Origin of the sequence: Paracoccus marcusii, assembly GCF_028621715.1 — a bacterium.
Taxonomy (GTDB): Bacteria; Pseudomonadota; Alphaproteobacteria; order Rhodobacterales; family Rhodobacteraceae; genus Paracoccus; species Paracoccus marcusii.
In genome coordinates this window covers 1987844-2441364 of sequence record NZ_CP117466.1, presented here as the reverse complement: position 1 = coordinate 2441364, position 453521 = coordinate 1987844, and the positions used below count along the sequence as shown (strand labels likewise).

Annotated in this window: 441 protein-coding genes, 5 tRNA genes, 1 other RNA gene, 6 pseudogenes and 1 other annotated feature (2 of these 454 running past the window's edge); of the genes and pseudogenes, 173 read left to right on the top strand and 280 right to left on the bottom strand. The window is 65.8% G+C overall.

Annotation, left to right across the window (positions count from 1 at the left end):
* From PRL19_RS12080 to PRL19_RS11945, 28 genes are all read right to left on the bottom strand, one after another.
* On the bottom strand, positions 1–99 hold the start of the coding sequence (locus PRL19_RS12080) for an NlpC/P60 family protein (protein ID WP_273743116.1). Its footprint begins 327 nt before the window's first position; 99 of the gene's 426 nt are visible here — the first part of the coding sequence; its start codon is at positions 97–99; its stop codon lies beyond the left edge, outside the window.
* On the bottom strand, positions 92–925 hold the full coding sequence (locus PRL19_RS12075) for a DUF2163 domain-containing protein (protein ID WP_273743115.1): 834 nt from the start codon (positions 923–925) through the stop codon (positions 92–94). The genes PRL19_RS12080 and PRL19_RS12075 overlap by 8 nt, the downstream gene beginning before the upstream one ends.
* Positions 922–1554, bottom strand: a complete 633-nt coding sequence (locus PRL19_RS12070; protein WP_217844466.1) for a DUF2460 domain-containing protein — start codon at positions 1552–1554, stop codon at positions 922–924. The genes PRL19_RS12075 and PRL19_RS12070 overlap by 4 nt, the downstream gene beginning before the upstream one ends.
* 13 nt (positions 1555–1567) lie before the next feature.
* A complete protein-coding gene (locus tag PRL19_RS12065) occupies positions 1568–2212 on the bottom strand; it encodes a phage tail tape measure protein (RefSeq protein WP_127898341.1) in 645 nt (214 codons plus the stop codon).
* Entirely contained in the window at positions 2199–2453 is a 255-nt protein-coding gene (locus tag PRL19_RS12060; protein ID WP_273743114.1) for a rcc01693 family protein, read from the bottom strand. The genes PRL19_RS12065 and PRL19_RS12060 overlap by 14 nt, the downstream gene beginning before the upstream one ends.
* The gene (locus PRL19_RS12055; RefSeq protein ID WP_273743113.1) at positions 2450–2764 is read right to left on the bottom strand and encodes a gene transfer agent family protein; all 315 of its coding nucleotides are present in this window, start codon (positions 2762–2764) and stop codon (positions 2450–2452) included. The genes PRL19_RS12060 and PRL19_RS12055 overlap by 4 nt, the downstream gene beginning before the upstream one ends.
* The gene (locus tag PRL19_RS12050; protein ID WP_045999351.1) at positions 2764–3177 is read right to left on the bottom strand and encodes a phage major tail protein, TP901-1 family; all 414 of its coding nucleotides are present in this window, start codon (positions 3175–3177) and stop codon (positions 2764–2766) included. Before PRL19_RS12050 ends, PRL19_RS12055 begins: the two co-directional genes overlap by 1 nt.
* 12 nt (positions 3178–3189) lie before the next feature.
* Positions 3190–3609, bottom strand: coding sequence for a DUF3168 domain-containing protein (locus PRL19_RS12045; protein WP_273743112.1), 420 nt, complete (start codon positions 3607–3609; stop codon positions 3190–3192).
* Positions 3606–3944 (bottom strand): head-tail adaptor protein, encoded by a 339-nt coding sequence (locus PRL19_RS12040; protein WP_273743111.1) that lies wholly within the window; start codon positions 3942–3944, stop codon positions 3606–3608. Before PRL19_RS12040 ends, PRL19_RS12045 begins: the two co-directional genes overlap by 4 nt.
* Entirely contained in the window at positions 3944–4558 is a 615-nt protein-coding gene (locus PRL19_RS12035) for a head-tail connector protein (RefSeq protein ID WP_045999353.1), read from the bottom strand. The genes PRL19_RS12040 and PRL19_RS12035 overlap by 1 nt, the downstream gene beginning before the upstream one ends.
* A gap of 190 nt (positions 4559–4748) precedes the next feature.
* Entirely contained in the window at positions 4749–5912 is a 1164-nt protein-coding gene (locus tag PRL19_RS12030) for a phage major capsid protein (protein WP_273743110.1), read from the bottom strand.
* Positions 5913–6020: 108 nt separating this feature from the next.
* Positions 6021–6551, bottom strand: coding sequence for an HK97 family phage prohead protease (locus PRL19_RS12025; protein WP_240542390.1), 531 nt, complete (start codon positions 6549–6551; stop codon positions 6021–6023).
* Between the two features lie 3 nt (positions 6552–6554).
* Entirely contained in the window at positions 6555–6785 is a 231-nt protein-coding gene (locus PRL19_RS12020) for a GTA head formation protein, RCAP_rcc01685 family (protein WP_045999356.1), read from the bottom strand.
* Between the two features lie 3 nt (positions 6786–6788).
* Positions 6789–7973, bottom strand: a complete 1185-nt coding sequence (locus tag PRL19_RS12015; RefSeq protein WP_252930649.1) for a phage portal protein — start codon at positions 7971–7973, stop codon at positions 6789–6791.
* Between the two features lie 80 nt (positions 7974–8053).
* Positions 8054–9313, bottom strand: coding sequence for a DNA-packaging protein (locus tag PRL19_RS12010; RefSeq protein WP_273744505.1), 1260 nt, complete (start codon positions 9311–9313; stop codon positions 8054–8056).
* 34 nt (positions 9314–9347) lie between these two features.
* A complete protein-coding gene (locus PRL19_RS12005; protein WP_045999357.1) occupies positions 9348–9755 on the bottom strand; it encodes a hypothetical protein in 408 nt (135 codons plus the stop codon).
* Positions 9756–9990: 235 nt separating this feature from the next.
* Positions 9991–10626, bottom strand: a complete 636-nt coding sequence (locus PRL19_RS12000; RefSeq protein ID WP_273743109.1) for a phosphoribosylanthranilate isomerase — start codon at positions 10624–10626, stop codon at positions 9991–9993.
* Positions 10627–10629: 3 nt separating this feature from the next.
* The gene (locus PRL19_RS11995; protein WP_273743108.1) at positions 10630–11013 is read right to left on the bottom strand and encodes a LapA family protein; all 384 of its coding nucleotides are present in this window, start codon (positions 11011–11013) and stop codon (positions 10630–10632) included.
* Between the two features lie 50 nt (positions 11014–11063).
* Positions 11064–11348 carry an integration host factor subunit beta gene (gene ihfB, locus PRL19_RS11990; protein WP_045999360.1) on the bottom strand — a complete coding sequence of 95 codons (285 nt, stop codon included), beginning with the start codon at positions 11346–11348 and terminating at the stop codon, positions 11064–11066.
* Between the two features lie 239 nt (positions 11349–11587).
* Positions 11588–13267, bottom strand: coding sequence for a 30S ribosomal protein S1 (gene rpsA / locus PRL19_RS11985; RefSeq protein ID WP_084693668.1), 1680 nt, complete (start codon positions 13265–13267; stop codon positions 11588–11590).
* A gap of 187 nt (positions 13268–13454) precedes the next feature.
* Positions 13455–14246, bottom strand: coding sequence for a metallophosphoesterase family protein (locus PRL19_RS11980; RefSeq protein ID WP_273743107.1), 792 nt, complete (start codon positions 14244–14246; stop codon positions 13455–13457).
* Positions 14247–14252: 6 nt separating this feature from the next.
* Entirely contained in the window at positions 14253–15209 is a 957-nt protein-coding gene (locus PRL19_RS11975) for a diacylglycerol/lipid kinase family protein (RefSeq protein WP_273743106.1), read from the bottom strand.
* Positions 15210–15280: 71 nt separating this feature from the next.
* Positions 15281–15484 carry a formate dehydrogenase subunit delta gene (locus PRL19_RS11970; RefSeq protein WP_127898328.1) on the bottom strand — a complete coding sequence of 68 codons (204 nt, stop codon included), beginning with the start codon at positions 15482–15484 and terminating at the stop codon, positions 15281–15283.
* Positions 15474–16298: a formate dehydrogenase accessory sulfurtransferase FdhD gene (gene fdhD / locus PRL19_RS11965; protein WP_273743105.1), complete on the bottom strand. Its 825-nt coding sequence runs from the start codon at positions 16296–16298 to the stop codon at positions 15474–15476. The genes PRL19_RS11970 and fdhD overlap by 11 nt, the downstream gene beginning before the upstream one ends.
* 2 nt (positions 16299–16300) lie before the next feature.
* Positions 16301–19228: a formate dehydrogenase subunit alpha gene (gene fdhF / locus PRL19_RS11960; RefSeq protein ID WP_273743104.1), complete on the bottom strand. Its 2928-nt coding sequence runs from the start codon at positions 19226–19228 to the stop codon at positions 16301–16303.
* Positions 19225–20742 carry a formate dehydrogenase beta subunit gene (locus PRL19_RS11955; protein ID WP_273743103.1) on the bottom strand — a complete coding sequence of 506 codons (1518 nt, stop codon included), beginning with the start codon at positions 20740–20742 and terminating at the stop codon, positions 19225–19227. Before PRL19_RS11955 ends, fdhF begins: the two co-directional genes overlap by 4 nt.
* A complete protein-coding gene (locus PRL19_RS11950) occupies positions 20739–21212 on the bottom strand; it encodes a formate dehydrogenase subunit gamma (RefSeq protein ID WP_045999367.1) in 474 nt (157 codons plus the stop codon). The genes PRL19_RS11955 and PRL19_RS11950 overlap by 4 nt, the downstream gene beginning before the upstream one ends.
* 90 nt (positions 21213–21302) lie before the next feature.
* Positions 21303–22181, bottom strand: coding sequence for a LysR family transcriptional regulator (locus PRL19_RS11945; protein WP_139597519.1), 879 nt, complete (start codon positions 22179–22181; stop codon positions 21303–21305).
* 90 nt (positions 22182–22271) lie between these two features.
* Here PRL19_RS11945 and PRL19_RS11940 point away from each other — a divergent pair, with 90 nt between their 5' ends.
* Entirely contained in the window at positions 22272–22898 is a 627-nt protein-coding gene (locus PRL19_RS11940; RefSeq protein ID WP_273743102.1) for an alpha/beta hydrolase, read from the top strand.
* Here PRL19_RS11940 and doeB read toward each other — a convergent pair.
* The 7 genes from doeB to ehuR form a co-directional block, all read right to left on the bottom strand.
* The gene (gene doeB / locus PRL19_RS11935; protein WP_127898323.1) at positions 22895–23884 is read right to left on the bottom strand and encodes a N(2)-acetyl-L-2,4-diaminobutanoate deacetylase DoeB; all 990 of its coding nucleotides are present in this window, start codon (positions 23882–23884) and stop codon (positions 22895–22897) included. The two genes, PRL19_RS11940 and doeB, sit on opposite strands and share 4 nt — an antisense overlap.
* Entirely contained in the window at positions 23881–25077 is a 1197-nt protein-coding gene (gene doeA, locus PRL19_RS11930; RefSeq protein WP_273743101.1) for an ectoine hydrolase DoeA, read from the bottom strand. Before doeA ends, doeB begins: the two co-directional genes overlap by 4 nt.
* Positions 25078–25104: 27 nt before the next feature.
* Positions 25105–25806 carry a maleate cis-trans isomerase family protein gene (locus tag PRL19_RS11925; RefSeq protein WP_273743100.1) on the bottom strand — a complete coding sequence of 234 codons (702 nt, stop codon included), beginning with the start codon at positions 25804–25806 and terminating at the stop codon, positions 25105–25107.
* Positions 25807–25816: 10 nt separating this feature from the next.
* Complete coding sequence (locus tag PRL19_RS11920) at positions 25817–27103, bottom strand: TRAP transporter large permease (RefSeq protein WP_139597514.1); 1287 nt, start codon at positions 27101–27103, stop codon at positions 25817–25819.
* A complete protein-coding gene (locus PRL19_RS11915) occupies positions 27100–27765 on the bottom strand; it encodes a TRAP transporter small permease (protein WP_273743099.1) in 666 nt (221 codons plus the stop codon). The genes PRL19_RS11920 and PRL19_RS11915 overlap by 4 nt, the downstream gene beginning before the upstream one ends.
* Before the next feature lie 64 nt (positions 27766–27829).
* Complete coding sequence (locus PRL19_RS11910) at positions 27830–28855, bottom strand: TRAP transporter substrate-binding protein (protein WP_139597512.1); 1026 nt, start codon at positions 28853–28855, stop codon at positions 27830–27832.
* Positions 28856–29042: 187 nt separating this feature from the next.
* Entirely contained in the window at positions 29043–30470 is a 1428-nt protein-coding gene (gene ehuR, locus PRL19_RS11905) for a MocR-like ectoine utilization transcription factor EhuR (protein WP_164871416.1), read from the bottom strand.
* On the opposite strand from ehuR, the gene PRL19_RS11900 reads away from it, so the two are divergent.
* A complete protein-coding gene (locus PRL19_RS11900; protein WP_273743098.1) occupies positions 30469–30972 on the top strand; it encodes an Lrp/AsnC family transcriptional regulator in 504 nt (167 codons plus the stop codon). The genes ehuR and PRL19_RS11900 overlap by 2 nt on opposite strands.
* Before the next feature lie 93 nt (positions 30973–31065).
* Positions 31066–32436, top strand: coding sequence for an aspartate aminotransferase family protein (locus PRL19_RS11895; protein ID WP_273744504.1), 1371 nt, complete (start codon positions 31066–31068; stop codon positions 32434–32436).
* Positions 32437–32463: 27 nt separating this feature from the next.
* On the opposite strand, the gene PRL19_RS11890 is transcribed toward PRL19_RS11895, so the two are convergent.
* The 8 genes from PRL19_RS11890 to PRL19_RS11855 form a co-directional block, all read right to left on the bottom strand.
* The gene (locus PRL19_RS11890; protein ID WP_273743097.1) at positions 32464–33051 is read right to left on the bottom strand and encodes a nucleotidyltransferase family protein; all 588 of its coding nucleotides are present in this window, start codon (positions 33049–33051) and stop codon (positions 32464–32466) included.
* Entirely contained in the window at positions 33048–33881 is an 834-nt protein-coding gene (locus PRL19_RS11885) for an XdhC family protein (protein WP_273743096.1), read from the bottom strand. The genes PRL19_RS11890 and PRL19_RS11885 overlap by 4 nt, the downstream gene beginning before the upstream one ends.
* A gap of 79 nt (positions 33882–33960) precedes the next feature.
* Entirely contained in the window at positions 33961–34575 is a 615-nt protein-coding gene (locus tag PRL19_RS11880) for a hypothetical protein (protein ID WP_273743095.1), read from the bottom strand.
* Positions 34572–36797: a xanthine dehydrogenase family protein molybdopterin-binding subunit gene (locus PRL19_RS11875; RefSeq protein ID WP_273743094.1), complete on the bottom strand. Its 2226-nt coding sequence runs from the start codon at positions 36795–36797 to the stop codon at positions 34572–34574. The genes PRL19_RS11880 and PRL19_RS11875 overlap by 4 nt, the downstream gene beginning before the upstream one ends.
* The gene (locus tag PRL19_RS11870; RefSeq protein WP_148911769.1) at positions 36797–37255 is read right to left on the bottom strand and encodes a (2Fe-2S)-binding protein; all 459 of its coding nucleotides are present in this window, start codon (positions 37253–37255) and stop codon (positions 36797–36799) included. The genes PRL19_RS11875 and PRL19_RS11870 overlap by 1 nt, the downstream gene beginning before the upstream one ends.
* Positions 37256–37362: 107 nt before the next feature.
* Positions 37363–37530 (bottom strand): 50S ribosomal protein L33, encoded by a 168-nt coding sequence (gene rpmG, locus PRL19_RS11865; protein ID WP_042244479.1) that lies wholly within the window; start codon positions 37528–37530, stop codon positions 37363–37365.
* A 234-nt stretch (positions 37531–37764) separates the two neighbouring features.
* Positions 37765–37839: transfer RNA gene (locus PRL19_RS11860), tRNA-Glu, on the bottom strand.
* A 113-nt stretch (positions 37840–37952) separates the two neighbouring features.
* Entirely contained in the window at positions 37953–38882 is a 930-nt protein-coding gene (locus tag PRL19_RS11855) for an AEC family transporter (RefSeq protein ID WP_273743093.1), read from the bottom strand.
* Positions 38883–38956: 74 nt separating this feature from the next.
* Between PRL19_RS11855 and gatC the strand changes: the two genes are divergently transcribed.
* The 5 genes from gatC (at position 38957) to rnpB (ending at position 42081) form a co-directional block, all read left to right on the top strand.
* Positions 38957–39244: an Asp-tRNA(Asn)/Glu-tRNA(Gln) amidotransferase subunit GatC gene (gatC, locus tag PRL19_RS11850; RefSeq protein ID WP_042244485.1), complete on the top strand. Its 288-nt coding sequence runs from the start codon at positions 38957–38959 to the stop codon at positions 39242–39244.
* Complete coding sequence (gene gatA / locus PRL19_RS11845; protein WP_273743092.1) at positions 39241–40725, top strand: Asp-tRNA(Asn)/Glu-tRNA(Gln) amidotransferase subunit GatA; 1485 nt, start codon at positions 39241–39243, stop codon at positions 40723–40725. The genes gatC and gatA overlap by 4 nt, the downstream gene beginning before the upstream one ends.
* Before the next feature lie 29 nt (positions 40726–40754).
* Entirely contained in the window at positions 40755–41021 is a 267-nt protein-coding gene (locus PRL19_RS11840; protein WP_127898309.1) for a hypothetical protein, read from the top strand.
* 7 nt (positions 41022–41028) lie between these two features.
* The gene (locus PRL19_RS11835) at positions 41029–41673 is read left to right on the top strand and encodes an N-acetylmuramoyl-L-alanine amidase (RefSeq protein ID WP_273743091.1); all 645 of its coding nucleotides are present in this window, start codon (positions 41029–41031) and stop codon (positions 41671–41673) included.
* A 33-nt stretch (positions 41674–41706) separates the two neighbouring features.
* Positions 41707–42081, top strand: an RNA gene (gene rnpB, locus PRL19_RS11830) — RNase P RNA component class A.
* Position 42082: 1 nt separating this feature from the next.
* On the opposite strand, the gene PRL19_RS11825 is transcribed toward rnpB, so the two are convergent.
* From PRL19_RS11825 to nth, 5 genes are all read right to left on the bottom strand, one after another.
* The gene (locus tag PRL19_RS11825) at positions 42083–42532 is read right to left on the bottom strand and encodes a hypothetical protein (protein ID WP_127898308.1); all 450 of its coding nucleotides are present in this window, start codon (positions 42530–42532) and stop codon (positions 42083–42085) included.
* 88 nt (positions 42533–42620) lie between these two features.
* Complete coding sequence (mltG, locus tag PRL19_RS11820; protein ID WP_176695014.1) at positions 42621–43802, bottom strand: endolytic transglycosylase MltG; 1182 nt, start codon at positions 43800–43802, stop codon at positions 42621–42623.
* Complete coding sequence (fabF, locus tag PRL19_RS11815; protein WP_045999383.1) at positions 43802–45064, bottom strand: beta-ketoacyl-ACP synthase II; 1263 nt, start codon at positions 45062–45064, stop codon at positions 43802–43804. Before fabF ends, mltG begins: the two co-directional genes overlap by 1 nt.
* A gap of 149 nt (positions 45065–45213) precedes the next feature.
* Positions 45214–46242 (bottom strand): adenosine kinase, encoded by a 1029-nt coding sequence (locus PRL19_RS11810; RefSeq protein WP_273743090.1) that lies wholly within the window; start codon positions 46240–46242, stop codon positions 45214–45216.
* A complete protein-coding gene (nth, locus tag PRL19_RS11805; RefSeq protein ID WP_194885373.1) occupies positions 46239–46901 on the bottom strand; it encodes an endonuclease III in 663 nt (220 codons plus the stop codon). The genes PRL19_RS11810 and nth overlap by 4 nt, the downstream gene beginning before the upstream one ends.
* 245 nt (positions 46902–47146) lie before the next feature.
* Here nth and PRL19_RS11800 point away from each other — a divergent pair, with 245 nt between their 5' ends.
* On the top strand, positions 47147–47818 hold the full coding sequence (locus PRL19_RS11800) for a YiaD family glycine zipper/OmpA-like lipoprotein (protein WP_045999386.1): 672 nt from the start codon (positions 47147–47149) through the stop codon (positions 47816–47818).
* Positions 47819–47918: 100 nt separating this feature from the next.
* Positions 47919–48701 carry a FadR/GntR family transcriptional regulator gene (locus tag PRL19_RS11795; protein ID WP_273743089.1) on the top strand — a complete coding sequence of 261 codons (783 nt, stop codon included), beginning with the start codon at positions 47919–47921 and terminating at the stop codon, positions 48699–48701.
* A gap of 61 nt (positions 48702–48762) precedes the next feature.
* On the opposite strand, the gene PRL19_RS11790 is transcribed toward PRL19_RS11795, so the two are convergent.
* The 5 genes from PRL19_RS11790 to PRL19_RS11770 form a co-directional block, all read right to left on the bottom strand.
* Positions 48763–49326, bottom strand: a complete 564-nt coding sequence (locus PRL19_RS11790; RefSeq protein WP_045999388.1) for a F0F1 ATP synthase subunit B — start codon at positions 49324–49326, stop codon at positions 48763–48765.
* On the bottom strand, positions 49323–49958 hold the full coding sequence (locus tag PRL19_RS11785) for a F0F1 ATP synthase subunit B' (RefSeq protein ID WP_273743088.1): 636 nt from the start codon (positions 49956–49958) through the stop codon (positions 49323–49325). The genes PRL19_RS11790 and PRL19_RS11785 overlap by 4 nt, the downstream gene beginning before the upstream one ends.
* 75 nt (positions 49959–50033) lie before the next feature.
* Positions 50034–50270 carry a F0F1 ATP synthase subunit C gene (locus PRL19_RS11780; protein ID WP_022707390.1) on the bottom strand — a complete coding sequence of 79 codons (237 nt, stop codon included), beginning with the start codon at positions 50268–50270 and terminating at the stop codon, positions 50034–50036.
* A gap of 88 nt (positions 50271–50358) precedes the next feature.
* Positions 50359–51108 (bottom strand): F0F1 ATP synthase subunit A, encoded by a 750-nt coding sequence (locus PRL19_RS11775; protein WP_045999389.1) that lies wholly within the window; start codon positions 51106–51108, stop codon positions 50359–50361.
* Positions 51109–51110: 2 nt separating this feature from the next.
* Complete coding sequence (locus tag PRL19_RS11770) at positions 51111–51485, bottom strand: AtpZ/AtpI family protein (protein WP_045999390.1); 375 nt, start codon at positions 51483–51485, stop codon at positions 51111–51113.
* A gap of 189 nt (positions 51486–51674) precedes the next feature.
* On the opposite strand from PRL19_RS11770, the gene PRL19_RS11765 reads away from it, so the two are divergent.
* Genes PRL19_RS11765 through PRL19_RS11755 form a run of 3 tightly spaced genes read left to right on the top strand, consistent with a single transcriptional unit; the run spans position 51675 to position 53807 of the window.
* Positions 51675–52031 carry an ArsR/SmtB family transcription factor gene (locus PRL19_RS11765; protein WP_045999391.1) on the top strand — a complete coding sequence of 119 codons (357 nt, stop codon included), beginning with the start codon at positions 51675–51677 and terminating at the stop codon, positions 52029–52031.
* Positions 52015–52893 carry a PfkB family carbohydrate kinase gene (locus tag PRL19_RS11760; protein ID WP_273743087.1) on the top strand — a complete coding sequence of 293 codons (879 nt, stop codon included), beginning with the start codon at positions 52015–52017 and terminating at the stop codon, positions 52891–52893. The genes PRL19_RS11765 and PRL19_RS11760 overlap by 17 nt, the downstream gene beginning before the upstream one ends.
* A complete protein-coding gene (locus PRL19_RS11755; RefSeq protein ID WP_273743086.1) occupies positions 52890–53807 on the top strand; it encodes a pseudouridine-5'-phosphate glycosidase in 918 nt (305 codons plus the stop codon). Before PRL19_RS11760 ends, PRL19_RS11755 begins: the two co-directional genes overlap by 4 nt.
* Here the strand turns inward: PRL19_RS11755 and PRL19_RS11750 are convergent.
* From PRL19_RS11750 to PRL19_RS11725, 6 genes are all read right to left on the bottom strand, one after another.
* A complete protein-coding gene (locus tag PRL19_RS11750; RefSeq protein ID WP_273743085.1) occupies positions 53804–54868 on the bottom strand; it encodes a patatin-like phospholipase family protein in 1065 nt (354 codons plus the stop codon). The two genes, PRL19_RS11755 and PRL19_RS11750, sit on opposite strands and share 4 nt — an antisense overlap.
* 87 nt (positions 54869–54955) lie before the next feature.
* On the bottom strand, positions 54956–55942 hold the full coding sequence (locus PRL19_RS11745) for an aldo/keto reductase (protein WP_273743084.1): 987 nt from the start codon (positions 55940–55942) through the stop codon (positions 54956–54958).
* Entirely contained in the window at positions 55939–57063 is a 1125-nt protein-coding gene (prfB, locus tag PRL19_RS11740) for a peptide chain release factor 2 (RefSeq protein ID WP_045999394.1), read from the bottom strand. Before prfB ends, PRL19_RS11745 begins: the two co-directional genes overlap by 4 nt.
* A 215-nt stretch (positions 57064–57278) precedes the next feature.
* Complete coding sequence (locus PRL19_RS11735) at positions 57279–59822, bottom strand: penicillin-binding protein 1A (RefSeq protein WP_273743083.1); 2544 nt, start codon at positions 59820–59822, stop codon at positions 57279–57281.
* Positions 59823–59897: 75 nt separating this feature from the next.
* Positions 59898–61106: an N-acetylmuramoyl-L-alanine amidase gene (locus PRL19_RS11730; RefSeq protein WP_273743082.1), complete on the bottom strand. Its 1209-nt coding sequence runs from the start codon at positions 61104–61106 to the stop codon at positions 59898–59900.
* Positions 61103–62239 carry a pyridoxal phosphate-dependent aminotransferase gene (locus PRL19_RS11725; protein WP_273743081.1) on the bottom strand — a complete coding sequence of 379 codons (1137 nt, stop codon included), beginning with the start codon at positions 62237–62239 and terminating at the stop codon, positions 61103–61105. Before PRL19_RS11725 ends, PRL19_RS11730 begins: the two co-directional genes overlap by 4 nt.
* Before the next feature lie 157 nt (positions 62240–62396).
* Between PRL19_RS11725 and PRL19_RS11720 the strand changes: the two genes are divergently transcribed.
* The gene (locus PRL19_RS11720; protein ID WP_273743080.1) at positions 62397–63149 is read left to right on the top strand and encodes a DsbA family protein; all 753 of its coding nucleotides are present in this window, start codon (positions 62397–62399) and stop codon (positions 63147–63149) included.
* On the opposite strand, the gene PRL19_RS11715 is transcribed toward PRL19_RS11720, so the two are convergent.
* The 6 genes from PRL19_RS11715 to PRL19_RS11690 form a co-directional block, all read right to left on the bottom strand.
* A complete protein-coding gene (locus tag PRL19_RS11715; protein ID WP_045999676.1) occupies positions 63150–64583 on the bottom strand; it encodes a mannose-1-phosphate guanylyltransferase/mannose-6-phosphate isomerase in 1434 nt (477 codons plus the stop codon).
* 247 nt (positions 64584–64830) lie between these two features.
* A complete protein-coding gene (locus PRL19_RS11710) occupies positions 64831–68403 on the bottom strand; it encodes a vitamin B12-dependent ribonucleotide reductase (RefSeq protein WP_273743079.1) in 3573 nt (1190 codons plus the stop codon).
* A gap of 421 nt (positions 68404–68824) precedes the next feature.
* Positions 68825–69367, bottom strand: a complete 543-nt coding sequence (locus tag PRL19_RS11705) for a 5-formyltetrahydrofolate cyclo-ligase (RefSeq protein ID WP_273743078.1) — start codon at positions 69365–69367, stop codon at positions 68825–68827.
* Entirely contained in the window at positions 69364–70722 is a 1359-nt protein-coding gene (gene mgtE, locus PRL19_RS11700) for a magnesium transporter (RefSeq protein WP_045999401.1), read from the bottom strand. The genes PRL19_RS11705 and mgtE overlap by 4 nt, the downstream gene beginning before the upstream one ends.
* 24 nt (positions 70723–70746) lie before the next feature.
* Positions 70747–71532, bottom strand: coding sequence for an inositol monophosphatase family protein (locus tag PRL19_RS11695; protein ID WP_273743077.1), 786 nt, complete (start codon positions 71530–71532; stop codon positions 70747–70749).
* A 136-nt stretch (positions 71533–71668) separates the two neighbouring features.
* Positions 71669–72028, bottom strand: coding sequence for a helix-turn-helix domain-containing protein (locus tag PRL19_RS11690; RefSeq protein ID WP_042244532.1), 360 nt, complete (start codon positions 72026–72028; stop codon positions 71669–71671).
* 190 nt (positions 72029–72218) lie between these two features.
* Between PRL19_RS11690 and PRL19_RS11685 the strand changes: the two genes are divergently transcribed.
* Together PRL19_RS11685 and PRL19_RS11680 are read left to right on the top strand one after the other, a co-directional pair.
* Positions 72219–73187 carry an NADPH:quinone oxidoreductase family protein gene (locus tag PRL19_RS11685; protein WP_273743076.1) on the top strand — a complete coding sequence of 323 codons (969 nt, stop codon included), beginning with the start codon at positions 72219–72221 and terminating at the stop codon, positions 73185–73187.
* A gap of 104 nt (positions 73188–73291) precedes the next feature.
* Entirely contained in the window at positions 73292–74026 is a 735-nt protein-coding gene (locus tag PRL19_RS11680) for a Bax inhibitor-1/YccA family protein (RefSeq protein WP_045999403.1), read from the top strand.
* 69 nt (positions 74027–74095) lie between these two features.
* Here PRL19_RS11680 and PRL19_RS11675 read toward each other — a convergent pair whose 3' ends face one another.
* The 4 genes from PRL19_RS11675 to rplU form a co-directional block, all read right to left on the bottom strand.
* Positions 74096–75109, bottom strand: coding sequence for an LLM class flavin-dependent oxidoreductase (locus PRL19_RS11675; RefSeq protein WP_273743075.1), 1014 nt, complete (start codon positions 75107–75109; stop codon positions 74096–74098).
* Positions 75110–75172: 63 nt separating this feature from the next.
* On the bottom strand, positions 75173–75757 hold the full coding sequence (locus tag PRL19_RS11670) for a GNAT family N-acetyltransferase (protein ID WP_232303256.1): 585 nt from the start codon (positions 75755–75757) through the stop codon (positions 75173–75175).
* A gap of 106 nt (positions 75758–75863) precedes the next feature.
* Positions 75864–76136, bottom strand: a complete 273-nt coding sequence (rpmA, locus tag PRL19_RS11665) for a 50S ribosomal protein L27 (protein ID WP_045999405.1) — start codon at positions 76134–76136, stop codon at positions 75864–75866.
* A 12-nt stretch (positions 76137–76148) separates the two neighbouring features.
* Positions 76149–76562, bottom strand: coding sequence for a 50S ribosomal protein L21 (rplU, locus tag PRL19_RS11660; RefSeq protein ID WP_139597460.1), 414 nt, complete (start codon positions 76560–76562; stop codon positions 76149–76151).
* A gap of 250 nt (positions 76563–76812) precedes the next feature.
* Here rplU and PRL19_RS11655 point away from each other — a divergent pair, with 250 nt between their 5' ends.
* A complete protein-coding gene (locus PRL19_RS11655; protein ID WP_127898289.1) occupies positions 76813–77796 on the top strand; it encodes a zinc-binding metallopeptidase family protein in 984 nt (327 codons plus the stop codon).
* On the opposite strand, the gene PRL19_RS11650 is transcribed toward PRL19_RS11655, so the two are convergent.
* A complete protein-coding gene (locus tag PRL19_RS11650; RefSeq protein ID WP_273743074.1) occupies positions 77793–79598 on the bottom strand; it encodes an ABC-F family ATP-binding cassette domain-containing protein in 1806 nt (601 codons plus the stop codon). The genes PRL19_RS11655 and PRL19_RS11650 overlap by 4 nt on opposite strands.
* Before the next feature lie 106 nt (positions 79599–79704).
* Between PRL19_RS11650 and PRL19_RS11645 the strand changes: the two genes are divergently transcribed.
* Together PRL19_RS11645 and PRL19_RS11640 are read left to right on the top strand one after the other, a co-directional pair.
* Positions 79705–80703, top strand: a complete 999-nt coding sequence (locus tag PRL19_RS11645) for a Fe(3+) ABC transporter substrate-binding protein (RefSeq protein WP_273743073.1) — start codon at positions 79705–79707, stop codon at positions 80701–80703.
* Between the two features lie 134 nt (positions 80704–80837).
* Positions 80838–81776, top strand: a complete 939-nt coding sequence (locus PRL19_RS11640; RefSeq protein WP_273743072.1) for a nucleoside hydrolase — start codon at positions 80838–80840, stop codon at positions 81774–81776.
* Here the strand turns inward: PRL19_RS11640 and PRL19_RS11635 are convergent.
* The 9 genes from PRL19_RS11635 to pyrH all read right to left on the bottom strand — a co-directional run bounded on the left by PRL19_RS11635 (position 81773) and on the right by pyrH (position 91094).
* Positions 81773–82441: an OmpH/Skp family outer membrane protein gene (locus PRL19_RS11635; protein ID WP_273743071.1), complete on the bottom strand. Its 669-nt coding sequence runs from the start codon at positions 82439–82441 to the stop codon at positions 81773–81775. The two genes, PRL19_RS11640 and PRL19_RS11635, sit on opposite strands and share 4 nt — an antisense overlap.
* Positions 82441–84741, bottom strand: coding sequence for an outer membrane protein assembly factor BamA (gene bamA / locus PRL19_RS11630; RefSeq protein ID WP_273743070.1), 2301 nt, complete (start codon positions 84739–84741; stop codon positions 82441–82443). Before bamA ends, PRL19_RS11635 begins: the two co-directional genes overlap by 1 nt.
* Positions 84742–84843: 102 nt before the next feature.
* Positions 84844–86166 (bottom strand): RIP metalloprotease RseP, encoded by a 1323-nt coding sequence (rseP, locus tag PRL19_RS11625; protein ID WP_273743069.1) that lies wholly within the window; start codon positions 86164–86166, stop codon positions 84844–84846.
* Entirely contained in the window at positions 86163–87314 is a 1152-nt protein-coding gene (dxr, locus tag PRL19_RS11620; RefSeq protein WP_273743068.1) for a 1-deoxy-D-xylulose-5-phosphate reductoisomerase, read from the bottom strand. Before dxr ends, rseP begins: the two co-directional genes overlap by 4 nt.
* A 3-nt stretch (positions 87315–87317) precedes the next feature.
* Positions 87318–88184, bottom strand: coding sequence for a phosphatidate cytidylyltransferase (locus PRL19_RS11615; protein WP_045999414.1), 867 nt, complete (start codon positions 88182–88184; stop codon positions 87318–87320).
* Complete coding sequence (gene uppS / locus PRL19_RS11610) at positions 88181–88912, bottom strand: polyprenyl diphosphate synthase (protein WP_045999415.1); 732 nt, start codon at positions 88910–88912, stop codon at positions 88181–88183. Before uppS ends, PRL19_RS11615 begins: the two co-directional genes overlap by 4 nt.
* 7 nt (positions 88913–88919) lie before the next feature.
* Entirely contained in the window at positions 88920–89483 is a 564-nt protein-coding gene (gene frr, locus PRL19_RS11605) for a ribosome recycling factor (RefSeq protein WP_045999416.1), read from the bottom strand.
* An 86-nt stretch (positions 89484–89569) separates the two neighbouring features.
* The gene (locus PRL19_RS11600) at positions 89570–90367 is read right to left on the bottom strand and encodes an ion transporter (RefSeq protein WP_045999417.1); all 798 of its coding nucleotides are present in this window, start codon (positions 90365–90367) and stop codon (positions 89570–89572) included.
* Position 90368: 1 nt separating this feature from the next.
* Positions 90369–91094, bottom strand: a complete 726-nt coding sequence (pyrH, locus tag PRL19_RS11595; protein ID WP_045999418.1) for a UMP kinase — start codon at positions 91092–91094, stop codon at positions 90369–90371.
* Between the two features lie 81 nt (positions 91095–91175).
* Between pyrH and miaA the strand changes: the two genes are divergently transcribed.
* Positions 91176–92069, top strand: a complete 894-nt coding sequence (miaA, locus tag PRL19_RS11590) for a tRNA (adenosine(37)-N6)-dimethylallyltransferase MiaA (RefSeq protein ID WP_273743067.1) — start codon at positions 91176–91178, stop codon at positions 92067–92069.
* A gap of 86 nt (positions 92070–92155) precedes the next feature.
* Entirely contained in the window at positions 92156–93202 is a 1047-nt protein-coding gene (locus tag PRL19_RS11585; protein ID WP_273743066.1) for a helix-turn-helix transcriptional regulator, read from the top strand.
* 65 nt (positions 93203–93267) lie between these two features.
* On the opposite strand, the gene PRL19_RS11580 is transcribed toward PRL19_RS11585, so the two are convergent.
* Together PRL19_RS11580 and PRL19_RS11575 are read right to left on the bottom strand one after the other, a co-directional pair.
* Positions 93268–94011: an RlmE family RNA methyltransferase gene (locus PRL19_RS11580; RefSeq protein ID WP_273743065.1), complete on the bottom strand. Its 744-nt coding sequence runs from the start codon at positions 94009–94011 to the stop codon at positions 93268–93270.
* A 1-nt stretch (position 94012) separates the two neighbouring features.
* Entirely contained in the window at positions 94013–95134 is a 1122-nt protein-coding gene (locus PRL19_RS11575) for a Ppx/GppA phosphatase family protein (protein WP_042245371.1), read from the bottom strand.
* 118 nt (positions 95135–95252) lie between these two features.
* Here PRL19_RS11575 and PRL19_RS11570 point away from each other — a divergent pair, with 118 nt between their 5' ends.
* Positions 95253–96704, top strand: coding sequence for a TrkH family potassium uptake protein (locus PRL19_RS11570; protein WP_127898279.1), 1452 nt, complete (start codon positions 95253–95255; stop codon positions 96702–96704).
* On the opposite strand, the gene PRL19_RS11565 is transcribed toward PRL19_RS11570, so the two are convergent.
* Complete coding sequence (locus PRL19_RS11565) at positions 96701–97984, bottom strand: peptidoglycan-binding domain-containing protein (protein ID WP_273743064.1); 1284 nt, start codon at positions 97982–97984, stop codon at positions 96701–96703. The genes PRL19_RS11570 and PRL19_RS11565 overlap by 4 nt on opposite strands.
* 107 nt (positions 97985–98091) lie before the next feature.
* Here PRL19_RS11565 and PRL19_RS11560 point away from each other — a divergent pair, with 107 nt between their 5' ends.
* From PRL19_RS11560 to glyS, 3 genes are read left to right on the top strand one after another with little or no spacing between them, the layout of a single operon-like run.
* A complete protein-coding gene (locus PRL19_RS11560; RefSeq protein ID WP_045999422.1) occupies positions 98092–99015 on the top strand; it encodes a glycine--tRNA ligase subunit alpha in 924 nt (307 codons plus the stop codon).
* The gene (locus PRL19_RS11555; protein ID WP_273743063.1) at positions 99012–99488 is read left to right on the top strand and encodes a DUF6446 family protein; all 477 of its coding nucleotides are present in this window, start codon (positions 99012–99014) and stop codon (positions 99486–99488) included. Before PRL19_RS11560 ends, PRL19_RS11555 begins: the two co-directional genes overlap by 4 nt.
* Positions 99488–101800, top strand: a complete 2313-nt coding sequence (gene glyS, locus PRL19_RS11550) for a glycine--tRNA ligase subunit beta (protein ID WP_273743062.1) — start codon at positions 99488–99490, stop codon at positions 101798–101800. Before PRL19_RS11555 ends, glyS begins: the two co-directional genes overlap by 1 nt.
* A gap of 146 nt (positions 101801–101946) precedes the next feature.
* Here the strand turns inward: glyS and PRL19_RS11545 are convergent, their stop codons facing one another.
* The 12 genes from PRL19_RS11545 to PRL19_RS11490 all read right to left on the bottom strand — a co-directional run bounded on the left by PRL19_RS11545 (position 101947) and on the right by PRL19_RS11490 (position 110590).
* A complete protein-coding gene (locus PRL19_RS11545) occupies positions 101947–102726 on the bottom strand; it encodes a succinate dehydrogenase iron-sulfur subunit (protein WP_045999425.1) in 780 nt (259 codons plus the stop codon).
* A 12-nt stretch (positions 102727–102738) separates the two neighbouring features.
* On the bottom strand, positions 102739–103563 hold the full coding sequence (locus tag PRL19_RS11540) for a hypothetical protein (RefSeq protein WP_273743061.1): 825 nt from the start codon (positions 103561–103563) through the stop codon (positions 102739–102741).
* On the bottom strand, positions 103560–103874 hold the full coding sequence (locus PRL19_RS11535; protein WP_194885350.1) for a hypothetical protein: 315 nt from the start codon (positions 103872–103874) through the stop codon (positions 103560–103562). Before PRL19_RS11535 ends, PRL19_RS11540 begins: the two co-directional genes overlap by 4 nt.
* Positions 103875–103878: 4 nt before the next feature.
* Complete coding sequence (locus PRL19_RS11530) at positions 103879–104247, bottom strand: hypothetical protein (RefSeq protein WP_052715122.1); 369 nt, start codon at positions 104245–104247, stop codon at positions 103879–103881.
* The gene (gene sdhA / locus PRL19_RS11525; protein WP_273743060.1) at positions 104247–106049 is read right to left on the bottom strand and encodes a succinate dehydrogenase flavoprotein subunit; all 1803 of its coding nucleotides are present in this window, start codon (positions 106047–106049) and stop codon (positions 104247–104249) included. Before sdhA ends, PRL19_RS11530 begins: the two co-directional genes overlap by 1 nt.
* Before the next feature lie 7 nt (positions 106050–106056).
* Entirely contained in the window at positions 106057–106446 is a 390-nt protein-coding gene (locus PRL19_RS11520) for a succinate dehydrogenase, hydrophobic membrane anchor protein (protein WP_045999429.1), read from the bottom strand.
* A 7-nt stretch (positions 106447–106453) separates the two neighbouring features.
* A complete protein-coding gene (gene sdhC / locus PRL19_RS11515) occupies positions 106454–106846 on the bottom strand; it encodes a succinate dehydrogenase, cytochrome b556 subunit (protein ID WP_045999430.1) in 393 nt (130 codons plus the stop codon).
* Positions 106847–107091: 245 nt separating this feature from the next.
* Positions 107092–108126, bottom strand: coding sequence for a MaoC family dehydratase (locus PRL19_RS11510; RefSeq protein WP_273743059.1), 1035 nt, complete (start codon positions 108124–108126; stop codon positions 107092–107094).
* Complete coding sequence (locus PRL19_RS11505) at positions 108123–108329, bottom strand: DUF1737 domain-containing protein (RefSeq protein WP_252930704.1); 207 nt, start codon at positions 108327–108329, stop codon at positions 108123–108125. Before PRL19_RS11505 ends, PRL19_RS11510 begins: the two co-directional genes overlap by 4 nt.
* A gap of 1 nt (position 108330) precedes the next feature.
* Positions 108331–108882: an NnrU family protein gene (locus tag PRL19_RS11500; RefSeq protein ID WP_273743058.1), complete on the bottom strand. Its 552-nt coding sequence runs from the start codon at positions 108880–108882 to the stop codon at positions 108331–108333.
* A gap of 42 nt (positions 108883–108924) precedes the next feature.
* Positions 108925–109767: an HpcH/HpaI aldolase/citrate lyase family protein gene (locus tag PRL19_RS11495; protein WP_273743057.1), complete on the bottom strand. Its 843-nt coding sequence runs from the start codon at positions 109765–109767 to the stop codon at positions 108925–108927.
* An 82-nt stretch (positions 109768–109849) separates the two neighbouring features.
* Positions 109850–110590 (bottom strand): sulfite exporter TauE/SafE family protein, encoded by a 741-nt coding sequence (locus tag PRL19_RS11490; protein ID WP_273744503.1) that lies wholly within the window; start codon positions 110588–110590, stop codon positions 109850–109852.
* A 166-nt stretch (positions 110591–110756) separates the two neighbouring features.
* Between PRL19_RS11490 and mdh the strand changes: the two genes are divergently transcribed.
* The 11 genes from mdh (at position 110757) to PRL19_RS11435 (ending at position 122989) form a co-directional block, all read left to right on the top strand.
* Positions 110757–111719, top strand: coding sequence for a malate dehydrogenase (gene mdh / locus PRL19_RS11485; protein ID WP_045999436.1), 963 nt, complete (start codon positions 110757–110759; stop codon positions 111717–111719).
* Between the two features lie 67 nt (positions 111720–111786).
* Entirely contained in the window at positions 111787–112956 is a 1170-nt protein-coding gene (locus PRL19_RS11480; protein ID WP_273743056.1) for a hypothetical protein, read from the top strand.
* Between the two features lie 185 nt (positions 112957–113141).
* Positions 113142–114335, top strand: coding sequence for an ADP-forming succinate--CoA ligase subunit beta (gene sucC / locus PRL19_RS11475; RefSeq protein WP_127898268.1), 1194 nt, complete (start codon positions 113142–113144; stop codon positions 114333–114335).
* 81 nt (positions 114336–114416) lie between these two features.
* Positions 114417–115301, top strand: coding sequence for a succinate--CoA ligase subunit alpha (gene sucD, locus PRL19_RS11470; RefSeq protein WP_045999684.1), 885 nt, complete (start codon positions 114417–114419; stop codon positions 115299–115301).
* Positions 115302–115366: 65 nt separating this feature from the next.
* A complete protein-coding gene (locus PRL19_RS11465; RefSeq protein WP_045999438.1) occupies positions 115367–115747 on the top strand; it encodes a hypothetical protein in 381 nt (126 codons plus the stop codon).
* Positions 115748–115781: 34 nt separating this feature from the next.
* Positions 115782–118748: a 2-oxoglutarate dehydrogenase E1 component gene (locus tag PRL19_RS11460; protein WP_045999439.1), complete on the top strand. Its 2967-nt coding sequence runs from the start codon at positions 115782–115784 to the stop codon at positions 118746–118748.
* Positions 118749–118752: 4 nt separating this feature from the next.
* A complete protein-coding gene (odhB, locus tag PRL19_RS11455; protein ID WP_273743055.1) occupies positions 118753–120270 on the top strand; it encodes a 2-oxoglutarate dehydrogenase complex dihydrolipoyllysine-residue succinyltransferase in 1518 nt (505 codons plus the stop codon).
* Positions 120271–120368: 98 nt separating this feature from the next.
* Positions 120369–120623, top strand: a complete 255-nt coding sequence (locus PRL19_RS11450) for a hypothetical protein (RefSeq protein WP_273743054.1) — start codon at positions 120369–120371, stop codon at positions 120621–120623.
* Complete coding sequence (locus PRL19_RS11445) at positions 120623–121024, top strand: MAPEG family protein (RefSeq protein WP_273743053.1); 402 nt, start codon at positions 120623–120625, stop codon at positions 121022–121024. The genes PRL19_RS11450 and PRL19_RS11445 overlap by 1 nt, the downstream gene beginning before the upstream one ends.
* Positions 121025–121086: 62 nt before the next feature.
* The gene (lpdA, locus tag PRL19_RS11440) at positions 121087–122475 is read left to right on the top strand and encodes a dihydrolipoyl dehydrogenase (RefSeq protein WP_252930712.1); all 1389 of its coding nucleotides are present in this window, start codon (positions 121087–121089) and stop codon (positions 122473–122475) included.
* Positions 122468–122989 (top strand): lytic transglycosylase domain-containing protein, encoded by a 522-nt coding sequence (locus PRL19_RS11435; protein ID WP_273743052.1) that lies wholly within the window; start codon positions 122468–122470, stop codon positions 122987–122989. The genes lpdA and PRL19_RS11435 overlap by 8 nt, the downstream gene beginning before the upstream one ends.
* Before the next feature lie 3 nt (positions 122990–122992).
* Here PRL19_RS11435 and PRL19_RS11430 read toward each other — a convergent pair whose 3' ends face one another.
* Positions 122993–123613 carry a lytic transglycosylase domain-containing protein gene (locus PRL19_RS11430; protein WP_273743051.1) on the bottom strand — a complete coding sequence of 207 codons (621 nt, stop codon included), beginning with the start codon at positions 123611–123613 and terminating at the stop codon, positions 122993–122995.
* A gap of 173 nt (positions 123614–123786) precedes the next feature.
* On the opposite strand from PRL19_RS11430, the gene ssb reads away from it, so the two are divergent.
* Positions 123787–124299, top strand: a complete 513-nt coding sequence (ssb, locus tag PRL19_RS11425; RefSeq protein WP_127898262.1) for a single-stranded DNA-binding protein — start codon at positions 123787–123789, stop codon at positions 124297–124299.
* 227 nt (positions 124300–124526) lie between these two features.
* Positions 124527–125573, top strand: coding sequence for a Leu/Phe/Val dehydrogenase (locus PRL19_RS11420; RefSeq protein WP_273743050.1), 1047 nt, complete (start codon positions 124527–124529; stop codon positions 125571–125573).
* A gap of 76 nt (positions 125574–125649) precedes the next feature.
* Here the strand turns inward: PRL19_RS11420 and aroB are convergent, their stop codons facing one another.
* Together aroB and PRL19_RS11410 are read right to left on the bottom strand one after the other, a co-directional pair.
* Positions 125650–126756, bottom strand: a complete 1107-nt coding sequence (gene aroB, locus PRL19_RS11415) for a 3-dehydroquinate synthase (RefSeq protein WP_273743049.1) — start codon at positions 126754–126756, stop codon at positions 125650–125652.
* The gene (locus PRL19_RS11410; RefSeq protein ID WP_240542382.1) at positions 126753–127304 is read right to left on the bottom strand and encodes a shikimate kinase; all 552 of its coding nucleotides are present in this window, start codon (positions 127302–127304) and stop codon (positions 126753–126755) included. Before PRL19_RS11410 ends, aroB begins: the two co-directional genes overlap by 4 nt.
* A gap of 126 nt (positions 127305–127430) precedes the next feature.
* Here PRL19_RS11410 and PRL19_RS11405 point away from each other — a divergent pair, with 126 nt between their 5' ends.
* From PRL19_RS11405 to PRL19_RS11375, 7 genes are all read left to right on the top strand, one after another.
* A complete protein-coding gene (locus tag PRL19_RS11405) occupies positions 127431–127595 on the top strand; it encodes a hypothetical protein (RefSeq protein ID WP_273743048.1) in 165 nt (54 codons plus the stop codon).
* Positions 127588–129048, top strand: a complete 1461-nt coding sequence (locus PRL19_RS11400; protein WP_273743047.1) for a hypothetical protein — start codon at positions 127588–127590, stop codon at positions 129046–129048. The genes PRL19_RS11405 and PRL19_RS11400 overlap by 8 nt, the downstream gene beginning before the upstream one ends.
* Positions 129045–130013, top strand: coding sequence for a tyrosine recombinase (locus PRL19_RS11395; protein ID WP_273743046.1), 969 nt, complete (start codon positions 129045–129047; stop codon positions 130011–130013). Before PRL19_RS11400 ends, PRL19_RS11395 begins: the two co-directional genes overlap by 4 nt.
* Positions 130014–130023: 10 nt before the next feature.
* Positions 130024–131346, top strand: a complete 1323-nt coding sequence (locus PRL19_RS11390; protein WP_045999448.1) for an HlyC/CorC family transporter — start codon at positions 130024–130026, stop codon at positions 131344–131346.
* A gap of 73 nt (positions 131347–131419) precedes the next feature.
* Entirely contained in the window at positions 131420–133438 is a 2019-nt protein-coding gene (tkt, locus tag PRL19_RS11385; protein ID WP_273743045.1) for a transketolase, read from the top strand.
* Between the two features lie 85 nt (positions 133439–133523).
* A complete protein-coding gene (locus PRL19_RS11380; protein ID WP_273743044.1) occupies positions 133524–134444 on the top strand; it encodes a DMT family transporter in 921 nt (306 codons plus the stop codon).
* Positions 134444–135313: a lysophospholipid acyltransferase family protein gene (locus tag PRL19_RS11375; RefSeq protein ID WP_252928712.1), complete on the top strand. Its 870-nt coding sequence runs from the start codon at positions 134444–134446 to the stop codon at positions 135311–135313. Before PRL19_RS11380 ends, PRL19_RS11375 begins: the two co-directional genes overlap by 1 nt.
* Before the next feature lie 32 nt (positions 135314–135345).
* Here the strand turns inward: PRL19_RS11375 and PRL19_RS11370 are convergent, their stop codons facing one another.
* Entirely contained in the window at positions 135346–136752 is a 1407-nt protein-coding gene (locus PRL19_RS11370) for a class II 3-deoxy-7-phosphoheptulonate synthase (protein WP_273743043.1), read from the bottom strand.
* Between the two features lie 148 nt (positions 136753–136900).
* Between PRL19_RS11370 and PRL19_RS11365 the strand changes: the two genes are divergently transcribed.
* Positions 136901–137881, top strand: coding sequence for a GlxA family transcriptional regulator (locus PRL19_RS11365; protein ID WP_045999452.1), 981 nt, complete (start codon positions 136901–136903; stop codon positions 137879–137881).
* Positions 137882–138008: 127 nt separating this feature from the next.
* On the top strand, positions 138009–139121 hold the full coding sequence (locus tag PRL19_RS11360) for a Hint domain-containing protein (RefSeq protein WP_273743042.1): 1113 nt from the start codon (positions 138009–138011) through the stop codon (positions 139119–139121).
* Here the strand turns inward: PRL19_RS11360 and ftsY are convergent.
* The 6 genes from ftsY to PRL19_RS11330 form a co-directional block, all read right to left on the bottom strand.
* Positions 139118–140125, bottom strand: coding sequence for a signal recognition particle-docking protein FtsY (gene ftsY, locus PRL19_RS11355; RefSeq protein WP_139597430.1), 1008 nt, complete (start codon positions 140123–140125; stop codon positions 139118–139120). The genes PRL19_RS11360 and ftsY overlap by 4 nt on opposite strands.
* Before the next feature lie 107 nt (positions 140126–140232).
* Positions 140233–141831 carry a glucose-6-phosphate isomerase gene (gene pgi / locus PRL19_RS11350; protein ID WP_273743041.1) on the bottom strand — a complete coding sequence of 533 codons (1599 nt, stop codon included), beginning with the start codon at positions 141829–141831 and terminating at the stop codon, positions 140233–140235.
* Positions 141832–141840: 9 nt separating this feature from the next.
* Complete coding sequence (gene pgl, locus PRL19_RS11345) at positions 141841–142512, bottom strand: 6-phosphogluconolactonase (RefSeq protein WP_273744502.1); 672 nt, start codon at positions 142510–142512, stop codon at positions 141841–141843.
* Between the two features lie 2 nt (positions 142513–142514).
* Positions 142515–143960 (bottom strand): glucose-6-phosphate dehydrogenase, encoded by a 1446-nt coding sequence (gene zwf, locus PRL19_RS11340; RefSeq protein WP_273743040.1) that lies wholly within the window; start codon positions 143958–143960, stop codon positions 142515–142517.
* Positions 143961–144020: 60 nt separating this feature from the next.
* The gene (locus PRL19_RS11335) at positions 144021–144560 is read right to left on the bottom strand and encodes an RSP_2648 family PIN domain-containing protein (protein ID WP_273743039.1); all 540 of its coding nucleotides are present in this window, start codon (positions 144558–144560) and stop codon (positions 144021–144023) included.
* Positions 144560–145792 carry an RSP_2647 family RNA methyltransferase gene (locus PRL19_RS11330; protein WP_273743038.1) on the bottom strand — a complete coding sequence of 411 codons (1233 nt, stop codon included), beginning with the start codon at positions 145790–145792 and terminating at the stop codon, positions 144560–144562. Before PRL19_RS11330 ends, PRL19_RS11335 begins: the two co-directional genes overlap by 1 nt.
* A gap of 122 nt (positions 145793–145914) precedes the next feature.
* Between PRL19_RS11330 and edd the strand changes: the two genes are divergently transcribed.
* A complete protein-coding gene (gene edd / locus PRL19_RS11325; RefSeq protein ID WP_273743037.1) occupies positions 145915–147717 on the top strand; it encodes a phosphogluconate dehydratase in 1803 nt (600 codons plus the stop codon).
* Positions 147718–147721: 4 nt separating this feature from the next.
* Here edd and PRL19_RS11320 read toward each other — a convergent pair whose 3' ends face one another.
* Positions 147722–148588 carry a LysR family transcriptional regulator gene (locus PRL19_RS11320; RefSeq protein WP_273743036.1) on the bottom strand — a complete coding sequence of 289 codons (867 nt, stop codon included), beginning with the start codon at positions 148586–148588 and terminating at the stop codon, positions 147722–147724.
* Positions 148589–148722: 134 nt separating this feature from the next.
* On the opposite strand from PRL19_RS11320, the gene PRL19_RS11315 reads away from it, so the two are divergent.
* Positions 148723–148965: a DUF1127 domain-containing protein gene (locus tag PRL19_RS11315; RefSeq protein WP_273743035.1), complete on the top strand. Its 243-nt coding sequence runs from the start codon at positions 148723–148725 to the stop codon at positions 148963–148965.
* Here PRL19_RS11315 and PRL19_RS11310 read toward each other — a convergent pair.
* The 6 genes from PRL19_RS11310 to PRL19_RS11285 all read right to left on the bottom strand — a co-directional run bounded on the left by PRL19_RS11310 (position 148962) and on the right by PRL19_RS11285 (position 153258).
* On the bottom strand, positions 148962–149426 hold the full coding sequence (locus tag PRL19_RS11310; RefSeq protein ID WP_045999460.1) for an arsenate-mycothiol transferase ArsC: 465 nt from the start codon (positions 149424–149426) through the stop codon (positions 148962–148964). The two genes, PRL19_RS11315 and PRL19_RS11310, sit on opposite strands and share 4 nt — an antisense overlap.
* 4 nt (positions 149427–149430) lie before the next feature.
* Positions 149431–149910 carry a UPF0262 family protein gene (locus PRL19_RS11305; protein ID WP_127898242.1) on the bottom strand — a complete coding sequence of 160 codons (480 nt, stop codon included), beginning with the start codon at positions 149908–149910 and terminating at the stop codon, positions 149431–149433.
* A complete protein-coding gene (gene hisD, locus PRL19_RS11300; protein ID WP_273744501.1) occupies positions 149907–151220 on the bottom strand; it encodes a histidinol dehydrogenase in 1314 nt (437 codons plus the stop codon). Before hisD (PRL19_RS11300) ends, PRL19_RS11305 begins: the two co-directional genes overlap by 4 nt.
* A gap of 116 nt (positions 151221–151336) precedes the next feature.
* A complete protein-coding gene (locus tag PRL19_RS11295; protein WP_273743034.1) occupies positions 151337–151813 on the bottom strand; it encodes a DUF2948 family protein in 477 nt (158 codons plus the stop codon).
* A gap of 3 nt (positions 151814–151816) precedes the next feature.
* Positions 151817–153088, bottom strand: coding sequence for a UDP-N-acetylglucosamine 1-carboxyvinyltransferase (gene murA / locus PRL19_RS11290; RefSeq protein WP_045999463.1), 1272 nt, complete (start codon positions 153086–153088; stop codon positions 151817–151819).
* Positions 153088–153258: a hypothetical protein gene (locus PRL19_RS11285; protein WP_273743033.1), complete on the bottom strand. Its 171-nt coding sequence runs from the start codon at positions 153256–153258 to the stop codon at positions 153088–153090. The genes murA and PRL19_RS11285 overlap by 1 nt, the downstream gene beginning before the upstream one ends.
* Before the next feature lie 137 nt (positions 153259–153395).
* On the opposite strand from PRL19_RS11285, the gene PRL19_RS11280 reads away from it, so the two are divergent.
* Positions 153396–153470, top strand: a tRNA-Thr gene (locus PRL19_RS11280).
* 78 nt (positions 153471–153548) lie between these two features.
* Here PRL19_RS11280 and PRL19_RS11275 read toward each other — a convergent pair.
* A complete protein-coding gene (locus PRL19_RS11275) occupies positions 153549–155123 on the bottom strand; it encodes a gamma-glutamyltransferase (protein ID WP_273743032.1) in 1575 nt (524 codons plus the stop codon).
* Positions 155124–155392: 269 nt separating this feature from the next.
* Here PRL19_RS11275 and PRL19_RS11270 point away from each other — a divergent pair, with 269 nt between their 5' ends.
* Positions 155393–156694 carry an MFS transporter gene (locus tag PRL19_RS11270; RefSeq protein ID WP_273743031.1) on the top strand — a complete coding sequence of 434 codons (1302 nt, stop codon included), beginning with the start codon at positions 155393–155395 and terminating at the stop codon, positions 156692–156694.
* A gap of 52 nt (positions 156695–156746) precedes the next feature.
* Here PRL19_RS11270 and PRL19_RS11265 read toward each other — a convergent pair whose 3' ends face one another.
* The 7 genes from PRL19_RS11265 to PRL19_RS11235 form a co-directional block, all read right to left on the bottom strand.
* Positions 156747–157424 (bottom strand): GNAT family N-acetyltransferase, encoded by a 678-nt coding sequence (locus tag PRL19_RS11265; RefSeq protein WP_273743030.1) that lies wholly within the window; start codon positions 157422–157424, stop codon positions 156747–156749.
* A gap of 85 nt (positions 157425–157509) precedes the next feature.
* Complete coding sequence (locus PRL19_RS11260; protein WP_273743029.1) at positions 157510–158223, bottom strand: SOS response-associated peptidase; 714 nt, start codon at positions 158221–158223, stop codon at positions 157510–157512.
* A gap of 15 nt (positions 158224–158238) precedes the next feature.
* Positions 158239–159924, bottom strand: coding sequence for a chloride channel protein (locus PRL19_RS11255; RefSeq protein WP_273743028.1), 1686 nt, complete (start codon positions 159922–159924; stop codon positions 158239–158241).
* Between the two features lie 157 nt (positions 159925–160081).
* Complete coding sequence (locus PRL19_RS11250; protein WP_273743027.1) at positions 160082–161620, bottom strand: gamma-glutamyltransferase family protein; 1539 nt, start codon at positions 161618–161620, stop codon at positions 160082–160084.
* Positions 161620–162636 carry an ABC transporter substrate-binding protein gene (locus PRL19_RS11245; RefSeq protein ID WP_273743026.1) on the bottom strand — a complete coding sequence of 339 codons (1017 nt, stop codon included), beginning with the start codon at positions 162634–162636 and terminating at the stop codon, positions 161620–161622. The genes PRL19_RS11250 and PRL19_RS11245 overlap by 1 nt, the downstream gene beginning before the upstream one ends.
* 16 nt (positions 162637–162652) lie before the next feature.
* Complete coding sequence (locus PRL19_RS11240) at positions 162653–163426, bottom strand: ABC transporter permease (RefSeq protein ID WP_045999467.1); 774 nt, start codon at positions 163424–163426, stop codon at positions 162653–162655.
* Positions 163423–164271: an ABC transporter ATP-binding protein gene (locus PRL19_RS11235; protein WP_273743025.1), complete on the bottom strand. Its 849-nt coding sequence runs from the start codon at positions 164269–164271 to the stop codon at positions 163423–163425. Before PRL19_RS11235 ends, PRL19_RS11240 begins: the two co-directional genes overlap by 4 nt.
* Before the next feature lie 171 nt (positions 164272–164442).
* On the opposite strand from PRL19_RS11235, the gene PRL19_RS11230 reads away from it, so the two are divergent.
* Positions 164443–165144, top strand: a complete 702-nt coding sequence (locus PRL19_RS11230) for a GntR family transcriptional regulator (RefSeq protein ID WP_139597418.1) — start codon at positions 164443–164445, stop codon at positions 165142–165144.
* Here the strand turns inward: PRL19_RS11230 and PRL19_RS11225 are convergent, their stop codons facing one another.
* Positions 165145–165546, bottom strand: a complete 402-nt coding sequence (locus tag PRL19_RS11225) for a nuclear transport factor 2-like protein (RefSeq protein ID WP_194885322.1) — start codon at positions 165544–165546, stop codon at positions 165145–165147.
* A 78-nt stretch (positions 165547–165624) separates the two neighbouring features.
* On the opposite strand from PRL19_RS11225, the gene PRL19_RS11220 reads away from it, so the two are divergent.
* Positions 165625–166851 carry an amidohydrolase family protein gene (locus PRL19_RS11220; RefSeq protein ID WP_273743024.1) on the top strand — a complete coding sequence of 409 codons (1227 nt, stop codon included), beginning with the start codon at positions 165625–165627 and terminating at the stop codon, positions 166849–166851.
* 42 nt (positions 166852–166893) lie between these two features.
* On the opposite strand, the gene copM is transcribed toward PRL19_RS11220, so the two are convergent.
* The gene (gene copM / locus PRL19_RS11215; RefSeq protein WP_273743023.1) at positions 166894–167304 is read right to left on the bottom strand and encodes a CopM family metallochaperone; all 411 of its coding nucleotides are present in this window, start codon (positions 167302–167304) and stop codon (positions 166894–166896) included.
* 143 nt (positions 167305–167447) lie between these two features.
* Here copM and cueR point away from each other — a divergent pair, with 143 nt between their 5' ends.
* The 3 genes from cueR to PRL19_RS11200 are packed head-to-tail and all read left to right on the top strand — an operon-like array spanning position 167448 to position 169119.
* Complete coding sequence (cueR, locus tag PRL19_RS11210; RefSeq protein ID WP_273743022.1) at positions 167448–167903, top strand: Cu(I)-responsive transcriptional regulator; 456 nt, start codon at positions 167448–167450, stop codon at positions 167901–167903.
* The gene (locus PRL19_RS11205; protein ID WP_273743021.1) at positions 167900–168355 is read left to right on the top strand and encodes a DUF411 domain-containing protein; all 456 of its coding nucleotides are present in this window, start codon (positions 167900–167902) and stop codon (positions 168353–168355) included. Before cueR ends, PRL19_RS11205 begins: the two co-directional genes overlap by 4 nt.
* Positions 168356–168357: 2 nt before the next feature.
* Positions 168358–169119 (top strand): glutaredoxin, encoded by a 762-nt coding sequence (locus PRL19_RS11200; protein ID WP_273743020.1) that lies wholly within the window; start codon positions 168358–168360, stop codon positions 169117–169119.
* 251 nt (positions 169120–169370) lie between these two features.
* On the opposite strand, the gene PRL19_RS11195 is transcribed toward PRL19_RS11200, so the two are convergent.
* From PRL19_RS11195 to PRL19_RS11180, 4 genes are all read right to left on the bottom strand, one after another.
* Positions 169371–169763, bottom strand: a complete 393-nt coding sequence (locus tag PRL19_RS11195) for a DUF4112 domain-containing protein (protein ID WP_273743019.1) — start codon at positions 169761–169763, stop codon at positions 169371–169373.
* Positions 169764–169868: 105 nt separating this feature from the next.
* Positions 169869–170237, bottom strand: a complete 369-nt coding sequence (locus PRL19_RS11190) for a VanZ family protein (protein WP_273743018.1) — start codon at positions 170235–170237, stop codon at positions 169869–169871.
* Positions 170238–170637: 400 nt separating this feature from the next.
* Entirely contained in the window at positions 170638–171156 is a 519-nt protein-coding gene (locus tag PRL19_RS11185) for a hypothetical protein (protein WP_273743017.1), read from the bottom strand.
* Positions 171157–171387: 231 nt separating this feature from the next.
* Positions 171388–172173 carry an SDR family oxidoreductase gene (locus tag PRL19_RS11180; protein WP_273743016.1) on the bottom strand — a complete coding sequence of 262 codons (786 nt, stop codon included), beginning with the start codon at positions 172171–172173 and terminating at the stop codon, positions 171388–171390.
* Positions 172174–172536: 363 nt separating this feature from the next.
* On the opposite strand from PRL19_RS11180, the gene PRL19_RS11175 reads away from it, so the two are divergent.
* Entirely contained in the window at positions 172537–173856 is a 1320-nt protein-coding gene (locus tag PRL19_RS11175; RefSeq protein WP_273743015.1) for a cation:proton antiporter, read from the top strand.
* 167 nt (positions 173857–174023) lie between these two features.
* Here PRL19_RS11175 and PRL19_RS11170 read toward each other — a convergent pair.
* Positions 174024–176081, bottom strand: a pseudogene (locus tag PRL19_RS11170) (TRAP transporter fused permease subunit); the annotation flags it as partial.
* 78 nt (positions 176082–176159) lie between these two features.
* Between PRL19_RS11170 and PRL19_RS11165 the strand changes: the two are divergent.
* Both PRL19_RS11165 and PRL19_RS11160 read left to right on the top strand, forming a co-directional pair.
* Complete coding sequence (locus PRL19_RS11165; RefSeq protein ID WP_273743014.1) at positions 176160–176846, top strand: hypothetical protein; 687 nt, start codon at positions 176160–176162, stop codon at positions 176844–176846.
* Positions 176843–177423, top strand: a pseudogene (locus PRL19_RS11160) (transposase); the annotation flags it as partial. The gene PRL19_RS11165 and the pseudogene PRL19_RS11160, both read left to right, overlap by 4 nt.
* 39 nt (positions 177424–177462) lie before the next feature.
* On the opposite strand, the gene PRL19_RS11155 reads toward PRL19_RS11160, so the two are convergent.
* The 8 genes from PRL19_RS11155 to PRL19_RS11120 all read right to left on the bottom strand — a co-directional run bounded on the left by PRL19_RS11155 (position 177463) and on the right by PRL19_RS11120 (position 187030).
* The gene (locus tag PRL19_RS11155) at positions 177463–178131 is read right to left on the bottom strand and encodes an amino acid ABC transporter permease (protein WP_273743013.1); all 669 of its coding nucleotides are present in this window, start codon (positions 178129–178131) and stop codon (positions 177463–177465) included.
* A gap of 69 nt (positions 178132–178200) precedes the next feature.
* Positions 178201–179214, bottom strand: coding sequence for a LacI family DNA-binding transcriptional regulator (locus PRL19_RS11150; RefSeq protein ID WP_273743012.1), 1014 nt, complete (start codon positions 179212–179214; stop codon positions 178201–178203).
* A gap of 802 nt (positions 179215–180016) precedes the next feature.
* Entirely contained in the window at positions 180017–181489 is a 1473-nt protein-coding gene (locus PRL19_RS11145; RefSeq protein ID WP_273743011.1) for a carboxypeptidase M32, read from the bottom strand.
* A complete protein-coding gene (locus PRL19_RS11140; protein ID WP_273743010.1) occupies positions 181486–182508 on the bottom strand; it encodes an ABC transporter ATP-binding protein in 1023 nt (340 codons plus the stop codon). The genes PRL19_RS11145 and PRL19_RS11140 overlap by 4 nt, the downstream gene beginning before the upstream one ends.
* The gene (locus tag PRL19_RS11135) at positions 182505–183470 is read right to left on the bottom strand and encodes an ABC transporter ATP-binding protein (protein ID WP_273743009.1); all 966 of its coding nucleotides are present in this window, start codon (positions 183468–183470) and stop codon (positions 182505–182507) included. Before PRL19_RS11135 ends, PRL19_RS11140 begins: the two co-directional genes overlap by 4 nt.
* Positions 183467–184393 (bottom strand): ABC transporter permease, encoded by a 927-nt coding sequence (locus PRL19_RS11130; RefSeq protein WP_273743008.1) that lies wholly within the window; start codon positions 184391–184393, stop codon positions 183467–183469. Before PRL19_RS11130 ends, PRL19_RS11135 begins: the two co-directional genes overlap by 4 nt.
* Positions 184393–185448: an ABC transporter permease gene (locus tag PRL19_RS11125; protein WP_337960257.1), complete on the bottom strand. Its 1056-nt coding sequence runs from the start codon at positions 185446–185448 to the stop codon at positions 184393–184395. The genes PRL19_RS11130 and PRL19_RS11125 overlap by 1 nt, the downstream gene beginning before the upstream one ends.
* Positions 185449–185458: 10 nt before the next feature.
* Complete coding sequence (locus tag PRL19_RS11120) at positions 185459–187030, bottom strand: ABC transporter substrate-binding protein (protein ID WP_273743007.1); 1572 nt, start codon at positions 187028–187030, stop codon at positions 185459–185461.
* Between the two features lie 182 nt (positions 187031–187212).
* Here PRL19_RS11120 and PRL19_RS11115 point away from each other — a divergent pair, with 182 nt between their 5' ends.
* From PRL19_RS11115 to PRL19_RS11090, 6 genes are read left to right on the top strand one after another with little or no spacing between them, the layout of a single operon-like run.
* Complete coding sequence (locus tag PRL19_RS11115; RefSeq protein WP_273743006.1) at positions 187213–188217, top strand: GntR family transcriptional regulator; 1005 nt, start codon at positions 187213–187215, stop codon at positions 188215–188217.
* Positions 188214–188915 carry a creatininase family protein gene (locus PRL19_RS11110; protein ID WP_273743005.1) on the top strand — a complete coding sequence of 234 codons (702 nt, stop codon included), beginning with the start codon at positions 188214–188216 and terminating at the stop codon, positions 188913–188915. Before PRL19_RS11115 ends, PRL19_RS11110 begins: the two co-directional genes overlap by 4 nt.
* Complete coding sequence (locus PRL19_RS11105; protein ID WP_273743004.1) at positions 188912–189934, top strand: ketopantoate reductase family protein; 1023 nt, start codon at positions 188912–188914, stop codon at positions 189932–189934. The genes PRL19_RS11110 and PRL19_RS11105 overlap by 4 nt, the downstream gene beginning before the upstream one ends.
* Positions 189925–190680, top strand: coding sequence for an SDR family NAD(P)-dependent oxidoreductase (locus PRL19_RS11100; RefSeq protein ID WP_273743003.1), 756 nt, complete (start codon positions 189925–189927; stop codon positions 190678–190680). Before PRL19_RS11105 ends, PRL19_RS11100 begins: the two co-directional genes overlap by 10 nt.
* A complete protein-coding gene (locus tag PRL19_RS11095) occupies positions 190677–191579 on the top strand; it encodes a polysaccharide deacetylase family protein (protein ID WP_273743002.1) in 903 nt (300 codons plus the stop codon). The genes PRL19_RS11100 and PRL19_RS11095 overlap by 4 nt, the downstream gene beginning before the upstream one ends.
* Positions 191579–192505 carry an isoaspartyl peptidase/L-asparaginase family protein gene (locus tag PRL19_RS11090; protein WP_273743001.1) on the top strand — a complete coding sequence of 309 codons (927 nt, stop codon included), beginning with the start codon at positions 191579–191581 and terminating at the stop codon, positions 192503–192505. Before PRL19_RS11095 ends, PRL19_RS11090 begins: the two co-directional genes overlap by 1 nt.
* A gap of 573 nt (positions 192506–193078) precedes the next feature.
* Here PRL19_RS11090 and PRL19_RS11085 read toward each other — a convergent pair.
* From PRL19_RS11085 to PRL19_RS11070, 4 genes are all read right to left on the bottom strand, one after another.
* Complete coding sequence (locus tag PRL19_RS11085; protein ID WP_273743000.1) at positions 193079–194821, bottom strand: vanadium-dependent haloperoxidase; 1743 nt, start codon at positions 194819–194821, stop codon at positions 193079–193081.
* Positions 194822–194942: 121 nt separating this feature from the next.
* Positions 194943–195182 carry a hypothetical protein gene (locus tag PRL19_RS11080; RefSeq protein WP_273742999.1) on the bottom strand — a complete coding sequence of 80 codons (240 nt, stop codon included), beginning with the start codon at positions 195180–195182 and terminating at the stop codon, positions 194943–194945.
* A gap of 51 nt (positions 195183–195233) precedes the next feature.
* A complete protein-coding gene (locus tag PRL19_RS11075) occupies positions 195234–196919 on the bottom strand; it encodes a peroxidase family protein (protein WP_273742998.1) in 1686 nt (561 codons plus the stop codon).
* A 127-nt stretch (positions 196920–197046) separates the two neighbouring features.
* Positions 197047–198648: an AfsR/SARP family transcriptional regulator gene (locus PRL19_RS11070; RefSeq protein ID WP_273742997.1), complete on the bottom strand. Its 1602-nt coding sequence runs from the start codon at positions 198646–198648 to the stop codon at positions 197047–197049.
* Positions 198649–198787: 139 nt separating this feature from the next.
* On the opposite strand from PRL19_RS11070, the gene PRL19_RS11065 reads away from it, so the two are divergent.
* Positions 198788–199873, top strand: a complete 1086-nt coding sequence (locus PRL19_RS11065) for a phosphatase PAP2 family protein (protein ID WP_273742996.1) — start codon at positions 198788–198790, stop codon at positions 199871–199873.
* Here PRL19_RS11065 and PRL19_RS11060 read toward each other — a convergent pair.
* From PRL19_RS11060 to PRL19_RS11035, 6 genes are all read right to left on the bottom strand, one after another.
* Positions 199870–201678, bottom strand: a complete 1809-nt coding sequence (locus PRL19_RS11060) for a S8/S53 family peptidase (protein WP_273742995.1) — start codon at positions 201676–201678, stop codon at positions 199870–199872. The genes PRL19_RS11065 and PRL19_RS11060 overlap by 4 nt on opposite strands.
* A 1492-nt stretch (positions 201679–203170) precedes the next feature.
* Positions 203171–205474 (bottom strand): hypothetical protein, encoded by a 2304-nt coding sequence (locus PRL19_RS11055; protein ID WP_273742994.1) that lies wholly within the window; start codon positions 205472–205474, stop codon positions 203171–203173.
* A 367-nt stretch (positions 205475–205841) separates the two neighbouring features.
* Positions 205842–207041: an alpha/beta hydrolase gene (locus PRL19_RS11050; RefSeq protein ID WP_273742993.1), complete on the bottom strand. Its 1200-nt coding sequence runs from the start codon at positions 207039–207041 to the stop codon at positions 205842–205844.
* Positions 207042–207498: 457 nt separating this feature from the next.
* The gene (locus tag PRL19_RS11045; RefSeq protein WP_273742992.1) at positions 207499–208131 is read right to left on the bottom strand and encodes a tyrosine-type recombinase/integrase; all 633 of its coding nucleotides are present in this window, start codon (positions 208129–208131) and stop codon (positions 207499–207501) included.
* Between the two features lie 416 nt (positions 208132–208547).
* Complete coding sequence (locus PRL19_RS11040) at positions 208548–209621, bottom strand: IS110 family RNA-guided transposase (protein WP_273742991.1); 1074 nt, start codon at positions 209619–209621, stop codon at positions 208548–208550.
* A gap of 97 nt (positions 209622–209718) precedes the next feature.
* Positions 209719–210432, bottom strand: a complete 714-nt coding sequence (locus PRL19_RS11035; RefSeq protein WP_273742990.1) for a hypothetical protein — start codon at positions 210430–210432, stop codon at positions 209719–209721.
* 358 nt (positions 210433–210790) lie between these two features.
* On the opposite strand from PRL19_RS11035, the gene PRL19_RS11030 reads away from it, so the two are divergent.
* Together PRL19_RS11030 and PRL19_RS11025 are read left to right on the top strand one after the other, a co-directional pair.
* A complete protein-coding gene (locus tag PRL19_RS11030) occupies positions 210791–211417 on the top strand; it encodes a LysE family translocator (RefSeq protein WP_273742989.1) in 627 nt (208 codons plus the stop codon).
* A 142-nt stretch (positions 211418–211559) separates the two neighbouring features.
* On the top strand, positions 211560–212006 hold the full coding sequence (locus PRL19_RS11025) for a GNAT family N-acetyltransferase (RefSeq protein ID WP_273742988.1): 447 nt from the start codon (positions 211560–211562) through the stop codon (positions 212004–212006).
* Positions 212007–212213: 207 nt separating this feature from the next.
* Here the strand turns inward: PRL19_RS11025 and PRL19_RS11020 are convergent, their stop codons facing one another.
* Positions 212214–213101, bottom strand: coding sequence for a LysR family transcriptional regulator (locus PRL19_RS11020; RefSeq protein ID WP_273742987.1), 888 nt, complete (start codon positions 213099–213101; stop codon positions 212214–212216).
* Between the two features lie 100 nt (positions 213102–213201).
* On the opposite strand from PRL19_RS11020, the gene PRL19_RS11015 reads away from it, so the two are divergent.
* Positions 213202–214323, top strand: coding sequence for an aldo/keto reductase (locus PRL19_RS11015; protein WP_273742986.1), 1122 nt, complete (start codon positions 213202–213204; stop codon positions 214321–214323).
* A 298-nt stretch (positions 214324–214621) separates the two neighbouring features.
* Here the strand turns inward: PRL19_RS11015 and PRL19_RS11010 are convergent, their stop codons facing one another.
* The 3 genes from PRL19_RS11010 to PRL19_RS11000 all read right to left on the bottom strand — a co-directional run bounded on the left by PRL19_RS11010 (position 214622) and on the right by PRL19_RS11000 (position 216959).
* Positions 214622–215152, bottom strand: coding sequence for a GNAT family N-acetyltransferase (locus tag PRL19_RS11010; RefSeq protein WP_273742985.1), 531 nt, complete (start codon positions 215150–215152; stop codon positions 214622–214624).
* Between the two features lie 646 nt (positions 215153–215798).
* The gene (locus PRL19_RS11005; protein ID WP_273742984.1) at positions 215799–216206 is read right to left on the bottom strand and encodes a hypothetical protein; all 408 of its coding nucleotides are present in this window, start codon (positions 216204–216206) and stop codon (positions 215799–215801) included.
* 318 nt (positions 216207–216524) lie between these two features.
* Positions 216525–216959, bottom strand: coding sequence for a hypothetical protein (locus PRL19_RS11000; RefSeq protein ID WP_273742983.1), 435 nt, complete (start codon positions 216957–216959; stop codon positions 216525–216527).
* Positions 216960–217088: 129 nt separating this feature from the next.
* On the opposite strand from PRL19_RS11000, the pseudogene PRL19_RS10995 reads away from it, so the two are divergent.
* Positions 217089–218243 (top strand): annotated as a pseudogene (locus PRL19_RS10995) (IS30 family transposase); the annotation flags it as partial.
* A 197-nt stretch (positions 218244–218440) separates the two neighbouring features.
* On the opposite strand, the gene PRL19_RS10990 reads toward PRL19_RS10995, so the two are convergent.
* Positions 218441–219400: a LysR family transcriptional regulator gene (locus PRL19_RS10990; protein WP_273742982.1), complete on the bottom strand. Its 960-nt coding sequence runs from the start codon at positions 219398–219400 to the stop codon at positions 218441–218443.
* Positions 219401–219447: 47 nt separating this feature from the next.
* On the opposite strand from PRL19_RS10990, the gene PRL19_RS10985 reads away from it, so the two are divergent.
* The 7 genes and pseudogenes from PRL19_RS10985 to PRL19_RS15780 all read left to right on the top strand — a co-directional run.
* Positions 219448–220668 (top strand): MFS transporter, encoded by a 1221-nt coding sequence (locus tag PRL19_RS10985; protein ID WP_273742981.1) that lies wholly within the window; start codon positions 219448–219450, stop codon positions 220666–220668.
* A gap of 1143 nt (positions 220669–221811) precedes the next feature.
* Positions 221812–222315 (top strand): hypothetical protein, encoded by a 504-nt coding sequence (locus tag PRL19_RS10980; RefSeq protein ID WP_273742980.1) that lies wholly within the window; start codon positions 221812–221814, stop codon positions 222313–222315.
* 153 nt (positions 222316–222468) lie between these two features.
* Positions 222469–223545, top strand: a complete 1077-nt coding sequence (locus PRL19_RS10975) for a GIY-YIG nuclease family protein (RefSeq protein WP_273742979.1) — start codon at positions 222469–222471, stop codon at positions 223543–223545.
* Positions 223546–223557: 12 nt separating this feature from the next.
* Positions 223558–225729 (top strand): AAA family ATPase, encoded by a 2172-nt coding sequence (locus PRL19_RS10970; RefSeq protein WP_273742978.1) that lies wholly within the window; start codon positions 223558–223560, stop codon positions 225727–225729.
* A 495-nt stretch (positions 225730–226224) separates the two neighbouring features.
* Positions 226225–226482 carry a helix-turn-helix transcriptional regulator gene (locus PRL19_RS10965; protein ID WP_273742977.1) on the top strand — a complete coding sequence of 86 codons (258 nt, stop codon included), beginning with the start codon at positions 226225–226227 and terminating at the stop codon, positions 226480–226482.
* Positions 226479–226787 (top strand): hypothetical protein, encoded by a 309-nt coding sequence (locus tag PRL19_RS10960; protein ID WP_273742976.1) that lies wholly within the window; start codon positions 226479–226481, stop codon positions 226785–226787. Before PRL19_RS10965 ends, PRL19_RS10960 begins: the two co-directional genes overlap by 4 nt.
* A 149-nt stretch (positions 226788–226936) precedes the next feature.
* A pseudogene (locus tag PRL19_RS15780) lies at positions 226937–227170 on the top strand (relaxase/mobilization nuclease domain-containing protein); the annotation flags it as partial.
* On the opposite strand, the gene PRL19_RS10955 reads toward PRL19_RS15780, so the two are convergent.
* Positions 227162–227656 (bottom strand): hypothetical protein, encoded by a 495-nt coding sequence (locus PRL19_RS10955; RefSeq protein WP_273742975.1) that lies wholly within the window; start codon positions 227654–227656, stop codon positions 227162–227164. The pseudogene PRL19_RS15780 and the gene PRL19_RS10955 sit on opposite strands and share 9 nt — an antisense overlap.
* Here PRL19_RS10955 and PRL19_RS10950 point away from each other — a divergent pair.
* Together PRL19_RS10950 and PRL19_RS10945 are read left to right on the top strand one after the other, a co-directional pair.
* Positions 227646–228065: a hypothetical protein gene (locus tag PRL19_RS10950; protein ID WP_273742974.1), complete on the top strand. Its 420-nt coding sequence runs from the start codon at positions 227646–227648 to the stop codon at positions 228063–228065. The genes PRL19_RS10955 and PRL19_RS10950 overlap by 11 nt on opposite strands.
* A 359-nt stretch (positions 228066–228424) precedes the next feature.
* Positions 228425–228763, top strand: a complete 339-nt coding sequence (locus PRL19_RS10945; protein WP_273742973.1) for a hypothetical protein — start codon at positions 228425–228427, stop codon at positions 228761–228763.
* Between the two features lie 225 nt (positions 228764–228988).
* Here PRL19_RS10945 and PRL19_RS10940 read toward each other — a convergent pair whose 3' ends face one another.
* From PRL19_RS10940 to PRL19_RS10915, 6 genes are all read right to left on the bottom strand, one after another.
* Positions 228989–229741, bottom strand: a complete 753-nt coding sequence (locus PRL19_RS10940; RefSeq protein WP_273744499.1) for an SDR family NAD(P)-dependent oxidoreductase — start codon at positions 229739–229741, stop codon at positions 228989–228991.
* Positions 229741–231051, bottom strand: a complete 1311-nt coding sequence (gene hisD / locus PRL19_RS10935; protein WP_273742972.1) for a histidinol dehydrogenase — start codon at positions 231049–231051, stop codon at positions 229741–229743. The genes PRL19_RS10940 and hisD (PRL19_RS10935) overlap by 1 nt, the downstream gene beginning before the upstream one ends.
* 9 nt (positions 231052–231060) lie before the next feature.
* Complete coding sequence (locus PRL19_RS10930) at positions 231061–231828, bottom strand: SDR family oxidoreductase (protein ID WP_217844551.1); 768 nt, start codon at positions 231826–231828, stop codon at positions 231061–231063.
* Positions 231829–231838: 10 nt separating this feature from the next.
* The gene (locus PRL19_RS10925; protein WP_273742971.1) at positions 231839–233107 is read right to left on the bottom strand and encodes a TRAP transporter large permease; all 1269 of its coding nucleotides are present in this window, start codon (positions 233105–233107) and stop codon (positions 231839–231841) included.
* Positions 233104–233601: a TRAP transporter small permease gene (locus tag PRL19_RS10920; RefSeq protein WP_217844552.1), complete on the bottom strand. Its 498-nt coding sequence runs from the start codon at positions 233599–233601 to the stop codon at positions 233104–233106. Before PRL19_RS10920 ends, PRL19_RS10925 begins: the two co-directional genes overlap by 4 nt.
* 78 nt (positions 233602–233679) lie before the next feature.
* Complete coding sequence (locus tag PRL19_RS10915; protein WP_273742970.1) at positions 233680–234666, bottom strand: TRAP transporter substrate-binding protein; 987 nt, start codon at positions 234664–234666, stop codon at positions 233680–233682.
* Between the two features lie 188 nt (positions 234667–234854).
* Between PRL19_RS10915 and PRL19_RS10910 the strand changes: the two genes are divergently transcribed.
* Genes PRL19_RS10910 through kce form a run of 3 tightly spaced genes read left to right on the top strand, consistent with a single transcriptional unit; the run spans position 234855 to position 237480 of the window.
* Positions 234855–235580, top strand: coding sequence for a GntR family transcriptional regulator (locus tag PRL19_RS10910; RefSeq protein WP_273742969.1), 726 nt, complete (start codon positions 234855–234857; stop codon positions 235578–235580).
* A 51-nt stretch (positions 235581–235631) separates the two neighbouring features.
* Complete coding sequence (locus PRL19_RS10905; protein ID WP_273742968.1) at positions 235632–236546, top strand: 3-hydroxyacyl-CoA dehydrogenase; 915 nt, start codon at positions 235632–235634, stop codon at positions 236544–236546.
* 1 nt (position 236547) lies between these two features.
* Complete coding sequence (gene kce, locus PRL19_RS10900) at positions 236548–237480, top strand: 3,5-dioxohexanoate:acetyl-CoA acetone transferase (protein ID WP_273742967.1); 933 nt, start codon at positions 236548–236550, stop codon at positions 237478–237480.
* A 213-nt stretch (positions 237481–237693) separates the two neighbouring features.
* Here the strand turns inward: kce and PRL19_RS10895 are convergent, their stop codons facing one another.
* Complete coding sequence (locus PRL19_RS10895) at positions 237694–238644, bottom strand: GlxA family transcriptional regulator (RefSeq protein WP_273742966.1); 951 nt, start codon at positions 238642–238644, stop codon at positions 237694–237696.
* A 99-nt stretch (positions 238645–238743) separates the two neighbouring features.
* Between PRL19_RS10895 and bcoG the strand changes: the two genes are divergently transcribed.
* The 3 genes from bcoG to PRL19_RS10880 are packed head-to-tail and all read left to right on the top strand — an operon-like array spanning position 238744 to position 242111.
* A complete protein-coding gene (gene bcoG / locus PRL19_RS10890) occupies positions 238744–239667 on the top strand; it encodes a 3-dehydrocarnitine:acetyl-CoA trimethylamine transferase BcoG (RefSeq protein ID WP_273742965.1) in 924 nt (307 codons plus the stop codon).
* Entirely contained in the window at positions 239664–241082 is a 1419-nt protein-coding gene (locus PRL19_RS10885; protein ID WP_273742964.1) for a carnitine 3-dehydrogenase, read from the top strand. Before bcoG ends, PRL19_RS10885 begins: the two co-directional genes overlap by 4 nt.
* A 39-nt stretch (positions 241083–241121) precedes the next feature.
* Positions 241122–242111, top strand: a complete 990-nt coding sequence (locus PRL19_RS10880) for a GlxA family transcriptional regulator (RefSeq protein WP_273742963.1) — start codon at positions 241122–241124, stop codon at positions 242109–242111.
* Here PRL19_RS10880 and choX read toward each other — a convergent pair.
* Positions 242079–243017, bottom strand: a complete 939-nt coding sequence (gene choX / locus PRL19_RS10875; RefSeq protein ID WP_273742962.1) for a choline ABC transporter substrate-binding protein — start codon at positions 243015–243017, stop codon at positions 242079–242081. The genes PRL19_RS10880 and choX overlap by 33 nt on opposite strands.
* 332 nt (positions 243018–243349) lie before the next feature.
* Between choX and PRL19_RS10870 the strand changes: the two genes are divergently transcribed.
* On the top strand, positions 243350–244369 hold the full coding sequence (locus PRL19_RS10870) for a purine-nucleoside phosphorylase (protein ID WP_273742961.1): 1020 nt from the start codon (positions 243350–243352) through the stop codon (positions 244367–244369).
* 214 nt (positions 244370–244583) lie between these two features.
* On the opposite strand, the gene rpiB is transcribed toward PRL19_RS10870, so the two are convergent.
* From rpiB to PRL19_RS10845, 5 genes are read right to left on the bottom strand one after another with little or no spacing between them, the layout of a single operon-like run.
* Complete coding sequence (gene rpiB / locus PRL19_RS10865) at positions 244584–245030, bottom strand: ribose 5-phosphate isomerase B (protein ID WP_273742960.1); 447 nt, start codon at positions 245028–245030, stop codon at positions 244584–244586.
* A gap of 19 nt (positions 245031–245049) precedes the next feature.
* Entirely contained in the window at positions 245050–246324 is a 1275-nt protein-coding gene (locus PRL19_RS10860; RefSeq protein ID WP_273742959.1) for a TRAP transporter large permease, read from the bottom strand.
* Positions 246324–246785 (bottom strand): TRAP transporter small permease, encoded by a 462-nt coding sequence (locus PRL19_RS10855; protein ID WP_273742958.1) that lies wholly within the window; start codon positions 246783–246785, stop codon positions 246324–246326. The genes PRL19_RS10860 and PRL19_RS10855 overlap by 1 nt, the downstream gene beginning before the upstream one ends.
* A 46-nt stretch (positions 246786–246831) precedes the next feature.
* Complete coding sequence (locus tag PRL19_RS10850; protein ID WP_273742957.1) at positions 246832–247818, bottom strand: TRAP transporter substrate-binding protein; 987 nt, start codon at positions 247816–247818, stop codon at positions 246832–246834.
* A 23-nt stretch (positions 247819–247841) separates the two neighbouring features.
* Complete coding sequence (locus PRL19_RS10845) at positions 247842–248591, bottom strand: FadR/GntR family transcriptional regulator (RefSeq protein ID WP_273742956.1); 750 nt, start codon at positions 248589–248591, stop codon at positions 247842–247844.
* A gap of 598 nt (positions 248592–249189) precedes the next feature.
* Between PRL19_RS10845 and PRL19_RS10840 the strand changes: the two genes are divergently transcribed.
* The 4 genes from PRL19_RS10840 (at position 249190) to PRL19_RS10825 (ending at position 256654) form a co-directional block, all read left to right on the top strand.
* Positions 249190–249690 (top strand): ImuA family protein, encoded by a 501-nt coding sequence (locus PRL19_RS10840; protein ID WP_273742955.1) that lies wholly within the window; start codon positions 249190–249192, stop codon positions 249688–249690.
* On the top strand, positions 249608–251128 hold the full coding sequence (locus PRL19_RS10835) for a Y-family DNA polymerase (RefSeq protein WP_273742954.1): 1521 nt from the start codon (positions 249608–249610) through the stop codon (positions 251126–251128). Before PRL19_RS10840 ends, PRL19_RS10835 begins: the two co-directional genes overlap by 83 nt.
* Positions 251125–254484 carry an error-prone DNA polymerase gene (locus tag PRL19_RS10830; protein ID WP_273742953.1) on the top strand — a complete coding sequence of 1120 codons (3360 nt, stop codon included), beginning with the start codon at positions 251125–251127 and terminating at the stop codon, positions 254482–254484. The genes PRL19_RS10835 and PRL19_RS10830 overlap by 4 nt, the downstream gene beginning before the upstream one ends.
* A gap of 130 nt (positions 254485–254614) precedes the next feature.
* Complete coding sequence (locus PRL19_RS10825; RefSeq protein ID WP_273742952.1) at positions 254615–256654, top strand: ATP-dependent helicase; 2040 nt, start codon at positions 254615–254617, stop codon at positions 256652–256654.
* 446 nt (positions 256655–257100) lie between these two features.
* Here PRL19_RS10825 and PRL19_RS10820 read toward each other — a convergent pair whose 3' ends face one another.
* From PRL19_RS10820 to PRL19_RS10810, 3 genes and pseudogenes are all read right to left on the bottom strand, one after another.
* Entirely contained in the window at positions 257101–257781 is a 681-nt protein-coding gene (locus PRL19_RS10820) for a thermonuclease family protein (RefSeq protein WP_273742951.1), read from the bottom strand.
* A 350-nt stretch (positions 257782–258131) separates the two neighbouring features.
* Positions 258132–258587, bottom strand: a pseudogene (locus tag PRL19_RS10815) (SDR family oxidoreductase); the annotation flags it as partial.
* Between the two features lie 15 nt (positions 258588–258602).
* The gene (locus tag PRL19_RS10810; RefSeq protein WP_273742949.1) at positions 258603–258800 is read right to left on the bottom strand and encodes a hypothetical protein; all 198 of its coding nucleotides are present in this window, start codon (positions 258798–258800) and stop codon (positions 258603–258605) included.
* Between the two features lie 246 nt (positions 258801–259046).
* Here PRL19_RS10810 and PRL19_RS10805 point away from each other — a divergent pair, with 246 nt between their 5' ends.
* The 10 genes from PRL19_RS10805 to PRL19_RS10760 all read left to right on the top strand — a co-directional run bounded on the left by PRL19_RS10805 (position 259047) and on the right by PRL19_RS10760 (position 267539).
* On the top strand, positions 259047–259778 hold the full coding sequence (locus PRL19_RS10805) for a hypothetical protein (RefSeq protein ID WP_273742948.1): 732 nt from the start codon (positions 259047–259049) through the stop codon (positions 259776–259778).
* Positions 259775–260026, top strand: coding sequence for a hypothetical protein (locus tag PRL19_RS10800; protein ID WP_273742947.1), 252 nt, complete (start codon positions 259775–259777; stop codon positions 260024–260026). The genes PRL19_RS10805 and PRL19_RS10800 overlap by 4 nt, the downstream gene beginning before the upstream one ends.
* Positions 260027–260111: 85 nt before the next feature.
* Entirely contained in the window at positions 260112–260981 is an 870-nt protein-coding gene (locus PRL19_RS10795; RefSeq protein ID WP_273742946.1) for a hypothetical protein, read from the top strand.
* On the top strand, positions 260935–261351 hold the full coding sequence (locus PRL19_RS10790) for a hypothetical protein (RefSeq protein WP_273742945.1): 417 nt from the start codon (positions 260935–260937) through the stop codon (positions 261349–261351). Before PRL19_RS10795 ends, PRL19_RS10790 begins: the two co-directional genes overlap by 47 nt.
* A gap of 531 nt (positions 261352–261882) precedes the next feature.
* Positions 261883–262335, top strand: coding sequence for a DUF2924 domain-containing protein (locus PRL19_RS10785; RefSeq protein WP_273742944.1), 453 nt, complete (start codon positions 261883–261885; stop codon positions 262333–262335).
* The gene (locus tag PRL19_RS10780) at positions 262332–263654 is read left to right on the top strand and encodes a recombinase family protein (RefSeq protein ID WP_273742943.1); all 1323 of its coding nucleotides are present in this window, start codon (positions 262332–262334) and stop codon (positions 263652–263654) included. The genes PRL19_RS10785 and PRL19_RS10780 overlap by 4 nt, the downstream gene beginning before the upstream one ends.
* Entirely contained in the window at positions 263651–264046 is a 396-nt protein-coding gene (locus PRL19_RS10775; RefSeq protein WP_273742942.1) for a hypothetical protein, read from the top strand. Before PRL19_RS10780 ends, PRL19_RS10775 begins: the two co-directional genes overlap by 4 nt.
* A gap of 158 nt (positions 264047–264204) precedes the next feature.
* Positions 264205–264513, top strand: coding sequence for a hypothetical protein (locus tag PRL19_RS10770; RefSeq protein ID WP_273742941.1), 309 nt, complete (start codon positions 264205–264207; stop codon positions 264511–264513).
* Between the two features lie 569 nt (positions 264514–265082).
* Positions 265083–265982 (top strand): HNH endonuclease, encoded by a 900-nt coding sequence (locus tag PRL19_RS10765; protein ID WP_273742940.1) that lies wholly within the window; start codon positions 265083–265085, stop codon positions 265980–265982.
* Between the two features lie 51 nt (positions 265983–266033).
* Positions 266034–267539, top strand: coding sequence for a class I SAM-dependent methyltransferase (locus tag PRL19_RS10760; RefSeq protein ID WP_273742939.1), 1506 nt, complete (start codon positions 266034–266036; stop codon positions 267537–267539).
* Positions 267540–267753: 214 nt separating this feature from the next.
* Here PRL19_RS10760 and PRL19_RS10755 read toward each other — a convergent pair whose 3' ends face one another.
* The gene (locus PRL19_RS10755) at positions 267754–268032 is read right to left on the bottom strand and encodes a DUF1330 domain-containing protein (RefSeq protein WP_273742938.1); all 279 of its coding nucleotides are present in this window, start codon (positions 268030–268032) and stop codon (positions 267754–267756) included.
* 208 nt (positions 268033–268240) lie between these two features.
* Here PRL19_RS10755 and PRL19_RS15700 point away from each other — a divergent pair, with 208 nt between their 5' ends.
* The 5 genes and pseudogenes from PRL19_RS15700 to PRL19_RS10735 all read left to right on the top strand — a co-directional run bounded on the left by PRL19_RS15700 (position 268241) and on the right by PRL19_RS10735 (position 274213).
* Positions 268241–268438: a DUF6653 family protein gene (locus tag PRL19_RS15700; protein WP_337960256.1), complete on the top strand. Its 198-nt coding sequence runs from the start codon at positions 268241–268243 to the stop codon at positions 268436–268438.
* A gap of 262 nt (positions 268439–268700) precedes the next feature.
* On the top strand, positions 268701–270119 hold the full coding sequence (locus PRL19_RS10750) for a UvrD-helicase domain-containing protein (RefSeq protein WP_273742937.1): 1419 nt from the start codon (positions 268701–268703) through the stop codon (positions 270117–270119).
* Between the two features lie 125 nt (positions 270120–270244).
* Positions 270245–270757, top strand: coding sequence for a DarT ssDNA thymidine ADP-ribosyltransferase family protein (locus tag PRL19_RS10745; protein WP_273742936.1), 513 nt, complete (start codon positions 270245–270247; stop codon positions 270755–270757).
* Positions 270754–272421, top strand: a complete 1668-nt coding sequence (locus PRL19_RS10740) for an ADP-ribosylglycohydrolase family protein (protein ID WP_273742935.1) — start codon at positions 270754–270756, stop codon at positions 272419–272421. The genes PRL19_RS10745 and PRL19_RS10740 overlap by 4 nt, the downstream gene beginning before the upstream one ends.
* A gap of 601 nt (positions 272422–273022) precedes the next feature.
* Positions 273023–274213 (top strand): annotated as a pseudogene (locus PRL19_RS10735) (IS3 family transposase).
* 603 nt (positions 274214–274816) lie between these two features.
* On the opposite strand, the gene PRL19_RS10730 reads toward PRL19_RS10735, so the two are convergent.
* The 4 genes from PRL19_RS10730 to phaC form a co-directional block, all read right to left on the bottom strand.
* A tRNA-Ser gene (locus PRL19_RS10730) sits at positions 274817–274906 on the bottom strand.
* Between the two features lie 42 nt (positions 274907–274948).
* Positions 274949–275527, bottom strand: a complete 579-nt coding sequence (gene phaR / locus PRL19_RS10725; RefSeq protein ID WP_273742934.1) for a polyhydroxyalkanoate synthesis repressor PhaR — start codon at positions 275525–275527, stop codon at positions 274949–274951.
* Positions 275528–275665: 138 nt separating this feature from the next.
* Positions 275666–276121, bottom strand: a complete 456-nt coding sequence (locus PRL19_RS10720; protein WP_273742933.1) for a Phasin — start codon at positions 276119–276121, stop codon at positions 275666–275668.
* A gap of 176 nt (positions 276122–276297) precedes the next feature.
* Positions 276298–278160, bottom strand: a complete 1863-nt coding sequence (gene phaC / locus PRL19_RS10715; protein WP_337960255.1) for a class I poly(R)-hydroxyalkanoic acid synthase — start codon at positions 278158–278160, stop codon at positions 276298–276300.
* 251 nt (positions 278161–278411) lie between these two features.
* On the opposite strand from phaC, the gene phaZ reads away from it, so the two are divergent.
* Positions 278412–279758 (top strand): polyhydroxyalkanoate depolymerase, encoded by a 1347-nt coding sequence (phaZ, locus tag PRL19_RS10710; RefSeq protein WP_127898190.1) that lies wholly within the window; start codon positions 278412–278414, stop codon positions 279756–279758.
* 89 nt (positions 279759–279847) lie between these two features.
* Positions 279848–280321, top strand: a complete 474-nt coding sequence (locus PRL19_RS10705) for a pyridoxamine 5'-phosphate oxidase family protein (protein ID WP_045999481.1) — start codon at positions 279848–279850, stop codon at positions 280319–280321.
* Here the strand turns inward: PRL19_RS10705 and PRL19_RS10700 are convergent.
* Together PRL19_RS10700 and PRL19_RS10695 are read right to left on the bottom strand one after the other, a co-directional pair.
* Positions 280303–281052: an alpha/beta hydrolase gene (locus PRL19_RS10700; RefSeq protein WP_273742931.1), complete on the bottom strand. Its 750-nt coding sequence runs from the start codon at positions 281050–281052 to the stop codon at positions 280303–280305. The genes PRL19_RS10705 and PRL19_RS10700 overlap by 19 nt on opposite strands.
* Complete coding sequence (locus tag PRL19_RS10695) at positions 281049–282338, bottom strand: MFS transporter (RefSeq protein WP_045981189.1); 1290 nt, start codon at positions 282336–282338, stop codon at positions 281049–281051. The genes PRL19_RS10700 and PRL19_RS10695 overlap by 4 nt, the downstream gene beginning before the upstream one ends.
* A 116-nt stretch (positions 282339–282454) precedes the next feature.
* Between PRL19_RS10695 and thrS the strand changes: the two genes are divergently transcribed.
* From thrS to PRL19_RS10670, 5 genes are all read left to right on the top strand, one after another.
* On the top strand, positions 282455–284401 hold the full coding sequence (gene thrS, locus PRL19_RS10690; protein WP_139597722.1) for a threonine--tRNA ligase: 1947 nt from the start codon (positions 282455–282457) through the stop codon (positions 284399–284401).
* A gap of 191 nt (positions 284402–284592) precedes the next feature.
* Positions 284593–284799 (top strand): cold-shock protein, encoded by a 207-nt coding sequence (locus PRL19_RS10685; protein ID WP_042244736.1) that lies wholly within the window; start codon positions 284593–284595, stop codon positions 284797–284799.
* A 74-nt stretch (positions 284800–284873) separates the two neighbouring features.
* Positions 284874–286337, top strand: coding sequence for a class I adenylate-forming enzyme family protein (locus tag PRL19_RS10680; protein WP_273742930.1), 1464 nt, complete (start codon positions 284874–284876; stop codon positions 286335–286337).
* The gene (locus PRL19_RS10675; RefSeq protein ID WP_273742929.1) at positions 286334–286957 is read left to right on the top strand and encodes a DsbA family oxidoreductase; all 624 of its coding nucleotides are present in this window, start codon (positions 286334–286336) and stop codon (positions 286955–286957) included. Before PRL19_RS10680 ends, PRL19_RS10675 begins: the two co-directional genes overlap by 4 nt.
* 61 nt (positions 286958–287018) lie before the next feature.
* The gene (locus tag PRL19_RS10670) at positions 287019–288239 is read left to right on the top strand and encodes a multidrug effflux MFS transporter (RefSeq protein ID WP_273742928.1); all 1221 of its coding nucleotides are present in this window, start codon (positions 287019–287021) and stop codon (positions 288237–288239) included.
* A gap of 95 nt (positions 288240–288334) precedes the next feature.
* On the opposite strand, the gene PRL19_RS10665 is transcribed toward PRL19_RS10670, so the two are convergent.
* The 3 genes from PRL19_RS10665 to PRL19_RS10655 form a co-directional block, all read right to left on the bottom strand.
* A complete protein-coding gene (locus tag PRL19_RS10665; protein ID WP_045981184.1) occupies positions 288335–289108 on the bottom strand; it encodes an ATP-binding cassette domain-containing protein in 774 nt (257 codons plus the stop codon).
* Positions 289105–290160, bottom strand: coding sequence for an ABC transporter permease (locus PRL19_RS10660; RefSeq protein WP_045999488.1), 1056 nt, complete (start codon positions 290158–290160; stop codon positions 289105–289107). Before PRL19_RS10660 ends, PRL19_RS10665 begins: the two co-directional genes overlap by 4 nt.
* Positions 290161–290233: 73 nt before the next feature.
* Positions 290234–291262, bottom strand: a complete 1029-nt coding sequence (locus PRL19_RS10655; RefSeq protein WP_273742927.1) for a sugar ABC transporter substrate-binding protein — start codon at positions 291260–291262, stop codon at positions 290234–290236.
* 119 nt (positions 291263–291381) lie between these two features.
* On the opposite strand from PRL19_RS10655, the gene PRL19_RS10650 reads away from it, so the two are divergent.
* From PRL19_RS10650 to PRL19_RS10635, 4 genes are all read left to right on the top strand, one after another.
* Positions 291382–292506: an ROK family transcriptional regulator gene (locus PRL19_RS10650; RefSeq protein WP_273742926.1), complete on the top strand. Its 1125-nt coding sequence runs from the start codon at positions 291382–291384 to the stop codon at positions 292504–292506.
* 153 nt (positions 292507–292659) lie between these two features.
* Positions 292660–293280 carry a 30S ribosomal protein S4 gene (gene rpsD, locus PRL19_RS10645; protein ID WP_045981180.1) on the top strand — a complete coding sequence of 207 codons (621 nt, stop codon included), beginning with the start codon at positions 292660–292662 and terminating at the stop codon, positions 293278–293280.
* A 450-nt stretch (positions 293281–293730) separates the two neighbouring features.
* Positions 293731–294819: a histidinol-phosphate transaminase gene (gene hisC / locus PRL19_RS10640; RefSeq protein ID WP_273742925.1), complete on the top strand. Its 1089-nt coding sequence runs from the start codon at positions 293731–293733 to the stop codon at positions 294817–294819.
* A complete protein-coding gene (locus PRL19_RS10635) occupies positions 294816–295742 on the top strand; it encodes a prephenate/arogenate dehydrogenase family protein (protein ID WP_045981178.1) in 927 nt (308 codons plus the stop codon). Before hisC ends, PRL19_RS10635 begins: the two co-directional genes overlap by 4 nt.
* Here PRL19_RS10635 and PRL19_RS10630 read toward each other — a convergent pair.
* The gene (locus tag PRL19_RS10630) at positions 295739–296746 is read right to left on the bottom strand and encodes a DUF2125 domain-containing protein (protein WP_273742924.1); all 1008 of its coding nucleotides are present in this window, start codon (positions 296744–296746) and stop codon (positions 295739–295741) included. The two genes, PRL19_RS10635 and PRL19_RS10630, sit on opposite strands and share 4 nt — an antisense overlap.
* 62 nt (positions 296747–296808) lie before the next feature.
* On the opposite strand from PRL19_RS10630, the gene PRL19_RS10625 reads away from it, so the two are divergent.
* The 3 genes from PRL19_RS10625 to PRL19_RS10615 all read left to right on the top strand — a co-directional run bounded on the left by PRL19_RS10625 (position 296809) and on the right by PRL19_RS10615 (position 300418).
* The gene (locus PRL19_RS10625; protein ID WP_217844578.1) at positions 296809–297354 is read left to right on the top strand and encodes a gamma-glutamylcyclotransferase; all 546 of its coding nucleotides are present in this window, start codon (positions 296809–296811) and stop codon (positions 297352–297354) included.
* Positions 297355–297576: 222 nt separating this feature from the next.
* Positions 297577–298725, top strand: a complete 1149-nt coding sequence (locus PRL19_RS10620) for a biopolymer transporter ExbB (protein WP_273744498.1) — start codon at positions 297577–297579, stop codon at positions 298723–298725.
* Positions 298726–298729: 4 nt separating this feature from the next.
* The gene (locus tag PRL19_RS10615; RefSeq protein WP_273742923.1) at positions 298730–300418 is read left to right on the top strand and encodes a peptidoglycan -binding protein; all 1689 of its coding nucleotides are present in this window, start codon (positions 298730–298732) and stop codon (positions 300416–300418) included.
* Here PRL19_RS10615 and PRL19_RS10610 read toward each other — a convergent pair.
* Genes PRL19_RS10610 through PRL19_RS10600 form a run of 3 tightly spaced genes read right to left on the bottom strand, consistent with a single transcriptional unit; the run spans position 300415 to position 302411 of the window.
* On the bottom strand, positions 300415–300753 hold the full coding sequence (locus PRL19_RS10610; RefSeq protein WP_045981174.1) for an SMR family transporter: 339 nt from the start codon (positions 300751–300753) through the stop codon (positions 300415–300417). The two genes, PRL19_RS10615 and PRL19_RS10610, sit on opposite strands and share 4 nt — an antisense overlap.
* A complete protein-coding gene (locus PRL19_RS10605; protein ID WP_273742922.1) occupies positions 300750–301754 on the bottom strand; it encodes a YihY/virulence factor BrkB family protein in 1005 nt (334 codons plus the stop codon). Before PRL19_RS10605 ends, PRL19_RS10610 begins: the two co-directional genes overlap by 4 nt.
* Positions 301755–301775: 21 nt before the next feature.
* Positions 301776–302411 carry a hypothetical protein gene (locus PRL19_RS10600; RefSeq protein ID WP_273742921.1) on the bottom strand — a complete coding sequence of 212 codons (636 nt, stop codon included), beginning with the start codon at positions 302409–302411 and terminating at the stop codon, positions 301776–301778.
* A 144-nt stretch (positions 302412–302555) separates the two neighbouring features.
* On the opposite strand from PRL19_RS10600, the gene purB reads away from it, so the two are divergent.
* From purB to gap, 4 genes are all read left to right on the top strand, one after another.
* On the top strand, positions 302556–303869 hold the full coding sequence (gene purB, locus PRL19_RS10595; RefSeq protein ID WP_045981172.1) for an adenylosuccinate lyase: 1314 nt from the start codon (positions 302556–302558) through the stop codon (positions 303867–303869).
* 73 nt (positions 303870–303942) lie between these two features.
* Complete coding sequence (locus tag PRL19_RS10590) at positions 303943–304953, top strand: FliG C-terminal domain-containing protein (protein WP_127898176.1); 1011 nt, start codon at positions 303943–303945, stop codon at positions 304951–304953.
* 53 nt (positions 304954–305006) lie between these two features.
* Complete coding sequence (locus tag PRL19_RS10585; protein WP_045981171.1) at positions 305007–305150, top strand: hypothetical protein; 144 nt, start codon at positions 305007–305009, stop codon at positions 305148–305150.
* Between the two features lie 91 nt (positions 305151–305241).
* On the top strand, positions 305242–306243 hold the full coding sequence (gene gap / locus PRL19_RS10580) for a type I glyceraldehyde-3-phosphate dehydrogenase (protein WP_273742920.1): 1002 nt from the start codon (positions 305242–305244) through the stop codon (positions 306241–306243).
* A gap of 65 nt (positions 306244–306308) precedes the next feature.
* Here gap and PRL19_RS10575 read toward each other — a convergent pair whose 3' ends face one another.
* A complete protein-coding gene (locus PRL19_RS10575; protein ID WP_273742919.1) occupies positions 306309–307061 on the bottom strand; it encodes an SDR family oxidoreductase in 753 nt (250 codons plus the stop codon).
* Positions 307062–307124: 63 nt separating this feature from the next.
* Positions 307125–307442: an antibiotic ABC transporter gene (locus PRL19_RS10570; RefSeq protein WP_232303263.1), complete on the bottom strand. Its 318-nt coding sequence runs from the start codon at positions 307440–307442 to the stop codon at positions 307125–307127.
* Positions 307443–307599: 157 nt separating this feature from the next.
* Here PRL19_RS10570 and pyrC point away from each other — a divergent pair, with 157 nt between their 5' ends.
* From pyrC to PRL19_RS10525, 9 genes are all read left to right on the top strand, one after another.
* A complete protein-coding gene (gene pyrC / locus PRL19_RS10565; protein WP_139597710.1) occupies positions 307600–308643 on the top strand; it encodes a dihydroorotase in 1044 nt (347 codons plus the stop codon).
* On the top strand, positions 308640–309311 hold the full coding sequence (locus PRL19_RS10560) for an orotate phosphoribosyltransferase (RefSeq protein WP_045981167.1): 672 nt from the start codon (positions 308640–308642) through the stop codon (positions 309309–309311). The genes pyrC and PRL19_RS10560 overlap by 4 nt, the downstream gene beginning before the upstream one ends.
* A gap of 96 nt (positions 309312–309407) precedes the next feature.
* The gene (locus PRL19_RS10555) at positions 309408–310910 is read left to right on the top strand and encodes a replicative DNA helicase (RefSeq protein WP_084693681.1); all 1503 of its coding nucleotides are present in this window, start codon (positions 309408–309410) and stop codon (positions 310908–310910) included.
* A 4-nt stretch (positions 310911–310914) separates the two neighbouring features.
* Positions 310915–311265 carry a DMT family protein gene (locus tag PRL19_RS10550; RefSeq protein ID WP_045981166.1) on the top strand — a complete coding sequence of 117 codons (351 nt, stop codon included), beginning with the start codon at positions 310915–310917 and terminating at the stop codon, positions 311263–311265.
* A gap of 174 nt (positions 311266–311439) precedes the next feature.
* Positions 311440–312627 (top strand): multidrug effflux MFS transporter, encoded by a 1188-nt coding sequence (locus PRL19_RS10545; protein ID WP_273742918.1) that lies wholly within the window; start codon positions 311440–311442, stop codon positions 312625–312627.
* Positions 312628–312687: 60 nt separating this feature from the next.
* Positions 312688–314085 carry a helix-turn-helix domain-containing protein gene (locus PRL19_RS10540; RefSeq protein WP_273742917.1) on the top strand — a complete coding sequence of 466 codons (1398 nt, stop codon included), beginning with the start codon at positions 312688–312690 and terminating at the stop codon, positions 314083–314085.
* Between the two features lie 194 nt (positions 314086–314279).
* Complete coding sequence (locus PRL19_RS10535) at positions 314280–315560, top strand: DUF5930 domain-containing protein (protein WP_045981163.1); 1281 nt, start codon at positions 314280–314282, stop codon at positions 315558–315560.
* Positions 315550–316032, top strand: coding sequence for a bactofilin family protein (locus PRL19_RS10530; protein WP_273742916.1), 483 nt, complete (start codon positions 315550–315552; stop codon positions 316030–316032). Before PRL19_RS10535 ends, PRL19_RS10530 begins: the two co-directional genes overlap by 11 nt.
* Positions 316033–316194: 162 nt before the next feature.
* Positions 316195–316911, top strand: a complete 717-nt coding sequence (locus PRL19_RS10525) for an SDR family oxidoreductase (protein WP_273744497.1) — start codon at positions 316195–316197, stop codon at positions 316909–316911.
* Here PRL19_RS10525 and coaD read toward each other — a convergent pair.
* From coaD to PRL19_RS10510, 3 genes are all read right to left on the bottom strand, one after another.
* The gene (coaD, locus tag PRL19_RS10520; RefSeq protein WP_045999505.1) at positions 316908–317399 is read right to left on the bottom strand and encodes a pantetheine-phosphate adenylyltransferase; all 492 of its coding nucleotides are present in this window, start codon (positions 317397–317399) and stop codon (positions 316908–316910) included. The two genes, PRL19_RS10525 and coaD, sit on opposite strands and share 4 nt — an antisense overlap.
* Positions 317400–317490: 91 nt before the next feature.
* Positions 317491–317952 (bottom strand): CBS domain-containing protein, encoded by a 462-nt coding sequence (locus PRL19_RS10515; RefSeq protein WP_045981159.1) that lies wholly within the window; start codon positions 317950–317952, stop codon positions 317491–317493.
* Positions 317953–318007: 55 nt separating this feature from the next.
* Complete coding sequence (locus PRL19_RS10510) at positions 318008–318919, bottom strand: LysR family transcriptional regulator (protein WP_045999506.1); 912 nt, start codon at positions 318917–318919, stop codon at positions 318008–318010.
* 100 nt (positions 318920–319019) lie between these two features.
* On the opposite strand from PRL19_RS10510, the gene PRL19_RS10505 reads away from it, so the two are divergent.
* From PRL19_RS10505 to PRL19_RS10475, 7 genes are all read left to right on the top strand, one after another.
* Positions 319020–320519 (top strand): CoA-acylating methylmalonate-semialdehyde dehydrogenase, encoded by a 1500-nt coding sequence (locus PRL19_RS10505; RefSeq protein WP_273742915.1) that lies wholly within the window; start codon positions 319020–319022, stop codon positions 320517–320519.
* Between the two features lie 117 nt (positions 320520–320636).
* Positions 320637–321767 (top strand): carboxylate-amine ligase, encoded by a 1131-nt coding sequence (locus PRL19_RS10500; RefSeq protein WP_273742914.1) that lies wholly within the window; start codon positions 320637–320639, stop codon positions 321765–321767.
* A 75-nt stretch (positions 321768–321842) separates the two neighbouring features.
* Entirely contained in the window at positions 321843–322988 is a 1146-nt protein-coding gene (locus tag PRL19_RS10495; protein WP_273742913.1) for an acyl-CoA dehydrogenase family protein, read from the top strand.
* Between the two features lies 1 nt (position 322989).
* Positions 322990–323997, top strand: coding sequence for an enoyl-CoA hydratase/isomerase family protein (locus tag PRL19_RS10490; protein WP_273742912.1), 1008 nt, complete (start codon positions 322990–322992; stop codon positions 323995–323997).
* Positions 323994–324863 (top strand): 3-hydroxyisobutyrate dehydrogenase, encoded by an 870-nt coding sequence (gene mmsB / locus PRL19_RS10485; RefSeq protein WP_273742911.1) that lies wholly within the window; start codon positions 323994–323996, stop codon positions 324861–324863. Before PRL19_RS10490 ends, mmsB begins: the two co-directional genes overlap by 4 nt.
* An 81-nt stretch (positions 324864–324944) precedes the next feature.
* Positions 324945–325196 carry a hypothetical protein gene (locus PRL19_RS10480; RefSeq protein WP_127898166.1) on the top strand — a complete coding sequence of 84 codons (252 nt, stop codon included), beginning with the start codon at positions 324945–324947 and terminating at the stop codon, positions 325194–325196.
* A 95-nt stretch (positions 325197–325291) separates the two neighbouring features.
* Positions 325292–325627: a hypothetical protein gene (locus PRL19_RS10475; protein WP_127898165.1), complete on the top strand. Its 336-nt coding sequence runs from the start codon at positions 325292–325294 to the stop codon at positions 325625–325627.
* Here the strand turns inward: PRL19_RS10475 and recN are convergent.
* From recN to PRL19_RS10400, 15 genes are all read right to left on the bottom strand, one after another.
* Entirely contained in the window at positions 325624–327270 is a 1647-nt protein-coding gene (gene recN / locus PRL19_RS10470) for a DNA repair protein RecN (RefSeq protein ID WP_273742910.1), read from the bottom strand. The two genes, PRL19_RS10475 and recN, sit on opposite strands and share 4 nt — an antisense overlap.
* Before the next feature lie 28 nt (positions 327271–327298).
* Positions 327299–328147: an outer membrane protein assembly factor BamD gene (locus PRL19_RS10465; RefSeq protein WP_045981149.1), complete on the bottom strand. Its 849-nt coding sequence runs from the start codon at positions 328145–328147 to the stop codon at positions 327299–327301.
* A 135-nt stretch (positions 328148–328282) separates the two neighbouring features.
* Positions 328283–329218 carry a UDP-3-O-acyl-N-acetylglucosamine deacetylase gene (gene lpxC / locus PRL19_RS10460; protein WP_045999514.1) on the bottom strand — a complete coding sequence of 312 codons (936 nt, stop codon included), beginning with the start codon at positions 329216–329218 and terminating at the stop codon, positions 328283–328285.
* Between the two features lie 227 nt (positions 329219–329445).
* Positions 329446–331041 carry a cell division protein FtsZ gene (gene ftsZ, locus PRL19_RS10455; RefSeq protein ID WP_127898162.1) on the bottom strand — a complete coding sequence of 532 codons (1596 nt, stop codon included), beginning with the start codon at positions 331039–331041 and terminating at the stop codon, positions 329446–329448.
* A 221-nt stretch (positions 331042–331262) separates the two neighbouring features.
* Positions 331263–332597 carry a cell division protein FtsA gene (ftsA, locus tag PRL19_RS10450; protein WP_045981146.1) on the bottom strand — a complete coding sequence of 445 codons (1335 nt, stop codon included), beginning with the start codon at positions 332595–332597 and terminating at the stop codon, positions 331263–331265.
* 3 nt (positions 332598–332600) lie between these two features.
* The gene (locus tag PRL19_RS10445; protein WP_273742908.1) at positions 332601–333551 is read right to left on the bottom strand and encodes a cell division protein FtsQ/DivIB; all 951 of its coding nucleotides are present in this window, start codon (positions 333549–333551) and stop codon (positions 332601–332603) included.
* Positions 333539–334474 carry a D-alanine--D-alanine ligase gene (locus tag PRL19_RS10440; RefSeq protein WP_176695030.1) on the bottom strand — a complete coding sequence of 312 codons (936 nt, stop codon included), beginning with the start codon at positions 334472–334474 and terminating at the stop codon, positions 333539–333541. Before PRL19_RS10440 ends, PRL19_RS10445 begins: the two co-directional genes overlap by 13 nt.
* A gap of 147 nt (positions 334475–334621) precedes the next feature.
* Positions 334622–335557 (bottom strand): UDP-N-acetylmuramate dehydrogenase, encoded by a 936-nt coding sequence (gene murB / locus PRL19_RS10435; protein WP_273742907.1) that lies wholly within the window; start codon positions 335555–335557, stop codon positions 334622–334624.
* Between the two features lie 45 nt (positions 335558–335602).
* Positions 335603–335950, bottom strand: coding sequence for a hypothetical protein (locus PRL19_RS10430; RefSeq protein WP_045981142.1), 348 nt, complete (start codon positions 335948–335950; stop codon positions 335603–335605).
* A complete protein-coding gene (locus PRL19_RS10425) occupies positions 335947–336249 on the bottom strand; it encodes a DUF2484 family protein (protein ID WP_217844600.1) in 303 nt (100 codons plus the stop codon). The genes PRL19_RS10430 and PRL19_RS10425 overlap by 4 nt, the downstream gene beginning before the upstream one ends.
* On the bottom strand, positions 336246–337667 hold the full coding sequence (gene murC, locus PRL19_RS10420) for a UDP-N-acetylmuramate--L-alanine ligase (RefSeq protein WP_045999519.1): 1422 nt from the start codon (positions 337665–337667) through the stop codon (positions 336246–336248). Before murC ends, PRL19_RS10425 begins: the two co-directional genes overlap by 4 nt.
* Positions 337664–338749 (bottom strand): undecaprenyldiphospho-muramoylpentapeptide beta-N-acetylglucosaminyltransferase, encoded by a 1086-nt coding sequence (murG, locus tag PRL19_RS10415; RefSeq protein WP_045981140.1) that lies wholly within the window; start codon positions 338747–338749, stop codon positions 337664–337666. Before murG ends, murC begins: the two co-directional genes overlap by 4 nt.
* Positions 338749–339912: a putative lipid II flippase FtsW gene (gene ftsW, locus PRL19_RS10410; protein WP_045981139.1), complete on the bottom strand. Its 1164-nt coding sequence runs from the start codon at positions 339910–339912 to the stop codon at positions 338749–338751. The genes murG and ftsW overlap by 1 nt, the downstream gene beginning before the upstream one ends.
* Before the next feature lie 206 nt (positions 339913–340118).
* A complete protein-coding gene (locus PRL19_RS10405; protein WP_045981138.1) occupies positions 340119–340862 on the bottom strand; it encodes a cytochrome c biogenesis CcdA family protein in 744 nt (247 codons plus the stop codon).
* A 114-nt stretch (positions 340863–340976) separates the two neighbouring features.
* Complete coding sequence (locus PRL19_RS10400) at positions 340977–343376, bottom strand: Rne/Rng family ribonuclease (RefSeq protein WP_273742905.1); 2400 nt, start codon at positions 343374–343376, stop codon at positions 340977–340979.
* Between the two features lie 532 nt (positions 343377–343908).
* Here PRL19_RS10400 and PRL19_RS10395 point away from each other — a divergent pair.
* Entirely contained in the window at positions 343909–344793 is an 885-nt protein-coding gene (locus PRL19_RS10395; RefSeq protein ID WP_273742904.1) for an alpha/beta fold hydrolase, read from the top strand.
* On the opposite strand, the gene PRL19_RS10390 is transcribed toward PRL19_RS10395, so the two are convergent.
* Genes PRL19_RS10390 through PRL19_RS10380 form a run of 3 tightly spaced genes read right to left on the bottom strand, consistent with a single transcriptional unit; the run spans position 344790 to position 347344 of the window.
* Positions 344790–345395: an inner membrane-spanning protein YciB gene (locus PRL19_RS10390; protein WP_045981135.1), complete on the bottom strand. Its 606-nt coding sequence runs from the start codon at positions 345393–345395 to the stop codon at positions 344790–344792. The two genes, PRL19_RS10395 and PRL19_RS10390, sit on opposite strands and share 4 nt — an antisense overlap.
* 26 nt (positions 345396–345421) lie before the next feature.
* The gene (locus PRL19_RS10385) at positions 345422–346321 is read right to left on the bottom strand and encodes a DMT family transporter (RefSeq protein WP_273742902.1); all 900 of its coding nucleotides are present in this window, start codon (positions 346319–346321) and stop codon (positions 345422–345424) included.
* Positions 346322–346366: 45 nt separating this feature from the next.
* Entirely contained in the window at positions 346367–347344 is a 978-nt protein-coding gene (locus PRL19_RS10380; protein ID WP_139597696.1) for a DUF1223 domain-containing protein, read from the bottom strand.
* A 234-nt stretch (positions 347345–347578) separates the two neighbouring features.
* Between PRL19_RS10380 and acnA the strand changes: the two genes are divergently transcribed.
* On the top strand, positions 347579–350359 hold the full coding sequence (gene acnA / locus PRL19_RS10375; RefSeq protein ID WP_045999526.1) for an aconitate hydratase AcnA: 2781 nt from the start codon (positions 347579–347581) through the stop codon (positions 350357–350359).
* Between the two features lie 155 nt (positions 350360–350514).
* On the opposite strand, the gene ggt is transcribed toward acnA, so the two are convergent.
* The 11 genes from ggt to PRL19_RS10320 all read right to left on the bottom strand — a co-directional run bounded on the left by ggt (position 350515) and on the right by PRL19_RS10320 (position 359782).
* The gene (gene ggt / locus PRL19_RS10370; RefSeq protein ID WP_273742901.1) at positions 350515–352320 is read right to left on the bottom strand and encodes a gamma-glutamyltransferase; all 1806 of its coding nucleotides are present in this window, start codon (positions 352318–352320) and stop codon (positions 350515–350517) included.
* A 69-nt stretch (positions 352321–352389) separates the two neighbouring features.
* Positions 352390–352932: a DsbE family thiol:disulfide interchange protein gene (locus tag PRL19_RS10365; protein ID WP_273742900.1), complete on the bottom strand. Its 543-nt coding sequence runs from the start codon at positions 352930–352932 to the stop codon at positions 352390–352392.
* Positions 352925–353068, bottom strand: coding sequence for a heme exporter protein CcmD (gene ccmD / locus PRL19_RS10360; RefSeq protein ID WP_045981131.1), 144 nt, complete (start codon positions 353066–353068; stop codon positions 352925–352927). The genes PRL19_RS10365 and ccmD overlap by 8 nt, the downstream gene beginning before the upstream one ends.
* Positions 353065–353790 (bottom strand): heme ABC transporter permease, encoded by a 726-nt coding sequence (locus tag PRL19_RS10355; RefSeq protein WP_045981130.1) that lies wholly within the window; start codon positions 353788–353790, stop codon positions 353065–353067. The genes ccmD and PRL19_RS10355 overlap by 4 nt, the downstream gene beginning before the upstream one ends.
* 43 nt (positions 353791–353833) lie before the next feature.
* A complete protein-coding gene (ccmB, locus tag PRL19_RS10350) occupies positions 353834–354490 on the bottom strand; it encodes a heme exporter protein CcmB (protein WP_127898150.1) in 657 nt (218 codons plus the stop codon).
* The gene (ccmA, locus tag PRL19_RS10345; RefSeq protein ID WP_148910671.1) at positions 354487–355119 is read right to left on the bottom strand and encodes a heme ABC exporter ATP-binding protein CcmA; all 633 of its coding nucleotides are present in this window, start codon (positions 355117–355119) and stop codon (positions 354487–354489) included. The genes ccmB and ccmA overlap by 4 nt, the downstream gene beginning before the upstream one ends.
* Positions 355116–355472, bottom strand: a complete 357-nt coding sequence (locus PRL19_RS10340) for an Mth938-like domain-containing protein (protein WP_045999530.1) — start codon at positions 355470–355472, stop codon at positions 355116–355118. Before PRL19_RS10340 ends, ccmA begins: the two co-directional genes overlap by 4 nt.
* On the bottom strand, positions 355472–356458 hold the full coding sequence (gene secF / locus PRL19_RS10335; RefSeq protein WP_139597694.1) for a protein translocase subunit SecF: 987 nt from the start codon (positions 356456–356458) through the stop codon (positions 355472–355474). Before secF ends, PRL19_RS10340 begins: the two co-directional genes overlap by 1 nt.
* Before the next feature lie 13 nt (positions 356459–356471).
* Positions 356472–358136: a protein translocase subunit SecD gene (gene secD, locus PRL19_RS10330; protein WP_273742898.1), complete on the bottom strand. Its 1665-nt coding sequence runs from the start codon at positions 358134–358136 to the stop codon at positions 356472–356474.
* Positions 358137–358152: 16 nt separating this feature from the next.
* A complete protein-coding gene (gene yajC / locus PRL19_RS10325) occupies positions 358153–358485 on the bottom strand; it encodes a preprotein translocase subunit YajC (protein WP_045981124.1) in 333 nt (110 codons plus the stop codon).
* Between the two features lie 130 nt (positions 358486–358615).
* On the bottom strand, positions 358616–359782 hold the full coding sequence (locus PRL19_RS10320) for a M20 aminoacylase family protein (RefSeq protein WP_217844609.1): 1167 nt from the start codon (positions 359780–359782) through the stop codon (positions 358616–358618).
* Between the two features lie 64 nt (positions 359783–359846).
* On the opposite strand from PRL19_RS10320, the gene mazG reads away from it, so the two are divergent.
* Positions 359847–360653, top strand: coding sequence for a nucleoside triphosphate pyrophosphohydrolase (gene mazG / locus PRL19_RS10315; RefSeq protein ID WP_045999533.1), 807 nt, complete (start codon positions 359847–359849; stop codon positions 360651–360653).
* On the opposite strand, the gene dusA is transcribed toward mazG, so the two are convergent.
* The 19 genes from dusA to PRL19_RS10220 form a co-directional block, all read right to left on the bottom strand.
* On the bottom strand, positions 360650–361636 hold the full coding sequence (gene dusA / locus PRL19_RS10310) for a tRNA dihydrouridine(20/20a) synthase DusA (RefSeq protein ID WP_273742895.1): 987 nt from the start codon (positions 361634–361636) through the stop codon (positions 360650–360652). The two genes, mazG and dusA, sit on opposite strands and share 4 nt — an antisense overlap.
* A gap of 719 nt (positions 361637–362355) precedes the next feature.
* Positions 362356–363348 (bottom strand): hypothetical protein, encoded by a 993-nt coding sequence (locus tag PRL19_RS10305; protein WP_273742894.1) that lies wholly within the window; start codon positions 363346–363348, stop codon positions 362356–362358.
* A 61-nt stretch (positions 363349–363409) separates the two neighbouring features.
* On the bottom strand, positions 363410–366529 hold the full coding sequence (locus tag PRL19_RS10300; RefSeq protein ID WP_273742893.1) for a glycosyltransferase: 3120 nt from the start codon (positions 366527–366529) through the stop codon (positions 363410–363412).
* Between the two features lie 846 nt (positions 366530–367375).
* Positions 367376–367888 carry a hypothetical protein gene (locus PRL19_RS10295; RefSeq protein WP_273742892.1) on the bottom strand — a complete coding sequence of 171 codons (513 nt, stop codon included), beginning with the start codon at positions 367886–367888 and terminating at the stop codon, positions 367376–367378.
* Positions 367889–368457: 569 nt separating this feature from the next.
* A complete protein-coding gene (locus PRL19_RS10290; RefSeq protein WP_273742891.1) occupies positions 368458–368658 on the bottom strand; it encodes a hypothetical protein in 201 nt (66 codons plus the stop codon).
* Positions 368659–368738: 80 nt separating this feature from the next.
* Positions 368739–369107, bottom strand: a complete 369-nt coding sequence (locus PRL19_RS10285; protein ID WP_273742890.1) for a hypothetical protein — start codon at positions 369105–369107, stop codon at positions 368739–368741.
* A gap of 8 nt (positions 369108–369115) precedes the next feature.
* Positions 369116–369448 carry a ubiquitination-like system serine protease family protein gene (locus PRL19_RS10280; protein ID WP_273742889.1) on the bottom strand — a complete coding sequence of 111 codons (333 nt, stop codon included), beginning with the start codon at positions 369446–369448 and terminating at the stop codon, positions 369116–369118.
* A complete protein-coding gene (locus PRL19_RS10275) occupies positions 369445–370011 on the bottom strand; it encodes an N-acetylmuramoyl-L-alanine amidase (protein WP_273742888.1) in 567 nt (188 codons plus the stop codon). The genes PRL19_RS10280 and PRL19_RS10275 overlap by 4 nt, the downstream gene beginning before the upstream one ends.
* Positions 370012–370288: 277 nt before the next feature.
* On the bottom strand, positions 370289–370684 hold the full coding sequence (locus PRL19_RS10270; protein ID WP_273742887.1) for a hypothetical protein: 396 nt from the start codon (positions 370682–370684) through the stop codon (positions 370289–370291).
* Positions 370675–370854, bottom strand: a complete 180-nt coding sequence (locus tag PRL19_RS10265) for a hypothetical protein (protein WP_127898438.1) — start codon at positions 370852–370854, stop codon at positions 370675–370677. The genes PRL19_RS10270 and PRL19_RS10265 overlap by 10 nt, the downstream gene beginning before the upstream one ends.
* Positions 370851–371114, bottom strand: coding sequence for a hypothetical protein (locus tag PRL19_RS10260; RefSeq protein ID WP_273742886.1), 264 nt, complete (start codon positions 371112–371114; stop codon positions 370851–370853). Before PRL19_RS10260 ends, PRL19_RS10265 begins: the two co-directional genes overlap by 4 nt.
* Positions 371115–371269: 155 nt before the next feature.
* Positions 371270–374458 (bottom strand): LamG domain-containing protein, encoded by a 3189-nt coding sequence (locus tag PRL19_RS10255; RefSeq protein WP_273742885.1) that lies wholly within the window; start codon positions 374456–374458, stop codon positions 371270–371272.
* 23 nt (positions 374459–374481) lie between these two features.
* The gene (locus PRL19_RS10250; protein ID WP_273742884.1) at positions 374482–377043 is read right to left on the bottom strand and encodes a hypothetical protein; all 2562 of its coding nucleotides are present in this window, start codon (positions 377041–377043) and stop codon (positions 374482–374484) included.
* A gap of 63 nt (positions 377044–377106) precedes the next feature.
* Complete coding sequence (locus PRL19_RS10245; protein ID WP_273742883.1) at positions 377107–377484, bottom strand: DUF4376 domain-containing protein; 378 nt, start codon at positions 377482–377484, stop codon at positions 377107–377109.
* Positions 377481–377795, bottom strand: a complete 315-nt coding sequence (locus PRL19_RS10240; RefSeq protein WP_273742882.1) for a hypothetical protein — start codon at positions 377793–377795, stop codon at positions 377481–377483. The genes PRL19_RS10245 and PRL19_RS10240 overlap by 4 nt, the downstream gene beginning before the upstream one ends.
* Before the next feature lie 10 nt (positions 377796–377805).
* Positions 377806–378507, bottom strand: a complete 702-nt coding sequence (locus tag PRL19_RS10235) for a hypothetical protein (RefSeq protein WP_273742881.1) — start codon at positions 378505–378507, stop codon at positions 377806–377808.
* A gap of 48 nt (positions 378508–378555) precedes the next feature.
* Positions 378556–379449, bottom strand: a complete 894-nt coding sequence (locus PRL19_RS10230) for a hypothetical protein (RefSeq protein ID WP_273742880.1) — start codon at positions 379447–379449, stop codon at positions 378556–378558.
* 116 nt (positions 379450–379565) lie between these two features.
* Positions 379566–380531, bottom strand: coding sequence for an alginate O-acetyltransferase AlgX-related protein (locus tag PRL19_RS10225; RefSeq protein ID WP_273742879.1), 966 nt, complete (start codon positions 380529–380531; stop codon positions 379566–379568).
* A gap of 316 nt (positions 380532–380847) precedes the next feature.
* Positions 380848–385533 carry a tape measure protein gene (locus tag PRL19_RS10220; RefSeq protein WP_273742878.1) on the bottom strand — a complete coding sequence of 1562 codons (4686 nt, stop codon included), beginning with the start codon at positions 385531–385533 and terminating at the stop codon, positions 380848–380850.
* A 17-nt stretch (positions 385534–385550) separates the two neighbouring features.
* Here PRL19_RS10220 and PRL19_RS10215 point away from each other — a divergent pair, with 17 nt between their 5' ends.
* Positions 385551–386165 (top strand): heavy metal-binding domain-containing protein, encoded by a 615-nt coding sequence (locus PRL19_RS10215; protein WP_337960254.1) that lies wholly within the window; start codon positions 385551–385553, stop codon positions 386163–386165.
* On the opposite strand, the gene PRL19_RS10210 is transcribed toward PRL19_RS10215, so the two are convergent.
* The 13 genes from PRL19_RS10210 to PRL19_RS10150 form a co-directional block, all read right to left on the bottom strand.
* Positions 386093–386344 carry a hypothetical protein gene (locus PRL19_RS10210; protein ID WP_273744529.1) on the bottom strand — a complete coding sequence of 84 codons (252 nt, stop codon included), beginning with the start codon at positions 386342–386344 and terminating at the stop codon, positions 386093–386095. The two genes, PRL19_RS10215 and PRL19_RS10210, sit on opposite strands and share 73 nt — an antisense overlap.
* A gap of 98 nt (positions 386345–386442) precedes the next feature.
* Entirely contained in the window at positions 386443–386943 is a 501-nt protein-coding gene (locus PRL19_RS10205) for a hypothetical protein (protein ID WP_273742877.1), read from the bottom strand.
* A 93-nt stretch (positions 386944–387036) separates the two neighbouring features.
* Positions 387037–387474: a hypothetical protein gene (locus PRL19_RS10200; protein ID WP_273742876.1), complete on the bottom strand. Its 438-nt coding sequence runs from the start codon at positions 387472–387474 to the stop codon at positions 387037–387039.
* 2 nt (positions 387475–387476) lie between these two features.
* The gene (locus tag PRL19_RS10195; RefSeq protein ID WP_273742875.1) at positions 387477–387779 is read right to left on the bottom strand and encodes a hypothetical protein; all 303 of its coding nucleotides are present in this window, start codon (positions 387777–387779) and stop codon (positions 387477–387479) included.
* A gap of 2 nt (positions 387780–387781) precedes the next feature.
* Positions 387782–388126 (bottom strand): hypothetical protein, encoded by a 345-nt coding sequence (locus tag PRL19_RS10190; protein ID WP_139085247.1) that lies wholly within the window; start codon positions 388124–388126, stop codon positions 387782–387784.
* 90 nt (positions 388127–388216) lie between these two features.
* Positions 388217–388594 carry a phage tail terminator-like protein gene (locus PRL19_RS10185; protein ID WP_273742874.1) on the bottom strand — a complete coding sequence of 126 codons (378 nt, stop codon included), beginning with the start codon at positions 388592–388594 and terminating at the stop codon, positions 388217–388219.
* Positions 388591–389010 (bottom strand): hypothetical protein, encoded by a 420-nt coding sequence (locus PRL19_RS10180; protein ID WP_273742873.1) that lies wholly within the window; start codon positions 389008–389010, stop codon positions 388591–388593. Before PRL19_RS10180 ends, PRL19_RS10185 begins: the two co-directional genes overlap by 4 nt.
* A 1-nt stretch (position 389011) precedes the next feature.
* Positions 389012–390046 (bottom strand): phage minor head protein, encoded by a 1035-nt coding sequence (locus PRL19_RS10175; RefSeq protein WP_273742872.1) that lies wholly within the window; start codon positions 390044–390046, stop codon positions 389012–389014.
* Between the two features lie 233 nt (positions 390047–390279).
* Positions 390280–390645 (bottom strand): hypothetical protein, encoded by a 366-nt coding sequence (locus tag PRL19_RS10170; RefSeq protein WP_273742871.1) that lies wholly within the window; start codon positions 390643–390645, stop codon positions 390280–390282.
* A gap of 3 nt (positions 390646–390648) precedes the next feature.
* Positions 390649–391065: a hypothetical protein gene (locus PRL19_RS10165; protein ID WP_273742870.1), complete on the bottom strand. Its 417-nt coding sequence runs from the start codon at positions 391063–391065 to the stop codon at positions 390649–390651.
* A gap of 58 nt (positions 391066–391123) precedes the next feature.
* The gene (locus PRL19_RS10160; RefSeq protein ID WP_273742869.1) at positions 391124–391657 is read right to left on the bottom strand and encodes a hypothetical protein; all 534 of its coding nucleotides are present in this window, start codon (positions 391655–391657) and stop codon (positions 391124–391126) included.
* Between the two features lie 54 nt (positions 391658–391711).
* Positions 391712–392716 (bottom strand): hypothetical protein, encoded by a 1005-nt coding sequence (locus PRL19_RS10155; protein WP_273742868.1) that lies wholly within the window; start codon positions 392714–392716, stop codon positions 391712–391714.
* 102 nt (positions 392717–392818) lie between these two features.
* Positions 392819–393607, bottom strand: coding sequence for a hypothetical protein (locus tag PRL19_RS10150; protein ID WP_273742867.1), 789 nt, complete (start codon positions 393605–393607; stop codon positions 392819–392821).
* Between the two features lie 129 nt (positions 393608–393736).
* Between PRL19_RS10150 and PRL19_RS10145 the strand changes: the two genes are divergently transcribed.
* On the top strand, positions 393737–394615 hold the full coding sequence (locus PRL19_RS10145) for a hypothetical protein (protein ID WP_273742866.1): 879 nt from the start codon (positions 393737–393739) through the stop codon (positions 394613–394615).
* A 4-nt stretch (positions 394616–394619) separates the two neighbouring features.
* On the opposite strand, the gene PRL19_RS10140 is transcribed toward PRL19_RS10145, so the two are convergent.
* From PRL19_RS10140 to PRL19_RS10130, 3 genes are read right to left on the bottom strand one after another with little or no spacing between them, the layout of a single operon-like run.
* Positions 394620–395987, bottom strand: coding sequence for a DUF4055 domain-containing protein (locus PRL19_RS10140; protein ID WP_273742865.1), 1368 nt, complete (start codon positions 395985–395987; stop codon positions 394620–394622).
* Between the two features lie 3 nt (positions 395988–395990).
* Complete coding sequence (gene terL, locus PRL19_RS10135; protein WP_273744495.1) at positions 395991–397454, bottom strand: phage terminase large subunit; 1464 nt, start codon at positions 397452–397454, stop codon at positions 395991–395993.
* Positions 397423–397863 (bottom strand): hypothetical protein, encoded by a 441-nt coding sequence (locus tag PRL19_RS10130; protein WP_273742864.1) that lies wholly within the window; start codon positions 397861–397863, stop codon positions 397423–397425. Before PRL19_RS10130 ends, terL begins: the two co-directional genes overlap by 32 nt.
* 301 nt (positions 397864–398164) lie before the next feature.
* Here PRL19_RS10130 and PRL19_RS10125 point away from each other — a divergent pair, with 301 nt between their 5' ends.
* Positions 398165–398446 carry a hypothetical protein gene (locus PRL19_RS10125; RefSeq protein ID WP_273742863.1) on the top strand — a complete coding sequence of 94 codons (282 nt, stop codon included), beginning with the start codon at positions 398165–398167 and terminating at the stop codon, positions 398444–398446.
* Between the two features lie 243 nt (positions 398447–398689).
* Here the strand turns inward: PRL19_RS10125 and PRL19_RS10120 are convergent, their stop codons facing one another.
* The gene (locus tag PRL19_RS10120; protein WP_273742862.1) at positions 398690–398869 is read right to left on the bottom strand and encodes a hypothetical protein; all 180 of its coding nucleotides are present in this window, start codon (positions 398867–398869) and stop codon (positions 398690–398692) included.
* Between the two features lie 232 nt (positions 398870–399101).
* Between PRL19_RS10120 and PRL19_RS10115 the strand changes: the two genes are divergently transcribed.
* Both PRL19_RS10115 and PRL19_RS10110 read left to right on the top strand, forming a co-directional pair.
* Entirely contained in the window at positions 399102–399413 is a 312-nt protein-coding gene (locus PRL19_RS10115; RefSeq protein ID WP_273742861.1) for a hypothetical protein, read from the top strand.
* An 82-nt stretch (positions 399414–399495) separates the two neighbouring features.
* Positions 399496–400296: a hypothetical protein gene (locus PRL19_RS10110; RefSeq protein WP_273742860.1), complete on the top strand. Its 801-nt coding sequence runs from the start codon at positions 399496–399498 to the stop codon at positions 400294–400296.
* 706 nt (positions 400297–401002) lie between these two features.
* Here PRL19_RS10110 and PRL19_RS10105 read toward each other — a convergent pair.
* The 7 genes from PRL19_RS10105 to PRL19_RS10075 all read right to left on the bottom strand — a co-directional run bounded on the left by PRL19_RS10105 (position 401003) and on the right by PRL19_RS10075 (position 406356).
* Positions 401003–401671: a hypothetical protein gene (locus PRL19_RS10105; protein WP_273742859.1), complete on the bottom strand. Its 669-nt coding sequence runs from the start codon at positions 401669–401671 to the stop codon at positions 401003–401005.
* Between the two features lie 37 nt (positions 401672–401708).
* Positions 401709–402464, bottom strand: a complete 756-nt coding sequence (locus tag PRL19_RS10100) for a hypothetical protein (protein WP_273742858.1) — start codon at positions 402462–402464, stop codon at positions 401709–401711.
* Between the two features lie 45 nt (positions 402465–402509).
* Entirely contained in the window at positions 402510–403295 is a 786-nt protein-coding gene (locus PRL19_RS10095; RefSeq protein WP_273742857.1) for a helix-turn-helix domain-containing protein, read from the bottom strand.
* Positions 403296–403299: 4 nt separating this feature from the next.
* Positions 403300–404691 (bottom strand): replicative DNA helicase, encoded by a 1392-nt coding sequence (locus tag PRL19_RS10090; RefSeq protein ID WP_273742856.1) that lies wholly within the window; start codon positions 404689–404691, stop codon positions 403300–403302.
* Positions 404692–404842: 151 nt separating this feature from the next.
* Positions 404843–405304, bottom strand: coding sequence for a RusA family crossover junction endodeoxyribonuclease (locus PRL19_RS10085; protein WP_273742855.1), 462 nt, complete (start codon positions 405302–405304; stop codon positions 404843–404845).
* Positions 405305–405488: 184 nt separating this feature from the next.
* Entirely contained in the window at positions 405489–405908 is a 420-nt protein-coding gene (locus tag PRL19_RS10080; protein ID WP_273742854.1) for a hypothetical protein, read from the bottom strand.
* A 166-nt stretch (positions 405909–406074) separates the two neighbouring features.
* Positions 406075–406356 carry a hypothetical protein gene (locus PRL19_RS10075; RefSeq protein ID WP_273742853.1) on the bottom strand — a complete coding sequence of 94 codons (282 nt, stop codon included), beginning with the start codon at positions 406354–406356 and terminating at the stop codon, positions 406075–406077.
* On the opposite strand from PRL19_RS10075, the gene PRL19_RS10070 reads away from it, so the two are divergent.
* From PRL19_RS10070 to PRL19_RS10035, 8 genes are all read left to right on the top strand, one after another.
* Complete coding sequence (locus tag PRL19_RS10070) at positions 406355–406711, top strand: helix-turn-helix domain-containing protein (RefSeq protein WP_273744493.1); 357 nt, start codon at positions 406355–406357, stop codon at positions 406709–406711. The two genes, PRL19_RS10075 and PRL19_RS10070, sit on opposite strands and share 2 nt — an antisense overlap.
* Positions 406712–407048: 337 nt before the next feature.
* The gene (locus PRL19_RS10065; RefSeq protein ID WP_273742852.1) at positions 407049–407363 is read left to right on the top strand and encodes a hypothetical protein; all 315 of its coding nucleotides are present in this window, start codon (positions 407049–407051) and stop codon (positions 407361–407363) included.
* Between the two features lie 246 nt (positions 407364–407609).
* Positions 407610–407825: a hypothetical protein gene (locus PRL19_RS10060; protein WP_273742851.1), complete on the top strand. Its 216-nt coding sequence runs from the start codon at positions 407610–407612 to the stop codon at positions 407823–407825.
* A gap of 103 nt (positions 407826–407928) precedes the next feature.
* The gene (locus PRL19_RS10055) at positions 407929–408237 is read left to right on the top strand and encodes a hypothetical protein (protein ID WP_273742850.1); all 309 of its coding nucleotides are present in this window, start codon (positions 407929–407931) and stop codon (positions 408235–408237) included.
* 11 nt (positions 408238–408248) lie between these two features.
* On the top strand, positions 408249–409334 hold the full coding sequence (locus tag PRL19_RS10050) for a hypothetical protein (protein ID WP_273742849.1): 1086 nt from the start codon (positions 408249–408251) through the stop codon (positions 409332–409334).
* A gap of 1 nt (position 409335) precedes the next feature.
* Entirely contained in the window at positions 409336–410379 is a 1044-nt protein-coding gene (locus PRL19_RS10045) for a PD-(D/E)XK nuclease-like domain-containing protein (RefSeq protein WP_273742848.1), read from the top strand.
* Entirely contained in the window at positions 410370–411461 is a 1092-nt protein-coding gene (locus PRL19_RS10040) for an AAA family ATPase (RefSeq protein WP_273742847.1), read from the top strand. The genes PRL19_RS10045 and PRL19_RS10040 overlap by 10 nt, the downstream gene beginning before the upstream one ends.
* 107 nt (positions 411462–411568) lie before the next feature.
* Positions 411569–411781: a hypothetical protein gene (locus tag PRL19_RS10035; RefSeq protein ID WP_273742846.1), complete on the top strand. Its 213-nt coding sequence runs from the start codon at positions 411569–411571 to the stop codon at positions 411779–411781.
* Positions 411782–411786: 5 nt separating this feature from the next.
* Here the strand turns inward: PRL19_RS10035 and PRL19_RS10030 are convergent, their stop codons facing one another.
* Positions 411787–412044: a hypothetical protein gene (locus PRL19_RS10030; RefSeq protein WP_273742845.1), complete on the bottom strand. Its 258-nt coding sequence runs from the start codon at positions 412042–412044 to the stop codon at positions 411787–411789.
* Between the two features lie 83 nt (positions 412045–412127).
* Here PRL19_RS10030 and PRL19_RS10025 point away from each other — a divergent pair, with 83 nt between their 5' ends.
* Positions 412128–412835 carry a hypothetical protein gene (locus PRL19_RS10025; RefSeq protein ID WP_273742843.1) on the top strand — a complete coding sequence of 236 codons (708 nt, stop codon included), beginning with the start codon at positions 412128–412130 and terminating at the stop codon, positions 412833–412835.
* A gap of 509 nt (positions 412836–413344) precedes the next feature.
* On the opposite strand, the gene PRL19_RS10020 is transcribed toward PRL19_RS10025, so the two are convergent.
* Positions 413345–413548: a hypothetical protein gene (locus PRL19_RS10020; RefSeq protein WP_139085372.1), complete on the bottom strand. Its 204-nt coding sequence runs from the start codon at positions 413546–413548 to the stop codon at positions 413345–413347.
* Between the two features lie 139 nt (positions 413549–413687).
* On the opposite strand from PRL19_RS10020, the gene PRL19_RS10015 reads away from it, so the two are divergent.
* The 3 genes from PRL19_RS10015 (at position 413688) to PRL19_RS10005 (ending at position 415748) form a co-directional block, all read left to right on the top strand.
* A complete protein-coding gene (locus PRL19_RS10015) occupies positions 413688–414368 on the top strand; it encodes a hypothetical protein (RefSeq protein ID WP_273742842.1) in 681 nt (226 codons plus the stop codon).
* Positions 414365–414568: a hypothetical protein gene (locus tag PRL19_RS10010; RefSeq protein ID WP_273742841.1), complete on the top strand. Its 204-nt coding sequence runs from the start codon at positions 414365–414367 to the stop codon at positions 414566–414568. The genes PRL19_RS10015 and PRL19_RS10010 overlap by 4 nt, the downstream gene beginning before the upstream one ends.
* Positions 414569–414737: 169 nt before the next feature.
* Complete coding sequence (locus tag PRL19_RS10005; protein ID WP_273742840.1) at positions 414738–415748, top strand: tyrosine-type recombinase/integrase; 1011 nt, start codon at positions 414738–414740, stop codon at positions 415746–415748.
* A 73-nt stretch (positions 415749–415821) separates the two neighbouring features.
* On the opposite strand, the gene PRL19_RS10000 is transcribed toward PRL19_RS10005, so the two are convergent.
* The 4 genes from PRL19_RS10000 to PRL19_RS09985 all read right to left on the bottom strand — a co-directional run bounded on the left by PRL19_RS10000 (position 415822) and on the right by PRL19_RS09985 (position 420292).
* Positions 415822–415896, bottom strand: a tRNA-Val gene (locus PRL19_RS10000).
* Positions 415897–415955: 59 nt separating this feature from the next.
* A complete protein-coding gene (locus tag PRL19_RS09995; protein WP_045982246.1) occupies positions 415956–416273 on the bottom strand; it encodes a hypothetical protein in 318 nt (105 codons plus the stop codon).
* A 124-nt stretch (positions 416274–416397) separates the two neighbouring features.
* Positions 416398–418815 (bottom strand): endopeptidase La, encoded by a 2418-nt coding sequence (gene lon, locus PRL19_RS09990; protein WP_273742839.1) that lies wholly within the window; start codon positions 418813–418815, stop codon positions 416398–416400.
* Between the two features lie 121 nt (positions 418816–418936).
* Positions 418937–420292: an ATP-binding protein gene (locus tag PRL19_RS09985; protein ID WP_273742838.1), complete on the bottom strand. Its 1356-nt coding sequence runs from the start codon at positions 420290–420292 to the stop codon at positions 418937–418939.
* 34 nt (positions 420293–420326) lie between these two features.
* Here PRL19_RS09985 and PRL19_RS09980 point away from each other — a divergent pair, with 34 nt between their 5' ends.
* Positions 420327–421187, top strand: a complete 861-nt coding sequence (locus tag PRL19_RS09980; protein WP_273742837.1) for an MBL fold metallo-hydrolase — start codon at positions 420327–420329, stop codon at positions 421185–421187.
* 60 nt (positions 421188–421247) lie between these two features.
* Positions 421248–421322 (top strand) — tRNA-Asn (locus PRL19_RS09975).
* A gap of 178 nt (positions 421323–421500) precedes the next feature.
* On the opposite strand, the gene PRL19_RS09970 is transcribed toward PRL19_RS09975, so the two are convergent.
* The 3 genes from PRL19_RS09970 to PRL19_RS09960 all read right to left on the bottom strand — a co-directional run bounded on the left by PRL19_RS09970 (position 421501) and on the right by PRL19_RS09960 (position 423202).
* Positions 421501–422415 (bottom strand): MYG1 family protein, encoded by a 915-nt coding sequence (locus PRL19_RS09970; RefSeq protein ID WP_273742836.1) that lies wholly within the window; start codon positions 422413–422415, stop codon positions 421501–421503.
* Positions 422416–422487: 72 nt separating this feature from the next.
* Complete coding sequence (locus tag PRL19_RS09965) at positions 422488–422799, bottom strand: ETC complex I subunit (protein ID WP_127898143.1); 312 nt, start codon at positions 422797–422799, stop codon at positions 422488–422490.
* 85 nt (positions 422800–422884) lie between these two features.
* Positions 422885–423202, bottom strand: a complete 318-nt coding sequence (locus tag PRL19_RS09960) for a hypothetical protein (RefSeq protein WP_217844616.1) — start codon at positions 423200–423202, stop codon at positions 422885–422887.
* A 69-nt stretch (positions 423203–423271) separates the two neighbouring features.
* Between PRL19_RS09960 and PRL19_RS09955 the strand changes: the two genes are divergently transcribed.
* Positions 423272–423553 carry an I78 family peptidase inhibitor gene (locus PRL19_RS09955; RefSeq protein WP_273742835.1) on the top strand — a complete coding sequence of 94 codons (282 nt, stop codon included), beginning with the start codon at positions 423272–423274 and terminating at the stop codon, positions 423551–423553.
* On the opposite strand, the gene uvrB is transcribed toward PRL19_RS09955, so the two are convergent.
* The 10 genes from uvrB to coaBC form a co-directional block, all read right to left on the bottom strand.
* The gene (uvrB, locus tag PRL19_RS09950; protein ID WP_139597686.1) at positions 423550–425736 is read right to left on the bottom strand and encodes an excinuclease ABC subunit UvrB; all 2187 of its coding nucleotides are present in this window, start codon (positions 425734–425736) and stop codon (positions 423550–423552) included. The genes PRL19_RS09955 and uvrB overlap by 4 nt on opposite strands.
* Before the next feature lie 55 nt (positions 425737–425791).
* Positions 425792–427009: an NAD(P)/FAD-dependent oxidoreductase gene (locus PRL19_RS09945; protein ID WP_045982239.1), complete on the bottom strand. Its 1218-nt coding sequence runs from the start codon at positions 427007–427009 to the stop codon at positions 425792–425794.
* Positions 427010–427111: 102 nt separating this feature from the next.
* Positions 427112–428323 (bottom strand): cysteine desulfurase, encoded by a 1212-nt coding sequence (locus PRL19_RS09940; RefSeq protein WP_273742834.1) that lies wholly within the window; start codon positions 428321–428323, stop codon positions 427112–427114.
* Entirely contained in the window at positions 428320–428913 is a 594-nt protein-coding gene (locus tag PRL19_RS09935; protein WP_046000959.1) for a Yip1 family protein, read from the bottom strand. The genes PRL19_RS09940 and PRL19_RS09935 overlap by 4 nt, the downstream gene beginning before the upstream one ends.
* A complete protein-coding gene (locus PRL19_RS09930) occupies positions 428910–429428 on the bottom strand; it encodes a hypothetical protein (RefSeq protein ID WP_273742832.1) in 519 nt (172 codons plus the stop codon). The genes PRL19_RS09935 and PRL19_RS09930 overlap by 4 nt, the downstream gene beginning before the upstream one ends.
* Positions 429401–430735, bottom strand: coding sequence for a SufB/SufD family protein (locus PRL19_RS09925; RefSeq protein WP_273742831.1), 1335 nt, complete (start codon positions 430733–430735; stop codon positions 429401–429403). Before PRL19_RS09925 ends, PRL19_RS09930 begins: the two co-directional genes overlap by 28 nt.
* Positions 430735–431490 carry a Fe-S cluster assembly ATPase SufC gene (gene sufC, locus PRL19_RS09920; protein ID WP_045982236.1) on the bottom strand — a complete coding sequence of 252 codons (756 nt, stop codon included), beginning with the start codon at positions 431488–431490 and terminating at the stop codon, positions 430735–430737. Before sufC ends, PRL19_RS09925 begins: the two co-directional genes overlap by 1 nt.
* Positions 431491–431566: 76 nt before the next feature.
* Positions 431567–433087, bottom strand: coding sequence for a Fe-S cluster assembly protein SufB (sufB, locus tag PRL19_RS09915; RefSeq protein ID WP_045982235.1), 1521 nt, complete (start codon positions 433085–433087; stop codon positions 431567–431569).
* Between the two features lie 16 nt (positions 433088–433103).
* A complete protein-coding gene (locus PRL19_RS09910) occupies positions 433104–434159 on the bottom strand; it encodes a cysteine desulfurase family protein (RefSeq protein ID WP_273742830.1) in 1056 nt (351 codons plus the stop codon).
* A complete protein-coding gene (gene coaBC / locus PRL19_RS09905; protein WP_273742829.1) occupies positions 434156–435340 on the bottom strand; it encodes a bifunctional phosphopantothenoylcysteine decarboxylase/phosphopantothenate--cysteine ligase CoaBC in 1185 nt (394 codons plus the stop codon). Before coaBC ends, PRL19_RS09910 begins: the two co-directional genes overlap by 4 nt.
* A gap of 125 nt (positions 435341–435465) precedes the next feature.
* On the opposite strand from coaBC, the gene PRL19_RS09900 reads away from it, so the two are divergent.
* Entirely contained in the window at positions 435466–436977 is a 1512-nt protein-coding gene (locus PRL19_RS09900) for a YifB family Mg chelatase-like AAA ATPase (RefSeq protein WP_273742828.1), read from the top strand.
* Here the strand turns inward: PRL19_RS09900 and gshB are convergent.
* The 3 genes from gshB to rsmI are packed head-to-tail and all read right to left on the bottom strand — an operon-like array spanning position 436974 to position 439308.
* Positions 436974–437924 (bottom strand): glutathione synthase, encoded by a 951-nt coding sequence (gshB, locus tag PRL19_RS09895; protein ID WP_045982231.1) that lies wholly within the window; start codon positions 437922–437924, stop codon positions 436974–436976. The two genes, PRL19_RS09900 and gshB, sit on opposite strands and share 4 nt — an antisense overlap.
* A 60-nt stretch (positions 437925–437984) precedes the next feature.
* Positions 437985–438365, bottom strand: a complete 381-nt coding sequence (locus tag PRL19_RS09890; RefSeq protein WP_273742827.1) for a YraN family protein — start codon at positions 438363–438365, stop codon at positions 437985–437987.
* Positions 438358–439308 carry a 16S rRNA (cytidine(1402)-2'-O)-methyltransferase gene (rsmI, locus tag PRL19_RS09885; protein ID WP_273742826.1) on the bottom strand — a complete coding sequence of 317 codons (951 nt, stop codon included), beginning with the start codon at positions 439306–439308 and terminating at the stop codon, positions 438358–438360. The genes PRL19_RS09890 and rsmI overlap by 8 nt, the downstream gene beginning before the upstream one ends.
* Before the next feature lie 111 nt (positions 439309–439419).
* On the opposite strand from rsmI, the gene PRL19_RS09880 reads away from it, so the two are divergent.
* The 3 genes from PRL19_RS09880 to murJ are packed head-to-tail and all read left to right on the top strand — an operon-like array spanning position 439420 to position 444927.
* On the top strand, positions 439420–440625 hold the full coding sequence (locus tag PRL19_RS09880; protein WP_127898131.1) for a penicillin-binding protein activator: 1206 nt from the start codon (positions 439420–439422) through the stop codon (positions 440623–440625).
* 22 nt (positions 440626–440647) lie between these two features.
* A complete protein-coding gene (locus PRL19_RS09875) occupies positions 440648–443401 on the top strand; it encodes a [protein-PII] uridylyltransferase (RefSeq protein WP_273742825.1) in 2754 nt (917 codons plus the stop codon).
* A complete protein-coding gene (gene murJ / locus PRL19_RS09870) occupies positions 443398–444927 on the top strand; it encodes a murein biosynthesis integral membrane protein MurJ (RefSeq protein ID WP_127898130.1) in 1530 nt (509 codons plus the stop codon). The genes PRL19_RS09875 and murJ overlap by 4 nt, the downstream gene beginning before the upstream one ends.
* Here murJ and PRL19_RS09865 read toward each other — a convergent pair.
* A complete protein-coding gene (locus PRL19_RS09865) occupies positions 444924–445625 on the bottom strand; it encodes a rhomboid family intramembrane serine protease (protein ID WP_273742824.1) in 702 nt (233 codons plus the stop codon). The two genes, murJ and PRL19_RS09865, sit on opposite strands and share 4 nt — an antisense overlap.
* 74 nt (positions 445626–445699) lie before the next feature.
* Here PRL19_RS09865 and trpS point away from each other — a divergent pair, with 74 nt between their 5' ends.
* The 7 genes from trpS to PRL19_RS09830 form a co-directional block, all read left to right on the top strand.
* Positions 445700–446734, top strand: a complete 1035-nt coding sequence (gene trpS / locus PRL19_RS09860; protein WP_273742823.1) for a tryptophan--tRNA ligase — start codon at positions 445700–445702, stop codon at positions 446732–446734.
* Positions 446735–446796: 62 nt separating this feature from the next.
* Positions 446797–446852 (top strand) — a sequence feature (sul1 is cis-regulatory element that is thought to sense ions involved in sulfur or methionine metabolism; They are found in Alphaproteobacteria).
* A 63-nt stretch (positions 446853–446915) separates the two neighbouring features.
* Positions 446916–448412 (top strand): SulP family inorganic anion transporter, encoded by a 1497-nt coding sequence (locus PRL19_RS09855; RefSeq protein ID WP_127898127.1) that lies wholly within the window; start codon positions 446916–446918, stop codon positions 448410–448412.
* Positions 448413–448427: 15 nt separating this feature from the next.
* Positions 448428–449282: a universal stress protein gene (locus PRL19_RS09850; RefSeq protein ID WP_273742822.1), complete on the top strand. Its 855-nt coding sequence runs from the start codon at positions 448428–448430 to the stop codon at positions 449280–449282.
* A gap of 293 nt (positions 449283–449575) precedes the next feature.
* On the top strand, positions 449576–450877 hold the full coding sequence (locus tag PRL19_RS09845; protein ID WP_273742821.1) for a Hint domain-containing protein: 1302 nt from the start codon (positions 449576–449578) through the stop codon (positions 450875–450877).
* A 67-nt stretch (positions 450878–450944) separates the two neighbouring features.
* Entirely contained in the window at positions 450945–451457 is a 513-nt protein-coding gene (locus PRL19_RS09840; protein WP_273742820.1) for a hypothetical protein, read from the top strand.
* Positions 451458–451476: 19 nt separating this feature from the next.
* Positions 451477–452667, top strand: a complete 1191-nt coding sequence (locus PRL19_RS09835) for a hypothetical protein (protein ID WP_273742819.1) — start codon at positions 451477–451479, stop codon at positions 452665–452667.
* On the top strand, positions 452664–453521 hold the 5' portion of the coding sequence (locus PRL19_RS09830) for a glycosyltransferase family 4 protein (protein WP_052715287.1). The gene runs 390 nt beyond the window's last position; only the first 858 of its 1248 coding nucleotides appear in the window; it begins with the start codon at positions 452664–452666; the stop codon falls past the right edge of the window. Before PRL19_RS09835 ends, PRL19_RS09830 begins: the two co-directional genes overlap by 4 nt.

Genomic DNA, 453521 nt, shown 5'->3' with positions numbered 1-453521 from the left:
CAGCCCGAGGCAATCGGCACCACAGCCCCGGACGCTGGCCTGATGGACATAAGGCGTGCCCAGCCACACCCGGGCGGCATCGACGACCGGGCTATCCATTCCGGCGTCCTGCCTGAGGCGCCATCAGCCAATCCTCGGACGGCAGATGAGGAAACCCGCGAAAGTTCAGATGATTGCGAAACTTCAGCCGACACGTATCCGCAGCCTTGTCGCATCCTGCCGTCAGTCGGATCTGGTCGCCGGTGGCGGGCAGAATGCCCAGACTGGACCACAGCTCGATAATCCTCTGGCCACCGGGGCGTGCAGTGTCGTTCTTGATCGCACCATGCAGACCTTGCGCTGCTCCGGACAGAACCTCCAGCCGCCCATGATCGAACCACGCCGCGTCAAAGGCCGGAAATGCGGTGAACGTGAAGACGCGTCCATCGTCCATAACCTGAACCTGGCGCAGCACGCTCAGACTTTCCGCGCTCAGGTCGACCCTGCACGCCCCATCGCCAAGGCGCGCGCTGCACCGGGGATGATAGACGCGCCCCTGCGGCGCGTTCAGCGCGTCTGACAGGCCGCGAAGCTCGGCGCGGAAGGCCCCGTTCGCACGCGAGACCTCGCCCAAAGACCCGCGAAACACCAGTTTGCGACGGGCGACATCGCCCCAGTCGACCTCCCACATACGCAGTTCCGCCTGGTCCCACCGACCGGCCATCAGGTCGCGCTCGGTGATCGCATCATCGTTCAGCGCCCCGACCGCCTCGGAGTTGTCGACCGACAGTCCGGTTCCCTGAACCAGCGCCCGCGCGGTCAGGCCGCGGTCAGGGCGGAAGGTCACCCCGCCAAAGACCAGCCGCTGGTCATGATCGGTAAAGCCAAGCGTCAGACCATCCGCTCGGCGCACGGACCAAGCCCGTGCAACTGTCGTCGTCGTCATACCCGAACCTCCACGACCGGAATGTCGGGGACCTGCCCGGCTTGGAACGACGCGACGGATACCGCGATCCGATCCGTGTCGAAGCGCACCGGAACGTCGAATTCGAACCCGGCAGAGATGTCCGCGCCTGCCTCCGGGGCCTCGTCAAAGATGATGCGTCCGGCAACATGGTCCACGACATAGTTGATGCCGACGAACACCTCGGCACCCCCGATCCCGGCGCGCACGGAACCCTGGACCGGCTTGGTCACGGGCCGACGATAGACCGTCGCACCGGATCGATAGGCCTTCGACAACGGAAAGACGCGCGTTTGCCCGTCCCCGACCGCGATCACCTGATCGCCGAATGCCGGGGCCGCTGACGGCAGACAACTCTTGTAGTCGGACCAATCCTTCCACCGAAACCCGTGCAGCTGCCCCGCACGCGCCTCGAAAAAGGCGATGACCTCCGACAGGTCGTCCAACGACCTCAGGCCCATGCCCGCGTCAAAGCGGCGAAGCGCATGCGTCCAGGGGGTGTTGCGCTCCTCGAACCCGCTGGCCAGCGCCACGATCTCGGTGCGCCGCTCGGGACCGCCGATGGCGCCAAAGGACAGGTTCGTCGGAAATCTTACGTCGTGAAACGCCATCTTCTGCCTCCTCTCAGCTGTTTCGCTCGCCGCGGGCCAGCACGCGCGACATCTGCGCCGCGATCTGCGACTGGCTGCGCTGGAACCCGGCCACGTCGGGGGTCTGGATGTTGAACGTCACGTTCACCGATCCCCCACCCCCGGCTGCGGCGACGCCAAGCTTGCCATCGGGACCGCGCCGCAGCGGCATGATCGCCTCGGGCCCGGCCTCGCCCATCAGCCCCTGACCGCCGCGCATCGGAAATGCCGTTGGTCCGGAGACGACATCTCCGGCCATGGTGCGTCCGTTGGCGAATGCCCCGCCCTTGGCAAAGGGCATCACCCCGCCCAGCATCCCGCCGATGCCGCCCGCGATCGACCCTGCCAAAGCGTTCTCGACGGGCTTCATGGCGATGCCATAGACGGTATCGGCCAGCGACTGCCCAATCGATTTCAACGCGTCCGACAGCTTGCCGCCGTCCAGGACCAAGCCGTCGATGGCGCGGCCCAAGCCACGCTCAAGCCCCGAGGACAGGGTACCGACCTCGCGCGTGGTGAACATCATCGACTGGCGCAATCTGCCCAGTTCCGCCTGGAACTCCTGCGTCATGCGGGAATTGCGGCCCAGATCGTCGTCCAGTTGGTCCAGCGCGGTGCCGGTCCCGTCACGTGTGGTCATCTTGATGATCCCCCGTCGTTTCAGCCAAGACCACGCCCGCCGGTGCGGGCGCGTCGGGATATCGGGCTGCAAGATCGGCCAGCCGGTCACGGGTCATGCGGGGTGCCGTCGGACCCATTCCCAGCATCAGGCCCAACTCGGCAGGGGTCAGTGCCCAGAACTGATCGGGATGCAGACGCAGCCCCTGCAGGCCCGCCCTCATCAGGCCCGCCCAGTCCAGCCCCCCGACGCGCCCGTTCATGCAGGCGCCCGAAAGGCCAGGGCCAGCAGGCGGGCGGCAACGCGGGCGGCCTCCAGCGGACCACCGTCGATCTGCACCGCTGTCAGATCACCCGCCTGCCCCGTCCAGCCCCCGCCGCGCAGCCCGGCCACCAGCACAGCCAAGATCTCGCGACTGTAGAAATGCCCGGCGTCAAGACGGGCGACCAGCCCGGTCAACCCGTCCGCCTCAAGCTGCGCCTCCAGTTCGGCCAGGGCGCCCAGGGTCAGGCGCGCGACATGCGGCCGGCCATCCAGCATCAGCGACACCTCGCCGCGCATCGGGTTGGCCATCACAGCGCCACGAAGGTCAGCGCCCCTGCCGAAGCCAGCGACATCTCATAGGTCGCCTCTCCGTCGTGGCTGCCCGCGTACTCCAGGCCGGTGATCTGGAACCGGCCCTCCACGGTGCCGAAATCAGGGATGATGACCTGGAACAACGGGATTTCGCTGTCAAAGAACGCCTGGCGGGCGCGCCCGTCGGTGGCCGCGTCGCGGAACACGCCGGATCCGGCGATCGACGCGCTGCGCACGCCGGCACCGCCCAACAGCTCGCGCCAGCCACCGGCGCTGTCCATGCTGGTCACGTCGACGGTGTCGGCGTTGAAGGACAGGCGCGTCGCACGCAGGCCCGCCACGGTCTCGAACGTGCCGTTGCCCGACATGTCCATCTTGATCAGCAGATCACGTCCGCTTTGCACTGCCATTGTCCCATCTCCTCAGTTCAGATCGATGCGCGCGCGAAAGGTCAGGTCGACCTGACGAGCCGCGCCGCTTTTCACCCGCCGCGCGGTTGCGCGCAGGAACCACAAACCCGCCAGCTGTCCGCGCGACAGCACCAGTCCGCCCGCCTCCAGCGCATCGGCCACGGCGACCGCTGCGGCCTTGACCGCGCCGAAGCCCGCCCCACTGTCGCTGCCCGCCATGACCGAGATCACGAAATCATGCCGCGATCCGCGTGCCGTGGAGTCGCTGGCGTCACGCACCTCCTCGGGACCAAGCGAGACATAGATCCCGCTCGGCGCCGTCACCGGCATCGCGTCGAAGATCGCATCGCCCACCAGATCCGCCAGCGCCTCGTTCGTGCGCAACTGCTGATAGACGGCCGCCCGCAAGGCGACCCCTGCCCCATAGCTCATGTCAGATCCTCCTCGCGCGCAAAGCAGTCCAGATACCGACCGGACGGATCGCTCTCCGCGACCGCCTCGATCTGAAACAACCGTGTTCCCTGGCGCAGCCGCTGCCCGGGCCGCGGGCGTCGCGCATCACCCACAGGCGCGGCGCGCAGCGTGATGCGCCATTGGACCACGCTGATCATTCCCGCGCCGGTCCCCTGTTCGCGACCCGACCGCGCCTCCATCTGCGCCCACAGCCAGCCCAGTTGACGCCACCGCGTCTCATAGCCGCCCAGGCCGTCCTCGATCCGGTCGGATGTCTCCAGCGCCAGCCGCGTCGACAGGTTCACAGCGGCCATCAGCGCCACTCCCGGCTGCCGCGCCCGGCCAGGGTGCGGACCGCGCGCCAGCGCTCGATCAGCGCGCTGACACCAAAGGGCAGTGCATGACGCAAACCATCCTGGCTGCGATCGTCGTAATACCGCGCGGCCAACAGGATGACCGCCTGCGCCAGATCCGCCGGAACCTGCGACCAGGCGTCCCCGAAGCCCGCAAGGAACGTGATCGTCACCGTCCCCCGCCGCGGAATCGACGGCAGCACGACCCCGGTCGGCAGGATCACGGGGCGCTGTCCGTCCGGGACCAGCCGCCACCCCTCGGGGGGCAGTTGGGTCAGCGTGCCGTTCCCGTCGTCGATCTCGATGCGCTCGACCGAATGCACGGGCGCCAGCGGCAGCGACTGGCCAAGCCGGTCGCGCCAATCGTCCAGCTGCATGCGGAACCGCCGCTTCAGCAGCACCTTGCCGGTGCGCCCCTCGATTGTGGCGATCGCTGCACGCAGAAAGCCCGCCAGTGCCGCCGTCTCGGCGGCGTCGTCGGGCCCTTCGAAACCTTGGGCCAGACGCAAATGCGCGCGCAGGGCGGCCACCGGCAGCGCCTCCGCCGCGGGCGCCGTTTCCTCTATCAGCATCATGTTGCGAACCTCCCGTCGTGCCGTCCGCATGTTCCACCAAAGGCGGGGCCCCCGAACGGGGCCCCGGCTGTCTTGCAGGCAACAGGGAAGCGGGGCGCGCCGCACGCCGGCCATCAGCGCGCGCGGACAGTTGCTAAACCGGAATGCCCGGCACCAGGCGCGCCCCTCCCTCATCCGATCCCTCGGGGGATCAGATGAAGCGCAGCAGCCTGACGGCGCGGAAATCGGTGATCCCGCCGCCGACACGCTTGGTGGCATAGAACAGCACGTGCGGCTTGGCGCTGAACGGGTCGCGCAGCACGCGCAGGTCGGGACGCTCGACGATCGTGTAGGCCGCGCGGAAATCACCGAACGCGATCGAGAACGAGCTCGTCGTCATGTCGGGCATGTCCTCGCTGATCATCACCGGATAACCCAGCAACTGGGGCACCTGGCCCACGCTCAGCGCATCGGTCCAAAGGAAGCGGCCGTCGGCATCCTTCATCTTGCGCACCCGCGCCGCCGTCTTCGAGTTCATCAGGAACGAGGCGTTCGAGCGATACTCCGCGCCCAGAGAGTAGATCAGGTCGATCAGGCAATCCATCGGCGCAGCGGCCGGGAAATCGCCAGCCGCGGTGGTGGCGACGAAGCCGATCTGGGCCGTGGTCGCGGTCGCCGCAGGCGCGGTGGGATAGCTCAGCAGGCCGCGCGGCTTGTCGACGCCGTCGCCGCGCAGAAAGGCGTTGGCCTCGGACCGGGCGAACTTCTCGGCGATGCGCTCGGCCAGCCAGCCCTCGACATCAAAGGCCGCATCGTCCAGCAGGCGCTGGCTGGCACGCGGCATCGCGGACAGCTCGTGGACCGGGATGGCGATGCGGTCCAGGGCCGAGTTCGCGGTCTCGACCGTGGCGGCCTCGGTCGCCCAACCGGCGCCCATGTCGCCACGCTCGACCAGCGCCTCATAGACGCTGCCCTCGATGGTCACCACGTTGGCCAGACGGCGCAGCGACGACGTCGAATGCAGCGTGTTCTGCACGGTCTCGGCAACCTTGGGTGCGGCCAGAAAACCGCCGTCGCTGGCCACCGACAGCGCCTTCTCCTCGATGGCCAGACCGCGCAGGCCGTCATCGTCGCCGCTGCGCAGATAGGCGTTGAACGCCTTCTGGTGGGGCACCTCGACCTCTGCGGTGGCGGACAGGGGCGCGCGGCCCCGCAGGGCGGTCTTGCGGTCGATCATGGTCATACGCTGTTCCTGTGCGTTGAGCTTGGATTGAACATCTTCACGAAAGCCTTTGAGTTCGCTGACGAACCCCATCATGGCCCCCTTCAGGTCGGCGGGCATGTCGCCGCCGCCCGCGGCCTTCACCTCGGTCATAGTCTTCTCCTCGTCACGGTGATCGGGGCCGCGCCCCTGTCGTCGGACCTCCCGCACGGGACCGGTCCGAACCTGGTTGACGGACCGGGATGCACCCGGTCCGAAATCTCATGCGCCGCGCAGGGCCTGTGCCGCCTGCACGAACAGCGCCGCGACGTCGCGCATCTCGTCGCTGTCCTTGCGGTCCACCTTGGCCTCGGCCAGCATCGGGAAGGTCACCAGCGACACCTCCCACAGCTCGACCTCGGCCAGTACCCGCCGCCCGGCCTTGTCGCGTTCGGCCCGCAGGGTGCGATAGCCGATGGACAGCCCGTCGATCGCACCCGCCTGGATCAGCGCCGCCGCCTCGCGGGCCTGCGCCACGTCGGGCAGCAGGCGGCCCTTGACCCACAGGCCCTTGCCGTCCTCCCGGACCTCGTCCCAGACCCCAATGGGGCGGGTCGGATCGTGCTGCCACAGCATCCGCACCTTGTCGCCGCGCGCAGCGATCCGCGCCAGCGACGCGGCAAACGCGCCGGGCAGCACCGCATCGCCGCCCTGATCGGTCAAACCGAACAGGCTGGCATAACCTTCGATCACCTGACCGTCGGTCAGCACGGGCGGACCGCCCGCGAACTTCATCTCCAGACCCGGAACCATCCCTCAGCCTCCTTTCGGCGCATAATCTAGAATACCCTGGACGGCCTGCGTCAGGATCACGGCGACCACGCCGTAGACCGTCATCCACAGCCGCCGCTCCAGCCCTTCGATCATCGCCTCGATCCGCTCCAGGCGCTTCTCGACCTGGCCGAACTGCAGCGCCATGATCCGTTCCTGCGCCTCAAGACGCGTGTCGTGCCACAGCCCGTCCTTGACGAAACGCGACCCTTCCATGCCTCACGCCCCGTCCAGGGGCGGCAGGCCCAGCAGGGCGCGCTTTTCCGCATCCGTCAGGAAGCTCGCACCGCTGATGCGAGCCCATTGCTGGTTGCGCTCCTCGGCCAGGGCAGGGATCTGGTCCAGATCGGGGCGCAGCTCGATCTCGGCGCCCAGATGCTCGGACAGCCACCAGGCGACCGCCGCCGACACCCGCGTCGCCAGCGGCAGCACCGTCAGGCGGAAGAACGCCCGGTGCGCCTCGGCATAATTCGCATAGGTCGCGTCCCCCGGAATTCCCAGCAGCATGGGCGGCACGCCAAAAGCCAACGCGATCTCGCGCGCCGCCGACAGCTTGGTCTCGTGGAACTCCATGTCGGACGGGCTGAAACCCATCGGACGCCAGTCCAGCCCGCCTTCCAGCAGCATCGGACGGCCCGCATTGCGCGCGCCCTGATGGTTCATCTCGATCTCGCCCACCAGGCGGTCGTACTGCTCGGCGCTCAGCACCCCCTGCCCATCGACCCCCTTGTAGATGATCGCCCCACTGGGCCGCGCCGCATTGTCCAGCAGCGCCTTGGACCAGGCACTGGCGCTGTTGTGCACGTCCAGCGCGACGGCAGCCGCCTGCATCGGCGACAGACCGTAATGGTCGTCCTGCGGGTGGAACGCCTTGACGTGGCAGATCGGGTCGGGGCTGCCGGTCATGTCGAACCGGTGCTTGCGCCCGCCCACCGCATATTCATAGGCCACAGGCCAGCCATCCGCACCGGGCACCACACTCATGCGGTCGGACCGCAGCACGTGCAGTTCCTCCGGGATGCCCGTGGCGTCCGCGCCCACAGCCTCCAGATAGCCGTTGCCCGACAGCAGGATCTGCCCGAACAGCGCCTCGAACAGCTCGGCCCGGCCCTGGCCCGGATTGGGCCTACGCAGCAGGTCCAGAACCGGATGCACCTCATAGCGGTGGTCGCGATCCGCGCAGATCATCGGCACGGCCGCCGCGGCCTCGGCGATCAGGCGCACGCTGCGAAAGCCCACCGGGTTCCCCATGAACCCGCCGCGCGTCAGCGTGCCCGTATCCCTGGCCGACCAGACAGGGCGCCCGGACCCGCTGGCGAATGCCACGACCCGGCCCGTCGCACTGGCCTTCCTCTCTGGCGGGGGGGATGATTTTTCCTCCCGCGAAAACAATCGAAACGCCATGCTCGCCTCCATGCCTCAGCCATGCGAAAGGGCCGCCCCCTGCGGGACGGCCCTTCGTCGGTCCGACCTCTCGGACCCGGTTACAATCGCCGCATCTGCGGCCTGCGCCAGCCTGCGGCGGGCTCGATCATCAGCTCATGGACCGCCCAGACCAGGGCATCCAGCCGGTCGGGACTGCCCCGCCCCTCGAACCCGCGCACCGTCATCTGGCACATCTGATCCTCCAGCGTGCCCAGGGCGCCCTTCAGATGCTTGACGCGCCCCTGCTCGTACAGCGCGGCGACGGGCTCTGCCCGCAACCCCTTGCCCCGCGACGCCCGCAGGGCCTTGAACGGGACCAGCGGGTCGATCTGGCGCACGACGCTCTCGACCAGATCGCCGCCCTGGTTCACCTCGGCCACCAGCTTCTCGGCACCGTGGCGGTCCATCGCGGCAATCGCGGCGCGGGCCCAATCCGTGGGCCCGCCCCGGACGCTGGCATCCTCCAGCACATAGGCGCGCCAATCCTTTGGCTCGCCCTGCATGACGACGCCCGCGACCACGATCCCGCATTCGTCGCTGGCCCGCCCGCCGGTGACCGACGGGTCGACCGCGACGACGATCCGGTCCAGCTTGGGCGCCTCGGCCACCCGCGCGCCTTCCAGCATCGCGGTCGTCCACAGCGCCCCCTCGACATCGTCCAGCAGCACGCCATCCAGCTCCTGGCGCCCCAACCGCGTCCCGCCATAGCGGCTCTCGACCTCCGCCAGAAAACTCTCCGCCAGATAGGCGCGGTTCGCATCCGTCGGCGCATGGGTCACCACAGTGCTGGCATTGGCCAGGATGCGCTTCAGCACGCCCACATTGCGCGGCGTCGTGGTGACGACCTGCTGGGGATGTTCGCCAAGCCGCAGCGCGAACTGCAGCATGTCCCAGACATCCTCGGCCTTCTTCCACTTGGCCAGCTCATCGACCCAGGCTGCGTCAAACTGTGGCCCACGCAAAGCCTCCGGCTCATGCGCGGAATAGACCGTCGCGGTCGCCCCGTTCGCCCAGACCAGCCGCTTGCGGCCCGCCTCCCAGACCGGACGCCGGTCGGGGGGCGAACAGGCCAGGATGCCGCTCTCGCCGAACACCATCACCTCGCGCACCTGGTCGAAGGTCTCCCCGACCAGGGCCACGCGATGGCACTTCCCGGGCGCTGCGGCCGTGGGCCCCTCGACCAGGCTGCGCACCCATTCCGACCCGGCGCGGGTCTTGCCCGCGCCGCGCCCGCCCATGATCACCCAGGACTTCCAGTCGCCCTCCGGGGGCAACTGGTGCGGCAAAGCCCAGAACTCGAACAGCCAGGGCAGGCTCATCAGCGCGTTCTGCGACAGCCCGCCCAGGAACTCCTCAACCTCCTCCGGCCCGGCGGAGGCAAGCCAGGCGGCGCCCGATCTCGTCTCGTGCGGCGCCGAGGTCAAGGCTGCCCCCTCCGACGCCGCCCGCGATGTCCTTGCGAAGTTTGTCAACCTTGATCCTTTCCGCCATCAGCAGCTGGACGGCCTCGCGGACCGTCTTCGCCGTCTCCATGGCCTTTTTCAGCTTGGCCGGGTCAAGCTCCCCGGACTTGAGCGCTTCAAGCTCGGCCTGGTGCCCCCGCAGGTCCTTGACGTAATCCCAGAACAGCCAGCGAAGGACGTCGATCTCGTCCTCGCCCTCGGCGATCTCGGGCATCGCGAACCCGGCCTTCTCAGGCTGGGTTCCAGTCACGAAAGGTCCGTCGGTTTTCCCGGCCCCGCCCCATTCCATATCGTTCATGCACTCTGCCCCGCCTCGTGTTCCTGTCCGCACGAGCCAAGAGACGAAAAAAGCGGCCCAGGGGTTTCCCCCGGCCGCTTGCCCACCTCTTCCAGCATGTAAAAGTTCTACCTTAGGGCGTTCGCAAAGTCAATCGATAAACCTATACGTGCAAAATGTGGCGCATAAACTCTGCGATTACAATGTGATACACTATGCAACACCCCCGGCGTACGCCGCGCAACATGCCACTGAATCAGCTCCGCGCGGCCTCGACGAACGCGCGGATCAGCGCAACATCCTTGACGCCCGGTGCACGTTCCACGCCCGAACTGACATCCACGACAGGCGCGCCCGTCAGCCGCACGGCCTCGGCGACGTTGTCCGGTGTCAGTCCCCCGGCCAGCATCCAAGGCCGCAACCAATGCCGCCCGACCAGCAGCCGCCAATCAAAGGCCAGCCCGTTCCCGCCCGGCAGATCGGCCCCCGCCGGCGGCTTGGCATCCACCAGCAGCATGTCCGCAGCAACGCCGTAATCCATCAACTGCGGCAGGTCCGCCGGACCCGACAGACCAACTGCCTTCATCACAGGCAGCCCCGTCAACGCCTTGACCTCGGCCACCCGCCCGGCGCTCTCATGGCCATGCAGCTGGATCACGTCCAGCGCCGCGTGGTCCAGCACCTCTCGCAGCAAATCGTCCGACGGATCGACGAACAGTCCCACCCGGGCGACCCCAACGGGAACCTCCGCCGTCAGCGCTGCGGCTTGGGTCGGGGTCACTGCACGCGGCGACTTGGGAAAGAATACGAACCCCAGAAAGCGCGCACCGGCATCGACGGCCGCCGCGACATGGCGTTCCTCGGACAGCCCGCAGATCTTGACCTCGGCCACGCCTCAGCGAACCGCAGGCAGGGCCGCGCCCTTGGCCGGGGCAGGCTCGTCCAGGATCGCCAGAACCTCGTCGCGCGGGGCGGCGTGGCGGTCGCGCAGATGCCCGACCTCACTCTCAAGACGCACGACCTCGGCGTTGCGCTGACGCGCCTCGCGGCGGAAATGCGCCTCGCGCAGCCACTCCCAGACCAGACCGGCCAGCATGCCCAAGGTAAAGGCCACGAAGATTACCAGGAACAGCGGCACCGTCAGCGACCACGTGCCGCCCAAGTACTGTCCGAAATTGGCCGGGAACGCTGACAGGGTGACCATGTCACGGTTGGCCAAGGCGACCGCCACCAGCACAAGCGCCAGTGCTGCGACAAAGATCAGACGGATGAAGCGCATTGAATTTCCTCGATATCGCAGACGGGCGGGATGCCCGGTAAACAGGGGCCTCAAGCGTCGCCGTTCAGGCGGTCGCGCAGCAGCTTGCCGGTCTTGAAGAACGGAACGTGCTTTTCGTCAACTTCGACCGATTCCCCGGTGCGCGGATTGCGCCCCGTCCGAGAATCGCGCTTCTTGACAGAGAAGGCGCCAAAGCCGCGCAACTCGACCCGGTCGCCCCGCGCCATCGCGTCGATGACCTCCTCGAAGATCGTGTTCACGATCCTCTCGACGTCGCGGCGGAACAGGTGGGGGTTTTCATCTGAGATCTTCTGGATCAGTTCGGACCGGATCATATGTTCCCCCAATTGGACGGGTCTTCCTGCCGTCAAAGTCAGCACGTCAAACCGCAAGGCCGGTGCAATACCGCCCTTCATGTTTCCGTTCAACGCCCGACAGAAGTCACTGGTTTCATAGCGTTGCCAGCTTTGCCCCAAACGCGCAAGCGGGATGGCGTGCATCCGCCCGGCCGTGGGCAAGAAAAAGCCCGCCCCGGACGAACCGGGGCGGGCAAGGATCGATCGGGTTGGGCCGATCAGCTGTTGCGGTTCAGTGCCGCACCCAGGATGTCGCCCAGGGACGCGCCCGAATCCGAGCTGCCATAGGTGTCGATGGCTTCCTTTTCCTCGGCGATCTCGCGGGCCTTGATCGACAGACCAAGACGGCGGGTCTTGGTGTCGACGTTGGTCACGCGGGCGTCGACCTTGTCGCCGACGCTGAAACGCTCGGGGCGCTGGTCGGCACGGTCGCGGGCCAGGTCGCTGCGGCGGATGAACGACTTGACGCCGTTGTACTCGACCTCGATGCCACCCTCTTCGATCGCGGTGACTTCGGCAGTGACGATGGTGCCACGCTTCACGCCATCAACGGCCTCGGCCATGTTCTCGTTTTCCAACGACTTGATGGACAGGCTGATGCGCTCCTTCTCGACGTCCACGTCCTGGACGACCGCCTTGACGACGTCACCCTTGCGGAAGTCCTGGATCGCGTCTTCGCCGCGGGCATCCCAGCTGATGTCCGACAGGTGGACCATGCCGTCGATGTCGCCTTCCAGGCCGATGAACAGACCGAACTCGGTGATGTTCTTGACCTCGCCCTCGATGACGGTGCCGGTCGGATGGGTTTCGGCGAACACTTCCCACGGGTTGCGCATCGTCTGCTTCAGGCCCAGGGACACGCGGCGCTTGGCCTCGTCGATCTCCAGAACCATCACTTCGACTTCCTGCGAGGTCGAGACGATCTTGCCCGGGTGGACGTTCTTCTTGGTCCAGCTCATTTCCGAAACGTGGACCAGACCCTCGACACCGGCTTCCAGCTCCACGAAGGCGCCGTAATCGGTGATGTTGGTCACGCGGCCCTGGTGGACCGACTCGATCGGGAACTTGTCGGCGACCGTATCCCACGGATCGGCCTGCAGCTGCTTCATGCCCAGGCTGATGCGGTGGCTGTCCTTGTTGATCTTGATGACCTGGACCTTGACGGTCTCGCCGATCGCCAGGATCTCGGACGGGTGGTTGACACGACGCCAGGCCATGTCGGTGACGTGCAGCAGGCCGTCGACGCCGCCCAGGTCAACGAAGGCACCGTATTCGGTGATGTTCTTGACCACGCCGTCGATCGACTGACCTTCGGTCAGGTTCGCGATGACTTCGGCGCGCTGTTCGGCGCGGCTCTCTTCCAGGATGGCGCGACGCGACACGACGATGTTGCCACGGCGACGGTCCATCTTCAGGATCTGGAACGGCTGCTTCAGACCCATCAGCGGGCCGGCATCGCGCACGGGGCGCACATCGACCTGCGAACCGGGCAGGAAGGCGACGGCACCGCCCAGGTCGACCGTGAAGCCGCCCTTGACGCGACCGAAGATGGCGCCTTCGACGCGCTCTTCGCTTTCGTAGGCCTTCTCCAGACGATCCCAGGCTTCCTCGCGGCGGGCCTTCTCACGGCTGATCGACGCTTCGCCGCGGGCGTTCTCGACGCGGTCCAGATAGACCTCGACCTCGTCGCCGACCTTGATGCTGGGCTCTTCGCCGGGATTGGCAAATTCCTTCAGATCGACGCGGCCTTCCATCTTGTAGCCGACGTCGATGATGGCCTGGCCTGCCTCGATGGCAATGACGCGGCCTTTGACAACGCTGCCCTCGTCGGGGGTGTCAATCTCGAGGCTTTCATTCAGAAGGGCCTCGAACTCCTCCATGGTCGCTTTAGCGCACATACGTATTCAGTATCCTTTGTGTCTGTTTTCCGGCCTGACGGTTGGCTCCGCCGGTCTTTATGGTGCCGTTGGGGCAACGCCAAAGGGTCGCGGCATGACGCCCGACCCGTTGGAATGCGGTCTGTTCTGACCATGTCGCCCGTGTGACTGCGGCCCCAATACCCGTGTTTGACGCCAATTTCAACGCCTAAACGCGTCTCCACACGCCTGACGCGCGGCTGTAATCCGCGATCTCGGGGGCGCCGAAATCGCCCGCGTCCATCCGCGCGACATGCCGCTCCAGCCGCAGGTCGGGGCCGTCGATCTCCAGCAGCACGAACTCGTTCTGCCCGTCGGTGATGCGCGCACACAGCGCCGTGCCGGTCTGGATCTGCAGCACGCGCGGATGGCGACCTGTCGCCAGCAACGCGTCCGTCGCCCACCGGTGCAGATGCCCCGACAGGACCACCTGCACCCCCGACGCCTCCAGCCGGTACAGCGCCTCGGACGCGCGCCGTGCCAGCGCCTTGTCGACCCGCGGCAGCTGTTGCAGCGGATGATGCAGCGCCACGATATTCGTGCCCATCGCGTCGACATTGCCAATGATGCGGCCGATCTCGCCCTCGCGGATCTTGCCGCGCTGCCAGGCATAGGGATCGGCGCTGTTCAGCGCCATGACCCGCACGTCGCCCGCCCGCCCCACCGGGGTCAGCACGGGACCAAAATGCCGCCGGAACCCCGCAAAGGGCCAGAACATCCGCGCCACAAGGTTCCATGCCGGTACGTCGTGATTACCCGGCATGCACATCAAGGGCGCCTCGATGCGGTCAAGAAAGGCGCGTGCCTGCCGCATCTGCGGGGGCAGCGCGCGATGCGTGATGTCGCCGCCGATGACCACCAGGTCGGGGCGCAGCGCCGCAATCCGCGCCAGCAGCGGCTCCTCCAACGCGGCACGGTGAAATCCGAAATGCAGGTCGGTCAGGTGAAGAATGCGCGTCACCGGTGGTCAGCCCTTCGGCTGCTCGGTCTTGCTGACCCCATCGCGGGGCAGCAGGACCTTGAGCCCGTCATGGCGCACCTTCAGCCGGAAGGGGCTCTCCAACGCCGTCTTCTCGCCGTCATGGGCGATCAGCTGGCGCCGCTTGGGCGTCTCGATGGTCAGCTCGTCCGTCAGGATCAGGTCGAAATCGTCGTTCTTGGCGCTCTTGCCCATCGCCATGCGCAGGGCGGACCGCATCAGCGGCAGGGGGTGCTTCGCCTTGGCGATCAGCACCGCGAATTCGCCGCGCCGGATCTCTTCCGCCCCTTCCAGCCCAAAGCTGTCCAGCTGATAGGCGCTGCGCGCGACAAAGACCAAGGCGCTGGTATAGCGGCTCTCCTGCCCGTCGACGCGGGCGACCAGCTGCATCGGACGGCGCAGACGCCGCAGCGCCACCAGCACCGACCAATAGGCCGCCATCCGCGACCGCCCCCACCGCTTGTAGATCCCCTCGCGCGTCTTGAGGATCTGCGGATAGGCGCCCAGACTGACATTGTTCAGAAAGATCAGCCCGTTGACGTCGCCGACATCGACCGCGTCGACCCGCGCCTCCAAAATCGTGTCCAGCGCCTCCTCGACGGTCTCACCGACGCCAACGTCGCGGGCAAAGTAGTTGAACGTCCCGCCAGGCAGGACGCCCATCACGACGTCGCGATCAACCAGCGCTCCGGCCACCGCCGATTGTGTGCCGTCGCCACCCGCGGCGATCACCAGGTCGAACCCCTCGGTCGCGACCTTGCGCGCCAGCACGGGTAGGTCGCTCCCCTTCCGGCTCTCGCGCAGCTCGAAGCTGCCGCAGGCCGGAGCGAGCCGTTCGTTCAGCATCTCGCGCAGCTCGACATGCTTCTTCTTGCCCGATCCGCGGTTCATCACGACACAGACCTTGGCACTGGCCAGGTCGAACCCATCGGTCTTGTGCTGCATCGCTGGACTGTCCCCGGCCGTGATTGTCATCTGCTGGGCACCGAACACCCGACCCCGCCGCAGGGTTGCATCTACAGCAGCCGGGCCGCCGCCTCGGCCGACGGTTTCAGCCCCTGCCCGCCGCCGCCGACAAAGGCGACCAGCTGTTCGCGCATCCGCGGCTCCCAGAAATCGCGCAGATGGGCGGCGATCTTTTCGGGTGCTGCGCCGCCGGGCTGGGTGTCGAAGAAACCGGCGATCTGGTTGACCATCAGGACCATCTTGTCAGGCGACATCGGACACCTCGGCGCGCAGCCGTTCGGGGTGGGAAAACAGATCAAAGCCCTCGCCGCGGGCAAAGGCCGCCAGGGTGATGCCCGCGCCATGGGCCAGGCGCAGCGCATGGGCGGTGGGGGCGGACACGGCGATCAGCACCGCGCCCCCGGCCAAGGCGCATTTCTGCACCATCTCGACGGACACGCGGCTGGTCAGCACAAAGGCGCCCTGCCCCGCATCCATGCCCTGCCGCGCCATCGCGCCGATCAGCTTGTCCAAGGCGTTGTGGCGGCCCACATCCTCGCGCGCCAGCACGATCCCCCGTCCGGGGATCATGAAGCCCGCCGCATGGACCGCGCGGGTCCGGTCATGCAATGGCTGCCAGCCGCGCAGATCGTCAGTCGCCCGCGCGATCTGGCTCGCATCCAGCACCGGCCCAGCGCCCGACAGGTCGGGCAGCGCGCGCACCGCCTCCTCAAGGCTGTCGATCCCGCACAGCCCGCAGCCCACCGGCCCCGCCATGAAGCGGCGCCGCGCCGCCAGCGCGTCAGTGCGGTCATCCGCGATCCACATCTGCGCCTCGACGCCGCGGGGATGGGCCAGAACCTCCAGACGCTCGATCTGGGCAGGGTCCGTCACGATCCCCTCGGTCAGGGAAAAGCCCACCGCGAAATCCTCCAGATCCGCGGGCGTGGCCATCATGACGGCCTGGGTCGATCCGCCATAGACCATCGCCACGGCCGTCTCCTCCGGCAGGGTCCGGGTGACATCCGCGCGGCTGGCCGCGCGGACATGGGTGGCGGGGGCTTGGGTCGTTGGGTCGGGCAGGTTCATCGTCACTCCGCGGCTGACAGGATCCGCCGCGACCTTTCGGCCTGTGCAGTATAGCGTTCCTGCCAGTCCGACGGACCGTTCGAGGGGCTGACCTGCACCGCGGTGACCTTGTATTCCGGGCAATTCGTCGCCCAGTCCGAAAAATCGGTCGTCACCACGTTAGCTTGCGTCGCCGGATGGTGGAAGGTCGTATAGACCACCCCCGGCGACACCCGTTCGGTCAGCGTCACCATCAGCGTGGTTTCCCCCGCCCGGCTGGCCAGCCGGACCCAGTCGCCGTCGCGGATGCCGCGGGTCTCGGCGTCATGCGGATGGATCTCCAGCACGTCCTGGCCGTGCCAGGCGGTGTTCTCGGTCCGCCGGGTCTGAGCGCCCACATTGTATTGCGACAGGATGCGCCCGGTGGTCAGCAGCAGCGGGAACCGCGGTCCGGTGCGTTCGTCGGTCGGGATGTATTCGGTGATCACGAAATGCCCGCGCCCCGACTGGAACCCGTCGACATGCATCAGCGGCGTGCCCGTGGGCGCGGCCTCGTTGCAGGGCCACTGCACCGAGCCCAGCTCCTCCAGCCGCTCATAGCTGACGCCCGCAAAGCTGGGCGTGGTCGCGGCGATCTCGTCCATGATCTGGGACGGGTGGGTGTAATGCCACCCCGCCCCCATCGCGTTGGCCAGCATCTGGGTGATCTCCCAGTCCTCATAACCGTTGCGGGGCGCCATGACCTTGCGCACGCGGTTGATACGGCGTTCGGCATTGGTGAAGGTCCCGTCCTTCTCCAGGAAGGACGACCCGGGCAGGAAGACATGCGCGTAATTCGCCGTCTCGTTCAGGAACAGGTCGTGGACGATCACGCATTCCATCGCGGCAAGGCCCGCCGCCACGTGATGCGTGTCGGGATCGGATTGCAGGATGTCCTCTCCCTGGCAGTAGAGACCCTTGAAGGTCCCCTCGACCGCGGCATCCAGCATGTTCGGGATGCGCAGGCCCGGCTCGGGGTCGATCTGGACCCCCCAGGCGTTCTCGAAGATCGCGCGCACGTCGGGCATCTTGACGTGACGGTATCCCGGCAGCTCGTGCGGGAACGACCCCATGTCGCAGGCGCCCTGCACGTTGTTCTGACCGCGCAGCGGGTTCACGCCCACGCCGGGCCGTCCGATATTGCCGGTCAGCATCGCAAGGTTCGCGATCGCCATCACGGTCGTCGACCCCTGGCTGTGCTCGGTCACGCCCAGCCCGTAATAGATCGCGCCGTTCCCACCCGTCGCGAACAGCCGCGCGGCGGCACGCAGCTCTGCGGCGGGCACGCCGGTCAGCGTTTCGGTCGCCTCGGGGGCGTGGCGGGGATCGGCGATGAACTCGGCGTAATGCTGGAACTCGTCCCAATCACAGCGGTCGCGGATATAGGCCTCGTCCATCAGCCCCTCGGTCACGATCACATGCGCCATGGCGCTGATGACGGCGACGTTGGTGCCGGGGCGCAGCGGCAGGTGATGGGATGCCTCGACATGCGCGGAACGCACGATGTCGGTGCGGCGCGGATCGACGACGATCAGCTTGGCCCCCTGGCGCAGGCGCTTCTTCAGGCGGCTGGCAAAGACCGGGTGGCCGTCCGTCGGGTTGGCCCCGATGATCAGCACCACGTCGGTCTGTTCCACGCTGTCGAAATCCTGCGTCCCGGCCGAGGTGCCGAAGGTCTTGCCCAACCCGTATCCCGTGGGCGAATGGCACACCCGCGCGCAGGTGTCGGTGTTGTTGTTCAGGAACACAGCACGGGTCAGCTTCTGGACCAGATAGGTCTCCTCGTTCGTGCAGCGGCTGGAGGTGATGACCCCCACCGACCGCCGCCCATGCCGTTCCTGGATCCCGCGCATCCGGTCGGCGGCAAAGGCCAGCGCCTCGTCCCAGGCGACCTCGCGCCACGGGTCCTCGATCCGCTCGCGGATCATCGGCTTCAGGATGCGATCCTGGTGAGCGGCATAGCCATAGGCGAACCGCCCCTTGACGCAGCTGTGCCCGCGGTTCGCCTTGCCGTGTTTGTAGGGCACCATTCGCACCAGCTGGTCGCCGTTCATCTCGGCCTTGAAGCTGCAGCCGACGCCGCAATAGGCGCAGGTGGTGATGACCGAGCGCGTGGGCGTGCCCAGTTCGGCCACCGACTTCTCCTGCAGGGTCGCGGTCGGGCAGGCCTGCACGCAGGCACCGCAGCTGACGCAATCGCTGGAGAAGAAATCGTCGGCGCTGGTCCCGGCGCTGACGCGGCTGTCAAAGCCCCGGCCCTCGATGGTCAGGGCGAACGTCCCCTGCACCTCATCGCAGGCCCGCACGCAGCGCGAACAGACGATGCACTTGCTGGGATCATAGGTGAAATAGGGGTTGGAGTTGTCCTTGGGAATGAACTGCGGGTTGTCATGCCCCCCGCGCAGCCGGGCCTCGGCCTGCGACCGCGCGCCCGTTCCCGACGGATCGAAATGGTTGTCGCCCGGCGCATAGCGGACGTCGCGCAGGCCCACCTGCCCGGCCGTGTCCTGCAACTCGCAATCGCCATTGGCCGAACAGGTCAGGCAATCCAGCGGGTGGTCGCTGATATACAGCTCCATCACGCCCTTGCGCAGCTTGCGGATCTTGGCCGACTGCGTGTGGACCACCATCCCCTCGGCCACGGGGGTCGTGCAGGATGCGGGCGTGCCGCGCCGCCCCTCGATCTCGACCACGCACAGGCGACACGACCCGAAAGCCTCCATGTTGTCGCTGGCGCACAGCTTGGGGATCTGCACGTCGGCCATCATGGCGGCGCGCATCACCGACGTTCCCTCGGGCACGATCACCGCAATGCCGTCGATTGTCAGGGCGACCGGGGCGCCGCTGCGCGCAGGGGTGCCCATGTCGCGGTCGTCGCCGGGCGCGAATTCCGGGATGATGAAGTCTTTCATTCCGCGGCCTCCTTATGGGTGGGGAAATCGTCGGGAAATTGCGTCAGCGCGGACATGACCGGATAGGGCGTGAAGCCGCCCAGGGCGCACAGCGACCCGTCCTTCATCGTCTCGCACAGATCGGTCAGCAGGGCGGCGGCACCCGGATCGCCCGCGGCGATGCGGTCGATCGTCTCGACCCCGCGCACGGCGCCGATCCGGCAGGGCGTGCACTTGCCGCAGGATTCGACGGCGCAGAACTCCATCGCGAAACGCGCCATCTGCAGCATGTCGGCGCTGTCGTCGAACACGACCAGACCGGCATGGCCGATCAGCCCGCCCGCCGCATCGAAATCCTCGTACCCCATCGGCGTGTCGAACTTGCTGACGGGCATATAGGCGCCCAGCGGCCCGCCGACCTGCACGGCCTTGACCGGACGCCCGGTCGCGGTGCCGCCGCCGATGTCGTTGACGACCTCACCCAGAGACATCCCGAAGGCGGTCTCGAACAGGCCGCCGCGCGCGACGTTGCCGGCGATCTGCAGGGTCACGGTGCCCCGCGACCGCCCCAGCCCGAAATCGGCATAGGCCTGCGCGCCCCGTTCGAAGATCACCGGGACGGTGGCCAGGCTGATGACGTTGTTGACGACCGTGGGCTTGCCCAGGAACCCCTCCAGCGCGGGCAGCGGGGGCTTGGCGCGCACCGTTCCGCGCTTGCCCTCCAGGCTGTTCAGCAGGCTGGTCTCCTCTCCGCAGACATAGGCGCCGGCGCCGACCCGCACCTGCATGTCGAAGGCCCGCCCCGAGCCCAGCACATCCGCACCCAGCATGCCGCGCTGGCGGGCGATGACGACCGCACGTTCCAGCACGTCGATCGCCACGGGGTATTCCGACCGCATGTAGACATAGCCGCGCGTCGCCCCGACCCCCAGGGCGGCAATTGCCATCCCCTCGATCAGGGTGAAGGGATCGCCCTCCATGATCATCCGGTCGGCAAAGGTGCCGCTGTCGCCCTCGTCGGCATTGCAGACGATGTATTTCTGATCGGCGACCGCATCGGCCACGGTCTTCCACTTGATACCGGTCGGAAAGCCCGCGCCGCCGCGCCCGCGCAGCCCGCTGGCCGTGACCTCGGCCACGATGGCCGCGCCGTCCATGCCGATCGCGCGGCGCAGCCCCGCCAGACCGCCATGGCGTTCGTATTCGTCCAGGTCCAGCGGGTCGATCAGCCCGCAGCGCGCGAATGTCAGCCGCGTCTGGCGCGCGAAGAAGGGAATGTCCTCGACCCGGCCAAGGCAGGGCAACGTGCCATCCAGCAGCGCGCCCACATCGGCGGGCGTCACCGGGCCATAGGCCAGACGCCGGCCGTCGGCCTCGATCTCGACCAGGGGCTCCAGCCAGACCATGCCGCGCGACCCGTTGCGCACGACCTGGGCATCCAGACCCCGCGCGGCGATCTGCTGCGTCAGGGCGTCGGCCACGGCATCGGCACCCAGCGCCTTGGCGGCGCTGTCCAGGGGAACAAAGATCCTCATCGTGCCGCCTCCAGCGCGGTGACCAGCCGGTCGCCGTCGACCCGCCCCATCAGCTGCCCGTCCAGCATCGCGGCCGGACCGCAGGCGCACAGGCCCAGGCAATAGACCGGCTCGACCGTCACGGCCCCGTCGGCGGTGGTCCCGTGCCAGTCCACGCCCAGCCGGTCCAGAACGCCCGCGGCCATCGCGGCGCCGCCCATCGACTGGCAGGCCTCGGCGCGGCAGATCTTCAGGATGTGACGCCCGGCGGGATGGTCGCGGAAATCGTGATAGAAGCTGATGACGCCATGCACCTCGGCCCGGCCCAGGTTCAGCACGTCGGCCAGCACCGGCACGGCGGCCTGCGGCACGTGCCCCCATTCCGCCTGGATCGCATGCAGCATCGGCAACAGCGGCCCCTCCAGCGCGGTCAGGGGGGTGACGACATCGCGGATCTCATCCGCGGTCGGGGCTGGCGCGTCGTTCAGCATGGCTGGCCTTTCAGATATCCGTTCCCCAGAAGACAGCGGGGATCATCTGAAATCAATATCGCAGTTCCGTTGAACGATAGAGGATTTCTATCAAACCATGCGCCGGGCCTCGCTCAGCAGCGCCTCCAGAACCGGGGTGTGCGGCTCCCGCCAGGGGGCGATCAGGCCCACGGCGTGGCCCGGTGCCGACCCTTCCAGCGCGATCAGGCGCAAGGGTTTGCCCTGCGCCAGGAAACCGGCGATATCCTCGGGCAGGATGGTCAGCCAGCCACCCGCCATCACATGCGACACCAGAACCACGGTCGAATTCGATTCCACCGTGGCCTGCGGCACCACGCCTGCGGCAGTCAGGGTGCGGTTGATGATACGGCGGTTCTGCATGTCCTGGGACAGAAGACACAGCCGCTGCCCGTCCAGATCAGACCACGCGACCTGCGCCTGCGCCGCCAGCGGGTGATCCTGATGCGCGACCAGCAGATAGCGTTCGTCGTACAGCGGCACGCTGCTGACCCGGCCCAGCGGTTCGTTGTCCAGATACGAGATGCCGGCATCCACCTCCAGGTCGTCGATCATCTGCAGGATCTCGGCCGAGGTGCGCGACAGGATGGTGAAGCCCACGTTCGGATGCGCCGCCCCGAACCGGGCGCTGATACGTGCGGCCCAGGTCAGCGCGGTGGGGATGACCGCGATGCGCAGCCGACCCGACAGGCCGTGGCGGACGGCCCGCATCTCGTCGCGCAGCTGGCGGGTATCGCCCACGATGCGCCGTGCCCAGACCAGGGCCTGCTGCCCCTCGGGTGTCAGCCCGCCATAGCGCGATCCGCGAAAGATCAGCAGGACGCCCAGGCTCTCCTCCAGCTGCTTGATCCCGGCGGACAGGGTGGGCTGGGTCACGCCGATGGTCGCGGCGGCGCGGCCAAAATGGCCCTCCTTGGCCACGGCCAGGAACATCTCCAGCTTGTCGATCATGCGCGGTCCCCCTTTGGCCCCCATCAGGCGCGTCCGGGCGGGCGCGGTCAAGGACTTGCCGCGCGGGCCGACGCGGGTCAGGGTCGGCGCATGACCGATATCCTGCTGATCCACGGGGCATGGCACGGCGGCTGGTGCTGGGACCGGACCGCGGCCCTGCTGCGGGCGCAAGGCTGGCGCGTGGCCTGTCCCGATGTCGCGGGCGACACCTTGGCCGCCTGCGCCGCGGCCCTGCCCTGGGCGCCCGTGGTCGTGGGTCATTCCCTGGGCGGCATGCTGGCCGAGGCGATGGACCCGGCCCCGCGGGTGCTGATCCACCTGTGTTCCTATCTACCGCTGCCGGGCGACAGCGTGGCGTCGCTGGACCGGCTGATCCCCGCGCCGCCCAGGAACTGGCCGCGCGACGACCTGGTGCGGCTGGTTCTGTCGCCACACGCCGCGCGGGCGATGCTGTATGACGATTGCGCCGACGCCGATCTGTCCCGCCTGCGGCCCCAGCCGGTCGGCCCGCTGCGCGACACGCTGCCGAGTCCGCGCAAGCAGACCACCCGCCACTATGTCCTGTGCGACCGGGACCGCGCCATCCTGCCTGCCGCGCAGTGCGCGATGCTGGACCGCGCGCCGGTCGATCACCTGCACCACCGGCCCTGGGGGCATTCGCCCTTCCAATCCCACCCGCAAGGTCTGGCCGACCTGATCGACGCGATCGCGCGCTAGGGTGCGGGGACGGCCACCACCGCCAGGCAGTCGCCGGTCTGCACCAGCCCCGGAAAGTGCCGCGCAGCCAGCAGGCCGGGGCGGTTCGCGCAGACCGTCACGGGCGCGATGCCGGTGCGGTCCACGGGCCAGATGCAGGCCAGCGGCTGCCCCTCGGCCACGTCCTGACCCAGATCGACCAGGGGGTGCAGCAGCCCGCCCTGGGGCGCGAAGTGGAAGCAGGCATCGTCGGGCATGTCCAGCATGCGACTGTCGTCCACCCCCTCGACCGGGCCGGACAGGATGCCCGCATGGCGCAGCACGTTGCGCGCCCCGCGCAGCGCGATGGACACGGTCGCCGCAGTGGCCGTGCCGCCGCCGCCCAGTTCCGTGGTGACGAAGACCTTGCCCTGCTGTTCCACGGTCGTGTCAAACATGCCCACCGCGTCGATTTCCCGCATCATCATCGACCAGGGTGCGCCAAAGGCCCGCATCGCGGCCACGCAGGCCGCCTGCTGATCCGCGTCGTCCAGGTAATGCGCCGCGGCATAGGGCAGGAAGTCCAGCGTCTTGCCCCCCGAATGGTAATCCAGCACCAGGTCGGCGGCGGGCACCAGGACCGTCGCCAGGTAATCCGCGATCTTCTGCGTGACCGAACCGTCGGGGCGCCCCGGAAAGGCGCGGTTCATGTTCACCCCGTCGATGGGGCTGACCCGCGTGCCTGCCGCGACCGCGGGCGCGTTCATCGCGGGCAGGATGATCACGCGGCCCATCACCTGCGCGGGCTCCAGCTCCCATGCCAGCTGCTGCAGCGCCAGGGGGCCTTCGTATTCGTCGCCGTGATTGCCCCCGGTCAGCAGTGCGGTGGGCCCGTCGCCGCCGCGGATCACCGTCAGCGGGATCATCACGCTGCCCCAGGCGCTGTCGTTGCGGCTGTAGGGCAGGCGCAGAAAGCCGTGATGCTTGCCCGGCGCGTCCAGCGGGATGGTGGGCGTGATCGCGGTCATCCCTTCACCAGCATCCGGCGCGGCAGGGTGCAGAACAGGTCGGGCGCGCCATCGGTGATGATGATCGATTCCGTCGTCTCGTACCCCCAGTCGTCCATCCACAGCCCGGTCATGAAATGAAACGTCATGCCCGGCTTCAGCACGGTCTTGTCGCCCCGGCGCAGCGACATGGTGCGTTCGCCCCAGTCGGGCGGATAGGACAGGCCGATCGGGTATCCGGTGCGGTTGTCCTTGACGATGCCGTGGCGGTCCAGCACCCGGAAGAAGGCGTTGGCGACATCCTCGCAGGTGTTGCCGGCGCGGGCGGCCTCCAGCCCCTCGTCCATGCCCTCCAGGACGGCCTTCTCGGCCTCCAGCATGGCGTCGGGGGGCGTGCCCAGAAAGATCGTGCGCGACAGCGGCACGTGGTATCGCTGATAGCAGCCGGCGATTTCGAAGAAGGTGCCCTCCTCGGGCTTCATCGGCTGGTCGTCCCAGGTCAGGTGCGGCGCGCCCGCATCCGGCCCCGACGGCAGCAGCGGCACGATGGCCGGATAATCGCCGCCATGCCCCGACCATTCGTCATAGCGCAGGCCCGCATCATAGATCTCGGCCACCAGGTCGCATTTGCGCATGCCGACCTCGACCTTGTCGGCGATGCGGCGGTGCATGCGCTCGACGATGCGCGCGGACTTGCGCATGTATTCCAGTTCCTTCTCCGTCTTGACGGCGCGCTGCCAGTTGACCAGCGACGCGGCATCCGTCAACCGCGCATCGGGCAGGCCCGTTGCCAGGCAGGCATGGGCCTTGGCCGAATACCAGTAGTTGTCCATCTCGACCCCGATGGTGCCCCGGTTCCAGCCCAGATCGGTCAGACGGGCGGCCAGGTATTCCATCGGGTGACGCTCGGTCGATTGGACGTAATGGTCGGGATAGCCGATGATCGCGTCCTCGGGCATCCAGACGGTACGCAGCGCGCCCTGCGCGTCCTGCCCGCGCCCGAACCAGACGGGCGGGCCCGACGGCCCGACGATCACGCATTGATGCACATAGAACGACCAGCCGTCATAGCCGGTCAGCCAGGCCATGTTGGACGGGTCGCTGACGATCAGCGCGTCCAGGCCCTGGCGCGCCATGCGGGCGCGGGTGCCGGCCAGCCGGGCCTCGTATTCCTCGGTCGCGAAACGTTCGGGCGTGCGTTGCAGTTCAGGCATGGGACGGACCTTGCGTCGGGGGGTGAATTACCAGCTGCGGGTGCGGAACAGCACGCCCGGCCCGCGACCCGGGATGCGCGCGCGGTCCAGCATCGCCCAGAACAGCGCCTGGTTCGAGGTGACCACCGGTTTGCCCAGCAGCCCCTCCAGCGTGTCGATCAGGTCCAGCGCGGGCAGCGCGGTGCAGGACATGAACAGCGCCTGCGCGTCGGGATGGTCGCTGGCCAGCGCCATCTCGGTGATCTCGGTCGGGTTCAGCATGGCCATGTCGCGGTCGTCGGCATGACCCATCGACGACCGGCGGACGACATCGATGCCATTGGACGCGAAATGATCGCCGACCAGGTCGGTCGTCGCCGCCAGATAGGGCGTCATCAGCGCGACCCGCGCCACGCCCAGCGCCGCGAACGCCCGCAGCGCCGCGCCCGCGGGCGTGGTCACCGGCGCGCGACCCCCGGCCAGCGCATCCATCGTGTCGCCCAGCACCGCCGCGGCGGAGGTGCAGCCGAAGCCGATGCCCGACAGCGCCACGCCCGGCACCAGCAGGTCCACCGCGTCACGCAGGCGCGGGCCGGTGGCGCGCAGGTTGTCCTCGGACGTGGGGTTGTCGAAGGCGATGCGCGTGACGTGCAGCCGGGTTCCGGGCGGCATCAGGCTGGCCGCGTCACCCTCGATCGTCAGGTCGGTGGCCAGGGCCACCAGCCCGAACCGGTTCAGATTGTCCTGCATGCGGCTCCCCTTACCCGTCGATGGACAGGTCGCGCAGGAACAACGCGATCTGCGGGAAAAAGATCAGCAGGACCGAAACCGTCAGCAGCATGATCACGAAGGGCGGCGTGCCGCGGATGACCTCCCAATAGGGCCGGCGGAACACCGCGATGGCCGTGAAGATGTCGCAGCCGAAGGGCGGCGTGGCGCTGCCGATGGCGACCTGCAGGGTGATGATCGTGCCGACCAGCACCGGGTCCAGCCCCGTCGCCTGCACCACCGGCGCAAAGATCGGCACCAGCACCAGGATCACCACGATCGGGTCCACGAACATGCAGCCGATGAAGAACGCGATGGAGATGGTGAACAGCACGCCATAGGGGCCCATGCCGTCGATGCCGATGCCGGCCAGGATCTCCTGCGGGATCTGGGCGAAGCTGATGACATAGCTGAAGGCCGCGCCGGCGCCGACCAGGATGAACACCACCGCGGTGATCAGCCCGGTCGATTTGGCGGTCGCGAACAGCTGGCGGGGCGACACCTGTCGAAAGACCAGCATCTCCAGCACCAGGGCATAAAGGACGCAGGCGGCCGCGGCCTCGGTCGGAGAGAAGACCCCGCCATAGATGCCGCCGATGATCAGCACCGGAAAGCCCATCGGCCAGATGGCCCGGCGCACGGCGCGCAGCCGGTCGGGCCAGGGCATGCGCGGTTCCGTCGGCACGTCGTGGCGCACCGCATAGACATAGGAGTAGATCGAGAACATCACCAGGATCAGCAACCCCGGCCCGATCCCCGCCAGGAACAGTTCCGCAATCGACGTGCCCGACACCACGCCATAGATGATCATGCCGATCGACGGCGGGATCAGGAAGGCGATGTCGGATGCGTTCACGATCAGCGCCAGCGTAAAGGAATCGCTGTAGCCCGCCTTCAGCAGACGCGGCCGCATCGGGCCGCCCACCGCAACGACCGTGGCCTGCGTCGACCCAGACACCGCGCCGAACATGGTGCAGGCCCCCGCGGTCGAGATGGCCAGCCCGCCCTTGACGTGGCCCAGAAAGGCCATGACCACGTCGATCAGGCGGCCCGCGGACTGGCCGCGGGTCATGATTTCGGCCGCGAAGATGAACATCGGCACCGCGATCAGGCTGGCGGGCTGGATGCCCGCGATGACCTGCTGGACCAGCGTCTCCAGGTGGCCGATGCCGCCGAATATCGCGACGAAGCCCACGACCGACGCGACAATCAGCGGGACCATCATCGGAAAGCCCAGCAGCAGCAGCACGATCATCGTGCCAAGGATGGCGGTGGTCATGCGTCGGCGTCCTTCTGCGGCAGGTCGTACCCGTCCCGCACGGCGGTCGACAGCCAGATGTCGGGGTCCCTGAGGTTCTTCAGCGCGGTCAGCGCGTATTGCAGGCCGGTCAGGAAGAAGCCGGCGGGAACCCAGACGATGATCCACCATTGCGGGATGCGCAGCGCGGGCAGAACCCTGCCCCGGCCCGCCTGGCTCATGACATAGGACAGCGCGAACCACGCCAGCACCAGCAGCAGCACCGCCGTCAGCGCCGATATCGCCACCAGCATCGCCTTGCGCGCCCTGGGCGGCAGCGCGTCGGTGATGGCCGACATGCGGATGTGGCGCCCGTGCCGCGCGGCATAGGACATGCCCGCGAAGGTCACCAGGACGATCAGCGCCTGGTTGACCTCCTCGGCGAAATAGAGCGAGCGGCCAAAGACGAAGCGGCCGACGACATTGGCGACGGTGTTGAACGCCATCGCCAGCACGCCGATCGCCAGGGCCACGGCCTCCAGCCGGGCGATGGCGCGGTCGGCCACGCCCAGGACGCCGGGCAGACCGGATTCGTACAGCGCATCGTCGATGTCGTCCTGCGCCTGCGTCGCCTCGGCCGCGGCAAGGATGTCCGGGTCGTCCGCCGGGCCTGGGGGCCGGTCACCTTTGGTCTCTGGCGTCATGGCCACCTGTCCATCATCGTTCGCTTAGGCGCCCCGCCCCACAGGACGGGACGGGGCACCGGGATCAGCCCTGGGCCGCGGCGGACAGGTCCGCCTTCATCTGGTCCAGGACCTCCTGTGCGCGGGGACCGCCGATCTCCAGGAAGGTCTCTTCGACCTGGGCGGCGGTGTCGCGGAAGGGCGCGCGCTGCTCCTCGGTCAGGGTGGTCACGGTGACCTCGGGGCGGTCGGCGGTGATCTTCTCCAGCGACGCCTCGGTCAGGCCCTGCTGATATTCGATGATGTGGTCGAACGCCGTCTTGGCCGCGTCGCGGACCACCTGCTGGTCCTCGGGGGACAGGCCCTCGAAGAACTCCTGGTTGGCCATCAGCGCGGTGGTGAAGTTGTTGTGGCCCAGCCGGGTGATGTGGTCCTGGACCTCGTACATGCGGGTGGATTCGATGAAGAAGGCCGGGTTCTCCTGCGCATCGACGATGCCGGTCTGCAGGCCGCCATAGACCTCGCCCCAGGGCAGCGGCGTCGGCGTGGCGCCGAAGGCCTGATAGCTGCTGACCAGCAGCGGGTTGGTCATCACCCGCACCTTGACGTCGTCGAAATCGGCCGGCGCCGCGATGGGCCGGTTCGAGGTGACCATCACCTCGCCCTCGGGGTACATGCTCAGCAGCTCCAGTCCCTGCTGGGCGTACAGCTCGGGGAAGATCGTGTTGATCGCCTCGGAATTGCGGAAGAAGGCGAACAGCTGGTCGTCATCCTCGGGCAGCAGATAGGGCACGAAGAACACCTGCGCCTCGGGGATCAGCGATCCGGTGAAGCCGGGCGACTGGTTCACGAACTGCAGAATGCCCGACTGGGTCTGTTCCATGATGTTGTCGGATTCGCCCAGCGTGCCAAAGGGGAACAGCTGGACCTCATGGTCGGAATTGGCCTCGACCTCCTCCTTGAACTTCTGGGCATAGACGCCCTGGACCTCGTCCAGCGCCTCCTCGAAGGCATAGCGCCAGGTGTCGGCCATGGCGGCCCCCGATCCCAGGATCAGGGCGGTCAGGCTGGCGGTGGCAAGGCGGAATGCGGGGCGGGTGGTGATGGTCATGATACCTCCTGTTGGGGCGGGCCCTGCGCGCGGATCGCACGGGCCCTTCTGCGGCAGGATTCGGACCTTTCGGACCGTTCCGATTGGACCCGATGGTTCGGGACAAGCGGAATCCAAGTCAATTGATGTATTAAATCATGACAATTCTGACCGCGAGAGTCAAACAGGTCGCTCGATTGTCCTGCCCTCAGCCCGGAAGAACTGCCGAGACGATGCGCAGCGCCTGTTCAAGATCGCGCGTCGTGGCCCCGCCCAGCGACACGCGCAGCGCCGGCCCCTGGGGCAGGATCGCAAAGCCCGCGCCGGGCGCCAGCGCGACCTGGTGGGACAGCGCGGTGGCCAGGGCCGCGCCTTCGTCGGTGCCGGGGTCCAGCGGCATCCAGCGGTGCAAACCGTGCAGGAACCCCTGCGCACGCTGGCCCAGGACGCGCACCGCCAGCCGGTTCCTTGCGGCCAGTTCGCTGCGCTGCGCCGCCAGCAGCGCGTCGGCCGTGCCGCCGGTGATCCAGTCATGCGCGATCTCGGCCATCAGGGGCGTGGCCATCCAGGCCATCGACAGGTGCCGGTTCAGCGCGGCCTCTGCCATTTTTTCGGGCATCGCCAGAAAACCCAGGCGCAGCCCCGGCGACAGGCATTTCGACAGGCCCGTGAAATAGAAGCTGCGCTCCGGCGCGAATCCCGACAGGGCGGGCGGGCGGCGCGGCGGCATCGGCCCCGTGGGGTCGCTTTCCAGGATCATCAGCCCGGCTTGGGTCGCGGCGCGGGCCAGGGTCTCGCGCCGGTCTCGGTCCATCACCCGCGCCCGCGGCCCCCCGCCCGAGGGCAGCAGGAACACCGCCTTCATCCGCCCGCCCGCCGCCCGCGCGGCCCGGATCAGCGCGTCGGGGTCCATGCCGTGTTCGTCATCGGGGATGCCCTGCAGGCGCAAGTGCAGATGCTGGGCCGCGGGCCGCAGCGTGTGGCAGGTGGCGGATTCGGTCGCGATGATGTCACCCGGCAACGCCACGCATTGCAGCGCGACGAACATCGCAGGCGTGGTCCCGTTGGTGATCAGGATCCGCTGCGCCGGGACCACCATCCCGCAGCGCGCCAGCCACGCCGCGGCCATGCCGCCATACAGCGACATCGTCTGGCGCGGGCGGAAGGACAGCATCGCCGGATCGGGCAGACGGTCCGACAGGCGCAGCAGCGTCTCGCTCCAGGCCGTGCGGATCTGGGGCAGCGCCACGGGGGTCATCATCGACAGGTCGATCGGGGGGCGGTCAGTGGGCGCGCGGAACCACGGCACCTCGATCGTCTCGCGCGGGCCGGACCGCACGAAGCTCCCGCGCCCGACCTCTCCCGAGATCAGGTCGGCGCGGATCAGCTCCTCGTACGCGCGGCTGACGGTCTGGACGCTGACGCCCAGCTGCCAGGCCAGGTCGCGATGCGGCGGCAGGCGCGTGCCGGGCGGCAGGCTGCCCGCGTCGATCGCCGCGGCGATGCCCTGGGCCAGGCTGCGATAGGCGGGGCGGGTGATGTCGGTGCGTCTCAGGGGCCAGTGGGACATGGGGTGCAGGATCGCCCGCCGCGCGCGGATTGACAAGCGGGCCGCGCGGGGGAACATGCGCGCCATGATCCCGCCCCGCAGCCTGCGCCTGGACGACCGCGACATCGCCATCCTGGCGGTGCTGTCGCGCGAGGGACGCATCACCAAGACCGAACTGGCCGCCCGCGTGAACCTGTCGCCCACCCCCTGCTGGGACCGGATGCGGCGGCTGGAACAGGCGGGCCTGATCCGGGGATACCGCGCCCAGATCGACCTTGCCGTCCTGGGGCCGCATGTGCAGGTCTTCGTCACGGTCGAGCTGGACCAGCACCGCAGCGAAAGCTTTCAGCGGTTCGAGGCGGTGATCGCGCGCATGGACGCCGTCACCGGCTGCTGGGCGATCGGCGGGGGGTTCGATTACCTGATGTCGGTGATCGCCCCCGACGTGGCGGCGTTCCAGGGGGTCATGGACGGGCTGCTGGACAGCGGCGCGGGTGTCAGGCGCTATTTCAGCTATATCGTGACCAAGCCGGTCAAGGATCAGCCCGCCCTGGGCGCCATGCTGGAACATAATCGGCTTGAGGGCTGAAGTTCAGGGATTTCCTCGGACAGGACCCATCGGATCAGAGGAATCTTCGGGCCCCACCGCCCTATCCTGCCCCCAGCAGGAACAGGAGCGATGATGCTGACGAATGACGAACTGGCCCGTTGGGACCGCGAGAGCTTTTTCCACCCCTCGACCCATCTGGGGCAATTCGCGCGGGGCGAGGCGCCGCAGCGCATCGTCACCGGGGGTGAGGGCTGTTACATCACCGACCGCGACGGCAACCGCCTGCTGGACGCCTTTGCGGGCCTCTATTGCGTGAACGTGGGCTATGGCCGCCCCGAAATCGCGCAGGCCATCGCCGATCAGGCGCATCAGCTGGCCTATTACCACGCCTATGCCGGCCACGGGTCCGAGGCCGCGATCACCTTGGCGCAGATGGTCATGGACCGCGCGCCGCAGGGCATGGCGCGGGTCTATTTCGGCCTGTCGGGGTCGGATGCGAACGAGACGAACATCAAGCTGGTCTGGTACTACAACAACATCCTGGGCCGCCCGAAGAAGAAGAAGATCATCAGCCGGTGGCGCGGCTATCACGGGTCGGGCCTGATGACCGGATCGCTGACAGGGTTGCAGCTGTTTCACGCCAAGTTCGACCTGCCGCTGGACCAGGTGATCCATACCGAGGCGCCGTACTATTTCCGCCGCCCCGATGCGGCCATGTCGGAATCGGACTTCGTCGGCCATTGCGTGGCGCAACTGGAGGCGCTGATCGCGGAACACGGCGCCGACACCATCGCGGCCTTCATCGGAGAGCCGGTGCTGGGCACGGGGGGCATCGTGCCGCCGCCCGCGGGTTATTGGCCCGCCATCCAAGAGGTTCTGGACCGCCACGACATCCTGCTGATCGCGGATGAGGTGGTGACGGGCTTTGGCCGGTTGGGAACGATGTTCGGGTCGGACCATTACGGCATGCGCCCCGACCTGATCACCAGCGCCAAGGGCCTGACCAGCGCCTATGCGCCCCTGTCGGCCAGCATCGTGGGCCAGCGCGTCTGGGACGTGCTGGCGCGCGGCACGGACGAGAACGGCGTGATGGGGCATGGCTGGACCTATTCCGCCCATCCCATCGGCGCGGCGGCCGGGGTGGCGAACCTGAAGCTGATCGACAGCCTGGGGCTGGTCGGGAATGCGGGCACCGTCGGCGCCTATCTGAACGACCGGATGCAGGCGGCCCTGGGCGATCACCCCCATGTCGGAGAGGTGCGCGGCGAGGGGATGCTGTGCGCGGTGGAACTGGTCGCGGACCGCGATGCCCGGCGCTTTTTCGACGCGTCCGAGGGCACGGGCGCCAAGGTCGTGGCGGCGATGCTGAAGCGCGGCGTGATCGCGCGGGCGATGCCGCAGGGCGACATCTTGGGCTTTGCCCCGCCCCTGTGCCTGACGCGCGAGGAGGCCGACCGGATCGTCGCCGTCACGACCGAGGCGGTCGCCGAGGTGTTGGGCTGAATTGCGTCCCGCGACGGCGGGGGGATTTCACATCCCCCCGCACCCCCCTGTGGCGTCGTGCGGCCGCGTCGGTGGCGGAGGGCTGATCTGTTCGGGCAGGTCGATGTCGCGCAAAAGGCCCGGCGCGGGAACCTGTCTGGACGGCGCCAGATCGCGCAGCAGCCGACCCGCGCCCTGATCCCCGGTCAGCTGTGCCAGCCGGGGCAGCCAGTCGCGCGGAAAGCAGGCGGGGGGCAGGGGCGCGATGCCGTCATGGCTGCAGGACGGCAGACCATCCGCGGCCAGGCTGACGATCTGCGTCAGATGCGCCGCGGTGACGTCGGGCATGTCGCCCAGCGCGATCAGCAGGCGGTCAGGAGTGCCGGCCGCGGACAGGCCCGCGCGCAGGCTGTCGGACTGCTGACCCTGCGCGATCAGGACGATGCGGAAGCCATCCAGCAACGATGCCAGTGCGGGATTGGCGATGACGGCGATGCGGTCGTCCAAGGGAGTGGCCCGCATCGCCTGCGCGGCATGCGCCACAAGCGGCATCCCCGCGACCGTCGCCAGCAGCTTGTCCGACAGACCGAAACGGCGCGAGGCGCCAGCCGCCAGAAGCAGGCCGGTGCAGGTCACGCTGTCAGCACCTCGTAGGCGGCCAGGATCTGGGTCAGGGCCGAGGCCACGATCAGGCGCGGATCGCGGGCCGGGCTGACGACGCCGATGGGCCCGGTGATCCGGTCCAGCGTCACCAGGTCGAACCCCTGTTCGGTCAGTGCCGCCAGCCGTGCCGCCTGCGCCCGCCGTGACCCCAGCGCGCCGATGTAGAACGCCTCTGACCGCAGTGCGCGGGCCAGCGCGGGCAGTTCGCGGTCGTGGTCGTGAAACAGCGTCACCACGGCGGTATGCGCATCCGGCGTCGCGTCCTGTCCCATCACGGGCATGTCCATCGCCGCGACCAGGGTGCTCAGGGCCTGCGCCTCGTCCCCCTCTCCGTGGATCTGGAACGCGGGAGGCGGCGGCAGGACCAGGGAAAAGTCATCAGGGTCGGGATCGCCCGCGCGGCAGGGCGCACCGGTGCGCAGGTTCACGCACCATCTGCCGGTCCGCCGGCGGATGCGGTCGTCCCAGATGGCGCCCAGCCAGTCGGGGTCGGGCTTATGGATCAGCGCGATCTGCACCGTGCCGCCGCAGGGCAGCGGCAGATCGACGGGGCCGCCCACGCCATAGGTCAGCCGCGTCACCGGGCCGGGCGCGTCCAGATGCGCCGCGATGTCCGCATCGATGCATCCCGCGCCCAGACGGCCCACGCGACCGCCATCGGGCCACAGCGCCATCATCGCGCCGGGGCGGCGGGGAAAGCCACCCTTGGCATCGGTCAGCATGGCCAGCGACCCGCCGGGACGGCGCAGCAATGCCTTGACGGGACAGTCGGCGGTGGCGGTGATGGGGGCGGAAATCGACATGGCGCAGGCTTTCGGCAATCGGTGCTGGCAGCCTAACGCAGTCGGCCCGATTTGGATGCCGAAAAAGCGACCAGGATGGTCATTCCGGACAGGGTTGTCCGGCTGCCCCCCATTTCAGCACGTCGTCGATATGCGCCTGCAGGCCGAAGGGCGCGGGTTCGCGGCCACCGCCGGGCGCGAAACCCCAGGCCACGAAGCCGCCGTGACTGGCATCGTCGCGCAGGTGTTCGGCCAGCTTGACCCAGTCGCGCCCGCCGTTCCGCTGCGGGTCGCGCAGCTGGCGGCACAGGGCGGGACCGTCCAGGCCGAACCATGCCATCTGGACCGGGGGCAGTTGCCAAGGGATCATCGCGTTCGGTGCCTGATGCGGATCCAATTCCAGCGTCGATGCGGTGATGTGGCAAGTGGCGCAGGGCAGCGTCTCGACCCCCATGCGGCTGTCGCCGCCGCTGACATGCATGCCGTGCGGGCGGGGTTCGGGATATTCGGGACCGGACCACATGGGCAGGTGATCGGGCCCGACATGGCAGTTGGCGCAGCGCGGATGCGACACGACCTGCCGCACACGGTCCCATGCCGCCAGACCGTCGGCGGTGCTGACCGATCCCGCCGCAGGCGGAGCGACGATCGAGGGCATGACACCCTCGGCCCAGGCCGGTCCGGTCATCAGCAGCAGGGCCAGCAGACGCATCATGCGAACCGCACCCCCCGGGCAAAGGGCAGGTCGCGCAGGCGCAGGCCCGTCGCGGCGAAGATCGCATTGCCCAAGGCCGCAGCGGCGGGCGGAACGCCGGGTTCGCCCAAGCCCCGCAAGGGGCCGTTCTCCAGCAGGCGGACCTGAACGGCGGGGGCCTGGTGCATGCGCAACCCCTCGTAGGCATGGAAATTGGTCTGATCGGGGCGGTGGTCGCGATAGGTCAGTTCGCAGTTCATCGCATGGCCCAGCCCGAACAGCATGCCGCCCGACAGTTGCGCATCGGCATTCACCGGGTCCAGCACGATGCCCACATCGGCCACGGCAAAGGCCTGGGTCAGGCGGATGCCCTGCGGTGTGTCCTGAACCTCGACCACCTGGGCACAGGGCACGCCGAAGGACAGGCAGAACGCCACCCCCCGCCCGCGCCCCTGCCCCGCGTCGCGGCCGGTCCAGCCCGACAGGTCGCGGACCCCCTCCAGCACCGCGCGCGAGGGGGCGTGGTCGCACAGGCGCAACAGCCCCTCCAGCGGGTCGATGCCGGCCTGCGCGAACATCTCGTCCAGGGCGGTGCCCAGGAAGAAGCCGTTCGACGATGCGCCCACCGACCGCCAGCTGCTGACCGGCACCGATTCGGGCGCGCGCAGGCCCGTCACGCGGAAATGCGGGATCGCAAAGGGCTGGTCCCATGCGCCGGTGGTGATGCTGAGGTCGGGACCGGGCGGCGCGCTGGCCACGCGCCCGAACCAGGAGGCGATGACCGACGGGCTGGCCACCGCCAGGTCCAGCGCCTGCACGCCGTCCGCGGTCACGCGGCCCCGGACGCGGGCGATCTGCGCGGGGCGGGGCTGGTCATGGGCGAAATCCTCCTCGCGCGACCAGGTCAGCTTGACCGGGCGACCGGGGACGGCCATCGCGATCTGGACAGCCTGGGCGATGAAGTCGATCTCCAGCCGGCGGCCGAAGCTGCCGCCGATCATCTGGTTCTCCAGCCGGATCGCGGTTTCGGGCAGGCCGGTCAGGGCGGCGGCGCGGGCGACCGCGAAATCGGGGACCTGCGTGCCGGCCCAGATGGTGCAGGCATCGTCCGTCACCAGCACGGTGGCGTTCATCGGCTCCAACGGCGCATGGGCCAGGAAGGGCACGCGGTATTCGGCGGTGAAATCGCCGGGGCCGATGGCCGCATCCACGTCGCCATCGTCCCGCTTGCGGCTGTCGATGTCGCCCGCGTCATGGGCGGCCTGCAGCGCGGCCCAGATCGCCTGCTGATCGCCCGCCGTATCGGGGGCCGCAAATTCGACGTCCAGCGCCTGCGCGGCCCGCATCGCGGACCAAGTGTCGCGCGCCAGAACCGCGACGCCCCCGGTGATCGGCAGCACGCGCAGGACGCCGGGCAGGCCTTCGGCGGCGACGGGGTCCAGCCGTGCGACCGTCCCGCCCCAGGGCGCCATCCGCACCGTCGCGTGCAGCATGTCGGGCAGGACCAGATCGATCCCATAGACCTGCGTGCCGGTCGATTTCGCGACCACGTCGGCGCGCGCCATCGGCTTGCCCAGCCAGCGCCACTGCGACCGGTCGCGCAGCACGACCTGGGTCACGGGGGGCATCGCGGCGGCGTCGCGTGCCAGGTCGGGATAGGGGATGCGCGTGCCGTCGGGCAGGATCACCGCGCCCTCTGCGGTGTTCAGATCGCCGCGGTCCAGCCCGTGGCGCAAGGCGGCGGCCTGCTTCAGGGTCTCGCGCGCGACGGCGCCCGCCTGGCGCAGCTTGTCGAAGCCGTCGGTGGTCGAACTGGACCCGCCGGTCATCTGCCAGCCCAGCAGGCGCGCGGGAATATCGGCGGCGCCCCGTGCGGTTTCGGCCAGCCAACCGGTATCGGTCGGCGCAAAGGGCATGAAATCCGAGATCAACGCGCGGTTATAGTACGTGGCGCTGACCGGGCCCGGCACGATGCGGGCGGTGGCGGGGTCGATGTCCAATTCCTCGGCGATCAGGGCGGCTTGCAGCCAGCGGGCGCCCTGCCCCTTGTCGGCGCGCGGCGCGACCAGCGTGACGCCATCCGCGTCGATCAAGACATAGGGGTTCAGCGCCCCCGCATCCCTCCCCGCAAAGGGATCCGGCAGCGGGCGCGCATAGCGCCAGGCGCCAAAGGCCACGCCCCCGGCCACGGCGACCGATCCGATCAGGAAACCCCGCCGCGCGATGCGCCCCACGCGCGGCATCAGGCAGACCCGATGCGGATCGCCGCCGACCGGATCGCCGCGCGGATGCGAGGATAGGTCGCGCAGCGGCACAGGTTGCCCGACATCGCGCGGTCGATGTCCGCGTCGGACGGGTCGGTGTTCAGGGCCAGCAGGGACGCGGCCTGCATGATCTGGCCGGACTGGCAATAGCCGCATTGGGCGACCTGCTGCTCGATCCAGGCGGCTTGGACCGGGTGCGGGTCGTCTGGCGTGCCCAGCCCCTCGATCGTGGTGACCTCTCCTGCCACGTCGGCCAGGCGGATCTGGCAGGCGCGCACCGCCATGCCGTCCATGTGCACCGTGCAGGCCCCGCATTGCGCGATGCCGCAGCCGTATTTCGTGCCGGTCAGGCCCAGCAGATCGCGCAGCGCCCACAGCAGCGGCATCTGCGGGTCGGCGTCCAGGTCATGGGTGTTTCCGTTGACGATCAGTCGCATGGACGCAATCTGCCGCAGCCCGCGGCGTCGCGCAAGCGGGCGCGTCCATGGCAAAAGGCCGCCAGTCCTTGCGGATGGCGGCCCTTGCACAGTCGGACGGGAAGATCTTACTTGATCTTGCCTTCCTTGTATTCGACGTGCTGACGCACGACCGGGTCGTATTTCCGGACGGACATCTTTTCGGTCATCGTGCGGGCATTCTTCTTGGTCACATAGAAGTGGCCGGTGCCGGCGGTCGAGTTCAGCCGGATCTTGATGGTGGTCGGCTTCGCCATGGTTGTTGCTCCTGCTTCGGGGCAATCGCGCGCCGCAAACCCCGTGGAATTCTTATCGAAGCCGCCTTTTAGCCCCGCAGGTGGCGGAGTCAACCGCCAAAGCCGCGGATCGGCACGAAAACATAAGCCTTGGTCGCAGAAAACGGCGCGCGGACGATAAACGCCCCGCGCCATGCAAAACGCCCCTGGCAGGAAGCCGAGGCGCTGGTCAGTCCGTCGATGTCGGGAAAGAAGTGGCAGCCCGTAGGGGAGTCGAACCCCTCTTTTCAGGTTGAAAACCTGACGTCCTAACCGATAGACGAACGGGCCACTTTCTGTCCGCTGCCAGTCTTCCCTGGCGGCGTGAGGCGGTGTTTAGGCAAAGCCGCGAGAGGCTGCAAGCCAAAAAAACGGACCTGCCCGAAAAAAATCGCACGCGGCCCTCAGGCCCCAAGAAATCCTGCGAAAATAAGCCACAAGGGCAAGGTCAGTGCCGCAAGGACAGTCTGCCAGGTGAAGATCGCGGCATAGAAATCGGCGTCCCCGCCCATCTGGCGCGCCAGGATATAGCCGACGGGCGCCCCCGGTGCGGCCGTTGCCAGCACGCCCGACGCGACCTGCCCCGCAGGCAGGCCGATGACCAGCGCGGCGGCCAGGAAGATCACCGGGCACAATGCCAGCCGCAACCACACCCCCAGCCACAGCGCCGGGTCGCGCTGCCACAGGCGCGTGGGATCGATCCCCGCCCCCACCGCCAGAAGGCCCACGGCCAGCGCCCCCTGCCCCAGCCAGTCCAGCGGCGACAGCACGACCGCGGGCAGCGCGACGCCCGACAGGTTCAGCGCCAGCCCCGCCGCGCAGGACAGCACCATTGGGTTGCGGCCGATCTCGGCGCCGATGCGGGCCGTGGCCCCCGCGGGGCGCGGCCCGTCCGACAGCAGCGTCAGCGCCACGATGGCCGAGATGTTGAACGCCGGGATCAGGAACGCAAAGGCCACCGCCAGGTCGCCAAGCGCCTGTCCGCCCAGGCCCTGGGCCGCGACCGCCAGGATCAGCAGCGAATTGAACCGCAACGCGCCCTGGAACAGCGAGCTGCTGCGCGGCCCGGTCTGATCCCGGCGCGCGGCCCAGATCAGCGCCAGCGCTCCGGTCACCGCAAAGGCCAGCGCCATCGCGCCCAGATAGGGGCCAAGCCGCCCTAGGGACAGCTCTGACCGATAGATCGACGTCAGCAGGATCGCCGGGAACAGCACGCGGTATCCCAACTGCTCTATTCCCGGCCAGCTGGCGGCGGGAATCAGCCCGCCCCGCCGCGCCAGATGGCCCAGCAGGACAAGGGCTATGACGGGGATGACGGCTAGGGCTGCTTGCATGGGGACCTTTCGGCCGTGCGTCTTGCGGCCTTTCGCGCGGGGTTGTAGACCCGCGGCCAACGAAAGGAAACGTCATGTCGATCACCGAGGATCAGGCCCGCAAGGTCGCCCATCTGGCGCGCATCGCGGTCGATGATGCCGCCCTGCCCGCCCTGGCGCGCGATCTGTCCGGCATCCTACATTTCATGGACCAGCTGAACGAGGTCGATGTCGAGGGCGTGGAACCCATGACCGGCGTCACCCCCATGCGCCTGAAGCGGCGCGAGGATGTTGTGACCTCGGGCGGCATGGCCGACAAGATCCTGTCCAACGCCCCCGACGCCCGCGAGGGGTTCTTTGCCGTGCCGAAGGTGGTGGAATGACGAACGCGAACCGACTGACCATTGCCGACGCGCGCGACGCGCTGCGCGCAGGCGAGCTGACCGCGGTCGAGCTGACCGATGCCTGCCTGGGCGCGATCGACGCCGCGGGCGCGCTGAACGCGTTCGTGCATCACACCCCCGACATGGCGCGCGACATGGCCCGCGCCGCCGATCAGCGCATCAAGGCGGGCGACGCCGCGCCGATGACCGGCATCCCGGTAGGCGTCAAGGACGTCTTTTGCGTCAAGGGCGTGCCGTCGCAGGCCGGCAGCCGCATCCTGCAGGGCTTCACCCCGGAATACGAATCGACCGTGACGCAGAACCTGTGGAACGCGGGCGCGGTGATGCTGGGCAAGCTGAACCAGGACGAATTCGCGATGGGTTCGACCAACGAATCCAGCTGCTATGGTCCGGCGGTGAACCCGTGGCGCGGGCCTGACGGCGCGCAGCTGACCCCGGGCGGCAGCTCGGGCGGTTCGGCCGCAGCCGTCGCGGCCGATCTGTGCTTGGGCGCGACCGGCACCGATACGGGCGGATCGATCCGCCAGCCCGCGGCGTTCACCGGCACGGTAGGGCTGAAGCCGACCTATGGCCGGGTCAGCCGATGGGGCGTCATCGCCTATGCCTCCAGCCTAGACCAGGCGGGGCCGATGACGCGCACCGTGCACGACGCCGCGATCATGCTGGGCGCGATAGCCTCCGCCGATCCCCAGGACAGCACCTGCGCCGACCTGCCCGTCCCCGATTTCGAGGCCGCGCTGACCGGCGACATCCGTGGCAAGCGCATCGGCATCCCGCGTGAATACCGCGTGGACGGCATGCCCGACGCCATCGACGCCCTGTGGCGTCAGGGGGCCGAGATGCTGCGCGATGCGGGCGCCGAGATCGTCGACATCAGCCTGCCGCACACGAAATACGCCCTGCCCGCCTATTACGTGATCGCGCCCGCCGAGGCCTCGTCGAACCTGGCCCGCTATGACGGCGTGCGGTATGGCCACCGCGCCACCCTGGGCAAGGGCGACGGCATCACCGAGATGTACGAGAAGACCCGGGCCCAGGGCTTCGGCCCCGAGGTCCAGCGCCGGGTGATGATCGGCACCTATGTGCTGTCGGCGGGCTTCTATGACGCCTATTACAACCGCGCCCGCCGCGTGCGCGCGTTGATCAAGCGCGATTTCGACCAGGCCTTTGCGGCAGGCGTCGATTCGATCCTGGCGCCCGCGACGCCCTCGGCGGCCTTCCCGCTTGGCTCGGGCGACAAGGGCGATCCGGTGCAGATGTATCTGAACGACGTCTTCACGGTGACGCTGAACCTGGCGGGCCTGCCCGGCATCGCGGTGCCGGTGGGACAGGACGCGCAGGGCCTGCCCCTGGGCCTGCAACTGATCGGTCGCCCCTTCGAGGAGGGCGATCTCTTGAACCAGGCACAGGTGCTGGAACGCGCTGCGGGATTTGTGGCCAAGCCGGATCGCTGGTGGTAACGTCCGCGAAACGGACCGATGGAGGCGTCATGCGCGGCTGGTGGATGATCGGGGTGCTGGCGCTGGCCGGATGCGGGGAACATCGGGGCTGGAACCCGAACTATCAGTTCGAGGCCGACCGGTACGGCCAGTACCGCACCGCACGCGAGGCGGCGCTGGTCACCGGCACGACCCCGGCCGCGACGATCCCCATCGCCCTGCCGGTCCAGGCGCCCACCGGCGCGCAGATCGCGGGCTCGGACCCCGTGCCGATCCCGCCCACGATGGGCCTGCGCATCCGCCGACCCGCGCCATAGGGCGACCGTGACCGCCTTTCCCAGCCCGAATCACGGCGACCGCCGCGGGCAGGTGCCGTCGCTGATCGTGATCCACTACACCGGCATGGCGGACAGCCCGTCGGCACGCGCGCGACTGTGCGATGCCGCGGCCGAGGTCAGCGCCCATTGGCTGATCGATGCGGACGGCACAACCGAACAGCTGGTCTGCGAAACCCGCCGGGCGTGGCATGCGGGGGCTGGACGGTGGCAGGGGCTGGACGACGTCAACAGCCGGTCCATCGGGATCGAGCTGGCCAATCCCGGCGACCGCCCCTATCCCGCGCCGCAGATGGACGCGCTGCGCCGCCTGCTGCGCGACATCATGGACCGCTGGTCCATCGGGCCCGCCGCCGTGATCGGCCATTCCGACCTGGCGCCGGGCCGCAAGATCGACCCCGGCCCCCGCTTTGACTGGGAGGCCTTGGCGACCGAGGGTCTGGCGACATTCGCCCGCCCCGCGCCGACCGACCCTGACCCCGCTCTGGCGGAGGGCCTGTCCGCCCTGGGCTATCCCGACGTGCCGGCGCGCCTGGACGCGTTCCGCCTGCGCCACCGTCCTTGGGCCGCGGGCCCGGAGACGGCCGACGACCGCCGCACCGTCGCGCGGCTTCTTGGGACCGCGGCCCCTTGACGCCCCCCGCGCCGCGTCCCATACGGGCGGCGCGCGGAGGGCTGGATGACCGCGGCAGGGCGACCTGTCGAGGAAAGTCCGGACTCCATGAGGCGATGGTGCCGGGTAACGCCCGGCGGGGGCAACCCCAGGGATAGCGCCACAGAGAACAGACCGCCCATCTCCGGATGGGTAAGGGTGAAACGGTGGGGTAAGAGCCCACCGGGGGGCTGGCAACAGCGCCCGCATGGCAAGCCCCACCAGGAGCAATGCCGAATAGGGATCGCGCGCGGAGCAATCCGCAGGGCCGCCTTGCCCCAGCAGATCCGGGTAGGCAGCTAGATCCGTCCGGTAACGGACGGACCAGAGGAATGGTCATCCAGCCGCGCAAGCGGTGGACAAAATCCGGCTTACAGGCCCTCCGCGCAACTCAGGCCTTCTTGCCGCCCTTGCCCCGCGCCTCGGTCGCGGTGGCGATCGCCTTGGCGGATTCGCCCTGCATCTTCTGGGTAAAGGCGACCATCTGCGCGGCATAGGTCTCGGCCCAATCGGCGAATGCGCTGCCGCCGGTGCCGCCCGCGGCGGACATGGCCTTGGCGCGCATCTCCTCGCCCTGCTTCTGCATGGTGGCGAACTGGTCCTCCCAGGCCTTCTGCATCTGCTGCCACTGGCTCTGCATGGCCTCGCTGGCGCCTTCCATCTGGGCCATGACGCGGGCGTTGACCTCCTGCTGCTGCTGCATGGCCTGGGCCTGCCACTGGCGGGCCTGCTCCATCGCCTCCTCCTGGCCCTTGGCCATCGCGGCCTGCCATTCGGTCAGGCGTTCCTGGAACTGGCGGGCATTGTCGGTCAGCGTCTTCAGCATGTCGGGCAGTATCATCACGGCTCCTCCCAAGGCTATGGGGCCATGAGAAAGGCCCCCGGATGCAAGCCTGCGTCCGGGGGCCGTGTTTGTCAAACCTGCGCGATCAATCCGCGGTCTGGACCGGGCTGTCCGCGGGCAGGCCCTGCTGCCGTTCGATCTCGCGCCAGCGGGCGACGGCGGCGTTGTGCTCCTCCAGCGTCCGGCTGAAGGCGTGCCCGCCGGTGCCGTCCGCGACAAAGTACAGATAGTCCGTCTCGTCGGGGTTCAGCGCCGCGCGGATCGCGGCCCGGCCCGGATTGGCGATGGGCGTGGGCGGCAGCCCGTCGATCCGGTAGGTGTTGAAAGGCGTGGGCGTGTCCAGCTCCGACCGGCGCAGGCCGCGGTCCAGCACCGCCTGCCCGTTCGTCACGCCATAGATCACCGTAGGGTCGGTCTGCAGGCGCATCCCCTGGCGCAGGCGGTTCACGAAGACGCTGGCGACCTGCGGTCGTTCGTCCGCCTGCCCCGTCTCCTTCTCGACGATCGAGGCCATGATCAGCGCCTCCTCGGGCGTCTCATAGGGCATGCCGAAGGGACGCGCCTCCCATTCCTGCGCCAGGATGGCGGCCTGGCGGCTGGCCATCTGGGCCAGGATCGCGTTCCGGTCGCCGCCCTTCTCCAGCAGGTAGGTGTCGGGCGCCAGGCTTCCCTCGGCCGGGATCTCGGCCACCTCTCCGGTCAGGAAATCGGCGGCGCGCAGCGCCTCGACCACCTGCCAGCTGGTGACGCCCTCGGCCATGACCAGCGACAGGCGCACGTCCGCGCGGTCCTGGGCCTGGACCAGAGGCGCCGGACGGTCGCCGCTGCCGGGGGTCCAGCGCGCCATTTCCTCATAGGCGCCGGTCTCGGGGTTGGTGTCGCGCAGGAGAACGGTGTTCTCGCGCACGCCGACGCGCACCACGACCTCGGTCCCGCAGGTCGAGGGGCCGCCCGCGGTCACCGTCTCGACGATCTGCTCCATGCTGGCCTGCGGCGGCATCAGGAAGCTGCCGAACTTCAGGTCGCGCGCCTTGTCCATGTAGTCGGCCCCGGCGCGAAAGATATAGGCGTTCGAGATCGCCCCCTGCGCCGCCAGCTGGTTGCTGACCGCGTTCAGGCTGGCGCCCGGAGAGATCTGAACGCATTGCGCGATGGCGCTCGGGCCCGGCCCGCTGAATTCGCGTTTGGCCCAGGCCACCGCCGCCGCCGCCGCGATCAGCAGCACGATGGCCAGCGTCAGGAAGTTCGAGGCGATGTTGCGCCAGATCATCCGGCGACCTTCCCCAGCACCAGGCTGGCATTGGTCCCGCCAAAGCCGAAGCTGTTGGACAGCGCCACGTCGACCTTGCGGCGCACCGCGGCGTTGGCCGCCAGATCCAGCTTCGGTGTCACGGCGGGGTTGTCCAGGTTGATCGTCGGCGGGCAGATCTGGTCGCGGATCGCCAGCACGCAGAAAATCGCCTCGACCGCGCCGGCCGCGCCTAGCAGGTGACCGATGCTGGATTTCGTCGACGACATGACCGCACCCGACGCAGCATCGCCCATTAGGCGTTCGACCGCGCCCAGTTCGATCGTGTCGGCCATGGTCGAGGTGCCATGCGCGTTGATGTAATCGATGCGGTCCGGCGTCAGGTTCGCGCTGCGCAGCGCCGCCTCCATCGCGCGGTATCCGCCATCGCCGTCCTCGCTTGGCGCGGTGATATGATAGGCATCGCCCGACATGCCATAGCCCAGCACCTCGGCATAGATCTTGGCGCCCCGCGCCTTGGCGTGCTCGTATTCCTCCAGCACGACGACGCCCGCGCCCTCGCCCATCACAAACCCGTCGCGATCCGCGTCATAGGGGCGGCTGGCCGCCTGCGGGTCGTCCTCGCGCTTGGTCGACAGCGCCTTGCAGGCGTTGAAGCCCGCGATGCCGATCTCGCTGATCGGGCTTTCCGCGCCACCCGCGATCATCACGTCGGCATCGCCATAGCGGATCATCCGCGACGCATCGCCGATGGCGTGGGCGCCGGTCGAACAGGCCGTGACCACCGCGTGGTTCGGCCCCTTGAAGCCGTAGCGGATCGACACCTGCCCCGAGATCAGGTTGATCAGCGCGCCGGGAATGAAGAAGGGCGACACCCGCTTAGGCCCGCGCTCCTTGATCAGCACCGCCGTGTCCGCGATGGACGACAGCCCGCCAATCCCCGAGCCGATCATCACGCCCGTGCGCAGGCGGCTTTCCTCGTCCTCGGGCATCCAGCCCGCGTCGGTCACCGCCTGATGCGCGGCGGCGATGCCGTACAGGATGAAGTCGTCCACCTTGCGGCGGTCCTTGGGCTCCATCCAGTCGTTCGCGTTGAAGGTGCCGTCGCTGCCGTCGCCCAAGGGGATCTCGCAGGCGTATTTCGTCACGACGTCGGACGCGTCAAAGCGCGTGATCGGCCCCGCGCCGGATTTACCGGCCAGCAGACGTTCCCACGTCGCCTCGACGCCGGACGCCAGTGGCGTGACCATCCCAAGCCCGGTGACAACAACCCTGCGCATCGGCAATTCCTTCAGCTGCTCGCAATTTCAGCCCTGATACACGCGCCCCCCCTGCCGCGCAACGCCACGAAATTGCGATGGGCGGGCCATGGCGGCGCGCCGCCGGGGGGTCCGGGGGGCTGGCCCCCCGGCACGTCGCGGGACGCAGATCAGCCCAGGCCCTCGGCCCGGAACCGGGCCCGGATGTCGGATTGCGGGCGCGCCCCCACATGGCCGATCACCTCGGAGGCCGCGATGATGCCCATGCGTCCCGCGACCTCCAGCGGATGCCCCGAGGCAAGGCCATAGATCAGCCCCGCCGCGAACTGATCGCCCGCCCCCGTCGCGTCCACTGGCACGACGCGCCGGACCGGCACCGTCACGCGCTCGCCACCCCGGATCAGGATCGCGTCGTCGCCCGACCGCGTGCAGATCACCGTGCCGCAATCCGCCTGCGCCAGGCGCAGCGCCTCTTCCAGGTCCTCGACTTGGTACAGCGACTGCCATTCGTGGACATTGCCGATCACGTAATCCATCGGACCCGCGACCAGGCGGCGGAAATCGTCGCGGTGGCGGTCCACGCAGAACGGGTCCGACAGGGCGATCCCCGCCTGCCCGCCCGCCGCGTGACAGCATTCCGCGGCCTTCAGGAACGCGGCCTTCCCCTTGTCCTTGTCGAACAGATAGCCCTCCAGGAACAGCCAGCCCGCGCCGTCGAACACCTCGGGCGCGACATCCTCCGGCCCCAGCTCGGCCGAGATGCCCAGATAGGTGTTCATCGACCGCTCTCCGTCGGGCGTGACGAAGATGATCGTGCGCGAACTGGGAAGCCCCGCCCCCGCCACCGGCGCGTTCACAAAGCGCGTGCCCGCGGCCTCGGTCTGGCGTGCATAGAGCCGCCCGATCTCGTCATCGGCGACACTGCCGATGAAGGCCGTGCGCAGGCCCAGCCCGCCGATGCCCGCCAGCGTGTTCGCCACGCTGCCGCCCGCGACCATGCGCGCCTGGTCGCGGCGCGCCGAATGGTCGTCGGCCTGGGCGGCCATCAGGTATTCCGACCGCTCCCGGTCGACCAGCTGCATGATGCCCTTGGTGATGCCCAGGGCCTCCAGCCGCGCTTCCTCGGTCGGCGCGATGATGTCCATCACGGCATTGCCGATGCCGATGATATAGGGCCCAGTCCGGTCCGGGGTGGTCATGCGGTCTTCTCCTCATAAGGGCACAGGTCGCGGATCGGGCAGATGCCGCAGCGGGGTTTGCGCGCCTGGCAGACATAGCGCCCGTGCAGGATCAGCCAGTGATGTGCGTGCGTCTGGAACCGGGCGGGGACGTTGTCCTCGATCGCGCGCTCGACCTCGTCGACGTCGCGACCCGGGGCGATGCGGGTGCGGTTGCCCACCCGAAAGATATGCGTGTCGACCGCCTGCGCCGGATGGCCGAAGGCACAGGACAGCACGACATTGGCCGTCTTGCGCCCGACACCCGGCAGGCTGGTCAGGGCGGCGCGGCTGTCGGGCACCTGCCCGGCGTAATCGTCGACCAGGATGCGCGACAGGGCGATGACGTTCTTGGCCTTCTGACGATAAAGCCCGATGGTCCTGATATGCTCGGTCACGCCCTCGATGCCCAGTTCCAGCATCTTCTCGGGCGTGTCGGCCACCGCGAACAGGCCGCGCGTCGCGCGGTTCACGCCCACATCCGTCGCCTGCGCCGACAGCGCGACCGCCACGACCAGGGTGAAGGGGTTCACGAACAGCAGTTCGGTCTCGGGCGCCGGGTTCGCCTCGGCCAGGCGCGAAAAGATCGCGACCTGATCGGCAAAGGGCAACGGGGGCGGAATGCGACGCTGGATGGCCATGCCTGCTTTTGACCGCCGCCGCGCCCGTTTGCAAGCGCGCCCCGTCCCGACGGGCCACGGGCGGGTTTCTGCCGCGTTTCCAGTGGCCTCCACAAAACAGTGACTTTCCTTTGGCGTGGAACTGCGACAGCTTGCCACGCGTTGACGGCAGATCCCGGAATCGGTTCCACCGAACCGCCGGGGCAGCCACGAACGCACCGGGTGCGGCACCAAGGCCCGCCCGCGACCCAAGGAAAGGGAGCCCGATGAACCTCCGCAAGACTTCGATCCTGGCCGTTTGTGGCCTGACCCTGCTGGGCGCCTGCGCGCCCGCGATGACCGATACCGGCACCGGCGCCACCGGCCTCAGCCGCACCCAGCAGGGCGCGCTGGCCGGCGCCGCCGTGGGCGCGCTCTATGGCGGCACGCGTGACAGCGACAGCAACAACCAGGGCCGCGACGCCGCACGCGCCGCAATCATCGGTGCCGCCGCAGGTGCTGTGGCCGGCAACATCCTGGACCGCCAGGCGGCGGCGCTGGAACAGTCGATCAGCAACCCCAACGTGCAGATCATCAATCGCGGCAGCTACCTGCAGGTCATCCTGCCGGAAGGCATCCTGTTCGCCACCGGATCGGCCGCCGTCTCCGGCCCGGCGCAGACCGACCTCTATGCCGTCGCGCGCAACCTGAACCAGTACCCGAACAGCCGGGTCGAGGTCGTGGGCCACACCGACAACACCGGCAGCGCCGCCCTGAACCAGGACCTGTCGCAGCGCCGCGCGCAATCGGTCGCGGGCATCTTGGCCGCCGCCGGCGTGGCATCGGGTCGCCTGTCGGCGCTTGGCGCCAGCTACAACCAGCCGATCGCATCGAACGACACCGCCGCGGGCCGCGCGCAGAACCGTCGCGTCGAGATCCTGATCCGCCCGACGCAGTAATCCGGCCGCATCGCGACCAGAGGCCGGGCCATTGCCCGGCCTCTTTGCATTGGCGGGGTCCGGTTCTAGGATGGCCGTCCAGAACCCCCGGGATACCGCCATGTCCGACGCCGACAGCCCCTTCCAGCCCATCGACGCCGCCCGCCTGTCCGACGCCGTCGTGGCCCAGATCGAGGCCCTGATCCTGCAGGGCGTGCTGCGCCCCGGGGAACGCCTGCCGGGCGAACGCGAACTGGCCGAACGCATGGGCGTCAGCCGCCCTTCCCTGCGCGAGGCGCTGGCCGCAATGCAGGCCGACGGGCTGCTGGTCACCCGACCGGGCGCGGGCGTCTTCGTGGCCGACGTGCTGGGCAGCGCGTTCTCTCCTGCCCTGGTCCGCCTGATCGCGCGCCATCCGCAGGCGGCCGACGACTATCTGACTTTCCGCAAGGATCTGGAGGGTCTGGCCGCCGAACGCGCCGCCATGGCCGCCGGAGAGACCGACCTGGCCGTGCTGGACCGCATCGTCCAGGCCATGCGCCATGCCCATGCCAGCCCCGATCCGCAGATCGAGGCCGCGCTGGATGCCGATTTCCACATGGCCATCGTAGAATCCAGCCATAACCTGATCGCGCTGCACCTGATGCGCGCGATGCAGGATCTGCTGCGCCAGGGCATGCTGTTCAACCGCCCGCGCATCTTTGCCAGCCCGGAACTGCGCGACCGCCTGCTGGACCAGCATATCGCGATCAACGATGCGCTGCAGGCCCGCGACGGCCCCCGCGCCCGTGCCGTGCTGGAGGATCATCTGGACCTGGTCGCCCGCACCCTGACCGCGCAGCGGCGCGCCGACGATCACGCGGCCGTCGCACGGCTGCGCCTGCAGAACCGCCGCACGCCATAGCAAAAGGGCCCCCGAAGGGGCCCTTTCGATCAGTCTTGGCCGGATGTCGGGCCGGGCGATCTCAGTTCAGGCGACGCGCCACGTCCTCGATGGCATCGTCGATGCCGGCCGAACGCTGTCCGGCGCGCACCTGGCCTGCCAGGATCTCGGCGGCGGCGGCGATCGACGCGGCAACCGCACGGTCGCGGACCGCACGCACGGCATCGTTCTCGGCGCTGGCGATCTGGTCCTGGGCCGCCTGCAGGCGACGGTCGATCGACCGGGACAGATCCTCGCGGGCCGTGGCGGCCTGGGCCTCCGCCTCGCGCTTGGCGTTGGCGACGATCTGGTCGGCCTGCGTCTTGACCTCGCGCGAGCGACGCTCGTAGCTGGCATAGATCTCCTGCGCTTCCTCGCGCAGGCGACGGGCCTCGTCCAGGTCGTTGCGGATGCCCTCGGCGCGCTTGTCCAGCAGGCCGCCGATCAGGCCGGGGACCTTGAAGTAGACCAGCACCCCGATGAAGCCCAGGAAGGACAGCAGCACGATGAAGTCGGTGTTGCGCAGCGAGAAGAAGCCGTAGTCGCCCGATGCGGCCATGGCGGGTCCGGCGCTGAACAAGATCAGCGTTGCGATCATGCGGTTCATTGCACGGTCCCTTTCATGCGCCCGTCCAGGGCTGCGCCCACGGTGGCGTCGTCGGCCTGGCCGCCGAAGGTGCGGACCAGCTCGGCGGTGACATCCTGTGCCACCTCGCGCGCGCTGACATCGGCGGATGCGCGGACCTCGCGGATGCGCGCCTCGGATTCGGCGGTGCGGGCGGCGATTTCGGCATCGGCCTTGGCGATCGCCTGGTCCAGCTGCGCCTGGATCTCGGCACGGTTGCGGGCGACGATGGCCTGAGCCTCGGTGCGGGCATCGGCCAGCGCCTTGTCATAGGCAGCCTCGGCCTCGCGGGCCTTCAGCTTGAATTCTTCGGCGGCCATCAGATCGCCGGTGACGGCACCCTGACGGTCGGACAGAACGGCCGCGATCCGCGGCAGGGCCACGCGCGACAGGACCAGATAAAGGACCACCAGCGTGACGACCAGCCAGAAGATCTGGTTGCCGAACGTGGCGATATCCAGCTGCGGCAGGCCCGCGGCTTCGGCGGCGTGTCCGGCTGCATCGACCCCGTGGGTCGCGGCATCGGCGCCGTGGGTCGCGGCATCGTCGATGACGATCGCGCCCTCAGTGGTTTCGACCGCGGTGGTGGCGGCCTCTTGCAACAGGCTGAACATATCCTACCCCATGGCCTTGGAACGAACGAAGGGGCGGGGGACAGGCCCCCACCCCGCCGCAAGGATGGCCGTGGATCAGACCGCGAACATCAGCAGAAGCGCGACGAGGAACGAGAAGATCCCCAGTGCTTCGGCGAATGCCATGCCGATGAACAGCGTGGCGGTCTGGCCGGCAGCGGCCGACGGGTTGCGCAGGGCACCAGCCAGGAAGTTGCCGGCGACGTTGCCGACGCCCAGGGCGGCAAAGCCCATGCCGAACGCGGTCAGGCCGACGCCGATGTACTGGCCCAGTTCTGCGATATTGCCTTCCATGGTATTTCTCCTTGCGGTTGGAAGTTGGTCGATCTTGGTGGATGCGGACCCGATGCGGGACCGCGCAGGGGCTGCGAGGACCGTCGCGTCAGTGCGACGGGTGCAGCGCGTCCTTGAGGTAAACGCAGGTCAGGATGGTGAACACGTAGGCCTGGACGATGGCGACCAGCACCTCGAAGGCGTACATCCCGATGACCGCGATGATGGCGACAGGGGCGACGGCGGCGATGGCCGCGAAGCCCGCGAAAACCTTGATGACGGCGTGGCCGGCGATCATGTTGCCCGCAAGACGAATGGACAGCGACAGCGGACGCACGAAGTAGCTGATGACCTCGATCACGGCCAGGACCGGGCGCACGGCCAGCGGCGCCGAGCGCACCCAGAACAGGTCCAGGAAATGCGCGCCGTTCTTGACGAAGCCGATGATGGTGACGCCGAAGAACACCGCCAGCGCCAGAACGCCGGTGACGGCGATGTGCGAGGTCGTGGTGAAGGCCAGCGGCAGCAGGCCCAGCAGGTTCGCGAAGACCACGAACATGAACAGCGTCAGGATGTAGGGGAAATACCGCAGGCCATCCTTGCCGGCGATGTCCTCGATCATCTTGTGGACAAGGCCGTATGCCATCTCGGCGATGGACTGGGCGCGGTTCGGCACGATGGCGCGGCCGCGGGTGCCCAGCACCAGCAGCGCGATGGACGCCAGCGCCGTCAGCGCCAGCCACAGCGTCACGTTGGTGGGCGTGTACCACGCCACGGGCCCGTCACCGAACAGCGGCGAGACCACGAACTGGTCCATCGGGTGGAATTCAAGGCCGCCGCCAGTCGCTTCCGTCGCCACGATCAGTCCCTTTCGTCACGGTCCGGCCGTTCGCCGGATTTTTCGCCTTCCGGCGCGGGGCCGGATTTCCTGTCAAGCTCGGACGCGGTGCGCATCATGGATTTGACGCCAGCCGCAAGGCCGAGGAAGATGAACAGGACCATCAGGAAGGGCGTCGTGCCCATCAGATAGTCCAGCCCGTAACCGAACACGAACCCCAGCCCCAGGCCGGTCACCAGTTCGATCACCATCCGCCAGGCAAGGTTTGCCTGTTCGTACTTTCCCATCGGGCCGGGGCCTTCGGGTTTTGGCGTCAGGGCGGCCAGCTTGGCCTCCAGTGCGCGCAGCCGGTCGGCATCCGCCGCCCTGTCCGCATCGCCCTGGGGTCTTTCGGCCATCTGTCACGCCCCTGACGTCGTTGGGCGCTGTCTAGGGGCAGACGCCCCCCAAGTCAAGCAACTGAGACCTGCCTGCAACGCATTGATCCACATTGTCTTTCTTCGGTGGCGGCAATCTTGCAATCCCGATCGCGCCGCGCCATCATTCAACCGCCCGGTTGACCATCGCCCTCCGCAGAAAGCCCCGCCATGACCCCGCCCACCCCGCCGGACCGGCTGGACCTTATCTTTGCGGCCCTGTCGGACCCGACGCGGCGTCGGGTGTTGTCGATGCTGCTGGAGGACGACATGGCGGTCAGCGACGTGGCCGATCCGTTCCAGGTCAGCCTTGCGGCGATCTCCAAGCATCTGGCGGTGCTTGCGGCCGCCGGCCTGATCCGGCAGGAGAGGCGCGGCCGGATCACCTGGTGCAAGCTTGACCCGGACGGGATGCGCCAGGCCTCGGTCTGGATGCAGGGGTTCGGGCAGTTCGACCCGGTGGACCTGGACGATTTCGAACGTTTTCTGAACGCCCAGCTGGGGGATGACGATGACCAAGACGCCTGACGTGCTGTGCATCGGCGCGATGCTGTGGGACGTGATCGGCCGTGCGCCGCGCCGCATGGCGCCGGGGGCCGACGTGCCGGGCCGCATTCGCCACCTGCCGGGCGGCGTTGCGCTGAACGTGGCGGTCGCGTTGGCGCGGTGGGGCATGACACCGTCGGTCCTGTCCGCCGTGGGCCGCGATTCCGAGGGCGAGGGCCTGATCGCCGAGGCGCAGCGCCTTGGCGTGATGACCGACCATCTGACGCGCGATGCGGGCCTGCCCACCGACTGCTACATGGCGATCGAGGACAGCGAGGGGCTGATCGCCGCCGTGGCCGACGCGTTGAGCCTGGAGCTGGCAGGCGCCGCGATCCTGGCGCCGCTGGACACCCTGCCCGCCTGGACCGGCCCCGTGGTCCTGGACGGCAACCTGACCGAGGAGCTGCTGTCTGCCATTGCCCGCGATCCGCGCCTGATGCGCGCCGACCTGCGCGTGGTGCCCGCCAGCCCCGGCAAGGCCGAACGCCTGGAGCCGCTGATCGCCGCGCGGCGCGGCTGCTTCTATCTGAACCGGCTGGAGGCCGAGATCCTGGCCGGGCGCGCCTGCGCCAACGCGGCACTGGCCGCCGAGGCGGTCGTGGCGCGCGGCGCCGCCCGCGTGCTGGTCACCGACGGCCCGAATCCCGCGGCCGAGGCGATCGCCGGAGGCCCCACGCTGACCCATCAGCCCCCCACCGTCACCGTGGAACGCGTGACCGGTGCGGGCGACTGCTTTCTTGCGGCCCATCTGGCCGCTGAACTCAAGGAAATGCCGCGCGACGCGGCGCTGCGGCAGGCCGTCAGGGCCTCGGCCGCGCATGTCTCCGGAAAGGACGTCCCGTGACCCATACTGCCCCCCTTACTTTCGCCCCCGAGGTTCGCGACGCGCTGGATCGCGGCCTGCCCGTGGTGGCGCTGGAATCGACGATCATCACGCACGGCATGCCCTGGCCCCAGAACCTGGAGATGGCCGAGAAGGTCGAGGCCACCATCCGCGAGGGCGGCGCCGTCCCCGCGACCATCGCCGTCATGGGCGGCCAGATCCATATCGGCCTGACGCCTGCGGCCCTGAGCGCCCTGGCGCAGACCCCGCCGGCGGACGCGATGAAGCTGAGCCGCGCCGACCTGGCCGTCTGCATCGCGAACGGCCGCACCGGCGCCACCACGGTCGCGGCCACCATGATCTGCGCGCAGCTGGCGGGCATCAAGGTCTTTGCCACCGGCGGCATCGGCGGCGTGCATCGCGGGGCCGAGGACAGCTTTGACATCTCGGCCGACCTGCAGGAGCTGGCGCAGACCGCCGTGACGGTCGTGGCCGCAGGCGCCAAGGCCATCCTGGACCTGCCCAAGACCTGGGAGGTGCTGGAGACCCTGGGCGTGCCGGTCATCGCCTATGGCCAGGACGAGCTGCCGGCTTTCTGGTCGCGCGCCTCGGGCATCCGCGCGCCGCTGCGCATGGACAGCCCCGAGGAGATTGCCGCCGCCGCCGCCATGCGCGCGGCCCTGGGCCTCAAGGGTGGCCAGCTGGTCGCGAACCCGATCCCGGTCGAGGCCGAGATCCCGCAGGACCAGATCATGCCCGTGATCGAACAGGCCCTGTCCGAGGCCGCGGCCCAGGGCGTCGCCGCCAAGGCCGTGACGCCCTTCCTGTTGTCGCGCATCTTCGAACTGACCCAGGGTCGCTCGCTGGAAAGCAACATCGAACTGGTGCTGAACAACGCGCGGCTGGCGGCGCGCATCGCCGCCGCGATGGCCTAGACCACGCGCTGCGCCGGGAACAGGGCCGCCAGATCGAAGCTGTCGGCCCTGTTCAGCTTGTCCGCATGCTCGGACAGGAACGTGCCGGCGGCCTGCTGACCCGCCGCCTTCATCGCGGCCAGCAGGCCCGGACGCGGCATCAGCTTGGAGCGTGCCGACAGGTCGGTCATCAGCCTGTCGTCATCGATCAGGTGGATCAGTACGTTCTTCATCGCGTCGTCATCCATCTTGCCCTGCGCGAACAGGCGCTTGACGAAGTTGATGGCGCGCAGCTGGTTCATCAGGCTGCTGTTGAAGCTGACCTCGTTCACGCGGTCCGATATTTCCACCGGGGTGCGGGGCAGCACCTCGCGCATCAGCGGGTTGATCGCCACGATCAGGATGTCGCGTGGCAGGCTGGCGCGATACAGCGGGAACAGCGCCGGGTTGCCCGCATAGCCGCCATCCCAATAGGCCTCGATCCGCCCGGTGTCGCTGTCGTGGATCTCGACCGCGCGGAACAGCGTCGGCAGGCAGGCCGAGGCCATCACCGCATCGACCGTCGCCTGGCCGCCGGTGAAGACCTTGATGCGGCCCGTGCGGACGTTCGTGGCGGCGACATACAGGTCCGGCCCCCGATCGCAGGTGAAATCGGCCCAAGGCAGGTCGCGCAGCAGCGATTCCAGCGGGTTGACGTAGAACGGGCCGTAATCATAGGGGCTGAACAGCCGCGTCAGGTTGTCCATCCAGGCGGCCGGGGACACCATCTCGGTCCAGCGCTGCATGCCGCGGGACATGGGCATCACCGACTGCGTCCAGCGCACCACGCGGTTGTCGCTTTTCGATCCGACCTGCATCCACAGGGCATCCAGGTTCTCGCGCGCGGCACGCCGCCCGGCCAGGCCCTTGCCCGCCGCCAGCCCCGCCTTGAGCGCCGCGCCATTCAGCGCCCCGGCCGAAGTGCCGCTGATCGCCGCGAATTCCAGCCACTCCTCCTCCAGCAGGCGGTCGAGGACGCCCCAGGTAAAGGCCCCATGCGCGCCGCCGCCCTGCAGGGCCAGATTGATGCGTTTGATCTCCATGGCCCGCCCCTTGTTCATGATGCAGTCGCAGCATCATACAAAGGTCCGATATCATGGCAAGTTCCGCGCCGATGCCGCGCTGCGGCATCACGCCCAGCCTTCGGGCCCCTGCGCCATCGCGGTGCCATAGCGCGCGCCGTGCGCCCACCCGGCGGGCAGGATCGCGTCGATCCGGGCCAGCTGATCGGCACTCAGCGACAGGCCCGCGCCGCGGGCGATCTGACGCCAATGCTCAAGGCTGCGCGATCCGGGCAGCGCGATGACATGCGGCGCGCGCGACAGTACCCATGCGATCGCCACGGCCGCCGGGCTTTCGCCCTGATCGCGCGCCCAGTCCGCAAAGGCCCGCAAACGCGGCAGGTTGCGCGCCCAGGTGTCGGCCTGAAATCGCGGCATGCCGGCGCGCAGATCGCCCGGCGCAAAGCCCGCCGGGTCCGCCGGCACATCGGCAAAGACGCCCCGCCCGACCGGAGAGAACGCGACCAGTGCCGCCCCGTGGCGCGCGCAGGCATCGACCATGCCCAGTTCGACCTGGCGCGACCACAGCGAATATTCCGACTGCACGGCGGCCACCGGACCAATGGCGCAGGCGCGTTCCAGCGTGGACGGCGCCACCTCGGACAGGCCGATGGCGCCGATCTTGCCCTCGTCGCGCAGGCGCAACAGGGCTTCCATCGCCTCCTCGACCGGGCGGGCGGCCTCGCGGCGGTGCAGATAGTAGAGGTCGATCCGCTCGACCGCCATGCGGTGCAGCGACCGCTCCAGCGCGGCGCGCAGATAGGCGGGCGAATTGTCGAAGGGATGGTCCGGATTGCGGGTGATGCCCGCCTTGCTGGCGATCGTCACGCGGCCCCGGTGGCGCGCCAGGACCGGGGCCAGCATCTCCTCGGCCCCGCCCGCGCCATAGACGTCGGAGGTGTCGATATGGTCGATCCCCAGGTCGATGCAGGCGTCGATCACCCGCTGGCTCTCCGCCGCATCCGCCGCGCCATAGGTGCCCTGAAAGTTCATCGTCCCCAAGGCCACGGCCCCGACCCGGGGACCGCCCTGCCCCAGCTGGCGCCGTGCGATCACTCGGCGTTGGCCTCGGCGCGGCTTTTCCCGGCCACGTCCAGGGCCAGGGTCGCGGCCATGAAGCGGTCCAGGTCGCCGTCCAGCACGCCTTGGGTGTCGCTGGTCTCCTCGCTGGTGCGCAGGTCCTTGACCATCTGGTAGGGGTGCAGGACATAGCTGCGGATCTGGTTGCCCCAGCCCGCATCACCCTTGGCGGCATGCTGGGCGTTCACCTCCGCATTGCGGCGGTCCAGCTCCATCTGGTACAGGCGCGCCTTCAGCGCGGCCATGGCGTTGGCGCGGTTCTGGTGCTGGGATTTTTCCGACGACGTGACGACGATGTTGGTGGGCAGGTGGGTGATCCGAACGGCGGAATCCGTGGTGTTCACGTGCTGACCGCCGGCACCCGACGACCGATAGGTGTCGATGCGGATGTCGCGGTCGGGAATGTCGATCTCGATATTGTCGTCGACCACCGGATAGACCCAGACGCTGCTGAACGAGGTGTGCCGCCGCGCCGCGCTGTCATAGGGGCTGATGCGCACCAGCCGGTGCACGCCCGATTCCGATTTCAGCCAGCCATAGGCGTTGTGCCCGCTGACCTTGTAGGCGGCGCTGCGGATGCCGGTCTCCTCGCCCTGCGTCTCGGACAGCAGCTCGACCTCGTATCCCTTCTTCTCGGCCCAACGCACGTACATGCGCGCCAGCATCGACGCCCAGTCGCAGCTTTCCGTGCCGCCCGCGCCCGCGTTGATCTCCAGGAAGGTGTCGTTGCCGTCGGCCTCGCCGTTCAGAAGCGCCTCCAGCTCCTTCTGGGCGGCCATCTTGGCCAGCGCCTTCAGGTTGCCCTCGGCCTCGGACACCAGTTCGGCGTCGCCCTCCTCCTCGGCCAGCTCGATCATCTCGGCATTGGCCGACAGGTCGCCCTCGATCCGGCGATAGGTCTCGATGGCGTCCGACAGCGACTGCCGCTCGCGCATCAGCTTCTGCGCGCGGGCCGGGTCTGACCACAGGTCGCCATCCTCGATCATGGCGTTCATCTCTTCCAGGCGATGCGGCGCGGTGGTCCAGTCCAGGCGCTGGCCCAGCAGGGTCAGGGAACGGCGGATGGCCTCGATGGTGGACTGCGTCTCGGCGCGCATGGGCGGATTCCTTCGGTCAGGCGTCAGGTCCGGGGTGATACCGCGAAGGCCGCCCTTGGGCAAGACCGGCACGCCTTACGCCACGCGCGCTGCGCCATGCGCCCGCCGGTCCCGCTCTGGACGCCCCTGGACGCCCCATCGTCACCGCGGTGGGCGGGGGGTGCGGGGGGCGGCAAGCCCCCCGCCCGTCGCGGGACGCAAACGGGCACGCGGCCTCAGTACAGCCCGCCCGACGACATGGTGCCGAAATCGGTCCGCCCCGGAATGACCCGCCTCTCGCCGGTCGAGGTCGTGATCGCCTGCCCCCCACCGCTGGCCCCGGCTTCCCAGGGCAGGATCACCACCTCGTCGCCAAAGCCCGACACGACGTAGGGCGTCAGCCAGTCGGGATCGGTGCCGTCGCGGAAATACTCGGCGATGACGTTCGGACCGGTGGCATCGTCCGGCAGGCGCTGGCCGGTGATGCGGTCGATCTTGACCCAATAGCCGCCCGGCGGGACGGTGAACTCCGTCCCGCCATACTCGGCCACGGCCTCGCGCATGAAGGCGTTGAAGACCGGAACGCACAGCGTCCCCCCATAAGCCCGTTCACCCAACGAACGCGGCTGGTCATAGCCCAGATAGCAGCCCGCCACGATGTTGCTGGAATAGCCGATGAACCACACGTCCTTGGCATCGTTGGTCGTGCCGGTCTTGCCCGCGATCGGCACGGGCAGATCGACGCCCGATCCCGAACCGCGCTCGACCGCGCCCTCCAGCATCGAGGTCAGTTGATAGGCCGTGACCGCGTCCATCACGCGTTCGCGGTTGGTGTCGATCACCGGCGCCTGCCCGGCGGGCATGGCCTGCATCGCGCAGGTCTCGCAGACGCGCTGGTCGTGGCGATAGACGGTGCGCCCGCGGCGGTCCTGGACACGGTCGACCAGCGTGGGCTCGACCCGCTCGCCGCCGTTGGCGAACATCGCATAGGCGGCGACCATCTTGAACAGCGTCGTCTCCTGCGCGCCCAGGGCGTTGGCCAGGAACGGCGCCAGCGTGTCATAGACGCCGAAATCCTCGGCATACTTGGCGACCCGATCCATGCCGATGTCGTCCGCGATACGGATGGTCATCAGGTTGCGCGACTGCTCGATCCCCGTCCGCAGCGGCGTCGGCCCGTAATGGCGCCCCGACGAGTTCTGCGGTTCCCACAGCCCCTGCGGCGTGTTGATGCGGATCGGCTCGTCCACGACGATGGTCGCGGGGGTATAGTTGTTGTCCAGCGCCGCGGCATAGACGAAGGGCTTGAAGGACGACCCCGGCTGGCGCTGCGCCTGCGTAGCGCGGTTGAAGACGCTGCTCTCGTACGAGAACCCGCCCTGCATCGCCAGGACGCGGCCGGTGTTGACGTCCATCGCCATGAAACCGCCCTGCACCTCGGGCACCTGGCGCAGGCTCCAGCGGTTGAAATCGGCACCATCTATCATGGCGCGGACCAGGACCACGTCGCCCACCCGCACCAGATCGCCCGCCACCTGCGCGCGCGGTCCCAGCGTGCGCGTCTCGCGGTCCAGGGGCCGGGCCCATTGCACGTCGGATGCGGGGATCCAGTGACCGTCGGCGTCCTCCTCGATCCCCTCGATGCCGATGCGGGCGTCGGATGCCCCGACCTCCAGCACCACGGCCGGGTGCCAGCCCGGAATGTCGCGCGGCAGGCGCAGGTCCCACAGCGCGCCGCGCCAGCTGGCCTCGTCGGTCAGCAGTCCGGCCTCGATCACCTCTCCGGTGCCGCGCCAGACGCCGCGGTTGCGGTCGTAATCCTCCAGCGCGGTCTGCAGCGCGCTTGCCGCCTCCGACTGCAGGTCGGGATCGACGGTCGCGCGGATGGTCAGCCCCCCGCCAAAGAATTCCTCCTGGCCGAACTCCAAGCTCAGCTGGCGGCGGATCTCGTCGGTGAAATAGTCGCGCGGCGGCAACGCACGGCGGAACGACGGATAGTCCCCGTTCTGCACCGACCGCAGCGGCAGCTTGGCCTCGGCCTCATAGGTGGCCTCGTCGATGAAGCCGTTCTGCCACATCTCGCGCAGGACGTAGTTGCGCCGTTCGGTCACGCGCTCCTTGGCGGTCACGGGGTGATAGCGGCCGGGCGCCTGCGGCATGGCGGCCAGCATCGCGGCCTCGTGCGGGGCCAGTTCGGACAGCGACTTGTTGAAATAGGTCTGCGCCGCGGCGGCCACGCCGAAGCTGTTCTGACCCAGGAAGATCTCGTTCAGGTACAGCTCCAGGATCTGGTCCTTGGACAGGCTGCGTTCCAGCCGCGCGGCCAGGATCAGCTCCTTGACCTTGCGTTCCACGCTGCGGTCGCTGGACAGAAGGAAATTCTTCATCACCTGCTGGGTGATCGTGGACGCGCCGCGCACGCTGGACCCGCCAGAGACCGCGGCCTCGAACGCCGCGGACAGGATGCCGCGCAGGTCATAGCCCGGATGGCTGTAGAAGTTCTTGTCCTCGGCGCTGACGAAGGCCTGCTTGATCAGGTCGGGCACCTCGTCGATGGGCACGAAGATGCGGCGCTCCTCGGCGAACTCGTCGATCAGCTGGCCTTCGGCGGAATAGATGCGGCTGATGGTCTTGGGCGAATACTGGGCCAGCGTCTCGTGGCTGGGCAGGTCGCGCGAATAGATCCAGAAGATGCCGCCGACGGTCAGGGCCGCAAAGAACACCCCGGTGACCACCCAGGAAAAGATCGCACCGAAGAAAGACAGGATGGGTCGCAGCACGGGGTCAGCCTTTGTCGGGGTTTCGCCGCGTCTATAACGGCCACGGGTCCCCCGGTCAAAGCAACACTGGGTGTGTCAGTGACGAAGCAGCCCCGCGCGCGCCTGTTCGTCGCGCCACCAGCCGGTCGTGGCCTCGGCCACGGCCTCGACCATGCGGGCGCGCCATTCGGGATCGGTCAGGTTCGCAAGGTCCGTCTGGTCCGAGATGAACCCCAGCTCCAGCAGGACCGACGCGATGTCGGGCGATTTCAGCACCGAAAACGCCGCCCCCTGCACCGGCCGCCCGTGCAGCCCGATCCCCCGCAGCGCCATGCGCGAGGTCAGCAGCCGCGCGAAGGCCTCGGACCGGGGCTGGGTGTCGGTGCGCGCGAAATCCATCAGCACCGTGGCCAGCGCGTCGTCCTGGCCGCGCAGGTCCATCCCCGCCAGCAGGTCGTCGCGCTGATGGCGCATCGTCAGCTGCTGGCCCGCCCGCATGTCGGACGAACTGTTCCAGACATAGACCGTGGCCCCCGCCGCCTGCCCCTGCGGCAGCGCATCGGCATGCAGCGACAGCAGCAGGTGGGATCCCGACCTCCGCGCCGCGGTCATCCGGTCCTCCAGCTTGACATAGACGTCGCTGTCGCGGGTCATCGTGACCGTCACGCCTCGCGCCTCCAGGGCGGTGCGCAGCTCCTGCGCGAATGTCAGGACCAGCGCGGCCTCGGTATCGGGGCCCGCCTGCGCGCCGGGGTCAAAGCCGCCGTGACCGGGGTCCAGCGTCACCGCCAGCCCCGTCGCGGTGGCGGGCGGTGGCAGGTCCGCCGGATCGGGCAGGTTGCGCAGCGCCGCCGCGGCCGACGGGCGCGGCGCGAAATCCTCGGGCGCGACGGGGTTCAGGGCGATGCGCAGCCGCGCCTCGGCTCCCTGGGTGCGCATCCCGGCCTCGGCCACGCGGAACGGGCCCGGCAGTTCGATGACCATCCGCGACCAGCCGCGCCGAAAGCTGCCCCACCGGATCGCAGGCGCCAGGTCCTGTCCGAACAGGTCGGCAGGGCTGCGGCCGCTCAGGTCGACGCCCTGCAGGTCGACGACTAGGCGCGCGGGATCGCCGACCAGGAATGTCCGCCACGGCACCGGGCGGTCCAGCGCCAGCGACAGCTCCAGCGGCTGCGGGCCAAAGGCGCGGTGCCACCAGCCCTGCGGCGCCTGCGTCAGGGACGACCCGCCCAGGATCAGCCGTGCCGGTTCCTGGGCCTGGACCGGCCCCGCCAGCAGCAGCAGGATCAGCAGCAGAAGCCTCATCTGGCCGCCATGAAGGCCGTCAACCGGGCCAGGCCCTCGGCGATGTCCGCCGTCGCGCGGGCATAGGAAAAGCGCAGCGTGCGCACGCCGCGGTCGGGGTCGAAATCCAGCCCCGGCGTGACCGCGACGCCCGCCTTGTCCAGGATCTCGGCCGCGAAGGCCACGGAATCGTCGGTCAGGTGCGACACGTCGGCATAGATGTAGAACGCGCCCTCGGGCGGGGCGATGCGGTCAAAGCCCGCGCGCGGCAGCCCCTCCAGCATCAGGCGGCGGTTCTCGGCATAGACGGCGCGGTTGGCCTCGGCCTCGGGGATGCAGTCCAGCGCGGCCAGGGCCGCCACCTGGCTGGCATGGGGCGGACAGATGAACAGGTTCTGGGCCAGACGCTCGACCGTGCGCACCATATCGGGCGGCACGACCATCCATCCGACCCGCCACCCCGTCATGGAAAAGTATTTGCTGAAGGAGTTTACGACCAGAACCTCATCCGTCACCTCAAGCGCGGAATGGCAGCGGTCGGCATAGGACAGCCCGTGATAGATCTCGTCCGATATCACCGCCATGCCCCGCGCGGCAGCGGCCTGGGTCAGGCCCGCCAGCTCCGGCACGGTCAGCACTGTCCCCGACGGATTGCCCGGAGAGGCCAGGATCAGCCCCTGCACGTCGTCGGGCAGATCGTCGGGCCGGGGCTGATAGCGGTCCTCGGGGCGGGTCGGGATGCCAACCGGGGTCAGCGACATCGCGCGCAGGATCTGGCGATAGCTGGGATAGCCCGGATAGCCCATCGCCACCCTGTCGCCCGCATCGAACAGCGCCGAAAAGGCCAGGATGAAGGCCCCGCTGCTGCCCGGCGTGACCACGACCCGCGCCGGGTCCAGATCGACCCCGTACCAGCGGCGGTACAGGTCCGCGATGCCCTGTCGCAGCGCGGGCAGGCCCAGGGCCAAGGTATAGCCCAAAGGCTGTTCCAGCGCCTGCGCCAGCGCCTGTCGCGCGCCCAGGGGTGCGGGGGTGCCGGGCTGGCCGACCTCCATGTGGATGACATGGCGACCTGCCGCCTCGGCCCGGGCGGCCGCCTCCATCACGTCCATTACGATGAACGGGTCAACCTGTCCGCGCAGGGAGTGTCGCATTCGCTCGGCCTCATTTTTGCCTTGTGATAGCGCGGGACGGCGGCACGCTCCAGCCTTTAGGCGGGGGCGTGCCGTCACGCAGCCGTGTCGGGGGCGTTCTTGCCATCGCGGACGCGGCGGTCCAAGCTGTCGCCCACATCAGACCAAGGGATGCCCCATGACACGCCTGACCGCCGCCTTTTTCCTGGGGACCAGCCTGGCCCTGTCCGCGCCCGCGATGGCCTTCGACATCTCGGCCATGACCGACGATGAAAAGGCCGCCTTCGGCGAGGCGGTGCGCGACTATCTGATGGAGAACCCGCAGGTGCTGATCGAATCGATCAACGTGCTGGAGAACCGCCAGGCCCAGGATGCGGCGCAGACCGACCTGCAGCTGGTCGAGGCCAACAGCGACGCGCTGTTCGACGATGGGCACAGCTGGGTGGGCGGCAACCCGGACGGCGACCTGACCATGGTCGAGTTCATCGACTATCGCTGCGGCGTCTGCCGCCAGTTCAACGCCGAGGTCCATGACGCGGTCGAGGAAGATGGCAACATCCGTCTGATCCTGAAGGAATTTCCGATTCTTGGGGAGGAAAGCGTGCTGTCCAGCCGCTTTGCCATCTCGGTCCACCAGATCGCCGGGGACGAGGCATATGAAAAGGCTCATGACGCGCTGATGGCCCTGCGCGCGCCTGCGACGGATGAATCGCTGCGCGGCATAGCCGAAGAGATCGGCGTCGATGCCGACGCGATCATGGCGCATATGGACACGGATGCGGTGAACATGGTCCTGCAGAAGAACCACGAGCTGGGCCAGACGATGGCGATCCAGGGGACGCCGACCTTCGTGATCGGCGACCAGATGCTGCGCGGCGTTCCGCGGGCGGGCGTGGCCCAGACCATCGCCCAGATCCGCGAAAGCATGTGATCAGTCGGCGCTGCTGCGCGAATAGACATCCTCGTAGCGGATGATGTCGTCCTCGCCCAGATAGCTGCCGGTCTGCACCTCGATCAGGACCATCGGCACCTTGCCGGGGTTCTCCATCCGGTGGACGGCGCCCAGGGGCACATAGATCGACTGGTTCTCGGTCACCAGGGTCACGCTGTCGTCGACGGTGACCCGCGCTGTGCCCGACACCACGATCCAGTGTTCCGACCGGTGGACATGGCTTTGCAGCGACAGGGCCGCACCGGGTTTCACCACGATGCGCTTGACCTGAAAGCGGTCTGCCAGGGCCAGCGTCTCGAACCAGCCCCAGGGGCGATGGTCGCGGGGGAACGCCTCGGCCTGCTTGGCGCGCTTGGCCTTCAAAGCGGACACGGCCAGCCGCACGTCCTGCGCCCGGCCCCGGTCGGCGACCAGCACCGCGTCCGAGGTCGCCACCACCATCACGTCGCGCAGCCCGATGCCCACGACCTTGAGATCGTCGCTGTCCGACCGCAGCAGCACGTCCTGACAGTCGATCGCGGTGGAATTGCCGTCGGTGACCACGCCGTGATCCGACGGCGCATGGTCCAGCGCCTCGCGCCAGACCGCGTCCCAGCCGCCCAGGTCCGACCAGCGACCCGAAAACCGCACTACGGTCAGGTTGTCGGCCTTTTCCATCACGGCATAGTCGATCGACTGATCCTCGACCCCCGCCCAGGGCGCCTTGGCCAGCCGCAAAAAGCCCAGGTCCAGATGCGCCTGGTCCAGCGCCTGCTGGACAGGCTCCAGATAAGCGGGGGCGTGGGCGCGGAACGCCTCGATCATGGTGCGGGCGCTGAACAGGAAGATACCCGCGTTCCACAGATAGTTGCCCGCCGCCAGCATCTGGCCCGCCCGATCGGCGTCAGGCTTCTCGACAAACCGCGCCAGGGGCTGCGGCCCCTCTCCGGCACCGGCCAGTTCCAGATAGCCGTAACCCGTCTCCGGGCGGTCGGGGGTGATGCCGAAGGTCACGATGCGCCCCTGCGCCGCGGCCTGGGCGCCCTGGGCCACGGTCGCGGCAAAGGCCGCGGCGTCGGGGATCACGTGATCGGACGGCGCGACCAGCACCAGCCCGTCGGGATCATCCGCCGCCACCATCAGCGCCGCCGCCAGGATCGCCGGCGCCGTGTTGCGGCCCGCGGGTTCGATCACGATGCGGCCCGGCGCGATGCCCGCCTGCTCCAGCTGTTCGGCCACGATGAAGCGGAAGTCGGAATTGGTCATTACCACCGGCGCCGCGAATCCCGCGCCCGACAGCCGCCGGGCCGAGGCTTGGAACAGCGTCTCGTCCCCGGTCAGGGCGGCGAACTGCTTGGGAAAGCTCTTGCGCGACACGGGCCACAGCCGCGTGCCCGAACCGCCCGCCATCAGCACCGGTGTAATCATCGTCATCGCAAACCCCTTGGGCGAACCCTGCCCTGTCATCATTCCTGCCGGTTGCAGCCGGTCGTTCCCGCAGTCAAGGGCCAAGCGCTGCCAGCGTCAAGTCACGCCCTGAAATCGCCGTGAAAAAGACCCCCGTGCACGGGGCCGCGCACGGGGGTCAGTCTTCGCGCGTCTGTGCGCGCTTGCTGCTGCGACGGGCCAGGCCTGTCGATGGGGAAACGACGCGGGGGGCCGCCTTATTCCCCACCCATGCTCAGCTGCAGCCGCTGGTGCCGCCGCAGGTGTTGCATTTCATGCAGGTACCGTTGCGCACCAGCGTGTAGTTGCCGCATTCGCCGCAGGGATCGCCTTCGTATCCCTGCATCCGGGCCTTGGCGCGCAGGTCCAGCCCCGTGGCCATCCCCGTCGTGACCGCCGTCACCGACACGCCGGCCTGCAGCGCCATCAGGTCCTGCGGCATCCGCTTGCGCAGATAGCCCGCGCTGCTGATCTGCTTCAGCATGGTCAGCGACTTCAGCTCGGACGGCTGGCTGAGGCGCCCCTCGTCCTCGCCGCCGCCCATCTCGTCGAAACGCGCGCCCTCGGGGGCGACATGGGCCAGGTCGGTGCGGTCCAGATAGCTGACGGCCAGCTCGCGGAACACATAGTCCAGGATCGAAGTCGCGTTCTTGATGCTGTCATTGCCCTGAACCATGCCCGCCGGCTCGAACCGGGTGAAGGTGAAGGCGTCCACGAATTCCTCCAGCGGCACGCCGTATTGCAGGCCCACCGACACGGCGATGGCAAAGTTGTTCATCATCGCCCGGAAGCCTGCGCCTTCCTTGTGCATGTCGATGAAGATCTCGCCCAGCTTGCCGTCGTCATATTCGCCGGTGCGCAGATAGACCTTGTGACCGCCGACGATGGCCTTCTGGGTGTACCCCTTGCGGCGCTGCGGCAGCTTCTCGCGGTTCGACCGGACGATCTCCTTGACGATGACGCGCTCGACGATCTTCTCGGCCAGGACGCGGGCCTTGTCGTGGGTGGACCCGTGGGCCAGGATCTCCTCGGCCTCCTCGTCGTCGTCGATCAGGGCGCTGGCCAGCGGCTGGCTCAGCTTGGAGCCGTCGCGATAGAGGGCGTTGGCCTTGATCCCCAGGCTGTGCGACAGCTCGTACGCCGCCAGCGTGTCCGCGATGGTCGCGCTGGAGGGCATGTTGATCGTCTTGCTGATCGCCCCGGAAATGAAGCTTTGCGCCGCGGCCATCATGTGGATGTGGCTTTCCACCGACAGATAGCGCGTGCCGGTCTTGCCGCAGGGATTGGCGCAGTCGAATACGGGCAGATGCTCGGCCCGCAGATGCGGCGCGCCTTCCAGCGTCATCGTCCCGCAGACATGGTCGTTGGCCGCGTCGATCTGCGCCCGGCTGAAGCCCAGATGGCGCAGCAGGTCGAAGCTGGGGTCCGACAGCTTGTCCGCCGGGATGCCCAGGGTCCCGCGGCAGAAATCCTCTCCCAGCGTCCATTGGTTGAAGACGAAGCGGATGTCGAAGGCTGACGGCAGAGCCGCCTCGACCTTGGCGATCTCGGCCGCGCCGAAGCCGTGACCGGCCAGCGATGCATGGTTGATGGCGGGGCAGTTGCCCAAGGTGGCGTGGCCCACCGCGTGGCCCACGATCTCCTCGATCTGCGCTGGCGCATAGCCCAGCTTCTCCAGCGCCGCCGGGACCGACTGGTTGATGATCTTGAAATAGCCGCCGCCCGCCAGCTTCTTGAACTTGACCAGGGCAAAGTCCGGCTCGATCCCGGTCGTGTCGCAATCCATCACCAGGCCGATCGTGCCGGTGGGCGCGATGACGGTGGTCTGGGCGTTGCGGAAGCCGTGCGCCTGGCCCAGGGCCAGCGCCTCGTCCCAGGCCGCGCGGGCCAGCTCGACCAGGCCGACATCCGGGCAGTTCGCGGCGTCCAGCGCCACGGGGGCGACGTTCACGCCCTCGCACGCCGTGCCATGCGCCGCGGCGCGGTGGTTGCGGATCACGCGCAGCATGTGGTCGGCGTTGCGGGCATGGCCCGGGAACGCGCCCAGTTCCGCCGCCATCCGCGCGCTGGTTGCATAGGCCGTGCCGGTCATGATCGCCGACAGCGCCCCGCAGATCGCGCGGCCCTGGTCGCTGTCATAGCCCAAGCCCATGTTCATCAGCAGACCGCCGATATTGGCATAGCCCAGCCCCAGCGTGCGGAAGTCATAGCTGCGCTGCGCGATCTCGCGCGAGGGGAACTGCGCCATCAGCACGCTGATCTCCAGCGTGACGGTCCATAGCCGGCTGGCATGGACATAGGCGTCGGCGTCGAACCGGCCGTCGGTCCAGAAGGTCAGCAGGTTCATGGACGCCAGGTTGCAGGCGGTGTCGTCCAGGAACATGTATTCGCTGCACGGGTTCGATCCGCGGATCGGCCCGTCCTCGGGGCAGGTGTGCCAGGCGTTGACCGTGTCGTGGAACTGGATGCCCGGATCGGCGCAGGCCCAGGCCGCATGACCGATCTGGTCCCACAGGTCGCGCGCAGACACGGTCTTGGCGACCGTCCCGTCGGTGCGGCGGATCAGCTCCCACGGCGCATCCTCGCGCACCGCGCGCAGGAAGGCATCCGTCACCCGGACCGAGTTGTTCGAGTTCTGGCCCGACACCGACACATAAGCCTCGGAATCCCAGTCCGTGTCATAGGTCGGGAACTCGATGCTGTCGAAGCCCTGGCGCGCGTATTGCAGCACGCGGTTCACATAGGTCTCGGGGATCATCGCGCGCTTGGCGCTGCGGATCGCGGCCTTCAGGGCGTCGTTGCGGGCCGGATCGACTTCTCCACCGCCGGTGCGGATCGCCGCGAAGATGCCGTTCAGCTCACGCTCGTGCAGCTTGGAGCCGGCGACCAGGGACGCAACCTTCTGCTCCTCGATCACCTTCCAGTTCACGAAGGCCTCGATGTCGGGATGGTCCATGTCGCAGATGACCATCTTGGCCGCGCGGCGCGTCGTGCCGCCCGACTTGATCGCACCCGCGGCCCGGTCGCCGATCTTCAGGAATCCCATCAGGCCCGACGACTTGCCGCCGCCGGACAGCCGCTCACCCTCGCCGCGCAGTGACGAGAAGTTGGTGCCGGTGCCGCTGCCGTACTTGAACAGGCGCGCCTCGCGGACCCACAGGTCCATGATGCCGCCCTCGTTCACCAGATCGTCGCTGACCGACTGGATGAAGCAGGCATGCGGCTGGGGATGCTCATAGGCGCTGGTCGATGCGGTCAGCGTGGCCGTCTTGTGATCGACATAGAAATGTCCCTGCCCCGGCCCGTCGATGCCATAGGCCCAATGCAGGCCGGTGTTGAACCATTGCGGGCTGTTGGGCGCACCCATCTGGCGGGCCAGCATGTGGCGCATCTCGTCCAGATAGGCGCGGGCATCGGCCTCGGTCGTGAAATAGCCACCTTTCCAGCCCCAATAGGTCCAAGCCCCCGCCAGGCGGTCAAAGACCTGCGCGGCGCTGGTCTCTCCGCCGAACCGGGCGTCTTCGGGAAGGTCGGCCATCGCGGCATGGTCGGGAACGTGGCGCCACAGGAATTCGGGCACGCCCTTTTCGCGGACGGGCTTCAGCCGCGCGGGAACGCCGGCGCGGCGAAAGTATTTCTGGGCGATGACGTCGCTTGCGACCTGGCTCCAGCCCTCGGGGACCTCGACCGCGTCGTTGCGAAAGACCACCGTGCCGTCCGGATTGCGGATCTCGCTGAGGGTGGTGGTGAACGCGATGCCGGCATAGGCCCCGCCGGTTTCCGTGGTAAAGCGCCGCTCGATCTTCATCCTGCTTGTCCTTCCGGTCCCCTGCGCGCAGCCGCGATCCGCCCGTGCAGGGTGCGTCCGCCCTAGGGGACGGCCGTCAGATCAGGACTGCTGCGACGTTCCTGTGGTCGCCCCCGATTAGGACCACCACATCTTGTGCCACACTGGCGATTGCCCACAAACTGCCGCCGCTTCGACGCTGTTTCAACCGAATTTTTTAGCGATCAGCCTCGCGAAGGCCGTTGACAGACCGCCCCATGGCTGCGTGCAAGATTCGCGCACAGAGACATGCAGGAACAGGCGGTGCACGCGGCATACGGCGTCAAAAATCACGTCCGAACAGTCCCTTGCCGACCGCATTCCACGACTTGTCCACAGGCTTATCCGCAATTCATCCCCTGGTTGCGCACAGCCGATGCAGATCTGCCACGCCCGGCGGAAATCAGCGCATGGGCGTCAGGACACCATCATCGGTCACGATCAGGTCCAGCGGCTGGTCCGTCGGCTCGGCCGGGATCAGATCCAGCTGCTGGCAGGCATAGGCCAGCCCGATCGCCGTCACCGGACCGGATTCGCGCAGCAATTCCAACGTCCTGTCATAGAACCCGCCGCCATAGCCAAGGCGGTTTCCCTGCCGGTCGAACCCCGCCAGCGGAACGATCAGCACGCGGGGCGTCAGCACCTCGGCCGAATCGGCCGGGTGCGCCGTGCCGAAGGGTCCGGGCACCAGCGCCTCGCCCCGCCAGCGGCGAAAGACCAGCGGGCGCGCCTTGCCGGTCACCACCGGCAGCACCAGCGGCCCGTCGTGCGCGGCCATCGCGGCGCGGGGATCGGCCTCGTCGCGCATGGGCCAGTATCCGGCCAGAACCGCGCGTGCATGGGGTGTCAGCGTCGCGATCAGGTGGCGCGACAGGGCCTGCCCGTCGCCGCCCGCGGCACGGGCCGCCAGCGCCTGCGCGCGCAGCCGGGCCTTGTCCGCGGTCACAGCAGCACCGCCGTGGCCAGCCCCAGGAAGGCCAGGAAACCGATCACGTCGGTCATCATGGTCACGAAGGTTCCCGACGCCAGCGCCGGGTCCGCGCCCAGCTTGTTCAGGCCAAGCGGGATCAGGATGCCCGCCAGCGCGGCGACCAGCAGATTGATGATCATCGCCGACCCGATCACCGCCGCCAGACCCGGATCGCGGAACCAGACCCAGGTGATCGCAGCCATGATGACCCCGAAGAACACTCCGTTGGTCAGCCCCACGATGACCTCGCGCCGGACGACGCGCAGGGCGTTGGCCCGGCTGAGGTCGCGCGTCGCAAGGCCGCGCACCGCAACGGTCAGCGTCTGCGTCCCCGCGTTGCCCCCCATCGACGCCACGATCGGCATCAGCACGGCCAAAGCCACCAACTGGGCGATGGCGTCCTCGAAGAAGGCGATGACGCTGGCGGCGGCCAGGGCGGTGACGATGTTGGTGGCCAGCCACGGCACGCGCTGGCGCACCGTCTGCATCACGCTGTCCGAGATGCTGGATTCGTCGCCCACCCCGGCCAGGCGCAGGATGTCCTCCTCGTGCTCCTCGTCCAGGACCTGCATCGCGTCGTCGATGGTGATGACGCCCACCAGGCGGTCGTCGCGGTCCACGACGGGGGCAGAGATCAGGTGATACTGGTTGAAGACATAGGCGACCTCGGCCTCTTCGGCAAAGGCGCTGATGGTGCGAAAGCTGTCCTCGGCCAGCTCGCGCAGCGTGGCGTCGCTGCGCGATGCCAGCAGGCGACCCAGCGTGACATAGCCCACCGGATGACGGCGCGGATCGACCAGGACGATGTGATAGAACTGTTCGGGCAGCCATTCCTCGGCGCGCAGGAACTGGATGGCGCGGGCCACGGTCCAATGCTCGGGCGCTGTGACGACCTCGGACTGCATCAGGCGGCCGGCGGAATATTCGGGATAGGCCAGCGACTGCTGGACCGCCGCGCGGTCGCCCGCATCCAGCGCGGCCAGGATCAGCGCCCGCTCGGCATCGTCCAGGTCCTCGACCAGGTCGACGACGTCGTCGCTGTCCATCTCGCGAACGGCATCGTCCAGGACCGCGCGGGGCAGCTGCTCCAGCACCTCCTCGCGGATGGATTCGTCGATCTCGGACAGGACATCGCCGTCGATGCCGTCGGCATAAAGCGTCAGGAAGGCGCGGCGGTCGCCGGGGGTCAGCCGCTCGATCAGGTCGGCGATGTCGGCCGGGTGCATCGGCTCCAGCGCCGCGTCCAGTGCGGCGCGGTCGCCGGCCTCGACCGCCGCGTCGACGCGGTCCAGCAGATCGTCGGTTTCGGTCGCGCGGTTTTCGTCGGCCATGCTGCCCCCTGCGTTCTTGTCGTGTCAGCCGTTCAGCAGATCCAGCGCCGCCCGGTGCAGCGCCTCGGACGCGGCGGCGATCACCTGACCGCCCTGGGCGGCGGACCCGCCCTGCCAGTCGGTCACGATGCCGCCCGCGGCCTGCACCACCGCCAGCGGACCCGCGATGTCATAGGATTGCAGCCCCGCCTCGATCACCAGATCGACCTGGCCCAAGGCCAGCAGGCCATAGGCATAGCAGTCCAGCCCGTATCGCGTCAGCCGCGCCCGGTCGGCCACGCGGCGAAAGGCCGTGGCCTCGGCCGCCGTGCCGATTTCGGGAAAGGTCGTCAGCAGCGTCGCGCGCTCCAGCAGCGTGCCGCCGCGCACGCGCAGCGCCCGTTCGCCCGCGGCCGAGGTCAGCCGGGCATGGCCAAGCCCGCCCTCGAACCGCTCGCCGACATAGGGCTGGTCGATCAGGCCATAGATGACGTCCCGCCCGTCGGACAGGCCGATAAGCACGCCCCAGCTGGCCGCCCCGCACAGGAACGCGCGCGTGCCGTCGATCGGATCCAGGATCCAGGTCAGCCCGCTGGTGCCGGGGGTCGCGCCATATTCCTCGCCCAGGATGGCGTCATCGGGCCGCTCGCGCGCCAGCACGTCGCGCATCGCGCGTTCGGCATCGCGGTCGGCCTGGGTCACCGGGTCGAAATCGGCCGGCCGCTTGTTGTCGGCCGCCAGATCCGCGTGGCGGAACCACGGCAGGATCGCCCGACGGGCAGCGTCTGCCATCAGATGCGCGGTGCGGGTGATCTGGTCTGCGTCCTGCATGCGGCTCCCTGCGTGTCGTCACGCCGGGTGTAGCCTGTCATGGGCCGGGGGACCAGCGGTCAAAGGGGGCCGTCGTCCGGCGGTCAAGCGGCGCGGGACGGCGGCAGGGTCATCCGCCTTCTGGCGGTCAGGCCTTTCAGGCGGCGTCGGACAGGACGCGGGCCAGCTCGAAGATCTGGCGACGCTGTGCCTCGGGCATGGCGTAATAGGCGCGCACCAACTGCAGCGCTTCCTTGTCGGCGAAGATGTCGCCTTCGACCACGCCGGGAACCTCGCCCTCGGACAGGCCCTCGAAGAAAAAGCTGACCGGAACGTCGACCGCCCGCGCGATGTCCCACAGACGCGAGGCCGAAACGCGGTTCATGCCGGTCTCGTACTTCTGGATCTGCTGGAACTTGATGCCGACCTTGTCGGCGAGTTGCTGTTGAGTCATGCCAATCATCCAGCGACGATGGCGGATACGCTTACCAACGTGAACATCTACACTATGCTTCATTGCCCCAACCTTTTGCAATCTCAGGATGCTCTAGCCCGGAAAGGCACAATTTTCGAGTGTCAACTTGGTTAATCGGGGCTTTCCTGACCATAAAGACAGGTCCAGGGGTGTCCTTGCGGCCATATCGGCATCGCGTTGACTTGGCCAGCGGGGATGCGAACGTGCAGACAACATCCGAGGGCCACAATACATGTCACAAATGATTCGCGCAGCCTTCATCTCGGCCCTGGGGCAGGACCCGGTGATCCGGGATGTTCCGCCCCCCGTGGCCCGTCCCGATCAGGTGCTTTTGCGCATGGGCGCGGCGGCATTGAATTTTGCCGACCTGCTCAAAGCTAATGGACAGTACCAGGAACCGGCCGATCCGCCCTTCGTGCCGGGGCTGGAGGGGGCGGGCACCGTCCTCTCGGCACCCGCCGGATCGGGACTGGTTGCGGGCACACGCGTGGTCGTTTCGGCACCGGGCACGATGTCGCAGGTGATGGCGGTCGATGCGGGGGCCGTCCAGGCCATTCCGGACGCCATGACGCTGGAGCAGGCGGCGGGCTTTCAGGTGGCTTATGGGACAAGTCACCTGGCCCTGGCCGGGCGCGGCGCGCTGCTGGCGGGACAGACGCTGGTCGTTCTGGGGGCCGCGGGCGGGGTCGGGCTGACCGCGGTGCAGATCGGCGCGGCGATGGGCGCACGGGTGATCGGCATCGCACGCGGCGCCGACAAGGTCCAGGTGGTCCGCCAGGCGGGGGCATCCCACGTGATCGACAGCGCCACCTGCCCCGATCTGCGCGCGGCGCTGCGCGATCTTGGCGGCGCGGACGTGGTCTATGACCCCGTGGGCGCCGAACCGGGCGAGGCTGCGTTCCGCGCCCTGCGTCCCGGCGGGCGGTTCCTGGTCATCGGTTTTGCCGGCGGTCGCCCCCCGGTGCTGCCGCTGAACCACGCGCTGGTCAAGAACATCGCCATCCATGGCTTTTACTGGGGCGGCTATCGCGGGCTGGACCCGCAGGCGCTGCGGGACAGCATCGACGCGCTGTTCGACCTGTTCCGCGCGGGCCGGCTGGACCCTGTCGCGGGCGCCACCCTGCCCCTGGACGATCTGGCCCAGGGCTACGTCATGCTGAGAGAGCGGCGCAGCGTCGGCAAAGTGGTCATCACGCTGTGATCCCGACGCATTTGAGCCAAGCGCGGCATTGAAAAATCCCGCCTTTCCACCGATATTGGACCCAAGCCGGCACTGCGTCGGCATGCCTTCCAAGGGAGACATCGATGGCAGATTACAACACGTACCGTACCGCGCAGGGCGTAGGCCACCGCACGGCGGCGGTCGACCAAGGCCTGCGGGCCTACATGAACAAGGTTTATGGGCTGATGGCGGTCGGCATGGGTGTAACCGCCGCGACCGCCTATGGGACCGCGACTGCCGCCATGACCAACCCGGCCGTGGCCAACACGCTGTACAACTCGCCGCTGCGTTGGGTGATCATGTTCGCGCCGCTGCTGATGGTGTTCGCCTTTGGCGCGGCCCTGAACCGGCTGTCCGTCTCGGCGGCGACCGGCGTCTTCTACGCCTTCGCGGCGTTGATGGGCGTCTCGATCAGCTCGATCTTCCTGGTCTATACCGGGGTGTCGATCGTCCAGACCTTCCTGGTCACGGCCATCGCCTTCGCGGGCCTGTCCCTGTGGGGCTATACCACAAAGAAGGACCTGTCGGGCTGGGGCACGTTCCTGCTGATGGGCCTGATCGGCCTGATCGTCGCGTCGATCGTGAACATCTTCATCGCCTCCTCGGCCATGCAGTTCGCGATCTCGGTCATCGGCGTGCTGATCTTTGCGGGCCTGACCGCCTATGACACGCAGAACATCAAGAACACCTACCTGCAGATGCAGGGTTCGGGTGCGGATTTCTTGGGCAAGTCCGCCATCATGGGCGCGCTGAAGCTGTACCTGGACTTCCTGAACCTGTTCATGTTCCTGCTGTCCTTCATGGGCAACCGCGAATAATCCAACGCACCTGCGACATGAAAAAAAAGGCCCCCTTTCGGGGGCCTTTTGCTTTTGCATGGCGGGGTCTCAGGCGGCCTGCCGGACCGGCGGCAGGGACGATGCCGCCTCGGCCGCAATCTCGAAGCTGCGCAGCCGGGCCGTGTGATCGTGGATCTGGCCGGTCAGGATCACCTCGTCGGGGCGATAGGTCTCGACCAGACGCGACAGCTGGTCGCGGACGCGCTCGCGGTCACCCACTGCACTGATGCGCAGCGCACCGTCGACGGCCTGGCGCATCTGCGCGCCGATCTCGGCGTCGATGTCGCGGACCGGGCGCGGCAGCTTGCCGGGCTGGCCGGTCCGCAGGCGCGCGAAGGCCAGCTGCATCGTCGTGCGCAGATAGGCGGCCTCTCCGGCATCGTCGGCGGCAAAGACGTTCGCCGCCAGCACCGCATAGGGCTTCTGCCCCCAGGGCGAGGGTCGGAACCGTTCGCGATAGATGCTCAGCGCCTGTTCCAGCTGTTCGGGCGCGAAGTGGCTGGCAAACGCATAGGGCAGGCCCAGATGCGCCGCCAGCTGCGCGCCGAACAGGCTGCTGCCCAAGATCCAGACGGGGATGTTCGTCCCCTCTCCGGGCAGCGCGCGGACGGCCGCGCCCGCGCGTTCAGGGCCCAGATAGTCCAGCAGCTCGACCACATCCTGCGGAAAGCTGTCGGCCATCGGATCCCGGCGCAGGGCGCGGATTACCGCGCCGTCACCCCCGGGCGCGCGGCCCAGGCCTAGGTCGATGCGGTCGGGAAAGGCCGTGGCCAGGGTCCCAAAGGCTTCGGCCACGGTCAGCGGCGCATGGTTGGGCAGCATGATGCCACCCGCCCCCACGCGGATCGTCTTGGTCGCCTGTGCGACCAATCCGATCAGGACCGCGGTCGCGGCGCTGGCGATGCCGGGCATGTTGTGATGCTCGGCCAACCAGAAGCGGTGATAGCCCCAACCCTCGGCATGTTGGGCAAGGTCGATCGTGTTGCGGATGGCGTCCTGCGCCGTGGACCCTTCGGGAACCGGCGACAGGTCGAGAACGGAATAGGGAAGATGCTGTGTCATTCCTCTGATCTAGGCCGCCTGCCCCGCTTTGCAATAACGGGACAGGACATATCAGGCAGTCGTTCAGGCCATCTTGCGCAGATAGGTCCAGGTCGGCACCCGGCCGCCCCGCGCGACGGACCAGCTTTCGGCATCGCCCAGATAGACGAAGCCGCAATTGGTCAGCACCCGGGCCGATCCCGGATTGTCCTGAAACGCCTCGGCGAACAGGGTCCGTGCCCCGTGCGGGTTCGCCGCGACAAGGGCCGCCACGGCCTCGGTCGCGAAGCCGGTGTTCCAGAAGCCCGCGCCGATCCAGAAGCCCAGTTCCGATTGCGACCCCTCCATGCGGGTCAGCGACACGACGCCCAGCAGCTCGGCCAGCTTGTGGTCCGACCCGTCGATGGCCCAGACATCCTCGGACCGATCCGCGGCCAGGGAGCGGGCGACGAAACTTTCGGCGGCGCCGCGGGGCAAGGGATGGGGGATGGCGCGCGTGCCTTCGGCCACGCGTCGGTCGGCGGTGTAATGTTCGATCAGGCCGGCATCAGAGGCGCGCAGCGGTCGCAGCGTGAACCGCTCTGTCGCGATCACGGGCTGGGCCGGGCCATCGGCCAAGACGGGCGCAAGGTCGTCCAGACGACTCCCCTCGCGCATGGGTGCAGACATCACCATGTTTCCTCCCCAAGAAACCGATCAATAAATGTGACGATAAAACGGTTCGGGGGACCGGCTCTCGCCGATCCCCCCTTAGCATCAGAATATTACGCTAAGGTTACTCGGCTGCTTCCAGCTCGGCGGGGACGATCGAAATGAACGTCCGGCCCTTCAGGCCCTTCTTGAAGCTCACATGGCCGTCGGTCAGCGCGAACAGGGTGTGATCCTTGCCCATGCCGACGTTCACGCCCGGCCACCAGGTGGTGCCGCGCTGACGTGCGATGATGTTGCCCGCGATGGCGGCCTGGCCACCGAACAGCTTGACGCCAAGACGGCGTCCCGCGCTGTCGCGGCCGTTGCGGGAAGAACCGCCTGCTTTCTTATGTGCCATGGGTCGTTCTCCTTAGGCTTCAGCGGCGTCTTTGGCCGGTTTCTTGGTCTTGGCGGGCGCATCGGCGGCCTCGACCTTCGTGCGGGCGCCGACGGCGGTCTTGACGCCGGTCTTGTCCGCACCCTTGTCCAGCACGTCGGTGACGCGCAGCAGCGTCAGCTGCTGGCGGTGACCGCGGGTCCGCTGCGAGCTGTGCTTGCGGCGGCGCTTGACATAGGTGATGACCTTGTCGGCCTTGATCTGCTCGATCACGGTGGCCTGCACGCAGGCACCGGCGACCAGGGGCGCACCCAGGGTCGAGCCGACCATCAGCACATCGTTGAACTGGACCGTATCGCCAGCCGCGGCATTCAGCTTTTCAACGCGCAGGACGTCGCCCGCCTGCACCTTGTACTGCTTGCCGCCAGTTTTCAGAACCGCGAACATCGCTTTCTTCCTTCATCACCGCGTCCTGCGGCCCCGACAATGTCGGCGTTGGGGGGGCGAACCCCGCCTTCGGACGGCGCACCCTTGTGCGGGTGTCGTTAAAAACAATCGACCGGCCAAGGGCGGATGCCCTGCCGGTGCGCTGCATTTGCCCGATCCGGGCCTGCCTGTCAAGGCCGGTGCGATGGTGCGGAACCCTGCGGCACCGCGGGGCTTGTACCCTGCCACTGACAGGACCGGACCCCAGCTGATGCAACGCTTCTCCTGCCCGCATTGCGGCACGCGCGCCTATTTCCACAACCTGATCTGTCTGTGCGGAGAGCCGCTGGTCTATGCGCCGGTCGTGCGGCGGATGGTGGCGGACGCCCCCCATTGCGCCAACCGCCCGCGCATCGCCTGCAACTGGGCTGCCGAGGTTCCGGGCGGCTTCTGCGCATCCTGCGCCATGTCGCATGTCGTGCCGGTGATGAACATCGGCGACAACCAGCGCCTGCTGGCCAGCGCCGAACGCGCCAAGCGGTGGGTTCTGGCCAACCTTGCGGAATGGGACTGGTTCACGCCGGCAGATCCCGGGCGGCGTCCGCGGTTCCTGATGCTGTCGGAACATACCGGCGGGCGCGATCAGCAGATCATCATGGGCCATGCCAACGGAGAGATCACCATCAACGTGACCGAGGCGGACGAGCTGATCCGCCTGAAACGCCAGCTGAAGCTGGGTGAGCAGTACCGCTCGATGGTCGGCCATTTCCGCCACGAGATCGCGCATTTCCTGTTCGACCGCCTGAAGGTGTTGCCCGATTTCCTGCCCGCCTTCCGCGCCGTCTTCGGCGACGAGCGGGCCGATTACGCCCAGGCCCTTAAGAACCACTATGCCGATCCGCGCGACCCGGCAGGCGATTTCATCACCAGCTATGCCACCTCGCACCCGCACGAGGACTGGGCCGAGACGGTCGCCCACCTGCTGCACCTGACGGACGTGGCCGACAGCTTCTGCAGCACGCATCTGGACATGCCGGGGGTGCCGCCGGACTATCACCCCTATTCCGAGACCGATCCGTATCGCCTGCTGAACATCGCGGCCGAGATCACCATCGCGGTCAACGACATCAACCGCGCGCTGGACAACAGCGACCTCTACCCGTTCGTGCTGACCGTGCCGGTCCGGCACAAGATCGCCTTCGCCCATGGCTGGCTGCAGAACCACCTTGCCCGCGGCGAGGGGAAGGCCGCCTAGACGGCGGCCTTTTCCTCCAGCGACATCCATTCCTCCTCGGCATCGGCCAGGGCGGCCTGACGTTCGGACAGGGCCAGGCTGGCCTTTTCGAACTTGGCCGGCGCGGTCTGGAACAGCGTCGGGTCGGACATGAATTCCGACAGCTTGGCGATTTCCGCCTCCAGCTTGGCGATGACGCCGGGCAGCGCCTCCAGGCGGTGGCGCTCAGTAAAGCTGAGGCCGTCGCGGGTGGCCTTGGGCTTGTCCGTCACGGGCGCGGTCTTGGCGACCGCGACGGGTTCCTCGACCACGGTCTCGCCGCGCTGCGCTTGGTAATCGCTCCACCCGCCAGCATAGACGGTGGCACGGCCGTCACCCTCCATCGCCACGGTGGTGTCGGCCACCCGGTCGATGAAATCGCGGTCGTGGCTGACCAGCAGCACGGTGCCGTCATATTCGCCCAGCAGGTCCTGCAGCAGGTCCAACGTCTCGACGTCCAGATCGTTGGTAGGTTCGTCCATGACCAGCAGGTTCGACGGCCGCGCCATCAGCCGCGCCAACAGCAGACGCGCCTTCTCGCCGCCAGACAGGCTGCGGACGGGCGCGCGGGCCTGGGCGTCGTCGAACAGGAAATCCTTCAGATAGGCCACGACATGCTTGGGCTGGCCCCGCACCATCACCTGGTCGGCGCGGCCCGACACGCGCATCTCGGGGTCGCCGGTCAGCGATTCCCACAGCGTCTGGTCGGGGTTCAACGCGGCGCGGGCTTGGTCGAAGACCGCGATCTCCAGGTTGGTGCCCATCGTGACCGTGCCCTGGTCGGGGGCGATCTCTCCGGTCAGCATCTTGATCAGCGTGGTCTTGCCCGCGCCGTTCGGCCCGACAAAGGCGATGCGATCGCCGCGCTGGATGCGCAGATCGAAGGGCCGCAGGATGGTCTTGTCGCCGAAGGCCTTGGCGATGCCGGTGGCCTCGACCACCTTCTTGCCGCTGGTGGTGCCGCTGTCGAACGCCATCGCGGCGGTGCCCTGACGGCGGATCTGGCTGCTGCGCTCGGCCCGCAGGGCGGCAAGGGCGCGGACGCGGCCCTGGTTGCGCTTCCTGCGCGCACTGATGCCCTCGACGGCCCACCGGGCCTCGGCCTTGATCTTGCGGTCCAGCTTGTGGCGGGCGTCATCCTCGGCGGCCCAGGTCGCCTCGCGCCAATCCTCGAAGCCTTCAAAGCCCCGTTCCTGCCGACGGACCTGGCCACGGTCGATCCACAGCGTCGCCTTGGTCAGGCGGCGCAGAAAGGCGCGGTCGTGGCTGATCAGCACGAAACCCGCACGGGTCTGGGACAGATGGTCCTCCAGCCAGCCGATGGCCTCGATGTCCAGGTGGTTGGTCGGCTCGTCCAGCAGCATCAGTTCGGGCGCCCGCGCCAGCAGGCGGGCCAGGGCCGCGCGGCGGCGTTCGCCGCCCGATGCGGTGGCCACGGGGCGGTCTGGGTCGAACTTCAGGCCCTCGGCCGCCATGTCGACCAGGTAATCCTCGCCCGGCTCCAGCCCGTCGCGGGCGAAATCGCCGAGCGTCTCGAAGCCGGACAAGTCGGGGTCCTGCTCCATGTAGCCGGTCGAGACACCGGCGGCCAGGACGACGTCGCCCCGGTCGGGTTCGACGAAACCGGCCATCACCTTCATCAGGGTGGACTTGCCCGACCCGTTCCGACCGACCAGCGCGACGCGGTCGCCCGGCTGAACGTTCAGGGACAGGCCCTCGAAAATGGGATCGCCGCCATAGGTCAGCGAGATGTCGGAGAGTTGCAAAAGGGGTGCGCGTGCCATGACCGCGCCCTAGCCCGGCGCCGCGTCGGGGTCAATCCACCGCATTGCTTGACAGGTTCGGTCGGAATTGCCACAAGACGCGGGAATTCTGACCAAAGGAGTCAACATGCGTCCCCTGATCATCGCCACGCTGCTGGGTGCCACCGCCATGCCGGCCCTGGCGCAGGAAGTGAACGTCTATTCGCACCGCCAGCCCGAGCTGATCCAGCCGCTGATCGACGCCTTCACCGCCGAGACGGGCATTCCGGTCAACGTGGCCTTCGTCGACAAGGGCATGGTCGAGCGCCTGCAGGCCGAGGGCGACCGTTCGCCCGCCGATCTGGTGCTGACCGTCGACGTGGCCCGCCTGGGCGAGGTCAAGGACGCGGGCGTCCTGCAGCCGGTCGAGGACCCGGCGCTGGAGGCGATCCCCGCCGGCCTGCGCGACGACGAGAACCAGTGGTTCGCCCTGACCACCCGCGCCCGCATCGTCTATGCCAGCAAGGAGCGCGTGGCCGACGGAGAGGTCACCACCTACGAGGACCTCGCCGATCCGAAATGGGAAGGCCGCATCTGCACCCGCAGCTTCACCAACGACTATAACGTCGCGCTGACCGCGGCCTACCTGGCCCATCACGGCGAGGAAGAGACCGTCGCCTGGCTGGAGGGCGTCAAGTCGAACCTGGCCAAGCGTCCCGAGGGCGGCGACCGCGACCAGGTCAAGGCGATCTGGGCCGGCGAATGCGACATCAGCCTGGGCAACACCTACTACATGGGCGCGATGCTGAAGGATGCCGAGCAGAAGGAATGGGCCGAATCGGTCCGTATCGTCTTCCCGACCTTCGAGGATGGCGGCACGCATGTGAACGTGTCCGGCGTGGCGATGACCAAGTCCGCGCCGAACCGCGACGCGGCCCTGCAGCTGATGCAGTTCCTGGCCGGCGAAGAGGCACAGCGCATCTATGCCGAAACCAACAACGAGTTCCCCGTGACCGAGGGTGTCGAGCGGTCCGAGCTGGTGGCCAGCTGGGGCGACTTCACCGCCGACGATCTGACGCTGACCGAGATCTCGGACCTGCGCCCGCAGGCGCTGGACCTGATCGAACGCGTCAACTTCGACGGGTGACGGCTCCTTGCGTCGGGGCCCCAACCCCCCGACGCAAGGAAACTTACAGATGTCCGCAAAAGGCGCAGGCGCGGGCTTGCGCCTTTTTCGTTGCTGACGCAATCATCGCCGCTTGTGAGCCTTGGAGACGCGGTTTGGCACAGAAGATCATCATCGACACGGACCCCGGTCAGGACGACGCGGTGGCCATCCTGCTGGCGCTGGCCTCTCCGGAACTGCAGGTTTTGGGCATCGTCGCGGTGGCCGGCAACGTGCCGCTGGCCCTGACGGAGGTGAACGCCCGCAAGGTGGTCGAACTGTCGGGCCGGACCGACGTGCCGGTCTATGCGGGCCGCGACCGGCCCCTGTCGCGCGATCTGGTGACGGCCGAACACGTGCATGGCAAGACCGGTCTGGACGGGATCGAGCTGCCCGCGCCCACCCTGCCCCTGCAAGCGCAGGACGGCGTCGATTTCATCGTCGAGACCCTGCGCACCCATGATGCGGGCACCGTGACGCTGGTGCCCATCGGCCCGCTGACCAACATCGCCGAGGCATTCCGCCGCGCCCCCGACATCATCGGACGCGTGCAGCAGATCGTGCTGATGGGCGGCGCCTATTTCGAGGTGGGCAACATCACCCCCGCGGCCGAATTCAACATCTATGTCGATCCAGAGGCCGCGGCCGAGGTGTTCGCCGCGGGCGTGCCGCTGGTCGTCATGCCGCTGGACGTGACGCACAAGGCGCTGACCGACCGGGCCTGGGTCGAGGCGATGCGCGCCCTGCCTGGCCGCTGCGGCCCGGCCGTCGCGGGCTGGACCGACTTCTTCGAACGCTTCGATACCGCGAAATACGGCAGCCTCGGCGCGCCGCTGCATGATCCCTGCACCATTGCCTGGCTGCTGGACCCCGACCTGTTCCAGGGCCGCCACATCAACGTCGAGATCGAGGTTGAGGGCCGCTGGACCACCGGCATGACCGTCGCCGACTGGTGGCGCGTCAGCGGGCGGACGCCCAACGCGCTGTTCCTCAAGGACGTGGACCGCGACGCGCTGTTCGACATGATCCACGACCGCATCGCGCGGCTGCCCTAGGGCGCATCCTCGGACGGGGGTTGATCGGGCAGCGGCACGACCCCCTCTCCGTCGCCGATGCGATCGTCCAGCGCCGCGACCAGCTGTTCGGTGACGTCGATCGCGTCCAGCGACACGAAGATCGTGCGCCGGTCCAGAACCGCCACGGCGCCCCGGTCCTGCATCACCTGACCCATCACCGGCAGCGCGGCCCGAAAGAAGGCCGCCCGGTCGGCCTCGGCCCAGGCATTCAGGTCCTGGACCGCCTGCGCGCGCTCCCGGCGGATGCGCGTCGCGCGGATGTCGAAGCTTTCGGCCAGCTCGCGGAATTCGGCCGCGGGCAGCGTGCTGCGCTGTTCGGTCAGGCGTGCCTCCTCCGACGACAGCAGCTGCGTCAGGCGGTCGTTCTCGGCGGTGACCTCCTCGCCCTTGGCCTCAAGCCGGGCCTGCGCGCGCAGACCCCAGGCCGAGGACAGGTACAGAACCTCCTGGTCCAGCGTCAGGATCGGCGCGCTTTCGGCCGCCTCCTCGGGGCTGGGAATGGTGCTGTTGGGCAGGACGGGCGGTGTGGCGATCGGCGGGATCTCGGGCGCCGGGATGTCGGGCACCGTCGCATCCTGCGCAGCGGCGGGCAGCGACATCAACGCCGCCGCCACCAGCCCCAGTCCCATCCGAAGGACCGGCATCAGAAGTTCGTCTGGATCGTCAGGTCGAAATTCTGTTCCAGGTCATAGTCTTCCTTCTTCAGCGCCTGCGAGAAGTTGAAGCGCAGCGGACCGATGGGCGTGGTCCAGAAGATCGACGCACCGACCGCGGCGCGCGTGTACATGTCGTCATCGACCGGGACGCCGCCGGTGCCGATGGTCCGGTCCAGACCCCACAGCGAGCCGACATCGACGAAAAGACCGCCCTGAATGCCGTACTCCTCGGGCAGGCCGATGGGAAACTGCGCCTCGCCGCGCGCCGCCCAGTAGAAGTTGCCGCCCAGGCCGTCCTCGTTCACCGCAGCCAGGTCGCGCGGCCCGATGCCGTTCGGCTCGAACCCGCGGACGCGGTTGCCGGTGCGGAAGCGGTCCAGGATCCAGGTCGAATAATCGCCGTAGGTATAGATCGCCCCGGCCTCGACCTCGCCGCGCAGGGTCACGCTCTCGCGCCAGGCGGTGCTTTCGACGCCGGCCAGCGCGGTCGTGGTGATCGTCTTGGTGTCACCCCCCGCACCCGCGAAATCCTGCGAGAAGCGGAACCGGTACGCGGTCAGCGGGTCCAGCCCGGTGCGGCGCGAATCCCAGTTGTAGGTATAGCCAAGCGACGAAGTCAGGCGCGTGCCCTCCTCGGCGATCAGCAGGGCCGAGCTGTCCTCGGTCACGTTGGACAGCTTGTCCTCCGAAATGCGGTAGCGCAGCTCGATCCGTGCATTGGCCGAGATCGGGAACTCCAGCGACGGCTGGATGCGGATCTGACGGGTGTCGAAATCCGAATTCAGGCCCTCTGTCTCGGTATAGTTGGCCGAGAAGCCAAAGCGCAGGTCGCGGCCCAGGAAGAACGGCTCGATGAAGGTGACCCCGGCGGCGCGGTCGTCGGTCGCGGTCTGCAGCTGCAGGCCCAGGGTCTGGCCGCGGCCCAGGAAGTTCTGCTCGGTCAGGCCGATGTTGAAGCCCACGCCCGAATTGACGCCATAGCTGGCGCCCAGGGACAGCGACCCGGTCGGCTGTTCCTCGACATTGACGCCGACGATGACCTGGTCGGGGCTGCTGCCCTCGCGGGTCTGGACCTGCGCATCCGCGAAATAGCCAAGCGCCCGCACGCGTTCGGCCGAATTGCGGATCTCGCGCGGGTTGAAGGGGTCGCCCTCGACGGTGGTGAACTGGCGGCGGATCACCTGGTCCAGCGTCGTGGTGTTGCCCTCGATGTCGATGCGCTCGACGAAGACGCGCTGGCCGCGGGTCAGCGCAAAGGTCAGGTCCAGCGTCTGGTTTTCCGGGTTGCGGGTGACGCGAGGCTCGATGTTGACGAAGTTCAGGCCCTGCTGGATGGCGATCGTCTCCATCCGGCGGATCGACGTGTCGATGACCGACGGGTTGTAGAACGACCCGCGCCGGACACGGCTCTGCTCGGCGAACAGCGACGCATCGACGCCCGGGATCTCCGAGATGGTCTCGACCCGGCCAAAGCGATAGCGCGGCCCTTCGGAAATGTTGAAGGTGATGAAGAACGCGTCACGTTCACGCGCGATTTCGGGCGCCACGCCCTGCACGCGAAAATCGGCGTAACCCTGCGAACGATAGAAATCGGTCAGCAGCTGTTCGTCCAGCGGGATGCGCTCGGGCGCAAAGGTGTCGCGGCGGATGAAGGTCCGCAGCAGGCCCGCCTGCTTGGTCTCCAGCACGTTGCGCAGGCGGCGGTCCGAATAGGCGCGGTTGCCGACAAAGCTGACGCGCTCGATCTCGGTGACGTTGCCTTCGCGGATCTCGAAGACCAGATCGACGCGGTTGCCGCTGCGGCGGATGATGCGCGGATCGACGCGGGCGGCCAGGCGCCCTTCGGCGGCATAGGTCTGGGCGATGGCCTGGGCATCCTGGATGGCCTGGCTGGGCTGATAGACCCGGCGCGACTGGCTGCGGACGATCTCGGCCAGACGCTCGTCGTTCAGGCGGCGGTTGCCCTCGAAGGTGATCTGGTTGACGATCGGATACTCGCTGACGCGCACGACCAGGGTGGACCCCTGCGGGATCAGTTCGACCGTCTCGAACAGGCCGGAATTCTGCAGGCGCTGCAGACCGTCGTTGATCTGGCCGGGGCTCAGGTCCTGGCCCTGCGGCAAGGCCAGCGTGGACAGCACGGCGCCCGTCTCGATCTGCTGGTTGCCCTGAACCTGGATGCTGCCGAAGACCACGGCGGCGGCCTGCTGCGGGATCATTCCGATTGGCGCCGCGATCGCCAGGGACGTCACCAGCGCCAATGCGCCCTTGCCCAGTTTCCGTTCCATGATGGCCCCTCTTGTATCCGCCTGCACGCGCCCGGTTCGGGCTGTCGTTTTGCCTATGGTCTGTAGCCCCATCGGGGCGGGGCTGTCAAAACCGCAAGCGCATCAAGGGCAGAAAAGATCGTTCGTGAGCCCGAAAATCATCAGTGACAGGACCGCCGCCATGCCGATCGCGGTCAGCAGGTTCAGCGCCTTGTCCGAGGGCGGGCGTCCGCGGACGGCCTCGTAGGTGTAGAACATCAGGTGGCCGCCATCCAGCACGGGGATCGGCAGCAGGTTCAGGAACCCGATCGCCGCCGACAGGACCGCGATCCACCACAGGAAGTTCGCGCCGCCCGCGCTGGCTGCCTGACCGGTGCTTTCCGCGATGCTGATCGCGCCGCCCAGGTTGCAGGTGCCGATCTGCCCCGAGATCATCGCCCACATCCCCGTCAGCGACGACGTGATGATCCCCCAGGTCTGCCCGACGCCCAGGCCAAGCGCCTCCAGCGGCCCGGCACTGCGGGTCAGGGGTGAGAAGAAGCTTTCGCCGCCCGTCACCCCGATCAGCCAGCGCTGCTCGAACCCGCCGCCATCGGCGGGCAGGTCCGACAGCTTGGGCGACAGGGTCACGTCCAGTTCTCCGGTGCCGGGACGCCACAGGCGCAGGTCCAGGGGCCGGCCCTCGGCAGCCTCGACCGCCTCGCGCATCTGGGTAAAGCGGGTGACCGGCTGGCCGTCGATGGCCAGCACCACGTCGCCCGCGCGCATGCCGGCATCGGCCGCGGCACTGCGCGGCGCCACGCCGCCGATGCGCGCCGGCATCGGGTCGGGGCCGGTCAGGGTCAGCCTCCGGCCGTCGCGTTCGACCTGCCAGTCCTGCTGCCCGGCCACCGGCAGCGTTTCGGTCAGCGCGCCGATGTCGCGCCAGGTGGCGACCGGCTGGCCGCCAAGGGCCAGGATGCGGTCGCCGGGCTGCAGGTCGTTGACGATGGCGGGCGGCGCCTCGCTGACGGCGCCCACGCGCACCTCGTCCACGGGCAGGCCCTGGACGATCGCGAAGCCCGCGAAGACCAGGATCGACAGCACGAAATTGAATACCGGCCCCGCCAGCAGCGTCGCGAACCGCGCCCAAAGCGGCGCGCCCTGCAACGTCTGGCGGCGCAGGGCGGGGTCGACAGCGCGCCCCGGCCCGGCACTGGCCGCGTTGTCGTCGCCCAGGAACCGCACATAGCCGCCAAGCGGCAGCGCCGCGACCTGCCACAGCGTCCCACGACGGTCACGGCGAGAGAACAGGCGCGGGCCAAAGCCCACGCTGAACACCTCGGCCCGGATGCCCGACCAGCGGCCGACGATGTAATGGCCGTATTCGTGGACGGTCACGATGACCGCCAGGGCGGTGACGAAGGCCAGCAGCGTGCCGGCGGTCTGGGCAAAGGCGTCGATCATTGGGCGGCCTTTCGTCGGGCCAGGCCGTCCCAATGCAGGACGGCGGGCAGGTCTTCGGGGTCGCGGGCAAAGCCGGGCTGGGCGGACAGCGCCTCCAGCGTGGCCTCGACCCGGGGGGCCATATCGGTAAAGCGGATGCGCCCGCCGATGAAATCGTCCAGCGCCTGTTCCTTGGCGGCGTTGAAGACCGCGCCTGCAGCCCCGCCCGCGGCCATCACCTCGCGCGCCAGGCGCAGGGCGGGCCAGCGCGTCTCGTCGGGGGCGCGGAAGGTCAGGCTGCCAAGCGCGGCCAGATCCAGCGCGGCCACGGGCAGCGGCCGCCGTTCGGGCCAGTGCAGCGCATAGCCAATCGCGTGGCGCATGTCGGGGGCGCCCAGATGGGCGATGGTGCCGCCGTCATGATGGGTGACCATCGCGTGAATGATCGATTCCGGGTGGACCAGAACCTTGATGCGATCGGCGGTCAGGCCGAAGAACTCCTTGGCCTCGATCACCTCCATCGCCTTGTTGAACATCGAGGCGCTGTCGATGGTGATCCGTTGACCCATCGCCCAGTTCGGATGGGTCGATGCCTCGGCCACGGTCGCGGCCGCCAGCCGCTCCAACGGCCAATCGCGGAACGCGCCGCCCGATGCGGTGATGGTCACATCCTTGACGGATTCCAGCTTATCGGCCCCAAGCGCCTGAAACAAAGCGGAATGCTCACTGTCGACAGGCAGTATCGTGGCGCCCGACCGCGCGCCGGTGTCCCGCAGCAGCGCGCCCGCGCAGACCAGCGACTCCTTGTTGGCCAAGGCCAGCACACCGCCCTGCGACAGCGCCGCCAGACCCGGCGCCAGGCCCGCGGCGCCGACGATGGCCGACAGGATCCAGTCGGCGGGCCAATGCGCGGCCTCGATCAGCGCGGCCTCGCCGGCGGCGGCCTGGACGTCGGTGCCAGCAAGAGCGGTCCGCAGGTCGTCCAGCAGTTCGGGATGCGCGGTGACAGCGATCTGGGCGCGCAGATCGCGCGCCATCTGCGCCAGCCGTGCGATGTTGCGCCCGCCGGTCAGGGCCACGACCTGATAGGATTGCGGATCGCGGCGGATCAGATCGACGCCGTTCGCGCCGACCGACCCGGTCGCGCCGAAGATGGAAATGCGTCGCATCGGTCAGTTCACCACGGGCAGTTTCGTCAGAAACCCGATCAGCATGGTCGCCAGGACCGCCCCGGTCACTGCGTCAAAACGATCCATGAAGCCGCCATGCCCCGGTATCAGGTTCGAGCTGTCCTTGACCCCCGCGCGCCGTTTCAGCCAGCTTTCGGCCAGATCGCCCATCTGCCCGGCAAGGCAGACGATGGGCGACACCCAGATCAGCGTTGCGTCACCCTGCCCCGCCATCCACAGGATCGCGCCGAACAGGCAGGTGCCGATCCAGCCTGCGATGGTGCCCGACCAGGTCTTCTTGGGGCTGAGCGCGGGCCAGAACTTGGGGCCACCCAGGATGCGGCCGAAGAAATACCCCGCCGTGTCCGAGATGATGATGACCCCCATCAACCACAGGACAAAGTTCAGGCCGTAATTCTCGCGAAACCCAACAAGGCCAAAGGCCACGATCAGGATCGCGATGCCGAAGAGGGTATAGGTCGCGCGGTCGCGCCGTGCCGCGCCCGGCAGGCCCAGCAGGATCGGGACGGCCAGCGCCACCCACGCCCAGGGCATCCCGGTCAGCGCAAAGGCCTGCGACACGCCCGCGATCGCGGCCAGCGCGATGGGGCGCGACCGTCCGAACAGCGTCACGTGCCGCGCCGGGTTGCGCCAGCCGGTCATGGCCGCCAGCTCCCAGAAGGTGATCGCGGAGATGACCGCCATGCCCAGGCGCAGCCACGGTCCCTGCGCCACCGCCAGCATCACGCCGATGCCCAGAAGGACCAGGGTAGACGCCACGCGACGCGACAGGTCGCCCCATTTGCCGCCCGACTTGCCGGGACCGCCAGCGCCGGGCACGGACCCGGCGGAATGCCGTGCTGAGGTCATGCGCCCCCAAAGCGCCGGTCGCGCAGGCCGAAGCGGTCCAGGATCGTCGCCAGGTGATCGGGGGTGAAGTCGGGCCACAGGGTCGGCGTGAATTCGTATTCCGAATAGGCCGCCTGCCAGGGCAGGAAGTTCGAGGTCCGCGTCTCACCGGAGGTGCGGATCACCAGGTCGGGATCGGGATGCCCGGCGGTGTCCATGCAATCGGCCAGATCGGCCTCGGTCGGGTTGATCACGTCGCCGCGGGCGATGCGTTCGGCCAGACGCCCGGTGGCACGGACCAGTTCGTCCCGGCCGCCATAGTTGATGGCGACTGTCAGGTTCAGCCGCGTGTTGCCCGCCGTCCGCGCCTCGATCGAGGCCATCAGGTCCTGCAGCTTGCGGTCCAGGCGGCCGCGTTCGCCGATGAAGCGCATCCGCACGCCCTCGGCCGACATGTCCTCGGCCTCGCGCTGGATATAGCGGCGAAAGATCTTCATCAGGCCCAGGACCTCTTCGGTCGAGCGCTTCCAGTTCTCGGTCGAGAAGGCATAGATGGTCAGCCAGTCCACCCCCAGGTCGGGGCAGGCGCGGACGATCTGCTTGACCCGCTCGGCCCCGCGACGGTGACCGACCAGACGCGGCCAGCCGCGTTCGGTGGCCCACCGGCCATTGCCATCCATGATGACCGCGACATGGCGGGGACGGGTCGTCCCCCCAGTTTCGGCAGCTCTCGACAAGCCCCACGCCATCGTCGGATCAGACCTGCATGATTTCGGCCTGCTTGGCCGTCAGCGCCTCGTCGACCGATGCGATCATGCGGTCGGTCAGGGACTGGATTTCGGTCTCGTACAGCTTCTGGTCGTCCTCGGGCATGCCGTTGGCCTTGCCCTTCTTGACCTGATCCATGCCATCGCGGCGGACGTTGCGGATCGAGACGCGGGCGCTCTCTGCGTATTGCGCGGCGACCTTGGTCAGCTCGCGGCGACGCTCCTCGTTCAGTTCCGGGATCGGCAGCATGATGATCGTGCCGTTGGTCTGCGGATTGATCCCCAGGCCGCTTTCGCGCAGGGCCTTCTCGACCTTGTTGACCATGCCCTTGTCCCAGATGTTGATCGTGACCATGCGCGGTTCGGGCACGTTGACAGTGCCCAGCTGGTTGATCGGGGTCATCTGGCCATAGGCCTCGACCTGCACCGGCTCGATCATCGAGGCCGAGGCCCGGCCGGTCCGCAGGCTGGCGAACTCGCCCCGCAGGCTTTCCATCGCGCCCTTCATGCGGCGCTCCAGGTCGTCAATATCGATCTCGATGTCCTCAGCCATTGTCGGACTGCCTCTGCTTTGAATTTTTTTCGCTTGTAACGGGAATGCCGCAGCTTGGCAAAGCCTTTGCCCGCTTTTCGGCCCCGTCAGGGATCGTTCCGCGGGGGTTCGCCCGCGGACAGCCGCGCCTCGATCTGGGCCAGCCGGGCCAGGACCTCGTCGCGATAGGCCTCGGTTGCGGCAGTGCCTTCCTCCTGGTGGGCCTCCTGCATCGAATTCACGATCAGACCCACCACCAGGTTCATCACCGCAAAGGTGGTAACCAGGATAAAAGGCAGGAAAAACAGCCAGGCGTTCGGGTGAACCTCCATCACCGGGCGCACGATGCCCATCGACCAGCTTTCCAGCGTCATGATCTGGAACAGCGAATAGGCCGAATTGCCCATGTCCCCGAACCAGTCCGGAAAGGTCGGCCCGAACAGCTTGGTCGCCATCACCGAGAAAATGTAGAAAATGATACCCATCAGCAGGAAGACCGACGCCATGCCGGGCAGTGCGGACAGGAATCCCTCGACCACGCGACGCAGGCGGGGCGTGACCGACACGATGCGCAGCAGCCGCAGGATGCGCATGGCGCGCAGGACCGACAGCCCCTCGGTCGCGGGCAGCACGGCGATTCCCACGACGATGAAGTCGAACACGTTCCAGCCGTCGCGGAAGAACCGCAGCCCGCGGGCATAGAGCTTCAGCCCGATCTCGATCACGAAGATCGCCAGGCACACCCGGTCCAGCGCGATCAGCAGCGGGCCGGCCGCCGCCATCACCCGCGGCCAGGTTTCCAGCCCCAGGATCAGCGCGTTGAACAGGATCACGGCCGTGATCACGCCTTGGGCCCGGGGCCCGTGGATGAAGCCGTCGACGCGGCCCCGCAGGCTGGTGGTCATGTCAGTTGTGGACCCGCGTATAGGTGCCGCGGCCTTCCAGGATCGACCGGAACCCGCCCGGCGCGTCCAGCGAGAAGACGATGATCGGCAGCTTGTTGTCGCGGGCCAGCGCGATGGCCGATGCGTCCATCACGCCCAGATGCTTCTGCAGCACCTCGTCATAGCTGACATTGCCGTAACGCTTCGCGTCGGCATGCTTGACCGGGTCCTTGTCATAGACGCCGTCGACCTTGGTGCCCTTGAAGATCGCCTCGCAGTTCATCTCCGACGCGCGCAGGGTGGCTGCGGTGTCGGTGGTGAAATACGGGTTGCCGGTGCCGGCGGCAAAGATCACGATCCGCTTCTTCTCCAGGTGGCGGATGGCGCGGCGACGGATGTAGGGCTCGCAGACCTCGTCCATGCGGATCGCGCTGATGACGCGGCAATGCAGGCCGCGGCTTTCCAGCGACGACTGCATGGCCAGCGCGTTCATGACCGTCGCCAGCATGCCCATATAGTCGGCGGTGGTCCGCTCCATCCCCTGAGCGCTGCCCTGCAGGCCGCGGAAGATGTTGCCGCCGCCGATGACCATGCAGACCTCGACGCCCATCGCCTGGACGGCCTCGACCTCGCTTGCGATGCGGGCGACGGTGGGGGGATGCAGGCCGTATCCCTGATCGCCCATCAGCGCCTCGCCCGAGATTTTCAGCATCACGCGGCCATATTGCTTGGGGACTTCGGTGGTCATCGGGGGCTCCTGTCGCCGGCTGCTTTCATCGCGCCGTTAAATGTCGCAAAAGGGCTGCCGGATCAACTGCCCGGATCGGCCATGCGTGACCCTGACCTGACACAGATCGACGCCGCCCGCCACCTGCTGATCGCCGGACCCACCGCCAGCGGCAAATCTGCGCTGGCACTGGCGGTCGCGCGGGCACAGGGCGGCACGGTGGTCAATGCGGATGCCCTGCAGGTCTGGTCCTGCTGGCAGGTGCTGACCGCCCGCCCGTCCGCCGCCGACCTGGCACAGGCGCCCCACGCCCTTTACGGCCATGTCGCGCCGGGCACCGCCTGGTCGGTCGGCGACTGGCTGCGCCAGGTCGCGGCGCTGCGGGGGCGGCTGATCGTGGTGGGCGGCACGGGGCTGTACCTGACCGCGCTGACCCGCGGGCTGGCGCAGATTCCGCCGACGCCCCCCGCCATCCGCGCCACGGCCGATGCGCGCATCGCAAGCGGTGGTCTGGCCGAGATGGTGGCCGAACTGGACCCCCGCACACGCGCGCAGATCGATCTTGCGAACCCGGTCCGCGTCCAGCGCGCGTGGGAGGTTCTGACCGCCACCGGCCGCGGCATCGCCGATTGGCAGGACGACACGCCCCCGCCCCTGCTGGCCCCCGACGACTGTCAGCGCGTGCTGATCACAAGTGACCGCGACTGGCTGGCGGACCGGATCGCCGCGCGCTTTCACGCGATGCTGGACCAGGGCGCCCTGGAGGAGGTGCGCGCGATGCTGCCCCTGTGGGACCCGGCCGCGCAATGGGCCAAGGCCATCGGCGCGCCCGACCTGGTCGCCCACCTGCAGGGTCATGCGACCCTGGCCGAGGCCACCGAACGCGCCATCATCGCCTCACGGCAATATGCCAAGGCGCAGCGGGTCTGGTTCCGCGGCCGGATGCGCGACTGGCAGATGTGGCAGGCGGGCAACGCCGGGCTGATCACGGTTTAATTCCCGGAAACCCATACGGCGTTCATTGAGTTTTCCCACAGATCGGCGATAATCCGCCGATAGGATCCGTGATGTGGGAGGGTGTCATGTCGGTATGGGATCGCTCTGACTGGACCAAGGGGTTTCCGTTCACACCGACGCGGCTGGCGCCGCTTGGTAGGGGCATCCGCGGGCAAGGCGGCCAGATCGACGTCAACGGCCCCCACCTGCAGACCGAAGGCACCGCCCCCATGCCCGTGCAGCGGTCAAGGGCCGCGGACTGCGTGGCCGTTCCGCAGGCGCTGTCCGTCCGCGTGGCGCCCGCCTCGCACCGGTTCGGGCCGCGGCAGGCCAGCCTTCGCCTGCTGCCTGCAGGCGCTTTCACCTGGGGCGGGCGTGCCGTGCCCGTCCAGCCGCGCACGCGCCCCGACCATGTGCTCATCTGGGTGAACGAAGGGCGCATGCGCATCGACTTTCCGCGCAGCGGCGGCATTCTGGCCGCAGGCGACGTCCGCTTCGTCCCCGCCGGAACCGCCTTCGCCGCCCGCCCGCTGGACGGGGCAGAGGGTCAGGTGCTGCTGTTCGCGCCCGAACTGACCGCGCAGGTCGATCCGCCCCTGCCCCGTTCGGTGGTCGCGGGATGCGCGGGCAGCGGTGCCGCGCTACTGTCGGCCACCTTGGCCGAACTGATGGCCGAGGCCGCCCGCAGCCCCGATCACCGCACCCTAGGCTGCTATCTGAACATGCTGTCGCTGCGCCTGTCGCGTCTGGACCCGCCGCGGGATCACCGGACCGATCCCGGCGTGGTCCACACGGATCGCCCGCTGGTCGACCGCTTCCTGGCCCTGGCCGCGGTCGAGATGGGGTCGTGCCGGACCCTGGCGGATCTGGCGCAGGACTTGGGCACCACGCTGACCCATCTGGACCACGCCTGCATCGAGGCGCGGGGCCATCGCGCCATCGACCTGCTGCATGAATTGCGGGTGGACCGTGCGGGCGAACTGCTGCGCCATACCGACCGACCCGTTCCGCGCCTGGCTCAGGAGCTGGGCTATGCCAGCCACGCCCATTTCACCCGCGCCTTTGCCGCCGCGACCGGCCGCACGCCCGAGGCGTACCGCAGCCAGACGCGAAACGCCCCACACCACGACTAGGCCGGGCGCCCAGCAGGGGGTCCGGGGGACGGTCAGTCCCCCGGCGTCGCGGGACGCAAGGGTGCTCAGTCTTCGGCGGGGGTCTCGCGGCCCCTGAACCCGGTGGCCACCACGAACTTCTCGGACGAATCGCTGCGGCTGGCGGGGGGCTTCACGTTCGCGACCTTGGTGAAGTTCTTCTTCAGCATGGCCTGCATGTCGGTCTCGGCACCGCCCGCCAGGACCTTGGCGACGAAAGTGCCGCCCGGCTCCAGCACGTCGAAGGCCAGTTGCGCCGCTGCCTCGACCAGCGCCACGATCCGGTTGTGGTCGGTGTTCTTGTGCCCCGACGACGCCGCCGCCATGTCGGACATCACCACATCCGCAGGTCCGCCCAGCCAGGCCTTGACCTTGTCGTCGGCCCCGTCCTCCAGAAAGTCCAGCACGTGGATCTCGGCCCCCGCGATCGGATCGACCTCCTGCAGGTCCAGACCCAGCACGCGCCCGACCTTCTTGCCCGATTTCGTACCCAGGGCGTTCACGCGGGCCACCGCCACCTGGCACCACCCGCCGGGCGCGCAGCCCAGGTCAAGCACCCGCGCTCCGGGCACCAGGAAGCGGTACTTGTCGTCCAGCTCCAGGATCTTGTAGGCCGCGCGCCCGCGGTAGCCCTCGCGCTTGGCGCGGGCCACATAAGGGTCGTTCAGCTGCCGCTCCAGCCACAGGGTGGAGGACAGCTTGCGCCCCTTGGCCGATTTCACCCGCACGCGCAGATCGCGCGCACCGCGGCCGCTGGTCTTGCCGTCCCGGCTGGTCGGTGTCTTCGTCATCTCATGCCACTCCGTTCAAACCTTCCGGCGCCAGCACCCCATCGCGCACCATCTGTGCATAAAGCAACCCCTCGCGCAGGCCGCGATCCGCGACCGACAGCTTGTTCGTGGGCCAGACCCGCATCAGTGTCTGCAGGATCGCAGCCCCCGACATGATCAGCGCATGCCGTTCGCGCCCGATGCGCGGGTCCGTGCGCCGCCCCTCGGGGCCCAGCTGCAGATAGGAATGGATCACCCGGTCGATCTGGTCGCTGGTCATCTCCAGCCCGTCCACCTTGGTTCGGTCATAGCGGCGCAGGCCCAGGAAACTGGCCGCGACCGTGGTGACCGTCCCTGATGTGCCGATGATCTGGAACCCCTCGTCGGGCGATCCGTCCGCATAGGGGGTGAAATTCGCCAGCGCCTCCTCGAAGAACCACGACATCAGCGCGAAGCGACCCTGGTCGTCCTCGACATCCGCGAACTGGTCGCGCAGCGTCGCGACCCCCAATGGCACGCTGATCCAGTCGACCACGCGGGCGCCGCCCGGCTGCGGGTTCCCGAAGCCGTCCGACAGGCGCATGATCGCGCGGGGTCGCTCCTTGGGCTCCACATCCTCCAGGTCGATCCAGACCAGCTCGGTCGATCCGCCGCCGATGTCGACGACCATCAGCGTCTCGGTCTTGTGGCTGACCAGCGGCGCGCAGCTGATGACAGCCAGCCGTGCCTCCTCCTCGGCGCCGATGATCTCGATGGGCAGGCCGGTCTCGCGCCGGATCGTGCGCAGGAAATCGCGGCTGTTGCGCGCGCGCCGGCATGCCTCGGTCGCCACGAGGCGCATGTTGCGCACCTTGTGCTGATCAAGCTTGCGCTTGCAGACCTGCAGCGCGTGCACGGTACGCGCCATCGAGCTGCGGGACAGGCGTCCCGAAGCTTCCAGCCCCTGACCAAGCTGAACCGGCTTGGAGAAGCTGTCTACGACCTGGAACTGACTGCCCGTCGGTCGGGCAATCAGCATCCGGCAAGAATTCGTTCCCAAATCCAAGGCAGCATACAGCGCCCCTTCATCAGGTTGTCGGGTGCCCGACGGCTCGACCGTATTTCTCGGGAACGCGTCCGCACCCGCAGGACGCTTGGGCGTCATAACACACGCCCTCCGATGACAAGTTGAACAAAACGTAACCTGCCATCGGCGACCATTCAAGGGGCCGCGACCGCCGCGGCCACTTGACGGGCGCGCGGGGGCGCGGCAACCAGAAGCGATGATCGACATCCGTCCCGTTGCCCATCCGATCGGCAAGATCCTGACCGCGATCGGTGGCATGATGCTGGCGCCGATGATGGTCGACTGGTGGCATGGCGACCCGCACTGGATGGTGTTCCTGCAATCGGCGGTGATCACCATGGCGGCGGGCGTCTTCGTCGCGGTGGCGACGGCGGGGCGCTATGACCACCTGTCGCTGCATCAGGCGTTCCTGCTGACGTCGGGGATCTGGCTGGTCCTGCCCCTGTTCGGTGCCCTGCCCTTCATGCTGGGCGCGCCGAACGCGACCTTCACCGACGCGATGTTCGAATCGATGTCAGGCTTCACGACCACCGGCACCACGGTCCTGCCGCAGCTGGATTCGCTGGCGCGCGGCATCCACCTGTGGCGCGCGATCCTGCACTGGGCCGGGGGCCTGGGGATCGTCGTCGTGGCGATGGTCTTCCTGCCGGTGATGAAGGTCGGCGGCATGCAGTTCTTCAGGTCGGAAGGCTTTGACACGCTTGGCAAGGTCCTGCCCCGCGCCGGCCAGATCGCGACCGAGATGACGCAGCTGTACCTGATCCTGACCGGAGCCTGCATCATCACCTATCTGATCCTGGGCCTGACCGGGTTCGACGCCGTCGTCCAGGCCTTCAGCACGATCTCGACCGGGGGCTTCTCGAATTACGACGCCAGCTTCGGGGCGTTCCTCGGGCCTGCGGAATGGGCGTCGTCGGTCTTCATGGTGCTGGCCTCGATCCCGTTCATCCGCATGGTGCAGCTGATGCGCGGCCAGGCGAAACCGCTGTGGCGTGACATCCAGGTGCGCGCCTATCTGCGCTGGATCGGCTATGCCTGCGTGATCATCCTGCTGTACCGCGTCTTGTGGCTGGGCCAGACCGGCCACCCCGAGGAGATGCTGCGGGAGACCGTGTTCAACGTCATATCGACCTTCTCGGGGACCGGCTTCGCCTCCACCGACGTGACCCAATGGGGCCATCTGCCGCTGATGGTCCTGGTGATCTGCGGGCTGATCGGCGGCTGCACCGGATCGACCGGCTGTTCGGTCAAGGTCTTCCGCTATCTGGTCCTGTTCGAGGCCGTGCGCGCCCAGATCCGCCGGATGCATTCGCCCCACCGCGTCTATCCGCTGCGCTATGACGGCCAGCCGCTGGAACAGGACGTGGTCGATTCGGTCATGGCGTTCTTCACGCTGTTCTTCCTGACCTTCGGCCTGCTGATCGTGGGGCTGTCGCTGACCGGCCTGCACCCGCGCACCGCGCTGACCGCCGCCTGGACCGCCATCGCGAATATCGGCCCGGTATGGGGCCCCGAGGTGACGCGCAACGGCTCGATCGCGGAATTTCCGACCTCGGCCAAGTGGCTGATGACCGTGGGAATGTTCCTGGGCCGGCTGGAGCTGGTGTCGGTCCTGGTCCTGCTGCTGCCTCGGTTCTGGCGCGACTAGGGCAGCGCGGTGGGCGCGGCGCCGGCATTTGCGCCGGGCCCGTGGCGCGTCAGGCTGTCGCTCAGTTCCGCCTGCAGGCGGGTCTGGGTTTCCGCCTCCGACGCCGGCCAGATCAGCACGAAGCCTTCGGCCCGGCCATCGCGGACCCAGCCTTCGGCGGCACCGATATGGGCGTCATTCGCGCCATGCAGGGTCACGTGGCCCGGCTTGACCACACGGTCGGGCCGGGGCACCCAGCCAAGCGCCGTGACCAGACCGGCCAGATCCAGCAGCTCCTGCTGGCCACCCGGCTGGCTGAACAGGATCAGCGCCGCCCCCGATCCGTCCTTCGGACCATAGATCGACAGCGCCCGTTCGGCCCGGTCGAAGGTCAGCGCGCGCAGGGGGGCGGTGACCGTCAGCCCGGTCGCCGCGTCGACCAGCGGTGCCAGCCCCTGCGCCTCGGCCCAGGCCGCACGGCGTTCCGCCAGCAGCCGCAGCGCCGTGCCCGGATCGGTCGAGGCGCGGGTCTGCGTGATCTCGGCCTGGATCGCGGCGCGGGTGCGGGGACCGTCCTTGCCGTCGATCTGGCCGTCGTAATGCCCCGCCCACCGCAACGCGCGCTGGACCTGGTCCAGCGGCGGCAGGGGTTCGGGCGCGCCGGGCGCGGGCAGGTCCGGGGCCTGGCCCGCGTCCAGCGCCTCGCCCAGATCGGCGGCGCGGGCCAGCATGGCGTCGTCCGGGATCATGTCGGCCTTGGCCAGCACCGGCAGCCAGGCGGTGGCCGCCTCGTCGGCCACCGGGCCAAGCGCCACCGCGAACCACCCGTCGGGCAGACGCCACAGCCCGGCCTCGGGGAAATCGGCCCGGATCCGCGCCAGCGCGGCGCGGGCCTCGGGTTCGGCCTGAACCGATTCCAGCCGCAGATAGGCGGCGGGCGGCGGCGGGGCCACCACAGCAGGGGCCGTCGCCGCGGTATCGCCCACCGGCATCAGCGCGGTCCCCGGCGCGGGCGTGCTGACGAACGCGTCCTGGGGCACCTTGCCGGCCTGCTTCAGCCGCTCCAGCAGGGGCCCGGCGCGATCCTCGGGCAGCGGCCCGATGGCGATCCCCGTCCAGCTGCCCGGCAGGGCCAGCGTCACGACCCCGTCGAACCGGTCGGCCCATCCCTGCGCCGCCTGCGCCGCCGCCTGGGGATCGCGCTTGGCCTCCAGACGGATCACCGCGCCCTGGGCCAGCGCCGCACCGGGCAGCGCCCCCGCCAGGACCAGTCCCATCACCAAGCGCAAAGGCGTCGTCATCCTGTCCATCCTGTCGCGGGTGTCCCCCCGCCGTCGGGCCTTCATTGACCCTGTTGCATCGCGCGCCTAGAAGACGCCTTGCCCGATCTACGCAAAAGGATGGCCCGATGACCAGCCCCAACCGACCCCGCAGTTTCCAGGAGATCATCTTGGCGCTGCAGACCTATTGGGCAGGCCAGGGCTGCGCCGTCCTGCAGCCCTATGACATGGAGGTGGGCGCCGGGACGTTCCACCCTGGGACCACGCTGCGCTCTCTTGGATCGCGGGCCTGGGCCGCGGCCTATGTCCAGCCGTCGCGCCGCCCCACCGATGGCCGGTACGGAGAGAACCCCAACCGCCTGCAGCACTACTATCAGTTCCAGGTCATCATCAAACCGTCGCCCCCCGACCTGCAGGAGCTGTATCTGGGCAGCCTGCGCGCCATCGGCCTGGACCCGATGGTCCATGACGTCCGCTTCGTCGAGGACGACTGGGAATCGCCTACGCTCGGCGCATGGGGCCTGGGCTGGGAGGTCTGGTGCGACGGCATGGAGGTCAGCCAGTTCACCTATTTCCAGCAGGTCGGCGGTCATGACTGCCGCCCCGTCTCCGGAGAGCTGACCTATGGCCTGGAACGCCTGGCCATGTACGTGCTGGGCGCGGAACACGTGATGGACATGCCCTTCAACGACCCGGACAGCCCGATCGCGCTGACCTATGGCGACATCTTCCGCCAGACCGAACAGGAATATTCGCGCTGGAACTTCGACCAGGCCGACACGGACATGCTGTTCCAGCATTTCAAGGACGCCGAGGCCGAGTGCGCCCGTATCCTGGCCGCCGACCGCACCGACGGCGCGGGCCGCACCATCCCGATGGCGCATCCCGCCTATGACCAGGCGATCAAGGCCAGCCACCTGTTCAACCTGCTGGACGCGCGCGGTGTGATCTCGGTCACGGAACGCCAGGCCTATATCGGCCGGGTTCGGGCGCTGGCCAAGGGCTGCGCCGACCTGTTCCTGACCACCGATGCGGCGGGGTCGCCCGCGTGAACTGGGGCAAGGTCGCGGCGCTGGCCCTGCTGGGCAGCACCATCGCCGCGGGCGCGGGCATGTGGTACGCGCAGGAATACCTGTACTATGACCCGATCGACCCGAACGGCCCCGATGCCGCCATCGCGGTGACCACCCCCGCCGGCGAACGACCCCTGACCCTGACCGGATTCGAGGGGATCGATGCCGACAGCAGCCCGCTGCGCTGGCGTGCCTGCGCCACGGTGGACGCGGTTCCCGCCGATGCCCTGCCCTTTGAGGGCGCCACGCCCCTGAACGCGCCCGGCTGGTTCGCCTGCTTCGACGCGGCGCGGATCGGCGGCGACCTGGAAAGCGGCGCCGCCCGCGCCGTGCTGTCGGTCAGCGAGATCCGCCCCGACGTGGACCGCGTGCTGGCCGTCTATCCCGACGGCCGCGTCTACGGCTGGCACCAATACAACGACAAGACCCCGGAACGCGGAGTGATGGACTGATGCCCGACCTGCTGATCGAGCTTTTCTCGGAGGAAATTCCCGCCCGCATGCAGGCCCGCGCGCGTGAGGACCTCAAGCGCCTGGTGACCGAAGGCCTGGTTCAGGCCGGCCTGACCTATGCCAGCGCCGGTGCCTTCAGCACGCCGCGCCGCCTGGCTCTGGCGGTCGAGGGCCTGACCGCCGCCAGCCCCACCACGCATGAGGACCGCAAAGGCCCCCGCACCGACGCCCCCGATGCCGCGCTGGAGGGGTTCCTGCGCTCCACCGGGCTGACCCGCGACCAGCTGCAGGCCCGCGACGACAAGAAGGGCCAGGTCTGGTACGCCACCGTCACCAAGCCCGGCCGCCCTGCCGCCGACATCGTGGCCGAAGTGCTGGAGACGACGATCCGCAATTTCCCTTGGCCCAAATCCATGCGGTGGGGGTCGGGCAGCCTGCGGTGGGTGCGCCCGCTGCATTCGATCCTGTGCATCCTGTCGGACGAGGCCGGCGCGACCGTCGTGCCGCTGACCGTCGACGGCATCGCGGCGGGCAACACCACCCGCGGCCACCGATTCATGGCGCCCGACGCGTTCACGGTCAGCGGCTTTGACGACTATGCCGCCAAGCTGCGCCGCGCCCGCGTGATGCTGGACACCCAGGAACGCGCCGCCGAGATACGGTCGCAGGCCGACAATCTGGCCTTTGCCCGCGGCTGGCAGATCGTCCCCGACGACGCCCTGCTGGCCGAGGTCGCGGGCCTGGTCGAATGGCCCGTGCCCCTGATGGGCGTGATCGAGGACCGCTTCCTGGCCCTGCCCCCCGAGGTGCTGCAGACCTCGATGAAGGAGCATCAGAAGTTCTTCTCGGCCCGCAATCCGTCAACGGGCCGGATCGAAGGGTTCGTGACCGTCGCCAACATCCAGACGCCCGACGACGGCGCGACGATCCTGGCCGGCAACCAGCGCGTCCTGGCCGCGCGCCTGTCGGACGCCGCCTTCTTCTGGGAAAACGACCTGCGCGAGGCGAAATCGGGCATGGCGACCTGGGCCGCGGGCCTGGCTTCGGTCACCTTCCACAACAAGCTCGGTTCGCAGGCCGACCGGATCGAACGCATCGCGGCCTTGGCTCGCGAGATCGCGCCCTTGGTCGGCGCCGATCCCGATCAGGCCGAACGCGCCGCGCGCCTGGCCAAGCTGGACCTGCGCTCGGCCATGGTCGGAGAGTTCCCCGAACTGCAGGGCACGATGGGCCGCTACTACGCGCTGGAGGCCGGCGAACCCGAGGCGGTCGCCGACGCCGCCCGCGACCACTATTCGCCCCTCGGTCCCTCCGACGCGGTCCCGACTGCGCCCGTCTCGGTCGCCGTGGCGCTGGCCGACAAGATCGATACCCTGACGGGGTTCTGGGCGATCGACGAAAAGCCGACGGGATCGAAGGATCCGTTTGCACTTCGGCGGGCTGCCTTGGGGGTGATCCGCCTGTTGCAGGCAGGGTCGATAGCGGCGCCGCTAATGCAAATCGCTGAACAGGCCGTGAAACGTTCGGTCAAGTCGGCTCTGCTTAACAGTGCGGTAGGGACAAAAGGCCTCGCAAAAACCACGGCACCGGACGGGCAGTCTATTGCAGCGGAGCAGCATTTCATCTTTCCTGCGGCAATTCGAGCGGGAGACATGGTTCTGGCCAGCAAAGCGGCAGAGCATGACGTTGATGCCGCTGTAGACGCAGGCGACTTCTACTTCACCGGCAGCAATGAGATTCAGCCGTTCCAAGATCAGGTGAAGGTGCTTCCCTATCGTGAAACTGCCAAAGATCTTCTCTCCTTCCTCCATGATCGACTGAAGGTATACCTGCGCGACCAAGGCATCCGTCACGACATCATCGAAGCCGTGCTGGCGCAGGAGGGCAATGACGACCTCGTCCGCGTGACCGCACGCGCCACCGCGCTGAATGCCATGCTGGCAACCGACGACGGCAGGAACCTGACCCAGGGCCTCAAGCGCGCGGGCAATATCCTGGCGCAGGCCGAGGAGAAGGACGGCGTCGAATACAGCTTCGGCGCCGACGTCAAGTTCGCCGAGACGGACCAGGAACGCGCCCTCTTCACTGCGTTGGACACCGCCGAACCGGCGATCCGCCACGCCATGGCCACGCAGGACTTCCCCGCAGCCATGACGGCCATCGCAGCCCTGCGCACGCCGATCGACGCGTTCTTCGAGGCCGTGCAGGTCAACACCGACAGCCAGATCGTCCGGCGCAACCGCCTGAACCTGCTGTCCCGCATCCGCGAAGCCGGTCGCCAGATCGCCGACTTCACCCGCATCGAAGGCTAAAGCCCCACCAAACGAAAACGGCCCGGAGATTGCTCTCCGGGCCGTCTTTGTATGTCCGCCCTGCCGCAGGGGAGCCCGAGGGGACGGCACGTCCCCTCGGCGGGGGGTGCGGGGGGTTGGCCCCCGCCCGCCGTCGCGGGACGCAGTCAGACCGCGCGTTCCACCATCATGTGCTTGATCGACGCGATGGCCTTGGCGGGGTTCAACCCCTTGGGGCAGGTGTTGGTGCAGTTCATGATCGTGTGGCAGCGATACAGCTTGAAGGGATCCTCAAGCTCGTCCAAACGCTCGCCCGTGGCCTCGTCGCGCGAGTCGATGATCCAGCGATAGGCGTGCAGCAGCGCGGCCGGCCCCAGGTACCGATCGCCGTTCCACCAGTACGACGGACAGGCCGTCGAACAGGAGGCGCACAGGATGCACTCGTACAATCCGTCCAGCTTCTTACGGTCCTCGATCGACTGCTTCCACTCCTTGCCGGGGGTCGGCGTCTTGGTCTGCAGATAGGGGTTCACCGACGCATGCTGTGCATAGAAATGCGTCAGGTCCGGCACCAGGTCTTTGACCACCGGCATGTGCGGCAACGGATAGATCGCCACGTCGCCCTTGACCTCGTCGATGCCGAAGATGCAGGCCAGCTTGTTGCCGCCGTCGATCACCATCGCGCAGGACCCGCAGATCCCCTCGCGGCAGGACCGGCGGAAGGACAGGGTCGGGTCGATCTCTGCCTTGATCTTGATCAGGGCGTCCAGCATCATCGGCCCGCACTTATCCAGATCGACGAAATACGTGTCCAGACGCGGATTCTCGCCAGTCTCGGGGTCCCACCGATAGATCTTGAACTTCTTGACGTTGGTTGCGCCCTCGGGCTTGGGCCAGGTCTTGCCGACGCGGATCTGACTGTTCTTGGGCAGGGTGAACTGGACCATGGGTAGCTCCTTTCAGAGAGTGCCTTCGGACGGCACATGGGCCGCAAACAGGGGTTGCGACCGGGCCACCAGATCGGCCACCCGGTCGCGGGCATGAGGGTTCAGCGCCAGCCCGTTCAGGCGGCGCAGGAATTCGGTGGCGCCGGGCGTCAGACGCTCCATCGCGCGGGAATCCAGCGGCGGCAATGCGTCCAAACGCGCGTCAGGGACGCCCGCCAGCGACAGCAGCTGGCGGCCGGGACGATCGGCGTCCGCCTCGTCCTCAAGCCGCAGCCGGGTAACGGGAACAGACGACAGCGCGCCGTTCAACCGCCGCAGCAGGTCGCCCCATCCGGGCAGTTCGGATGTCTGCGCGCGGAATTCGGGCAGCGTCAGGGCATAGCCGTCGGTGCGCACGGCCTGCGCCCAGACCGATGGAAGCCACGCCGTCATCCGACGGGTATAGACCACCACATGCGGGGCAAAGCCGCGATCGGCCGCGACCTGCACCAGCGTCGCCAGCATCGCGGGCAGCGCCGGGAACAGACGGGTCTCTCCGCCGTTGCCGGGCATCGCGCCGGCCAGATTCTCATGGGACAGGATCACCGGGCGGTCGTCGTCTGGCAGACCGTCCAGCACCGTCGCGAACGCCGCGACCAGCGTGGCGCGGTGATCATCGTCGGGTGCAAGGCTGCATGCGATGGCCGCACGTCCAAGCGGACGCATCGGCGTCCCTTCTTCGGGCGTGCGGATCACGACCGCGTCCGCCAGCGCCGGGGCCGAACGGCGCAGGAACCGCTGCAGGCTGGTGGTGCCGGTCTTCTGAACGCCGACATGCAGGAACAGCGGACGGCTCACCGCGTCCCCCGCCAGCCGGGCTGGTCGGCCAGCGCGCGCTCGGGCATCTGGCCCGACCGGCGCTGGACGCAGCGGTTGAAGACGTCGGACGGATCGCGGCCGCGGATGTAGTCGCTGCTGATCTCCAGCTCGACGCTGCCAAAGCCGCGCGTGCCCCCCGACCCCGAGCCGACGCCCATCGCGATGCTGCCGCGGGGACGTTCGGCCATTTCGGCGTCGCGCAGGCAGCTTCGTTCGGCCTGGTCCACCGGGACCGGACCGCAGGCCGCCACCACAGGCAGCAGACCCACGAAGATTGCCCGCGCGATCATCAGATCACGCCGTGCGCGCCGCGGCGGCGATGCACTGCGTCGTCGCCGGACGCGACACGATCGCGGCCACGCTGTCGGCGGTGCCGGTCACGCCCGAACGCGACATCTGCGCGATGTCGATCAGCTCGGCGGTCGAGGCGTTGTTGACCACGCAGTCGGTATAGGGCGTGACGTTGACGCCCGGCAGGCGGCGCTGCATTTCGCTGTCGACGACGTTGCGGGCGATCTGGCGCGACGCCGCGTCCAGCACGGTCGGCGCGGGCGCGACGCCGGGGGCGGTCGGCACGGCGGGGCCGGTCATGGGGACCGGGGCGACGCAGCCCGCCAGGGTGGCGGCGGCAATGCCGAAAGCGGCGATGAGATTGAAGCGCATCAGTAAACCCTTTTCTTCGGAGCGATCTTTTGCAGGTCGATCCCGCCTTCCTCGGCCGTGGTCAACGGCTCCAGGTGGACGGGGCGGTAGGCCAGTTTAACCTTGTTCCCATCGACCCAGGCAAGCGAATGCTTGCGCCAGTTGGCGTCATCCCGCTCAGGGTAATCCTCGTGCGCATGGGCGCCGCGGCTCTCCTTGCGGGCCTCGGCCGCGACGATCGTTGTCAGGGCGTTGGGCATCAGGTTGGTCAGCTCCAACGTTTCCATCAGGTCCGTGTTCCAGATCAATCCGCGATCGGTGACCTTGATGTCATCCATCTTGCCCGCGATGCCCTCCATCTTGACCACGCCCTCGGCCAGGGTCTTGTCGGTGCGGAAGACGGCGGCATCCAGCTGCATCGTGCGCTGCATCTGGTCGCGCAGCTCCGCGGTGGCCATCGTGCCGTTGGCATGGCGCAGCCCGTCGAAACGGTCCAGCGCGCGGTCGACCTCGGCCTTGTTGGTCGCGGGAACGGCACCGGCACGGTCAACGACCCCGCCGGCGCGGATCGCGGCGGCGCGGCCGAACACCACCAGGTCGATCAGGCTGTTCGACCCAAGACGGTTCGCACCATGCACAGACGCACAGCCAGCCTCGCCCACGGCCATCAGGCCGGGGAAGATCGCATCGGGATTTTCTTCCGTCGGTGCAAGGACTTCGCCCCAATAGTTCGTGGGAATTCCACCCATGTTGTAGTGAACTGTCGGCAGGACCGGGATCGGCGCGCGGGTCAGGTCGACACCGGCAAAGATCTTGGCGCTTTCGCTGATGCCGGGCAGGCGCAGGTCCAGCGTCTCCGGCGGCAGGTGCATCAGGTTCAGGAAGATGTGGTCCTTGTCGGGACCGACGCCGCGACCCTCGCGGATCTCCATCGTCATGCAGCGGCTGACGACGTCGCGGCTGGCCAGGTCCTTGTAGGTGGGCGCATAGCGCTCCATGAACCGCTCGCCTTCCGAGTTCGTCAGGTAACCGCCCTCGCCCCGCGCGCCTTCCGTGATCAGGCAGCCCGAGCCATAGATGCCGGTCGGATGGAACTGCACGAATTCCATGTCCTGCAGCGGCAGGCCCGCGCGGGCAACCATGCCGCCGCCGTCGCCGGTGCAGGTATGGGCGCTGGTCGCGCTGAAATAGGCACGGCCGTAGCCGCCGGTCGCCAGCACCACCATCTTGGCGTTGAAGACGTGCATCGTGCCGTCGTCCAGCTTCCAGCAGACGACGCCGGTGCAGCGGCCATCGGTGATGATCAGGTCCAGCGCGAAATATTCGATGAAGAACTCCGCGTTGTTCTTCAGCGACTGGCCGTACAGGGTGTGCAGGATGGCGTGGCCGGTGCGGTCGGCCGCGGCGCAGGTGCGCTGGACCGGGGGGCCTTCGCCGTATTCGGTGGTGTGACCGCCGAAGGGGCGCTGATAGATGCGCCCGTCCTCGGTCCGGCTGAACGGGACGCCGTAATGCTCCAGCTCGTAGACGGCCTTGGGGGCCTCGCGCGCCAGGTATTCCATGGCGTCGGTGTCGCCCAGCCAGTCCGACCCCTTGACGGTGTCGTACATGTGCCACTGCCAGCTGTCGGGGCCCATGTTGGACAGCGACGCGGCGATGCCGCCCTGGGCCGCAACGGTGTGCGAGCGCGTCGGAAAGACCTTGGTCACGCAGGCCGTGCGCAGCCCCTGTTCGGCCATGCCGAGCGTCGCGCGCAGACCCGCGCCGCCGGCCCCGACGACGACCACGTCATAGTCATGAACGATTGTTTCGTAAGCTGCCATGTCGTCCTCAGATCGCGGGAAGGGTGAAGGCCATCTTGGCCAGCGCAAAGATGGCGGCGGCGATCACGCCCCAGCCAAAGATCGCGATGGCGACCATCGTCAGTTGCTGGGCGGTGCCGTGGACATAGTCCGCGATCGCCCCGCCCTGAGAGCCCTTGATGAAATGGATCATGCCCACGATGACGAACAGCGCAGTGATGATGCCGGGAAAGGGTCGGCCGAAATGGGCCACGACCTGATCCTGGGGCAGGCCGATGGCGCCGCCCACGGCGATCAGGAACAAGGGCGTCAGCACGATCAGTGCATAGCTGCTCATCGTGATGTTCCAGTGATGCGCGGTGCCGGCGCGGGCAGAGCCCAGACCCTGGGCGGCCTTGCGGGGGGTGATGTAACGCATGATGCCCTCAGCCGATGAAGAAGATGATCAGGCTCAGCACGGTCAGCGCGACCGAACCGATGATGATGGCCCAGGAGCCGCGCTTGGCCTCGTCGATCTCGAGGCCCAGGCCGTTGTCGTAGAACAGGTGGCGCACGCCCGACAGCGCGTGGAACCACAGCGCCCAGGTCGAGCCGGTCATGATCAGGAAGCCCAGCCAGGACCGCAGGACCCAATCGGCCGTCGCGAAGGCGCCGGGGCTGCTGACCGCGGCGACCAGCCACCAGACCAGCAGCAGGATGCCCGCCGACAGTGCGTGGCCGGTGATGCGCGTCAGGATCGAGGTGACCGCGGGGATCGGCAGGCGATAGACCTGAAGATGGGGGGAAAGGGGCCGGTTGCCCCGGTTCACGTCGGCCATCGGCGGCCCTCCTTTGTCGGTTCAGCTTGTCCCGTCGCAGGGGCCCGGAAGGGACCGGGCTGGCCGCGCGGGCTGGCGATTGGTGCCGTTCTTGACGCTACAGATGCCATCTGTCATCCGCAGATACCACCCCGCGCGCGCAAATGACGCGGAAATGGGGCTTTGTGATCACAGGCACGGCGGCTGTGATCACAGGTTTCCCGCCGTTAGCGGTGGACATCGAAACGTTGCGACTCGACGCGCCGTCACACCGGCATCAGCGCCCAATAGTCCAGATCCAGCAGCACGTCCGGCAGGTACCTGCCCTGATCGTCGCGCAGGATGCCGGCCGGTGCGCCGTTCCGCGTCGCGACCAGCCGCAGGCGGATCGCGCCGACGCCCGGCGCATCCGTCGGCGCACGGTCCAGCACCTGGGACCAGGCGCGCACCGTATCGCCGGCAAAGCATGGATTGGCATGCGCGCCGGCATTCAGCGCCACGATCATCTGCGCGTTGGCCAGCCCGTTGAATGACAGCGCGCGCGCCAGGCTGATGACATGGCCGCCATAGATCAGCCGCCGCCCGTCGGGACGATGCGTGGCGTCGAAATGCACCTTGGCCGTGTTCTGCCACAGGCGGGTGGCCAGCATGTGCTCGGCCTCCTCGATGGTGACGGCGTCGACATGGTCGATGACCTCGCCCACGGCATAATCGCCCCACCGGTGCGGTTCCCCTGCCAGATCAAAGTCGTATTCGGCAAAGCTCAACCCTTCCGGCACGATCAGGTCGGCTGGATCGACGCTGTCGGCCAGATCGGGAACCACCGCCTCGGGCGCGGGGGACTGGGGGTCGCGCTTGCGGACCATGACCCACCGGACATAGTCCAGCACGACCTCCTCGACCTGGTTCAGGCCCTGGGTCCGCACCCAGACCACGCCCGACTGGCCGTTGGAGTTCTGCCGCAGGCCGATCACCTGGCTTTCGGCGCGCAGCGTGTCGCCGGGCCAGACCGGCCGCAGCCAGCGCCCCTGGGCGTATCCCAGATTGGCCACCGCGTTCAGGCTGACATCGGGCACCGTCTTGCCAAAGACCGTGTGGAAGGCCAGCAGATCGTCCAGCGGGCTGCCGTCCAGACCACAGGTGATCGCGAATTCGTCCGACGAATACAGCGCATGCCGCGCCGGATACAGCGCGTGGTACAGCGCCCGTTCGCCTTCCGCCACGGTGCGGGGCACGGCGTGGCGGATGGTCTGGTCGACGGTGTAATCCTCGAAGAACCGGCCGGGATTGGTCTTGGTCATTGCTGTCCCAGCTTCATGTCGGGGTGGTATTCGGCCTCGATCTCCTTGGTGACGGCCTGCCCCATGCGCATCACGCCCTTGATCGGGTCATGGGCCATGGACGGGCCGCCGTGCAACGACCAGCCCTTGGACAGGGCCTCGCTGACGCGGTGGCAGAACTTGGACGTGTCGTCGTCGGTGATGCAGCGATAGATCAGGGGCATGTCAGGCTCCTCCGAAGGGCCAGGGGCCGATCCAGCCGTGGATCAGGCCGATCACGATCATGACGATGACGGCGCCGACGGCGGCCATCGCCTCCTTGCGGGCGGGGAAGGGTCCGATCGGGCGGACCCAGGGGCTGGCGCGGTTGATCGCCACCATCTCGACGAAGGACCAGGCCAAGAGGCCTCCGAACAGGATGAAGGACGGCGTGTCGCCGTTCACCAGCAGATGCGCGCCTGCCCACAGGGCAAAGCCCCACAGCATCGGATGGCGGGTCATCGCGGTCACGCGGGTCTTCATGCCGCTGGCCGCGAACAGATAGAGGGCCACCAGGACCAGCAGGTTGTTGATTCCCACCAGCGCCGGGTTCGGCCCCCAGAAGAACGCGCCCTCGGCCCCGCGATAGCCGATGACCATCAGGATGATCGACAGGACCAACAGGCCCGTGACCATGCCCTTGCCCCGCTCGCCCATCGAGGCGCGGCTGGCGGGGGCCACCCGCTTGTAGAGATGCGCCGCCCACCACAGGGCCACGCCTAGGATCAGGATCAGCATCTGGCTTTCCTCTTGCTGGAGCTTGTGGCGCGCAGACTGCCCTTATTGCGCCATGGCCGCAATCGCCTGTGCACGGTCCAGCGTCTGGCGCGCGGTGGCGACGTGCAGGTTCTCGACGATGCGGCCATCGACGACGGCCACACCCTGCCCCTGCGCGGTGGCTGCATCAAAGGCCTCGATCTGGCGGCGGGCCAGGGCGACCTCCGCCTCGGTGGGCGCGAAGGCGGCGTTGGCGATCTCCAGCTGGGCGGGGTGGATCAGGGTCTTGCCGTCGAACCCCATGTCACGGCCCTGCTCGCATTCGGCACGCAGGCCGTCCTCGTCCTTGAAGGCGTTGAAGACGCCGTCCACGATCACGACCCCCTCCGCCTTGGCGGCCAGCAGGCACAGGCCCAGCCCCGCCATCATCGGCAGGCGGTCGGCGCGAAAGCGGCTGCCCAGATCCTTGGCCAGGTCGTTCGTGCCCATCACCATCCCCGCCAGCCGCGGATGCGCCGCGATGCCGGCGGCGTTCAGCATGCCCAGGGGCGTCTCCATCATCGCCCAGAGCGGCGTGTCGGGGATCAGCGCGGCCACGCGGTCCAGATCGTCCTGGCCGTCCACCTTGGGGACCAGCACCGCATCGATGTCCAGCCCCGCGCAGGCGCGGGCGTCGTCCGCGCCCCATGCCGTGGACAGCGCATTGATGCGCACGATCCGCGCGCGGGGGCCGTAATCCTGGGTCAGGGCCTGGGCCAGCGCATCGCGCGCGGTGGCCTTGGCATCGGGGGCCACGGCATCCTCGAGGTCAAAGATGATCGCGTCGGCGGCAAGGCCGCGGGCCTTTTCCATCGCACGGGCATTGGCGGCGGGAATATACAGAACCGAGCGGTAGGGACGAGCCATGAGAAACCTCCGGGCAACAATGTTGCGCCTTGGTGCCGCGTTGCGCCATATATGGCAAGCGGAAAATGCCGCACTGCGGCGATCAGCCCGCCAGCCCCTGCCAGATCAGCCGCAGCGACACCGCCAGAAGGCCCCAGGTGATCAGCCGATAGAACAGTGCGGGCGGAATGATCCGCACCAGCCGCAGCCCTACCCAGACCGCCGCCAGCGACACCGGCATCAGCACCGCCGCCGTGGCAAGGTTCGCAGGCGACAGTTGACCGAGCGCGGCATAGGGGATCAGCTTGACCCAGTTGCCGATGGCAAAGAACCAGGTCGTCGTGCCCGCATAGATCAGCGGCGACAGACGCAGGGGCTGGGCATAGACCTGCCACAGCGGCGCGCCCGCATGGCTGACGAAGCTGGTGTAACCCGCAAGCCCGCCCCAGATGGTGGCCGCCCTGCCCCGCGCGGGCCGGGGCACGGCGTCCAGTGCCGGTCGGATCAGCGCGTTCAGCGCGAATCCCAACCCGATGACCGCCACGATCAGCGTGACGCCCCGCACCGGCACGACGCTGGCCGTCGCCCAGCCCACCGCGATTCCCGCCATCGCCCCGGGCAGCGCCAGCAGCAGCACGCGCCGGTCCAGGTTGCGGCGGAACGCGATCAGCCCGCCCACGTCGGACACCACGTAGATCGGCAGCAGCAGCCCCGCCGCCTGCACCGGCGACATCACCAGCGACATCAGGGGCACGCTGATGATGCCCACCATCGCCAGCCCGCCCTTGGACAGGCCCACGGCGATCGCCGCGATCACGGCCAGCGCCCAGCCCGCGCCCGACAATTCCAGCATGGGCCTCTCCCTGCACGACGTGCAATCTGTGGCCCGTGGCGGGGATGAAGACAAGTGTTAGCACAACCATGCCACCCGGCCGTGGGACCGTCTTGCGATTCCTTGCGCGACCGCTTACCCCTGCCGCAACTTTTCACCACCCAATCGGAGGTTATCCATGGCCCGACCCAAAATCGCACTGATCGGTGCGGGGCAGATCGGCGGCACGCTGGCGCATCTGGCCGCGATGAAGGAACTGGGCGACGTCGTCCTGTTCGACATCTCGGAAGGCACGCCGCAGGGCAAGGCGCTGGACATCGCGCAATCGGGCCCGTCCGAGGGATTCGACGCCCGCATGAAGGGCGCCAACGATTACGCCGACATCGCCGGCGCCGACGTCTGCATCGTGACCGCGGGCGTTCCGCGCAAGCCGGGCATGAGCCGCGACGACCTCTTGGGCATCAACCTCAAGGTCATGAAATCCGTGGGCGAGGGCATCGCCAAGCACGCCCCCGACGCCTTCGTGATCTGCATCACCAACCCGCTGGACGCGATGGTCTGGGCGCTGCGCGAGTTCAGCGGCCTGCCCCACAACAAGGTCTGCGGCATGGCCGGCGTGTTGGATTCGGCGCGCTTCCGGCACTTCCTGTCGCTGGAGTTCAACGTGTCGATGCGTGACGTGACGGCCTTCGTGCTGGGCGGCCATGGCGACACGATGGTGCCGCTGACCCGATACTCCACCGTGGCGGGCATCCCGCTGCCCGACCTGGTCAAGATGGGCTGGACTACGCAGGAGAAACTGGACGGCATCGTCCAGCGCACCCGCGACGGCGGCGCCGAGATCGTGGGCCTGCTGAAGACCGGCAGCGCGTTCTATGCCCCCGCGACCAGCGCCATCGAGATGGCCGAGGCGTACCTGAAGGACCAGAAGCGCGTCCTGCCCTGCGCGGCGCATGTGGACGGTGCCTATGGCCTGAAGGGCATGTATGTCGGCGTGCCGACCGTGATCGGCGCCGGCGGCGTGGAAAAGATCATCGACATCAAGCTGGACCGCGACGAACAGGCGATGATGGACAAGTCGATCGAGGCCGTGAAGGGTCTGGTCGAGGCCTGCAAGGGCATCGATTCCTCGCTGGCCTGATCTTCGCTTGCGAAATCCCGGAACGGCGCGCCATGATCGGCGCGTCGTTTCCCGTTCCAGGTGTGCCATGCGCTGTCTTCTTGCCGTCCTGTCGCTGCTTGCCACGCCCGCCCTGGCGCAGGAGACGTCGGCCCTGATCGCGGAACGGGGCCTGTCGGGCGCACGGACGCAGCTGCTGGCGCAGGCGCCCTCGGCCGACCGCGACCTGGCCATCGCCGCGACACGGTTCCTGGGCGGGGTCGAGGCCGCGTTCCAGGCCCGCCACCGGATCGGTGCGACGGACCCGCTGGTGCCCCTGCCGCTGCTAGGGGCGACGCTGCCGCCGAACCCCGATCCGCAACCGATGACGGCCGATTTCGTCACCGCGATGATGCGCGACCTGTCGCAGGCCATGCGGGACACCCGCGACGCCCTGCCCGACGGCCCGGCGACGCTGACCTTGGACCTGCGCGACCTGTGGCTGGACGTCGACGGCGACGGCACGCGGAACCCGGCCGAGGATCTGGCGGCGCTGTCGGGTCTGCCTTTGCCCGAAGGCCCGGCTGTGGTGCGGTTCGACGCCGTCGACATCCATTGGCTGCGTGCCTATACGCATCTGATCGACGGGGTGGCGACGCTGATCCTGGCCTTCGATCCCGAACCCGCGCTGGCGCAGCGGATCGCGCTGGATGCGGCGCTGGCCGAACAGTTTGCCCAACCGCCCGGCCAGATGGCCCGCGCACCCAATTTCGACATGCAGGCCCGCGCCTTCGGCCCGATGGTGGACAGGGTGGCGGTGGTGATCCAGACGCTGCGCCGCCAGCCCGACCCTGCGCTGACCCGCGCCGCGGGGGATCATCTGCGGGCGATGGTCGCCGCCAACCGCGTCTTCTGGACCGAGGTCGCGCAGGAGACCGACGACGACCGCGAATGGATTCCCAACGATGCCCAGCAGGCGGCGCTTGGCTTTGTCCTGCCGCCTGAGACGGGGTCGATGTGGCTGGCGATCCTGGACGAGGTCGACCAGGTACTGACCGGCCGGATGCTGATCCCCTTCTGGCGCTTTGCCCCCGGACATGGGGTCGACCTGGCGATGTGGCTGGACGATCCACGCCCGGTCGATGTGGCGGACTGGGTCCAGGGCACCGCCGCCCTGCCCTATGCCCGCCCCGGCCTGACCGTCGGGCGCGACAACTGGGACCGGTTCCTGAACGGCTTTCAGGGCCGGGCGGGGCTTTACATGCTGCTGCTGAACTGACCGCGGCGCGCGAATCAACCTGCTTGCGCTATCGGCGCGGATGTTTGTGATCACGGCAAATCTGGCTGTGATCACATTCGGCGGCTTCCCGCCGGTTTTCGGCATTTTACGGGGAATTCGTTTCTGTGTGCCCTTCATGCGTGGCACAAGGCCCCAAATCTGTCGAACCGAATGAGGGGGTCGAGATGAACATCCACGAATACCAGGCCAAGGCGCTGCTGCGTCAATACGGCGCGCCCGTCAGCGAAGGCCGCATCGTGATGAAGGCCGACGAGGCCAAGACTTGCGCCAGCGAGATGGACGGTCCGCTGTGGGTCGTCAAGGCGCAGATCCACGCCGGTGGCCGTGGCAAGGGCCATTTCACCGAGGCTGCGGCCGGTGAGAAGGGCGGCGTCCGCCTGGCCAAGTCGGTCGAGGAAGCCGAGGAGCTGACCCGCCAGATGCTGGGCCGCACGCTGGTCACGCACCAGACCGGACCGGCCGGCAAGCAGGTCAACCGCATCTATATCGAGGACGGCAGCGACATCGCGCGCGAGCTGTACCTGGCCCTGCTGGTGGACCGCCAGACCTCGCGCGTCAGCTTCGTCGCCTCGACCGAGGGCGGCATGGACATCGAGGAAGTGGCCGAGCACACCCCCGAGAAGATCGTCAGCTTCAGCGTCGATCCGGCGTCGGGCCTGTCGGATTTCCATGGCCGCCGCGTGGCCTTTGCCCTGGGCCTGGAAGGCCAGCAGGTCAAGCAGTGCGTGGCCCTGGTTAAGAACCTGTATCGCATGTTCATCGAGAAGGACATGGAGATGCTGGAGATCAACCCGCTGATCGTCACGCCCGAAGGCCAGATCAAGTGCCTGGACGCCAAGATGGGCTTTGACAACAACGCGCTCTATCGCCAGCCCGACATCATGGCGCTGCGCGACGAGACCGAGGAGGACAGCAAGGAGCTGGCCGCCTCCAAGTTCGACCTGAACTACATCGCGCTGGACGGCGAGATCGGCTGCATGGTGAACGGCGCAGGCCTGGCGATGGCCACGATGGACATCATCAAGCTGTTCGGCGCCGAGCCCGCCAACTTCCTGGACGTCGGCGGCGGCGCCACGACCGAGAAGGTCACCGAGGCGTTCAAGATCATCACCAGCGACCCGAACGTCAAAGGCATCCTGGTCAACATCTTCGGCGGCATCATGCGCTGCGACATCATCGCGGAGGGCATCATCGCCGCCGTGAAGGAAGTCGGTCTGCAGGTCCCGCTGGTCGTCCGCCTGGAAGGCACGAACGTCGAGCTGGGCAAGGAGATCATTGCCAACAGCGGCCTGAACGTGATCGCCGCCGACGACCTCAAGGACGGCGCCGAGAAGATCGTGAAAGCGGTCAAGGGCTGATCCATCCGGGCGCGCGGGTCACGCGCGTCCTCCTCTGGAACATCGCGGTGCGTCTGGCGCCGCTTACGCAAGGAGGCCATGATGGCCGTTCTCGTCGACAAGAATACCAAAGTCATCTGCCAGGGGATCACCGGATCCCAGGGCACCTTCCACACCGAACAGGCGATCGCCTATGGCACGCAGATGGTCGGTGGCGTGACGCCGGGCAAGGGCGGCACGGATCACCTGGGCATGCCCGTCTTCAACTCGGTCCACGAGGCCGTGGCCAAGACCGGCGCCAATGCGTCCGTGATCTATGTCCCGCCCCCGTTCGCGGCGGATTCGATCCTGGAAGCCATCGACGCGCAGATCCCGCTGATCGTCTGCATCACCGAAGGCATCCCGGTGCTAGACATGATGCGCGTCAAGCGCGCGCTGGCCGGATCGCAGTCGCGCCTGATCGGGCCGAACTGCCCCGGCATCATGACCCCCGACGAATGCAAGATCGGCATCATGCCGGGCAGCATCTTCCGCCGCGGGTCGGTGGGCGTCGTGTCGCGTTCGGGCACCCTGACCTATGAGGCGGTCAAGCAGACCTCGGACGTGGGCCTGGGCCAGTCCTCGGCGGTCGGCATCGGCGGCGACCCGATCAAGGGCATGGAGCATATCGACGTGCTGCAGATGTTCTTGGACGACCCCGAGACCGAGTCGATCATCATGATCGGCGAGATCGGCGGATCGGCCGAGGAAGAGGCCGCCGAGTTCCTGGCCGAGCAGAAGCGCAAGGGCAAGTGGAAGCCCACCGCGGGCTTCATCGCGGGCCGCACCGCGCCTCCGGGCCGTCGCATGGGCCATGCCGGCGCGATCGTGTCGGGCGGCAAGGGCGACGCGGAATCCAAGATCGAAGCCATGAAGAAGGCCGGCATCATCGTCGCCGACAGCCCCGCGGGCCTGGGCGAGGCCGTGCTGAAGGCGATCAAGGGTTGATGATTTGACAGTCCGCCCCCCGGTACCCACCTGTTGGGGGGCGGATTGACGCAAAGGGAAAGACCGTGGACCAGCAGGCAGGCCATCACGACATGACAGCATCCGCACCCCGCGCGGGCCGGTGGCTGTCGCTTGTGGCGCTGCTGGGCCTTGCGGGCTGCGGGGACAGGATGACCAACGACATCCTGCCCGGCGGCATCCCGGCGCGCACCAATCTGCACCAGGCCAGCGGCCTGCCGCCGGAATCGGTGCGCACCGTCTCACGGCGGGATTTCGGGTGGCGGGTGATCTATCGCCCCGCCTATGCCCCGCCGAATGCCGAAAGCCGCACCGCCGTCGCGCTGTGCGGCCTTGAACGTCGGGCCCCGCTGCGGATCCAGCAGCAGCCCCGGCTTGACCCGACCGCCGATCCCGGCGCCCGCATCTTCGACATCTACTGCGCCTGATCCAACCCATATTTGCCCTGAACGGGGACCAGCCATGACCGACCAGCCAAAGAACACCGATTTCCACGATTCCTCGTTCCTGCAGGGCCATAACGCGGCCTATGTGGAACAGTTGTACGGCCAGTGGGCCAAGGACGCAGGCGCGGTGGACGAAGCCTGGGACAGCTTCTTCCGCTCGCTTGGCGACGATCAGGACGTGGCCGTCCGCGAATCCGAGGGTGCAAGCTGGAAGCGCGCCGACTGGCCGCCGGTCCCCCAGGATGACACCACCAGCGCCCTGACCGGCGAATGGCCCTCCGCGTCCAAAGGCGACGCCGACGCCGCGATCAAGAAGATCGCCGCCAAGGCCGAGGAAAAGGGCCTGAAGCTGTCGACCGACCAGATGCGTCAGGCCGTGCTGGACAGCATCCGCGCGCTGATGTTGATCCGCGCCTTCCGCATCCGCGGACACCTGCACGCGCAGCTGGACCCCCTGGGCCTGCGCGAAGTGCCCGATCATGGCGAGCTGAAGCCCTCGACCTACGGCTTCGGTCCCGGCGACATGGACCGTCCGATCTTCATCGACAACGTCCTGGGCCTGGAGATCGCGTCGATCCGCCAGATCACCGACCTGATGACCCGTACCTATTGCGGCACGTTCGCGCTGCAGTACATGCACATTTCGAACCCCGAGGAAGCCGCCTGGCTGAAGGAGCGGATCGAGGGTTACGGCAAGGAGATCGCCTTCACCCGCGAAGGCCGCCGCGCCATCCTGAACAAGCTGGTCGAAGCCGAGGGCTTCGAGAAGTTCCTGCACGTCAAGTACATGGGCACCAAGCGCTTCGGCCTGGACGGCGGCGAGGCGCTGATCCCCGCGATGGAGCAGATCATCAAGCGCGGCGGTGCGCTTGGCGTGAAGGAGATCGTGTTCGGCATGCCGCACCGCGGCCGCCTGTCGGTCCTGGCCAACGTGCTGTCAAAGCCCTATCGCGCGATCTTCCACGAGTTCCAGGGCGGCAGCTTCAAGCCCGAGGATGTGGACGGTTCGGGCGACGTGAAATACCACCTGGGCGCCAGCGCCGACCGTGAATTCGACGGCAACAATGTCCACCTGTCGCTGACCGCCAACCCCAGCCACCTGGAGGCCGTGAACCCGGTCGTGCTGGGCAAGGCGCGCGCCAAGGGCGACCAGCTGGGCGACCTGACGGACCGCAGCTCGGTCCTGCCGATCCTGCTGCACGGCGACGCGGCCTTTGCGGGCCAGGGCGTCGTGGCCGAATGCCTGCAGCTGTCGGGCATCCGCGGTCACCGCACGGGCGGCTGCATCCACATCGTGGTGAACAACCAGATCGGCTTTACCACCGCGCCGGCGTTCAGCCGCACCTCGCCCTATCCGACCGACATCGCGCTGATGGTCGAGGCGCCGATCTTCCACGTGAACGGCGACGACCCCGAGGCCGTGGTCCATGCCGCCCGCGTGGCCATCGAGTTCCGCCAGAAGTTCCGCAAGGACGTCGTTCTGGACATCATCTGCTATCGCCGCTTCGGTCACAACGAAGGCGACGAGCCGATGTTCACGAACCCGGCGATGTACACCAAGATCAAGGCGCAGAAGACCACGCTGCAGCTGTACACCGAACGCCTGGTCGCCGACGGGCTGATCCCCGAGGGCGAGATCGAGGACATGAAGGCCGCCTTCCAGGCGCACCTGAACGAAGAGTTCGAGATCGGCAAGAACTACAAGCCGAACAAGGCCGACTGGCTGGACGGCAAGTGGTCGGGCCTGAACCGCGAGGGCACGGACTATATCGCAGGCGAGACCGGCATCACCCCCGAGGTGATGACCCAGGTCGGCCGTGCGCTGACCAACGCGCCGGATGGTCTGACCCTGCACAAGACCGTGGGCCGCCTGCTGGAAGCCAAGAAGCAGATGTTCGAGACGGGCGAAGGCTTTGACTGGGCCACGGCCGAAGCGCTGGCCTTCGGTTCGTTGGTGACCGAGGGGCATGGCGTGCGCCTGTCCGGTCAGGACAGCACCCGCGGCACGTTCAGCCAGCGGCATTCGGCCTTCATCGACCAGAAGTCCGAGGACCGTTACTATCCGCTGAACAACATCGCCGAGGGTCAGGCCCGCTATGAGGTCATCGACAGCATGCTGTCGGAATACGCGGTGCTGGGTTTCGAATACGGCTATTCGCTGGCCGAACCCAACACGCTGACCCTGTGGGAGGCACAGTTCGGCGATTTCGCCAACGGTGCGCAGATCATGTTCGATCAGTTCATCTCCTCGGGCGAGAAGAAATGGCTGCGCATGTCCGGCCTGGTGATGCTGCTGCCGCACGGCTTCGAGGGCCAGGGCCCCGAGCACAGCTCGGCCCGCCTGGAGCGGTTCCTGCAGCAATGTGCCGAGGACAACTGGATCGTCGCGAACTGCACCACACCCGCGAACTACTTCCACATCCTGCGCCGGCAGATCCACCGCGGCTTCCGCAAGCCGCTGGTCCTGATGACGCCGAAATCGCTGCTGCGCCACCCGCTGGCCATCAGCCGCGCCGAAGAGTTCCAGTCGGGTTCGACCTTCCACCGCGTGCTGTGGGACGACGCGCAGCGCGGCCGTTCGGACACCAAGCTGGTGGCCGACGACCAGATCAAGCGCGTCGTGGTGTGTTCGGGCAAGGTCTATTACGACCTGCTGAAGGCGCGCGACGAGGCCGGCATCACCGACACCTACCTGCTGCGCCTGGAGCAGTTCTATCCGTTCCCGGCACAGTCGATGGTCAAGGAACTGGGCCGCTTCAAGCAGGCCGAGGTCGTGTGGTGCCAGGAAGAGCCCAAGAACCAGGGCGGCTGGAGCTTCGTCGAGCCCTATCTGGAATGGGTGCTGGAGCGGCTTGGCGCCAAGCACACCCGCGCGCGCTATGCGGGCCGGAACGCCGCGGCCTCGGTCGCCACGGGCCTGGCATCGCGCCACAAGGCCGAACAAGAGGCGCTGGTCGCCAACGCCCTGAACCTTGAAGGATGATCCGATGACCACCGAAGTCCGCGTGCCCGCCTTGGGCGAATCCGTCACCGAGGCCACCATCGCCACCTGGTTCAAGAAGCCCGGAGACCGCGTCGAGGTCGACGAGATGCTGTGCGAGCTGGAGACCGACAAGGTCACCGTCGAGGTGCCCAGCCCCGCCGCCGGCACCCTGGCCGAGATCGTCGCCGCCGAAGGCGAGACGGTCGGGCCCGACGCGCTGCTGGCCCAGATCAGCGAGGGTGGCGAAGCCGCCGCCCCCGCCCCGAAACCTGCCAAGGCCGAAGCACCGGCCGAAAAGACCGAGGAACAGAAGACAATGAGCGGCAATTCCGTGGACGTGATGGTCCCGTCCCTGGGCGAAAGCGTGACCGAGGCGACCGTCGCCACCTGGTTCAAGAAGCCGGGCGACCGCGTCGAGGCCGACGAGATGCTGTGCGAGCTGGAGACCGACAAGGTCTCGGTCGAGGTCCCGGCCCCCGCCGCGGGTGTCCTGGCCGAGATCCTGGCCGAGGAAGGCGCGACCGTCGACGCCAAGGCGCGCTTGGCGATCATCACCGAGGGTGCCGCCGGCACCGCCGCGCCCAAGGCGTCGGATGCGCAAGAGACCGTCCTGCCGAATGCCGGCCCCGAGGAGACCAAGCCGCGCGACGTCGAGGATGCACCCTCGGCCAAGAAAGCCATGGCTGAGAAGGGCGTCACCCGCGACCAGGTCCAGGGTTCGGGCCGCGACGGCCGCGTGATGAAGGAGGACGTGGCCAAGGCCAAGGCGGCCCCCTCGCCCGCCGCGAAGGCCCCCGCCGCCCCCCGCCCGGCCGAGGATGCCGCGCGTGAGGAGCGGGTCAAGATGACCCGCCTGCGCCAGACCATCGCCCGCCGCCTGAAGGACGCGCAGAACACCGCTGCGATGCTGACGACCTATAACGAGGTCGACATGTCCGCGATCATGGGCCTGCGCAACGAGTACAAGGACGCCTTCGAGAAGAAGCACAAGGTCAAGCTGGGCTTCATGTCCTTCTTCGTGAAGGCCTGCTGCCACGCGCTGAAGGAGGTCCCAGAGGTCAATGCCGAGATCGACGGCACCGACGTGGTCTACAAGAACTACGTCAACATGGGCGTCGCGGTGGGCACGCCGTCGGGCCTGGTCGTGCCGGTCGTGCGCGACGCCGACCAGAAGGGCTTTGCCGCGATCGAGAAGGAGATCGGCGAGCTGGGCCTGAAGGGCCGCGACGGCAAGCTGTCCATGGCCGAGATGCAGGGCGGCACCTTCACCATCTCGAACGGTGGCGTCTACGGCTCGCTGATGTCGTCGCCGATCCTGAACCCCCCGCAGTCGGGCATCTTGGGCATGCACAAGATCCAGGAGCGTCCCGTGGTCGTCGGCGGTCAGATCGTCATCCGCCCCATGATGTATCTGGCGCTGTCCTATGACCACCGGATCGTCGACGGCAAGGGCGCGGTGACCTTCCTGGTCCGCGTCAAGGAAGCGCTGGAAGATCCGCGCCGCCTGCTGATGGATCTGTGATCCCGCCGGGGGCCCTTCGGGGCCCCTCTCGCACCACGGGCTTGCGCTGCCGCCGGCGCAGGACCAAAGCTGGGGCGTCACGAACCGGAGCCTGACCCATGCAACTGATCGTCCGCTACACCCATGCCGACCCTGCCACGTTCCGCACGGCCTTCGACGCCGATGCCGAGGATCGGGGCCGCAACGGCCTGACGCTGCTGCAACTGTGGCGCGAGGATGACGGTCATTCCTGGGGGCTGTTCCAGGTCGGCAACCCAAAGGCCGCCCGCGATTACCTGGACGGCGCGGCGGCGGTCTTCGCGGCCCAGGCCGGCGTCACCGCCACCGACGCGCATTTCGTGGAAACCGTCTGATGCCCCCCGAGGTCGCCGCCCTGGCCGTCGCCGGCCTGATCCAGACCGCGCAATTCGCGACCTATTCCGTGATGGCGCAGCGCCAGGTCGGCCGCCGCGCCGCCATGAGCCCGCGCGACGGCGGCAAGGTCGAGTTGACCGGGACGGCTGGCCGCCTGCAACGTGCCTTCAACAACCATTTCGAAGGCCTGATCATGTTCACCCTGGCGGTGGTCGTGGTCACGCTTGGAGACGCATCCGGCACGCTGACCGCGATCTGCGCCTGGACCTATGTGGCCGCGCGCATCCTCTATATTCCCGCCTATGTGCGGGGCTGGGTGCCGGGCCGCTCGATCATCTGGGTCGTCGGCTTTGCGGCGACGGTGCTGATGATTCTCATTGCCCTGATTTCTTGTTTGTAAAAATACCCCGCGGGGCCCGGGGGCGCGAAGCCCCCGGCCGCGGTCTGACAAAAGGAACTGCCATGTATGATCTCATCGTGATCGGCGCCGGCCCCGGCGGCTATGTCTGCGCCATCCGCGCGGCGCAGCTGGGCCTGAAGGTCGGCGTGGTCGAGGGCCGCGAGGCTCTTGGCGGAACCTGCCTGAACGTCGGCTGCATCCCCTCCAAGGCCCTGCTGCATGCCAGCCACATGCTGCACGAGGCGCATGAGAACTTCGAGAAGATGGGCCTCATGAACGCCCATGTCGACGTCGACTGGACCAAGATGCAGTCCTACAAGGCCGACACGGTCCAGGGGAACACCAAGGGCATCGAATTCCTGTTCAAGAAGAACAAGATAGACTGGATCAAGGGCTGGGCCTCGATCCCCGAAGCTGGCAAGGTCAAGGTCGGCGACACCGTCCACGAGACGAAGAACATCGTCATCGCCACCGGATCGTCCCCCGCCGCGCTGAAGGGCGTGACGGTCGACAACGACGCGGGCGTGATCGTCGATTCCACCGGCGCGCTGGCCCTGCCCAAGATCCCGAAATCCATGGTCGTGATTGGCGCAGGCGTCATCGGTCTGGAATTGGGTTCGGTCTATGCCCGCCTCGGCGCCGAGGTGACGGTGGTCGAATACCTGGACGTCATCACCCCCGGCATGGACGGCGAGGTGCAGAAACAGTTCCAGAAGATGCTGTCAAAGCAGGGCCTGTCCTTCGTCATGGGCGCCGCCGTGCAGTCGGCCGAGGCCAAGGACGGCCAGGCCACCGTTACCTATGCGCTGAAAAAGGATGACAGCACCCATAGCCTGACCGCCGACGTGGTCCTGGTCGCCACGGGCCGCCGTCCGCATGTGGAGGGCCTGGGCCTCGACGCGCTTGGCGTGACCATGACCGATCGCGGCTTCGTCAAGGTCGACGACCACTGGGCGACCAGCATCAAGGGCGTCTATGCCATCGGCGACGCGGTACCCGGCCCGATGCTGGCCCACAAGGCCGAGGACGAGGGCATGGCGGTGGCCGAGGTCATCGCGGGCAAGCATGGCCATGTGAACTATGGCGTCATCCCCGGCGTGATCTACACCACCCCCGAGGTCGCCAATGTCGGCCTGACCGAGGAGCAGGCCAAGGAAGGCGGGCGCAAGGTCAAGATCGGCAAGTTCCCCTTCATGGGCAATGCCCGCGCCAAGGCGCAGTTCCTGGGCGAGGGCTTCGTCAAGCTGATCGCCGACGCCGAGACCGACCGCATCCTGGGCTGCCACATCATCGGCCCATCGGCGGGCGACCTGATCCACGAGGTCTGCGTGGCGATGGAATTCGGCGCCTCGGCAGAGGATCTGGCCCTGACCTGCCACGCGCATCCGACCGTGTCGGAAGCCGTGCGCGAGGCGGCGCTGGCCTGTGGCGGCGGCGCCATTCATGCCTGACGCGGGTATGGTGGCGGGGGCCCTGCCCCCGCGGCCTGCGGCCCATCTGGGTCGGCGCGGGCTGCTGATCTCGATCCTGGCGCTGGCCGCGTGCGGCGGTGGCGGGGTCCGGTCCGGCAGCAACCGGCGGATCGGCGGTTCGGGCCTCTACCCGAACGAGACGCCCTATCTGCGCCAGCGCATCAACTTCTGGGCACGCCATTACGACGTGCCCAGTTCGCTGGTCCAACGGGTGATCCTGCGCGAATCCAGCCACCGTCCCGACATGCGGAACGGCCCCTATCACGGGCTGATGCAGATCGCGCCGCAGACGGCGCGCACGATGGGCTATCGTGGGCCGGATCGTGGTCTGCTGGATGCCGACACGAACCTACGCTATGGCGTGAAGTACCTGCGCGGCGCCTGGATGGTGGCCGAGGGCGACCCCGACCGTGCCGTCATGTGGTATTCGCGCGGCTATTACTACGAGGCCAAGCGCAAGGGCCTGCTGAAGCGGACCGGCCTCAGCGGCTGAGGATCAGCCGCCCGCGATGATGCGGACATAGTTCCGCGTCTCGCGATAGGGCGGGATGCCGCCGTGCTTCTGCACCGCGCCGGGCCCCGCGTTATAAGCGGCCAGCGCCAGCGTCCAGTTGCCGAACTGGTTGTACATCATCCGCAGATAGCGCGCCCCGCCGTTCAGGTTCTGTACCGGATCGTTGGGGTTCACGCCCAGCTTGGCGGCCGTTCCCGGCATCAGCTGCGCCAGGCCCATCGCGCCCTTGTGGCTGCGCGCGTTCGGGTTCCAGCCCGACTCCTGCTGGACCAGCCGCAGGAACAGGTCCTCGGGAATGCCGTGACGCTGCGCCGCCTGACGCGCATGGGGCAGGTATTCGCTGCGCCGGCCCGTATAGCGGGGAATGTTCGGCGCCGTTTCCAGCAGCACCTCCTGGCGGCCCGCATTCGGCTGCAGCCGGGCGGAGGACTGGTACTGGGTCGACAGGCGCGAATCCATCAGCCGGGTCTGGCGCGCGAACTGTTCGGCGCGCGACTTGGAGGAGGCGCCCGACAGGCGCAGGCCCTGCGCGTCGGCAGGCAGTGCAAGGCTTGCGATCACCGCTGCACAGAAGGTTGCCTTCAGGGTATGGCCTAGCCGCATGATCTCCGCCCTCGTCCTTGTCGCACCGGCCTGTCGCCGCTTTTGTCCCGGACTATACACGAAATCGGTCATGCTGCCAGTCGGGCCTTGGCGCTACGCGACTTCCTGCTTGGCTTCACCCGGCGGGCTGGGCTAGACCCGACGCAAAGGCACATAATCCAAGGATCCTGATCATGGCAGGCAGCGTCAACAAGGTCATTCTGGTCGGCAATCTTGGCCGCGACCCGGAAATCCGCAGCTTTCAGAACGGCGGCAAGGTCGCGAACCTGCGCATCGCCACCTCCGAGAACTGGAAGGACCGCACCACCGGAGAACGCAAGGAGCGCACCGAGTGGCACACCGTCGCCATCTTCAACGAGGGCCTGGTGGGCGTCGTCGAACGCTATCTGAAGAAGGGCAGCAAGGTCTATGTCGAGGGCCAGCTGGAAACCCGCAAGTGGCAGGACCAGTCCGGCCAGGACCGCTACTCGACCGAGATCGTCCTGCGCGGCATCGGCGGCACGCTGACCATGCTGGACGGCGCCAGCGGCGGTGGCGGCGGCATGGGTGGTGGCGGCATGGGCGGCGGTGGTCGCGACAGCGGCGGCTATGACGACTATAACCAGGGCGGCGGATCGTCGTCGCGCGGCGGCGGCGGCGGCCAGGGCGGCGGACGCGCCGATTACGACGACGAGATCCCGTTCTGATCAGATCAGGGCGAATCACCGGAAAGGGGCGGCCATGGGGCCGCCCTTTTTCGTTGCCGGCGCGCGACGCGATCTTGCCGGCGCGCACCCCGCCCTTGCCGCAAGTTGCGCGGCGGGCGGTCCGGGCTTTGCGAATGATCCTGCGCTTGCAATGCGTCCGCGCTGGCGGTTTCTGGGCTGATCCCTGCGCGGGACGGCCCGCGCGCCTGCCACAGGAAGGCTTGCAGATGGCACTGACACTTACCGATCTGACCGCACCCCAGGGGTTCGAACGTCTGGTTCTGGCACAGGACCCGCAGGCCGGGCTGCGCGCGCTGATCTGCCTGCATTCGACCACGCTCGGCCCTGCCGCGGGCGGGTGCCGCATGTGGGCCTATGCCGACGACGATGCCGCGATCCATGACGTGACGCGTCTGGCCCGCGGCATGACATACAAGAACGCGATGGCCGACCTGGGCCTGGGCGGCGGCAAGGCGGTCATCATCGGCGACGCGCGCACCGACAAGACCCCGGCGATGATGCGCGCCTTCGGCGAGGCCGTCGACGCGCTTGGCGGCACCTACTGGACGGCCGAGGATGTCGGCATCTCTCCGGCGGACATGGCCCATGCGGCCGAGGCGACGCGCTTTGCCGTGGGCCTGTCCGGCGCCTCGGGCGACCCCTCGCCCTGGACCGCCGAGGGCGTGTTCCGCTGCCTGCGCGTGGGCGCGCGCCATGCGTTCGGCACGGACGATCTGACCGGGCGGCGGGTGCTGGTGCAGGGGCTGGGCCATGTCGGCCTGTCGCTGGCCGAAAAGCTGGCCGCCGCGGGGGCACGGCTGATGGTGACCGACATCCATCAGGCGGCGCTGGACGACGCCGCGACGCGCCTTGGCGCGACCCTGTGTGCGCCCGACGCGGTCTTCGATCAGCAGATGGACATCCTGGCTCCCTGCGCCCTGGGCGGCGTGCTGACGCAGGACACCGCCGCGGCGCTGACCGCGACGCTGGTCTGCGGCGCCGCGAACAACCAGCTGGCCGATGACGGCGTGGCGGACATCATGGCCGAACGCGGCATCACCTATCTGCCCGACTATGTCGTGAACGCCGGCGGCATCATCAGCGTCGCAAGCGAGATCCACGGCAAGCCCGACGCCTGGCGCTTGGATCGCCTGACCGCCATCGCCGGCCGCGTCGATCAGATGCTGACCCGCGCGCGCGACACGGACCAGCTGCCCTCGGCCGTGGCCGATCAGATGGTGCATGACATGCTGACCACCCGTCGCGCCGCCTGAGGCGGCTTCGGCGACAGCCAGCCGTGGCGGCCCCCTCGATGGGGGCTGTCACGGCTTCGCGGGCCGGGACGGACGCCTAGCGCGCGTCGTGCAGGACGCGTGCCAGCATGTTAACTTTGACCGCGTCGCTGACGAAGGCCTCGCCGATCCCGCGGGCCAGCACGAAACGCAGCTGGCCGTCCACGACCTTCTTGTCCTGCCCCATCAGCGCGATCAGGCCCCCGTCGTCTGGCAGGGCGCCGGGGATCTCGGACAGCCGTGCGGGCATGCCCATCTGGCGCAGATGCGCCAGGACGCGGCTCGGCGCCTCCTGCGAACACAACCCCATCCGCGCCGACAGATCGAAGGCCAGCGCACAGCCGATGGCCACGCCCTCGCCATGCAGCAGCCGGTCCGAATACCCGGTCGCCGCCTCCAGCGCATGACCGAAGGTGTGGCCCAGGTTCAGCAGCGCACGTTCGCCCTGTTCGGTCTCGTCACGGGTGACGATGCCCGCCTTCATGGCCACCGAATGCGCGACCGCCTGCTGGCGCAGGCCCGCATTCCGCGCCAGATCGGGGCCGTTCTCCTCCAGCCAGGCGAAGAAATCCGCATCTCCCAGCAGACCGTACTTGGCGACCTCGCCATAGCCCGACAGGAAATCGCGCGGGCGCAGCGTGTCCAGCACGTCGATATCGGCCAGGACCAGCGAGGGCTGGTGGAACGCGCCGACCAGGTTCTTGCCATGCGCACTGTTGATCCCGGTCTTGCCGCCCACGCTGCTGTCGACCTGCGCCAACAGCGTTGTGGGCAGCTGCACGAACCGCACCCCGCGCCGCAGGATCGCCGCCGCAAAACCCACCAGGTCACCGATCACCCCGCCGCCAAGCGCCATGACGACGTCGCGCCGCTCGACCTGCTGGTCCAGCAGCCAGTCGACGCAGGCCGTCAGATGCGACCAACTTTTCGTCCCCTCCCCGGCCGGCAGGACCAGCGCCTCGCTGGCGATCCCCGCGTCGCGCAGCGCGGCCTGCAGCGGTGCCAGATGCAGCCCTGCCACCGTTGCGTCGGTGACGATCGCCACGCGCGGCCGCGACAGCAGCGGGGCGATCTCGGCGCCCGCGCGACCCAGCAGGCCCTGCCCGATGCGCACGTCATAGGCGCGCGCTCCAAGGGGCACGGGAACGGTGACGGGATCGGTCATGGCTTCTCCTGGGTCAGGGTGGGATGGGCGGCGGTCAGTTCGGCGATCAGGCGGGTCGCGGTCGCCTCGATCGTGTCGCCGGCGCGGGACACGAATTCCAGGTCCGCCAGCGCATAGACGGGGCTGCGTTCCGCCAGCAGGCGCAGCAGCGTGCCCTTTGGGTCGGCGGTCTGCAGCAGGGGGCGCGTCGGGCGCTGGCGCACGCGCGCCCACAGCGTCTCGGGCGAGCAGTTCAGCCAGACGGACAGGCCCCGTTCCCCGATGATCTGCCGGTTCTCGGGGCGCATCCACGCGCCGCCCCCGGTCGAGACGACGCCCGGCGCCCCCGCCAGCAGGCGCGACAGCACCTGCGCCTCCCGCGCGCGAAAGAAGGCCTCGCCGTCGCGGGCGAAGATCTCGCTGATGGACATGGCCGCCGCGGCCTCGATCTCGGCGTCGGAATCGGTGAACGGCACGCGCAGTCTGCGGGCCAGTTCCGACCCGATGGCGGTCTTGCCCGCGCCCATCATTCCGATCAGCACGATATGGCGCGTCAGCACCTGTGTCATCCGGCCCCCCGTCAATCGGGTGACTGAATGACGTGATCTTTCGGAAATTGCCATATATATTCGCCCCGAGCCGGCCCAAGACCGGTGCAAGAACACAGAAAACACGGTCGAGCAAAGGCGAATGCAATGCGGATGTTGAAACTGCTGGTGGTGCTGATTCTGGCGGGCCTGATCGGCCTCGCGGGCTATGCCTATTTCGGCGACATGGCCCCGACCCGCCAAGAGGTCAGCACCCCCCTGCAGCTGGACACCCCCGCGGCCGAACAGCCGGCCGAGGCTGCCGGTGACTGACAGAGCCACCCTTTGCGCACTGGTCCTGGCGCTGCTGCCCAGCCTTGCCATGGCGCAGCAGCAACCCCTGTCGGCCAGCGACTGGCTGTCGGGCAGCGTCCGCGGCCCGATGCGCGAAAGCTCGGCTTGGCGGCCCGGCGACGCCCCACCGCCCCGCCCAAGCGCCAGACCGCAGCCGGTGGCCACCAGCGGCGCCGTGGGTCCGGTGCAGGTCACCCGCCTGGACCAGGGCAACCCAGACCACACCGGCACGCAAAGCCCCCGCCGCGCCGGGCTGCCGGCCGACCTGTGGGCGGGCAGCGACCCCGCGCAGCTGTCGCAGATGGTGCTGGCCACGCCCGCCCGCCTGCAATCAATGCAGGCGTTGCTGAAGCGCGTGCTGACCGCGCAGTTGGCCCCCCCGGCCGCGCCAGAAGGGATGCGGGGGCAGCTGTTCCTGTCGCGCGCCGACCGCCTGCTGGACATGGGCGCGCTGGACGAGGCGCAGTCGCTGCTGGTCGCCGCCGGCCCCGGCCAGCCCGAGATCTTTCGCCGCATGTTCGACATCGCCCTGCTGGAGGGCGACGAAGGCCGCGCCTGCGCGATCATGAACGGCACCCCCGGCATCGCGCCCAGCTTTGCGGCACGCATCTTTTGCCTGGCGCAGACCGGGGATTGGGCGGCGGCGGCGATCGGCCTGCACGGGGCCGAGGCGCTTGGCCTGATCGACGAACGCCAGGCGATCCTGCTGACGCATTTCCTGGACGACGCCTTCGTCGACACGGCAGAGCTGCTGGCCCCCGCCGACCGCATGACCCCGCTGGAATTCCGCATCCACGAGGCCGTGGGACAGCCCCTGCCAACGCAGCCCCTGCCGGTGGCCTTCGCGCAATCCGACCTGCGCCTGAACAGCGGCTTCAAGGCCCGGCTTGAGGCGGCCGAGCGTCTGGCGCGCACCGGCGCCCTGCCCGCCGCGACCCTGCGCCAGATCTATGGCGAACAGCGGCCCGCGGCATCGGGCGGGGTCTGGGAACGCGCCGGCGTCATGCGCACGCTGGAGGCCGCGCTGGCGGGCGGCGATCTGGCGCAGGCCCTGCCCCGCGCCTTCGACGAATTCCGCGCGGCCGGGATGGCCGACCTGCTGGCGGCGATGGTCGCGGCCGACCTGCCCACCGGCATCACCGATCCCCGCGCCGCCGAGGTGGGCGACCTGATGCGCGCCTGGATGGGCCTGCCCGACAGCGTGATCCCCGATCCCGCGCCCGAGATGGCCGCACCCCCCGCCACGCCCCCCGACACCCGTCGCGGAGAGGCGCTGCTGACCGCGATGGCCGATATCGACGCGGCGCTGGAGGGCGATCTGGCCCGCGCCGGGCGTGGCGTAGCCACGCTGCGCGCCCTGGGCCTGGACCCCGATGCCGACCGCGCCGAGGCGCAGATCACCCTTCTGCCGCAGATGCAGGCCCCGCAATGAGCGCCGACCACAACGCCATCGGCGCCTTTCTGGACGCCCAGGCCGCCGAGGCCGGGGCCGCGCGGAACACGCTGCTGGCCTATGGCCGCGACCTGCGCGACCTGTCGGACTGGCTCGGCGCGCGGGCGCTGTCGCTGGCCGGGCTGACGCGCGAGCAGGTCGAGGATTACCTGTCTCATTGCGACGCGCAGGGCCTGTCGCGGGCCACCCGCGCCCGCCGCCTTTCGGCCATCCGCCAGTTCACCCGCTTTGCGCTGGAGGAGGGCTGGCGCGAGGACGACCCCGCGATCCGCATCGCGGGTCCCGGCCGCGCCAAGCGCGTCCCGCGCACGCTGGACCGGGCCGAGATCCAGGCGCTGCTGGACGCAGCCCCCGGCATCGGCCGGGGCCGGATCGACCGCACGCGCAACATGTGCCTGATCGAGCTGCTGTACGCGACCGGCATGCGCGTCACCGAACTGGTCAGCCTGCCGGTGGCCGGGTGCCGGGGCGATCCGGCGGTCCTGGTGATCCGCGGCAAGGGCGGCAAGGACCGGATGGTCCCCCTTGGCCAGGCCGCCCGGACCGCCCTGCGCGACTGGCTGGAGATCCGCGACAACGCCCCCCAGGGCAGCCCGCTGTACCGCCTGCTGGCGGGGCGCGGCGCGCGCTGGCTGTTTCCCGCACCGGGTGCGGCGGGCCACCTGCCGCGGCAGAGCTTTTCGCGCTTGCTGGGCCAGATGGCGGTGGCGGCAGGCATTGATCCCGCGCGCGTGACGCCGCACGTGATCCGCCACGCCTTTGCCACCCACCTGCTGGAAGGCGGCGCCGACCTGCGCAGCATCCAGATGCTGCTGGGCCATGCCGATCTGGGCACGACGGAAATCTATACTCATGTGCTGAACCATCGCATGCGCGATCTGGTTCTGAACCACCACCCTCTGGCGCGCGGCGTGTCGCCTGACGATGCCGCCAACACCAACTGACCGGGACCTCATGGACCAACTTACCTCTGCGCTCGACTTTGCGGCCGTCGTCACCATCGCGGCGATCCTGATCTGCCTGATGCTGTCGGCCTTCTTTTCAGGGTCCGAGACCGCGCTGACCGCATCCAGCAAGGCCAAGCTGCGGGCCCGCGCCGACCGGGGCGACAGCGGCGCCGAAGCCGCCGTCCGCGTCACCGCCGACAGCGAGAAGCTGATCGGGGCGATCCTGTTGGGCAACAACGTCGTCAACATCCTGGCCGCAAGCCTTGCGACCGCGCTGTTCACGCGCCTGCTGGGCGCGGGCGGCGTGGCGATCGCCACGCTGGTGATGACCGTGCTTGTGCTGATCTTCTCCGAGGTGATGCCGAAGACCTATGCCATCTCTGCCCCTGAAAAGGTGGCAAGCCTGGTGGCACGTCCCATCGGCATCCTAACTGTCATCCTGTCCCCGATCGTCAGCGTCGTGCGCCTGATCGTGGGGGGCATGCTGTCGGTGGCCGGCCTGAAGACCGATCCCGGCAAGCACATGTTTTCCCTGGAGGAGGAGATCGAGGGAGCACTGTCCCTAGGCCACGCCCAGGGCGCGGTGAACAAGGAGGACCGCGACCGCCTGCTGGGTGCGCTGGACCTGGGCAACCGCACGGTCGAGGAGATCATGCGCCACCGCTCGGAGATCCAGATGATCGACGGCGACCTGCCGCCCGAGAAGATCCTGGAACTGGTCCTGGCCAGTCCGCACACCCGCCTGCCCGTCTATCGCGAGGAGCGCGAGAACATCGTGGGCGTGATCCACGCCAAGGACCTGCTGCGCGCGGTGAACCGGGCCGTGGGCGATGCGGGCGATGCCAGCGCCGCGCGGCGGTTCGATCTGGCCGCGGTGATGATGCCCCCCTATTTCGTCCCCGAGACCAGCGTCCTGGACGAACAGATGCGCGAGTTCCTGAAGCGGCGCACGCATTTCGCGCTGGTCGTGGACGAATACGGATCGCTGCGCGGCCTGATCACGCTGGAGGACATCATCGAGGAGATCGTCGGAGAGATCGCCGACGAGCACGACACCGAGGAGGATCAGACCCTCAAGCCCAACGCCCAGGGCGATTACCTTGTCGAGGGCGGCATGACCATCCGAGACCTGAACCGCCAGCTGGACTGGACCCTGCCCGACGACGAGGCCAACACCATCGCGGGCCTGGTGATCCACATGGCGCAGTCGATCCCCGAGCAGGGACAGGTGTTCAGTTTCGCGGGCTATCGCTTCGAGGTCGTCACGCGGCGCGAGAACCGCATCACCCGGTTGCGAATCCGCCCCCTGCCCACGGCCACCGACGGCTGACAGGGGGCGGCTTGCAACCGCCTGTGCCAACCCATAACAACGCGCCAACCCCACGTGCCGCAAGGAACATCCCATGGACATCGCCGCCCGCCGCACCGCAGACCCCGCCCATTGGAACCTGGCCAGCGCGATCCGCGTACTGTCCATGGACGCGGTCGAGGCTGCCAATTCCGGCCATCCCGGCATGCCGATGGGCATGGCGGACGTGGCCACCGTCCTGTTCCGCAACCACCTGAAGTTCGACGCCAGCGCGCCGCACTGGTTCGACCGCGACCGGTTCATCCTGTCGGCGGGCCACGGGTCCATGCTGATCTACAGCCTGCTGCATCTGACCGGCTATGAGCAGATGACGCTGGACCAGGTACGCAACTTTCGCCAGCTGGGCGCGATCACCGCGGGCCATCCGGAATACGGCCATGTCGAGGGGGTCGAGACGACCACCGGCCCCCTGGGCCAGGGCATCGCCACCGCCGTGGGCTTTGCCATCGCCGAGGAGGCGATGCGCGCCGAGTTCGGGGCCGATCTGTGCGACCACCGCACCTGGGTCATCGCCGGCGACGGCTGCCTGATGGAGGGCATCAGCCACGAGGCCATCGCCCTGGCCGGCCACCAGAAACTGGGCCGCCTGATCGTGCTGTGGGACAACAACGACATCACCATCGATGGCCGCGTCAGCCTGTCGGACGCGACCGACCAGCATGCCCGCTTTGCCGCCGCCGGCTGGCGCGTCCTGTCCTGCGACGGGCATGACGCCGCCGACATCGACCGCGCGCTGAGCCAAGCCGCGCAGGATGACGGCCGCCCGACGCTGGTCGACTGCAAGACGATCATCGGCTTTGGCGCTCCGAACAAGGCCGACAGCAGCAAGGCCCACGGCTCTCCGCTTGGCGCGGACGAGATCGCGGCCACCCGCGCGGCCTATGGCTGGAGCCATGAGCCCTTCCACCTGCCCAACCAGATCGTCGCGGACTGGCGGGCCATCGGCCAGCGCGGTGCGGCGCAGCGCGCGGCGTGGAACGACCGCGTGGACGGGCTGTCCGACGAGGCGCGCAACGACTTTGCCCGCCGCATCGGCAACGAGGTCCATCCGCGCCTCAACGCGATCATCGACGCCTTCAAAGTCCAGACGCTGGAGGCCAAGCCCAAGGTCGCCACCCGCAAGGCCTCCGAGAACGTGCTGGAGGTGCTGAATGCCGAAATGCCCGAGAATTTCGGCGGATCGGCCGACCTGACCGGATCGAACAACACCAAGACCGGCGGCCAAGGCGTCTTCAGCGCCGAAAACCGCATGGGCCGCTATCTGCATTACGGCATCCGCGAACATGGCATGGCGGCGGCGATGAACGGCATCTGGTTGCATGGTGGGTTCCGCCCCTATGGCGGGACGTTCCTGACCTTCACAGACTATGCGCGCGGGGCGATGCGCCTGTCGGCGCTGATGGGCCTGCCGGTCGTCTATGTGATGACCCATGACAGCATCGGCCTGGGCGAGGACGGCCCGACCCACCAGCCGGTCGAGCACCTGGCGATCTGCCGCGCCACGCCCAACACGCTGACCTTCCGCCCCTGCGATCAGACCGAGACTGCCGAAGCCTGGGAGATCGCCCTGTCGCAGGACGCGACGCCGTCGGTCCTGGCCCTGTCGCGTCAGAACCTGCCGCTGCTGCGCCAGGAGACCGGAGAGAACCTGACCGCCAAGGGCGCCTATGTCCTGCGCGAGGCCTCGGCCACGCCCAAGGTCGTACTGATGGCCACCGGATCGGAGGTCGAGATCGCGGTCGCCGCGCGCGATGCGCTGGAGGGTCAGGGCATTCCGACCCGCGTCGTGTCCGTCCCCTCGATGGAGCTGTTCCGCGACCAGCCGCGCGACTATCGCGCCGAGGTGCTGCCTGCGAACACCGTGCGCATCGCGATCGAAGCCGCGGTGCGCCAGCCTTGGGACTGGCTGCTGCTGGGAGAGCGCGGCCAGGAGGACCGCTCTGCCTTCGTCGGCATGGAGGGGTTCGGCGCCTCGGGTCCTGCACCCGAGTTGTACAAGGAGTTCGGCATCACCGCCGAGGCTGTCGCAGAGCGCGCGAAAGCGCTGCTGTGATACCCGGACCGACCGTCGCGATGGGTATTTGGGCAAAGGAGAAACTGCGTCTTCGTTGCCCAGACGCCCATGACCGCGCCTTCTGATGCGCGTCCTGGCGCGCGCATTCGCGCTGATGGGTCGGGAGCGGGATGGATTGCGGCGGCCCGGATCGGACCAGGCACGGGGCATCGCGCTGCTGCTGGCGGCGATCCTGGGTTTTACGCTGATGGATGCGACAGCCAAGCACCTGACGCTGACCTATCATCCGGCGCAGGTCATCTGGGCGCGGTTCATCGGAAACCTGCTGATCTTTGCGCTGATCTTTCGCGGGGCCATGCTGCCTTTGCTGCGCACGCGCCAGCCGAGCATGCAGTTCGCGCGGGCGATGATGCAGCTTGGTTCGGTCGGGCTGTTCTTCACCTCGCTGCAATACATCGGGTTGGCCGAGGCGACGGCGATCATGGACCTGAACCCGGTCCTGATCACGCTTGGGGGTGCCCTGTTCCTGGGTGAGAAGGTCGGCCCACGACGGCTGGCGGGGATCGCGGTGGCACTGGTCGGCGCGCTGCTGATCATCCGTCCCGGACTGGGCGTATTCCAGCCTGCGGCGCTGCTGCCACTGGCCGGGGCCTTCACCTATGCCGCGGGGGCGTTGCTGACGCGCGTCGTGCGGACCGATTCGGTGGCGACCTCGGTACTGTGGTCGGCCGTCGTCGGCACCATCGCCTCCAGCATCGTGGTGCCGATGTTCTGGCAGCCGATCGCCGCGGGCGACCTGTGGGCATTCGCCGCGCTGGCAGTGTTCGGCACGGTCAGCCAGTACCTGCTGGTCAAGGCGTTCAGCGCGGCCGAGGCGGGGACGCTGGCGCCCTTCGGCTATACGGGGCTGATCTGGGCCGGGCTGTGGGGGTTCGTCTTCTTCGGGCAGCTTCCGGATGTCTGGACCGTCACCGGCGCGGTCATTATCGTGGCCGCGGGGCTGTATGTCTGGTCGCGCGAGGCGCGGGCCGCCAAGGGGGCGTGATGCGCGATGACCGATCCACGATAACCGACCGGCTGGCCAACGGCGCGTTCGTGGCAATCATGGGGCTGGCACGCCTGCTGCCCTATTCGCGCCGCATCCCGGCGATGGGCTGGGTGTTTTCGCATATGATCGCGCCCATCGCCGGCTGGCGCAGGCGCATCCGCGACAACCTGGCGCTGGCCCGCCCCGACCTGTCCCCGGCAGAGATCGAGGCGCTGGTGCGCGCCGTTCCCGACAATGCCGGCCGGTCGGTGGCCGAGATCTATTCCGCCGACGAGTTCACGGACCGCATCCGCACGGCCGATCCGCTGCAGGGCCCCGGCCTTGGCGCGCTGGAGGAGGCGCTGGACAGCCATCGCCCGGTGATCCTGGCCTGCGCGCATTTCGGCAATTACGACGCGATGCGGGCCGCGCTGGCCGCGCGCGGTTGGCCGGTCGGTGCCCTGTACCGGCCCATGAACAACGAGGCGTTCAACCGCCATTACGTCCCCGCCATCACCGCCATCGCCGAGCCGCTGTTCCCGCGCGGCCGGGCCGGATTGGCGGCGATGCTGCGGTTTCTCAAGGGTGGCGGCTGGCTGGCCCTGGGTTTCGATCAGTTCGACCGCGAGGGGGCGGAGCTGCGGTTCTTCGACCTGCCCACGCGGACGGTGCTGACGCCGGCGGACCTGGCCCGCCGCTATGACGCGCTGCTGGTACCGATCTGCGGCATCCGCCAGCCGGACGGGCTGTCCTTCAAGGTCCATGTCGGCGCGCCCATCGCGCATGGCGATTCCCGCGCGATGATGCAGGCGCTGAACGACGATCTGGAGATGCTGGTGCGGCGCCACATGGACCAGTGGTTCTGGGTCCACCGCCGCTGGAAATGAAAAGGCCCCGCATCGGCGGGGCCCTGTCGTGATCAGATGTTGGCGGCGGTCCGCACGGGCGCGGCGTCCTCGCGCCGGGCGCGCAGTTCCTCGGCGACCAGGAAGGCCAGCTCCAGCGACTGACTGGCGTTCAGGCGCGGATCGCAGGCAGTGTGATAGCGGTCCGACAGATCCTCGTCCGTGACGGCGCGCACGCCGCCGGTGCATTCGGTCACGTCCTTGCCGGTCATCTCGAAATGCACGCCGCCGGGGATCGTGCCCTCGGCCTTGTGGACGCCGAAGAATTCGCGGACCTCGCGCAGGATCGAATCGAAGGCGCGCGTCTTGTAGCCGGTCGACGACTTGATGACGTTGCCGTGCATCGGATCGCAGGACCAGACGACGTTCGCGCCCTCGTCCTGCACCGCGCGGATCAGGCGCGGCAGGTGGTCGCCCACCTTGCCCGCACCAAAGCGTGCAATAAGCGTCAGGCGCCCGGCCTCGTTGGCGGGGTTCAGCTTGGCCATCAGCACCTTGAGGTTGTCCGCCGTGGTCGTCGGGCCGCATTTCAGGCCGATCGGGTTCTGCACGCCGCGGCAGAACTCGACATGCGCGCCATCGGGCTGACGGGTGCGGTCGCCGATCCAGATCATGTGGCCCGACCCCGCCACCGGCAGGCCGGTGGTGCTGTCGATGCGGGCCAGGGCCTCCTCGTACTCCAGCAGCAGCGCCTCGTGGCTGGTGTAGAAATCGACCTTGGACAGCTGATGTGCGGTGTCGGAATTGACGCCCGCCGCCTGCATGAAGGCCATCGCGTCGCCGATGCGGCCGGCGATGTCGCGGTACCGCGCGGCCTCGGGGCCGCCCACGAAGTCGGCGATCCAGCTTTGCACGCGGTGCATGTCCGCGAAACCGCCGGTCGAGAAGGCGCGCAGCAGGTTCAGCGACGCCGCCGCCTGGGTATAGGCCGCCAGCATCCGCGTCGGGTCGGGAATGCGGGCCTCGGGGGTGAAATCGAACCCGTTGATGATGTCGCCGCGATAGCTGGGCAGCTCCACCCCGTCCATCACCTCGGTCGGGGCGCTGCGCGGCTTGGCGAACTGGCCCGCCATGCGCCCGACCTTGATCACGGGCATCTGCGCGCCCCAGGTCAGCACCACGGCCATCTGCAGCAGCACCTTGAAGGTGTCGCGCAGGTTGTCGGCGCTGAATTCGCTGAAGCTTTCGGCGCAGTCACCGCCCTGCAGCAGGAAGGCCCGGCCCGCGGCGGCATCCGCCAGCTGGGCGCGCAGGCGGCGCGCCTCTCCGGCAAAGACCAGCGGGGGATAGCGGCGCAGCTGCGACTCTACCCCCGCCAGCGCGGCGGGATCGGTATAGTCGGGCATCTGGACGCGCGGATAGGCGCGCCAGCCGGCCTTGTCCCAATCCTGGGTGGCGGTCTTGCGGGTCTGCTGCGTCATGTCCTGCGCTCCTTGAAAATGTCGCGTCGGTATAAACGCTAACAGTCGGCAGGAAAAGGGTCTGCCGCGGCCCTCCGGAAAGCCCCCTTGCCGTGGCGTCAAAAGGCTGTTTGGGTGCGGGGCGCAACCGCATGCAAAGATAGCCCCCATGCCATCCGAAAAACCGCGACGCTTCACCTTCCTGTTGCTGGATCGATTCACCATGCTGCCCTTCACGGCCGCGATCGAGCCCCTGCGTCTGGCCAACCGCGCGTCGGGGCAGACGCTGTTCGACTGGCGCCTGGTCGGGCCGCGGGGCGACGTGGCGACGTGCTCGAACGGGACGCGGGTGATGCTGGACGGCGGGCTGGACCTTGACGCCCCCCCGCCCGGCCGGGACGAGGTCGTGATCGTCTGCGGCGGCACCGACATCGCGCGCGAGGCGACGCGCCCGGTGCTGGCCTGGCTGCGCCGGCAGGCGCGCGGCGGGGCGGCGATGGGGGCGGTCTGCACCGGCACCTGGATCCTGGCCGAGGCCGGGTTGCTGGACGGCCGCAAGGCCACCATCCACTGGGAGAACCACGACGGCCTGGCCGAGGCCTTCCCCGAGGTCGACCTGTTCCGGTCGGTCTTCGTCCATGACGGCAACCGGCTGACCGCGGCGGGCGGGACCAGTTCGATCGACCTGATGCTGCACCTGATCGCGCTGGCGCAGGGGGACGCGCTGGCCGCGGACGTGGCCGACCAGATGCTGCACACCGCGATCCGAACCGACCAGGACAGCCAGCGCCTGTCGATCCCCACCCGCATCGGCGTGCGCCATCCGCGCCTAGCCGCCGTCATCGCACGGATGGAGGCGAACCTGGAGGACCCGGTCAGCCCCGCCCAACTGGCGCTGGATGCGGGCATGTCCACCCGGCAGCTGGAACGCCTGTTCCGCCGCTATCTGAACCGCAGCCCCAAGCGGTACTACATGGAAACCCGGCTTTCCCGCGCCCGCAACCTGCTGATGCAGACCGAGATGTCGATCATCGAGATCGCCCTGGCGTCCGGGTTTTCCAGCCCGTCGCATTTCTCGAAATGCTATCGTGCGCAATATGGCAGCACGCCCTATCGCGAACGCGGCACCTCGGCGTCGATCCCGGCCTGACCTGCGGAAAACGTTAACTTTTCCTAAATCGGTTAACCAAGCGTTAACCATTGTCGCCCTAGGGTCCGGTACTGCCCGGTGACATGTGACTGCCGGGTTCGTTCGACCGGCAGCACAAGGGTTTTCCATGGAACACACGATCACGGTCCTGACGATCAGCAATGTCATCCCGGCAGGCGGCATCGGCTTGCTGGCCGACGCCCCGTGGTCGAACGGCGCGCCGATCGTGATGAACGACCCGGTCCTCAGCACGATCGTGATCAGCGATGACGACGACGCGTTCCGCAGCGGCACCTATACATACGATGAGACGGACCAGCTTCTGGTCCATGACGCGGTCTTTGGTCATGGGGACAATGCAAAGATCACCCCTGCGGGAACGCAGATGTCGAATTTCGTCGCCTCGATCATCACCTCTGATGCGAAAGACAGCTATGTCGTCATGTATCCGCGCAGCTACGAGCATTATGGCGCCGGGACCGAATTCGGGGCCCGCCAGTCGCTTCTGATCTTCCCCATTCCCGATGACAACGGGATCGAGCCGGTCTTCGACCCCGGGGCGCGCTATACCTATGCGGGCGTTCGCAGCTTCGGGCCGGGTGACGACGCCCAGCCCTGGCCTGCCCCCACGGCGTCGGCCTGTTTCGCGCAGGACACGCTGATCCAGACGGCATCCGGGCCGTGCAGGGTTCAGGACCTGCGTCCCGGCACGCTTTTGCGGACGATGGACCACGGCTATCAGCCGGTCCTGTGGATCGGTCATCGCCGGATGCAGGCGCGCGATCTGGACCAGCGTCCCGACCAGCGACCGATCCGGATCGCGGCCCATGCCCTGGGCCCCGGCCAGCCCCGGCGCGATCTGGTCGTGTCGCCCCAGCACCGCCTGCTGATCCGCTCTCCCATCGCCGAGCGCATGACCGGCGAGGCGGAGGTTCTGGTCGCGGCGCGTCATCTGGTGGGCCTTCCGGGCATCACGGTGCAGGGCGAGCGTTGCGACATCACCTATTGGCACGTGCTGCTGGCCGATCATCAGGTACTGGTGGCCGAGGGCGCATGGGCGGAAAGCCTGCTGCCCGGTCCCGTCGCCCTGCGCGCCCTTGGGGCGCAGAACGCCCGGCGGATCAGGCAGCTGACGGCGGGACGCGCGCTGACGCCCGCACGGCCGTTGCTGTCGGGTCGCCATGCCCGGCGCCTGGTGCAGCGGCACGACCGCAACCGCAAGGCGCTGCTGGACGCCTAGAGACCGACCAGGGCGCGGGCGAATTCGTCCGCATCGAAGGCGTCCAGGTCGTCGATCTGTTCGCCGACGCCGATCGCGTGGATCGGCAGGCCGAAGCGGTCGGCCAAGGCCACCAGCACGCCGCCGCGCGCCGTGCCGTCCAGCTTGGTCATCACCAGCCCCGAGATATTGGCCAGCTTGCGAAACGTCTCGACCTGGCTCAGGGCGTTCTGGCCGGTGGTGGCGTCCAGCACCAGCAGGGTGTTGTGCGGCGCGTCGGGGTCCTTCTTGCGGATCACGCGGACGATCTTGGCCAGCTCCTCCATCAGGTCCTGGCGGTTCTGCAGGCGGCCGGCGGTGTCGATCATCAGCAGGTCGGCGCCATCGGCCTCGGCCCGGACCATCGCGTCCCATGCCAGGCTGGCCGGGTCGCTGCCCTGCGGCGCGACCATCACCGGCACGCCGGCCCGCTGGCCCCAGACCTGCAGCTGTTCGACCGCCGCGGCGCGGAACGTGTCGCCCGCGGCGATCACCACCGACTTGCCCGCGGCGCGGAACTGGCTGGCCAGCTTGCCGATGGTGGTCGTCTTGCCCGCGCCGTTGACGCCTACGACTAGCACAACCTGCGGCTTTTTCGGATAGATCGGCAGGGGGCGCGCGACCGGGGCCATGATGCGCCCGATCTCGGTCGCCAGAAGCTGTTTGAGCTCGGTCGAGGAGATGCGCCGGCCCATGCGCCCCTCGGCGATGTTGGCTGTGACGCGCAGGGCCGTCTCGACGCCCAGGTCGGCCTGGACCAGCATGTCCTCCAGCTCCTCCAGCATCTCGTCGTCCAGGGCGCGGCGGGGCTCCTCGACCTGCGCCTCGGCACGGCCGAACAGACGCCCGACCAGCCCCGACGGTTCGGGCGCCGCGGCGGGGGCGACGGGAGCCGTCGCGGTCTCTCCGACGATATCGTCCAGCCCCGCCCCGATCTTGGAGGAGGACCGCGTCAGCCGCTCTCGCAGTTTGGTAAAGAACGCCATGATCCGACCTTTCGCTGTGCCGGGCGGACCCTACCCGCTTGCGGCGCCAAGGAAAAGCCGCCCCGACGGATCGGGGCGGCTTTGATGTCCCACGGTTCGGGCGCGCGTCAGCCGCGCATCTGCCGGATCAGCCCCGCCAGCGCCTCGGTCGAGGGGTCGTGGCCGGGCGCGGCCTCTCCCTTCAGCAGCGGTTCGACCTTGAGGGCCAGTTCCTTGCCCAGCTCGACCCCCCACTGATCAAAGCTGTTGATGCCCAGGATCACGCCCTCGACAAAGACGCGCTGTTCGTACAGCGCGACGATCTGGCCCAAGGCGAACGGGGTCAGCTGCTCCATCAGCAGCGTGGTCGAGGGCCGGTTGCCGGGGAACACGCGATGGCGGGCCTGACGGTCCAGTTCGGCGCCCTCAAGGCCCTTGGCCTGCATCAGGGCGCGCGCCTCGTCCAGCGACCGTCCCCGCATCAGCGCCTCGGACTGCGCCAGGCAGTTCGCGGCCAGCAGGATGTGGTGATGCGCCAAGTCCGGCTCGTGCCCGCGCGCCGCCAGGATGAACTCGCAGGGGACTGGCATCGTGCCTTGGTGGATCAGCTGATAGAAGGCGTGCTGGCCGTTCGTGCCGGGTTCGCCCCAGACGACGGGGCCCGACACGACCTCCAGATCGCTGCCATCCATCGCCACGCGCTTGCCGTTCGATTCCATCTCCAGTTGCTGCAGATAGGCGGGCAGCCGCATCAGGCGGTTGTCATAGGGCAGCACCGCGCGGGTCGGATAACCGCAGATCTGGTGATGCCAGATGCCCGTCAGGGCCAGCATCACCGGCAGGTTCTGCGCCGGTTCGGCCGTGCGGAAATGCGCGTCCATCGCCGCGCCGCCGGCCAGGAACTGGTCGAACGCCTGCGGCCCCACGGCCAGCATCAGGGACAGCCCGATCGGGCCCCAGACGGAATAGCGCCCGCCGACCCAATCCTCGAAGCCGAAGACACGGTCTTCGGCGATGCCGAAATCGGCGGCCTTGGCGGCGGCAGTGGACAAGGCCACGAACTGCGCGCCCGGATCGGTGACCGAGGCGGCCATCCAGTCGCGGGCAGTCTGGGCATTGGTCATCGTCTCGATGGTGGTGAAGGTCTTGGAGGCGACGATCACCAGCGTGGTCGCAGGGTCCAGCCCCTTCAACGTGTCGGCGATGTCGGCACCGTCCACGTTGCTGACGAAATGCGTGCGCGGCCCGTCGTGATAGGGCGCCAGCGCCAGCACCGCCATGGCCGGGCCAAGGTCCGACCCGCCGATGCCGATATTGACCACGTCGGTGATGCGACCGCCCTGCCCCGCAAATCCGCCGTCGCGGACCTGGGTCGCAAAGCGGCTCATGCGCTGATGCGTCTCGCGCACCGCGGGCATGACGTCCTGGCCGTCGACGGTGACGCTGCCCTGCAGGTTGCGCAGCGCGGTGTGCAGGACGGCGCGGCCTTCGGTCTCGTTGATCTTCTCGCCCGCGAACATCGCGTCGCGGCGGGCCGCCACGGGGGCCGCCAGTTCCAGCAGCAGATCGCGCGCGCCCGCGTCGATCATCGTCTTGGAATAGTCGAAGGTCAGTCCGTCCGCCTGCACCCGGTAATCGGCGGCGCGGTCGGCGTCGAACAGCGCCTCGATCCGGCCCGACCCCTGGGCCTTGCGATGATCCTTGAGGCGGTTCCAAAGTGCGGTCATGTCAGTTCCTCATTCGGCCCAGTGGACGGTGGCCTGGTCAAGAAAGGCGCGGATCGGCGCCTGCATCGGGTCCGACTTCTGCGCGCGCTCCAGCGCTTCGCGCTTTTCGGGGCCCATGATCAGGACGTGGATGTTCAGCGCGTCGGCCAGAACCGGTCGCGTCAGGGTGATGCGCGGCTCCTCGGCGCCATCGGCGCGGATGGCCATGACGGGAGGCGCGCCTGCGGCCATCGCGGCCTCCAGGTGATCGGCGCCGGGGAACAGGCTGGCGGTGTGCATGTCGTTGCCCATGCCCAGCAGCACCACCGTCAACGGCAGCGTCGGCGCCAGCCGCTCTGCCAGGCCATCGGTCGCCAGATCGGGCGAGGCGTCGCCGGTATAGAGGTCGATATACTCGGCCGCGGCCGCCTTGTCCTTGAGCAGGTGGCGCCGCAACAGGCGAGAGTTCGACCGCTTGTGATCGCCGTCCACCCACCGTTCGTCGCCCAGGACGACGGTGACGCGGGACCAGTCCAGATCGGTGCCCGACAGCGTCTCGAACACGGGCGCCGGAGAGGTGCCGCCCGGCACGCACAGCGTGGCGCGGTCATTGCCACGCAGATGCTGCGCCAGCTGCGAGGCGATGCGGTCCGCGACCGACAGGGCCAGCATCTCGCGGTCGGGGTATTCCTTGAAATCCATGCTCATGCCCTGATCTCCCTCCAGCGACGGTTGTCGCGGTGCATCAGGCGCAACGCCTCCTCGGGCCCCGAGGATCCGCTGTCATAGGGTTCGGGCCGGCGCTTGCCCTCCTCCCAGGACTTGATGATCGGGTCGGTCCAGGCCCAGGCCGCCTCGACCTCGTCACCGCGCATGAACAGCGTCTGGTTGCCGCGGATCACGTCCATGATCAGCCGCTCGTAGGCGTCGGGCATGTCCGCGCCCTCCGGCCCTAGGGCATCGGCAAAGGACATGTCCAGCGGCACCTGCACCAGGCGCATGCCGCCCGGCCCCGGCTCCTTGATCATCACCTTGAGGTTCATGCCCTCGTTCGGCTGCAGGCGGATGACCAGCTCGTTGGCCTTGGGATGGCCGCTGTCGTCGAAGATCGAATGCGGCGGTTCCTTGAAGGTGATCGCGATCTCGCTGGTCCGCGCGCGCAGCTTCTTTCCGGTGCGCAGATAGAAGGGTGTGCCCTGCCAGCGCCAGTTGGAAATCCGAACCTTCATCGCGACATAGCTTTCGGTGCGCGAATCGGGGTTCTCGGCGTCGGTCAGATAGTCGCTGCCCTCGCCCTGATACTGACCGCGGACGATGTCGGCGGGCTCCAACGGCTCCAGCGCGCGGATCACCTTCAGCTTTTCGTCGCGCACGGCGTCGGGGTCGAAGTGATAGGGCGGCTCCATCGCGATCAGGCACAGAAGCTGCATCATGTGGTTCTGGACCATGTCCCGGATCGCGCCGGACTTGTCGTAATAGCTGCCGCGTCCGGCCACGCCCACGGTCTCGGCCACGGTGATCTGGACGTGGTCGACATACTGCGCATTCCACAGCGGCTCGAACAGCACGTTGGCGAAGCGCACCGCCATCAGGTTCTGGACGGTTTCCTTGCCCAGGTAATGGTCGATCCGATAGATCTGCTGTTCGTTGAAATGCTGCGCCAGCGTGGCGTTCAGCGCCTTGGCGCTGGCCAGGTCGCGGCCGAACGGCTTTTCGACCACGATGCGGCTGTCGTCATCGGCGATGCCGTGGCCCGCCAGACGCTCCGCGATGTCGCCGAACAGCGCCGGCGCGACCGAGAAATAGAACGCATGGACCGCGCCCTTGCGCATCCGGTCCTTCAGCGCCTGCCAGCCGCCCTCGCCCTTGGCATCGATGGAGACATAGCCCAGCAAGCCCAGAAACTCGGCCAGCTGCGGGTCGTCCGCCTTGGCGCCCGCGAATTCGCAGATGGCCTTGGACGCCTCGGCGCGGAAGGCGTCGTCGTCCTGGTCGGTGCGCGCGGCGCCGATGATCTGGCTGGTGGCCGGGAACTGTCCCGCCTTGAAGCGCCGGTAGAGACCGGGCAGGATCTTGCGATGGGCCAGATCGCCCGTGGCGCCAAAGATCACGAGGTCGAAGTCATCGACCGGAATGACACGAGAGACCATGCTGTCCTCCTGTTGGGTGGCGTTCGCCTTACCCCTTGTTAGCGATAACAGCAATGCCGTTCAACCTTTCACTGCACGCGCCAGCCGCGGAAGGCGGCAGCGCTTCAGCATCTCGGCCATGCTCATGGCACCGCCGGCGGCCTCTGCACGGTCGCGGGCGGCCTGCAGCGTGGACAGGACCTTGGGCCGGTCGCGCGCCACAAGGTCCAGCAGAAACGCATCGGGATGGATGGCGCGCAGGCCCAGCCCGGCCATCATCCGTTGCGGGAAATCGCGTAGGTTCGCGGTGACGATCAAGGATGCGTCCCCGGCCAGGGCAGCCTCGACCACATGGCGGTCGGCAGGGTCGGGAAAGTCCAGATCGATCGCCGCCTGCCCGTCATCGGGCTGAACCGCCTGCGGAAAGCGCAGGCGCAGAAGCGCGATCTGGGCCCCCGCGACGCTTTCGGCATCAGGGCCTATGCGGGCGGCGGCGCGGTGCCATTCCTCCAGGATGCGGTCCGACCAAAGCGCGTGGTAAAGCCCCACCTGCGCCAGATCGGTCAGGATCTCGCGCAGGATGGTGGGGAATAGCACATTGGCGTCCAGGACGGCGCGCATCAGTCCAGCCGGAAGAACAGCGCCTTGAGATAGCCCGTCTCGGCCAGCTGCGGCAGGGTCGGATGGTCGGGACCGGCCTGACCGGTATGGATCAGCACCCCACGCCGCCCGCCGCGCCCGATGCCGCGCGCGCTGACATTGCGGAACGCGGTCAGGTCGGCCGCGTGCGAACAGCTGCACAGGACCAGATAGCCCCCCGGCGCGACCAGCGGCGCGGCCATCTTGGCCACCCGCTCATAGGCGCGCAGGCCCTTTTCCAGCGCGGGCTTCGACGGCGCGAAGGCCGGCGGGTCGCAGACCACCACGTCGAAGGTCCGCCCCTGTTCGGCCAGGGCCTCCAGCGCGTCGAAGGCATCCGACTGCTGCGTCTCCAGCCGGTCCGCGGCACCCATGGCGGCTGCACCGCCCCGTGCCAGCTCCAGCGCGGGCGCGCTGCCGTCGATGCAAAGCGCGCTGTCGGCCCCCGCCGCCAGCGCCGCCAGGCCGAAGCCGCCCACATGGCTGAACACGTCCAGGACCGAGCCGCCATCCACCAGCCGCTGCGCAAAGGCATGGTTCGGGCGCTGGTCGAAGAACAGGCCCGTCTTCTGCCCGCCCAGAAGGTCGGCCAGATAGGTCGCGTCGTTCATGCGCACCTGGACCGGGCCGGATGGGGCCGTGCCGCGGATGACCTCCAGCCGCTCGGCCAGACCCTCCAGGCCGCGCGACCGCCCCTGCCCGTTCAGGACGACCGTGGAGACGCCCGCGACCTCGATCAGCGCATCGGCGATGTCCTCGGCCATGCCGTCGGCCCAGGCCGCGTTGGGCTGGATCACCGCCGCGTCGCCGAAGCGGTCGATGACCAGGCCCGGCAGGCCGTCGGCCTCGGCATGGACCAGACGATAGAAGGGCTCGTCATAGATCCGCTGGCGCATCTGCAGGGCGTGGGTAAGGAGCGCGCGCAGCCAGGCGCCGTCGATCACCGCGCCCGGGTCGGTGTCCATCACGCGGGCGATGATCTTGCTGACCGGGTTCACTGTCACCAGGGCCAGCGGCTGACGCTCGGCATCCTCCAGCACCGCCAGGCCGCCGGGGGGCAGCGCCTTGGTGCGGCGGTCCAGTACCGCCTCGTCGGCAAAGACCCAGGGGAAGCCATGGCGGATCGCCTGCGGCTTGGATTTCGGGCGCAACCGGATCACGGCGCGATCGTTGGGATGGCCGGCGGTCTGGTCGTCGCTGTGCAGTTCGCTCATGGCAAAACTCCTTTTGCGGTCGATCTGACATTTCCCACCCCCGCGCACAAGGCTGGCCACCGCCGATGGTTGAACCGTTAACGCTAACGGCGTATAGTGCCGCAAAGCCAGAGGAGGCACCCATGACCCTTCACGCCATGATCGACCGCGTCACCGACCGCATCCGCGAGCGGTCCCATGACAGCCGCAGCGCCTACCTGGCCAAGATCGCCCGTGCGGCGCAGGACGGCCCGGCCCGTGCGCACCTGTCCTGCGGCAACCAGGCCCATGCCTATGCCGCGATGGACGACAAGGTCGACATGGCGACGACGCGAAAGCCCAATATCGGGATCGTGACGGCCTATAACGACATGCTGTCGGCGCATCAGCCCTTTGAACGCTATCCCGACGTGATCCGCGCCGCGGGCCGCGCGGCGGGGGCCACGGTGCAGGTCGCGGGCGGCGTCCCGGCCATGTGCGACGGCGTGACGCAAGGCCGCCCGGGGATGGAGCTGTCGCTGTTCTCGCGCGACGTGATCGCGCTGGCCGCCGGGGTGGCCCTGTCGCATGACTGCTTTGATTCGGCACTGTACCTGGGCGTCTGCGACAAGATCGTGCCGGGGCTGATCATCTCGGCCGCGACCTTCGGGCATATCCCGGCGGTCTTCGTCCCCGCGGGTCCGATGCCCTCGGGCCTGCCCAATGACGAGAAATCCAAGGTCCGCCAGCAATTCGCCACCGGAGAGGTCGGCCGCGACGAGCTGATGAAGGCCGAGATGGCCAGCTATCATTCGGCTGGCACCTGCACCTTCTACGGCACCGCGAACACCAACCAGATGCTGATGGAGTTCATGGGCCTGCACCTGCCTGGCTCAAGCTTCGTGAACCCGAACACGCCGCTGCGCGAGGCGCTGACCGTGGCCGCGGTCCAGCGCGCGGCGCAGATCACCAATCTGGGCAACGAATACACCCCCGCCGGTCAGGTGCTGGACGAACGCGCCTTCGTGAACGGCATCGTCGGCCTGATGGCCACGGGCGGGTCCACCAACCTGGTCCTGCACCTGCCCGCCATGGCGCGGGCGGCGGGCGTCATCATCGACATCGCCGATTTCCACGACCTGTCGGAGAATGTGCCGCTGATGGCGCGGGTCTATCCCAACGGGTTGGCCGACGTGAACCATTTCCACGCGGCGGGGGGCCTGGGCTACATGATCGGGCAGCTGCTGGAGGCGGGCCTGCTGCACCCGGACGTCAAGACGATCACCGGGTCGGGGCTGGACAGCTATGTCCGCGAACCCAAGCTGGACGGCGACACCATCCGGTGGGAGGACGGCGCGCGCACCACGCTGAACGACCGCATCCTGCGCCCCGCCGGCGATCCGTTCGCAGCCACGGGCGGGCTGAAGCAGCTGCAGGGCAACCTGGGCCGCGGCGTCATCAAGATCAGCGCCGTCGCCCCCGAACGCCACCTGATCGAGGCCCGCGCCCGCGTGTTCCAGGACCAGGAATCGGTCAAGACCGCCTTCCGCGCCGGCGAGTTCACTGAGGACACGATCGTCGTCGTCCGCTTTCAGGGGCCGCGCGCCAACGGCATGCCGGAACTGCATTCGCTGACCCCGACGCTGGCGGTCCTGCAGGACCGCGGCCTCAAGGTCGCGCTGGTCACCGACGGGCGCATGTCGGGCGCGTCGGGCAAGGTGCCTGCCGCGATCCACGTCTCGCCCGAGGCGGCGATGGGTGGCCCGCTGGCGCGGCTGCGCGACGGCGACCGGGTGCGGCTGGATGCGGCGAACGGCACGCTGGAATGCCTGGAGGCCGATTTCGACACCCGCGATGCCGCCGTCTTCGACCCCAAAGGCAGCCACGAGGGCCTGGGACGCGAGCTGTTCGCGGCCTTCCGCGCCAATGCTGGGCCTGCGACCGAAGGCGCGGGCGTGGTGGTCTGATCCGTCAGGCGGCGGCGGCGACCTCGCAGACGACGCGGCGCAGATAGCCCGCGAAATCCGAGGCCGTCCGCCGCGCCGGGCCGTCCGCCACATAGACGTTCAACCAGGTCGGCGGCAGCGGCGGCAGCCCGCCGCCATGTACCACATCCTCCAGCCCCGCCTGCGGAATGCCGCGGGGGCGCACGGTGACGCCCAGATCGGCGGCGGCCAGGATGTGCCAGTTCTCGTCCCCGCCCTCTCCGGCAGGGTGGGTCCATCCGATCCCTGCCGCATCCAGCGCGGCGATGGCCGCAGGGTAATAGGCGCAGTGCGACGATGTCGCCAGCGCCAGCGGCCGATCCTGCCACGCGCTGCCGCCCACCGCGCCCACCCAGGCCAGATCGACCTTGGCCAGATGGATCGCGCCCGCCGGCGCCTCGAATTCGGTGGTCAGGATGACGTCATGCTCGCCCCGCCGCATCTGTGCCCGCAGGTCCTTGGTCCGGGCGTCGCGCATGACCAGTTCGACCCGGGGGTAATCCTTGCGAAAGGCGCGCACGGTCTGGGCGACCTTGGCGAACAGCCAGTCGCTGCTGAGACCCACGCGCAGCTTCTGTTCGGGCTGCAGCCCGGTATAGCGCGACAGGATCGCATCGTTCAGCGCCACCAGCTTGCGGCTTTCGCCCAACAGGTCCTGCGCGAAATCCGACAGGATGACCCCCCGGCCGACCTTGGCCAGCATGGGACGGCCGAACACCTCCTCCAGCCGCTTCATCTGCATCGACAGGGCGCTTTGCGTCATGTTCAGCGCCTCGGCCGCCCGGGTGACGGCACCGTATTCGGCGACCGCCTGCAACGACCGCAGCGTCGCGATATCCAGATTGCGCATCATCCATTTTCCCTGATGGATCACATCAAAACCATTCGTTTCACAAATACGCCCTCGGACGGTACTCATCAACTGGAAAGATGATCGGAACAATATCCATCATCATTGCTGATGCATTCAATCAAGGAGGCTGAACGATGACCCAGAAGAACGCCCTGCTGCGCGTGGTGACCGGCCATGGCATCCTGCCCCGCCCTTGGTGGGTGGAACGCGTATTGACCATGTTCGACGTACGCCGCACCCGCATCGACCTGTCGCGCCTGTCCGACGACCAGCTGCGCGACATCGGTTTGTCCCGCGACGACGTGATCGCCGAGATGTCCCGCCCCATCTGGGACGTGCCCGCCCATTGGCGCCAGGACCGGGACGTCCGCTGCTAGGCCAGGTCGTGCGGCGGGCCGAAGCGGGCGCGCATCCGCGTCTCGATCTGGTCGCGGGTCTGGCGATAGGCCGCCAGCCGCGCCTCGCGCCCTTCGGCAAGGCCGGTCGGGTCCATGATCGGCCAGTATTCCACGTCCAGATGCGCATGACGCGTCATTTCCAGCGCCATCCGCTGGCTGGCCGGCGACAGGGCCACGATCAGGTCGAACTGGCCCAGGTCGTCGCCCCAGTCCTGCATCTCCTCGAAGCTGCGGCTGCGGTGGTTGGCCAGCGGCACGCCGATCTCGTCGCAGACGGCGATGGCGAAGCCGTCGACCTCCATGTCGTTCTTCACGCCCGCCGACTGGACATAGGCCGCGCGGCCATAGAACTTCTTCATCATCCCCTCGGCCATGGGCGAGCGGATGGAATTGTGGTCGCAGCAGAACAGAACCGATGAGGGGATCTTGTCCTGCGTCATCGGATCAGCCCTGCGGGATCAGCGCACAGATCAGGGTGAACAGGCGGCGCGCGGTGTCGATGTCCAGGCTGGCCTTGCCCTCCAGCCGCTCCTGCAGGGTGCGCGCGCCTTCGTTGTGGATGCCGCGCCGGGCCATGTCGATCGCCTCGATCTGGGCTGGGGGCAGGCGCTTGACCGCGTCGAAATAGCTTTGGCAGATCTGGAAGTAGTCCTTGACCACCTGCCGGAACGGCCCAAGGGACAGGTGGAACTCGGCCACCTTGGTCGCATCCTCGGCGGTGACGTCGAAGACCAGCCGCCCTTCGCGGATGCACAGCTCCAGCACGAAAGGCCCGTCTGGCGCGGCACCCCCGTCGCGGCCGGGAACGGCAAAGCTGTTGTCCTCGATCAGATCGAAGATGGCGACGCGCCGCTCCTGCTCCATTTCCGGCGTGGCCGGGGCGATGGCGCTGTCGTCGATCTCGATCCGGGTGATGCGGCTCATTCCAGCGGTCTTTCGTTCAATGTCCCCAGCCGAGCCTGAACCGAAGCGCCATGCGCCTGCAAGCCCTCGGATGCGGCCAGACGCACCGCGGCGGGGCCGATCGCGGCCAATGCCCCCGGCGTCAGCCGCGCCATGGTGGTGCGCTTGAGGAAGTCCATCACCGACAGGCCGGAACTGAACCGCGCCGACCGCGCCGTGGGCAGGACGTGATTCGGGCCGCTGACATAATCGCCCACCGCCTCGGGCGTATGCGCGCCCAGAAAGATCGCGCCGGCGTGGATGCATTTGGCCGCCAGCCCCTCGGGGTCGGCCACGCACAGTTCCAGATGCTCGGGCGCGATGCGGTTCGACAGGGCTGCGGCCTGATCCAGGTCATCCACGACGATCAGCGTGCCGTAATCACGCCAGCTGGCCCCCGCGATGGCCGCGCGATCCAGCGTCGGTATGATCCGCTCGACCTCTGCCGCGACCGCGCGGGCCATGGCGGGGTCGGTGGTGATCAGGATCGACTGTGCATCCGCGTCATGCTCGGCCTGCGCCAGCAGGTCCCAGGCCAGCCATTCGGGGTTCTGGTCCGCGTCCGCGATGACCAGAACCTCGGACGGGCCCGCAATCATGTCGATGCCCACGCGGCCGAACACCTGCCGCTTGGCCGCCGCGACATAGGCGTTGCCGGGACCGGTGATCTTGTCGACCGGCGCGATGGTCTCCGTGCCGTAAGCCATCGCCGCCACCGCCTGCGCGCCACCGATGCGATAGATCTCATCCACCCCCGACAGCTGCGCCGCCAGCAGGACCAGCGGGTTGATCACCCCGTCCGGCGTCGGCACGCAGATGACCAGCCGTTCCACCCCCGCCACCCGCGCCGGGATCGCGTTCATCAGCACGCTGGAGGGATAGGCCGCCTGCCCGCCCGGCACATAGAGGCCTGCCGCCGACACGGCACTCCACCGCCAGCCCAGGGTCGCGCCCTCGGGGTCGGTCCAGCTGGCATCCTCGGGCATTTGGCGGGCGTGATAGGCGCGGATACGCTCGGCCGCCAGGGCCAGGGCCGCGCGGTCCTCGGGCGTCACGCGGGCCACCTGCTCCGCGATCTCCTCGGGAGAGAAGCGCAGCGTGGCGGGCGTCAGGTCCAGCCGGTCGAACCGGGTCGTCAGATCGCACAGGGCCGCGTCGCCGCGGTCGCGGACATCGCGGATGATGGCGGTGACCGCGTCGTTCACGTCCGACGAATCCTCGCGCTTGGCACCCAGCATCGCGCGGAAGCCCTGTTCGAAATCGGCATCGGTGCTGTTCAGAAAGACCGGCATCATCATTCCCTTCGTGTTCCCGCGCGCCCCTATCCTGCGCCCCCGCCCGGCTCAAGCGTCAGGGGGCGGACAGGATGCCGCGGGCTTCGTTCTTGCCCAAAGACCCGGAAGCGGCCCTAGTCCGGATGCCGCGGTGCCTTGCCCGACACCGCCCGATGCGGGCGCGTCACGTCGCGCAGGTCCAGATTGATGCATTCGACATCGGCCAGGATCGTCCCGTCCCCCGCGAAATCCAGCGACAGGCGACCTGTCCCGTCCTCTCCGGCCTGCCAACGGATCGCCAGCAGCGACAGGACGGTGTCCCCGTCGTGCCCGACGCCGTCGCTGACGACGCGCATCACGTCGCTGATGACCAGCACCGAACGCACGCGTTCGAATTCGCGGTTCTGCGTCCGGGCGTCCGCGGCATCCTCCCACCGAAAGCGCGTGATCAGAAGCGACAGCCGCCGCGCCTTGGCATCATGGCTGATGTCGGCGCCTGTAAGCACCGCATCCTGGACCAGCGAGGACAGGATGCGCAGGTCGGCCTCGTCCTCGGCCCTCAGGGCCAGCGGCCGGGGGTCGGCATCGGCGAAACGGGCATCCTCTGCCATGGATCACTCCTCCTTGACGCGTTCGATATGGGCACCCACGCCGCGCAGCTTGCGCACGACATGTTCGTAACCCCGATCCAGGTGATAGACGCGGCTGACGGTCGTCTGCCCCTGTGCGGCCATCCCGGCCAGGATCAGGCTGACCGAGGCGCGCAGGTCGGTGGCCATCACCGGCGCCCCGCGCAGCTTCTCGACCCCGGTGACGGTCGCATGGCCGCCATGAACCTCGATCTGCGCGCCCATGCGGGCCAGTTCGGGCGCGTGCATGAAGCGGTTCTCGAAGATCGTCTCCTCCAGCACCGATGTGCCCTCGGCCAGGCACATCAGTGCCATGAACTGCGCCTGCAGGTCGGTGGGGAAACCGGGAAAGGGCTCGGTCCGGACATCGACGGCGCGCACGCGGCCGTTCCTGCGCGCGACCTTGAGCCCGCGCTCGGTCTCCTCGACGCTGATCCCGGCCTCGTCCAGCTTCTCGCAGAAGGCCGCCAGCAGCTCGATCCGGCCGCCCAGCAGCTCGACTTCGCCGCCGCACATGGCGGGCGCCAGCATATAGGTGCCCAGTTCGATCCGGTCGGTCACCACAGGATGCGTCGCGCCATGCAGGGCCTGCACACCCTGGATGGTGATGGTCCCCGTCCCCTCGCCCTCGATCTGGGCGCCCATCGCACGCAGGCAGCGGGCCAGATCGACGATCTCGGGCTCGCGCGCGGCGTTCTTAAGGACGGTCGTGCCGCGCGCCAGCGTGGCGGCCATCAGCGCGTTTTCCGTCGCGCCCACCGACACGACCGGGAACTCGAATACCGCGCCCTTCAGGCCCCCCGCCGGTGCCTTGGCGTGGACATAGCCCTCGCACAGGTCCAGCGTTGCCCCCATCGCCTCCAGCGCGCGCAGGTGCAGGTCCACGGGCCGCGCGCCGATCGCGCAGCCGCCGGGCAGCGACACCTCGGCCACGCCGTCCCGTGCCAGCATCGGCCCCAGCACCAGGATCGAGGCACGCATCTTGCGCACGATGTCGTATTCCGCCCGGTGGCTGGTCATCGCATGACTGGACAGCGCCAGAACCTGGCCCTCCTGCAGGCTGGCGACCTCGGCCCCAAGCGAGCCCAGCAGCGCGGTCATGGTGCGAATGTCGGACAGGCGGGGCGCATTGGTCAGCGTCAGCGGCTGATCGGTCAACAGCGTCGCGGGCATCAGCGTCAGGCAGGCGTTCTTGGCACCCGCAATGGGGATTTCCCCGTGAAGGGGGCCGTTCCCCGTGACGATGATCTGGTCCATCAGCTGTCCTTGCCTGTCTCGCCGCCCGCACCCGGGGCAGTCTTGTTGTCGTCCCGATCCGCCCGCGCCCGCGCCTGTTCCTTGCGCCGTGCCAGATTCGCGCGCAGCGCCTGTCGCAGGCGTTCCTCGCGGCTGTCGGGGCTTGGCTTGTCATTGCGTCGGTCGGTCATGGCAGTCCTGTTAGCGCCGCGCGGGCCGCACGTCCAGCAAACGCACACGCCGCGCGCGATCAATCGTCAAAATCCCGAAAAATCGTTCGGACCCCCTTGCAGGGGTCGAAACCTTTGTCTAAACGCCCCCTCACGTTGCTGTGGTAGCTCAGTGGTAGAGCACACCCTTGGTAAGGGTGAGGTCGAGAGTTCAATCCTCTCTCACAGCACCATTCACCCACAAATGCACCCAGATCCCGCGCCGCAGGGTTGTTGCGTCACCCGCAGATGCTGCGGATGACGCTTGGCGATCACACGTCCGCTTCGCAGACGGCGTCGCCCCAGGGGCTCATGATCTCGGTCGCGCCGCAGTTCCGGCCCGCCTGGCGCATCACGCCCGCGGGCACGGCGAAGGCATAGGGATGGACCGTCCGCTTGGCGGTCTTCACGGGGCCAAGGGCGGCCAGCGCCTGCGCCACGTCCTGCGGCAGATCCTCGTCCATGACCGTGCCTGTCGCGGCAGAGGCGTCGATCCGCGGCGTGTGGAACGCCTGTTCCAGGTCCATCCCGAAATCCACCATGAAGCTGACCAGGTTGGCCACCGCGGGCAGGATCTTGCGCCCGCCCGACGCGCCGATGGCGAACATCCGGTCACCCACCTGCCCCACGGTGGGACAGACGTTCATCAGGCACCGCTTGCCCGGCGCCAACGAATTCGGTCGGCCCTGCTCGGGGTCGAACCACATGATGCCGTTGTTCAGCAGCATCCCGGTCTGCCCGGACACGACATGGCTGCCGAACATCGACAGCAGGGTCTGGGTGACGTTCACCATGTTGCCGTGCCGGTCCACGACACTGAAGCTGGTGGTGCAGGCCGGGGCGCGCGGGCTTTCGCCTGTGTCGCCCGCATGGGCCAGCCGGTCGCGATAGGCATCGCCCAGGCCTGACGCCAGCGCGGCATAGCTGGCCGCCGACGGCGCATCACCGGGATCGAAGGCCGCCTGCATCTGCTGCAGGGCCGTGACCAGTTCGGCCCCCGCGGACAGACCCGACGGCGCATGGATGACGGCATCGCGATAGCGGACCGTCCGGGGCGCACGGGCCTCTGGCTGATAGCTGCGCAGATCCTCCATCGACAGGCTGCCGCCCTTGGCGCGCACGTCGTCGACCAGCATCCGGCCGATGTCGCCGTGATAGAAATCCTGGGCACCGTGATCGGCCAGCCGTCGCAGGGTGGCCGCATGGACGCGCTGATCCAGGCGCGCGGCCGAGGCCGTGGTCCAACCGGCGATGTCGGGCCATTGCCCGTCCGCCAGGAACAGCGCCGCCGCATCGGGGTCCTGCGCCAGCTGGCGCGCCGCGGACGCGATCAACAGCGACGAATACCAGTCGAGCAGCATCCCCTCCTCTGCCAAGGCCACGGCGGGGGCCAGCAGATCGCCCCAGTCGCGTGTCCCGTACCGCCGATGGGCCAGCGCCATCCCGGCGACCGTTCCCGGCACCGCGACAGAGGTCGCGCCATAGATATTGCGGTCGTCCCTGACGCGCGTCCAGGGAAACAGGTCCGCCGCCTGCCGCCCCGGCTCCAGCGGATAGTCGGCGACGTCAAGGCCCGCGGGTGCGCGCATCCCGAACTCGATCGTCTCGGCCCGCTGTTCACCCGCGCGCCATAGGGTCATCATGCCGCCACCCATCGGACCCGACATCCACGGCTCGACCACGCCCACCGCAAAGGATGTCGCGACCGCCGCGTCCATCGCGTAGCCCCCGGCGGCCAGGACCGCGGCGCCGACCTCGGCCGCCTTGCGATGCTGCGCGGCGACGACGCCGCCATCGGTCCAGACGACCTCCTTGCGGATGCGTTGCGTTCTGGAGAAATTCGACATGGCCTGGCCTTCCGTGATCGACATCGCCTGCGGGGGGACGCCCCGCCCCACCTGAGCGCGTCGGGCAGCGTCATGCAAGGGCGGGCCGCCCGACATGTGCAAACTTGACACCGCCGGTCGTCCGGTTAAGTCGGCACCGGTCGTTCACGACGGAACGGCCATCCGACGATCCTCCTCCGTACAGGCCGACGCATCAGGGCTGCATCATCAGCGCCGGTCGCAGCGCACGGGCCGAGATCCTCTGAAATCATGCGCCCTATGGACCCGCCATGACATCCACCCGACCATCCGCCCCGCCCGCCGGCGCGGCCCCCGCCAATTCGCCCGCCCAGGTCCTGACGGCCAGCCTCATCGGCACGACGATCGAATTCTTCGACTTCTACATCTATGCGACGGCCGCGGTGCTGATCTTTCCGTCGCTGTTCTTTCCGGGATCGGACCCGACCACGGCGCTGCTGGCGTCCTTTGCGACCTTCTCGATCGCGTTCTTCGCGCGGCCGTTGGGGGCCATCGTCTTTGGCCATTACGGCGACCGCATCGGCCGCAAGGCCACGCTTGTCGCCGCGCTTCTGACGATGGGGGTGTCGACCGTCACCATCGGCCTGCTGCCGACCTATGACCAGATCGGCGTCTGGGCGCCGCTGCTGCTGGCGCTGTGCCGGTTCGGACAGGGCTTCGGCCTGGGCGGCGAATGGGGCGGGGCCGTCCTGCTGGCGACCGAGAACGCACCCGAGGGCAAGCGCAGCTGGTACGGGATGTTTCCGCAGCTGGGCGCGCCCGTCGGTCTTCTGCTGTCATCGGGGTTCTTCTGGGTGCTGCTGCACTTCATCACCCAGGACGAGCTGCTGGCCTGGGGCTGGCGGCTGCCATTCCTGTCGTCGATCCTGCTGGTCGGGATCGGCCTGTGGATCCGCCTGTCCATCACCGAGACCCCCGAATTCGCCGAGGCCGTGAAGAAGGACAAGCGCGTATCCGTCCCCCTGGCCGAACTGTTCCGCCATCACAAGCTGAGCGTGTTCCTGGGCACCTTCGCAGCGCTGGCGACCTTCGTGCTGTTCTATCTGGCGACGGCGTGGCTGCTGTCCTACAACGTCAAGGTCCTGGGGATCCCGTTCAAGGATGCCTTGCTGATCCAGATCTATGGATCGGTCGTCTTCGGCCTGACGATCCCCGTCGCGGGCAAGATCGCGGATCGCACCGGGCGCTATGGCTTCCTGATCATCGTGACCATCCTGATCGGGGCCTTTGCCCTGTCCTTCGGGTCGCTGATGCAGGGCAGCGCCCAGAACGAGGCCAGCGTCTATCTGTTCGTCACGATCAGCCTGATGCTGATGGGCCTGACCTATGGGGTCATCGGGGCGGCGCTGGCCGCGCCCTTCCCGGCCCAGGTCCGCTATACCGGGTCGTCGCTGACGTTCAACTTTGCCGGCATCTTCGGCGCGTCGCTGGCACCTTATGCAGCAACCTGGCTGCAGATGAACTATGGCATGGCGCAGGTCGGATACTATCTGCTGGGCGCCGCCGTGATCTCGTTGATCTGCATCGTGGCCACGGGGCGCGACAAGATTTGATTGCCGACCGGTGATCCTTGCACCCCGCGCCCGGCGGCGCGGGATGCACCCGTCATGCGCCGCCGCGCAGACAGGCCCCAAGCGTGGATCGCTGCCCGCCATCGGCGTCGAAATTGTCGGGCGCCAGCCACGCCAGATAGCCGGGCCGCAGTTCCTGCCAGTCTTGATCGGTCATCGCGAACCAGGCCGTGTCGCGGTTGGTCCCCTTGACGACCATGTGCTGCCGAAAGACCCCCTCGGGCCGAAAACCGAAACGCAGGGCGGCCCGTTTCGAAGGCGCGTTCAGGTCGTTGCATTTCCATTCGAACCGCCGATAGCCCAACGCAAAGACGTGGTCGGCGAACAGGAACAGCGCCTCGGTCGCCATGCGGCTGCGCTGCAGGGCGGGGCCCCACATGATGCTGCCGATCTCGATCACGCCATGGGTGCGGTCGATCCGCATCAACGCCTGACGACCCTCGGCGCGTCCAGTCGCTGCATCGACCACCGCAAAGAACATAGGGTCTGCCGATGTCGATGCATGCTCGACCCAATCCGCAAAGGTGTCACGATCCTGGGGCGGATGCTCGAAAAGCCAGCGAAAGCGGTCATCGGCCCCGTCCGCGGATGCGGCCGCGTAAAGCGTCCCTGCATGACCGGCCTGAAGCGGTTCCAGCCGCACGTATCGTCCGATGATCGGCGCCCGCGCGGGGGCCGGGGGCAGTGACCAGCGGGTCAGGTCCACATGCATGTCCCATCGCTCCTTTCCAAGGCTGGCGGTCCGTTGCGCCACGGACGGACCCGCGCGACGCGTGACTCGGGATGGCCCCTGGGCATCACACCGGCGCCTCGACCAGCGTCAATGTCCCGTCGGGCAGCGGCCGCTGCAGCTCAGTCGCCGGTATGCCGTCCAGCCAGGCGTGCCATTCCTGGGGGCGCGTCAGGATCACCGGCATCGCCTTGGGATGGATCGGCGCGACCTCGGCGTTCGGAGGACAGGTCAGAAAGGCATAGAGGTCGTCGACCGTCTCTCCATCCTTGACCTTGCGGACCGATCGCCAGCCGCGCGTCTCGATCCCGGCGAAGAACAGGGTCGAACCTGGGTCGGCGGGTGCGAACCACTGCACGCCCTTGCCCTTGCCGCGCGGTTCGGAAAAGCTGGTCAGCGGCACCAGACAACGATGCTCGTGGCCAAGCCAGCGCCGCCAATGGGGCGACTCCAAATTGCGGACATTCGTGACGCCCGGGTCGCGCTCCGTCTTCAGCGCAAAGCGCGGCGACGGCATGCCCCACCGCGCCTTGACCAGCTCCGGCCCGTCCGCGCCGTTCCGGATGATCGGCGCCATCTGGTCGGGATAGACGCTGCCCGGCGCCAGGTTTCCCGACCGGTCCGTCAGCCCGTCGATCAACCGGACCAGCGCCTCCTGCGGCGTCGTGTGGTTGTAAAGGTTGCAGATCGCCCCGCCCTCCGCTGGTTCGCGTCCATTTCTGGGCCCGCCCCGGACCGGCGTCAATGACCCGCCGGCCACGGTGACAGGCACCGCGGGCATGGGGCCGCCGCGGTGTCAGCCGTGCTCTTCGGCGGCGGTCTGTTCCAGGGCCTGGTTCAGGGCGCGCAGGACGTCGACGTGATGGACGCTGCCGATCAGGCGCAGGGGGTCGTCCGGGCCGTCGCAGGCCGTCACGGCCAGAAACACCGCGCCGCTTCGTTCGAACAGCGGCAGGGCCTCGGCCAGGGTGGTGGTCGGGGCCACGGTCGGACCGCGTTCCGCCATGGCGCGGACCAGATCCTCGGTCGGGGCGTCCGGGGCGTCCAGCGCGCGGATGACCGGCGTGACGCGCAGCTGATGGGGCAGCCAGGCCTGCGGCCCTTCGGAGAGATGGATGCCCCGCCGCTCCAGCTGGGTCAGAAAGAACGACCGCCTGACCAGGGTCGATGCCAGGGCGGAACTGAGCGAGACCGAGGTCATCACCGCGATGCCCGTCTGCCAGTCTCCGGTCATCTCGAACACGATCAGCGCGGTCGAGATGGGGGCGCCCAGGACCGCCGCGCCGACCGCGGCCATGCCGGCAAAGGCATAGACGTTGACGCTGCCGGAATAGCCGGGCGCAAGGGTCGTGGCGATGATCCCGAAGGCCAGGCCGGTCAGCGACCCCATGACCAGCGCGGGCGAGAACACCCCGCCCCCCATGCGCCCGCCCAGCGTGATCGCGACCGCCAACGCCTTGACGACCGCGAACATGACCGCCTGCCCCAGGCCGATCTGGCCGGACAGCGCCGCGGCGGTGGTTTCATAGCCCACGCCGATGATGTGCGGAAAGGGAATGGCGATCACGCCAAGGGCAAGCCCCGCCAGCGCGGGCCGGGACCAGCGCGGCCAGCCGATCCGCGCCATCGCCCGCGTCGCCAGGCTGTCGGCGCGAAAGATCCCGCCCATCATCGCCGCCGCGACCAGCGCGCAGACAAGGCCCAGCACCATGAAGGCGGGCAATTCGATATGGAAGGCCAGGTCAGGCTCGACCGGCAGCATGAATTCGGTCAGGCCGCCGAACTGCAGCCTGTTGATGACCGTGCCCGCCACCGCGGCGATCGCGATCGGGGCAAAGGCGCGCGTCGCGAAATGCCGCAGCACGACCTCATGCGCGAAAAGCGCCCCGGCGATGGGCGCATTGAAGCTGGAGGCGACCGCACCCGCAACGGCGCATCCCAACAGCTCCCTGCCGGTCACCGGGCTGGCCTTGATGCGCCGCGCGACTGCGGTCGAGACGACGCCGGCCAGATGCACGACAGGCCCCTCGCGCCCGGAACTGCCGCCGGTGCCCAGCGTGATCAGCGAGGCCGCGGCCGATGCCAGACCCTCGCGGACCTCGACCCGGCCCCCGTCCAGCGCCGCGCCCTCGATCACGTCGGACACGGCGCGCACGCGCCCGTCTGGGGTAAAGCGGTCCAGGATCAGCCCGACGACAAGTCCGCCCAGGACCGGCACCACCAGCACCCAACTCCAAGGCAGGTCGCGCGCGACGCTGGCCAGGGTCAGGTCGTCGGCGCCGTAGAGGGCCGTCTGAACCCCCGAGATACCCAGTCTGAACCCAAGCGCCGCAAATCCCGCCGCGATGCCGATCAGCAGCGCCAGCACCCAGAACTGCACCTGTCGCAGGGCCCGGTCGGCCGCAATGCGCAGGACGGGATACAAGTCGCGACGCCACCAGCGCAGGGTGCGTCTGACAAGAAGGGCGAAGGCAGGTCTCATTCGGGCAAGGCTGGCACAGCATCGTTATCTTGGCGAGGGTGATCCGTCATGCGGACATGGTGCACGGCCCATGGCCGGGACCGGCACGGCGTTCCACCGATACCGGGCACCCTACATCGGCGGCGGCTGATCCCCCACGACGCGGCCGATGGCGGCGTCAGAGGGCCAGCCCCTCGCCCCGGGGATCATGCGCGCCAGAACTCCCCGTCGCGTCGATGCGGATCGCGCCTGCGCAGCCGAAGATCGGGGACAGGGCCGGCAGTTCGGCCGTCTCATGCCCCATTGCGGCCAGGGAGGCGATCGCCGCGTCGCCCAGGGAGGCCTCGACCTTGAGGCTGTCGCGGCTGTCCGAAAAGGTTCGCCCCAGAAGAAAGCGCGGCTGCGCCAAGGCTGCCTCGGGCGACAGCCCCAGGTCGATCAGGCCGCTCAGCAGGACGGCCAGTGTCTGCGGCTGGCCATCCGCGCCCTGCGTGCCATAGAGGAGATGCGGCCGGCCATCCTTCAGCGCGATGCCGGGGTTCAGCGTATAGAAGGGCCGCTTTCCGGGGGCGATGACATTCGGGTGGGTCGGATCGGTGGCAAAGCTTGCGCCACGATTGTGCCAGATGATCCCGGTATCACCGATGACGCAGCCGCTGCCCCAGTCGAAATAGGTGCTCTGCAGGACCGATGCGCAGCGCCCCTGCCCGTCCGTCGCGGCGAAGAACACCGTATCCCCATGCCGGACCCTGTGCGGCCAGGCCAGTGCACGATCCGCGCGGATCGCACCCGCCTTGGCGTCCAGCCGATCCGGGGACAGCAGCGCCGATATGTCGTCCCCCGCGTGGTCCCGGTCGGCGATACGCCCGCGGTCCAGGAAGGCCTGCTTGACCGCCTCGACCAGCAGATGGGTTCGCATTGCGGGGTCGCGGGGGATCCGCAGCCGGTCGAGGATGCCCATGATGGCCAGCGTGGTTATCCCCTGCGTGGGCGGCGGCGGCGCCAGCAGCATCAGGTCGCGATAGGGCTGGGACAACGGTTGCGCGGCCCGGCTGTGCGTCGCGGCAAGGTCGGCGGCGGTCAGCAGCGCGCTTGCCTGGGCCAGGCCCTGGGCGATCCGCTGCGCCGCCGGTCCCTGATAAAAGCTGCGCAACCCGTCCCGGACCATCAGGGACAGGATCTCGGCCAGTTGCGGCTGGCGCAGCAGGTCGTTTCCGGCAGCGGCGAACTGGGCCGCAAAGCCCGGCCAGTCCGGCCAGTCCGCGGCGCGAAAGTCCAGCCAGAATCGTTGGCTGTCACTGGGCCGAAACCCGTCGCGCGCAAGGGCCAGCGCGGGTGCCAGCAGCGCCTCCGGCGTCATCGCCCCGCTCCATCGGGACGCAGACAGGCGCAGGGCATGGTCCCAGCTGTCGACGGCGCAAGCGGTCGTCAGCATCGACCCCGGCCCCCGCAGGGGCAAGGCGTCGGGCAGGTCCGGCAGGACGCCCGGCGCCTGGCCGATGCCCATCAGCGTCGTCGCCCAACCGTCGCGGTCGGCCATGAGCCAGACCGCGTCGCCGCCCAAGCCGCAGAAATGCGGCATGACCACGGCCAGGACCGCGCCCATCGCCACGGCGGCCTCGGCCGCGGTGCCGCCGCGCTGCAGGACGTCCGCCCCGGCCCGTGTCGCCAGCGGGTGCGGGCTGGTGGCCATCGGCTGCATCGCGGCGGCCGCCATCAGTCGGCCAGGACCAGCTGGCGGTCGTCCAGCGGCGGCAGGAAGCTGCGGTCGAAGACCTGCCCGGCTTCGGGCGTGGTCTGCAGCTGATAGCCCTCGGCGACGATGTCGATGGCGCGCGACAGGCGGTCGTCATCCAGATCGCCCAGACCGATCCGCGTCACCTCGTCCGAGGCGATCAGGTTCTCGTACGAAAACATCATCCGCGCCATCTCGAGGTCGCGATTGGCCAGGTTGTCGAAGGCCAGGACGGCATCGACGCCTGCCTCGTGGTCCTGGGCGATCTCGACCGCGGCGCGGTTGATCGCACGGACCAGGCCGGTCACGGCGTCAGGGTTGTCGGCGATCATCGCCTGAGAGACCATGACCCCGTTGGCATAGAGGTCCAGACCGTGATCGCCGAAGTTCAGCCAGTTGAAATCGGCGGCAGGGTCCTGGCGGTTGTTGATCAGGTTGAACCAGGCCGTGATGTTGAACACCATCGCCCCGTCGATGTCGCCGCGGATCAGCATGGGTTCGGTCAGGTTCGGCGCCAGGCTTTCGATGGTGATGCTGTCCAGGTCGACGTCGTTCATGCGCGCAAAGACCGGAAGCAGTTTGGTCGTGGGCGTCCCGGGCGCGCCGCCCAGGGTCTTGCCCGCCAGATCGGCAGGGGTCGTGATGCCGCTTTCCTTGCGGGTCACGACCGTGAAGGGCGGATCGTTCCACAGCTGATAGACCATGACCGGGGTCTGGTCGGGGCGTTCGGCGGCGTTCTGGATGATGGCGTTGATGTCGCCAAAGCCCGCGTCATAGGTGCCCGACATGATCCGGGTGACGGTGGCGGCGGACCCCTCGCCCTGGTCGATGGTGACGTTCAGGCCCTCCTCCTCGAAATAGCCCTTCTGCTGGGCCAGCAGGATGGGCGCATCCGACCCCTGCGTCTTCCAGCCCAGGGTGAAGCGGATGTCGGTCTGGGCCAGCGCGGGGGCGGCCATCGCGATCAGGGATGCGGCGGCAAGCAGCGATTTCAGCATTGGGATACCTTTCGGATCAGGAGGGGGACAGGTCGGTGCGGCGGTTCGCCCAGCCCACGACGCGGCCCTCGATGACCGAGAACAGGACGTAGAGGGCGACCCCCAGGAAGGCCAGGATGAACAGGCCGGCAAAGACCAGCGGCACGTCGAAGTTCGACGATGCGCTCATCATCACGTTGCCGATGCCCTTGTTCGAGGCGACGGTCTCGGCCAGCACGGTGCCGACAAAGGCATAGGTCGCCGCGATCTTCAGCGAGGCGAAGAAGAACGGCATGGTGCGCGGCAGGCCCACGTTCAGCAGCAGGTCCATCTTGCCGGCGCCCAGGGATTTCAGCACGTCCTCCATCTCGGGCTCGGTCGTGGCAAGGCCGGTGGCGATGTTGACCACGATGGGAAAGAAGCACATGGCCAGCGCGGTCAGGACCGCAGGCACCGGCCCCGCCCCGAACCACAGCACGAAGATCGGGACGACCGCGACCTTCGGGATGGACGAGAACCCGATCAGCAGCGGATAGGCCGTGTCATAGGCCACCCGCGACGTGCCGATCAGCGCGCCGATCACGACGCCGACCGCCACGCCAAGGCCAAAGCCGATCATGGTCGTCCACAGCGTCTGGATGATGTGCGGCCACAGGACCGGAAAGCGCGCGACCAACGTCGCCATCACCTGCGACGGGCGCGGCACCACCAGGTCGGACACGTTCAGGGCCAGGCACAGAACCTCCCACCCCAGGAAGAAGGCGACGATCAGCGCGGCGGACCACATGCGGCGACGGATGGCATAGTTCATGACGCGACCTTTCGGGCGGATTCGCCGCGGGCATCGATGATGCGTTCGCGCAGGCGCTGGTTCAGGGCCACGAAATCGGGCTGAAAGGTCATCTCGACCGTGCGCGGGCGGGGAAAGGTGACGGGGCTGTCGTCGATGATGCGGCCGGGGCGCGCGCTCATCACGCAGATCCGCGTGCCCAGAAAGCCGGCCTCCTTGAGGTCATGCGTGACCAGGATCACGGTGGGGCGACGCTTGATCCACAGATCCTGCATCGTGCCCCACAGCTCCTCTCGGGTGAACTGGTCCAGCGCGCCGAAGGGTTCGTCCAGCAGCAGCAGGCTGGGTTCATGGATCAGCGCGCGGCACAGGTTGGCACGCTGCAGCATGCCGCCCGACAGCTGCCAGGGGTAATGACCGGCGAACTTTTCCAGGCCCACATCGGCCAGCAGCGCGTGGACCCTGTCGCGGTACTCGCCCCGCTTCTTGCGGGCGTAATCCTGTCGGAACGGGCGCACGATCTTCAGCGGCAGCATGATGTTCTGTTCGATCGTCAGCCATGGCAGCAGGGTCGGGTTCTGGAACGCCATTCCGACGCGCAGGGCGCGGGCCGCGACCTCGCGTCCGCCCACGATGATCTCTCCGCCGGACGGGCGGGTCAGGCCGCCGACCAGCTTGAGGATCGTCGACTTGCCGCAGCCGGACGGCCCGACAAGCGCCAGGAATTCGCCCTCGTCCAGGTGCAGGTCTGTCGGTTGCAGCGCCTGGACGCGCTCTGCGCCCTGTCCGAAGGCGACCGATGCCCGCGACAGCTGAACCGCTGGTCGCTTTCGTTCCGGCGCGATCTGTGCAAGATCCGGGTTCATGAGGTTCCCCTGTCAAAGGTGCATGACAAAAGTGCATACACTTTATACCGATTCCTTAGCCCGCCGGTGCCTGGCCACGCAAACCGCGGGGCGCTGGAAAATGGTGGCCGGATGGTCGATGCCGAAACTTTCCTCAGTTCCGGGCCACATGCCCGATCAGCAGGCGGTCGCATGACGGCAGGGGCGCGTTCCGTCGGCGGCGACCGCATGGCCGCGATCTGCCAGGGCATCCGTCGGGCCATCATCGAAGGGGCGCTGATGCCCGGCGACCGCCTGCCCGAGGATGCCCTTGGCGAAAGCTTTGGCGTCAGCCGCACCATCGCGCGCCATGCCCTGGGGCAGCTGGCCGCCGAAGGCCTGGTCGATCTGCGCCGCAACCGCATCGCGACCGTGACCGCGCCCACGCCGGCCGATGCGCGCGACATCTTCGACATCCGCGTGGCCCTGGAACGTCAGGTCGTGCAGCATCTGGCCGGTCACCTGTCGCCCGACCAGGTCGCCGCCCTGAAGGAGATCGTCCGCCAGGAACATGATGCGCGCCACGGGCCCGACGGCGCGTCGATCCGGCTGGCAACAGAGTTCCACATCCGCCTGGCCGAAATGACCGGCAAGCCGATTTTGGTCCGCTATGTCACTGAAATCTGTTATCGCGCGGGCCTGTCGCTGTCTGCGCTGGCCCGCCCGCATTCGTCGGATTGCGCCATCAGCGAGCATCTGGCCCTGATCGACCTGATCGCCAAGGGGCCCGCCGACAAGGCCGCCGACCTGATGGCCGAGCATCTGGAGGCCGTGGCCGCCCGCGCCCTGCTGTCGGGCGATCGCAGCCGCAGCCGCGATCTGGTCAACATCCTGCAGCCCTATGCCAAGGGCTGATCAGCCCTTGGCGATGGTGGGATCAAGGATCCATTCGGCGCTGTCGTTCCAGACGTCGGTGTCCAGGATCAACCCATCCTGAACCGTGAACCGGTCGATATAGCGGTTCCCGTCGAAAGGCGTGCCATCCGGCCAGGCGCCATGCAGATAGCCCAGGCTATAGACGATCGTCTGGTCGCCCGCCGGCACGACGTCGTACCGCTCGATCCGCTTCTTGACCCAGGCATAGCGGGCGGCGTTGAAACCGGTCGGCCCCGACGGCGTGTCGAAGACGCGCCCGCCCGTGAACCGGCAGGTAAAGCCCGGCGCGACGAAGGTCGCAGCCAGCACCGGATCGGGCGCCATCGACGCCGCAAGATAGTCCTTGACCGCCTGCAGGTCTTTTTCGGTGTTCTGGTTCATCGCGCTCTCTGCTTGTCTGTGGCGGGGTAAAGTGCATACACTAGCAGAATACAGAAGGTCGCCGGGGACACAAGAACGATGCTGGATCTGATCCTGAAGAATGCCCGCCTGCCGCAGGGTGCCGCAGATATCGGCATCGCCGGCGGTCGCATCGCCGCCTTGGGCCGTGACCTTGGCCCGTCGCGCGAGGTCCGCGACATCGAACACCGCGCCGTCCTGCCGGGGCTGGTCGAGGCGCATATCCACCTGGACAAGGCCGGCTTGCTGTGCCGCTGCGGTCAGGCCGACAGCGTGCAGGCCGCCGTGGCCGCGGTCAGCGCGCTGAAGCGCGACTTTACCGTCGACGATGTTCGCAGCCGCGGCGCGCAGGTAGTCGAGGCCGCGATCCGGCAGGGCACCATGCACATGCGCACCCATGTCGAGGTCGACCCGCGCGCCGGATTGCGCAGCCTGACGGCAGTGCTGGCCCTGAAGGACGACTATGCCTTTGCGCTGGACCTGCAGGTCTGCGCCTTTGCCCAGGAAGGCCTGACCAACGATCCCGGCACCGAGGCGCTTTTGGAACAGGCGCTGGCGCAGGGGGCCGACCTTCTGGGCGGCTGCCCCTATACCGACAGCGACCCGCTGGCGCAGATCGACATCCTGTTCGCGATGGCCGTGCGGAACGACGTCGATCTGGATTTTCACCTGGACTTCGACCTGGACCCCGACGGATCCCAGATCAAGGCGATCTGCGATCGGACGATGCGCCACGGCTGGCAGGGCCGCGTGAACCTGGGCCATGTGACCAAGCTGGCGGTGATGACCGACGGTGCCCTGCGCGATCACGCCGCGATGCTGGCCCAGGCCCGGGTCGCCGTGACCGCCCTGCCCGCCACCGACCTGTACCTGAACGGCATGGATCAGGGTCACCGTGCGCCCCGCGGCGTGGCGCCCCTGCACCTGCTGAAAGGGGTGACGGTCGCGGTGGCGACGAACAACGTGATGAACCCGTTCACGCCTTATGGCGACTGCTCGCTGCTGCGGATGGCCAATCTCTATGCCAACGTGATGCATCTTGGCGCTGGCGAGTTCGCGGCCTGCCTACGGATGATCACCGACGGTCCGGCCCGCATCCTGCGCGTGGCCGATTACGGGCTGTCGGTGGGTGATCGCGCCGACCTGATCGTGCTGGATGCCGCGACGGCCGAGGATGGACTGGCCACCATCGCGGCACCACTGATGGGCTTCAAGGCCGGTCGCCAGAGCTTCGACCGGCCCGCGGCGCGATTGCTGCGCCCCGTGGCGGGCGCCCTGCCCGCCTGACGCAGCGCCATGCACCACCTGCGTGGCGCTGTCTGTCATCGTTCAGCTGTCGTGTCCGGCCAGCCAGGCCTCCATCATCTCGATCTCGGCCTCCTGCGCCGCGATGACCTCCTCGGCCAAGGCGCGCACCTGGGGGTCCTGGCCGTGTTCAAGGACGATGCGCGCCATGTCGATGGCGCCCTGGTGGTGGGGGATCATCCCCCGCATGAAGTCCACGTCCGCGTCATTGGTGTATTCGACGTCCATGTTCGCGTGCATCTCGGCCATCGCTGCGCGATAGGCCGTCGTCGCCGGCGTGTCGTCGGGTCGTGCACCGGACATCGCCATGTCGCCATGCGCGGAATGATCCATCTGAGCCATGTCGCCATGGGCGGAATGGTCCATCGTCTGCTGGGCAAGACCCGGCGCGGCGACGGCAAGGGCGGTCAGCAGGATGGGGACGAACGTTTTCATGGCAGTGCTCTCCTTCTTCCCGATCTCAGATAATCCTTCCCATCGTTGCAAGGTCAATGCCGCGCAGACGACGTCATCACGCCCTTGACCTTCCCATGATGGGAAGCCCCATATCCCTGTCATCGCAATGACGGAGCCCTGCCATGAACATCGGAGACGCCGCCAACCGCTCTGGCGTATCGGCCAAGATGATCCGATACTATGAACGGATCGGCCTGATCCCGACAGCCAGCCGGACGGCCTCGGGCTATCGCGAATACGAACCGCGCGACGTCCATATGCTGCGCTTTATCGCCCGCGCGCGCGACCTGGGCTTCTCCGTCGCCGAGATCACCGAACTGCTGGACCTGTGGCGCGACAAGGACCGGCGCAGCGCCGACGTCAAGGCGCTGGCGCAGGCGCGGGTCCGGGACCTGCGCCACAAGATCGCGCACCTGCAGGACATGGCCGACACGTTGGAGGAACTGGCGAATGCCTGCGCCGGAAACGAGCGTCCGAACTGCCCGATCCTGCAGCGGCTGGAGACCTTGGACACGGATGACGATCCGTTGTCCCGCAGGCGGCCCGAACGGGGATTCAAGGAAAGGATCGGCGGGTGACGGATCGACGCACGTTCATGACGGCGCTGGCGGCGGGCATTCTGGCTGGCCCGGCGATGGCATGGTCCGGTCAGGCGCCGGTCCGCACACGGGTCTTTCGCGCGCCCGATTGCGGATGCTGCGGCGCGTGGGTCGCGCATCTGCGGGATCACGGCTTTGCCGTGGAGGTGGTCACGACCGATGACATGCAGGGGGTCAAGGATCGCCACGCCGTGCCTGCGCCGCTGCGCTCCTGCCACACGGCCCTGATCGACGGTTATGTGATCGAAGGGCATGTGCCCGCCACCGACATCAGCGCCCTGCTCGCGCAGCGTCCGCCGGCGGCAGGCCTGGCGGTGCCCGGCATGCCCGCCGGATCGCCCGGCATGGAGATGGGCGGGCGGCGCGATCCCTATGACGTCATCCTGTGGACCGGGTCCGAAACCCGCGTCTTTGCAAGCCATCGAGGTTGACCATGACCCTGACGACCCCCAGAACCGCCACCCTTCACCGCATGGTGATGACCAAGCACATGTGCCCCTATGGCCTCAAATCGCTGGACCTGCTGCGGCGCCAGGGCTTTCGCGTCGAGGACCACCACCTGACCACCCGTGCCGAGGTCGACGCGTTCAAGGAACAACACGACGTCCGGACCACTCCGCAGACCTTCATCGACGGTCGGCGGATCGGCGGCTATGACGACCTCAGGCGGCATTTCGGCAAGGCCGTCCGCGACAAGTCCGCGACCACCTACCGCCCCGTGATCGCGCTGTTCGCGATGTCCGCCGCGATGGCTTTTGCGACCAGCTGGGCCGCGTTTGGCCAGCTGATCACCATTGCCGCGGCCGAATGGTTCGTGGCCTTTGCCATGTGTCTGCTGGCCTTGCAGAAGCTGAAAGACGTCGACAGCTTTGCCACGATGTTCCTGAACTATGACCTGCTGGCGCAGCGGTGGGTCCGTTACGGCTACGTCTATCCCTTCGCCGAGGGACTGGCGGGCGTCCTGATGGTCGCGGGCGCGATGATGTGGCTGTCCATTCCGGTCGCCCTGTTCATCGGCACGATCGGCGCAGTGTCGGTCTGGAAGGCCGTCTATGTCGACAAGCGAGACATCAAATGCGCCTGCGTCGGCGGCGACAGCAACGTCCCCCTGGGGTTCGTCTCCCTGACCGAGAACCTGATGATGATCGCCATGGCTGTCTGGATGCTGATCAAGGTCACGGTGCTGGGGCACTAGTGGCTATCAGTTGCGGATCAAGTGGTTAGGAGTGGCTTCTGAATAAAAACGGGAGAGAAAAACGACCGGCCATTTCCAACCTACGTCCCAATGAGGCTCCAGATTCATTGAGCATCAGAGCCAAAACAAAACAGCTGCGGTGAACATGACATCGGCAAAGCGCTCCCGGGAAACCGGTCGCATTGAACGCGACGGGCCTCCACTCCGTGAGGCGACCAAGCAGGCTCCCGATAGATCTCCCATAAGTGGTTCTAGGATGATCTTTTATCATCATAAGGCGCGGCAACCCCGGCGAGCCTATCGCGATTGAGATGCGAGCGCAGAATGTCGACGTTGCGCAGGTTGGACTTGAACCAAGCATCAAAGACGCTTCCAATAAGAGGAATGCTGCCAAATGTCGTATCCACGGCAACGTTGAGCCCCTGCCTTACAAGCTTGTGCCTAGGCAGCCCCATGCGATAACTTTCCAACACGATCCATGCCGCCGGCAGCATTGCCGCAGCGTCGCCGAGCCCCGGCACCAAACCTGCGATCGCGTCGTATCCGACCCGAAACCGTGTACCGGGGATTCGAAACACCGAATCCAGTTTGCCGGAAAGCTGTTCCAGCCGTTCAAAGCGCGCCTTGTGCAAATCATCGTTCATGTGGTTGCAAGCACGACAGCACCACCATGGTTCCCAAATGCCTTGATCTGCTGGTACGTCGGCGTCACGTGACAATGTGGCTTTTCCGCCAAGCACCCGTCGTGGTTACCGGCGCATGCGCGGCCGTGCAAAGGGTACAAACCGCCCGGCAGCCAAGCCGATGACGACACCAATCCCGAGACCGATCAGGTCCGCAACCCAGTCCCCAAGACTGCGGTCACGCCCGACGAATGGCTGAAGGATCTCAATCAAACCACCAAACGCCAGATAGGCGGGTAAAGCCAGCATCAGCCAACGCGGCCGAAGATAGGCCATCGGAAAGGCAAGCACCCCGAACGCGACCATGTGGTAGATCTTGTCAGATTCCGCGACTGCCCCCAAAGGCGGCACTGGTACCGGCGTCAGCGTCAGGACCGCAATCGCCGTTGCGATCAGACATGACAGCCCTAGGGCTAGTTTCGACTGAAGGGGCATGGACACTTCGCGTTTCAAAAATCTGCCGGGCAAAAACCACGACGATACCGGCCTTACACCATGATGGGCCTGAATACAGGGTCACCTTGACCTGTTGAGGAAGCATTGACGGTATGCAGCATAACGCGGGCGCCGGGCAGCCGACGGTTCAACGCGTCAAACCTCTTTGTAGAAAAGAAGCAGCTCCCGGAGCTTACCCGGGAGCCCACGCATGTCATCGACAGTGCGTCTTTGTCGTACTGCTCGTGCCCTCGATCTCTGCCGCCGAAGTGCGCTCAACTACTGAGGTAGTTCTTATTATTATTTTCTGCTTAAGGTTAACAGGGCGCGCTGTCTAACGTTATTTTTGTAGCGGGGTCAGTTTTACAAGATACAGGGCAATGCCTTGGGAAGCGGCCCACTACCAGGCATTGCGATAGCGCATACAGTTTTCCGGATGGACAACGCGACCCTCTCTGATCGCCTGAACAACGGCGGCTTTATGGGCTGCCAAACGGGCGGCGTATCCTGCCCTGGAGAAGTATTCAGGCTGGAACAGGATCATGCCATTCTCATCTGCCACGAGATGAGAGTCGCGACCGATGCCAAGTCCCCGGTGCGCGGGAAACACGATGGGATGGTAATTGCTGACGCCGCCTGCCAAGGCGCCGCACTTCGTGCAGACCGCGAGGACGATCGCATTCATCCGGAAATACAGCACGTCTGAGCGTTGGCTGAAAGGCAGTGCAATGGCAGAAGCCGGGTCCCTGACGAACTCTGCATGGGCGTCACCGATTTCTTCGGCTGCAACATACAGTTGCAGACGGTCCGCACTGCTCATATCCGCGTCGTCGATGATCCAGGCATCCGGGGGAGCGAAGGCTTCGAGAGGCAAGGTTGCAAGCCGTGGTGGTCGGCTTGGCATGTGCGATCGGGTCATGTGCCGGGCCTCAATCTCTCTCCTGAGCGATGATCTTCATGAGGCCGTGAAAGCGCAATACCTTCCCGAACCCCGATCCGGCCCACCCGCTGCGTCTGGCTTGGCCTGACATCCCAAAACTAGGGACATCACCAATACTTTGCCGGCCATTCGGGATTGCCCGTGGGTATGGTCGCCACTGCCTGCAGTCGGTAGTGCCGGTGAACATACAGCGCTCGCCCCACTTGCGGCCTAATTTCCGGGCGCGGCGGCCGAACCTGCCAGGATACCCCCATCGATCGTCAGTTCAGCCCCGGTCATGTAGGCCGCCTCGTCCGATGCCAGCATGACCGCCAGCGCAGCCACCTCCTCGGGCCTGCCGAAGCGGCGCAGGGGCGTGTCGGCCACCATTGCCGCTTCCCGCTTGCTGCGGTCGGGGCCATTGCCCAGCATCGGCTCCCACATCGGCGTCATCACCGCCGCGGGATGGATCGAGTTGCACCGGATGTTCAGGCCCTGCCCCGCGCAGTACAGCGCCACGCTTTTCGTGTGATTGCGAACGGCGGCCTTGGAGGACGCGTAGGCCGCCGCCATCGGGATGCCGACAAGCCCCGAGCGCGAGGAGATGTTGATGATCGATCCCACGCCTTTCGGCCTCATGGCGCGGATGGCATAGCGGCAGCCCAGGAAGGTACCGTCCAGGTTGACGGCATGAACGGCGCGCCAATCGGCAAGCCGTGCATTTTCCGGATCATGCGCCGGTGGGACGGATCCCTCGAACCCGGTGACCCCGGCGTTGTTGACGACGATATCCATCGTCGGGAACTGCTCGGCAATGGTACTCCAGTCCGCTTCGGAAGTGACGTCGAGCCGGGCGAATGTCCCACCAATCGCGTCTGCCACGGCATGGCCGCCGATCCTATCGATGTCAGTGACAACGACATGTGCGCCCTCGTTGGCAAAGGCTGTTGCGATGGCCGCACCGATGCCGCGCGCCGCGCCTGTCACGAGGGCCGTCTTTCCGGACAGTCTGGCCATGGGAGATCCTTCGTACTCAAAGGTGAAACTGATCGACGCATCGCATGAAGGCGCGCGGCCCGTCTCGGACGTCCTAACAAAAAACCCTATCCATCGTCATGCACTTCACATCAGCCGCTTGCCCAGTCGATGGGCGATTCCACAGGGTCCGGGCTCATCGACGTCCAGGTCGGAACCGTCTCGTCATCTGTCAAACTCGTCAGCCGCATATGTAACTCAGGAACCTTTCGGCAGCATCACGGTTGGCTGCCCGGACACATTGCGGTGTCTTACCACCATACGTCGTCCGACCGCCGGACTTTCCTTTCCCCTTCACTTCCCTCAATCGAACCCTGCCTTCGGCGCGGTTTCGAAAGGCATGACATGTTCGAAACCCTGACCCGGCCACCCGATCCGTACATCCTTCTGATGATGGGACTGGGGCTGCTGATTGCACTCGTAGCCTGGCTGCCCCTGGCTCTCCGCCGTGTTCCACTGTCCCTCCCGATCGTCTGTATCGGCCTTGGCATGGGTCTGGGTGCCATTCCCGGCTTGAGGTTCGCCCCCTTGCCCCTGGAGCACCCTGAAATCACCGAACGGTTTGCCGAATTCGTGGTGATCATCGCGCTGATGGGCGCGGGCCTCAAGATCGATCGGGTGCTGGGCCTGCGCTCATGGCTGATCACCTGGCGACTGATCTTTCTGACCCTGCCCTTGGGGATCGCGCTGATTGCCGTCCTTGCCGGGACATGGCTGGCCCTGCCGTGGGCCATGGCGCTGCTCCTCGGGGCGGTTCTGGCACCGACGGATCCGGTCCTGGCCTCGGACGTGCAGGTCGGCCCCCCGAGGACGGGCGAGGAGGACGAGGTCCGGTTCGCCCTGACATCCGAGGCAGGCGTGAACGACGGCGCCGCTTTCCCCTTCGTCCATCTGGCCATAGCCCTGGCGGCCGCGTCCGTGACGCACGAACCTTGGGCCCTGGACTGGCTGACCTACAATGTCGTTTGGGAGATCGGCGTCGGCATCCTGGGCGGCTATCTGGTCGGGCGGCTGTTTGGATGGATCACGTTCCACATCCCCGCGGAAAGCCGTCTGGTAAGGACCGGTGACGGCCTGATCGCGCTGTCGGCGACATTCGTGTCCTATGGCCTGACCGAGGTGTTCCATGCCTACGGCTTCCTGTCGGTCTTCGTCACCGCCCTGACCTTCAGACAGGCCCACAGGGATCACGACTTCCACAAATCCATGCACGACCTGATCGAACAGATCGAACGGATCTCGATGATGGTGCTTCTGCTCCTGTTCGGAGGCGCGATCGTCAATGGGCTGCTGTCGCCCCTGGTCCCCATGGATATCGCAGCGGCCCTGGTGATCCTGCTGGTGATCCGCCCGATCACCGCCCTGGTGGGCATGACGGGCATCAGCGCCCCTTGGCATGAACGAATGACGATCGCCTTCTTCGGCATCCGGGGCATCGGGTCGTTCTACTACCTGGCCTATGGCCTGAACCACATCGATGACCTGCAGCACGCGGCACGTCTTTGGGCGATCGTCGGACTGGTCGTGCTGATGTCCATCATCATGCACGGCCTGTCGGTCACACCGATCATGCGAATGCTGGACCGCGTGCAGGGCCGCGACCCCGATGCCGAAGACGCCGTGCCACCCCCGGGTTTCCAGGGACCAGGCAGGGATCCGCACTGATGGCCCGGTTGCATGCACGTACTGCCTTGTGGTGCGGAGATTAGGTAAGGTCGCGCTGCTGGCCCGAACAGCAGATCACGGCCAGATGCCAGAGTTCAAAGCGGATAGAGCTTCACCCGGCCGACACCCGCGCCGCCGATTTCGGCGCGGCGTCGGCCGTCTTGTCTTCATCCCAAGGGCACAAAAATGAGGGCCATCCCGATTGCCAAGCACATCATTCGCACCATCAGTTTCTGCACGCCGATGATCGCATATGATATGGCGATGCACCCGCCGCCCACCAGACCGGCGGAGAAAAGTGCGGCGCCCGGGGCCTCAGCCAGGCGGATCAGGTCCGGGCGCGCGATCATGCCGAGGGGGATCAGGTAGAGCCCCACACCGAGTGCCATCGCGGTCATGGCTACGCGCAGCCAGTTCTCCTCCGCCATTCCGGCCGCAATGAAGACAGCGCCGCAGACTGGAGGGGTGATGGTCGAGAGAAGCGCGAACCAGAACACGAAGAGATGCGCCTGCAGCGGCTCGAGGCCAAGCGTGGTCAGCGCCGGCCCTGCGACCGAGACGCAGATCACGTAGGCCGCAGTCGTCGGCACCTCCATGCCCAGAACAAGACAGGCCAATGCTGTCAGCAGAAGGGAAGGCCACAGGCCACCGTTCGACGCCGACAGGATCAGGGAGGTGATCTTGACCCCCAGCCCGGTGATGGCAAGCACGCCGACAATGATCGAGGCGCACAGGATGATGGCCGCGATGAGCGACACCTGCCGCGCGGCACCAATCAGTGCGACCTCGGCCCGGCCCGCGGCACGCCGCAGGTCGATGCGCATGTCGGCGCCCGTAAGCAGCAGCACCGCCCCCGCGATGATCGCCAGGCCCGCGGAATATTGCGGCGTATAACCGGCCCAGAACATCGCCCCCAGCAGAACCGCAAAGGGCACCATGAAGAAGGCGGAGGTGATCAGGACCTCCCGCCGGGCGGGCTGCTGGCCGGGTGGCAATCCCCCCAGGTCCAATCGGCGTGCATAGGCATCGATCCCGAACCAGACCACCGCGAAGTACAGAAGTGCAGGCAGCAGGGCAGCCATGATGATCTGCGTGTAGGGCGTGCCGGTCAGTTCGACCATGACGAAAGCCCCTGCCCCCATCAACGGCGGCATGATCTGGCCGCCCGACGAGGCGACAGCCTCCACCGCCCCGGCGATCCGGCGTGGATATCCCATGCGGATCATTGCCGGGATGGTCACCGCACCTGTCGATGCGACATTGGCAGAGGCCGATCCCGAGATCGACCCGAACAGCGCCGAGGCGATGACGGAGACCTTGCCCGCGCCGCCCCGCAACCGGCCCGCGGCCGCGGCGGCAAGGTTCATGAACCCCTGCCCTGCCTCGCCCGCGTTCAGGACCGCGCCGAAGATGACGAAGATTGCCACGACGCCCACCGAGACACCCGTCAGCTGCCCGAAGATCCCGCCTTCCGCCAGGGTCAGCGTCCCCATCAGGCTGGCGGGCGGTAGCGGCGCGTGCCCGAACTCGCCCGGGACATACTGACCGAAAGCAGCGTAGAGCAGCGCCAGCCCCGCGACGATGGGCAATGGCCAGCCGATTGCACGACGCGCGGCCTCCAGCACGGCCAGCAGCAGGGCGCCACCGACCGCATATTGGAACCCCGTCTCGACGAAGCCATACTGGTCGGTAAGTCGATCGGCGTTCAGTGCAATCCAGATGGCCGCTGCCATCCCCGCGATTGCCAGGACGACGCCAAAGGCCGATACCCAGCGCGCGGCACGCTGGTCAGTGAACAAGAATATCCATGGCAGGATCAGTGCCACATGCAGCGGCCTGGCCACCAGGTTGGGCACCAGCGACAGAAGCCGGACATCCTGACTAGCGGCCGCCTCCACTACGTTCGGCGCGGGAAAGCTGCCAGCCGTGACAAAGCTGTCGATCTGACCGTTCGTCAGCCCGTCACCGGCATTGGAAAGTTCGGCGTCAGCGATGGTCACGTCATCCATCAGCCCGAACAACTCGAGATACTTCTCACCCTCGGTCGCACCGAAGCTACCCTTTCCAATGAGGATGCGCTTGCCCTCGAATGCGTCCAGCGTCGTCGACCCATCACCACCTGCAACGACGAAGTGCATGGTCAGCGAGGGAATGGGGAACAGCGCCCGGATCTCGGCAAACTGCGGGGCCGTCCGGCCCTCGAAGGCGCCGCTACCGGCTTGCGCATCCGCAGCGGTATGCGCGCCCTATAAAGCGGCTGACTTCTCTCGCACACGAGTTGGCGGTCGATGGCCTGCTGGCAGATGCGTGGGAAGCTGGCCCATTCAGAAATGCACAAAGTGCTGAACGGCATCCGCGCGCGCTACAAGACCGAAATTGAGGCCGCCCGGAAATCTGTCATGACAGTCGAGGGCACGAGCCTGAAGGGCGGCGCGATGACCTTCGACGATTTTCTAGAAGAGGCTGACTACGCCGTCATCGAGGACGCTTACCGCCGTACCGGTCGAGCGATCATCCGCGATCTTGCAACGACATACAGCGATTACCTCGCTCGGCACGGAGGCAAAGCCGACGACATGGAAACGGCGCTCATGGAGGCGCATGTCAGTATCGCAGCCTTGGGCCTCGTCCCACAGGTTCGTGAAACGCTCGAGGCTGAAGCCGAGAAGCTCGCCAATCAGTGGCTCACCCGGTTCCGCGTCGAGATCAAAGATCTGTCCGACGAACGCCAGGACGTCTATCGCCAGATCAGAGAGATGAGCGCCAATCCAATGGATGTGGACCTTGCTCGCCCGACATCACGGATGCAGGCGACCACAATCCGCGAGGCGAACGGCACCAAAACACCCCTCCCAACCTTCGAGAGACATCTTCTTTGTGATGAGCAGGGCCTGTTCCCCGAGGATTTCAATTCCTGGGTGACCTGCCCCCCGGAACGTCCCTCGGTTTATTGTAGAGTTTGCTTCATCACGAAGGAGCAGACGACATGAGAAAAAGCCGCTTCACCGAGGCGCAGATCATTGGGATGATCAAGGAGCAGGAAGCCGGAATGGCGACGGCGGATGTCTGTCGCCGGCATGGTCTCAGCCCGGCGACGTTCTACAAGCTCAAGGCCAAGTATGGCGGCATGGACGTGTCCGATGCCCAAAGGCTGAAGGCGCTCGAGGACGAAAACGGCAAGCTGAAGCGTCTGCTGGCAGATGCCATGCTCGACAACATCGTGCTGAAGGATCTTCTGGGATCGAAGCCATGGGACGCCACTGGTCCAAGGACCATGGCTGAGGCCTGACGACACCGAAAGCGCGGCGGGACGCAGTGCTCAAAGCGATGCGGGATCACGTCATCTCGCAACGCCGGGCCTGCATCCTGGTCGGTGTCGATCCGAAGACGGTGCGTCGCGAGCGGCCGCCCGACAATCCGGAGATCCGCAAGGCCATGCAGGAGGTCGCGGCTGTGCGTCGCCGGTTCGGCTATCGGCGGATCGGACTACTGCTGGAGCGCAGGGGCATGCTGATGAACCCGAAGAAGCTGTATCGACTCTACCGCGAAGAGGGGCTGGCCATCAGGATGAACAGCACGTCGGCGGAGGAGAACTCACGGATCATGTCAGCGCCCCGCCGGATAGTTGAAGAACACCCGCCGCAGCGTCGCGAACAGGGTCGAGAAGCCCAAGGCCAGCAGGAAATACAGGGCCGTCAGCACCAGATAGATCTCGAAGCTGGCGAAGGTGCGGGCGTTAAGGTCCGCCCCCGCCGCAGCAAGGTCGGTCGCCGAGATGACCGACACCACGCTGGAGGTCAGCATCAGATAGATGAACTGGCTGGTCAGCGACGGATAGATGTTGCGCAGGGCGGGCTTCAGCACGACGTGGCGGAAGATCTGCACGGGGGACAGGGCCAAGGCGCGTCCGGCCTCGATCTGGCCCTGCGGGATCGATTCGATGCCCGCGCGGATGATCTCGGTCCCATAGGCGCCGACATTGACAACCAGCGCCACGAGGGCCGCGGTATTGGGTGACATGCTGATGCCCAGGGCGGGCAGGCCGAAGAAGATGAAGAAGATCTGGATCAGGAAGGGCGTGTTGCGGATCACCTCGACATAGGCATCGACGATCCAGCGCAGCGGTTTGATACCGGACGTCTTGGCGACCGCCCCCAGGACCGACACGACCAGTCCGATGGCCATGGCCGAGAACGACAGCTGGACCGTCAGCCACGCCCCGTGGGCCAGCATGTCCAGATTTTCGAACACCGGCTGAAAGTTGAAGCGATACATCTGCCCTCCCCTGCGGATGTGCTCGTTTTCACGATTTAGAACGATCTAAAACGCAACGATGCAAATGTGTCAAACGATTTTTGCCCCGGAGCTTTCGCGCACCATCAGCGCGGGGGCCTGAAGGAACCGCTCAATCGGGCGCCCCGGCTCTGCCAGCCGCGTGGTCAGCAGCCGCGCAGCCTCTGCGCCGATCACCGCCGGGCACATGGCGACGCTGCTCATCGGCGGATAGGTCAGTTCCGCCAGCGGAAGATCATCCAGGCCGACCACCGCGATGTCCCGTCCCGGCTGGCGATCCGCACGGCGCAGCCCCAGCATGAGCCCGGCCGCCAGAACGTCGTTGAAGCATAGGACTGCCGTCGGCCTTGACGGCAGGGCCAAAACCTCGTCGGCGGCGAGAGCCGCACCCTCCCAGGTCAAGTCGGCCTCCACGATCCCTGCATCGATGGCACCGGTCAGTGACAAACCCAATGAGAAGCCCTCCAGCCGCTCCGCCTTGGCTGAGGTCATCGCGCGCACCGACAGAAAGGCGATCCGCTGGTGCCCCAGATCCGCAAGATGCTGAAGTGCCAGGCCAACCCCGGCAACATAGTCGGCGCCCGCATAGTCCGTCTGTTGCGTGCCGACCTCGCGCAGCGCCTGCACCATGGGCAACCCCCAACGCTGAATCCGCGTTGGCAGCGCCGGATCCGTTCCAGCGGCAGGGCAAAGGATCACCCCGTCCACGCCATGACCCCGAAACCGCTGCAGGATCTCGTCCTGGCGCTGCGGCTCATCCTCGCTGTTGGCCAGCAGCACGACGCGGTCCTGCGCCCGCATCACCTGCTCGACGCCGGTCAGGAACTCGGTGAAGAACGAGTTCACCAGGTTGGGCACGATCACGCCGACTGTCCGGCTGCTGTTGTTGCGCAAACGAGCGGCGCCGATGTCTCGAACATAGTCGAGGTCCGCCATGACCCTTTCGACCATCATCCGCGTGTGTTCGGCCACGAGAGGAGACTGTCGCACGACAAGGGAAACCGTCGCACGCGAAACGCCCGCGACCCGGGCTATGTCTTCCAACGTCGGTCGCTTTGTGCTCACTGCGCATCTCCCACGATTAAGCTTTATCTTGCTGCCGGTTCTGGGGACGACGTTGATGTCATCGCTCGGGCAACAGTCCAACCTCAATCTGGATGAGGCAGGAACCGAGCACCACTGACAAGGATGATTTAACGACGTTCTCAGCGAGAATGACTGCGTCGGTGGAGAAGCAACGTGATGGCGGTGTGGAATGGATATTCCGCATCATGTGGCGGCGCCGCTCGTTCGTGCCGCAGCACCACTGACGCCGCTATCTACCAAAAGGGCGGGAAGCAGTCTGACCGCTGTGCGGCAAGCCAAGGGTCTCAGGACGCAGGAGCAGCAGACGCTTGTCGCCGACGCAGCACGGCCAGCGCCTAGTCCATCACAAAGGGCGGCAAGCAGCCCGACGGTGGTGCAGTATAGCAGTCGCGGCATCAGCCCAAAGCGGACGGTCACCCTATCGAACGTCAGGTGAGCACCCTTGTCGATGGGAGGGGTGAGAAGCGGCGTGTTGGTATTGCACCGAATTAGCTTATGTATATGCGAGAAGCGGCTATTCGTATGCGGAGCAACTTCTCTTGCGGCAGGATCAGCCTTGATGGTGAAAACTAGCTGACCGGAGTGCCGAATTGCCGCAATAGCTCAGCCACCGCAGGTCAACCACTCTCCGAAGCGAACCGGTTAGGTAGCAAATCGAGGTCGAATATGACAACTTAAGTCGTCGAGTTGCCTCAATGACGTTGATGGACATGCGCCCGGCCGATTATCAGCTTTACAAAGGTAGCCGCGTCACGGCAAGTATACCATCGCAAACAGTTTGTCAGCTGAATTTGCGGTCCAAGTATTCGAGATAGGCGGAGGGATCGTTACTCGCCAGGCCGAGGCGGTCCAATATCTGAGCACGTGTCAATGACCGCCCGTGCTTCCAAACCGCCTCTCTCAAGCTGCCTCGGAGTGGTTCTAGATTGCTTTCGTTCACCGCGCTGATGACCCCTGGCGATCCTTCTCCAAGGTGCCGCATCAACTGTGCGGCCGTCATATTGCCGATCGTGTAGGTCGGAAACGATCCTATATATCCGGATGACCAATGAACGTCCTGCAAGCACCCGTGAGCGTCACTGTCGATCTCGATCCCCAGATCAGATTTCATCGCCTGGTTCCAGGTGTCGGGTATGTCAGCCACCTCTAGGCTGCCCTCCATGAGGGCCATCTCAATCCGGACGCGCAGCATGATATGCAAGTCATAAGTCAACTCGTCAGCCTCAACACGAATGGGCCCCGGTTCGACCCTGTTGACCGCAGCGACGAACTCTTCCGTCGTCACGTCGGAAAGCTGGTCGGGAAAGGTATCGCGAAGATGCGGGAAATGCGCATGCCAGAAGGCCGGACTGCGCCCAACGTGGTTTTCCAGAAGACGCGACTGGCTTTCATGCATGCCGAAGCTGGTGCCGCCCACGGCGTAGAGCCCAATCATGTCCGTCGCAAAGACGCTGCGAGTGTGGATCGGGTCAACGCCCTGTTCATAGAGCGCGTGGCCGACCTCGTGGATGGTGCCAAAGATCGACATCGGCAGATAGTTGCGGGGCCACCGTGACGTGATGCGGACATCATTGCGAGTAAAGCTGACCTCGAAGGGGTGGACGGCGGTGTCCAGGCGGCCCCGGTCGAAATCATAGCCCAAGGCGTGGGCGATCTTGGTCGCGAACTGCTTCTGAAGCTGCGGATCGTAGTCCCGATAGAGGAAATCCGTGCGGGGTGCGGGTCGGGTGCGTGCGCGATCCAGGATGGGAAGAATACCCGCGCGAAGGCTGTCGAACAGTGTCTCCAAGCTAGCCGCCGTCTCGCCCAGTTCGAAAACCTGCACCATGGGATCGTAAGGATGCCCCTGATGACCAAGAGCATCGGCAGTCCGACGTGCAAAGGCCACGACCTTTTCCAGATGCGGTTGGAAGATTGCAAAATCACCTTGTCCGCGGGCCTTCGCCCAGGCGGCGCCAGCGACCGTCGCATGCTGCGCCTTGGCCTGCAGCAGATCCGCCGGCAGGCGGGCATGGTGATCGATAGCCTGCCGCACGGCCTGCGCCTGTGGGTCATCGCCGGCCGCATCGACCGCATCCTGCATGGCCGGATCCAGGATCATCTGGCGCGCAATGCCCATCAGCGTTGCAACCTGGTGGCCGCGCGTTTCGGCACCCCCCGAGGCCATTTGCGTGCGTGCGTCCCAATTGAGCATGTTGACCGTGCAAAGGACGTCGTTCAGCCGTCCGATCCGAGTGCGAAGATCAATGGTCATGCGGCACCTTTCTGCATATCGACCCCGCCGTCGTTCAGATGACAGGCCACCGTCCGCACCGGCCCGGCCGCGGTCAGCCTCGGCACCTCGGTGCGGCACCGCGAGCCGGCAAAGGGGCAGCGCGGATGGAAGGCACAACCGGGCGGCGGTGCTATCGGTGACGGGATCTCTCCCTTGATGGCCTCGAACCGGCCGCGGCCCGTGCCCACGGTCGGGATCGAGGCGAACAGCGCTCGGGTATAGGGGTGGCGCGGATCCGCATAAAGCTGATCGGCCGGCGCCAGTTCGACCAGCCGGCCCAGATACATGATCGCCACGCGATCGCAGACATGACGGACGACCGACAGATCGTGGCTGATGAACAGCGCGGTCAGGCCCAGATCGTGGCGCAGGTCCATGAACAGGTTTAGCACCTGCGCCTGGATCGACACGTCCAGCGAGGCCACGGCCTCATCCAGCACCAGCACCTCGGGCTGCATCGCCAAGGCGCGGGCAATGGCGATACGCTGACGCTGGCCGCCGGAAAACTGGTGCGGCAGCCGGTCGGCATAGGCTGCCTCCAGCCCGACCTGCTCCAGCAGGGCACGGACGCGGGTGCGCACCTGATCCGCGGGGATAATGCCGTGATAGCGCGGACCTTCTGCCAAGGTCTCGCCGACCTTCATACGCGGGTTGAGGCTGGCGAAGGGGTCTTGATGGATCATCTGGACCTGCGTCGTCCGCTTGTGGATGGTGCCACCCCGCTGATCGGCAATCGGCTGGCCGTTCAACGTCACGCTGCCCGAGGTCGGAGCATGGATGCCCGCGATGACCCGACCCAGCGTCGATTTCCCGCAGCCGGATTCACCGACGATGCCCAGAACCTCGCCCTTTGCGACCTCCAGTGACACGTCAGTCAGCGCATGCACAGTCACGGGTTTGCCCCCGCCGGTGAACTTACCGGCCAGACGCTCTGCCAGTCCTGGCCTGCGAGTGAACCGCTTCGAAACGGTATCGATCTTCAGGATCGGATCGGTCATACGCCCTCCAGGGGGTAGTGGCACAAGACGGCCTGCCCGTCGCGGACATCCAGCGGCGGCTCGGTGCAGCACAGGTCGGTCGCACGGGGGCAGCGGGGCCGGAACGGGCACCCCTCCGGCAGGCGCGAAAGCTGTGGCGTCGATCCGGGGATCTGCGGAAGCTTACGACCAGGTTCATGAAGTGCAGGAATTGAGTCCAGCAACCCTTGGGTATAGGGGTGCCGCGGGCCCCCGATCACCTGTTCCGCCGTGCCGCGTTCGACGATGCGGCCCGCATACATCACACAGATATCGTCGGCCAGGCTGGAGACCACGGCCAGATCGTGAGTGATCCAGACGATCGCAGCGCCAGTCTTGTCTGCCAACTCGCGCACTTCGGCCAAGATCTGGCCCTGGATCGAGACATCCAGCGCCGTCGTGGCCTCGTCGGCAATGATGACGGACGGGCTGTGCAGCAGCGCCATGGCGATCGCCACCCGCTGACGCATGCCGCCGGACAGCTGATGCGGATAGGCCTTGAGGCGTTCCGCGGGGGATGGAATGCCCACCACCTCCAGTGCCTTCCGTGCGTGCTCCAAGGCATCCGATTTGGACATGGCCTGATGGACCCGCACCGCCATTGCCATCTGGTCACCTACGCGGAGGACCGGGTTCAAGGTCATCATCGGATCCTGAAAGACCATCGCGACCTTGCGGCCGCGCATCTTGCGCAGGTCCTCCGTGGACAGCTGCCGGAGATCCACGCCGTCAACCAGCACAGCGCCCGCCGTAACCTCTCCCGGTGCGTCGATCAGACCAAGGATCGAGAAACCGGTGACGCTCTTTCCAGACCCACTTTCGCCCACAAGGCCCATGATCCGGCCGGGCTGCACGGCGAAGCTGACATCGTTGACCGCCGTGACATGACCTGCGCGGGTCTCGAACCGCGTGGTCAGTCCCTTGACGTCGAGTGCTGCGGTCATCTGCTGTTCCTCGGGTCAATCACTGTCCTGACCTGATCGCCGACCAGGTTGATGGCCACGACCGTGATCATCAGGAAGACGCCGGGATAGATGGATAGCCATGAGCGCCCGGCATGAATATACTTGAAGCCGTTGGAGATCAGGGACCCCAGTGACGGTTCGGTCAGCGGCAGGCCGACGCCCAGAAAGGACAGCGTCGCCTCCAATGAAATGGCGCTGGCAACCTGCACGGTGGCCACGACGATCAGCGGGGGCAGGACGTTGGGCAGCAGATGCTTGAACAGGATCCGCCGGGTCGGCAGCGGGGTCGACCGGGCCGCCTCGATATAGTCCTTTCGACGCTCGACAGACGCGGCGCCATGGGTCGTGCGGGCGAAGTAGGCGTATTGCGCCACCACCAAGGCTAGGATGATCTGCGGCACCCCCTGCCCCAGAACGGCGGCCATCACCAAGGCCAGCAGGATGGCGGGCATGGACAGCTGAAGGTCCACGATCCGCATCAGCAACGCCTCGATCCGGCCGCCGAAATACGCGGCCGTCAGGCCGATGCTGATCCCCAGGGTCAGTGCCAGCACCCCGGCCGAGATCCCGATCAGAAAACTGGTCCGCAGCCCGTAAAGGATCGCGGAGAGCATGTCGCGACCCGCATTGTCCGTGCCCAGCAGATGCACATAGCCGCCGGATCCCGTCTGGCCCGGTTGCAGGAAGGCATCCGCCCAATCCAGTTGCCCCAAATCATAGGGATCCTGCGGCACCAGCCAAGGTGCCCCAAATGACGCGACCAGCAACGCCACGATCACCACCAGCGCGCCGACCGCCACCCACGACCGGCGATAGTCGGACCAGAAGTTGCGCAGGCGCATCACCCGCGTCTCGGCCGGGGCCGCGGAAGGGACCGCCAGAACGTTTCCGATATGGGCCATCAAGAGCCTCCCTTCAGACGGACGCGGGGATCAAGCCGCGCATAGATCAGGTCGACGACCAAGTTGATCATCACGAACAGCAGCACGACCATCACCAGGTAGGAAACCATGACCGGTCGGTCCAATTGCAGGATGCTGTCGATGATCAGCTTGCCTACGCCCGGCCAGTTGAAGACGGTCTCGGTGACCACCGCGAACGCGAGGGTCGAGCCCAGTTCCAGCCCGAACACGGTGACCAGCGGGATCGAGATGTTGCGCATGATGTGTCCGAACACGATCTGCCGGTCGGGCAGTCCCTGCGCGCGCGCAAAGCGGACGTAATCCGTTCCCATCGCCTCGACCATGCCGGCACGGGTCAGTCGGATCATCAGGCCCATCTTGAACAGCGACAGATTGACCGCCGGCATGATCACATGGGCCCAGCCATCCGCAGTCGCCAACGACGTTTTCAACCACAGGACCTGCCCGACCTCTCCGCGCCCCCCAGAAGGCAGCCAGCCGAGATTGACGGCGAACCCCATGATCAACAGCATCCCAATCCAGAAGGTCGGGACAGAAAAACCCAAGACGGACAGCGCCATGATCAGCTTGGCAGGGATGCCGTTCGGACGGTAGCCCGCATACATTCCGGCAGGCACACCAATCAGCGTAGCGATGCCCACGGACACCAGAACCAGTTCCAGCGTTGCAGGCAAGCGCGAGAAGACAAGCGACGTGACCGGGATGTTGTAGACCATGGACCGGCCCAGATCGCCCCGGAACACATTGCCGACGAAGGTGAAATACTGTTGCCACAGGGGCTGGTCGAACCCGTATTGCCGGATCAGATTCTCGCGGATCTCCTGGCTTGCGCCAGGGTCGATCATCACGTCGATCGGGTTGCCGATCGCGTAGACGCCAACAAAGACGATTACCGACATGACGAACACGACCATCATCGCCTGTATCAGTCGACCGACAAGATAGCCAAACATCGCAATCCCCCGTTTTTTCCCTGCCCGATATCGCCCGACAGGGGCGTCGGCGGCGCGCCTCCCAAAAGGGACGCGCCACACGGTTGTCAGATTACTCTTTTGGGGTGATCGCGTAGGCCCGGGTTTCCTGGTCGACGCGAGGGGTGAAATCGACCATGCCCGCCTTCGATGCCCACACGCTCTGCAGAATTACGGTAGGGATCAGCGCGCGATCCTCCATCGCGATCTCGGACGCCTGCTTATAAAGCTCGCGGCGCGCGTCCGTATCCAAGGTCTGGCTTCCCTCGCTGAAGATCCGGTCGAATTCGGGGTTCGAATAGCCGGACCTGTTGAAGTTGCCAAAACCCTTCTCGGCGTCCTGGGTGTGGACAAGCGCACCATAGGTATAGGCCGCCTCGCCGGTTAGCGTGCCCCAGGCGGACATGGTCATTGTGTATTCTTCTCGCTGCGCCGCCGGGAAGAAGACCGTGCCGTTCAAGGCCTGCGCGTTCACCGTCAGGCCCAAGCGCGACCACATCTGGGCCAATGCCTCGCAGACCACCGCGTCGCCGGGAACACGATTGTTCGTGCAGGTGAAGTCGATTTCGAACCCGTCGGGATAGCCTGCCTCGGTCAGCAGCGCTTTGGCCTGATCGATGTCATAGGCAGGCGCCGGGATGTCCGACGAATAGCCGAAGAACCCTTCGGGCATCAGCTGGTTGGCCGGCGTGCCCAGACCCTCCAGCACCACGTTCACCAGGACGTCGCGGTTGATCGCCAGATCCAGCGCCTTACGGACGCGCACGTCCTGCAGTGGGTTGCCATCGATCTCCTGCCCGTTGACCTTAATGGGCTGCGGCTCCTCATCCTTCACCGACGGCGCAATGTTCAGGATGTAGATCGAATCCGATACAAACGTATCGAGGTTGCTGTCGGACTGCATCGCCAGATAATCAGTGGCAGGAACATAGTTGATCATATCCACTTGTCCCGACTTAAGGGCAGCAACACGTGCGGCATCGTCGGGGATCTCGCGGCGCGTGACCCGCTCCCACGCCGGGGCCTCCCCCCAGTAATCATCGTTGCGTTCGACAACCAAGTCGCCCTTGGGCTGCCAGCTGACGAACTTGTAAGGGCCGGTGCCGATTGCCTTCTCGCCGGAATTGAATTCCTCGTTCCCTGCTTCCATCCCGGTCTCGGACGGAACAACAAACAGGCGCGTGAAGTCGTTCGGCAGGGACGGTGCCATCCCGTTGGTCGTGATGCGCAGCGTATAGTCGTCCACGACTTCGACCGACGCGACATATTTGGTATAAAGGGTCATAGGCATCGGGCCGGTAACGGCAGGAATGCGCTCGATCGAGAACTTGACGTCCTCGGCTGTGAAGGGCGTGCCGTCATGGAAGGTTACGCCTTCGCGCAACTTGAACTCCCAGGTGGTGTCGTCAATGGGCGTCCAGCTGACGGCGAGGCCCGGCTGCAGCTGCAGCGTCTCATCCGCATCGACCAACGTATCGAAGACATGACGAAGCGCCTCGGCTTGACTACCCAAGGTCGACCAGTGCGGATCGATCGAATCCGGGCCGGCGCGAAGGCCGATGGTCAGATCCTGCGCCATAACTGCCGGTGCGGCAGCCATCAAGGCGATGAAAGCGATTCCCGAGTAAAGAGCATTTTTAGCCATTTCCGAACCTCACCTGTTATCATTGACTGTAACACTAGCGGCCGTTTTTTTTGCACGTCAAGAAATTTTCGAAATTAAATGTCTTAAGTTCTCGTTGCTGCTAGACTTCTGACCATCGGTTCAGCCGCAATATCGCCAAAATTGTTCTTGAGCCACTAACTGTTATCATTCAATGATACGGTATGAGCGCAGACCCCACCCTTGAGCTGGACGCCGCCCTGTCGCGGATTGCCCATGCAATTGACCCGGCCTCATCGGTCCCGGTTTCCGTGCAGCTGCGGGGAGCATTGGAATACGGGATCGCTGCGGGCGACATCCCCCCCGGCAGCCGCCTACCTTCGGTGCGAAAGCTCGCAGCGACATTAGGGATGTCGCCTGTCACGGTCAGCAACGTCTTTGCCGCCTTGCAGGAACGAGGCCAGATCGAGGGGCGCATCGGATCGGGCACCTTCGTCACTGATCGCGGCATCCCTTGCGCCGCACGCACGCGGCAGTTGGCCGCACTGGAACGTCAGATCGCTGCGCTTGTCGCCGCTGGCCGTGAGCTGGGGCTGACAGCGCAGGATATCGCCTTTCGCGTGACGATGGCGGCGTCCGCCGCGCCGCGTCCCCTGCGCGTCGTGGTATTAGGGACGTTCAGTGACGCGACCGCGGCCTATGCCCGGGATCTGACGCCGTATCTGTCACCAGACGACGACGTCATCCCTTGGACCATCGACCGGCGGGACGACCTGCCTGCCCGCGTCGATCTGGTCGTCTCACCGCGGACGCTTGCGACACAGGCGGCCGATTTGTTTCCGGGCATCCCGCAGGTCAGCATGATCCTGATCCCGAACGAAGCTACACGCGTGGCCCTTGCCGGCATCCGACCAGATGCGCGCGTGCTGCTGGTTTCGTATTTCGATGATTTCCTCAGCGTGCTGAAGGCCGGCGTCGGTCGGTTCGCACCGCATCTGGGTCGTGTGAGCGCCGTTGCACGCAATGCCGAGGATCTTGATCGCCTGCTGGCCGACTGCGACGTGCTGATTCATGCGACGGGGGCGGACTATCTGGGATCCCGCCTTGGCCCCAAGCAGACCACTATCGAGTATCGCCACACCCCCGACAGCCATGCCGTGCAGACCCAACTGTTGCCGGCGCTGGAGACCCTCCGCACGGCTGGCGCCACCAAAGGAGAGACGCCATGAAGATTTCCGAAAGCTCGTGGTTCGACATCGAGGCCTATCTGCAAACGGACGACCGCTGCATCCTGCCCCTGGGCAGCACCGAACAGCATGCCCATCTGAGCCTGTCGGTCGATTCAATCCTTTCCGAAAAGATCGCCACGGATGCAGCCGCACCTTTGGGCGTCCCGGTCTTCCCGGCGGTGCCCTATGGACTGACGCCCTATTTCATGGCCTTTCCCGGCACCGTTTCCCTGAAGCTGTCGACCTATGCGGCACTGGTGAGGGATATCCTGGACAGTCTTTACGACACAGGCTTCCGCCGTGTGCTGATCGTGAATGGGCATGGCGGCAACAGCCCCGTCCAGCCAGTCTGCGCCGAATGGATGCAAGCCCGTCCCGGCGCGCGATGCCGGTTCCATGACTGGTGGCGGGCGCCGCGCACATGGGCTGCGGTGCAGGCCGTCGATCCGGTGGCCTCGCACGCATCGTGGATGGAGAATTTCCTCTGGACCCGACTGCCGGGACGCCCGGTGCCGCCCGAGCAGAAACCCTATGTCGAATTCGACCGCTTGCGCGATCGGAACGCGCAAGGCGTGCGCGACCTGATCGGAGACGGCAATTACGGCGGCCACTACCAGAAGCCAGACGACCAGATGGACGGGATCTGGCAAGTCGCCGTGGCGGAAACTCGTGCCCTGATCGAAGGCGATTGGGCATGACCGCCCGGGAACCCGTCCTGATCTGGGGCGCCGGGGCCATCGGTGGCATTCTGGGCGCCTATGCAGCCCGCGCCGGCCACCCTGTGCAGATGGTCGACATCGAGGCCGACCATGTTCAGGCCATGCGTCGCGACGGTCTGCGTATCGAAGGCCCCGTCGAGGAGTTCGCTCAAATCCTTCCGGCTGAGACCCCTGCCACGCTGACCGGCACCTATCGCCGTGTGATTTTGGCCGTGAAGGCGCATCACACCCGGCAGGCCATGCTGATGCTGATGCCGCACCTTGCGCAGGACGGCTTCGTCGTGTCGGCACAGAACGGCCTGAACGAGCGCGTGATCGCGGAGATGATCGGCACGGATCGCACGGTCGGCTGCTTTGTCAACTTCGGCGCGGACTGGCTGGAGCCGGGCCGCATCCTCTACGGCAACCGAGCGGCGGTCGCCTTGGGCGAACTGGACAACCGCGTCAGCGCGCGGGTGCGCGAGATGCATGCCCTGTTTGCCTTGGTCGAACCCGAAGCGGTGGTGACTGACAACATATGGGGCTATCTGTGGGGCAAGATGGGCTACGGTTCGCTGCTGTTCGCGACCGCGCTAACACCGGAATCTATGTCCGACGCGATGGACCCTGCACAATGGCGCCCGGTTTACGCGGCCTTGGGCCATGAGGTCATGCGTCTAGCCCAAGCCGAGGGCGTCACGCCCTTGGGCTTCAACGGCTTCGACCCGGACGCATTCCTCACCCGTGACACCGCACGGATGGATGCCTCAATCGACGCCATGGTGGCGCATAACCGCAAGACGGCGAAAACCCATTCCGGCATCTACCGCGACCTGGCCATCCGCAAGCGTAAGACCGAGGTCGATGCGCAGGTCGGCGTCCTGATTGAGATCGGCCGCGGACACAGCATACCGACCCCCGCCCTGTCGGAGTTGTGCAACCTGATCCACGGCATCGAGAACGGCACCCGGACGCAATCGACCGCGCTTCTGGACCGGATGGTGGCGACATGCAGCTGACCCTGGCAGGACAGGTCTTTGCCGTCACGGGGGCGGCACAGGGCATCGGCGCGGCGATCGTGCGGACGCTTGCGGGCTCAGGCGCGACGGTGGCCGCGATGGACATCGATGATGCCGGGCTGACGCCGCTGGCCGGCCTGCCAGGCGTCAGCTGTCACGCAGGTGATCTTGGGCGGCAGGAGAGCGCCCGCGCGCTTTGTGAAACGGTTCTGGACCGGCACGGTCGGGTCGACGGGCTGATCACCGCCGCCGGCGGTGTCCGTGGTCAAGTCGGCCGGCCCCTGGACACCGTGGACGAAGCCGACTGGCGGGCCATCTTCGCGGCCAATGTCGACGCAGTCATGTGGTGCGCGCAGGCGCTGACCCCCGGAATGAAGGCGGCGGGCGCCGGCCGGATCGTGACCATCTCGTCTGGCGCGGGTCTGAAGCCCAGCCTAACGGGCATCCAGGCCTATACCGCCGCAAAGCATGCACTGGTCGGGCTGACCAAACAACTGGCGCTGGAACTAGGGCAGTCGGGGATCACCGTTAATTCGGTCGCGCCAGGATTCATCCTGTCCAATCCCTCGACCGAAAAGCAGTGGCGGGCCTTCGGGCCCGATAGGCAAAAGCGCATTATCGATAGCATCCATCTCCGTCGTCTTGGGCAGGCCGACGACATCGCCAACGCGGTCGCGTTCCTGTGCTCGCGGCAGGCGGACTGGATCACTGGACAGATCCTGCAGGTGGACGGAGGACACGGATGATGGACCCGCACGAATGGCCCGAGGACGTATGGCGCACCAAGGTCGGCGCGGTGCGCGCGGGCCGCAGCCTGCTGCCGGACCGATGGCCGGGCGGTGCGCGCTGCGCCGTGGCACTGTCCTTTGACAGCGATCACGAGACCAACGAACTGCGCGACGGCGGCAATTCCGTGGCCCGTCTCAGCTGGGGCGAATTCGGCGCGCGGCGCGGCATTCCCCGCATTCGGCAGGTGCTGGACCGCCATGGGGCCAAGGCGACCTTCTTCGTCCCCGCGGTCGCGGCGCTGCTGCATCCGTATGAACAGCGCGCCCTTTCGCAGGACGGGCACGAGATCGGCTTGCATGGATGGATCCACGAACTGAACACCACGCTGTACGCCGCTACAGAGCGCGATCTGATGATGCGCGCGGCCGACACGCTGGAGCGTGTCAGCGGCCAGCGCCCCGTCGGGATGCGAACGCCGTCTTGGGATTACAGTCCCGCCACCCTGTCGATCGCACGAGAGATGGGGCTGCTCTATGACAGTTCGCTGTTCTCGGACGACGACCCCTATGAGATCCTGCAGGATGGACAGCCGACAGGTATGGTCGAACTGCCGGTCGAATGGATCCGCGACGATGCAGTGTATTTCATGATGAACCGCTTCGGGGCGCAGCGCCCCTATACGCCGCCCGCGGATGTGCTGGACATCTTCCTGCGAGAATTCGAGGGCGCCTATGCCGAAGGTGGGATGTTCCTGCTGACCATGCACCCGCATGTTACCGGATACCGCAGTCGCATTTTCATCCTTGAGCAACTTTTGGAACGGATCGTTGCCAAGGATGACTGCTGGATCGCCACACATGCCCAGATCGCGACCTACTGCGCGGAACAGGCCGGACTGAGCAACGGAGCCTCCTGATGACCAAATTTTCACTCGCAGTGCATGGCGGGGCCGGCACGATCCTTCGCAACACCATGACCGACGACCTGGAGGCCCGCTATCACGCAGGTCTGCGCCACGCGTTGCAGGCAGGGCGTGATGTCCTGGCGCAGGCCGGCAGCGCGATGGACGCCGTCACGGCGGCGGTTTGCGTGCTGGAGGACGAACCGCTGTTCAACGCGGGCCGGGGCGCGGTCTTCACGTCGGACGGCCGGCAGGAAATGGATGCCGCGGTCATGGACGGCGCCACGCGCAAGGCGGGCGCCGTCGCGGGCATCATGGGGCCGCGCAACCCGATCCTGGCTGCCCGATCGGTGATGGAGCGGACCGATCATGTGCTGCTGATCGGCCCGAACGCCCTGCAGGTCGCACGCGATGCCGGCCTGCCGTTCGAGGATGCACCCTATTTCTTTACCCAGCAGCGTTGGGACGCCCTGCAGGCGACGTTGCAGATGCGCCGCGACGGCATCGACGATACCGACCCTGCCCGCCGCCACGGGACCGTGGGTGCCGTAGCACGCGATGCACACGGCAACTTGGCCGCAGCCACCTCGACCGGCGGTATGACGGCCAAGTCGCCCGGCCGCGTCGGTGACACCCCGGTCATTGGCGCCGGCACCTATGCGGACAACGAAACCTGCGCTGTATCTGGCACCGGGCATGGCGAAATCTTCATCCGGTGGCATGCCGCCGCCGAGATTGCGGCCAGAATGCGTCATGCAGGGCAGACGCTGGCGGACGCGGCGCACCATGTGGTCATGGAGGACCTTGGATCGAATGACGGATCCGGTGGTGTCATCGCCGTCGATGCCCAAGGGAACCTGTCCCTGCCCTTCAACTGCGAAGGCATGTATCGCGGCACCGTCACACAGGACTCCGACTTCAAGTCGTATATCCATCGCTGAAGTTTGCTTCTAATGCGAAATATCCGCCACGTAGCGTGGTGGTGGGCTGTTTTGGGCGGAAAGCAGACTGCTGCAGAGCGGCGTAGGCGTTTTGGCAAAGTTGGAAGAGCAGCCGTTCGTGCGGACTGCGTTTGGCTTCATCCCTCAAACCCAATGTCGGTCGCTTAGCATTCTGTCACTCAAACGTAGGGTGCCTGCGAAAACCCTGGACAGTTCGCGCATCTGACGGAGCGGGGCCCACCAAGGTTAAGGCGCTGGCTTCGATGCCTTTAAGATACGCATGCGCTTGAGTCCCATAACACAGGACAAAGCAGTCGTGTTGGTCGAACGAAACTCAGGAACAGAATTATACCTTACCCGAAGATCCTCGGCGACATTGGCGATGTAGAAAGTATGGGTTCTCGCGAACACAGCCGTGAAGGCCGTGAAGGATCGGGACTTTAGCAACTCGAAAAACAATCGCATCATCTCTTGCCTCCAAGGAGAACGACCGGCCGCAAGCAGCAGTTTTGCGACCGGCCGGCGAAGGCGCCCCCTCGGCGCGGTCACGGGGTTGCGACCACGCCTTGAGCATCAAGCGTAGGCGTGCGCCTGCTGGGGCATCGTCTCGGCGTCCGAGGCGCGCATGCCGCTCTGCCAGATGTCGTTCGCGATCCCAAGCCCCAGAGGCACCCCGCCGATGGGCAGATCCGCGTCGTTCACGTCCGCCGGGCGCTTCTTAATCCAGACGTTGGAATAGCGGACGTCCTGCGGCTTCTTGTAGGTGCCGTCCGTGCCGATGGCGTCCCTGAAATCGAATGCGTCGAAGCGCCAGTGGACACCCAGCCAGATCCGGCTGAAGGCATTTTCCCAGATGGCGCTCCACAGCGAGGGGAAGCGCCGCTTGACATGGGTGCGCACCAGACCCGGCTGGTCCGTCAGCGGACGGTTCGGATCGTAGGGGCCGTCCAGATCGCGCGAGATGCCGTTCAGCTCCTCGGACACGAAGGCAAAGCCGATATCGTCGGTCCCGTTGGGCGTGACCGTGGCCTTGCCCACGTCGGCGAAGAACAGCCGCGCAATCTGGAAGCAGGCGGCCCCGAAGGTCGCATGGCCCGACGGATAGGCCGGGAAGGGCGGCTTGAAGCTGGCCTGGTCGGTATTCGTTCGGGGCGCCCCCAAGGCCAGCCAGAACGGATCGGCGCCCTCGGTCACGGCGGCGGTGCCCTCATGATCAGCCTGAGAGCTTTTATCATGCTCGCGGATGCCCGACAGGGGGCGCCACAGCTCGAAGCGGTATTTCTCGGCCCAAGCGAACTTTCCGGCATCGGCCATGGCCACGTTGGCCAGGGCGAACAGCCGCACGAACTCGCTGGTCTGCCTGATTGTCGCCTCGAGCGTCTCGTCTTGGGGATTGGCGGCCGGATCACGCTTGTCCCAAGCCACGACGCGCAGGATTTGGTTGTAAAGCCGCGGCGGCGTGCCGATCAGGTTCGCCCCGTCATAGGCCCAGTAGAGTGCCGCGACCGTCTGGTCGGGCTCGCGTGTCGTCTTAGGCAGGTTGGGGGCACCGCCCGCGCCGTGGACCTCTTTCAGCGCGGCCTCGTATTCATCCCCTCCGGGCCATTTGGCCAGCCGGTGGCCTTCGGGGTCGGTCACGGCCATGGGACGCGCGGTCGTGCCGTAGAACGGCCCGTGATAGGTGCGCGCGGGTTTCAGACCCTTGCTGGGCTCGTCGGGGTCGATGGGAACCAAGGCGACGGGATGCTGCGGCTCATCGCGGAAATGGAAGCGGCCGGATCTGGGCTCGTAGCCTTGATGCCCGGCGCCGGGCTCTCCGGGTTTGATCGCCAGACGGTCGAGGATCAGGTTGGCCACGGCCACCCCATGCCTGTGGACCGCCGACAGCGCATCGATATGGGGACCGTAGCCATCGATCAGCTGCATGCGAAGATGCGTCATCGTGCTGCGCGCCACGGTGGAAATGCTGGCGGGTAGGCTGCCGTATTGATGATCGATGACGGTGATGGCCGCTGCCGTCATCGCAGCATTCGCGTTCGTCAGCGTGCGCTCGGTGCCGGTCGGCAGGGCGGTTACCGCCGCGTCAGGCAGCCAGGTCTTGGGGTTGCCGTCGATGCCCGCGCCCAGGACCGAGAAGTAGGCGTCGTGCATGGCCAGATGCAGAAGGCCCAAGACCCGCGCACTCAGCGTCGGACCGCTCTGCGGACCGCTCAGCGAATGGGTGATACGGTTCATCTCCAGCCCAACATGGTTCCAGTAGAGCACGGGATAGGCGTTCAGGCCGGGGGCCTCGGACACCGGGGGAAGGTTCAGCATGATGATCTCCTTTGTAAGGGGCGATCGCGCCCTGGGGCGGTCGCGGCTGAGGGATAGGGATCTGCGGAAGGTCGGGACCGGACGGGGAGGCGGGAGGAGGAGCGCCCGGCCCCAATGGGGGTCAGACTGTCGGCGGCCCGACGACGTCGGTTGCGGACACGACCTGATCGCGTGGAGCCGGCGGGGTGTAATACCCGGCCACCCAGGTCGCGAGCCCGGTGACGATCGTCGTCACTGCGGCCGCAATGTGGTCGGGCAGTGCGTTGCCTGAAAACGCCTCGATACCGAAGACGACGAGCACCGCCACCGAGGCTGCGGCGGTGGCCGCAGTCACTTTCCGCGCGGTCTTGTCGGTTGCCATTTGGACCATCCGTATTCTCCTTTGTTTGCTGAGAGTGAAAGGGATCTGCGCCTACAGCACTTTGGCCGCGCGCAGCATGTCGGGAAGCGAGGCGATGGCCACGCCCGAGACCTTCGGCATGTCCGCAGGTCGCCAGCGGCCGCCATCCGATCCGGGCTGGTGCCAATAGCTGGAGGAGTCATGGGTCACGAGGCCCAGCAGCGTCCCCGCCACGATGGTCGTGCCCAAGGGACCAAGGCGCAGGCCGCCTGCGGCCTCGGCCTCGCGCAGGACGTAGAACCACAGGGGCGTCTCATGGGCCAAGGGCGTGCCCGCGATGGCATGGCCCACCGGTCCGGCAGCGATCTGGTCGGCATCCATCATCGGGATCGCACGGCCGGTCATTGCCGAAATCGTCGCGGCCACGGCCTGCACGCATGGCAGGTTCAGCGTGTCGCCCTTGATCAGATTCAGGACCGCTAGGTTGCGTGGCGGACGATCCGGCTTGTCGTTGGCCTTTAGCGGCAGAGCTGCCAGGATCGCCGACAGGTTGGTGTCGATGGCCTGCGCCGCGCGGTTGGGCTTCGATCCCGGATTGATCGCTGTGCGGGTCCAATCGGCCACCCAGTTCGAGGGCAGGCGCTTTTCCGTGACACCGAACATCGGGTTCGCCACTCCGCCGGTGAAGGCGAACAGCAGGCTGAAATCGGCATCCCTGAAGAAGTCGTTCCAGTCATAGACTTGGCGCACCATCGAATGGCCGAACCGAAAGGCGGCGGCCGAGAATTCTATCGGCAGGGGCAGTCGATCGGCGGGCGCGCCGCCGGTGCGGGTCACGAAGTCGGCATAGAACGAACCGCCATCCTCAACAACCTGCGCCAGCGTGTCCGCCTCGCAGACCGCGGGCAGGAAGGTGTTGACGATCAGCCATTGATAGATCCAGCGCACGCGAGTCTTGGCCCAGTCAAACAGCGCCTGATCGCCCGCTGCGATCACTGCCTGGTCGTCGCAGGCATCGACGACCCGGTTGTGCAGGCGCAGCATCGCTAGGTGGAACTGGGCGACGAACAGATTTTCGTCGTTGCGGGCATCCCCGATCAGGGCGCGATGCAGGTTGGGGCGGTCCGGCGTGCCGTCTGGCTCAAGAAAGAAGAACATGTCCAGAAGCGCCGGGTCGGTGAGTTGGCGCAGCTTGTTCTCGGACAGGATGCCGTCGATATGGCGGTCCAGCCGCACCAGATCGCCCGCCCCGTCCATAGGTAGGGGCACGACCTGGACGGGATCACCGACCGGGGTCGGCTTGGCGACCAGCATCTTGCCCGGCAGCGTCGGGTGGCGCATCGCGGTGGCCAGCATGGCATCGCTTTCGCAGCAGACGATCACGTCACCGTAAAGGCTGTCCAGATCCAGCATGCCGGTGTTTAGGTTCACCACGTCGCGTTCCAGCACGTCGCGCGGCAGCGGCGTGCCGGGCGTCGCGCCCGGCGGATTGCCGTCTGTTCCGGCCGAGATGTCATGGTCGATGAACTGCCCGAAATAGGTGAAGATCGGCGCCACGTCGCTGTCGACGATGCCGGGGAAATTCGCCGGATCGCTCATCGCCTGACCAAGCGCGGTCAGTGCGGCCATGCGGCCGGCGCCGGGGGTAATCTGCGGCGCGGCCGCGTCGAGATAGCGGAATGTCCGCGCCGAGCAATTGATGCGCGCTTCGACATTCGTGGTGAGCGGCATGCGCCCATGGCCTTTGGAATAGATCATGATCTGTCCTCCATGCAGACCGCCGGGGTGCTGGATCGACCCTTTGGCGGCGTGACTGGACAGAAGATGCGCGCCATCCGTCAGGCCAGCGTCAGCGGCCCATCAGCAGAGCGCGAGATCGGAGGTGTCAGCCCGTCAGAATTGAAGCGGCATGCCGCAACAGGTTCGCGCGGCGCAGCGTGTCGACCGGATATCGGTCGTCGCGCAGATAGGCATCCAGCGAAAAACCCGGTTCCAGCCGGGCCAGGGCGGCCAGCTGGGTCTCGGCGGCGCTGAAATTGCCCCGCGCGGCGTGCAGGGCCACAAGCAGGCGGCGCGGCGCGACGAAGTCGGGACATTGCGCGACGGCGCGTTGGGCCGCGATGGTCGCCTCGTCAAAGCGGTGGTCGGCGATGCAGACCACCGCGTGATACAGCTCCCACAGGTGCCAGCCCTGATCGGCGCCGACCGCCATGCGGCAGAAGGATGACAGCTGATGCGCCTGCGGCGTGTCGCCCTGTGTGACGCCCGCCACGGCCAGCGCCTGCCGCGCGAAAAGATTGCCCGAGTTCAGCCGCAGCGCATCCGAGGCCATACGCACCCCGGTTTCCAGGTCGTTGAACAGCAGCGTCCGGGTCAGTGCGATCAGCGCCCGCGCCATGGCATTGTGGGGCGCCAATTCCAGCGCTTGCCGCATCAGCCCGTCGACATCTTCCAGAAAGCCCGGATCGGGGCGCTGGTTGCGCTCGATGACGCGGGCCATGCGGATGAAGGCGATCCAAGCCAGATAGACCCCGTTGCCGTCCGTCTCAAAAGCCTTGCGCATCAGCATTTCGGCCTCATCGACCTTGGCGGCATCGAAGGTCCACAACTTGCGCAAGGCCAGATTGCAAAAGCCCGTCGCCGCCGCCTGCGCGACGCCCAGACCCACGGCTTGAGGCAGTTGCGTCAGCGTGCGCAGCGCCGCCTCGTGCGCGAGGGTCGAGACGAAATCCTCCGCCAGCAGATCGCCGCCTGGTTCGGGCCGGCGCAGGCCCGAAAACAGCACCCGCCGGTCGCTGCAATGGGTGATCTGAAGAAAGACGACGCCGCTGCCCGCCTCTCGCGACACGTCGCACTGGATCTCGATGTCCGCCACGGGCGGCTCGTCGGCATCCGGGATTGGCTGGCTGGGCGCGATCTGCTGCGATGAGACCCGTTCGCCGATGTTGCGTCCAACCTGATCGGCGATGATCCTGCCGATCAGTGCATCCGGCCCTACCAGCGTGTGCGAGGTCACGCAGGTCAGGCGGATCTCGCGTTCGGGCGCGACGGCGCGCGGCGCAGACGGTGCGACGGTCTGCTGCCGTTGACGCAGAAGGCGCAGCCAATCCTCAAATTCCGGGTCGCGGACGTCCAGCCCCTCCAGAATATCGCGCTGGCCGCTGGTAGGGGCGTCGTCCAGATCGACGGTGACGCGGGCCGGGTCAAGCCAGACCGCAAGCCGATCCGATCCTAACAGATCGTGGTGGTCCCCGAAGGCGCGGCGGATCTCGATCAGGGTCTGGCGCAGGCTGCCACTGGCTTGGGCGGGCGCCCGATCGCTCCACAGCCTAGCCTCGATCCAGCGGCGCGACCGGCGGCGGGCGTCATGTTCGGCCAGAAGCGCGATCAGCCCCTGCGCCTTGGTCCCGCGCGGCGTGATGTCGGTGCCGTCCGGCGCCCGCACGCAGAGAGGGCCGATCAGGCTGATCGTGAAAGTCGCACCCATTTTCGTGACTCCGGAGAGGCAGCATCGTCAGTCGAGCGTCAAAAACAGATTCCAGACGGGGCGGTTGCTTGACCTTAAGTTAACTATTGCTGCTTGTGAACTGGAATATGTCGCGGCTCAGCACAGGGAGGCAGCCATCATGAGCATTTCGGCAGGCAAAGCGGGAAAGGCAGGCAAAGCAGGCAAAGCAGGCAAGGCGGGAAAGGCAGGCAGGGCCGGAAAGGCGGACGAGGCCGAGGGCGCGCAGGCCTCGGCCGCGGGTCTGCTTCTTGCCGGAGAGGGGGTGCGCGGCTACTGGGACACCGAGGCGGTCGTCCTGCCGCCCAATGCCGCGCAGCAGCGTGCGGATGTCTGGCCCGCCTTCCAGCGCCTTGACGACATCCCGCGGGAGATCATTCTGGACGACCTGTTGTTCAGGTTATTCACCGTCCAGCCGGGCTACCAAGGCACGGCCAAATCGGGTGCGGTTCAGGTCAAGGCGGGGGCCGAGACGCTGCTGGATCTGGCCCGGCCCGGCAACAACGCCGCCTTCGCGGCGCAGATGCGCTTTGTGCGAGACGCCGCCGACCTGCGCGCCGACCGCCTGGACGAGATCGAGGAGCAGCGCGGCGACATTCTCAGCTTCTTCGCGCTGACGCTGCATCTGCAGGACGACCGCACCCCCTGGACGCTGGAACTGCTGGCGGCGGTCATCCGGCTGGCGGGCTATATGGTCATGCCCATCAAGCTGTATTTCGACGTGCCGCGCCCGATCCGTTACAGCCAGCAGGTGCTGCCGGTGATCCAGACGCCGTTCCACGGCAGCTGGCCCAGTGGCCATGCGACCGAGGCCTTCGCCACCGCAACCATCCTTGCAGGCCTGATGGCGCCCCCGGCGGACGGCGCGGCCTTTGCCGTGTCGCCGAACATGCTGCACCGGCAGCTGCCCTTCCGCATGGCCGAACGCATCGCCACGAACCGAACCGTCGCCGGGCTGCATTGGCCCATCGACAGCCTTGCGGGCGCGGTTCTGGGCGTCTCGCTTGGACAGGCCGTGGTTAACCACGTCCTTGGCCGGACGACGACGCCCGCCCATGCGCTTCGCGCGGGCATGGGACTGGCGGACGATTTCTCGTTGGAGGAACTGGTGCCCTATCTGTCGGGGGCGACGAGCATCACGCTGGCCCTGAGCGACGACACGATCCTGCCCGAGCTTTGGGCCATGGCGCGGGCCGAACTGACCTAGCGGCTGCGGATCGCTGGGTTGGTCGTCAGGACCTTGGCACCCAGCCGGTCCTGATCGCCCGCCGCGACAGGCATGGGGCCGCCCTGATCGTTCAGTGCCAAGGCCCGCGTCAGCGTCGGCGCGGCCGCGCTGGAGCCGGAAAAGCGCGCCGTCGTCCCCGACAGCGTGCCGCTGGCCCGCAGCCCCCGGATCGCGGTCGCGGTTTCGCTGACTGCCGAAAGGCGCGGCCTGATCCCCGACCAGTCCGCCCCGCGCGCGGCGTAATCCGCCGGGCGCGGGGCGCGGCCTTCGGTCAGCAGAGCACCGCCGACGCTGTGGATCTGCGGATGGGCCGAGGTCGCATACGCGCTGTTCGTGCCGTCATGACGGACCGGGCAGGATGGGTGGTCGTGACCGGTCCAGTCGCGGGTTCGGCGGTTCCAGCCATGGGCGTCGGCGGCCTCGAAATAGGCCTGCCGTCCGCTGAGCCGGTATCCCGCCGCGCGGTCGTCGCGCTGGACCTGAAGCACGATGTCACGCGCCCCGGCATCGTCGAACCGGATCGTCCAGGCGCCTGCAGGTGCGGTCGGATCGCCCGGCGCGTTGGCCTGCGTCGGGGCAAGCGCCAGAAGGATCACCGCACAGCGCCCGGCCTCACGCGGCCGATGATAAAGACGACCCACCAGACGCCCCCGCCAAAGGATGTCGCGCGACCCGTCGGGCGCGACCGTCGCCGCAGCGATGTCGGTCCCGTCGGGCAGCGTCAGGCCGATGGACAGGAACGCGCCGTCACCTGCCTCGCGCGCGGCCAGGTCGCGGATCTCGACATAGCTGGGCGTAGCGTCCTGCGGTTGCAGGCGCAGCGTGATCGCCCCGTGCCCACCTGTGGCCGCAGACAGCCGCGCGACCTGCCGTCCCTCGTGATCGTTGCCATAGGGGAGCACGATATGCACCTCTAGCCCGATCTGCGCCGCCTGCGCGATCAGGCGCTCCATCTGGCGTTCCAGGAAAGACTTTCCGTCCTTGGACCCCGCCAAAATCCCAAGGCTGGCATTGACAATCAGCCGGTCCAGTCCGGCCTCATGCGCGACCGTGATCGCCCATCGCAGTCCCTGAAGCAGCGGCACTGTCATCTGCATGCCCGACGTGTCGTTCACCGCTTCGGGCGGCAGCTGCACGCCGATCAGGGGCAGCCTCTGCATCGGGTCAGCCGGGTCCAGAGGGTCGGCGCCCGCCGCCAGATCCAGCACATGCGTGCCATGGGTCTGGGTCTGAAAGATCGTCCGGACCAGCCGGGGATCGGCATGAAGGCAGTCATGGATGTCGCGATACAGCACCGCCTCGGTGGTCGTGGCCGTGGCCGCCGTCAGCCCCGCCACGGCCGCGGCATCCAACACCCGTCCCATGCTGTCGCCGCGCTTCAGAACGGCCGACTGCAACCAGACCCCCAGAAAGCGCGACGTGACCGGATCGCTGCGGAAGCGCGCGTTCAGAAAGCCGATGCCGTCGTCGATAATGGCGATGCCGGTGCGCGTCCCCGGGCGCGCAGGCATCACGGAGGGAATTTCCGCCCCGTCAGCCACAGCGATCCCCTGCGGCAGGGTATGTCCTTCAGGGCGGAAGACAAGCGCCTCGGTTTCGCTCCCGGCCCCGAGGACACGGACCAGACCACGCTCCATCGGCAGACAGAACAGCGCCGCATCAGCCGCGATCGCTGCGAAGAACGCATCCGGTTGCAGGTTCGAGACGACGAAGACCGCTTCGGGACGCGCGGGATGCGACCAGTGAAGAGTGCGCAACCATTGACCATATGCATCCAGAACCATGTCACACCCAACAGACGCATCCCACACAGCCAGAAGGCACCCTCTGCCGCCGCCGATCAAGCGCCCTGCGCCGGACTGCCTGCTTTTTGACGCTGAACTAACGCTGCCCGTCCCGGCGTCAACTCGAGCCTATGTCGTTTAGCCCTTGATCATTGAGCGCGCTTAGCGGCTCCTCAAACATGAATGCGTTTACCTGCACGCCGGGCAAACAGGTTCGCAGGCCAAGACTGCCATCGGCCAATGGATTGCCTTGCGACACCAACACGTCGACGTGCTGGACCTTCGCGACCATCTCTTCGGGCGTGTGTTTCTTGGTGCATTCCTTCGTCCTCCATCTGTCTCAAAAGCCGACTTTAGGAAGGACCACTTTTAAGGGGGCACGCCACAATGAACCGGAGCTTGGGCCCGCATAGCGGGCTGGGTCTACTCGATCTCGCCGCGCCAGGCACAAACGATAGGTATGGAGAAACTGCACGCTGCATCCGCAAGCGTCGAACGGCCACTTTTCGTCGGCTGCGCCAATCTAGGGTCAATGGTGCCTTTCCCGTCGATGGGCGGCGCAGATCTGCGGGCTTTTGCGGCCTGCTAGGCTACGATCGCGTCTTTGCCGGGGGCGGGGTGTCGGGGATGCCTGGTCAAGACGAAGGTTCCGGCTGATACCCTCGGCAAGCTGACGATGCACTCTTCCGGTCGGAGCCGGGATACAGGATGGTCTTACAGGAACAGGGTCAGGAAAGATGCGGATGACGGAGAGGTGATATGGTGCTCTCGGTTCGGCACTGATCGGCTTGGCAGGCTTTAATGCCATCGCCGATGAATTAAGCGCCCCGCCAGTTGCGTCACCTGCTACCTGTCCGCCCATCGTGCGGGAGTCCCTGGAGGTGGTCGGGCTTTTGCCCGAGGTGCCCGAGTATGCCCAGCCCATCGTTCTGATCGACGTCCAAGGCCAACTGCTCGGTTGCTTACCCCAGACTCTGGCCTCGCCCCGGCACGCTCAGGCCGCGGCGTTTCTGCATCAGGGCGGCATCGTCATGTCCCAGCACCAAGAGGCGGGGCCGGTCTGCCGGATCGGCGAAGTGCGTCTAGGGACCACCTCGTTCATGGGTCTTATCGTATCTTACGATCCGGCACAGATGAGAAACCAAGCATGCCTGCAGCAGGCGAGGCAGGACCTTGAAGAGTTGAAGGGTCGATAGCGCGGTTAGTCCCCGCTCAACCCTGCAGCTCGAAATTAAAGTGCAGCAATATGGGCAGCCTAGCCCGATCGGGACGGGCAAAGACATCCGACATCAAAGCAACGACGGGTCAGGCGGGTATCTCGCGGTATAGACGCCAAGTCTCAAATCACGGAACTTACATGGTCACTCTCGCTGCACCGCACACGAATGTCCGGTTTGAGGAACCCGCATGGCCGCGCCTGGCGGCCTTTAATAGTCTGTTCTGAGCAGTTCAGATACGACTGGAACGCGACGATCACCGTGGGCAGTCGTCGCTAATGCGACGCCCTTCCGGCCCGCCCTCGGACGGCTTGGCTGACCTTTGCACTTAGTTCTTTCGCTGCGCCCGTCGTGGTGGGCTTCGCGGCAATACACCGGGCAAGCCTGTGTCTAGCGCGTAGAACCTCGGGAGCGACCATGTCGGTGGCCGAAGCCTTCACAAGAAGCTCCATCGCCGCCCGCAGAGACGACGGCGACAGCATCCGGTCACGTGCCTCGATCGCGGTGATCAGGTCGTCTGCCATGCGGGCCTCGAGCCAAGTAAACAGTTCACGCGGCAGCGCGCTCCCGGCCGTGCGGAGCCGTTCCAGACGGAGCTTCAGGGCTGAGATCTGACGGTTAACAGCCGTCAGCAAGGCTGTGTGCAGGTCGCGGGCCGATTCCAAGACTTCTATACGCCATTCACTCCTGATCCCCCAATCCAGCAGATCATGCGCGCGTCCCGTGCCGAGCAACGCCGCGACCCCAGCAACCGGCCCAAGGATCAGCGCCCCCGCGGGGCCGAGGACCACAAGGCCCAGGATCGCGCCCCCGGCCTGTCCCGCGCTGGCCAGACCACCGCGGACGGACAGGTCGATCACCAGCCATGCCGGCAGATCCTCGACTGGGATCTGTCCCGTCCATGCCTTATGTGCCGCGCGTGCTCCGCCGATGATCGTCGCATAGAGCGGCACAGGCACATCCGCCAATCCGGCGGCAGCCTCAAGCGAACGGTCGACTAGGCTCTGGACATGATCGAGGTCGAAACCGCTCACAGTCGTCACCATTGGCGCCCAATGCTCACCCAACACTTGGGCCTGTGCGGCCAAAGCGTGATCGGCGATGACCGGAATGTCAGGGTATTTCGCGAAATGGTCATGCAGCAACGTGATGCTGGTGCCGCATTTTACCTGAACCGGAATGCCATCAACGATCAGGTCGTGGCCCGGCATCGTGGGACTCTCGGGCAGCATCACGTCGTGACCGTCCTCGATCAGCTTCGCCATGACCAGTTGCTCAGCGCTGTAACCCCGCAGCGCAACCCGCGAGCCCTGAGAAGCGAGGTTCGCGACATGAACCGCAAGGTCCAGCGGCGTGTCGAACTCGGACACGCGCGAGAAGTCGGCAGCGGTCAGAACGGAGGGATCGACCGCCGCTGCGTGATAAAGCATGTCGCCCGCGGTCAGACCTGCAACCAGAGCCGTGTCCCGACGGTCGATGCTTTGCTCGACGGCGATGCGCGCAGCCCAGAGACCTGGCGCCTCATCTGAAGCGGAAGGAATGTCCGTCGACAGAGTGCCGACGATTGTCTCGGCATGACCACAAACCGCCTTTAGCTGCTTGCCGTTGAGATGACGCAGCTCTGTATCGGGCATCCGATGAAGCCTTCGAAACGAGTTTAGGAGCGTGGCCATCCCGCTGTCCACACCCTGACCGCGCACGGCTAAGAGGATCGCGACCCTTGCGGCGGCAACCTCACGGGCGGCACTGGCTCGGCCGCTGATCGCCCAATAGCCAAGGGCCGCGCTGCCCGCGATGACCGTCATGGGGTTGATCATCACGAACAGAAGCGATGTGAGCGTCGGCCCCGCTAAAAATGGGATCACCGCAGACAGCTTGGCAGCGGCGATATAGGGCGCAAAGCCCGCCGCTCCAATCGCGCTGGCCAATGCGGCCCATCCGCCGCCGGCAAGAACCGCAGCCGAGATCGCCTGCTGCCCTTTGCGAATGGCCGCGGCAACCTCGGGGTCAAGCTCTCCGCGATCGCTTGCCGCTGCAAGGCCTTCCATCATGATCGTCATCTCATGTGCGACGACATCCGGAAAGGTCACTGCCGCCCGCGCCTGCCTCCGGGCGCCCGTCGCACGGCGCAGCAGCTGCCGTCCCGCCCGACCCGTGATCGACAGGTCGGCGTCCGCCCTCCCTTGCTGCGCATTAGCCACGGCAGGGGCGAGGATCTCGGAGGCGCGGACGGCGATGGCGGCGGCCTCCTCGTTCATGCTGCGGGTTGAAAGCGGATAGAGATCCGGCAGCCCGAGACCCTGCTTGACGCCGAGCCACAGCCTCGACCGCAGCGCATCCGTCAAGAGGGGTCCGTCCATCAGTTCCTCGGCGAAGGCGGTTACACGATCGGCATCCTGCTTGTCGTCCGAGACAAGCTTTCGCCGAGCGGCCTCGCCCACGGCGCCTGCAATTTTTGAAAGACGTGCGGCATCCAGCAGGGCCAGGAGGCCACAGATTTCCTGGCGGGACGCATCGCCCAGACCAACGGCGATGTGGCGGGGGGACGGAGCGGCCTGCTTGGAGATCATATTCGGCATCTTAGAAGCCTACTTGGAGGGTCGGATGCAGGGAAACCCCTGCTAGGTGGAAATGGCTCCTGATTTGACCAAAGCTCTGCTTTGTCGTGCATCAGCGGCTTATTCCATGTCAATCTCGCTGCGGCGAGCATGAGCGGCTGGCCTTGGGAAGCTGCTCTGCGGCACCCGGTGCAAGTTGACCGATCGCTATGGGCCGAACGCGCCAGCGGTAGCCTTCTGCGGGACATCAGCAGTAGATTGGCTATCACTGCAATTGCCGTGAACCTGATCATAGGCGCGGAACGAACCATTCACGCAAAAACCCGGGCGCGCAAGGCGTCCGGGTTTCACAGGACATAAAATGTCCCATTGCTTTTGTTCTCAAGGCTTATTTGCCAAGGTCAGCGTTCACCCGCTCGACTGCGTAGTCCTGCGCGGCAGCGGCGTCATCGACCACTGCGGCCATTCCGAAGAACTCGTGGGTCACGCCGTCGAAGGTGCGTTGTTCCACCTCACCGCCAGACGCCTTGATCGCGTCGGCGAGCATCATTCCGTCGCTCAGCAGCGGATCTATGCTTGCGTTGATGATCGTGATGGGCGGCAGCCCAGCTAGGTCCGCGTCGACCAAGCTGATGCGAGGATCGTCGAGCTGGCTCTCATCGGTCACCGTCTGGTCAAAGAACCACTCCATCATTGCGCGGTTCAACGGCACCGCCTCAGCGTTCTCGACGTAGCTCTCGGTGTCCAGCGAGGTTTGCGCGACGGGGTACACCGACACGACGTGGTCGGGTTGGGTCAACTGTTGGTCTCGAGCGGCGATGGCCGTGGCGACGACCATGTTGCCGCCGACGCTTTCGCCTACCAGTGCCAGACGGTCAACGTCGGCATTGAACTGGTTGCCATTCTCAACGGCCCAGATGTAACCAGCCAAGACATCGTCATGCGCGGCGGGGAATGGGCTCTCCGGAGCGTGACGGTATTCCAGGCTGATCACCACGGCGCCGAGCTTGTCCGCAAGCGACGCAGCGGATGCGTCGTAGGTGTCGATATCAGCGATGACCCAACCGCCGCCATGGACGTAGACAACGAGAGGATAGGGGCCTTCGCCTGCGTCGGTAGGGGTGTAGACACGGGCAGGTTGGTCGCCATCGGCCGCGGGATAGGTGATGTCCTGCCGCGTCACGGCAGGCTCCGGCACATCAAGCCCGTCTTCCTCGATCACGCGGGCGACTGCATCGGCCGGAGTCGGCTGCTGTCGTGCTTCCTCGGCGGGGAGTTCCGGGATCGGTTTCGGATTGAGCGCCTTCAGAGCCTCGAGTACGCGCGCCATGTCGGTATCGGCCCGTTCCATCGTGCCGGACATGGGTGCGGTCTCGTCCGCCGCCATCTCGCCAGCGTCGCTGTCAGCCGAGGTCGTCTTTTGCGGCGTCGTCTCATTAGTGCCGGTCGGCTGATTCGTTTGCATCTCGGTCTGTCCGGCGACGTCGTCGGCTGCGGCGTCCTGGGCAAATGCCGGGACGGTCAGGGCGACGATGAGACTCGTGGCGGCTGCGGTCGTCCAGAGCGTCGCGCGTGTCGAATGGGCCATGGTATCCTCCGATTTGTTATCCAAGCGCGGGGGCACATCAGGCCTCCCGCATTGCCAACCCAACGCAAACGCTTCGTTAACGATCCAATCGCGACCTATATATTTTTTGACTTTGCCAGTCGGGTTAGGGTGTTGATGTGGAGACCCGATTGTTGCCTGCTTTGTTTGACCAAGCTCTGACGTCGTTCAGTAGCTCCATCAGAACCTGCAGTTGGTCCAAATAGTGGGAAATCTTCAACATAGTTACGATTATGGTGACGAGCGCTGATACGAAGACGCTTGCAGCACACCTGCGATCATTCGATGTCTCAAACGTCCCGCATATCTGACAGTGCTTGGTCATTCGCGCCGCACCAGGCAGGAACGTCCGGTCTGGAGATGCAGCACAGAACATCTGTCGAGCGATGAGCGACTGCTAAGGGCCGACCGACACGAATAGTGCCGATCGGCAGAATGGCTACAGGTCTATCGCCTCTGACAGCGACAGCGCATCCTCGATATCGACCCCGAGATAGCGCACCGTGCTGTCCATCTTCGTGTGGCCGAGCAGCAGTTGGACAGCACGCAGGTTACCCGTTTTCTTGTAGATCTGGGCAACCTTGGTGCGTTTCATCGAATGAGTGCCGTAGGCGCTCGGCTCCAGGCCAAGCGACATGACCCAACCCCGGACCATCCTGGCATACTGCCGTGTCGACAAGTGCGCACTTTCGTGGATCCGGCTTGGCCACAAGAATTCGAGGCCAATCATCTCGGGGTTTCGGATCCAGTGGCCCAGGGATTGGCGGGTCGTATCGGTAATCTCGAACCGGACAGGTTTTCCCGTCTTGCTCTGGATCATCGAGGCGCGCTCCTTGACGTGCCCTGCCGCGAAAACGTCTCGGACCCTCAGAGCCACGAGGTCGCACCCGCGGAGCTTGCTGTCGATCGCCATGTTGAACAGCGCGAGGTCGCGGGCATTACCTGCCATTTCAAGCCGGACCCGTATCGACCATACGTGCCGCGGAAGAAGCGGCCGCTTCTGACCGACGATGCGGCCCTTGTTCCAACTGACGCGCGCAAGCCTGACGGCGGGAAGAAGATCGATGGACATGGTGACACCTCCTGTCCGCCATGCCCGCCCTTCTTCGATAGTGTCGACAAAGCAAGCATATCATCCCGCAGGCTCGGCGTCTGCGCCCAAGCCGGCATCAGGAACGGCCATATATAAACCAAAGGGGGCCAGTGACCCCCGTCGGCAAAGGCGGCAGCATCTACGCTAGGAGCCCGAATGTATGTGCCGGCTGCTGTTCGCAATTGAGAATTTGGCGTGGCTGCGGAAGTCGCTCATATGTATCCGGCCTGTTGGATCGGCTCGTGGGCCGTGGCCATGATGGGGTTACGCACGCGCCTTGGTCTCATTAGCGGACAGGTCGATGACGACCCTTAGGGCTCTCAGACTCTGGGGGCGTAGTTGATCCGTTCCATGCTGTTCTCTCTTTCGCGAACGTCGTGATGGCGGAGGAAGCCTCAGACGGCTTCCATCACCATGTCTCTGTCTCTTGCAGCGTCAAAGCTGGTGCCGTGACGCAAGATGCTCCAGGCGATCCGGGCCAGCTTGTTGGCCAGCGCGATGGCGGCCTTGTTGCCGGGCATGCGTGCCACGGCTCCGGCCAGCCAGTTGCCGAAGCTGAAGTTCGGCCAAAGGTGGGGGCGCATCATGATGATCCGCGCCGCCTGAACCAGCAACATCCGAAGATACCGACTGCCCCGCTTGGTGATCCTGCCGAGGATTGTTCGGCCGCCCGTGCTGAACTGCTGGGGCACCAAGCCTACCCAAGCCGCGAAGTCGCGCCCTCGGTCAAAGGCTTCCCCCTTCCCGATGGCTGCAACCATCGCCGTCGAGATCATCGGGCCGACGCCGGGGATCGACATGATCCGGGCACAGCTTTCCTCACTCCGGCTGACCTCCTTGATCTCGTCTGAGAGCTGGTCGATCCGCTTATCCAGCCAGTGCCAATCGTCTCGAAGGCCAGTCAGAACCCCGCGCATCCGGGGCGAGATCTCATCCCGGCGCTGATCGAGGATTGCCTCGAACGAGTTGTTAAGGGCCCGCAGGCCAGAGCGCACGGTGATCCCATGCTCGATCAGAAAGGCGCGGATCTGGTTGATGGTCGCGGTCCGGCGCGACACCAGCCTTGAACGAACACGATGCAGCGCCTGCAGATCAAGCTGGTCCTGGTTCTTCTCCGGGACGGTTCGTAGGTTCGGGCGCAAGGCGGCTTCGGCGATGGCCTCGGCATCGTTGTAGTCGTTCTTCTGACCCTTGTTGAAAGGCTTCACGTAGATCGCAGGTATGATCCGCGGCTCGAAGCCCATCCCACGCAGAGTGCGGCTGACGACATGGGCACTAAGGCAGGCTTCCATCCCGACGATGCACCGCGGAAGCATGCCGAATGTTTCCTGCAATGCGAGACGCTTGATCTTCCTCCGCAGAACGACCTGGCCCGATCGGTCAAAGCCGACCAGGTGGAACACGTCCTTCCCGATATCGACACCGACTATGGAGAGATTTTCGAGGCTTCCTTGTTTCTTGGCACACATGGCTGCTTGTCCTTGTTGCACGGTTGATCCCGGTTCAGGATAACACGACGGTGGGGAAGCAGCCGGCACATCCCATTAGCGGACTGTTACTTTGACCTCAATTCGCCGAAGTCACTGCGTAATTTTGGCGATCTACTGGCATGAAAGGACGCGCATGAAATTGGTTCTTATCACTGATAACGACCCACTCCACGAAATCAGACACTACGGTCTCATCCAGAATTTTATAAGAAAGACTAATTCGAATACGAGTTCTATATTCATCAGAGCTTGGGATAGGCCAGTCAGTTATGAACCTGTGATAATCAACTCCAGGTGGAAGGCTTGATATTGCGAAATCTGATGTCAGTTCTTCCAGTGCCCGGGCGTATACAAAAGGATATGGATCAGTGTATGCGTAGACTTCGCTTAGAATATTTATCGCAGGGCTGGCACCGTAGTTGTGAAAAGTTACACGTATGTCAATCTTGTCCGTTTTTCGACTTTGAGAAATTTCTAAAGACTTTACCAGCAGCCAGGCGCGAGTTTGATTTAAACCTATTTGTTTTGTCTCGCGTAGGGTTTCCTCAGTAGTTTTGAGCGTGGCCGCAACGAGAATCACGGCGATTATACTAATTACAACGGACAAGACGGATGAAATTGAGCTACGCCAGTCGCTGGTGCTGTTTGAGCCATCAACTGGAATTGCGGAAATTGTTGAAAGTAGTATGAGGCATGCGCAAGCGCCTACAACCAAACCTAGAGCCAAACCATTTCGCCAAGAATTTTTTTCATTTTCACATCCAACAGATGCTTCACTCTGAAGCTGCACAGAGATTGGCGAACTTTGCTAAGTTTGCTTTCTGTGCATGCTAGTCATTCATGCGAGATGCCGCGAACGGCAGCTTGGTCCCGCATCAGCGACATTGCCTGCTAGCTCTCGCCGCGCCAAGCACGAACGTCCGGTATGGGGATGCTGCAAGGCGGCGCCAGACCGCGGCTGTCTGGCCGCAAAGGGCCGAGTGCGCGTGTCAGAGTCAGCTCGGGACAGTCCTTACCGGCAAGGGCTGCAGATCGACACGGAGAGCCTGCGACGGACGATCAAGTCAGCCTCGGTGAATTCAGAATAGTGCCAGTTCCACTGCGTGCCATGCCGTCGTAAAAAGGCCGGATTCACCTCGGGGACAATCATGGTTCTGGAAACTAACCTACCTTTGATCATGCTAGCTGCGTTTACTGCCAGCGCCAGCCCAGGTCCCGCGACGCTGGCAATTGCAGGAACGTCCATGACATCCGGTCGCTCCTCCGGCTTGCCTATCGCATCGGGCATCACGGTCGGGTCGGTGATCTGGTCGGTTGCCGCCGCGCTTGGATTGGGCACCATTATGCTCGCGAATGTCTGGCTGTTCGAGATGATCCGCTATGGGGGAGCGGCCTATCTCATGTATCTTGCTTACAAATCTGCGAGATGCGCCCTGTCCCGCGAAAAGGTCCAGATGAAATCGATGACCGGAAGCCCGTCCACGCTATTCGCTAAGGGGCTTATGCTGCATCTCACCAACCCCAAGGCTGTGCTGTTCTTCGGTTCGCTTTACTCGATGGGGATCCCGGCGGGCACCCCGCCCTCAGAGCTTTTGATTATCATCGCCGCCGTCAGCACTCAGAGCTTCGTGATCTTCCACGGCTACGCACTGCTATTCTCTTCAAAAGCAATGACCCGCCTTTATCTGCGCTTGAGGCAAATTCTTGAGGGCGCATTTGCGCTCGGCTTTGGAGTGGCCGGTATGAAAATTCTTGCCACGCGCGTTCAGCCCTAGAGCGGCGGTTTTGTCCCGCAGAGCCGCTGCCAGCTTAGAGCTAAGGCATCGGCGTAAGGAGCCCTCTGTGGTCATTGCCTAGTATGTTCTAATAGGTTCTAATAGGAGAGTATCGGCGTCCTCTTAAGCTCAGGAGGGTGAAATGATCCGGCGGGCTGTGGCTCATGATGAAGCGGAAATCAGAGACTGCGCTGAACAGGCGTATGCGCGATATGTGCGGCTGATAGGTCGGAAGCCCGCACCTATGATCGCTGACTTCGCTAGCCAGATCGCGGCCGAAGATGTCTTCATTGCGGCGGATGACCAAGGCCAGTTCCAAGGGTTCATCGTTTTCTATGCCGAGAAAGAGCATGTTCTTCTGGAGAATGTCGCGGTCCATCCCAGGGCAGCGGGTCGTGGCGTCGGAAAACAGCTTGTCGAATTTTGTGAGCAGGCAGCACGAGACTGGGGCCTAGCAGCCGTTCGTCTCTACACAAACGAGAAGATGACCGAGAACCTGCTGATCTACCCAACGCTTGGTTATGCCGAAGTAGCTCGTCACGCCGAAGACGGCTTCGACCGCGTCTACTTTGAGAAAAGGTTTATCTAGCAGCGGCAGCTTTGTCCCGCAGAGCGGACTGTAGCCCGACGATCTCGCCGCGCTCAGCACGAATGTCCGGTCTGGGGACGCTGCAAGGGAGAGGCAGATAGGAGCCAACCGGCAGCTCTGGGCCGGGTGCGCGTGACACCTTTGCATTCGTTGCGGCAGTCACGACTTTCTATGTTGGCCCTTCACGTCGATTTGCTTTCCCCTATCCTATTCCTTGAAATGGTCGATCAACGCGCGCAGCGGCGCGGGGACCTGTCGCCGGCTCGGGTGGAACAGGAAGGCGCCGGGATAGGGTTGGCACCATTCGTCCAGCACCCGCTCCAGCCGTCCGGTGGCGAGGTCCTCGGACACATCTTCCTGCTCGGTCCAGCCGACCCCGCAGCTTGCCCGCACCGCGGCAAGCGCCAAGTCCGCCGAATTGCAGGCAAGCGGGCCGCGAACCTGAATGCGCAGTTCCTTGTCGTCCTTCTCAAAATCCCACGGCAACAACGATCCGTTACCGAGGTTGCGATACGTGATGCAGGGATGGCCAAGCAAATCACGCGGATGGCGGGGGCGGCCGTGGGTGCTCCAGTAATCCGGCGTCGCAACCACAGCCATGCGCAGCGACGGGCCGATCCGCACGGCGATCATGTCGCGCTCGACGCTCTCACCGAACCGGATGCCCGCATCGAATCCCAGAGACACCAGATCACGCAGGCCGTCATCGACATTCACCTCGACCGTGACGCCCGGATGGCTGCTGAGAAAGCCGGGCAGCTTGCGCGACAGTAGTGTCGAGGCCAGCCAGTGGAAGGTCGTCAGCCGCACCGTCCCTGCAGGCGAGGCCCGCCATTCGGCCAATGCTGCGAGACCTTCATCGATCTCGGCCAGTGCCGGGGCGAGGCGGTCCAGCAGCGCCAGGCCCGCCTCGGTCGGCGCGACCGAGCGGGTGGTGCGTGCCAACAGGCGCAGGTCGAGTCGTTCCTCCAGCGCACGTATCGCGTGGCTGAGGGCCGAGGTCGACACGCCCAGCTCCGCCGCGGCAGCCGTGAAGCTGCGCGTCCGGGCGATGACCGCGAAGGCCGCCAGATCGTTGAGGTTTTGCCGCATCATCTGTGAAGAATACTCACAGGCTCTTGCCGCGGAAAGCGGCTAATGCGGCGCGCCGCGCGGCTCTACGGTCACGGCATCACCGCACCGAGGAGCATGATGCATGCAAATGACAGATTACCGCAGCTTTGGCCCATCGGGGCTGATCGTCAGCCCGCTTTCGCTTGGCACCATGACCTTTGGCGCGGGCCGGTGGGGCAGCGATCTGGTCGAAGCGCGAGGCATCTTCGACGCCTATGTGGCGGCCGGCGGCAACGTCATCGACACAGCCGACGTCTATAGCGGCGGCGAAAGTGAGCGGATGCTGGGCCTAATCGTGAGGGACAGCGGGCTGCGCGACCGGCTGGTGCTGTCCACCAAATCCGGCTTCGCCCGATCGCAAGGCCATCCGCTGCATGGCGGGAACGGCGCGATCAACATCCGTCTCGGGATCGAGGGCTCGCTGCGCCGGCTCGGGACCGACCGGATCGACATTTACTGGATGCATGTCTGGGACCGAACGACCCCGCCGGAAGAGGTGTTGCAGATGCTGGCCGCTGCAGTGGCGCGCGGTGAGATCCTCTATTACGGCTTCTCGAACACGCCTGCCTGGTATGTCGCCAAAATCGCCACGCTGGCCGCGGCGCATGGTCTGCCGGGGCCGATCGGGCTGCAGAACGCCTGGTCGCTGATCGATCGCGGGGTTGAGCTGGACCTAGCACCAATGGCTGCGCATTTCGGCCTTGGGATCATGCCCTGGAGCCCGCTGGCTGGCGGCCTGCTGACCGGCAAATATGGCCGCGAGATGCTGGCCGAGGCCGGCCGCGCCTCGGCGGTGCCGGACCGCGCCATGGATGTCGAAGCGGGCAAGAGCGACCGGCTGAGCGGCGACAACCCCTATGGCGGCATGCTGTTCACCGAGCGCAACTTCAAGGTCGTGGACACCCTGCGCGATGTGGCGGCCGAGTTGGGCGTGCCGATGGCGCAGGCGGCACTGGCCTGGGTCCTGTCGCGGCCGGGCGTCAGCACGCTGCTGATCGGCGCCAGCCGGCCAGAACAGGTCACGGCCAATATCAAGGCGCTGGAGATCACGTTGTCGCCTAGACAGCAGGCCCGACTGCACGAGGCCAGCGTTTTGCCAGCGCTGAACCCCTACTTTATCTTCCAATTGCCGCGCGAGGTGATCTTCGGCGGGCAGTCCGTGCAGCCGTGGAAGGAGGCAGCGACCAGCCACGGAGCCGCTTAGGACGTTTCTTGCGCGGTTGAGACAGCATGAGGACGTTGCAGCGCCTCATACCACTGTCCAATTTTGGGAAGTCGCTTTGCAGCGCAACAATAGATGGCCGTTCGCTTTGGGCCGAGTGCGCGGATGGCAGTGGCTGCCGGGCACACCTTCAGTATTTATGGGCGGCAGATCGACGTGAAGAGCCTCAAGTAGACAACTAGGGAAGCCATATCTGCAGCATTCTGCGTCAATCGGACTTCGTAGTTTCATGATCACCTTCTGCGCACAACTTATCGGACGTGCCATCGGCTTGTCGTAGTCAAAGAGAATTCCATTCCCGGCGGAGTAATGCGTATTGCATTGTGTTTTCGTAGATCGGCTGACCAGCATCATCATTCCGGAAGCTGATGTAGTCTAGAAACAGCCCCTCCCGTCGCATGCCCAACCGCTCACACAACTTTTGTGAGGGCAGGTTGTGATCCTCGACATAGGCATAGAGGCGGCGGATGCCTTTAACATGGAACAGATCCGCGAAGAGGGCATAAGCGGCCTCGAATGCATAACCCCGACCAGCATTCGCCGGATTGAAGTTCCATCCGACCGAGACGGTGTCATCCTCGGGGTGTGCGAACAGGTCCCCGATCAATCTATCACTTTCCTTGAGACAAACTGCGATTTCAGCGTCATCCGAAGCACGTCGGTCAGCCTCGGCCGTCGCGGCATCCATATCCCGAAGGGTCAGCGAGAGAAAGCAGCTCGCGACCGGGGATTTCAGATAAGCCAGCAGCCCGCCCGCATCCTGACGGCGAAAGTTTCGAAGAACGAGGCGATCCGTTTCAATCGGTTTCATGAAGTCTGCTTCTTGTCTAAAGATCAATGGTTCGAGGCGGCGCCGGGCTGGCGGTAAACGGCAAGAGCGATCCTGACGGCCACCGCCAGTGTGAAAAGCGCGGCCGCCGCTCTGGACAGCTGGACGGCATGGGTTTCGCTGAAGGCCCTCCTCTTGGCCGCGATTAGCGGCGCGCCCTGGTGATGTGAAAGCCCTGCGGCAACGATTTGAAGTTTGCCGAAGCCGCGGTGGCCGATTCAGGGGACAGCTCTGCCGGTATTGCTATGCCGTATTGGCTCACGCTGAAATTTTGGCTTCGGTCTGACTACTTCCTCCATCAACGTCCAGCACGTCCCGCACAGCAGACCGTGCCATCTTGGCTTCGCTGCGCCAAGACATGAACGTCAGGTTTAGAGAAGCCGCAATGCAGCATCGGTCTTGCTTCGAGCGGCTGGTAAGGGCCGAACGCGCAAGTCAGGGGCTGCCCCGCTCCGTTGCCACCACCAAGGCTGCCAGATTGACGCGAGGGGCCCTTGTCAGTCATTCAGGCAATCAAGACGGTCTTCGGCAAAGCTATCAAGCGAGAGATTGAGCCATGTCTGCTATTGAGGCCCTGAAGTATCGCTACCCTGGCGCGGCTACGTTCAAATTTGACCATAGCGCGGCACTACCCCTGATGTTCAGGCTCGATGTATAGTCGGAATGCGGCGACAATTGTCGCATCATCATGGCCGAACCGGTCGGCAGGTGGGCCGCCGAGATCGACGTGAGCGCGGGTCAGCCAATAGGCTAACCTCAGATTGCTCATGCGGCAGGGCTTGAGCTTCAGGAGATTGAGGACGACATCGAAAACCCGGCCCCGTTCCGTATCGATTTGGAACTGAGGCACCATGGTCCTGCCATTCTGAACCAACGTAATGATGGCATCCTTGCGGACCATAGCCTGCATGGCGCCTTCGGGGTCATCTGTTTCGATGCGCAGCAGCCTGCAGGCTGCTGCCGCATCAATCAGGTCGATGCTGGCGAGAAGGCGGTGTTCCGCGCTGGCTTTTTCGGTAGAGTTTTCCGGCGGCATTCTATTTACCTTTTTGGCAGTGCCCGGTTCGCCGTCTCGTCGAAGGCAAACCCGGGTGGCAGCGTGGCCTCATTGAAAGAAGGATAGCCGCCGATGCATTCCGCGCAAACATGTCGACACTCAGGTAGCCATCGACGTATGGTCTCGCCAATGAGACCGATGGTCTCATTCGTCGCCGCGACGACGATCCGTCGCTTTTGCACCATGGCGTGGCCCGAGATCATAGACTGATCGAAGACCCGACCGCAGCCTGCGCACGACAGGGTGGGCAAAGCGCGACGCGGCTCGACTTGGTCCCAAAGAGCCCACTGCGGAGGGTCAGCGTCTCGCAGCAGAAGCTGCGCCGCGTCTCCTGAGTTCGCGGCGGGGATCGTGCCTACGTACCAACAGAACGCGACTAAATTCAAAGGAGCGCCCAAGGTCCGAAACCACGCGAAGCGAGCAATTAAGTCGGTCAAAAGCAGCCAACTTAACAGTGAAGCGTGCGTCCTGAACCCACTCGGCAGGCAGGTTTTGGCTCCTCATGCGGACCTGAAGCATTGCAGCAAAGCGATGAGATATCGGAAAAGTCTCAGAATTTAAGGCGGCGAGGCCTCCGCCCACCAGCGGTATTTCAAGCGTGCCCGCACCTTCGTCCTCCGTCCAAGTTCTCAACTGACCAAGGGCCCAGTATCCGCTCAGTTCGTTGTTGCGACTGATAAAGGCAGCGAGGACATCATGAACGATGCCTTGAAGCTCGATGCGTCTCGCCATGCTGTGTTGGCTCCTAGTGATTTTCCAGCTTCGGCCCGACTGTAGCATCAGTCAACGTCCAGAATGTCCCTGCGGATTCAACGGTTGGCCGCAACACTCTAGTCTTCCTGCAAAGATGGAGTGCCAGTCATGAAGTATTGCACGCGGACGTTCTACACCGACGCGCAGAAGTCGGAGATGTGGGACCGATGGCAGCGCGGGGAGTCGCTCAGCTCGATCGGCCGGAGTTTTGTTCGCGCGTCCTCATCGATCATTCCCCATTTGGCACGCACAGGCGGGATAAGGCCCTCCTCACGCGTCAGATCCCGGCTTGCTCTGACGTTGAGTGAGCGCGAAGAGATTTCTCGCGGGCTTGCGGCCGATCTGTCCCTACGTGCGATTGCGCTTAATCTGGCACGGGCACCGTCCACGATCAGCCGGGAGGTGGGGCGGAACGGCGGGCAGAAGGCCTATCGGGCGGCAGGATCAGATAAGCATGCATGGGACTGCGCGAAGCGACCCAAAGCCTGTAAGCTGTCATTCAACGAACCTCTGTGCCGGCTGATTGCGCGCAAGCTGCGCTTGAAATGGTCTCCGCAGCAGATCGCCGGTTGGCTGAGGCGCCAGCATCCTGATGAAGCGGTGCGCCGCGTGTCGCATGAGACGATCTACCGAAGCCTCTACGTCCAGACCCGCGGCGTTCTGAAGAAGGAACTGCAGGATTGCCTGCGCAGCCCCCGTGCAATTCGGCGCTCGAGGCACGCGACGCAGAAGGGGCTAAAGCTGCGTAAGATCAAGGACGCCGTCCCGCTCAGCGAGCGCCCGCCCGAGATCGAAGATCGCGCCGTGCCGGGGCACTGGGAAGGCGATCTGATCGTCGGCGCCAATAACAGCTATATCGCCATGCTGGTTGAGCGGCAGTCTCGCTTTGTGATGCTGGCGAAAATCGGCAACAAGGACACCGCAAGCGTCATCACGGCGTTGATCAAGCAGGCGCGCAAGCTGCCGCACGAACTCTACAGGTCCCTGACCTGGGATCGCGGATCAGAGATGACCGACCATGCCAGGTTCACCATGGCGACGAGGGTCAACGTCTACTTCTGCGACCCGCAGTCACCGTGGCAGCGCGGAACCAACGAAAACACCAACCGGCTTCTGCGCCAATACTTCCCACGGGGCATCGACGTGTCGACCCACAGCCAAGCAAGGCTCAGTGCTATCGCACGACAGTTGAACGAGCGGCCCAGAAAGACCTTGCAGTATCAGACCCCCGCAGAGAAGTTTGCACAGAGTGTTGCGGCCACCCGTCGAATCCGCACCCCCAAAGCAGACTGTGACCCGTCGATCTCGCTGCGCCAAGCACGAATGTCCGGTCTGGAGATGCTGCAAGGCAGCGCCAGACAGGGGTTGTCTGGCCGCAGCGGGCCGAGCCTGTGTGAGAACATCGTTCGGGGGGCACCCGGGCTTGGTCGAGTTTTCACACAGCCTCGGCCGCTCGCAAATTACCTGTCATTCGCTCGAAGAGCGCCTGTGGGATGAACTGACGACTGCGCTACCTCATTCCGCGCGGAAGGGTTTTCCATCACGTCGGTCAGCCAGTCGAGGAATACGGCCAATCGCCGCAGGCCCGAGGTGCGCGTCAGGTAAAGCGCGCAGACGGCCAGAGGCGTAATGTCCAGCTGACCCGGAAACAGCTCGACCGCGCGGCCCGATGCGATGTCTGCGTCGATCATGAAGTCCGAGAACCGCGCGATGCCCATGCCGCCCAGAACGAACTGCCGAACCGCCTCGCCGTTTGCCGCCGTCACCGAGATGCGCGGAGAGATGGGGCCCGCCATGCTGTGAAACCGAAGATCGTTGATATGCGCGGGGGACGAGAACCGCACCTGCTCCAGCGCGCCCAGATCCGCAGGGCGCTCTGGATGCCCCGCCCGCGCAAGATAGTCCGGCGCGGCGACCAGACGCCACTCCGCCCGCCCGAGGGGCCGGTGCAGCAGGTCGCTGTCGGGCAGCGGGCCGAAGCGGATGGCAACATCGGCATGGGCGTCGATCAGGTCGACGATGCTGTCGGTCATGTCGACGGTCAGCCCGATCTCGGGGTATCGCGCGTGAAACTTCGCCAGACGCGGAGCGATGACATGCAGCACGAAGGGCACCGGCGCATTGATCCGCAGCGGTCCGCGCGGGGCGCGGGCGCCCGTGGCCAGATCCGACAGCGCCTCGGTCCGCGCCACGATCTCGCGCGCCGCCTCCAGCAGGTCGCGCCCCTCCGGCGTCAGTTCGATCCCACGAGTGGATCGACGCAGCAGCGTCACCTTCAGCCGCGCCTCCAGTCGCGTCACCGTCCGGCTGAGCGTCGATGGCGCCACCCCAAGCCGCCGGCCCGCCTCGGCGAACCCCCCGTCCTCGATCACAGCGATGAAGGCGGCGAGGTCCGCCGTCTGCGGCAGGTCGTGCGCCATACGCAAAAGCCCTTTGCAATGCCGTTCGTTCACGCAAAGACTGACAGATGGCATCTCTCCGGTCGAGTTCAATCCATCCGGAGATCGCCATGCCGCTGGCATTATGGGCGCTGACAATCAGCGCATTCGCCGTGGGCACGACCGAGTTCGTTATCGTCGGCCTGCTTCCCACCATCGCCGAAAGCCTCGGCGTGTCGCTTCCTTCGGCCGGCCTCCTGGTCAGCCTCTACGCCCTGGGCGTCACCATCGGCGCGCCCGTTCTGACCGCGCTGACCGGCCGGCTGCCGCGCAAGACGCTGCTGCTGGCGCTGATGGCGCTCTTCATCGCGGGCAATGCCTTCGCCGCGGTCGCGCCCGGCTATGGCAGCCTGATCGTGGCGCGCTTCCTGACCGGGCTCGCCCATGGGGTCTTCTTCGCCATCGCCTCGACCATCGCGTCAGGCCTCGTCTCGCGCGACAGGGAGAGTTCCGCCATCGCCATGGTCTTCCTCGGCCTGACCGTGGCCCTCGTGACCGGCGTGCCCCTGGGCACCTGGATCGGGCAGTCCTTCGGCTGGCAGTCGACCTTCCTCGGCGTCGTCCTTCTCGGCGTGATCGGCCTGATCGCCAGCGCCGCGCTGGTGCCGTCCGACCTCCCGCAGAGCACCTCGCCCGGCCTGCGGGCACAGGCCCGCGTGCTGACCTCGCCGCGCCTGCTGCTGGTCTATCTGATCACGGCCCTGGGCTATGGCGGCAACTTCATCGCCTTTACGTATCTCGCGCCGATGCTGACCGACGTCACGGGCCTGTCGGCAGGCGCGGTCAGCCTGGTGATCCTGCTCTACGGGGCCTCGGTCGCCGTGGGCAACATCCTGGGCGGCAGGCTGGCGGACCGCATGGGACCGGTCCCGGCGCTGACGCTGATCTTCGCGGGTCTTGCGGTCCTTCTGGCCGCCTTCGGACTGGCTCTGCCCCATCCCGTCGCCGCCGTCGCCGTGGTGGCTCTCTGGGGCGGCTTCGCCTTCGCCAACGTGCCACCGCTTCAGGCCTATGTCGTGCAGATCGCGCGGCAGGTCAGCCCGGATGCGGTCGACGTGGCCTCCGGCCTGAACATCGGGGCGTTCAATCTGGGCATCGCCCTGGGGGCGGCCGTGGGCGGTATAGTGGTCGAGCATCTGGGCCTCATCGCAGCCCCCTTTGTCGGCGCGCTGATCGTCGCGGCGAGCATCGGCCTCACCCGACTGTCCGGCCGACTGGAGGAGCCGACCAAAGCCGCTGTCACGGCTTGAACCGAAGCGAGCCGGTCTCTCAGAAGAGGCCGGTCGCGCCGGCAGCCCGTGATTGATCACCACTGTCAACCCCATGTCACGGGACGCGGACTGCAGGCCGGCTCGAGGGTCACTCGAACGCTGGCGCTCGAGCCCTCGCAGGAGGCAGGAACCGGGATGGCCGCTGACGTTGCGACGCAGAGCTTGGCGCTGCTTGTCATACCTGCCGCGAGGCTCATCGGAAATCCCTTTCCCACTTCAACTCCATCGCTGCGCCGATGGAGCTCGCCTAGCCTCATGGGAAGCCAGCTGCGCAGCAGAGCAATTAGCGTTCCGAGGAGAAGCGGAACGTCGGCCTTCGAAAACCCCAAGGTCGCGCTGTCGGCAAAATCCTCCATTCGAAATCTCAAATCCCGCCTCCTGCTGCGCCGTTCATCGGACCGACCCATCTGGTCCCATTCGGCTTGACCCACCCTTTCGGAGCCAAGGCCTATTCCGATGATGACCAAGTTAGCCGCCGATCGTGAAACACGAAACCCACCCCCGCGGCGGAAATGTGGACGACGCCCCTGTAACAGGGCCGTAACAGCACTGTTACGCTAAAGGTGAGCAATTACAACGCTGTAACAGCGTAACGCCTGTAACGCCGGGGAAATGAATTTATGTGCCCGCGTATGCGTATGCGTGCGTATATAGGGGCGCGTAAATGTGTGTGTATGTGTTACGCTGTTACGGAATACATTTTCATAATAAACATCAACAGCTTGCGTGTAACAAAAAGCGCAACACAGGCGTAACGGCTGTTATAGTGAACGGAATCTGCATTTCTTTTTCATTTACAACGCCGTAAGGGATTTTATCTCGAAAACCCCGCTCTCTTTTTGCCCTTGGAACGCCAGGCCGAGAGTCAATTCCTTTACCGGATTTCAATCCGCTTTTCATCGCTCGGATACCGGTCGCAACGGGCCGTCGGCTGAGCGGAACCGCAAAACGGGGATCAGACCCTAGTTCCAGTAACGAAGATGTTATTGTAAATACGCTGTTGACACGCTGATTCGCGGCAATCAGAATCACCTCATGCCGCGGCACATGCCCGGTAGGCCTCGGCAGGGCATCTTACCTCCCCGCCAAGGCCCTGGCCAGTCGATCTGTTCGGAGACTGACATGGCTACCAAGACCTCTACCACCGCGCCCCGCGCGGTGAAAGCGCCCTTCTGGCATGCGAGCTACTATGGCCTGCAGTTCATCGCCCTCCTCAATGCTTGGGGCGAGCATATCCACGCCGAACAGGCCCTGACCCGTGCTGCTGATCCCGGCGCCCGTCATGCGCTGGCTTGGGCGGAAAGCTCGCTGCCGAAGTTTCACGACACGCTGCTCAACACGCTCGAGGCCATCCCGGCCGAGCCGCTGGACCTGCCTCTGCGCCGCATGACGATCCTGCTTGCGACCCTGGTGCGCGAGAACCGCGCATCGGCCTTCGACCGCTATGAGACGCTGAAGAGCGAGCTTGCGCCGTTCTTCCTCGTGCCGGGCGACGGCGCTGCGGCGGATGAAGTGCGCAAGATGCTTGCGGCTGCAGAGCGGCGCTTCGCGCTGATGGCGCGCCTGCCGCTCTATCGCACCGAGGGCGTGGCCCAGGACGCGCTGCCCGAGCTCATCGCCGCCTGATCCTTCCTTTCATCGCCGACAGTCTTGGCTGATCTCCCGCGTCCGCATGGGCGATGGACTGTGCAGGCTGACGCCGGGCCTTCGTCTCCCCGGCGTCACCCGCACCCTTGGCTGTCCCTTTCTTATTCGCAAACCCGAACGGGAGGACCACGCATGTCCTTTTCCAACCTTCAGCCGATCTACACCATCGGAGAGGAAGACTATCCGATCTATGACTGCGATATCCCGGACCACTGGCACGATTGGGCCGACGAGAAGGGCTATGAGATCGTCGAGCGCGTGATCGACCGGAACCACCTCTATCTGCGCTGCGACGCCTGCGGCGAACACACGGTCTCCAAGGTCTTCGTGCTGCGAACGGCCACCCCGCGTTGTCCGCATTGCCTTAACGATCGACGAAGGCGCCTTTGCGACGCGGCCGGCGTGGCGTTTCTGGGAGCCGACAGCTCTCACGACTTCTGGATCAGGCTTCCCTGCGGCCATGAGACCTGCCGGCAGCAATCGCTTCTGGAGCGCGTCGCGGCGGGCAAGACCGGGATCCGCTGCGAGGAATGCCTCGACGCGCGGCTCGCGGCCGAGGCCGGGGCCCGCGGGTGGCAGGTCATGGGTGACGATCCCGAAGGGGACCACGACTACCTGCTCTATCGGCACGGCTGCGGTCATAAGCAACGGATCGCGATCGTCAACATGCGGACCGGACGCTTCACCTGCGGGGGCTGTAGCGACACCTGGACACGCGCGCCGAGCCACATCTATGCGATGCGCTTCGGCCTCCAGAGCGGCCGGGATGCCATCAAGGTCGGGTTCTCGCGCGATCCGTGGTCCCGTCTTCGCCATCAGCTGATGACCGATCCGCAGCAGGACGCCGAACTGATCCGGGTCATCCCCGTCACGACCGGCCATGACGCAATCTGCCGGGAGAAGCGCCTGCACGGCACCCTGTGCGCCCTTTTTCCCGAGGCGGTCCTCGAGCAGGCCGAGTTCGCAGGCCAGGTGAAGGTCAAGTCCGAGCTCTACTGCGCCAGCATCGCGCCGGAGATCATGGCGCTGCTCGACGATGTCGCGCTGCGGGTCAGGTCTCTGGCGAGGCACAGGGCAAGGCAGGCCCGCCGTCAGGAACGGCGGATCGCCCGTCGCATCAAGAACCGTCAGCGCCGCAAGCGTCCGGCCGGCGGGCCCCAAGCCGGGCGCGGCTGCCGGGCCGGCCATCCTTCACCTGCCAATGAATAACAGGAGGTCAACATGACCGACCGTGATACGCCGAAGGCTGCGCCTTCCTATCCTGATTGGCGCGCCTACGCCGCCGAAATCCTGGCCCGTGCCCGCCTCGAGGAGGCCCGCAATGACGCCGAACGGGCCATCCTGCTCAAGGAGCATGGCGATGCCGCAGACGACCTGCCGCCGCTTCGCGGAGAAGGAGACGTCTCCTACACGTCGCGCCGTCAGCAGATGATGATCCTCTGCCTCGCCGCCACGATCGGCAGCGAAGCGAGGCTGAAGGCCGAGCTCGAGCGTGGTGCCATCGTCGCGATCACTGGCCTTCCCGATGACAGGTCAAAGGGCGTGCGCCGCCTGCTGCCCCTGATGCTGCCGCCGGGCTGGCAGATCGCCCGGACCGAGCATGAACGCCGCCGTCGCGGTGCGGTGGCCGTCATTCAGCCCGGCCAGACCTACGGAGGCTCGTCGCGCGCCCAAATGGAAAGGGACCTCGTGGAGGCGCTGACACTCAACGTGCCCGTCATGATGCTACTCCCCGACGGCATGCCTGCCGGGGAGATCATCGGTGCAGCGGACGTGCCGCTGTGGCCGTTCCGCGGCATGGATCGCCAGATCGCGGCCGAACTACTGGCCCTGAGCTGGCCGGGATCCGATCCTGCGGCACTGCGCGGGCTGCTGCCCTCCGACGATCATTTGGCAGCAACACCGATGCTGCCGCTGATGCTGTCGCTGCGCAGCGACAGCGTCGAGGAGGCGGCCAGGGTGCTCCGAGACACGGTCCCCCGACCGGCAACCCGCAACACGCCTGCCGAGGAGAAAGCCGGGGCACTCGCCGACGCCAAGGCAAAGAGGCACGCCCCTGACGGCATCCGCCTCGCGGATCTTGCCGGTCTCGGCGAAGCGCGCGACACGGCCATCGGCATCGTCGAGGATCTCCGCGCCTGGCAGGCCGGCGAGCTTTCGTGGGACGCCGTGCATCGCGGCATGCTGATCGCAGGTCCACCGGGTTCGGGCAAAACGGAGTTGGCGCGGGCACTTGGGCGCGAGCCCGGTATCCATCTGGAGAGCGCAAGTTATGCTCAATGGCAAGCGAAGGGGCATCTCGGCGACATGCTAAAGGCGATGCGCGCGAGCTTCGCAGTGGCTACCGATCAGGCACCATCGATCCTGTTCATTGATGAGCTTGATGCGGTCGGTCGCCGGGTCGGAGGGCACAGCAGCCAAAATCGCAGCTATGACAGCAAAGTCATCGCAGGTTTGCTGGAACAGCTCGATGGCATCAACGGGCGCGAAGGTGTCGTAATCCTTGCTGCCTGCAATCATCCCGACCAGATCGACCCGGCGATCCTGCGCGCCGGACGCTTCGATGAGCGCTATGAGATCCGCCTGCCTGATGCCGAGGCGCTGGCGATCATCCTGCGCCAACATCTTCGCAGCGATGTTGGTGATGCTGACCTCGCCGCCCTCGGGCACCTGGCCGTAGGTCAATCCGGCGCGGATTGTGCTGCCGCCGTCCGTGCAGCGCGCAGAGTGGCCCGGCGTCAGAAGCGGCCAATGTCGGTTCAGGATTTGCGCAATGCGCTGGTCCCGAACCACCTGGCTCTTCCGGTGGCAATGCGCCGTCGCGCGGCAATCCACGAAGCTGGGCATGCGGTCGTGATGACTGCGCTCGGCCTCGGCCATGTCAAGATCCTTCGGCTCAGCCCGGAGGGCGGGGAGACGCGTCTGCGCTGGTTTGACGCGGACCCAACGCAGGACATGCTGCTGCACCGCTGCGCCGCGCATCTCGCGGGACGCGCCGCCGAGATCCTCCTTCTCGGCGAAGCCAGCGGCGGCGCCGGGGGAACGGATGACAGTGATCTCCATCAGGCAACGATGCTGATGATGCAACGCGAGGTCAGCTTCGGCTTGGGCAGCTTGGGTCATCTTTCCATCGGGGCGCTGGCGCCGACCACGACACTGCTTTCGCTGCCGGGCGGAGTGCGTCAGGAAATGCAGCGTGATCTCAATCGCGCCCTCACGCTCGCGCTCCAAGTTCTCGGACAGCATCAACCAGTGCTGGAAGGCTTGGCCCAGGACTTGGAGACCCGAGGCTTTCTGGTGGAGGCGGACCTGGCGGTGGGCTTGGCACCCATCATCAGGACAGCGGAAAGCCGTCACGTGACTCCCGAAGGCCGTGATGACACTGCGCCATAGATCCGGTCACTCGATCATACCCGGTTTCTTTCCGGTGCCCGATCACGCTGCAGCACTTGGCGCGGGACGAGCGACGCCAGGGATGGGAAAAACTATATCGCATCCTTGCAACGACGCACCGGAGGCTGAACCGGGTCCTCGGCCTCGTTCTCGCCATGTGCCGCAACCGCCTGTGGCATTAATTGACCACAATCGGCATCTCCCGGGGCATGCAGGAGGCTCTAGGCTGTTTAAGAACCTAAAGGGCCGTGCCGCAAGTCGAGCGCTTTTGTCCAGTATTTGCTGGGTCCGCAGCCGCTATCCACAATCATCTTTGACGCGTGGCTGTGCGGTGTCGTGGGCGCGCCTTAGAATGGAGAGGTGGCGGCGGCATACGGTTGGCCACGCGATCTCCGGGTGGAGCCGCGAGAGGATGACCTGAACAGCATCGTCTCTGCGCCTCACCGGGAAAAGTGTCAACCGGATTTGAACCTGCAACCTGCAACTGGAGAGACGATGCAGAAGAAACACCCCGCAGCCGATGTCCGGCTGATCACCAAGGCGGAACTCTGCCGCCGCCTGGCCGCGAGCGAGGCCTCGGTCGATCGCTGGCTGCGCTCCGATCCCAGCTTTCCGCAGGCCCGCCGCCTCGGCCCCGGCTCGATCCGCTGGGTCGAGGACGAGGTCGTGCGCTTTATCTTGGAACTGACGCATGTGGCCTACGAGGATCATGGTTTCGACCCGAACGGCAAGATGGTCATGGAGGAGCTGTGAGCAGCATCCGCTTCGAGGTCCGGCTGTCGCGCGACGAGGCCGAAGCCGTCCTGTCCGACATGCGTCTGTGGGGCGCCACCAGCCGCGCGGACTATCTGCGCGACTGCCTGCTGGCGGGTCGGGCTGGTCGTGCCGACCGGCTGACCGAGGAGCTGGGTCTGCTCGGCCTCATGCTGCACGACATCGCGCATGCGGCGCCCGCCGGTGAGGACGCGGCTGACGGCGATCTCGGCCGGCTCGTCGCTGAGGGAGCGGCCCTGATGCGTCGGATCGTGCGTCAGATAAATCGGGAGAGGTGGGAGTGAGACCGCACATCACGTTCCATAGTTCCGTATCGAAGGTGCTGGGCTACCGGACCCAGAGCGGCAAGCCCGGCACCCTCAGCCCGGCGGAGCCGATCGGCGGCACGATCCCCTGGCTGGGCGAAGGTCCGACGCTGAGCCATGCGCAGCGCATGCCGCGCCCGTCGTGCCATGCGAACAACGTCCTCCATGTGACCCTCTCGCTGCCCGATGGGATGACCGCGGACCGCCCCGCATGGGTGGAGATGGCGCAGATGGCGATTGGCGACTTGGGCCTGCCGCCGCGCCAGATCCCTTGGCTCGCCTTCCGGCACCGCGACACGACCTGCGATCACCTGCACATGATGCTGATGGCGGCGACCTTCGCCGGCCGGACGCTACGACTGCCCGACCTGCAGCACCGCTGCGAGCAGGTGCATGTCCGACTCTGCCGCCATCTCGGCCTGACCCCGCCCCGATATCATCGGCCTGCGTCCGGGCCGCGCCTCGAGGTCTTCTGCCCGACCCGACGCCTGCGCAGTGCGGATCGGCGCCGGATAGCGGCCGACATCGGCTCCGCGCTGACCCGCTGGCAGCCGACAGACTTGCCCGCGCTGCAGGCGGCGCTGGTGGCGTCGGGCTCCCCGGTGCGGGTGGAGGAGGTCCGCGAGGCCGAGCGCCGCCGGATCACCTTCAGCCTGGGACCGACACGGCTTCCCGGCCGCGCGCTCAGCGACGAGCTCGACCGGATCAGCCTGCTGTCGATCCTCCATCACGCCAAGCAGTCCCGCCGCCTGCGGGGCCTCATCGACCATCGCCACCTGCTGGCCTCCCTGGCGGCGGCCGATGCCGACCTGCAGGACATCTACGAAAGGCTCCGGAATGACCGACACCACCGACCCTCGCTCGCGGGCCCCGATCACGCCGGAGGTCTTGCAGGCCCTGCGCCTGCTTCTGGACCGGCAGCGGGAGATCCAGCACGTCTCGAGCGACACCTACGAGACGGTGCTGCCGCTGACCGCGCTGCTGGATCTGCTGCGCCGACCGCAGGACCAGGAGGAGCTGGGCCGGCAGTTGGCCGAGGCCCTGCGCCAGATCCTCGTCGCGACCCAGACCATCGCGCAGGATCTGGCGACCCTGATCTCAGTGCAGCACGAGCAGCGGAAGGAGGTCCGTGGTCTGACCGCGCAGCTTCAGGAGGTCACGGCAGCTCAACGTGAACTGATCGAGGGGCAGGCCTCTCTGAATCAGACCGTCAACGCACTCGGCGACGACCTGTTCGAAGGCGAACGCGCGTTGTAGCTTTGCTGTTGCTCACCCGGCGTATCTGTCGCGGGCTTGGCCTTACAGCTTGCACTGCACTCCAACGCGACGACCCGACCGTTGAGGTCCGCTTCGATGACGGCAGCGCGGTCGGCATCCGCCCGGACATCGTTCTGCTGGAGCGGGGTGGCACGGCTCCGATGCCGATGGCGCGCACCTTTGCGCGGGCACTCGCACGCGCGAAGCGGTGGGTGATCAGCCGGGACGACACGGCATTGCCGCTCCCCCGTCACAGTGGCCCAGGAACACTACTGGCCGGGACCCAGCCCGCGCTGCGGGCCCATATGGCCGCGAGGCTCCGGAAACGCAGGCTCGCCTGTCTCGCGGAGGACCCGCACTTGCGCCAGACCGCTGCAGCGTTGTGGGACGATCTCGGGGAGCCCGACCTTGACGGGGAGGCGCAGACCGCCCCGGTGCTCATTCTGACCCCGCGATGCCTCAGAACATTGCTGGCGCCGGAGCCCGGGGGCGCGGAGCGGCTGGAGGCGCTGACAACGCGCCATACTGGCATAACCGTTGCGGCATTCCTTCCACCGAATGGCGTGCCGCGCCTTCTGTCGATGGACCGGCTGAACACCATCATCCGATCACGGCTGAAAAAAACGCGCTTGGCGTCGGAGGTGGACTCAGGCTGTCAGAGCGATGATCCGGGCCCGGGCTTCCCCGAGCCCGCATGAATACCTATCTTGGGATGGGGCGGATCCAATCACCCCAAGACGAGACGATGCTACCCCGGTCGCTACCCCGCGGCCAAAAGAAAGCGAAAAACGCCTGACAATCAACAACTTGGAAAAGGAAAATGGCGGAGGGGATGGGCCTAATATCCGAACTTCTCTATTCATCCAAAAGCTCGAACGTGGCGCTGTGCGTCACCTTTCAAGCACGAGCTTGCTTCGCTGAAGTTATTCCGCAGTCCACCCGCCGTCCACCATCAGTGCAGACCCAGTCATCAGTGACGAGGCATCTGATGCCAAGAATACCGCTGCACCAACAATGTCTTGCACTTTCCCAACTCGGCCCAGCTTAATTTTGTCCAGAACCTCATGACGAAATGCAGGGTCTTCGAAATATGGCTTGGTGAGCGGCGTTTCGATAAAGGTTGGACAGATCGTATTTACCCGGATCGCGTGTGGGCCAAGCTCGATCGCCATCGCTTTCGTGAAACCTTCAATTGCCCATTTCGAAGCGCAATAAATGCTCCGCTTGGCGGCCCCGATATGTCCCATCTGCGAAGACATGTTGATTATAGATCCACCATTTCCGGCACGGACCATTCCAAGAGCAACAGCCTGAGCAGTAAAGACAGCTGCGCGCAGGTTTAATCCGATTATATGATCAAAATCCTCCTCGGTGACGTCTTTCAGTAAGGCAGGGCGATTTGTGCCGGCGTTGTTGACGAAGATGTCGTAAGGTTCGCTTGCTTCGATTGCCGTCGCGAAAGCGCGGACATCGGTCACATCCAAGACAAGCGCGTCCGCAAGACCGCCTGCCGCAATGATAGTGGCGACGACATCATCAAGTTCCGCAGCAGACCGCGCACAGATTGTGACCTGAGCCCCCGCTGAGGCCAACGCTTCGGCGACACCTCGTCCAATGCCGCGGCCTGCCCCAGTGATCAGTGCACGCTTGCCGGTCAGATCAAAATTCGCTGACATCATTCTGCGGCCCCTCCGTAGGGAACGTTCATACGGCCATAGCGACGGACCCTAATGTTTCCCTGCTCGGCATGCCCGACGAACCCTTCGAGCATTGACAGTCGCGAACAATACGCCCCGATATGAGCGGCTGCCGTATCGCTGGTGATGCGTTGATAACTGTGGGTCTTGAGGAACTTGCCCACCCACAGCCCGCCCGTGTAACGACCGGCCTTTCGCGTCGGCAGCGTGTGGTTCGTACCGATCACTTTGTCACCATTGGCGACATTTGTGCGCGGCCCAAGAAACAGCGCGCCATAGCTTGTCATATTGGCCAGATACCAGTCGTCCCGGTCGGTCATCACCTGCACATGTTCACTGGCAATTTCGTTGGCTACCTCCAACATTTCGTCATGGGTGTCGCAGAGTATGACCTCGCCGAAATCGCGCCAGCTGACAGATGCCGTTGCTGCCGTCGGAAGGATCGTCAGCAAACGATCGATCTCGGCTAGGGTCGCCTCTGCCAGCGCGCGCGACGTGGTCACGAGGACTGCAGGCGAGTTATAGCCGTGCTCCGCCTGCCCCAGCAGGTCGGTGGCGCACAGTTCTGCGTCCACCGTATCATCGGCAATCACCATGGTCTCCGTCGGACCGGCAAACAAGTCGATCCCGACCTTGCCAAACAATTGCCGCTTGGCCTCTGCCACGAAGGCATTGCCAGGACCGACAAGCATGTGGACGGGCTTGATGGTTTCCGTCCCAAGGGCCATCGCACCCACGGCCTGGATGCCGCCGAGGATATAGATCTCATGCGCGCCAGCCATGTGCATGGCCGCAACGACGCCGGGATTGGGCTGACCCTGAAAAGGCGGCGTGCACGCCACGATGCGTGGCACACCCGCCACCGCCGCCGTCAGAACTGACATGTGCGCAGACGCCACCATCGGGAATTTGCCACCGGGGACATAGCAGCCCACCGACTGCACGGGGATGTTGCGATGTCCCAGAATGACGCCAGGAAGAGTTTCAACCTCGATGTCCTGCATGGACGCCCGCTGAGCTTCTGCAAAGCGACGCACCTGCGCCTGAGCAAATCGGATGTCATCAAGCTCGCGATCGGTCAACTGGGCGATGAGCGCATCAATCTGATCCTGCGTCAGCCGAAAGCTGTCGGGTGAATAGTCGTCGAAAGAAATGCTGAACGCGCGCACAGCTGCATCGCCGCGCTTTTCGATATCCCGAAGCGCGGCCTCGACCGTTGCACGGGTACGACTGTCATCTTGATCGCGTTCGTTCTCGGACTTGCCGCGCTTAAGATACGTGATGGTCATGACGTGTCCTTATCCCAACATTCCGGTATCGCCGCAGACCGAGATTGCCTGCCCCGAGATCGTGCGTCCGCGAGGACTGGCCAAATACAGGATCTGATCGGCGATCTGCTGCGCGGTGACATAGTCCTTGATCGAGGTACGCGCGAAGGCGTCCCGCTCTGCCTCGGCAAAGGGGATGCCCTGCGCATCAGCACGGGCCTGCAGCACGCGGCGCTGCCGATCCCCGGCGACTAGGCCCGGCAGAACGGCGTTCACACGGATGCCGTCATCCCCCAGCTCGATCGCCATCGACTTGGTCAAACCTATGACGCCCCATTTTGCGGCTGCGTAAGGGCTGCGCAGCCGGAACCCCAAGCGGCCCGCCAGCGACGACATATTCACGATGGACGGATTTCCGCTTTGACGCAGATAGGGAATTGCACGACCTATCGTCACGAACTGGCTGGTCAGGCAGATCGTCATGCATTGCTGGATGTCCTCCAGCGCCAGATCCTCGATCCGGCCGGTGGGACCGGCTATCCCGGCATTGTTGACCAAGCAGTCCAGCCCGCCCAAGGCCTGAACTGCGTCATCGACAAATGCGGACAATGCCGACGCGTCGCTCACATCTACGGAGCGACAAAACACTGTATCTGGCAATGTACCCAGACCCGTCCGGTCGATATCGCAAGTGGCGACCCGCGCCCCCTCTGCGAGAAAGGCCTCGACAATTGCGCGACCGATGCCGCCCCCGCCTGCGGTCACGACGACGCGTGCGTCTTTCAGTGAAAGGTCCATTTGATTTTCCTCAAGGCCCCACGAACACTAGCGACAGCCACGGGATGAAGCTGATAATCAGAAGGTCGATCAGCAGGATCACCACGAAGGGTACGACCGCCCGTGAAATGCGCGGGATACTGGTTTTTGCGATATGCGAGGCAATAAACAGGTTAAGGCCAACCGGCGGCGTGAACATGCCCATTGCAAGATTGACGATCATGATCGCGCCGAAATGCACCGGGTGAAACCCGAAGGTCAGCGCGATGGGCAAAAGGATCGGCGTGAAGATCAGGATAGCCGCCGCCGCCTCGAGGAACATGCCCACGAACAGAAGCAGAATGTTGACTAGGATGATGAACAGCCACGGACTTTGGATGGCACCCACGACAAAGTCCGAGATGACGGTCGGCACCTGCAACGACAGGATGATGCGACCATAGAGGCCAGCGGTGGCGATGATCGACAGGATCACCGCCGACGTCACGGCACTGTCGCGCAGAATGGCCGGGATCTGTCGGAGTGGCAGTTCGCGATAGATCAGCCCCCCCACGACCACCGAATAGACCACAGCAACGACCGCAGCCTCGGTCGGGGTGACGACGCCACCATAGATGCCGCCCAGGATCAGCGCCGGCATCAGCAATGCCAGGATGGCCGAACGTCCAGCCTTAAGGATCTTGGCAGCGCTTGCTGGCTCCTCTGGCAGGGTCTGCAGGTTGCGGGCATGGATCCATGCATAGATCAGCAGAGAGATAACCACGACAAATCCCGGTAGAAACCCGGCCAGGAACATGTCTCCCACGGATTGATTGGCTGAAATCGCATAGAGGATCAGCGGGATGCTAGGCGGAATAATGATTCCCAACGCCCCCGCCGCCGCCTGGTTGGCCGCGGCATAGGAGGCACTGTAGCCATGGGCGACCATTGCAGGGATCAGGATCGCGCCCACCGCGGCAGTTGTGGCCGCCCCCGACCCGGAAATGGCGGCGAAGAAAGCCGATGTGACGATGGCAACCATCGCAAGACCGCCCGTGGTGCTGCCCACCAGCGTCTTCGAAAAGTCCACAAGCCGGCGCGAGATGCCCCCCGCCTGCATCAGGTTTCCTGCCAGAATGAAGAACGGAATCGCCAGCAGCGGAAAGGAATTGATCGAACGGATCATCTCTTGCGGGACGATCAGAAGGGGCATGATATCGCCTTGCCAGATGGTCACTGTCGCAGCCAGGCCCAAGGCAAAGGTCACCGGGACGCCGACGATCAACAGCAGCAGCAAAAGCCCGAATAGCAGGGAAATCATGCCGCTTTCCTTTCGTCGACAAAGTCCTGCGCGATGATGGCGATGGCGTTCAAAAAGATCAGCGCAGCCCCTGCCGGCATGGAGCCGTATAACCATGCCATCGACACGCGGGTGCTGGGGGCCGTCTGGCTGGCCACGCGTTCGGTCAGCGCCCAGCCCTGCGTCAGCAAGACAAAGGCGAATAGGCAGGACGCCGCGGCAACGGTGAGGCGCAGGGTGCGACTGATCTTTGGCCCCGACAGCATCGTCAGCAGGTCTACCGCGATCAGCGAACCGTATCGATAGGCATACGCCGCCCCCAGCATGGCCATCCAGACCATCGAGAACCGCGACACCTCCTCGGAAAAGCTGAGCGAGCTGCCCATCACGTAACGGGCAAAGACCTGCCAGCTGATCAGGACCGACATGACTAGCAACAATGCCGCCAGCAGCCAGCCGACAAGCCAGTTAACGCCGTCCACGGCGCGGACGACTATGCGCAATGCATCATGCATCCGCGACCTCCTGATCTCTTGTTTGTGGAACGCAGTTCTTAATGTCATCAGGGGGGCCATGCCCCCCTAAATCTTGTCCTAGCTCTCAGGCTGAAAGTTCATTGCGGTATCAACCAGATCCGCACCGACTGAATCTTTCCATTTATCGATTACCGGCTGAACTGCTTCGCGGAACGGCCCCAAATCGGGCTCGGTGATCTCCATTCCCGCAGCTTCCAGTTCGCCCAAGAGCCGCGTCTCGAATTCCTGCGACGCCTGGCGCTGGACCGGGGTCGCCAGATCGGCAGCCTCCTGCACGATGGCCTGATCCTCGGGGGACAGGCTGTCGAACAGCTGCGCCCCGATCATCAGCGGTGCGGGCGAGTAGACGTGCTGGGTCATCGCCAGATAGTCCTGAACGTCCTGGAACTTTACGTCATAGATGGTGGGGATGGGGTTTTCCTGGCTTTCCATGACGCCCTGTTGCAGCGCGGTAAAAACCTCGGTCCATGCCATGGGCGCCGCGTCCGTTCCCAATGCAGTCCAGGTATCAACCTGAACGCTGCTTTCCTGAGTACGGTGCTTTATGCCTCGCAGATCGGAGATCGCGTTGATGGGGCGAACACTGTTCGTCTCGTAACGAAATCCGTTTTCCATCCAACCCAAGATCTTGACGCCGGCGGCGTCCTGCAAGGCCTGCGCCAGTTCGTCCCCCGACGCGCTGTCCAAAAACCCGTGAGCATGTGCATGATCGCGAAAAATATAAGGCAGATCAAACAGTAAAAACGGTTCTGCAAAGCCTCCCATCGGCCCGGTTGAGGTAATCCCCATATCGATCAGGCCAAGACCCATGCCCTCTACCACTTCACGTTCGGCACCCAGTGCATTGTCGTAGTGGGGGCGGATCGTTAGGCGACCCTCTGACAGCCGCGCAAGTTCCTCGCCGAACTTCAGCACGCCCACGGCGTGATGTGACTCTGCGCCGAGCGGCAGGCTGACATCGAATGTCCGGGTCTCTTGCGCCAGTGCCGTTGATCCCAGAAGAGCGACTAACGCTGTTGTGCCAGCGAGTGTGAAAGCTTGCATGTTTTGGACCTCCCAATCCTGTCGCAGACTTGCGACCATCTCCTTCGGCCGCATAACTGTGATCTCACTTTAGCCTAGCAATCATGATCAAGTCTGGTCAACTGCTAAATTTTTGCGGATATCTGGACATTTGGCTATCGATAGCGCACCGTCATTGTAATCCGAGGTCTCGGTTAGGAAGGTTTCGAATGGATCTGATCCACGTGCAAGATGGCTGGTCGCGGCTTGGCCCGTTGACACTGGCCGAAGGTGCCACAGCACAGGCGCAGGTCTATCATCGACTGCGGGATGCCATCATCAGCGGTTATTTCCGACCCGGTCAGGAGATCAGCCTTCGCCGTGCGGCCGCCGTTCTCGGCACCAGCGTGACCCCCATCCGAGAGGCCTTGCGTCAGTTAGAAAGCGATGGCGGCCTAGAGGTGTTTGGTGGAAATCGCGTGCTACGCGTACCTGTCCTGTCCGATACCGAGCTAGCCGATATCCGGGACGTGCGCATCAAGCTGGAGGGGTTTGCCGCAGCGCAGGCCATCCACGCCATCGGCCCCCCCCAGATGCGGCTAATCTTCAATGCTTGCTCGATCATGCAGCGGGCGGCCGATATGGGCGACGCGGACATGTATTTGGAAAGCAACTGGCGGTTTCACTCGCTGATCTATCGCGCTGCCAACCGTCCCGTCCTGATGAGCGTTATCGAGGGCATGTGGCTGCGCGTCGGCCCGCTGATCCGGCTGGCTGTTACCGCGCCATTTCATTTCGAACGCTCAATGGACAGTCACCATGCCGCCGTTCAGGCGCTGCGCGACCGTAATGCAGAGGCGCTGCAGGCAGCAATCGTCCGCGACATCTCGGACGCGGCCGCGGATCTGGGGCAAGCCCTCGTTCCGCAGAACCGAATGGCGTCCCAAGCGCCTTGAACAGTTGGGGCTGTGCCACAATCACGACATGCAGGGAGGAGACCTGTTACCATGACACGTACTGTAGCCATTATCGGCTGCGGCCTGATCGGTCGGGCCTGGGCCATTGTATTTGCCCGCGCGGGCCTAAACGTCCGCATTTGGGATGCAGATCCGGCAGTTATCGCGGCAGCTCCTGCAGCATTGCATGCCGCTTGCAAAGAGGTCGGCCAGGACCCGTTGGTCCTGTCGCATGTAACGGTCGCAGCGGATATGGCCACAGCCTTGGACGGCGCGGAATGGGTACAGGAAAGCGGCCCGGAGCGCTTGAACATCAAGCGGCAGATCTATGCGGATCTAGACCGGCTTGCCGCGCCTGAAACGATCTTGGCCTCGTCCAGCTCAGCGATCGTCGCATCGCAATTCGGGGCCGATCTGCCGGGCCGCGGTCGAATCCTTGTGGCCCATCCTGTTAACCCGCCCCATGTCATTCCCGTTGTTGAATTGTGCCCATCGCCCGACACTGCGCTGGTTGTCATGGACCGGGCCGAGGCCCTGATGCGCGATGTCGGGCAGGTTCCCGTGCGGCTGGCGCGCGAGATCGATGGGTTTGTCCTGAACCGCTTGCAGGCCGTCCTGTTGGCCGAGGCGCTGTCGCTAGTGGCGCAGGGGATAGTCACGCCGCAAGGTCTGGATGACACGATCGCTCACGGCCTTGGGCGGCGCTGGGCGTTGTTGGGTCCGCTGGCCACTATCAACCTGAACGCGCCGGGAGGCATCGCCGATTACTTGGACCGCTATGGTCCGACCATGGCACGCCTCAGTAATGGGGCTGCACGCGGCGAGGCTTTTTCCGGTCTGATCGGCCAGGATCTGGCTGCGGTCATGCCTGCGCCGGACCAAGTGCCAGCACTCAGCCAACACCGTGATGCGCGTCTGGCGGCACTGTCTCACTTTCTGACTTCAGACCAGCAAGGAACCATCTGACATGGCCACGAATCGTAAAGTCATCATTACTTGCGCCGTAACTGGTGCGATCCATACACCATCGATGTCGCCTTACCTGCCGGTCACGGCCTCAGAGATCGCCGATGCCGCGATCGGAGCGGCCGAAGCCGGGGCCTCCATCGTTCACCTGCATGCCCGCGATCCTCAGGACGGCCGCCCCGACCAAACACCTGAGGCCTTTGCGCCTTTTCTGCAGGTGATCAAGCAACGGTCGGACTGCGTGGTCAACATTACTACAGGCGGTGCACCGACGATGTCTATCCAAGAACGTGTCCGTCCGGCCGAGTCTTGGCAGCCTGAACTGGCATCCCTGAACATGGGCTCCATGAACTTCGGCCTGTTTCCCATGCTGGGACGGTTTAATGCCCAGTTGAAGCATCAATGGGAACGGGATTATCTAGGCAATAAGGGGATCCTGTTCCGCAATACTTTTGAGGATATCGAATACATCCTCGGGACGCTGTCACCAAAGGGCACGCGCTTCGAGTTCGAGTGCTATGACACAGCACATCTGTACAATCTCAAGCACTTTCATGATGCCGGGTTGGTAAAGGGTCCGCTGTTCATCCAGACGGTTTTCGGCCTGATGGGGGGGATCGGTGCGCACTACGACGACGTGATGCACATGAAGCGCACGGCGGACCGCCTGTTCGGGGACCAGTACCGCTGGTCGGTCTTGGGGGCCGGCAAGAACCAGCTGTCTATTGCTGCCATCGCCGCGGCATTGGGTGGACACGTGCGTGTTGGACTTGAAGACTCACTTTGGGCCGGACCCGGAAAACTGGCGGAGAGCAACGCACAGCAAGTCAGAGCTGTTCGCCAGATTATCGAGGGTTTGGGACATGAGATCGCGACACCGAGCGAGGCGCGCCAGATGCTCTCACTCAAAGGAGCTGATGCCGTAGGGTTTTAGCAAGTATTGCACCGGAGCCTTCTGACCGCGATGAATGACCGCGTGAGAGCCGGCATTCTATGCCAGATTGAAACTCTAGGCGGTCTACATAACAGTAGAGCGGCAAACGCTATGAAGCGTTCGCCGCTCTACTTGCAGTTCCCTCCAATTATAATGACAGATTCAGCTTTTCGGTCACTGACCATAACCTACGCTAGGCCGTATCTGACGGGACTATTTTAAGTCACAACTGGGATTGCCGGTGCGCCTGTGACGAACCCGGCCGATCGGATGGCCGTAGGCCCTGCGGAAAGACTTGCTTAACGCGGCAGCGTCGCAATATCCGCAACGTAGGGCAATATCGTTCAGACTAAGCGTCGTGCCACTTACCAGATCCTGGGCCCGAGCGAGCCTGAGCATCCTGGAAAATGCTCCCGGAGACATGCCTGTATCGGCACGAAACAGGCGATCCAGCTTGCTTACCGACATGCCCCCCTTCTCTGCCAGAGAGGACAGAGAGGCCGGGTTGTCCACTGTTTCGACCATAAGGTCGATGACCTTGCGCAGGCGCATTGAACCGGCGCGCGCCACACGCAGCAAGTCGTCGGGCACATCGCCGCGCGGGGACTGATGGTCGTGCATGAACATCGACGATGCGACGAACGCCTCGGCCTTACCGAACCGCTGTGTGATCAACGCCAGCATCAATGCGAAGGCATCGGAAGCACCACCGCAGGTCCATACCCGACCGGTTGTTACGTGGCCCATGGGCATCACCTGAACTTGGGGAAATGCCTCGGCAAACTCGGGAAGTAAAGACCAGTGAAGGGTCGCCGCCTGACCATCGAGCAGCCCTGCCGACGCCAAGATCCAAGGCCCGGTATCCGCACCGATGATCTGCAGGCTGCGGCGTGTCAGATCGCTAATCTGTCGTCGCGTTGTACCTTCGGCATGGGCGCGGTGGCCATAGCCGGCCACTACGATCAGCACGTCAATGCTACCCGAATACGGCGGGTCAGGCGTGACCAGCAACCCGCTGGAGGATCGCACCGGCGTGTCGCCTGCCGTCTGGATCTGCCAGCCGAGATCCGCCTGTCCCCGATCGCGGACAGCGCGCAGAGGTTCCAGCAAGCACGAAAGCACCATGTTGGAAAAACCGTCAAAAAGAAGAAAGCTGACACGCATGGCAAATGATGACGTTTCCGGATAATACAGTGACAGAATAGGACATGCCGCGTGCCTGTGAAAGCCATAGCCTTGGCGTCGACGGAACAGGAGCCTGCAATGCCGCTTGCCATGACCAAGGACGTTTTCATCACCTGCGCGGTGACCGGATCGGGAGCGACCCAGGATCGCTCGCCCCATGTGCCACGCAGCCCACGCCAGATCGCGGACAGCGCCATCGCTGCGGCCAGAGCGGGTGCGGCGATCGTCCATTGTCACGTGCGCGACCCGGACACCGGCGCACCCTCGCGTCGTCTGGATCTCTACCGCGAAGTCACCGACCGCATCCGCGACGCGGACGTTGATGTTGTCCTGAACCTGACGGCGGGCATGGGCGGGGATATCGTCTTCGGCCCGACTGAGGCCCCGTTTCCCGTCAACGCGCAGGCCACCGACATGATCGGCGCGACCGAGCGGATGGCCCATATCGCCCAATGCCTGCCCGAGATCTGCACCCTCGATTGCGGCACGATGAACTTTGCCGAGGCCGATTACGTCATGACGAACACGCCCGGCATGCTGCGGGCGATGGGGGCGATGATGACCGCCCTGGGCGTCAAGCCCGAGATCGAAGCGTTTGATACAGGTCACCTGTGGTTCGCCAAGCAGCTGGTCGCGGAAGGCACGCTGACCGGCCCGGCGCTGGTGCAGCTGTGCATGGGCGTGCCGTGGGGCGCGCCAAATGACCTGAACACCTTTTTGGCGATGGTAAACGCGGTGCCGTCGGACTGGTGCTGGTCGGCGTTCAGCCTCGGGCGCGACCAGATGCCATATGTCGCAGCCGCTGTGCTGGCGGGCGGCAACATCCGCGTGGGGCTGGAGGACAACCTGTGGCTTGGCAAGGGACAACTTGCCACGAACGCCCAACTGGTTGAGCGCGCGGTCACGATCACTGAAAGCATGGGCGCCCGGATCATCGGCCCGCAGGCTGTGCGGGAAAGACTGGGGCTGGTCAAGCGCGCGCCTGCCGGGGTGGCGGCGTGAAGGCCGCGATTGTCGGCGGCGGCGTCATCGGTGGTGGGTGGGCTGCGCGGTTTCTGCTGAACGGCTGGGACGTCGCAGTTGCGGACCCCGACCCGCAAGCGGAAAGAAAGATCACCGCGGTGTTGGATAACGCCCGCCGGGCGCTTCCGGCGCTTTATGACCGCGCCTTGCCCCCCGAAGGACGTCTGACATTCCATGCCAATCTGGCCACGGCGGTCGTCGGCGCGGACTGGGTGCAGGAAAGCGTTCCCGAGGTCTTGGAGGTCAAGCACCGCATCCTGCCGATGATCGCGGACGCGGCTGGCCCGAATGCGATTATCGGGTCCTCCACCTCGGGCTTCAAGCCGTCCGAACTGAACGCGGTGGGGACCGGGGCAATCGTTGCTCATCCATTCAACCCGGTCTATCTGCTGCCGTTGGTCGAATTGGTCGGTGATGCAGACACCTGCGCTCGGGCAGCGCACATCCTGCGCGGTGTCGGCATGTATCCCCTGACCGTTCGCCAAGAGATTGACGCCCATATCGCCGACCGCCTGCTGGAGGCCGTCTGGCGCGAGGCACTGTGGCTGGTCAAGGATGGAATCGCCACTACTGCCGAGATCGACGAGGCGATCCGTATGGGCTTTGGCATCCGCTGGGCGCAGATGGGCCTGTTCGAGACTTATCGCATCGCGGGTGGAGAGGCAGGGATGGCGCATTTCATGGCCCAGTTCGGCCCTGCCCTGTCCTGGCCCTGGACCAAGCTGATGGACGTGCCGGAATTCAACGATGATCTAGTCGATCTGATCGCCACGCAGTCTGACGCGCAATCGGGCCACCTGTCGATCCGTGAACTGGAACGCCTGCGCGACGACAACGTGGTCGCCATGATCCGCGCCCTGCGCCGCACCGGCAGCGGCGCTGGGGGCGTCGTCACGGCGCACGAAGCTGCCTTGCCCGATGCAGGGGAGCGGGACAGCCTGCCCGTCACCGTCACGCGGCAGGTTCCCTCCAGCTGGACCGATTACAACGGCCACATGAACGAGACCCATTACTTGGAGGCGTCATCTCTGGCGACCGACCGCTTCATGCAGATGATCGGGGCCGATGCGGATTACATCGCATCCGGCCGCAGCTATTTCACGGTCGAAAGCCATGTCTGCCACCTGAACGAGGTGCACGCGGGCGATCGCCTGACGGTCACCACGCAGGTGTTGGCGGGCACTGGCAAGCGGTTGCACCTCTTCAACCGGATTTGGCGTGACGACGTCCTGGCCGCCACGGTTGAGACGATGCTGCTGCACACCGATCTGTCCACGCGGCGCACCTCGGACCCTGATCCGGCGGTGACGGCACGCCTGTCGAACTGGGTCGCCCGCCATGCCGCGATGCCTGCCCCCAACGGAGCGGGCAGGTACGTCGGTCAGCGACCTTGAGACCGGCACAGGATACGATGGTCCGGATATAGGCCACGGATGGTGTTCCAGCGAAGCGACCAACCCCTGACGGCGATGATCCTGATCCTGCCAGACGCTTCGCTGATGAGCTTGGCGGCGACGCTGGACCCGATGCGCGCGGCCAACCGCGTCTCGGGGCAGCAGCCCTATAGCTGGCGGATCGTGTCGGTCGACGGCGCACCCGTCCGCACAAGCTGCGGGCTGACCCTGCAGGTCGATGGTCCGCTAGCCACGCAGGGCGATTGCGACCTGATGATCGTGGTCGCCGCCTTCAACGTGGCACATCACGCGACGCCCGCCCTGTTGGCGACTCTGCGTCAGGCCGCGCGGCGCGCCCGCATGGTCGGCGGCATCGAGGCTGGCAGCTGGGTCCTGGCTATGGCCGGACTGTTGGATCAACGCAATGCTACGACCCATTGGGAGGATCTGGAGGATTTCGCTGCCCGATTTCCGCAGATCCGAGTGATCCCGGACCGATGGGTTTTGGACGGGCCGGTCTTTACCACAGGGGGCGCCGCCCCGGCGCTGGATTTCATGCTGGCCCTGATCCGGGCGCGGCAAGGGACCAGTTCGGCGCTGAACGTGGCCAGCGTCTATGTCTATGACGAGGTGCACCTGCCAACCGACGCCCAGCCGCTTGTCTCACTTGGCCGCAACAGCCACCTTGACCGGCGGTTAGCCCGCGTCGTCGCCATCATGGAACAGCATCTGGACAACCCGCTGTCGATCCGTGAGATCGCCGGCCGTACTCGATGTTCGACCCGCACGCTGGAAGGGCTGTTCCGCAATCTCGTCCAGACTTCGCCTGCCGCCTATTATCTGGCGCTGCGCCTGCAATCGGCGCGCAGGCTGGTCGCGGACACCAACCTGCCCATGGCCGACATCGCCGTGCGTACGGGGTTTTCGTCAATTGCATCGCTGTCACGTGCCTTCAGGCGGCGGTTCGGGCAGCCGCCGACGGCTGCCCGGCGCGGATCAAAGATCCAGAGCAGTCGTCACGGCGGCTAGTCCAGGCTGACCGTCGACGGTCGTGACACCTTCCAGCCAGCCATCCAGCACGGCGCCGTTTTCCGTCAGCCAGCGCGTGGCCGCGTCCCGCGGCTCCAGTCCCTCGTCGAGGATATAGGACATCATGATATCCTCGGCCTCGACAGTGAAGGCCAGGTTGGCCAACAGCGTGCCCAGGTTGGGACATTCGGCGGACAGACCCTTTCGGGTATTGGTCAACACCGTCGCTTCGCCATCGTTGGGTCCGAACATGTCGTCGCCGTCGGTCAGGTATTCCAGGTCATAACGTACGTTCATCGGGTGGGGCCGCCAGCCAAAGAACAGGATCGCATCCTCGGATCCGATGGCGCGCTGCACCTGCGCCAACATGCCCTGCTCGCTGGATTCGACAAGCTCAAACTCGCCCAGGCCAAAGCTGTCATCCTCGATCATCTTCAGGATCGTGGTATTGGCGCTGCTGCCCGCCTCGATGCCATAGATCTGACCGCCCAGCTGGTCCTGGAACGCTGCGATGTCGGCATAAGTCTTCAGCCCCGCATCATAGGTGGCCTTGGGAACGGCAAACCCGATCAGCGCGCCTTCAAGATTGGGTCGGATCACCTCGATGTCGCCGGCATCGACCAAGGGTTTTTGTTGCGGCTCCTGCAAGGGCATCCAGTTCCCCAGGAAGATATCCGTGTCGCCCTGTTTCAGCGATTCAAACGTCACCGCGACCGACAGGATCTGAATTTCCGGTGTGTATCCCAACGCTTCCAGGACGATAGCTGCCGCGCTGGTCGTCGCAGTGATGTCCGTCCAGCCGACATCGGAAAAGCTGGGTGCCAAGCATGCTTCAGGCTCGGCCGCATGGGCAGTCGACAGCGTCGCGACCGAGACGAGCGTTGCAAGAATGACCGTGTTTTTCATGATGTGGTTCCTCCTGTGGTGGCTGACTTCCTGAGAAGTGCCCGTTGGCTATCGTGAGACAGTAGCGCATTCGGCTTGAACGACTTATCACTGAGCGAACCATATTTGCCCAAACGCGAAGAACTAGCTCTGTCGACACTTAACTAGTGAGGAACGAGTGACGATGTTTCGGGGGTTAGGTTTTGCAGCCGTCAAAGCCGCCCGAGATTTGCACAAACTGCAATGAAAATGGCCATCCGTGTGACGTCGACGGGTTGAGGGATGCGCTGGTTCTGGCTTGTCCGACCGGACAGGGATAGGCCCATCGAGATATCTGGACCAGGAGATGCGCCATGACGCCGACCACCCTTAGCTGCAGCGCTGCCATCGTGGCGGCGCTGTCTGCTGTTCCCACACTTGCCGCTGCAGAGACATTCGCCCCGAAAGTCCTGGTCATGGCCATGTTCGAGGCGGAAGCAGCCCCGTGGTTGAAGAACCTGGACCTGCCCAACACGATCACCGTTCCCGGCCTGCCCAAGGATCATGACGCGCTGTCCTGCAACGCGGATCTGTGCGTCATGACCACAACGATGGGCTATGCCAACGCAGCCAGTTCAGCCATGGCGGTCGGGTTCTCGGATCAGCTCGATTTGTCGCAGACCTATGTGTTGATCACGGGCATAGCCGGCGTGGACCCGGAGAATGGCACGCTTGGTTCAGCGGCGTGGGCAGATCACGTTGTGGATGCGGGGTTGGTCCATCGCATCGACAGCCGCGATGCACCTTCCGACTGGACCAGCCAGATCGTCGAGCTGGGCGCCAAGGTGCCTGGCGAGAAGCCGGGCTGGACAGCGGGGAGCGAGGTTTTCACGCTGAATCCGGCTCTGGTTTCTGCTGCAATGGATGCAACCCGCGACGTCGAACTGGCTGACAGTGATGACGCGGCTGCCTATCGTGCGAATTACACTCAGAATGCCGCAAAAGGGGCGCCGCAGGTGATGGTTTGCGCCTCTGTCTCGGCCGACACCTACTGGCATGGCGATACCATTGCGCAAGAGGTCGCCGACCACACCGCCCTGCTGACAGACGGGGCTGCCGATTACTGCATGAGCCAGATGGAGGACAACGCCACCCTGACCGCACTCAAGCGTGCAGCTGAAGCGGGCCGGCTGGACATGGACCGCGTGGCGATCCTGCGGACAGCCTCGAACTTTGACCGCGCGTATGACGGGCAGGACACTGCCGCATCGTTGTCGGCAACCTCAGGGGGCTTCGGACCCGCCACCGAGAACGCGTTTCGGGTCGGAAACGCGTTCGCAGCGCTTGTCATTAAAGACTGGGACCGCTTCGAAGAAGGCGTGACCGTGGATTGAGAAGGGATGGCGACGGTTAAATGGAAATGAACCCGTCGCCACTCGCTGTACCTTGCAGCAATAGTATCTACCTATGATGCGCCGTGCGGCAGCGCCCCGTTCGGTCAGGCACTTCGGTCCTATCCGGCAGTAGGAAGTTTAGAATTACACGTATGGTCCCTTGGGGTATCCTTATAGGGGCGGGCACGAGGGCTACGCACCGCGCCCGCCAAACTCAGCGGTCAGCATCCATCTTGTGCAGCTTTTCGACACGACGCCGGAAATCCTCGTCAGTAGAGAATTTGGCCGTCAGGTATGAATCGATCAGGTCAAGCGCCAGCCAAGGTCCGACAATCTGCGCGCCGATGCACATGACGTTGACGTCGTCATGTTCGACACACTGATGGGCTGAGTGGATATCATGACAGACCGCCGCACGAATGCCCTTTACCTTATTGGCTGCAATGGACGCCCCAACACCGGTACCGCAGACCAGAAGGCCCCTTTCGGCACGCCCATCTGCGACCGCGCCCGTTACGAGCTGTGCAATATCCGGAAAGTCCACCGGTTGGTCATCGTGAGAGCCAACGTCTTCTACCTCATGCCCTAGCTTGCGGATATGGGCCACAACCGTGGCCTTAAGTGGGAAGCCCGCGTGATCTGATCCAATGACAATACGCATATTTATACCTTTCAGGGTGTTATCGAAGGAGACTGGGCAACCAAAGCACCAGGTCGGCATGGAAGGTGATGATGGCCAATGTTATCAGCAGAGGCGCGTAGAACGGCAGCAGCGCGCGCAACAGCTCGCGCAGCGTGATCTTTGCAATGTCGCAGACTAGAAACAGCGACAGGCCCATTGGCGGGGTCAGCAGGCCCAGCATCAGATTGAAGATCACGATGATCCCAAGGTGAACTGGATCGACGCCCGCCAGCACCATGGGCGGAGCGATCACCGGCACGACCAGCAGTGTCGCGGTGGTACTGTCCAGAAACATACCTGCAATGAAGAAGATCAGGTTTGCGATGATCAGCAGTGCCATCGGGCTGTCGGCGAACTGCAGGATCCAACGGGCAAAGTCCTGTGGTATCTGCTCGACTGCCAAAATCCAGCCGAAAAGCGATGCGACAGCGACAATGATGAGGATCGCGCTGGTGCTGCGGACCGTCATCAACATGGCATTCCACAGATGTGACCACGTCAGCTCTCGGTAGAACATGCTGCTTATCAGCAGGACATAGGCAACGGTAACGGCCGCCGCTTCGGTTGGTGTAAAAAAGCCAAAAAGCATGCCGGAAATCATCAGCACGGGCGCGAATAGCGCCGGCAGTGCGGGCAGAAGGTCTGCACCAATCTCGCGAATTGTGGGTGCGCGGTCAGCCCTTGGCATCTTGTGGAGGATGGCAAGAATAGCAGCAGTGATCATGAGCAATACGATGCAGATCAGCGCTGGCACGATCCCGGCCAACAGCAGTTGCACGATCGAAACGCTGGTGACTGATCCATACACGATGAGCGGTATGCTTGGGGGAAAGATAGGCCCTACAACAGCTGATGCCGCCGTCACGGCCCCAGCGAAGGGTGCAGAAAAGCCGCGCTTTCGCATTGCCGCAATCTCAATGCGGCCAAGGCCGCCGACATCGGCCAGTGCCGCACCGGACATGCCCGAAAAGATTAGGCTGGAGAAGATATTCACCTGCGCCAGCCCGCCTGGCAGCCGCCCAACCAGCGTATCGGCAAAGCGGAAGATACGGTCGGTGATGCCCGCTGAGTTCATCAGGTTGCCAACGAAAATGAAGATTGGCACAGCGACCAACGGAAAGCTGTCCAGCGCATAGGTCACACGCTGTGTAAGCAGACCTAGCGGCAGTCCTTCAATCAGCACATAGCCGATGGCGGGAATGAGGATGGCATAGACAACCGGAAAGCCCAGGATGAACAGCGCCAGAAAGATGATGATCAGTGCGATACCCATTACAGCGCCACCGACCCATGGCCAGAATTGGGCTTTCGCAGCTGAACCATGTGGACAAGGCATGCCCCTGCGAACCCGAAGGTGGTTGCACCCATGAAGATCCAGAACGGGATCTTCAATGTCGGCGTGGCGCCGCGCATGTTGCCGCTGATGTTCTGGAACGCGACGAACGCCAAAAACCCGCAGGTTGCCAGCCCCGCGGCAACGATCACAAAGCGTAGGATGCTGCGAAGTCTGCCGGGCAGGTTGTCCAGCAGTTCGGACATCACAATATTCTCGTGGCTGGCGGTCACCAAAGGATAGGCCGCAAACACCGTGCAGATCAGCAGAAAGCGCGTCAGTTCCTCGGCGCCTACAATGGCCGAGCCGATGACCTCCCGAGCGATGATTTGGATGAAGGGCACGGCGATCAGTGCGGCGAGCAGCAGCACGCAGACGATTTCCAGCAGCTTGCGCATCATGGTTCCCCCTTTGTGTCGGTCGGCCCGGAGGCCGACCGGATCCTGATCACTTGATCGCCATGATCTGTTCGATATAGGGCTGATAGCTGGGGAAATCCCCATTGATCTGGGCCAGCACCCGCTCGCGGAAGGCGTCAATGTCCAGACCGTCTTCCTCAGTCACCACCGTCATGCCCTTCTCGGTCAGTTCGGCCACCAGCTCCGCTTCCGACTCTTGCGCCCAGACCAGCGACTCTTCGGCCTTCGCGTCCAGCACCTGGGTGATCTGCGTGCGGTTCTCCTCGGACAGGCCCTGCCAGACATCCTCATTGATGAATACGGCAAGCACGGACTGCATGTGCCCGGTCATGGCGACATGGCTTTGAACCTCATAGAGGCTGTTCGAGGTGATCATCGTCAGCGGGTTCTCCTGCCCGACGACAAGCCCGGTCATCAGCGCAGTTGGCAGTTCGGCCACCTCTACGGGAGTCGGCGTTGCGCCAAAGCCCGTGACCATCGACACCCACAGGTCCAGCGGCACGGCGCGGAACGGCTTGCCCGCCAAGTCATCAGGCGACTTCACCTCGAAGTTCGACGAGATATGGCGCGCGCCGCGATAGATGCGCCCGATGATCCGCACGCCGCCCTGCTCGACCAGCTGCTCGTTGATCTCCTGCAGGGCGGGGGATGTCGCCGGGTTGGTCGCAGCCAGCGCATGGGCGCCATTGCGATAGATGAAGGGCGCGTTGAAGACCGACACGTCCGGCACCATCTGGGCTAGCGAAGCAAAGTCGTGGTGTCCCATTTGGATCGAGCCCATTTGGACACCGCCGACCATCTCGGACACGCCGCCCAGCTGGCTGGCCGGGAAGACCTGCACGGTCACAGCACCGTCCGTCGCGGCGGCAATCTCCTCGGCGGCCTCGGCGGCATAGCGGGTCTGGATATCGCCCTCGGCGCCGACATGGGCATAGCGCAGGTCCTGCGCGAATGCCGGAATGGCGGTCAGTGTGATGGCTGCGACGGCCAGCAGCCGTCCGGTCTTGATGAACATGATTGTCCCCTCCCTGGGATGGTTCAGTTGATCTGTTTCGCGGGGGCGCCGCGGTAGGTCTCGATCAGGCTGCGGCGGCGCAGCTCGTCCCCGATGGCAAAATGTTCGCGCAGGCGGCGGTCGGCCTGATCCGGGTCTTTGGCCACGATCGACAGGAACACCTCGCGATGCGCATCGACCAGAACCCGGACGATCTCTGGGTTCCGATAGGTGGTGACACGGCGCTGCACATGGCTGCGCTGCAAAAGCTCTGCCATCGCGCCGTAAAGCGTGGTCAGCGCGCGGCTGTGGCTGGCGGCGACGATGGACTGGTGGAACATGAAATCGGCGCGCCCTCCCGCCTCTGGGTCCGTCAATGTGTCGATCAACGTCCCTAACCACTGCCCAATCCGTGCCAGATCCGCTTCATTAGCGCGCTCGCAGGCCAGCCGGATTGCCTGGCACTCGATGGCCATCCGCGCCTGCATCACGTCCTCCAGGACGTCCTGTTCCTGGGACAGGCAGAAGGTGAAGAAATCCGACAGCACGCGAATGTCGGCCTTGGCAATGTATGTTCCGCTGCCTTGCCGCACGTTGAGAAACCCAAGCATAGCAAGAGACTTCATCACCTCGCGCAGTAATGGACGACCGACATCCAGATGCTGTGCCAGCTCGCGCTCCGGCATGACCCGATCGCCAACCTTCAGCTCTCCGCGCAGAATACGTTCCTTGAAGTAGGAAACGACCCGGTCTGACCCGTTCTTTTCCACGTCACTGTTTAGAACTCCGCTCACCGGCACTCCTCCCGAGTGCAACAATGCTCCGACCAATCGCCGCAAGAATCAACGAACAGTGCGCGTCACGGAAAAAATCCTGCATCGCACACAGTGAAGATCCAAGAAGAGCAATGCAAAGTCTTATTTTTTTCAAAAACTTACTCACGAAAACGGTATTATAATAACGACTGGTATTGGTAAGACCAATCGTCCTGTGTGTCGTAGGTCCAAGTCGTGAGGAGCCGGTACTCATGCCGTCGTTCATCATATCCTTTCGAGAGGTTGACACATTGTCGCAATAAGAACAAAACAGGAACTAAGATTCTGCAACTTTGACGTGAAATGCATTCTCCCCATTATGACCGATACCGTCCCCCGCCCCAACGTTGCCGCCTTGAGAGCCCGCATTGCCCATCTCGAGGGAGCGGAAACGTATGCGCGTAAGGTATTGCCTTTTGGTGTCAATGCGCTGGACCGACGCCTTCCCCAAGGAGGTCTGGCAATGGGGTGCCTGCACGAAGTCGCGGGTGGCGGCAGAGGAGCGCTAGATGGAGCAGCGGCGGCCTGTTTCGCGGCAGGGATCGCAGCCCGACTATCAGGACCCGTATTGTGGTGTATGACGCAGGCCGATCTGTTTGCACCGGCGCTGGAACAGGTAGGCCTGTCCTCCGATCGGGTGATTTATGTCGAGGCGGGAGACGAGAACGCTGTGCTCGCCTCCATGGAGGAAGGGCTGCGGCACGGCGGGATCGGAGCTGTCGTCGCGGATGTGGCAAAGCTGTCGATGACCGCCTCGCGCCGATTGCATCTGGCGGCTAAGGCGTCGGGAACCATTGGCATTGCCTTGAGGCGTTGGCGGCGACAGGCGGACGCCAGCGATTTCGGCCAGCCAACAGCAGCGATGACCCGCTGGCGGGTGTCGGTGCTGCCCTCGTCACCCTTGCCCGTTCCGGGCATCGGCCGGCCACGCTGGCTGATAGAGCTGATCCGCGCGCGGGCCGGCGAGTCTTTTGATCTTGAGTTGGAGGGCTGTGATGACACGGGTCATCTCGGTCTGCCTTCCCCTGTGGCCAATCGACCGGCGACGCAGGCAGGCAGACAATACGGCCTCAGCTGAGGCGCCGCTCATTCTTGCAGGACGTGTTGGCAACCGCCGCGTGATCACGGCGGCCTGCAAGCTGGCCATTGGTCAAGGACTCCGCATCGGAATGCCGGTCAGCAAGGCACAGGCAATCATTCCGGACCTGCGCGTTGAAGCGGCGGATCCTATGGGTGATCATCAGTCCCTTGAACGACTGGGCCTGTGGCTTCTTCAACGCATCGCGCCCGTCGTCGCAGTTGATCCTCCGGATGGCGTGGTCATCGATGTCACGGGCGCGGATCATCTGCATGGCGGCGAGGAGGCTCTGCTTGAGACGCTTCTTGGTCGCCTGACCCTCTCGGGGCTTACTGCGCATGTTGCCATCGCCGACACTTGGGGTGCGGCCCATGCGCTCGCCCGTCATCACCGTGAGACTGCGGCGTGTATCGCCCTGCCCGGCTCGGTGGCCTCAGTGCTGGGCCCCCTCCCACTGGCAGCTTTGCGTTTGCCACCGGCCACCGTGGCGGGCCTGCTGGATCTGGGCTTCGCGACGATCAAAGACCTTATTGATACGCCCCGCGCCCCGCTAACGTCGCGCTTTGGTCCAGAACTATGCCGCAGGCTCGATCAGGCGCTGGGCGTTGTTAAAGAGCCGATTGATCCTTTGCGCCCTGAAGGTCTGATCGAAGTACGCCGCAACTTTTTCGAACCCATTGGGGCTCCGGAGACCATTGCGCGATACATCGCCAAGCTGGTGACGGACCTCTGTACGGCACTGGAGGCTCGTGGCGAGGGGGCCCGCCGGCTTGATCTGTTATGCTGGCGCGTCGACGATCGGATTGAAACGGTCAGGGTTGGACTGGCCGTGGCCCAACGGGACCACAAACGCCTGACCAGGCTCCTCTGCGACAAGATCTGCACCATCGACCCGGGCTTTGGGATCGAGATCATGACGCTGACGGCCACTTTGGCTGAGCCACTTGCGCCCCGACAGGCCAGCACCCTTTTGGAGCGCACCCCGCCCGACATTTCTGATCTGGTCGACATGCTGTCCAACCGTGTAGGACATCGCGCGGTCTATCGCATGGCGCCGGTGTCGAGTGACGTACCTGAACGATCGGTGACGCGGATTGGTGCATTGTCGCCCGATCAGGGCATCGGCTGGCCTGGACACTGGCCACGGCCATCACGTCTGTTGCCCCGGCCCGAGCCCATCGACACGATGGCGCTGTTGCCCGACCATCCCCCGAACTGGATTTCATGGCGCGGTATTCGCCACCGGGTCCGCCGCGCTGACGGGCCCGAGCGGATTTTCGGTGAGTGGTGGAAGCGCGATGCCGAGGCACGTTCGGTGCGCGACTACTTCCGCATTGAGGACGAAGCTGGTCAGCGCTTCTGGATCTACCGCGCTGGTGATGGCGAGGACGCGACCACCGGCTCCCATTGCTGGTTCATCCACGGGGTCTTCGGATGAGCTATGTGGAACTACAGGTCACGACACAATTCTCGTTTCTGCGCGGGGCGTCCTCGGCCAAGGAGTTATTTGCTACCGCAGCGCTTCTGGGCATCCGTGCGATGGCGGTCACGGACAGGAACAGCCTCGCCGGGATCGTGCGGGCGCATGAAGCCGCCAAAGAGACTGGCGTGCGTCTCATCGTTGGTTGTCGCCTGGATATGCGCTGCGGGATGTCGGTGCTGGTCTATCCCACCGACAGGGCAGGCTACTCGCGCCTCTGTCGCCTTCTGTCCATCGGCAAAGCAAGGGCAGGAAAGGGCAACTGCCATCTGGACTGGCCCGATCTTCATTGCCATGCCGAGGGCCTGCTCGCCATACTGATCCCAGATACGGCGGATGACCTCTGTGCCCTGCACCTGCGCCGTCTGCGTGACAGCTTTGGCGACCGCGCGTATCTGGCACTTACGATCCGCCGCCGCCCCAACGATCAGATGCGGCTTCACGAACTGTCGACCCTGGCGGCGGGGCTGGGCGTGGCCACGGTCATTACCAACGACGTTCTGTTCCATGTCCCTGATCGCCGCATCCTGCAGGACGTGGTCACCGCCATCCGACACACCACCACTGTCGACGCCCTGGGCTTTCGTCGGGAGCGCCATGCTGACCGATATCTGAAGGCTCCGGCTGAGATGGTGCGCCTGTTCCCTCGCTACCCGGAGGCGATTGCTCGGACGCAGCAGATCGCCAAACGTTGCAGTTTTTCATTGGACGAATTGCGCTATCAGTATCCCGAGGAACGCGAAGACCCGACATTGACCCCTCAACAGACGCTGGAGGACCTGACATGGGAAGGTGCTGCAGAGCGTTACCCCGAGGGTATACCGGTAGAGGTGACTGCTAGCCTCCAGCATGAACTGCATCTGATCGCCCGGTTGAAATATGCCCCCTATTTCCTGACCGTGAATAGCATCGTCCGCTTCGCCCGTTCCCGCAGCATTCTCTGTCAGGGCCGGGGGTCGGCAGCCAATTCCGCTGTCTGCTATGTGCTGGGCATCACCTCTATCGATCCGGGGCGTAATGATCTGCTGTTCGAAAGGTTCATCAGCGAGGAGCGTCGCGAACCACCCGATATCGACGTGGACTTCGAGCACGAGCGTCGCGAGGAGGTCATCCAGTGGGTCTACAAGACCTATGGCCGCAGTCATGCCGCGCTGACCGCCGTGGTGATCCGCTACCGCACCAAGGGTGCGCTGCGTGACGTTGGCAAGGCCCTGGGTCTGCCCGAAGATCTGATCCGGGCCATCTCCGGTCAGCTTTGGTCATGGGGCGAGGACGGCATCACCGATGCCCAGATTCAAGAGCTGGGCCTGAACCCTGACGATCGCCGGTTGCGGCTGACTCTTGATCTGGCATCGCAGCTTCGCGGCGCGCCGCGGCATCTGTCCCAGCACCCAGGCGGATTTGTCCTGACACATGATCGTCTGGATGATCTTGTCCCTATCGAACCCGCCGCCATGGTTGATCGTCAAATCATAGAATGGGACAAGGACGACATCGACACCTTGAAGTTCATGAAGGTCGACGTCCTGGCGCTGGGCATGCTGACATGCATGCGCCGGGGGCTTGACCTGATCGCTGCACACAAGGGCGAACATTACAATCTAGCGACCGTCCCGGCCGAGGATCCGCGCACCTATGCGATGATCCGCAAGGCCGACACATTGGGGACATTCCAGATTGAAAGTCGCGCGCAGATGTCAATGCTCCCGCGCCTCAAGCCTCGCACCTATTACGACCTGGTGGTGCAGGTAGCCATTGTACGACCCGGACCGATCCAGGGCGACATGGTTCACCCCTACTTGCGCAGGAGGGCTGGGCTGGAGCCGGTTCACTATCCTACTCCCGAATTGGAAAAGGTTCTGGGCAAGACCCTGGGCGTGCCGCTTTTTCAGGAGCAGGCCATGCGTGTGGCCATCGAATGCGCTGGGTTCACCCCAGGTGAGGCCGACATGCTGCGCAAATCGATGGCCACTTTTAAGTTTACAGGTGGGGTATCGAAGTTTCGCGACAAGCTGATCGACGGCATGGCCGCGCGCGGCTATGACCGCGAATTCGCCGAGAGGACCTTTCGGCAACTGGAGGGCTTCGGCAGCTACGGCTTTCCTGAAAGCCACGCGGCAAGCTTTGCTCTGATCGCCTATGCTTCAGCCTGGCTAAAGTGCTGGCATCCCGACGCCTTCTGTGCCGCGCTTTTAAACAGTCAACCTATGGGCTTCTATGCCCCTGCCCAAATTGTCCGCGACGCATGCGATCACGGAGTCGACGTTCGCCCGGTCTGCATCAACGGATCAGAATGGGATTGTACTCTGGAACCAATCGGTGACCACGGTGACGGGCGCTTTGCCGTTCGCCTTGGATTGCGTCTGGTCAAAGGGTTGGCCGAGGGCCACGCAAAGGCCATTCTCTCGAGCCGCGCCGGCCGGCCCTTCGCCGATGTGCCCGATCTCTGCCGCCGCGCGGAGGTGCCCATGGCGGCTTTGACCCGCATAGCCGAGGCGGACGGCTTGCTGCCGGCGTTTGGCTTGGCACGCCGGGAAGCGATCTGGGCCATCAAAGGACTGCGCAACGACGACTTGCCTCTTTTCGCTGCGATCAAGCAGGACGCTCCTGGTACAGTCAGACACGATCCCGAACCAATACACCGCATCGGAAAGAATCGTGTCGAAACTGAAGCCGTCCCAGGAACACCTCATTTAGAGCCAGCCGTTACGTTGCGCCCAATGTCGGCCGGTCGGGAGGTGGTGGAGGACTATAGCCATGTCGGCTTGTCTCTGCGCCACCACCCTGTGTCGTTCCTGCGTACCAGCTTGAAGACCCGGCGGATCCGTACTTGCGCCGAGGCCATGGCCGCCCCCAACCGTCGCTGGACCGAGATTGCTGGGCTGGTCCTCGTTCGTCAGCGTCCCGGGTCAGCCAAAGGTACCATGTTCATCACACTGGAGGATGAAACCGGCATTGCAAACCTCGTCGTCTGGCCCAAGGTCTTTGACGCTCACCGGCGCATTATCCTGTCTGCCGGGATGCTCTCCGCCGCCGGTCGTGTTCAGCGCGATGGCGAGGTGGTTCATCTTGTGGTCCATCGCCTGACCGACCTCTCTGCGGACTTAGCTAGCATCGGTCAGCGCGGGATGGCATTTCCCCTGCCCCATGGTCGCGGCGATGAATTCCATCATGGCGCCCCGGCATCGGATCCACGCACATCCGCAGTGGACGCTCCGCGTGAAGCTCTACCAAACAAGCTTAAACCCCGTGATATCTACATTCCTGACCTTCACATAGACGCAATTCGGGTGAAGACGCGAGATTTCCGGTAAATAAAGCAAATTGCCGAAGCCAAGTGATGTGCAAGCAAGGACTTTCCTTGGCGATCAGGTGTAGATGTTTCCATTACGTTCCAGCATGGCTAGGCTCACCTGAGCTATCAGGACAAACGGGCAGGACGACATGGCGACTCCGTATCTCGACAAGCTGAACGATCAGCAGCGTGCCGCGGCAGTATTCGGAACCGAGGGCCCGGCCCTACCCCCGCCTTTGCTGGTCATCGCCGGAGCCGGATCAGGCAAGACCGACATGCTGGCGCACCGGGTGGCGCACCTGCTGGTCACGGGTGCCGATCCGCGCCGCATCCTGCTGATGACATTCTCGCGCCGCGCCGCGTCCGAGCTGACCCGGCGCGTCGAACGCATTACCGCCGCCGCCATGGGCACCCCTGTCGCGGCCGAGGCTCTTTGTTGGACGGGAACCTTCCATGCCATCGGCGCACGGATCCTGCGCGAGCATGCATTGGCCATCGGCCTTCACCCCAACTTCTCGATCCATGACCGCGAGGATAGCGCCGATCTGATGAACCTCGTCCGGAACGGGCTAGGCCTTTCTACGTCCGAGACGCGCTTTCCGACCAAGGGGACCTGCCTTGCGATCTATTCGCGCGCCGTGAACTCCGGCGCGCCTCTTTCGGACGTCCTGCGCGACCATTTTCCGTGGTGCGCGATGTGGGCCGACCACCTGAGAACGCTCTTTGGCACCTACGTCACCGCCAAGCAGACCCAGAACGTTCTGGACTATGATGACCTGTTGTTGGCTTGGGCACAGGTCATGGCTGATCCGGACTTCGCGGCTCATATCGGTGGCGCGTGGGACCATGTGCTGATCGACGAATACCAGGACACCAATCGCTTGCAGGCACGTATTCTGACCGCGCTGAAACCAGACGGGCATGGCCTGACAGTAGTCGGCGACGACGCACAATCGATCTATGCCTTCCGCGCTGCTGATGTCCGCAACATCCTGGACTTCCCGCACGCCTTTTCGCCGCCGGCGGACGTCATCACGCTTGAGCGCAACTATCGCTCCACCCAGCCGATCCTGACTGCCGCCAATGCCGTGATCGCCGGGGCTGCGGAACGCTTCACCAAGGATCTCTGGTCCGACCGGGCTAGCGCGGACAAGCCGCGGTTGGTCACCGTCGCGACCGAGGCATTGCAGGCCCGCTACATGGTGAACCGAATCCTTGAGGATCGCGAGGGCGGCATGCGCCTGAAGGATCAGGCCGTGCTGTTCCGCACATCCAGCCACGCCGCCCAGATCGAGGCCGAGCTGACCCGTCGTAACGTGCCCTACGTCAAGTTCGGGGGCCTCAAGTTCCTGGACAGTGCCCACGTCAAAGACCTGCTCTCGGTCCTGCGGCTGGCGCGCAACCCGCGCGACCGGGTGGCGGGGTTCCGAGTGCTGCAGCTGATCCCGGGCGTGGGTCCGACCGCCGCCGGGCGTATTCTGGATGCACTGGACCTGGCTATTGAGCCCGGCGCCGCGTGGGGCGATGTCGCACCGCCGCCGCGGGCGGGTGCGTCATGGCAAGGGTTCGTGGATACGATGACGACCGCGGTGCCCTGGCCCGCCGCCATCGGCCTTGCCCGCGCCTGGTATGATCCGCATCTGGACCGCATTCACGAGGATGCCGAGGCACGGCGCGCAGACCTGTTGCAGCTGGAGCAGATCGCTACGGGCTATCCGTCGGCTGAGGCCTTCCTGACCGAGCTGACCCTAGACCCGCCCGACGCCACCAGCGATCAGGCCGGCGTGCCCCTCAAGGACGAGGATTACCTGATCCTGTCGACCATCCACTCTGCCAAGGGCCAGGAATGGCGGTCAGTGCATATCCTGAATGCCGTCGACGGCTGCATCCCGTCGGACCTGGGCACCGGCAGCACACATGAGCTGGAGGAGGAGCGCCGCCTGCTCTACGTCGCGATGACGCGGGCCAAGGATCACCTGACCCTCGGCCTACCGCAGCGTTTCTACGTCACCCAGCAGAGCCGCAATGGCGATCGTCACGTCTATGCCATCCGCACTCGGTTCATCCCCGGCGGCATTCTTGACCGGTTCGAGGCCGTGAGCTGGTCCCCTCCTGTCATTGCAGGTGAGACCCGCCCTACGCCCGCACCCATCGATGTCGCCGCCAGCATGCGGGCGATGTGGGGATAGGTCGGTTCAAACCTGAGGCGAGGACACACGGGATTCAGCTGTGTGCATGGGCCGATCGGGCCGACAAGAAGAGGACCCTATGGGGGCTTTCGGGTCCTTCAGGCGCAGGTTCATATGCGGGAGGCTTAGCCGCGTAACAACCTCAGTTCTAAAGAAAATAGCGGGGTTCGCACCCGAAGTTCGCGGTTCGCGCGTGTCACACGTTTCAAGACCAGGTGTTGGACTGTGACTGGAACTGTCCCCACCGTGACGAGCAGGGCATCTCTTCTTTTCGGCACGCAGGCAGATCCCAGGAAGCGGTGATGGAGCTAGTGTGGTCAATAGGGATCGCGAGCGAGATGCATCGTTGGTACCCTTGCAAAGCGTGGGCGTCCGCTCCCTTTCACCCAACGCGGTGATGCATGACTGTTCGACGTAGGCTGAGGACCTAAGGAACCTTTTGGGTCCTATCGTCGGCTTTTACGCCAGTCCCACGGCATGACGAACTCACTGCTCCAGATCCCCCGCCGCGCCGCCCGCGCTACCGCCTCCTCCTGATCATAGATCGCGCCGCCGTATTGCCGGTATGCCACGGCCCAGCCGTTCTCCACCATCCACGCGTTTATGTTCTCTTCCTCGGCCCAGCAGGTCGCGACGCGTCTCTCATAGCGGTCGATATCCTGTTCCTCGCATTTGACTTGCCGACCGGCAATCAAGGACACGAGTGAGTTTTTGGCAATCATCCCGCAGACCCAGGTTCGACCATCGCGCTGACAGGTCTGTGCTGCTTCCGGTGCGTCGATGCCGTAGAGCCGCACACGGGAGCCTGTCACGTCTATCGTATCGCCATCGATGACCTCCGCGTTTCCTACCTGTCGTTTGACCACACGTTTGTCGCTGACGAACTCCTGCAAGAACGCATCCACCACCTGACGCAGCTGGGGATAGTCGTCGCCGATCAAGAGCAGCGCAGCTACAAGGGCAATAACGACCAGCCAAACCTTCGGCTTGGCGTGGCGTTTTGTTCTGCGACGCGTCGTCATGCCGGCGGTGTGGTTTAAAGTAACGGCGTCGGCAATACCTAAGCCGCGCTTCGGAGAGCGTTCAATGAGGCTTTTGCTTAGTAGGTGTCGGTATACTGGTTTCACCTAGCTCACCTGATGCAAGCCATTTCTTCAGATAAACCTACAGTGGAGCTGTCGAGGAGGTATTGACGGTATGCAGCACAACGCGGGTGCCGGGCAGCCGACGGTTCAACGCGTTAAGTCTTTTTATAGAAAAGAAGCGGCTCCCGGATCTGACCCGGGAGCCAACGCATGTCATCGACCATGCGTCTTTGTCGTACTGCTCGTGCCCTCGATCTCTGCCGCCGAAGTGCGCTCAACTACTGAGGTAGTTCTTATTATTGATTTCTGCTTAGGGTTAATCGAATTCCCTGTCTAACGTTATTTTCGATATGCATTCAGTTCAGCTAAATTATGGGCATCCACCTCTTAAACTAACTTCCGGGCGCGGCGGCCGAACCTGCTAGGATACCCCCATCGATCGTCAGTTCAGCCCCGGTCACGTAGGTTGCCTCGTCCGATGCCAGCATGATCGCCAGCGCAGCCACCTCCTCGGGCCTGCCAAAGCGGCGCAGGGGCGTGTCGGCGACCATTGCCGCCTCCCGCTTGCTGCGGTCGGGGCCGCTGCCCAGCATTGGTTCCCATATCGGCGTCATCACCGCCGCGGGATGGATCGAGTTGCACCGGATGTTCAGGCCCTGCCCCGCGCAGTACAGCGCCACGCTTTTCGTGTGATTGCGAACGGCGGCCTTGGAGGACGCGTAGGCTGCCGCCATCGGGATGCCGACAAGCCCCGAGCGCGAGGAAATGTTGATGATCGATCCCACGCCTTTCGGCCTCATGGCGCGGATGGCATAGCGGCAGCCCAGGAAGGTGCCGTCCAGGTTGACGGCATGAACGGCGCGTCAATCGGCAAGCCGTGCATTCTCCGGATCATGCGCCGGTGGGACGGATCCCTCGAACCCGGTGACCCCGGCGTTGTTGACGACGATATCCATCGTCGGGAACTGCTCGGCAATCGTACTCCAGTCCGCTTCGGAGGTGACGTCGAGCCGGCTGAATGTCCCACCAATCGCGTCTGCCACGGCATGGCCGCCGATCATATCGATGGCATTGCAGCGCAAGAAGCACTCGAACCGCTGAAGGCTCGAGCTGCACAGCTCAACTTAGTGACGTCCGCCCAAATCACAACTTTGGTGCGCAGATTCATCGGCGACCTTCGACCCTAAGAACAGACGGTACGGGACCAGTTGTCAAAGTTTTGTACTTGCGATACGAAACGTATCAAGTGCACTTGCAACAAATCGTAGCATGTGAGAATTCATGGCCCATGAACGGAGCAATCAGCAATGACAGCCAGCGAACGGAACGGCGGGCACGCGCCCAAACCGCTCCTCTTCAGCGACGCGGAAGCTGCGGCGGCATCCGAGATGCCTTTACCAAGTCTGCGGGTTTTGCAGGCGGCAGGTGCCATTCAGGCGCGCAAAGTTCCGAAGGAAAATGGTGGATTCAAAAGAAAGTGGTCCGAAGAGGATGTGTTAATCGCTTCTATTGGCTCGGCGATAGGGGAACATTTTTCTTGGAATATCCGTATCGTGAGCGAAGCAATGGCTAAAACACATTCCGCTACCTGGAAAGCGCTCGCTACCTCCATCGCGGGGACCATCTCACCTGACGCAGGTTCGCTCATCCGGAAATCGGAATATGACTGGTATCTAGATCTGGTCGACCGAAGGTTCCTCTTCTTGCGGGTGCCGGTTGATTTTACTGCGATACTTCCGGACGTAGAACTCAATCAAACCATATTGACCCTTGGTTGGTTAAGATCAAAAGACGCGTTTCAAAGGCTGCCATGGTCACTTGGGCATCCGCGAGGACGTGCGCGGCTATCTATGATCTTGTCCCCAGATCAAGTCCTGAATGCCGAACGGTACTACAAGCTCGCAATGGCAGCCCATGCCAACGCGCTAAGTACTGCCAGCATAAACATCACCATGCAGGTTAGCGCCACATGGCGCCGCCTTCACGGACATGAAGCACGGTTTGTCGGCCAAGCGCTGCCAAGAAAGGACTGCCTATGACGAAGAATTTCGAATCCCCCAACGGGACCGCAAAAGCACAGCCTGAAATATCGCTTGGCGAGGATTTGCTGCGTGGCGCCGATGAGATCGCAAAGTTCATGTTCGGTGATGTCTGCCACCGCCGAAAAATCTACTACCTCACCGGCGAAGCGACAAAAGGGCTGCCGCATTTCAAGATTGGTTCACTCATCTGCGCGCGGAAAAGCACAATACTGAATTGGATTAGTGAGCAAGAAAGCCGCAGTTGATTTGACCTCTTTGAAAGGTGCGCCGGAGTTGTACGTGGGCTGTGACGACGTCAGCCATCCATAAGCTTAGAAAAGGTTCAGTTCCATGTCTGATCCGTGGTTGAAGTTTTTTCCTACTGACTGGCGGGCTGACCCCGCGCTTAGAATGTGCAGCTTGGCAGCGCGCGGTCTTTGGATTGAAATGATCGGCCTGATGCACGAGGCAGTCCCATATGGTCACCTCCTAATGGCCGGAAACTCCCCGACAGATGCTCAACTTGCCTTGCTGACAGGCGCGCCATCTGATCAGATCCCCGACCTCGTCGGCGAGCTGGAAGCAGCAGGCGTGTTCTCCCGCACGAGCAAGGGTGTCATCTACTCGCGGAGAATGACCAGGACCGCGAAGAAGGTCGCGATTGCGCGAAAAAATGGAAAAAATGGAGGTAATCCAACCTTCGGAAAAAAAACGGAAATACCGCCGTTGGATAACCAAAACGCCAAGGGTGGGGTTAAGGCCCAGAAGCCAGAAGCTAGAAGCCAGATAGATGATGGTGGTGATGCGTGCGACGCCGATACTCTTCGTGGAGGCATTCTGAAGGCAGTGGGCGCCGATCCAGTGTCAGGTCTGGCTAGTCCGAACGGTAATCTGCTCGGAACCAGGGTCGATATGGAACAGGTCAGGATGTGGCGTACCGATCTTGGCTTGGATCCGGAGACTATCGTCGCTGTCGTCAAGGATACGATGTCCCGTAAGCGGGACGGTCCTCCAAGCCGTTTTACTTACTTTGACAAGGCAATGCAGCGTGAAGCCGGACGCCGGAATGAACCCCGTTTGGTACCGATCAAAGGAGGTCCCCATGTCTCACCCCAACCTTCCCGCCAAGATATGCGAGCAGTTGCCAAGTCCGACGCCCTGCGCGACGCGCTCGATGTCGCCGCAAGATATCGAAGAACATCGGAAGCGGATTGGGTTTGAAGTTTCGGTACTGCTGAAAACAGATTACTTTGCACCTGACCTTTCACCCGAGGAGTTAGCTGCCAGCATTGCGAATTGGTGTGATGCTCTAGAGCAGTGGAATATCGACCAGATCCGCGCGGCATTTAACGAACATCGTGATACGCGCCCCGACAAGCGCCCGAACCCGGGGCATATCCGAGAAATTTTGAAAAGGAAGCGTGGGCAAGAGTTTGCACGTCGGCGGCGTCAGAACGCGGAGGTAAATAGAACTGTGGAAAAACCGCGTGCAATGACGCCGGAACGGCATGCTGTTCTTTCACAGGAGCTCGCGGCGGAATTTCCAAGCTACGCGCACATGATCAAACGGATGCCGAAGGCTGCGGAATGATCAGCCAACGTGAGCTACTCAAACCTGGCCCTCTTGGGTCCTTCCAGCGTGGTTTCGTATGCGGTGGGCTTAGGCGCGCAAGATCTCCAGTTGCAGGCACAAAGTCGGGGTGCGCACCCCAATACGCTCAGGTGCGCACCTAGGACGACGGGGTACGCACGTCAGTGAACATGACGCGCTCTTAGGAAACGCAATAGCTGTGCTGCACGCCAACGTGATCCGTCACCGGCTGCCATGGCAAAATACTACCGCCAAAAAAATGGGTCCAAAGTCAAACATCGCTTCGCCCACCAGCGAGGCAACCCTTTGGAGATCGAAGATGACCCGAGGCTCTAATCCTCTCCCTGCTGGCCGGATGACCGCACCTGAGCGGCGGCGCGAACTTTGCGCTCTCCTCGGCCTTGGCCTCGTGCGGCTCTGCATGCGCAACAGCGACTTTACGGAGACAGTTCGCAACGGCGTCGATCCAGCGACTACACATCCGTTCCGGACAGAGCGGTAGTGGTGGCAACAAAAGCAGAGAAGAAACAAATGGCAAAGCTTGATCCCATCCCCGCGCGTCTGGCCGCCCTCAAGGACACTACTACGGTCGATCTGAAGAGGCAGTGGCGCGAGCTGTTCGACAGCGCCCCGCCGCCCTACAATCGCCGTTACCTGGAAAGCCGACTGGCCTACCGCATTCAGGAACTCGCCTATGGCGGCCTGAAGTCGGAGTCGGTCAGCCGTTTGGAGCGCCTGGGCGATGAGTTGGACGGCGGTGACCGCAAGAAGAGCCGCACCCGTACCGATCTCATGCCTATTGCTGGCACGCGGCTGATCCGCGAGTGGCAGGGCACCGAGCAGGTCGTGACCGTCACCTTGAATGGTTTCGAATGGCAGGGTCGCCCCTACAAGTCGATCTCTGCCCTTGCCCGCGCCATCACCGGCACGCAATGGAATGGCTGGGTCTTCTTCGGTCTCAAGAACCACAGGAGCCGGGAATGACAAAACCCGTTGTCAGGAAGCTCCGCTGCGGCGTCTACACCCGCAAGTCTTCCGAGGAAGGGCTGGAGCAGGAGTTCAACTCGCTGCACGCCCAGCGCGAGGCATGCGAGGCCTATATCGCCTCGCAGCGCTCCGAGGGCTGGGTGCTGGTCCGCGACCAGTATGATGATGGCGGCATCTCCGGCGGCACGCTTGAGCGCCCTGCTCTGAAGCGCCTTCTTGAAGACATCGAGGCAGGGTTGGTGGACGTGGTAGTGGTCTACAAGATCGATCGGCTCTCGCGCTCGCTGATGGACTTCTCGAAGCTTGTGGAGGTGTTCGACAGGAACGGCGTGACCTTCGTCAGCGTCACCCAGTCCTTCAACACCACCACGTCCATGGGTCGCCTCACGCTGAACATTCTGCTGTCCTTCGCCCAGTTCGAGCGTGAGGTGACCGCAGAGCGGATCCGTGACAAGTTCCGTGCAAGCCGCATGAAGGGCATGTGGATGGGGGGCAACATCCCGCTGGGCTACGAGGTCAGGGACCGCAAGCTGGTCGTTCGCAAGGAGGATGCTGAGCATGTGCGGTGGATCTTCACCCGCTTCATAGAGCTTGGCTCGGCCACCGAGCTGGCACGCGATGTCGACAGCCGCAATATCAGGACGTCGCGCGGCAACCGGATCGACAAGAAGGCGATCTACCGGATCCTCAACAACCGGGTCTATCTCGGTGATGCCGTGCACAAGGGGGAGCCCTATCCCGGCGAGCACGCAGCGATCATCGACCAAGGCCTCTGGGACAAGGTCCATGCCATCCTCACGGAAAGTCCGCGCATCCGTGCGGCCCGCACCCGGGCGCAGACACCGGCGCTGCTGAAAGGGCTGATCTTCGGCCCTGACGGTGCCGCCTTCTCCCCCAGCCACACCCGCAAGGGCGGCAGGCTCTACCGCTACTACGTCAGTCAGACAGTGCTGAAGCACGGTGCAGGCGCCTGCCCTGTCGGCCGCGTCCCTGCCGGGGAGATCGAGGCGGCCGTCATCGACCAGCTACGTGCCGTGTTCCGCCAGCCGGAGATCATTGCCGGCACATGGAAGGCTGCCGAGGAGCAGACGCCGGCGCAGGCCCACAGCATCAGCGAGCGTGACGTCCGGGAGGCGCTGCATCAGCTTGATCCGCTTTGGGACGAACTCTTCCCGGCTGAGCAGGCCCGTATTGCGGCATTGCTGATCGAGCGGATCGATATCGGCCTCGCAGGGCTGAACGTCCGACTGCGCATTGATGGGCTGGGCGGCCTCGCAGATGAAATGCGCGCGGGGAAATCGGAGCAGGCAGCATGAACCAGATCGCCTCGATCCAAGATGTTGTCGCCCTGCATGTTCCGTTCCGCGTGGTGAAACGCGGCGGGCGCAAGGAGGTCCGGCCGCCGGAGGGAGCACCTCAGACGCGCCGGAGCGATAGCACGCTGGTCAAGGCGCTGGGCCGCGCCTTCCGCTGGAAGCGCCTGCTTGAGAGCGGTGACTTCGCCACGATAGGCGAGTTGGCCGAGCATGAGCGCATCGCCCATTCGTACATGACCCGAGTGCTGCGGCTCACGCTGCTTGCCCCTGATCTCGTCGAGGCGATCCTCGATGGCACTCAAGGTCCAGGGATGACCCTTCCCCGGCTGTTGGAGCCGTTTCCATCAGACTGGGCCGCCCAGCGAATACATTGGGCGGCAGCGCAGCAGTAGCTGCGGCCTCACAGGTTCCCATCCCCATTCCACCTGACCAGGGATGATCTCCCGCGCAGGTGTCCCCCGATCTTCGAGGATGATCGGCAACGCCTTCAGGGCGAGCGCTGCCTGGCATCTTCTTGGATACCCCGAAACGTCAACAAAGGAGTATGACGATGAGTTTAATTCTAGAATTCCCATGGATGAATTTTGAGGCTCTGCAACGGCTTTCGCAGAAGGAGGGTATAGCTCTTGTTGGCAGTCTTTCACTGCTGGCAGCCTACGCAAACTCCGACGGTGAGATCTCCATTGGAAAAGCTACGAGGATACTGACGGCAACCCCAGAAATGGACCGAGCCAGGGCTGCAAGCATCCTCGCTCAGTTTGTGGTAGCCGGATGGGCTACACAAAAGGAGGAGACGCTGACTTTCATTGGATACGGTAGCAGCGTCATGCCCGACTACGCCAAACACAAGGCCAACTGATCCACACCTCGGTTTGATCACCCGTCACCAAAAGGCCGCGCAGTAATGCGCGGCTTTACGAACTTCGCAGATTGCCAATTTAGCAGATCGGCGACCACCGGAACGGCTGCAGGCTTACGCCCCGCGGGTCTTGCCCCTTATCGCTTCAAATGCGCATGTCGCTATACCCAAGTTCACACTACAGATTAACCTAATTTTAACCAGAGGACGGGCAAGCTTGCGGAATGACGCTCGCAGAAATCACCTCCTCCAAACCGCACCGCTTGCGACGAGGAGCAGTACTCTATTTGCAGTGGCCAGACTTCTGGGTCTCGATCGACAATGGCCAGCTCGGGCAGTGGGTTGGCTATTGGTCCCGAGCAGAAGTAGAGGCCGTCGTCGCGCGAGCGGACGTCAATGAAGCGCCGGAGCCACGTATCTGATAGGAATGCCCATCGAACCTCGCGGCTGAGTATGCCTCTGTGCGAAAGCCTTTAGGAACGATATGCACTATCTTGACAGTGGAGTGTCCAACAAGGGGCAAGGTTGTGGCGGCACCTGAGCAAGAAGGAAGAGATGCCGCCATCCGCATGGCAGCGTTCGCCCATATCCGTAAGCTCTCGATGCTTCACGACGAGCTGACCAGCGAACATCTCAAGGCCGGCTTTCTCTTTGAAGGTGAGCGCGTGCCGCTGGTGAACCCGCAGCGTGGGATCTTCAAACCGAGCAGGATGCGGTTCCTTCTCTCGATCCGAACTGTATTTCCGAGATCCGGCGCTCGCGTCTGGTATGATGATCAGCGCCAGGTTCATCAGCAGATCTTCACGGGGCAGGAAGCGGTCGATTATGCGTTCATGGGTGATGACCCCGACGCGGCTGACAACCGCTGGCTTCGGGAGGCATGGGAGAACCAGATCCCGGTGATCTACTTTCTGGGCATCGCGCCCGGTCGCTACCAGGCCATTTTGCCGACCTTCATCGGCGACTGGGACGCAACAGCTCTGAAGGCCAAGGTCGTCTTTAGTGCGGCTCCCGCAAGCGAGGTGAATGCCCCTCCGCCAAGTGATGATGCCGAACGCCGCTATGGCCTGCGCCAGGTCAAGCAGCGTCTCCACCAGGCACAGTTCCGTGCCGCCGTCATTGCGGCTTATGATGGCCGATGCGCGCTATCGCGGCTGCCTGAGGCTCGGCTGCTCGACGCCGCCCATATTGTCGCCGACGCCGATGAACGCCTGGGGCAACCGGTGGTGCCGAACGGACTACCTCTGTCGAAGATTCACCACGCCGCCTTTGATGCGCACCTGATCGGGATCGACCCGGATTACCGGCTGCATGTCTCCGGTCAGCTGATGTCGCAGAATGACGGCCCTGTTCTTGAAGCCCTGAAGGCACTGAACGGCCAGGTTCTCCACCTGCCCCGGCGGGATCGGGACCAGCCGGATCGTGACCGGCTGGCCCAGCGCTTCGAGATCTACCGCTCGGTGGCGTGAGCACAGCTGACACGTCCGGGACCTGGATACGAAGGTGCGGCAGGCCGTGACTTGGCCGCACAGTACGAGGCCCTCGACCCGGCCCAGATACACGAAGCCGTCGTTCCCCACCTTCCCGCCGCCCCCGCCGCCATTCTCGATGTCGGCGCGGGATCGGGACGTGATGCCGCTTGGCTGGCGGCGCTGGGCCACACGGTCTTGGCGGTGGAGCCTTCAGCCACCATGCGGGAAGAAGCCCAGCGCCGGCACCCGGACGCGCGGATCACCTGGCTGACCGACAGTCTTCCGAGCCTCGAGGCGGTGTATCGTCTCGGCGCAGCCTTCGACGTTATCCTGCTCTCCGCGGTCTGGATGCACGTGGCACCCGCCGAGCGGGCGCGCGCCTTCCGCAAGCTGGTGACGCTGCTGAAGCCGGGCGGGATCCTCGCGCTCTCCTTGCGCCTCGGGCCGCCAGTCTCCGGCCGGGACATGCATCCTGTGGATATTGCCGAAGTCGAGGCCCTGACACGGAGACAGGGTCTGGTGATGGTCACGGCCGAGGCCGCACCGGATCGGCTTGGCCGATCCAAGGTTACATGGGTGCAGGTTGTTCTGCGCCTGCCGGATGATGGGACCGAAGCGCTGCCCCTGCTCCGGCATGTCATCCTGAATGATGCGAAGGCTGCGACCTACAAGCTGGGTCTCCTGCGCGCCGTGGCTCGCGCTGCGGATGGCGCACAGGGACTGGCCCGCTTTGCTGGAGACACCACCGTCACGATACCGCTTGGGCTGATCGCCCTGAACTGGCTCCGCCTCTACAAGCCCCTGATCGAAGCTGGCTTGCCTCAGACACCGAGCAACTGGGGCACAAAAGGTCTTGGCTTCATCAAAGACGGCTGGCACGGGATTAAGGACATGGCCGCAACCGATCTGCGCGTCGGGACTCAAGTCACCGGCGTGCGCGCAGCAGCTCTTCACGCGGCGCTGGGCGATGCTGCGGCGACAATTGCGCGGATGCCGGCCACCTATATGACCTATCCGGGATCGGAGACTCCCATCCTCCCCGCCACAAGAGCGCGCGTAGGCGGCCTCGGTGCCGAGACGCTTGTGGTTGACTCCAACTACCTCTGGTCCTTCGGGGAACTGCAGGTGCCGCTGCATCTTTGGCGGGCGCTTGCGCGCCACGATGCCTGGATCGAGCCAGCACTTGTCTATGAGTGGACCCGGCTGATGGAGGGCTATGCACGAAAGCAGCACCGCAATCTGGATCCGGGGCAGATCGCGCGGGCTATGCGCTGGCACGAGCCAGACCGCGATGTCGCCTTTGCGCGCAGAGCAGCTGCGGAGGTGATGGCGAGCGGCAAGCTGCTCTGCGTGTGGAGCGGACGGCGGCTGTCCGAGTCCTTTCTCGACATCGATCATTGCCTGCCATGGGCGGCATGGCCCTGTGATGATCTCTGGAACCTGCTGCCGGCTCACCCGCAGATCAACCGCCACAGCAAGCGGGATCGCCTTCCTTCTGCAGAGGCTCTGGAGGCGAGCCAAGAGCGGATCTTCGACTGGTGGCAGCGCGCCTGATTGCAGCGCGAAAACACGGCAACGCGCTTTCATACCGAAGCAAGGGCATCTTTGCCAATGCTGCCCGAGACAGCCGGTGGGCTCTCAGCGGTGTTCTCAAGCCTTCAGGCGAGACGCTTCACGCTTCGCGCCGATCAGCAGGTCATGGAGTGGTCACCTTGACCCTCCGTGACACGGTACAGCGGCAAGGGAAACTTTTAAGCTACACTTGAGGTCACGGCTTTGACAGGGAGGGGATCGCGCCTGCGATGTTGCTGTCGTCGATCGCTTGGAAGTGGCGGACCGAACCGTCCTGCCGCGCCTTGCCGAAGGGGGCGTATTCCGGTTCGTTGGCGAAGGCATGGGCCGAGGCACAGTCGGGGAACTGGATCAGCGCAATCCGTGTCTCGTCAGTCGCACTGCCTTCCAGCGTCTCAAAATTGCCGCTCCGGGAAAGGTAGCGGCCGCCATGTTTTGCCGCGATGTCGTAAACTTTCGCGGCATAGTCTTGCACTCATGCGTCGTCGGTGACCTTCACCTCGGCAATCAGAAACGCAGTCATCGTCAATCCTCCCGGATGGAAACTGCCGCGAGTATAGTTGCGGTGGCGATTCTGCGGTAATCAGACTTAGGTCAGCTTGCGTTGCCAATGCTGCGCTATTGTGACGGGCGTCGGAGGTGGTGACATGCTGAAGGCTCTGAACCGGGTAATCCTGTAGCTGATGGCGATGCATGATGCGGTACGGGCACGGCATGCAAACCCGTGGGGGGCGTGTTCCCCCGTCTCAATCCTACCGTTGCTCGCTGCCGCTGTCTGGAGCCGGGTCTGGATCGGCCGATGGGCTGTTGTTCTCGCAGGTGCCGTTCTCCTCTGGACATGGCTGAACCCCCGCCTGTTCCATGGCAATGCGTTCCGTTAGAAATGGGGGATTACCAACGTTGCCCTACCGGCACACTTGTGACTCGTGGCGCAAGCGGCAGAGCGGGCTCTACATCAACTAGCAGCCGTTTTGCGCAGCAGGGTGACTGGCGACACTCCCCTCGATCCGTAGGCAACATCGCGCATCGGTGTCAAGTTGCAATCGTGCTTCAAGATGAACATTGGTAGCGGCGCACATCCACAAGGACTTGCAAATCCGATGTTCATCCCGCCATCGTAGTGCCTCACGTCTCTGTGAGGTTGTGGCTAAGGAGAATGAATTGCAAGTACTGCGTCGCGTAAGACCCACCCCAGAACAGATTTCTATAGTTAGAAGAATACAAACGGGGGCATCGCTAATCAGGGGCGCTGCTGGAAGTGGAAAAACAACCACTGCCTTATTAGCGCTTAGGGCGTCAACGGGTGCAACAGTGAATCAACTTCGAAACCAAGAGGCGCTGCCTGCAAATATTCTAGTTTTGACTTATTACAATTCATTATGTGGGTATGTTAGAGCGGTAGTGCAGGAGGAGATGGAGGATTACGCCGACGATATTCGCATATTTACGTCTACTTTTGATAAGTGGGCTCATGATACGCTTGAGCTCAGGGGGGGCAGGTCATACGATCTATGTAAGTCGAAACTACAAAGCCTGGCTCAAAAATTTCAAGGAGATGTGCAGTTCATCATTGACGAAGTTAATTATTTGCGCGGCCGATTCAAGCCTGATCGTCTTCAGGATTACATAACAGCTGAGCGAACTGGACGAGGTACCACTCCTGCGATGCCCCGCGCATTGCGGCAGCGTTTGCTGGATGAGGTGGTGCAACCATATTTAGATTGGAAAGAAGCAAACAGCCATAGAGATTTTCACGACAACGCAATAGAAATGATGCATGTTTGCGCGGATTTCAAGTACGATGTGATCGTCGTTGATGAAGCTCAAGACCTGTCATTAAATCAGCTAAGGGCCGTGACTAATCACGCTGCCGATGATGCAACCATCATCTTCGTCACGGATACTGCTCAAAGAATATACCCGAGAGGTGGAACATGGTTGGAAGCTGGCATTGTGATATCGCCGGGCCGTAGCTTGCGGCTGAACGTTAACTACCGGAATACTCGCCAAATAGCTAGCCTCGCAGCATGTATAGCTCAAGGACTTGGCGTAGATGATGATGGCAGTCTGCCAAACCCTGCACTGTGCAGCCGAGATGGTGACCTTCCAACCGTGATCTATGGCCGTTTCCCAGATCAGGTTGAATATGCAATGAGGCTATTGCAAAATGTTGACTTAGAAAATGAGACAGTTGGCTTCTTGCATTTAAAAGGTGGAGGATACTTTCGCGATATCCGGAGTGCTCTGACAGCTGAAGGGCTAGAATTTTGCGAGCTTCAGGGGGCGTCAGTATGGCCGGAAGATGACTCTAATATTGGCCTATGCACCTTCCATAGCGCTAAAGGTCTCGAGTTCGATCATGTCTTCATGCTGGGTCTTGACCAGGAATTTGCCCGTTATGGTGATGGCGACGACGATGACCGTTATAACTCCCACCGGAGATTGGTAGCTATGGGAGTGGGACGTGCAAGAGAGTCTGTTGTGATTGGAGCGATGCGAGAGCGAGCATTGGCTCTCGTTAACAATATCGATACTAATCTCGTCAATGTGGTTGATCTATGACAGTCGAAAATGTTATTAGGGAACGGGGAATTTCAGAGGTAGTGCACTTTACAACCAATCATGGGTGCTTAGGAACGCTTTACGGAAGTAACCTATTATCTCGAGCTAAGCTTCATAATGACGAAATGGTAAAGTATCTTTTTTCGCCCAACGCGGAGCTGAGGAGGGATGTCGATTATCTCGATCATATCAGCTTATCTATCGAACATATAAATACTAAGTTTTACAATACTTGCTCGCAGTCGTGGCACCGGGCACAGCCAATTTTTTGGTGTATTTTGGCGTTTGATCCAGAAGTTCTTACGCATGAAGGCGTTGTCTTCTCCACCACCAACAACATGTATACGGGGGTGATCCGAGAGGAGGGGGCTACGGGGTTGAACAGTCTGTATGCAGATACTGTGGTCCAGTGGGCTACTAGTCGCGTGCGGCGGCCGACCGACGAGCGCCTGAGCTACCCTACTTGCTTCCAAGCAGAAGCGCTCTATCCGCAAGCTCTTTCCACAGAGCACCTTCGTCGCATCTATGTTAGGACGCAACAAGATCAGAATGAGGTCTGCGGCTTCCTAAAGGCGACGTTCCATCCCGAAGTGGATGTGCTAGTATCCGCTGAGAAATTTGGGGCAAGACCGAAATGACGAGGCATCCCTCAGAAACCATTAGATTATCTGCCGAATGGGCAGCTTACGGCGACGCACTTGGCTTCATGACTGAGCTTGCTGATGCTGAGCGAGTTCGTTACCGCAGTGGAGCCGAATATGTGTCGGCTACCTCGTCATGGCGGCGCAAAGTTGGAGGTTACAGCGGCACGACCTTCGAGCTCCCAGCCGGAACTTACTCTGATGATACTCAGCTTCGCCTAGCGACAGCTCGAGCAATCCGTGCAGACGGAAGCTTTGATGTGGCCGCATTTGCCAAGGTAGAGTTGACGGCTTGGTCAAACTACGCGCTAGGAGCCGGCATCTCCTCCAAAGAAGCGGCGGCAAATTTAGCACGAACCTCCGCAACGTGGTATTCCAATTTCTTTGGCGGAAAGCGGTCTGCCTACGTGAAGTCGGGTGGTAACGGTGCCGCAATGCGCGTGCAGCCGCACGTATGGGCTGCTCGTGACCTCAGCAAATATGACGAGATCCTTTTAGACGTTTTTAGGAACTCGATCTGTACTCACGGACATCCGCGTGGGTTTGTGGGAGCATGTTTTCATGCGCTGTCATTAGCATTTGCAATGCGAACTGGCAGTCCCGCCAGTCTGCTGGAGCTTGCTAAGCAGGCTGAGGTGTTGCGAGGCCTTCCTTTATTAATTGAACGAGACAGAGATATTAGAATTCTGTGGCTTGATGCATGGCAAAAGGCGAGCAACCGCAGCTTCACGGACGGGGTCAATGACGCCGTTGACGAAATTGTTCAATATTTAGATAAGCTTTCTGCGTTAGATGGTAATTCTTTAGATGTTGCCTATCCCGATGCTTTAGATCTCTTAGCTGCAAAAGCCGATCAATCTCGAGGTTCAGGGACAGTGACAGCTGTTCTAGCAGCATTTGCGAGCTCGGTCGCTGATGTGTCGGATCCTAAACGTGCATTACTAGTTCTCGCAAATGCACTCGGCTCGGACACCGACTCGATTGCTTCGATGGCTGGTGCTATAGTTGGAGCGTCAACCACTGTTGAGTGTTCAGACACAATTCAAGATATCAGCTATATACGTGAAAGTGCGCTGCGTCTTGCAAAGGTCAGCGCGGGGGAAAAAGCTCAGTCGTTCCGCTATCCTGATCTTCGCTCCTGGAAGCCTGAACGTACAGCGATCGACGTTGTTGGTTTAATTGATGATGCGCTATACTTGAATGGACTTGGTCGCCTTGAAAAGTTGGCTAGTAAAGAGTCTAAGGAAACAGGAAATGAAACTTTAGGATGGTTCCGTACTGAGTTCGGGCAGACAATTCTTGCTCGTTCTCGCTCAGAGAAGAAGGTTCTGTCTCCTAATTTCTCCTCCGCAAACGCAAATAGCTCGAATGGGCAAGACGCAAGGGGGGCTCGTCCGCCTGGCCGCCTTGCTGATCTTTTCACTAAAAGCGAGCCGCAGGTCCTTTCGCGTAAAAATCAGTCTGAGGTAGACGACGGAGGGGTAAGTCTCAATGAGCTTTTAAAGCGCATTATAGCTGATAACTTCGATCCTGAGACGGTGGGGCGTGCTCTGTTGCAGCAGGTCAAAGAGGGGAATGGCGATTTTGTTGAGCGCGGGGTAGCGCTGACCGCAACTGTTCTTACCGCCTATGAGGCTAGGCTAAAGCGGACTTCTCGATAGTTTCTTTTTTCGATGGGAGTTTTGCTATCAAGGGGTCCAGCAACTGGGATCGTTTTGTCACATTTCAAAGTGTCTAAAGATGGCGGGAAAGCGATAAAAGCCCGAGGAGATTGCGCTGAAGCTTCGGCAGGTTGAAATGCTGCAGGGCAAGGAGCATAAAGCGCCGTTGCGGCGGTTTACTGGATCGGGGCGATCTCAGTAGACCTGTTACCGCTGGCGCAAGCCGTATCGTGGCAGGCGCCCGCCTATCCGGACGCTGCGCCTTCCACACCCTTGGCCGGCACCGCCCGACGCGAACCGCGAGGTTCGCCGCGGCGAGCCGGACGAGGAGCGGCTAACGGACGACATCATGACCATTGGATGATCACCGGACCGCTGAACGCTAAGCGGCGTCTGAACCCCACATTGCTTGGCTGAGGCGCTGCTGCGAAGTCCTATCCATCGGCTGGTGGGGAGTGCGTTTCGCAATGTGTGCTAAGAATTTGTTTCTCACTTCACTGGGTGTCGAGATCTACGCCCCTGAGGTGGTCCCTAAAAACTGGACACTGACGTAAGCTCTGTTTTTGCTGTCTGCTGATCTTCATCACGAGGGAGATCGACGATGTCGAAACGAAAGCAGCACGCCCCTGCGTTCAAGGCGAAGGTGGCACTTGAGGCGCTGAAAGTTGAGGCGACCGTGTCGGAGCTGGCGAGCCGGTTCGGCGTGCATCCGACGATGATCAATCAATGGAAACGCGCGCTGCTCGATGGCGCGTCCGGTGTCTTTGAACACGGTGGCCGCAAGGCGCCGGTGATCGATGAGGATCAGGTCAGGGACCTGCATGCCAAGATCGGAGAACTAGCGGTGGCTAACTCGTTTTTGGAAAGAAAGCTGAAGCCTTGGAACGGGACGTGAGGCGCGGCACGGTTGAACGCGACCATCCGGACCTGTCGATCGGCCAGCAGTGCGCGCTGCTACAGATCCCCCGGTCGTCGCTTTACCATGCGCTGCAGGGTGAAACGGAGCAGAACCTCGCGCTGATGCAGCTGATCGACGTACAGTTCCTCGACACGCCTTTCTTTGGCGTCCGTCAGATGACCTGGCACCTGCGCAACAAGGGCCACAAGGTGAACGAAAAGCGCATACGTCGGCTCATGCGCCTGATGGGGCTGATGCCGATCTTTCAGAAGCCCAACACCAGCAGGCCAGCAAGGGGGCACAAGATCTATCCCTACCCTCTACGCGGGTTGAGGGTGGAACGGCCAAACCAGGTCTGGTGCGTGGACATCACCTATCTGCCAATGCGTCGCGGCTTTCTCTATCTGGTGGCGATAATGGACTGGCACACCCGCATGGTCCTGGCGTGGCGGATCTCAAACATCGAGCCATGGTCCGCCACTGGTCCGAGGACCATGGCGAGGGGACGCCGACTTCTGCGTCGTGGCGCTGAACGAGGCCATCTATCACTTCGGACCGCCCGACATCATGAACAGCGATCAGGGATCTTAGTTCACATCGTTTGCCTGGACAGACCGCCTGCGCCGGTCCGGGATCCGCATCTCGATGGACGGCAAGGGTCGCTACCTGGACAACATCTTCATCGAACGACTGTGGCGGACGCTGAAATACGAGTGCGTCTACCTGCATGCCTGGGAGACCGGGTCACAGGCCCGCGCGGGTGTCCGCACATGGATGGAGTTCTACAACCACCGTCGGCCGCACAAGGCCCTTGGCGGCCGACCGCCGGCAGTGGTCTACTCACAGCAAATCGAAGTCACGCAACCTGATCAGCAGGAGCAGATCAGAGCTTAAAAAGCGCCAGATCCTGTCCAAAGAACGGGGAGCACCTTATAATTTGTTGTTATGTATCAATTATACATAGCGGGAGCGGTGGGAATCGAATCTACGACCAGTTAATTGACAGCTATTGGCTCCCAGTTTGTCCGCCAGTGTCCGCTCTTGCCCGCATGACATGGTTTGCTTGCATTCGCAAAGAATGGCGATCCACCGCCCTTCGCGTCGCCGCTGGCTTTGTGCCGATCCCGTACTTACAAAGCAGCTTGTATTCTCCAAGGATGCGCCGGCACAGGCCACTGTCACCCCTATCGAAGGGGCCGATCCGCCATTTCTTAGAGGCGTACTGAGCGGATGTGGTTTGACCCGAGATCCTTTAGCCTTAGAAGGCCCTGATATCCAACGCTACATAAGAGTTGAAAAAGACCGAATGTTTTCAGCTCATTTCAAGCTGACCACCGTTTTGGCGCAGTCATCAGCTTTAGAGAAACGCGGTCGCTAGAGAGCAAAATAAAGCCTACCTGCACCGGGGCCAGTGAACAGCTAGAGTTCTATAACCCCTGACTATAACGAGAAAATCCGGCTGCGGCCGAACTTGGAGATAAGTTCGTTCAGGCCATTTGGCGGAGCGAGAGGGATTCGAACCCTCGAGACGGTCTCCCGCCTACACACTTTCCAGGCGTGCGCCTTCGACCACTCGGCCACCGCTCCGTGAGGCGGGTCTAGCCCGACGCACGGCGCGGTGCAAGGGGATCACAGCTTGGAAACGCGCTTTTGCAGTTCGGCAAGCTGGCGGCGGATCTCGGCCATGTCGCGCTCGTCCTCGGGGGTTGCGGGGCTGGCGGGGGGCGCGGGCGTGCCGTCCTCCCGTTCGGGGCCCGAGGCACCACCGCGCCAGCCGCCCATCATAGCCTTGAGAAACATCTGCTGCTGGCGCTGCAGCGCGTCGAATCCCGGCATCGTGGCCATGGGATTGGGCATCGCCGCCATGTTCTCCATCAGCTTGGACTGTCCCTCGCGCAGCATCTCGAAGCTCGCGGCAAGGAACTGCGGGACGACCGATTGCGCGTTGGTCGTATAGCTGCGCACCAGGTCGGTCAGCACGTCCAGCGGCAGGACGCTCTCGCCCCGGCTTTCATGTTCGGCGATGATCTGCAGCAGGTACTGGCGGGTTAGATCATCGCCCGACTTCAGGTCGATGATCTTGACCTCGCGGCCATCGCGGATGAAGCCCGCGATATCCTCCAGCGTAACATAGTCGCTGGTCTGCGTGTTATAGAGGCGGCGGCTGGCATAACGCTTGATCAGCAGCGGCGCAGTCGATGCGGCCATCCTGGGTTCCTTGAATTCATCCTGGCCGCCATGATGAATTCTGCACCCGCAAAACGCAAAGGAAAAAGCCCCGGCGCGCAAATGCGAACAGGGGCGACCGAAGTCGCCCCTGCCCCGTCGGTTGCAGTGATCAGGCGATCACTTGTCGACGGTCGCCGTGGCGGCCTTCTTGACGGCGGTCTGGGTGTCGCGGGCGGCCTTTTCGGCCACCTTCTGCGCATCCGACGCCATGTCCTTGCCGGCGGTCAGCATCAGGTCGACGGTGTCCATCTGGACCTTCTTGGCGACTTCGGCATAGGCAGCCATGTGCTCGGCGGCCATTTCGGCTGCGGCCGAGGCGAAATCGCTCATGGCCTTGGCGTATTCGGACGGGTCCTGCTTGACGGCAGCCAGCTCACCCATGCGCGAGATCGAGTCTTTGGCCCAGCGGGCCGAGATCTCGGTCGAACGCTCGGCGGCGCTCAGCGCGACGCGGGCCAGCTTCTCGCCCATCATCGACTGCGACTTCATCGCGTCCTGCATCGAGCTGGTGTCGATGGGAAAGTTCGCCATCATGTCCTGCATCGTCTTGGTCATATCGGGGGTCTTTGCCATGTCGTTCACTCCTGTGATGCAGCGACCGAGAGACAGAGGGAACGGGTCGCTGCGATCCATTCCATGCCATCAATATGAATGCTGCACCGCAGCATTTCAAGTATTTTTTCTGCGGCGCGGCGAAAATCCGGCCGGCCGGCGCAAGCCCTTGGAAAGTCCCGTGCGCCAGCCCCGCTTCAGCCTGCGCGCTCGTGGACATAGCGGCCGGGGGCGGGATCAAGACCCGCTCCGGGGTCGCGGGCGGGCACCATCGGACCGGCTCGCTCGGCCAGCCATGCGCCCCAGGTCGGCCACCAGCTGGACTGCTGGAACGCCGCCGCGTCCTTCCAGTCCTGATGCGTGCCGCCAAAGCCGTGATCGCTGAGGTAGTGCCCGTATTTCTGCCGCGTGGGCGGGTTCACGATGCCCGCCACATGCCCCGATTGCGACAGGATGAAGGTCTTGTCCTTCGATCCCATCTGCGCCACCCCGCGCCAGCAATCCTTCCAGGGTGCGATGTGGTCACCCTCGCAGGCGACCGAACACAGGGGCACCGTGACGTCGGACAGGTGCAGACGGTGGCCCAGCAGCTCGAACCCCTCCTCGGCAAAGGCGTTCTTCTGGCACAGGCCACGCAGGTACTGCATCGCCATGCGCCCGGGCAGGTTCGTGCTGTCGCCGTTCCAGAACAGCAGATCGAAGGCCGGCGGCGTCTCTCCCATCATGTAGCTGCGGATGGCAGGGCCCCAGACCAGGTCGTTGGCGCGCAGGAAGCTCATGGTGCGCGACATCAGCTGTGCCCGCAGCAGGCCGTGGCGCTGGACCTCGGCCTCGATGCCGCCGACGAAATCGTCCTGCAGGAAGCTGGTGAATTCGCCCTGGTCGGAAAAGTCCGTCAGCGTGGTCAGCAGCGTGGCCGAGTTCACGCGGCGATCGCCCTTCTGCTTCAGCAGCGCCAGCGTCAGCGAAAGCGTGGTGCCCGCGATGCAATAGCCGACCGCGTTCAGCCGCGCCTGTCCCGTCAGGGCCTGCACCTGGTCCATCGCGTCCAGATAGGCCTGGACGTACTCCTCCATGCCGGTGTCGGACAGGCTGGCATCGGGGTTCTTCCAACTGACGACGAACAGCGTCTGGCCCTGATCCACCAGCCAGCGGATCAGACTGTTCTGGGGCTTCAGGTCCAGAATGTAGAACTTGTTGATCCAAGGCGGAAAGATCACCAGGGGCAGCGCATGCGTCTTGGGCGTCGTGGGCGCGTACTGGATCAGCTCGAACAGCGGCGCGCGATAGACGACGGTGCCGGGCGCGGTTCCGATGTTCTCTCCGACCGTGAAGGCGCGGCGATCGGCCAGGGACACGATCATCTCTCCGCCATGCTGCTCGACGTCGCGGACCAGGTTCTCCAGCCCCTTGACCAGGCTTTCGCCCTCGGTCTCGACGGCCTTCTCCAGCGCGTCGGGATTGGTCGCAAGAAAGTTGGTGGGCGCCATCATGTCGATGATCTGCGCGGTCATCCAGTGGACACGCTTGCGGGTCACATCGTCGGGCAGATCCAGCGTCGCCGTCGCATCCTTCAGCGCGCGCGCATTGGTCAGGTATTGCTTCTTGATCAGGTTGAAATAGGGATGGGTCTGCCACAGCGGATTGGCAAAGCGGCGATCGGCGGGGGTGTCATCCTCGGGGGCGGTCAGCTGCCCGGTGGCAAGCGCCTTCTGCGCGCGGGCATAATTCGACAGGGTCTGACCCCAGAAGGTGACCTGCGTCTCGATCATCTTGGCGGGATGTTCCGCCAGCGTCTTCAGGAACGCGTTCGCGGCGGTCAGGTACAGCTCGGCGCCCGGCCCCTCGACGCCGGGATTGGGCAAGTTGCGATCGGCCAGCGCGGCCATCAGGCGGTGACCCAGGGTCTCGATCCGCTCGATGTTCTCGGCCAGCTTGTGGGCGGCGGGGGCGAGCTTGGGCGCCGCGACCTTAGCTTCGCCCTCGGGCGACGTGCCTTGGACCTGGGGCGTCTCGACCTTGGGTTCGGCGGCGTCCACCTTGGCCTGGGGCGTCTTCACCTCGACCTCCGGGGTCTTGGCCTGGGGCTTGGGCTTCGCGCGCACCTTTGCGGTTGTTGCCGGTTTCGCACGTGATTTGGCAACATTTTTACCCGTATTGTCCGGCTGTCTTGCCATGATCCGTAATCCCCCCTACTTATACGGTCATGATATGCGCAGGGCAGGCAAGGCGTAAACCCGGCTTCTGACCCCGTTCCCGCCGCCCCGTCGCGCGCAGATCATGTGCCGCGGCGCAGCAATTGTGGGGTTACATGTCGGTCAAAGGTCTTCGCGGCATCGTGTCCTATGACGCGATGGAGACGATTCGGAACACGAACGAATGGATGGGCGCGACCGCCCGCGCGATCGGGGCCTATCCCGCCTTCGCCTTGGTCCCGCATCCCGCGTTTCGGATGCTGGGGGCCTGGGGCCGTGTCACCGAACGCAGCTTTGCACGCATGGTGATCAAGCCCGACTGGGAGATCCCCCCCATCGCCGGAGAGGACGGGCAGGACCATGTCGTCTATGTCGAGCCGGTCCTGCGCCGGGCCTTCGGCGACCTGATCCATTTCCGCGTCGCCCGTCGCGACCCGCTGCCCCGCAAGGTCCTGCTGGTCGCGCCGATGTCGGGTCACTACGCGACCCTGATGCGCTCGACCGTGCTGTCGCTTCTGAACGATTGCGAACTGTACGTGACCGACTGGCACAATGCCCGCGACATTCCGGTCAGCGAGGGCAAGTTCGACGTCGAGGATTATACCCGCTACCTGGTCGACTTCATTCGCCACCTGGGCCCCGACGTGAATGTCATCGCGGTGTGTCAGCCGGCGCCCCTGGCCCTGGTCGCGACCGCTATCTTGGCGGAGGAGGAGCCGGCCGCGCAGCCGCGCACCCTGACCCTGATTGGCGGCCCCGTCGACCCCGACGCCGCCGCGACCGAGGTCACCGATTTCGGCAACCGCATCACCATGGGTGAGCTGGAGCATCTGGCGATCCAGTCCGTGGGCTTCAAGTATCGCGGTGCCGGGCGCATGGTCTATCCCGGGCTGGCGCAGCTGTCGTCGTTCATCACCATGAACATGCAGACCCATACCCGCGCCTTTATCGAACAGATCTATGCCGAGGCGCGCGGCACCGCCAGCGAAGGCGACAAGCACAACAAGTTCTATGACGAATACCTGGCGGTCATGGACATGACGGCCGAATTCTACCTGTCGACCGTCGAACGCATCTTCAAGAACCTCGAGATCGCGCAGAACCGCTTCACCGTCGACGGCCGTCCCGTCGATATCGGCAAGATCACCGACGTCGCCGTGATGACGGTCGAGGGGGCGAATGACGACATCTCGGCGCCGGGCCAATGCGTCGCGGCGCTGGACCTGTGCACCGGCGTGCCCGACGCCAGGAAGGTTCAGCACCTGGAACCGGGCGCTGGCCATTACGGCATCTTTGCAGGCAAGTCGTGGCGCCTGAACATCCGCCCGCTGGTTCTTGACTTCATTGACGAAAACGCAGCGCTGCCGGACAGCGTCAAGCCGCGTCGCAAGCGTCGGGCAGGCGGCGCGGCCGCCGATTGCGGCGTCAACGATCCGGTCCATTCGGACAACGTCGCGGTCTGACGTCGGTCCCGCGGGACGGGGGAACCCGGTCCCGCGGATCGTTGTTTATCCCGCGATCGCCGCCTGATGCGGCACGAAAGGATCGCAGGATGACCGACCACAATCACCAGTTCTGGAGCCGTCTGGACGACATCAACAGCGGCATGCTGGGTGTGACCCAAGATTCGCGGCTTGTTCCGATGTCGCATTATACCGACCGCAAGGTCGGCGTGCTGTGGTTCATCACCGCCAAGGACACCGACTTGGCCCGCAGCGTGGCATCGGGTCCGCAGGATGCGATGCATGTGGTCAGCGATGGCGGCCAGGGCCTTTACGCCCGCATCCACGGCACCCTGTCCCTGTCCGACAACCGCGCCAAGCTGGACGAGCTTTGGAACGCAGTCGCCTCCAGCTGGTTCGAGGATGGCAAGCAGGACCCCGACGTCCAGCTGCTGCGTCTCGACCTGACCGAGGCGGAGGTTTGGGCCACGGGCGGCAGCATGGCCTTCCTGTACCAGATCGCCAAATCCAAGATCACCGGCGACAAGCCCGACATGGGCGACCACTATTCCCTGACGTTCTGAACGACCTCCTCGATCGTCGCGACGATCAGGTCCAGACAGTCGGGCGAGGAGAATCGGTGATCGGCCCCCTTGACCAGGGTCAGCCGCAGATCCTCGCCCGACGCGTGATCCAGCAGGTCCATCGCCCAGGACACCGGCACATCCGCATCCGCTGTCCCCTGCAGCATCCGCGCCGGAAAAGGCAGCAAAAGCGGCTGGTTCAGGACGAGTTGGTCGCGGCCATTTTCGATCAACCGCCGCGTCAGGACCAGCGGCTCTCCGTACTCGCTTGGCAAGGCAACGCGGCCGTCGCGCATCAGCGACTTGCGTTGGTCGGGTGAAAATCCGGCCCAGAACCCGCGTTCGGTGAAATCCGGCGCCGCGGCAATCGTGACCAGCCCGGCAACGCGGTCCGGGATCGTCCGTGCCATCAGCAGGCTGATCCACCCGCCCATCGACGACCCGACCAGAACCTGCGGGCCCTGTGTCAGCGCCTCGATCGCTGCACGGGCATCGGCGGCCCAATCCCCGATGCAGCCCTCCTCGAACGCGCCGTCGCTGGCGCCGTGCCCGGAATAGTCGAACCGCAAAAAGGCACGCCCCTGCGCCGCCGCCCAGTCCCGCAGATGGACTGCCTTCGACCCCTGCATGTCGGACCGGAACCCGCCCAGGAACACGATGCCGGGGCCCTGCCCCTCCAGGCGGTCGTAGGCGATGCGCCGTCCCGTATCCGTCGTCAGATAATCCGTCATTTGCTCACCTCGTCCAATCCCCATGCGACCCAGGCCCCCAGGGCCGACGCCGCGGCGAAGGCGGCCACCGCCCATTGCGCGCCCAGCACTGCCAGCCCCGCAGAGGCGGCGCCGGCCACCAGCAGGACGACACCGACCACCAGGTTCGACACCGCGGTATAGGCGGCGCGCTGATCATCGGGCGCCATGTCGACCAGATAGGTCGTCCGCCCCTGCCGCACGCCGTGATAGGCGATCATCAGGCCGAACAGAACCACCGCGATCGCGCCCGTCACCTGTGCCAGCCCCATGGCCGCCAGAACCAGGGCCGCACCCAGGGCGATTGCCCCCGCGACGCCCGACCAGATCAGCACCCGGCGGGCCGACCGGTCCGACATCCGCCCCCAGACCCAGGACGACAGCAGGGATGCCAGCGCCGATGCCAGCACCAGAAGGCCCAGCTGACGGTCTCCCTGCCCCGCCGCGGCCAGCACCAGCAGATAGGGCGGCGCCAAGGCCGATCCCACCAGCAGCGACCGCGCGACGATGAACCGGGCCAACTGTCCATCCTCGCGCACCAGACGCAGCTGGCCGATGGATTGTGACAGGCTCAGCACCTCCTCACGCGGCTGCGCCTCCTCGTCCAAGGTCGCAAAGATCGCGCCGCCCAGGATCCAGGCAACGCCCGCCAGCGCCACCGCGCCGATGACCAGCACCGCCCGATCCAGCGGCTGCCACAGCAGCAGGCCGGCAAAGACGATGACCCCCGCGGCGCCCACGCTGCTGGCGAAACCCGTGGCCGCGCCGCGCCGCGACTTGCCCACCGTCTTGCCCAAGACATCCTTGTAGCTGGCCGAACAGACCGACCGCGCCAGGGCCAGCACCGCCAGGGCTGCGATGATGGCCCCGCCCGCGGCCGGCCCCTCCATCGTCAGGGCGATGCCCGCGATGGCCAGCGCCGCCAGACCTTGCACGACGCTGCCCACGGCCCAGGCCCATTTGCGTCGCGGCAGTGCGCCGATGGCCCCTGCGGTGAACAGTTGCGGCAGCAGCGACCCGGCCTCTCGGACGGGCACCAGCAGGCCGATCACGCCCGCCCCCGCACCCAGATGGGTCAGCAGCCAGGACAGAACCAGTTTCGCGTCGACCAGCCCGTCGGCCAGTTTCGACGCGGCCAAGGAAAGGATGTGGCGCAGGAAGTTGCGCGGCTCGACCCGGCTCTGGGCGTCGGACAGGCCGCCGTCGCTGTCGGGGTCCTCGACCAGACGCTCGAACAGTTGCTCCTCGAAATCGCTGTGGTGGCTCATGCTGGCTTCCCGTGTGTTGCCGTAATCTTGACTAATCGCGCGGGCACGTCCATGCCTGCCCGACCATAACCCGCAACCGGGCGTTCCGTGGGCGCCAAACCGACGAGGAGGACAACATGTCCCAGATCACCCTCACCTTTCCCGATGGCAATGCGCGCGACTATCCCGCCGGCGTGACCGCCGCCGAGGTCGCCGAGAGCATCGCGCCCAGCCTTGCCAAGCGCGCCATTTCCGCCAGCCTGGACGGCAGCCACATCGACCTGGCCTGGCCGATCACCGCCAGCGGCCAGATTGCCATCCATTCGATGAAGGACGAGGCGCAGGCGCTGGAGCTGATCCGCCACGATTTCGCCCATGTGATGGCCCGTGCGGTCCAGGCGATCTGGCCCGACGTCAAGGTTACCATCGGCCCGGTCCGCGACCACGGCTGGTTCTATGATTTCGACCGGGCCGAACCCTTCACTCCCGACGACCTGGGCGCGATCGAGGCCAAGATGAAGGAGATCATCAACGCCCGCGAACCCGTCCGCACCGAGATCTGGGACCGCGACCGCGCGATCGCCCATTACAAGGCGGCGAACGAGCCCTTCAAGCTGGAGCTGATCGACCGCATCCCCGAGGGCCAGGACCTGCGCATGTACTGGCACGGCGACTGGCAGGACCTGTGCCGCGGTCCGCACCTGCAGAATACCGGCCAGCTGCCCGCCGATGCCTTCAAACTGACCCATATCGCCGGGGCCTATTGGTTGGGCGACGCGACGCGACCCATGCTGCAGCGCATCTATGGCGTGGCGTTCCGCAACCGCGACGACCTCAAGGCGCACATGACGATGCTGGAGGAGGCCGCCAAGCGCGACCACCGCAAGCTGGGCCGCGAGATGGACCTGTACCACATGCAGGAGGAGGCGCCGGGCCAGGTGTTCTGGCACCCGAACGGCTGGAACATCTATACCACGCTGCAGGACTACATGCGCCGCAAGCAGCGCGCCGACGGATATGTCGAGGTCAACACGCCCCAGGTCGTCAGCCGGAAATTGTGGGAAGAATCAGGGCACTGGGAGAACTATCAGGAAAACATGTTCATCGTCGAGGTCGATGAGGAACATGCCAAGACCAAGACGATCAACGCCCTGAAGCCGATGAACTGCCCGTGCCACGTGCAGATCTTCAACCACGGCCTGAAATCCTATCGCGACCTGCCGCTGCGCATGGCCGAGTTCGGGTCCTGCAACCGCTATGAGCCCTCGGGCGCGCTGCACGGCATTATGCGCGTACGCGGCTTTACCCAGGACGACGCCCACATCTTCTGCACCGAGGACCAGATCGAGGCCGAGACCAAGAAGTTCATCGACTTCCTGGCCGGGATCTACTCCGACCTGGGCTTCGAGGGCTGGCGCATCAAGCTGTCGACGCGCCCCGAAAAACGCATCGGGACCGAGGAAAGCTGGGACCGCGCCGAGGCCGCCCTGGGCAACGCCTGCAAGGCCGCGGGCCATGACTACACGGTTTTCCCGGGTGAGGGCGCCTTCTACGGGCCGAAGCTGGAATTCGTGCTGACCGACGCCATCGGTCGCGACTGGCAATGCGGCACGCTGCAGGTGGACCCCAACCTGCCGGAACGTCTGGATGCGGAATATGTCGGTGCCGACGGACACAAGCACCGGCCCATCATGCTGCACCGCGCGGTGCTGGGCAGCTTCGAGCGCTTCATCGGCATCCTGATCGAGAACAGCGCCGGCAAGCTGCCCTTCTGGCTGGCGCCGCGTCAGGTGGTCGTGGCCTCGATCGTGTCGGATGCGGACGCCTATGTGCACGAGGTCGTGGCCGCCCTACGCGCCCGCGGCATCCGGGCCGAGGCCGACATCCGCAACGAAAAGATCAACTACAAGGTCCGCGAACATTCGGTCGGCCGCGTTCCCGCGATCCTGGCCATCGGCATGAAGGAGGTCGAGGACCGCACCGTCTCGCTGCGCCGCTTGGACGCGCAGGGCAGTCGCACCGTGACCCTTGACCAGGTCGTGGCCGATCTGGCGGCCGAGGCCACGCCCCCGGACCTGCGCTGAACCCCGCCTGCGTCGAACGCGGCACCACGGGGCCGCGTTTGACTCTTGCGTTTTGCAACGATTCGGGCATCCTCTCAGTCGCGTGAGCGAAGACTTTCTACCGCCTCCCTCTTGGGCAGCCGGAAGACCGAAAGCGGGCTGCACGGCCTGGCGCAATCCTGCGTCGGGATGACTTGAAGGAGAATACGGTTATGGCGACCGGAACGGTAAAATGGTTCAACTCGACCAAGGGCTTCGGCTTCATCGCGCCCGATGACGGCGGCAAGGACGTGTTCGTGCACATCTCGGCCGTGGAACGTGCCGGGCTGACGGGCCTTCAGGACAACCAGAAGATCGCATTCGAGCTGCAGTCCGGCCGTGACGGCCGCGCCTCGGCCAGCGATCTGAAACTGCTCTGATCCGCCATCGCGCGTGATCCGGACGGCCCGTTCGCGCGGGCCGTTTTTTATTGGGCGACAGGCAGGACGCAGGAATGAACCTGGCCGAACATGTGCTGCGGGCGGGGCAGGCTGTCCCGGACCACCAGGCCCTGGTCGTCATGGGCGCGGACGACGCGCAGGTCTGGACCCATGGCGATCTGCGCCGCGCGGTGCTGGGCACGGCCACGGGACTGACGCGCACGGGCCTGCGGCCGGGCGACCGGCTGCTGATGCGGCTGGCGAACCGCCCGGCCTTTCCCATCGCCTACTTGGGGGCGATCGCTGCGGGGATGATCCCGGTGCCGACCTCGGCCCAGCTGACCGGGGCCGAGATCACGCACATCGCTGCCCGCATCGCACCCGCGATGATCGTGGCCGGCGCGGGCGTGCCCCTGCCCGACCATCCCGCCCCCGTCCTGACCGAGGGCGACCTTGACGGCATTGCCACGCTTCCCCCGGCCGATTTCGCCCAAGGGTCCGCGGATCGCCTGGCCTATATCGTCTTCACCTCGGGCAGTTCGGGCCAGCCCCGAGCCGTCATGCACGCGCATCGCGCGATCCTGGCGCGGCAGGCGATGATGGCGGGCTGGTACGGGCTGCGCGCCGACGATCGCCTGCTGCATGCCGGGGCGTTCAACTGGACATTCACCCTTGGCACCGGGCTGCTGGACCCGTGGACCCTGGGGGCTACGGCATTGATTCCCGCCGACGGCACCCCGATCGAACGCATCCCCCCGCTGGCTGCGCGTCACGGCGCGACGATCCTGGCCGGGGCGCCCGGTGTCTTTCGCCGGATGCTGCGCGCGGACTGGCCCCCGATTGTGACCCTGCGCCACGCCCTGGCCGCCGGAGAGCGGTTGGACCCCGGCCTGCGCACCGCCTGGACCGCCCGCACCGGCACCGACCTGCACGAGGCGATGGGCGCCTCCGAAATCTCGACCTTCCTTTCGGGCAGCCCGTCCCGGCCCGCCCCCCACGGCACGGCGGGCTTTCCGCAGCCCGGCCGTCATGTCGCGATCCTGGCCGACGATGGCCCCCTGCCGCCGGGACAGCCGGGCGCGCTGGCGGTCCGGCGCGACGATCCGGGCCTGTTCCTGGGCTATCTGGACGATCCCGATGCGACGCTCGCCTGCTTTCGCGGCGACTGGTTCGTGACCGGCGACATGGCGCAGGCCGATGATCGCGGCGCGATCACGCTGCTGGGGCGGGCCGACGACATCATGAATGCCGGCGGCTTTCGCGTCGCCCCGCCCGAGATCGAGGATCATCTGGCCACCCATCCCCATGCGGGCGACGTGGCGGTAGCGGAACTGCCCACCGCGCCGGGGGTCAGCATCGTCGCGGCCTTCTGGACCGGTGCCGCGACGCCTGACCAGATGCAGGCTCTGGCCGAGGCCGGCCTTGCCCGCTACAAGCAGCCCCGCGCGTGGATCCCGCTGGACGCGCTGCCGCGCACGCCCACCGGCAAGATCAACCGCCGCGCCCTGCGCGAGGCGCATCGCAAGGACCGACCATGACCCGCCTGGACATCTTCGCCGATCCCGTCTGCCCCTGGTGCCTGATCGGCAAGGTCGAACTGGACCGCGCCCTGGAAAGCCGCCCCGATCATCCCTTCGCGATCACCTGGCACCCGTTCCGCCTGAACCCCGCCATGCCGCCCGAAGGGATGGACCGCGTGGCCTATCTGCGGGCCAAGCTGGGCGATCAGGTCGATGCCGCCGCGCGCGCGCTGGCGGAACGCGCCGCGGCCCTCGGCCTGACCCTGAACCCCTCGCCACGCGAACCCGACACGACCGATGCGCATCGCCTGATGCACTGGGCCGGGCTGGAAGGTGCACAAGGCCGGGTGATGGCCGGGCTGCTGCGGGCGCATTGGCAGGATGCCCAGGACATCGGCGATGCGTCCGTCCTGTCGGCGATCGCCGGGGCGGCCGGGATGGACCCTGCCCTAACCGCGCGCCTGCTGGCCAGCGACGCCGACCGCGACGAGGTCGCCCGTCGCGAATCGCACGCCCGACAGCGCGGGATCTCGTCGGTCCCGACCTTCATCGTCGCGGATGCCCATGCGGTCAGCGGCGCCCAGCCCGCGGACCTGTGGCAGAGCGTCATCGACGAGATCATGGCAGCATCCCGTTAGGGTCAACTTGCAGACTCTGCAAGATGGGCCTATCTGAGGGTCTGACCCAACCGGTGACCCCATGACAGACGTTTCCCACCCCGGGCTTGCGCAGCAGCAACGCCTGCCCCTGCCCGAATTCATCGCGATGCTGGCATTCCTTTTCGCCACCATCGCGTTTTCCATCGACGCGATGCTGCCTGCATTGCCTGACATCGCGGCGGACCTGACGCCCGACAACGTGAACCGCGCCCAGCTGATCCTGACCACCTTCGTGGCCGGGATGGGGCTCGGCACGCTGTTCGCGGGCCCGCTGTCCGACGCGCTTGGCCGCAAGCGCACGATCACCATCGGCTTCGGCATCTACATCGCCGCGACCATCGCCGCGATCTATGCAGATTCGCTGGAACTGCTGCTGGTTGCCCGCTTCGTGCAGGGCCTCGGCGCCGCCGGTCCGCGCATCGTGGGACTGGCCCTGGTCCGCGACCTCTATGAAGGGCGCGAGATGGCCCGGATCAGCAGCTTCGTCATGATGATCTTCATCATGATCCCGGCCGTGGCGCCGACGCTTGGTGCGGGGATCATCGCGATCTCGGACTGGCACGGGGTGTTCCTGGCCTTCATCGCCTTCGCTTTGATCGGCGCGTTGTGGCTGAACATCCGCCAGGCAGAGACGCTGCCCCCCGCCGCGCGCCGTCCCCTGCGCATCGGCACCCTCTATGCCGCCGCGCGCGAGGTCCTGTCCGACCGCCAGGTGATGCTGGCGACGCTGATCCTGACGCTCGGCTTTGGGCAGATGTTCGGCCTGCTGTCCTCGGCCCAGCAGCTTTTCGGCGAAACCTACGGCAAGGGAGAGAACTTCCACCTTTGGTTTGCCGCCATGGCGCTGCTGTCTGGGTCGGGAACGGTGCTGAACGCGACCTTCGTGATGCGCTTTGGCATGCGGCGGATCGCGAAATGGGCCTATGTGATGCAGACCATCGTGTCGGGACTGGCGCTGACGCTGATCCTGTCCGGCGTGCTGCCGCAGGGATTGGAATTCCCGGTCTTCTTCTTCTGGGCGGTCAGCGTGTTCTTCATGGCCGGGGTGACCTTCGGCAACCTGAACGCGCTGGCGCTGCAGCGCATGGGCCATATCGCGGGCATGGCCGCATCTATCGTCGCGGCGATCTCGACGCTGGCGGCGGTGCTGATCGCGGCCCCGGTTGGACTGCTCTACAACGGCACAGCGACCCCGGCGATCACGGCGACGCTGATCTGCTCGGGCCTGGCCTGGGTGCTGATGCGGCGTCTGAACGACTGAAGACGGGCGGGGCCATTCGGTCCCGCCCGTTCGTCATGGAACCGGCCACGGGGGGTCCGGGGGGCTGGCCCCCCGGCCGCCGCGGGACGCAAGGCTCAGGCGGCAACCCCTTCGGGTGCACGCGCGCCGGTCATGTAGGCCACGGCATCCGACATCGAATGTTGCTTGGGGTCGATCACGCACAGCCGCTTGCCCAGGCGATGGATGTGGACGCGGTCCGCCACCTCGAACACGTGCGGCATGTTGTGGCTGATCAGCACGATCGGGATGCCCCGCGACCGCACGTCCTGGATCAGGTCCAGCACCCGGCGGCTTTCCTTGACGCCCAGGGCGGCGGTCGGCTCGTCCAGGATGATCACCCGGCTGCCGAAGGCCGCCGCCCGCGCCACGGCGACGCCCTGGCGCTGACCGCCGGACAGGGTCTCGACGGGCTGGGCGATGTTCTGGATCGTCATCAGGCCCAGTTCGGACAGCTTGGCGCGGGCGAAATCGTCCATCGCCTGCTTGTCCAGCATCCCGAACCACTGGCCCATGATGCCCTTCTTGCGGATCTCGCGCCCCATGAACATGTTATCCGAGATCGACAGCGCGGGCGACAGGGCCAGCGTCTGATAGACTGTCTCGATCCCCATCTTGCGGGCATCCAGCGGGCTGTCAAAGCTGACCACCTGGCCGTTCAGCCGGATCTCGCCCTCGTCGGGCTTGACCGCGCCCGAGATGGCCTTGATCAGGCTGGACTTGCCGGCGCCGTTGTCGCCGATCACGGCCAGGATCTCGCCGGGATACAGGTCGAAGTCGGCATGATCCATGGCAGTCACGCGGCCATAGCGCTTGACCAGGTTGCGGGCGGTAAGCAGCGGCTCGGTCATGACGACACCTTTCTGATCCATTGGTCGATGGCGACGGCGAAGATGATCAGCCAGCCGGTCGCAAACAGCTGCCACAGCACGTCCACACCCGCCAGCCGCAGGCCCGAGTTGAACACGCCCACGATCAGCGCCCCGATCAGCGGCCCCACGATCGACCCGCGACCCCCGAACAGCGAGATGCCCCCGATGACCACGGCCGTGATCGATTCCAGGTTCGCCTCGAAGAACGACGTCGGGCTGATCGACCCCACGCGACCGATGGACGACCATGCCGCCAGGCCACAGATCAGGCCCGCCACGACATAGACCGATAGCAGCACGCGCTTGGTCTGGATGCCGGCCAGCGCGGCCGATTCCGGGTCATCGCCCACCGCATAGACCCGCCGCCCCCAGGCGGTATAGTACAGCGCATAGAACAGCACCGCGAAGACGACCAGCATCAGCACCACGCCATAGGTCAGCACGGCGCCGCCCAGGTTGAACCGGGTGCCGAAGAACTTCAGCAGCGGCGCGTCCATGTCCAAGGTCTGGCTGCGGATCGTCTCTCGACCCGACAGGTAGTAGTTCAGCGCCAGGAACACGTTCCAGGTCCCAAGCGTGGTGATGAAGGGCGGCAGCTTCAGCCGCGTGACCAGGAAACCGTTCAGCGCGCCGGTTCCCGCCCCGCAGGCCAAGCCGACCAGGATGGCGATCGGCACCGGGATGCCGAAGTTGACCGCCAGCTGCCCCATCACGACAGAAATCAGCACCATGACCGCGCCAACCGACAGGTCGATGCCCGCGGTCAGGATGACCAGCGACTGCGCCGCCGCCAGCGTGCCCACGACGGCCACCTGCTGCAGGATCAGCGACAGGTTGAACGCCGAGAAGAAGTTGGGAGAGATCAGCCCGAAGGCGATCAACGACAGGACCAGCACGATGACCGGAACCATGGTGGGATACTGGTGCAGGAAATGCTGCACCCGGTCCAGCGTGCTGCGGTGACGATGGTCGAACTGCGCGACCTTCTCACCGGCAACGCGCTCGACCACGGGATCGGGGGTGTCGGACATCGGGGACCTCGTGGCGTGTCACGGAAGGCGACGGCGGCCAACCCGCCGTCGCGACGTCATGCGGCGGGGAGCATCAGCCCCAGCACTGCTCCAGGCCTTCGGCCACGCTGATCGACGGCACGCCCTCGACCGGCTTGTCCGTGACCAGGTTCACGCCGGTGTTGGTGAAATCCAACCCCTCGCTGGTTTCTGGCTTGGTGCCGTCGGCGGCAAAGGTCGCGATGGCCTCGATGCCCATCGACGCCATCAGCAGCGGATACTGCTGGGCCGTGGCGCCGATCACGCCCGCCTCGACGTTCTGGACACCGGGGCAGCCGCCGTCGATCGACACGATCAGTGCGTTCTCTTCCATGCCGAAGGACTTCAGCGCCTCATAGGCACCGGCCGCTGCCGGTTCGTTGATCGTGTAGACCAGGTTGATCGCCGGATCGCGCTGCATCAGCGCCTCCATGGCCTGCTGGCCGCCTTCCTCGTTGCCCGAGGTGACCTCGTGGCCGACGATGCGGGCGTCGTCCTCGTCACCGATGACGTTCTCGTCCTTCACGTCGATGCCAAAGCCCGCCATGAAGCCCTGATCGCGCAGCACGTCCACCGACGGCGCGCTGGCCGACAGGTCCAGCATGGCGATCTTGGCATCCGCCGCAGCATCGCCCATCTGGCCCGCGGCCCAGGCGCCGATCAGGCGGCCCGCCTCGCGGTTGTCGGTGGCAAAGGTCGCGTCGGCCGCATCGATCGGGTCCAGCGGCGTGTCCAGCGCGATGACCAGGATCCCCGCCTCGCGGGCCTGGCCCAGCGATTCGGTGATGGCCTTGGTGTCGGACGCGGTGATCAGGATGCCCTTGACGCCCGCCGCGATGCAGCTTTCGACGGCCTGCTGCTGGGTCTCGTGGTCGCCGTCGATCTTGCCGGCAAAGGTCATCAGCTCGATGCCCAGCTCCGCGGCCTTGGCGGTGGCGCCTTCCTTCATCTTCACGAAGAACGGGTTGATGTCCGTCTTGGTGATCAGGCAGGCCTTTGTGGCCTCTTGCGCTTGGGCAAAGCCTGCCGACAGGGCAAGCGCGGACACCGCGACGGATGCGCGGATAACGGTTTTGATGGTCACTTGACTAACTCCTCCAGCACGACGGTTCCTCGGCCGTCTTGATGTTACAAAGCACCAGAAGATTGCGCTTGTCAATAAATCAATCATGTTGATTAATGCGATTCAGGAGGACGGAACCCATGCCCCTAGATCGTGACGGCCCCGGCGCGCTCAGCCGGAACGAACGGCTGATCCTGTCGCTGATCCGACGGCGGGGGCCGATGCCGCGCGCGGCGCTGGCGCAGCTGACGGGGCTGTCGGCACAGTCCATCACTAACCTGACGCGCAAGCTGATGATGGCGGGCTATCTGGACGCCGGTGCGGTGGTGCGGGGCAAGGTCGGCCAACCCTCGACCCCGCTGGCGCTGGCCCCGGACGGGGCGTGGTTCCTGGGGCTCAAGATCGGACGCCGGCTGGTCGAACTGGCGCTGGTCGATTTCGCGGGCCGCGTGCGCATGCACCGCCAGGAGGTCTATGCCCACCCCACCCCCGACCGCGTGCTGGCCTTCGCACGTCAGGGGCTGGACACGATGACCGCATCGCTGGACCCCGGCCAGCGTGCACGTCTGATGGGACTGGGTGTCGCGACCCCCTATCGGCTGTGGGACTGGGGCCAGGAGATGGCCGACTGGCTGGACCACGACCTGCAGGCCGAACTGTCGCGCAGCCTGCCCGTCCCGATCTTCGTGGAAAACGACGCCACCACCGCCTGCGGGGCAGAACTGATCTTCGGCAAGACCGACCTGCCGCGGGACTTCATCCATATCTACATCGCCCATTTCGCGGGCGGCGGCATCGTCCTGGACGGCGCGCTGCGCCACGGCCCGACCCGCAACGCGGGCGCCCTGGGGTCGATGCCCATCCCGGTCATGGGCGCACAGGGCGGCCAGCTGCTGGAAAAGGCTTCGGTCTCGGCGCTGGAGGCCCTGATCGGACGGTCCCTGCCGCCCGACGATTCGGGCTGGGACGTTCCCGCCGGAATCGAGTCGGAATGGGCCGACCAGGCGGGCCGGGCACTGGCCTTCGTCGCGCTGTCGGCGGTGGCTCTGGTCGATCTGCCGCTGGTGGTGATCGACGGGGCGGTGCCGCCCGCGACGCGCGCGCGGCTGGCCCAGGCGACCCGCGCGGCGCTGGAGGGGATGCCGACCGCCGGCATCGACCGTCCGCAGGTGATCGAGGGATCGCTTGGCCGCAGCGCGCGCATCCTGGGGGCCGCGGGGCTGCCGCTGGCGCATTTCTTTCAGCCGGACGGGGCGCTGGACTAGGGCGATTGCGGTTGACACCGGGGCCTGCGCGTCTATACGGCACGCTTCGTTGGTGTTGGTGGACCCCGCAAGGGGAACCCTGTCAGGCCCCGGATCGCAAGACCCCTGGGCCAAAGGACAACGCCCTTCGCAACCTGTTGAAGGAGATCAGCCGTGACCAAACGCACGTCTGCCAAGTACAAACTCGATCGCCGCATGGGCGAGAACATCTGGGGCCGCGCCAAGTCGCCCGTCAACCGTCGCGAATACGGCCCCGGCCAGCACGGCCAGCGCCGCAAGAACAAGCTGTCGGACTTCGGCACCCAGCTGCGCGCCAAGCAGAAGCTCAAGGGCTACTACGGCGACCTGACCGAAAAGCAGTTCCGCCGCATCTATGCCGAAGCCGAGCGGATCCGCGGCGACACCGGCGAGAACCTGGTCGGCCTGCTGGAGCGTCGCCTGGACGCCGTCGTCTATCGCGCCAAGTTCGTGGCGACCATCTGGGCCGCCCGCCAGTTTGTGAACCACGGCCACATCCAGGTCAACGGTCAGCGCGTGAACATCGCGTCCTACCGCGTCAAGGAAGGCGATGTCATCTCGATCCGCGAGCGTTCGCGCCAGCTGGCCATCGTGCTGGAAGCCGTCGCCCTGACCGAGCGTGACGTCCCGGACTATCTGGAAGTCGACCACAACAAGATGACCGCGACCTTCGTGCGCACCCCGGCCCTGGGCGACATCCCCTATGCCGTGCAGATGGAACCGAACCTGGTCGTCGAATTCTACGCGAAGAACTGATCTTCGCCAGATCGACCGTCTTTGGGCCGCATCTTCGGATGCGGCCTTTTGCATGGCACCGCGCCCATTTTCCCAATCGCCCTTCGATCAGGATCGGCTGGCGGGGCGGCATTCGTCCCCTTCGGACTGCCGTGATGGCCCGCATCCAGCACGGACCCTTTAGGCTGACCGCCCCGACCAATCCCGGTTCTGGCCGCTTGGGCGGAAACGGGGCTTGGATCGCGCATCCCAGCGGCCATCGGGTCAAGTTGGATTGCGGATCTGCGCATCATTGATCGGGAGACGGTCATCCGCTGTGGCGGCGATGGCATCGTGCTGCGCCATGTCGACGTCCCGCCGATAAACGCAGCGGATTTCGTCCTTGCCCAAGCATGCGGCACGCGACGGTTTGGGGGCTTTCCTTGGCATCGGCACGGCACTAAACGGGGCCGGACACAAGGATGGACCCCCATGACCCAGACCCCCGTGCAGCCCGGCATCATGGATATCGCGCTTTACGTCAGCGGCGAAAGCACGCTGGCGGGCCGCGACGACGTGCTGAAGCTGTCGTCGAACGAGAACCCGCTTGGTCCCAGCCCCGCGGCGCAGGACGCGTTCCGACGCGCAGCGGGCGATCTGCACCGCTATCCGGCGACCGATCACGCGGGGCTGCGCGCGGCCATCGGGCAGGTGCACGGGCTGGATCCGGACCGCATCATCTGCGGCGTGGGCTCGGACGAGGTGCTGCAGTTCGTGGTTCAGGCCTTTGCCGGTCCGGGCGACGAGGTCATCACGACCGAGCACGGCTTTTCGATGTATCCCATCCTGGCGCGCATGGTCGGCGCGATCCCGGTGACCGTGCCGGAGGACACGCGCCGGGTCGATGTGGACGCGATCCTGGCCGCGGTGACCGAGCGCACACGCGTCGTCTTCATCGCGAACCCGGCCAATCCCACCGGCACCATGCTGGGCGCGGACGAGTTGCAGCGTCTTGTCGACGGGCTGCCGCCGCAGGTGCTGTTCGTGCATGACGGGGCCTATACGGAATTCGCGGAGGGGTTCGACGGCGGCGCGTCGCTGGTCGACCGGCATCCGAACGTGATCATGACGCGGACCTTCTCCAAGGCCTACGGCCTCGGCGGGCTGCGCATCGGGTGGGGCTATGCCGCGCGCGAGGTGATCGACGTGCTGAACCGCATCCGCCAGCCCTTCAACCTGTCCAACGCCCAGATGGAGGCCGCACGTGCCGCCGTCCTGGACCGCGACTTCACCGACCGCTGCATCGCGCTGAACGCGCGGATGCGCGACCGGATGCGGCAATCGCTGATCCAGATGGGCATCGGCTGCGACGAAAGCTTTGCCAATTTCGTGCTGGCCCGCTTTGACAGCCCCCAGACCGCGACCGCGGCCGATGCGGCGCTGCGCGCCGAAGGCATCCTGGTGCGGTGCGTGGGCGGATACGGCCTGCCCGACGCGCTGCGCATCACCGTGGGCGACGAGGCGGCCGTGACGCGGGTGCTGGACTGCCTGGGCAACTTCATGCAGGGGCGCGCGCAATGACCCAGGTCTATGACAAGGTGGCGCTGATCGGGCTGGGCCTGATCGCGGGATCGATGGCGCATGCCATTCGCGACGGCGGCCTGGCGGGCCGCGTCACCGGCTATGCCCGCAGCCAGGCGACGCGCGACACCGCACGCGAGATCGGCCTGTGCGAGGTCTGCGACACTGCCGCCCTGGCGGTGGCCGGCGCCGATCTGGTGGTGCTGGCCGTCCCCGTCGGCGCCATGGCCGAGGTCATGGCCGAGATCGCGCCCCATCTGGCCCCCGGTGCCACGATCACCGATGTCGGTTCGGTCAAGCAGTCGGTCATCGACGCGGTCGCTCCCTGCCTGCCCGCAGGCGTGCATTTCATCCCCGGCCACCCGCTGGCCGGCACCGAACATTCAGGGCCCCGCGCGGGCTTTGCCAGCCTGTTCCGCAACCGCTGGTGGCTGTTGACGCCGCTGCCCGACACCGACCCGGAGGCGCTTGCGCGGCTGGACCGACTGATCACCGCGATGGGCGCCAAGACCGACCGGATGGACGCCCCCCATCACGACCTGGTCCTGGCCGTGACCAGCCATGCGCCGCACCTGATCGCCTATACGATGGTGGGGGTGGCCGACCACCTGCGCCGCGTATCCGGCGAGGAGGTGATCCAGTATTCCGCCGCCGGTTTCCGCGACTTCACCCGGATCGCGGCCAGCGACCCGACGATGTGGCGCGACGTGTTCCTGCACAACAAGGAGGCGACGCTGGATATCCTGGGCCGCTTCACCGAGGAGCTGTTCGTCCTGCAGCGCGCGATCCGCATGGGCGACGGCCAGCAGCTGCACGACTACTTCACCCGCACGCGGGCGATCCGCCGCGGCATCATCGAGGCCGGACAGGACACCGAGGCGCCCGATTTCGGCCGCACCCCCGGCGCCCGACCCGCGGGCTAGATCGCCGGGGCGGGGCCGATCGGCACACCGCCCAGGATCAGCTGGCCATCGCGCATGATGACGGCCACGCGCAGCTCGCCCTCGGCCGCTGCGGGAAAGTCGGGGCCGGGCAGCGTGTCGTCCAGTTCCGCCCGCGACAGCTGCGACAGTCCTGCCCGCAGCAGCATCGCGGCCTGCGCCGGGATCAGCCCCAGCCCGGTTGCCATCCCGATCATCGCATCCGCGTCTGCGGAATACAGCGCCACCTGCCCTTCGGCCAGGCCCTGGTCGTCGCGCGACAGGCGACCCACGATGCGCAGGCCGATCGTGTCGGCGCGCAGGTCCAGACCGGCGGTCTGCCAGCCGACGATCTGCGGCGCGGCGTCGCCGCTGACCGTGGGCGTGCCGTCCAGCCAGATCCGCAGCGGCCCCGAGACCGACAGCGGTCCGGGGATCGGACCGGGGTCCAGCCCCAGCTGCGCCAGTCCACCGACCTGCAGGCCGGTCAGTCCCAGATCAAGCTCATAGGCGGCGCGCGCGGGGCGCGGCGCATCCGATCCCAGCCCCGCCAGCCGCGCCTGCAGCGATAGGCCCTGCGCCAGGGGCTGGCCGTCCAGCGTCAGGTCGCGGGCCTGCACGTCCAACCGGTTGGGTGCCATGCCGTTCAGGGGCGACAGGGCCATGCTGGCCACGGGCGCAGACAGGCCCAGCTGCATCACCTGCCCGCCTTGGGTCACCGCCGCACCGTCGGGCAGGTCCAGCCGCGCGGTCAGCGGCGACGCAGGCGACAGGAACAGGCGCGCCCAGGGCAGGCTGATGGAAAGCGCCGGGTCCGACCAGGACGGTTCGGACAGCGCGACGCCGATCCGGCGCGGATCGCGCAGGGGCGAAACCGATGCGGCCTGCAGCGCCGGGTCCTGCGCGATCAGTGCGGCCACGCGGTTGCTGGCCAGCGTCTCGGCTCCCAGCCAGCCGCCCGCCAGCAGCGCCAGCACCAGTCCCGTCCCGATCACCATCCCGCGCATGCCCGCCCTGCCCTTTTTTCCCGCCCCGTCCTGCCCTACCTTGTGCCCCGAAAGGACGGACAATGGAACGCATCGATTGGGTCTTCGGCTATGGCTCGCTGATCTGGAACCCCGGTTTCGATCCGGCCGAGACCGTGCATGCGCGCCTGGCCGGATATGCCCGCAGCTTCTGCCTGCGGTCGATCCAGCATCGCGGGACCGAGGCCGTGCCCGGCCTGGTGCTGGGCCTTGATCCGCAGGACGGCGCCAGCTGCCAGGGCGTGGCCCTGCGCATCCGCCCCCGCGATCACGACCGCGTCCTGGCCGACCTGCGGGCGCGCGAACTGGTGACCGACGCCTATCGCGAGGCGATCCTGCCTGTCGATCTGCAGGACGGTCGGCGGGTACAGGCGCTGGCCTATGTGATGCGGCGCGACCACTGGCAATATGCCGGCGGCCTGCCCGCCGACGAACAGGCCCGCATCATCGCGCAGGCGCATGGCGGGCGCGGCCCGAATGCCGAATACCTGTTCAACACCGCCGCCCATCTGGCGCAGATCGGCATGCCCGACGACCATCTGGACGCGCTGTCCGATGCCGTCCGGGCGCTGTTGCCGCCGCCCGGCTGACCCGCGCCGTCGGAATGCTTGGCAAGTGAGGCGCCCCGTCCTACAGTCGAGCAAAAGCATCGATGGGACGGGGATTTACCGGTGAGCGATCCGACACATGGCGACCCCAGGGCGCCCACGCGGCTGACCCTGACGAACCGGCGTATCTCGGCCACGCGGGACAAGGCCCTGATCGGGGCGGCGGGCGCGCCGCGCTTTTCCCAACCGGTGCGGCAGATTCTGATGATGCTGATCGTGCTGGGGCTGGTCCTGGCGGGGGGCTGGTTCGCTTATGGGCGGATCCTGTCCATCTTCGACGCGAACCGCTGGCTGAACGGACTGATCCTGACGGTCTTTGCCCTGGGCGTGCTGGCCTGCTTCTGGCAGGTGGGGCAGCTGACCCGGTCGGTCAGCTGGATCGAACGGTTCGCTGCCCGGCGCCGCGACACCGACCGCAACGGCACCACCCAGGACGAGGCTCCCCGCCTGCTGGCCCCCCTGGCGGCCCTGCTGGGATCGCGCGGGCCCGGAGGAGAGGCGATCAGCGCCAGCGCCGCAAGCTCGATCCTGGATTCGGTCGCGACGCGCATCGACGAGGCGCGCGACATCACCCGTTATCTGGCAAATCTGCTGATCTTTCTGGGGCTTCTGGGCACATTCTACGGTCTTGCGACAACCATCCCGGCGGTCGTGGCGACCATCCGGGCACTGTCTCCTGAAAACGGACAGTCGGGGCTGGACCTGTTCCAGAACCTGATGACGGGCCTTGAATCGCAGCTGGGCGGGATGGCCACGGCATTCTCCTCGTCGTTGCTGGGTCTGGCGGGGTCGCTGGTGGTGGGCCTTCTGGAGCTGTTCGTGACGCACGGCCAGAACCGGTTCTATCGCGAGCTGGAGGAGTGGATGTCGGGCTTTACCCGCATCAGCATCGCCTCGGGTGACGGGGACGGTGTCGATCAGGCCGCGCTGGCCGGGTTCCTGGACCAGATGGCGGGGCAGATGGACCGCCTGCAGGCCTATCACGCCGAACGCGACGCCATGCGGGACGAGGCCGCGCTGATGGCCGACGAACGCGTCGTGGTCATGGCACAGGCGATCGACGCGCTGGTCCAGCAGGCGCAGGCCGAGCGCGACGGGCCCGATGGCCAGTCCGAACGCCTGACCCAGGCCCTCACGCGGCTGGCCGATCACCAGCCGCCCGCCCCCGACCTGACACGGCTGGAGGCCGCGCTGGACCGCCTGACCACCGAACTGACCAATGGCCGGAACGAGGCGGTGGCCGATCTGCGCGCCGACATCCTGGTGCTGACCCGCGCGGTCCGCGCCGCGCGCTTTGGCGATCCGTTCCGCGACGACCTGCTGGGCCGCGACCCCGCCCGCGGCGAGGGCTAGACCGATGCGCCTGTCCCGCGGATCCTCGGCGCAGCGTTTCTCGTCCACGATCTGGCCGGGCTTCGTCGACGCGATGACGGCGCTGCTTCTGGTGCTGATGTTCGTGCTGACGATATTTACCGTGGTCCAGGGGGTGCTGCGCGAACAGATCACCACCCAGGACGACACGATCAGCACCCAGGACGAGACGATCACCGACCAGGGTCAGGTCATCTCGCGCCAGGAACGCCAGCTGAACGAACTGGGCGCGCAGGTCGCGTCCCTGGGCCAGGCGCTGAACGCCTCTCAGGATCGCGAGGCCGACCTGACCCGGTCGCTGGAGACCGAGGCCGAGCGTGCCGCCCGCGCCGAGGCGGAGGCCCGCGACCGTGCCGCCCGCATCGCCCGCCTGTCCAGCCAGCTGGCCACCGGAGAGACCCAGCTGGCCGACGCGCGCACCCGCTTGACCGACTTCGAGGCCGAGGTCGCTACCCTGCTGGCCGAACGCGCACAGGGTCAGGCGCGGCTCGAGACGTTGGAGACGCAGCTGGATCAGGCAGAGGACCGCGCATCGGCCGCGGAACTGGCCGTCGCGGCCGCCCGGTCCGAGACCGACGCGCAGGCCGAGGCCGCGCGCCTTGCTGCCGCCCGCCGCGATGCGCTGGAGGCGCTGGCCGCGGACCTGCGCGCACAGGTCGGCCAGCAGCAGGCGCAGCTGGACCGGACCCAAGCCAGCCTGACCGAGGCCGAACAGACCCGGCTGGCCGAGGCCGAGGCCGCAGCCCTGCTGCGCGAGCGGCTGGAGGGGGCGGATGCCGAACTGACGGCCATGACCCTGGCCCTTGAGGAGCGTCGCCGCGAGGCGGAGGAGACGCTGACCCTGTTGGCCGCCGCGAATGCCGCCCGCGACGCGGCGGAGACGCAGGCCCAGGCCCAGTTGACCGAGGCCGAGCGTCAGGCCGCCCTGCTGGCCACCGCGCGGGCGGAGCTGGCCGATCAGGAGGACCTTTCGCAGGACAGCCAGCGCCGGGTGGCGGCGCTGAACGAACAGGTGGCGCAGCTGCGCTCTCAGCTGGGGTCGTTGCAGGCGCTGCTGGATGCGGCGGGCCAAGAGCAGGCCGACGCAGAGCTCCGCGTGTCCGACCTGGGCCAACAGTTGAACGCCGCCCTTGTCCGCGCCGCCGAGGAAACTCGCGCCCGCCTGGCGCTGGAGGAGGAGGCCCGCCTTGCGGCCGAGGCGGAGGCCCAGGACCTGGCCCGCTATCGGTCCGAATTCTTCGGCCGGCTGTCGCAGATCCTGTCGGGGCGCGAGGGCGTGCAGGTCGTGGGCGACCGCTTCGTGTTCCAGTCCGAAGTGCTGTTCGCACCCGGAGAGGCCACCCTGTCCCAGGCCGGCCGCGAACAGGTCGCCGGGCTTGCCACCCTGCTGCGCGACATCGCCGACGAGATCCCGCCCGAAATCGACTGGATCATCCGCGTCGACGGGCATACCGACAACCTGCCCCTGTCGGGGACCGGCCGCTATGCCGACAACTGGGAACTGAGTCAGGCCCGCGCCTTGGCCGTGGTACGCTATCTGTCCGACGATCTGGACTTTCCGGCCGAGCGCCTGGCGCCCACGGGCTTTGCCGACACCCGCCCCATCGCGACCCAGGACACGCCCGAAGCCCGCGCCCTGAACCGCCGGATCGAACTGAAGCTGACCGAGCGTTAGTGCCCGACGGTACGGGAGAACACGTTGATGACGACGACCCCGGCAACGATCAGGCACAGCCCGATCACCGCCGGCAGGTCAAGCCGCTGACCGAACACAACCAGCCCGATCATCGCAACCAGGGCCACGCCGAACGCGCTCCAGATCGCATAGGCCACGCCCAGGGGCAGCACCTTGAGGCTGACCGACAGCAGGTAGAAGCTGGCCAGATAGCAGACGGCCATCCCCACCGTGGGCGCCAAGCGCGTGAACTGTTCCGAGCGCTGCAACAGCGTCGTGCCCAGAACCTCCAGCGCGATGGCGAACCCCAGGGGGATGTAAGGGGACAGGGTCATCGGGCCTCGCGCTTCAGGGGACGGTCGTCGGGCAAGCCTGCCATATGTTTCAGGTGGCGTTCCAGTTCGGAATTGATCTCGGCCCCGACCAGCACGATCGTCGCGTTCAGCCACAGCCAGGTCATCAGTGCGACCACCGCACCCAGCGATCCGTAGGTCTCGTTGTAATTGCCGAAATTCACCGCGTACCAGGAAAACAGCATCGAGGTCGCGACAAGCGCCAGCCCGGCGAAGACCGCGCCTGGAGAGATCCAGCGCCAGCGCGACTTGGGCGCCGCGGGCCCCCAGCGATAGACCGCCGCCAACGCCGCGATCAGCAGGCCCAGCATCAGCGGCCAGCGGATCACGGCCAGGATCGTCTCGGCCCCCCAGCCGATGGGCAACAGCCGCAGCAGCATGGGCACGACCGCGATCACCGCCAGCATCAGCGCGATCATCGCCAACCCGCCGATGGTAAAGCACATCGCCACCAGGTTCAGCCGCACGATGCCGCGCGTCTCGCGCTGAAAGAATGCGACGTTCAGCGCCGACAGCAGCGCCTTCATCCCGCCATTCGCCGAATAGAACGCGACAAGCAGCGCGACGACCCCCGCCAGGGACAGCGCGCCCGTCGAAGCCGAGGCAATGGACACGACCTGCGCGCGGATGATCTCCAGCGAGCTTTCGGGCAGCAGCGGTTCGATCAGTTCCAGATGGCTCTGGATGGTCGAGGGGTCCGCCCACAGCCCGTACAGCGACACGAAGGCGGTGATAGCCGGGAACAGCGACAGCAGGCCGAAGAAGGTGACGCCCCCGGCCACCGACGTGACGCGATCGTCGCCGATCTGGCGAAACGTCGATTTCGCGACCGCCAACAGGTCGGCCCGCGTCATGTCGCGAAGCCCCGGCATCCGCTTGGCGGGCACCGGGGCGGGGTCAGCGGCCATCAGGCCGAAACGCCGTTTCGTGTCGTCATCCAGCGGGCCGAACAGGGCGTCGCGAATGCCGGTCCCTTGGGTCATGCGTCGTCCCTGATGGGCGGATCAGATCCGGGTGTCGTCGGATTGCGGGCGCGGGGCACGCTGCTGGACGGGGCCCGGATTGGGACCGGGCGCACCATTCAGGATGGCACGCAGCTGATCGGCCGCAGCCACGAAATCGCCCACGATGGTCGTCGCCTGGCTGGAGACGCCGCGGAACGACTGGAACGCCCCTGCCAGCGACTGTGCGACGCCGTTCAGACCGTCCGACAGGTCGGTCGCAGTGCGCGTAAGGTCCTTGGCGAAATTGCCGCTGCGGCCGCGCGACGCCTTGGCGCGCAGACGGGCGGCATGGGCGTTGTCCTCGCGGGCCTGGGCACGGACGCGGCGGCGCATCGCCTCGCGCTCGTCCTCTTCCAGATGGGCGAACTGGGGGGCGGCTGCCGGGCGATAGGCCGGGCGGGGCGCATCGTCCGTTCCGGCCAGCTTGCGCGCGGCGATGGCCGCAGCGGCCGTCACCCCGGCCATGCCCAGCGCGACGCCGGCCCAGACCACGGCCTTGGCGACGGTCGAGGTGTCGTCCGTGCGGCGCGGCTGCGGGCCACGATGGCCGGCAGGCACGGGGCGCGGACCAAAGCGGGTCTGGCTGGTGCGGTCGGCCTCGGTCAGGGGCGGGCGGGGGGTCTGGGGGCGGCGCATGGCAATCTCCGGTCGGTTGTCGCGTCTGTTGCCACCGAACCCCCCTTGCGCGGGGAATGTTCCCGCAAAGCCAGCCGGGGCGCATGAAAACTTGCCCCCGCCCCCCTGCCCCGCTATGCCCCGACCCAGCAAAAGGAGCCCGCCATGATCCCGCGTTACAGCCGCCCCGAAATGGTCGCCATCTGGTCCCCCGAGACCAAGTTCCGCATCTGGTACGAGATCGAGGCCCATGCCTGCGACGCGCAGGCCGATCTGGGCGTGATCCCGCGCGAGAATGCCGAGGCCGTCTGGAAGGCCCGCGACGTCCAGTTCGACGTGGCCCGCATCGACGAGATCGAGGCCGTCACCAAGCATGACGTCATCGCCTTCCTGACGCATCTGGCCGAGCATGTGGGCGCCGACCAGGCGCGTTTCGTCCACCAAGGCATGACAAGCAGCGACGTGCTGGACACCACGCTGAACGTGCAGCTGGTCCGTGCCAGCGACCTGCTGCTGGCGGGCATGGACCGGGTTTTGGCCGCGCTGAAGACCCGCGCGCATGAACACAAGGACACCGTCCGCATCGGCCGCAGCCACGGCATCCACGCCGAACCGACCACCATGGGCCTGACCTTCGCGCGCTTCTATGCCGAGATGGCCCGCGGCCGCGCGCGCCTGCAGGCCGCGCGCGAGGAGATCGCCACCGGCGCGATCAGCGGCGCGGTCGGCACCTTTGCCAATATCGACCCGGCGGTCGAGGAGCATGTCTGTGCGAAGCTGGGCCTGCGCCCCGAACCGATTAGCACCCAGGTCATCCCGCGCGACCGTCATGCGATGTTCTTTGCCACCCTGGGCGTGATCGCCTCCAGCATCGAGAACATCGCCATCGAGATCCGCCACATGCAGCGCACCGAGGTTCTGGAGGCCGAGGAGTTCTTCAGCCCCGGCCAGAAGGGCTCGTCCGCGATGCCCCACAAGCGCAACCCCGTCCTGACCGAGAACCTGACCGGTCTGGCGCGGCTGGTGCGCATGTCGGTCATCCCCGCGATGGAGAACGTCGCGCTGTGGCACGAGCGCGACATCAGCCATTCCTCGGTCGAGCGTGCGATCGGGCCGGACACGACCATCACGCTGGATTTCGCGCTGCACCGCCTGGCGGGCGTGGTCGAGAAGCTGGTGATCTATCCCGAGAACATGCTGCGCAACATGAACCAGTTCAAGGGTCTGGTCATGTCCCAACGGGTGCTGCTGGCCCTGACGCAGGCCGGCGTGTCGCGCGAGGACAGCTATCGCCTGGTTCAGCGCAACGCCATGAAGGTCTGGGAAAAGGGCGCCGATTTCCGCACCGAACTGCTGGCCGATGCCGAGGTGACCGCCGCCCTCACCCCGGACGAGATCAACGAGAAGTTCGATCTGGGCTATCACACCAAGCATGTCGACACGATCTTTGCCCGCGTCTTCGGCGCCGACCCGCTGTAATTTCGGGTCGCCGTCAACCTTGCGTTAAGGCTGTCGTGGCAATCTGCCGTCGGATGCGATGACGGAGGCGGCGATGACGGGCCAGACAGGGCTGAACCAGCGGCAGAAGGCGGCGGTGATCGTGCGCCTTCTGCTGGACGATGACGAGGTCGCGGGACTGGACCGCCTGAATCCCAATGCCCAGACCCTGCTGGCGCAGGAGATGGCGGGGATGGAGCTGATCGACCGCAACACCCGCGACGCCGTCATCACCGAATTCTGCGACCGGCTGGAATCGGTCGGCGTCACCTTTCCGGGCGATCTGGACGGCACGCTTGCCATGCTGGGCGCACGGTTGTCGGACGACAGTTCTGACGCCCTGCGGCGCACCGCGGCGATTACCGGGCAGTCCGACCCCTGGGTACGCCTGTGCAACCTCCCCAAGGAATCCCTGATCGCGCTGGCGAATGCCGAATCCGTCGAACTGGTGGCGCTGATGCTGTCCAAGCTGCCGGTCGAGGCGGCATCGGCCACCTTCATCGCCCTGCCCCGCGACCGGGCTCGCGTGGTGGCGCAGGCGATGTCGATGACCTCGGGCGTGACGCCCGCGGCGCTGCGCCGGGTCGGGCTGGTGCTGCTGCAGGCGGCCGAGGCGCTGCCCAAGCCCGCCATCGCCACGCCGGCCTGCGACCGCATGGGCGCGATCCTGAACTTTGCCACTGCCGATCTGCGCGATGACGTGCTGGGCGCGCTGGACGAACGCGACATGGAATTCGCGGATGGCGTTCGCAAGGCGATCTTCATCTTTGCCCATATCCCCACCCGGATCGAACCTCGCGAGGTGCCCAAGATCGTCCGCGAACTGGATCAGACCACGCTGGTCCGCGCCCTGGCCGCGCCGGCCGAGGCCGATGCGGCTGCCGCGGAATTCATCCTGTCGAACCTGTCGCAGCGCATGTCCGACGGCCTGCGAGAAGAGCGGGAGGCCTTGGGCAAGCCCCGCCCCAAGGATGTCGAGGAGGCAATGACCGAGGTCATCAGCGCGATCCGCCGCCTGCAGGAGGCGGGTCAGCTGACCCTGAAGATGCCGCAGGACGACGAATAGGGTCTTGGCGCGGGCAGGTCCCCGCGCGATAACCCCGGCGACCGGAGGCGCAGATGACCAACCAGATCGCGATTGCCCTGCTGCTGCTGATCGCCGCGGCCTTTGCCGTGGACCATGTGTGGCTGGACGGACACCTGCCGCTGATGGCCGCGCGGGCGATGGATCGGTTGATAGAGTATCTCAGCTTCTGGCGCTGACGGGCGGGGCTGCTGCCCGTTTCGGCATTTGCATCGCCCCTGCCGCCACGCTACACCACGGGCAACCATCACCTGCTCGAGAGGGATACCCATGGCAGTCAAGGTCGCCATCAACGGCTTCGGCCGGATCGGTCGCAACGTCCTGCGCGCAATCATCGAATCGGGCCGCACCGATATCGAGGTCGTCGCCATCAACGATCTTGGCCCGGTCGAGACCAACGCCCACCTGCTGCGCTATGACAGCGTTCACGGACGCTTTCCGGCACAGGTCACGGTGTCGGGCGACAGCATCGACGTGGGCCGCGGCCCGATCAAGGTCACCGCGATCCGCAACCCGGCCGAACTGCCCTGGAGCGATGTCGACGTGATCATGGAATGCACGGGCCTGTTCACCTCCAAGGAGAAGGTACAGGCGCATCTGTCCACCGGTGCCAAGCGCGTCCTGATCTCGGCCCCGGGCGAGAACGCGGACAAGACCATCGTCTATGGCGTGAACCACGACACGCTGACCAAGGACGACCTGGTCGTCTCGAACGCCAGCTGCACGACGAACTGCCTGTCGCCGGTGGCGAAGGTCCTGAACGACACGATCGGCATCGACCGCGGGTTCATGACCACGATCCACAGCTATACCGGCGATCAGCCGACGCTGGACACGATGCACAAGGACCTGTACCGCGCCCGCGCCGCGGCGCTGTCGATGATCCCGACCTCGACCGGGGCCGCCAAGGCCGTGGGCCTGGTCCTGCCGGAACTGAAGGGCAAGTTGGACGGCGTGGCCATCCGCGTGCCGACGCCCAACGTCTCGGTCGTGGACCTGGTGTTCGAGGCCAGCCGCGACACCTCGGTCGCCGAGATCAACGGCGCCATCAAGGCGGCCGCCGACGGCCCGCTGAAGGGCGTCCTGGGCTATACCGAGGAATCGCTGGTGTCGTCCGACTTCAACCACGACCCGCATTCGTCGATCTTCCACATGGACCAGACCAAGGTCATGGAGGGCCGCATGGTCCGCATCCTGACCTGGTACGACAACGAATGGGGCTTCTCGAACCGCATGTCGGACACGGCCGTGGCGATGGGCAAGCTGATCTGACACCCCCGCCGTGCCAAAGGAAAGGGCCCCGTTGCGGGGCCCTTTTTCATGGCAAGACGTCACATTCAGTCGGCATAGATCATCCGCACCGTCATGCCGCCATCGACGACAAAGCGTTGGCCCGTCACGAACCCGGCCTCGTCCGAGGCCAGCCACGCGACCAGCCCGGCGATATCTTCGACCCGGCCGACGCGGCCCACGGGATGCTGATTGCGGTCGGCGTCGGAATGGTCCGCATCGCTGCGGTTCGCGGCCTTCTGCCACGGCCCTGTGTCGATCCAGCCGGGCAGGATGCAGTTCGCGCGCACCTTGGGCCCTAAGCTGACCGCCAGCGCATGGGTCATCGCGACCAGTGCGCCCTTGGCCGCGGCATAGGCCTCTGTGTCGGGTTCCGATTGCAGCGCACGGGTCGATGCCATCGTGACGATGCTGCCCCGCGCCTGACGCAGCAGGGGCACCGTCGCGCGGATCACCAGAAAGGCCCCGGTCACGTGGCTGTCCTGCCACCGCTGCCAGTCCTCAAGGCTCAGATCCTCGATGGGGCCGCTGACCGGGTCGGCGATACCCGCATTCGACACCACAAGGTTCAGCCCTGCCCCCGTCAGCCAGCCATGCAGGGCCAGCATTCCCTGCGCCACCTGCCGTTCGTCGCCGACATCGATGGGCAGGGCCAACAGGCCGGGATCGGCCGCGCCGATCTCGTCCAGCGCCTCTGCATCTAGATCAAAGACCGCGACGCGCCAGCCGTCGGACCGCAGGCGGGTGACGATGCCCCTGCCGATGCCCTGTGCGCCGCCGGTGATCAGTGCCGTCTTCATCCGCCCGCTCCATCCCGATGTTGCGTCATGGACCAACGGGGCGGATGCACGGCTTGTTCCGCCTCAGCCGGCCTTGACCGCGGATAGGCGCCGGGAATTCGCGCGGGTCCGACGGGCATAGGGACGCATGCCGGCCGACAGCATGCGTTCGGCGCTGTGCCCACGCATCCCGGCGCTGGCCATCGCGAACAGCGATTCCGATACCGCAGCCTGCTTTTCGGCGACCATGCGGAACGGCTCTCCGGGGGCCTGGACCATCAGGCCCATCATCCCCGCCATGCGCAGCCCGATCACCATGTTCGATTCGATCGCGATCCGCGCGAACTGGGACGCAAGCCGGGCCTGGGCTGCGGGAAGAATCATCGGCATCATCGGGTTCATCGGCGAGGGTCCTTTCGGCTGCCATCACAGGAACTGCCCGGCAAAGCCACATTGCGCCCCATGGCGCAGACACTCAACCGCGACTTTCGGACAGGGTTCCCGAAATCTGAACGCGGCTGCTTGGCAAGACGGTGCTGCCGTGGTTAGAGGCAGCCTCATGACACAGACGCTGACCCTTCGCCGCCCGGACGACTGGCACCTGCATCTGCGCGACGGCGCGATGCTGGCCGCGGTCGCGCCGCATTCCGCGCAATTCGGCCGCGCGATCATCATGCCCAATCTGGTGCCGCCGGTCACGACCGGCGCCCAGGCTGCCGCCTATCGCGACCGCATCCGCGCCGCCCTGCCCCAGGGTGCCGCGCTGGACCCGCAGATGGTGCTGTACCTGACCGACACGACGGATGCGGCCGATGTCGTGGGCGCGTTCCGTGACGGGATCATCCGCGCGGTCAAGCTGTATCCGGCGGGCGCCACCACGAACAGCGCATCGGGCGTGACCGATTTCGACCGCGTCCAGCCCGTGCTGGAGGCGATGGCCGAGGCCGGCGTGACGCTGTGCGTGCACGGAGAGGTCACCGACCCGTCCGTCGATATCTTCGACCGCGAGGCCGTGTTCATCGACACGGTCCTGGACCCGCTGCGCCGCCGTACGCCGGGGTTGCGCGTTGTGATGGAGCATATCACGACCTCGCAGGGCGTCGATTACGCCCGCGCGGGCGGCGACGACCTGGGCGCGACGATCACGACGCATCATCTGGTCATCAACCGCAATGCCATCCTGGCGGGGGGCATCCGGCCGCATTACTACTGCCTGCCGGTCGCAAAGCGCGAATCCCACCGCCTGGCGCTGCGCGAGGCCGCGACCAGCGGAGATGCGCGGTTCTTCCTGGGCACCGACAGCGCGCCGCACACAGACGCGGCGAAGCTGCAGCCCTGCGGCTGCGCGGGCTGCTTCACGGCGCCGAACACCATGTCGATCCTGGCGCAGGTGTTCCAGGACGACGGTGCGCTGGACCGGCTGGAGGCCTTCACCAGCCTGAACGGCGCAGCCTTCTATCGCATGGCGCCGAACGAGGACCGCATCACCCTGACGCGCCGCGACACGGCCGTCGACTATCCGGCGCAGATCACCGCGGGCGACGAGACCGTCACCGTCTTCGACCCCGGTTTCCCGCTGTTCTGGCATCTGGAGGACCAATGAGCCTGACCTTTCCCGCGCGCGACGAGATCGCCCGCCTGACCGCCCGGATGCTGCTGGAAATCAAGGCCGTCGATTTCAACGCGGCCCAGCCCTTTACCTATGCGTCCGGTCTCAAGGGGCCGACCTATGTTGATTGCCGCCGCATCATCAGCTTTCCGCGCGTCCGCGCCACGCTGATGGATTTCATGGCAGCGACCGTCATGCGCGACGCGGGCTTCGAGGCCTTCGACAACGTCGCGGGCGGTGAGACCGCGGGCATCCCCTTCGGCGCGCTGGTCGCCGAACGCTTGGGCCTGCCCATGACCTATGTGCGCAAGAAGCCCAAGGGTTACGGCCGCAACGCCCGGATCGAGGGCGTGATGACCGAGGGCCAGCGGGTCCTCCTGGTCGAGGATCTGACCACCGATGGCGGCAGCAAGCTGTCCTTTGTCGACGCAATCCGCGAGACGGGCGCGACCTGCGCGCATACGGCGGTGATCTTCTACTATGGCATCTTCCCGGAGACCACGCAGCGGCTGGCCGATCACGGCGTGGCGCTGCATCACCTGTGCACCTGGTGGGACGTCCTGGCCGAGGCCCGCGCCCAGGGGGCCTTCGACGACGCGACCCTGACCGAGGTCGAGGCCTTCCTGACCGACCCCCGCGCATGGCAGGCGGCAAACGGCTGATCCGGGGTTATCCCCAACAAACTGCGGCCGGCCCCATGACGCGGCCGGCCGCTTCGGTTTAATCTGGACCGCAACCAACGAAGGGGCAGGCAGACCATGAGCACTCTCACCGTCACCAGCGCGCATTTCATCGTTCCCGGACAGGCCGACGGGCCCGAGGACAAGCAGGCCATCCCCTTTTCGCTTGAGGCGGAGCAGCAGTTGCTGGGCGCGCTGCTGACCAACAATGACGTGTTCGACCGGGTCAGCCAGATCATCAAGTCGGACCATTTCTATCACCCGGTCCATGCCCGCATCTTCGACATCTGCGCCGAACGCATCCGCCGCAACGCGCTGGCCAGCCCCGTCACGATCAAGGCCTTCCTTGAGAACGACGACGGCCTGAAGGAACTGGGCGGCCCGGCCTATCTGGCCCGCATGGCGGCGGCGGCGATCAGCGCCTATGCCGCGCGCGACTATGCCCAGATGATCCGCGAATTCGCCCTGCGGCGCGAGTTGATGACCCTGGGCCAGGACATCGCCGCCCGCGCCGCCACCGTCGAGGTCGGCGATGACGCCGAGGAGCAGATCAAGGCCGCGGAACAGACGCTCTACAAGCTGGGTGAGGCCGGGGTGGCCGAACGCGGGTTCCAGTCCTTCCTCAAGGCCGTGACCGGCGCGGTTCAGGTGGCCAACGCCGCCTATCAGCGCGACGGCAAGCTGTCGGGGATTTCCACGGGGCTGATCGACCTGGACGGCAAGATGGGCGGTCTGAACAATTCGGACCTGATCATCCTGGCCGGCCGCCCGTCGATGGGCAAGACCGCGCTGGCGACCAACATCGCCTTCAACATCGCCAAATCGCACAAGCTGGGCGAAAAGCCCGATGGCACCCAGGGCTCGATCGAGGGCGGCGTCGTCGGTTTCTTCAGCCTCGAGATGTCGGCCGAACAGCTGGCCGCCCGCATCCTGTCCGAGGCCGCCGAGGTGCCGTCCGAGCGCATCCGCAGCGGCAACATGGACGAGGGCGAATTCCGCCGCTTCGTCGAGGCCGCGCATGCGCTGCAGAACTGTCCACTGTTCATCGACGACACGCCCGCCCTGCCCATCAACCAGCTGGCCGCCCGCGCCCGCAAGCTGAAGCGCACGCATGGGCTGGACGTGCTGATCGTGGACTACCTTCAGCTCTTGAAGGCCGCGACCGCCAAGGACAGCCGCGTGAACGAGGTGTCCGAGATCACCCAGGGCCTCAAGGCCGTGGCCAAGGAGCTGAACATCCCCGTCATCGCCCTGTCCCAGCTGTCGCGCCAGGTCGAGAACCGCGAGGACAAGCGCCCGCAGCTGTCGGACCTGCGCGAATCCGGCTCGATCGAGCAGGACGCCGACATCGTGATGTTCGTGTTCCGCGAGGAATACTACAAGGAACGCGAAAAGCCTTCGGACAGCGACCTGGACGCGATGGCCCGCTGGCAGCAGGTGATGGAGAACGTCCATGGCAAGGCCGAGGTGATCCTGGGCAAGCAGCGCCACGGTCCCATCGGCACGGTCGAGCTGGCCTTCGAGGGCCAGTTCACCCGCTTCGGCAACCTTGCCCGCGACCGCCAGAGCCAGTGGGACTGATCCGATGACCCTGCCGGTTCCCGTCGCAACGATCGGCCTGCTGCTGGCCTCGAACATCTTCATGACCGTCGCGTGGTACGGCCACCTCAAGTTCAAGACCGCCCCCCTGGTGACGGTGATCTTCATCAGCTGGGGCATCGCCTTCTTCGAATACCTGATGCAGGTGCCCGCGAACCGCATCGGTTACGGCTATTTCAGCGCCGCCCAGCTCAAGACCATCCAAGAGGTCATCAGCCTCTCGGTCTTCGCGATCTTCTCTTGGGTCTATCTGGGCGAACGGATCGGTTGGCAGCACGGCGTGGGCTTCTCCCTGATCTGCCTCGGCGCCTGGTTCATCTTCCACGACTTCGGCTGATCGCGGGGGTGGCCCGGAGGGGGCGCCGCCCCCGCCGGCGGGGGGTCCGGGGGGCAGGCCCCCCGGCTCGCTGCGCGGGACGCAATCCATCTGGCGCATCCCCCCGCAGCCGCGCTATGGATTTCGCGCGGAGGTTTTGCAGATCGTGCATTCCGCCCCTCGAAAGGTCCGACCATGCGCACCCCCCCCCATCTTCTGACCCTTGTCGCCCTGTCCGGGGTGTCCGCGCTGTCGATGAACGTGTTCCTGCCCTCGCTGCCCGGCATGGCGCGCGATTTCCAGGTCGATTACGGCGTGATGCAGCTGTCGGTCTCGGCCTATATCGGGGCCAGCGCGGTCCTTCAGCTGCTGGGCGGCCCGCTCAGCGACCGCTTTGGCCGCCGGCCCGTGGTCATCTGGGGGCTGATCGGCTTCCTGCTGGCGACCGTCGGCACGCTGCTGGCGACCACGGCCACCACCTTCCTTGTCTTCCGGCTGGCACAGTCGGTCATCACCGTCTGTATGCTGGTCCCCCGCGCCGTGATCCGCGACCTCTATGACGGCGATCGCGCTGCCTCGATGCTGGGCTACGTCACGATGGGCATGGCCGTCGTGCCGATGATGGCCCCGGTCTTCGGTGGCGTCCTGGACGAGCTGTTCGGCTGGCAGGCCAACTTCGCCGTCATGGGCCTTCTGGGCATCGCCGTCCTGGCGCTGGCCTATCGCGACATGGGCGAGACCGTCCGTGGCGGCGGGATGAGCCTGCGCGCCCAGATGGTCAACTATCCGATCCTTGCCCGATCGCATCGGTTCTGGGGCTATTGCCTGGCCGCGACCCTGTCGTCGGGGGCGTTCTTCGCCTATCTGGGCGGCGCGCCCTTCGTCGGGGAACAGGTCTTCGGCCTGACCCCCGCCCAAGTGGGCTACTGGTTCGCGGCGCCCTCGATCGGGTATCTGCTGGGCAACTTCCTGTCCGCGCGCTTCTCTCCGGTCATGGGCCTGAACCGGATGATCCTGATCGGCGCGGTCATTTGCCTCGTCGCGCTGTCGGCCGCGCTGCTGGTCGACCTGTCGGGCGTTGTGCACCCGCTTGTCTTCTTCGGCGCCATCGCGCTGATGGGGCTGGGCAACGGCATGGTCCTGCCCAACGCCAATGCCGGCATGATGAGCGTGCGCCCCGAACTGGCCGGGACCGCGTCGGGCCTGGGCGGCGCCCTGGCCGTGGCCGGTGGCGCAGCGCTTTCGGCGCTGGCGGGCGCACTGCTGCAACCGGGCAGCGGCGCCACGCCCCTGCTGGCGATCATGTGCGCCTCCGCCCTGGGCGGGCTGCTGGCAATCACCTGGGTGCTGCGCCGCGAACGTCATTTGGCCCTGCAGGGCTGAACCCCTTGCCCGACCGCCTTTGCAACCGCTAGAATCGGCTTTGCAAACGGGGGACGGGACGTGGCGACACAAAAGATCTATGCCGGCAGCGCGCTGCGCGAAACCCGCGCCCGCGCCGCCCTGACCCAACGCCGCTTTGCCGAAAAGCTGGGCGTGTCCCTGCCCTATCTGTCCCAGATGGAGAACAACCACCGCCCCATCAGCGCGGGCGTCCTGCTGCGCCTGGCGCAGGAATTCGGCGTCGACCTGACCACCCTGGCGGCAGGCGATGCCGAACGGATGGTCATCGACATGCAGGAGGCCCTGGCCGACCCGCTGTTCGATGCGGCACCCCCTTTGGCCGACCTGCGCCTGGCCGCGACCAATGCCCCGGTGCTGGCCCGCGCCTTCCTGGACCTGTACCGCGCCCATCGCGAAGGCCAGGAACGCCTGGCCGCCTTGGACGAGGCGATCGGCGCCGCCAGCCAGAACAGCCTGTCGACCCCATGGGAAGAAGTTCGTGACTTTTTCCACTATTGCGACAACTACATCGACGCCGTCGACCGTGCGGCCGAACGCTTTTCCTGCCCCGACGGGCGGCGGGGCGACCTCTGGGCGATGGCGGTCGCAGCCCTGGCCGCCAAGGGCATCCGTGTCCAGCTGACCGAGCTGCCTGCCAACGCGGTCTTCCGTCGCGACAGCGACCGGCTGCTGGTCAATGCCGCTGCCGAGGCGCCGACCCGCCTGTTCCAGCTGCTGCATCTGGTCGCCCTGGAACGCCAGTCAGACCTGCTGGAGGCGACCCTGGACCTGGCCCGCTTTCGCAGCCCCACCGCCCGCCAGATCGCCCGCCTTGGCATGGCCAACTATTTCGCCGGCGCCGCGCTGATGCCCTATCGCGCGTTCATGGCCGCGGCGCAGGCCGAACGCCATGACCTGGAACGGCTGTCGCACCTGTTCGACGCGTCGCTGGAGCAGGTCGCCCACCGCCTCTCGACCATGCAGCGGCCGGGCGCCAAGGGGGTGCCGTTCTTCTTCGTGCGCGTTGATCAGGCGGGCACGATCACCAAGCGCCATTCCGCGACCCGCCTGCAATTCGCCCGCTTTGGCGGTGCCTGCCCGCTGTGGAACGTCCATCAGGCGTTCGAGCAGCCGGGCCGCTTCCTGCGCCAGCTGGCAGAGACGCCGGACGGGGTCCGCTATCTGCTGCTGGCACGCGACGTCTCGAAGCATGCGGGCGCCTTCAACGCGCCGGTCCGCCGATTTGCCATCGGGTTGGGGGTCGAGGTCGCGCATGCGGGCGGGCTGGTCTATGCCGACGGGCTGGACCTGACCAAGCCGCGCGCCTATCAGCCCATCGGGATCTCGTGCCGGATCTGCCCGCGCCCGGACTGCCATCAGCGGTCGGTCCCGCCGATCGACCGGCCGCTGCGAATCCCCGCGGATCGCGATGGCCCCCTGCCCTATGAAATCACTTAGGTTTCTCGCCCCCAGGTTGCACGATTGGCGGATCCTTGCCGATAAAGGCAGGGTTCCGCCAATGCGGGGAACCAGACCCCAGGGTCTTGTTGCCAAGAAGGCACAGCTGCTGTTTACCCGTGACCGAACGGAACAACCCGCCGAACTGCTGACAACGGCGTGCCTTCGAGGGACAGTATCTGACAATGACGGTGATGGATCGACTGAACGCGTCGCTGGAAAAGTGGCTGCCGGAGCAACGCCTTTTCCTCCGCTCGGATGATACGACACGCTTTGTCCGCCTGCGCCCCGTGACCCAGATGGTCGGCATCAGCGGCATCACGCTGGTCTTCGGCTGGACGCTGGTGGCCAGTTCCTTCCTGGTCATCGACGCCGTCAGTTCGGGCAACACCCGCGAACAGATCCAGCGCAGCCAGGCCGCCTTCGAGGAACGCCTGGCCGAGCTGCAGGCCGAACGCGACGCCCGCGCCGCCGAGGCGCTGGCCGCGCAGTCGCGCTTTGCCGTGGCGCTGGACCAGGTCTCGCAGATGCAGTCGCAGCTTCTCTCCTCCGAGGAGAGCCGCCGCGAGATGGAGACCGGCCTGGCTGCTGTCCAGTCCACGCTGCGCGACACGCTGGCCGATCGCGACACCGCCGTCGCCGCCGCCGATGCGGGCACGACCCCCGCCCCCGACCGGACCGAGGAATTCTCGGTCGCCCTGGATATCCTGTCGGGAGAACTGCGCAGTTCAGCCGACCAGCGGTCCGAGGCCGTCGAGGAGGCCGAGGCCGCCAAGCTGACCGCACAGGAACTGACCGTCGAGCGCGACCAGATCCTGGCCCGCAACGACGAGATCCTGACCCAGCTGGAGGACGCCGTGACCGTGTCCGTGGCCCCCCTGGACGAGGTCTTCCGCAATGTCGGCATGAACCCGGACGAGGTTCTGCGCACCATCCGCAGCGGCTATTCCGGGCAGGGCGGACCGCTGACGCCGATGTCCTATTCGACCCGCGGCAACGCGGCGCTGACCGACACCGAGCTGAAGGCCCGCCAGATCATCGTCACGCTGGACCAGATGAACACATATCGCATCGCGATCGAGAAGCTGCCGCTGGCCATGCCGGTCACCGACAACTTCCGCTATACCTCGGGCTTCGGCCGCCGGTGGGGTCGCATGCACGAGGGCATCGACATGGCCGGTCCCGTCGGCACGCCGATCCACGTCACGGGCGACGGCGTCGTGACCTTTGCCGGGCGCAGCGGCGCCTATGGCAACCTGATCAAGATCCGCCACGAGCTGGGCACCGAGACCCGCTATGCCCACCTGAGCCGCATCCATGTAAAAGTTGGCGATCGGGTGTCGCAAGGCGACCGGATCGGTGATATGGGGAATACCGGACGCTCGACCGGGCCGCATCTGCATTACGAAGTGCGCATGAACGGTCGGGCCGTGGACCCGATGAGCTTCATCAAGGCAGCAGACAATGTTCAGTAAGACCCGCGTGACCGAGACCCGCCCGACCCCCGACACAGCCCCGCAGGCGGCCCCCGTCGCGCCAGAGCGCAGCACCCCCGAGGCGCAGGCACCGGCCGCCGCACCCCGTGCGCGCGTGGCACCCTCGGTCCTGTCGGCCGACCTGACTGTGACGGGCAACATCAAGACGCAGGGCGATATCCAGATCGAGGGCACGGTCGAAGGCGACATCCGTGCTCATCAGCTGACCATCGGCGAAACCGCCACCATCAAGGGCGAGATCGTCGGCGACGACGTCATCGTCAACGGCCGCGTCATCGGTCGCGTGCGCGGCCTCAAGGTCCGCCTGACCGCCACCGCGCGGGTCGAGGGCGACATCATCCACAAGACCATCGCCATCGAATCGGGCGCCCATTTCGAGGGTTCGGTCCAGCGCCAGGAAGACCCGCTGAACAACGGCGGCACCAAGAAGCTGGCCCCGCCGACCGAGTGATCGGCCCCTGCCACCCGTCCCGACAAGGTCCGCGTTTCGCGGGCCTTTTTCATGGATTGCGGTCCCTGTGCGATGCGGGTCCAATGCGCCCGAACCGCGGGACGGCGACGGATGCCCATGCGGGCGCGCCCGTCACGGGATAAGCGATCACGGGAGAAAATGATGGACAGCATTCTGATCACGGGTGCCGGAAGCGGCATCGGGCAGGCCACGGCGCGGCTGTTCCTGGACCGCGGCTGGCGCGTGGGGCTGGTCGGGCGCAGGCCCGACCCCCTGCACCAGACCGCCGACGGGCATGACGGCGCGCTGGTCCTGCCCTGCGACATCACCGACGACGCCGCGGTCGAGGCGGCATTCGCGCAGGCCGTCCGCAGCTGGGGCCGCCTGGATGTCCTGTTCAACAATGCCGGACGCGCCGCCCCGCTGGCCGATCCCGACCATCTGTCGCCGGACGATTTCCGCGACGTGATCGCGACCAATGTGACGGGCATGTTCCTCTGTGCGCGCGCGGCCTTTGCGGCGATGCGGGCGCAGTCGCCCCAAGGCGGGCGGATCATCAACAACGGCTCGGTCGCGGCCCATGCGCCGCGGGCGGGCTCCGTCGCCTATACGATGTCCAAGCATGCCGTGACTGGCCTGACGCGCAGCCTGTCGCTGGACGGGCGCGCGGTGAACATCGCCTGCGGCCAGATCGACGTGGGCAATGCCGCGACGCAGTTGCTGCGCGAGGCCGCCGCCCGCGATCCCGATGCCGAACCGGTGATCGACGTCGCCACCGTGGCCGATGCCGTCTGGCACATGGCCACGCTGCCACAGGGCGCGAACGTTCAGTTCATGACGCTGATGGCGACCAACATGCTTTTCATCGGGCGCGGCTAGCCATAGCGGCGCAGCAGCGCGTCCGCGACCGGGGGGGTGACGAATTTGGACACGTCCCCGCCCAGGCGCGCGATCTCCTTGACCAGCTTGGAGGCGATGGCCTGGCGCCGGGCGTCGGCCATCATGAAGACGGTCTCGATGCTGCTGTCCAGGGCACGGTTCATGCCGACCATCTGGAACTCGTACTCGAAATCGGCCACCGCGCGCAGGCCGCGCACGATGATGCTGGCGCCCACGTCGCGGGCACAGTCAATCAGCAGGTTCTCGAACGGGTGGACGACGATCTCTCCGCCGGTCTTGGCGACGATGGCGTCGCATTCGGCCTGGACCATGGCCACGCGCGCCTCCAGGTCGAACAGCGGGCCCTTGTCGCGGTTGATCGCCACGCCGATCACCAGACGGTCGACCAGCGCCATCGCACGCTGGATGATGTCGATATGTCCAAGCGTGATCGGATCGAAGGTTCCGGGATAAAGGCCGATGCGCATGGATGTCGCGTCCTTGGGGTCATGGTCCTGACCCCAAGGCAAACCGCATTTGACCCCGGATTGCAAGATCGTGAACGGCTGCGACGATGCGTCAGCTGCCCATGATCATCCCGGTCAGGGCTTCCTTTTCGGCCGCCAGCTCCTTCAGGCGCCCGCTGACCGCATCGCCGATCGAGATCACGCCCAGCATGTCGCCCTGACCGTCCACCACCGGCATGTGGCGGAACCGCCCTTGGGTCATGCGTTCCAGGATGGTCAGCGCATCTTCTCCGGTGGTGCAGGTCTGGACCTGGGTGGTCATCACGCCGCTGACGGGCTGGGACAGCACGTCGGGTCCGTGCTTGCCCAGCTGACGGACGATGTCGCGTTCGGACAGGATGCCTTCGGGCCTCCGGCCATCGGTGGACACGACCACCGCGCCGATGCGCTTTTCGGCCAGCAGCGTCGCGGCCTCGCCCAGGGTGGTGGTCGGCGCGATGGTCACGATCGTCGCGGAATCGATCCACGGCTTGGCATTGTCGGACTTCATCGACAGCAACTGTTTGACCAGCATCACGGGCCTCCCTCGGACTTGTTCCCCTTCATCATTTTCGCCAAATCGGTTCGCGTCAAGTGCGACCATCGGGGGCCGCGGAAAGCTGCCCCTCCAGTCGGGCGACCTCGGTGCGGATGCCCTGGGCCACCGCCTCTGCCAGCAGGGTCAGCCGGCGCGAGGCGCGGTCGTCGGCATGCCGGATCAGCCAGAAGCTGCGCTTCAGCGCGATGCGTCCGGTCAGCACGCGGCGCACCCCCGGCGCAAAGGGGATCGCGAAATCATGCACGATGCCAAGGCCCGCCCCGGCGCGCACGGCCTGCATCTGCACCGCCACGGAATTGCTGCTGATCTGGGCCGCCTCGACCCCCGTCGCGGACAGATAATCCAGCTCGCGGTCGAAGATCATGTCCGGGATATAGCTGATCATCCGATGCCCGCGCAGATCCTCCAGCCGGTCCAGCGGCGGGTGGCGCGACAGGTAATCGTCATGCCCCGCCAGGTGCAGGTGATAGTCGACCAGCCGCTGGACCATCAGCCGCCCCGTGTCGGGCGGCGACACGGCGATGGCCATGTCGGCCTCGCGCCGGGTCAGGTTCACGACGCGCGGCAGGGCCACGATCTGGATCTCCAGCCCCGGATGGGCGGCGCACAGGTCGCGCGCGACCTGCGGCAGCAGATAGTTCGCGCAGCCGTCGGGCGCCCCGATGCGCAACTGTCCCGACAGGCCCGCATCCCCGCTGACGGCCTCGGCTGCGGCGGTGGCGGCGCGTTCGGCGGCCTCGGCCGGGGCCATCAGGCGCGACCCTTCGGCGGTCAGCTGATAGCCCCCCGGTGTCTTGAGAAACAGCGCCGCCCCGACCGACGCCTCCAGCCGCGCGATGCGGCGGCCGACGGTCGATGCGTCCATCGCCAGCCTGCGCCCGGCGCCGGACAGGCTTTCGGCCCGCGCGACAGCCAGAAAGATGCGCAGATCATCCCAATCCATCGCCGTCCTTTGCAAAAACGCAAAACCCTTTTGCCAGCATTCCCCTTTCTTCCGCAAATCCGCAAGACTAGGCTGCGCCCAGCAGTTGCAGGAGGACGCGATGAAAGAGATACATCACTGGATCGACGGCAAGGAATACAAGGGCACCTCTGGCCGGTTTTCCGACGTCTACAACCCCGCCACGGGCGAGGTTCAGGCCCGCCTGTCGCTGATCACCAAGGCCGAGATGGACGACGCCATCGCCCGCGCCGCCAAGGCCCAGATCGCATGGGGCGCCACCAATCCCCAGCGCCGCGCCCGCGTGATGATGGCCTTTGTCGGCCTGATCAACCGCGACATGGACAAGCTGGCCGAGGCCCTGTCCAGCGAACACGGTAAGACCTTCCCCGACGCCAAGGGCGACATCCAGCGCGGCCTGGAGGTGATCGAGTTCTGCATCGGCGCGCCGCATCTGCTGAAGGGCGAGTTCACCGACAGCGCCGGCCCCGGCATCGACATGTACTCCATGCGCCAGCCCCTGGGCGTGGTCGCGGGCATCACGCCCTTCAACTTTCCGGCCATGATTCCGCTGTGGAAGATGGGCCCGGCCCTGTCCGCCGGCAATGCGATGATCCTGAAACCCTCCGAGCGTGACCCCTCGGTGCCGCTGATGCTGGCCAAACTGCTGCAGGAGGCGGGCCTGCCCGACGGCGTGCTGCAGGTGGTAAACGGCGACAAGGAATCGGTCGACGCGATCCTGGACAGCGAGGTCATCCAGGCCGTGGGCTTCGTGGGCTCGACCCCGATCGCGCAGTACATCTATGAACGCGCCGCCGCGACCGGCAAGCGCGCGCAGTGCTTCGGCGGTGCCAAGAACCACATGATCATCATGCCCGACGCCGACCTGGACCAGGCCGCCGACGCGCTGGTCGGCGCGGGCTACGGGGCTGCGGGCGAGCGTTGCATGGCGATCTCGGTCGCGGTGCCGGTGGGCGAGAAGACCGCCGATGCGCTGATCGAGAAGCTGATCCCGCGGATCGAGAAGCTGAAGGTCGGTCCCTGGACCGCCGGCAACGACATCGATTACGGCCCGGTCGTGACCAAGGCCGCCAAGGAGAACATCCTGCGCCTGGTGCAGTCCGGCGTGGATCAAGGCGCCGAGCTGGTCGTCGACGGCCGCGACTTCAACCTTCAGGGCTATGAGGACGGCTTCTTCGTCGGCCCCCACCTCTTCGACCGCGTGACCCCGGACATGGACATCTACAAGACCGAGATCTTCGGCCCGGTCCTCTCCACCGTCCGCGCCGCGACCTATGAGGATGCGATCAAGCTGGCCCTGGACCACGAATACGGCAACGGCACCGCGATCTATACCCGCGACGGTGATACGGCGCGCGACTTCGCGAACCGCATCAACATCGGCATGGTGGGCATCAACGTGCCGATCCCGGTGCCGCTGGCCTATCACACCTTCGGTGGCTGGAAGAAATCGGGCTTCGGCGACCTGAACCAGCACGGCCCCGATGCGTTCCGCTTCTATACGCGGACCAAGACCGTGACGGCGCGCTGGCCGTCGGGGATCAAGGAAGGCGGAGAGTTCAACTTCAAGGCCATGGACTGACGCCGGAGCCAGTCCTCCCGATGCGGGGGGCGCTGCGTGGGGGGTCCGGGGGGCAGCCAGCCCCCCGGCACCTCGCGGGACGCAAGCCCGGCGCGTCGTGGCAACCAGGACGGACCCATGACGACTGATCCCGACTTCACCCTGGGTATCGAGGAGGAATATCTCCTTGTCGATGCCGAAACCTTCCAGCTGGCCGCGGCCCCCGACGCGCTGATGCAGGCGCTCACGGCCGATTTGGGCGAGCAGGTCAGCCCCGAATTCCTGCGCTGCCAGGTCGAGATCGGCACCCCGGTCAGCGCCGACATCCGCGCCGCGGGCGATCACCTGCGCCTCCTGCGCGGCACCGTCGCCCGGCGCGCCGCCGAACATGGGCTGGCGCCCATCTCGGCCTCCTGCCACACGCAGGCCGACTGGCGCGAACAGGATCATACCGACAAGGACCGCTACAATCAGCTGTCGCGCGACATGGGCGGCGTGGCGCGGCGCATGCTGATCTGCGGCATGCATGTCCATGTGGGCATCCCAGACCCTGCGCAGCGCATCGACCTGATGAACCAGCTGGCCTATTTCCTGCCGCATCTGCTGGCCTTGTCCGCCTCCAGCCCCTTCTGGATGGGCGAGGATTCGGGCCTTGCCTCGTACCGCACCACGGTCTTCGGCGACATGCCCCGCACCGGCCTGCCGCCGCAGATGGGCAGCTGGGACGAATTCGAACGCTCGGTCCAGGCCCTGACCGACCTTGGCATCATCGAGGACAGCAGCAAGATCTGGTGGGACCTGCGCCCCAGCAGCAAATACCCAACGCTGGAGACCCGCATCTGCGACGCCTGCCCGCGGATCGAGGATGCGTTGACCCTGGCTGCGCTGATCCAGACCACGCTGCGCATGCTGTGGCGCCTGTCGCGCGCCAATCAGCGCTGGCGGCAGTACGAGCCCTTCCTGCTTGCCGAGAACCGATGGCGCGCGCTGCGCTATGGCACCACCGAGGGTCTGATCGATTTCGGCGCGGGGCGGATCATCCCGTTCGACCAGATCGCCGACGACTGGCTGGGCCTGATTGCGCAGGATGCCGACGCGCTGGACTGTCAGCCCCATGTGGCCCGCCTGCGAGACATGGTGGCGCATGGCACCGCGGCCGAGGCGCAGCGCGCCGTCCATGCCCGCGCGCGTCAGGCCGGGGCCGACCCCGACGACGCGCTGCGCGCCGTCACCCGCCATCTGGTGCAGGAGTTCACCCGCGATCTGTAACCGCTTGCAACACTGTCGCAACATCTGGCAATTAAACACCTGTTCAATTCAGACCGGTCCGGGGAGGGGCTGCCGATGGATTTCGCACTGACCGAGGAACAGCAGGCCATCTTCGACATGGCCCGCGATTTTGGGGCCGACCGCATCGCGCCCCATGCGCAGGACTGGGAACGTCAGGGCACCATCCCGCGCGACCTCTGGCCCGACGTGGCGGCCCTGGGCCTGGGCGGCATCTTCGTCTCCGAGGATCACGGCGGCACGGGGCTGTCGCGTCTCGACGGCACGCTGGTCTTCGAGGCGCTGTCGATGGCCTGCCCCTCGGTCGCGTCCTTCCTGTCGATCCACAACATGTGCGGCGGCATGATCGACAAGTTCGGCAGCGATCAGGCCCGCGACCGCTGGCTGCCCGACCTGTGTTCGATGACCCGCATCTTCAGCTATTGCCTGACCGAACCGGGGTCCGGGTCCGACGCAGCCGCGCTCCGCACCCGCGCCGACCGTGACGATCAGGGCTGGCGGCTGAACGGGACCAAGGCCTTCATCAGCGGCGGCGGCTACAGCGATGTCTATGTCGCCATGGTCCGCAGCGGCGGCGACGGCCCCAAGGGCATCAGCACCGTCATCGTCGAGAACGGCACGCCGGGCCTCTCCTTCGGGGGGCTTGAGGACAAGATGGGCTGGCGGTCCCAGCCCACCACCCAGGTCCAGTTCGACGACTGCACCGTGCCTGCCGACAACCTTCTGGGCGAGGAGGGCCGCGGCTTCAGCTACGCCATGGCCGGACTGGACGGGGGGCGCCTGAACATCGCCGCCGCCGCCCTAGGCGGCGCGCAATCGGCGCTGGACCGCACGCTGGCCTATATGGGCGACCGCAAGGCCTTCGGCAAATCACTGGACCAGTTCCAGGCCCTGCAGTTCCGTCTGGCCGAGATGGAGACCGCCCTGCAATCGGCCCGCATTTTCCTGCGCCAGGCGGCGTGGAAGCTGGATCAGGGCGCGCCGGACGCCACCAAGTTCTGCGCCATGGCGAAACTGCACGTCACCGACCGCGCCTTCGAGGTCGCGAACCAATGCCTGCAGCTGCACGGCGGCTATGGCTATCTGGCCGATTACGGCATCGAGAAGATCGTGCGCGACCTGCGCGTCCACCAGATCCTGGAGGGCACGAACGAGATCATGCGCCTGATCATCAGCCGCGCCCTGTTGGCGGAAAGGGCCTGACATGGACGACCTGACCATCCGCACCGCCGGGCGCGCCGGGCGCATTACCTTTACCCGGCCCAAGGCGCTGAACGCTCTGACCCATACCATGGCCCGCGCCATCAATGACGCTTTGGACGGGTGGCGCGACGATCCTGCGGTCGCGCTGGTCATCATCGATGCCGAAGGGGACCGCGCCTTCTGCGCCGGGGGCGACATCGCCGCCGTCTATCACGCGGGCCGCGCGGGCGATCACCAGGTCGGGCGCGACTTCTTTCGCGACGAATACCGCATGAACGCGGCCATCGCCGATTTCCCCAAGCCCATCGTGGCTTTCATGCAAGGGTTCGTCATGGGCGGCGGCGTGGGGGTGGGCGGTCATGCCAGCCACCGGATCGTCGGCGACACGACGCGCATCGCGATGCCCGAAAGCGGCATCGGCCTGATCCCCGACGTGGGCGGCACCTGGCTGCTGGGTCGCGCGCCGGGGCGGATCGGTGAATACCTGGCGATGACCGGTGGTCGGATGACGGCAGGCGACGCGATCCATGCCGGCTTTGCGGACATGTACATTCCCGAAGCGGACTGGCCGGGCCTGATCGCCATGCTGGAGGACAGCGGCGACGTGACCGGCCTGCGCGGCCACCCTGCCCCCGCGGCGACGCTGGACCGGCGCGACCTGTCCGCCTTTGGTGGCCGCACCCTGGCCGATATCACCGCCGCGTTGCAGGAGGCGGGCGACGACGAATCGCTGGAGGCGCTGCGGCGCAATTCGCCGCTGTCGATGGCGGCGGGGCTGGCGATGGTGCGTGCGGCCCGCGGCGACGATTGCATGCAGCAGTCGCTGTCGCGCGAATACCGCTTTACCGCCCGCGCCACGGCCGAAAGCGATTTCCTGGAGGGCGTGCGCGCCCAGATCATCGACAAGGATCGCAAGCCCGTCTGGCGCCGCGACGCGTCCGATGACACGCTGCGCGCGATGCTGGCCCCGCTTGGGGATGACGAACTGCAATGGGAGACTGCAGAATGAAGATCGGCTTCATCGGACTGGGCAACATGGGCGCGCCCATGGCCGCCAACTTGGCTGCCGCGGGCCATCAGGTCACGGGTTTCGACACCGCGGCCCCCGCCCCCGCGGGCGTGACCCTCGCCGCCAGCGCGACCAAGGCGGTGTCGGGCGCGGATGTTGTCTTCACCATGCTGCCCAATGGCCAGATCCTGCGCGACGTGGCCGACCAGATCATCCCCGCCATGCAGCAGGGCGCGGTCCTGTGCGACTGTTCCACCGTCGACGTGGACAGCGCGCGCGCCGTGGCGCAAGCGGCCCGCGCGGCGGGGCTGGGTGCGCTGGACGCGCCCGTTTCGGGCGGCACCGGCGGCGCACAGGCCGGCACGCTGACCTTCATGGTAGGTGGCGCCGAAGCCGATTTCGCCACCGTCCAGCCGCTGTTCGCGGTCATGGGCCAGAAGGCCGTCCATTGCGGCGACAGCGGCGCCGGACAGGCGGCCAAGATCTGCAACAACATGATCCTGGGCGTCACGATGATCGCCACCTGCGAAGCCTTTGCCTTGGCCGACAAGCTGGGGCTGGACCGCCAGAAGATGTTCGACGTCGTGTCGACCAGTTCGGGCTATAGCTGGTCGATGAACGCCTACTGCCCGGCGCCGGGCGTGGGCCCTGTCAGCCCCGCGGACAACGGCTACAAGCCCGGCTTTGCCGCCGAACTGATGCTCAAGGATCTTGGCCTGTCCCAGCAGGCGGCCGAATCGGTCGGCGCGCAGACCCCGATGGGGGCGTTGGCGCATCAACAATATGACGACTTCGTCACCCGCGAAGACGGCCGGGGACAGGATTTTTCGGCCATGCTGCCCCGATTTACGGCGCGGAACGGTTGATCGGAACGGGTTGTTAACCCCTGCCGTGGTGATATGCGGTGGCGAGCCTGCGAACGGGGTGCAGCCATCATGGACCGGATCTTGCGACGTCTCTCCACCGCCCTGCTGATCGGCGCATGCGCGCTGGTCCCTCAGGACGGCTTTGCCCAGCAGCGCCCCACCGTCGGTGAGGTGCCGGCGCCCGAACAGGTTCGCCAGATCGACAAGCCCGGCGCCGTGGGCCTTGGGCCGCAGCTGCCGGGCAGCGTCTATGCCGTCGTATCGGGCCATCTTGTCCGCATCCAGATCGGCAGCGGCAAGATCCTGTCGATCCTGCGGCCCCTGCCCGACTGAACGTGGCAGTTCCGCATCGGCATGCCTGCCATGCGGCGTCGCAGCGGAACCCGTCAGGCAATCCCGGGTTGACCCGTTGTAACTGATCCGAGGACATGATGACGCCGCTGCACCCCCTTGCCGCCGTGGCGGCCGGGACAATGCTCGGCCTCGCCGCCCTGACCGCCCCCAACACCACGCCGACCCGTGGCCTGCAGGCCGTGCCGGCATGTACGACGGAATGTCTGGGCGGGCATGCGACCATGCCGATGGTCGGTGACAGCGTTCCGGAGGACCAGCTGCATCGTGTCAGCGCACCGGGCCGCTATGGCCTGTCTCAGGCGCCCGATGGCGACAGCTATGCCGTGGTCGGTGGTCATCTGGTGCGGATCGATGCCGATGACGGGCGTATCCTGTCGGTTCTGCGACCCGCACCGCGGATTCTGGACTAACCGTCCAACAAGGCGCGCGCAGCCTCGGTCGCAGCGTCGGTGACACGGTCGCCCGACAGCATGCGCGCGATCTCGGCCACGCGCTCGGGTTGAGGCAGCGGCGTGACGGTGGAGGTGGTCATCCCGTCGGTCACCGATTTCGACACCCGGAAATGCACCGCGCCCAAGGCCGCGACCTGCGGCGAATGGGTGATGACCAGCACCTGCGCACCATCCGCAAGATTCTGCAGACGGCGGCCGACGGCATCGGCGGTGGCCCCGCCGACCCCGCGATCGATCTCGTCGAAGATCATGACCAATGCGTCATTCCCCCGCGCCAGGCAGACCTTCAGCGCCAACAGAAAGCGGGACAGTTCGCCACCGGAGGCGATCTTGTCCAGCGGTCCCGACGGTGCGCCCGGGTTGGTCGCCACCGTGAACGCCACGGTATCGCGCCCGTCCGGCCCGGGCTCGGCGGGCGATACGACGGTGCGAAAGACCGCACGTTCCATCTTCAGCGGCACCAATTCAGCGGTTACGGCGCGGTCCAACCGGGTCGCGGCCTCGGTGCGGGCAGCGGTCAGCGCATCGGCCGCGGCATCATAGTCCGCCTGAGCGTCCCGCGCCGCACGGCGCAGATCGCCCATCCGCGCCTCGCTGGCATCCAGACGCTCCAGCCGGTCGCGCAACTGCTGCGCCAGACCGGCCAGATCGTCGGGCAGGATGTCATGCTTTCGCGCCAAGGCACGCAGCGCGAACAGCCGCTCCTCGGTCGATTCCAGCGCGTGCGGATCGAAATCCAGCGCGGCCAGCGTGTCCTCGACCCCGCGGGTGGCCTCGCCCAGCTCGATCAGCGCGCGTGACAGGGCGGCCAGCGGCTCGTCCAGTCGACCCTCGGCCTGCTCGGATGCGCCCTCCAACCAGCGCGCTGCGTCGACCATCGCGCCTTCGGCACCGTCTCCCGCCAGCATCTGCAGAGCGCGCGCCACGTCATCCCGGATGCGCTCCGCGCCCTGCATGGCGCGGCGCGCGATGTCCAGGCGCTGTTCCTCGCCGGGTTCGGGGGCCAGCTTGTCCAGTTCCGCCACGGCGTGGCGCAGAAACTCTTCTTCCTGCCGGGCGGCGGCCAACGCGGCCTCGGCCTCTGCCAGCGCCCGGTCCGCATCGCGGCGTGCGGCCCAGGTGCGGCGGACCGCCGACAGGTCCATCGCGCCGAACGCGTCCAGCAGGGTGCGATGCCCGCGCGAATTCAACAGCCCGCGGTCGTCATGCTGCCCGTGCAGCTCGACCAGGACCTCGGACAGCTGCCGCAGAACCTCGCCCGACACCCGGCGGTCATTGACCCAGCCCGTCTTGCGCCCATCCAGCGTGTTCACGCGGCGCAGGATCAGCTCGTCGTCATCGATCGTGATCCCGGCCTCGGCCAGCAGGGCGCGGGCGGGATGAACCTCCGGCAGGTCGAACACCGCCTGAACCTCGCCCTGCGCGGCCCCCTGGCGGACTAGCTCGGCACGACTGCGCCAGCCCAGGACGAACCCCAAGCAATCCAGCAGGATGGACTTGCCCGCGCCGGTCTCTCCGGTCAGCACGTTCAGGCCGGGGCCGAACGACAGCTCCAGCCGGTCGATCAGCAGCATGTCGCGGATGTCCAGCGATCTCAGCATGGGCCACGGCCCCTGCGCACGGCCTGCATTACAGCCAGCGTCCCTGGATGGTCTGGCGATAGACGTTGGTCAGCCAGCTGTCACCGCGCACCTCGGCCGACAGGCCGCGGCCGCGCAGCTGCCGGAACGCGTCGTCATAGAAGGGCGAGGACTGGAAATTGTGTCCCAGGATGGCGCCCGCCGTCTGCGCCTCGTCCAGCAGTCCAAGGGCCAGATAAGCCTCGACCAGACGCAGCAGCGCCTCGGGGGTCTGGGTGGTCGTCTGGAACTCCTCGACCACCACGCGGAACCGGTTCACCGACGCTGCGTAATGCCCCTGCTTCAGGTAATAACGCCCGATCTCCATTTCCTTGGCGGCCAGGTGATCGAACGCCAGGTCGAACTTCAGGATCGAACTGCGGGCATATTCGCTGTCGGGATACTGCTCGATCACCGTCCGCAGCCCCTGCAGTGCCTGAAAGGTCAGGCCCTGATCGCGCCCGACGTCATCGATCTGATCGTAATAGGACAGCGCCAGCAGATACTGCGCATAGGCGGCATCCTCATCGGTCGGATAGGTGTCCAGGAACCGCTGCGCCGCGCCGCGGGCCTCTTCGTAATTGCCCGCCTTGTGGTTGCCATAGGCCTGCATGATCAGCGCGCGCTTGGCCCATTCGGAATAGGGATACAGCCGCTCGATCTCGCTGAAATAGACGACGGCATCCTCGGGATCGCCGCTGTTCTCCAGCTCGAACTCGCCCCGCTTGTAGATTTCCTCGGCCGTAAAGCGGTCCAGATTTTGCTTTTGCGCCGCGTCCCGGTTGCCGCCGCAGCCAGTCAGGACAACGCCCGCCAGCACCGCAGCCACCACCGAAGCCGAGATTTTCGAGCCCGCCATCTTTATCCTGCCCTACGATTTGCCGATGCGCTGCCCGCGTGCGGGCGGCGCTGCCGGGATCCTCTAGCACAGAACATCAGGGGGCGCAAAATGGCAATCCGTTGAATTCGGCCAAGGTCCCGGCGCCCCGCGCCGTCACTCGGCCGCAAAGGCCGCGGCAAGTTCGGGGCGTGCATAGTCGGCGACACCCGCACCCGGCAGGCGACCTTCCAGCTCGGGCGTGCACCGCTCCCAGGTCCATGCAGTGGGGTCGGCGAACAGCGCCCGCAGCAGGCGGTTGGTCATCGCGTGACCCGCACGGTGGCCGGTATAGCGCGCCAGCAGCGGCGCACCGGCCAGCGCCAGATCGCCGGTGGCGTCCAGCATCTTGTGGCGCACGGCCTCATCCGCGTGACGCAGACCGCCCGGCGACAGGACGCGCCCGCCATCCACCACGACCGCGTTCAGATAGGTCCCGCCCAGGGCCAGACCGTTGCGGCGCATCGCCTCGACATCCGACGCGCGGCAGAAGGTGCGGCTGTCGGCCAGTTCGCGCAGGAACGCGCCATTGGCCATGTCCAGACGCTTTTCCTGATGCCCGATCGCGGCGTCGGTAAAGTCGATCTCGAAATCGATCTCCAGGTGGTCGGCGGGCGACAGGCGGGCAAAGGCTTCGCCCTCGCGGACCTCGACCGTGCGCAGGACGCGGATCGCGCGCAGCGGTGCAGCCTGACGCGCGATGCCGGTGTCCAGGATCGCGTCCACAAAGGGTGCAGCCGAACCATCGAGGATCGGAATTTCGGGCCCATCGACGGTGATCAGCGCGTTGTGGATGCCCGTTCCGGCCAGCGCGGCCATCACGTGCTCGACCGTCGAGAGGGTCACACCCAAGCCGTTGTCCAGCAGCGTGCACAGCTTGGACGGCGTCACATGGTCCCACAATGCCGGAATGTCGACCGCAGGCGACAGGTCGGTGCGGCGAAAGACGATCCCGTGGCCGGGCCGTGCGGGATGCATGACCAGACGCGCGGGCGCACCGGAGTGGAGCCCGACGCCCTGCAATGTCACCGTGTCTTTCAGCGTCGCCTGCATGATCTGCCTGCCTTCGGATTCGTCGTGGGGCGCACCTGCCCCTTCTGTCACTCCAGCTAGGTCCGGCAGTGAACGCATTCAATTAACGTTTTGTAACGGGGTGAAACATTCCCCTGCCCTGCCCTGCAACCCGATGGCCGTTTTCGCCCAAGAGGTTGACTGGAAAAGGGAAAGGGCCGCTTTGCAGCGGCCCTTGCAACCAGTGGATGTGCCGGTTTCGTGATCCGTCAGTTGGCCTGACGGCGCAGGAAAGCCGGGATCTCGACATTGTCCTTGCCGTTCGAGTCGGGGCTGGCCAGATCGTCGAAGTCGGTGTCGTGCTGGCGGGCGCGGACGGCGACGCGGTCGTTCACACGCTCGGCGATCGAGGATGCGGCCGGCTTGGCGCCGCCCGGCTGGTCGTTGCCATGGCCTGCCATGCGCTCCAGCATGCGGCCCAGACCACTCATCCGGCTGGTGGCGGGCTGTGCCGGCTGCTGCTGCGGCTGTGCGGGGACGCGGCCGTGGTTGTCCACGGCGCGGCGCAGGCGGTCCATCACCTCGGGTGCGGGCTGGCCGGCGCGCGGGGACTGCGGCGCACGGGGCGCGACAAAGGCCGACGCGTCGTCGTCGATGCGCACGGCGTTCTGGCGGGCGCTGTCCTTCGGCTGATAGGCCGGCTGCGGCATGTCGTCCTCGGCGCGCGGATCGTGGCGCGGGGCCTCGACGCGGGCCGTCTCGGCAGAGGATGCGATCGGGGGCGCCACGCGGCGCGCCGGGATCGCCGGCTGCTCCTCGGCGGCGGCACCGACCTGCGGATTCTGGGTCAGCGGCGCAGCCATGCCGCGGCGGGGCGAGGGAACCTCGGCCACCGCAACGGCGGCATCGATGCCGGTTGCCACGACCGAAACGCGGATCGTGCCGTCCATGTCGGGGTCCAGCGTCGAGCCGACGATGATGTTGGCATCGGCGTCCACCTTGTCGCGGATGACGTTGGCCGCCTCGTCCAGTTCGAACAGGGTCATGTCATAGCCGCCGGTGATGTTGATCAGCACGCCGCGCGCGCCGTTCAGGCTGATCTCGTCCAGCAGCGGGTTTGCGATGGCACGCTCGGCGGCTTCCTGGGCGCGGTTCTCGCCCGAGGCCTCGCCGGTGCCCATCATGGCCTTGCCCATCTCGTCCATCACCGACCGCACGTCGGCAAAGTCCAGGTTGATCAGGCCCGGCTTGACCATCAGGTCCGTCACGCCCTTGACGCCCTGGTACAGCACGTCGTCGGCCAGCGCGAAGGCGTCGGTGAAGGTGGTCTTTTCGTTCGCCAGCCGGAACAGGTTCTGGTTCGGAATGATGATCAGCGTGTCCACGACCTTCTGCAGGGCCTCGACGCCCTCCTCGGCCTGGCGCATCCGCTTGGTGCCCTCGAACTGGAAGGGCTTGGTCACCACGCCGACGGTCAGGATGCCCATCTCGCGCGCGGCCTGCGCGATGATCGGCGCCGCACCGGTGCCGGTGCCGCCGCCCATGCCCGCGGTGATGAAGCACATATGCGCGCCCATCAGGTGATCGACGATGTCCTCGATCGTCTCCTCGGCGGCCTTGGCGCCGATCGTGGGCTTGGCGCCCGCGCCCAGACCCTCGGTGACCTTGGGCCCGATCTGAATGCGCGAGGTCGCACGCGACTGCTGCAGCGCCTGCGCGTCGGTGTTGGCGACCACGAACTCGACCCCGTCGAGCTGCTTCTGAATCATGTTGTTGACGGCGTTGCCACCTGCGCCACCGACACCGAAGACGGTGATGCGCGGCTTCAGCTCTTCTTCGTCATTCATCATCAGATTGAGGTTCATGGTGTCCGCCTGTTACCGCTGCTGCATTGGGGAGGCGGGTGTACCGCTCGAATCCCGTTTCTTAATGGTTACCGTAACAATTGGCACCAGTTCCGTCACCCGAAAAAGCCGGGCGTTTCGCAAAATCTGGAGGGGCTACCCTTGAAATAGGCGGCATCTTGCCATGTCTTCCGAATGTGGTGGGAAAACCCTTGCCACCCCCCAGAACCAAGGTGGTGCAATCACCAGTTGTTCTTGAACCAGCGATAGGCTCGACGCAGGCTGCGCGCGGGATAGCGGTCGGCCGGCATCTCGAAATCCCACCATTCATCCTGCGGATGTGCGGCGAACAGCGCCAGGCCGACGGCGCTGGAAAAGCTGGGATCGGTCAGCTGATGGGCCAGACCGTCGATGCGCAGCGGCCGCCCGCAGCGCACGTTCGGACCCAGGATGCGCGTTGCCAGACCGTCCAGGCCTGGGATCTGGCTGCCGCCCCCGGTCAGCACGATCTGCTGGCTGGGCATCCAGTCGAACCCGGCCGCGTCCAGCACCTCGCGGACATGCTCCAGCATCTCCTCAACGCGGGGGCGCATCACGCCGATCACGTCGGCGCGGCTGACCTGGCGGCGGTCCGCCTCCCAGTCCCCGGTCTCTCCGCCGACCTCGATCATGTCGCGGTCGTCGCGGCCCGTCGCCTCGACGCCCCCGTTCAGCGTCTTCAGGCGCTCTGCCACGGGCAGGCTGACACGCAGACCCTGGGCGATGTCCTGGGTGATCAGGTTGCCCCCGATGGGCACGTGATCGGAAAAGATCATGTGCTTCTTGACGAAGATCGACACGCCGGTGCCGCCACCGCCGAAATCGACACAGGCCGCGCCCAGCTCCTGCTCATCCTCGACCAGCGACGCGCGGGCCGAGGCATAGGGCGCCGAGGCGATCCCCGCCAGTTCAAGGTCGCAGCGCCGGATGCACTGGACCAGGTTGCCGATGGAATCGCCGTCCACGGTCAGCACATGCATGTCGCAGAACAGCTTGTTGCCCAGATGGTCACGCGGGTCGGCCAGGTTGCTGCGGTTGTCGACCGCGAAATTCACCGGCTGCGCGTGCAGCACCTCGCGGCCGCGGCCGAAATCGGGCGCGTCGCAGGCGGCCAGCACGGATGCCACGTCATGTTCGCCGACCTTGCCGGATTCCAGCACGATCTCTCCGGCCAGGCCATACGAGGCCGGTCGCCCGCCCGACAGGCAGGCGATGACATGATCGACGCGCACGCCCGCGACCTTCTGCGCGGCGGCGACGACCGTGCGGATCGCACGCTCGGTCTCGGCCATGGTTTCGATCTCGCCGCGGCGCATCCCGCGCGACCGGGTCGATGCCGCGCCGATCACGCGGAAATTGACCTGCCCCGCCATCGGGCCCACGCCGTCGGTTTCCCGGAAGGTGCCGTTGCCGTCGATGCGCAGGACAAGGCAGGCGATCTTGGACGTGCCGATGTCCAGGATGCCGATCACGCCCCGCTGCAGGGCCGCCCGGCGGATGTTACGCATCGCGCGTTGCGTCTGATACAGGTCCACCATTCCTCAGCCCTCCGTCTTCTTGTCATCGGGCAGCACGCTGCCATCGGGTCCCAGCAGCGGCAGGCCGCGTGCGGTGCGTATCGTGTTGCGCGCGTCGATCCCCAACCGCAGGACGGGCCGCGTCGGGTCGCGCAGATCGACGATGGTGATGTCGCGGCCCAGCATGTCCTCGGCCCGGTCCATCGCGATCGCCGCCTCCAGCGCGATCACCGCGCCGGTCTCGGGCAGCAGGATGCGCTGGCCGTGATCCAGCACCAGGTCCCACCGCCGTTCGCCGCGCCGCACAAGGCCACGCACGCGGGGCAGGATCGGACCCGCGGCGTCGAACAGGGCCAGCGCCTCGGTCGTGGCCAGGTCCGCCCCCTCTCCGGTGATCAGCGGCAGGTCGGCGCGCACCTCGCGCGAGGTCAGGCTGGCCACGCGATGACCGCCGGCGTCCAGCATGTCGATGCCGCGCGCGTGGCGCCACAGGATCGCGGGTTCGCGTTCCTTGACCACCGCCGACAGGATGCCGCCCGGCTTGATGCGCAGGTCAATGGATTCGACCGCGTCCAGCTGCAGCACCTGCAGGCGCAGCGCCGCCAGATCGATGTCGAAGCTGGAGGCTGGCAGATCCACCGGCAGCATCGCGCGCAGGGCGCGGTCCACCACCGGGGTCGCCCCCTCGATCGTCATGATGCGGACCTGGAATTCGTCGCGGCTCTGGACTTTGGTCACCACGCTGGCGACGGTGTCGTTCAGCGCGGCGCGACGGTCCTCGTCGGCCAGCCACAGCCCCCCGACCATCGCGATGGCAAAGGCCGGAAGGCCCACGCGCAGCACCCGGCGGTACAGCGGCGTCAACCACATCCGCTCCAGGCGGTACTTCAGGCGCGACGGCGCGGGGTCGCGGCGCTGCCGCGCGGCGGGCGGGGTGATCTGCTTTCCGGGACGGTGATCGATCACGACCGGCACAGCGCGTCCTCCACCATCCAGCGCATCAGCGCGGGAAAGTCGATGCCTGCATGGGCCGCCTGTTCGGGGGCCAGACTGGTCGGCGTCATGCCGGGCTGGGTGTTCAGCTCCAGGATGATCAGCCCGTCCACGCCGCGCGTCTCGTCCCACCGGAAATCGGTGCGCGTCAGGCCGGTGCAGCCAAGCGCCTTGTGCGCGCGCACGGCCATCTCCAGGCAGGCAGCGCGGATGTCGTCGGGAATGTCCGCGGGGATCACGTGGCGCGACCCGCCGACGGTGTATTTCGCGGCGTAATCATACCAGCCGCTGGTCAGGATCTCGGTCACGTCCAGCGCGCGGTCGCCCATGACCGTGGTCGTCAGCTCTCGCCCGGGGGCATAGGTCTCGACCATCACGCGCTCGGGCATGTCGGCGGACAGCGCGGGCGGCTGGTTGGCGCCGTCATGGACGATGTAGACGCCGACGGACGATCCCTCGTCATTGGGCTTGACCACATAGGGGGGCGGAATGACGTGGCGCAGGCGCACCTCGGCGGCGTCGGCGATGACGCTCTCGACCACGGGCAGGCCGGCGGCGCGGAACGCCTGCTTGGCGCGCGTCTTGTCCATCGCCAGCGCCGAGGCCAGCACGCCCGAATGGGTATAGGGAAGGTCCAGCCAGTCCAGCAGGCCCTGAACGCATCCGTCCTCTCCCCACCGGCCATGCAGGGCGTTGAAGACGACGTCGGGTGCGGCATCGGCCAGACGCCGGACGATCTCGTCCCCGCGCGCGGTGCCAAGATCGATCTCGGTTACCTGATATCCCGCCACCCGCAGCGCATCTGCGCATTCGCGTCCCGACGACAACGACACCTGGCGTTCAGCCGAGGGTCCGCCCATCAGAACAGCGACCGAGTGGGCTGTCCTGCTCGACCTGCCCGCCACTTTTCGCCTTTCGTGCCCGGTTGATCCGGGCTTGATCTGGTCCGCGCCCCCTTGAACGGAGGCGTCATGTCGCATCAGGTTACAAGCAAAGCGCGAACCGCAAAAGCTCAATTTCGGCTGTCTGCGCAGAATGTTGCGCAGCGCGCGTCAGTCCGTGTCGGGACCGGGGTCGCCGATGCGGATGACCTCCCATTGCAGGTCGTGGCCGCTCTCCTCCAGCACGCGGCGCCGGACCAGTTCGCCCAGGGCCTCCAGCTCGGCTGCGGTCGCGCCGCCGGTGTTCAGCAGGAAATTCGGATGCTTTTCCGACATCTGCGCGCCGCCCCAGCTGTGCCCGCGCAGCCCCGCCCGGTCGATCAGCGACCATGCCTTCAGGTCATGCACGTCATCCGCCTGCCCGGTCGAGCTGAACCCCGCCGGGTTGCGAAAGGTCGAACCGGCGCTGCGTTCGCGGGTGGGCTGGCTTTCGTCGCGCCGTGCCAGCTGATCGGCCATCTTGGCGTGCAGCCGGTCGGGGTCGCCCGGCGCGGCACGCAGCCGGGCACTGGTGATCACCCAATCGGCCGGCAGATGCGTCTCGCGATAGCCGAAACGCAGATCGGCGGGCGTCAGGGTGACGCGTGCGCCCTGCCGCGTGACGGCCTGCGCGTCGATCAGGTGGTCGGCCACATAGCTGCCATAGCAGCCCGCGTTCATCCGCACCGCGCCGCCGATGCTGCCCGGGATCGTGCGCAGGAAGGTCAGGTCCAGCCCCGCCTCCGCCGCCCGCCGCGCGACCTGGGCGTCAAGCGCCGCGGCACCCGCGGTGACGGTGTCGCCGTCGATCTCGACGCTGTTGAAGGCACGGCCAAGGCGGATGACCACGCCGCGGATGCCGCCGTCGCGCACGATCAGATTGCTGCCCACGCCCATCGGAAAGACCGGGACACCGGGGTCCAGCACGGCAAGGAAATCGGCCAGGTCATCCTCGTCCGCGGGCTGGAACAGCCAGTCGGCGGGGCCGCCGACGCGCAGCCAGGTCAGGCCGTCAAGGGTTCTGTCGGGGATCAGGCTGCCGCGGGGGGTGGGAAGGTCGATGCTCATGGCCTTGGGTGGTAGCCAGCGGCGCCCCGCCCGTCAACCGCGGGACTAGAGGACCAGCGTCGCCGCGGCGGCCAGACCCGCGACCAGCATCGACGCCAGCGTCAGGACGATCTGGGGGCTGCGCCACGCCAGGCGGTGGCCGCGGATCCGCGCCAGTGCCAGCCCGGTCACCATGCCCAGCAGTGCGGGCAGGACGGTAAAGCTTTGCGCGACGACGGCCGCCAGATCGTGAAAGCCCCCCTGCCCCTGCGCCGCCCGAAACAGCTGCAGCGCGATCGCCGCCAGCAGTGCCGCCAGGACCAGCAGCGGCCAGCGCAGCTGCAGCCGCGCGCTGCCCCAGGCGATGACGCCCGCGCCCGACAGGCACAGGCCCGCGATGATCCAAGGATTCATCGCTGTCCTTCGGCGGTGTTCATGGGCGCGGGCGTGGGCAGCCGCGCCGCGCGGCGCCGCGCGGTCGGACGGCCCAGCAGCATCAGCAGACCCAATCCAAAGCCCAGAACGCCCAGACCCGGTCCCCATTCCAGCGTCAGCCAGCCCAGAACCGGGACGCCTGCCAGCACCAAGACCCAACTGGCGCGTCGCTGCCAGCGGCGGTTCAGGCGCGGGGTCAGGCAGGCCAGCGCCAGCCAGACCGCCGCCCCCGCCAGCGCCAGCAGCGGCAGGATCGCAAGATCGGGCGTGGCCGTCACGCGGCCTGGCCCTGCAACCGCGCGGGCAGCCCGTTGGCCCAGGTCGAGATCGTGCCCGCTCCCAAGCAGACCACCATGTCACCGGGCCGCGCCTGTTCGCGGACCAGTCGCTCCAGGTCGTCCTCGGACAGGATGGCGCGGGCGTGGCGGTGGCCGTGGGCGATCAGCCCCGCCACCAGGTCGTCGCGCGAAGCGCCGGGAATGGGCTCCTCTCCGGCGGAATAGACGTCGGCGATGGCGACCACGTCGGCCTCGTTGAAGCAGGTGCAGAAATCCTCGAACAGGTTCGACAGGCGCGAATAGCGGTGCGGCTGGTGAACCGCGATCACGCGGCCGGTGCTGGCCTGGCGCGCGGCCTTGAGGACGGCGGCGATCTCCACCGGGTGGTGGCCGTAATCGTCGATGATGGTCACGCCGTTGATCTCTCCGACGCGGGTAAAGCGGCGACCAACCCCGCCGAATTTCGCCAGCGCGGTGCGGATCTCGGATTTCTTGATGCCCAGGTGGCGTGCGACGGCCACGGCCGCCAGGCAGTTCGAGACGTTGTGATCGCCCGGCATGGGCAGGGTGCAGCCCTCGATCATCGGGATCGGACCGTCGGTCGCCTCGCCCTGCAGCGCGATGTCGAAATGCGCGATGCCCTTGTCATAGGTCAGGTTCATCGCCCGCACGTCGGCCTGCGCGTTGAAGCCGAAGGTCACCACACGGCGATCGGTCAACCGACCCACCAGCGCCTGGACCTCTGGATGGTCGGTGCAGCAGACGGCCAAGCCGTAGAACGGCACCGAGGACGCGAAGTTGGTGAAGGCCTGGCGCAGCGCATCGAAGCTGCCCCAATGCTCCATGTGTTCGGGGTCGATGTTCGTGACGATCGCGATGTCGGCGGGAAGTCGGTTGAAGCTGCCGTCGGATTCGTCGGCCTCGACCACCATCCACTCGCCCGCACCGGCCCGCGCGTTCGAGCCATAGGCGTGGATCACGCCGCCGTTGATGACCGTGGGGTCCAGCCCGCCCGCATCCAGCAGGGTCGCGACCATCGTGGTGGTCGTCGTCTTGCCATGCGTGCCGGCGATGGCGATGTTCGATTTCAGCCGCATCAGTTCGGCCAGCATCTCGGCCCGGCGCACGATGGGCAGGCCGCGCAGGCGCGCCTCCTCCAGCTCGGGGTTGCCCTTCTTGATCGCGGTCGAGATGACGATGACGCCTGCGCCCGCGACGTTCTCGGCGCGCTGGCCCTCGAAGACGGTGGCGCCCAGGGTCTCCAGCCGGTCGGTGATCTTGGATTTCTTGGAATCGCTGCCCTGGACGCGATAGCCCAGGGTCAGCAGCACCTCGGCGATGCCCGACATTCCGATGCCGCCGATGCCCACGAAATGGATGGGGCCCAGCTCTCCGGGCAGTTTTGTCGCTGCGTTCATCGCGTGATCTCCTCGACGAGGTCGTACAGGCGGCGCGCCGCGTCGGGGCGCGCCAGGGTCAGGGCCGCCTGCGCCATGGCTGTGGCTTGGGCAGGGTCCGTCAGGATCGCGCGGATGTCGCGCGTGAGGCTGTCCGCGTCAAGCACGGATTCGGGATGGACATGCGCCGCGCCCGCATCGGCCAGCGCCTGCGCATTCGCGGTCTGGTGATCGCCGGTGGCGGCGGCGAAGGGGATCAGGATCGCCGGGCGGCCGATCACGGTGATGTCGGCCAGCGACGATGCGCCCGACCGGCTGATCACCAGATGCGCGGCCGCGATGCGGTCCGGGACGTCGGTGAAGAAGGGCTGAACCTCGGCCGCGATGCCGGCTGCGGCATAGGCGGCCGTGACCTGATCGGCATCCTCGGGGCGGGCTTGGTGGCTGACCTGCAGACGGGTGCGCAGGTCCGCAGGCAGGGCGGCGATGGCGGCGGGCACGACCTGCGACAGGACGCGCGCCCCCTGGCTGCCGCCGATGACGAGCAGGTTCAGCGCCCCCTCGCCCGGCGCGACATAGGGGCTGGCGGCCCGATCCAGGACCGCGCCGCGGACCGGGTTGCCGACGTGCTGACCCGAAATGCCCTGCGGCAGGATCGTGGGCCAGGTTCCGCAGGCCACGCGGTGCACGCGCGCTGCGAACATCCGGTTCACCCGACCCATGACGCCGTTCTGTTCGTGGATCATCCGCGGCAGGCCCATCAGATGCGCCGCCGACAGCGCCGGGATGGTCGGATAGCCGCCGAACCCGATCACGACCGACGGGCGGTCGCGCCGGAAGGCCCGGCGGGCGGCCAACACCCCGGCTGCGATCTTGAACGGTGCCGCCAGCTTGCCCGACAGGCCGCCGCGCGCGGTGGTCGCGGATTTCACCACCTGGCGCTCGACCGCGTCGGGGAAGCCGCCGGCATAGCGCGCACCGCGGTCATCTGTGGACAGCTTGACGCGCCAGCCCTGCGCCAGCAGCAGCTCGGCCAGGGCTTGGGCCGGAAACATGTGGCCGCCGGTGCCTCCGGCGGCGATCAGGGCAAGGGGGGCGGCCATCAGCGGGACCGGCGCAGGATTTCAGCGAACTCGCCCTGCGGACGGGTGCGGGTCAGCGCCAGCAGCATCCCAAGCGCGATGCCGGACGCGATCATGGACGAGCCGCCATAGCTGACGAAGGGCAGCGTCATGCCCTTGGCGGGCAGTAGGCGCACCGCGACGCCCATGTTGATCAGCGCCTGCACGCCGAATGCGCAGGCCAGGCCCGTGCCGGCGATGCGGGCGAACGGATCGCGTTCCCGCACCAGCCGCAGCAGCGAGCGCATGACGATGGTCATGTAGAGGAGGATGATCGCCAGGACCATGATGAAGCCGTATTCCTCGGCCGCGACGGCGATGATGAAGTCGGTATGCGCATCGGGCAGCGACCATTTCACCGTCCCCTCGCCCACGCCGACGCCGAAGAAGCGGCCTTCCTGGATGGCATTCGTGGCAAAGTAGATCTGGGTGTTCGCGTCGATTTCCGATGACAGGAAGCTGTTGATCCGGCGGGCAAAGTGTTCGGACGCGTTATAGGCGAACAGACCGCCCATCCCGGCCAGTCCCGCGACGCAGACGATCAGGATGACCGGCGACCCGGCGACGAAATACATCACCAGCCACGAGAACAGCACCAGCGAGGCCTGGCCGAAGTCGGGCTGCAGGGCCAGCAGGATGACGATCGTCATCGCGGCGCCAAAGGAATAGATCCGCCCCGGAGGGCCGCCCGGTTCCTGCGCCGAGGCCATGAACCACGCGCAAAGCGCCACGAAGCCCGGCTTGAGGAATTCCGACGGCTGCACCGACACGAAGCCGAGCGACAGCCACCGCGTCGCGCCCTTTCCGAAGTCGGTGCCGATGATCGGCAGGGCTAGGATTAGCATGAAGGACACGGCAAAACCCAGAACGCCGATGCGGCGGATCTGGCGGGGGGTCAGCATCGAGATGACCAGCATCACGAACAGGCCCATTCCCCCGAACACCATCTGTCGCTGGACATAGTAGAACCGCGGCAGGTTGTTCTTTTCTGCCAGGGGCACCGATGCGGCCAGCCCCAGCAGAAGACCGATGGCGAACAGGCCAAGGACGCAGGTCAACGACCATTTGTCCAGGGTTCGCCACCAGCGTGGAAGAATCGGGTCGCCCGCCCGAACGGGCGTCGTGCCGAAGACCATCTCGGTCATGGGAATACCGCCGTCACTGCCTCTGTCCTGTCCGGTTTGCCCGGATCTGGTCACAAGGATAGCGCGATTGTCGCAGGCGCGCTACCACAGATTGTCCGCGGGGCGGGGCGCGCGCCGCAACGTGATCGCGCAACGGGGCCGGAGCCCGCAAGCGGCCTTCGGCGCGCTGCCGCCCGGCCCCGTGCCGGCTGCGCCGGCTGTGCGGTTCAGCCCAGGGTGGCCAGGGCGGGGAACGTCTCCAGCAGCCAGAAGCTGAAGGCAGAGAAGGCGCCGGTCAGTAGCATGACACCCACGACCACCAGGAGCGCGCCCATGACGCGTTCGATGGTCTTGAGGTACGGCTTGACGCGGTTCATCAGGCCGATGGCCCGGTTGATGAAGATCGCCGCCAGCAGGAACGGGATCCCCAGCCCAAGGGCATAGACCGCCAGCAGTGCGGTTCCGCGGGACAGTTCGCCCCCGGTGGCCGCCAGCGACAGGATCATGCCCAGTTGCGGGCCGATGCAGGGCGTCCAGCCAAAGGCGAAGGCCAGCCCCAGCACATAGGCGCCCAACGCGCCGCCGCCCTGCTGGCCCGATTGCAGCCGGGCCTCGTGGTCCAGAAGGGGGATGCGGATGACGTGCAGGAAATGCAGGCCCATCACCACCACCATGACACCGGCGACGCGGGCCAGGATGTCCTGATACTGCAGGAAGGCGCGCCCGAAGGCCGACGCGGCAAAGCCCATCACCAGAAAGACCGTCGACAGGCCCAGCACGAAGAACAGCGCGGGCACGACGGCGCTGCGTTCGCGCGTCTTCAGCCCGTTCACCCCCACCCCGGTCATGTAGGCCAGATAGGGCGGCACGATCGGCAGCACGCAGGGCGACAGGAAGGACAGGACACCCGCCAGCAACGCCACGAAGGCGGCAGGCAGGAAGGCGGCGGTGGCGAGTTCGATTCCTAACATCGCGACACCTTAGCGGGTGGGGATGCAAAGGACAGGGGCCATGGCGTCACGGATGCGTGGGCCGGATGGCAAAAGGGGCGCGGCGTTGCCACCGCGCCCCTGGTTCAGCGAACCTTACCGGCCCGACCACCATCCGCGCCGCTTGGAGGGCGCGGCGTCGGCGACGGGTTCGGGCTGGGCCTCGGCCTGCGGTTCGGGCTCCGCGGGTGCCGCATCGACCGGGGCCGCGGCGGTCTCGACCAGCGCCTCGGCCACCGCTTCGGCGGCGACGGGGGCGGCGTTCAGGCCGGGCAGCGCATCGGCGCGGGCATCCTGGCTGTCCTGCAGGTCGACGACCTCGGCCAGGGGCTGCGCATCGACCGGCTTTCTGGACCGCGACCGGCCGCGCGAACGCGTCCGGGTGCGACCGGCAGGAGCCTCCTCCTCGGCCTGGGGCGTATCGGCCTCGGGCTGATCACCGGCAGCAGCGGCAACCGGTTCGGCGGCGGCGGCGGGAGCTGCCACGTCCTCGTCGGACTGGTCTTCGCCCTCGTCGTCCTGATCATCATCGGCGCGCAGATCCTCGCCCTCGGGACGCTCGCCCGATTTCCGACGACGACGACGACGGCGGCGACGCGACCGACCCTCGCCATCCGCATCCGCATCGGCGGGACGCTCGGCCCGCGGCTCGGCAGCGGGTTCGGACGCCTCGACGACCTCGGCCACCGGCTCCTCCTGCGGCTCGCCGACGTCCAGGTCCTCCTCCTCGTCGATGCTGGCCATCAGGTCGGCATTGACGCCCAGGGGAACGTGGCTGGGCTCGGGCAGCACGCGGGTCGCGGTCTTGAACTTCTCGATCGCGAAGTCCGGGGACACCAGTGCCGGGTCCGCCTCTACGCGCACGGACAGACTGTAACGCGCCTCGATGCCCGCGACATGCTCGCGCTTGGCGTTCATCAGGAAGTTGGCGACGGCGACGGGCGCCTTGACCAGAACCTCGCGCGAACGCTTACGGGTGCCCTCGTCCTCGATGGCGCGCAGGATGGTCAGCGCCAGGCTGTCATCGCTGCGGATCAGGCCGGTGCCGTGGCAATGCGCGCAGGGCTGCGTGGTCGATTCCAGCATGCCGGGGCGCAGGCGCTGGCGCGACATCTCCATCAGGCCGAACCCCGAGATGCGGCCGATCTGGATGCGGGCACGGTCGGATTTCAGCTTGTCCTTGATGCGCTTTTCCACGGCGGCGTTGTTGCGACGCTCGTCCATGTCGATGAAGTCGATGACGATCAGCCCGGCCAGGTCGCGCAGGCGCAGCTGGCGGGCGACCTCGTCGGCAGCCTCCAGGTTGGTCTTGAGCGCGGTCTCCTCGATCGAGCCCTCCTTGGTAGCCCGTCCCGAGTTCACGTCGATGGCGACCAGCGCCTCGGTGATGCCGATGACGATGTAGCCGCCCGACTTCAGCTGCACGACCGGGTTGAACATGCCCGCCAGATAGCTTTCGACCTGGAAGCGCGCGAACAGCGGCATCTGGTCCTGGTAGTGCTTCACGCTGTCGGCATGCGTCGGCATGATCATCTGCATGAAGTCGCGCGCCTGCTGATAGCCGCGCTCGCCCTCGACCAGCACCTCGTCGATGTCCTTGGAATAGAGGTCGCGGATGTTGCGCTTGATCAGGTCGCCTTCCTCATAGATGGCGGCCGGTGCGATCGACTTGAAGGTCAGGTCGCGGATCTGCTCCCACAGGCGCAGCAGGTATTCGTAATCGCGGCGGATCTCCATCCGGGTGCGCTCGCTGCCCGCGGTGCGGATGATCAGGCCGGCGCCCTTGGGCACATCAAGTTCGCCCGCGATGTCCTTGAGTTTCTTGCGATCCGCGGCATTGGTGATCTTGCGGCTGATGCCACCGCCGCGCGCGGTGTTGGGCATCAGGACGCAGTAGCGGCCGGGTAGCGACAGATAGGTGGTCAGCGCGGCACCCTTGTTGCCACGCTCCTCCTTGACGACCTGCACCAGCATGATCTGGCGGACCTTGACGACCTCCTGGATCTTGTAGCGGCGCGCACGCGGCTTTCGGGGCGCGCGGACCTCCTCGGTCACGTCCTCGTCGGCGACCGATTCGATCTCGTCGTCCTTGTCGGTCGCGTCCTGGCCCGCGTCGTCGGTCGTCGTCTCGTCCAAGGCATCGACCGCCTCGGCGCGGGGCTTGCGGCGCGAACGGCCACGCTCCTCCTCGGCCTCCTGGGCCTCGGCATCGGCGCGTTCCTCGGCCTTCAGCGCCTCGCGGTCGGCCGCGGGGATCTGGTAATAGTCCGGATGGATTTCCGCGAAGGCCAGGAAGCCGTGGCGGTTCCCGCCATAATCCACGAAGGCCGCCTGCAGCGAGGGCTCGACCCGCGTGATCTTGGCCAGGTAGATGTTCCCGGCGATCTGGCGCCGGTTGGCCGTCTCGAAGTCAAATTCCTCGACTTTGGTTCCATCGACCACGACCACCCGAGTTTCCTCGGCATGGGTGGCGTCGATCAGCATTTTCATTGCCATTGTTATGTCTTTCGCGCAGCCGAAGACCGGGCGGCGCCATCGGCATCCCCCGGTTCGGTCTGCGGTGTGATGAGGACACGGGCGCGTCACCGTCGAAGACGTCCGGTCGGACGGGGCATCCTGCCCGCCCGTCCCGAAGTCTGCCGTCCAAAGCGCGCGTCATCGCGTCTGTTCCCTAGGATGGCCCGATGCCGCAAGGCGGGGCCGCTGTTCATCTGACCTCCTGCGCCGCCCCGCAATGCGGTGGCGCGACGGAGGCTTGGTTTTCCGCGGGACACATGGCTGCCCGGTATCGGGATCAGAGGTGCCGCGCTGCGAAACTTTCGGCGCGTGGCAACCCCCGGTTGCGGGCAGCCCTGCGCATGGGGCCAACATAGCGGTGGAACCCATCAAAATTCAATGCCGAAAACGATCCGGGCCCGGCATGGGCGAATTTGCGGCAGCCGCGCAACGTCACGCAGCATTAACAGATTTTTCACGCGCCCGTCGCAGCCTGTCCCTAGTCCGGGATCGACCGGGAACGGAGGCCGCGATGCCCGTGATGCGGATGGATGCCGACCAGCCTGTGCCCCCTGCCCTGCGGGACGCCGCGCGCCGCCTGCCCGCGGGGGCGCCGGTCCTGGTGATGCTGCACGGCTATCGCTATTCCCCGGCCCATCCGGCGCATGACCCGCACCGCCACATCCTGTCGCCCCAGGCCGGTCCCGGCGGCATCTCGTGGCCGCAGCAGCTGGGCTTTCAGGGCGATCCGTCCGAAGGCCTGGCCCTGGCCTGCGGGTGGGAGGCGCGGGGCAGACTGCGCCATGCCTATGACCGCGCCGCCGGGGCCGGGGCGGACCTGGGCGCGATGATCGACGATCTGGCGACGCTTGCGGGGCGGCCCATCGGGCTGATCGGGCATTCGCTTGGCGGCCGCGTGGCGCTGCAGGCGCTGGCCCATGCCGCGCCCGGCAGCATCGGCCGGATCGTCCTGCTGAACGCCGCCGAATTCCAGGACGCCGCCCAATCGGCGCTGGACAGTCCGGCGGGCCGCATGGCCGAGGTGCTGAACGTCACCGCCCGCGAAAACGACCTGTTCGATTTCGCGTTGGAGCAGCTGCTGTCGCGCGGGCGCAGGCGGGCGCTTGGCGCAGGACTGGCGCAGGCCCGCGCCAACTGGGTCGACCTGCAGATCGACGATGCCGCCACCCTCGAGGCGCTTGAGACCTTGGGCTTTCCCACCGCCCGCGGAGCCCGGCTGATGTCGCACTGGACGCCCTATCGGCGCCAGGGACTATTCGCCTTCTACCGTGCGGCGCTGTGCCACCCCTGGGCCCTGCCCTTGGGGCTGCTGCGCCATCACCTGCCGCTGCGGCCACAGCCGCGCTGGTCGCGGCTGCGGGCGGGGCCGGTGTCCCTGGGCGGAATGCGAGCCTAGGGCTGGGCGTCGTCCTTGGCGGGCAAGGCATGATCGCGATACAGTTTCGCATTGCCCAGCAGGAACGCGAACAGCAGCACCGGCAGGCCGAAGGTCTTGAACCAGACCCAGGTGCTGTCCGACAGGTTGCGCCAGACCAGTTCGTTCGCGATGGCCAGCGCCACGAAGAACAGCGCCATGCGCAGCGTCAGCTTGCGCCAGCCTTCCGCGTCCATCGGCAACGCCTCGGACAGGACGGCGCCCAGCCAGTTGCGGCGCAGCATCAGGCCGACGCCCAGGATGGCCGCGAACAGCAGATAGATGATCGTGGGCTTCAGCTTGAAGAAGCGCGGATCGTTCAGCCAGACCGACAGCCCGCCAAAGACGATGACCAACACCAGCGTGGCCACCTGCATCGGTGCCAGCTTGCCGGTGATGCGCCACTGGATCGCGGTCGTCAGCATCAGCGCGGGAATGAAGGCCAGCGTAGCCAGGATGAACCCGCCATAGCTTTCCCCCGCGATGGTCACGGTGTCGTTGCGATACAGCATGAACACCGCAAAGAACAGGATCAGGGGGCCGAACTCCAGCGCCGGCTTGACCCAGGGTTTCGTGTTTTCCATCCCGACTGCCTTCCTGTGGCCGCCCGTCAGGCGGCGAATTCCACGATGACCGCGCCAAGCGCGATCAGCGCCATCAGCGCGACGCGCCGCGGCCCCACCTTTTCGCCCAGGATGACCCAGCCCACAAGGGCGGCGAACACGGTCGAGGTCTCTCTCAGCACGGCGGCGCGACCCACGTCGTCGATGCGCGTGGCCAGCATCACCGACCCGAAGCTGGCGAATGCCACCACGGCGCCGATCATGCCGCGTGCAGCCAGGGGCGCGACCTCGACCCGCGGCAGGGCGGCCAGCCGGCGCCAGCTCAGCAGCGGCATGAACAGGCCGTCCAGCACGAAGAACCATGCCAGAAACGTGAACGGGTTCGCCGCCAGCCGGATACCCCAGGCGTCATAGGTCGTATAGGCCGCGACCGTCACGCCGGTGATCAGCGCCCAGGCCAGCGCCGGGACCAGCGTGTCGCGACCGACCTTCAGCTTGCGCAGGCTATTCAGCGCCAGCCCGAAGATGCCGCCGACCAGCAGGCCCAGCCCCACCCATTGCACCGCGTTGAAGCGTTCGTCGAAGACGATCATCGCGACCAGCACGACGACCAGCGGCGCGGAACCGCGCACCACGGGATAGACGACCGTGAAAGCCCCCCGCTGATAGGTCTCGGCCTGCGCGATCTTGTAGGCGATATGGATGCCCATCGCGCCCGCCAGCACCGGCCACAGGTGCGGATCGGGCCACGGCACCAGGAACAGCGCCACCGGCAGGGCCAGCACCAGATAGGACAGGTCGATCGCGGCGCGGCTGATCCAGGGATCGTGCCGCCCCTTCTGCAGCGCGCCGAAAACCGCGTGCAGGAAGGCCGCCGTGATCGCCAGGATCGACGCAAGCCGCGCCCCCTGTTCGGTCCCGGCGATCTGGATGATGAAATCGCCCATGCCGCCTGATGGCCCCGATTTGCAGGATGTGCAAGACGCGACGGGTCAGTCCAGCCGGATCGCCGCGACGATCGGTCCGGGCAGGGCGCGCTTGCCCATCATCTGCTGGACCAGCAGGGCGTGGCGCGTGTCGTCGGGAAAGGATGCATCGCCGACCAGGTCCGCGCGCACCGTCAGGCGCAATGGTTGCAGCCCGTCCCACCGCGTCAGATGCTGCATCCCCAGAACCACATTGGTATAGATGACGGTCTTGCCGCGGTTCTCTCCGGCGGTCATGTCGACGGGGCGTTCGGGGGCATAGCGGACCAGCAGCACGTCGACCTTGCCGCCCAGATCGGACAGGGGCTGCAGCTCGATCGTCTCTCCGGCGTCGGTGCGCTCTCGCTGGATGGTGACCTCGGCGGGGGCAAAGCGGTGGGCGTCGATCAGGCCCATCAGCTGCGCGGGCCCCGGCGCGACCGCGGTGTCCTGTCCGTCCACGATCATCTGCGGCGTATAGACTGACCGTTCGCCCACCGCATGGGCATAGGCGCTTTGGCGTTCGGTGAATTCGGGCCGGGCAAAGCTGTCGGCCCAGCCCAGATAGTCCCAGTAGTCGACATGGAAGGACAGCGGCAGCACGTCGTGCTGTCCCGCCAGCATGGTCAGCATCGCATCGGCCGGCGGACAGGACGAACAGCCCTGAGAGGTGAACAGCTCGACCACGACCGGCAGGTTCGCCGAGGGCAGGTCCGCCGTCACCGGCGGCGCGGCCTCGGCCGGGACGAAACCGTTCACGCCGCCCGATTCTGTCAGCGACATCGTCGAGGGGCTCTGCCGGCCCGGATCGTCGGGCGCCAGGATCAGCGGCGCCTCCGGGCGGTTCATCTGGCTGGGCGCGGGGCTTGGCGCGCTGCGCTGCGTGATGTCGGCATGGCCGCCGTCCTGCGCCAGCGCCGGCGCCGCGGCCAGCATCGCCACCAGCATCATGGCCCCGCCCATCCCGCGGCAGGGCCGCAACGCAGATCGGGGCCACAGGGCCATCGGATGTTTCCCGTCATGTTTCACATCCAGCGTGTTAACGGGTGGCGCGGTGAAACACCAAATCAAGGCTTCGTCAGCACGTGCGACGGACCGATGCGTGCCTCTTGAGCAACAGCGCGAAAGATGGTATGCAATCGCATACAATTCGCGACGCAACCCTTGCGCGATGCCCCCCGATGGGGCAAAGCAAGGCACACGCCGGACCCATCCACTCTTGCAGACAGGGAGGCCTTGATGCCCATCCAGACCGGAACCGACACCGCCAAGACGCGCCGCACGCTGAGCGCGGGCGCGCAGAGCGTCGACTATTACTCGATCGCCGCCGCCACCGAGGCGGGGCTTGGCGACTTTTCGAAACTGCCGGCCGCGCTGAAGGTCGTGCTGGAGAACATGCTGCGCTTCGAGGATGACGGCCGGACCGTGTCCGTCGACGACGTCAAGGCATTCGCGCAATGGGCCACCGACGGCGGCAAGTCCAGCCGCGAGATCGCCTATCGCCCGGCCCGCGTGCTGATGCAGGACTTCACCGGCGTTCCGGCGGTGGTCGACCTGGCCGCGATGCGCGACGGCATCAAGGCGCTTGGCGGCGACCCGCAGCAGATCAACCCGCTGAACCCGGTTGACCTGGTGATCGACCACTCGGTCATGATCGACGAATTCGGCACCCCCCGCGCCTTCCAGCGCAACGTCGAACTGGAATACGAGCGCAACATGGAGCGTTACACGTTCCTGAAATGGGGCCAGAAGGCGTTCAACAACTTCCGCGTGGTCCCGCCCGGCACCGGCATCTGCCACCAGGTGAACCTGGAATACCTGGCCCAGACCGTCTGGACCGACACGGACCAGAACGGCAAGACCGTCGCCTATCCCGACACGCTGGTCGGCACCGACAGCCACACCACCATGGTCAACGGCCTGGCCGTCTTGGGCTGGGGCGTGGGCGGGATCGAGGCCGAGGCCGCGATGCTGGGCCAACCGATCTCGATGCTGATCCCCGAGGTCGTGGGCTTCAAGGTCACCGGTGCGCTGCGCGAGGGCGTCACCGCCACCGACCTGGTGCTGAAGGTCACCCAGATGCTGCGAGCCCACGGCGTCGTCGGCAAGTTCGTCGAGTTCTACGGCGAGGGGCTGGACCACATGCCGCTGGCCGACCGTGCGACCATCGCCAACATGGCCCCCGAATACGGCGCCACCTGCGGCTTCTTCCCGATCGACGACGAGACGCTGCGCTATCTGCGCCAGACCGGCCGCGAGGAGGACCGCATCGCCCTGGTCGAGGCCTATGCCAAGGAGAACGGCTTCTGGCGCACGGCGGATTATGCGCCCGTCTACTCCTCGACACTGGAGCTGGACCAGAGCACGGTCGTCCCGGCGATCTCGGGGCCCAAGCGCCCGCAGGACCACGTTCCCCTGACCGAGGCCGCGACCGCCTTCGGCGAATACATCCGCGGCATCCGCCCGGCACCGTCCGTCCCGGCCGAGGAGAAGGCCGAGATGACCGAGGAAGCCGGTTCCCCCGATCCCGCGCCCGAGGAAATCCCCGGCGGCAGCCACGGCCACCTGAACAGCGGTGCCGTCGAGGGCGAGGACTATACCCTGCGTGACGGTTCGGTCGTGATCGCGTCGATCACCTCCTGCACCAACACGTCGAACCCCTATGTGCTGATGGCCGCGGGCCTGGTCGCCCGCAAGGCGCGCGCCCTGGGCCTGACCCGCAAGCCTTGGGTCAAGACCTCGCTGGCACCCGGCTCGCAGGTGGTCGAGGAATACCTCAAGGCTGCGAACCTGCAGGAAGACCTAGACGCCCTGGGCTTCAACCTGGTGGGCTTCGGCTGCACCACTTGCATCGGCAACTCGGGCCCGCTGCAGCCCGAGATCTCGAAGGCCGTGAACGACAACGACCTGGTCGCCGTGTCGGTCCTGTCAGGCAACCGCAACTTCGAAGGGCGCATTAGCCCGGACGTCCGTGCGAACTATCTGGCCAGCCCCCCGCTGGTCGTGGCCTATGCCATCGCGGGCGACATGAACATCGACGTGACCAAGGACCCGCTGGCGCACACGCCCGATGGCAAGCCGGTCTATCTGAAGGACATCTGGCCCACCTCCAAGGAGGTCGCGGATCTGGTCGACACCATCGTCACCCGCGAGATGTTCCAGGCGAAATACGCCGACGTCTTCAAGGGCGACGAGCGCTGGCAGGGCGTCGAGATCACCGACAGCGAGACCTATGACTGGCCGGCCTCGTCGACCTACATCCAGAACCCGCCCTATTTCCAGGGCATGTCCAAGGATGCGGGCACGATCAGCGACGTCAAGGGCGCCCGCGTCCTGGCGCTGCTGGGCGACATGATCACGACCGACCACATCAGCCCCGCAGGTTCGTTCAAGCCCACCACCCCGGCGGGCAAGTACCTGACGGAGCGCCAGGTCTCGCCGCGCGATTTCAACAGCTACGGCTCGCGCCGCGGCAACCACGAGATCATGATGCGCGGCACCTTCGCCAACATCCGCATCCGCAACGAGATGCTGGACGGGGTCGAGGGCGGCTACTCCAAGGACGCGTCGGGCAACCAGGCTGCGATCTATGACGCCGCGATGTCCTATGTCGAACAGGACACCCCGCTGGTGATCTTCGGCGGCAAGGAATACGGCGCGGGTTCGTCGCGTGACTGGGCGGCCAAGGGCACCAACCTGCTGGGCGTCAAGGCCGTGGTCGCGGAATCCTTCGAGCGGATCCACCGGTCGAACCTGGTCGGCATGGGCGTCATCCCGTTCGAGTTCACCAATGGCGACACCCGCCATTCGCTGAACCTGACCGGCGACGAGGTCGTGACGATCGAGGGGCTGGCCGGCGACTTCAAGCCGCTGTCGATGGTACCCTGCACGATCAAGTACGCCGACGGCACCGAGAAGACGATCCAGCTGAAGGCCCGCGTCGATACCGAGGTCGAGATCGACTATCTGAAGAACGGTGGTGTGCTGCACTATGTGCTGCGCAACCTCGCCGCCGCCTGATCGGCCCGCGCTGCGAAAAGGAAACCCCCGGCACCGCGCCGGGGGTTTTTTCATGACCAAGGCCAAAATGGGCGCCGACCACGGCGGGGCGGGCATCTTTGTTGCCGAAAGCCCCGCGAGGACCGACGCGGGGACAGCGCCCCGCCCGGCGCGGATCAGCCGCCGATGGCGACACCCTCGCGGCGCGGGTCGGCGCCGCCCTGCAACCCGTCGGGGGTGACCACGATCCCCTGCAGGCCCGAAGTCAGCTCGGTCTCGTTCAGCTCGAACCCCATCGCGGTCAGCCCGTCGGTCAAGGCCGCGGGCAGCCCCGCCTCGACGTCCATCGGGCCGAAACGGTTCACCAGGTTCGGCCCGGCCACGGCGGCCTGGATGTCCAGGCCCCAGTCCAGATGCGCCACGATGGCCCGCGCGACATAGCCGATGATGCGGCTGCCGCCCGGCGATCCGATCACCATCACCGGGGCGTCGTCCTTCAGCACGATGGTCGGCGCCATCGACGACCGCGGCCGCTTGCCCGGCGCGATGGCGTTGGCGATGGGCCAGCCGTCCGCATCATGCGTCTCGAAGCTGAAATCGGTCAGCTCGTTGTTCAGCAGGAACCCCGCCGCCATCACCCGCGACCCGAAACCGTTCTCGATGGTGGTGGTCATCGACAGCGCATTCCCGTCGCCATCCACGATCGAGATATGGGTGGTCGAGGGCAGTTCCAGCGCGCTGTCCTGGCCCCACAGGGCGGCATGGCTCCACCCCGGCTGGCCGGCGGTGACCTCGGGCAGGCTGTCGTCGCCCTGCAGCAGGGCGGCGCGTTCGTCCAGATAGGCCGGGTCGATCAAGCCTTGCGTCGGCATCGCCACATGATCGGCATCCGCCATGAAGCGGCCCCGATCCGCGAAGGCCAGGCGCGAGGCGTCGCCGATCAGGCGCCACGCCTCGGGGCTTTCGGCGCCAAGCGAAGCCAGGTCATAGCCGCCCAGCATCCCAAGGATCTGCCCCACCGTCAGCCCCCCGGAGGACGGCGGCCCCATGCCGCAGACGTCGTGATCGCGATACTCGACGCAGACCGCCGGACGCTCCACGACGCGATAGGCCGACAGGTCGGACCGGGTCAGCAGGCCGGGATTGTCCTCGGCCCCGCGGACCGCCGCGACGATCTGGTCCGCGATGGGACCGTCATAGAAGGCATCCGCACCGTCGCGGGCCAGCGCCCGCAGCGTGTCGGCATAGGCGGGGTTGGTCAGCGTCGCCCCCTGCGCGACGGGTTGACCGCCCGGAAAGAAATAGTCCGTCGTCGCCGGATAGCGGGCCAGGGCATCGCCTTCGGACGCGACCAGCGAGGCCAGCCGCGGCGACACCGTGAACCCGTTCTTGGCCAGATCGATGCCGTCCTGGAACAGCCCGGCCCAGTTGGCGCGACCCCATTTGCGGTGCGCGGTCTCCAACAGGCGCGGCGTGCCGGGGGTACCGACGGACCGACCGCCCACCACCGCCTCCATGAAGTCCAGCGGCTGACCCTGGTCATCCTGGAACAGCGTGGGGGTCACGGCCATCGGTGCGGTCTCTCGGCCGTCCAGCGTGGTCACCTCGCCCGTGGCGGCGTCGTACCAGACAAGAAACGCCCCGCCGCCGAGGCCAGAGCTTTGCGGTTCAACCAAGCCCAGCACGACCTGGACCGCGACCATCGCGTCGGCCGCGCTGCCGCCCTGTTCCAGCACGCGGGCGCCGGCCTGTACGGCCAGCGGGTGGGCGGCGCTGATCATCCAGTCGGGGGCAGTGACCGGACGACCCTCGGCCTTGGCGGCCAGCCCGTCGCGGGCGGCCTGCGTCAGATCACCAAAGCCTTCGGTCGCAACCTGCGTCCCCGACGCGGCCTCGGGCGCGATCGCGTCGGTCGCCTGCTGGGCCATGCCCCATGTGGTGCTGCCCATCAGCAGCGCCAGTGCCAGACCTGTCCGTGTCATCTGCCGTCTCCCCTATTTGTGCGTGCCTTTGGGTCAGCATGTCGCGCAAGGGGTCTGGGTGCAAGCGGCCTAGTCCTGGTCGGCCAATGCGCGTTCCAGTTCCGGCAGGAATCGCGTCTGGTAATCGGCATCGACCAGCGGGCCGGCGAACCGGTACAGAACCGTCCCGTCGCCATCGACGATGAAGGTTTCCGGCGGCGCGGTCACGCCCCAGTCGATGGCTGCGCGTCCGCGCGGATCGGTCGCCAGCGCCGCGAAGGGGTCGCCGTCGGCAGACAGGAACTGCAGCGCGTTGGCCTCGACATCGCGCAGATCGACGCCATAGACGGGCAGCTGTTCGGACAGCGCCATCAGGATCGGATGTTCAATCCGGCAGGGCGGGCACCAGCTGGCCCAGAAGTTCACCAGCTTGACCCCCGGCTCGCGCAGCATCGCGTCGGTCAACTGGGTCTTGCCGGGCAGGGTCGTGGCGGGCACGGGCGGCGCCTGGCGCCCGATCATGGCCGACGGCACGCTGCCCGGATCATCGCGGTTCATGCCCCACAGGAAGGTCGCGGCCAGCGCCGCGAAGGCCAGCGGGGGCAGCAGCATCAGCGGCGCGATCCTAGCCATTGCGCTCGAACTCCTGCAGGGCGCGACGGGCGCGGGCATTGGCCGCGACGGTGTGCCAGACCAGCCCCGCGATCAGCACGATGCTGACCCCATAGGCGGCCAGCACGGTTCCGGCATACCGCCCAAGATCGATCATGCGCGCATCTCCCTGGCTTGCAGCGCGGCCAGGCGGCGCTTGCGGATTTCGGTTCGGGTGCGGATCAGGATCAGCGCCAGCGTCAGCAGGAAGAACCCCAGCATCGACAGGTACAGCGGGTGGCGATAGACGGCCGACATCCGCTCTCCCGGGGCGACGGACAGGCTGGCGCCCTGGTGCAGGCCCTGGTTCCAGAACAGCACCGCATAGCGCGACAGCAGCGCAAAGACCGACCCCACCAGGCACAGCACGCCCGTCAGATCGGCGGCGCTGTCGGGATCCTCGACCGATGCCCAGAGCGCGATATAGCCGATGTAGAACAGGAACAGGATCAGGAACGAGGTCAGGCGCGGGTCCCATTCCCACCACGTCCCCCACATCGGCTGGCCCCAGATGGCCCCGGTCGCCAGCGCGATCAGCGTCATCACCGCCCCGATGGGGGCCGCGGCCCGGGCGGCCAGCGCGCTGACATGGTGGCGGCGGATGATCCAGATCAGCGACGCGACCAGCATCATCACCCAAATGTTGATGGCCATCATCGCGGCGGGCACGTGCAGGAAGACAATCTTGACCGTCGATCCCTGGCGGAAATCCTCGGGCGTCAGGAAGCCCCAGACCACCCCGCCCACGCAGCAGATCGCGGCGCTGCCGACCAGCCAGGGCAAGGCCCCTTCGGTGGTGCGCATGAACTTGGCGGGGTTTGCGTATTCCCAGATCGACATGTGTCCGTGTATTCCCTGTTTTCCCCGCGCCCTCAAGGGCGTCTCACCGCAGATTGACCCGCAGCGCCGCCGCTGCCGCCAGCGGGATCAGCGCCAGCACCGCCAGCGTGATGCCCGCCAGGAACACCAGCGGCGTGCCGATGGCCTGCCCCTCGACCCCGCGGCGGGTGATCTCGGCGCCGAAGATCAGTGTGGGGATATACAGCGGCAGGACCAACAGCGACAAAAGCAGCCCCCCCCGGCGCAGACCGACGGTGATCGCCGCCCCGAAGGCCCCCAGCATCGACAGCGCCGGCGTACCCAGGGCCAGCGACAGCACCAAGGCCGGCACGGCCTGCAGCGGCAGGTGCAGCAGCAGCCCGAAGATCGGGGCGGCCAGCACCAGCGGCAGGCCGGTGGTGATCCAATGGGCCAGGGCCTTGATCGCGACCGCCCCCTCCAGCGGCAGGGGGGCGGTGGCCAGCAGGTCCAGGCTGCCGTCCTCGTGATCCAGCGCAAAGATGCGATCCAGCGACAGAAGGCATGCCAGCAGCGCCCCGACCCACAGGATGCCCGGCGCCACGGGGGCCAGCGTCGCACGGTCCGGACCGACACCAAAGGGCACCAGCGCCGACAGGATCAGGAAGAACGCGACGCCCAGGCCGAACCCGCCGCCCGCCCGCGTGGCCAGACGCAGGTCGCGGATCAAGAGCGCGATCATCCGAACGCCTCGTTGAAGCCGGACGGCCGCGCGACGGGCGCGCCGAGCCGGGCGCGGAACGGGGTCAGGTCCAGGACGCGCGCCTGCGGCAGGGTCAGGTCGATATGCGTGGCGATCAGCGCCGCACCGCCCTGCCCCAGATGGTCGGCCACCACCTGCGCGAAGCGCGCGACCGAGGCGGCATCCAGCGACACCGTCGGCTCGTCCAGCACCCACAGCGGACGGCCCGTGACCAGCAGCCGGGCCAGCCCCAGCCTGCGTTTCTGGCCCGCCGACAGCGCCGCGGCGGGACGCGTGGCCAGCGCGGTCAGGTCCATCGCGGCCAAGGCCCGCTCGACGCCCTGCCCGCCAAAGACCCGTGCCCAGAATGTCAGGTTCTCGCGCGCGGTCAGGGCCGGTTTCAGCCCGTCGGCATGGGCGGCATAGGCGACGACGTCGTCAGCCATGTCGATCCGCCCCGCGACCGGGGACTGCAGCCCCGCAACCGTGCGCAGCAGCGTGGTCTTGCCCAGCCCGTTCGGGCCGCGCAGGATCAGCGCCTGACCGGGGTCCAGGGCAAAGCTGACGCCCTCGACCGTCCGCAGACCTCCGCGCGCGACGGCAAGGTCATGGACGGCCAGCAGGCTCACACGGGGATCAGGGCGCAGGCGACGCGCCGCCCTTCGGACAGGGTGACGTTGTAGGTGCGCGCCGCGGTGGCCGAGGCCATCGCCTCGACCCGCACGCCAAGCGCGTCCAGCTGCGCCGCCAGGTCGCGCGGGGCATAGCCGACCTGCGCCCCGAGGCCCAGGAACAGCACGTCCACGCGCCCGGCCAGCGCCAGCAACGGGCCGGGATCGTCCAGCCCGCCCCAAGGCGTCACACGGTCGGCCTCGACCACCTGCGCGCCCTGATGGACCTTTCCGGCAATGCGGAAGAAGCCGGGTCCATAGCCGTCGACCGCGTTCTGGCCGGTGAAATCCGTGGGCGTCAGGGCGGGCATCAGACCTCCTCGGCGCCCTCGAAGGGGGACACGTTCTTCTTGGGACCGTCGCCGTCCTTGGACCAGTCGCGTTTCACGCCCAGCCACAGAACGACGCTTTTGGCGACATAGACCGTGGAATAGGTGCCCACGAACACGCCCCACAGCATCGCGAAGACGAACCCGCGCACCACGTCGCCGCCCAGGACCAGCATCGCGGTCAGAGCGATGGCGGTGGTCACCGCGGTCATGACGGTCCGCGACAGCGTCTCGTTCACGGTCAGGTTCATGACGTCGATCAGCTTCATCGTCTTGAACTTGATCAGGTTCTCTCTCAGCCGGTCGAAGACCACGACGGTGTCGTTGACCGAGAAGCCTAATGTCGTCAGCAACGCCGCGATGGTCGTCAGGTCGAACTTCATCTGGAACAGCGCGAAGATGCCGACGGTCAGGATGATGTCATGCAGAAGCGACACCACGGCGCCGACCGCGAACTGCCATTCGAACCGCAGCCAGATGTAGAGAAGGATGCCCACGGTCGCCGCCGCCACCGCCATGATGGCGGTGCGGATCAGTTCGGCCGACACCTTGGGTCCGACGGATTCGACCGAGGCGAAAGTCACCTGCGGATCGACCTGCTGCAACGCGGCCTCGACCTCGGCCAGCTGCTCGGGAGAGACCGATCCCGCCTCGTCCGTGGTGCCGATGCGGACCATGGCGACGTGGCGGTCGGCCCCGAAGGACGGGTCGAACACCTCGGTGATGGACACGTCGCTGAAACCCATGCCGTCCAACGCCTGGCGATAGTCGCCGATGTCGAAGGCGGTGGTGCTTTCGGTGCGGATCGTCGTGCCGCCCCGGAAGTCGATGCCGTAGTTCAGCCCCATGAAGATCGTGGCCAGGATCGACACGACCACCGCCACGGCGGACGCCCCGACGGTCAGCCATTGCCAGCGGAAGAAGTCGATCCGGGTGACGTCGGGGACCAGTTTCAGACGGAAGGCCATGATTGCGTCCCCCTTACAGGTTCAGCTGGACGGGCTTGCGCCATTCCAGCCAGGTGAGGATCATCAGGCGCGTCAGGAAGATCGCCGTGAAGACCGAGGTGACCAGACCGATGGTCAGCGTGACGGCAAAGCCCTTGACCGGGCCCGAGCCCAGATAGAACATGACAGCGGCCGCGATGAAGCTGGTGACGTTGGCGTCCATGATCGCGCTCATCGCTTCGCGGAAACCGTCTTCGATGGCGCGGAACGGTCGCTTGGCGCGGCGCAGCTCCTCGCGGATGCGCTCGAAGATGATGACGTTGGCGTCGACCGCGGTACCCACCGTCAGCACGATGCCCGCGATGCCCGGCAGGGTCAGGGTGGCGCCCATCATGCTCATGATCGACAGGATCAGGATGACATTGACCGCGACCGCGATGGAGGCGAACACGCCGAACAGGCCATAGCTGGCGATCAGGTAGGCCGCGACCAGCCCGGTGGCGACGATGGCCGAGATGCGCCCGGCCTCGATGCTGTCCTGGCCCAGTTCGGGGCCGATGGTGCGTTCCTCGAGGAAGGTCAGCTCGGCCGGCAGGGCGCCGGCGCGCAGCAGGATCGACAGCTGGTTCGCCTGGTCGAAGTCCATCGATCCCGAGATCTGGCCCGATCCGCCGGTGATCGCCGAGCGGATGACCGGGGCCGAGATGACCTCGTTGTCCAGGACGATCGCGAAGGGCTGGCCGATATTGGCCGAGGTATAGGCCCCGAACGCCCGCGCCCCCGTCGGGTTGAAGCGGAAGTTGACCGAAGGCAGGCCGTTCTCGTCGCTGGCGGGCATGGCGTCCACCAGATCCTCGCCGGTGACGACGGGGCTTTGTTCCAGGATATAGAACAGGTTCGGCTGGTCGATGGACGGCGCGATCGTCTGGCCGACGCCGGGCTGGGCCTGCGGGTCGGCGGTGGTGCCCACGACCGGGTTGAAGGTCAGCTGCGCGGTGGTGCCGATCAGCTCCTTGAGTTCCGCGGCCGATCCGATGCCCGGCACCTGGATCAGGATGCGGTCCTCGCCCTGGCGGGTGATGGTGGGTTCACGCGTGCCGACCTCGTCGACGCGGCGGCGCACGATCTCCAGCGATTGCTGGATCGTGCGGTCGTCGGTGACGGCCTTTTCGGCATCCGACAGCTGGATGGTCAGGGTCGCGCCCTGGGTGCTGATGGCCAGCGACTGCTGGCCCGCGCCGGTCAGCGTGGTGACGGGCGTGGAAAATCTGCGCACGATCTCGGTCGCGGCGGCCATCTGGTCGGCATTGCCGATCTCGATGGCCAGGACGCCGTCGGGGGAGGCCACGCGGCGGACCGATCCGACGGTGTCGCGGGCATCCGACAGCGCGCGGCGCAGTTCTGGCCACAGCGCATCCATGCGCGACTTGTAGACCTGGTCGACCTGCACCTCGCCCAGCAGATGGGCGCCACCGCGCAGGTCCAGCCCCAGATTGACCAGATGCGACGGCATCCACGACGGCCACCCATCCCGCGCCGCGGCCAGTTCGGGCGTCTCGACGCCGGTGGCCTCGATCTGGGCCACGGCATCGTTATGCGCCTCGACGCGGGCGTAGAAGGCGTTGGGCAAGGCATATAGCAGGCCCAGAAGGCAGATCCCGAAAATCAGGACGCGCTTCCATCGGTCGATCTGAAGCATCTTGGCTAGGGCCTTTTCAGCTGTTTGCGGCGACAGGTTCGGTCTTGGTGACGACCTGTGCTAGGGTGCTGCGGATCACGCGGACACGCACGCCGGTCGCGATCTCGACCTCCAGCTCGTCCTCGCCCACCGACACGACCTTGCCCAGGATGCCGCCCTGGGTGACGACGCGGTCGCCCTTCTTGACGTTCTCGACCATCGTGCGATGTGCCTTCAGACGCTTCTGCTGGGGGCGGATCATCAGGAAGTACATGATCGCGAAGATCAGGATCAGCGGGATGAACTGCGCGAATGCAGCACCGGCACCGGCGCCGCCGGCGGCTTGGGCATAGGCGGGGGTCACGAACATCAAGGGTCCTTTCGGTCTGGGGGCGCGACCGGGGCCGCGTCAGGATTGGCGCGCAACCTAGCCGCGCTGTCCGCCCTTGGCAAGAAAGCGCCCGCCGCCTTGCTGGCAAGGGCGGCGAACGTCCTTGTGATCAGGGTTGCGCCGGCTGCGCCCGTTCGACCAGCCGCGCGAAGAAGCTGGCCCCGACCGGAGAGATCGCATCGTTGAAGTCATAGGCCGGGTGATGGACCCCCGCGCCGTCCCCCTGCCCCAGGAACAGATAGCAGCCGGGCCGCGCGTTCAGCATATAGCTGAAATCCTCGGCCCCCATCTCGCGGCCGGCGTCGGGATCGACATTGGCGGGGCCGGCGATCTCCTTGGCGACGCGCACGGCAAAGGCGGTCTGTTCGGCATCGTTGACCGTCGCGGGATAGCCTTCCTGATAGTTCAGGCGGATCTCCACGTCATAGGCCTGGGCCTGCCCGTCGCAGATCTGGGTCATGCGGCGGCGCACCATGTCGCGCACATGCGGCGCAAAGGTCCGCACCGTCCCGCAGATATAGGCCGTGTCCGGCACGATGTTGTCGGCGCTGCCGGTGTGGATCTGGGTGACCGACAGGGCCAGGTCGTCGGCGGTGTGATGGTTGCGGCTGCTGATCGTCTGGATCGCCTCGACCACGGCCACGGCGGCCACGATCGGGTCGGCGGTCAGGTGCGGCATCGCGCCATGGCCGCCGCGGCCCTGCACGTCGATCTCGAACGTGTCGACGGCGGCCATGATCGGACCGGGGGTGGTCTGGAAGCTGCCGGTCTGCTGGCCGGGATTGTTGTGCATCGCAAAGACGCGTTCGATGGCAAAGCGGTCCATCATCCCGTCCTGCACCATCGCGTCGCCGCCGCCGCCGTTCTCCTCGGCGGGCTGGAAGATCAGCGCGACGCGGCCGGCAAAGTTGCGCGTCTCGGCCAGGTACTTCGCGGCCCCCAGCAGCATCGTCGTGTGCCCATCATGCCCGCAGGCATGCATCCGCCCCGCCACGGTCGAGGCCCAGGGAAGGCCCGTCGTCTCGGTCATGGGCAGGGCGTCCATGTCGGCGCGCAGGCCGATGGTCGGGCCCTCTCCCTGCCCGCGGATGATCGCCACGATCCCGGTGCGGCCGATCCCCTCGTGGATCTCGTCCACGCCGAACTCGCGCAGGCGCGCCGCGACGAACGCGGCGGTCTGGCCGCAGTCGAAGCCCAGTTCGGGATGCTGGTGCAGGTGGCGGCGCCATTCGGTCATCTGATCTGCGAAATCGGCGATGCGGTTCAGGACGGGCATGTGGACTTGGGCCTTATGCTGTGGCAGTCGATGGGCCATCTTCCGCCTGACGAAGGGAATTGCAATGACCCTCGACCCCGCCGCGCAGATCACGCGCCTGCTGGACATCATGGCCGCCCTGCGCGACCCCAGGACCGGCTGCCCCTGGGACATCGAACAGGACTTCGCCTCGATCGCGCCCTACACGATCGAGGAGGCCCACGAGGTCGAGGACGCGATCCAGCGCCAGGCCTGGGACGAGCTGCCCGGAGAGCTGGGCGACCTGCTGCTGCAGGTGGTGTTTCACGCCCAGATGGCGCGCGAGGCCGGGATGTTCGATTTCGCCGACTGTGCCGCCGCGATCAGCGACAAGCTGATCTTCCGGCATCCGCATGTCTTCGGCGACGAATCTCGCGACAAGTCCGCCGAACAGCAGGTCAAGGACTGGGAGGCGATCAAGGCCGTCGAGCGGGCCGGCAAGGCCGAACGCGGCACGCTGGACGGGGTCGCCCTGGGCCTGCCCGCGCTGACGCGGGCACTTAAGCTGCAGAACCGGGCGGCGCGCGTCGGCTTTGACTGGCCCGGCCCCGCGGATGTCCTGGACAAGATCACCGAGGAAACGGCCGAGCTGGTCGAGGCCCGCGATACCCTGGGCCCCGACGCGATGGAGGAGGAGTTCGGCGACCTGCTGTTCGTGATGGCCAATCTGGGCCGCCACCTGAAGATCGACCCCGAACTGGCCCTGCGCCGCGCCAACGCCAAGTTCACGCGCCGCTTTGCCGCCATAGAGGCCGCGCTGGCCGCAGACGGCCGCCGCCCCGAGGACAGCGACCTGGCCGAGATGGACCGCCTGTGGAACGCGGCCAAGGTCGCGGAGAAGACCGCCGGTTAGGCCAGCGCGGCCTCGGTCACCTGCGCCAGGGCCGCGTCATAGACCTCGATCCCGCCCTTGGACGCCCCCTCGGACAGGGTGCGCTTCCAGGCGCGGGCGCCGGGCTGGCCGTGGAACAGGCCCAGCATGTGCCGCGTGAACTGGTGCAGCCGCCCGCCTTTGGCGATGTGATCGACGATCATCGGGCGCATCGCCACGGCGACCTCGGCCGGGGCGGCAAAGGGCGGAACGTCGCCCCACAGCACATCCGCGCCGCCCAGGATGTTCCACGGTTCGTGATAGGCCGCGCGGCCGATCATCACCCCGTCCATCACCGCCAACTGGTCGCGGGCCTGGTCCAGCGTCGCGATGCCGCCGTTGATCGACAGATGCAGTGCCGGGAACTGCGACTTCATCGCGTGGACCAGCGGATAGTCCAGCGGCGGGACCTCGCGGTTTTCTTTGGGGCTGAGCCCCTTGAGCCAGGCCTTGCGCGCGTGGATCGTCACCCGCCGGATGCCCGTGCGCTGCAGCATGTCCAGAAATTCGGGCAGCACCTGTTCGGCCTGCTGGTCGTCCACCCCGATGCGGCACTTGACGGTCACGGGCACGGCGCTGGCGTCCTGCATGGCCGCCACGCAATCGGCGACCACCTGCGGCGTGGTCATCAGGATCGCACCAAAGGCCCCGGACTGCACGCGATCGCTTGGACAGCCGCAGTTCAGGTTGATCTCGTCATAACCCCAGGGGGCGGCCAGGCGCGTGGCCTGGGCCAGTTCCGCAGGGTCCGATCCGCCCAATTGCAGCGCCATCGGGTGTTCGGCGGCGTCGTGATCCAGCAGGCGCGGCCGGTCGCCGTGGATGATCGCCGGCGCGGTCACCATCTCGGTGTACAGCAGCGCACGGCGCGACATCAGCCGGTGGAACCGCCGACAGTTGCGGTCGGTCCAGTCCATCATCGGCGCGACCGAAAGGCGCGCGGCATCACTGATCGGGTCGGGCATGGGCGGTCCGGGATTGCGGGTCAAGGCCGCCGATATAGGCGCCCGCGGCGAAAAGCGCAAACCGGCAAGGGAAATGGTGGGTGATAAGGGATTTGAACCCCTGACATCTTCGATGTGAACGAAGCGTAGAACGTCGAACCACCAGCAATCATCGTGATTATACGCTTTGTAGGCATGCTCGAAATGACGTTATCACTCTTTGTTCACATCAATGCCGGTTCAGCGAACCGAGGAGCGCTTCGTATTGTCGTCGATTTCTAATGCCCATTGTACATCGGAAGGTGAGCGTAGCGTTTTGCTCGCCGCCCTATCGAATATTCGGTGCGCATACTCGATAGTAGGGTCAGGACCTATTGACCTGCTTGACGCTGCGTGGCCTGCATTAACCATGCCATTAGAACTGGAGGGGATGAACTATCCCTTCCGGCTAACCGACGCGCACATGGAGCAGCCGAAGTCATTTTTTCACGAGAGCCATGGGAAGCCGAGACGACGAACAACGCGTACAGAGCGGAAAAATCTCAAACAACTGTGCTTGGTCGAAAGGGTGCTGGCTTGCCGCCCGCTGCCACAAGGGCCTGAAGGCCTTGTTCTCCGCCGTCGCGCTTGCAGCAACCGCCATCTCCAGACTCTTAAAACCATTGATTCTGGATATCTGAAAGCGAGCTCGGCTGTACGAAGACATATCACCACACGACCAAGCTAATTATATGCTGATGCTAATAGAAGCTAACTCCAAAGTCGCGTTTCAATTCGTCATTTTGATTTGCATACTCATCCAGCAGTGACTGTCGATCACCGTCAGATAAAATTTTATAATCTCCAGAAAAATCCTCGCCCTGAGACATTCGTAAATTTATTTCTGACATCATTTCCTTTGCGGCTTCACGCCCAGAACTCATAAACGTGTCATTGATTGACGCAATAACATGGTTGCCAATTGACTGATTAGCTTCCGTCCTTGGTCGGGACATTTGATCAATGTCGACGTTGATGAGCGAACAAAAATCGTCGCAAACGTCACCGCCCCGTAAGGATAATCTATTAAAATCCCGAACGTATATTGAAATCGGTTTTAAATCATTTTCGATTCTCTTTAGTAGAGAATGAAAATTCATAATCTTATCGTAACCGGAAACCTGTATAAACTGACGCATATCATCAATAGTAAGTATAGAATCACCAAGGAAGCTTGTATCACAACGTGAAACAAGTATTTTGTTACGTTGATTGTAAAGAGATTCCATGTATCGGTCTTGGCGCCGTAGATAGATTAGCACGACCAATTCGAAGCCAGCTAAACCTCTAGCGATACGTGAGAAATCTAACTGACGACTAAATTCTTCCGCCGATAATATTGGATCATATTTCGACGATCGCATAGCTCCCATTAGGACGGTATGTTCCGGAGCCGTCAACGGCTGAAATGTTGAATGGAAGTCTGCATATGTTGCAGCTAAACAGTTATGTCTAAAAGGCGACGTCCAAACTGAGCTTCGCTCGGTCTGAGGAACAGGAAGGTTCGGAAAAAAATACCCGAAATCCTCTAAAGCTTTACCGGATGACGCTAGCATCACTTGAATACTGCTGGTGCCTGTTTTCTGTAAGCCCATGTGCATATAGATTCTTTTAGTCAACTCTTGTCCCACACTTTTTGCTATAGTAGCCGCCGCCAGTCCTGACACACCGCGCCAGACTTTTGCTAAAAGCAACTAAAGGTTTTCCTAAGACACTACGCAATAATGAATATTACCGAAGGTCAACATCACCATGTCAACGCCCCCGGTATTGCTCGATATATCGATCCAGCATTCTTCCAATTTCAAACTCCTTTTGAAAACGAACCTTGGCGTTTAAAGACAATTTGGAGCGGAGCGCTTTATCGGACAACTTAATTGCATGGGCAAAGAGGATATCTTCATCAACACCAGACGATGACAATGGCACCAGAAGCCCAACCGGATCATCCCCACCGTTAAGTATCCAAGGTATCTCACCAATGTGAGACGCAATTGAAGGGATGCCTTGGGCCATCATCTCAAGGAGCACAAGTGGCAATGATTCACCCGGGAAATAGCTAGGCAACAGCCCGATGTCGAGGATCCGCAGATGCGCTTGCAGATTACTGACCTGTCCAAGCAGACGGACGTGGGCCGGGCCTTGTTCTTTAATAACTGAAGCCGTGGGTCCTTCCCCAATAAGAAGAAGATCAGTCGGATAACCTGCGTCGTTCAGGCGATGCGTCAAACGGACCGCTTCGTGCCACCCCTTAGAATCGATTGCTCGACTAGCTAACCCTAAAACTAACGCATCAGATCGCAAACCTAACGCTGCTCTATCCGGGCCTGATTCATCAGTTTGAAGATGCACTCCGTTTGGAATTTTAACCAACCGACGCGGCTGGGGCATGGTTTTAAAAACAGCGAGGTTTTTAGCTGCGGTATATGCCCAACTGGCGCGCTCTGACATACGCCCCATCCGCTCAATGAAGCTGTCATCAATCGACGGCTCCGCGAGGATAGTTTCGTGACAGCCGTGCATTGTGATTATCCAAGGCATTTCAGCCGGCAAATTATGACGGTGATCGTCAACCCACCTGTCCGCCCACCAAATGCTAGAGTGCACTGCGTCAATATCGAAACGCTGAATCAGTGTTCGCAAATCGGCTCCTGGGTCATGCGCGCCGACTAGCATAACCTCGGGAGATACACGTGAGATCATCGCTGGGTGAGAGGGCTGGCTCTCGACATTTAGAAGTACAACCCGTCCCCCGCGCGCGGCCCATTCATTTGCAATAGAGAGTGCAAACACCTGACCACCCCCGGGCGACAAGTCCGGGGCTACAACGAGTAGAGACGGTAGATCCTTTTTCCTAGTAGTTTGAATTGCAGATGCAGTATCGTCGTTGACTTTGAAACGCGCGATATCTTGAGCTAGAAATTCAGCTATACGAGTTCGGCAATCGGAATTTTGGTGGTAGTTGCGGCCGAGGTAGTCTCGTACGACAGCCAGTTCGGAAAAGTAATGAGTTGAGCCTTCAAGCTGTTTGGTGACGGTGCTCTCATGTCTACGATGATCATTCATCTCACGCGCACGATAACCAACGAGACCGCCACGCATTACCCGGCAATAGAAATACCAGTCGCCACATAGCCGCATATCGGTAAGCTGAGTGACAAATTGAGGCTCTGGTGCAAATTTCCGGAAAACTACAGCACTGGCGTTTGGAATAGAGTTTGCAATGCCAAGCCCTGCGTTTGCCTCTTCATGATCACTTGCGATATAGTCGTTATCCCATCGCCCGTTCGCAATACGGTTAAGATAAAGTGGTCTGTAGTCGCCAATCAATTCACCATCGGAAGTTATTGGACGGGACGCACACGATGCAATTCGTACGTTTCGATCGTTAAAGAAGGGTAGCAATTGCATCAATAGATCAGGTGTACACCTGTCATCTGCCTCAGCAAGCCAGATTAGTTCGGCGTTTGCAAACTCCATACCTCGTAGCCACTGCACGAAGGGGGATCCGCTGTTCTGCGGATTTACAACCAGCCTCGTACCAGGCCGCCTATCAGCAAAACTCTGTAGGACAGCAACTGATTTGTCAGATGATGCGTCATCAAGAAGAACAACTTCAAAATCTTGAAATGTCTGTGCTGCAATACTATCCAGACGCTCAGGCAAATATTTTTCGTAGTTGTAGTTTGGGACAACAACAGTCACCTCTGGGGGCAACATCGCTGCCTCGCGGATGTGATGAAGCAGTAAGGGACCGATAACGTCAATGGTATGACCGCGAGTAACTTGTGATTGGCCCAGAACACCATCGGCACATGCGCGAGCACGATCAACATAATATTTTTCAACAGCATCTGCCATCGCAACGCTGTTCATATGTGGTACCGCAATGCCACTGCCGTTTGAGACGAAACCTTCTATTCCGCCAGCGTCTTTAAAACAAACAATTGGGAGACCAGCTTGAGCGGCATATAGTGCAACCAGCGGGAATGGATCTTCACAGGAGCTTAGGAGAAAAAGGTCGCCACCAGCGAGCTTGCCGGCCACATCCGGCTCATAGCCGGTAAAACGGACTCGATCCGTTAACCCATAATGCTCAACGAGCTGATTGCATTTATCGTGATCTGGGCCACCACCCAGCCATACAAAGTCAGCGTCAATTCCACGCTCGGTCAATAGATGCGCCGTCTCGATGAACTTCTCTGGGGATTTGCGCCAATGAAGAAGTCCGCAACCCATTACAACGAAACGATCTGACCCTATGTTTAAGGCTGCACGCGCAGCATCACGCCGCTCTACAAAATCCGTGCCTGGGGGTAACGATTCAATGAAACTAACTGCTGAAACGAGCTTCTCAGGATCGAACTTGTACCGAACCTCAAGCGCGTTTGTGACGTCTGGTCCACCGCCGATAATTCTAGAGGCTCTATCACGTACAAGAGAAACTTGATTTGGATAGCGGTCGAGCAACTGAGGCAATTCATGGATAAATGCCACAGTTGGCAGATCTGCAGGCAAATGATCTAATATTCCACCGCTCGCTATCGAATTTACGAAAACTGCCTTTAAGTCTGGACCTGCAAAGTCCTGTAGAACCCTATCCCGTGATTGCATTGTGTGCTCAGACAACACAAGAAGCGGCGCTACGTTGGCAAAAGCTTCACGCAAATTGCCACCGTTGATCGCAGCTATGCGCACGTCAAACCTGGTTCGATCACGCAAGAAGAGTGCGATTTGCTTTAGTACATGCGGCGCTCCCCCAACTTCCGTCTCATGCGTCACCAGTAGTACTGTTCCACGACGACCATCGTGCCGAAGATCGTCGCTGGCGGAGGTTCCAACTGCCGCTAGGTTTATTATTTCCTGCTCGAGCAACGGTGCATTCCTACCTGCTGCATGAACGGCAGCAGAGCTGTTCTCGCTCGGCTTCAGGCCATCTCGCCATCCAGTTGTAAGATAATGTGCAAGAGGCTCTTGTTCACGTCGCCAGGTCTGCAGATAGCTTTGTGTATACCAATTAACGTCGAAGCCTCGGTGGGGAGAGCGCCCTTCTCGCCAGCCATGCTGAATGTAGTGAAGCCACGGATTTACATCAGATCCACGTAGATCTGCGTTTTGTTCAAGAAACCACTTTGTATCGAATAAAGGATGAGGCCTACGTCCTTGTCGCCATCCGCTTACCAAAAAATGCGAAAGGGGTTCCACGCCGCTCGCCCGGACATCGGAATATGCATTTAGGTACCACGTCGGATCGAACAAGGCATGCAAAGGACGGCCTTCGTGCCATCCGTGCTCAAGGTAATGTGCAATGGGGTCTAGATTGGCGGATATCAGGTCAGGGTTATGCGCGAGATACCAAATGGGGTCAAACAAGGGATGGGGAGAAAGTAACTTCCGCCATCCCTGCGTAAGATAGTGCCCGAATGGATCGGTGATTTGATCGTCCGTTTGAGCACGATACCACAAGGGATCAAAAAGCGGGTTAGGTGTTCTACGTTCGGACTGCCCATGGTTGACGTAGTGAGCCCATGGGCCTGCTTTGTAACTGTGAGCATCAGGATACAATGTCAGATATGCAGCGGCATCGAAAAATCGTTTCGCTGAGGTCAGTTCCAACTCTGATGATGAGCCCTGATCGGAAGTCGCGTTAGCCAAAGTGTTGTTCCTGTCGTATCAATAAGCACCGGAAAGCACTTATGCCGTCAATGAGAGACCCGAGGTCTATCGGCGAAACAAGCCTGTTACAGCTCGAATAGGCGCGGTAACTTTCCACGAGTTACTAGCCCGTATTTCCTCGACATCCTGACGTGCCTTATTTCGTTCATCACGCAGAGTGACGGCTTCAGCCTCAAGGACGTCGGCGCGCTTTATTGCCTCATCAGCTTGCTCTCGTGCTCTAATGAGGGAACTTCTAATCGCTTCACGGAGTTCGGGGTCGATGGAACTGCTTACATCTAGGGGATCGCCAGATTGAGTGTTGCCTCTCATAGAGGCAATCAACTCATCTCTTTGCTGCAATTGTTTCGTGATTCTGTTATAAGCTTCAGTAAGACACGATATCTGCTCAGCAAATTTTGCTGCAAGGATGCGGCCGCGCTCGACCTCGTCACGCAGTTCTTCAGACCGCTTTTGAGCACCTTCGTCAGTTTGACGGGACCCATCGATCAGAATTCCTATACGCCTGATCTCCATAAGGATAAGGTGCGTGTCGGTGAACCTGCGTTCCGTTGTCAAAGCAACTTCCTTCTATTCTATGCTCCTGCACTGTTCCCAAGAGCTGTCCCAGTGGTTGATCCATGAGTGTGCGGGTCGATCAGTCTTCTGTGCGTTCAGATCATTGGCGCTGTTCTGTACGATTTCTGACATGCGCGCCACTGTCCATTTTAGGTTGCATGGATAGCCAAGCCTAGGGGTTATGGGTTGCTAAATTTTATTTCTTGAACTCACCGCATCGGCGGAGATAGCGCCAAGCAGGTGTGGATTCGCCCGCTTATTTTAAACACGACGTTGACCGTGGAAGGCTAGCTATATGGGTTCCCTCATACGAAGCACTCGGCTGCCGAACTGGAGCAAAAGCCGGTCGCGTGGCGAGTAGTCTACCATCGCGTCCCACGCCGCGATCATGGCGCTCAGGTGCCCGGCCGCCAGGGAGTACCGATCCCCCTGCCACTCCTCGCACCAGATGATGTAGAGGGCCCGGTTCTCCGGGAAAATCGGTTCGTGGATTCGGTGGCGGGGCATGGCTGTCTCCTTCCGGTCCAATTAGAACGTAAGAAGAACATTGAGCAAGACGTGCGACAGTCTCAGATCAGCCGGTGGGCCGACTTGTCGTAAAGCCTGAGCACGCGATCGGCATGAGCGACCTTCTTATCAATCATCTGGTCTAGAAAGCTCTCTTGCTTGTAGGGGTGATCCAGCATGCTCACTCTCGGATCTCTAAGCCTCTCCATCAAAGCGGCAGCAGATGGCGGCTGGAGCTTTCTCGTCTTCACACGTTCGGCCACAGCGCTTCCTCCCTCAGTAATGGATGAGGTCATAGTAACACTAAACTGACGGGTTTGTTTCGGAAACGCCGATCAATCGTTTAGCGTCGTTGCATCTCCGCCTTCACGCCTGGCACCTTGTTCAGAGCCGTGGTCAGGGCATCGGCCTCCGTCAGAGCCTCGACGGCCTGCTTCCTGTTCCAGATCGCCCGGGTCTTGCCGAGCATGCGCTCGACACCCGCCCAGACCAGACCTGCCACGGTGATCACCGCATAGACCGTTTCTGCCGTGACATCGACTGGCATGGGAAAAGGCAGGCCGATCATCAGCGCGGCCGCGGCGACGAACGCCACACAGGCGACGATGAAGGAGCGGTTGGTGAAGGCCAGCGACCAGCGCTTGTCCGGCCCAGCCAGGCGGTTCGCCTGCTCGATCAGGGCAGACAGGTCGCGGAGGGCCTTGAAGATCATCAGGGGGTTCATTCGACAACTCCAAAGCCAGGCAGTGGCACCGTTTGGCCCGCCAGTTGATGTGTGCAGTCGGCAAGAAACTGGATCTGCCCGTCGCTTACGAAGCTGTGGCAGACGGTCGGCGGATCACCCGGCTCATCAATAAAGCTCGGATCAACCGCAGAGCCGCAGCGAACAAGGATTGACGGAGTGAATGTGGGGGCGTCAACATTACCGTTGAAACCCCACGAATTGGGCCCTTCTACGGTAATGGCGTGCATCCCATTGCAGCCGGGGCACATGAACCCGACCATGCCGTTTTGCAGGCTTCGGAGCTTCTTTCCGATTTGAGCCACGATCATTTCACTCCGAAATAGGCCAGCGTGGCAGCAGCCAGCGCAGCGAGGATGTAGATGGCGCCCTTGGCAGGGCCGGTCGTGACAGGTGCAGATGGGGACGGCAGGGGCTTCGCCGGGATGCTGTCCACGACGGGCGGCCGGGCGTTGGCCGCGGCCCACCAGCTGCGCACGTCAAAGCCGGGGCACTGGGTGGCGCCCAGATCACGATGGCCGACGACCTGGGCGCCGGGATGCTTGGCCAGCAGTTCGCGGACCAGCTTCACGGTCGCAGCCTTCTGCGCCTCGGTGCGGTTGTCGACACCGACATTGGGGCCGGTCGCCCGCTCGATGCCCCCGATGCAGCAGATGCCTAGGCTGCCGGTGTTGTGGCCCGCGACGTGCGCACCGACGGTCGCGTCCTGGCGGCCTTTCTCGACGGCTCCGCTGCGCCGGATCACGTAGTGATAGCCGACGTCGTTGAACCCGCGGGCGAGGTGCATCTTGCGAATGTCGGCCACGCCGCAATCCTGGTCGGGATAGGTCGCGCTGTAGTGCAGCACGATGAGCTTGATGGGGAAGTGTGGCATGACTGCCTCCTCGTGGGCATGGACATGAAAAAGCCCGCCGGTCAGGGCGGGCGAGCTTGGCTTTCATTTGCAGGCGATTAATGTGTGTGCAGCCGAGTCGCGCATATTCGTTGTCGTTCGGTTAGGCGGTCCCTGTCTTGCCCGATCTGGGGCCGCCGCCGAACTTCCGAAACAACTTGGAATGGAACCATCCGGGAGAAGTCCCGTTATGGGGCATACACAGTGGAATATTTACCCTGCTTCTGTTCTCGCCCCGCCTGCCAGCGGGGCCTTTTTTCTATCGCCAAGGCAGCAGCCTGATCTTCGTGGGGTGCAGCCAAGCGCGCCACAGAGGCCAATGGTGTCGCTCATCCTCCGGGATCAGCAGCTGGCGGCACTTCAAGGCGCAGAAGAATGACGCCATCTTCATCAGGCCAAAGACGATGTTGATCAGCCGCCCGTGGGTCGCATCGGTCCACTGCTCGGCGAACCCCGGCACCCACATCCGCAGAAGCGGCATGCCAACGTCCCAGTATAGGCCGCGCAGGATGATGGCCCCGGCGAGGATCATGAAGCCGGTGGCGAACCACCAGGTCGCGGACCGCAGCTCGCGGAAGCTGGCGCGGAACGCCCAGATCACGGCGAAATAGCCGAGCGCGTTGATGACGGCGATCAGCCCGATTGTCAGTGCCATGTCTGCGTGTCCTTCTCCAGCTGCTCCACGAGGCGTTCGATTGCCCGCACCCGTGCCTTTATGGCCCGCTTCTCCGGGGCCGAGTCTGTCATGTGCTCGCGCATGATCGTGTCGGCCTTCTCGGCCCGGCGCCCGTGGCCGGTCAGCTGTCGAATGAGCCGCCCCATCATCGCCGATCCTCCAGAAGCCGGGTTTCGCTCCGGCGATCCTCCAAGAGCCGGACAGCCCGGCCCATGATTTCGGTGTTTGCCGCGGTGGTCTTGTTCGTGTCGGTGATCAGGTCGCGGCTTTCCTTCACCATCGCCTGCGCCATCTCCAGCATCTTGTCCTGCAGCTCGCCGTTGCGCTTGTACTGGATCCAGTTGGCCCAGCCCTGGACGACAATCACGACCCCGGCGAGGCCGCCGCCCACCTCCCGGACGAGGGTCATCAGCTCATTCATGGTATGGGCCCGGCCGTGCGACGGCGGGTGGTGTCATCAGCCATCGCGGCCTCCGTGAAATGGGCTGGGGTTCACGCCCGGTCGCCGGGCATGAAAAAGCCCGCACAATGGCGGGCGGGTTGGTCGGAACCATGGAGATCAGATCAGGCGAACTGTGCACCTGTCGGATAGTAGGCCACATCCCGCACCAGCATGTCACCGGTTCGGCCGCGCCCGTCGTCGGTGTTGTACCGCTCCGGAGTGTAACCTGATGGCGTTTTCACGGCGACATTGAAGATCGGGTAGAACTCGATCTTGCGGGCCAGATCCTGGTGTCGTGCGTGCAGGATCTGGCAGCCCACCTCGCGGTCGTTCACGAAGAACGTGACTTCCGACTTAGTGGTGTCCACCGGGTCATAGGTCACGTGAACCGCCCAGGATGTGTAGACCTCATCCAGCGGTGTCCGGGGCGAACCGTACTGGTCAACTTCGAAGTCGTTTCCGAAAGCGCCCTTCTTGTTCTGCCATTCGTTGATCGGACCAAAGTGCTGCGCGAACGAGCTGGTGTACGGCGTATCAGCCGCGCCCCACGCATGGTTGAACTTCTCCAGGATGTCGATCTCGCCGGGCCACTGGCTGTAGTAGAACCCGGCAGAAGCCTTTGAACGATTGACGAGCCAGAACGCGGGCCAGCTGTAGCGGCGCACAGGGATCTTGGCCTCGATGCGCCAGACTCCCTCGACCCCGCAGACATCATCTCGATGCAGGCCTTGAAGCACAGCAGCTTGGTAGCTCCAGTTGCGCTTGTCCCATTCGACCCGGCTCGCATATCCGACCGAGTGGAGGCGGATCGCCTTCTCGGCAGCATCGTAGCTGATGGGATTGTCCGCCCCTGCGATAGAAGCATCGGCATAAAGACCCGTCTCCTGATTGCCGTCCTGCGACCGTCCATGGCTCAGGGCAGACATCCATTCGCCGCCATCTCCTGTCGGGTTGTACGTCAGCGTAGCCGGGTCGAACATGTTCTTGCGTGTGGCGCGGGACAGGTCCAGGCGGCGCAGAGGACGGTGGAACGGCTGCGTGATGACTTGCGTGGGAACTGCCGAGGAGAACCGAACCTTGACAGTGCGGCCCTTCTGCTTATCGCCGAGGCCCTTGACCCGGATGGTGATCTGGAAAGCCTGACCGTCGGCGTGGCGGTCGCGAGGCGTGATCTTGATCCAATGCAGGACATCGTCACCGGGGGACCAGTGATACACCACGTCCATGCCGGCAAACTTCGCGCGTTGCGAGTCCGCAGACCCGACGTTGATGCTGCCGCCCGTGAGGTTCACCAGACGATCGACATACGCCATGAAAGAATTGCGGTCGCACTGATCAACGGACACAGGAATGTAGATGTCAGCCGCACCGGCAGGCACCGTTATCTCCGGCGGAATGCTGAGAACCGGTTGTTTGTACTGGTCCCAGATCGGCCCTGCCGGTGCGGCGACGGGCGGCGAGACCGGAAAAATCACCGGCGGAACGACATCGGGCGGCGTCGCGACAGGATCGGCTGCAAGATAGGTCTGCAGGTCTGCGGTCGTAGATTGAAGGACGCTCAGGAGTTCAATCAGCTTTTGTCGGGCACTCATATCGGGTTCCTCGGGGGTTGGATCAACCGGCACGGGGACCGGAGTGGGGATTGGCTCAGGAACAGGCGCGGGCGTGGGGATGGGTTCCCTATCCGGCACAGGCGTCGGCACCGGAACAGGCTCCGGGACCGGCACAGGCACGGGCTTAGGCACCGTGACGGGCGCATCCTCGATCAGCGCCCGCACCGCAGCCCAGGCCGGGTTGCGGTCGCCCAACCAGCGCTGCAGGCCGTGCATGATGTTCTGGTCGGGCATCCGGCATTCGACCGACATGCATAGCGGCCCGTTGAAGCCCGCGGCATCAAGAGCGGCGAAAGTGGCGGCATAGACCTCGCCCATCTGCGGGCTGACCGAGAAGGCATGGATGAACGATCGCAGGGCCGTGCTGCCGCCGACGCCGTTCATGTGGTTGCCGACCTCGTAAGCGCTCAGCTCCATGCCGTACTTCGACGCCTCGCTCCGGTAGTGCCGCCACTTGAGCACCAGGCTGCGGACCGTGCGGTCTGCGCCCCACGCGTTGCCCGTCAGCAGCTGGTCGCGGATCCGGTCGAAGGCCGCGCCCTGTGACAGGGAGGTGCGCCAGCCCTCCAGCTGCGAGGCCCGGCCGCCATAGGCCATGCCGCCGTCTATCTGCGCGTGCACGGTCAGCATGTCGATCACCGAGTGCGGCGCGACGTAGACCGGCAGACCCTGAGTCCCGCTGCGGTCCCGCCATAGCGGTGCCAGCAGGATGTCGGCCTCGCCGCCCACCCAGTCCGCCTGGTGCTGAACCACGGTGTGCAGCCGCTCGTCGCCGCCCCAGACCCGGCGCCAGATCTGCGCCATCTGCACCGACCGCAAGCCGTACCAGTTCCGGAACTCGGACCCGGTGCTGGTGCCGAAGGCCTCGCGGCCCCGGGCGGCGCAGTAGTGCGCCTGTGGGGTGCCGGAGAAGTCCCAGGTCTTGGTGCTGTACTCGACATAGACCTGCCGCGGCGCGGGCATCAGATCGCGGATCAGGGCTGCGCACTGGTGCATGTGATCGTCGGTCGCCGCGGTCGGCAGGCACAGCCACATGTCGGCATCGACCTCACGGCAGAGCGCCGCCATCCACTCGTAGGGCACGAAGCGGTGGAAGATCTCGTCGGTCGGCAGCGCCCGGCTGGCCCAGTCTGTGATCCGCAGGCCGCCCTGGTTCTCCGAGGTCAGGATGCCGATCCACTCATCGAACCGCAGGGCGTGATAGGGCGCCACCTCGGTCAGGTACTGCCGGCGGAAGATCTTGCCCTGATCGGCGTCGGCCCAGTCATCCTGGTGCACCAGCGAGATGTTCTCGATCGGTCCGCCTGCGGGCTCAATCGTCCGGACGATCAGGTCAATCCAGGACGCACCATTGGCAGTGAAGTCGAACTGGATCTCGTTCGGCGACACGCGGGTGATGTTTCGGGCGCCATGCAGATCAATGGTGCAGGTCCCGTCCCACCGCAGACGCTGGCGGCCGGAGCCGCCCGCCTCCGCCGGCATGTTGTGGAACAGGCGTGTGCGGAACCCGCCTGACCCCGGCGGGATCGAGATCAACTGGCCGCCGGGGGTCATGTGACCGGCCGCGACCAGCTGGTCCCATTGCGCGCCGCCCCGGTCGGCCTGCCAGGACCACGCCTGCTTGAAGGCGTTGATGAAGGGACGTGCGGTCTCGCCATTGATGACGCCGAGGCGCGCCGCGATTTCAGCGGTGGGCATGAAATGTCCTTTCTGGACGGTTTTCAGGAGAGGGTGATGCCTTTGGCTAAGGCGATGGCTCGGAGCTCGGCCTCGAACCCGGCAATGTCGGTCAAGGCGGCGTTTGTCGCGTATCCGAAGCCGATCATGTCGCCGTCTAGCAAATCGGTGTAGGCCGAGCCGGTGTACCGGCCTGCGATGGCAACCCCGGCATCAGGCGTAGCCTTGTTCCGAACAGGGTGTGAGGCGGATGCGACCTCCACCCCGTTCAGGCGGAGGGTCGTGGCCATATCACCCATGCGAACCACGGCCATAGCCCAATCGCCTATGACCAGAAGGCTTGGAGACGCGAGGATCGTTGCCGTATTTGCATTGCCGGTAAAAACGACAGCCTCCAGCGCTGCGGCATTAGCCCGAAACTGGTACTGGTTGGTCACCCCTACACGCAGGGCAGCTAGTGCTTGTGTCCCGGTGATCCTGTCCAGGCGGAACACGGCCCCGATCAGCAAGTCATCAGCGTTCAGTCCTGCGCCCGGCAGGATCATGTGGCTGGTCGTGCCGCTATGGGCGATACCAACAGGGTCAGTTCGCCACGTCGCGCCGCTGGCGCGGGTCATTGCGAGAGTGCCGCCACGCTGTGTGGGTGATCCATTGCCCTCGTTCAGATCAAAGAACCGGTTCACGGCATTGGATGGCCCCGGCGGGGCAATGACAGCGTAGTCGTCAATCAGAGCCTGCATTGCCGCGGCAATTGCCGCGTCGGACGCAGTCTTGGTGACATAGAACCGATTGCCGCTGGCGTTTACCGTCCAGGTGCTGACACCCGTGCCGTCGATCGCAATCGTTCCGGCTGCGGACAGGGTGTAGAGGGCCTGATTGCCATAGATGGCGTGATGGACCGTCGCCGGGTCCCATGATTGGCGGCGGCCACTCTGCAGCGTACCGCCATAGATGTTCTGGAACGCATCAAAGGCCGTCTTGACCGGATCATCGCCGTAAACCGTGCTCGGGGCTGGTCCAGTGAAAATCGTAGCCCCAACCTCCCCGCCGTGCGCATAGATGGGCGTGGGCCAGCTGCTGTACACAGCCTGCGACGAGGCCACGTCGCGGTTCATGTTGTACTCGGACACGCCGGTCGGGAAATTGCCCGCCATGGCCCACAAGCCTACGACCTTTGCCGCTACAAGCTCTGCGCCGGTAAGAGGTGAGATGCCATCGGCAGGACTGGCTAGCAAGCGAGCAGTCGAGATAGGCGCGCCGATGTCAATCAGCTTGACCGAGGCGCTCGGCGCTGCCGCGAGCATCGTCCGCAACCCGGCGACGTCGTCCTGGTATGCAGTTCGTGTCTGGCCGGGAACGCCGAACTCGTCACGCATCTGAATGCTGTATCGGTCGTTGTACGTTCCGACAGCGCCTTGGTAGGCGTAGACTGGAATGGACTGTAACCTGTAAGCGTCAAGATTGCCGCGAAGACCTGGCGCTGATGTAGAGACCGTTGAGGTTGTGACCACACCTAGCAGATTTATGTCACCTTCCTCATGCGCACGCGCCACAATAGCCATCGCTGCCGCGTCATCGCAGTCACCCGCGTAGTCCGTCAGAACGATGACCCGCTGTGCGGACGTATCAGCCGCCCCGCTGGTGGCCGTCTTCGTGTCACCAGGCGTGCTGTTGCCCACTGCGTTCACGGCGCGCAGGCGGATCGAGTAGCTCGTGGCGGCCGCGGGCATGGTCAGCGTACGGGGGCCGGTTCCAGCGCCACCAGGCAGCGCCGTCCACGTGCCCCCATTGGCGGAGTACTGGATCGCGGTGATCGGAGACCCGCCATTGGCCGGCAGCGATGCAATGTTCACGACCAGCTGGTTCGCCTCCAGACCGGTGGCGAGGGACCAGTCGCCTGCCGCGAACGGAACGGGGGCGGTCGCAGCGGCCACGATGGTAATGGCATTGGAGGTCGCGACGGCCGGGCTTCCGATGCCGTTTGACCAGGTCACGCGCAGGCTGATGGACTGGCCGGCACGGCCCGTGGTGTCCAGCGTAGCACCGGTTGCGCCAGCGATGGCCACACCGTCAGCCAGCCATTGCCGCGTCGCGTTGGGCGCGGGATTTCCGCTGGCGGCTCCAAGCGTCGACGACAGCGTGCCGCCTGCAACCGCGCTGCCGGTGATCACGGGGCTGGTCACGATGGCCGGGTCGGCAGCCGGGATATCGCCCGGCACGGCCGCCGGAGGATCGTTGAAGATGGACCTGGCGCCACGCCCGTTCACCGCGCGCATCAGCACCGCGACGAGGCCAGCACCGGTGACAGTCACGGGGCCCTTCAGATAGGCGGCCACGGTGTCGAGCGGGATGGCGCGGACGGCACCGGCCGGGACGGGGGTGGAGTAGCCGCCGGCGACGGAGATGAACGGCGCGCCGGGGAAGTTGACGGTCGTGCTGTCCGCGCCGCGCAGCACGCAGTCGATCGATGCCGCGGTCGGGTTGCGCAGGATCAGCACGTGCCCCGCCCCCGGCTCATAGGTCAGGTCGTTGGTGGCGGTCAGGACGATCTCCGTGACGGGCCGCGTACCGGCCCCCCCGACGGAGGTCTTGATGATGTTGGCCATGGCCCCTCTCGGTGATTGTGCCCCTCGCAGGGGAGGTTGGTCGCGATGGCTGGGCGGGCTGCTCTAGCCGGGCCAGCCTGCTTCCGGATCGACGGCTTCGCCCGCGTCCAGTGCCGCCAGAAGATCGGCTTCGCGGTCGTAGCAAGCCTGCACATGCGCCCGGACGGCGCTGGCAATTCCGATGATTTCGGCACCGGACAGCAGCCGGAACGACCCGTCGCCCGTCTTCCACCGGACGGCATAGTCGGGGTCCAGCATGGCGCTGACGGCGGCCCCGGCGAAACGGGTCTGGCTGACGTCGTCGGTTGCGACCGACATTCCCGCGATGCTGATCCCCGCGCACATCGCCTCATGGCGGCGGGCCGCGATCAGATTGCGCAGCGCCTGGCGATCCGTTTCCTGCTGCTGCGCGGCGGTGACGACCTGGCTCCAGTCGATCATTCGGGCGCCTCCTCGGCATAGGTCACTGGCAGTGGGATCGGCCCGGTCTGGGTAACGGTGATGGGCTGGGGAAACCGGGCCGCCTCGGGCGCGTCGCTGCCGTGGGGCAGGATCAGCGCTAGCATGATGTGACCGCCTACACGGGTGACGTCGGAGGCCAGCAGCGGGCAGCCGACAGCCTCGCGGGGCAGCGTGCCACCCTCGGCCAGCGGGCCGAAGTCGTAGGCGGTGCCGTTGACGGTCAGCACGTCACCATCGAGGGACAGCGACAGGGCATCAGCCCGCAGCTGCGGGGTAAACATGATCTTCATGGGGTGATCCTCAGTACCAGCGGCCGACGGCGATGAAGGTGACGCGCACGGAGATGAGCGCTTGGGTATCTGTCCGAAAGGCGGCGAAACTTAACCCGGTGTTGGTCATCGCGGTAAAGCGCGTCGCCATGCCGAAAGCCGTTGTGGTCGAGTTGATCCCAAGCGTGACCATGATCTCGCTGGCAGCGTTCGACGCCATAAAGACCGCAGGAAAGGTCGCTGGTGTGTCTGACGAGGTGCCGCTCGTCCCGAACCCCCAGCACAGCAGCGTGCCATCTGCCGTACGCTGGAACGCCCCATTGGCATTGATCCCGTTCTCGATCTGGCGGTCCACGATCCAGCGTGTCCCGTCATAGGTCGCGACCGTGTCGGCATCGGTGCGGATGTAGCCGGCGGGCAGCGCGACATTGGTGATGGTCCGCGCCTCGATCGCGCCCTGCCCGTCAACGTTGATCGTGACCGGACCGGAGTTCGCCGCCGCCGCCCGCCACCGGACCTGCATGCCCGTCGCAAGCGCCACGCCCCCGGTGTTCAGCGTGATCGCGTTCGCCGTGCCGCCGCGGGCGGCGTAGGTCTTTCCACGCAGCAGGGGAAGGTCGGCGTTGTAGTCCGAGACGAACGTTGGAAACCAGCCGAAGAAGGCGTCTGCCCGCTCCTCCAGCTGCGCAGGGTTGCCGGTGTTCGGCGGCGTGGGCGGTGGGGTAATTGCCATGCTAAATCACCCGGGTGACGGGCGCTCCTGAGATGATGGGTGATGGTTTTAGACGAGGCTTTCCGCGTCGATGGTTCCGAAGGATTTGCCCGCGCCGATCGTCAGGTCGTAGTCGCGCAGGATGCCCGCAATGGTCATCCCGAAACGGTCCTCGCCCTCGATGGCGTAGAAGACGCAGATCTTGGACGTAATCCGCCGGATGATCTGCTGCACGCGGGCCTCCCCGCCGGAGGGTACCGAGAAGCGGAACCGGACGGTCTCGCTGACCGGGCGCGGAACGATGAACACGCCCCCGAACTCGTCCCGGTCCTTCTTGGAATAGTCCACGATGCCCAGGCTCGATCCCATCAGCGAGATGCCGATGTCGATCTGGTTGCCGATCATGATCTCGCCGACCTCGGCCGAGCCAGTCGAGGCCACGGTGATCTCGATCGAGGACCCGGACGGCAGCGACAGACCCGTCAGGATCAGGTCCGACCGCACCGTGAAGGGCGTGTAGATGTACTCCCAGAACGTCCCCACCTGATCGCGCGAGGCGAGCTGGAAGGTCTGGTCGTAGATCAGCACGGCGCCCGGGGTGGTGACCCTGATCCGGACGCTCTGCGCATCGAGTCCAAAGAACGCGATGCTGTTGAGGGTCCGCGGCGGGCGGATCGTGTAGGTGATGTTGCCGGGCTGGCGGGTGACCCCGCCAAGCCGGTTGTCGAAGGCACGCCAGCGGTTGGTGGCCCCGATCCGGAACCACCACTCCGACACCATGTCCGTGAGAGGGTCATGCCCGACATTGGCCGCCTGGATGCTTTCCCAGATGGCGTTCTGCCGGATCACCCGCGCGCCGTTCTCGTAGCTCGTCCCGGAGACCCACGCGGGATGGTCGGTCTCCGGAACATTGCTGGCCAGCATCATGGAGGGGGTGACGTCGTACGGCTCGATGATTTTCAAATTAGCCCCCATACGGCAATAAATATTCTCAGTGCATCATTTATTTTATTACGAAAAGCCCCGCCGAATGGCGAGGCTTTATATTAGATTGAAAGATATCAATGATAATAGAAAATTTATTTTTCCGATGACATTATGGAGGCTAGCGCTTTAGAATCTACAAGTTCATTCCAAAGCTTCGGAAATTCAGCGTCCGGGGAGGTACGCCGACCCATCATTAACGGATACGATAAAAAATGTGGACGTTCAGAATCAGGTGAGGTTGTAGGAAAGTATCGCTCAGCTAGTCCGCACAAAATATCATCAGGCATGATCGCCTCAATCATTTCATCGTGAAAAAACTGAGTCCGGAAAAATACAATACTTCTCCAATATCGCGCTAGTTCTGGCAGGAGGCTTCGGAAGAATGAGTCGCCGAAGATGAGCAGTGTACGATCGGTCATAGAATTTTCAGATACTGTGAGCTGTATGATACCCATGTTTCCAGCTTGGACGCCGTTTGAAGCGGTCCTGATACCTGCAAGCTGTGGTGGCTTGGCACGAAGCTCTGATACATGAGGATTGCACTGCACACCGAGGTCCCCGGTGTAAGATACGAGCGGCAAAAGGCTAGAGCAAAGCACGTCCAGTGCCGTGGAGGTATCTATCGATAGCGTTTTTTGAGCGACTTCAGCCGCAAGATGCATATTGCCAACTAAACTGTAATGGCTGTCCGTCAGGCTCTGTCGATCAGAATGTCCATCGATCACATCAAGCGGGTACATGATATTTGACGGGCGAATATGTAGAGGTACCGATGCTTCAAATATTGACCGAACAGATCCCGGTGGCATTGAACCTTTAAATACTATCGGATCTGGGAACACCCACTGGGAATAGGTTATATTACGAGTGCGTGTCCAACTCATACGCCGATCATGGTTATCTAGGAACACTGAAACACGACTGTCGGGGACTCCCGGACTATCACTTGCGAAAACTTTTGCCACGCCGTGATTTCCACCGATAAGCAAAAGCCGCCCATTTTCTGCCTGTCGTATACTGGACGGTATTTTGATAGGGTCTTTAAGGTTGTCCGGCACGTGAAACCTTTCTTCTCAAGAATACGATGGCAGCGTAAGTTTAGCCAAAGATTTAATCCGTGAACGAGACTCAGTCTCGTTGCAAGATCAAGTATTGCTACGAGGGATCCTACGCTGTGTTCTTCGCGCCAGCCAACCAACGATCCAAAGGCAAAATTCGCTACACTGTCTACAAAGTGCCGACGCGACGGCTACAAGCGGGGTGCGTTAGTTAGGGCACCCTGCCCTTTTTGGCGCCCATACGCATACTAAGACACAACAATGCGCGCTGATTATAGTGCCTTTGCACGCCGGCCTGAAGAATACGGTACCTAAGTCACGCAAAGCCAAGACCGGAGACTACGTTCCGGTCAGGGTCGATCCCGACGCCGACGGAATTGATCTCCCGCAGCGTCTTGAACGTGTCCCTCGTGCTCTCGGCCGTGCCGCGGGCGTGCGCCTTCATCTCCGCGAGCTCAGCGCGGACCGCGCGCAGTTCCCGCACCATCTCGCTGTTGTCCAGCATGGCGCGGCTCTGGCGGTGGCTGAAGATGCGGCTCGGACCGGTGGCTTCCAGTTCCGGACCGTTCTCGCCCACGATACGGAGGCCCCCGAGGTGGGTACCGCCCGTCGCGAAGCCCGGCGTGTTGCGCAGCGCCGTCTCGGCGGACGTGAACCGCGCCCACAGCCCGCCCGAGCCCCAGAGGGTGTTCCAGAACGGGTGGTTGTGGTCGGTGATGTGCCTCCCGTTGATGAAGAAGTGCCCGGTGTGCGGGTTGGACCGCACGCCCTTGTCGTTCAGCACGAACGGGTTGGCCGTGGTCACCCCGTACTGGGTCATCATCTGCCGGATGGTGCCGTAGATGCCGCTGACCTCCTGCTTCAGCCGCTCCTTCTCCAGGTAGTTGCGCTCCAGGCTGCCCGTGGGATCGTAGACCGTCCCGCGCAGCAGGTCGCCGCCGTCGAAGGACGCCAGCCGATTGCGGATCTGGCTGGTGTTGAGCCCGGCCGTGTTGATCCCCGCGGCCCGAGACATCGCCGTGAGATCGGCATCGTCCACGAAGTGGTTGCCCGCGGCATTGGCCGTGAGGCCACCGACATAGGTGTTCAGGGCCGCGACCTTGCGCTGCCGTTCGCTCCGCGCCGTCTCGGCCGCGATGGCCTGACGGAGATCCACCAGCGACATGCGCAACGTACCCATGCTGGTGCGCAGCCCGTCCGCGCCCGTGAGCGACGCCGTGACGTTGGCATTGCCCAGGGCATCGCTGACGCCCGCGACGATGGTGCGGGCATCGCCGGCCCGCAGCGCGATGCGATCGTCCAGGCTGCCAAGCTGACCCAGAAGGCGCGTGATCCCCGCCTGCGTCAGGCTGTTGCCTGCCGCCAGGTAGTTCTGCACGCCGGTCAGGATGTCGACCTGCCGCTGCTGCAGCGCCGCGACCCGTTCCAGCGCCGTCGCGGTGGTATCGGTCCTGACCGCGACCTTGCTTAGCGCCACGGCCACGCGGGCCTGTGCCAGCGCGGCCTCGGTCCTGGACCGTGCCATGTCGTTGACGCTGGACAAGTAGCTGTCGGCCACGCCGGGCAGACGACCCGCCGCCTCCACATCGCCGCTGTTCGCCTGCCTCAAGGTGCGCTGGTAGAGCGCCTGGTTGTAGGCGCGCGCCTGCTGCGGGCTGAACAGTGCCGAGGCCGTGCCCCGGAGCTTGTCCAGGTAGTCGCGGATGCCGTCACCCGCCTTGCGCCAGTCGGCCGCGGCGGACGTGTTCAGGCGGATCGCTTCGGACAGGCCGCCGATGACGGTGCCGATCGAGGCGACGACCCGATCCTGCAGTGCCGTCATCTCCCGCGTGAAGCCCGAAATCTGCGGCAGGATCAGGTCGAAGGCACCCGACAGGCCGATCAGCGCGGCATAGGCCTCGCGGCCCGCCTCCGTGGTCAGGTCCAGGGACGCGATCATGCGGCGGTACTCCTGGCGGGTCTGCGGCATGGCGATGCCCAGCTCCGCCAGCGCGGCCGAGGTCTGGCGGGTGGTGACGGCCAGTCGTTCGGCATCGGTGTAGAACGCCTGGTAGTACTGCTGCGTGGCACTCACCATCGCGTCCAGGCCGCCGAACGCCTCGGCAATCTTGGACGCCGCATCCGCACCAGCAAGACCCACGGCATGGAAGCGGTGACCCAGTGTGTCCATGATGCCGTTGACGCCGGTCAGCGACGTGGACAGGCGGTTCAGCGCCTCCGTGGTGCTTTCGCCATCCTTGCGGAGGGCATTGAGGCCGGGGATCATCCCGGCGAACCCGTCGCCGAGACCCGCGAGGGCCTGCTCGACGGCGCGCTGCGCGTCCTCCTTGCTCATGCCTTTGGTGCTGATGGTCATCTGGTGCGCGAAACCCGCGAAGGTCTCGGCCCCGAAGCCGAGCGCCGCGGCGGCATCCATGACACCGGTCTGGATGTTACCTACGATACTGGACAGCGCGTCCTGGGTCTCCTGATCGGCGCGGTCGTAGCTGGTGCGGGTCTTCTTCGACAGGCCCCAGAACCGGCGCGTCTCGGTCTTGCGGAAGGTATCGACCGCGGTGTTCAAGCCATCGACGGTGATGCGCAGACCGGCATCCAGTTCCTTGGTCTTCTTCCTGAAGAAGGAGAACACCGCGGCGACCGCCAGCAGGGGAACGGCGATGGCCCCAGCAGCCGAGGCGAGCCCGGCAAGGCTCGTCGTCGCGCCACCCATCATCAGAGACGTGTACTGGGTGATCGACCCGATGCCGCCCATGGCCGCCTGCAGGCCGCCCGTAAAGGCGGACATGGCTGCCGTGCCGAGCGACGCGATGCCGCCCAGAACGCCACCGACGCCGGTCAGGCCACCTACAGGTGCCCCGGCCGCGCCCGGCATGCCTGCCATGGCACTTCCCGCTGCACCGATAGCACCCCTGCTGAAGCCCATGGACAGCATGATGCGGTTCCTGGCAGCCATGGCGATCATCTGGGAGATCATGTTCTTGAAGCTGCCCAAGATGCTGTCGAACGCGCCTTTGGCATCGCGCAGGCCGCTGGCGATGAAGTCGCCGAACGCCTTGGAGACGTCACCGACCATGGGCAGCCCATCAGCCAGTTCGCCCGTGACCAACGCCTGCGCCTTGGCATAGTCGGCCGCGTTAAGCGCACCAGCCTTATGGAGCGATGACAGCTCGGTCATGTCGCGGTTGTAGCTGGCCATGGGGCCAAGGGCACCCTGCAGCTTCTGGCGCCACCGATCGGCGGCTTGCGTCAGTTCGTTCACGCCCTTTACGGCTCCGGATGCGGATTTTCCGGCCTTCTTGGCCCCGCCGCCGAATTCAACCACAGCATCCGTGGTTGCTTGAATTTCATCAGGCAGATTGGGCCCAAACATACCGCCCGTGGCACGACGCAGCGCAGCGACAGAATCCAGTGACGTGGTGGCAAGATCCCGAAGGGCTGTGCCGGCCGCCGTGGCACGCTCCAATGACGTAACCATCGCGGCGTCAGCATCAGCAGTCAATTGGGCAGCAAAGCCCGATCCGATACCGACCCCATCGCCAACTCCGATGATCTTCAGACCCTGCGCGATCGTCGTCATCATCGAAGCGAAACCGCGCGCAATGGTGGCGAATGCTTCGAGGAACACACCCTTCATGTAGGTCGCACCGCTGGCGATCAAAGCACCAGCCTGCACAAACCCTTGCCCGATCCGGCCTGCCACCTCGATACCGACGTCGCCTAGCAGGGACATGGCATTGCCCGCTCCACCCACGTTGTCGGCAAGGTCCAGAAACTTGGCTACGACGAGACCCACGGCGACAGCGAAGGCACCGATGCCGGTGGCAATCAGCGCGCCGCGCATCGCGACCAAGGCTGCCACAGAGCCCCAAATGCCTCCATTCAGCAGGATGAACGCGCCTGTTTGGGCAGCAAGTGCTGTGACAGCCCCGTATGCCGCAGGAATGAACGACGCGACGAGTGCCGCGGTGATTCCGGAAAGCGCCCCGATGACGATGTTCGAGTTCGCGGCAAGGTACTTGATGCCGTCCGACACCTTGATGATGCCCGTGGCCATGGTAGCGCTTGCCCCCGTCACCTGATCGAATGATCCGACGAGCGTCAGGATGGAGTTGCCCATCAGAGTGAAGGCGTCGCCCATCGTGGCAGGCATTGAGGCCGCCTCGTCGCGAAGGGCGCCCATCGACCCGACGAGGGCATTGTAGATCACGTCGGAGGTGATCTTGCCGTCGGTTGCCATCTGCCGCAGGCCGTTCGTGGTCGTGCCCAGTTCAGCGGCCAGGACCTGTGCGACGCGACCGCCGGACGTCAGCACGGTGTTGAGCTGATCGCCCTGCATCTTGCCCATCGCCATCGATGCGGCCAGCGCACGGTTCACGCTTTCGGCGCGCTGCCCGCGGGCGCCAGAGACCACCAGGGCGTTGTTGAGCGCTTCGGTATAATCCAGCTGCTGCTGAGTGTTCAGGCCCAGCTCGCGCAGGCTGACGCTGTTGGCGATAAAGCCCTCGGCCGTCAGGTTCAAAGACGAATAGGTTTGCCGCGCCATGTCGGACAGACGGGACATCGTCGGGGCCGCGTTGTCCATGTCACCCACAGCCAAGCCGACACGCGCAGAAATGTCGGACCAGGTATCCGCGTAATTGACCAGCTGGTGGACGCCCAAGGCAGCGCCGAGGCCTCCCAGCATCAGGCGGATCTTCCCGGCCATGCCTGCAAATGCGCCGCCCGCCTTCTCCGCGGCGCGCCCCGTCTGATCAAGCTCCCGGTTCAGCGGGCGGAGGTCGCCCGTCGCCTGGACAAGAGCCTTGTCGAGCTGACTCATGCCGGCGCCGAGACGACCCGTCGCAACGCCGGACCTCGCCATCGCACGCTCAATATCAGACATGCTGGCAGTGATCTGCTGCTCGGTCTGCTCACCTTTGCGAGCAAGGCTGTCGAGAGCCTTTTCGCCAGGCGCCATGCGGGTGGTGTCGACGATGAGTTGGAGCGTCGGACCTGCGGTCATTTGTTTATCCTTGGCCCATGTGCAAAAGCCCCGCAGGATGGCGCAGGGCAAGTGGAGGATTGACGATGAGGGAATGCGCAGACTGCGGACGAGAGGTCGGTTTCTTCCAGCAAATCAATGGTCGGTGTAAATCATGCAACCAGAGATTCATGCGCTTGCACCTGCTCACACAGGAGCACGGAGCCGATCGCGCTGCAGAGATTCTTCAGTATGAAACTGCAAGCAGTGATCAAGAGAAGATAGATTCGGTCATTTTAACTACAGAAGTAGCATCAGACCTTATCATCATTGAGCGGATCGACATCGTGACGGCTGAGTGTGCTTTTGGCATGAACATATTTAAAGATCTGTTTGCCAGTGCTCGGGACATTTTCGGCGGTAGGTCTAGAGCTGTTCAAAACACAATGCGCGACGCACGCAAGACGGCTTTATCGGAACTAAGGCGGGAAGCTTATCTGGTTGGTGCAAATGCAGTGGTAGGTGTGGACTTAGACTACGTCGAACTATCAGCATCTGGCAGTATGGTAATGTTAGTTGCATCAGGCACGGCAGTGCGAGTTCAGACCCACCAAGACCCAGGAAATGGTGGCTCTCGTAGCGTATCCGCGCCCTCGTCGGCCTCCAAAGCATAGGCATCGCACATCGCGTGCAGTGCCTCCGCCTCCCACGGTTCGCTGATCGCCCGTGTCAGGCGCGCGAAGGCGTCCAGCTCGGTCCAGTCCACGCCTCGGGTGCCGTTAAAGTCCGCGCGCACGGGGCCGAGCCGGAACATGGCATCGATCAGGTATGCCCCCGCCATAACGGGGGGCATCTCGACGTCACGGCCCTTCTTGCGGGCGTACTGCAGCCGCGTCTCCTTCCAGCTCTTTGGCGTCCCATGCAGGAACGCCAGCTGCCGGGCGTAGAGGACTAGGGCTGCGTGGACGCCGCCAAAAAATCCGCATCATCCTGGGCAAAGTCCAAGACCTGCTGCGCGAAGCTCGGCTTGGTCCAGTGCTCGGCGTCTTTTTCGCGCATCAGGTGCGCCATGCTGATGAAGTTCAGGTCCAGCAGCGCCGGCGCATCCTCGACGGTCAGATCGCGTGCCTTGCCGTCCTCACCGGTGGTCTGCATGTTGCCGAAGCCCACGATCAGGCGCAGCGCGGCCTTCACGGTCGCCTCGTGCATGTCCTGTGCGGTGTTCGTGTCGACCTGTGTGCCGGTCTTGGCGGCGGCCTTGGCCTTCTTGGCCCGTTCCAACTCGTCGCGGCGCAGCTCGGCCTGAACGGCCCGGCTGGAGGCGCCCTTGACCATGACGATGCAGGGCTTGCCGTTGTTCTCGATCACCTCGCCGGTGGCCTGGTCGCGCAGCTCCAGGGGGCGTGCGGTCTCGGCCGCGCCGCGCGCGTCGTATTGCTTCAGAAAGTCCATGGTGTGTTCCTTTGCATGGGGTGTGTGAGGTGATGGGGCGGCGGGCCACACCCGAAGCCGCCGCCCCTTACCGATCAGCCGAAGCCAACCGGATCAGCCGACGCGGACCGTCCCGGAGTTGACGCGGAACTCGCCGCTCAGACCCTTCATGGTCGACGCGTTGCGGGCGCGGTCGCGCAGGTTGGCGACCTTGCCGTGGTAGTAGATGATCTGGCCGTCGGGATCGGTGATCCGGACCGAAACCTCGTCATTGGTGTTGTTGGCGGTGCGCAGGATCGCCTGCCCGGCATCGGGGCCGTCGCTCAGGAAGGTGAAGGGGATCGATCCGCCGTCCAGGGCGCCGTTGGCGTGATAGGTCCGCCCGGCCAGCGTGGTCTCGGTCACGTCCTCGGACTGGTCGCCCGTCTCACCCCACTCGGTGATCTTGCCGACCGTAGAATAGGTCCGGGCGGCAAAGCCTGCCGCGTCGACGGTTGCGGGAACGCCCGCGGATACGGCGATCAGAGCGCCGATATAGGTGATGAGTGCCATGATCAGGCGTCCTTCTTGGGTTCAGCGGGCACGTCGGCCCATGCGGTGGGGGTGAGCGGGATCTGCGGGCACGGCTTGCGGTCCGGCGCATCGATCACCGATGTGGCGGCCTCGGCGGCTTCCTCGATCGGGTCGGGATCGTATTCGACGTCGATCATTTTGGCCGCGACCATGGTGGTGATGGTGCGGACATTGTCGGCACTGCGCAGGACTGCGTTCGAGGTCTCAAGGCGGTCCAGCCGGGCCACGGTGTGACCGGTCGGCAGGATCACCGCCTCGCGGGTGTTGTTGGTGATGCTCGCCATGATCAGTTCCCCAGAAGCACGGCGACGAGGCCGGTGCCGGTCACGTTGATGGCGCCCTGCAGGTAGGCCGAGATGGTGTCGAGCGGGACGGCCACGACGCCGCCGGCCGGGATCGCACCGACCGCGAAGCCTGCCGCGACGGAGATGTTCGGGGCGCCGGGGTAACTGACGGTGGTCCCGTCCGCTCCGTCGATGACGGGCGACACTGCGCCTGCCGTGGGGTTGCGCAGGATCAGCACCTGGCCGGTGCCGGGCTCGTAGGTCAGCACGTTCGTTGCGGTCAGGGTGACCTCCGTCACGGGCCGCTGACCGGGGCCGCCCATGGACGTTTTGACAATAGTGGCCATGAGCGGCCCCTTTCGCTGGTTGAGCCCTTGTCAGAGCGGTCTGGTGGGGTGCCTCTGCTGCCCTTGGGCATCCCGAGGCAGGGAATGGATTCAGGCGATCCAGTCGATCTGCACAGGCACGCGCCACGACACGGCGTCCGGATAGCCGGTAAGGACAGAGGACTGACGGACCGTCACGCCCTCGAAGCGTGCGGCCTTCGGGAAGGCGGCCTTGATCTCCGCTGCGAGATCATCGGCAGCCGTGGTGCGGCTGTTGAGCGCCACCACGACCATCACGATGGTACTGCCCTCGGTATAGCCATCGCTTCCTGCAAGCGTCGGGTCCAGATCGGCCCGGCTGCGTGGTTGCAGGATCAGATAGGGCACAGCCGGGGCCGTGGTCGTCTCGTTCGGCACCACGATAATGGGCGCGCCGGGGATCGCCGCCAGCCGCCGCCCGATCGCGTGCTGGATCGCTGATGGCTTCACTTGCGCACCTCTGCCGCGCGGGCTTCCACGAACTGCGGGAACTTGGCGGCATTGGCCCCGACGAAGAAGCGGCCGGGCACGATGGTTCCTACGCTGGTAGTCCAGCCGTATTCGATCGGCATTGCGTGGGGCGTGGTCCATTCGAACGTCAGCACGTCGCCGAGCTCCATTCCCGCGATGGCAGTGACGTAGGCTTGCGGGCCAGTCGAACCGTCTATGGACAGGCTGTTGACCAGGTCCGATGTGAGGCCGACCGGGATCTTGCCGACCTCGAAGCTCTCCGCCCCTTGGGTGATGCCCCGCTGCGTGGTCTGAGCCCCTTCCAGAACGTCCTGAATGGCCTGCGTGGCCACATAGCGCAGATCTTCCTTCGCCAGATCCACCATCGCTCTCAGGTCTGCTGAAAAGCTCGCCATCTCATGACCTCCTGGGGATTGCTCGATAGAAGGCGGTGCACCGGCACGAGGCGCTGTGCCGCACACCGCCAGCCGGATCGTGCGGGTATTGCATGACCGTCCCGTCATCCATGACGAAGCCCTCGTCGAAGTTGCGGACCTCGCCATCCATGCGCTTGTGATCGGGCCTGGCATCCCGGCTGAATCCATGGATCCATTTGCAGGTCACAGCCTCTATGTCGGGGCGGTCCAGCATCTGGCGATAGGCCTCGTGACGACCAGCAGACTGCGCGGTGTGCGCTTCGTTCTGGGCTATCAGTTGGCCCCTCTCGCGAAGCAGCTGGTTCTTGTATTGGCGTTCGCTGATCGCTCGATCGGGTGCCGAGACAGCTTCGCCCATCTTGTAGGCGGCGATGATCCGGTTCGACGTTGCCGGATTGACCTTATAGCGGACCATCAGCAAGCCATTTTTCTTGACCACAAGCTCCTGCACTCCTTCGGCGGTCTGCATCAGGCGCTGAACCTTGAGGTATCTGTCAGTTTGGGGGCCGCTGAGACCGACGATACCACCTTCGCGCAACCCGCTGGCCAGGCTCTTTCGGCCAACGATCTCCAGTGCGGTCTGGCTCGAAGAGCAGTTGCGCTCGATGGCATCCAGCAGCACGGCCCGGATTGCCTCATTCTGCTCGCGCTCGAGCGTTCTAACCAGGTCACCACCGATCCGAGCTATATCTGCTTCCGCACGTGGATGGCGACCGTTAAAGCCGAACCGACCTTCGATGCCGGTGGGTGCGAACGCATCGACTGCCACACCGCCGGCCAGATACGACCGCCGCAGAGCTTCCTCCAGTGGCCACAGTACGCCCTGATCCATGCGAAGCAGTGCAATGGCCCCTTCGATATCTCCCGCCTCTATCATCGCCACCAGTGCGTCCAAATTCACCCTAGAGCGGGCCGAGTAGACTGCCGCCAGAAAGGCGTCCCGAACCTCGGCATCGGCCTTTTCTAGCAGGGCCTCAAATGCAGCGATCTGGCTGGGTGTGGGTCTGCGGGCCATGGGTGATCCAATGCAAAAAGCCCCGGGCAATGCCGGGGCGTCGTTTCTGGGTCGGGCGGATCAGCGGCGGGCCATCTCGTCGGCGGCCCCAGCTAGCCATGCCGCGCGGATCATGTCGTCGAAGGGTGCGAAGAAGCTGTCCGGCAAGGCCACGATCAGCCGAGCCATAGCCTCATCCCCATGCATCAGCGCGCCGGCCAAGCAGATGTATCGGTATCGGACCATGCCGCAGCCTAGGCAGCGATCTCGACCTCGTAAAGAAGCGCCGTGCCGCCTGGTTGAAGAGCTACCACGCGGGTGATCTCTTGCGGACCATCTGCGAGGGTAATCGTATCTCCCATACGCGGGGCCTCACCATTCGCTGCAACCATCAACACGCGCACATTGCGAGGGATCAGGGTGCCTGCGTCATCGCGGCTATACCGGACGGAGGTGTCGTCCTCGACGACACTTACCGGGAAAGTTTCAGTCTCTGTGTCCGACGGTCCATCCCACTCGTACTGTGTTCCGGTCTTCGTCATGCGGCTCAACGTGGCGACATAACCGACGTCACCGAGCGCGCCAGCCACCTCGGCTGCGATGGCCTGCCAGTCTTCCATAAATCACGCCCTCATGAGAAACGACACACCACCCATGGCGGACCGCACCAGCCCGGCCAGAAGTCCGTCAATGATCGCCGAGCGCGGCATGTAGGCATCGGGCCCGGACGCACCCCTGACCCGCTCCCAGGTCAGCTTCCCCGCGCCGACCAGCACCTTGTCGGTGGCAGGTGTCGAGACGGGCGATAGGACGCCGGGCGTGCGGGCCTCGATGACCGCCGCCTCGATGATGGCGTGCTTGACCGCCTCCGGGACCACATTGTTCCCCCACTCAGACAGCCACCGGCTGTTAAAGCGCGCGGCGATATAGCGCTGACCACGGATCAGGTCGGTCACACCCGGCTGCGGGGTGACACCGGCCGCGCTGGTGTATTCGGTGGCCTCGGCTACAGTAACGGCCGGGACGGTGTAGCTGAGCATGTGCCTGCCTCCGCTGTGCTTTGGATGGGGGCCGGACCGGCCAGCCCCGCACCGAAGATCAGCCCTGCTTGCCCGCGATGCGCGCGATCATCGTCGCTCGGCCTGCGGCGTGGTGGGGCTTTTCGCCCAGCACGTCTTGGTAGCGCGCGCGAAGATCATCGTCGGACAGGGTGTCGAGGTCGTCGCCTACCGGCTGGTCGCCAATGATGGCCTGCGCGCCCTCGGTGATGGCCACGCCTGCCTCGTCCGCGTTGTTCGCGGGCTTGCCGGTCTCGACGTTGGTGTTGCTGGCTTTGATGCCGGTGCCGCCGGTGGCCGCGACCTCGGCGTTGGGCGCGAAGTTGCCCTCGCTGTCCGCCAGCAGGCGGGCGGTGCCCTCGGGGTCGGGGCGCACCGGCTCGACCTTGTCCGCGGCTTCGGCCGACTTGCGGGCCTCGGCGGTCGCCTGATCGGCCATCTTGCCGAACGCGTCAGCCAACCGATCCATCGCGTTGCCGCCGGCCTGGGCGCGCGACTGCAGGATCATCGCCCGGCTCTCGTCGCGGCGCGCGATGGCCTCGGCAAGCAGCGGGTCGTTGTCATGGGTGTCCATGATGCATCTCCGTGTCTCTAAAATGGAAAGACGCAGGGGCCGAGGCCCCTGCCCTCAGCCGTTGGTCACGACGGCGACCATGCGGACCAGCTTCGGATCGTAGACCCGCGTCCAGTTCGCGCCGCCGCCCAGCTCGGTGTCGCTGACGCCCGAGGCCGAGGCCGGGGTGCCACTGAACGACACCCCTCGGGGGTGCATGACCCAGTGCCTGCGGTACCAGACCGTCTCGACGCCTTCGCCGTTGCCGGCCGAGGCATTGCTCTCGATCTCGACGGGCTTCTTCGGACCACCCTCGCCGGTGGCTTCGGCATAGCCGATGGCCCCGTTGCCGAAGAGGTAGGTGGTGTACTTGAAGCCGCTGGTGTCGCCGGGCTCGCGGGGGCACTGGTCCGAGACGTAGACGATCTTGCCGTCCCAGGTGTCGAACTCAAGGCCGGTGGCCGGGTCCTTGAACCGTTCGATCGCCCTGGCGGCGCGCAGGTTGAAGAACACCCGCGAGTGCATCAGGGCGGCCGACAGGGTGGTGCCGTACTCGCCCAGCAGAGCATAGGCGTTCGACGCGATCTCGGCATCGAAGCGGACCGGGGTGACGGCGCCGTCCTCGGATGCCACGTCCAGCACGTTGCCGGCCATGCCGGGCGAGGCGAACACGCCGCGCATCTGCAGGCCCATGATGCGCTGCTCCTCGCGCACCCAGTACTCGGCGATCAGCTGCGCCACGGCGTCCAGCGGATCCTCCGCCAGCATCGAGGCGACCAGGTTGGCCGACTGCCAGCCGTTGTTGCGGCGGATCTTGCGGGCCATGTCCTGGCCTTGGGTCAGCTTGTTCGGGATGGCGTTCTGGGCCGGATCGTCCGTCGAGACGTTCGAGTTGCCGGTCAGATCGTTCCAGAACGGCATCTGCACCAGGTCCCCGGGACCGTTGGCGAAGCGCTGCAGCTCGGCATCGGTCGAGACGATTGGCGAGTTGCGGATTCGCGAAAGCTGGGCGATGCGCTGGATGGTGGTGGGGAGGAAGAGCGGGCCATAGATGACGTCGCTCAGGCGGGTCGTAGCCATGTGAGGCTCCTTTGCGTGAGATTGCCTTGCGGGGGATGGTCAGCCATCCCGTCGGGCCCGGCTGATTGATGCGCCATCGGCGCGGTTATTGCGGAGAGCCCGTCACCAGTTGGGCGTGACGCCGACGGCTTGGGCCATCTGACGCGCTTTGGTGGGGTTCTCCGAAATGGCTTGCTGCTGCTTGGTCAGGTTCGGCTTCTTGCCGTTGCTGCTGTCCCAAGGGTTGTCGGTGAAGCGTGCGCCGGTGCCACCTTGTGCGTCGCCGCCGGTGGCCTTCTTGACGTAGATCTTGCCCTCTTCGGAGCCGGACCAGTCCTTGACGTAGCTGCCGAGCGGCATGGGGCCCATGTCGGTGTCGACCTGCGCCTTGAAGTGGCCGTCTTCCTCGACCAGCTTCACTGCGCCCTTGGACTTCAGCAGGGCCATCGCGCCGGGTTTGAAGGCCGGATCCACGCCCGCCTCGTCCAGCGCCTTCGACAGGCCGTCGTCGATCGACAGCTTGTTGACCGCGCCGGTCAGGGTGTTGATGCGCTCGTCCTTCTTCGCCAGGTCGGCCTGGTGCTTGCGTTCAAGCTGCTGGCGGATCTGGGCGACCTGCTCGTCGGTCTTGGCTGGGGCCTTGCCCTCCGCTTGCGCCTGCAGCGCCTCGTAGGCATCAGCGTCGAAATCGTCGGGCAGACCTTCCAGGCGCGTCCGCGCTGCGGTCAGGTCCGACTGCAGGGTGCGGTTGGTCTGCTTCTGGCGCTCGTGCGCCGTCTTCAGATTGACCACCGTGGGGTGCACGTCGATGCCGTCGAGGTCGAGGACGAACTTGCCGTCGATTTCCTTGTACTCGGCGCGCAGGGCTTCCGGAACGTCGTCCAGGTTGTCGAGAACGGTCTTCAGAGCCATCGGCTCACTCCTTGTGATGAAGCCTGCCTCGCAGGCATGAAAAAACCCGCCGCGGAATGCCGGGCGGGTGAGGTGTTAGGTGATCAAGGCGATAGACTGTAACGAGACGGATAGAACTAGGAGAGAATCATGATGCCTGAAGAATTCAGCCGTAAGTCTATCACTTTCGAACAAGCCGAAGGAGAGCACCCTCTTCCACGGCAGTTGCGACCTAAAGAACTAACGGCTGAACTACGCTCACTAGTTTGGGCTACCTTATATGAGACGATAGGCAAGCATGATGTTGGCCACGTATACCCTGACCTCCGGATCATGGACCCATGGCACTCAATCATGCGCCGGCACCACGTGTTCAGGCTGCATCTACCCTCTGATGAATATGATCCAAGTTTCGACAAGAATATGACGATTCTTAAGAGGATCATCTTCCAAGGTGATTACTTGAAGTTTTTTGGTTTTCTTGAGTGGCTTCTACGATTGGATATTGGTCATGCAGACATGTCCCAACGCATTGACCATGCCCTCATTTATGCAAAGGCTGCTTATAGGGTCGTCGACAATGACACCATCGCACCGTACGCGTCTGAACAAGAGGCCGTAGCCCTTGAAGCAGCACTTCATGATATACGGCAGGCAGGGTTTTCAGGAGCATCGCAGCATCTCAGAGCGGCCGCAAGCTTAGCCACTGGCGGAAAATGGTCCGACAGCATCAGAGAGAGCGTCCATGCAGTTGAAGCATCAGCGCGCATGTTAGCTCCTGGGACAAGGGAACTCGGGCCAGCGTTAAGCGCGCTGGAGCGGAATGAGGTTGTCCACGCAGCCCTAAAGAAAGGCTTTGGCGCCATTTATGGCTTCAGCAGCGACGAACAAGGGATCCGGCATCCATTGGTGGATGATCCGAAAGCTCGTCCTGGCGAAGAAGAGGCGATGTTTATGCTTGGAGCATGCGCGGCATTTATTTCATACCTCATAAATAAAGGTAGACAGGCTGGTCTCGTAAAAATCTGAGTGGTCATTGGCCTTCTAGTGCTGCTCTTGTCTCCTGATCACTGAAATCCCCTTTCGTGATCAGGGTATATTCCTCCTCGGCTGTCCGCTCCGCGCTGGCGATCTCGCCGCGCTGGAGGTTCTCGTAATAGGTCTCGTAGCTGATGCCGCCACCTTGCCAGACGCGCATCAGTGCCTCGGCCTGCTCAGGCGTCATGCCCGCGTCTACGAAGGACAGGTTCGGCTTGACCACGACCTGATTGGGGTCCGCGCCGATCATCACCGCGATGTGCCGCAGGCCCTTCTCCAGCCCCTGGGCGCTGGTCAGGGCGACAGAGGTCAGCGTGGCGGTCTGCGCCGCGTAGCGGATGCGCAGCGCGTCGCCGCTTTCCGCTGACCGCCTCTCGCTGTCGAAGAGGCGCGCCCCGGCCGAGGCGGCGTTCTCGCGCTCGTCAAGGATCGCAGTGCGATGCGCCTCGATGCCCGTGCCGGATGGCCCGACATACTTGGCATCGGGTGCGTGATCTTCTCGGCTCGCCGTGAGGCTGATGACGACCCCGGCGCCGACGGCCGCAGGCGCGTCGCCGTTGATGATGACCAGCGTCTCCTGGCCCGTCATGTAGAGCTGGTGCCGATAGTCAGCGTCCAGCCGGTACATGGCCAGCGCGGCGCGGGCGACACCGATCAGCGGCGGCTCCTGAGGGGATACGGAAAGATCCTGCGGGCCCATGACCACAAGCGGAATGGCCGTCAGGGCCGCCCCGCCGCGCGCGGTCGGCTGCACAGGCCCGCCGTTCTGCTCCTCGCCGTCGTACCTCTCGACCGAATAGCGGCCGTCATCGATCCTCAGCACCCGGTATGCCTTGTGCTGCTTCCACGAGAAGCCATCCCGGGACAGCCCACTCTCGTCCAGCACGAAGAAGTCGCGGGACGGCGACCAGTTGATCAGCGCCTCCGTGGTGTAACCTGCCAGCCAGGGCAGGTCCGAGCCCTCCGACGCGGCATCGGCCAGCAGCCCGTACCGCCCGGTCAGCAGCAGCTCGGCCGTGATCCGGCGGTGCAGGGCCTCCAACGGCAGACCATCGGCAGTGGCGCGCTCCCACAGCCCCTGCATGGCAGGTGGCATGTCGATCTGCGCCTCGGTGCGGTGGATGACGCCGATCATGCCACGGATCGTCGGCGCCAGGATCTCCGAGAACTGGGCCCGCGTCTGGTAGGCCTCGAACATCTTTGCGCCACCATCCTCCTGAACGCGGAAGCCGGAGGGCATCGGCAGGTACCGCTCGCCCGCGGCCTTTACCGCAGTCTCCCCGCGCACGCAGTCGCGCATGAGGGCCCATTCGTCGACGCGGTCGAGATAGTCCGGGTGCTTGGTGTCGACGGTGCCTGTCATCGCTCAGTACATCCCTACCATCGTCGTCGTTCTGGTCTCGGTCGGCTTGGGTGCCGTCGTCAGTTCGGTGAAGGCGCGGCTGGCCGCGTCGACCTGGTCTTTCCATTTGCCCATCGGGAACACCGCGACCTCATCGAGGAAGACGTCATTCCAAGGCCCTTCCAGCAGGAACACGTTGCCTGCCTCGGCCTGTGCAGCGAGGGGCAGGGCGCGCGTCTCCTTGTCCCCGCTTTCGGGGCTGAAGTGGTAGTCGAAGCCGGTCAGGACGTGGCGCATGATGTGCTGCGCCTGCGCCTTGCCCGCCTGTCCGGGGTCCTGCGGGTAGGAGCCGCGGACGGCCCCATACGTCGCCCGATCCTGCTCGGCAGTCGCCTTCATCAGCCGCTCGACGCCCATGGGCCCCAGCTGCTCTCGTGTCGAATCCACGATGATGAACCGTCCGTCCGGGGCCCGTGCGATCAGCACGCCGGCAGTGGCCGCTGCTTCCTTGTCCTCGGTCGCTGCCAAGTCCCAGCCCCGGACAAACCGGCACCCGACAGGCAGGGCTTTGATGGTGTTGAACCAGCCCTTCTTGAACAGGCCGCCGCCGCGCGGGACAGGCCTTTGCTGCAGCTGTCCCGCCGTTGCGTAGCTGCCGAGGGTCCGTTCCAGTTCCTTGACCTGCTCCTCGGGGAACCGATCAGGGAACAGCAGCTCGCCCTCGGTCGTGCGCGGGTCGATGAACCCGATCGAGGTCTCGCACCGCCGTTCCGCCTCGAAGCGCATCGGCAGGCAGAGGTGCGTGTAGGGCAGGCCCTTCGACAGGATCAGCCCCGAGGTGTCGCGCTCGTGCAGGCGCTGCATGATGACCACGATGGCGGAGCGGTCGTTGTTGATCCGGGTCGGCAGTGCTTCGAGGAACGACAGCTCGGCCGCCAGCAGGGCCGCGTCGCTGTTGGCATCATCGGCCGCCAGCGGATCGTCCAGGATCACCCGGTCGCCGCGCGCGCCCGTCATGCTGGTGAAGGCCATCGCCTCGCGAAAGCCGGTCTGCACCGTCTCGAACTTGGTCTTCATGTTCTGGTCGTGGACCAGCGGCACCGGCCAGCGGGCCTGGTACCACTCCGACTGGATCAGCCGGCGGCACTTTACGTTGTCGCGGACTGCCAGGTCCTGCTTGTGCGCAGTGGCGAGGAAGCGCTTGTGGGGCATCCCCTGCGGGCCGAACTCCCACGCGGGCCAGATCACCCCGGTCAGAAGCGACTTCATGGTGCCCGGCGGCACGTTCATCAGCAGCCGGGTGATCTCGCCGCGGGTGACGGCCTCCAGGTGGGCGCAGATCGCATCCAGCGCCCAGCCCCATCTGAGCGGCGTGGCAGGCTCTAGAACGCGCCAGGCGCGCTTGGCGAACGTCGCCAGTGATCGGCGACAGGCCTCGCGCTCCAGGGCGATCAGGTCAATCGCCGGGAAGGTCCTCTTTCTGAGCATCTGCAACCGCCAGCATTTCCGCCAGGGTGGCGTCGGAGAGCTTCGACACGTCGAGCGTCTGGACCGGGCCTCCCTCGGGACCGCTCAGCTCCACCTTGCTGGTCTCGCGCCACCCGGCCTGTGTTTTCAGGAAGAAGATGATGGAGGCGGTGTCGCCCTTCCGGCACTTGTCCATCAGCTTGCCGCCGATTTCCTCGATGGCCTTGGCTTTGCCCATGTCGAACCGCGCGCGGATCTCCGGGTCTTCGGCCATGATCTTCGACAGGGTGGACCGCGACATGCCGAACCGATGGGCGATCTGCTCGATCGTCAAGACCGAGGCCAGCGCTTCAAGCTGCACCTCCTGCTCGTAGGACAGCGTCTTGGCAGGTCGCCCGCCTTCATTCCGCTCTGACATCGCGGCCCCCATCTGTCTCGCCCGTGCCGTCGCAGCTCGGGCACGTCCGCGCACCCTCGGCGAACCAGAAGCACGGCAGGTCGCGCCGGGACCAATAGGGCGCAGGCTTCACTGCGCCCTTGCCCTGGCATTTCTTGCAGACGGTCATGCTGGCCTCGTTGATTTCGGAGGGGGTCCGCACGGCGAGGGGCCGGGACCACGCCCTCCCCGCCCGGGAGGACCAGGGCGGATGGGGATGCAATTTTTGCGTGTGATTAACTTGTGCGAATCATCTCCAGCACGTGACAGTTGGAGATATTCAAAGGAGAAAATCATGCCAAGCTACATTGTCAGCTATGACTTGCGCAAAGTCAGGAACTACGACGGCCTTACCAAGGCGTTGCGTGACGGGAATTTCGTGTCGCCTCTGGAATCTGTATGGCTTGGGAATTCGACACATAATGCCGGAGGCCTGCGGGATGTCCTTAAGTCTTACATGGATGCAGATGACGGCATCCTAGTCCTTGAACTTAAGCATGGAAGCGGTTGGGCCTTGTCGAAAGTAAATGACCAGAAGGCAGTGACTGATTGGATCAGAACTAACGTCGCGCCTTAGATGCGAAGCGCCTGGCACGACTATCTGTTGTCCGGGCGCAATATTCAGAAAAGCTCGATGGGCCTCACATGACTGCCTCCATCGCAAATGCAAAATGCGCCGTAGAGTTTCCCCTCGGCGCACGTATCTCCTCTGGCAACAATGCAAGTTTCTTGCGCGCACGTCAACGGAAATGTTGGCTTTGCATAATAGGAGAACGAACGGCAGGAGCATGCCCCATGCCGTATCGTCTTATTGCCAAACTCAAGCCTGTGCACCCTTCTGGGCATCCAGTTTGCTATCCACCCACGCTCCAACCTGGTCGCAGCCTTTTAGCAGACCACTGACGAGCCTGTCGATCAGCTGCTCACGGGTACCCTGGATGGTCTGGTGCTCGCTAATGCGCAGAGTGTGGATGCGCGAGGTTTGAGTTGCGTCGGTCATGGCCAATCTCCTTTGCGCGGTGCTTCGAGCCGCACTGAGTGAGGCTATACAGTTCGCGCTTAAGTTGAGTAAAAGCAAGGGTGCTTTTGTGGCTGTTTCATAATCTCAGCATGCCATGCTTTATCTCGTCGTCTAGCACCTTGATTCAGTGCCGGAACCTTGAAATTCATCGTGCAGTGCGCCGGCGATATGGTCATACATGCATCACGAATTGATTGGAGGGAGAACCAACATGCGCTCATTTGCCATTGCCGTCATCGCCATTTTGGCCCCGGTCGCAGTTGCCGCTCAGGCAATCGCTCCCGCAGGCTCTACCCCGGCGCAGGAGCAGATGGTCACTGACTGGGCCCGCTATGCGACCGCCTGCAGGGGCGGCGCTGTAGATGGGACACAAGAGACTGCATGGGGATATTGTGGCACGGCTGAGTATCTTCTGTACCAACTGGACACGCAGGGCATCTGTCTCGACACATCCCAGTCAACATATTTCTCGACCTGTACTCCGGGTGCATTGAACGACCCGCTGGACGGCTACCCATTCTGAACAGGCGTAGCGATCCTAGCTTTCAATCGTCAATATTCCGATACCAATCCAACCTGATTTTACACGAAAAGGCATTCCCGGTATGTTTTCTTGGCTTAAGAGCGGCAGTCCGCTTCTGCTTACAGTCGCCTCCGTTGGCGAGATTTGTGCAGTATGCGCAGCCGCGTGGGCGTTCTTTTTCCCTGATCAGGCAGCTGAAAAATGGGCGCAATTCCAGCAAAAAGTCGAAGCGGCCCAAGAAGATTTGGGATTGATCAATGCCAATCTGGAGATCGCCAACGGGATCGCCGCGGCGACTGAAATCAGTAACCGAGCGATCGAAGCTAGCAACCGCGCCATCGAAGCTTCGGCCAATGTCATCGCGGCTACTAATTTGATCATTGCCGAACAGGCCGCTCGGCAAACAGCAGCGCAGGAGGGGACGAACCTCAATACTGCTGTGTTGGCAGATGAATCAAATCGCCTATCCTCGCTAGCCGAGGGCTTAAAGCTTAGCATTTTGATGAATGAGTATGATGGTGTGATCGAGATGCTTTTCTACGTCGGCAACTCCACCACGCGCGGCGTGAGTAATTTGCAAGGTAATTACCGTGCCGCCGACGACACGTTGCTAATTTCGACCGTGCTTGGAGTAGTTAACCGGAACGACGAAGCAGGCCAGAATGGTAAGATCCCCATCGAAAGTATTAGCGATCCAGACGCTCTGTCGCGAGTTACGGCCTGCTTAAACGGCAAAGTCGAGGGTGACGAAAATGAGTTCTATCTGCAGGCGGAGTTGGTCACGGAAGGAATCGATTCCATGTTCTCAGGCGAGGGGATCCAACTAGTTATGCGTGAGCGTCCGTTGATCACCGACGCGCCAACCGAAACCTGCGCTTCCTAGCACGATGCTCCGGGGCACATAGGTACTTGGTGCTGTCGGGAATGGCAGCACCAGGAAAAGACAGATAGTAATCGTAAGGTGCGGCGTGTGGCTCAGACTAACCGTATCACTACATTGCAAAACTCGCGATATTTTCCACTCGCAAGAAACTAGCGATCGACAGCATCATAGTCTTGCACCCCGCTGCCGGCATCGGGCAGAACCCCGGGCATCAAGGTCGCCAATATGAATACCACATTCAAAATATACGGAACGTCTTACCTCGCGACCATCGAAGGTCTGGAGGCCTTGGCGAATAAGCTTGAAGTACCTGTTGAGCCCAATACAGCGCGCGAGACTTGGATCGGACTCCAGGGTTCACTTCTCAGCTACGCAACCTGTTCAAGCCGACTGCAAATTGGGGCCTCGTCATGTTCCACTATCGGCAACCCATGTACTCTAGTTTGAACAGGCGTGTTAACCTCACCCTCAGCAATTAAGGTTGGTGCATGGATGTTCAAACCGCAGCACATGCGGTTCCCAGCTGACGGGTGGATATGCGTTGTCCAAGGCGGTGGCGATCCAAGAAAAATATTGGCTAAGATTTTCTTAAAAGCACTGAAAATTCTGACAATCATTGACACTCCGAAAAGACAAATAATCACAATCGCGTGCTCAAATATTGCAGATCGTGCATTTTCAGCGCAAGAAAAAACACTAAGATTAGTTAATGTTTTGCCTTCGTTTCTCGCCACGGCGCCAGCGCCGGCAGCGCCCCCGTGATCTCGATCGTGTCCAGCATCCCCGGCCTGCTAAGGACGGCCCACAGGTCCAGCAGCGCCCCGTACCATGCCAGGTAGTTCCGGCGCTTGGCGGCGACCATGCTGGCGGTGCCGGTGTAGCTGATCGCGCAGACCTGCCCGATGTGCTCACGCCGGTGGCGGCGGTGATCGCGCCACACCCATAGGCTGCCGATCTGCGCAGTACCGGCCACGAAGCATCCCTCCTCGTCGCTCCAGTCCCATCCGCAGGGCGTGATGCTGATACGATCCCCCTGCCCCCAGTCCGGCGCGCTGCGGGCGCGTGCCAGTTCCGCGATCTGCGTGGCCATGCGACGGCCGCCGACGTGATCCGGCAGAGCCTCGACCAAAGCAGCGATGACCTGTGCGTCCCGGTGCGGATCGCTGGTCCCTCCCCCGTCAACCGTCACGCCGACCTTGTGCCGCTCGGCCATGATCCAAAGCGTGTCGACACCCGGCCGGTCGAACTCGTGGGCGCCGTACTGGTCGAAGTCGAGGACGGCCTTCTCCGTGAGGAAGGCCCACGCCAGGGCGTCGGTGATCGACATGGCGCGGGTGATGCGGGATCCGGTCTTGATCGGGTCGTGCAGGCTCATGCGGCCCCTCTGGTTTTTATAGCGTCCGGAAACCTGCTCATGCTGCGGTGTCCTTCCGGTACCGCAGCGCGGCCAGGAGCCGCTGTTGGCCGTCCATCGAGGGCTTGCCGTTCTCGCCCAGCACTTCGCCGCACAGGAACGCCTTCCAGCGAGCCAGCGCCATCGAGGCTTGGACCTCCAACTGCAGCGCAACGGCCTCGATCTTGTTGCCGCCGATCAGCAGCTCCGCGATGGTCAGGTCTTCCGCCAACGTGAAAGCCGGGGCCATCTTCTCCAGGTGCTTGACGATGGACCGCTCGGGCAGGCTCAGCGCGCCCCAAGGGCGATCGATGGTATGCGGCTTGGCGGGTTTGGGGGCATTGTGAACTTCTTGCACATTGCTCGAACCAGTCTGCGGCCTGGCTGCGGCCGGAGCTGCGAAGGGCCGTGCTGCAGGTTTCTTGATCGGGTCTTGAGCGGCGGTCGGTTTCGGGGGCACAGGCTTAGCAATTGCTGGCGCTGCGTTCTTGATCGGCTCCTGCACCGGTGCGGTCTCGGCGGGAGTATCGACCTTGGCTACAACCTCTGGAAGCGTCAGGCCGTGGTCAGGCTGCAAGCGGATCTCGACCGGCGCCGGCGATCCCACATACTGCGTCCCCTGGTCGGCCTCGCTGACGAACAGCGTGCGGCCCGTGGCCTCCTCGAACTCGGTCAGCGCGTTTGCCAGCAGGGCAAGGGCGGTGCCCTCCTGCATCAGCTTATGGGCGCGGTCGGTGATCTCCGAGACGGTCATGCTTGCGAAATGGATGCTCACTGTCGGGTTCCTCTTGGTGGGGTTGGGGTGTTGGGTGGCCATGGCTCAGCCTCCGATCATCTTGCGGCGCCTGGCACGGCGCTGTTCCGGGGTCTCAGTTTGCGAACTGGGAGAACCTGCTGCCCGTCGCGCAGACTTGGCATTGGCAAGATCGCTCATGCCTGCAGTGAACCAGGACCAGCGGTTCGGCATGAAGCCCGGAGACTTGCTGCGTTGCTTAGCGAGCATCTCCCGGATTTTCGCATCCTGCTCTGATCTGCTCAGGCCAAGAGCATCCCATTTCGGCAGTTCCTGCAGGTCGTTGGTCGTGCCGGTCCATCGGCCCTCAGGGGTCACGCCCGCGGCGCTGCATCCCATGAGGGTGAGGACCTCCTCCCTTCTGCTGTCCGGCCCCTGATCGACGACGACGGCATCGCTCGCGCGCAGTCGTTGACGGTTCCCTGACGGTTCCTGACGGTTCGGCGGAACGGCAGTTCCGGGTTTAGTGCAGTCCCGTTCCGGGTTTTGTGTCGTGACGTTCCGGGTTTTCGTCTCATTCCCGGTTTCTGGTTCCGGGTTTGATGTTCCGGGTTTCAGCATCAAAATCCGGTAAACATTCTTGCCGCCTCGGCCGCCGCCGGTCTTGATCGTGATCCATCCCGATGCTTCCAGACGGCGGACGATGCCTCTCGCCCCGCGCTCGGTGACGCCCGTCTTTTCCGCAATACCAACCATGCTCGGATAGCAGCTGCCTGCGTCGTCGGCCCAATCAGCGAGGGCCAGCAGTGTCAGACGCTCGGTGGGGTCCTTCGGCCCGTTATCCCAAACCCATGACATGACCTTGATGCTCATGATCCTACTCCGACCAAACGGTGTTGGTGGAGAGGGCGCAACGACAACGGGCAGTGCCGGTCTGTCCCATGCGCTGCTTTGCGACGCCAATTTCCAGCTTGCCGCGGGCGGCCTCCATATCGAGGAGCCAGTCGGCATATTCGTCTTGGTCGGAGGGCTCGGGCTCTTCCTGCGCAAGGTAGTATTCCGGCCGGTAGCAGAACAGCACGCTGTCTGCGTCCTGCTCCAGCTGGCCGCTCTCGCGCAGGTCGGACAGGATCGGCCGCTTATCTTCTCGCTTGTCCACCTCGCGGGACAGCTGAGACAGCGCCACCACCGGAATGTTCAGCGACATGGCAATGCCCTTGAGGGCTATGCTGATCTCGGTAACCTGCTCGTACCGGCTGCGGCCCCGGCTGGATTTGAGCAGCTGGGCATAGTCGACGATCAGCAGGCGGAATTTCGGGTTGGCCCGGGCGATCTGCCTGACGGCCATCGAAAGCGCCTCGACGTTGGCGTGAGCGCGCGAGAGGAAGGTGATGGGCAGGTTGCCTACTGCCTCGGCGTTCTCGACCAGGCCGCGGACCTGATCCTCGCTCATGATCCCGGTGCGCATGTCGACATAGGGCACCGCGCAACCGTACTGGGCAGAGGCCTCCGACAGAGCCCGCTGCGCCATGGCGGCCGGGGTCATCTCCAGAGAGGCAATGGCGACCCCATGCCCGGCCCGTGCAGCGTTCAGTGCCATCGTCAGCGCCACCGCGGACTTGCCCATGGCCGGGCGCCCGCCGAGGAGGGTCAGCTCGCCGGGATAGAGGCCCGGGATGATGTCATCCAGCGCGGGGATTCCGAAGCGGACGAGATCTGTATTGGTCCCTTGATAGGCCTCGATCGCCATGGCCATCGCCTCACGCACCGCGGCAATCATGGACACGGGGCGGTCGGCCTCGGTCGTGAACTCAGCTGCCAGAATCTCGCGCTCAAGCCCATGCGCAATCTCAGTGGCCGGAATGTCCCCGCGCAGTAGCGATGTCTGCGCCTGCGAGATTGCGGTGGCCAGAGCACGCTTTCGGGCCAGCTCGGCAAGGTGCTTGGCCATGTCCACGGCAAAGGCCGGCGGCAGGCTGTTCGACGCCATGCGCACGAGGTACGCCGGACCCCCGATCTCCTCCAGGTCGCGTGAACCATGCAGGTCCGCTTTGATCGTGACCGGGCTGACCAGGTCGCCCCGATTGGCGCGGGCCTCGATCAGGTCATAGATCTCCGCATGTAGCGGATGATGGAACAGCTCGGCGCCGCCCGTCCGCATGACTGCCGGGACAAGCCGATCGTTCATGAGCAGCGCGCCAAGAAGCTGCTGCTCGCCTTCCATTGAGTAGTGACCCGTCTCGGGCCGGATGGCGGTGACGACGTTCATTCTGCTGCCTCACATTTCTTCCAGACCTGCTCGGCGGCGAGGTCGCCCACGCTGCGCCAGAGGTCAGGCTGGGGGGTATGGTTCCAGACCTCGCCGCGGCTCACGCGCGCCAGGGCGGCAAGGGTTTGTTCCTTGGTGGGGCCCGGGCGGCTCACTCCGCACCCCCACCCACGATCAGGGCGCGCAGCTGGCTGTCCGTCAGCGGCAGCGCTTCGATCTCGACCACGGTTGCGGCGGCTTCGCCCCACATCTTCACGGCCCGGGCGTCGGCTACCTGGCAGTCGTCCGTCCATGCAACGCGGTTCAGACCATCCTTCACCGCTTTCAGCAGATTGTCCCCGTCCGGCTTCTGGACGTGCCAGTTGCCCATGGCGGCGGCGCGGCGCTTCTTCGACCAGCTGGCGGCGGGCTCGAAGATCGCGGTGATCGTCAGGCGTACCGGCCCGGTCAGGGGTTGGGTAAAGGCGGACATGCCGTGCTGCCGCACCACGTCCTCGAACCGGGCATTGGCCGGGTCGTTGACCGTGACGGCGCGACCGAGGCGGGGGTTGTAGAACCCCCTCGACCGCTTTTTGGCAAATGGCTTGCCGGGAATGGTGATGATGACCTTCATGCCCTGATCCGGCCAAGCGCCACAGCCAGGCGCTGTCGCACATCAGCGGTCGCAATAGACTTCGGACCCACGCAGGGGCAGGGCTGCAGGGCGACGCGGAGCCCATGCACCTCGGAAAGTGGGATACGGATGACCGCCATCCCCTCCTCGACCTTGACCGATCCAAGCGCCTCTGGAACCGACATCACCCGTCCTCGCGCACGAGGACCGCGGCAGTGCGCTTGGCGCTGTCGATGACGTCGGCGATCTGCTTGCGCGCGGTGGCGCGGCAGCCCTTGCCCAAGGCCAGCTGCGTGAGGGCCATCACGGCCTCGCCACCTTCGGCCGCAAGCTCGCCGGCGGACTGCATCAGGCAGGCTGCGTCCTGCACCTCGGGCAGCGACTGCATTAGCCAGCGGCGCACGGGCTGCTCGCCGACAGCATCCTCCAAGGCCATGATCTCGATCAGCGGCCAATCCAGCTGTCCAGACTGGCGCTTGGAGATTGAGCCCTTGGAGATGTCGTGCCCGAGGCGGGCGCCGATCATGGCAGCAGCGGCATCGAAGCCCCCTGCCTTCTCGATCAGGTTGGCCATGAAGGCGCGGATTATCCCTCGTTCAGACATGGATTCCTCCGGAAACCGCGTTTCCTTTTTTGACCGCCGGGCCCGTGGCATCAGAAGATGGGTGGAGCCGGTGGGGTTCTGAGTGGAGTGTGTGACGTGGCATCGGTTTCACCTGCGCCCTGGTCGGGCGGGTTGCGGATGGTGGAGCTCGAGAGTGAGACGGGGATTAGGCCGCGCCCTGCCCTCGATCTCCGGCGCGCTCGAAATCACGCTGCGCCGCATGCATCGAAAAGTGCTGATTACCTGCCCCGCGCTGCTGAAACAGGTCAGCCGGGAAAGGCACGTTTTTTTGGAAGGCCAAATGCTGGCAGGCAGAGAACCACGAGGCGGGAAAGGCTTGGCGGACTACCGCATTGCTAACTGCGGTCAGCCCTACGCCAACTGCTGCCGCGATCTCTTTGCGGCCCAAGGCATCAGCTAGTTTTTCGGAGGGAGTTTTGTTGTCCATGACCGCAATATATCCACACAATGTGGATTACTGCAAGACCACAATTGGTGGTTTGCTGGAAAGTTCACAATTTGTGAATATGTGCGCTATGGCAAAAGTCACCGAAGCAACCCCGTATGTCGAGATCGGCCAGCGTTTACAGGCTGTGCGCCGTGCAGAGTCGACTTTGAGCCAGAAAGAATGGGCGGAGAAACACGGCTTCGGCGCGACCCAGTACAACAACTGGGAAAAGGGCGTCCGTCGTATCAACGTCGACGAGGCGGAGAAGCTTTGTACCCTCTATGGGCTAACCCTGGATTTCATATACCGGGGCAGACTGAGCGGGTTGCCTGAGAACATCAAGAACGCTCTTTGATCGCAGCGCCCCATGTGGATCACCACGTGATCTAAGGGGACGTCTAGCTCGTCAGCTATCTCAATCATCCTATCGAGCCTGCGATCAATTTCCTTCATCGTTCCCTCTTAAAGTACATGAGAACATTACAGGAACACGCGCCGTTCTGTCTACCCGCTAGGTTTAGCATTTCGCAGGTCAGGGACCGCATAGCGAGCGTTTTGACGCAACATCTTGTGCGTAAGGGTTCGCTTATCAAAATGTAGGGCCGATAAACTCATTGCGCCAGGGCGCTAGACACAAGCCCCGGCGCGGCTCCATCATCGGTTTGCGACAACCTTTGATAATGGAGATTTCAGTGACTGAAGATACTGCCGATATTTCGATTAACGGCGTCAGCCATCCCATTCTTTGCGGCCTCTGCAATACGCCGATAGCCTACAGGGGAGAAGCAGATCCTGACCGAGGCGAGGTCGGTTGCGCGAGTTGCGGCAACTGGGCGGACGTCAAGGAGGCTGCCAGCATTGCCATTGAGTATGCCAAAGACGAGGCGCAGCTGGCCATCAACCGAATGGCTAAGGAAGCCGCTCGAAAGAGCAAATTCATGACATTCAAGGGCCAGACTTCTCACAATAAGAGCTATCGCTTTGTCGTCGGTGATCTTCAGATTTGATACCCAGGCATCGCGATCCTGAGACAGCCCCGCCGTTTGCGGGGCTTCTTCTTTTGCTGTCATTCTCTCGGTCTCCAAGGTGCGGTGATGCTTAGCTCGGGCTAGTTACAGACTAGCAGGATGCAGTCTCTACCCCAAGATAAAACCACCTTGTGTGGATTTGTGCTTGCATCATCCACAATTGGTGGATAGCTTAATCTTCACAGGACGCGACACACGAGCCGTCCGCCGAGATGGAGAGCCCCCATGCACCAGACGAATTACCAAGAGGATGATCGAGACGGCTGCTTCTTCTGCGGCGTGGCGAGCGCGTTTGCCATCTGGGCCATCGGCGCCGCAATCTTTGGGATGATCTGGCTCCTGACCAGTGATGCCTTCGCCGCACCCGCCGACCGCCCGGACCTCTGTGCCCAGTACCGCGGCGGCGAGGTCGCGGCCTGCATCGCGGAGATGGGCCAATGACCCTCCTCGGCAAGGACAAGTGCGCCAACGAGCTGCTGGGCAAGCTGATGACGCAGAACCTAGTTCTGCAGCAGCTGCTGAAAGAGCGTGGCGAGGTGAAGAAATGATCCGCACCCCCCTGCCCCCGGTCCTCTACCTGGTGGCCCGCGACTATGGCGACCTCGGGATCGGCAGCCCGGACATCACCCCGAGCCGCGACAAGGCCTACGACCAGTTCACCTGCGCGACCGATGCGGGCGAGCCAGTCGGTGTCTGGCAGATCACCACAGCTGACGGCCTGCCCGCCGGCATCACCGACGTAACCGACGCCTTCGAGCGCGAGCTGCAGGACGTCTGCATCAAGCGCGATCTGGATTTTCCGGCGGTGCGCCGCCTCGAAGACAACCCCGCGCTGAAGCTGGCTGCGGAATAGGAGAAACCCCCATGAACGACATGACCAACACCCCCGGCACGGGGCTGATGCTGCCTGCCGGAACGGATCTCGCGGCGCTGTTCAAGGACGGCACCAGGATCGACCCGCTGATCGCCCGGATCGAAGCGGAGGTCCGCGCCCACGTCCCCGACACCAGCAGCAACAAGGGCCGCGAGGCGATCAAGTCGCTGGCCTACAAGGTCAGCCGATCGAAGACGATGCTGGACGATGCCGGCAAGGCGCTGAACGAGGACGCCCGCAGGCAGATCAACCTGGTCGACGCATCCCGCAAGAACATCCGCGATCGGCTCGACGCGCTGCGCGACGAGGCCCGCGCCCCGCTGGTGGCATGGGAGGAGGCCGAGGCCGCCCGCCAGGAGCGGAACAAGCGGCTCCTGGCGCAGCTGACCAACCACGGCATGACCGGGCTGGAGGCATCGGCCGACATCATTGCGAAGGCGGCGCAGATCAAGGGCGTCGTCCTGCCCGACGATTTTGGCGACGGCCTTGAGGCGGCCGAGGCTGCACGGGCCGCCACCATGAACGCGCTGCGCAACATGTTCGTCGCGGCCCAGAAGCGTGAGGCCGAGGCTGCGGAGCTGGAGACACTGCGCCGGGAAGCCGCCGAGCGTGCTGCCGCCGACGAAGCCGCCCGGATCGAGCGTGAGCAAGCCGAGGCAGCGCGCCTGGCAGCCGAACGCGCCGAGCAGGACCGCAAGGACGCCGAGGCCCGCGCGGCGCGTGAGGCCGAGGAGCGGGCTGCCCGTGAACAGGCTGAGGCTGAGCGTATCGAGCGCGTCCGCAAGGAAGCAGCCGAGAAAGCCGCGGCTGAGGCGGAAGAGCGTCATCAGCGCGAGCTGGCCGAGGCCGCCCGCCGCGAGGAGCAGGCCGCGCAGCGCGAGCGGGACCGGATCACGGCCGAGAAGCGCGCCGAGGAAGAGGCGCAGCGCAAGCGCGAGGAGAACGCTCGCATCCGCAACCGGATCAAGCGCGAGATCGCCGCAGCGCTGACCGCCCTGCCCCAGCCCCTGACCCCCGAAACCATTGCCGAGGCCCTGGTGGCCGGCGGCATCCCCAACACGACCGTGAGGTTCTGACATGGATGGAGCATGGCCCTTTGACGACGCCCCGAAGCGTCCCGGCGCGGGCAAGCCCGCGGCAACCCCTGCGCCGGAGCGCGCGGAACAGCCGCGCCTCGCCGCCGGCGTCCACCAGATCGACGGCGAGGACTATCACCGCGACCCCTGCCCCGAGGCGTCGCTGTCCTCGACGCTGGCCAAGACCATGCTGGGGCAATCGCCCCTGCATGCCTGGACGGCCAGCCCGCGGCTGAACCCGGACTGGGAGCCGGTGAACAAGAAGACCTTCGACATCGGCCGGGCGGCGCACCGCGCGATCCTGGGCGCGGGCGGAGACTATGTCGCCATCCCCAGGAGCATGCTGGCCAGCAACGGTGCAGCCAGCACGAAGGAGGCCAAGGCCTTCATCGAGGACGCCCGGGCTGCCGGCCAGACGCCCCTCAAGGAGGACGAGGTCGCGCAGATCCATGCCATGCGCGCCAAGGCTCAAGACAAGCTGACCGCACTGCAGATCGACCTGGACCCCGCCCGCTCCGAGATGGTGGCCATTGCCGAGATCGACGGCGTCTGGTGCCGCGCGATGATCGACAACGTGCCTCTGGATGCGCGCCTGCCGATCTACGACTTCAAGACCTGCGAGAACGCCAGCCCCGAAGCCTGCCAGAAGGCCATCCTCAACTACGGCTATGACGTGCAGGCCGAGCACTACCGCCAGGTCTGGCACGCGGCCACCGGCGAGGACCGCGTGTTCCGCTTCGTGTTCCAGGAGAAGAGCGCGCCGCACGAGGTCTGCGTGGTCGAACTGGGTGCCGACACGCTGCTGATCGCCCGCAAGAAGATCGCCCGCGCCCGCGAGATGTGGGGCCTGTGCCTGCGCGCGGGCCAGTGGCCGGGCTATCCGCTCGGCGTCCATCGCGTCGACCTGCCCAGCTGGGCGATCGAGCGGTGGCTCGAGCGCGAAAGCCACGAGGCCCAGATCAAGCGCGACACGGGCCGCGACATCCTTGCCGCCTCCTATGCGGCGCAATCCCCCGAGAACCACGAGGTGAACCCATGGGCGTGATCCGCTTCATCCCCGTTACCGAGATCAACGATCCCCTGACCCTGTCGATCGGCCTGAGCGGCGGATCGGGCACGGGCAAGACATACACCGCGCTGCTGATGGCCCGCGGTATCGCCGAGGTCGTCACCGGCAAGCCCGGCGCCCCCATCGGCTATGTCGACACGGAGAACCGCCGCGCGCTGCACTACAAGGCGGCCTTCCCCGAGATGATGCACTTCGACTTCGCGGCGGTGGACGACAAGGGTAGCGTGGTCGGCTTCGGGCCCGAGCGCTGGATCGAGGTGATCGATGCTGCCGAGGAGGCCGGGCTGCCGGTGCTGATCCTCGACAGCTTCTCGCATGCCTGGGAAGGCGTCGGTGGGGTGCTGGACCTGCACGCCACGACGCTGGACCGCCTGACGCGCGGCGACGACAGCAAGAAGGACCAGCGCAGCCAGCTGGCATGGGCCGAGGTCAAGCCGCGGTACCGGCGCCTGATCGACCGCATCGTGCGCGCCAAGACCAACATCATCATCTGCACCCGCGCCAAGCCGGTCATGCAGGACTTCAAGACCAAGCTGAATGCCCGGACCACCAAGACCCGGCGCAAGGACGTGCCGTGGGATCCCGCTGCCGATGGGGACCTCATGTTCGAGATGACCACGATGGTGATCCTGGACCCGGTCGCGCCCGGCTGCCCCGTCCACCAGATCAAGGTCGCCGACCAGTTCAAGGCACTGCTGAACCCGCGCCAGCCGATGGGTGCCGAGACCGGCCGCAAGATGGCGGAGTGGGCGAAGGGGCAAGGTAGCGCACAGGAGCAGAAGGCAGCTCTGGATGAGGCCCGCACCCAAGCCCGCCGGGGGCGCAGCGCCATGCGCACTTGGTGGCAGGAGAACCCGCAGAAGGCGGAGGTTGCCAAGGCGATCCTGGCAGAGCTGCAGGAGCTTGCCGCCGCCGCCGATCGCGAAGCCGAGACTGCCGACGACGACCCGTTCGCTGATCGGCCTCAGCCCGGTGAGGACGAGGCCGGCGACAGCATGACGCCCGAGCAGCGCGCCGAGTACGAGGCCGCCATCGCCAACATGCGCGAGAGCGCCTGACCCCGTTCCCCGCCGTCCGTCGCCTGTGGCGCGCGGGGAGAACTGGCGGGTCGGCATCCCTCCTCCTGACCGACCCGCCCTTTTCACAGCATTACGAGGATCCGCTTATGCGCCACGATTTCGAGAACATCCCCGAGGATGCGGACGTCATCCTGCACCCCGCCGACGCGAACCCGATCCACCGTGGGCCGGTGAAGGCCACCCGGATTGGCATCTACTTCTTCTGCGAGGGCACGGACCCAGAACGCGGGCCGGACTACTACTTGGGCGACGTCGCGGCCTTCTGTGAGGGCTGGGAGCCGGTCGAGGTGGCGGCATGAGTGGTTCAATCCAAAAAAGCGGCGCCGATCTGGACAATCGTGCCCCAGAATATCCACCAAAAGCTCTCTTTGAGCCGCCTATTGGTTTTGATCTGCGCCTTCACTCGTGGAAGCGTCGCTTGCTTTGCCGGGTTGCTATTTCCAAAACGGGCATGGCTTTCGTCAACTATGTCCGCGCTGCTTTTCCCAAAATAAGTGGCTCCTCGCCAAGCGCCTACAAGAGTCAGAAGCAAGCCTACTGTAGCAACGGTATCTGCGGGCATGTTGAACTCCTAATCTTCACGATTGTCTCTGCGTCAACACTAGACGCTATGCGCCCTAGCTTTTCATCTTTTCAGGGGGCTGCATGAACGCCCCCTCCGCGAAGAGCTATTTCCGGGCGATCAGCGGCCAGGCAAACAAGGCCGATGCCGGCGCACCGCTGCTGACCGATGCGCCCCTGTCGCCACGCCCCAAGCGGGAGGCGTCCCGCCGTGCCGAGGACTTCTATCCAACTGCCCAGCCCGAGGCGATCCGGGCGCTATTCTCAGTCGACGGCGCGCAAATCGGCGAGTGCGGCACGGTCTGGGAGCCGGCCTGCGGCGATGGTGCGCTGGTGCGAGAGATCCGCGCGATGGGCATGCCCTGCTGCGCATCTGACCTGGTGGATCGGGGATGCCCTGACAGCTGGACCGCAGATTTCTACAGCTGCCTGCGCAGCCGCGGGGGCGCGATCATCACGAATCCGCCCTACAGCGAGATCAATGCGCGCGACGGGCATGGGCGGTGGCTGCGTCATACGCTCACGATGCCAGGCTGGGACTATTTGGCCTTGCTGTTGTCTTGGGATTGGCCTGCCGCCCGGGCCAACGGCCTGGGCAAGCTGATGGACGAACAGCCGTTCAGCTGGTGCTACCTGATGCGCTGGAAGCTCGACTTCACTGGAGAGGGAAACCCTGCGCAGCGCAACGCTTGGTTCGTGTGGGACCGGCGCGATCCGCGTGGCAATGGCCGGGTCGATCCCGGCTTTCGGTGGCTCGATCGCGTCGACGCGCGGCAGGAGATGCTGCTTTGAGCCCGCGTCCTGGTCCCATCAAGCACGGCACCATCTACGCCTACAAAGCCCGCGGGTGCCGGTGCGACGCATGCCGGACTGCCAATCGGGAAATGTGCCGGGCTGAGAGACGCCGGCGCGGCGTGATGCCGGTCGGTAACCCATGCCAAATCGGCGATCGGCAATTCAGCAGCCAGCTGGAAGCCGCCCGGTCCGCAAAAAGGTCCAAGAGCGCGATCAACTATCACCTGGACCGACACGGCAACCTCGATCGGCTAGGCGCGAAGCCGGGCGGACCGAACAACAGCATGGGCAAGCCAGTCCGCATCGGCGGGCAGGAGTGGCCGTCCCAATCAGCACTGGACCGGGCCTTGGGCGTCCCCCTCGGCACCGTGTCGCGATGGATCAAAGCGGGGGCGCTCGAGGCCCTGACCGGCGCCGTAATGCGCATGAACACACAGAGGAAAGCGGCATGACCATGTATTCAGTCATCGGCAGCTCTAACGCTCAAGATGCCTCAGTGAGTAGCCTTACTCGTCATCTTCCTCACCGACACCTGCAACTTCCAAAATGGCTAGCAACACAGCGATGTCTTCGCGCTGGCGCTCATATTCAACCGCATCCGAGGCACTCAAAATGCGCGCTTCTTCGCTCTCGTCGCAATGCAGTTCAGCAGTGCCTAAGACGCGGCGCAGAACTTGGCTGGGAACTGAAACAGAGTGTGTGTGAGACATCGCGACCTCGGAACGAAAACAGTGGCTACCGTTTAGCCTGCGCGGTGGCAGTACCGGAGAACGCCAAGCCATTCGAGTGCGTAAACGCTTCTGTCTTGGAGTTGTCATTGTTTCGTCACTTTTCTCGGAGGACAGATGTATGCGCATCCTGATCGCCTGCGAGACCTCGGGCGTGATGCGCCACGCCTTCGCAGCCCGCGGACACGATGTCTGGTCCTGCGACCTTCTCGCGGCCGAGGACGGTAGCAACCGCCACATCCGGGGCGACGTGCGGGACATCCTAGACGATGGCTGGGACCTGATGGCCGTCATGCACCCGCCCTGCACGCGCCTGTGCCGGTCCGGCCGCCGATGGATGTCCGGGCCGGGCAAGTGGACGCCGCCCAAGCAACTGCCCAAGGGCCGCACCTGGGCTAGCATGCGCGATGAGTTTGAGGCGGGCGTGGACCTGTTCACCGCCTGCTGGCGCGCGCCGATCGAGCGGGTCGCGATCGAGAACCCCGAGATGAACGATCTTGCCAAGGACCGGATGCCGTCCGACCTCCCTGCCCCGCAGATCGTCCAGCCGTACTGGTTCGGCGAGCCTGCCTACAAAGCCACCGGCTTTTACCTGCGCGGCCTACCGCGGTTGGTCGCTACGAACATGCTGCCAGAGCCGGAGCGGGGCAGCGACGAGTGGAAGGCATGGAGCGCGATCCACCGTGCGCCGCCGGGGCCGGACCGCTGGAAGATTAGGAGCAGGACCTTCGAGGGAGTGGCGGATGCCAGTGCTGACCAGTGGGGCGGCTATGCCGTCAATGAGAAAGAGCGGGTCGCATGAGCCCCGAAGCAAACGAGCTGCTGTCCAAGCTCTACAAGACCGGCAAGCACCCCGCGAAGAACCGCAAAGCCGCAACCGAGCTGATGGATGCCGGGCTGGCTGAGCCGGGCAAGAACGGCGGGCTGAAGATCTTGCCCGCGGGGCGGTTTGCCGCGTGGCAGGCCCAGCAAACCAATAAGTCAATTGAGAAGGAGAAGTGATGGGACGGCACGAGACGATCCGCGGGCCCTACTCGCCCGAAACCCTTGCCGAGCGATGGGGCGTAAGCGCAAATGCAGTGCGGAAGCGTTGCGCTGCAGGCGACCTGAAGCATTTCCGGTTTGGAAAACTGTACCGTATCCCGGCAGATGTAGTTGAGGAATTTGAAGCGTGCCAGACATCAGCATCGGAAGACTTCGCGGCGGATATTGCGTTTACTGGGCCGGCGCCGAAGGCAAACGAGTTCGGCATAAACTTGAGGCATGCTCCCGAGCGGAAGCCGAAGCAGAAGCGATAGACGTCTACCGCGCACAGCATTTCGTCCAGTCTCAGGCTGGGATGAACGTATCTGCGATATGGGCGGAATATGTCAGGGATCTGGGTGACCGCCCGACGGCGAAGACCATGGGCTATACCGGGAAGGCCGTCCTTGCTCACTTTGGGCACTATCGGCCTGACCAGATCACCACCGATCTGTGCCGATCGTACGCCAGGATGCGAATGGACAAGGGCATCTCGCAGGGATCGGTTCACACTGAGCTCGGCCACCTGCGCAGCGCCATGACCTTCGCTGAACGCGCACGGATCATTGACGCAGCCCCGTATATCGAGCGACCGGCGAAGCCGACACCCAAAGAACGCTTTTTGCGGAAGGACGAAATTCAACTGCTGATCGACAGCACAGAAGCCCCGCACATCGCTTTGGCGATCCATCTGCTTTTCGCGACCGCCGGCCGGGTCGGTGCGATCCTCGATCTGACTTGGGATCGGGTGGACCTAGATCGTGGCGTCATCAATCTTCGCCTAGACGATGCGCGGACGCGGAAGGGCCGAGCAATAGTGCCCATCAACCGTGGCCTAATGGCAGCACTGCAGACCGCCCAGGCCGCAGCGCTGTCGGATTACGTCGTGGAATGGGGTGGGGAAAGGATCGCCAGCATGCGTAAGGGTTTCGAGGGTGCGGTCACGCGGGCTGGACTGAAAGACGTCACCCTTCATACGATCCGGCACAGTGCGGCTGTTGCGATGGTTTCAAGCGGCGTGCCGATGGAGCGGGTCGCCCAGTATCTGGGCCACAGCAATGCGGCCATTACCTACACGACCTACGGACGATTCGCGCCTGAGCACCTGGCAGATGCCGCAGAGGTTCTCGATTTCGTCCAGCTGCGCGCGCAAAAGTAGGTTCAGTGAACCGGGGGGCACTTCGTACCGCGCAGGCAGTTTTGCATTTTAGCTAGCAATTGCTGGGGAGGAATGGTGGGTGATAAGGGATTTGAACCCCTGACATCTTCGATGTGAACGAAGCGCTCTACCACTGAGCTAATCACCCGTCGGGCTGGTCATTACCGCCAGCCGCAGCCGGTTGCAAGAGGGCGATGCGCGTTTCGCCTAGCTGTTTTCCACGCCATCAGGCCGGTGGGGGGCACGGCGGCGCAGCCGCAGCGTGATGACATCGCCGCCGCGGGCGTCACGCTCCAGATTGATTCGCGCCCGCCCCAGGGGCGGCACCGCAAGGGTGTGCCCGGCGGACAGGACGATGCCAAGCTGCGCCAGCGTCGCCTCGATGATCGGGCGCGCATCGGTGCGCCGGGCGCCCGTCGCGGCCACGACCCGGTCGATGAAGTCGCGCTTCTGAACGACGATCGCCACATGCGGATCGTGCAGCACGGGCGTCGGGCCGTCGGCCCCGATGATTTCGGCTGGCATTGCTGTTCCCCCCCGTCAGGCAATGATGGGATCAGCCTAGCGCGATTTGACGTTGCGTCAATCTTTGTTAACGCCCGCCCGCACCATGGAAAAAGGGCCGGGGATCGCCCCGGCCCTCTCCCTGTCAGTGAGCGACGGCGCTGCCCTGCCCATCGCTGCCGCGATGGTTGGCTAGCCGCGCGGCCTCGGCCGCCTCTTCGGCGGCCTCGTCCCATTCGATCGCCTTGGGCTGGCGCACCAGGGCGTGGCGCAGAACCTCGCGCACGTTGCTGACCGGAATGATGGTCAGGCCCTGTTTGACGTTGTCCGGGATCTCGACCAGATCCTTTTCATTGTCCTGCGGGATCAGCACCGTCTTGATGCCGCCACGCAGGGCCGCCAGCAGCTTCTCCTTCAGCCCGCCAATGGCCAGCACATTGCCGCGCAGCGTCACCTCGCCGGTCATGGCGATGTCCTTGCGGACCGCGATACCGGTCATGACCGACACGACCGAGGTCACCATGGCGATGCCCGCCGACGGTCCGTCCTTGGGCGTGGCGCCCTCGGGGACGTGGACGTGGATGTCGCGCTTGTCGAACTCCGGGGGCCTGACCCCGATGTCCGGCGCGATCGAGCGCACGAAGCTGGACGCCGCGTCGATCGATTCCTTCATCACCTCGCCCAACTTGCCGGTGGTCTTGACGCGACCCTTGCCCGGCAGACGCAGCGCCTCGATCTGCAGCAGATCGCCCCCGACCGAGGTCCAGGCAAGACCCGTCACCACGCCGACCTGGTCTTCCTTCTCGGCCAGGCCATAGCGGTGGCGGCGCACGCCAAGGTATTCCTCGACCTTCTCCGGCGTCACCTCGACCGATTTGACCTTGCCCTTCAGGATCTCGGTCACGGCCTTGCGGGCCAGCTTGGCGATCTCACGCTCCAGCGAGCGAACCCCGGCCTCGCGGGTGTAATACCGGATCATGTGGGTCAGGGCCTCGTCCGAGACGCTGAACTCTCCCTTGCGCAGACCGTTCGCGGCGATCTGCTTGGACAGCAGGTGGCCCTTGGCGATCTCGCGCTTTTCATCCTCGGTATAGCCCGACAGGCTGATGATCTCCATGCGGTCCAGAAGCGGGCCCGGCATGTTGTAGCTGTTGGCCGTGGTCACGAACATCACGTTCGACAGATCGTATTCCACCTCAAGATAGTGGTCCACGAAGGTCGAGTTCTGTTCCGGATCCAGCACCTCCAGCATGGCGGATGCCGGATCGCCCCGGAAATCCTGGCCCATCTTGTCGATCTCATCCAGAAGGATCAGCGGGTTGGTCGTCTTGGCCTTCTTCAGCGCCTGGATGATCTTGCCCGGCATGGACCCGATATAGGTCCGGCGATGACCGCGGATCTCGCTCTCGTCGCGCACGCCGCCAAGGCTGATGCGGATGAACTCGCGCCCCGTCGCCTTGGCGATGGACCGTCCAAGCGAGGTCTTGCCCACGCCCGGAGGACCGACCAGCGTCAGGATCGGGCCCTTCAGCTTCTGGCTGCGGGCCTGCACGGCCAGATACTCGACGATCCGCTCCTTGACCTTGTCCAGACCATAGTGGTCGGCGTCCAAGATCGCCTCGGCGCGGCCAAGATCCTTGCGGGTGCGCGACTTGACGCCCCAGGGCAGCGACAGCAGCCAGTCCAGGTAGTTGCGGCTGACGGTCGCCTCGGCCGACATGGGTGACATCGACTTCAGCTTCTTCAGCTCGCTGTCGGCCTTGTCGCGGGCCTCCTTGCTGAACTTGGTGGCGGCGATCTTCTGCTCCAGCTCGGCCAGCTCGTTCTGGCCGTCCTCGCCGTCGCCCAGCTCCTTCTGGATCGCCTTCATCTGCTCGTTCAGATAGTATTCGCGCTGTGTCTTCTCCATCTGGGTCTTGACGCGCGACTTGATCTTCTTCTCGACCTGCAGGACAGACATCTCTCCCTGCATGTGGCCATAGATCTTCTCAAGGCGTGCGGCGACCTCCAGCGTGTCCAGCAGGTCCTGCTTGCGCTCCAGGTCGATGCCCATGTGTCCGGCGACAAGGTCGGCCAACTTGCCGGGCTCGGACGCCTCGGACACGGCAGTCACGACCTCCTCGGGGATGTTCTTGCGGACCTTGACGTAACGCTCGAATTCCTCGGTCACGGTGCGCACCAGCGCGGCCACCGTGGCCTCGTCGCCCATCGTTTCGTCCAGGACGCGGGCTTCGGCCATGAAATGGTCGTCATGGGGCACGAAGTCGGTGATCTCGACACGATCGCGGCCCTCGACCAGCACCTTCACGGTGCCGTCCGGCAGCTTGAGCAACTGCAGCACGTTGGCCAGAACACCGGCGCGGAAGATGCCCTCCTCGGTCGGTTCGTCGATGGCCGCGTCCTTCTGGGCGGCCAGCAGGATCGGGCTGTCCGATTCCATCACTGCCTCCAGAGCGCGGACCGATTTCTCGCGTCCGACGAACAGGGGAACGATCATGTGCGGGAAGACGACGATATCCCGCAGGGGCAGCACCGGATAGGTCTGGGTGGTGAATTCCGTCATGGTATGTCCTTTCTGCCCGAAGCCGCGGCCCCGTCATGGCGACGCGCGGCCTCTGCATGCGATCAATCTAGGGGTGTCGCCCCCCGCGTTCAATATGACCGCAACAATGCCACCTATTTCGTCAGCGCGGAATGACGATCTCTGCCCGCAGACCGCCCAGACGCGGGCCGCGGCCAAGCCGCAGCTGCCCGCCATGCGCGCGCGCCACGTCCGCGGCGATGGCCAGGCCCAGCCCGGCCCCCTGCGCGCTGTTCCTGCGCCGCGACGGATCCAGCCGGGTAAAGGGCCGCATGGCCGCGTCCAGGCTGTCCTCCGGGATGCCGGGGCCGTCATCCTCGATCCCGATCCGCAGGCTGCGCGGGCCAAGCGAGGCGTCCATCTCGGCCCGGCTGCCGTAACGCACCGCGTTGCCGATCAGGTTCTCCAGCGCGCGGCGCAGCATGTCGGGGCGGAAGGTGGCCAACCCGTCCCGATCGCCCTCGAACTGGACCAGGCTGGCCTGCTGGCCGGCGCGTTGCGCGTCCGCGACCAGGCCCTCCAGGAAACCCGCGGCGGCGATGGGCTGGGGCGCGCTGTCCTGCGCGTCGTCGCGGGCATAGTCCAGAAAGCCGTCGACCATGCGGTTCATCTCTGCGATGTCGGCCTCCATCGCGCTGATGTCACCGGGCTCAGGCGGCATGTCGGGCCCGATCATCGACAGCCCCAGCTTCATCCGCGTCAGCGGCGTGCGCAGGTCGTGGCTGATTCCCGACATCATCAGCTTGCGCTGATCGTTCTGGCGCTCCAGCCGGTTGCGCATGTCCAGGAACGCGGTGCCCGCGCTGCGCAGCTCGACCGCACCGGATGGGCGATAGGGCACGATCCGCCCCTTGCCGTATTCCTCGGCCGCATAGGCCAGCCGCCGGATCGGCCGCAGCTGATTGCGCAGGAAGATCATCGCGATCCCCGTCATCAGGAGCGACGTGAACACCATCAGCACCAGCAGCTGGTGCGGGTTCGACGCGCTGACCCGCCGCCGCTCGAAGCTCAGCGCATAGGGTCCGTGCGGCCCGTCCAGCGCCACCGACACCCGCCGGTCGCTGCTGGCCAGATCGACCGAGATCACCTGCGGCAGCGCGTCGCGCAGCACCTCGGTCACCACTCGTCCCGAAAAATCATAGAACAGCCGCCGATCCTCGGCAGGCGGATCGACCGGCAGCGCCAGTTCCAGCTCCAGCGGGCGCGCCACGGACACCCCGGCGCGCCGCGCCGCGTCGGGCGTCGCGGCACTGTCGATCAGCCGCGCGACGAAGGTCAGCTCGTGCGACATGCTGGCGGTCATCTGCCGGGTCACGCCCTCGAAATGGCGCTGCAGGAACATCACGCTGACCACAGTCGTCACCACCACGACCGGAAGGAACAGGATCAGCGCCGCGCGCGCATAGAGGCCCCGCGGGACCAGCTTGCGCATCTGCGTGGCGTCGGCATTGTTCGACATGGCGGCCTCCTGCGTTGCGCGCTAGGCTAGCCCCATGACCCCGCCTGCGAAAGAGCCGCTGCAGATCCTGGCCCCGAATCCGTCCCCCCTGACCGGGCCGGGCACAACCACCTTCCTGCTGGGCGACAGCCATGTCGCGGTGATCGACCCCGGCCCCGACGATCCCGTCCATATCGACGCCGTCGCCCGCGCCGGCCGCGGCCGCATCAGCCATATCCTGATCACGCACGCGCATCGCGACCACAGCGCCGGAGCCGCACGCCTGTCCCGCCTGACCGGCGCCCCGGTGCTGGCCTTTGGCGATGCGCTGGCAGGGCGGTCGCCGCTGATGTTCCGCCTGGCGGTGGAGGGTCTTGGCGGGGGCGAGGGGCTGGACCACGCCTTCGCGCCCGACCGCCACCTGCGCGACCAGGAGGTGATCACCACGCCCGACTGGTCGCTGACCGCGTGGCACACGCCCGGTCATGCGGCAGGGCACCTGTCGTTCCAATGGGGTGACCGGATCTTCTGCGGCGACCTGGTGATGGGCTGGTCCTCGACGCTGATCTCTCCGCCGGATGGGGACCTGGCGGAATACTTCCGCTCGCTGGAACGGCTGGCGGCACTGTCGCCGCGCGTCCTGCTGCCGACCCACGGGCCTGCGATCACGGCCCCGCTGGACCGGATCGCGGAACTGGCGCGGCACCGCCGCGACCGCACGTCCCAGATCCTGGCCGCCCTGCGGGTCCGCCCCGATTCCGCGGCGGGCCTCGCGCGCCGCATCTATGCAGTGCCCGAACCGGTCCTTCCCATCGCCACGCGCAACGTCCTGGCCCATCTGATCGCCCTGTCCCAGATCGGAGCCGTTGATTTTCCGGGCGTTTTGACGATCGAGACGGTTTTTTCGACCGGATGACAAAAAACCCCAGAACGCCACTGGACGCCCCTGACCGAGGTTGCTATATCCGCCCCGTGTTCCGGCGTAGCTCAGCGGTAGAGCAGTTGACTGTTAATCAATTGGTCGTAGGTTCGATCCCTACCGCCGGAGCCAGACCTCTCTAAGTTCTTGAGTAGGTTTGGTTAAACACACAAGTGCCAGACAGACGGCACAGCATTCTCCCAATTTCGATGATCTCCGCCGCGCCCTCAGGTCGGGAGCTTGCAAATTCTATCCGCTGCCCTGCAGTCGCCTGACCGCAGGGCTGTCCGATGGCTCCGGCTGTCAGCCGTCACACTTCGCTTGCCGCCACCGCCAGGTCGGCAAGACGCAAAGCGGCGTCGCGATCGGCGGCCACGGCGATGAAGCGAGCGTTGTGACAAAAACGCACTCCGGGAACGCCTGATGCAGCCTCGAAGGCGCCATCGGTCAGGCCGGCCCAGGCTGCCGGCAGGTCTGCGCGCAGGGCGAACCCGTCCGCATCGCGGCGGATGCCGGTCAGCGCCCAGTCCGTGTCCCGCGGATGGATCACGAACAGCAGATGGTCCGCCCCCGCCGCGGTGATGGCGGAGCGAAACGGCATCCCCATCGGCAACTCCAGCACCCGGCCGTCACCCGCGGCGGCAATGGCTGCCATAACGACGGCCTCGGCGCGATGCTTTGCGGCCTTGCGGGCCACGGCCGCCTCGACGAAGGCGCGGGCGATCGCGACCGCACCGTCAAAGGCACGGTCGTCGGCGTCGGGGCTGCGGTCATCGAAGACGGGCTTGAGGCTCTCCAGCAGCATCGGCAGGGACAGATCGGCAAGCGGCCCCGTCGGCGACAGTGCGCCGTTGTCGACCAGGTCGATGGGCAGCACCAGGTCGGCGTCAATCGCCGCATGGATCGCCTCGAGATCTGCTGCGGGCACCTGCAGCGCGGCCAGGTAGTCGCGCCCGAACTGCCGCCAGATCAGTCCGAAGGAACTGTAGGGCTGGCCGTCGTCGCGCAGCGGAGGAGATTTCTGATGGTGATCAAAGATCATCCGCGCGGCGTCGAAATCGCGGCCCACGTCATAGATGATCCGCCCTTCCGCAGGCGTGATCCAGTCGGCGTCGCGCGTCCGCATGATCCGAGCCTGCGGGTGCAGGCGGGTCAGGATGACCGAGGACAGGACCTCATCGGCGTGAAAGCCGCCGGAATGGGTGACGAGATGCGTGACGGTCATGGAATATCCCTCAAATGCAGATGACCGCCCTGGGGCGGTCAGCAAAGATTTGTGTCGATGGCGGATGCGGCCTCAGTGGCTCCAGGGCTCGCGGCGGTCGGTGGCGAAATTCTCGCCATAGCCGCGGGGGCGAATGTTCGTGCCGCGGCGGTGCGGTTCCTGCACCACGAATTCCAGACCATGATCGCGGGCGTAATCCTCGGCCTGCTTGCGGGTGTCAAAGCGCAGGCGGACCTGGCTTTGGGTGTCGCCACTGCTGGTCCAGCCCATCAGCGGATCGACCTCGCGCGCGTCGGTGGGCGGAAATTCCAGCACCCAGCCCTTGGTCTTGGCGGTACCGGACTGCATCGCGGTGCGGGCGGGCTGATAGATGCGCACGGGCATGGGTGATCCTTCGGATTGACTGTCCGCTGTATCGCCAAATCCGGGGGGCGGATCAAGCCCCCTGCCCCGGTCATGCCGACGCAGGTCAGGGCTGCAGGGTATCGGGCAGATCCTGGAACGGAACGCTCAGCTGCGCCGCGCCGGTCTGCTTGTCCAGCAGGCAGACCGACAGTTCCGACGGACGGTCCGGCAGCGTCGCGACGACCAGCGCCAGCGCGTGGGTCTGGGTGCCGAATTCGTTCGGGGTCACGGACAGTTCCGCGTCTGGCGCTGCGTCCTGCGCCAGGCGGGTGCATTCCGCCACGGTGCGGTCGCGCAGTTCGGCCCATGCCTCGTCTGTCGAGGATTGCGCGACGGCGGGCCAGAATGCCACCATCGCCACCCAAACCGTATGTTTCATCATCTTGCCACCGGAACAACTGAACATGGCCCACGTTGGCATTCCAACACGCCGTTGTCACATGAGAGAGACGTGATCATGACCCCCTTTCGCCACCCTGTCCTTTGCGCGTCGCTGCTGATGCTGGCCTTGGGTGCCTGCGCCGGCAGCCCTTATGACGTTCCCGCCCGCCAGTGCGACCTGTCCCAGCACCAAGCCCTGGTCGGACGCAACATCGGCGAGGTCCGCCTGCCGCCGAACCTGCGCAAGCGCGAGGTGCACAACCAGGGCGTCATGACGCGCGACTACAATCCCGCGCGCCTGACCATGTTCCTGGACGCCAAGGGCTGGATCGCCCGGGTGGAATGCAGCTAGCGGCCGCGCTTGGACCGCTTGTTGCCGCCCCGCTGACCGGCCCGTCCGGCAGTCGAACGGCCCGATGACTTTACGGCAGCCTCGGCCGCCTCCTCGATCACCGACTGCCGCGCCATCGGATCGTCCGAGATCGCCAGGTCAACCGCCTCCAGCCGCTTGACCTCGTCGCGCAGGCGCGCGGCCTCCTCGAACTCCAGGTTCTCTGCGGCCTTGCGCATCTGGGTGCGCATCGCGTCCAGATGGGCGGCCAGGTTCGCGCCGATCAGCGGCTTGTCCACCTTCGTGGTCACGCGCGACTGGTCGGTGTCGCCCTGCCACAGGCCTGCCAGCACGTCCTCGACGTTCTTGCGGACCGTCTGGGGCGTGATGCCGTGCTCCTCGTTATAGGCCATCTGCTTGGCGCGACGCCGCTCGGTCTCGGCCATGGCGCGTTCCATGCTGCCGGTGATCCGGTCGGCATACATGATGACCCGCCCTTCGGAATTTCGCGCCGCCCGGCCGATGGTCTGGATCAGCGACGTCTCGGACCGCAGGAAGCCTTCCTTGTCGGCGTCCAGAATGGCCACCAGCCCGCATTCGGGAATGTCCAACCCCTCGCGCAGCAGGTTGATGCCGACCAGCACGTCGAACGCGCCCAACCGCAGGTCGCGCAGGATCTCGATCCGCTCGATCGTGTCGATGTCGCTGTGCATGTAGCGGATCTTGATGCCCTGCTCGTGCAGGTATTCGGTCAGATCCTCGGCCATGCGCTTGGTCAGCGTCGTGACCAGCGTGCGGTAACCCGCGGCGGTCACCCGGCGCACCTCGTCCAGCAGGTCGTCAACCTGCATCTCGACCGGGCGGATCTCGATCTTGGGGTCCAGAAGGCCCGTCGGGCGGATGATCTGTTCGGTGAAGACGCCGCCGGTCTGGTCCATCTCCCATTGCGCAGGCGTGGCCGACACGAACACCGACTGGGGCCGCATCGCATCCCATTCCTCGAATTTCAGCGGGCGGTTGTCCATGCAGGACGGCAGGCGGAAGCCGTGTTCCGCCAAGGTGAACTTGCGCCGGAAGTCGCCCCGGTACATGCCGCCGATCTGCGGAACCGACACGTGGCTTTCGTCGGCAAAGACGATGGCGTTGTCAGGGATGAACTCGAACAGCGTGGGGGGCGGCTCTCCGGGCGCGCGCCCGGTCAGATAGCGGCTGTAGTTCTCGATGCCGTTGCAGACGCCGGTCGCCTCCAGCATCTCGATGTCAAAGGCGGTGCGCTGCTCAAGGCGTTGCGCCTCCAACAGCTTGCCCTCCTCGGTCAGCTGCTTCAGGCGCATCGCCAGTTCCTGCTTGATGCCCTTGATCGCCTGCTGCAGCGTCGGACGCGGCGTCACATAGTGGCTGCTGGCATAGATGCGGATCTGCTTGAAGCTGTCGGTCTTGACCCCGGTCAGCGGATCGAACTCGGTGATCGCCTCCAGTTCGTTGCCGAAAAAGTCGAACCGCCAGGCGCGGTCCTCAAGGTGGGCGGGCCAGACCTCGACCAGATCGCCGCGCACGCGAAAGCTGCCGCGCTGAAAGCTGGTGTCCAGCCGCTTGTACTGCTGCGCGACCAACTGGCCCAGGAACTCGCGCTGGTCATAGCTTTCACCCACGACCATGTCCTGGGTCATCGCCGAATAGGTCTCGACCGAACCGATGCCGTAGATGCAGCTGACCGAGGCCACGATGATCACGTCATCGCGTTCCAGCAACGCCCGCGTGGCGCTGTGGCGCATCCGGTCGATGGCCTCGTTGATCTGCGATTCCTTCTCGATATAGGTATCGCTGCGGGCCACATAGGCCTCGGGCTGGTAATAGTCATAGTAGCTGACGAAGTACTCGACCGCGTTGTCGGGGAAGAATCCCTTGAATTCGCCGTACAACTGGGCCGCCAGCGTCTTGTTGGGCGCCAGGATGATCGCGGGACGCTGCGTCTCCTCGATGATCTTGGCCATGGTGAAGGTCTTGCCCGTCCCCGTGGCCCCCAGCAGCACCTGGTCGCGCTCTCCGGCGCCGACGCCCGCCACCAGTTCGGCGATGGCCGTGGGCTGATCGCCCGCCGGTTCGAATTCGCTTTTCAATGCAAAGCGTTTCCCGCCCTCCAGCTTGGGGCGGGTCACTTCGGGAACGCGCATCACGGGCGCGTTGGTGTTGTTGTGACCCATGAGGTTCCTGATCCGTTCGGAGTTGCCCTCAAGATGTGATGGCAGCCGCCCGGTTTCAACCGCGTTTCAGGCGCCCCGGCTGAAGTTCCGCCCAGCCTTCGCCGCCCGACAGCTCATCCGCCAGGATTTCAGCCGTGACGGGGCCCAGGGTAAAGCCCTGGTGGCCGTGACCGAAATGCGCCCACAGGTTCGGCTGGTCCGGCACGCGGCCCACCACGGGCAGCATGTCGGGCATGCAGGGGCGCCGTCCGGTCCAGGGTTCGGCCTCGACCGCCGCCCCGATGTCAAACAGCTCGCGCGCGGCCTTTTCGCCATGCTTCAGCTGCGGCGGCGACAGGCGCGGATGGGGCGTCAGCTCGGCCGCGGTGGCGATGCGCAGACCGCGGCGCATGGGCGACAGCACGACCGAATTGCCGAAATCGGCGATCGGGTGATGGGGCGGCAGCTCCATGTGATAATGCTTGTGATAGCCGCGCTTGAATACCATCGGCACCTTGAGGCCAAAGCGCTGCGTCAGCATCGGCGACCAGGGCCCAAGCGCGATGACGGCATGTTCCGCCTCGACCTCGTCGGCGCGCCAGCCCGCGCCATGGCGGTGCAGGTCACCGGCATCGCCGTTCACGACGCGCCCGCCCCGCTTCTGGAACAGCGCCGCATAGCTGGCGACCAGGCCGCCCGGATCGGCGCAGTTCCAGCTGTCGGACCAATGGGTCGCGCCCTCGACCTCGATGCGGATCGCGGGCTCCATGGCGCGCAGGTCGGCCCCGCTCATCAGCCGCGCCTGCACGCCGAACTCGGTCGCGAAACGTTCGGCAGTCTTGCGGGCGGCCTCCATCTTGGCGGGGGTGCGGTGGATCTCGATATAGCCGTTGCGGCGGATGATGTTGTCGGCGCCCGCCGCCGCGATCAAGGGGCCGTGACGGTCGGTCGACTGGCGGATCAGCTTGCCCCAGGTCACCGATGCCCGCCTGTGCGCGGCAGGCCGCGAATTCCACGCATAGGTCGCGACCGCGCCCAGTTGCGACAGCAGGCCCTGCGGCGTCCATTTCACGTCATAGCCGCGCCCCAGGGCGATCTGGAACAGCGCGCCGGGCGACAGCGGCATGGCATAGGGCTCGACCGCTTCAGTCTGGATCAGGCCGGCATTGCCATAGCTGGTCTCGCGCCCCGGCACGCCCCGTTCGATGATGGTGACGTCATGCCCACGCGCCTGCAGCGCCAGACCGGTGCTGACGCCCACCATACCCGCACCCAGAACCAGAACCTCGGCCATTCCCGCCCCCATCGCTGATGATGGGTCAGGGATGCAGACATTCCCGCCATCCGGCAAGATTTATCGGGCATTCTTCGACGCCCCTCGAAATCTTTGCAAGAATCAGGCGAAAAGCTCGCGGCAGAAGATCAATCCTTCGACCAGCGCGTCCACATCTGCCTGCGTGTTGTACATCGCAAAGCTGGCACGGGCGCTGGCATTGATTCCCAGATGCTCCATCAGGGGCATGGCGCAGTGGCTGCCCGCACGGACCGCGATTCCCTTCTTGTCCAGGATGGTCGAGATGTCATGCGCGTGCGCCCCATCCATCGTCATGGAGAAGATCGCGCCCTTGCCCGGCGCATCGCCCTGCACCTGCAGCCAGTTCAGCGCCCGCAGGCGGTCGCGAGCATGATCGCGCAGCGCGCGCTCATGGGCGGCGATGTTCTCCATCCCCAGGGACATCATGTATTCCAGCGCGACGCCCAGTCCGATCTGGTTGACGATGCCGGGCGTGCCGGCCTCGAACCGCAAGGGCGGGTCGTTATAGGTCACGGCGTCGCGGCTGACGGTGCGGATCATGTCGCCGCCGCCCAGAAAGGGACGCATCTCGGCCTGTCGGTCGGCGCGGATCCAGATCGCACCCGAGCCAGAGGGACCGTACAGCTTGTGCCCCGTGATGCAGTAAAAATCGGCGCCAAGCGTCGACAGGTCCACCGGCATGTGAACCGCGGCCTGCGACCCGTCCACGACCATCGGCAGGTCGGTGCCGCGGCGGATCGCCGCGATGTCCACGACCGTCCCGGTCACGTTCGACATGTGCGTCAGCGCCAGCATCCGCGTGCGCGGCGTGATCGCGGCCAGCACCTTTTCCGGCGGCAGGCTGCCATCCGCATCGGGTTCGACCCATTTCAGCACCACGCCCTGGCGTTCGCGCAGGAAATGCCAGGGCACGATATTGGCGTGATGCTCCAGCAGCGACAGCACGATCTCGTCGCCGGCCTGCAGGCGCGGCGCGGCCCAGGCATAGCTGACCAGGTTCAGCGCCTCGGTCGAGCCGCTGGTGAAGATCACCTCGTCGACCGCGGGCGCGTTCAGGAACCGTGCGATGATCCTGCGGACGCGTTCGTAATTGTCGGTCGCAAGGTTCGACAGGTAATGCAGGCCGCGATGGACATTGGCGTATTCGCCTTCATAGGCGCGGGTGATGGCGTCGATCACGACGCGCGGCTTCTGCGCGCTGGCGCCGCTGTCCAGATAGACCAGCGGGCGCCCGTTGACCGTCGTCGACAGGATCGGAAAATCGGCGCGGACGGCGTTGACGTCAAAGCTCATTGCGGCATCTCCGGCATGAGGCCAAGCGCGGCCATGAAGAACGACAGGACGAATCCCATGACCAGCAGCGTGCCGAACATGACCAGCAGCACCTTGGGGCCGCTGGTGAACCCGTGGAGCGCCTTGGTGAACTGCACCGTCAGCCACAGGAACAGCGCGACCGCGATGATCCCCAGGATCCCCGCCAGCCCCGGCAGGGCCAGCGACAGCACGATCTGGGCCAATTGCACGACCAGCAGCATCACCTCGATCCAGACGGTCAGCAGCAGGGCATCCTCGAACCGGCCGTGGCCGCCGAACATGCGCCCGACCCCGGCCATCAAACCCGCGCCCAGAACGATCGCGACCAGCTGCATTCCGGCCAGGACCAGCGGCTGCCGGCTGATCGAGAACACGGCCGCCCCCTCGTCCGAGGGCAGCGGGAACAGCAGGGTCGAGCCGTAGGCCAGCAGCCCCGACAGCGACACCGCCAGAACCAGCGCCATCCAGCGCACCTGCATCGGCCAGCGCTGGTCGATCAACCAGCGGGCCGCCCCTTCTGGATCGCGCAGGGTCCGGCGCGCCAGCGCCTTGAAGTCGTCGAAGGTCATTTGCGTCTCGCCAGCGCCATGATCCCGGCGCCCCAGATGAACAGGAATCCCGCACCCGCCACCGTGCGGGTCAGGGTCAGCGCGGGGGACGGGCCGATCAGCCCCGCCACCATCCCGCCCAAAAGCGTCGCGGGCGCCACCGCCATCAACGCCCAGAACAGCGCCAGACGCGCATGGCGCGCCTCCAGCCGCCACGGGGTCAGGCGGCTGAGCAGCACCGTCAGCCCCGCCATGGCATAGGCTACCAGCGGCATCATGAACATGGTCCCAAGGGCCGCACCCCCGATCCGCGCGTCCAGCGGGATCGACGGGTCCAACTGCGCCGCGCGCGACAGGCCCGGCGCCTGCCCGACCAGCGTGATCAGCATAGCCACCATCAGCACGACCAGCAGCGTGCTGTCGGGGATCGCCGACAGGCCCCGCACCACCCGGCGCGGGGCCCACCAGCTTTCCAGCACGCGCAGCACCATCCCGCCGCGCGGGCCGGTCATCCCTGCGGGCGTTCGGTCAGCCACGCGTCCAGCCGTTCGTTGATCTCGTCGCGCAGGCTCTCGTCGTCGACCTCGGCCAGGGCGTCGGCCAGGAACGACAGCACCAGGAACACGATCGCCCGGTCATAGGGCACCCCGCGAGAGCGCAGGTAGAACAACGCACCCTCGTCGATCGCGCCCGTCGTGGATCCGTGCGAACACTTGACGTCGTCGGCATAGATCTCAAGCTCGGGCTTGGCCAGGAACTGGCTGGCCTCGTCCAGCAGCAGGGCCTGGCTGATCTGATAGCCGTCGGTCTTCTGCGCGCCGTTCTTGACCAGGATCTTGCCCTGGAACACGCCGGTCGCCCCGTTCTTCAGGACCTTCTTGAACACCTGCCGGCTTTCGCCGCGCAGCGCGCCATGGGTCACGAAGACGGTGTCGTCGTGGTGGAACGGACCGACATCGCCGTCGCCCAGCACCGCCGCGGCGACATGTGCCACCGCATCGTCGCCGACCATGTCCACGACGGCCTCGTGGCGCATGGTCGTACCGTTCACGACCAGCGCGAAGCTCTTCAGCACCGCACCCTCGCCCACGCGGGCGAACAGGTGCGATAGGCCGACCTTGGGGTCGACCGCGCGCTTGGCCGCGATGTGGTGCAGCGTGGCGCCCGGCAGCAGATCGGCCTCGATCATGCCGTTCGACCGCGCGCCGACCATGCCGCTTTCCAGCAGCGTCAGTTCGGCGCCCGATTCGACCCGGATCACGTGATGCCAGACGGCATCCGCGCGGTCCGACCCGCGGCGATGCAGCACATGCACCGGACGCGAAGGCTTGCCTGTCACGCGGATCAGCAGGCCATCGGCCGCCACGGCCGTATTCAGCGCCGCGAAGGGGCGCTTGACCGGGGTCTGACCGGCCAGTTCCAGCGTCCCGTACAGGTCGGCCGACCAATGATCGCCCGCCCGGTCGGCCTGCGCCAAGGTGGTGATCTCGATCCCTTCCAGCGACAGGTCGTCGGATGCCGAGGCGTCGAACGCGCCGTCGACAAAGACCAGCGTCAGTTTGTCACGCGCGGTGAACAGCGGCGATTCCGGGCCCGTATCGATGGCCAGCGCCTGCGGCTCGGGCGCGTTGAACGGGCGCGGGTCGGTATAGCGCCAGTATTCGTCACGCGGGCCCGGCAGGCCCATGGCGCGCAGCCGTGCCAGCGCGTCGGCGCGCGCGGCGGCGGTGAACCCACCCGTGGGCAGCGTGGTCGCGGCCAGCCGCGCATCCAGCGCATTGGCGGGCTTGGGCGCGCCGGTGACCTGCGGGGTCTGGATTTCCTGAACGGCGGATTCGGACATCAGCCGGCCTCCGCCAACAGGTCGCCATAGCCGTTCTCTTCGACTTCCAGCGCCAGTTCGGGGCCGCCCGACTTGATGATCCGGCCGTTGGACATGATGTGCACGACGTCCGGCTGGATGTGGTTCAGCAGGCGCTGATAGTGGGTGATGACCAGAAAGCTGCGGCCTTCGCTGCGCAGGGCGTTCACGCCGTCGCTGACAAGGCGCATCGCATCGACGTCCAGACCTGAATCGGTCTCGTCCATGATGCACATGCGGGGCTCCAGCATGGCCATCTGCAGGATCTCGTTGCGCTTCTTCTCGCCCCCCGAAAAGCCGACATTGACGGGGCGCTTCAGCATGTCGGGGCTGATCTGCAGCTCTGCCGCCTTGGCGCGCACGACCTTCAGGAACTCTCCTGCAGTCAGCTCGGCCTCGCCGCGCGCCTTGCGCTGCGCGTTCACGGCGGTGCGCAGGAACGTCATGTTGCCGACGCCCGGAATCTCGACCGGGTACTGGAACGCCAGGAACAGGCCCGCGGCCGCACGCTCCTCGGGTTCCATGTCCAGCAGGCTCTCGCCGTCCAGCGTGGCGCTGCCGTCGGTGACCTCATAGCCGTCGCGGCCCGACAGGACATAGGACAGCGTGGATTTGCCCGACCCGTTCGGGCCCATGATCGCATGGACCTCTCCGGCCGGAACCTCCAGCGTCAGACCCTTCAGGATCTGCTTGTCCTCGTCCTCAAGTTTGACGTGCAGGTTGTTGATTTTCAGCATATTTCCCTCAAACGGCAAAGGCGCCACCGGGGCGCCGCATCTATGGTGGCCGGGCAGCAATGCCCGGCCGGATCGATCAGCCCACCGAGCCTTCCAGCGAGATCGCGACCAGCGCCTGCGCCTCCATGGCGAATTCCATGGGCAGGGCCTGCAGGACCTCGCGGCAGAACCCGTTGACGACCAGCGCCACGGCCTCTTCCTCGTCCATCCCGCGCGACCGGCAATAGAACAGCTGGTCGTCGTCGACCTTGCTGGTCGTCGCCTCGTGCTCCACGCGGCTGCTGCTGTTCTTGACCTCGATATAGGGCACGGTATGCGCCCCGCACTTGTCGCCGATCAGCAGGCTGTCGCACTGGGTATAGTTGCGGCTGTTCGTGGCGCGCGGGTGCATGGTGACCAGCCCGCGATAGGTGTTCTGCGCCTGTCCTGCCGAAATCCCCTTGGACACGATCCGCGAGCGCGTGTTCTTGCCCAAATGGATCATCTTGGTGCCGGTATCGGCCTGCTGCCAGTTGTTGGCGATGGCGATCGAATAGAACTCGCCCTGGCTCTCGTTGCCGCGCAGGATGCAGGACGGGTACTTCCAGGTGATCGCCGATCCGGTCTCGACCTGCGTCCACATCACCTTGGCCCGGTCGCCGCGGCAATCGGCGCGCTTGGTGACGAAGTTGTAGATGCCGCCCTTGCCGTCCTCGTCGCCGGGGAACCAGTTCTGGACGGTCGAATACTTGATCTCGGCATCCTCGAGGATGACCAACTCAACGACTGCGGCATGCAGCTGGTTGGTGTCGCGCTTGGGCGCGGTGCAGCCTTCTAGATAGCTGACATGGGCGCCCTTGTCGGCGATGATCAGGGTCCGTTCGAACTGGCCGGTGTTCTCCGCATTGATGCGGAAATAGGTCGACAGCTCCATCGGGCACTTCACGCCGGGCGGGATGTAGACGAAGCTGCCATCCGAGAACACGGCGCTGTTCAGCGTCGCGAAATAGTTGTCCGACTGCGGCACGACCGATCCCAGGTACTTGCGCACCAGTTCGGGATGCTCGCGGATCGCCTCGCTGATCGAACAGAAGATCACCCCGGCCTTGGCCAGCTCGTCCTTGAAGGTCGTGCCCAGGCTGACGCTGTCGAAGACGGCGTCCACGGCCACGCGGCGACCCTCGGCGGGCGCATCCTCGGCGCCCTCGACGCCCGCCAGGATCATCTGCTCGCGCAGCGGGATGCCCAGCTTGTCATAGGTCGCCAGCAGCTTGGGGTCCACGTCGTCCAGCGACTTGGGCTTCTCCTCCATGCTCTTGGGACGCGCATAGTAATACTGGTCCTGATAGTCGATCTCGGGATAGTTCAGCATCGCCCATTTCGGCTCTGCCATGGTGACCCAGCGGCGATAGGCTTCCAGCCGCCATTCGGTCATCCATTCCGGTTCCTGGTTCTTGGCCGAGATCAGACGGACGATATCCTCGTTCACGCCCTTGGGCGCATAGTCCATCTCGATCTCGGTGTTCCAGCCGTATTTGTAGCTGCCCATGTTCTGGACAGTCTCGACCGTTTCCCGGTCTACGCCTTCGCGCACGTCAAGATCGGTGATGTCCGTCATCCTTCAGTCCTTTTCCTCAAATGGCCGCGGTCGGTCCATTCCTGTCGCGCCAGCGTGAATACGCCTTTTCCCAAGCATCCGCAAATCGGTTGATCTGATCGTCCCCAACAGCGGGGCTTATCGAGATCCGGATCGCCGATTGCGCAAGCTGATCATCGAACCCCATCGCCTGCAGGGCACCGCTGGCCCGGACCTTGCCCGACGAACAGGCCGAGCCGGCCGAGATCGCGAACCCTGCCAGATCCATCTGCATGACCTGGGTTTCGCCCTTCCACCCCGATGTAAGAAGGCATGTCGTGTTCGGCAAGCGCTGCGCGGCCTTTCCGACGATCACCGCGCCGGGCGCGATGTCGCAGATCCGCGCCTCCAGCGCGTCGCGCCGCTCGCGGACCGCGTCCCACAGCCCGGCGTCCAGATCACGCTGCGCGGCCGTAGCGGCGGCGGCAAAGGCCAGGATGCCGATCAGGTTCTCGGTCCCCGCACGGCGCCCCTGCTCTTGCCCGCCGCCCTTGATCAGCGGAGGCAGGTCGGTGCCTTTCTTCAGGATCAGCGCACCGATTCCCTTTGGCCCGCCCAGCTTGTGCGCGCTGACGAAGCCTGCCGTCACGCCAAGCCAGTTGAACGCCATGGGCACCTTGCCGAAGGCCTGCGTCAGGTCGCTGGAATGCAGCCCCTGCGGCAGGTCCTGCATCACGCCGGTCTCGTTGTTGGCCAGCTGCAGACTGGTTCGTGCGGGGTCGGTCACGGTGACGATGCCGTCGCGGTCAACCGCAAGGTCCGCCTCGCACCAGACCTTGACGGCGCTGTGTTCCACGGGGGCGCAGTGGAACCCGCCCTGTCCCAGGACCATCGCCGCGGCCTCGGTCGCGCCGGCGGTGAAGACCACGTCGGCCCCGTCCGCGCCCAGGGCCACGGCCACCTGCTCACGGGCGCGTTCCAGCGCCATCTTGGCGGCCCGCCCCTCGGTATGGACCGATGACGGGTTGCCAGAGATTTCCAGCGCCTCGGTGATGGCGGCCTTGACCTCGGGGCGCAGCGGCGTGGTGGCGTTCCAGTCCAGATAGGTTCTCATGCCAAGGCCTCCGCGATCCGCGCGGCCAACCGGGCCGCCACGGCATGCTTGTCCATCCGCGGCCAGTCCTCGGCCCCGGTTTCGGTGATCAGCGTGACGGTGTTGTGGCTGCCGCCCATGATGCCCGTGGCGGGGCTGACATCGTTCGCCACGATCCAGTCGCAGCCCTTGCGCAGCCGCTTCGCGGTCGCATGGGCAGTCACGTCCTGCGTTTCCGCCGCAAACCCCACGACCAGGCGCGGGCGGCGCGCATCGCGGCTGATCCAAGCCAGGATGTCCGGGTTCTCGGCCATCTGCAGCGTCGGCATGTCGCCGGTCTTCTTGATCTTCTGGTCGCTGCCGTTCAGCACGCGCCAATCGGCCACCGCCGCCGCCATCACCGCCGCATCGGCGGGCAGCGCAGCCGCGACCGCATCCCGCATCTGCTGCGCGGTTTCCACCGCGATCACGTCGACGCCCTGCGGCGCCGGCACGGATGCGGGGCCGGTCACGAAGCTGACCCGCGCGCCCAGATCGCGCAGCGCCGCGGCGATCGCCGCCCCCTGCGCCCCGCTGGAGCGGTTGGCGATATAGCGCACCGGGTCGATCGGCTCATGCGTGGGGCCGGACGTCACGATCACATGCCGCCCCGTCAGCGGCCCATCGGTCAGGGCCGCACGGATCGCGGCCACGATCGCCTCGGGTTCGGCCATGCGGCCCGCGCCGTATTCGCCGCAGGCCATGTCGCCGTCGTCCGGGCCGACGAACAGCACGCCGTCGCCCCGCAGCGTGGCCAGGTTGCGCTGTGTCGCGGGGTGGTGCCACATCCGCACGTTCATCGCCGGCGCGATCAGGACGCACTTGTCCGTCGCCAGCAGCAGGGTGGATGCCAGATCATTCGCCGATCCCTGGGCCATCTTGGCCATCAGGTCAGCGGTGGCCGGGGCCACGACGACCAGATCGGCCTGCCGCGACAGCTGGATATGGCCGATCTCGGCCTCGGCACCCTGATCCCACAGCGTGTCGTGCACCGGCTCTCCGGCCAGCACGGACAGGGTCATGGGCGTGGTGAACTGCGCGCCCGCAGCTGTCAGCACCGGCGTCACCGACGCGCCTGCCGCGCGCAGCAGCCGGATCAGCGCCGGCGCCTTGAAGGCCGCGATCCCGCCGCCCACGATCAGCAATATCCGCCTGCCCTGCATGCGCCACCCCCATCGGTCCTGCGCCCCAGATAGCGACGCGGCGCCGCTGCCGCAAGGAAAGCGCGCCCGTTAACGCTTCCTTAAGCCTGCTGCCGTTAACCATTCCGGGACAACCGAGGGGTAACATGGTCGCCATCGCCTATTCCGTGGCCTTCGAAGGCATCGAGGCCCGCCTGGTCGAGGTGCAATGCGCCGTGGCGGCAGGCCTGCCCGGCTTCTCCATCGTGGGTCTGCCCGACAAGGCCGTCAGCGAGGCCAAGGAACGCGTCCGTGCGGCCTTTGGCGCGCTGGCCATCGCCCTGCCGAACAAGCGGCTGACCGTGAACCTGTCGCCTGCCGATCTGCCCAAGGAGGGGTCGCATTTCGACCTGCCAATCGCGCTGGCCGTGCTGGCCGCGCTGGACATCGTGCCCCGGGAGGAACTGGCCCGCTGCGTGGCCCTGGGCGAGTTGGCGCTGGACGGGCGGCTGGTCGCGGTCGCGGGCGCACTGCCCGCCGCCGTCGCGGCGGCGGATGACGACCGCGCGCTGATCTGTCCGCGCGCCTGCGGCGCCGAGGCCGCGTGGATCGAACAGGTTCCCGTCCTGGCCGCCGACACGCTGCGCGCCGTGGTCGATCACCTGACCGACCGCGCGCCCATCGCGCCGGCCCGCCCCGGCCAAGTCGTCGACGGTCCCCAGCCCCCGTGCCTGTCCGATGTCCGCGGCCAGGAACGCGCCAAACGCGCGCTGGAGATCGCCGCCGCGGGGCGTCATCACCTGCTGATGGTCGGTCCCCCCGGCGCGGGCAAATCCATGCTGTCGGCACGCCTGCCCGGCCTGATGCCGCCCCTGACCGCACGCGAGGCGCTGGAGACCTCGATGGTGCATTCGGTGGCGGGGCTGCTGAAGAACGGCCAGATCTCGCGCCGTGCGCCCTTTCAAAGCCCGCACCACACCGCGTCATCCCCGGCCATCGTCGGCGGCGGTCCCAAGGCCAAGCCGGGAGAGATCAGCTTGGCCCATAACGGCGTGCTGTTCCTGGACGAGCTGCCGGAATTCGACCGCAAGGTGCTGGAAAGCCTGCGCCAGCCGGTCGAGACAGGCGAGGTCTTCGTCAGCCGCGCCAACGCGCATATCCGCTATCCCAGCCGGTTCCTCCTGATCGCGGCGGCCAACCCGTGCCGCTGCGGCTATCTGGCCGATCCGGGCCGGGCCTGTTCGCGCGCGCCGGTCTGCGGCGACAGCTATCTGGGCAAGATCTCCGGGCCGCTGATGGACCGGTTCGATCTGCGGCTGGAGGTGCCGGGCGTCAGCCTGACCGACCTGGACCTGCCGGCGGGCGACACGTCCGCGACGGTGGCGGCCCGCGTCGCGGCGGCCCGCGCGATCCAGGCAAAGCGGTTCCGCAACCATCCCGGCGTGACGGTGAACGCCGATGCGCCGCCACCGCTGCTGGACGCGATCGCCGCGCCCGATGCGGACGGGCGCGCGCTGATCCTGAAGGCGTCGGAAAGGCTGGGCCTGACGGCCCGCGGTTATCACCGCATCTTGCGCAGCGCGCGCACCATCGCCGATCTGGACGGGTCGGACCATGTCCTGACCCGCCACTTGGCCGAGGCGATCAGCTATCGCCTGCCCTTCGTCGCGGGGGGTTAGCCCTTGGCGGCCACGCGCCGCTCGATCGCCTCCCAGATGGCCTCGGCGGCGTTGATGCCGTCGAACCGCTCCAGCTCCTGGATGCCGGTGGGAGAGGTCACGTTGATCTCGGTCAGCCAGCCGTCGATGACGTCGATGCCGGTGAAGATCAGGCCCTTCTCGCGCAGCACGGGGGCGATGCGGGTGCATATCTCGAATTCGCGCTCGGTCAGGCCGATCTTCTCGGCGCGCCCACCGACATGCATGTTCGACCGGGCCTCGCCCTCCTGCGGGACGCGGTTGATGGCGCCCACGGGTTCGCCGTCGACCAGGATGATGCGCTTGTCGCCCTTGACCACGGCGGGCAGGTATTTCTGTGCGATCATGGGTTCGCGGTTGATGCCCGCGAAGGTCTCCAGCAGGGCCGACAGGTTCGGGTCGCCGGGCTTCAGGTGGAACACCCCCGCCCCGCCATTGCCGTAAAGCGGCTTGACGATGATCTCTCCGTGGCGCGCCCGGAACGCCTTGAAGGCAGCGGGGTCGCGGGCGATCATGGTGGGCGGCGTCAGGTCGGGAAAATCCAGCACCATCAGCTTTTCGGGGCAGTTCCGGACCCAGAACGGGTCGTTGACCACCAGCGTCTGGGGATGCACCCGGTCCAGCAGATGGGTCGAGGTCACGTAACCCATGTCGAAGGGCGGGTCCTGGCGCAGCCAGATCACGTCGAAATCGCCGGCCTCGACCTCGGTCCAGTCGCCGAAGGTGACGTGGTCGCCCTCGGTCCGGCGCAGGGTGACGGGGCGGCCGCGCACGACGATGCGCCCCTCGTCATAGCGCAGCTGATCGACGGTGTACTGGAACAGCCGGTGGCCGCGGGCCTCGGCCTCCAGGCCGATGCGGAACGTGCTGTCGGCGTGGATCGAGACATCCTCGATCGGGTCCATCTGCAAGGCGACATACAGGCTCATGGGGCCCTCCTGAATTTCGGACAAGTTGTGGCCCGCCGCCGGGACGGATGCAAGCCTGCCTCAGACCTCGCCGAAGGCATTGGGGATCAGCTCCACCCGACCGGTGGCATCCACCAACGACACGTCGAAACGCATGGAAACCTCGCCCAGGCCCTGTCGGTCGCAATATTCCAGCGCGGCTTGGGTGATCCGGCGCATCTGCGCGGGCAGCAGGTGCAGGGCGGCGTCGGCATGGCTGCGCGACGCCTTGACCTCGACGAAGACCAGGTCGGGACCGTCCTGCACGATCAGGTCGATCTCGGCCCCCTGCCCGCGCCAGCGCGTGGCCAGAACCTGCGCGCCGCGCTGATGATAGAGGCGCAGGACGCTCTCCTCGGCCAGGCGGCCGGACAGGTCGGCGGTGCGGCCCCGGCCCGCGCGCCTGCCGCCCGGCTTAGTCACGATCCGCCAGCCCAAGCGCCAGCTGATAGACGTCGCGGCGCGGCAGGCCCAGCTCCTGCGCGGCCTCGCGGGCGGCGTCCTTGACGGACATGGTGCGCATATGCGCAGTCAGGACGGCGCGCACGTGGTCCTCGTCCATCTCCACGGCGGAGGGGCGGTCAAGGACCATCACCACCTCGCCCTTCAGCGTGGCCATGCGCGGATCGGCGGACAAGTCGGCAGCGGTGCCGCGGATGACTTCCTCGAACTTCTTGGTCAGCTCGCGCGCGACGACGGTGATGCGGGTGGGGTCGATCAAGGCCAGATCCTCCAGCGTGCGGGACACGCGGCGCGGGCTCTCGAACAGGATCAGCGTCGAATCGACCGCCATCCAGCGGCGCAGCCAGGTCTGGCGCGCGGACTGGGTCGGCGGCGGAAAGCCCAGGAACAGGAACCGGTCGCTTGGCAGCCCCGCCAGCGTCAGCGCCGCCAGCGCCGAGGACGGCCCCGGCAGCGCATGGACCCGCGCCCCGGCCTCTGCCGCGTCCAGCGCCAGCCGATAGCCGGGATCGGCCACCAGCGGCGTGCCCGCATCGGAACAGTACGCCACGCTGGCCCCGTCCGACAGCGCCGCCAGCAGCGCGGGACGCGCCCGGTCGCCGTTGTGGTCGTGATAGGACAGGATGCGCCGCCCGCGCAGCGGCACGCCGTGGATGTCCAGAAGATGGCGCAGCACGCGCGTGTCCTCGGCCGCCAGCATGTCAGCGCTGTTCAGCACGTCCAGCGCGCGCAGCGTGATGTCGCGGGCCGCCCCGATGGGGGTCGCGACCAGGTACAGGCCGGGGTCCAGGCGCGCGGCCTCGACATGCGCGGCCAGGCGGCGGGCGGGGTCCTGCCCAGAGTTCGGCATAGGGTTCGGCCTGGGGTTCGGCCCATGGTTCGGGGGGTCGCGGCGGTCGGTCATCCTGCCTCCGGTTCCGGCCCGCACGGGGCCGGCGCTGATTGCCAATCGCAAAGACAGGACATAGGCTGCCGCCATCCGCGCGCGTCATAACATAAAGCAGGGAAGTTTCACATGTCAGCCTTCGCCACAACCCGGCCTGCGGGTCTGCGCCATGTCCTTTTGAAAGCGGCGACGGTGGTATCGGCCCTGTTTCTGGCCGCGTGCGAGCCGACCGGCGGAACCACGCAGGCCAGCGGCCCCGAGACGGGCCCCCTGATCGACCCGTCCGAACCGGTGCGCGTGGCGCTGCTGGCGCCGGGCGGGACCGGGTCGGACGACCTGGAGTGGCTGGCCCGCAGCCTGAAGAATGCGGCCCGCATGGCCGCGGCCGACGCCCAGGGCGCGACCATCGACCTGCGCGTCTATGACAGCGGCGCATCGACCGAAAGCGCGGTGGCGCAGGCCAATGCCGCCGCCGACGCGGGCGCGCAGATCGTGCTGGGCCCGCTGTTCGCCGAAGGCGCCAACGCGGTGGGCAACGCCATGAAGGCGCGCAACATCAACGTGCTGACATTTTCCAACAACACCCAGGTCGCAGGCGGCAACGTCTTCATCCTGGGCAACAGCTTCGAGAACGTGGCCGACCGCCTGGTCGGGTACGGCATGACGCAGAACAAGCGCAACGTGCTGGTCGTGGCCGAGAACGACGTGGCGGGCCAGCTGGGCGGCCGCGCGATCGAGGCCGCGATCGCCCGCAACGGCGCCCGCATGGCGGGTCGGGTCGACCACCCGGTCTCGATCACCGGGGTCGACGGCGTGGTGCCCCGCATCACCCAGGCCGCGACGTCGGGGTCGATCGACGCGGTCTTCATGACCGCCAACAACCAGGCCGTCCTGCCCTATCTGACCGAACAGCTGGCGGCGGCGGGCGTGCGGTCGCCCGGCACGCAGATGATCGGCCTGACCCGGTGGGACCAACCCTCGTCGCGCCTCGGCATGCCGCAGCTGGCCGAGGGGTGGTTCGCGATCCCCGACCAGACCCTGCAGCGCCAGTTCGAGGCCCGCTATGCCGGTGCCTATGGCGAGGCGCCCCATCAGCTGGCCTCGCTGGCCTATGACGGGGTCGCGGCGATCTCCTCGCTGGTGCGCAATGGACAGCGCAACGCGCTGACCACCACGGGCCTGACGCAGCGCGCGGGCTTCAACGGCGTGGGCGGCGTCTTCCGCCTGCAGCGCGATGGCACCGTCCAGCGTGGCCTGGCGGTCGCCACCATCCGCGGTGGCCAGCTGGTCGTGCTGGACCCCGCACCGCGCAATTCGCGCGGGCTGGGGTCGTGACCGGGGCCGGACGCACCGACCGATGACCATCGTCGCGGCCCGACCCGACCTGGACACCAACCAGCTGCTGGCCCGCCTGGACCGGCAGCTGGCGGGAACCACCGACCCCCGCCAGATCCGCGCGCAGACCGTGGCGATGCTGGCCCTGACGCGATCCGTGACGATGGAGGCGATCGAGGCCGCCTTTGCCACCCATCCCCGCGCCGCGCGCGAGACGGTGCGTGCCATCGCCATGATGACGGATGCGCTGGTCACCGCGGTCCACCACGTGGCGACGACACGCCTGCACCCCCAGCAGTCCTCGTCCGAGACGCAGCGCCTGGCCGTGCTGGCCGTCGGCGGCTATGGCCGGGCCGAGATGGCGCCGTCCTCCGACGTGGACCTGCTGTTCCTGACCCCGTGGAAGATCACCCCCTGGGCGGAAAGCGTCGTCGAATCGATGCTGTACATGCTGTGGGATTTGAAGCTGAAGATCGGCCATTCGATCCGCAGCGTGGACGACTGCCTGCGCCTTGGTGCGGCGGACATGACGATCCGCACCTCGCTGGTGGAACACCGCCTGGTCACGGGCCACGCCCCCCTGGCCGAGGAGCTGCGCACCCGCCTGTGGGCGGAACTGTTCGAGCGGACCATCCCCGAATTCATCGAGGCCAAGCTGGAGGAACGCGCCGCGCGCCACACCCGGCAGGGCGGCCAGCGCTATGTCCTGGAACCCAACGTCAAGGAGGGCAAGGGCGGCCTGCGCGACCTGCAGACGCTGTACTGGATCGCGAAATACATCCACCGCGTCGACCGGGCGGTCGAGCTGGTCGATCTGGGCGTCTTCACCCGCGACGAGCATCTGGCCTTCTGGCAGGCCGAGGATTTCCTGTGGGCGGTGCGCAGCCACCTGCATCTGATCGCGGGGCGGCCGTCGGACGTGCTGTCCTTTGATATGCAGGTCGAGGTGGCGCGGCGCATGGGCTATGTCGACACCACCGCCCGGCGCGCGGTCGAGTACTTCATGCAGGACTATTTCCGCCACGCCACCCGTGTCGGAGAGTTGACCCGCGTCTTCCTGACGGAACTGGAGACCCGCCATGTCCGCGCAGCACCCTTCCTGGGCCGCATCTTTCGTCGGCGGCGCAAGATGCGCGCGGGTTTCGTCGATCAGCAGGGTCGCCTGTCCTATGAAACCGAGGCGACTTTCCTGGCCGACCCGCTGAACATCCTGCGCCTGTTCGAGGAGGCCCTGCGCACCGGCGTGCTGATCCACCCCGAGGCGCTGCGCCTGGTGGCCGCGAACCTGGACCGCATCGACGACAAGGTGCAGTCCGACCCCGAGGCGATCCGCATCTTCATGGACCTGCTGTTGCGGCATGGAAACCCCGAACGCGCGCTGCGGCGCATGAACGAACTGGGCGTGCTGGCCGCCTTCATCCCGGAATTCGAACCCGTCGTGGCGATGATGCAGTTCAACCTGTATCACCACTACACCGTGGACGAACACTCCATCCAATGCGTCGCCGCCCTGGCCGAGATCGAGCGCGGCGAACACCCCGAGGACCTGCCACTGTCGTCGGAGATCATCCAGGCCGGTGTGAACCGTCGCGTGCTGTACCTGGCGACCCTGCTGCACGACATCGGCAAGGGCCGCCCCGAGGATCATTCGATCCTGGGGGCGCGTATCGCGCGGCGGATCGCGGCGCGCTTCGGCTTTGCCCAGGACGACATCGACACGGTCGAATGGCTGGTGCGCCATCACCTGCTGATGTCGGACGTGGCGCAGAAACGCGACATCAGCGACCCGCGCACGCTGCGCGACTTTGCCAAGGCGGTGAAGACGCGCAAGCGGCTGGACATGCTTCTGGTGCTGACCGTCTGCGACATCCGCGGCGTGGGCCCGGGCACCTGGAACAACTGGAAGGCCGCGCTGCTGCGCCAGCTGCACCAGGAGACCGCGGCCGCGCTGGAGAACGGGCTGGAGGAGCTGAACCGCGACCGTCGCCAGACCGAGGCGAAACGTTCGCTGCGCCACCTGCTGATTGCCAAGGGCTGGGACGCCCGCACCATCCGCGCCGAACTGGGGCGCCATTACGACGCCTATTGGTCGGGCCTGCAGACCCAGACGCAGGCCGTCTTCGCCGACCTTTTGTCAGGCCTGGGCCCGGACGAGATCCGCATCGACCTGCGCGCCGATCCCGACCGGGATGCGACCCGCGCGGCCTTCGTGCTGTCGGACCATCCGGGCATCTTCTCGCGGCTGGCCGGGGCGCTGACGCTGACCGGGGCGAACGTGGTCGACGCGCGCACCTATACCACGCGGGACGGCTATGCGACGGCGGTCTTCTGGGTCCAGGACGCGGAGGGCCACCCCTTTGCCGAGGATCGCCTGCCCCGCCTGCGCCAGACCATCCTGCGCACCCTGGCCGGAGAGATCGTCGCCCGCGAGGCCTTTGCCAGCCGGGACAAGCCGAAAAAGCGCAACCGAGAGTTCAAGTTCCCGACCCACATCACCTTCGACAACGAAGGCAGCGACATCTATACCATCATCGAGGTCGACACCCGCGACCGCCCCGGCCTGCTGTACGACCTGACGCGGACGCTGGCCGCGAACCACATCCAGATTGTCAGCGCCGTCATTGCGACCTATGGGGCGCAGGTGGTCGACAGCTTCTACGTCAAGGACATGTTCGGCCTGAAGCTGCACAGCCCCGCGAAACGTGACGGGCTGGAAAAGAAACTGCGCACGGCGATCGCCGACGGCGTGAAACGGGCCGAGGCTGAACAGGCATGAAATCCGGATTGGTGCGGGGGTTCCTCTCCGTTGGGCTATGGACGCTGATCTCGCGCGCGTCGGGTTTCGTGCGCGACATCCTGATGGCCGCCTGGCTGGGCACCGGCGCCGTGGCCGAGGCGTTCCTGATCGCGCTGTCCCTGCCCAACATGTTCCGCCGCTTCTTCGCCGAGGGCGCGTTCAACACCGCCTTCATCCCGATGTTCTCGAAGAAGCTGGACGACCCGGCCGACGCGCAGCGTTTCGCGCGCGAGGCGTTCTCGGGGCTGTTCATGACGGTGCTGGCGCTGTCGGCGGTGGCGATGATCTTCATGCCGGGGCTGGTCTGGCTGATGGCGTCGGGGTTCGCGGGCGACGAACGGTTCGACCTGGCGGTCGAATACGGGCGGATCACGTTCCCCTATATCCTGCTGATCTCGATGGCCTCGATGATCTCGGGCGTCTTGAACGCGAACGGCCGCTTTACGGCGGCGGCGGCGGCGCCGGTGCTGCTGAACCTGCTGTTCATCGTGGCGATGGGACTGGGGCGCTGGCAGGGATGGGACCTGGGCCTGACCCTGGCCTGGGCCACGCCCGTCACCGGCGTCGCGCAGCTGGCGCTGGTCTGGTGGGACGCGCGGCGGACCGGATACACGTTCTGGCCGCACCGCCCGCGCCTGACGCCCGACATGCGCCGCCTGATCGCGGTGGCCCTGCCCGCGGCATTCGCGGGCGGCGTCGTGCAGATCAACCTGCTGGTGGGCCGCCAGGTCGGATCCCGGTTCGAGGGCGCGATAGCCTGGCTGTCCTATTCCGACCGGCTGTATCAGCTGCCTCTGGGCGTGGTGGGCGCGGCGGTCGCGGTCGTCCTGCTGCCCGAACTGGCCCGCCGCATCCGGGCCGAGGACCACGCGGGCGGCCAGTCGGCCTATTCCCGCGCCACGGAATTCGGGCTGTTCCTGACGCTGCCCTCGGCCTTCGCGATCGCGGTGATCGCGGAACCGATGGTCAGCACGCTGTTCGAACGCGGCGCCTTCACCGCATTCGACACGCAGCAGACGGCGGCGGCGCTGATCGTCTATGCCTTTGGCCTGCCGGCCTTCGTGCTGCAGAAGATCCTGCAGCCGCTGTATTTCGCGCGCGAGGATACCAGGACCCCGTTCCGCTTTGCCCTGATCTCGATGGTGGTGAACGCCGTCGCGGCCTTTGGCCTGATGCCGATCTTCGGCTTCCTGGCGGCGGCGCTTGGCACGACCATCGCGGCCTGGATCATGGTGGCGCAGCTGTGGTGGGGCACCCGGTCGATGGGTCAGGCGGCGCGCGCCGATGCGCGCCTGCGCCGGTCGTTCCCGCGCATCCTGCTGGCATCGGCGCTGATGGCCGCCGTCCTGTGGGCAACCCGCGGCTGGCTGGAGGCCGCGGGCCTGGGTCGCGGCGCGGGGCTGGCGATCCTGGTCTTTGGCGGCGCCGCGCTTTATTTCGCGCTGGCCTTTGTCATCGTCGGCTATCGCCCGTCGGAACTGCGCGCCGCCGTCCGGCGCGGTTAACGCTGGCGCAGCTGCGCCAGCGCGCGGGCCATGCCCCCGTCGACCAGCACGAAGGACAGCGCGAACCCGAACCCAAAGCCCGCGATCTCGGCGATCCAGCCCAGGCCCGCGCCGCCGAAGATCAGGCCGAAGACCAGCTGGAACAGCAACAGCATGCCGATCAGCGTGAAGGCCCGCATCCGGTTCGCGTTCTCGGCCGCCAGCCGCGTCCAGATCAGGAAGGTGAACGCCCCCACTAGCCCATAGACCGCCGGATAGCCGCCGATCAGTGGTGCGGACCGCGCGCCCACCGCCTGGATGATCGCGGCATAGACCAGCGCACCGCCGATGGCCGACCCGAAATACAGCGCCAGCACCGCCCAGGGGCGGAAGTTCTGCGCGACCATGTTCCCCAAAGCCAGCGTGAACACCACGACGAACAGCGCATGCATGGCGTTGACATGGATGAACACGAAGCTGAGGAACCGGTACATCTGTTCCACATCGAACGCCCCCAACGTCCAGGCCCGCTGTGCCAGTTCGGGCGGAAACGCCGCCATGCGGATCGCGGACAGGCGCAGGCCCACGCCCTCGGCCCCGCCGATCAGGCCCGCGCCGCCCAGGGCAAAGACCGCCTCGGAGGCGATGACGGGCACGGTCAGCAGCCAGATCACGGGCGGCAGCGGGTTCAGCGGCGATTCAGGCAGGCTTGATCGCATGGGGTTTCCTTGGGTTGCGAAGGCACCGGTCAACCGCTAAGCCAGCGGGCAGGAAATTCCAAGGCAGGCCGCTCATGTCCGACCCGATCAACGCCCAGTTCCGCCCACGCATCTTTTCCGGCATCCAGCCGTCGGGCGGGCTGACGCTTGGTAACTACCTTGGCGCGCTCAAGCGGTTCGCGGCCCTGCAGGGCCCGGACGCGCAGACGATCTACTGCATCGTCGACCTGCACGCGATCACCGTCTGGCAGGACCCCCAGATCCTGTTGTCGCGCACGCGCGAGGCGGCGGCGGCCTTCATGGCGTCGGGCGTGGACCCCGCGCAATCGATCCTGTTCAACCAGTCCCAGGTCAGCGCCCATGCCGAGATGGCGTGGCTGTTCAACACGGTCGCGCGCGTCGGCTGGATGTACCGGATGACGCAGTTCAAGGACAAGGCCGGCAAGAACGCCGAGAACGTCAGCCTGGGCCTTCTGGCCTATCCGGCGCTGATGGCGGCCGACATCCTGACCTATCAGGCGACCGCCGTGCCCGTCGGAGAGGATCAGAAGCAGCACCTGGAACTGACCCGCGACATCGCGGCCAAGTTCAACCACGATTACGGCGTCACCCATTTCCCGATCACCGAACCGCTGATCGAAGGCGTGGCCACCAAGGTCATGTCCCTGCGCGACGGGTCAAAGAAGATGTCGAAATCCGATCCGTCGGATGCCAGCCGCATCAACCTGACCGACGACGCCGACACCATCGCCCAGAAGATCCGCAAGGCGCGCACCGATGCCGACCCCCTGCCCGGCCAGATGGACGGTCTGAAGGATCGCCCCGAGGCGCGCAACCTGATCAACATCTATGCCGCCTTGACGGACGAGACCCCCGACCAGGTCCTGGCCCGGTTCGAGGGCCAGGGCTTCGGCGCGTTCAAGCCCGCCCTGGCCGAGGTCGCGGTCGAGGCGCTGTCGCCCATCACCCGGCGCATGTCCGAATACATGGCCGACCCCGCCCAGATCGACGCGATCCTGGCCGACGGTTCCGACCGCGCGGCGGCCGTCGCCATGCCGATCCTGGAGCGGACCAAGGATATCATGGGCCTGCTGCGCACCCGCAGCTGAGGCCCCCCGGCCGCAAGGGGGTTGCGCCAGCGGCCTCTTTGCGGCTATCAGCCCGACACGTGCATGGACCCGGTGAGATTCCGGGTGGCTCTTCCGGCCGCCGATCCGCCGGACAATTCGAACCTTGACACTTGACTGTCGGACCGCAGGCCACGACGGCCCGGTCAGGAACGGATGACACATGTTTTCACTGACGACCTACAAGAACGAATGGCTGGGCAACATCAGGCCCGACCTGCTTTCGGGCCTTGTCGTGGCCCTGGCGCTGATCCCCGAGGCCATCGCCTTTTCCATCATCGCGGGCGTGGACCCCAAGGTGGGGCTGTATGCCAGCTTCTCGATCGCGGTCATCACCGCGATCACCGGCGGGCGTCCCGGCATGATCTCGGCCGCGACGGCGGCGACGGCGGTGCTGATGATCACGCTGGTGCGCGATCACGGGCTTGAATACCTGCTGGCGGCCACCGTGCTGGCCGGCCTAATACAGATCGGCTGCGGCCTGGCCGGTCTGGGACGCTTCATGCGCTTTGTCTCGAAATCGGTGATGACCGGGTTCGTGAACGCGCTGGCGATCCTGATCTTCATGGCGCAGCTGCCCGAACTGGACCTGTCCGCACCCGGCGTGACCTGGTTCACCTACGTGCTGGTCGCGGCGTCGCTGGCGATCATCTACCTGTTCCCGCGCATCACCAAGGCGATCCCGTCGCCCCTGGTCACCATCGTCGTGCTGACCGGACTTGCGATGACCTTCGGATGGGACGTGCGTACGGTGGGCGACATGGGCGCGCTGCCCGACACGCTGCCGATGTTCCTGATCCCCGACATCCCGCTGACGCTGGAGACGCTGCAGATCATCCTGCCCTATTCCATCGCGGTCGCCATCGTGGGCCTGCTGGAAAGCCTGATGACCCAGAACCTGGTGGACGAGCTGACCGACACGCGCAGCAACCGCAACCAGGAATGCATCGGCCAGGGCCTGGCCAACACCGCGACCGGCTTCATCGGCGGGATGGCGGGCTGCGCCATGATCGGCCAGTCAATGATCAACGTCAAATCCGGCGGGCGTGGGCGGCTGTCGTCCTTTACCGCCGGGGTGGCGCTGCTGATCCTGGTCGTGGGACTGGGCGATCTGGTCAGCCGCATCCCCATGCCCGCGCTGGTCGCGATCATGATCATGGTGTCCATCGGCACGTTCAGCTGGTCGTCGCTGGCCAATCTGCGCACCCATCCGCGCTCGTCGTCGGTGGTGATGCTGGCGACCGTCGCCACGGTCGTCTGGACCCACAACTTGGCCATCGGGGTGCTGGTGGGCGTGCTGCTGTCGGGGATCTTCTTCGCCGCCAAGATCGCGCAGCTGTTCCGCGTGACCTCGACCCTGTCGGCGGACGGCCGCAGCCGGACCTATGTCGTCGAGGGGCAGATGTTCTATGCCTCGGTCGAGGATTTCATGGCCGCGTTCGACTTTGCAGAACCGCTGGATCATGTCACCATCGACGTCAGAGGGGCGCATATCTGGGACATCAGCTCGGTGCAGGCGCTGGACATGGCGATCCTGAAGTTCCGGCGCGACGGCGCGCAGGTGCAGCTGATCGGCATGAACGCCGCCTCGGAGACGCTGGTCGACCGGCTTGCCATCCATGACAAGCCCGGCGCCCTGGACAAGCTGACGGCGCATTAGAGGGGGAGACGGCACATGAACGACAAGATCATCGCCCTGGTGGACGGCTCGGTCTACGCGGCCTCGGTGTGCGAACATGCGGGCTGGCTTGCGGCGCGCAGCGGCATGCCGGTCGAACTGCTGCACGTCCTGGGCCGCAGGTCCCCCGCCCCGTCGCAGGACCTGTCCGGCACGATCCGCCTTGGCGCGCGCAGCGCCCTGCTGGACGAGCTGGCAAGCCTTGACGAACAGCGCGCGCGCCTGGCGAACGCCCAGGGCCGTGCCCTGCTGGAGGATGCGCGCAACCTGACCCTGGGCGCCGGCGCCGCGCGGGTCGAGACTCGCCTGGAGCAGGGCGACCTGATCGCCCATGCGACCGGCAAGGCCGCAGGCCCCGCCCTGATCGTGATCGGCAAGCGCGGAGAGGCCGCCGATTTCGCGGCCGACCATCCCGGATCGAACCTGGAACGCGTGGTCCGCGCGGCCAAGGTGCCGGTCCTGGTCGCCGCCCGCGCCTTCCGCCCCATCGCCAGCGTGATGCTGGCCTTTGACGGCGGGGCCTCGGCGATGAAGGCGGTCGATCACGTGGCCTCCAGCCCGGTCTTCGACGGGCTTCGGATCGAGGTGGCGATGGCCGCCCCGGCCAACCGCGAGGCGCAGGTCCAGCTGGAGGAGGCGATCCTGCGCCTGCGCGCCGCCGGCCGCGATGCCCACGCCGAACTGCTGGACGGCAGCGCCGACAGCGCGCTGATCGCACGGATCGAACAGCAGGATCACGACCTGCTGGTCATGGGGGCCTATGGGCACAGCCGCATCCGCCGGTTGATCATCGGATCGGTCACCACGCGCATGCTGATCGATTCCCGCAGATCCGTGCTGCTGTTCCGCTGACCCGTAAATAAACAGTTAACAGCGCACAAATTTACAGCCTCCAGTTGCAGATCCGACGCGGACGCCGGCCTCCGGCCTCCGCGTCGGATCAACCCTGACCGGCCCTGCACAACGTGCAATGTGAACCGTAAAGTTCATAGGTTAATCAACCAATTGCATGTTGTGCGACGCGGGTCGTGAAAAACGCGCCCACGCGGGGCGGGCGCGTGGATTTTGTTGACAACCGCCGGGGTGCGGGCGTAACGCCATTGAAACAGGGTTAACAAGAATCGTTTTCAAGAGGGATGACTGTCATGGCCACGATCTTTGGCAGCTATGATGGCGATGGCGCGACCATTCTTCAGGGCAACTCCTCGGAGGGAACCCAGAACGTCACGTTGTCGGACTGGGCGTTCAGCCGGCAAACCGAGCCGGGCGACAACCGCAGCGTGTACGACATCAGCATGAAGGGCGGCGACGACACGCTGGAGGGCGGAAACCTGTCCGGCCAGGGCGCCCGCGTCGCCTTCGGCCAGGTTGACATGGGCACCGGTGACGACATGGCCCATCTGTCGCGCACCACCTTCGAGACGATCTCTACCGGCGACGGCGACGACACGCTGAAGCTGGAGCAGTCGTTCGGCGCGCGCGTGGACCTTGGCAAGGGCGACGACGTCCTGTGGTTCGACATGAAGCCGGACCACAGCCTGTCGGATGCCGACAAGATGCGCGGCGGCCCCAAGCTGGATGGCGGCAAGGGTCAGGACACGCTGAACCTGCGCGGGGACTGGACCCTGACGCTGTCCAGCGGCAACGTCACCATGGACACCGACGGCGACGGCAAGGCCGACCTGGTCACCAACGTCTACAGCGACAGCGACATCGGGTCGATCCTGGCCTATCCGCGCATCCTGCAGGGCACGGTCTCCTATGGGACGATGACGCTTCGCGACGGATCGACCGTGGCATCACGGTCGGGCTTTGCCAACTTCGAGGCGATCAACGCGGTCTGCTTCACCGCCGGCACGCTGATCGACACCCCCCGCGGCGCGGTTCCGATCGAGACCCTGCGCCAGGGCGACACGGTCATCACCCGCAACGGCCCCAAGGCGCTGGCCTGGATCGGTTCGCGCAGGCTGGATGCGGTCGATCTGGCGGGGAACCCCAAGCTGCTGCCGATCCTGGTGCCCGCCGGCGCCTTCGGCAACGGCCTGCCCCTGCGCGACATCCGCTTTTCGCCCCAGCACCGCGTCGTCATCCGCTCGGCCATCGCCGAGACGATGTTCGGCGCCCCCGAGGTGCTGGTCGCGGTCAAGCAGCTGATCGGCGTGAACGGCATCGACGTGGACGGCGACGCCCGCAGCGTCCAGTACCTGCACCTGATGTTCGCAGACCACCAGATCCTGTCGGTCGAGGGGATCGAGGCCGAAAGCCTGTTCCCCGGGCGTCAGGCGCTGACTTTTCTCAGCCAGGACCAGCTGTCCGAACTGCGCGCGATCTTCCCCGATTTCGACGCGATGACCGAGACCGATCCGGCCATCCCGTTCCTGAAGGGTCGCGAAGGACGATCGCTGGCCGCCCGCCACGCCCGCAACGACCGCCCGCTGTATTCGTAAGGACCGGCCTGCGGCCATTGGACAGGCCCAGCATGTCGGCAACGGCAAGGCTGGGCCGCTTGGGATCATGACACTCCACACCGACCTGCCCCCCGCCCTGCTGCGCCGCACCGATGTCACCGTCGGCAGGCACGCCGCCCGGCCCGACCTGATCGTGCCGTTGGCCCGCCAGATGCACCGGGAAAGCCTATTCGCGGACCTGCCCTTCGACCAGCCGCAGGTGGAGCGCCTGCTGGCACAGGTCCATGACGACAGCGGTTATCACGGTGCCGTCGTCGTATCGCTGGAGGCCGAGCCGGTGGCCTTTGCGCTGTTCGCGTTCGAACCGATGCGGACCCATTCCGCCAGCTGGATCACGGTGATCCACACGGCGCATCTGCGCAGCGACATCCGCGACACCGCCACCGGGTCCGCCGTCTGGCAGCGGGTGATGCTGGCCGTGCGCGGCTGGTCCGCGCCGCGCGGGGTCCGGGGCATCCAGGTTAGCCTGGGTCTTGGCGTTGCCGTTCCGCGGATGGACGCGCTGCTGACCGCGGATGGCGCCACGCCCCTGGGCGGCGCTTTCTTCAGTCGGCTGTAATGTCCGCGCGGGCCCCACGATGACCGCCCAGCTGACCCATGACGACCCCAGACTTGGCCTGCGCCCGGCAGAGGCGCGGGCCGACGATCCGTTGACCGGTGTCGCGATGCGCCTGCTGGGCGATGCGCTGACGGGCAGCGGCGACGGATGCGTCTGTGCCCCCGCCCTTGGCGTGCCGGTGCGCCTGCTGGCCCTGCGGCGGGGGGCGGACCTGATCCACGTGCTGAACCCCCGCCTGTCGTCACTGTCTGACCTGCACCTGAACCGTGCCGAGACGCGGCTCCAGACCGGCCCCGTCCAGCGCCATGCCTGGCGTGCGCGGCGCGTGACCCTAGCCGGGACGCAGCCCGGCGGCCTGCCCCTGTCTTTGGACCTGGACGGTCCGCTGGCCATCGCCGTCCAGCAGGCGGTCGAGCTGCTGGACAACCGCGATGCGTTTTCCTGGGTCACGCCCTTCCACCGCGCTTGGCTGCGGGCGACCGACGCCCCGGTCCGGGCCCGCGCGCGGGCGATCAATCACGGCCTGCACCGCCTGGATGGGGCGGCGCTGCGCATGCTGGATGACCGCCGGGTGCAGGTGCTGGACGACGACGGCACCCCCCTGGGCATGATCGACGCGCTGAACCCGGCCATGCCGGTCGAGGGTTGGGCGCGTCGCTGCCTTGGGCTGCTCTGCGCGACATCGGCCCTGCGGCACGTGATGGTGACAGGGCCGGTGCATCTGCCGCTGGCCGTTGCGGCGCTGGCCCTGGTGCCCGGCCTGACGGTGCATCACCCCGCGGCGGGCTGGCCCCTGGCGGCGATGCAGGCGCTTGACCTTGGCGCGGCGTTCCGGCCAGCGCAGCTGTCGGATGCGGCACCCGACGCGCCGCGGCTGGATGCGATCGTCGCGGGGGCCGATGACGACTGGCTGCACGGTCCGGACGCGCTGGCGCGCATCCGCCACGCCGGGCGGCGCCTGTCGGGCGACGGCGGCGTCCTGCTGATCCATGGAACGGGCCCCCTGCCCGCGATCCGCGACCTGCTGCAGGCCGCGTTTCCCGCAGTCCACGCGGTCCTGGACGGCGATGCGACGTTCCTGGTCGCGACCAAGGCGCGGCTGGACCTGGGCGTCGCCCATGCCCGCGTGCAGGCCATCGTGAACCGCACCGATCAGCAGCCGCTGCTGGCGGCGGGCTGCACGGGCTGGCAGACGGTTCCCCGGTCATGACGGTCGCGGCATCCGTGGCGCAGCGGCCGCGCATCCTGTTTCTGCACCTGTCCGGCCCCGGCCAGTTCGAGTTCCTGGGCCGCTGGCTGGCGGGCCAGGGCTGGGACGTCACCTTCATGCATGGCGGCATCGACGCCGACCCTGCCCATGACGGCATCCGCACCCGCCGATTCGCGCTGCGCGACACCACGATCCCCACGGGCGATCCGCGTCACATCCTGGACCACGCCGCGCAGAACTGCCGGGGCGCGACCGAGCTGATGTTCCGCATGCGCCATTCCGAAGGCTATGTCCCGGACGTCGTGGTGGCCCATGCGGGCTGGGGCGTGGGTCTGGGGGTCAAGCTGGTCTGGCCGGACTGCACCTATGTCGCCTATCACGAATGGTATTACACCGACCGCAACTGGGACAAGCGCCGGGCGGAAAAGCCCGCCGACCTGGCGGTGATGATCTCGGACCGGATGCGCAACCTGCCGATCACCGGCGAATTCGACCTGGCCGATGCCAGCTGGTGCCCGACGCTGTTCCAGGCCAGCCGCTTTCCCCCGGTCCTGCGCCGCCAGATCACCGTGATGCCCGATGGGGTCGATTGCGACCTGCACCGCCCCGACCCGCAGGCGCGCATCGATTTCGACTGGTTGCGCCTGCCCGCAGACCGCCCCGTGATCACCTATGCCACCCGCGGGATGGAGCCCTTGCGCGGCTTTCCGCAATTCCTGCGCGGCGTCGCCCGCCTGCAGGCGCGGCGTGACGACTTCGACACGGTGATCCTGGCCAATGACAGCGTGTCCTATGGCCGACCGCTGGCGCGCGGCGACAGCTGGTGGCTGCGGATGATCGACCAGCTGGACCTG

Coding starts and splice junctions, on each gene's coding strand:
- PRL19_RS12075 (WP_273743115.1), bottom strand. CDS start 925: ATGACGACGACGACAGTTGCACGGGCTTGGTCCGTGCGCCGAGCGGAT.
- PRL19_RS12070 (WP_217844466.1), bottom strand. CDS start 1,554: ATGGCGTTTCACGACGTAAGATTTCCGACGAACCTGTCCTTTGGCGCC.
- PRL19_RS12065 (WP_127898341.1), bottom strand. CDS start 2,212: ATGACCACACGTGACGGGACCGGCACCGCGCTGGACCAACTGGACGAC.
- PRL19_RS12060 (WP_273743114.1), bottom strand. CDS start 2,453: ATGAACGGGCGCGTCGGGGGGCTGGACTGGGCGGGCCTGATGAGGGCG.
- PRL19_RS12055 (WP_273743113.1), bottom strand. CDS start 2,764: ATGGCCAACCCGATGCGCGGCGAGGTGTCGCTGATGCTGGATGGCCGG.
- PRL19_RS12050 (WP_045999351.1), bottom strand. CDS start 3,177: ATGGCAGTGCAAAGCGGACGTGATCTGCTGATCAAGATGGACATGTCG.
- PRL19_RS12045 (WP_273743112.1), bottom strand. CDS start 3,609: ATGAGCTATGGGGCAGGGGTCGCCTTGCGGGCGGCCGTCTATCAGCAG.
- PRL19_RS12040 (WP_273743111.1), bottom strand. CDS start 3,944: ATGGCCGCTGTGAACCTGTCGACGCGGCTGGCGCTGGAGACATCCGAC.
- PRL19_RS12035 (WP_045999353.1), bottom strand. CDS start 4,558: ATGATGCTGATAGAGGAAACGGCGCCCGCGGCGGAGGCGCTGCCGGTG.
- PRL19_RS12030 (WP_273743110.1), bottom strand. CDS start 5,912: ATGACCGAGGTGAAGGCCGCGGGCGGCGGCGACATGCCCGCCGACCTG.
- PRL19_RS12025 (WP_240542390.1), bottom strand. CDS start 6,551: ATGGTTCCGGGTCTGGAGATGAAGTTCGCGGGCGGTCCGCCCGTGCTG.
- PRL19_RS12020 (WP_045999356.1), bottom strand. CDS start 6,785: ATGGAAGGGTCGCGTTTCGTCAAGGACGGGCTGTGGCACGACACGCGT.
- PRL19_RS12015 (WP_252930649.1), bottom strand. CDS start 7,973: ATGGCGTTTCGATTGTTTTCGCGGGAGGAAAAATCATCCCCCCCGCCA.
- PRL19_RS12010 (WP_273744505.1), bottom strand. CDS start 9,313: ATGAGCCTGCCCTGGCTGTTCGAGTTCTGGGCTTTGCCGCACCAGTTG.
- PRL19_RS12005 (WP_045999357.1), bottom strand. CDS start 9,755: ATGAACGATATGGAATGGGGCGGGGCCGGGAAAACCGACGGACCTTTC.
- PRL19_RS11995 (WP_273743108.1), bottom strand. CDS start 11,013: ATGCGCTTCATCCGTCTGATCTTTGTCGCAGCACTGGCGCTTGTGCTG.
- ihfB (WP_045999360.1), bottom strand. CDS start 11,348: ATGATCCGGTCCGAACTGATCCAGAAGATCTCAGATGAAAACCCCCAC.
- rpsA (WP_084693668.1), bottom strand. CDS start 13,267: ATGTGCGCTAAAGCGACCATGGAGGAGTTCGAGGCCCTTCTGAATGAA.
- PRL19_RS11975 (WP_273743106.1), bottom strand. CDS start 15,209: ATGCAGCACAAGACCGATGGGTTCGACCTGGCCAGTGCCAAGGTCTGT.
- PRL19_RS11970 (WP_127898328.1), bottom strand. CDS start 15,484: ATGTCGCCTGACAAGATGGTCCTGATGGTCAACCAGATCGCCGGTTTC.
- fdhD (WP_273743105.1), bottom strand. CDS start 16,298: ATGAACCTGCCCGACCCAACGACCCAAGCCCCCGCCACCCATGTCCGC.
- fdhF (WP_273743104.1), bottom strand. CDS start 19,228: ATGAAAGACTTCATCATCCCGGAATTCGCGCCCGGCGACGACCGCGAC.
- PRL19_RS11955 (WP_273743103.1), bottom strand. CDS start 20,742: ATGAGGATCTTTGTTCCCCTGGACAGCGCCGCCAAGGCGCTGGGTGCC.
- PRL19_RS11950 (WP_045999367.1), bottom strand. CDS start 21,212: ATGCTGAACGACGCGCCAGCCCCGACCGCGGATGAGATCCGCGATGTC.
- PRL19_RS11945 (WP_139597519.1), bottom strand. CDS start 22,181: ATGATCGACAAGCTGGAGATGTTCCTGGCCGTGGCCAAGGAGGGCCAT.
- PRL19_RS11940 (WP_273743102.1), top strand. CDS start 22,272: ATGACCGATATCCTGCTGATCCACGGGGCATGGCACGGCGGCTGGTGC.
- doeB (WP_127898323.1), bottom strand. CDS start 23,884: ATGACCGCGATCACGCCCACCATCCCGCTGGACGCGCCGGGCAAGCAT.
- doeA (WP_273743101.1), bottom strand. CDS start 25,077: ATGCCTGAACTGCAACGCACGCCCGAACGTTTCGCGACCGAGGAATAC.
- PRL19_RS11925 (WP_273743100.1), bottom strand. CDS start 25,806: ATGCAGGACAATCTGAACCGGTTCGGGCTGGTGGCCCTGGCCACCGAC.
- PRL19_RS11920 (WP_139597514.1), bottom strand. CDS start 27,103: ATGACCACCGCCATCCTTGGCACGATGATCGTGCTGCTGCTGCTGGGC.
- PRL19_RS11915 (WP_273743099.1), bottom strand. CDS start 27,765: ATGACGCCAGAGACCAAAGGTGACCGGCCCCCAGGCCCGGCGGACGAC.
- PRL19_RS11910 (WP_139597512.1), bottom strand. CDS start 28,855: ATGACCATCACCACCCGCCCCGCATTCCGCCTTGCCACCGCCAGCCTG.
- PRL19_RS11900 (WP_273743098.1), top strand. CDS start 30,469: ATGATCCCGCCCCGCAGCCTGCGCCTGGACGACCGCGACATCGCCATC.
- ehuR (WP_164871416.1), bottom strand. CDS start 30,470: ATGGCGCGCATGTTCCCCCGCGCGGCCCGCTTGTCAATCCGCGCGCGG.
- PRL19_RS11895 (WP_273744504.1), top strand. CDS start 31,066: ATGCTGACGAATGACGAACTGGCCCGTTGGGACCGCGAGAGCTTTTTC.
- PRL19_RS11885 (WP_273743096.1), bottom strand. CDS start 33,881: ATGTCGATTTCCGCCCCCATCACCGCCACCGCCGACTGTCCCGTCAAG.
- PRL19_RS11880 (WP_273743095.1), bottom strand. CDS start 34,575: ATGATGCGTCTGCTGGCCCTGCTGCTGATGACCGGACCGGCCTGGGCC.
- PRL19_RS11875 (WP_273743094.1), bottom strand. CDS start 36,797: ATGCCGCGCGTGGGGCGCATCGCGCGGCGGGGTTTCCTGATCGGATCG.
- PRL19_RS11870 (WP_148911769.1), bottom strand. CDS start 37,255: ATGCGACTGATCGTCAACGGAAACACCCATGACCTGGACGCCGACCCG.
- rpmG (WP_042244479.1), bottom strand. CDS start 37,530: ATGGCGAAGCCGACCACCATCAAGATCCGGCTGAACTCGACCGCCGGC.
- PRL19_RS11855 (WP_273743093.1), bottom strand. CDS start 38,882: ATGCAAGCAGCCCTAGCCGTCATCCCCGTCATAGCCCTTGTCCTGCTG.
- gatC (WP_042244485.1), top strand. CDS start 38,957: ATGTCGATCACCGAGGATCAGGCCCGCAAGGTCGCCCATCTGGCGCGC.
- gatA (WP_273743092.1), top strand. CDS start 39,241: ATGACGAACGCGAACCGACTGACCATTGCCGACGCGCGCGACGCGCTG.
- PRL19_RS11840 (WP_127898309.1), top strand. CDS start 40,755: ATGCGCGGCTGGTGGATGATCGGGGTGCTGGCGCTGGCCGGATGCGGG.
- PRL19_RS11825 (WP_127898308.1), bottom strand. CDS start 42,532: ATGATACTGCCCGACATGCTGAAGACGCTGACCGACAATGCCCGCCAG.
- fabF (WP_045999383.1), bottom strand. CDS start 45,064: ATGCGCAGGGTTGTTGTCACCGGGCTTGGGATGGTCACGCCACTGGCG.
- PRL19_RS11810 (WP_273743090.1), bottom strand. CDS start 46,242: ATGACCACCCCGGACCGGACTGGGCCCTATATCATCGGCATCGGCAAT.
- nth (WP_194885373.1), bottom strand. CDS start 46,901: ATGGCCATCCAGCGTCGCATTCCGCCCCCGTTGCCCTTTGCCGATCAG.
- PRL19_RS11800 (WP_045999386.1), top strand. CDS start 47,147: ATGAACCTCCGCAAGACTTCGATCCTGGCCGTTTGTGGCCTGACCCTG.
- PRL19_RS11795 (WP_273743089.1), top strand. CDS start 47,919: ATGTCCGACGCCGACAGCCCCTTCCAGCCCATCGACGCCGCCCGCCTG.
- PRL19_RS11790 (WP_045999388.1), bottom strand. CDS start 49,326: ATGAACCGCATGATCGCAACGCTGATCTTGTTCAGCGCCGGACCCGCC.
- PRL19_RS11785 (WP_273743088.1), bottom strand. CDS start 49,958: ATGTTCAGCCTGTTGCAAGAGGCCGCCACCACCGCGGTCGAAACCACT.
- PRL19_RS11780 (WP_022707390.1), bottom strand. CDS start 50,270: ATGGAAGGCAATATCGCAGAACTGGGCCAGTACATCGGCGTCGGCCTG.
- PRL19_RS11770 (WP_045999390.1), bottom strand. CDS start 51,485: ATGGCCGAAAGACCCCAGGGCGATGCGGACAGGGCGGCGGATGCCGAC.
- PRL19_RS11765 (WP_045999391.1), top strand. CDS start 51,675: ATGACCCCGCCCACCCCGCCGGACCGGCTGGACCTTATCTTTGCGGCC.
- PRL19_RS11760 (WP_273743087.1), top strand. CDS start 52,015: ATGACCAAGACGCCTGACGTGCTGTGCATCGGCGCGATGCTGTGGGAC.
- PRL19_RS11750 (WP_273743085.1), bottom strand. CDS start 54,868: ATGGAGATCAAACGCATCAATCTGGCCCTGCAGGGCGGCGGCGCGCAT.
- prfB (WP_045999394.1), bottom strand. CDS start 57,063: ATGCGCGCCGAGACGCAGTCCACCATCGAGGCCATCCGCCGTTCCCTG.
- PRL19_RS11730 (WP_273743082.1), bottom strand. CDS start 61,106: ATGAGGCTTCTGCTGCTGATCCTGCTGCTGCTGGCGGGGCCGGTCCAG.
- PRL19_RS11725 (WP_273743081.1), bottom strand. CDS start 62,239: ATGCGACACTCCCTGCGCGGACAGGTTGACCCGTTCATCGTAATGGAC.
- PRL19_RS11720 (WP_273743080.1), top strand. CDS start 62,397: ATGACACGCCTGACCGCCGCCTTTTTCCTGGGGACCAGCCTGGCCCTG.
- PRL19_RS11715 (WP_045999676.1), bottom strand. CDS start 64,583: ATGACGATGATTACACCGGTGCTGATGGCGGGCGGTTCGGGCACGCGG.
- PRL19_RS11710 (WP_273743079.1), bottom strand. CDS start 68,403: ATGAAGATCGAGCGGCGCTTTACCACGGAAACCGGCGGGGCCTATGCC.
- mgtE (WP_045999401.1), bottom strand. CDS start 70,722: ATGGCCGACGAAAACCGCGCGACCGAAACCGACGATCTGCTGGACCGC.
- PRL19_RS11695 (WP_273743077.1), bottom strand. CDS start 71,532: ATGCAGGACGCAGACCAGATCACCCGCACCGCGCATCTGATGGCAGAC.
- PRL19_RS11690 (WP_042244532.1), bottom strand. CDS start 72,028: ATGAAGCATAGTGTAGATGTTCACGTTGGTAAGCGTATCCGCCATCGT.
- PRL19_RS11685 (WP_273743076.1), top strand. CDS start 72,219: ATGTCACAAATGATTCGCGCAGCCTTCATCTCGGCCCTGGGGCAGGAC.
- PRL19_RS11680 (WP_045999403.1), top strand. CDS start 73,292: ATGGCAGATTACAACACGTACCGTACCGCGCAGGGCGTAGGCCACCGC.
- PRL19_RS11675 (WP_273743075.1), bottom strand. CDS start 75,109: ATGACACAGCATCTTCCCTATTCCGTTCTCGACCTGTCGCCGGTTCCC.
- PRL19_RS11670 (WP_232303256.1), bottom strand. CDS start 75,757: ATGTCTGCACCCATGCGCGAGGGGAGTCGTCTGGACGACCTTGCGCCC.
- rpmA (WP_045999405.1), bottom strand. CDS start 76,136: ATGGCACATAAGAAAGCAGGCGGTTCTTCCCGCAACGGCCGCGACAGC.
- rplU (WP_139597460.1), bottom strand. CDS start 76,562: ATGTTCGCGGTTCTGAAAACTGGCGGCAAGCAGTACAAGGTGCAGGCG.
- PRL19_RS11655 (WP_127898289.1), top strand. CDS start 76,813: ATGCAACGCTTCTCCTGCCCGCATTGCGGCACGCGCGCCTATTTCCAC.
- PRL19_RS11650 (WP_273743074.1), bottom strand. CDS start 79,598: ATGGCACGCGCACCCCTTTTGCAACTCTCCGACATCTCGCTGACCTAT.
- PRL19_RS11645 (WP_273743073.1), top strand. CDS start 79,705: ATGCGTCCCCTGATCATCGCCACGCTGCTGGGTGCCACCGCCATGCCG.
- PRL19_RS11635 (WP_273743071.1), bottom strand. CDS start 82,441: ATGCCGGTCCTTCGGATGGGACTGGGGCTGGTGGCGGCGGCGTTGATG.
- bamA (WP_273743070.1), bottom strand. CDS start 84,741: ATGGAACGGAAACTGGGCAAGGGCGCATTGGCGCTGGTGACGTCCCTG.
- rseP (WP_273743069.1), bottom strand. CDS start 86,166: ATGATCGACGCCTTTGCCCAGACCGCCGGCACGCTGCTGGCCTTCGTC.
- dxr (WP_273743068.1), bottom strand. CDS start 87,314: ATGCGACGCATTTCCATCTTCGGCGCGACCGGGTCGGTCGGCGCGAAC.
- PRL19_RS11615 (WP_045999414.1), bottom strand. CDS start 88,184: ATGACCTCAGCACGGCATTCCGCCGGGTCCGTGCCCGGCGCTGGCGGT.
- uppS (WP_045999415.1), bottom strand. CDS start 88,912: ATGGCGTGGGGCTTGTCGAGAGCTGCCGAAACTGGGGGGACGACCCGT.
- frr (WP_045999416.1), bottom strand. CDS start 89,483: ATGGCTGAGGACATCGAGATCGATATTGACGACCTGGAGCGCCGCATG.
- PRL19_RS11600 (WP_045999417.1), bottom strand. CDS start 90,367: ATGACCACCAGCCTGCGGGGCCGCGTCGACGGCTTCATCCACGGGCCC.
- pyrH (WP_045999418.1), bottom strand. CDS start 91,094: ATGACCACCGAAGTCCCCAAGCAATATGGCCGCGTGATGCTGAAAATC.
- miaA (WP_273743067.1), top strand. CDS start 91,176: ATGCGTGACCCTGACCTGACACAGATCGACGCCGCCCGCCACCTGCTG.
- PRL19_RS11585 (WP_273743066.1), top strand. CDS start 92,156: ATGTCGGTATGGGATCGCTCTGACTGGACCAAGGGGTTTCCGTTCACA.
- PRL19_RS11580 (WP_273743065.1), bottom strand. CDS start 94,011: ATGACGAAGACACCGACCAGCCGGGACGGCAAGACCAGCGGCCGCGGT.
- PRL19_RS11575 (WP_042245371.1), bottom strand. CDS start 95,134: ATGACGCCCAAGCGTCCTGCGGGTGCGGACGCGTTCCCGAGAAATACG.
- PRL19_RS11570 (WP_127898279.1), top strand. CDS start 95,253: ATGATCGACATCCGTCCCGTTGCCCATCCGATCGGCAAGATCCTGACC.
- PRL19_RS11565 (WP_273743064.1), bottom strand. CDS start 97,984: ATGACGACGCCTTTGCGCTTGGTGATGGGACTGGTCCTGGCGGGGGCG.
- PRL19_RS11560 (WP_045999422.1), top strand. CDS start 98,092: ATGACCAGCCCCAACCGACCCCGCAGTTTCCAGGAGATCATCTTGGCG.
- glyS (WP_273743062.1), top strand. CDS start 99,488: ATGCCCGACCTGCTGATCGAGCTTTTCTCGGAGGAAATTCCCGCCCGC.
- PRL19_RS11545 (WP_045999425.1), bottom strand. CDS start 102,726: ATGGTCCAGTTCACCCTGCCCAAGAACAGTCAGATCCGCGTCGGCAAG.
- PRL19_RS11535 (WP_194885350.1), bottom strand. CDS start 103,874: ATGATCGCGCGGGCAATCTTCGTGGGTCTGCTGCCTGTGGTGGCGGCC.
- PRL19_RS11530 (WP_052715122.1), bottom strand. CDS start 104,247: ATGCGCTTCAATCTCATCGCCGCTTTCGGCATTGCCGCCGCCACCCTG.
- sdhA (WP_273743060.1), bottom strand. CDS start 106,049: ATGGCAGCTTACGAAACAATCGTTCATGACTATGACGTGGTCGTCGTC.
- PRL19_RS11520 (WP_045999429.1), bottom strand. CDS start 106,446: ATGCGTTACATCACCCCCCGCAAGGCCGCCCAGGGTCTGGGCTCTGCC.
- sdhC (WP_045999430.1), bottom strand. CDS start 106,846: ATGGCCGACGTGAACCGGGGCAACCGGCCCCTTTCCCCCCATCTTCAG.
- PRL19_RS11510 (WP_273743059.1), bottom strand. CDS start 108,126: ATGACCAAGACCAATCCCGGCCGGTTCTTCGAGGATTACACCGTCGAC.
- PRL19_RS11505 (WP_252930704.1), bottom strand. CDS start 108,329: ATGCCCCTGATCTATCGCTGCATCACCGACGACGACACGTCCAAGTTC.
- PRL19_RS11500 (WP_273743058.1), bottom strand. CDS start 108,882: ATGCTGATCCTGATCCTAGGCGTGGCCCTGTGGTGGGCGGCGCATCTC.
- PRL19_RS11495 (WP_273743057.1), bottom strand. CDS start 109,767: ATGGCTCGTCCCTACCGCTCGGTTCTGTATATTCCCGCCGCCAATGCC.
- mdh (WP_045999436.1), top strand. CDS start 110,757: ATGGCCCGACCCAAAATCGCACTGATCGGTGCGGGGCAGATCGGCGGC.
- PRL19_RS11480 (WP_273743056.1), top strand. CDS start 111,787: ATGCGCTGTCTTCTTGCCGTCCTGTCGCTGCTTGCCACGCCCGCCCTG.
- sucC (WP_127898268.1), top strand. CDS start 113,142: ATGAACATCCACGAATACCAGGCCAAGGCGCTGCTGCGTCAATACGGC.
- sucD (WP_045999684.1), top strand. CDS start 114,417: ATGGCCGTTCTCGTCGACAAGAATACCAAAGTCATCTGCCAGGGGATC.
- PRL19_RS11460 (WP_045999439.1), top strand. CDS start 115,782: ATGACCGACCAGCCAAAGAACACCGATTTCCACGATTCCTCGTTCCTG.
- odhB (WP_273743055.1), top strand. CDS start 118,753: ATGACCACCGAAGTCCGCGTGCCCGCCTTGGGCGAATCCGTCACCGAG.
- PRL19_RS11450 (WP_273743054.1), top strand. CDS start 120,369: ATGCAACTGATCGTCCGCTACACCCATGCCGACCCTGCCACGTTCCGC.
- PRL19_RS11445 (WP_273743053.1), top strand. CDS start 120,623: ATGCCCCCCGAGGTCGCCGCCCTGGCCGTCGCCGGCCTGATCCAGACC.
- lpdA (WP_252930712.1), top strand. CDS start 121,087: ATGTATGATCTCATCGTGATCGGCGCCGGCCCCGGCGGCTATGTCTGC.
- PRL19_RS11435 (WP_273743052.1), top strand. CDS start 122,468: ATGCCTGACGCGGGTATGGTGGCGGGGGCCCTGCCCCCGCGGCCTGCG.
- PRL19_RS11430 (WP_273743051.1), bottom strand. CDS start 123,613: ATGCGGCTAGGCCATACCCTGAAGGCAACCTTCTGTGCAGCGGTGATC.
- ssb (WP_127898262.1), top strand. CDS start 123,787: ATGGCAGGCAGCGTCAACAAGGTCATTCTGGTCGGCAATCTTGGCCGC.
- PRL19_RS11420 (WP_273743050.1), top strand. CDS start 124,527: ATGGCACTGACACTTACCGATCTGACCGCACCCCAGGGGTTCGAACGT.
- aroB (WP_273743049.1), bottom strand. CDS start 126,756: ATGACCGATCCCGTCACCGTTCCCGTGCCCCTTGGAGCGCGCGCCTAT.
- PRL19_RS11410 (WP_240542382.1), bottom strand. CDS start 127,304: ATGACACAGGTGCTGACGCGCCATATCGTGCTGATCGGAATGATGGGC.
- PRL19_RS11405 (WP_273743048.1), top strand. CDS start 127,431: ATGCGGATGTTGAAACTGCTGGTGGTGCTGATTCTGGCGGGCCTGATC.
- PRL19_RS11395 (WP_273743046.1), top strand. CDS start 129,045: ATGAGCGCCGACCACAACGCCATCGGCGCCTTTCTGGACGCCCAGGCC.
- PRL19_RS11390 (WP_045999448.1), top strand. CDS start 130,024: ATGGACCAACTTACCTCTGCGCTCGACTTTGCGGCCGTCGTCACCATC.
- tkt (WP_273743045.1), top strand. CDS start 131,420: ATGGACATCGCCGCCCGCCGCACCGCAGACCCCGCCCATTGGAACCTG.
- PRL19_RS11380 (WP_273743044.1), top strand. CDS start 133,524: ATGCGCGTCCTGGCGCGCGCATTCGCGCTGATGGGTCGGGAGCGGGAT.
- PRL19_RS11375 (WP_252928712.1), top strand. CDS start 134,444: ATGCGCGATGACCGATCCACGATAACCGACCGGCTGGCCAACGGCGCG.
- PRL19_RS11370 (WP_273743043.1), bottom strand. CDS start 136,752: ATGACGCAGCAGACCCGCAAGACCGCCACCCAGGATTGGGACAAGGCC.
- PRL19_RS11365 (WP_045999452.1), top strand. CDS start 136,901: ATGCCATCCGAAAAACCGCGACGCTTCACCTTCCTGTTGCTGGATCGA.
- PRL19_RS11360 (WP_273743042.1), top strand. CDS start 138,009: ATGGAACACACGATCACGGTCCTGACGATCAGCAATGTCATCCCGGCA.
- ftsY (WP_139597430.1), bottom strand. CDS start 140,125: ATGGCGTTCTTTACCAAACTGCGAGAGCGGCTGACGCGGTCCTCCTCC.
- pgi (WP_273743041.1), bottom strand. CDS start 141,831: ATGACCGCACTTTGGAACCGCCTCAAGGATCATCGCAAGGCCCAGGGG.
- pgl (WP_273744502.1), bottom strand. CDS start 142,512: ATGGATTTCAAGGAATACCCCGACCGCGAGATGCTGGCCCTGTCGGTC.
- zwf (WP_273743040.1), bottom strand. CDS start 143,960: ATGGTCTCTCGTGTCATTCCGGTCGATGACTTCGACCTCGTGATCTTT.
- PRL19_RS11335 (WP_273743039.1), bottom strand. CDS start 144,560: ATGCGCGCCGTCCTGGACGCCAATGTGCTATTCCCCACCATCCTGCGC.
- PRL19_RS11330 (WP_273743038.1), bottom strand. CDS start 145,792: ATGAGCGAACTGCACAGCGACGACCAGACCGCCGGCCATCCCAACGAT.
- edd (WP_273743037.1), top strand. CDS start 145,915: ATGACCCTTCACGCCATGATCGACCGCGTCACCGACCGCATCCGCGAG.
- PRL19_RS11320 (WP_273743036.1), bottom strand. CDS start 148,588: ATGATGCGCAATCTGGATATCGCGACGCTGCGGTCGTTGCAGGCGGTC.
- PRL19_RS11315 (WP_273743035.1), top strand. CDS start 148,723: ATGACCCAGAAGAACGCCCTGCTGCGCGTGGTGACCGGCCATGGCATC.
- PRL19_RS11310 (WP_045999460.1), bottom strand. CDS start 149,426: ATGACGCAGGACAAGATCCCCTCATCGGTTCTGTTCTGCTGCGACCAC.
- PRL19_RS11305 (WP_127898242.1), bottom strand. CDS start 149,910: ATGAGCCGCATCACCCGGATCGAGATCGACGACAGCGCCATCGCCCCG.
- hisD (WP_273744501.1), bottom strand. CDS start 151,220: ATGCCGGTCTTTCTGAACAGCACCGATGCCGATTTCGAACAGGGCTTC.
- PRL19_RS11295 (WP_273743034.1), bottom strand. CDS start 151,813: ATGGCAGAGGATGCCCGTTTCGCCGATGCCGACCCCCGGCCGCTGGCC.
- murA (WP_045999463.1), bottom strand. CDS start 153,088: ATGGACCAGATCATCGTCACGGGGAACGGCCCCCTTCACGGGGAAATC.
- PRL19_RS11285 (WP_273743033.1), bottom strand. CDS start 153,258: ATGACCGACCGACGCAATGACAAGCCAAGCCCCGACAGCCGCGAGGAA.
- PRL19_RS11275 (WP_273743032.1), bottom strand. CDS start 155,123: ATGTCGAATTTCTCCAGAACGCAACGCATCCGCAAGGAGGTCGTCTGG.
- PRL19_RS11270 (WP_273743031.1), top strand. CDS start 155,393: ATGACATCCACCCGACCATCCGCCCCGCCCGCCGGCGCGGCCCCCGCC.
- PRL19_RS11265 (WP_273743030.1), bottom strand. CDS start 157,424: ATGCATGTGGACCTGACCCGCTGGTCACTGCCCCCGGCCCCCGCGCGG.
- PRL19_RS11260 (WP_273743029.1), bottom strand. CDS start 158,223: ATGCCCGCGGTGCCTGTCACCGTGGCCGGCGGGTCATTGACGCCGGTC.
- PRL19_RS11255 (WP_273743028.1), bottom strand. CDS start 159,924: ATGAGACCTGCCTTCGCCCTTCTTGTCAGACGCACCCTGCGCTGGTGG.
- PRL19_RS11250 (WP_273743027.1), bottom strand. CDS start 161,620: ATGGCGGCCGCCGCGATGCAGCCGATGGCCACCAGCCCGCACCCGCTG.
- PRL19_RS11245 (WP_273743026.1), bottom strand. CDS start 162,636: ATGCTGAAATCGCTGCTTGCCGCCGCATCCCTGATCGCGATGGCCGCC.
- PRL19_RS11240 (WP_045999467.1), bottom strand. CDS start 163,426: ATGAACTATGCCATCCGTCGCCGCATGTGGTCCGCCGCGCTGATCGTC.
- PRL19_RS11235 (WP_273743025.1), bottom strand. CDS start 164,271: ATGAACCCGGATCTTGCACAGATCGCGCCGGAACGAAAGCGACCAGCG.
- PRL19_RS11230 (WP_139597418.1), top strand. CDS start 164,443: ATGACGGCAGGGGCGCGTTCCGTCGGCGGCGACCGCATGGCCGCGATC.
- PRL19_RS11225 (WP_194885322.1), bottom strand. CDS start 165,546: ATGAACCAGAACACCGAAAAAGACCTGCAGGCGGTCAAGGACTATCTT.
- PRL19_RS11220 (WP_273743024.1), top strand. CDS start 165,625: ATGCTGGATCTGATCCTGAAGAATGCCCGCCTGCCGCAGGGTGCCGCA.
- copM (WP_273743023.1), bottom strand. CDS start 167,304: ATGAAAACGTTCGTCCCCATCCTGCTGACCGCCCTTGCCGTCGCCGCG.
- cueR (WP_273743022.1), top strand. CDS start 167,448: ATGAACATCGGAGACGCCGCCAACCGCTCTGGCGTATCGGCCAAGATG.
- PRL19_RS11200 (WP_273743020.1), top strand. CDS start 168,358: ATGACCCTGACGACCCCCAGAACCGCCACCCTTCACCGCATGGTGATG.
- PRL19_RS11195 (WP_273743019.1), bottom strand. CDS start 169,763: ATGAACGATGATTTGCACAAGGCGCGCTTTGAACGGCTGGAACAGCTT.
- PRL19_RS11190 (WP_273743018.1), bottom strand. CDS start 170,237: ATGCCCCTTCAGTCGAAACTAGCCCTAGGGCTGTCATGTCTGATCGCA.
- PRL19_RS11185 (WP_273743017.1), bottom strand. CDS start 171,156: ATGACCCGATCGCACATGCCAAGCCGACCACCACGGCTTGCAACCTTG.
- PRL19_RS11180 (WP_273743016.1), bottom strand. CDS start 172,173: ATGGCCAGACTGTCCGGAAAGACGGCCCTCGTGACAGGCGCGGCGCGC.
- PRL19_RS11175 (WP_273743015.1), top strand. CDS start 172,537: ATGTTCGAAACCCTGACCCGGCCACCCGATCCGTACATCCTTCTGATG.
- PRL19_RS11165 (WP_273743014.1), top strand. CDS start 176,160: ATGCGTGGGAAGCTGGCCCATTCAGAAATGCACAAAGTGCTGAACGGC.
- PRL19_RS11155 (WP_273743013.1), bottom strand. CDS start 178,131: ATGTATCGCTTCAACTTTCAGCCGGTGTTCGAAAATCTGGACATGCTG.
- PRL19_RS11145 (WP_273743011.1), bottom strand. CDS start 181,489: ATGACCATTGATCTTCGCACTCGGATCGGACGGCTGAACGACGTCCTT.
- PRL19_RS11140 (WP_273743010.1), bottom strand. CDS start 182,508: ATGACCGATCCGATCCTGAAGATCGATACCGTTTCGAAGCGGTTCACT.
- PRL19_RS11135 (WP_273743009.1), bottom strand. CDS start 183,470: ATGACCGCAGCACTCGACGTCAAGGGACTGACCACGCGGTTCGAGACC.
- PRL19_RS11130 (WP_273743008.1), bottom strand. CDS start 184,393: ATGGCCCATATCGGAAACGTTCTGGCGGTCCCTTCCGCGGCCCCGGCC.
- PRL19_RS11120 (WP_273743007.1), bottom strand. CDS start 187,030: ATGGCTAAAAATGCTCTTTACTCGGGAATCGCTTTCATCGCCTTGATG.
- PRL19_RS11115 (WP_273743006.1), top strand. CDS start 187,213: ATGAGCGCAGACCCCACCCTTGAGCTGGACGCCGCCCTGTCGCGGATT.
- PRL19_RS11110 (WP_273743005.1), top strand. CDS start 188,214: ATGAAGATTTCCGAAAGCTCGTGGTTCGACATCGAGGCCTATCTGCAA.
- PRL19_RS11105 (WP_273743004.1), top strand. CDS start 188,912: ATGACCGCCCGGGAACCCGTCCTGATCTGGGGCGCCGGGGCCATCGGT.
- PRL19_RS11100 (WP_273743003.1), top strand. CDS start 189,925: ATGCAGCTGACCCTGGCAGGACAGGTCTTTGCCGTCACGGGGGCGGCA.
- PRL19_RS11095 (WP_273743002.1), top strand. CDS start 190,677: ATGATGGACCCGCACGAATGGCCCGAGGACGTATGGCGCACCAAGGTC.
- PRL19_RS11090 (WP_273743001.1), top strand. CDS start 191,579: ATGACCAAATTTTCACTCGCAGTGCATGGCGGGGCCGGCACGATCCTT.
- PRL19_RS11085 (WP_273743000.1), bottom strand. CDS start 194,821: ATGCTGAACCTTCCCCCGGTGTCCGAGGCCCCCGGCCTGAACGCCTAT.
- PRL19_RS11080 (WP_273742999.1), bottom strand. CDS start 195,182: ATGGCAACCGACAAGACCGCGCGGAAAGTGACTGCGGCCACCGCCGCA.
- PRL19_RS11075 (WP_273742998.1), bottom strand. CDS start 196,919: ATGATCTATTCCAAAGGCCATGGGCGCATGCCGCTCACCACGAATGTC.
- PRL19_RS11070 (WP_273742997.1), bottom strand. CDS start 198,648: ATGGGTGCGACTTTCACGATCAGCCTGATCGGCCCTCTCTGCGTGCGG.
- PRL19_RS11065 (WP_273742996.1), top strand. CDS start 198,788: ATGAGCATTTCGGCAGGCAAAGCGGGAAAGGCAGGCAAAGCAGGCAAA.
- PRL19_RS11060 (WP_273742995.1), bottom strand. CDS start 201,678: ATGGTTCTGGATGCATATGGTCAATGGTTGCGCACTCTTCACTGGTCG.
- PRL19_RS11055 (WP_273742994.1), bottom strand. CDS start 205,474: ATGCCGAATATGATCTCCAAGCAGGCCGCTCCGTCCCCCCGCCACATC.
- PRL19_RS11050 (WP_273742993.1), bottom strand. CDS start 207,041: ATGGCCCATTCGACACGCGCGACGCTCTGGACGACCGCAGCCGCCACG.
- PRL19_RS11045 (WP_273742992.1), bottom strand. CDS start 208,131: ATGTCCATCGATCTTCTTCCCGCCGTCAGGCTTGCGCGCGTCAGTTGG.
- PRL19_RS11040 (WP_273742991.1), bottom strand. CDS start 209,621: ATGTGTGCCAAGAAACAAGGAAGCCTCGAAAATCTCTCCATAGTCGGT.
- PRL19_RS11030 (WP_273742989.1), top strand. CDS start 210,791: ATGGTTCTGGAAACTAACCTACCTTTGATCATGCTAGCTGCGTTTACT.
- PRL19_RS11025 (WP_273742988.1), top strand. CDS start 211,560: ATGATCCGGCGGGCTGTGGCTCATGATGAAGCGGAAATCAGAGACTGC.
- PRL19_RS11020 (WP_273742987.1), bottom strand. CDS start 213,101: ATGATGCGGCAAAACCTCAACGATCTGGCGGCCTTCGCGGTCATCGCC.
- PRL19_RS11015 (WP_273742986.1), top strand. CDS start 213,202: ATGCAAATGACAGATTACCGCAGCTTTGGCCCATCGGGGCTGATCGTC.
- PRL19_RS11010 (WP_273742985.1), bottom strand. CDS start 215,152: ATGAAACCGATTGAAACGGATCGCCTCGTTCTTCGAAACTTTCGCCGT.
- PRL19_RS11005 (WP_273742984.1), bottom strand. CDS start 216,206: ATGCCGCCGGAAAACTCTACCGAAAAAGCCAGCGCGGAACACCGCCTT.
- PRL19_RS11000 (WP_273742983.1), bottom strand. CDS start 216,959: ATGGCGAGACGCATCGAGCTTCAAGGCATCGTTCATGATGTCCTCGCT.
- PRL19_RS10990 (WP_273742982.1), bottom strand. CDS start 219,400: ATGGCGCACGACCTGCCGCAGACGGCGGACCTCGCCGCCTTCATCGCT.
- PRL19_RS10985 (WP_273742981.1), top strand. CDS start 219,448: ATGGCATCTCTCCGGTCGAGTTCAATCCATCCGGAGATCGCCATGCCG.
- PRL19_RS10980 (WP_273742980.1), top strand. CDS start 221,812: ATGGCTACCAAGACCTCTACCACCGCGCCCCGCGCGGTGAAAGCGCCC.
- PRL19_RS10975 (WP_273742979.1), top strand. CDS start 222,469: ATGTCCTTTTCCAACCTTCAGCCGATCTACACCATCGGAGAGGAAGAC.
- PRL19_RS10970 (WP_273742978.1), top strand. CDS start 223,558: ATGACCGACCGTGATACGCCGAAGGCTGCGCCTTCCTATCCTGATTGG.
- PRL19_RS10965 (WP_273742977.1), top strand. CDS start 226,225: ATGCAGAAGAAACACCCCGCAGCCGATGTCCGGCTGATCACCAAGGCG.
- PRL19_RS10950 (WP_273742974.1), top strand. CDS start 227,646: ATGACCGACACCACCGACCCTCGCTCGCGGGCCCCGATCACGCCGGAG.
- PRL19_RS10940 (WP_273744499.1), bottom strand. CDS start 229,741: ATGTCAGCGAATTTTGATCTGACCGGCAAGCGTGCACTGATCACTGGG.
- hisD (WP_273742972.1), bottom strand. CDS start 231,051: ATGACCATCACGTATCTTAAGCGCGGCAAGTCCGAGAACGAACGCGAT.
- PRL19_RS10930 (WP_217844551.1), bottom strand. CDS start 231,828: ATGGACCTTTCACTGAAAGACGCACGCGTCGTCGTGACCGCAGGCGGG.
- PRL19_RS10925 (WP_273742971.1), bottom strand. CDS start 233,107: ATGATTTCCCTGCTATTCGGGCTTTTGCTGCTGCTGTTGATCGTCGGC.
- PRL19_RS10920 (WP_217844552.1), bottom strand. CDS start 233,601: ATGCATGATGCATTGCGCATAGTCGTCCGCGCCGTGGACGGCGTTAAC.
- PRL19_RS10915 (WP_273742970.1), bottom strand. CDS start 234,666: ATGCAAGCTTTCACACTCGCTGGCACAACAGCGTTAGTCGCTCTTCTG.
- PRL19_RS10910 (WP_273742969.1), top strand. CDS start 234,855: ATGGATCTGATCCACGTGCAAGATGGCTGGTCGCGGCTTGGCCCGTTG.
- PRL19_RS10905 (WP_273742968.1), top strand. CDS start 235,632: ATGACACGTACTGTAGCCATTATCGGCTGCGGCCTGATCGGTCGGGCC.
- kce (WP_273742967.1), top strand. CDS start 236,548: ATGGCCACGAATCGTAAAGTCATCATTACTTGCGCCGTAACTGGTGCG.
- PRL19_RS10895 (WP_273742966.1), bottom strand. CDS start 238,644: ATGCGTGTCAGCTTTCTTCTTTTTGACGGTTTTTCCAACATGGTGCTT.
- bcoG (WP_273742965.1), top strand. CDS start 238,744: ATGCCGCTTGCCATGACCAAGGACGTTTTCATCACCTGCGCGGTGACC.
- PRL19_RS10880 (WP_273742963.1), top strand. CDS start 241,122: ATGGTGTTCCAGCGAAGCGACCAACCCCTGACGGCGATGATCCTGATC.
- choX (WP_273742962.1), bottom strand. CDS start 243,017: ATGAAAAACACGGTCATTCTTGCAACGCTCGTCTCGGTCGCGACGCTG.
- PRL19_RS10870 (WP_273742961.1), top strand. CDS start 243,350: ATGACGCCGACCACCCTTAGCTGCAGCGCTGCCATCGTGGCGGCGCTG.
- rpiB (WP_273742960.1), bottom strand. CDS start 245,030: ATGCGTATTGTCATTGGATCAGATCACGCGGGCTTCCCACTTAAGGCC.
- PRL19_RS10860 (WP_273742959.1), bottom strand. CDS start 246,324: ATGGGTATCGCACTGATCATCATCTTTCTGGCGCTGTTCATCCTGGGC.
- PRL19_RS10855 (WP_273742958.1), bottom strand. CDS start 246,785: ATGATGCGCAAGCTGCTGGAAATCGTCTGCGTGCTGCTGCTCGCCGCA.
- PRL19_RS10850 (WP_273742957.1), bottom strand. CDS start 247,818: ATGTTCATCAAGACCGGACGGCTGCTGGCCGTCGCAGCCATCACACTG.
- PRL19_RS10840 (WP_273742955.1), top strand. CDS start 249,190: ATGACGCAGGCCGATCTGTTTGCACCGGCGCTGGAACAGGTAGGCCTG.
- PRL19_RS10835 (WP_273742954.1), top strand. CDS start 249,608: ATGACACGGGTCATCTCGGTCTGCCTTCCCCTGTGGCCAATCGACCGG.
- PRL19_RS10830 (WP_273742953.1), top strand. CDS start 251,125: ATGAGCTATGTGGAACTACAGGTCACGACACAATTCTCGTTTCTGCGC.
- PRL19_RS10825 (WP_273742952.1), top strand. CDS start 254,615: ATGGCGACTCCGTATCTCGACAAGCTGAACGATCAGCAGCGTGCCGCG.
- PRL19_RS10810 (WP_273742949.1), bottom strand. CDS start 258,800: ATGATCGGCGGCCATGCCGTGGCAGACGCGATTGGTGGGACATTCAGC.
- PRL19_RS10805 (WP_273742948.1), top strand. CDS start 259,047: ATGACAGCCAGCGAACGGAACGGCGGGCACGCGCCCAAACCGCTCCTC.
- PRL19_RS10800 (WP_273742947.1), top strand. CDS start 259,775: ATGACGAAGAATTTCGAATCCCCCAACGGGACCGCAAAAGCACAGCCT.
- PRL19_RS10795 (WP_273742946.1), top strand. CDS start 260,112: ATGTCTGATCCGTGGTTGAAGTTTTTTCCTACTGACTGGCGGGCTGAC.
- PRL19_RS10790 (WP_273742945.1), top strand. CDS start 260,935: ATGTCGCCGCAAGATATCGAAGAACATCGGAAGCGGATTGGGTTTGAA.
- PRL19_RS10785 (WP_273742944.1), top strand. CDS start 261,883: ATGGCAAAGCTTGATCCCATCCCCGCGCGTCTGGCCGCCCTCAAGGAC.
- PRL19_RS10780 (WP_273742943.1), top strand. CDS start 262,332: ATGACAAAACCCGTTGTCAGGAAGCTCCGCTGCGGCGTCTACACCCGC.
- PRL19_RS10775 (WP_273742942.1), top strand. CDS start 263,651: ATGAACCAGATCGCCTCGATCCAAGATGTTGTCGCCCTGCATGTTCCG.
- PRL19_RS10770 (WP_273742941.1), top strand. CDS start 264,205: ATGAGTTTAATTCTAGAATTCCCATGGATGAATTTTGAGGCTCTGCAA.
- PRL19_RS10765 (WP_273742940.1), top strand. CDS start 265,083: ATGGCAGCGTTCGCCCATATCCGTAAGCTCTCGATGCTTCACGACGAG.
- PRL19_RS15700 (WP_337960256.1), top strand. CDS start 268,241: ATGGCGATGCATGATGCGGTACGGGCACGGCATGCAAACCCGTGGGGG.
- PRL19_RS10745 (WP_273742936.1), top strand. CDS start 270,245: ATGGTAAAGTATCTTTTTTCGCCCAACGCGGAGCTGAGGAGGGATGTC.
- PRL19_RS10740 (WP_273742935.1), top strand. CDS start 270,754: ATGACGAGGCATCCCTCAGAAACCATTAGATTATCTGCCGAATGGGCA.
- phaR (WP_273742934.1), bottom strand. CDS start 275,527: ATGGCCGCATCGACTGCGCCGCTGCTGATCAAGCGTTATGCCAGCCGC.
- PRL19_RS10720 (WP_273742933.1), bottom strand. CDS start 276,121: ATGGCAAAGACCCCCGATATGACCAAGACGATGCAGGACATGATGGCG.
- phaZ (WP_127898190.1), top strand. CDS start 278,412: ATGTCGGTCAAAGGTCTTCGCGGCATCGTGTCCTATGACGCGATGGAG.
- PRL19_RS10705 (WP_045999481.1), top strand. CDS start 279,848: ATGACCGACCACAATCACCAGTTCTGGAGCCGTCTGGACGACATCAAC.
- PRL19_RS10700 (WP_273742931.1), bottom strand. CDS start 281,052: ATGACGGATTATCTGACGACGGATACGGGACGGCGCATCGCCTACGAC.
- PRL19_RS10695 (WP_045981189.1), bottom strand. CDS start 282,338: ATGAGCCACCACAGCGATTTCGAGGAGCAACTGTTCGAGCGTCTGGTC.
- thrS (WP_139597722.1), top strand. CDS start 282,455: ATGTCCCAGATCACCCTCACCTTTCCCGATGGCAATGCGCGCGACTAT.
- PRL19_RS10685 (WP_042244736.1), top strand. CDS start 284,593: ATGGCGACCGGAACGGTAAAATGGTTCAACTCGACCAAGGGCTTCGGC.
- PRL19_RS10680 (WP_273742930.1), top strand. CDS start 284,874: ATGAACCTGGCCGAACATGTGCTGCGGGCGGGGCAGGCTGTCCCGGAC.
- PRL19_RS10675 (WP_273742929.1), top strand. CDS start 286,334: ATGACCCGCCTGGACATCTTCGCCGATCCCGTCTGCCCCTGGTGCCTG.
- PRL19_RS10670 (WP_273742928.1), top strand. CDS start 287,019: ATGACAGACGTTTCCCACCCCGGGCTTGCGCAGCAGCAACGCCTGCCC.
- PRL19_RS10665 (WP_045981184.1), bottom strand. CDS start 289,108: ATGACCGAGCCGCTGCTTACCGCCCGCAACCTGGTCAAGCGCTATGGC.
- PRL19_RS10660 (WP_045999488.1), bottom strand. CDS start 290,160: ATGTCCGACACCCCCGATCCCGTGGTCGAGCGCGTTGCCGGTGAGAAG.
- PRL19_RS10650 (WP_273742926.1), top strand. CDS start 291,382: ATGCCCCTAGATCGTGACGGCCCCGGCGCGCTCAGCCGGAACGAACGG.
- hisC (WP_273742925.1), top strand. CDS start 293,731: ATGACCCAGACCCCCGTGCAGCCCGGCATCATGGATATCGCGCTTTAC.
- PRL19_RS10635 (WP_045981178.1), top strand. CDS start 294,816: ATGACCCAGGTCTATGACAAGGTGGCGCTGATCGGGCTGGGCCTGATC.
- PRL19_RS10630 (WP_273742924.1), bottom strand. CDS start 296,746: ATGCGCGGGATGGTGATCGGGACGGGACTGGTGCTGGCGCTGCTGGCG.
- PRL19_RS10625 (WP_217844578.1), top strand. CDS start 296,809: ATGGAACGCATCGATTGGGTCTTCGGCTATGGCTCGCTGATCTGGAAC.
- PRL19_RS10620 (WP_273744498.1), top strand. CDS start 297,577: ATGATGCTGATCGTGCTGGGGCTGGTCCTGGCGGGGGGCTGGTTCGCT.
- PRL19_RS10615 (WP_273742923.1), top strand. CDS start 298,730: ATGCGCCTGTCCCGCGGATCCTCGGCGCAGCGTTTCTCGTCCACGATC.
- PRL19_RS10610 (WP_045981174.1), bottom strand. CDS start 300,753: ATGACCCTGTCCCCTTACATCCCCCTGGGGTTCGCCATCGCGCTGGAG.
- PRL19_RS10605 (WP_273742922.1), bottom strand. CDS start 301,754: ATGACCCAAGGGACCGGCATTCGCGACGCCCTGTTCGGCCCGCTGGAT.
- PRL19_RS10600 (WP_273742921.1), bottom strand. CDS start 302,411: ATGCGCCGCCCCCAGACCCCCCGCCCGCCCCTGACCGAGGCCGACCGC.
- purB (WP_045981172.1), top strand. CDS start 302,556: ATGATCCCGCGTTACAGCCGCCCCGAAATGGTCGCCATCTGGTCCCCC.
- PRL19_RS10590 (WP_127898176.1), top strand. CDS start 303,943: ATGACGGGCCAGACAGGGCTGAACCAGCGGCAGAAGGCGGCGGTGATC.
- PRL19_RS10585 (WP_045981171.1), top strand. CDS start 305,007: ATGACCAACCAGATCGCGATTGCCCTGCTGCTGCTGATCGCCGCGGCC.
- gap (WP_273742920.1), top strand. CDS start 305,242: ATGGCAGTCAAGGTCGCCATCAACGGCTTCGGCCGGATCGGTCGCAAC.
- PRL19_RS10575 (WP_273742919.1), bottom strand. CDS start 307,061: ATGAAGACGGCACTGATCACCGGCGGCGCACAGGGCATCGGCAGGGGC.
- PRL19_RS10570 (WP_232303263.1), bottom strand. CDS start 307,442: ATGAACCCGATGATGCCGATGATTCTTCCCGCAGCCCAGGCCCGGCTT.
- pyrC (WP_139597710.1), top strand. CDS start 307,600: ATGACACAGACGCTGACCCTTCGCCGCCCGGACGACTGGCACCTGCAT.
- PRL19_RS10560 (WP_045981167.1), top strand. CDS start 308,640: ATGAGCCTGACCTTTCCCGCGCGCGACGAGATCGCCCGCCTGACCGCC.
- PRL19_RS10555 (WP_084693681.1), top strand. CDS start 309,408: ATGAGCACTCTCACCGTCACCAGCGCGCATTTCATCGTTCCCGGACAG.
- PRL19_RS10550 (WP_045981166.1), top strand. CDS start 310,915: ATGACCCTGCCGGTTCCCGTCGCAACGATCGGCCTGCTGCTGGCCTCG.
- PRL19_RS10545 (WP_273742918.1), top strand. CDS start 311,440: ATGCGCACCCCCCCCCATCTTCTGACCCTTGTCGCCCTGTCCGGGGTG.
- PRL19_RS10535 (WP_045981163.1), top strand. CDS start 314,280: ATGGATCGACTGAACGCGTCGCTGGAAAAGTGGCTGCCGGAGCAACGC.
- PRL19_RS10530 (WP_273742916.1), top strand. CDS start 315,550: ATGTTCAGTAAGACCCGCGTGACCGAGACCCGCCCGACCCCCGACACA.
- PRL19_RS10525 (WP_273744497.1), top strand. CDS start 316,195: ATGGACAGCATTCTGATCACGGGTGCCGGAAGCGGCATCGGGCAGGCC.
- coaD (WP_045999505.1), bottom strand. CDS start 317,399: ATGCGCATCGGCCTTTATCCCGGAACCTTCGATCCGATCACGCTTGGA.
- PRL19_RS10515 (WP_045981159.1), bottom strand. CDS start 317,952: ATGCTGGTCAAACAGTTGCTGTCGATGAAGTCCGACAATGCCAAGCCG.
- PRL19_RS10510 (WP_045999506.1), bottom strand. CDS start 318,919: ATGGATTGGGATGATCTGCGCATCTTTCTGGCTGTCGCGCGGGCCGAA.
- PRL19_RS10505 (WP_273742915.1), top strand. CDS start 319,020: ATGAAAGAGATACATCACTGGATCGACGGCAAGGAATACAAGGGCACC.
- PRL19_RS10500 (WP_273742914.1), top strand. CDS start 320,637: ATGACGACTGATCCCGACTTCACCCTGGGTATCGAGGAGGAATATCTC.
- PRL19_RS10495 (WP_273742913.1), top strand. CDS start 321,843: ATGGATTTCGCACTGACCGAGGAACAGCAGGCCATCTTCGACATGGCC.
- PRL19_RS10490 (WP_273742912.1), top strand. CDS start 322,990: ATGGACGACCTGACCATCCGCACCGCCGGGCGCGCCGGGCGCATTACC.
- mmsB (WP_273742911.1), top strand. CDS start 323,994: ATGAAGATCGGCTTCATCGGACTGGGCAACATGGGCGCGCCCATGGCC.
- PRL19_RS10475 (WP_127898165.1), top strand. CDS start 325,292: ATGATGACGCCGCTGCACCCCCTTGCCGCCGTGGCGGCCGGGACAATG.
- recN (WP_273742910.1), bottom strand. CDS start 327,270: ATGCTGAGATCGCTGGACATCCGCGACATGCTGCTGATCGACCGGCTG.
- PRL19_RS10465 (WP_045981149.1), bottom strand. CDS start 328,147: ATGGCGGGCTCGAAAATCTCGGCTTCGGTGGTGGCTGCGGTGCTGGCG.
- lpxC (WP_045999514.1), bottom strand. CDS start 329,218: ATGCAGGCGACGCTGAAAGACACGGTGACATTGCAGGGCGTCGGGCTC.
- ftsZ (WP_127898162.1), bottom strand. CDS start 331,041: ATGAACCTCAATCTGATGATGAATGACGAAGAAGAGCTGAAGCCGCGC.
- ftsA (WP_045981146.1), bottom strand. CDS start 332,597: ATGGTGGACCTGTATCAGACGCAACGCGCGATGCGTAACATCCGCCGG.
- murB (WP_273742907.1), bottom strand. CDS start 335,557: ATGAGCATCGACCTTCCCACCCCCCGCGGCAGCCTGATCCCCGACAGA.
- PRL19_RS10430 (WP_045981142.1), bottom strand. CDS start 335,950: ATGAATCCTTGGATCATCGCGGGCCTGTGCCTGTCGGGCGCGGGCGTC.
- murC (WP_045999519.1), bottom strand. CDS start 337,667: ATGAACGCAGCGACAAAACTGCCCGGAGAGCTGGGCCCCATCCATTTC.
- murG (WP_045981140.1), bottom strand. CDS start 338,749: ATGGCCGCCCCCCTTGCCCTGATCGCCGCCGGAGGCACCGGCGGCCAC.
- ftsW (WP_045981139.1), bottom strand. CDS start 339,912: ATGACCGAGATGGTCTTCGGCACGACGCCCGTTCGGGCGGGCGACCCG.
- PRL19_RS10405 (WP_045981138.1), bottom strand. CDS start 340,862: ATGTTAGGAATCGAACTCGCCACCGCCGCCTTCCTGCCTGCCGCCTTC.
- PRL19_RS10400 (WP_273742905.1), bottom strand. CDS start 343,376: ATGGCAATGAAAATGCTGATCGACGCCACCCATGCCGAGGAAACTCGG.
- PRL19_RS10395 (WP_273742904.1), top strand. CDS start 343,909: ATGCCCGTGATGCGGATGGATGCCGACCAGCCTGTGCCCCCTGCCCTG.
- PRL19_RS10390 (WP_045981135.1), bottom strand. CDS start 345,395: ATGGAAAACACGAAACCCTGGGTCAAGCCGGCGCTGGAGTTCGGCCCC.
- PRL19_RS10385 (WP_273742902.1), bottom strand. CDS start 346,321: ATGGGCGATTTCATCATCCAGATCGCCGGGACCGAACAGGGGGCGCGG.
- PRL19_RS10380 (WP_139597696.1), bottom strand. CDS start 347,344: ATGGCCCTGTGGCCCCGATCTGCGTTGCGGCCCTGCCGCGGGATGGGC.
- acnA (WP_045999526.1), top strand. CDS start 347,579: ATGCCCATCCAGACCGGAACCGACACCGCCAAGACGCGCCGCACGCTG.
- ggt (WP_273742901.1), bottom strand. CDS start 352,320: ATGACACGGACAGGTCTGGCACTGGCGCTGCTGATGGGCAGCACCACA.
- PRL19_RS10365 (WP_273742900.1), bottom strand. CDS start 352,932: ATGGCTAGGATCGCGCCGCTGATGCTGCTGCCCCCGCTGGCCTTCGCG.
- ccmD (WP_045981131.1), bottom strand. CDS start 353,068: ATGATCGATCTTGGGCGGTATGCCGGAACCGTGCTGGCCGCCTATGGG.
- PRL19_RS10355 (WP_045981130.1), bottom strand. CDS start 353,790: ATGTCGATCTGGGAATACGCAAACCCCGCCAAGTTCATGCGCACCACC.
- ccmB (WP_127898150.1), bottom strand. CDS start 354,490: ATGATCGCGCTCTTGATCCGCGACCTGCGTCTGGCCACGCGGGCGGGC.
- PRL19_RS10340 (WP_045999530.1), bottom strand. CDS start 355,472: ATGCCCGCCCTGACGCCCACGGATTTCACCGGCCAGAACGCGGTCGAC.
- secF (WP_139597694.1), bottom strand. CDS start 356,458: ATGGCCTTCCGTCTGAAACTGGTCCCCGACGTCACCCGGATCGACTTC.
- secD (WP_273742898.1), bottom strand. CDS start 358,136: ATGCTTCAGATCGACCGATGGAAGCGCGTCCTGATTTTCGGGATCTGC.
- yajC (WP_045981124.1), bottom strand. CDS start 358,485: ATGTTCGTGACCCCCGCCTATGCCCAAGCCGCCGGCGGCGCCGGTGCC.
- PRL19_RS10320 (WP_217844609.1), bottom strand. CDS start 359,782: ATGCCCGTCCTGAACCGCATCGCCGATTTCGCAGATCAGATGACCGAA.
- mazG (WP_045999533.1), top strand. CDS start 359,847: ATGACCCTCGACCCCGCCGCGCAGATCACGCGCCTGCTGGACATCATG.
- dusA (WP_273742895.1), bottom strand. CDS start 361,636: ATGCCCGACCCGATCAGTGATGCCGCGCGCCTTTCGGTCGCGCCGATG.
- PRL19_RS10285 (WP_273742890.1), bottom strand. CDS start 369,107: ATGATCTTCAAGGCCCTCCGCGACCTGTCTGCCCTGATCGAGCAGGCG.
- PRL19_RS10280 (WP_273742889.1), bottom strand. CDS start 369,448: ATGATCGTGGCTCAAATCGGAAAGAAGCTCCGAAGCCTGCAAAACGGC.
- PRL19_RS10275 (WP_273742888.1), bottom strand. CDS start 370,011: ATGCCACACTTCCCCATCAAGCTCATCGTGCTGCACTACAGCGCGACC.
- PRL19_RS10270 (WP_273742887.1), bottom strand. CDS start 370,684: ATGGCACTGACAATCGGGCTGATCGCCGTCATCAACGCGCTCGGCTAT.
- PRL19_RS10265 (WP_127898438.1), bottom strand. CDS start 370,854: ATGATGGGGCGGCTCATTCGACAGCTGACCGGCCACGGGCGCCGGGCC.
- PRL19_RS10260 (WP_273742886.1), bottom strand. CDS start 371,114: ATGACCCTCGTCCGGGAGGTGGGCGGCGGCCTCGCCGGGGTCGTGATT.
- PRL19_RS10255 (WP_273742885.1), bottom strand. CDS start 374,458: ATGCCCACCGCTGAAATCGCGGCGCGCCTCGGCGTCATCAATGGCGAG.
- PRL19_RS10250 (WP_273742884.1), bottom strand. CDS start 377,043: ATGGCCAACATCATCAAGACCTCCGTCGGGGGGGCCGGTACGCGGCCC.
- PRL19_RS10245 (WP_273742883.1), bottom strand. CDS start 377,484: ATGATCGACTGGAGCCAGGTCGTCACCGCCGCGCAGCAGCAGGAAACG.
- PRL19_RS10240 (WP_273742882.1), bottom strand. CDS start 377,795: ATGAAGATCATGTTTACCCCGCAGCTGCGGGCTGATGCCCTGTCGCTG.
- PRL19_RS10235 (WP_273742881.1), bottom strand. CDS start 378,507: ATGGCAATTACCCCACCGCCCACGCCGCCGAACACCGGCAACCCTGCG.
- PRL19_RS10220 (WP_273742878.1), bottom strand. CDS start 385,533: ATGACCGCAGGTCCGACGCTCCAACTCATCGTCGACACCACCCGCATG.
- PRL19_RS10215 (WP_337960254.1), top strand. CDS start 385,551: ATGTGCAAAAGCCCCGCAGGATGGCGCAGGGCAAGTGGAGGATTGACG.
- PRL19_RS10210 (WP_273744529.1), bottom strand. CDS start 386,344: ATGCCCCCCGTTATGGCGGGGGCATACCTGATCGATGCCATGTTCCGG.
- PRL19_RS10205 (WP_273742877.1), bottom strand. CDS start 386,943: ATGGACTTTCTGAAGCAATACGACGCGCGCGGCGCGGCCGAGACCGCA.
- PRL19_RS10200 (WP_273742876.1), bottom strand. CDS start 387,474: ATGGCACTCATCACCTATATCGGCGCTCTGATCGCCGTATCCGCGGGC.
- PRL19_RS10195 (WP_273742875.1), bottom strand. CDS start 387,779: ATGGCGAGCATCACCAACAACACCCGCGAGGCGGTGATCCTGCCGACC.
- PRL19_RS10190 (WP_139085247.1), bottom strand. CDS start 388,126: ATGGCCACTATTGTCAAAACGTCCATGGGCGGCCCCGGTCAGCGGCCC.
- PRL19_RS10180 (WP_273742873.1), bottom strand. CDS start 389,010: ATGGCGAGCTTTTCAGCAGACCTGAGAGCGATGGTGGATCTGGCGAAG.
- PRL19_RS10175 (WP_273742872.1), bottom strand. CDS start 390,046: ATGGCCCGCAGACCCACACCCAGCCAGATCGCTGCATTTGAGGCCCTG.
- PRL19_RS10170 (WP_273742871.1), bottom strand. CDS start 390,645: ATGGAAGACTGGCAGGCCATCGCAGCCGAGGTGGCTGGCGCGCTCGGT.
- PRL19_RS10165 (WP_273742870.1), bottom strand. CDS start 391,065: ATGCTCAGCTACACCGTCCCGGCCGTTACTGTAGCCGAGGCCACCGAA.
- PRL19_RS10160 (WP_273742869.1), bottom strand. CDS start 391,657: ATGGACACCCATGACAACGACCCGCTGCTTGCCGAGGCCATCGCGCGC.
- PRL19_RS10155 (WP_273742868.1), bottom strand. CDS start 392,716: ATGGCTACGACCCGCCTGAGCGACGTCATCTATGGCCCGCTCTTCCTC.
- PRL19_RS10150 (WP_273742867.1), bottom strand. CDS start 393,607: ATGGCTCTGAAGACCGTTCTCGACAACCTGGACGACGTTCCGGAAGCC.
- PRL19_RS10145 (WP_273742866.1), top strand. CDS start 393,737: ATGATGCCTGAAGAATTCAGCCGTAAGTCTATCACTTTCGAACAAGCC.
- PRL19_RS10140 (WP_273742865.1), bottom strand. CDS start 395,987: ATGACAGGCACCGTCGACACCAAGCACCCGGACTATCTCGACCGCGTC.
- terL (WP_273744495.1), bottom strand. CDS start 397,454: ATGCTCAGAAAGAGGACCTTCCCGGCGATTGACCTGATCGCCCTGGAG.
- PRL19_RS10130 (WP_273742864.1), bottom strand. CDS start 397,863: ATGGGGGCCGCGATGTCAGAGCGGAATGAAGGCGGGCGACCTGCCAAG.
- PRL19_RS10125 (WP_273742863.1), top strand. CDS start 398,165: ATGCCAAGCTACATTGTCAGCTATGACTTGCGCAAAGTCAGGAACTAC.
- PRL19_RS10120 (WP_273742862.1), bottom strand. CDS start 398,869: ATGACCGACGCAACTCAAACCTCGCGCATCCACACTCTGCGCATTAGC.
- PRL19_RS10115 (WP_273742861.1), top strand. CDS start 399,102: ATGCGCTCATTTGCCATTGCCGTCATCGCCATTTTGGCCCCGGTCGCA.
- PRL19_RS10110 (WP_273742860.1), top strand. CDS start 399,496: ATGTTTTCTTGGCTTAAGAGCGGCAGTCCGCTTCTGCTTACAGTCGCC.
- PRL19_RS10105 (WP_273742859.1), bottom strand. CDS start 401,671: ATGAGCCTGCACGACCCGATCAAGACCGGATCCCGCATCACCCGCGCC.
- PRL19_RS10095 (WP_273742857.1), bottom strand. CDS start 403,295: ATGAGCATCAAGGTCATGTCATGGGTTTGGGATAACGGGCCGAAGGAC.
- PRL19_RS10090 (WP_273742856.1), bottom strand. CDS start 404,691: ATGAACGTCGTCACCGCCATCCGGCCCGAGACGGGTCACTACTCAATG.
- PRL19_RS10085 (WP_273742855.1), bottom strand. CDS start 405,304: ATGAAGGTCATCATCACCATTCCCGGCAAGCCATTTGCCAAAAAGCGG.
- PRL19_RS10080 (WP_273742854.1), bottom strand. CDS start 405,908: ATGTCTGAACGAGGGATAATCCGCGCCTTCATGGCCAACCTGATCGAG.
- PRL19_RS10070 (WP_273744493.1), top strand. CDS start 406,355: ATGACCGCAATATATCCACACAATGTGGATTACTGCAAGACCACAATT.
- PRL19_RS10075 (WP_273742853.1), bottom strand. CDS start 406,356: ATGGACAACAAAACTCCCTCCGAAAAACTAGCTGATGCCTTGGGCCGC.
- PRL19_RS10060 (WP_273742851.1), top strand. CDS start 407,610: ATGCACCAGACGAATTACCAAGAGGATGATCGAGACGGCTGCTTCTTC.
- PRL19_RS10055 (WP_273742850.1), top strand. CDS start 407,929: ATGATCCGCACCCCCCTGCCCCCGGTCCTCTACCTGGTGGCCCGCGAC.
- PRL19_RS10050 (WP_273742849.1), top strand. CDS start 408,249: ATGAACGACATGACCAACACCCCCGGCACGGGGCTGATGCTGCCTGCC.
- PRL19_RS10045 (WP_273742848.1), top strand. CDS start 409,336: ATGGATGGAGCATGGCCCTTTGACGACGCCCCGAAGCGTCCCGGCGCG.
- PRL19_RS10040 (WP_273742847.1), top strand. CDS start 410,370: ATGGGCGTGATCCGCTTCATCCCCGTTACCGAGATCAACGATCCCCTG.
- PRL19_RS10035 (WP_273742846.1), top strand. CDS start 411,569: ATGCGCCACGATTTCGAGAACATCCCCGAGGATGCGGACGTCATCCTG.
- PRL19_RS10030 (WP_273742845.1), bottom strand. CDS start 412,044: ATGCCCGCAGATACCGTTGCTACAGTAGGCTTGCTTCTGACTCTTGTA.
- PRL19_RS10025 (WP_273742843.1), top strand. CDS start 412,128: ATGAACGCCCCCTCCGCGAAGAGCTATTTCCGGGCGATCAGCGGCCAG.
- PRL19_RS10020 (WP_139085372.1), bottom strand. CDS start 413,548: ATGTCTCACACACACTCTGTTTCAGTTCCCAGCCAAGTTCTGCGCCGC.
- PRL19_RS10015 (WP_273742842.1), top strand. CDS start 413,688: ATGCGCATCCTGATCGCCTGCGAGACCTCGGGCGTGATGCGCCACGCC.
- PRL19_RS10010 (WP_273742841.1), top strand. CDS start 414,365: ATGAGCCCCGAAGCAAACGAGCTGCTGTCCAAGCTCTACAAGACCGGC.
- PRL19_RS09995 (WP_045982246.1), bottom strand. CDS start 416,273: ATGCCAGCCGAAATCATCGGGGCCGACGGCCCGACGCCCGTGCTGCAC.
- lon (WP_273742839.1), bottom strand. CDS start 418,815: ATGACGGAATTCACCACCCAGACCTATCCGGTGCTGCCCCTGCGGGAT.
- PRL19_RS09985 (WP_273742838.1), bottom strand. CDS start 420,292: ATGTCGAACAATGCCGACGCCACGCAGATGCGCAAGCTGGTCCCGCGG.
- PRL19_RS09980 (WP_273742837.1), top strand. CDS start 420,327: ATGACCCCGCCTGCGAAAGAGCCGCTGCAGATCCTGGCCCCGAATCCG.
- PRL19_RS09970 (WP_273742836.1), bottom strand. CDS start 422,415: ATGACCGTCACGCATCTCGTCACCCATTCCGGCGGCTTTCACGCCGAT.
- PRL19_RS09965 (WP_127898143.1), bottom strand. CDS start 422,799: ATGCCCGTGCGCATCTATCAGCCCGCCCGCACCGCGATGCAGTCCGGT.
- PRL19_RS09960 (WP_217844616.1), bottom strand. CDS start 423,202: ATGATGAAACATACGGTTTGGGTGGCGATGGTGGCATTCTGGCCCGCC.
- uvrB (WP_139597686.1), bottom strand. CDS start 425,736: ATGGGTCACAACAACACCAACGCGCCCGTGATGCGCGTTCCCGAAGTG.
- PRL19_RS09945 (WP_045982239.1), bottom strand. CDS start 427,009: ATGGCCGAGGTTCTGGTTCTGGGTGCGGGTATGGTGGGCGTCAGCACC.
- PRL19_RS09940 (WP_273742834.1), bottom strand. CDS start 428,323: ATGAGCTTTGACGTCAACGCCGTCCGCGCCGATTTTCCGATCCTGTCG.
- PRL19_RS09935 (WP_046000959.1), bottom strand. CDS start 428,913: ATGACCTTCGACGACTTCAAGGCGCTGGCGCGCCGGACCCTGCGCGAT.
- PRL19_RS09925 (WP_273742831.1), bottom strand. CDS start 430,735: ATGTCCGAATCCGCCGTTCAGGAAATCCAGACCCCGCAGGTCACCGGC.
- sufC (WP_045982236.1), bottom strand. CDS start 431,490: ATGCTGAAAATCAACAACCTGCACGTCAAACTTGAGGACGAGGACAAG.
- sufB (WP_045982235.1), bottom strand. CDS start 433,087: ATGACGGACATCACCGATCTTGACGTGCGCGAAGGCGTAGACCGGGAA.
- PRL19_RS09910 (WP_273742830.1), bottom strand. CDS start 434,159: ATGAGAACCTATCTGGACTGGAACGCCACCACGCCGCTGCGCCCCGAG.
- coaBC (WP_273742829.1), bottom strand. CDS start 435,340: ATGCAGGGCAGGCGGATATTGCTGATCGTGGGCGGCGGGATCGCGGCC.
- PRL19_RS09900 (WP_273742828.1), top strand. CDS start 435,466: ATGGTCGCCATCGCCTATTCCGTGGCCTTCGAAGGCATCGAGGCCCGC.
- gshB (WP_045982231.1), bottom strand. CDS start 437,924: ATGAGCCTGTATGTCGCCTTGCAGATGGACCCGATCGAGGATGTCTCG.
- rsmI (WP_273742826.1), bottom strand. CDS start 439,308: ATGACCGACCGCCGCGACCCCCCGAACCATGGGCCGAACCCCAGGCCG.
- PRL19_RS09880 (WP_127898131.1), top strand. CDS start 439,420: ATGTCAGCCTTCGCCACAACCCGGCCTGCGGGTCTGCGCCATGTCCTT.
- PRL19_RS09875 (WP_273742825.1), top strand. CDS start 440,648: ATGACCATCGTCGCGGCCCGACCCGACCTGGACACCAACCAGCTGCTG.
- murJ (WP_127898130.1), top strand. CDS start 443,398: ATGAAATCCGGATTGGTGCGGGGGTTCCTCTCCGTTGGGCTATGGACG.
- PRL19_RS09865 (WP_273742824.1), bottom strand. CDS start 445,625: ATGCGATCAAGCCTGCCTGAATCGCCGCTGAACCCGCTGCCGCCCGTG.
- trpS (WP_273742823.1), top strand. CDS start 445,700: ATGTCCGACCCGATCAACGCCCAGTTCCGCCCACGCATCTTTTCCGGC.
- PRL19_RS09855 (WP_127898127.1), top strand. CDS start 446,916: ATGTTTTCACTGACGACCTACAAGAACGAATGGCTGGGCAACATCAGG.
- PRL19_RS09850 (WP_273742822.1), top strand. CDS start 448,428: ATGAACGACAAGATCATCGCCCTGGTGGACGGCTCGGTCTACGCGGCC.
- PRL19_RS09845 (WP_273742821.1), top strand. CDS start 449,576: ATGGCCACGATCTTTGGCAGCTATGATGGCGATGGCGCGACCATTCTT.
- PRL19_RS09840 (WP_273742820.1), top strand. CDS start 450,945: ATGACACTCCACACCGACCTGCCCCCCGCCCTGCTGCGCCGCACCGAT.
- PRL19_RS09835 (WP_273742819.1), top strand. CDS start 451,477: ATGACCGCCCAGCTGACCCATGACGACCCCAGACTTGGCCTGCGCCCG.